Below are 461,373 nucleotides of genomic sequence, written 5' to 3'. Positions count from 1 at the left end.
AACGAACTGCAGCTGCAACGCCTGCTGTCGCAGGTGTGAAACTTGGCCCTCGAGTCGCGCTATTCGGCGACTTAGCGCGTCGTCATGCCGTCCATCAGCACTCCGGTTGTCTGCCACGAGTTTTCTCCAATGTGAAGCAGCGGCCGCGAGGCCGGTCGCTGATGCTGCGTGATCCTAGCGGCCATACCGCTGACGCATGGCTTGTTAATCAGTCCGTCCGCGAGGCTGCAACCGGCCGGTCGGCCGCGCCGAGACCTCCGCGATTCGCCGAGGCGGCACCGGTGTCCCTGCCTCCGTTCGCCAGCCCGCATGGCCTCCTTCCACAAAACCTGGCCATGCGGTGCCCTTTCGCAAGATCGGACTTCTGGCGACCGTCAGCGATACCGGCCCGTGTGGCGATCTCCTGCACGACCGGGCCGAGCGGCGACCTTCCGCAAAAGACGCAGCGAAATCGACGAGGCATCGCGCACAGAGCGATGCCTAGCCGTTTTCGCTGCGTTTTTGGAAACAGTTGGGTTCGCTGCCGGCGGAAGCGCGACGCTGAGCCGGGACGATGCGTCGTGCCTCCACGGCGAATAGCGGCTGCCCTCGGTCGAAGAACGGCAAATCCGCAGCGGGACGCCAGCCAGCGGCCACGAACGTCGCAAGGTCCTGGCCGTACGGCGCGCCGGAAACCGATCGAGACGCAGCGCCGCCGGCGGAATGAGCCACAGCGCCGGAAGCCGATCGAGTCGCAGCGCCGCTGGCGGACTGAGCCCCGGCGCCGGAAGCCGATCGAGTCGCAGCGCCGCTGGCGGACTGAGCCCCGGCGCCGGAAGCCGATCGAGTCGCAGCGCTTCGACGGACTGAGCTCCAGCGCGGTCGATGGACTGAGCCGCAGCGCCATACGAACTCGCGAAGTCGGCTGATCAGGCGAGGCTCGTGACCGGGTTCACGAGAAGAAGTTCTCGGCCCATTTGTGCCCGATGAATCGGTAGGGCATACTTGAACGGTTGCCTTTTGGGGAGCGCGTCCTGCGTGCTGCTCGAGTCGGCAGCAGATGAGACGGCCACGTCGCATCACCGCACGGCGCTCTACGCGAGCGCATTCGGTCCGATACCGCAGATTATTCCGCGGAATAGACCGCGCCTAGGCGACACGCCCGGGTGCGTGGACCGGAGCACTTCAGACACGTTCACAGTGGCAGCGAAGATCTCGATCTCGCCTGCATGAGCACCCGCATGGGTGCCGGCATGCGCCTCTGACGGGCCGAAGGTGCGGTCGACCACGACGTGGACGACGCATCCGCCCAGTTAAGACAACAGAAGCAATCAGCTCATACCTCGGCTACCCAACACCGAGGCAGACGAAAAGGACGGCAAGCGTGGCGGGACAGAAGATCCGCATCCGGCTTAAGGCCTACGACCACGAAGCGATCGACGCGTCCGCGCGCAAGATCGTCGAGACGGTGACTCGCACCGGTGCTCGCGTTGTTGGCCCGGTGCCGCTGCCCACTGAGAAGAACGTGTACTGCGTCATCCGCTCGCCGCACAAGTACAAAGATTCGCGCGAGCACTTCGAGATGCGCACCCACAAGCGCCTGATCGACATCCTCGACCCCACTCCGAAGACGGTTGACGCACTCATGCGTATCGACCTGCCGGCCAGCGTCGACGTCAACATCCAGTAGTTGCCGCCGCCGGTGCATAGCCGGCGAGAGCATGAAGCAGTAGCAACCTGAAATCAGTAGGGATAGCAAGCAGATGACCAGCAAGTACAGCCGCAACGAGAGCGGCGTCCTTGGCACGAAGCTGGGCATGACCCAGGTCTTCGATGACAACAACCGGATGATTCCGGTGACCGTCGTCAAGGCCGGCCCGTGCGTCGTGACCCAGGTCCGCAAGCCCGAGGTCGACGGCTACTCCGCCATCCAGATCGGCTACGGCGAAATCGACCCGCGCAAGGTGAACCGTCCTGACAAGGGCCACTTCGCCAAGGCCGGTGTCTCGCCTCGCCGTCACATCGCCGAGATCCGCACCGACGACGCGCCGTCGTACGAGGTTGGCCAGGAAATCACCCTGGACATCTTCACTGCCGGCAGCGAGGTCGACGTCACCGGAACGAGCAAGGGCAAAGGCTACGCGGGCGTTATGAAGCGTCACGGGTTCGCCGGTGTCTCCGCTTCGCACGGCGCGCACCGCAACCACCGCAAGCCGGGCTCGATCGGTGGCTGCGCCACTCCGGGTCGCGTCTTCAAGGGCCTGCGTATGGCCGGCCGGATGGGCAACGATCGCGTCACCACCACCGGCCTCAAGGTCGTGCGGGTGGACGCCGAGCGTGGCCTGTTGCTGATCAAGGGCGCAATTCCGGGCAACGCCAAGGGCGTTGTCTACGTCCGCAACTCCGTGAAGAACGCCGCTAAAGGTGGTGCCCAGTAATGACCAACCTGACCGTTGACGTACTCGACGCCGAGGGCAAGAAGGCCGGTTCGGTCGACCTTCCCGCCGACGTCTTCGACGCCCAGGCAAACATCTCGCTGATGCACCAGGTCGTCGTCGCTCAGCTCGCTGCAAAGCGTCAGGGCACGCACAAGACCAAGGGCCGCGGCGAGGTCTCCGGCGGTGGGGCTAAGCCATACCGCCAGAAGGGCACCGGTCGCGCCCGCCAGGGTTCGACCCGTTCGCCGCAGTTCGCCGGCGGTGGCATTGTGCACGGCCCGGTGCCGCGTGATTACTCGCAGCGCACCCCCAAGAAGATGAAGGCCGCCGCTCTGCGCGGAGCCCTCTCGGACCGCGCCCGCGCTGGCCTGGTCAAGGTCGTTTCGCAGTTCTCGGACGGCGAGAACGTCCGCACCAAGGACGCGCTGGCTGTCTTGACCTCCGCGACCGAGATCGCCACGAACCGCCGCAAGCGCGTTCTGGTTGTGCTCGACCGCGAGGATCTGGCCGGCTGGGTCGCACTGCGCAACCTGCCGAACGTCCACCTGCTGGTGGCCGATCAGCTCAACACGTACGACGTCCTGGTTTCCGACGTGGTCGTCTTCACCCAGGCGGGACTGGACGAGTTCCTCGCGGGCGGTCGCAAGACCACCGTGGAGATCCCGGTCGATGATGTGGCTGTCGCCGAGGCTCAGGCCGCCGGCGCGGGCACCGAAGAGGAGAAGTAGGCATGGCTGCCGACCCACGCGACGTACTGCTCGCTCCGGTCATCTCGGAGAAGAGCTACGGACTGATCGAGGAGAACAAGTACACCTTCCTCATCCGCCCGGACGCCAACAAGACCCAGATCAAGATCGCTGTCGAGCAGATCTTTGATGTAAAGGTTCTCGCCGTCAACACGATCAACCGCCAGGGCAAGCGCAAGCGCACGCGTTATGGCGTGGGTAAGCGCAAGGACACCAAGCGCGCCATCGTGACTGTCGCCGAGGGCGATCGCATCGAGATCTTCGGTGGCTCGGTCAGCTAACGCCGACCGCAACTAACGAACAAAGAAGCGAGATAGGTAAACCACAATGAGCATCCGCAAGTACAAGCCGACGACTCCGGGTCGTCGCGGGTCGAGCGTCTCTGATTTCGCAGAGATCACCCGCAGCACCCCGGAGAAGTCGCTGGTGCGCCCGCTGCACAACAAGGGTGGCCGCAACGCTCATGGGAAGATCACCACCCGTCACCAGGGTGGTGGGCACAAGCGTGCTTACCGACTGATCGACTTCCGCCGCGCGGACAAAGACGGCATCCCAGCCAAGGTCGCACACATTGAGTACGACCCCAACCGCACCGCTCGCATCGCTCTGCTGCACTACGCAGACGGCGAGAAGCGCTACATCTTGGCGCCGGTGCGCCTGGCACAGGGAGCAACCGTCGAGTCCGGCGTCGGAGCTGACATCAAGCCGGGTAACAACCTTCCCCTGCGCAACATCCCGACCGGTACCGTCGTGCACGCGATCGAGCTCCGTCCTGGCGGCGGCGCGAAGATCGCTCGTTCGGCCGGCGCCTCCGTGCAGCTCGTCGCGAAGGACGGCCCGTACGCGCAGTTGCGTATGCCGTCCGGCGAGATCCGTAACGTCGATGCCCGCTGCCGCGCGTCGGTCGGCGAGGTCGGCAACTCCGAACACTCGAACATCAACTGGGGCAAGGCCGGCCGTATGCGCTGGAAGGGCAAGCGCCCCACGGTGCGCGGTGTTGTCATGAACCCGGTCGACCACCCGCACGGTGGTGGCGAGGGTAAGACCTCCGGTGGTCGTCACCCGGTCAACCCGAACGGTAAGCCCGAGGGCCGCACCCGTCGCCGCAAGCCAAGCGATCAGATGATCGTCCGTCGTCGCCGTACCGGCAAGAAGCGTTAAGGAATAAGACATGCCACGTTCGGTCAAGAAGGGCTACTTCGTCGACGATCACCTGCTGAAGAAGGTCGACGCCCAGAACGAGAAGAACACCAAGAACGTCATCAAGACCTGGTCGCGCCGTTCGACGATCATTCCCGACATGCTCGGGCACACGTTCGCCGTGCACGATGGCCGCAAGCACGTCCCGGTCTTCATCTCCGAATCCATGGTCGGCCACAAGCTCGGCGAGTTCGCTCCTACGCGCACCTTCAAGGGGCACATCAAGGACGACCGCAGGTCGCGTCGCGGCTAAGGCCACACAACTAAGCATTCAGTAGAGAAATCAAGGGGACTAAGCGAATGACTGCCACCGCAGGCGACGACCTTCAGGTCGTCCGCGCGCGTGCAAAGCATGTGCGCGTCACGCCGATGAAGGCGCGTCGTGTCATTGACCTGATCCGGGATCTGCCGACGGCGGAAGCACTCACCCTGCTTCAGTTCGCTCCTCAGTCGGCAAGTGAGCCGGTGTACAAGGTTCTGGCCAGCGCGATTGCCAATGCCGAGCAGAACCACAACCTCGACGCCGACACGCTCATCGTGCATCGGGCGTACGTCGACGAGGGGCCGACCATGAAGCGTTTCCGGCCGCGCGCCCAGGGCCGTGCGTTCCGCATCCGTAAGCGCACCAGCCACATCACGATCGAGGTCGCGCCGCTCGCCTCGAAGCCTTCGAATAAGGGGAGTGTCCGCTAGTGGGACAGAAGGTCAACCCACACGGCTTCCGACTCGGTATCACCACCGAGTGGAAGAGCCGTTGGTTCGCTGACAAGCAGTACGCCGACTACGTCAAGGAAGACGTCGCGATCCGTAAGCTCATGACCACGGGCATGGAGCGCGCCGGTATCTCCCGCGTAGACATCGAGCGCACCCGCGACCGTGTCCGCGTCGACATCCACACTGCTCGCCCGGGCATCGTCATCGGTCGCCGTGGCGCCGAGGCCGAGCGCCTTCGCGGTGAGTTGGAGAAGCTCACCGCCAAGCAGGTCCAGCTGAACATCCTCGAGGTCAAGAACCCCGAGTCGGATGCGCAGCTCGTCGCTCAGGGCGTTGCCGAGCAGCTCTCCAGCCGCGTGGCGTTCCGCCGCGCGATGCGCAAGGCGCAGCAGTCGGCGATGCGTTCGCCGAACGTCAAGGGCATCCGGATCCAGTGCTCCGGTCGTCTGGGCGGCGCCGAAATGTCGCGCTCGGAGTTCTACCGCGAGGGTCGAGTGCCGCTGCACACGCTGCGCGCCAACATCGACTACGGGCTGTACGAGGCCCGTACCACCTTCGGCCGCATCGGTGTGAAGGTCTGGATCTACAAGGGCGATGTGACGCAGAGCAAGGCGGAGCGGGATGCGGCCGAGGCCGCGTTGCGCGAGCACCGTCGCAACCGTCCGGAGCGTCGCGGACGTCGTTCGGGTTCGTCGGGCACCACCGGCACCACGACCGAGGCCGGCCGCGCCGCGGCGAAGGCGAGCTCCGGCGAGACCGAATCGAACACCACCGAGCAGGTTGCTCCTGAGGCCGTCGAGGCCGCAGCGACGCAGCCGGTGGCCGAGGCCGTGCAGGCTCCGGCAGCAGAGACCGAGAAGGACGCGTAGCAATGCTTATCCCACGTAGGGTCAAGCACCGCAAGCAGCACCACCCGTCGCGTACGGGCACTGCTTCCGGTGGCACCCGTGTCACGTTCGGTGACTACGGCATTCAGGCTCTCGAGCCGGCGTACGTCACGAACCGTCAGATTGAGGCTGCGCGTATCGCCATCAACCGGCACATTCGCCGTGGTGGCAAGGTGTGGATCAACATCTTCCCGGACCGCCCGCTGACCAAGAAGCCCGCAGAAACCCGCATGGGTTCGGGTAAGGGTTCGCCGGAGTGGTGGGTGGCCAACGTGAAGCCGGGCCGCGTGCTGTTCGAGATGACGTACCCCAATGAGCAGACCGCGCGCGAGGCACTTCGCCGCGCGATCCACAAGCTCCCGATGAAGTGCCGAATCGTGAAGCGGGATAGTGAGTTCTAATGGCAGTCGGAACTTCGCCGTCGGATCTGCGTGAGCTTGAGGATGACGAGCTCGAGACTCGCCTGCGCGAGTCGAAGGAAGAGCTGTTCAACCTTCGTTTCCAGGTCGCGACCGGCCAACTTGACAACCACAAGCGCCTGAAGGCCGTGCGCAGCGATATCGCCCGGATCTACTCGATCCTGCGCGAGCGTGAGCTGGGCCTCGCGGCGGCACCGAGCGAGAGCAGCGAGAAGTAAGCATGTCTGAACAAGCAGTAACGGACGGCGAGCGCAACTACCGCAAGGTGCGTAGCGGACTCGTTGTCAGCGACAAGATGAACAAGACGATCGTGGTTCAGGTCGAGGATCGCGTGAAGCACGCGCTCTACGGCAAGGTCATGAGCCGCAGCGAGCGTCTGAAGGTTCATGACGAGAACAACGACGCCGGCATCGGCGACCGCGTGAGCGTGATGGAGACCCGCCCGCTCAGTGCTACCAAGCGCTGGCGTCTGGTCGAGATCATCGAGAAGGCGCGCTAGTACCTGGTGCGCCCCGGCCGCCGTCCGCGGTGGCCATCCATCCAATCCGTTCGGCCAGGCTCGTCTTAGACGAGAACCAGCAGACAACTGGGAGTAGAAGTGATTCAGCAGGAGTCGCGACTTCGTGTCGCCGACAACACCGGAGCCCGAGAGGTCCTGTGCATCAGGGTCCTCGGTGGCTCGGGCCGTCGCTATGCCGGTATCGGTGACATCATCGTCGCCACCGTCAAGGAGGCCATCCCCGGCGCCGGTGTGAAGAAGGGTGACGTCGTCAAGTGCGTCATCGTGCGCACCGTCAAGGAGAAGCGTCGTCCGGACGGCTCGTACATCAAGTTCGACGAGAACGCCGCTGTGCTGATCAAGCAGGACGGCGAACCTCGCGGAACGCGCATCTTCGGCCCCGTGGGCCGCGAACTGCGCGACAAGAAGTACATGAAGATCATCTCGCTCGCGCCGGAGGTGCTGTAACCGTGAAGGTCAAGAAGGGCGACACCGTTCTGGTCATCTCGGGCAAGGACAAGGGTGCTAAGGGCAAGGTCATCGCTGCGTTCCCAGAGCGCGAGCGCGTGATCGTCGAAGGCATTGGCCGGGTCAAGCGTCACACCAAGATGCAGGCCAGCCAGCGCGGCTCGCAGGAGGGTGGCATCGTCACCCAGGAGGCTGCGATCCACGTCAGCAACGTCATGGTCATCGACAAGGAAGGCAAGGCCACCCGCGTCGGTTACCGCAAGGACGAGGACGGCCGCAACGTGCGCATCTCCAAGCGCGCCACCGGCAAGGACAAGGACCTGTAAGAGATGACTACTGAGACTGGCGAGCGCATCGTCGCTCGGCTGAAGACTCGTTACCAGGACGAGATCGCGCCCGCGCTGAACGAAGAGTTCAAGTACGGCAACCCCATGCAGATCCCGCGCGTGGTGAAGGTCGTCGTCAACATGGGTGTCGGTGACGCCGCGAAGGACGCCAAGCTGATCGACGGGGCCCTTCGGGACCTCACCGCGATCACCGGGCAGAAGCCGCAGCTGCGTCGCGCCACCAAGTCGATCGCGCAGTTCAAGCTGCGTGAGGGCCAGCCCATCGGTGCGAAGGTGACCCTGCGCGGCACCCGCATGTGGGAGTTCCTGGACCGCACGCTGAGCCTCGCGCTGCCGCGTATCCGTGACTTCCGTGGTTTGTCGGGCAAGCAGTTCGACGGCAGTGGCAACTACACCTTCGGCCTCAACGAGCAGTCGATGTTCCACGAGATCGATATCGACAAGATCGACCGCGTCCGCGGTATGGACATCACGGTCGTGACTACCGCCAAGACCGACGATGAGGGACGGGCTTTGCTCAAGGCACTCGGCTTCCCGTTCAAGGAGGACTAAGCCATGGCTAAGAAGGCCCTGATCAACAAGGCGAACCGCAAGCCGAAGTTTGCTGTGCGCGCCTACACCCGGTGCAACAAGTGCGGTCGCCCGCATTCGGTGTACCGCAAGTTCGGCCTGTGCCGCATCTGCCTTCGGGAGATGGCGCACGCGGGCGAGCTTCCCGGTGTCACGAAGTCCAGCTGGTAACTCACCAATATCTTCGCCGCAGGCCGGTTCTGCGGAACCGCGGCGAGAAGGGTAAATACACACTCATGATGAACACGAAGGGCGGCGATCTGTAATGACGATGACTGATCCGATCGCCGATATGCTTACCCGCGTGCGCAACGCCAACTCGGCGTTCCACGATGAGGTGGCTATGCCGCACAGCAAACTGAAGACCCACATCGCCGAAATCCTCAAGCAGGAGGGTTACATCGCCTCCTACGAGGTCGTCGATGGCGATAAGGGCAAGGTGCTGCAGATCGAGCTGAAGTACGGCCCGAACCGCGAGCGCTCCATCGCCGGCGTACGCCGCATCTCGAAGCCGGGCCTGCGCGTATACGCACGCTCGACCGAGTTGCCGCGGGTGCTCGGTGGCCTGGGTATCGCAATCATCTCGACGTCGTCCGGTCTGCTGACCGACCGTCAGGCAACTCGTCAGCGCGTGGGCGGCGAAGTCCTCGCCTACGTCTGGTAAGGGAGGGTAACCATGTCACGAATTGGTCGTCTCCCCGTTCCGGTCCCCAGTGGCGTCGACGTCACGATCGAGGGCCAGAACATCACCGTCAAGGGTCCCAAGGGCGAACTGAAGCATTCGGTCGTTTCGCCGATCACGATCTCTCGTAACGATGAGGGCCAGGTAGTAGTGAATCGTCCGAACGACGAGCGTGATTCGCGCTCGCGTCACGGGCTGTCGCGCACCCTGATCCGCAACATGGTCGTTGGCGTTAGCGAGGGCTACGAAAAGCAGCTCGAGATCGTCGGCGTCGGTTATCGCGTGGTTGCCAAGGGCAGCGCCCTCGACTTCTCGCTCGGTTTCTCGCACCCGGTCGTCATCGAGCCGCCGGAGGGCATCACGTTCAAGGTCGAGTCGCCGACGAAGTTCTCGGTGATCGGCATCGACAAGCAGAAGGTCGGCGAGGTCGCCGCGAACATTCGCAAGCTGCGTAAGCCTGAGCCGTACAAGGGCAAGGGCATTCGGTACGCGGGCGAGCAGGTTCGCCGCAAGGTCGGAAAGCAGGGTAAGTAATGGCATCGTCCGCTATCGCACGTACCGGTGGCCGCGGTGTGGCGCAGCAGCGTCGCAACTCGAAGGCACGTCGCCACTTCCGTCTGCGCAAGAAGATCGCCGGCACCGCGGCTCGTCCGCGCCTGGTCGTCACCCGTTCCGCGCGCCACGTCGTCGCGCAGATCGTCGACGATTCGGTCGGTCGCACCCTGGTCTCGGCCACCTCGATGGAGGCCGATGTCCGCGCAGCTGGTGGCGACAAGACCGCCGTCTCGAAGAAGGTCGGCGAGCTCGTAGCAGCCCGCGCCAAGGACGCCGGTATCAGCGCGGTTGTGTTCGACCGCGCCGGTAACCAGTACCACGGCCGCATTGCCGCGCTGGCTGATGCTGCGCGTTCCGGGGGGCTCGACTTCTAATGCAGACCTTCACACTTTCGGTCAAGGAGAGCATCTAATGCCAGGACAGCAGCGTCGCGGCGGCGGCACCGGCGGCGAGCGCCGGGACCGTCGCGAAGGCGGCCGCAATAACCAGGCTCAGGCGGAGAAGTCGAACCACCTCGAGCGAGTCATCAAGGTCAACCGAGTCGCCAAGGTAGTTAAGGGTGGACGCCGGTTCAGCTTCACCGCGCTCGTCGTCGTCGGTGACGGTGACGGCACCGTCGGCGTCGGATACGGCAAGGCGAAGGAAGTTCCGGCCGCGATCGCCAAGGGTGTCGAGGAAGCCAAGAAGAACTTCTTCAAGGTTCCGCGCATCGCCTCGACGATTCCGCATCAGATCCAGGGCGAGGCCGCTGCCGGCGTCGTCATGCTGAAGCCGGCCAGCCCCGGTACCGGTGTTATCGCCGGTGGCCCGGTGCGTGCCGTTCTGGAGTGCGCCGGCATCGGCGACATCCTGAGCAAGAGCCTGGGCTCGGACAACCCGATCAACATCGTGCACGCGACCGTCGCCGCGCTCAAGGGCCTCGTTCGTCCCGAAGAGGTAGCCGCTCGTCGTGGCTTGCCGCTTGAGGACGTCGCACCCGCGGGCATGCTGCGGGCGCGCGCCGGCCAGGGAGCGTAAGGCAATGGCACAGATCAAGGTCACTCAGGTTCGGTCGAAGATCGGCGTCAAGCCCAACCAGCGCGCCACGCTGCGCGCCCTGGGCCTGAAGCGGATCAACGATTCCGTCGTCCAGGAGGACCGCCCGGAGATCCGCGGCATGGTCCACACGGTCACGCATCTCGTGTCCGTCGAGGAAGTGAAGTAGACATGGCTGAAGAGAACGAGACCCAGGCCGGGGCACCCATCAAGGTGCACCACCTCCGTCCGGCTCCCGGCGCCCACAAGAGCAAGACCCGCGTCGGTCGCGGTGAGGGCTCGAAGGGTAAGACCGCGGGCCGCGGCACGAAGGGCCAGCACGCGCGCAACACCGTGCGTCTGGGCTTCGAGGGTGGTCAGACCCCGTTGCAGATGCGTCTGCCGAAACTCAAGGGCTTCAAGAACCGCTTCGCGACGTCGTACCAGGTAATCAACCTGGATCGTCTCGCCGAGCTGTTCCCCGAGGGTGGAACGGTCACGGTCGCCGATATGGTCGCCCGTGGCGGCGTACGCAAGAACCAGCTCGTCAAGGTCCTCGGCACCGGGGAACTCGGCGGCGTCAAGCTCGACATCACCGCGGACGCCTTCTCGGGCTCCGCGAAGGAAAAGATCGCTGCCGCGGGCGGCAGCATCACCGAGCTGTAGCAGTACTTGGCCGAGGGCCCGTTCGCATTCGTCAGGATGCGAACGGGCCCTCGACGTTTGTCGGCGACTGTCGATGCCTCGCGCCGTGGCTGATCGACACTGGTGTGGCGGCGTGCATCAACATGAGTACGCCGGCCGGTGGGGGATCGATGCGCGCATTGGGGCGCATACCGCGGGGTAACGTCGCTCGCGCGCAGATCCGGAGTGCGTAAACTCGTCGGTCTACGCGGGCACGAAGCTGTGATCTAGAGGTGTCGCCGTACGCCGCGCCCCATGGGTGAGATAAGGTCGGTTGCTGGCGTCGTGTACATTTTCGCATCGGCGTTTACGGCGTGTACCGCGCCGTACAGACTGACCGTGCAGTTGTCCAAGCATCGCTCTGTAAGAGGGAACGATGCGCAGCGCAGGAGGATGCGTGCTCAAAGCGTTCGGGTCGGCGTTCAGGACGCCCGACCTCCGCAACAAGATCCTGTTCACGCTAGCGATCGTTGCGCTCTACCGTATCGGCGCCCAGATGCCGGCGCCCGGCGTACTGCTGGGGAACATCAAGCAGTGCGTTGACGATGCGACGGGCAGCGGCTCGGGCGATATCTACTCGCTGGTGAATCTGTTCTCCGGCGGTGCTCTGCTGCAGTTGTCGGTCTTCGCGCTCGGCATCATGCCGTACATCACCGCGAGCATCATCGTGCAGCTGCTTGGCGTCGTCATCCCGCGATTCGCGCTGCTGAAGAAGGAAGGGCAGAGCGGTCAGGCCAAGCTCACGCAGTACACGCGCTACCTGACTATCGCCCTTGCCGTTCTGCAGGCGACCGGCATCGTGGCGCTGGCGCGGTCGGGTCAGTTGCTGCAGTGCGCGGACCCGATCTTGGCGAACCCGGACTCGATCTTCCAGTACGCGATCCTGGTGATCGCGATGACCGCCGGCGCGACGCTGATCATGTGGTTCGGTGAGCTGGTCACCGAAAGGGGCATCGGCAACGGAATGTCCTTGCTGATGGCGACCTCGATCGCCGCGCGTATCCCTGCAGAGGGCGCCTCGATCGCCAGCCAGGGTCAGGTGCTGCTGTGGTCGATGATTGCGCTCGCGCTGATCGTGATCGTCACTGTCGTATTCGTTGAACAGGCGCAGCGGCGCATCCCAGTGCAGTACGCGAAGAAGATGATCGGCCGCAAGATGTACGGCGGTACGTCAACCTACTTGCCGTTGAAGGTGAACCAAGCCGGCGTTATCCCGGTCATTTTCGCGTCGTCGCTGTTGTACATCCCGCAGTTGATTACCCAATTGATGGGTACGGAAGAGGCCGGACCGGTCCGGCGGTTCTTCGAGAACTACATCATCAACATGACCAGTTGGGTGCATATCGTGCTGTACCTGGCGCTGATCGTGTTCTTTGCGTACTTCTACGTCGCTATCACGTTCAACCCGGAGGAGCGTGCCGACGAGATGAAGCGCTACGGCGGCTTCATCCCGGGCATCCGCCCGGGGCGCCCGACGGCGGAGTACCTGCAGTACGTGCTGTCGCGGATCACGCTGCCTGGCGCGCTCTATCTGGGCGTAGTGGCGATCTTGCCCAATATGTTGACTTCTCTCGCGGGTCCGTCGGGATCTGCGCAAAACTTCCCGGTCGGCGGCGTGGCCGTGCTCATCCTCGTGGGTGTGGCATTGGAGACGGTCAAGCAGATCGAGAGCCAGTTGCAGCAACGTAATTATGAAGGGTTCCTCCGCTGATGCGTATCGTTCTCCTCGGCCCGCCCGGTGCCGGTAAGGGCACTCAGGCCACGATTCTCGCCGACGAACTCGGCGTGCCGCAGATATCAACGGGGGACATCTTCCGTGCCAACGTAGGTGCGGGCACCGAGTTGGGCGTGTTGGCCAAGAAGTACATGGACGCCGGAGACCTCGTTCCTGACGAGGTCACGGTCGCGATGGTTGAGGACCGGCTCGCGCAGGCGGACGCCGCGAACGGCTACCTGCTCGACGGCTTCCCCCGGACCGTGGCCCAGGCTGAAGCGTTGGCGACTCTGTTGGACAAGGCAGGGCAGCCGTTGAATCGGGTCCTGGAGATTCGCGTCCCCGACGAGCACATCGTCGAACGCTTGGCGGCGCGTGTCACGATCGTCGACGGCGTCGAGACCCAGCGTGATGATGACAAGCCCGAGACGGTCCGTCGTCGCCTGCAGGTGTACGCGGAGCAGACCGCCCCGCTGGTCGATTTCTACTCCCGGGCAGGACTGCTGCGCAGCATCGACGGGGTTGGCGAGGTCACCGAGGTGACCGAACGCGCCCTCACTGCGCTGCGCTCGGAGTAAGCGGTGCGCGGCCTGCGCGAGTTCATCTCTCGCGCGCGAGGCCGATCGATTCAGGTCAAGTCCGCCGACGAGTTACTGGCGATGCGGGTGGCGGGCTTACTCGTCGCTGATGCGCTGGACGCCGTCCGCGCGGCGGCCCGCCCCGGCATGAGTACTTTCGATCTGGATCGGATCGCGGAGACAGTCATTCGTGACGGCGGTGGTACGCCGTCCTTCTTGGGGTACCACGGCTTCACCGGGTCCATTTGCGCGTCGGTGAATGACGAGGTCGTGCACGGGATTCCGCGACCGGACAAGAAGCTTGCCGCCGGTGACGTGGTATCTATCGACTGCGGCGCGATCGTGAATGGATGGCACGGCGATAGCGCCATCACGTTCGGTATTGGGCCGGTCACCGACGAGCAGCAGCGGTTGCTGGAAGTAACCGAGGATTCGATGTGGGCGGGTATCGCCGCCGGAACAGCTGGAGCGCGGCTCTCGGATATCTCGCACGCGATCGAGGCCTGTATCGAGCGTTGGGGCGCGCGGCACGGACACGAGTACGGAATCGTCGAGCAGTACGGCGGCCACGGCATCGGCTCCGAAATGCATCAAGACCCGCACATCCTCAATTACGGCAAGCCCGGTTCTGGTCCTCGGCTCACACCAGGGATGGCGTTCGCAATCGAGCCGATGGTGATGTACGGTTTCGAAGCTACTGAGGAACTCGCCGACGGTTGGACGGTACGGGCGGTGGACGGTTCGAGCGCGGCGCATTTCGAGCACACGTACGCCGTGACCGAGACCGGCCCGTGGGTTTTGACGGCCCGCGATGGGGGACTGGCGCGGCTGCAGGATCATGGCTGTGTGGCGTCACGGATGGCTATCGGCTCCTCGTGAGTGTTGTCACCTAATGATTGATCGTTGTGCCTGCAACATTCACCTGGAATCCAACTAGGGTGACACCGCTGTCAAATATTCGGGTTCGCGGTGTGCGTTCCCGTAGTAGAGAGATGTGAGTGTCCCCAAGAATGAACAAGAAACTCATCGCTGGCGTGGGCTTCGGCCTGGCCGCTTCGATGGCGTTGTCCGCCTGCTCGACCAAGGCAGGAGACGGTGGCGGCGGCGAGGGTGCTGACGGTCTGAAGACCGACTATGGCGTAACCGACGACACGATCACGCTTGGTGCGCTGACCGACTCCTCGGGCCCCTTCAAGGTTGGCGGCGTTCTGGTCACGCACGGCAACCAGATTTGGGTTGACGAGGTAAACGAGGCCGGCGGTATCTGTGGTCGGCAGATCGAACTCAACGTGATCGACACCGGCTACAAGGCCGACACTGCGGTCTCGATGTACGACGCGAACAAGGAAGAGAGCGTCGGCCTGATCCAGATCATCGGCTCGGCGGTCTTCGCCGCCCTGAAGCAGAAGATGATCAGTGACCAGATCATGGGATCCTCCCCGACGATCGCCTCGGTGAACCTCGACAGCGAGATCATGCTGTCGGTGGGGACGACGTTCGACGTCGAGGCCATCAACGGCATGGCGTACATGCAGTCCGAAGGCAAAATCGCCGACGGCGACAAGGTCGGCGCGATCTATCTCGACAACGAGGCTGGGCAGAACTCCTTCGCCGGCGTCGAGGCGTACGCCGAGCAGCACGACATTGAGGTGGCCGGTGCGCCGATCGCGCCCACCGACACCGACATGACGACGACCGTCACCAAGTTCAAGTCCCAGGGCGTCGACCTGGTGTACGTCGCGGTCCCGCCGGCCGCTTTGACGTCCACAGCCCTAGCGATGCAGTCTCAGGGTTTGGATGTACCTCTGCTCGGGTTCAACTCGTCGTTCCAGCCGAGTGTGATCGCTGACCCGTCGGTTCTTCCGGCGCTGGACGAGTTCTACCTGCAGACCCCGAATGTGGTCTGGAGCAGCGATGCGGCCGCGCCGCTGCGTGAGGCGTACGAGGCCAGCGGTAGCGAAGACGCTCCGTCGCAGTCGATCATCACCGGCTACCTGTCGGGCGTCGCATGGGGCGCCGTGCTGGAGCAGGCGTGCGAAGACGGCGATATGACTCGTCAGGGTCTGATGGACGCGCGAAAGAAGATCACTGCGCTCGATACCAAGGGCCTGACCGGCGAACTCGACTTCTCCGATCCCGGTGCGCCGGTGACGCGTGTTACCGCGATCGCCCAGGTCGATACTGATGCGCCGGGCTCCCTGGTTGAGGTGCTGGCGCCGACCGCGTCGTCCGAGGCCGAGGACTACAAGACGCCGTACCAGAAGTAATCGGCTGTATTGACGCCCTGAGTGCCGGTCCACCGCGGTGGTCCGGCACTCAGCGTTTTGGGCCTGGTTCGTTACTGTGACAGTTGTGGTTGACGAGAACACACAGGCGATCGTGGCGATGGCGTGGGCCCGGGCGTACGGGCTTGACGACGACGCGTTCAGTGGCGCCGAGGGTGCGCAGCGGCGCACGCTCATTGCTGACGGTGACGAGATCGTCGCGATCGAGTTACTCGGACGCACGGTCCTCGTCGGCGCACCGTGGGCGCTGGATGAGGCTGTCGAGTACACCGACGAGGCGCTACTCTCCGTGCCCGGACTGCTCGATCTCGCCAAGGGTCATAGCCCGCGCGGGACTAGTGTGGAGGCGTTGTTGTACGCCGATGACTACCTCAGCGCTCCTGGCCTTTCCGAGGCCGAGGTGACCGCAGACCCTGAAGCCGTCGCGGAGTTGCTGCCTCGATGCGCCCCGGATGACGTACGCGGTCTGGCCCTCACCGAGCACGAGCACCTATTCGTGTTGCTGGACGAGGGTGAGCGGCCAACGGCAGCGGCGGCGTACTCGACGCAGCACGGGATTCTGGCCGATCTCAGCTTCGTCGGCGCGATCGACACGCGCGGCACAGGTGCGGTGGAGATTGCCGCTGCGGTGGCGATGCACGACGCGTTGGACGCCGGATTGATCCCGCAGCTGCGACTTGGTATCGACGATGACCACGTTGCTGCGCTCGCGCTGGGATTCGCCCGTCTCGGCGTCATCTCCAGGGTTACTGTCGAGCAGTAGCTAGGCTGCGGCCACCGTGAGCGCAGCGCGCGCGACGTTGGTGAGTTCGCGTTCGGTCACCAGATCCAGCGGCACCCACTCCACGAGGTCGGTGGAGGAGTTCTCTTCAACGACGCGCAGCGAGTCCAGATCGGCGTCACTGTCGGCGTCGACGAGGTAGATGATGCCGACGCCCTGGAAATCCTCGAGCACCCCGGCGCGGTTCTTGCCGATGACGTGCAGGCTGGTCACGGTGACGACCGACCGTACCCGCACCGACAGCGACGTCTCCTCGTAGACCTCACGCACGACGGCGTCGTCCGGATGCTCACCATGATCGATTCCGCCACCGGGCAAGGTCCACATTCCGGCGCCGTAATCGGTGGGCGAAATACGGGTCAACAGCAGTTCGCGGCGACCGTCGATCTCGCGGGTCAGGACGCCGTACGCGCCGATCCGCTGCCGAACGACCGGGGTAGCGTTAGTCGACTGAGTGCTCACTCACTAAATTCTAGTGCGGGTCGGAGTTGGCTTAGCCAGGCGCACCCGGTAGAACGATCATTATAGAAAACGAATCGTGGAGGTAGCGATGGCTGTGGACCAGAACGCTGACCGCGCGACTCAGGCCGCTCAGCTCGCTGAGGAGGTGCGCGAGTTCTTGGCCGCGCACGATCCGGCGACCACTGAGCCGCTGGAGTTCTTGCGGGCGCGGTACGACGCCGGTCTGGCGTGGGTGAACTATCCGGAGGGGTACGGCGGCAAGGGCCTGGACCGGTCCCTGCAGGCTGATGTAAGCGACGCGTTCGCTAAAGCTGGCGCACCGGACAACAAGGCCGGGATGAATGCCATCGGCCTGGGCATGGCCGCGCCGACGCTACTTGCCTTTGCCAGCGAAGAAGACGCCAAGCGACTGCTGCGTCCGCTGTGGACCGGTGAGAACATCTGGTGCCAGATGTTCTCTGAGCCCGGCGCTGGTTCGGACCTAGCTGGTCTCGGCACGTCCGCGGTCAAGCAGGAGAATGGCGACTGGCTGATTAACGGCCAGAAGGTCTGGACGTCCCTGGCGCACCACGCCGAGTACGCGTTGCTAGTCACTCGCAGCGACCCGGATGCGGTCAAGCACCGGGGAATGACCTACTTCTGGGTCAAGATGGACACCCCTGGTATCGATGTGCGCCCGCTGCGGCAGATCACCGGTGAAGCCGAGTTCAACGAGATCTTTCTCGACGATGTGGTGATCCCGGACAACCAGCGCCTCGGTGAAGTCGGCCAGGGCTGGGCAGTCGCGCAGACCACGCTGATGAACGAGCGCGTGGCCATCGGTGGCAAGGTCGCTCGCCGGGGCGAGGGCGCTATCGGTGAAGCCGTGCGCACCTGGGAAAGCAGCGAACAGCGCGACCCTGCCCTGCGTGACGCACTGCTGAGCAATTGGGTCGAGGCCGAAGCTCTACGCATCGCGCAGATCCGCTTGGGCCAGTCGCTGGCAGTAGGCGCCCCCGGTCCTGAGGGATCGGCTGTGAAACTTGGCCTCACTTCGCTGACCCAGCGCCTCACCGGCCTCGAGCTGGAGATCCAGGGCGACGACGGTCTGCGCTACGACAACTACGACATGCGCCGTCCGGACCTCGACAAGCGCTGGTCGCGCATCCCGGGCTTCCGCTACCTGCGGTGGCGCGGCCTGTCGATCGAGGGCGGTACGTCGGAGATCATGCGCAACATCATCAGCGAGCGCGTGCTCGGCCTGCCGCCGGAGCCGCGCATCGATAAGGACGTTCCCTGGAAGGACCTGCCCCGATGACCACTACTGCAGACGTCCCCGTCGGCGGCCAGTACTCCCTGCTGGAGACCGAGGACGAGAAGGAACTCGCCGCCACGCTGCGCGGGTTGCTGACCAAGCGCGCCGAATGGCAGCAGGTGCTCGCACGCACCGAAGAGGAATCCTCGACTGACCTCGAACTCTGGAAGCAGATCGCTGGTGAACTCGGCCTTGCTGGCCTCGCGGTGCCCGAGGAGCTCGGCGGTGCGGGTGCCAGCTGGCGCGAGGTAGCGGTGGTCATGACCGAACTAGGTCGCGCCACCGCCCCGGTTCCGTACTTCGGCAGCGCTGTGCTGGCTACCGCAGCCTTGCTGCACGCCGGTGACAAGAAGTTGATCTCCGAGATCGCCTCGGGCGAGAAGACGGCGACCCTTGCGGTTCCGTTCTCCGCCGGCCCGGGCAAGCCGTTCACACCGACTGTCACGGTCTCCGAAGGCCGCCTGACCGGCTCGATCCCGGTTGTCGCTGACGCGCTTGCTGCCGACGTCCTGGTCGTTCCGGCCGCCGATGGCCTCTACGCCGTCGCGAGCGCAGATGCGACCGTGGCCCCGGCCGTGTCGCTGGACATGACCCGGCAGCTGGCCGACATCACGCTCGATGGCGCACAGGGCACATCGCTCGGCGGTGATGCCGTAGGGGCCGTCCATCACGCGCTACTCATCGGCGCGGCGATGCTGTCGTCCGAGATGTACGGCGTGGCCCAGAATGCGCTGGATACCGCTGTGGCGTATATGAAGCAGCGTTACCAGTTCGGTCGCCTGATTGGCTCGTACCAGGGCCTCAAGCACCGTATGGCCGACGTGTCGGTGTCTGTGTCACAGTTGCAGGCTGCCGCAAAGTATGCCGCGGCGACCGCGGGGGAGAACGATCCCGATCTGCCGGTCGCCACTGCAGTGGCCAAGGCGCATGCCTCCGTGACCGCGCCGAAGGCTGCCGAGGAATGCCTGCAGATGCACGGTGGCCAGGGCATGACGTGGGAGAACCCTTCGCACGTGATGCTCAAGCGCGCTAAAGCCGACTCGATTGGCATGGGCCGCGCGGACGCGCACCGCACCTGGCTCGGCGAGCTGATCGAACTGTCGGCGTAGTCGGTCAACCGCCAACGCACGGTGCCGAGAGCCCAGGTGGGGCTCTCGGCACCGTGCGTTTAGTGAGACCTGCACCGCCGCGGACGGATCGGGTCGACCGGACGTCGATGACTGCCGGACAGCCGCCCGGGCCCAGGAAACCACCAATAGGCCATGAGTGCGAGCGGTGTGCTTGAGGGAGATCCCGAATCCGGCTGGCGATATCCCTACCAAGCGACGTGCGACCAGCGCGGCGGCTCCGACATTCTCTAGAGTGCAGCAAGATAGCCGTGCCTCAGGGCACGCGAGATGAAACGGACATTGAGTGAACGCGCATTTAGACGAGCAGACGCCCCAAACCCTATTGATCGCCAACCGCGGTGAGATCGTGCGCCGAGTAGCGCGCACCGCGAAGTTGCTCGGTCTACGCACCGCCGCCGTCTACAGCGCGGACGATGCCGGCGCGCCGCATGTGCGCGATTGCGATGTCGCTGCGGAACTGAACGGCGAGGGGCCGGCGGCATACCTGGACGTTGCCGGTGTCGTGGCCGCGGCGCAGTCTGTTGGTGCGACGATGGTGCATCCGGGATACGGATTCTTGTCCGAGAGCGCGGCGTTGGCCCAGGCCTGCATCGATGCGCACATCACGTTCATCGGTCCCGATCCAGTCGCGCTGCAGCGCCTCGGGGACAAGTCCCAGGCACGGGCGCTGGCCACCGAACTCGAGGTGCCGGTGCTGCGGGGTACCTCGGAAAACTCTTCGACCCAGGAGATCCAGGAACTGTTCGCGTCGTTGAACGGCACCGGCGCAATCATGATCAAGGCCGCGGCGGGCGGCGGCGGGCGCGGGATGCGGGTAGTGCGCGACGCAGCTGAGGTCGAGTCGGCGGTAGCGTCAGCACGCAGCGAAGCCGGGCGAGGATTCGGCCGCGAAGACGTGTACGCCGAGATGCTGCTGGAGAACGCCCGGCACGTCGAAGTGCAGGCTATCGGCGATGGCACTGGCGCCGTGGCGCACATGCTTGATCGTGACTGCACCTTGCAACGGCGCCATCAAAAATTGATCGAGACCGCGCCGGCGGTGCTGATCGACGACGGCGCGCGTGCCGGGATGCAGCAGGCAGCGATCCGGATGTTGGCGGCCGTACAGTATCGCGGCCTGGCGACGGTCGAGTTCTTGGTCGCGCCGGATGACTCCTGGTACTTCATGGAGGTCAATCCGCGGATTCAGGTCGAGCACACCGTGACCGAGCAGATCACCGGCCGGGATCTGGTGCGCGATCAGATCCGCGCGTGCACCGGCGTCACGCTCGACGAACTCGGCCTCGGTGGCTCGGAAGTGCAGGCGCACGGGCAGGCCATTCAGATCCGGATCAACGCGGAGAAGATGATCAAGTCCGGCCTCGCCGTACCCTCGCCGGGCACCGTGACGATCGCCGACTTACCGTCGGGGCCGGGTGTCCGCGTCGATACCGTGGTCAGCTCTGGTTACGCGGTCAATCCAAGGTTTGATTCGCTGCTGGCGAAGGTCATCGTGCACGCCGAAGGTGTCGATCTACGCGGTCTGCTCGCGTTCGCTGACGACGTGCTCGCGCGCGCTCGGATCGAAGGCGTCTCCAGCAACATCGCGCTACAGCGAGCCCTGCTTCGTTCGGGCGCGTTGGAGGATCGGTCCGTCAGCACGAAGTACCTCGACGAGCACGCCAAAGACCTCGTTCCGCTGGCCGCCGAGCTCGAACATGCCGTGGTGACGACGCCCGCAGAGTCGTCTCAGCACGCGTCCACTGCCGCCGACGCCCCGGCCGGTTCCGAGCCGATCCCGTCGCCGATCAGTGGCCTGGTCGTGTCCGTGGAAGCCGCCCCAGGCGAACGCGTGCAGCGTGGGCAGACCATCGTCGTGATCGAAGCGATGAAGATGCAGCATGTCATCGCCGCACCAAGCAGCGGCCAGATCGCAGCTATCACGGTAAAAGAGGGTGCGGTGGTCGAGGCCGACGCGGCACTCGCGCACTGGATGGTCGATGACGAAGCGGACCAGGACCTCACCGACCTGGGCGAGCGCGATCTCGATGAGATCCGCGCCGATCTCGCCCGCCTCAACGCCCGCAAGCATCTGCTGACCGATGATGCACGGCCAAGAGCTGTTGAAAAACGGCACTCGAAGGGGCTGAATACCGCGCGCGAGAACGTCGAGCGACTCCTCGACGACGGTTCCTTTGTGGAGTACGGCGGCCTCGCGATCGCGGCGCAGCGCCGCCGGCGAGAACTCGATGATTTGATCCACAACACCCCGGCCGACGGCATGATCACCGGCGTCGGGCACGTGAACGGTGCGCAATTCGATGTCGAACGCGCCAAAACCGCTGTGCTGGCCTATGACTACACGGTCCTGGCCGGAACACAGGGCTACTTCAACCACCAGAAGACCGATCGGGTACTGAACGTCGCCAAAGCCAACCAGCTGCCGGTCATCTTCTTCGCCGAAGGCGGCGGTGGGCGCCCGGGCGACCTGGATCCGCCCAAGGTAGCCGGACTGCACGGGCACACGTGGACCGCGCTGGCCGAACTCAGCGGCAAGGTCCCGCTGATCAGCATCGTGTCCGGTCCATGCTTCGCTGGCAACGCCGCGATTGTGGGCTGCTGCGATGTCATCATCGCCACCGAGAACAGCAACATCGGTATGGGCGGTCCGGCAATGATCGAAGGCGGCGGCCTGGGCGTCTTCGCGCCGACCGATATCGGTCCGATCGATGTGCAGACACAGAACGGCGTCGTCGATATCCGTGTCGCCGACGAGAATGCGGCGATCGACGCTGCGCAGAAGTACCTCTCGTACTTCCAGGGCGACCTCGATCATTGGCAGGAAGCCGATCAGCGCGAACTGCGGCACGTGGTCCCGGAAAATCGGCTACGCGCGTACGACGTCCGCGATGCGATTGCGCTCCTTGCCGACGTGGACTCGGTGATGGAGCTGCGACCGGACTTCGGTACCTGCATCGTCACCGCGCTGATTCGGATCGAGGGTCGAGCGATGGGACTGATCGCCAATAACCCCCGGGTGCTCGGCGGCGCGATCGACTCGGATGGCGCCGACAAGGCGGCCCGCCACATCGCGTTGTGCGACGCATTCGGGCTGCCGATCGTGTCTCTGTGTGACACCCCAGGATTCATGGTCGGCCCGGAGTCGGAGAAGACTGCCGCCGTACGACACTTCAGCCGGATGTTCGTGCACGCGGCAAACGCGAGCGTTCCGATGGCCGCGGTCGTACTGCGCAAGGGCTATGGGCTGGGCGCGATGGCGATGGTCGGCGGTTCGATGCGGGCCCCGGTCAACACGGTCGCGTGGCCGACCGGCGAGTTCGGCGGAATGGGCTTAGAAGGCTACGTGCGACTGGGGTTCCGCAAGGAACTTGAGGCGATCGCCGATCCGGAGGCTCGCGAAGCGCGATACCAAGAACTGGTCGAAAGCATGTATGAGCGCGGCGGCGGCATCAACACCGCGATGCATTTGGAGATCGACGACGTGATCGATCCGATCGACACCCGCAAGGTGCTGATTACCGCGCTGGGCGCGGTGGAGCGTAAGAAGTGGGCCAACGCGCGCTATCTGCCACGCGTGGATGCCTGGTGACCGGAGGAGCGTGACGTGATGAACGAGCAGGAGATCCTCGCCGACTTGAAGCGACGGCAGGACAGGGCCTGGCCCGCGGATGTGCCGAAGACTCTGCGTTACCTGCACGGCGAGGTTCCGCTGACGGAGTACCTGAGTTGGCGCGCGGAGACGATCGGCGACAAGCCTGCGATCGCCTACTACGGCGGTGAACTGACCTTCGCTCAGCTAGAGCGGGAGACGTCCGCAGTCGCGTCATTCCTGATCGAGCAGGGTGTGTCGACGGGGGACCGCGTCGCAATGATGATGCAGAACTGCCCCCAGTACATCGTCGCGTTCTGGGGCGTGATCAAGGCCGGGGGCGTCGTGGTGCCGGTGAACCCGATGTTCCAGCGCGCCGAGTTGGCGTATGAACTCAACGACTCCGGCGCGGTGATCGCGTTCGCGCAGCGGGAGTACGTCCCGATGCTCGACGAGGTGCGCGGCAGCAGCTCGCTGCGCGAAATCGTGATGGTGGACCTCGATGAGTACGCCGACGCCGGGACCGACATACCGGTGCCGTTTGGACCCGCGCCCGACGCGGCGCCGCAGGGCGCAGATTACCGATGGGCCGATATTGCGCGCTGGCCTACGGATCATTCGGGCCGGTTCCCGCGGCCCGACCTGGACCGGCTCGCGGCGCTGAACTACACCGGCGGCACGACGGGCATGCCGAAGGGCGTCGAGCACACTCAGCGCCACATGCTCTACACAGCGGCGTCGAGCACCACGGTGCGACTGTCCGGGACGCTCGACGGCGACACGGTGTCGCAGGCGTCGCTGAGCTTCCTGCCGGTCTTCTGGATCGCTGGCGAGAACATTGCGGTCATCGCGCCGATCTACACCGGCGGTACTTGCGTGCTGCTGACCCGCTGGGATCCGCTGGCGGTGCTCAAGTCGGTTCAGACGTACAGTGCCGCGGCGATGTCCGGAACCGTCGACAACTACCTGGATCTGATGGCACGTGACGACTTCGACGACTACGACCTGAGCTCTGTCACGGCTCCGGCAACGATGTCGTTCGTGACGAAGTTGTCCGGCGAGATCCGGCGAGCCTGGGCCGATCGGGTCGGTTCGCAGTCGGTGTTGCGCGAAGGCGCCTACGGTATGACCGAGACCCACACGGCAGATACTTTTGTCGTCGGCTTCCAGCAGGACGATGAGGATCTCGGGTTCGAGCCAGTATTCGTCGGGCTGCCGATGCCGGGCACCGAGATCAAAATCGCCGACTTCGATACCGGACGAACCCTGCCGGTAGGAACCGAAGGCGAGATTCTGGTGCGTTCACCTTCAGTGCTGACCGCGTACTGGCAGAATCCGGAGGCTACCGCGGCGTCGTTCGCGGACGGCTGGTTCCGCACCGGAGACCGCGGTGTGTTCTTCGAGAACGGCTGCTTGCGCTACATCGGTCGTAATAAGGAGATGCTGAAGGTCAACGGGATGAGCGTCTTCCCCACCGAGATCGAATCGCTGCTGTTCGACCATCCAGCGATCAGTGCGGCCGCAGTGGTGGGTGTTCCGGATCCCAAACGCGGCGAGCGCCCCCGCGCCTACATCGAGGTCGCCGGCGCCGTAGCGACACCGGATCCCCAAGAGTTGCGAGAGTGGGCGCGCACGCACATGGCGCCATACAAGGTGCCGGAGTTCGTGATCGTGGACGCCCTGCCGAAGACCACCACCGGGAAGATCCAGAAACACAAACTCGACCGCACGCCGACGCAGGCGGAAGCCTAAAGATGAGCGAGGACCCGCCCAGCCCGGGGGCGTTGACCGGAATCCGAGTACTGGAACTCACTCACGCGATTGCCGGGCCGCAGTGCGGACAGATCCTCGCCGATCGTGGGGCCGACGTCATCAAGATCGAGCCCCCCGAAGGGGATTCGTCGCGGATGGCCCGGCCGGTCCTGCGCGGCGACAGTGTCTATTTCAGTTGCCACAACCGCGGCAAGCGTTCGATCACACTCGATCTGAAATCTGCCGGGGGCAAGCAGGTTATGGACACGCTCGTCGCTCAGTCCGACATCATCCTGACCAACTATTCGGCTGCCGTTCCGACCAAACTCGGGTGGGACTACGAACAACTCAAGGAAGAGTTCCCATGGCTGATTTTCGTTCATATAACGGGATTCGGCCGGACCAGCCCGGATGCCGACAGGCGGGCGTACGACGGGATCATCCAGTCGATGAGTGGGATCCCGGCGTCCACTGGTGAACCTGGGCAGGCTCCGACCTTGTCGTCGGCCTTCGTAGCCGACCACATCGCCAGCTATAGCGCGGCGCTCGGGGCGATGTTCGCACTGCGCGAGCGGGAGCGGACCGGACAGGGATCGCTGGTCGATATCAGCATGCTCGACTCCTACGCCGCTGGCTCAGCACACTTCCTTGATGCCGCCCTATCAGGTGCCGAACCACAGCCTTCCGGGAATCGCGTCGCCACGGCATTCGCTAATACATTCCATACAACGGATGGTGTCGTGTACCTCGCGCCGATTGGTGATGCCAAGTGGCGGTTGTTCAGTGAGTTAATTGGGCGAGACGACTGGGCGGAGGAGATACCGTATCGCGAGATGGTCGACTCGCGCCGTGATGAGGCCGAAGAGTTTGTCGAGCGGTGGTGCGCCGACCGCTCCACTGGGCAAGTCATAGGCATCATGGATGATGCTGGTATCCCATGTGGTCCCGTCCTGACCGCGCGGCAGTACGCAGACCGAGCTGTCGATGCCGGCGCGACGCTCACGGTCACCGCTCCGGGAGGCGGCACGGTCGTCACTCCCGGGCCGATCGGCGGCACCGTAGGCCTAGCGCGCACACCGCGCTCGCGAGCAGTGCCCCAACTGGGTGAGCATAGCGACGAGATCCTGCTCGGGCTGGCGAAACTCCCTCGCGGTGGTCCCCGAAGGGTCCCTACGAAGTTCAGATAGGGATCTGACCGGTTCTCTGTGACGCCGGTCGCGGCCATAGTTTGTTCCACGGCTCTTGCGGGGTCGTCTAGGAACGTGGGAGGGCCGTTGCCGGACATGGTTGACCAGCAGGAAGAAATGACCCATGGCGGGCCCGCGTTGCGGGTGCAGGGCCTGTGCGTGGACTTCCCGGTAGGTGACTCATATGCGCGAGCCGTTAGCGATTCGAGTTTTGAGTTGCAGCCGGGCGAAATCGTCGGTCTGGTGGGCGAGAGCGGTAGCGGAAAAACGGTCACGGGACTGTCGATTATGGGACTGCTGCCGTCCGCTGAGACGAGCGGTTCGGTCAAGATCGCCGGCAAAGAAGTACAGGGCCTGAGCCCGAAAGAATGGGCGCCAATCCGCGGTCGTGAGATCGCAATGGTGTTCCAGGATTCGCTCACCGCACTCGATCCAGTTTTCACCATCGGTAGTCAGTTGGTCGAGACAATTCGAGCTCATACCAAGCTCTCGAAGAGCGAAGCGCGGGATCGCTCGATCAGGCTCCTTGCGGACGTCGGTATCCCCGAGCCGGAAGCCCGGTTCAAGGACTATCCGCACCAACTCTCCGGCGGAATGCGCCAGCGGGTGATGATCGCGGTGGCGCTCGCAGATAATCCATCGGTGGTCATTGCGGACGAGCCGACCACGGCGCTGGATGTTACGTTGCAGGCCCAAATTCTCGACCTGCTGCGTCGTCTGAGTCGCGAGTACAACTCCGCGATGCTGTTCATCACCCACGACCTCGGTGTGGTCGCTGAACTGTGCTCGCGGGTGATCACCATGTACGCGGGCGAAATAGTCGAGGTCGCCGACGTAGATGACACGTTGACTACTCCCAAGCATCCGTATACATCCGGCCTGATCGGCGCCATTCCTCGTGCTGACCAGGCGAATGAGCGGATGACCAGCATTCCGGGGCGCGTGCCCGGGTTGGACGAGATGCCTGAGGGGTGTCGCTTCGCTCCCCGGTGCGAGTTCGCGCAGGACGTCTGTATAGCGGAGCATCCGCAGCTCGAGGCGTTTGAGGGACGCTTGGCGAGGTGTCATTTTGCACGCGAACTAGACCTGCCGGGGGCAGTCACCGCGGTCGATCATGGCGAGCGCGATAAGGAGTGTGCGAAGGCATGACCGTTCCAGCGAACGTCGTCAAGCCAGCGGGCGAACCCGAGTCGGCAGATGACCCGATCGTGTCAGTGCGCGGCTTGACGGTGGAGTTCAAGCTTGGCCGCAATCGGATCCTGCACGCGCTCAATGACGTCAGCATCGAGCTGAGTCCTGGACAGACTCTGGGAGTTATCGGCGAGTCGGGATCGGGTAAATCGACGCTCGCGCGGGCAATCATGGGCCTGTCTCCGATCGCGGCGGGCGAGATCACCATCGCAGGAATGCGCACCGAGTCGATGTCGCACAAGCAGCGTCGGAGGCATCGAGGCGTAGTGCAGATGGTGTTCCAAGACCCGAGCGAATCGCTCGACCCGAGATTGCCAGTCGCGAAGTCGATTGCGGAGCCGCTGACAATCCAGCATGGGCTGAAGGGCCGAGCGTTGACTTCGCGCGTCGCCGAACTGCTCGACAGAGTGGGGCTGTCGCAGCGCCAGGGTGAGCGTAAGCCACGGGATCTATCTGGCGGCCAGCGGCAACGGGTAAATATCGCGCGGGCGCTCGCGCTGGATCCGAAAGTATTGATCTGCGATGAAGCGGTCTCCGCGCTCGACGTCTCGATACAAGCCGACATCCTGAATCTTCTGGTCGACCTGCAACAAGACACTGGCATTGCCTATCTGTTCATCTCGCACGATATCGGTGTCGTCTCACGAGTCTGCAACGACATCGCGGTGATGTATCTCGGCGGAATCATCGAACGTGGGCCCACGGCAGACGTCGTGAACATGCCGGCGCACCCCTATACCGAAGCACTCCTTTCGGCGGAGCCGCAGGCGCTCCCGAGCCGATACCGCAAGCGCGAGCAGATCCTGCTCGAGGGCGAGTTGCCCAGTCCGCTGAACCCCCCGACGGGATGCAGGTTCCGGACGCGTTGCCGGTATGCCACCGAATTGTGCAACGAACCACCGGAAAGCCACTCCGCGGCCGAGGCCGGACATGAGGCCTCATGCCATTTCGTGGGCGAACTCGCGCTCAGAGGTACGACGCACGTCGCATAGCACCGGCGTGCACAACCGGTAGTCCTAGCACTTGAGGAACCAGGAGGCACCAGTGAAACTTCGAGGTCTGACCCGCAGACGCGGACTTGCGACGGCGGCCGCGGCGATCGCCCTGACGCTTACGGCGACGGCGTGCGGTGGTGGGAGTGGCAGTGGTAACGGTGACGTTGCAGCCCAGGAGCTGCCATCCAGTTACGGCGAGCCGGTTGACGGCGGTGAGCTGAAGGTCGGCTACATAGTTGGTCTGTCATCGGCCGATCCGATCCGAGGCGGGTCGGGCGGTGACCATCACATGCTCTACACGATGTACGACCGCTTGGTGAACTTCAGCGACGATATGAAGGCCGAACCAGGGCTCGCCAAGTCCTTCGAGTATCTCGATCCAACGACGCTTGAGCTCAAACTCCAGGAAGGCGTGACGTTCCACGACGGAACCGCGTTCAACGCGGAGGCTGTGAAGTACAACCTCGATCGGGCGAGGACGTCAGAAATCTCCAATGTCAAGGCAGAACTGGGATCCGTCACATCGGTCGACGTCATCGATGACTACACGGTCCAACTCAATCTCGCTCACCCGGACAGCTCATTGCCGCTGATCCTCGCGGATCGCTCGGGGATGATGGTTTCCCCAACCGTAGCGGACCAGGGAGACGACGCGATCGCCCAGCAGCCAACGGGCACCGGCCCCTTCAAACTTGTCAGCCACGCGCCGGGTGATTCCTTGGAAGTCGAACGTTACGAAGAGTATTGGAACGCGGACGACGTCCACCTCGACAAGATCTCATTCAAGTTCATAACCAACATCCAGACCTTGACAAACTCGATTACCAGCGGCGAGGTGAACTTCGCGGCGTCGATGATCGCGCAGACTTGGCAGACACTCAGCACGAACTCGCAACTTGTGGTGGATGCGCAGTCAACGCTGCAGTCGGACGGTTGCTATATGAACGCAACGATGGCGCCGACCGATAATGTCAAGCTTCGGCAAGCGATCGCATATGCCATCGACTATGAGAGCTTCAAAGAAGCGATCACGTTCGGGGCCGGGGGAGAAGTTGCAAGCTCGATCTTCCCTAGTGAGTACTGGGCCTATCCGACCGCGGAATGGCCGTACGAGTATGACCCGGAGAAAGCGAAGCAACTGGTCGCCGAATCGGGTATCGAGAATCCCACGGTGGAGGCAATCACGCACACGGGGCCTGGCGAGCAGCGAAAACTCGAACTGATTCAGGGCTACCTGAAGGAAGCCGGAATCTCGTTGACCATCGATATTCAAGAGGTCGGGGCCGCGACAATGGCGTACGTGGATCAGAAGTTCAACCTGTACTGCGCCTCGTGGACTGGACGGCCGGACCCGAGCCAGACATACCAGAATCTGCTGTCGCCGACAGGTTACTTCAACGGCGGGAAGTACTCCGAGCCCGATGCGCAGGAAAAGATCGACGCGGGCAACGAGGTAGTCGGCGACGACGCTCGGGTCGAGGCGTTCGAGCCGACCGCGCAGTATTTCGTGGATTCGCTGCTGTTCCTGCCGATGGTGTTCTCTCCGCGGGTGACGGCGATGGATCCGAGCGTTAAGGGATATGTGCCGAAGATCTATGGGAAGACCGATGTGAGCTTCCTGTGGATCGACGAAGGCTAGTTGTATCAGCGCGCCGCGGTGGGCCTGGTCGGCCCGCCGCGGCAAAGGGAGGGCTGAATGTTCGTTGGGATGATCGCGAGGCGGATGGTTTCCGTCCTACCGACGCTTCTCTTAGCCAGCATCTTGGTGTTCATGCTGATCCAGATCATCCCCGGCGATCCAGCCGTGAGCATCGCGGGTGAGAGCGCGACCGAGGAACAGGTCGAGGCGATCCGGCAGCAGTTGGGCCTGGATCGGCCGCTGGTAGAACAGTACGGATCCTGGCTGGGCGGCGTGCTGCAAGGTGACCTGGGCCAATCTCTGTTCACACGCGAGGCGATCACTCCAAACTTGATCCGCACGGTTCCGATCACCCTCACGGTGGTGCTGCTGGCGTTCGTATTCGCCCTAGTTTTCGGCATTGTCGGCGGAATCGTGGCAGGCTGGCGCGCCAATCGCGTGACAGATCGGGTTACGAGCGCCGCCTTCGCGGTAGGGCACGCCATGCCGAGCTTCTGGCTCGGGCTGATCCTCGTTGTTGTGTTTGCGCTCAACCTCGCGGTCCTTCCCGCCAGCGGGTCGGTGAGCATCTTCGACGATCCGGCCGAGGCCATTCGTTACTCGATCCTTCCGGCTGTGGCGATGGGCGTGGTGGGTGCGGCCGAGATCGGGAGACAGGTGCGCGGTGCGATGATCACTGCACTGCAAACCGATTCGGTACGCACGCTCTACGCGAAGGGGCTGTCACAGAGGAGAATCGTCTGGCATGCGTTCCGCAACTCCGCTGTGCCGACCCTGACGATCGCCGGTCTGGTGTTCAATCAGTTTCTCGGTGCCACGGTCGTTATCGAGGCGGTCTTCGGTATGGGTGGTCTTGGCGGCCAAATCATGCACGCGACTCTGCAGAAGGACTATCCGATCATCCAAGGGATCGTGTTAGTCACCGCAACCATGGTCATCATTGTCAACCTGATCGTCGACATTCTCTATCGAGTTGTCGATCCGCGGACTCGGTAGGAGAACGGCCGTGTGGACTTGGCTCAAGAGTGACAAGCGTGCACTCATTTCCGCTATATATCTAGTGTTCCTGCTGGCGTGCCTCATCTTGGCGCCGCTCATCAGTACTGGCACCCCGGACCTGCAGGGGCCGCAGGCATTTCTTGGGTTTGGCGAACAGGGTCATCTGCTAGGCACAGATGATGTAGGTCGCGACCTATGGACCCGGCTGTTGTACGGCGGCCGCACCTCGCTGCTGGCGTCGCTGACCGCGGTGATCACGTCGATCATCCTCGGAATCCCGTTGGGCTTGATAGCTGGTTACTTCGGCGGTTGGGTCGACACAGTTCTCATGAGAATCGTCGATACACTGCTGGCCTTCCCCGCGCTCGTTCTCGCAATTGGCGTGAGCGCCGCGCTCGGTGGCGGGCTGACAATGTCCATGATCGCGGTAGGCATTGTGTTCACGCCTGTAATTGCCCGGATCGTCCGGGGCCAGGTTCTGTCGATCCGTAAGCGTCTGTTTGTCGAAGTTGCGGAAACCTACGGAGCGACGCGCATGCGTGCGATGTGGCGCCATGTACTGCCGAATAGCCTGCGTCCAATCGTCGTCCAATCCGCTCTCCTATTCGCAACTGGGATCCTCGCCGAGGCCAGCCTGTCCTTCCTCGGTCTTGGGGTCGAGCCGCCGACCGCGAGTTGGGGAAGCATGATGCGCAGCGCGTTCGACTTCCTGTCAATTGCGCCGAACGCGATCTACCCGCCCGGCATCGCTCTTGTACTGACGGTTCTCGCCGTGAACTCCTTGGTAGACGCCGGCGCAGACCGCTGGGAAGGAATCGGTACGCGACGCAAACGCCGCGGTGGAACCGCTGGCTCCACATCCACGGATATGCAGGCGTCAGGGAGCGTCGTCTGAGCCAGTCGTGGTATCGGAAAATGTGATCACTACAGTGCATTCTTCAACTGCGAGTAGGGGTCATGTCTATTGAACGCCGAGCCGCGGTCGGTCGCGCCGATGTGCTTCAGACGCTGCTTGACGACGCCGAGATAGTGCTCGAGGGTCAGGCCCGAACCGTACTTGTTCTCGGCGAGCCGGGGAGCGGTAAGTCTCGCGTCCTGTCGGACTTCGCGGCACAGGCGTTGGGCCGTGGATTCGCCGTCCTTGAGGCAACCGCGAGCATCCGGGATAAGGACGTTGCATTCGCTACATTGCGTCCGTTCGCCGCCGGTGTTGACGCCATCGCGCAGAGCCGACCGCGATTGGCTGGCCTGGCGGACGATCTCAAGAAGGCCTCGTTCAGGAACGAGACGTCGGCGGCGCGGAAACAGACCGGCGGTGTCGTACTCTCTCTCGTTGCCGAGACGCTCGAAGCCATCACCAGCGAGGCTCCGCTGCTCGTGGTGCTGGACGACGTGCAGTTTGCCGATGCCGAGACGCTCGCCGCGGTCGAGTTAGCGATCCGTGGGCTCGCGCAGCGACCGCTTATGCTGGTCGTCGCCACGCGCATCGACGCTTGGAACAATGACGGTGCCCTGGCCGCGGCGCTAGGTCCGCTTAGTGAAGGAATGCGCGGTCGCACTATCGAACTGGCGCCCTTGAGCGACGAACATCTCGCGGAACTGCTTCGCCAAGAACTGGGTGCGGAGCCGAGTGCGGGGCTCGTGAAATATGTAGTTCGTCGGTCCGGGGGCAACCCGGTGTTTGCGACGGCAGTGGCTCGCGTCCTTGAGCAGGGGCAAAGCCTTTCGCGCCGGGGAGATTCGGTGTATCTCATCCCGGTCGCGGAGTCGCTCCAGATCGGTGGTCGCGCGGCGATTTTGCAGCGGTTCTTCGCCGATGACCCTGAGGGCAGAGCCTTAGGTCAGGTCTTGGCGCTCACTGGCGCCGTCAGACTCACGGTGGTACCGCTACTTTTCGAAGTCGCGGGCTTGCCGACCGAGCGGGGGCAGGACGCATTTGATCGACTCGTACAGTCCGACATCATTGAAAGGAATAGCGATGGACGTTACGTGTTCGCGCACGAGTTGGTCGCCGAGTTGCTTCGCGACGACCTCGGACCAATGGAGCAGATTCGACTCCATCGGGAGATCCTAGATCGCCTACCTGCGCCCACAAACGACCGGGAGCGAGCGCGTCACGCGCGCCTACTGGTTGCCAGTGCCGAGCGGGGCGACACAAACGCTGTCGACGCCGCGATCTGGATGGCGATCACAATGTCAACCGCGGGCCCCCTGGTAGCCGCGAAGTGGTACGAACGGGCGTTAGACCTTGTCGCCTCGGACGACCGCGTGCGGATGAGTACGGCGCGGATGGGGCTGGTGACCGCACTGTGGAAGGGGTCAAGGCCCCAGCAGGCGCTTGCTGTCGGGCAGTCGGCTCTGGAATCGGAGCTGGATCCCTCCCACCGACGCACTCTGTGGTCGATTATGGTTGGCGTCGCCTACGCGAGCGGTGATTACCCGCGAGCTATCAAACTGGGCAACGAGGCGCTCGAGGAATTTCCCGGTGACGTCAGGATAGAGGCGCAACTGTGCGCGAGTCTCGCGACGACCGGGCGGACGGAAGACCTGAACGGATTGTTGCCGTCGTTGCGGGACCGCTTGAATACTCCAGGTTCTGCACACGACGAGTTGGCGCTATCGCACGCGGGAATCGCCGGTACGATCACCGGCGACCGCTCGCTCCTTGATCTCGCGGTGTGTGGGCTGAGCGAGATCGTTCGACAATCCGATAAGTCTGGTCTGCGATCGGCGCGGACGATCTCGGCGGCTGAGTCGCTCGCCTACCTTTACGCGCAAATCGGTGATATCGATGGTGCGGGGCGCGCGCTGGCCCATCTTGAAGCCGATCCCAGACCTCGGCCGCTCGATCTCGGCGGTCTGAGATCCACAGCTGAGGCGACCTGCATTGTCGGCAGGGCAGAGGTCGACTCGGCGTTAGAGTTGATGCGTTGGGCGAGTGTCACGTTCGAGCGAGTGGGAATCCCGGCGAATTCGGTTTGGCTCCGAGCGCTGGAGGCCGAGATTCACCTCGACCGTGGCGCACCCGAGTTGGCGTTTGCCGCGGTCGATGAGCAGGACCTTCATCTACGCCCGACGCGTGCCGGGATGGTTGCTCGAATCCTCCGCGAGCAGGCTGAGGCCGCCATCGAGAAACGTAGAATTGATCGACAGTTGGTAACCGAGACCCTGGATGCCGCCCGCAAGGCCCGCTGGGTGGCGACTATGCGAACTGCACTCGTCACGCTAGTCAACGACAGCCTAACCGCCGGGGAGCCAGTGGACCCTTACGGCGCCGAGCTAGAGCGATTGGCAAGGGACTGCGGATACCCGAGTACGGTGTTTGCGGCGTCCTTGGCCGCGGTACAACGAGACGACGACGTGAATCTTGCGGCGGACTTATTTGCCAAGAGCCTCGCCGAGGGGCATGCGATGCGAATTCTCAAGAGTGGGTGGGAACTTCAACGTCTGGCGCCGAAGCACAAGTTGCTAGGAAGGGTGTCGTTGATCGAGCTCGAGTGCCGCACGGGTTTCGTTCCTCCGCCGCGGCGTACCGGGGCGTCAGCAGCCCCCGTGCGGCGACCAGACGTCGATGCCTTGACGCCTCGGGATCAGGAGTTGGTCGACCTGGTGCGGTCCGGATTGAATAATCGCGAAATCGCGGAGCAACTGCACTTCAGCCGCAAGACGATCGAAGCTCATCTGAGCCGGCTGTACCGACGGTTCGGGTGCACCTCACGGGTTTCGTTGGTGGTGGAACTGACGCGCCGGGGCTTGCTCGATGAGCGGTCCCACTAGGTCGTCTTGCGGACGGGGCCGATGCGTGTAATGGGGCATCGGGGGAGGCTGCTGACCCAGCCTGCGTAGGTATAGGGACCCTTGAGATGTGCTCACGGCGTTGATCGGCCCCGCGCGTCTCAAGTAGCGTCCGAAACTGCTCTTAGTTAGCTATTAAAACGAACCCCGGGGCGTGATCCGAGCGCTGCCGACCGAAGGTGACCAGGCACGCCAAGCCGGGGGTCGCCGCACACGAGAATGATGCGAGGTTGCCGATGAATGGTTCCGAGCCCACCAGCCTGGAAGGCATCCGTGTTCTGGAACTCACGCACGCGATCGCCGGGCCACAATGCGGGCAGATCTTGGCTGACCACGGCGCGGACGTGATCAAGATCGAACCGCCGAACGGTGAGATCGCTCGCGCGTCTTACCCGCGGGACGAGACCGGCGAGAGCATCTATTTCAGTTGCCACAATCGCGGCAAACGCTCCGTCGTGATCGACTTGAAGACCGAGAGCGGCCTGGCCAACTTTAAACAGATGGTAGCTGTGGCGGACATCGTGCTCACGAATTACACGGTTGACGTACCTGCCCGACTCGGCTGGGATTATGAGTCGTTGAAGGCGCTAAACCCTGCGCTGATCATGGTGCACGTGACAGGCTTCGGCACGACAGGCACGCGACGAGACATGCGTGCGCTGGACGGCATCATCCAAGCTATGAGCGGTATCCCGTACTTCTCGGGTACGCCGGACTCAGGGCCGACTCTCGCGGCTGCGTTCATCGCCGACCACGTTGCCGCGTACCACGCCGCGCTCGCCGCGATGTTCGCGCTGGTTCGGCGGCAGCGCTCGGGAGTGGGTGCATTCGTTGATCTCAGCATGCTGCAGGCCTTCTCCGCGAGCCTGGCACACGAGGTCCAGACATCGCTGACCGGAAAACACCCGCAGCGCATCGGCAACCGAGTCGCTAGCTCCTTCATCAACACCTTCGACGCGAAGGACGGCGTCGTCATTCTGTCCCCGATCGGGGAGGCGAAGTGGGCCAAGTTGTGCCGCGCGATCGGCCATCCCGAGTTACCGGCGTCGATCTCCTATGAGCAGGCGATCTTCGAGCGTCGAGACGAAGCCGAGAAACTCGTCGGACAATGGTGCGCTGTCCGCTCCCGTGACGAGATCGTTGAGCAGTTGGCTGCTGCCGGGATCCCATGCGGACCGGTCCAATCGCCGTCGGAGTACGCCAACGCCGCGTTGGCGGATGGCACCGGCACGATCGTCGAGGTCACCTCACCCAACGGAAGGACCTTCAATGTTCCCGGGCCGGTCGCCCCGGTAGGGCTGAGTGACTCATCTCGGTCCCGCACCGTTCCGCGGATTGGCGAGCACACCGCCGAAGTACTTGCGGAGTTTGAGCTGACTGAGGCCGGGATCTAGTTGGAAACCGGCTACAACCACGGTATCGAGGAGATCCAGCACCGTCGTGCGCTCGCTGAGAAGATGGGCGGTGAGCAGCAAGTCGAACGCCACCACACCAATGGCCGTTTGACGGCACGTGAGCGAATCGAATTACTCGCCGACCCGGGCACCTTCGAGGAGACCGGATACCTAGGCGGTGAGGGAATCTACGAAGGCGACCGGCTCGCCGCGTTCACCCCTAAGGGCGAGGTCACCGGGTCTTGCGATGTCGATGGACGGCTGGTATTCCTGCACGCGGGCGATTTCACGGTCAAGGGCGGGTCCGGGTCGGCAAGCAGTCACGGCGCACTCGGCATGGAATCGAGCGTGGTCGTACGGGCGCGAGAGTGGCGGGTGCCGTTTGTGCGATTGCTGGACGGCGCGGGTGGCAGCGTTCGCGGGTTCCTGGAGATAGGGCGAACCTACCTGCCCGACGGAAACTCCTACACGGTCCATGATGTCGAGTTGTTGCAGCATGTCCCCGTTGTGTCAGCGATCCTTGGATCCGTCGCGGGTCTGCCAGCGATCAACGGCTGCATGTGTCACTTCAACGTAATGGTTCGGGGTACGTCGCACTTGTTCCCCGGTGGGCCCCCAGTCGTCAAGGCTGCCCTAGGTATCGATGTGACTAAGGAGGAGCTCGGAGGCGCTGAGTTGCACACCCGAATCAGCGGTTCGGTGAACAACATTGCCGACAACGAGCAGGACGCGATCCGGCAAGTCAGGCGTTTCCTCTCCTACCTTCCCGCCAATGTCGATGAGGTTCCTTTGCGGGGCGAAGCGCGTGAACCTCGAGGCCGCGCAGCATCGCTACGCGAACTCATCCCGGAAAACAAGCGGCAACCCTTCAACGTGCGGCGTCTGCTCGAGGCGGTCGTTGACGATGAATCGTTCTTCGAGATTTCTCCCGATTTCGGGCGTTCGAGAGTTACCGGACTGGCCAGAATCGACGGTTACCCGATCGGGATCATGGCGAATAATCCTAAGTTCGCTGGTGGCGCTACGGATGTGGCCGCAGGCCGCAAGGCGATGCACTTGATGCAACTGTGCGATCAGTTCCACCTTCCGCTGGTGTCGCTTGCGGATGAGCCAGGTTTCATGGTTGGCGAGGATGCCGAGCGAACTGGCATCGAGCGGGCCGGCGCCGACCTGGTCTGGCTGACCTGCCGTACTCGGATGCCCTGGCTGACAATCGTGGTACGCCGCATCTTCGGCGTAGGCGGTGCCGTTCACCATCGGTCCACTGGGATGTTCCGCCGATATGCGTGGCCGACGGCGCAATGGGGATCGATGCACATCTCCGGGGGCACCGACGCGGCTTTCCGGGCCGATATCGCCGCCGCGTCCGACCCCGAGGCGAAGCGCCGCGAGATCGAGTCCCGGATGGAGGCGATCGCGTCACCGTTCCGAACGGCTGAGGTGACGAGGCAGGACATCATCGATCCGGCTCAGACTCGCGCCTTGCTCGTGCGTTTTGTGCACGAGGCCCAGCGGGTGCTCGCGACGCAGGTCGGTCCTCCGACGACACCCTTTCGCCCGTAAGACCGTTCTACTTAGGCGCCGCCCGGCGGCGTCTCAGTAGAGCCAGAACCACCCGATCAATGGAGTAGCAATGACGCAGAGAATTGTGGCCGAGATGACCGCTAGCGTATGGAAGATCCTGGTCAAGGAAGGGCAGACGGTCACCGAGGGCCAGGAGTTGTTGATCCTCGAGTCCATGAAGATGGAGATCCCGGTGAGCGCCGAAGCCGAAGGCGCTATTGCCGCGATCGCGGTCCAAGAAGGTGACTCCGTTGCTCAGGGCGACACCCTGATCGACCTGACCTAGATCCCGAAGAGTTGCGAGAGTGGACGCCCTGCCGAAGACCACCACCGGGAAGATCCAAGAAACACAAACTCGACCGAACATCCTAAGCATTCGGGTGAGGGCCGAGCGGTCATCGGCTGCGCGAACCATTACGGTTGGGGGCGTGAGTGGCCCGACGAATCCGCATGCCCGTCCCGACGATCAGGTGCGCGTCGGGCATCTCGAGCGCGAAGAGGTCGTGGCGTTACTGGGTGAGAGCATGTCCGGCGGATACCTCAACCTCGACGAGTTTGAGCAGCGCGTGACCCGCGCGCAGGACGCGACGAATCGTGGCGAATTGCGCGCGCTGCTGGGGGACCTCCCCGCGGCCACGAAGGCGACCTTCGGTGGACAAGTTTCGCCGGGCGCTCAAGTTGCGGCCGGCTCTGCGCTCGTGCCAGGCGAGGCGGTGAGCCAGCCGTGGACGGCTCCCGTCGAGACCGTCCTGGAGGGATCTGCGAGCGCCACCGTTACCCGGCGCGGCCGTTGGCGCGTGACACCGCACCTGACGCTCACCGGGTCGATGGCGACCTTCAAACTTGACTTCGGCGAGGCTGACGTTCCGCCCCAGGGCGTCGAGATCGACGTGCACGCGTCCTGGAGCACCATTCGCCTGTATCTCTCGCCGGCGATGCAACTCGTCTCCGACGACTTCGTCACGAACATGTGGACGACTATTAAAGACAAGGCGCGCGAGCCTACCGAGCGACCCCTGGTGCCCATCAGCGTGCGTGGCCGACCCTCCTGGTCCACCGTTGTGGTGCGACGCTCGAAACTGTAGTTCCGGCGATATATATAGGTGCGGCGATCTAGTGATCGAGGTCGCTAGGCTCTACCTTTCGCGATCTGGGACATATGTCGTAAAGTAGTTCGTTGGCGTGTGCTAGCCCTGTCTCCTTCGCTGTGGCCGCGAAATCAGGGTGTCCCTCAGTCGCGCCGCGCAGAGCGGCACTTCCCGGTCCGGGAGGTGCTGTCAACATGCAGACGATGGTTAGAGGTTATGGCGAAAAAAGACGGCGCGATCGAGGTCGAAGGCAAGGTAGTTGAACCACTCCCGAACGCGATGTTCCGCGTTGAGTTGGAGAACGGGCACCTAGTTCTTGCGCACATTTCGGGCAAGATGCGTCAGCACTACATCCGAATCCTCCCGGAGGATCGTGTGGTTGTGGAGCTCTCGCCGTACGACCTGACCCGCGGACGCATCGTCTACCGCTACAAGTAGACGGCACGCCGCATACCTAGTCGAACAACTCCGTAAGGGCATCATCACGTGAAGGTCAACCCCAGCGTCAAGAAGATCTGCGACAAGTGCAAGGTCATTCGTCGCCACGGCCGTGTCATGGTGATCTGCGACAACCTGCGCCACAAGCAGCGCCAGGGATAGCAGTAACCAACCGGCTGGTTCGCAAGTTGAACCACCAGTAATCGACTCTCGCAACTCCTCCAGGAGACCCCCGGTTTTACGAGGCCGGGGCCGGGCTGTGGCTAGCCCGGGAGCGCGGGTCACACCTCGTAACAACACCGGACACCACTGTCCACAAGGAGCCACGAGCACATGGCACGCATTTCCGGCGTCGACCTGCCGCGCGAAAAGCGCACGGTCATCGCCCTCACGTACATCTACGGCGTCGGTCGCACGTCGTCCGAGAAGGCCCTCGAAGCCACGGGCGTCGACGGCACCACCCGCGTGAAGGACCTGACCGAACAGGACCTGATCAAGCTGCGCGAGTACATCGACAACAACCTGCAGGTCGAAGGTGACCTCCGCCGCGAGGTTCAGGCCGACATCCGTCGCAAGATGGAAATCGGCTGCTACCAGGGCATCCGTCACCGTCGTGGACTGCCGGTTCGCGGGCAGCGCACGCGCACGAACGCGCGCACCCGCAAGGGTCCGAAGAAGACCATCTCCGGCAAGAAGAAGAAGTAGTTCTTCTTCCACCATCGACCAACGACATCCCTAAGAACTTGGAGTAGAAGGCCACATGCCTCCAAAAGCACGCGCGGGCGCGAAGAAGGTCCGTCGCAAGGAAAAGAAGAACGTTGCCGTCGGGCAGGCTCACATCAAGAGCACGTTCAACAACACGATCGTTTCGATCACCGACCCGACCGGTGCGGTGATCTCCTGGGCCTCGGCCGGTCACGTCGGCTTCAAGGGCTCGCGTAAGTCGACCCCGTACGCCGCTCAGATGGCTGCCGAGAACGCTGCCCGCAAGGCGCAGGACCACGGTATGAAGAAGGTCGACGTCTTCGTGAAGGGCCCGGGCTCGGGCCGCGAGACGGCGATCCGCTCGCTGACCGCTGCTGGTCTCGAGGTTGGGACCATCTCCGATGTCACCCCGCAGGCGCACAACGGCTGCCGTCCGAAGAAGCGTCGTCGCGTCTAAGCGCGGGAAGATACAGGAGTAAAGAAACATGGCACGTTACACAGGCCCCGCGACCCGCATTTCCCGTCGCCTCGGCGTCGATCTGGTCGGCGGCGACCAGTCGTTCGAGCGTCGTCCGTACCCCCCGGGTCAGCACGGTCGCAACCGCATCAAGCAGTCCGAGTACCTCACCCAGCTGCAGGAAAAGCAGAAGGCGAAGTACTCGTACGGCGTCCTGGAGAAGCAGTTCCGCCGCTACTACGAAGAGGCCGTTCGTCGCCAGGGCAAGACCGGTGACAACCTGCTGCAGATCCTCGAGTCGCGTCTGGACAACGTCATCTACCGCTCGGGTATCGCTCGTACCCGTCGGCAGGCCCGCCAACTCGTCTCGCACGGTCACTTCATCGTGAACGGCCGCAAGGTCAACATCCCGAGCTTCCGCGTGACTCCGTACGACATCATCGAGGTCAAGCCGAAGTCGCTGTCGACCGATCCGTTTGAGATCGCGAAGGCGACCATGGGCGAGCGTCCGGTTCCGGCGTGGCTGCACGTCAATCCGAACACTCTGCAGGTTCTGGTTCATCAGTTGCCGGAGCGTTCGCAGATCGAGATTCCGGTCGCCGAGCACCTCATCGTCGAGCTCTACTCGAAGTAATCACCTCGGTGCGGGCTCGTTCGTCGAGCTCGCACCGCGCTGATCGTCATATAGCGGGCGATCCGCCAGAAAGGAAACCTCTGTGCTCATTTCGCAGCGTCCTACCGTCACTGAAGAGCCCATCGATGAGCTCCGTTCGAAGTTCGTCATTGAGCCGCTCGAACCCGGATTCGGCTACACCCTCGGTAACTCCCTGCGTCGCACCCTCCTGTCGTCGATTCCCGGTGCTGCGATCACCAGCATCAAGATCGACGGCGTACTCCACGAGTTCCAGACCGTTCCGGGGCTCAAGGAAGACGTCACCGAGCTGATCCTGAACCTGAAGGAACTCGTCGTCTCCTCCGAGGAGGACGAGCCCGTCACGATCGTGCTTCGCAAGCAGGGCCCTGGTGATGTGACCGCCGGCGATATCGCCGCACCGGCCGGCGTCACCGTGCACAATCCTGATCTGAAGATCGGCACGATCAACGATAAGGGCAGCCTCGAGATCGAGCTGACCGTCGAGCGTGGCCGTGGATACGTCCCCGCGCCGCAGAACAAGCAGCAGGGACAAGAGATCGGCCGCATCCCGGTCGACTCGATCTACTCCCCGGTGCTCAAGGTCAGCTACAAGGTCGAGGCCACCCGCGTCGAGCAGCGCACCGACTTCGATCGCCTGGTCGTGGACGTCGAGACCAAGCCGTCGATCCTGCCGCGCGACGCGATCGCGTCGGCCGGTCGTACGCTGGTCGAGCTCTTCGGTCTGTTCCATGAGCTCAACGTCGAGGCCGAAGGCATTGAGGTCGGCCCGTCGCCGTCCGAGGTCGCCGACCTCGCGTCGTACACGATGCCGATAGAGGACATGGACCTCACGGTCCGTTCCTTCAACTGCCTCAAGCGTGAGGGCATCCACACCGTGGGTGAACTCGTCTCGCGCACCGAGGCCGATCTGCTCGACATCCGCAACTTCGGTCAGAAGTCGATCGATGAGGTCAAGGTCAAGCTGCACGGCATGGGACTTGGCCTGAAGGACGCGTCGCCGTTCGATCCGTCGCAGATCGCCGGACTGTACGACGACCTGGACACCGGATTCTCCGATGGCTCCGGCCAGGGTGAAGCCGACTACGCCGAGACTGAAGAGCTCTAGGGCTCGCGCGGCTCGCCGCACCCCACTACCCGTTTGCATAGCAGTAACCGACAGGAGCACCGATCATGCCCACGCCCACCAAGGGCGCCCGTCTCGGCGGTAGCGCATCGCACCAGAAGCTGATGCTCGCGAACCTCGCCACCGCGCTGTTCGAGCACGGCCGGATCACCACCACCGAAGCGAAGGCCAAGCGTCTGCGTCCGCACGCAGAACGGTTGATCACCTTCGCTCGCCGAGGTGACCTGCACGCCCGTCGTATCGTGATGTCCACCATCCGCGATAAGGACGTCGTCCACCACTTGTTCGCCGAGATCGGCCCGCGCTTCGCGGACCGTCCGGGTGGCTACACCCGCATCATCAAGATCGGTCCGCGCAAGGGCGACAACGCGCCGATGGCGATCATCGAGCTCGTCGAGGAAGCCTCGGATGCGACCAAGGTCGTCCGTGAGGCCGAGGCGGCGCGCGGTTCGCAGTTCGAGAAGGACCAGGAACCTGCTGAGTCCTCGGAGCCAGAGGCCACCGACGCCGCTGAAGCTTCGGAGCCAGAGGCCGCAGAGGCCGACGCCGCCGATGCTGATTCCGCAGAGGCTGACGCCGCTGACTCCGACAAGGCGCCCGCTAAGGATGCCGAGTAACAACCTCACCCAGGAGCCCGTCACCGGTCACGGTGGCGGGCTCCTGGCGCATTCCGGACAGTCGCTGGTGCGGCTGCGCCTGGACATCGCGTACGACGGAACCGGATTCTCCGGTTGGGCGGTGCAGCCCGAACGACGCACGGTGTGCGGCGTACTGCAGACGACGTTGGCGATGATCCTGCGCCAAGAGGTGCGCTTGACCGTGGCCGGGCGCACCGATGCGGGTGTGCACGCCAGCGGCCAAGTCGCACATCTGGACCTGCCTGCGCAGGTGTACGCCGATCACTCGCGAATGTTGGTGCGTCGGCTGGCCGGGCTGCTGCCTCCGGACGTGCGCGTATTGGCGATTCGTGTCGTGCCCGGTGAGTTCGATGCCCGGTTCTCCGGGCTGTCGCGCAGTTACGAGTACCGGATCTCGGACCGCCCGTGGGGGATTGACCCGCTGCGTCGGGTCGGCGTAGTGCATTGGCCACGTCCGTTGGATACCGCGCTCATGCAGGCCGCCTCGGATCAGTTAGTGGGACTGCACGATTTCGCGGCGTACTGCCGTCGCCGTCCCGACGCGACCACGATCCGTACCTTGCAGGCGTTTACCTGGGGTCGCGAACGCGACGATACGGTCCTCGCCCGCGTGCAGGCGGACGCATTTTGCCACTCCATGGTGCGCTCACTGGTCGGCGCCATGCTGGCGGTGGGCGAAGGTCGCAAGCCGATCGACTGGCCGTCGGGGCTGCTGGCGCTCGAGGAGCGTTCCAGCGAGGTCGCGGTTGCCGCGGCGAACGGACTGACATTGGTAGCCGTCGACTACCCGCCGGACGACGAACTCGCTGCCCGCAACGACATCACCCGTAACCGACGCGACGCCGAATAATTGTTCGCGCTTGCCGGCCTGCACCGACACGGCGCTACGGCACGGCCTCGTGGTGTGCGGTGGCACTGAAAACGCAGAGCAGGAGCGCAGATATCGCCGTGACAGGGTTATCTCCTCGCTGAGACTGCGTTTTCAGCAGACGAAACGGTCGAGTGCGGCTGCTCGGTGGATCCGCGCCGCGTCGCGAGGCGTCTGAGGGCGGCGACCGCCTCCTGCCCGCTTCGGAAGGCCACCCGATGAACCAGCCCTATCCGCCCGACGGCGCTCCCTATGGCCGGCCAACGGACTATGTCTATCGGCCAACGGGCTACGGTCCGCCAACGGGTTACGGCGCGCCACCGGGTTATCGTCCATCGGCGGGTTATGGTGCGACACCGGGCTATCGTCTATCGGCGGGTTATGGTGCGCCAGCGGGTTATGGTCCGCCGGCGGGACCTTCCCGACTGCCGGCCTATCTGGCTGGCGGTATCGTGCTGGTGCTGGCCATCGTGGTCGCGCTGATTCTGGTACTACGAGATCCGAGCACAAAAGCGGGTGCACCCGCGGGGAGCGGACCAGGTGGCGAGTCCGATCCAGCGGAGGTCACCCAGAGCGTGATGACGGCGCTGGACGATGGTGACGCGTCCGCGATTGCCGAACTGTCTCGCGGCGAGGTCGTGGTGCAGTTGGAGCAGATCCTGGATTCGGGCACGATGGGTGTCACGTTCGGGACCGGCCATGTGCTGGACGAAACGAGCGAAGATGTCGACGACGGCCAGATCGCGATAGTCGTGTGGGAGGTCGTCGATGTGCCGACCGAGCTCGACACTTACGAAACCTATCTCGTCGTCGGCCTGCTCGATGACGGCGACGGCTACCAGGTGTGTCATATCGATGATCCGATGGGCGAATCGACCTCGTCGCTGATGAGCGACTGGGAAGACGACTACGAGATGGCCTGCCAGTAACGACGCTCACTGTTCATCTGGTCGCTGTGTGCCCCTGAGCATCGCCGCGCGGCACGCGCCATAGGCTGGGCGCATGAGCTTACATATCGGGGCTGAGCCCGGCCAGATCGCACCCTACGTCCTGATGCCCGGTGATCCGCTGCGCGCGAAGTGGATCGCTGAGACCTATCTCGAGGACGTCGATCAATACTCCGACATCCGCAACATGCTCGGGTTTACCGGCACCTACAAGGGGATCCGGATCTCCTCGCAAGGCTCCGGGATGGGCATGCCGTCGTTCTCGATCTACGCACACGAACTGTTCGCGGATTACGACGTACAGACGGTGATCCGGGTCGGCTCCGCCGGCGGTCTACGCGATGAGGTGAAGATCCGCGATGTCGTGCTCGCGCAGGCCGCGTGCACGGACTCGAATCTGAACCACCTGCGCTTCCACGGCGCGTCGTACGCACCGATCGCCGATTTCGAACTGTTGCAGGCGGCGTACTCCGTGGGCGACGAGCGCGGCTTCGGAATGCACGTCGGCAACTGCGTTTCCTCGGACTCGTTCTACAACGACCGCGCCGAGTTGGTAAGCGGTCTGGCCGAATATGGCGTGTACGCCGTCGAAATGGAGGCCGCCGCGCTGTACACCCTGGCGGCGAAGTTCGGCCGCAAGGGTCTGGCCCTGTTGACGATCTCCGATCATCTGCTGACCGGTGAAGAGACCACGGCGCTGGAGCGTCAGGAGTCCTTCGGCGACATGGTCGAAATGGCGCTGGAGACCATCGTCTCGGTACACGGCGTCTGAGTCGCGCGAGCGCGCGTCCTCCGAGGTGATGGCGGAAACGGCCCGACCGTAATGCACGGCGTCCACACAGGGCCAGTGGCCCGAGCGGTGCGCGTCTGCACCTCACGTCATTAGTGGTTTAGTGCGCAGGCGACCGGTTACGGGCGGGGGTGGTCGCCGCCGTGGAGTTGGCTGAGGATGTGCCCGAGTAGTGGCGCCAGGACGGCGAGTCCGTCTTTTACCCCGCCCTTGGAGCCGGGCAGATTCACGATCAGGGTGCGTACGGCGATGCCGGCGATTCCGCGCGAAAGCACCGCGGTGGGCACACTCGGCGCGCCGTACGCCCGGATCGCCTCGGCCAGTCCGGGCGCGGGCCGATCGATCACCGTCGCGGTGGCCTCCGGCGTGACGTCCGTGGGGCTCAGTCCGGTGCCGCCGGTGGTCAGCACCAGGTCGATGCCGTCCGCGGCGGCGCGGCGCATCGCGTCAGCCAATGCGTCTGTGTCATCGGGAAGTACCGTGCGGTGCACGTCGAGACCGAGTTGCCGCAACTCGCGCTCGAGAAACTCACCGCTGGTGTCCTCATATACGCCCGCGCTCGCGCGGTTGGAGGCGGTGAGCACCAGCGCCCGACCGACTAACGACGTCACGGCCGGTTCCATTCGCCGGTCTTGCCGCCGAGTTTTTGGTCCACCCGAACGTCGGCGATCACCGCCGCCGGGTCGACCGCTTTCACCATGTCGACCAGGTTGAGCCCGGCGACGGCGGCGCAGGTGAGCGCTTCCATTTCGATACCGGTGCGATCGGCGGTACGCACGATGGTGGTGATCTCCACCCCGTCGTCCACCACCTCCAACTCAACCTTGACCGAGTGAATCGCGATGGGGTGGCACAGCGGGATCAGGTCCGGCGTGCGCTTCGCCGCGGCGATTCCGGCGATCCGCGCGACCGCGAGTGCATCGCCCTTTGGCACACCGTCGCCGCGTAGCAACGCCACCACCTCGGGCGTGGTCAGCAGTTTCGCGCGGGCGGTCGCCTCGCGGGCGGTGATTTCCTTGGCAGATACGTCGACCATGCGCGCTTGACCGCGACCATCGACGTGGCTCAGCTCAGCCATATCTCGCTCCTCATCAATCGCTACAGCGCGGAATCCAGCAGCCAGATCTCGACCTCGTCGCCGGGGCCGATCGCCTCGACGTCCTCGCCGACGACGGCCAGGCAGTTCGCGCGGGCCAGCGAGGCGAGCATGTGCGAGGGGGGAGTTCCAACCGGTTCGACCTGACCGGTGGGGATATCGCATACGCCGCGCAAGAACTGGCGCTTGCCGGCGGGGGATGACTGCGCGGCACCGGCCCAGGTGCCGACGAACCCGGGGCGCTCAGTGTCCGGCAGACCCATCCACGCCAGCAACGCCGGGCGGACGAATACCTCGAACGACACGAACACGCTGACCGGGTTACCCGGAAGGGTAATGATCGGCGTGCCCTCGAAGTGCCCGCTGCCTTGGGGCATCCCTGGCTGCATGCCGACCTTCGTGAACTCGACCGATCCGGTGAGAGCTTCCTTCACCACTTCGTACGCACCAGCGCTGACGCCGCCGCTGGTGATGATCAGATCGGCCTCCGAGGCGGCATCGCGCAGCCGCTCGTTGAAGGTCGGTACGTCGTCCGCGACCAGGTTCAGTGCTCTGGCGTTCGCGCCGATGCGCCGCAGCGCGCTGACGAGGGTGACGGAGTTGGATTCGTAGATCTGCCCCGGCCGCAACTGCTCGCCCGGCGAGACGAGTTCACTGCCGGTGGAGAGCACCAGCACTGCCGGACGCCGATACGCCCGCACGGTGGGGTGTCCGCTCGCGGCGGCGAGACCGAGCGCCGCGGGGGTCAACACGGTGCCGGCGGGCAGCAGCACGTCGCCGGCGTCCGCCTCCTCGCCCTTCGGGCGGATGTGTCGGCCGGCGGCCACCGGTTCGCTGATTGTCACTTGGTCCGGGAGCGCGCCGGTCTGCGCAGCATCGGTCAACTCGACCTGAACGATGGTGTCTGCGCCGTCCGGGACCGGCGCGCCGGTCATGATCCGCGCGGCCGTACCGGGTCGCAGCGGTTCATTCTCGGTTCGGCCGGCGGGGATGTCCGCGCTGACCGGCAGGGTAGTGGGGCCGTTGGCGTTCAGATCTGCGTGCCGGACGGCGTACCCGTCCATCGCCGAGTTGTCGAACGTCGGCAACGCGACGCGCGCCAGGAGGTCCTCGGCGAGCGTGAGTCCGTCGGCGTCCGCGAGGGGTACGTCAGCCGGGGCGGCCGGCGGCAGTAGGGCGCGGACGGTCGCGGCGTAGGCATCGACGCTGGTGAGTTCGGCTGGCATACGCTGAGGGTAATCCACCGCCGATGTCGCTCGGTTCGGCCGTTCTGGTGAGGGAGGCCACCCGATTGCGACGGCGCTGGCTTTGACCGATCACTGGCTGCCCTGTAAAGTTAATCGTCGGTCGCTGACTAGAAGTGCGTCGCGAGACAGCACTCGGTTCGGACCGGCCACCGAACGCGTCAAGCGTGGACATCTGCACAGCGGCCTGACTTTTGCGCCTTGTGCCTGTGCGTCTGCGTCTGACTACCACAAGAGTTTGTCAGGGTGAGTTCCGTTTGCGCGGGCTCCCAACGATGTATCGAAGAAGGCAGTTCAAGTGCGCACGTACAGCCCGAAGGCCGGCGAGGTCACTCGCGTCTGGCATGTCATCGACGCTGAGGATGTCGTCCTCGGTCGCCTTGCCACGCACGCAGCCAACCTGCTGCGCGGCAAGCACAAGCCGCAGTACGCCCCGCATGTTGACACGGGCGACTTCGTCATCGTTATCAACGCCGAGAAGGTCGCCCTGACCGGCAACAAGCGTGACGCCAAGCTTGACTACCGCCACTCCGGTCGCCCCGGTGGGCTGAAGTCACGCACCTACGGTGAGGTTCTCGACGGCCCGCGCCCCGAGCGCATCGTGGAGAAGGCCGTCAAGGGCATGCTGCCGCACAACAAGATGGGCGCGAAGCAGATCCGCAAGCTCAAGGTGTACGCCGGTGCCGAGCACCCGCACGCCGCGCAGGATCCGCAGGCCTTCACCATCAACCAGGTCGCCCAGTAGGCGCCGGCTCAAGCCAAGGGGATAGCAAAGCATGACCACCATCGTCCAGGCCGATAAGCCGGTCCAGACCGTCGGTCGCCGCAAGGAGGCTGTCGTCCGCGTTCGCCTCGTTCCGGGCACCGGCAAGTTCTCGCTCAACGGTCGCGACCTCGAGAACTACTTCCCGAACAAGGTTCACCAGCAGCTCATCAAGGAGCCGTTCGTGACCCTGGAGAAGGAAGACCAGTTCGACGTCATCGCGATCCTGTCCGGCGGCGGCATCACCGGCCAGGCAGGTGCCCTGCGCCTCGGCATCGCCCGTGCGCTGATCGAACTCGACGCAGAGGACCGTCCGCCGCTGAAGAAGGCTGGCTTCCTCTCGCGCGACCCGCGCGTCAAGGAACGCAAGAAGTACGGCTTGAAGAAGGCCCGTAAGGCGCCGCAGTACAGCAAGCGCTAACTCGGTCCTGATCGAAGGGGGTGTCCGGTCCGGACACCCCCTTCGATCGTTTCAGTACTCCTGCTTCGCGGGCGTTAGTCTGCAGTTTCGAAAGGGATCGGCACATGGGCAAACTGTTCGGCACAGACGGGGTGCGTGGACTTGCGAACGGGGAGACGCTGACGCCAGCGTTGGCGTTGCGCGTGGGCGAAGCAGCCGCGCGGGTGTTGGTCCGCGACGTGCACGGCAGGCGTCCCATCGCCGTCATCGGCCGGGATGGCCGCGCCAGCGGTGAAATGCTGGAGGGTGCCGTCGTCGCCGGGTTGACCTCGGCGGGCGCCGATGTCGTGCGAGTCGGCATGTTGCCTACCCCGGCTCTGGCTTTCTTGACCGCGCATTTCAACGCCGACCTCGGCGTGATGCTGTCGGCGAGCCATAATCCGATGCCGGACAACGGGATCAAGATCTTCGCGGCGGGCGGGCACAAACTGCCCGACGAGGTCGAGGCCGAAATCGAATCGCTCGTGCTCAGCGATCAGGACGTCTGGGAGCGGCCGATCGGCGAAAATATCGGTCGGGTCAGCGACCATCTTGAGGGCGCGAACGCGTACGCCGACCACCTGCTCACGGCCGAGGCAACCCGCTTGGACGGTCTGAAGGTAGTCGTGGATTGCGCGCACGGTGCGGCGTCGTGGGTGGCGCCGGAGGTGTACCGGCGTGCAGGTGCGGAGGTCGTCGTCATCGGCGCCGAGCCCGACGGCACGAACATCAACGACGGAGTCGGCTCGACGCATCTGCAGTCGCTGAAGGCCGCCGTACTCGCCCACCACGCCGACCTAGGTATCGCGCATGATGGCGATGCCGATCGCTGCCTGGCCGTGGACGCGAGCGGAACCGAGATCGATGGCGATCAAATCTTGGCGATCTGTGCGATAGCGCTGAAGGAAGCCGGCGCGCTCGCGGCGGATACCGTCGTCGCGACCGTGATGAGCAACCTAGGTTTTCACCACGCGATGAGCGAGTACGGGATCTCGGTGGCAACGACCGCTGTCGGTGATCGCTACGTGCTGGAGCGGCTGCGTGCCGACGGGTTCTCACTTGGTGGGGAGCAGTCGGGACACGTGGTGTTCCTGGACTTCGCGACCACCGGGGACGGTCTGCTGACGGCGCTGCGGTTGATGGCTCGGATGGCGTCGACCCGGCGTTCGCTGGCGGAGCTCGGGTCGGTGCTGAAGCGCCTGCCGCAGGCGTTGCACAACGTTCCGGTGGCGGACCGGGATCGTGCCGCGGCGGCCAGGCCGGTCGCCGAAGCAGTACGTCGCGCTGAAGTGGAGTTGGGCGACGGCGGCCGTATATTGTTGCGTCCCAGCGGTACGGAGAACCTGGTCCGCGTCATGGTCGAGGCGCCAACGCACGAACAGGCCGAGACGGTGGCGAAGAAGGTCGCCGACGTAGTCGCCGCAACGCGCTGAGGGTCGCGGCGGGCTGAACGCCGCTGGGCGTCGCGGCACTCGGGTCAATGGTGAGTCACTGTGCCGGTAGGGAGGCGACCCAATGACGTAGTCCCGACTCCAGATCGAACGTTCGCGGCCCGACCAGCGCCGAGATGGCCGCGTCGTCAACGGAGCCGGGGAGTCCCGCCAGATCGGGCAGTGACGGGCCCTCTACCGTCACGGTGCAGCCTGGCGCGATCAGTTCCAGCGTGCGCGCGAATTCGCGCATCGAGGTCAGCGATCCGCCGGTGTTGAAGAAGTATCGAGTTTGGATTCGTTCGGCGGGAATCGTTGCCAATGCGGCGAACTGCGTGGCCACGTCGTCGACGTACACAAGACTCAGGTTGTGAATGTCCTTGTCGATGACTGCCGCCCCCTCGCGGACGGCGCTTTCCACGATGCCGGCCAGCCATCCCGAGACGCCGCGTCGTCCACCGAGGCCATATACCGGGCTCGGGCGCAAGCCGAGCCCGAGTACGCCGAACTGCTCGCGGTAGCGATCGGCGAGTTTCTCCAGGTACAACTTGCCAGCGCCGTAGAGCGGCATACCGTCGGCGATCAGCGGTGCGGCGTCCTCGCGCAGTGGTAGGTCGGCGGCCGGGTACCGCGCATCGGCGCCATAGATAGCGACGGAACTAGAGGTCACCAGCCGCGGTACACCAGCGGCGCGCGCGGCTTCGAAGGCGTTGACGGTGCCCATCACGTTGAGCTCGCTGGCCTCGGCCGGCCGAAGATTCGTCGCCTCGCCGAGGCTGTATGCCAGGTGCACCAGTACATCTGCACCTTCGGCGGCTGCCCGGAGCTCCGATCCGGCCAGCACATCGCCTTCGATCAAGGTGACGTCATCCAGGGCGCCGAGAAATCGTCGATCGGCGGCGACGTCGTACAGCACGACCTCGTGTCCGTCGTCGATGAGCTTTCGGGTGGTGAGGCTGCCGATCGCACCGGTGCCGCCGGTGATCAGGATGCGCATCAGGCGTCCTTTCCGTCGTTCGTGAGAGTGGAGAGATACCGCTTGCCGTCGACCTCGAACAGATAGCGCTCAGAATCGACGTACCGCTTGGCCACGCCGGTGCGGTAAGCGTCGATCTCCGCGTAGATCGCGTCGTGCGATGCGCGTGCGATCGAACCGGACAGCCGTGCCGCGATCCACCGTGCCTGCGCTTCGACGAGGCGAATGGTGGAACCGACCGGCTGGATCAGTCCACTGAAGAACAGCCCGTCGTACTGCGGATGTTCGATGCGGCGGTAGAGGCGGCCAGCTAACGCTTCGGAGCACAGATCATCGGTGAGGAACGGAAACACGTGTCGGTAGCCGGTGGCATAGATGATCGCGTCTGGTGTCAGCACGGATCCGTCGGCCAACTCGACCCGCTTCCCGTCGAGGCGTGTGATCGTCGGGCGAAATTCGATCCAGCCGTATCCGGCGTACGGCAGGAGTTCTTGACCGATGGTCGCGTGTTCGCGCCAGATCGGATGCGTCGGCTTCGGGATTCCGAATCGTTCCTGTGGGCCCTGGATTCGGCGAGCGAGGAAGTTGATGATGCCGCGGGCAGCGGGCGTCGGCAGGCGCAGTTTCCGAGTGAGGGCGGCGCTCCAACGATCGGTGGGCACGCCCATCAAGTATTTCGGCAGGATCCAGGCGCTACGACGCGTGGCCATCGTGACCTGGCTGGCGACGCGCGCCAGGTCGGTGGCGATATCGCACGCCGAGTTGCCCATTCCAACGACCAGGACGTGCTGATTGCTGAACTCTTCGGGTTCGCGGTAGTCGTGCGAATGCAGTGTGCGCCCGCTGAACTCCCCGTCGAATTCGGGCATCCGGGGATGGGTGAGGTGCCCGTTCGCTACTACGAGGGCGTCATACACGCCGAGGTCGCCTTCTGCTGACCGCACGCGCCATCGTGATCCCTCACGAATCACACTCTCGATTGTGGTGTTCGGGGTGAGCGCGTCCGCAATGCCGAAATGCGCGGCGTAGTTCTGCAGATACTCCAGTACGTGTGCCGCCTGCAGGTAGGTGGGCCAGTCGCCCGGGACGCTGAAGTCGGGGAATGCCAGCGAACGCGAACTCGTGTCGATTTGCAGCGAGCGGTACGCCGAGGATGTGCCGCTGTCGTTGTTGTACTTCCACAACCCGCCGAGTTCGGAACCCTTCTCGAACCAGTCGAAACCGATCCCATTCTCGTGTAGTGCCTTGGCCGCGGTGATTCCGGCAGCTCCCGCGCCGATGATGCACACCTTCATGGACGATCCTTTCTACCTACCGGAAGGTAGACTACGCGCCGCTGTCATGGCTGTCGATCCGGGTCGATACAGTGGGCCGATGGCCACGAGTGCGCGCGGTACGCGGCGACGAGAACAGATCTTGACGCAGGCCGTTGCCCAGTTCGACGAGTACGGCTATCACGCGACATCGTTGCAGTCCATCGCCGACGCGGTCGGCATCCGCAAAGCCTCGCTCTATTACTACTTCGCCAACAAGGATGAGATCCTGCTCGAGCTGCATGACCGACTCATCGACGAAGTGACCGCTAAACATGCGCAGCGACTCGACGCCGGCGGACTGACGAGCACCCAGCTCATCGGCGCGATGATGCGCGATGTCATCACCCTGATGGAGACCCGTCCGGGGCACCTGCGAGTGTTCTTCGAAAGTTACCGAGGGTTGAGTGTCGATACGCATGATCGCGTCTCGGGGGCACGTTCGGCCTACCGCCGTGCGATCCGCGATGTCATCGAGGCAGGCGTGGCCAGCGGAGAGTTCGACGTCGACGACCCGCACCTGGCCAGTCTTGCCGTCCTATCGCTGATGAACTGGACGTACCAGTGGTTCGACACCGATGGCGATCTGAGTGCCACGCAGGTCGCCGATGGTTATCTGCAACTCCTGCTGGAGGGAATGCGTCCGCATACGGCGGGCTAACGGATCGCCCGCACCACGGTGAACTTCGGGTGGCTCTCTAGGAGGTCGACCGAGGCGAATACCTGCTTGAGGTAGCGGTGGTAGTGCAGATGACGGTTCGCCACCAGATACAACTGGCCTCCGGGGCGTAGCGCTGCTTGCGCGTGTTCCAACAGTCGCAGTCCAACCCATTCGTCGACGGCATGCCCGGCATGAAACGGCGGGTTGCACAGCACGACGTCCAGGCTGCCCGGGTCAACTTCGAGGAGCCCGTCGCCGAGTACGAGCGAGACATCGCGGTCATCGCCGAACGCGGCGTGCCAGGACCGATCGGCGCTGGCAATCGCGGCCGCTGACTCGTCCACCAACAGGTACGACGCCTGTGGGTTCTGTTGTGCCGAAACGATTGCCAGCACGCCGTTGCCACAGCCCAGGTCCGCGACGCGCGCATTGCCGAGCCCCTCCGGGAGGTGGGGCAATAGTAGTCGCGTGCCGAGGTCGAGCCCGCTGGTGGCGAAGGTGCCCGGCGCGTTGTGTAGTTCCTGCCCGCCGGGTGCTTCGTAGATCCCCCAGGGTGGCGGGTCGGCGGCCAGGTGATCGCGGGTGGACCGCAGCAGTCGCGCTTTACCGTGCGCCAGGCTTGCGGTCGTCGGCCCAATCTGGCGTTCCAGGATTTCGGTGACCCAGCGGCCGAGGTGCTTGACCATCTCCCCGGTCACGACCGGCGTACCTTCGGCGAGGTACTCACCGATTTCGTGCAGTTGCTCCTCCAGCAGCGCCCGGGCCTTGCCCGGACGCGCTAACACCAGATCGAAATCCTGGGTCGGCATGGCGTCGGCGATCGTCGCCGTGCGGTTGTTGGCTTCAAGATTCTGCTCCGTGGCGATCCGCGACAGCACCGAATCGCTGTACATCGTCACCTCCGCGCGTCCGGCCAACGCCGTACTCAGGGCGCCGTGCCGATCGCCGAGGATGAGGATCGTGTGGGCATCCGGATGGCGCTCGGCGACCTCCGCCAGCAGGTACGTATCCCCGCCGTCGTAGGGCAGCAGCAACTCCCGCTCACGACGTGGATAGCGAGAGAGGGAGAGGGTAGACCAGTCAAAAGGCGGCGAGGTATCCATGATTCCTCCAGCATGCCCTACGCCACTGCAGGTTGCCGCAGCACGCGGCCAACTTGCCAGTACCCTGGTGCGCATGTGTGGAATCGTCGGATATGTCGGGCCCCAGCAGGCCGGGGACGTCGTCATGGAGGGCCTGCGCCGGTTGGAGTACCGCGGGTATGACTCGGCCGGCGTCGCCATCGTCGCCGATGGTGAACTGCATCAACGCAAGAAGGCGGGCAAGCTCGCGAACCTGAGCGCCGAACTTTCCAGCGCCCCGTTGCCGGCCTCGACGATTGGTATGGGCCATACCCGCTGGGCAACCCACGGCAAGCCGAATGATCGCAACGCGCACCCGCACACCTCACACACCGGTCATGTCGCCGTCGTGCACAACGGGATCATCGAGAACTTCGCGGGTTTGCGCGATGAGCTCGAGTCTCGCGGGGTTGAGATGTCTTCGGATACCGACACCGAAGTGGTCGCGCATCTCGTCGACGAGTCGTACGAGCGGGTGCCGGCGGATCATCCGACGCGACTGCGTGAAGCCGTCCGCCGCGTCTGTAACCTGCTTGAGGGTGCGTTCACGCTGGTGATCACGCACGCGGCTGAGCCCGACACCATCATTGGCGCACGCCGCAATTCCCCGTTGGTGGCTGGGGTCGGCGACGGCGAGTACTTCCTCGGTTCGGACGTCGCCGCGTTCATTGCCCAGACTCGCGAAGCGATCGAGCTCGGCCAGGACCAGATCTGCGAACTGCATCGTGAGCGTGGAATCACCGTCACCACGTTCGACGGTGGCGCCGTCGAGCCGGTCCACTACACGATCGACTGGGACGATGCGGCCGCCGAGAAAGGCGGTTACGACTGGTTCATGCTCAAGGAGATTGCTGAGCAGCCGGCCGTCGTAGCCGATACGATCCGTGGCCGGCTCACCGACACCGGCGGTATCGCGCTGGATGAAGTTCGGCTATCGGATCAAGACTTCCGGGATATTACGAAGATCTTCATCATCGCGTGCGGTACCTCCTCGTACGCCGGAATGATCGCGAAGTACGCGATCGAGCACTGGACTCGAATCCCGTGTGAAGTCGAGTTGGCCAGTGAGTTCCGCTACCGTGATCCGGTGCTGGACCGCTCCACGCTGGTCATTGCGATCAGCCAGTCCGGGGAAACCATGGACACGTTGATGGCGCTGCGGCACGCGAAGTCCCAGCACGCGAAGATTCTGGGTATCTGCAATACCGTCGGCTCGACCATCCCACGTGAATCGGACGCTGTGCTCTACACCCGTGCCGGAGTAGAGATCGCGGTCGCCTCGACTAAGGCGTTTCTCGCCCAAATCGTTGCCTGCTACTTGATCGCGCTACATCTCGCCAGCGTCCGCGGCGTCAAATGGGGCGATGAGGTCGCGGCGATCGTCGACCAGATCAGGTCGATGCCCGACGCCGTGGAGCGAGTACTGGACACCATGGAACCGGTGCGTACACTGGCGCGCACCGAACTCGCCGATGTGCAGCAAATGCTGTTCCTCGGTCGGCATGTCGGATACCCGATCGCCCTGGAAGGCGCCTTAAAGCTCAAGGAACTCGCCTACCTGCACGCCGAGGGATTCGCGGCCGGTGAGTTGAAGCACGGCCCGATCGCGCTGGTGTCCGAAGGCACCCCGGTAGTGGTGGTCTGCCCGTCGCCATTGGGTAGGGATTCCTTGCACAGCAAGGTTGTCTCGAACATCCAGGAAGTCCGGGCCCGCGGCGCGAGGACCATCGTGATCGCGGAGGAGGGTGACGAACTCGTGACGCCGTACGCCGATCACGTCATCAGGGTGCCGCGCTGCCCGGTGTTGCTCGCCCCGTTGGTGACCGCCGTACCGCTGCAAGTTCTGGCGTGTGAGATCGCCGCGGCGAAGGGGTTGGATGTTGACCAGCCTCGTAATCTCGCGAAGTCGGTCACGGTCGAATAGATGATTGTCGGTGTCGGCGTCGATGTCTGCCCGGTTGAGCGGTTTGCAGAGTCGCTGTTGCGCACACCGAAACTGCGAGAGCGGCTGTTCACGGCAGCCGAGCAACTGACACCAACCGGACGACCGCGGGCGGCGACGTCGCTGGCGGCACGCTTCGCAGCCAAGGAAGCCCTGGCGAAGGCGCTCGGTGCGCCAGGAAATCTGCATTGGCACGACGCCGAGATCGAGGTCGCCGAACGTGGCAGACCGCGGCTGATCACTCGGGGGACGGTACGTGCGCGCGCCGATCAGTTGGGGGTGCGCGGCTGGCAAATCTCGCTGTCGCACGATGGAGGAATCGCCGTGGCGATGGTAGTCGCGCTGGCGATGGAGGTCCCGGAGATTCCCTAGGGGGTTGCAGCGCGATGATTCCGATGTACACGGCCGAGCAGGTCCGTGACGCAGAGGCCGCTCGCATGCGTGAAGTTCCGGCCGGATCCCTGATGCAACAGGCGTCGTACGGTCTGGCCCAGGTGGTGTTGCGGCTGCTGCGCGCCTCGGGCGGAGTGTACGGTCGCCGCGTCGTGCTTCTGGTCGGGCCCGGCGGTAACGGTGGGGATGCGTTGTACGCCGGTGTGACGCTGCTGCGCCGAGGGGTTGGGGTCGAGGCAGTGCTGCTGCGCTCGCAGACGTACCCCGGCGCTTTGCCCGCGTTCCTCGCCAGCGGCGGGACGATCGGTCCGCAGGACGAGGCCGCGAGCGCGATCGACGATGCGCACGTCGTCATCGACGGCATCGCCGGACTCGGATCGAGTCGCGATGTGGGGCTCGCCGAGCCGTTGCGGGTGGCGCTCGCGCGGCATCGATGCATCGTCGCCGCCGACGTCCCCTCGGGAGTCGTCCCGGATAGCGGGCGCGCCGCCGCGGACGCGATCGCCGCGCACACCACGGTGACTTTCGGCTGTTTCAAGACCGCGCACTTCCTCGCACCCGCGGCGAATCACTGCGGAACGGTGGAACTCATCGATATCGGTCTGGCGCCACACCTGTCCGAGCCTGCGGCGCACGTATTGAGCGCCGACGACGTGTACGGCTCGTGGCCACGGCAGGCGTACAACGGCGATAAGTATGCGCTGGGTGTCGTCGCGATTGCCGCTGGCTCATCGACCTATCCGGGCGCGGCGGTGTTGAGTGTCGGCGGGGCACTGCGCGCGAAAGCCGGGATGGTCCGCTACGCCGGCGAAGCGAGCGAGCCGGTGCTGGCGGCGTGGCCCGAAGCTGTTGCCTGCTCTGCCATCGCCGACGCTGGACGGGCACAAGCGTGGATCGTAGGTCCCGGTCTGGGCACGGATGAGCGCGCCGAGCAGGCCGTGCGCGACGTCTTGGCGCTGGACGTGACGGCGCTCGTCGACGCCGATGCCATCACCGTGCTGGCCCGGAATCCGGAATTGCTGGACGGCCGGACGGCGCCGACGGTTCTGACCCCACATGCGGGGGAGTTCCGCCGGCTTTTCGGCGACATCGACGATCCGCTGTCCGCTGCTCAACGTGCGGCGGAGAAGTCGGGGGCGGTCGTGCTGTTGAAGGGGCCAACGACCGTCATTGCTGCCGCTGGCCAAACCCCGTTCGTGAACCCGACGGGCACGCCGCAACTCGCGACGGCGGGCAGCGGTGATGTCCTCGCCGGTATTGCCGGAGCATTGCTGGCTGCCGGGATCGAGCCGCAGCGGGCCGCGGCGATGGCCGCGTACGCACACGGCGAGGCGGCCGCCAGCGCACCGTACTCGGTCCTTGCCTCGGACCTGCCCGGCTTGCTGCGCGACCGCCTCGAGGGTCAACAGTGCAATCGTTAACTGACTGTCGCGGGCTCCTTCGCTGCTTCGGCCCTCTCCTTGGCTTCCAGGTGCGCCAATAGCTTCGTACCCTCGACGTCCGCGTGCGGCACGATCTTCTCCAGCCACTTCGGCAGGTACCAGGCCTTCTCGCCCAGCAGCCGCATCACGGCAGGCACGATCGTCATACGCACCACGAAGGCGTCGAACAGTACGCCGAACGCGAGTGAGAATCCGATCGAGGCGATGATCGCATCGGGGGCCAAGATGAACCCGGCGAACACCGAGATCATGATGATCGCCGCGGCCGTGACCACTCGTGAACCGGCCATGTAGCCCATGGAGACCGACCGGCGGGCGTCCAAGCCATGTTCGTGTGATTCACGCATGCCCGAGACCAGGAACATCTCGTAGTCCATGGACAGGCCGAACAGGATGCCGATCAGCAATACCGGCAGGAAGCTGATGATTGGTGCGGGCGTGTCCACGCCGAACAGCCAACTCAGCCAGCCGAGCTGGTAGACCGCAACCACCGCGCCGAATGACGCTGCGATGGTCAGCAGGAAGCCGAGCACCGCCTTCAGCGGGACGATCAGCGAGCGGAATACCAACAGCAGCAGGATCAGCGCGAGTCCGACCACGATGCTCAGGTAGGGCACGAGTGCGTCCGCCAGCTTCTCGGAGATGTCCATCTGGACCACGTTGAGACCGGTGACTTCCAGCGTTGCGCCGTACTCGTCACCGAGTTGTGCGGCGAGTGCGCGTACGTCGTGGACCAGCTGTTCGGTCGCCTCGTCGTCCGCTCCGGTGCCTGGCACGATCTGCAGCGCGAAGAACGTACCGTCCTCGTTCCCGGCGATCGCCGACACCGAGGCAACGTTGTCCAGATTGGCGATCTCGCTGATGTACGGCGCCATCAGTGCTTGCGCCTTACCTTGTGACACGGCCATCTGTAGCGCAGCCTGCGGGTCCATACCGTACTGCGCAATTTCGGGATGCTCGGTCATCATCTGCTGCAGGCTCTGCTGAACCTCGGACTCGACCTGAGCGCTGGTCTGCTCGTCGAGCACCTGCGGTTCGTCAGGCTCCACGAGCACCAGCAGTGGGTTGTTAGCGCCGTCGCCGAAGCCCTCGGCAACCAGATCGTACGACTGACGCTTGGTGGTATCCGGAGCCGCGCTGCCGTCGGTGGGCAAACCGAGTCGTAGCTGCATCGCCGGAATAGCGATGATCGCCAGTAGCACGACGCCACCGAGCAACGCGACGATCGGACGGCGGTCGATGAAGGAGATCCACCGGTTCGGCTTGTGGTGTTCGCTGGCCTCGCTCAACGCCGCATCGTGTGCAGCAGCGGCCGCGCGCTCCTTCTTCGGCAGGACCTTGTAGCCGGCGAAGCCGAGCAAGGCAGGTACCAGCGTGATCGCGATCAACATGGCCATGAGGACGGTGAACGCTGAGCCAAGGCCCATGACTCCGAGGAACGGGACCCCGACGACGGTCAGCGCGGCGAGCGCAATAACGACGGTGAGTCCGGCGAACACCACAGCGGTGCCGGCGGTGCCGTTCGCGCGGGCGATGGCTTCTTCCATCGGAATGCCGCGGCGCAATAGATCCCGGTGTTTGGAGACGATGAACAGCGCGTAATCGATGCCGACCGCCAGTCCGAGCATGAGCGCGAGAATCGGTGCAGTCTCCGACATATCTGTGAATCCGGAGACGATCAAGATACCGGCGAGCCCCACGCCGATACCGATCAGCGCAGTCAGTAGGGGGAGTCCGGCGGCGACGACAGATCCAAAGGTGATCAGCAGGACGACGACCGCGACGATGACGCCGATTACCTCGGTCGAGCCGATCGCAGGCATAGCGGCACTCGCGGCGCCGCCGACCTCGACCCGCAAGGTGTCGGTGCCGGAGTTCTCTTGAATATCTGCGATACCGTCGATGGTTTCGGTGGGGATCGATCCGATCTCGCCATCGAACACGACGGAGATGTAGCCGATGGTGCCGTCCTCGGAGATACTGCTGCCCGGCATCGGCGGTGTGATCGACACGACCGAGGGCATATCCGCGGTCTCAGTCATGATCTCGCTGATGACGGCTTGGTTCTCCGGGTCGGAGAGTGTCGTTCCGTCGGTCGCTTCCAAAGCGATCGTGCCGGTCGTGCCGCCGGCGGCCGGCATCTCGTCGGTGAGCTTCTCCAGGGCGGCCTGCGATTTCAGGCCGGGGATGCTGAACTCAGAGGTGAATGTGCCCATCACGGCCGCGGCGGTTCCGCCGACGGCGAGCAGGATGATCAGCCAAACTGCGAGCACGCCTTTGCGGGCGCGGGCGCTGAAATGCCCGATCTTGTAAAGCAGAGTTGCCACGGTGGTCCTTCCGGGACGTGGTGATCGGCGGGTGGTTACGAGCGAGGTATGCGGTTGTTGCTGTACAACTCACGGATCGCGCTGAGATGCGGATCCGCCCAGGACAGGTCGAGAATGCCGAGGGACGAGGTGACTAAGGCAGTGAGCGCGGCCGTCCCTCCGGTGGCGTCGTTGTCCAGCCAGTAATCGACAGCGACGGTGATACACGTGCTGATCGCTGCGATAGTGGCGTTCAAGTGCAAGCGATCTATCGAGTCGCCGGACGCTTCCATCAGTAGGTCGGCGAGTTCGTCGCATTTGGACTGCTCGGCGAATGCCACAGCAGCCGCGACTTCGGGTTCGTCACGGGCGATGGTGTGTAGGCGCTGTACGTTCGTCCAGAAACTTTCGTCCAGCGATTGGAAAGCTCGGGCGAGTCGCTCGCCAGTGCCGCCGGAATCCTGGGCGATTAGTTCTTGTACGACGTCGGCCACGAACTCGCCACCGACGACGCCGGCATAGCAGTCGGCCTTGGAGGCGAAGTAGTTCGAGATCGTGCGACGCGAGACCCCGGCGGCGGCCGCGATTTCGGCGACGGTCACATCGGCGTACGGCCGGGCGTCCGTGAGCGCGAGAGCGGCCTGGGAAATCGCTTTCCTGGTCTCGTTCTTCTTCTGCTCCCGCAGGCTGAGTGCTTCGGTCATGAATTCAGGATGCCCAAAAGTTGCCCAATGTGCAAAGTTGCCCAATGTGCACTTTGACACGTCGTGGTGTTGGCCACACGATGTGCTCGGGAACGCCGGTGGGTGTGCGGCTGACACCCGGTCGTGCGGCACACTGGACGGGTGAGTGCGCCGACCGATCAACGCCCCCCGATGGCGGTGCTCGATATCGACCTGGCCGCCATTCGTCACAACGTTGCGTTGCTTCGTGAGCGGGTTGATCGCCCGCTGATCGCGGTCGTCAAAGGCGACGGTTATGGGCACGGCATCATCGAGGTCACGCGAGCCGCGCTCGAGGCCGGCGCAGATGGCATCGGCGTCACGACGATCGCTGAGGCGCGGGCCGTGCGTTCGGCCGGTATCGATGCCCCGCTGGTGTCGTGGCTGCACGCGCCAGGTGCCGACTTCGAATGGGCATTGCGACACGATGTTGAGGTTGGTATTGGCGCCATCGAGGCGTTAGAGGACGTCGCTGCGCTCGAGTTGCCCGCGAGACTGCACCTGAAAATCGACACTGGTCTCGCTCGCGGAGGGTGCCCGCCGCACCTGTGGCCACAATTGGTGGCGCGTGCCGCTCAATTGGCTCGAGACGGTCGACTACGCATCGTCGGCATCTGGAGTCACTTCGCCTGCGCTGACGAGCCCGCTCACCCCAGCGTGCGACATCAGTTGGCGCGACTGCACGAGGCGGCGGACGTGGCCAGGGCCGCCGGCTTGCGGGAGTTCGCGCTGCACATCGCAAACTCTGCCGCGACGCTGACCGCGCCAGAAAGCTGGTGTGACGCCGTACGCCCTGGGATCGCGCTGTACGGGCTTGACCCGATGGCCGGCGATGGGGCTCGCTTTGGGTTGCGTCCGGCAATGCGCGCCAGCGCCCGGATCATGCTCGCTAAAGACGTGCCCGCCGGCACAGGCGTCTCGTACGGGCACACCTACGTGACCGAGCGTGCCACTCGATTAGCGGTAGTGCCGGTGGGTTACGCCGACGGCATCCCGCGAATTGCCAGTAACAAGGCGCCGGTGATGATCGGTGGTAAGCACTACCGCATTGCCGGACGAGTCTGTATGGATCAATTCGTCGTCGACGTCGGTGATGATCCTGTGCAGGCCGGCGACGAGGCCGTGCTGTGGGGAGATCCGGCGTACGGCGAACCCAGCGCGCAACAATGGGCTGACGCGGCCGGGACCATTCACTATGAGATCGTCTCGCGCGCGGGTGGGCGATTCCTTCGGCGTCACCATGACGATCTACGCGCCGACAGCGATGAGGAAGAGGAATAGATGGCACGCCGCAGCAAGACACTTGCCCTCATCGCCGGTGGCGTCGCCGTAGGCACGGCGCTGCTGAACACCGCCCGGATCATCACCGAGCGCACCACCGTCCGGCGCGCGCACAACCAGGACGATCCCGTGGCCGGGACCGCATTCGGCGAGCTTCGCGCCGACAAGCACTACACCGTGACGGCAACAGACGGCACTCCCTTGTACGTCGAAGAGGTCGGGTCGGCGACCGCACCGGTCACTGTGATCTTCGCGCACGGATACGTGCTGGAGATGGGCTGCTGGCATTACCAGCGCCTGGCGCTGCAGGGCATCGACGATCCGCGGATGCGTTTGGTGTTCTACGACCAGCGCTCGCACGGGCGCTCCGGGCGCTCGGAGTCCGATGACTGCACTATCGACCAACTCGGCAGCGACCTCGAGCAGATCCTGCGGGCGGCGAGTACCGAGAGTGATCGGGTGATCGTCGTGGGGCACTCCATGGGCGGTATGAGCATTATGGCGCTCGCGGATCGACGTCCCGAACTATTCGGCACCTTGATCGACGGCGTCGTGCTGATCTCGACGTCCGCCGGTGATCTGGTGGCCGCCGAACCCGCCGACTTGTCGAGTTCGATCATGAGCCACGTCGTCCCGACGATCTCGAAGGCGGCCCAGTTCGCGCCGAAGTGGATCGAGGGCGGACGCAAAATGCTCGGCAACAGCATCTGGCTGGCGACGCGTAAGTACTCATTCGGGAGTGCGGACACACCCGCCTCGCTGACCGACTACATGGACCGGATGATCTCGGCCACACCATTGGAGGTGATGGCCGACTTCTACCCGACGTTGGCCGGTCACGACAAACTGCGTGCGCTCCCGGCGATCGCGAAGGCGCCGGTGCTGGTCATTTGTGGTGATGAAGACCGGATGACGCCGATCGATCACAGCGAACTGATCGCGCGTGAGTTGCCGTCCGCGGACCTGTTCGTCGTACCCGGTGCAGGGCATATGGCGATCTTGGAGAAACCAGAGTTGTGCAACGATCAGTTACTGGGCTTCATTCGACGGGTCGTCTCGCATCCGGTCCGCAAGAGCCGGTCAGCGTGAGCGTTCCGCGGCGGTTCGTGGCCGAAACTGCAGCCGACCTGCAGCAGTTTGCCGCGCAGGTAGCAGCGCAGTTGCGCCCCGGTGACCTGGTGTTGTTGAGCGGTCCGCTCGGTGCCGGTAAGACCACGTTCGCGCAGGGGGTCGGCGCAGCGCTCGGTGTGCGGGAGCGACTTACCTCGCCGACCTTCGTGATTGCTCGAGAGCATCGCGGCCGCGTTCCGGTCGTGCATGTGGATGCGTATCGGCTCAGCGGACTGGACGAACTGGAGGATCTGGACCTCGAATCCGAACTGGACGAAGCAGTCGTACTTGTCGAATGGGGGCAGGGTATGGCCGAAGTGCTGGCTGAGGGCTACCTGATGGTTGATATCGATCGCGAGTCCGGTGCCGGTGAGAGCCGCGTGGTGCAGCTGTCGGCAGTCGGAGATCGGTGGACCGGTGTGATCGCGACATGAAAGTTCTAGCGATTGATACGTCGTCTGCTCGCATCGTGAGCGGGATCGTCGAGGTAACAGGTACCGACATCACGACGCTCGCCGAGTCATCGACAACGGGGGCAACGATGCACGCGGAGGTCCTGGCGCCCAGCATCGCGCAGGCCTCCCATGTCGCCGGCGTACCGCTGGCCGAACTGGACGGGATCGTCGTGGGACTCGGACCCGGGCCGTTCACCGGCTTACGGGTGGGTATCGTGACCGCCGCGTCGATCGGCGATGCGTTGGGACTGCCGGTGTGGGGTGTCGGCTCGTTGGACGCGGTGGCCGTAGGAGCCTCGGGGCTCACGCTGGTCGTGTCCGACGCGCGACGCAAGGAGGTCTACTTTGCCTGGTACGACGGGGATCGGCGGATCGACGGCCCCGATGTGCGACGTCCCGAAGACCTCGATACGCGTGGATCGCGCGCGGTCCGCGTGGTGCACGCCGGTGCGTCGAAGTACCTCGAAGAGTTACAGCGGTTGGGCTCGGTCGTGACTGAGCGGTACCCGACGCCGGACTCACTGGTGCACCTCGCCGTACGCGACGGACTCGTCGGCGGGCCATCGAACACGTTGGAGCCGATCTACCTGCGACGCCCCGATGCCGCTGAGCCGAAACCGAAGCCGCGGTTGGATGTCACCGGGCCGACCGGGCGATGAGCGACGTCCAGCTACGAGCGATGACGTCCGACGACCTGCCGTCGGTGCTGCGCCTGGAGCACGAGTTGTTCGGGGCGCAGGCGTGGACCGAGCACATGCTCCGTGAGGAACTTTGCGACGATGCCACCCGCTGGTACATCGTTGCCTCTCATTGCAACGTCGTGCAGGGGTATGCAGGGCTGGCCGCGTTTGGCGAGGAAGCGCACGTCATGACGATCGGCACCGATCCGAACGTGCAGGGACGGGGTATCGGTCGGCTGCTGCTGCGCGCTCTGCTGGCAGAGTCCGCCCGCCGCGGTGCGAGCAGGATCATCCTGGAAGTTCGAGTGGACAATAAACCGGCTATTGCCTTGTATGAAAGCGAAGGGTTCGTAACCGTGGGGGTGCGCAAGCGCTACTACCAACCGGAGAACGTCGATGCGGCGGTGATGATTCGTGGCTGAGTTGATCACGCGCTCTGGTAATGAGCCACTCGTGCTCGGATTCGAGACTTCGTGTGATGAGACCGGGATCGGTATCGTCCGCGGCGAGCAGATGCTGGCTAACGAGATCGCGTCAAGCGTCGACCTGCACGCGCGCTTTGGCGGTGTGGTGCCCGAGGTCGCATCCCGCGCGCACCTGGAAGCGATGGTGCCAACAGTGCAGCGGGCGCTGCGTGCCGCCGGCGTGACGTTGCGTGATATCGATGCGGTTGCGGTGACCGGCGGACCCGGCCTCGCCGGTGCGCTATTGGTCGGAACCGCGGCCGCGAAGGCATACGCGTTGGCGATCGACAAACCGCTGTACGCGGTGAACCACCTCGCGGCGCATGTGGCGGTCGATATCGTCGAGCACGGGCCGCTTCCCGAACCGACGATGGCGCTACTCGTGTCGGGCGGGCACTCCTCGATCCTGCAGGTGGATGACATCACCTCCTCGATCACCCCGTTAGGCGCCACGATCGACGATGCGGCGGGCGAGGCTTTCGACAAGGTGGCTCGGCTGCTGCAGCTCGGATTTCCTGGGGGGCCGGTGATCGACCGGCTCGCGGTCGACGGGGACAGCGCTGCGATCGCTTTTCCGCGTGGCCTGACCGGACCGGGTGATGCGCCGCTCGACTTTTCGTTCTCCGGGTTGAAGACGGCTGTTGCGCGGTGGGTCGAGGCGAAGCAGCGCGCCGGTGAGCCGATTCCGGTAGCCGATGTCGCGGCGTCGTTCCAAGAGGCGGTGGTCGACGTCCTGACGATGAAAACCATCAAGGCGTGCGTCGAGCGGGGTGTGGAGCACCTGCAGATTGGTGGCGGTGTCGCCGCGAACTCGCGGTTACGCGCGATGGCTCAGCAGCGATGCGACAAGGCCGGAATCGGCCTGCGCGTGCCCCGCGCCGGACTATGTACCGACAATGGCGCGATGGTGGCAGCCCTCGGCGCGCGGTTGGTTGCCGCGGGCGCCGCGCCGTCACAACTGAACTTTTCCGCGACGAGTTACTTGCCCGTCGAGATGATCACTCTATAACTGTGAGTCCGTGAACACTGACGGCTACGTGAGCGCACGAACCCGCGAACTCGTCGGCCGAGTGCGGCGGTGGCAATCGGCTTAACCTACGTAGCAAAGGAGAGCGCAGTGGCTCGCAAGATCGCAACGACGACGACAGTGAATCTGGACGGACTGCTGGAGTTCGTGCGTCCGCGGCACCGCATGGTGCTCGTCACCGCACGCGCGGACGGCACGCCGCAGCTGTCGCCGGTGACCGGCGGCGTTGATGATTCCGGCAGGATCGTGATCTCCACCTATCCGGAGCGGGCGAAGACGCGGAATGTGCGACGTACGCCCGAGGTCAGCATCATGGTGCTGTCGGACGAATGGAACGAGCCCTGGGTACAGATCGACGGGGTAGCGGAGGTCCTCGACGTGAACGACGGACCGCAGGCGCTCGACGCGTTTGTCGAGTACTTCCGCAATATTGCTGGCGAACACTCCGACTGGGATGAGTACCGGCAGGCGATGCTCGACCAGCAGAAGTCGTTGATTCGGATCACCGCGCGGCGTTGGGGTCCGGTGGCAACCGGTGGATTTCCCGCCGGGCGCGCCTAGGAAACCACGCCACAGCGCTCAAGCGCGGTATCTTCCACGCGCGGCGGACGCATAGCGCGGTTGTGCGACCAAAGCGCGAATGCTCTCGCGCTGTGGTGCGACAAACCCGCTTCCACGGCAGCGCCACGAACTGGCCATGTGCGTGGGCAACCACGCCATGCCTGCGGAAACGCGCGGTTACGCCGCGCGGGCAACAATGGCGAGCCGTCCGGCCAGGATCAGTACCAGCGGATCGCCGGTGCGTGAGCGCAACCGCGGCAGCAACTCGCGCCGCAGCGCCGTCGGATCAACAGAGATCCCGCGCTTTTTCACCACCAGATCTGACGCGTCGTACTTCGCGAGCGTTCGTGCGAGGGCGCGCTTGGCCCACGGCAGCGACTCCAATACCTCGTAGCGGTGCGCGAACGGCGTGTCGATCCTGCGATCGGAACTCAGGTACGCGATCCGCGGCTCGATCAACCGACCCGACAACTCCAGGGCGAGTTCGCCGATAAGCCCGGCCTGGTTGACCGCGCCATCAGGCTCATACACGAACGCCCCGAGTGCACCGAGTGGCGCAGGCGCGCCCGTGCCGGTCAACACATGCTCGGCGTCGCCGGACATCACCACAGCGCGTCGCGCGCCCGCCGCGTGCGGCGGTGACCAGAGGACCGCCTCCACTACAGAGCGACCTTGCTCGGTCTGTGTTGAAACCCATTCCGCATCCCACCCGGCGGGTACGTCCGAGGTGTTCAACGACGGCGACATCTTGGCCACCACCGTCAGGCCTCGCTCGTGCGTCGCCACCAGCGCGGACAGCGGGGGAGAGCAGAGTTGCGGATCGAATATCCGCCTGCCGTCGGCGCGCCGCGCGGGATCGAAATAGATCACGGATCCCGCCGGTAGCCCCGCTACGACGTCCAGTGCGTCGTCCTCGATGACCTGCACCGCCAGGGCAGAGGTATTCGCGCGCAGTACGGCGGCTACCGTCCCCGAATGCTCTACCGCGCGCACGCTCAGGCCGGCCGCCGCGTACGCCAACGAATCTGCGCCTATGCCCGCGCCTGCATCGGTCACCTCGGTGACGCCCAGTGCGACGAGTCGCCGTGCCCGGCGTGCGGAAACCTCCGCGCGGCTGGCCTGCTCCAGCGACTCGGCGAGCACTATCAGCCCATCGGCGCCTGCGCCGAATTTAGCGATCGCCTTCGGACGCAACTCGGCCTGCAGCAGGATCGCGTTCGCAACCGGTGCGTCGTACGCGGCGCGCAATCGGCTCAGTACGCGCAGCGTATCGGCGCCGGAAGCGAGTTCCTCCGCGACCCGAGAAACCTCCGCGCGCCCACTGCTTGAGGTGAGCGTCGGCAACACCGAACTGTCCAATGCGTCCTCCTATGGCGAACTTTTCACCAACTGCCCGCACCCCGGTGGCGGCATTAGCACTCATCGGGCTAGAGTGCTAATTGCATCTCGCGCCGACCCCCGCGACGGCGGTGCGGGCAGCAACACTTAGCAGTACCCATGTACCCAGCAAGCCAATTTCACCCCAGAGGGGGAGGTCAATTCATGGCAAAGGTGGCCATCAAGCCGCTTGAGGACCGCGTTGTCGTCCAGGCTAACGAGGCAGAGACCACGACCGCATCCGGCCTGGTAATTCCGGATACCGCGGCGGAGAAGCCCCAGGAGGGCACCGTCGTCGCTGTCGGCCCGGGTCGTATCGATGACAATGGCAACCGCGTCCCACTGGACGTCAAGGAAGGCGACGTCGTCATCTACTCGAAGTACGGCGGCACTGAGGTGAAGTACTCGGGCGAGGAGTACCTCGTCCTGTCGGCCCGCGATCTGCTGGCTGTCGTCGAGAAGTAATCTGACGCGCTCTGCAGCGCACCAGACAGCGAGTCCGCCCCGCTCCCCGAAACGGGTGCGGGGCGGACTGCTTACCTGAGCCGCTTTAATCAAGCCGCTTCACCAGCCGAATAACCAGGCGCTACCCGCGCCTTCGGAGGAGTAATCCACTCATGGCAAAGATCGTTAGCTTCGACGACGAAGCCCGCCGCGCACTGGAGCGCGGTGTCAACGCGCTGGCCGACGCCGTCCGCGTCACGCTCGGCCCGGCCGGACGCAACGTCGTACTCGACAAGAAGTTCGGTGCGCCGACCATCACCAATGACGGTGTCACCATCGCTCGTGAAATCGAGTTGGACGACGCGCAGGAAGATATGGGCGCCCAGCTCGTCAAGTCCGTCGCGATCAAGACCAACGATGTCGCCGGTGACGGTACGACGTCCGCCACGGTGCTCGCCCAGGCCATGGTCAAGGAGGGCCTGCGCAACCTCGCGGCGGGCGCCAACCCGATGGGCCTGAAGGTCGGTATCACCAAGGCTGTAGAGGCCGTCAACGCTCGACTCGACGAGCTCGCCTCCCCGGTTGAAGGGTCGGACTCGATCGCTAAGGTCGCCACGATCTCGGCGCAGAACGAGTCGGTGGGCACGCTGATCGCAGACGCTATGGAGAAGATCGGCACCGATGGTGTGATCACCGTCGAAGAGGGCTCCGGTATGGAGACCGCCCTCGAACTCACCGAGGGTATGCAGTTCGACAAGGGCTACATCTCGGCGTACTTCGTCACCGATCCGGACTCGATGGAGGCGTCGTTCGAGGACGCATACATCCTGCTGACCCAGGACAAGATCTCCACCGTCGCCGACCTGCTGCCCGTCCTCGAAGAGGTCGCGAAGGCAGGAAAGCCGCTGGTGATCATCGCCGAGGACGTCGATGGTGAGGCACTGTCCACACTCGTGGTCAACGCGATCCGCAAGACCTTCGCGGTCGTCGCGGTCAAATCGCCGTACTTCGGTGACCGCCGTAAGGCCTTCATGCAGGACCTCGCGATCGTCACCGGCGCCCAGGTCATCTCGCCCGAGGTCGGACTCGACCTCAAGAGCGCTGATCTGTCGCTGTTGGGTAAGGCGCGCCGCATCGTCGTCACCAAGGACACCACGACCGTCGTCGACGGCGACGGTGGCAAGGAGGCAGCCGACGGCCGCATCGCCCAGTTGCGTCGAGAGATCGACGCGACCGACAGCGATTGGGACCGCGAGAAGCTGCAGGAGCGACTGGCGAAGCTCGCCGGCGGTGTCGCGGTCATCCAGGCCGGCGCTGCCACCGAGGTCGAGATGAAGGAAAAGAAGCACCGCATCGAAGACGCCATCGCGGCTACCCGCGCTGCCGTTGATGAGGGTGTCGTCATGGGCGGCGGCGCCGCGCTGGTGCACGCCGCTGACGTGCTCGAAGGTGGGCTCGGCCTCAGCGGTGACGAGGCCACCGGCGTCAAGTTGGTTCGCGATGCGCTAGCGGCCCCGCTGTACTGGATCGCCCGCAACGCAGGCGTCGAGGGTTCGGTTATCGTGGAGAACGTCCGCACCGGCGATGCGAAGCTCGGTTATAACGCGCAGACCCACGAGTACGCCGATCTGCTCGCCGACGGCGTCATCGATCCGGTCAAGGTCTCCAAGGCTGCCGTGTCGAACGCGGCGTCGGTTGCCGCGATGCTGCTGACCACGCAGAGCGCGGTCAGCGAGGCACCGGTTGAAGAGGAGCCCGCGGGCGAAGGTCATGGGCATGGCCACGGTCATGGCCACGGCCACTAACTAATTAGGCCGTCGTACGGGCGGGGGTGCACAGCCACATCGGTTGTGCATCCCCGCCCCTCGCGTTTGTTGCTGGGAATCTCATCGTTGCTACCGCTGCTGAAAACGCAGTCTGAGCAGGCACTTATCGCTATATAGCAGACGAGTGGGCTCCTGCTCTGCGCTTTCTGCAGGTGTAAGTACCCGAGTGCTCGGTGTCTTCAGCAAGTGCACCTACCTGCGCGTTATCGGCAGGTGCAGGTTTACGCGGTTAGTTCATCGGCAGGTCGCTCGGATCGGCGTTCGCGCCGCACACCACTACAACGGTCCGCCCGTCCGAATCCGATGGCCGCACCTCGCGCGACAGGACGGTAGCCAGCGCGACCGCACCGCCGGGTTCGACCGCGAGCCGACACTCGCGCCACAGCAATTCCCGCGCCGCGGCGATCGCCGCATCGCTGACCACCACGGGTCGTACGCCGGCCGCGCGCATGGCTTCGAACGGCACCTCACCGACACTGCTCGCGCCGAGGGAGTCCGACGCGAGTCCGTGGGGCGCGATCCTCACCGGCGATCCGGCCTCGTGCGCCCGCAGGAACGTCGGTGCGCCCTCCGGCTCGGCCGCCACCAGTTCCACCGACGGGCCGAACCACGCGGCGGTACCACCCATCAACCCGCCGCCGCCAACAGCGACAACGACCCGCGCCACGTCCGGCACCTGTTGCTCGATCTCCAGCGCCATCGTCGCTTGACCCGTCACGGTCAGGATGCCGTCGTACCCGTGCACCGCCAGCGCGCCGTCTCGTGCTGCGTCGGCGAGGCTGGCCGAATACGCGTCGGCGTACGTCTGCCCGACTTCGGTGACCCGCGCGCCCAAACTGCGCAGCCGCGATACCTTTGCGCGTGGCGCCGTCGTCGGTACGTAGATCACCGCCGGAATGCCAAGCCGTTTCCCGACGTACGCCACAGCAAGCCCGTGATTACCGCCGGACGCCGCCACCAGCATCGTCGGGGGCACGTCGGCGCGCAAAGCATTCAGGAACGCGCCGCGCGGTTTGAAACTGCCGACATGCTGGAGTTGTTCCAACTTCAGTACGACGGTGCCGACGTCGTCCAGCCCCATCTCAAGCACGGGCGTACGGCGTACATGCGGAGCCAACAATGCAGCAGCGGCGGTGATCTCGGTACGACTAGGAACTCCCACGCCGCCTCCGATGTCAGTTGTCCGGTTGGCCGATTTCCGTGACTGCGTCGGCGTAACCGCTGGCGTAGTCCCAGGTCACGAAGTCTTCTGGGCGCGGATTGAACGGTGGCTCGTGCACGTGCGATTGGTCGTGTTGCAGCATGTTCAGCAGGTTGCTGCGCATGATCTCCCAGGCGTAGAAATGCGTTTCCTCGCAGCCCGCGCATTCCATGCAGATGCCACGGACACCGCGCGGTTCAAGCAGTCGCTGAAACTCGTCCAGGTCCTCCAGATCGTGCACCACTAACTCGCGCTCTTCGGCGGTGAGCGGCGGGACCTGCTCCTCAGCGTCGAGTTCGCCGGCCGGATCTCGCTCACCCTCAAACGGATCAAGCGGGCTCAATTGGGCAAACAGATCGCGAGCGATCTGTTCTTCTCGTCGGCGGCGTTCTTCGGGGTCATGCTGCACGCCTACAGCGTAGACCCTGCGCCATGACGCGGTTAACTGCGCGCGCCGTCACAAGGCGGTACGCCGCAAGCCTCGCGCGCATAGGATTAGCAGATCACCAACTAAGGCTGACGGCCGATTCGGCTCGGCAGCGCGTGCGCGGAGGAAGAATGGCAGAGAAGTTCGTCCCGGTTGGACTCACTTTCGACGACGTTCTGCTGGTACCAGCAGCATCTGATTTTGTCCCGAGCGCGGCGGATACCTCGACGCGCATTTCCCGCAATATCTCCGTTCAGATCCCGCTGCTTTCCGCAGCGATGGACACCGTCACCGAAGCCCGGATGGCGATCGCGATGGCTCGGGTCGGCGGGATCGGCATCCTGCACCGGAACCTGTCGGTGGATGACCAGGTCCGCGAAGCTGAGCGGGTCAAGCGTTCGGAGGCCGGCATGGTCTCCGACCCCGTCGCCTGCTCGCCGCTGCACACTTTGGCCGAGGTTGATGAGATGTGCGGGCGCTACCGCATCTCGGGCCTGCCTGTCGTAGATGACGACGGCGTCGTGGTCGGCATCATTACGAACCGCGATATGCGTTTTGAAACCGACTCGAACCGCAAGGTCTCCGAGGTGATGACTCGCGCCGACCGACTGATTACCGCGCCGGTCGGGGTGGACGGCGACGAGGCGTTGCGCCTGCTACATGAGAACAAGATCGAGAAACTTCCGCTGGTGGATACTGCCGGCAAACTCGCCGGGCTGATCACGGTCAAGGACTTCATCAAGCGCGAGAAGTACCCGGACGCCTCCAAGGACGACCAGGGCCGCTTGCGCGTCGGTGCCGCTGTGGGTGTCGGCGACGATCAGTACAAGCGCGCGTGCGCGCTCGCCGAAGCAGGCGTCGACGTGCTGATGGTCGATGCGGCCCACGGCCACTCGCGCGGCGTCATCGATACGGTCGCGCGACTCAAGCGCGAACTGGACTGCGACATCGTCGGCGGAAACGTCGTCACCGCGGCTGCCGCAGAGGCGTTCGTCGGTGCCGGAGCCGACGGCATCAAGGTCGGCGTAGGCCCGGGCTCGATCTGCACGACCCGCGTGGTCGCCGGGGTGGGTATGCCGCAGATCACCGCGATCCATAACGTCGCATCCGTCGCCGGGCCCGCTGGGGTACCGGTGATCGCTGACGGCGGCATTCAGCATTCGGGCGATATCGCCAAGGCGATCGCCGCCGGCGCGGACGCCGTAATGCTCGGTTCGCTGTTCGCGGGTGTCGCGGAGAGCCCCGGCGAGCTGATCTTCATCAATGGCAAACAATTCAAGGCCTACCGCGGAATGGGCTCGCTCGGTGCGATGCAGTCACGTGGCGAGGCGCGCTCGTACTCCAAGGACCGGTACGCGCAGGACGACGTCCTCTCCGACGACAAGCTCGTGCCGGAGGGGATCGAGGGGCAGGTCGCGTTCCGCGGTCCACTGGCCGCCGTGGCCTATCAGCTCGTTGGCGGACTGCGCGCGGGTATGGGATATGCGGGGTCGCCTACGATCGGGGAGTTGAAGGAGAACGGTCAACTCGTCCAGATCACTGCCGCAGGCCTCATCGAGTCGCATCCGCACGACATTCAGATGACCACCGAGGCACCCAACTACAGCAGCCGTCGGTAACGGCAGGGAGTACAACCGCAGATGCGCGATTACGTAGAGATCGGAATCGGCCGCCAGGCCCGGCGCGGGGTCAAGCTACGGGATATCTCGATGGTCCCGACGCGCCGTACCCGAGACGCCGAGGACGTGTCCACGTCGTGGCGCCTGGATGCGTTCAAGCTCGACCTTCCACTGATCACGTCACCGAGCGACGCCACCATGAGCCCGGAGACCATCGGCATGGTCAATGCCGCCGGCGGGCTAGGGGTGCTGGACGCCGAAGGTTTGTGGGCGCGTTACAGCGACCCGACCGAGCAGTACGAGCGGCTCGCCGGGAGCAGCCCGGCCGAAGCCACCGCGCTGCTGCAGGAGATCTACGCGCGCCCGGTCGACACCGACCTGATTACCGAGCGGATCCGGCAACTGCACGACGGCGGTGGCACGGTCGCTGCGCGCGTGTCGCCGCAGCACACCGCGGCGCTCGCCCCGACGATCTTGGCCGCTGGGGTCGATCTGCTGGTCATCCAGGGCACCATGGTCTCCGCCGAGCACGTCAGTTCCGCCGGCGAGGAGCTCAACCTGAAGGAGTTCATCGCTGATCTCGACGTACCGGTCGTGGTGGGCGGAGCCAGCAACTATCAGACTGCGCTGCATCTGATGCGCACCGGAGCCGCCGGGGTCATCGTCGGGCTCGGCGCGAGTTCCTGCTCGACCACCAGCGACGTTCTCGGTATCGAATCGCCGATGGCCACCACCATCATCGACGCCGCGGCTGCCCGCCGCGACTACTTGGACGAGACCGGCGGGCGCTACGTGCACATCATCGCGCACGGCGAGATCGAGAACTCCGGTGACGTGGCCCGCGCGATCGCGTGCGGAGCCGACGCGGTCATGCTCGGTTCGATGCTGGCCGGCGCTCAAGAGAGCCCCGGCGGTGGTGCGTGGTGGGATTACACCGCCAGTCACCCCGATCTGCCCAGGGGCGAGTTCCGTCCCGCGAACGGTAACCGTAGGGTGCCTATGGAGTGCGTCCTACGCGGTCCGGCGCGTACGCCGGACGGTACCCAGAACATCTTCGGTGGGCTGCGGCGCGCGATGGCCAAGTGCGGCTACAGCGATCTCAAGGAGTTCCAGCGCGTGGAGCTCATGGTGACGGACGGTGGGCAGGTATGAGCGTGATGGGTGTTTCGCGGGCCGATGAACGGCGCGTTGAACTCGAGGGAATGCTGAACGTGCGCGACCTCGGGGGCATGCCGGCCGCCGATGGTCGCGTCGTCAAGCGCGGCCAGGTGTTGCGGATGGACAGCCCGCAATTCCTCACCGAGCAGGCGGCGCAGCAGTTGCTCGAACAGGGACTTCGCACCGTCCTGGACTTGCGGTATGAAACCGAAGCCGAGGAACAAGGCATCGGGTTCCTGAACAACGACCAGATCCGGCACGTGAACATCCCTATCCGCAGCAGCGCGAACCAAACCGCGCCTGGCCTGCGGGAGCAGGTCGAGGCTGCTGCTGGACGACCTATCGAAGAGGTCGTGGCCGAGTACTACCAGGGCTACTTCACCACCGCCAAAGGAATGAACATCACCAACTCGGTGCGCGAGATGGCGAATGCGGACTCGTTGCCGCTCGTCGTGCACTGCGCTGCGGGCAAGGATCGCACCGGATGCGTCGTCGCGGCCGCGCTGTCGGCGATCGGCGTCAGCGACGAGGTCATCGCTGATGACTATGCGGCGTCCGCCGAGGCAGTCCCGGCCATCATCGCTCGGCTGCACCAGGGCGGCGCCTACGCCGATATCGACCAGAGCACCGTCGATATGCAGATCACCCGAGCGGGCACGATGATCAACGTGCTGACCTGGCTGCATGCCGAGCACGGCGGCGCTCGCGAGTTCCTCCGTGCCCGCGGAATGAGCGATGCCGAACTGGCCGCGCTCGAATCGCTGCTGTTGACCGATTCCCAGTGAGCGATGTGAACACCGGCGACGATCCGCAGCTCGTTCTAGTCGTCGATTGCGGAGCCCAGTACGCGCAACTCATCGCGCGCCGGGTGCGTGAGGCGCACTGTTACAGCGAACTCGTTCCACACTCGATCTCGGCCGCAGAGGTACGCGAGAAGAACCCCAGCGCTATCGTGCTGTCCGGTGGGCCCGCCAGCGTGTACGCCGACGGCGCGCCCGCGATCGATCCGCAGATCTTCGAACTGGGCATCCCGACCTTCGGGATCTGCTATGGCTTCCAGGCGATGGCGCAGGCGCTCGGTGGCACCGTCGAACAGACCGGCTCCTCGGAGTACGGCCGCACGGACTTACGACGCACCGACGCCGCCTCGACGATTCTCGGTGACTTGCCCGCGGAACAAGAAGTGTGGATGTCGCACGGGGACGCGGTCACCGCATCTCCGCCCGGCTTCGAGGTCACCGCGAGCACTCCTGGTGCGCCGGTGGCGGCGTTTGAGAACTCCGAGCGACAGTTGTACGGCGTCCAGTACCACCCCGAAGTGCTGCATTCGACGTATGGGCAGCAGGCGCTCGAGGCGTTCCTGTTGCGTGGCGCCGGACTGCGCGGCGACTGGACCATGGACACGCTCGTCGACGCTCAGGTTGACGCGATCCGTGCCCAGGTCGGCGATGCGCACGTGATTTGCGCATTGTCCGGCGGCGTGGATTCAGCAGTTGCCGCCGCGTTGGTGCGGCGGGCGATCGGCGACCAATTGCATTGCGTGCTGGTCGATCACGGACTGATGCGCAAGGGGGAGGTCGAGCAGGTCAAGCGCGACTTCGAGGCATCCACGGGCGCCCAGCTCCGGGTCATCGACGCATCGGATAGGTTCCTCGCGGACTTGGCGGGCGTGACCGACCCCGAGCAGAAACGCAAGACGATCGGCGCGGACTTCATCAGGATCTTCGAAGAGGCTGAGCGCGCCATCCTCGCCGAGGTTCGGGCGGACGGCGGACGCGTGGGGTTCCTGGTGCAGGGCACGCTCTACCCAGACGTAGTGGAGTCCGGTGGCGGTGCAGGCGCGGCCAACATCAAGAGTCACCACAACGTCGGCGGACTGCCCGAGGACCTCGAGTTTGAGTTGATCGAGCCACTGCGTGCGCTGTTCAAGGACGAGGTGCGCAAGGTCGGTATCGAACTCGGGCTGCCGGAGAACCTCGTGTGGCGTCAACCGTTCCCGGGTCCGGGGCTGGCGCTACGGATCATCGGCGAGATCACTCGTGAACGACTCGACATCCTGCGCGAGGCTGACCAGATCGTCCGTGACGAGTTAACGGCCGCCGGCCTCGATCGTCAGATCTGGCAGTGTCCGGTGGTGTTACTGGCCGACGTCCGCTCGGTTGGCGTACAGGGGGATGGGCGGACCTACGGGCATCCCGTCGTACTGCGGCCGGTCACCAGCGAAGACGCGATGACCGCGGATTGGGCCCGACTGCCGTACGACGTGTTGGCGCGGGTGTCCAACCGGATCACCAACGAAGTCCGCGAGGTCAACCGCGTCACGTTAGACATCACCAGCAAACCGCCGGGCACCATCGAGTGGGAATAACCGGATCGCCCCGTTCACGATCAACTGATCGCGAACGGGGCGTACTCGTGGATCGGTAACGCGGCTCTACTCGGTAAGTACGGCCTCGCAGGTCGGTTGTGCCTGCACGGCCGTGCGCGTGTCCTCGCCGAACGTGTCGATGGACTCGGCGAAAATATCGACCGGGCGATCCAGCGCGTCGACGACGTCCTCGGCGGCGACAGTGGCCGCATCGCCAGGGCTGCCGACCGTCGCGCCATCGCTCGTCCCGCCCGATTTGGCGGCGGAGGAAGCGGCGGTCACCGCGCTGATCAGCATGGTGTGCGCGCTCTTGGCTTCATTGCTTTGTGCGGGTAATTCGATGCTCTGCAGGTTGCCGCCGAGTGTGTCCAGGAGTTGACCGGCCTGCCGCCGCAGTTCAGAGATCGGTACGTCGGCATCTTCTTCGGACGTTGCCTTCGCGATCTCGGCTCGCAGGGGTATGGACTGCGTCTCGTAGTCGGTGAGGACGCTGCACACGTCGCTTGCCCACTCGGTGACGACGTCCTGGGACGTCTCGCCTGCTGAGTTCTGCTGAGAATTGTCCGGCTCGTCGTCCTCGGGGGCGAATACCAGCCAGGCGACCAGGCCGATCACCAGCGCGGCGGCGAGCCCGCCGAGCGCGTACGGCCACGGTGAGCGGCCTCGGGATGCGGGCGCTGTCGCCGCCGATGCCGGGATGGCTCTGCTCTGCTCGTGGGGTCCTCGAGCCTGCGGGCCTCGGGGGCCGCCGCGGGTATCGGTGGTGCGGTGATGGCCCGCGTCAGCCGGTGCAGCGGTGCGTGCTGCGCGATGCTCAGTGGGTGGGCCTTTAGGTGCGCCGCTCAGATCCGCGAGGAGGCGTTCGGACTCATCCAGGTCTTGCGCGGAGCGCGCATCGGGCGCTGTCGTCGGTGGCGAGGGTGCGGGTGCATCCGCGGCCGAATCGGAGGTTGGTGCCTGCGCATCGGACGTAGCCGGGCTGGCTGCTGCGTCCTCGGTGACGGGCGTTGGACCCGCTGAAGGCTTATCGGTGCTCGTTGCTCCCGGTGGCGACTGCTCGGTGGGCGTGGCGTCGTCGGTGACTTCGCGCGCGCGTTTCGGATCCTCCGTATCGAACCGGAATCGCCGCAGTTTCGGCAATGAAGGTTCGTCACCGCGGGGGGTCGAAGGCATCGTGCACGCTCCACAGGTTGATAGTCGGCGCAGTTCTGGCGTCCTCTGCGACGTACGAGGAGGATCTCTGCGTTCCCGCGTAGGCTTAGATCTGCAGAAAATTCCGAATTACATGCGGCCGCGCGAAATTTTCAATAGCAACAACGCGACCTGGCTGCCATACGTGCCGATTTCGTTGGCGAACTTGCCCATGATCTGGTGTTCGCGACCGATGGACAGGCGTGGACCGCCGACCGAGGCGCGCAGCCGTCCGACTTGGTTGGAGAGCGCACGGCGTTCCTGGATTAATCGGATGATCTCGTCATCGACCGCATCGATGCGGACGCGTAGTTCGCCGATTTCAGTTGCGGCGTCCTCGGCGGAGACTGCTTCGCCGGTAGGGGTGGGCTTGTCGGCGGTCGTGCTCATCAAAACATCCTTCAGATTGTGACGGCCGGCCATCGACGAGCGGCATCGAAAAACCGCCCTGGCTCGATGGCCAGAGCGGTCGGGGTGGGTCATCGCGCGAGCTAGACGTCTTCACCGGGTGCCGTGGCCGACGCCCTATAGAAGAAGCCGGTAAAGGACCCGGTGCCCGCGGTGGTCATGCGGTACATCATAGCCCGCGGAACTTGTCAGACGTCCCGCGTAGCCTGGGTGGAAATGTCTGACGCCTCTCATCTCCCAAATCCGCAATTACCCGATCTCATCGACGATCCGGGGCTCTTCGACGCGACCGAACCCGAGCCGTACGTCGAGGCTGACCCGTCCGACGAACTGCTGAGTGACCTCAATCCACAGCAACGCGACGCGGTGGTGCACGCCGGCAGTCCGCTGCTCGTCGTCGCCGGCGCGGGTTCGGGTAAAACTCGCGTGCTCACCCGCCGGATCGCGTGGCTGTTGGATCGGCGCCGGGTCTCACCTGGGTCGATCCTGGCGATCACCTTCACGAACAAGGCCGCCGGCGAGATGAAGGAACGTGTCGCGGCGATGGTCGGCGGGCGGGCGCGCGCCATGTGGGTCTCGACGTTCCACTCGGCGTGCGTGCGGATCCTGCGTGCCGAGGCCAAGACCCTCGGGATGAAGTCGTCGTTCACCATCTACGACCAGGCCGACGCCACCCGCCTGATGACCTTGGTCGCGCGCGACCTGGACATCGACCCCAAAAGATTCCCGCCGCGAAAGTTGTTGGCGAAGGTCAGCGATGCCAAGAACGACCTTATCGACGAGGAGACGTTCGCGCAGCGGGCAGAAAGTTCGGTGGAGAAGGTCGAGGCCGAGGCATACACGCTTTACCAGCGCAGATTGCGCCAGGCGAATGCCTTCGACTTCGACGATTTGATCATGCAGACTGTGTTTCTGCTGCAAGCGTTCGGCGCGACGGCCGAGCATTACCGGCGCCGGTTCCGGCACATCCTGGTTGACGAGTACCAGGACACCAACCACGCCCAGTACATGCTGATCCGCGAACTCGTCGGCGTCGACACCGACGAGATGTCGGCAGGGGAACTGTGTGTGGTCGGCGATGCGGACCAGTCGATCTACGCCTTTCGCGGCGCGACGATCCGCAATATCGAGGAGTTCGAGCGCGACTATCCGCAGGCGCGCACGGTACTGCTGGAGCAGAACTACCGCTCGACCCAGAACATCCTCAGCGCCGCCAACGCGGTGATTGCCAAGAATGTCGACCGGAGGGTCAAACGGCTCTGGAGTGATTCTGGTGACGGCGCGCGGATCGACGGGTATGTCTCGGAGAACGAGCACGACGAGGCCGCATGGATCGCGCGGCAGATCGATGAGTTGACCGACTCGGGCGAGTACTCGCGCAGCGATATCGCGGTCTTCTACCGCACGAACAACTCCAGTCGCGTGTTCGAGGAGATTTTCATCCGCGTCGGGATGCCGTATCGCGTCGTCGGCGGAGTGCGCTTCTACGAGCGCAAAGAAATCCGTGACGCGATGGCATATCTGAAGTATGTGAACAACCCAGCGGATGTGGTGAGTCTGCGGCGCATCCTGAACACGCCGAAGCGGGGCATCGGTGACCGGGCTGAGGCGTGCGTGGAGGCCCTCGCTTCGCGGGAGCGGATCACCTTCGCTGAGGCGCTGTACCGTGCCGACGAAGCGCCGGCGATCAATCCGCGCGCCGTGCGGCTGATTGGCGAGTTCAACACGTTGATCGACGAGTTTCGCGCGCAGGCCACCTCCGGTGCCGGACCGTCGACGGTACTCGAATCGATTCTGACCCGCACGGGGTACGTCGCAGAACTGGAAGACAGCGACGACCCGCAGGACGCCACCCGCGTGGACAACCTCAATGAGTTGGTCGCCGTTGCCGCGGAGTTCGAGGTTCAGCTTCCCGATGGGACGATCGACGACTTCCTGGAGCGGGTCAGTCTCGTTGCCGACGCCGACCAGTTGCCCGATGCGGACGGCGATGAGGTCGACAACGCGGTCGTCACGCTGATGACGCTGCACACCGCGAAGGGTCTGGAGTTCCCCGTAGTGTTTCTCAGCGGTATGGAGGACGGTCTGTTCCCGCACCTGCGGTCGCTCGGCGAGCCCAAGGAGCTGGAGGAGGAACGTCGGCTCGCGTACGTCGGTCTGACGCGCGCACAACGCAAGTTGTTCTTGACCCGCTCCGTGGTCCGCGGGCAGTGGGGTCAGCCGTCGTACAACCCGCCGTCGCGCTTTTTGGACGAGATTCCTGAGCACCTCGTGGATTGGACGCACGCAACGTCCATCCGGTCGATTCACGATCGCAAGCCCACGGTGACCTCGACGTACGGCGCCGGCGGTGCTGGCGGCGGCGTGAGTTTGAGCCGCGGTGGCCTGCGTGGCGCGAAGAAGCAGGCGCCGATGATCTCGTTGGAGGTCGGCGACCGAGTCACCCACGACACGTTCGGGATGGGGCGCGTCGTCGGCAGCCGCGGCGCCGGCGATAAGCAGCAAGTCGAGATCGACTTCGGTACGGGGGAAGCGAAATGGCTGATGCTGCGCTACGCGTCGGGGGTAATGGAAAAGCTGTAGTCGCGTTGTTACGGTTTGCGAGCCAATAGAAGGAGCGAGGGCAGTGACTGAGCCAGGCGATAAGCCCCGCGTCGTACGCCGAACGCGGCGCTCAACCAGTCCGTCGACACCCACCGAGAAACGACGGGAACCGAGCTCGCCGCCACCACTGGGTATCGGTATGTACACGGCGCCTACGACCGGCGGCAGTCGGGGACTGGCGCTGTTGCGCCTCGCGGGTGCGCTGGCGCTCGTCGGCGCGATCATCACGGTCGTGGCCGACTTCCTGCCGTACGTGACTCTGGCTGGTGAGCAGGTCACCGCCGGCCAGGACATCGCGTCGATCCTCGCGCACCTCGTACTGCTGGTGATGTGCGCCGGTGGTGGCGTCCTGATGCTCGCCGGACGCGGCGGACGTGTCGGCCCGGCGTTGATCGCCCCGTTCGCCGTGATCGCCCCCGGAATGCTGCTGCAGCACATATTTGCCGGTGCGCTTCAGGTCAATCACGACGGCGAGGAGTACTACTTCGGCAACCTGTACACCACGCTGACGATCGAGCCACATATCGGGCGCACCCTGGCCATCGTGGGCGCGGTGGCCCTCATCGCGGCCGGTCTGGCCTCCGCAGGCGCGTGGTCGGATATCGCCGAACGAGATCTCCTTCCGTTGGGGGCGGCACGTGGAATCGCCGGCGGCGCCGCGGGAATCGCGGCACTGCTGGCCGTCACCGCACTGTTGGTGCCCGCGGCGACGCCGCGGATCGACAAGTACACCAATGCCGCCGGGATGGTGCTGACCCGCGAGATCGTCGAACCGCACAGCGCAATTACCAGCAGCAGCCTGGCGTTCGTCGGTGGGATCCTGCTGCTGATCGGGTGGGTGCTGATTGCCGCGTTAGTCGGCGCGATGACGAGCCGCGTCACGGTGGTGGCCGCGCTGCTGGGAGCAGGTGCGGTGGCGCTGTGGCAAGCACTGCTGAACCTGCGGGACATCATCGAGGGGCCAGATCTTGTCTCTGGTCCGCGGCTGTACCTGCTGCTCGGTGCTGCCGTCGTCGCTCTCGGCGCCGCTGGGTATGCGGCCAGGGTGCGGGCTGAGCAGCACTAGCGGCTACTCTCAGAGGCGAAATTTTCGTTACTCCCGAAGGAGCACCCATGAGTTCGCGCATCCGCGTCGTTGTCGCCAAACCTGGACTCGACGGTCATGACCGGGGAGCCAAGGTCGTCGCACGCGCGTTGCGTGATGCCGGTATGGAGGTCATCTACACCGGCCTGCACCAGACGCCGGAGCAGATCGTGGAGACCACGCTGCAGGAGGACGCCGACGCGGTTGGTTTGTCAGTGCTCAGCGGTGCGCACATGACGCAGTTCGCTCGGGTCGCCGAATTGCTCAGGGAGCAGGACGCTGGCGACGTGGTGATTTTCGGCGGCGGCATCATCCCCGAAGAGGATCTGATCGAACTCGATCGGATCGGTGTCAAGAAGGTTTTCACCCCCGGTGCCACCACCGAGGAAATCGTCGGTTGGGTCACCGAGAACGTCAAGCGCGACTGACCGCAACGCGCGGGCGCATCGGCACCACAGCGGTGTGTTCGATCTCGCGCTGTCTTGGCCTCGTTGCGACGTGGCCAGCGCGTTAACCTGACCCTTAGACCAGACCGCCGGATCCGGCGATGGTCATCTGACTCCCAAATGCGCACAGATGCGCGAGTAGGAATGGACGCACAGTGGATCTTTTCGAGTACCAGGCTCGTGAGCTGTTCGCCAAGTACGACGTACCCGTACTTGGCGGCGGCGTAGCCGAAACCCCCGAGCAGGCCAAGGAGATCGCCACCAACATCGGTGGTCAGGTCGTGGTCAAGGCTCAGGTGAAGACCGGTGGACGCGGGAAGGCGGGCGGCGTGAAGCTGGCCGATAACCCCGAGGACGCGCAGGCGCGCGCCACCGACATCCTCGGTATGGATATCAAGGGCCACACGGTCCACAAGGTCCTCGTTGCCGAGGCCTCGGATATTGCCGAGGAGTACTACTTCTCGTACCTGCTCGATCGCACCAACCGCACCTTCCTGGCGATGGCGTCGGTCGAAGGCGGTATGGAGATCGAAGAGGTCGCGAAGACCAAGCCCGAGGCGCTCGCGAAGATCCCGGTCGATGCGACCGTGGGCGTGGACGAGGCCAAGGCCTGGGAGATCGTCAAGGCCGCGAAGTTCGCGGACGACATCGCGCCGCAGGTTGTTGAGGTAGCCCAGAAACTGTGGAAGGTCTTCGTCGAGGAAGACACCACCCTGGTCGAGGTCAATCCACTGGTCAAGGACCCGGCCGGCAAGATCATCGCGCTCGACGGCAAGGTCACGATCGACGACAACGCGAGTTTCCGCCATCCAGAGCAGGAGGCGCTGCAGGACCGCTCCGCAGTCGATCCGCTGGAGCAGAAGGCTAAGGAACTCGACCTCAACTACGTCAAGCTCGACGGACAGGTCGGCATCGTCGGTAACGGCGCCGGTCTGGTCATGTCGACCGTCGACGTTGTCGCCTACGCGGGGGAGCAGCACGGCGGCGTCCGCCCGGCGAACTTCCTGGACCTTGGTGGCGGCTCGTCCGCCGAGGTCATGGCCAACGGCCTGGGCCTGATCCTGTCGGACCCCGACGTCCGCTCGGTGTTCGTGAACGTCTTCGGCGGCATCACCTCCTGCGACACCGTCGCCAACGGCATCGTGACCGCGCTGGGACAGCTCGGTGACGCAGCCAAGCACCCCCTCGTCGTCCGTCTCGATGGCAACAACGTCGACGAGGGTCGCCGGATCCTCGCCGAGTTCAATCACCCCCTCGTCCAGTTCGTCGACACGATGGACGCCGCCGCGGCGAAGGCCGCCGAGCTCGCTAACGCAGGCAAGTAAGGATTCTTAAACGACATGGCAATCTTCCTTACCAAGGACAGCAAGATCATCGTCCAGGGCATGACCGGCTCTGAGGGGATGAAGCACACCCAGAACATGATCCGTAACAGCGGCACGATCGTTGGCGGTGTGAACCCGAAGAAGGGTGGCCAGCAGGTCGAGTTCGAGGGTGCGACCGTTCCGGTCTTCGCGACGGTCAAGGAGGCGATGGCTGCCACCGGCGCCGACGTCACCGTGATCTTCGTTCCGCCGGCGTTCACCAAGTCCGCGATCGTCGAGGCGATTGACGCCGAGATCCCGCTGGCCGTGGTCATCACCGAAGGCATGCCGGTGCACGACGCGACCGAAGCGTACGCGTACTCGGTCGGCAAGAAGACCCGCATCATCGGCCCGAACTGCCCAGGCATCCAGACCCCAGGCGCCTCCAGCGCGGGGATCATCCCGAACATTTCGGGACCGGGCAAGATCGGCCTGGTGTCCAAGTCGGGCACGCTGACCTACCAGATGATGTACGAGCTTCGCGAGTACGGCATCTCTACCGCTGTCGGTATTGGTGGCGACCCCGTCATCGGCACCACCCACATCGACTGCCTCGAGGCGTTCGAGAACGATCCCGAGACCGTCGCGATCGTGATGATCGGCGAGATCGGCGGCGACGCCGAGGAGCGGGCCGCGGACTACATCAAGGCCAACGTCACCAAGCCGGTTGTCGGGTACGTCGCGGGCTTCATGGCTCCCGAGGGTAAGACGATGGGGCACGCGGGCGCGATCGTGTCCGGCTCGGCCGGTACGGCGGCCGCTAAGAAGGAGGCTCTTGAGGCCGCGGGCGTGAAGGTCGGCAAGACGCCGTCCGAGGCCGCGGACCTCATGAAGGAAATCATGAAGAATCTCTAGCCTGACGGCACCGAAGGGGCACTGGCCGCGTCAAAGCGGGCGTATCAGTGCCCCTTTGCGGTTCGTGCCGGAATCTCGGTACCCGGTGAGTCGCGTGCATGGGTGAGGTGTGCAGCCCGCTCATTGCCTTAAGGTGGTTGAGGTACGTGGCTTCATGCGTGTCGCACATTGGCGCGCTACCGCATAGAGTTCTTTTGACTTTGAATGTCACAGAAGGGTTCAACAATGTCCTATCCGAACGGCGGCCAGCCCCCGCAGCAGCCGGGCCAGCCCGGTCAGCCGCAGCCAGGTCAGCCGCAGCAGTGGGGTCAGCCGCAGCCAGGTCAGCAGACCTGGGGCCAGGCCGCGCAGACGGGCTTCAATAACGCCAAGGCTTCGTCGGGGTTCGACGTTAAGACCGTGCCGTGGTGGCAGTGGGCCATCCTCGGTGGCTGGGTGCTCTACATCGTGGCGCTGTCCCTGCCGGCACTGACGGCTGAAACCGATGGTCCGTACGGCGTCTCCGATTCGGCGTCCGGTTGGAATTACGGGCTTCACGTGTTCGGGTTCATCCTGGTGACTCTCGCGGCGATCGCCGTAGTGGCGTCGTGGTTTGTGAAGGATCAACTCGCGGCCCTGCCATTCCCCTTCGGGTTCGTTACCGGCGGTCTTGCCGCCCTCGGTGCGTTGCTCGGTCTGATCGGTTTCATCGTGAACGTGACTGACGGTGGCAGCGGCTACGGCTACTCCGTTGGACCGGGTTTCGGAACCTGGATCACCCTGGTGGTTCTGCTGGTGATCGCCGCTGGCGCCGCCTTCGAAATCATGCAGGCGCTGAAGCAGCCGAAGCCTGCAGGTGGTGCGGGTGGCGGCCAGTGGGGTCAGCCCGCGGGTAACGCGCAGTGGGGTCAGCCTGCCGCGCCGCCGCAGCAGCAGTGGGGTGCCCCGCAGCAGCCTCCGGCTCAGCCGCAGTCGGGTGGGTTCCCGGCGCAGCCGCAGTCGGGTGGTTACCCGGCGCAGCCGCAGCAGCCGCCGGCCCCGCCGCAGCAGCCAGGTCAGCCCCCGCAGGGCGGCCAGTGGGGTCAGCCCCCGCAGGGCTAATCGCACAACGATGTGACCGGACGCCGGTCGGAACTTCGGTTCCGACCGGCGTCCGTCGTTACTCAGTGCCGTGGCGCGACGGCACGCGAGGCGTGGCGTGGCTCGGCGTGTGAGAAACGTAAGTTTTCGCCGCACGCCGGATCTGCGGGGCAGTGAGTAACGATAGGCGGCCGCTAGCAGTTACTCACTGCCCCGCAGAAGCGTGACTGCTCGGATTGCTGACAAGGACTTCACCAGGCGCGGCGACTTTGAGCCCACTCATGCCGGTCCCCGGCGTGGGCGCTTGGTGTTCCGGCGAGCCTCTGTGAGGCTCTTGGGGTGAGCGCCCCGACTTCCTCCGATGCGCGCCCAGAATCGCGCGGACGGCCCAATGTGGTCCTCTGGGCATCCGTGTCCGCGATTGGCGTCGTCCTCGCCGGAACCCTGCTGCTGATCGCGCTGAGTCTGCTGTCCTGGGCCACGGATCGGCCGGAGGGAGCGGGCGCCGGATCTGCCGCACAGGTCGCGATGCAGGCGTGGTACCTCGCGCATTCGGTCGCGCTACCGGTCTCCTGGGGAACGTTGTCCGTGCCACCGCTGCTCATCGGTGGCTTCATCGCACTGTTGTTTTATCGAGCTGGGCGAAGTACGGCGCGAGCATGTGAATTGCGCACGACGGGGCACATCGCCGAAGCGTTGGCCGCGGTCGTGATCACCTACGTCACCTGTGCTGTGCTGCTGAGCAGCATTGCTTATCCAAGCGATCCCAAGTTGTCGATCAGTCCGATCGTGATCGGCACGGGGCTGGTGTCGCTGGTACCCACGCTCGCGGGGCTGCTGCGCGAGAGCGGTCTCGGTGCCCGGTTGGTGTCGCTGTTGCCCGGACCGTCATACGCCTACACCCGTGGCGCGCTCGCCACATTGTGGTCGCTAGCCGCGATGGCGGCGCTCGTGGTCGGGTGCTCGTTACTGATCAACTTCTCCGAAGTCAGCGCGCTGAACGCCGCATTGGCTCCAGGCGGTCTCGGCGGTCTGACGATGATTGGGATCAGCATTGCGTACCTGCCGAACGCGATGCTGCTGGCGACCGCACTTGGTAGTGGGGCCGGCTTCAGCCTGGGCGGCGACTCGCTCTACTCGCTAGGGACGCTGGATCGCGAACCGCTGCCGATCTTCCCGCTGTTCGGTGCGCTGCCGCACGCCGCCGGGGGACTGGTGTTGTTCAGCGTGCTCATTCCGCTTCTCGCGGCCGTCGTTGGTGCGCTGACTATGACGCGCCACCTCGAGCCCGAGCACCGATCGGCGAGCAACCTGCTCATGGGATCGCTCGTTGCTGGCGCGCTCACTGCTATCGGGGTGTTGGGCGTGGGCCTGTTTGCGTCCGGATCGCTGGGTGATGGGCGGCTTACTGACGTGGGGGCTCCGGTGGTCGCGACCGCGATTCGCGTCGGCGTCATCGTCATCCTGGCGTTGGCCCTCACCTCGTTCATCGCGACTCGGCGCTCGCTGAAGCCGGTCAGCGTGTGGCGTCGAGAACGCGCGTTGTCTGTACTGGAAACGGGCGGGCCCGACGGTGAGAAGACGGCGAAAGGTTCGGCCGCAAAGGTCACCGCCGCCAAGGGGGCAAACAAGAACGGCGCGGGTAAGGGTGCCACGGGCGACGACATCGCGGACGGCGACACCTCGGACGACGCGGATCCCGTCGCTGTCGCGGCAGCGGAAGGACTCGATCCGAACGTCGCCGTCGCGCACTCGGTCGCCATCGAGGACGACGCGAAGCGCGCGACCCGCCCCGTAATCAAGACGCGGCTCGCGATGCGCCGTCTCGCCCGTAGCGGGGAGCGTGCCGCGAAGGCGAAAGCCGGGCAATTAAGGGCCGCGGACGCGAGCCCGAGTTCGAGCGGCGAGGATGGCGGTTCGACAGCGAAGACGGCCGGTCAGGGCGGGTCACGCGCTGGTGGCGGGCCGGGGCTCCCCGAGGGCGCGGGGTCCGGAGCGCAGCACACTGCGCCGGCGGCGTCGCTGAGCGTGGTGAAGAGGGCGCGTTCAGCGGAGGAATCACCCGTGCCTGCCTCGTCCGCTGCGAAGCCAGCGGATACGAAACCGGTCCCCTCCGTGGCGAAGGCCACGAAGTCCGTCTCGTCGGCCGCGAAGTCGACGAAGGCCGCACGATCCGCGAAGGCCGCGAAGGCTGCGAAGTCCGTCTCGCCGGCCACGAAGGCCGCGAAGGCTGCGAAGTCCGTCTCGCCGGCCACGAAGGCCGCACAGTCCGCGAAGTCCGTCTCGTCGGCCGCGAAGTCGACGAGGGAACCAGCGCCGGCCGCCGCGAACCCAGCGGCTGCAAAGCCAACAGCGCCCGAAGACAAGCCGACATCGGTCGAAGACAAGCCGAAATCGCCCGAGGACAAGCTGACATCGGTCGAAGACAGCCAAGCGTCGGCTGAGGACGAGCCGACGTCGGCTGAGGACGAGCCGACGTCGGCTGAGCCGAAGCCGGGCTCGACGACCCTCGAGAAGGAGACGGGTGCGCAGGCCGCGGCGAACACCGCGAATCGGTCGGGCACCACACCCGCGAGCGCGAAGCCCGCTTCGAATCCGATCTCCGAAACGGACGCGGTAGATCCCGACGCTCGACCGTAACCACCGCACGACCGCCGGACGCGGATCGCCGACTCCGGACGCGGATCGCCGATCTCCGGTCGAACCGGCCGTCGACGAAGCGGACTGCAATAACGGTGGTCAACGAGCTGGCCTGTTCCCTCGTCGACCTAGCGGAGCCTCGGTCGGACGTCGACCAGGTCGAGGGCGAGGTGTGTGTCCCGTCCAGACGCCTCAGGTCGCAGCCGTCGGCGGGTGGCTCGTGACGGACGTCGTGACGCGTGGCACCGGCGAGCGCACCACTCATTACGACGCGACCTCGGTAGGCTCGCCAAGTGGATTTCTTTCACTCGATCGTCCTGGGCATTATTCAGGGCCTCACCGAGTTCTTGCCTATTTCCAGCAGCGGGCATATTTCCATCGCCGGAAACGTCCTCGGCTGGGGCGACCCCGGCGCGGCGTACACCGCGGTACTGCAGATCGGCACCGAACTCGCGGTCGTCCTGTACTTCTGGCGAGATATCTGGACGATCGGCTCAGGATGGGTCCGCGGCGTGTTCTCGAAAGCGGCCAGGCGCGAGCCGACGTGGAAGCAGGGCTGGTTCATCATCATCGGCTCGATGCCGATCGTGGTCGTGGGGCTGCTGTTCGAGGACTACATCGACAATGAGTTCCGGAACCTGTGGGTGATCGGCACGACGCTCATCGTGCTCGGCATCGCGCTCGGTCTGGCCGAACGCTACGCGCGCAAGGTCAAGCCGATCGAGGACCTGACCCTTAAGCACGCCATCCTGTACGGCGCCGCTCAGGCCCTCGCGGTCATCCCGGGTGTCTCTCGCTCCGGTGCGACCATCACGATGGGTCTCGCGCTCGGGTACGAGCGCGCCGCTGCCACCCGGTATGCGTTCCTCCTCGCGATTCCCGCGGTCGTCGGGGCGGGGATCTACAAACTCAAGGACATTCCCGGCGGCGATAACGCGTATGGTGCCGTGCCCACGATCATCGGGACGGTCGTCGCCTTCGTGGTCGGGCTCGCGGTGATCCACTGGCTGCTGAAGTGGGTCAGTACGCATTCGTACGCGCCGTTCGTCGCCTACCGAATCACGCTCGGGGCGATCGTGCTCATTCTGCTCGCCACCGGCGTGATCACGTCCGCGGCCTAACCGGGAAACCCGCGTGCGCCCGGACACATCGCCCGCACGGCTAGACTGCGTAGCCGTGCCTGATCACCACTCCCGGCCGCTGCGCCTCGTCGTTCTCGTCTCCGGCAGCGGCACGCTGCTGCAAGCGTTGATCGATGCCGCGGCTGATGAGTCGTACGGTGCCCAGGTGGTCGCCGTCGGCGCCGACCGGAACAACATTGCCGGCCTCGAGCGTGCCGAACGGGTCGGCATCCCGACTTTCGTCACCAGGCTTGCGGACTATGAGAACAGGTCAGACTGGGACGCGGCACTCACCGCCCGAACCGCTGATTTCGAGCCCGACTGGGTGATTTCGGCCGGCTTCATGAAACTCGTCGGCGAATCGTTCTTGGGCCGTTTCGGCGGCCGCATGATCAACACTCACCCCGCGCTATTGCCGAGTTTCCCGGGTGCGCACGGCGTGCGCGACGCGCTCGCGCACGGTGTGAAGGTCACCGGCTGCACGGTGATCGGCGTGGACGCCGGAGTAGATACCGGACCGATCATCGCCCAGCGCGCGTGCGACGTCCTGCCGGACGACACCGAAGAAACCTTGCACGAGCGGATCAAAGTGCTGGAGCGGCAACTGCTCGTCGACACCGTCGCGTCGTTCGTACGCGAGTATCAGTCTGTTCCGCCAGCCGCAGATCTGTAAGCCACGCATCGAGCATCAACCGAGGATCCAGGAAAGGCCACCGCACATGGACAAGATCGAGATCAAACGCGCTCTGGTGAGCGTCTATGACAAATCGGGCCTGCCCGAACTCGCCGCTGGGCTCAAGGCCGCCGGTGTGCAGATCGTCTCGACCGGTTCGACGGCCAAGATCCTGAAAGAAGCCGGCGCCGACGTCACCGAGGTGGCTGAACTGACCGGCTTCCCCGAGTGCCTGGATGGGCGCGTAAAAACGCTGCACCCGAAGGTGCATGCCGGCATCCTGGCAGACCGTCGCCTGGATTCACACGTCAGCCAGCTCGCCGAACTCGAGGTGGAGCCGTTCGACCTGGTCATCTGCAACCTGTACCCGTTCACCCAGACCGTAGCCAGCGGGGCGTCGCCGGACGAGTGCGTCGAGCAGATCGACATCGGCGGTCCGTCGATGGTTCGCGCGGCGGCCAAGAATCACCCGAGCGTCGCCGTCGTCACCAGCCCGCAGCAGTACGGCGAACTCGTCGAGGCCATCACCGGTGGCGGGTTCACCCTCGAACAGCGCAAGCGGCTGGCCGCCAAGGCGTTCGCGCACACCGCGGCGTACGACGCGGCCGTGTCGACCTGGTTCGCGCAGCAGTACGCACCTGCCGATGATTCCGGCTTCCCCGACTTCATGGCCAACGCCTATGAGCGCGCCGACGTGCTGCGGTACGGCGAGAACCCGCATCAGCAGGCTGCGGTATACCTCAGCGAGGGGCCGGGCATCGCGCACGCGCAGGTACTGCACGGCAAGGCTATGTCGTACAACAACTACGTGGATGCTGATGCGGCCCGCAGGGCGGCGTACGACTTCGAGCAGCCGGCCGTTGCGATCATCAAGCACGCGAACCCGTGCGGTATCGCCGTCGCGCAGGACATTGCCGAGGCACATCGCAAGGCGCATGCGTGCGATCCGCTGTCGGCGTACGGCGGCGTGATCGCGGCGAACCGGCCGGTATCGGTAGAGATGGCCGAAACCGTCTCCGGCATATTCACCGAGGTGCTGATCGCGCCCGGTTATGAGGACGGTGCACTGGAGATCCTGCAGGCCAAGAAGAACATTCGGCTGCTGCAGCTGGATCAGGTCGCCGGCCGCACTACAGAGTTACGCCCGATCTCCGGTGGAGCGCTGGTACAGCAGCTCGACGCGATCGACGCGCCGGGAGATGACGCGTCGGCATGGACACTCGCGGCCGGTACCCCGGCGGATGCCGACACCCTCGCCGATCTGCAGTTCGCGTGGCGTTCGGTGCGCGCGGTGAAGTCGAACGCGATCCTGCTGGCCTCCGGTGGCGCCACGATCGGTGTCGGAATGGGTCAGGTCAACCGCGTCGATTCGGCGAAGTTGGCCGTCAACCGCGCGGGGGACCGCGTCGCCGGGACTGTGGCCGCCTCCGATGCGTTCTTCCCATTCGCCGACGGCTTCGAGGTTCTGGCCTCTGCCGGTGTGAAGGCCGTCGTCCAGCCCGGCGGGTCGGTGCGCGACGATGAAGTTGTCGAGGCGGCCAAGAAGGCGGGCGTGACGATGTACTTCACCGGGACCCGTCACTTCTTCCACTAAGCACTCGAACTGAGCAGCACTCGAACTGAGCACGAATCTGCGGTGGTTCGCACCCGATAGTGGTGATGTATCGGGCGCGAAACCACCGCAGATCTTCTCTCGCGTTACTTACGGAAGCCGACGAAGGCGCCGATCAGCGCAGGTATCCACGCGATCATCACCAGGACGAGTAGGAACGACGGACTATCGAACATCTGCCCATCGGTGGCGATGGCGATCAGTACCGGCGCGGCGAGCATCAGGATTGCGCCGATGAGGCCCGTTGCGGCGGCGCCGCCATGGCGGCCTCTGTTGAACATGAGCAGGCCCGCTGGAATGCAGATCAGCGCGCCAATCGCGAGGATGACCGGCGCCGCGGCGCTCATCAGGACCTCCCACCCCTGTGGGCCGACGTCCACGTACTCAATGGCGTCCGGCAGGTAATTCAGCGCGGAGATGAGCGGTGCGTCGCCGATGTCATTGGGAATGAAGCAGGCGAGTACTGCGACAACGACACCGATCAGCAGCAGGATCCCGGCAACGGGGTTCGGCCGAGGTGTTCCCGGAGGCGTGAACGCGCCGTATCCGGGCTGGATCGGGCCGGGCTGGCCGTACCCCGGTTGCCCGTATGGCGACTGCGCGTACTGGCCAGGTTGATTCTGGCCGGGGATGTACTGACCGGTGGGCTGTGCGCCGTACGGCGATTGACCCGAGGTGGGCTGTCCCCACTGGGGCTGCGGTGGATTCGTCACGGGGCCTCGATATGTGTTCGTTGATGTATCTGGTCGGATGGCGCTCGCGTCAGATTAGCGCCGCGCGCCGCCTGGTGTGACGAACTAAGTCGCTCGAGTGCTCCCAACCGCGCTGTGAATTCTGCTGCTGTACGACGGCAAGCCATACTGAATCGGCGCGATCGACGCATGACACAATGTGCGCATGAGCGCGACGATCCTCGACGGCAAGGCCGCTGCAGCGGCAATCAAGGAAGAGCTGAAGGGGCGAGTGGCGGCGCTCGCGGCCAGGGGCATCACGCCAGGACTCGGTACCGTCCTGGTCGGCGACGACCCGGGCAGCCACGCGTACGTACGCGGAAAGCACCGCGATTGTGCGCAGGTCGGTATCGCCTCGATCCGTCGTGACCTGCCCGCGGACGCGACCCAGGACGACGTCCTGCAGGCGATCCACGAGTTGAACGCCGACCCCGCATGTACCGGTTACATCGTGCAGTTGCCGCTGCCGAAGCACCTGGATGCCGATGCGGCGCTCGAAGCGATTGATCCCGCGAAGGACGCCGACGGCCTGCACCCCATTAACCTCGGGCGCCTCGTGCTCGGTGTCGAAGCCCCGTTGCCGTGTACACCGCGTGGTATCGCCGACTTGCTACGCCGGTACGACGTACCGATGAATGGTGCGCACGCGGTGATCGTTGGGCGCGGCGTCACCGCCGGCCGCCCGCTGAGTCTGTTGCTGACCCGGCGCTCGGAGAACTGCACGGTCACCGTGTGTCACACCGGCACCAAGGACCTCGCCGCACACACCCGTGAGGCCGATATCGTCGTCGCTGCCGCCGGTTCGATTGGGCTGATCACCGCCGACATGATCAAGCCGGGCGCTGCCGTCGTCGACGTGTCCTCCAACCGCACCGAGAATGGGCCCGTAGGCGATACGACCCCCGAGGTTCGCGAGGTCGCCGGATTCATCGCGCCGATGCCCGGTGGGGTAGGGCCGATGACTCGCGCAATGCTGCTGGCGAATGTTGTCGAGGCCGCTGAGCGGGCAGCCGGTCTCTCCGCATAATCGACGTGGCCAACGACCCCGCGGACGGCGACGAATCGCCACGCCTGCCTGCTGAGAAGCCAGCGCGGCGCAGAGCGACGGGCCCGTCGACTCCCGGGAAGAACGAGCCACCTGCGCGGGCGATGAAGCCGCGCGGTAATCCGGTCCGCACAATCGCCCATCCGCCGCTGCGGACGCAGATCCGTGGCGGTTCGCGGCGTCAGATGGTGTATTTCGTCATTCTGGCCATGCTCGTTGTCGGGTTGGTGTTCGTGGCAGTTGAGCAATGGCGGCGGGGGTTGGTGGTGATGGGCGCATCGATCTTGTTGGTCGGTGTTGCCCGGGCGGTGCTGCCGACTCGATTGGTCGGGTGGCTCGCGGTCCGTAACCGCACGTCGGACCTGATCTTCTGCCTGCTGTTCGGCATCATGCTGATCGCCACGGCGATCGTTGCCCGGGGCCAAATCTAGCCGTCGGATTGCTGCCCCCGAAACTATCCGCCGGAATGCCGGACGGGAATGAGTCCCTGGTTACTGCATCGGGACTTCCCGGATTACTGCACCGGATCTAGTGCGTAGGGCAGGTGCGCGACTGCAAGCTGCTCGGCGCCTGCTCCAACTCTGCTGGCAAGGTGCACCCGGTCGGGACGAGATCACGGTCCTGATTCACGTACGTCCGGTAGTAGGTCAACTCGGTGCCGTCTGACTTCACTAAGTGCTCGGTGGCGATCAGATCGAGTACGCCGTCTTTATTCAGGTCGGCCGCCTGAGTGTGCAGCGACCCGCCCACAGCGGCGCCTTCGATCTTGCCCGACAAGGTGTCAGCCACCATGCGAAGGTCGATGGTGGCCACCATCTCTGAGCCGACGGTCACGTCGAGTAGGCAGTTGGCCAGCCCGCAGGTCATCGCTTTGAAGGTCGCTGCGTGCTCGTCCTTCAAACTCCATACCGACGGATCGCCGTTCGACTGCACTGTGCGCACGTGCACCACGGGAGGTGTGGATTCTTCCTGGAACACCTCGATCGTGGCGTTGCTGAAGGCGCGGGTGTGCACCAGGGTGCAGTCGCCGGCGTCCAGGCAGTGATCAAGATCGGCCACCGCGTTCGGGTCGGTCGGCGGGGTGACTCGCTGCTCAGGGAGTTGTGGGATCGAACCCGACGGTGTGGCCAACTGTCGTTGCGGTTCGGAATTGCCGGTCGTCACGATGGAGACCGTCAACATGACAAGGCCGGCCATGGCAGCGACTAGCGCTGCGATGTGGCTTCCTCGCATGGGATCTCCTTGGTTGGGCGCCCGGGGTGGGCTCCGACGTACATATATTGTGCGGTCATTGCAGATCATGATGTGCGGTAGATGGCAACCCCATCCAAACCGATATCGGCCTGTAATGTTTGTCACCCACCAGGGTCCTCCAAAGTTGCCTGAATTGCCAACCCTGGCTCGGACGCCGCAGAGATCTAGTGAGGATGCGGACACCCCTCGGGAACGATGCCGAGCGGGTGAAATGATGAACGGCGACGTGGTGCGCAGGCGCACCGCACAGTTGCGCCCCGCGGCGCGCCAGACAGACGCAAACGGCGAATACCAAACCTGCACTCGAGGAGAGAGCTTTGAGCACATCGAAGATTGTGTGGACCAAGATCGACGAGGCGCCGGCGCTAGCGACATACTCGTTGCTGCCGATCGTTCAGGCGTTCACCCAGGGAACCGGCGTCGAGGTCACCACCAGCGACATCTCCCTCGCGGGCCGCATCTTGGCCCAGTTCGAAGACCGTCTCAGCGCAGAGCAGCGGGTCGATGACAATCTCGCCAACCTCGGAGAACTGGCAAAGACCCCCGAGGCAAACATCATCAAGTTGCCGAACGTGTCGGCGTCCGTCCCCCAGCTGAAATCCGCTATCGCCGAGTTGCAGGGCCAGGGGTTCGACATCCCGGACTACCCGGAGAGCCCGAAGACCCAGGACGAGAAGGACATCAACGCCAAGTACGCGAAGGTGCTTGGTTCGGCCGTGAACCCGGTGCTGCGCGAAGGCAACTCCGACCGTCGAGCGCCGCTGTCGGTGAAGAACTTCGCCAAGAAGTACCCGCACCGCCTCGGTGCCTGGAACGCCGACATCAAGGCGGACGTCGCGACGATGACGGACGGCGACTTCTATGGCAACGAGCAGTCGATCGTGGTGGACACCGCCGATGAACTCACCATCGCGCTGAACGGAAACGAACTGGCCAAGGTCAAGGTCGACGCCGGCGAGATCGTCGACGGCACCTTCATGAGTGCCGCCGCGCTGAAGGCGTTCTACGCAGCGCAGATCGCTCGGGCCAAGGACGAAGGCCTGCTGCTTTCACTGCACCTGAAGGCCACCATGATGAAGGTGTCCGATCCGGTCATGTTCGGCTACGCGGTCGAGGCATTCTTCGAGCCTGTGTTCACCAAGCACGCTGCGACGTTCGCCGAACTGGCTGTGGACGCGAAGTACGGTCTCGGTGATCTCGAAGCCCGCCTGCAGAAGTTGCCGGCGGAGAAGAAGGCCGAGATCGAGGCCGACATTCAGGCCGTGTACGCCGAGCGTCCCGCCCTGGCGATGGTCGACTCCAGCAAGGGCATCACCAACCTGCACGTGCCCAGCGACATCATCATCGACGCGTCCATGCCGGTGGTCGTCCGTGACTCCGGCCAGATGTGGAACGCCGATGACGCTCAGGCCGAGACGCTCGCGATGATCCCGGACCGCTGCTACGGCCCGATGTACCGCGCCGTGTTCGACGACTGCAAGGCCAACGGCGCACTCGATCCGGCCACGATGGGGTCGGTACCGAACGTCGGCCTGATGGCGCAGAAGGCCGAGGAGTACGGCTCGCACCCGACCACCTTCATCCTCGAGGAGGCTGGCACAGTCACGGTCACCAACTCGGCGGGCGATGTGCTGATCAGCAGCGAGGTTGGGGTGGGGGACATCTGGCGGATGTCCCGCGTGAAGGACATCCCCGTTCAGGACTGGGTCAAGCTCGCCGTCACACGCGCTCGCGCGACCGGCGCACCGGCATGCTTCTACCTGGACGAGAACCGCGCCCACGATGCGAACGTGATCGCGAAGGTCAAGACGTACCTGGCGGATCACGACACCGACGGGCTTGAGATCGTCATCAAGAACCCTGTTGAGGCGATGAAGTACTGCCTAGAGCGCATCCGTAAGGGCGAGGACACCATCTCGGTCACCGGAAACGTGCTGCGCGATTACCTCACCGACCTGTTCCCGATTCTGGAACTGGGCACCTCGGCGAAGATGCTGTCGATCGTTCCGCTGCTCGCCGGCGGTGGTTTGTTCGAGACCGGCGCGGGTGGTTCGGCCCCCAAGCACGTGCAGCAGTTCGTCAAGGAGGACTACCTGCGTTGGGATTCGCTCGGCGAATTCTCGGCGCTCGGCGCGTCGCTCGAGCACGTGGCCAGTCACTTCGATAACGCCAAGGCGCAGGTCCTGGCCGACGCCCTCGATACCGCGATCGCGAAGTTCCTGGACGAGAACAAGTCTCCCGCCCGCAAGCTGGGTTCGATTGACAACCGCGGCTCGCACTACTACCTGGCGATGTACTGGGCGCAGGCGCTCGCTGAGCAGTCCGCCGATGCCGAGCTCGCTGCTCGTTTCGGCAGGGTTGCCGCCGAGCTCGCCGACAACGAAGAGAAGATCAACGCTGAACTGATCGGCGCCCAGGGACAGCCCGTTGACCTCGGCGGCTACTACCGCCCGGACGACGCGAAGGCGTCGGCGGCAATGCGGCCCTCGGCCACGCTGAACGCCATCATCGACGCGCTGTAACAACTCGCACCCATCGACCGCCTCGCACCGAAGAACCAGGTGCGAGGCGGTCGTGGTCTGTGATGCGTAAGTGACGTGCGCGAAGGGTCCCGGTGCGTCTGCTAGAAACGTGGCATGACTAACGACGTCGCACAGTCCGAACAGCCCGAGTGGCTCGTCGAAGCCTTCGCGCGTTATGCGAGTGAGCGCGGAGACTTCCCGGCCGTGACTGACGCGACGACGGGCGAATCGTTGACCTGGGCGCAACTGTGGCACCGCGCTGAACTCGTCGCGCGAGGCATGCTCGCACGCGGCGTCCGAATCGGTGATCTGGTCAGCATCGCACTGTGGAACGGCGTGGATTTCGTCGTCGCCGATGTCGCGACCTGGCGCGTCGGTGCCGTACCGCAGCCGCTATCCCAGAAGCTCGCAGCGCCGGAATTCACCGCGATCCTGGAGGTCGCCGACCCGGCCCTCGTCGTCGGTGACGACGCGCTCGCCGCGAGTTTCGATGTGGAGATGGTGAGCGTGGATCGCCTCGCCGAAGAGGGTGCGTCATACGAGGGGGAACTCCCCGTCGTACTGTCGCCGTCGTTGAAGGCGCCTACTTCCGGCGGCTCGACAGGACGACCGAAGGTGATCCTCGCGGGAGGGCCGGCCGCGTTGGACGCGACCACGCTGGACGTGTTTCGGATCTTCTCCGACACTGTGTCGCTAGTGTCCGCGCCGATGCACCACAACGCTCCGCACATGATCATGTTCCAGACGTTGGCGCGCGGCGGGCACGCCGTGCTGATGCAGCGGTTCGAGGCCGAACAGGTGCTGGCGAACATCGAGAAGTACCGCTGCACGATGCTGTACGTCGTACCGATCATGATGCATCGGATGTGGAACCTGCCCGATGACGTGAAGTCGTCGTACGACATCTCCAGCATCGCCACGGTGTGGCACATGGGTGCGCCCTGCCCGCCGTGGCTGAAGCAGCACTGGATCGAGTGGTTCGGTCCGGAACCGATCATGGAGTTGTACGCCGGCACCGAAGGCCAGGCAATGACCGTGATTGGTGGGGCCGACTGGCTGAGCCACTACGGTTCGGTGGGGCCGGTGGTCGCCGGTGAGATCCTCGCCCTGGACGAGTCCGGCGCGCAGGTGCCGGTCGGCGCCGAAGGCGAGTTGTGGATGCGACGCACCGAGGACCGAGACGAGACGTACCGTTATCTGGGAGCGGACGCGAAGCAACTCGACCGCGGCGACGGCCTGGTGTGGGAGTCGTTGGGCGATATCGGTCACTTCGACGCCGATGGATTCCTGTACCTACACGACCGCAAGACCGACATGATCCTGATCGGCGGGGTGAATGTGTTCCCGGCCGAAATCGAGGCGGCGTTGGAGGCGTACCCGGCCATCTCGTCGTCGGCGGTGATCGGGCTGCCTGATGAGGAGTACGGCAACCGGATCCACGCGATCGTGCAGGGCGCGGACCTGGACCTCGACGACGTACACCGCTTCCTGGCCGCGCGGCTTTCACCGCACAAACGGCCCCGCACCATCGAGGTGACCGACGCGCCGCTGCGCGATGATGCGGGCAAGTCCCGCCGCAGCGCATTACGCGCCCAGCGCCTCTAGGTTGCCGCCGTCCTCGTTTGTACGCCGCACGTCTCGCGTGTGAGTTCCGGTGCCCATATGAGACCAAAACTCACAATCGAGTCCGACTAAGCGTGCAGGCCGGTCCGCAGGCGCGCAGCGCTGCCGGTTCCCAGCCGCGTGCCGAAAGCGCCTGAGTGACATCGCGAGCCACTTCGCAGGGGGATTCGATCACGTCGGCCCACCCGAAACGCAGCGTGACGGCGCCGAGGTGCGAATTGCGATTGTCTCGCGTGCGATCGCGAAACGGTGCGCCTTCGTGGAAGGCTTGCCCGTCCAGTTCGATGATGACGCGGTACTGCACGTAGTGCACGTCAACCCATGCACGAGCCGGCCCCACCCGGAATTGGCGTTCGGGGCCACGCAGAGAGTGGGCTCGTTCGACCTTTCGTAGATAGATCATCTCGAACAGGCTGTGCGCGCCTGCTTCGGCGTCCGCCGATGCGGCCGCCAGCAACTGACGGTGTTCGATGCCGCGACGTTGCGACAGCGCGTCGTGGAGCGCGCGCCGATTACACAGTCGTCGTCCGAACGCGCGCCCGATGAGTGCCTCCAGTTCCTCGCCGGGCAGTTCACTCGCGCAGTCAAGGATCGTCTCGGGCACGGTAGTACACCGCAGGTCGGCGACTGTTTGGGTCCTACGTGACAGAACTGACCGCACGAACCGTACGCCGTCCCGGGACTTCACCTGCCGCTGTTGTCCGGTGAATACGCGAATCTCGGCCGGCGGCTTGGGCTGTAAGCCGTGCATGTGCGCCGCTGCGGTGCCGCCGATGACACTGCCCGGTCCGCCGATGAGGCTCGCCGCCCATGCCGTCGATAGCCACGGCGCTGTACCGCGGCCGCAGTAGTAGACGCCACTCGCCATGCGTTGCCAATTGCCCGAGTGAACCAGCCAGCGCAGGCGGCTACGCGGCATGCCGACGGCCGAGAGTTGGGCCGCGGTCACGACATTCTGTTGCTCGGCAAGCAGGCGACTCAGGTGGTCGGGAATCGCGCTCACGTTCGGCAGTCAAGAGCATCCCGAACCGTTGCGCCAGTGGCCATGGTGAGCCTGTGGATAACTCGTCGGCCGGTTCGGATGTGAATTCATGTGCCGTATGGATACACAGACTCACATTCGAACCGTCAGGAGGTTGCGGTGCGTAGGGAGGTTGCGGTGCGTCAGGCGGTTGCTTTGCGTTGGGAGGTTGGTTGCGTCGAGTGGCAGGCCAGCAGCGCGGCTAGACGATCGTGGCCAGGTCCGTGAGGAACTCGTCGGTGACGTCCCACAGCGGCATATGACCGCAGCCGGCGTACTGCTTGTAACTGCCGTTCGGGGCGAGGTCAGCGAGATGCTGGGACAGCTCCGGCGCGAACATTTGGTCCTGATCGCCGTGCGTGGCCAGCCACACGCCTTGATACGCCGCAACGGCTTCATCGTTGTTCACGGTGCGGCGGAACATCCCGTTGCGGACGTGCGCGGGGCATTTGAGCGCACCGGCGAGTAACCGGCTGCGAAACTCGGGATTCAATGGCCCGGCGGCGCACATGTCCAGCAGTTGCTCGGCCACCTCACCGGTGTCGTCGGTCATGATCGCCTTACCCATCGCGCCGAACTGTGGCGTGATGTACGGCCCCACCGGCGCACCTAATTTGTCGGTCGCGCCGAGACTCACCACGGCGCGCACCAGGTCACCGCCGTACGCCGCGAGATAGTCGGTGATGACGGCGCCGCCGTACGACCAGGCGAGTACTACGGCCCGGCGATCGGGGTTGGCGCCCGCAGCCCCCAATGCCGCTTTTACATCGTCCGCCCAGAGTGCGCTGTCGCCGTATGCGTTGTGCGGTTTGTCGGAATCACCGTGCCCGCGCATGTCCAGCGCTGCGACGCGCCAACCGCGTACGTCGGCCGCCTGAAGCAGCGGTTCGAAAGCGAGATGGGACTGACCGATACCGTGGATCCCTAGGATGAGCGGGCCGTCCTGCGGGCCGGCCTCTACGAGATTGATACTGCAATCGCCGCCGCCGCGGATGCTTCTGGAAGTCATGCCACGATCGTCGCATATGCCCGGACCCACAACGGGCACGAGAGGGAGCCGGCGAACACGAGGGAACCGGCGAATCGTGACCCAAATGTTGCCCAACCGGCGAGATTGTGTCTCAAAGTTTGAGATTTCCGGAAATGTTGGGGTCGGTAAGGAAATCCTTGCTGGGCGGGCATACATTGAACGCTGGATGTCTGCGGGAGCCACAGCTGCGCAGCCATTGCGATCAGAGTATGTCTCTTAGATTGGTGAATTCATGACTGACTACTCGCTCAAGCACCCTGAAGGCGAGCTTGACCTCGGCACGATCAAGGCCACCGAGGGCTCGGACGGGATCGACGTCTCGAAGCTGCTGAGCACCACCGGCAAGGTCGGCCTGGACGTCGGCTTCGTCAACACCGCGTCGTGTGAATCGGCGGTCACCTACATCGACGGTGACGCCGGAATCCTGCGCTACCGCGGGTACCCCATCGACCAGTTGGCCGAGAAGTCGACCTTCCTCGAGGTCTCGTACCTGCTGATCTACGGAGAGCTGCCCACCAGCGATCAGCTGGCCGAGTTCACCGACTCGATCACTCGTCACACGATGCTGCACGAGGAAATGACTCGTTTCTTCGAGAGCTTCCCGCGCGATGCGCACCCGATGGCCGTGCTCTCCGCCGGTGTCTCGGCGTTGTCGACCTTCTACCAGGACTCGCTGGATCCGTTTGACGCCGAGCAGGTCCACATCTCGACGATTCGGCTGATGGCCAAGTTGCCGACCATCGCGTCGTACGCGCACAAGCAGTCGCTGGGTCAGCCGCTGCTGTACCCGGACAACTCGCTGTCGTACGTCGAGAACTTCCTGCGGATGACGTTCGGCGTGCCGGCGGAGCAGTTCCAGGTGGACCCGACCGTCTCGAAGGTGCTGGACCGCCTGTTCATCCTGCACGCCGATCATGAGCAGAACTGCTCGACGTCGACCGTGCGCCTGGTGGGTTCGTCGAACGCGAACATGTTCGCCTCGATCTCCGCGGGCGTGAACGCATTGTTCGGGCCCCTGCACGGTGGTGCGAACCAGGCCGTCCTGGAAATGCTCGAAGAGATTCGCGACAACGGCATGGACCCGAAAGAGTTCATGAACAAGGTCAAGAACAAAGAAGACGGCGTGAAGCTCATGGGCTTCGGGCACCGCGTCTACAAGAACTACGATCCGCGCGCAGCGATCGTCAAGAAGGACGTGCGCGACGTACTCGAGACGATGAACAAGCCGGATCCGCTGCTCGATTTGGCCATGGGTCTGGAAGAGATCGCGCTCGCCGACGACTACTTCATCGAGCGCAAGCTCTACCCGAACGTCGACTTCTACACCGGTCTGATCTACAAGGCCATGGGCTTCCCGACCGAGATGTTCACGGTGCTGTTCGCACTCGGCCGCCTGCCGGGCTGGATCGCGCAGTGGCGCGAGATGATCAGTGACCCGAAGACCAAGATCGGCCGCCCGCGCCAGGTGTACACCGGCGCGACGCAGCGTGACTACCCGAACAAGTAGGTCACACTAGATCGCACTACGGCCGCCGTCCCTTACGGGGCGGCGGCCGCTGTCGTCCGCGCGGGCCGACGCGCTCGCAGCGTCGTACGGCGCTACGTCGGCGGGTAGGGTGAAGTTTCCGCTAGAGGAAGGTCATACGTGCTCGTCGACATCCTGATCGTCATCGGGATCACGCTGCTTGCTTCGATTTTCGTGGCCGCTGAGATTGCGTTGGTGAGTCTGCGGTCCAGTCAGGTGGAACGACTCGCGACGTCAGGCGGTAAGCGTGGGCGGCGCCTCAAGCGACTACTAGATGACCCGAACCGGTTTCTCGCCGTCGTTCAGGTCGGCGTGACCGTCCTGGGATTCCTATCTGCGGCGGTCGGCGCGGAGCGGCTGGGGCAGTACCTGTCGCCGGTCCTCATTGACTGGGGCCTCTCGGAATCGTTCGCCAACATCCTCGCGCTGATCCTGGTCACGCTGGGCGTCGCCTATATCTCGCTGGTGCTTGGCGAACTCACCCCGAAACGCCTTGCGTTGCAACGCAGCGAGGGGATCGCGATGGCGCTCGCGCCAAGCCTGGATCGCCTAGCGAACGTGTTTCGACCGGTGATCTGGCTGCTCGGCAAGTCGACGAACATCGTCGTACGCCTCCTCGGTGGCGATACCAACGCGGCCAAGGAGGAGATCACCGGCGACGAACTGCGGGGGATCGTCGCCTCGAGCGAGTCGCTGACCCGCGATGAACGCCAACTGATCGGTGAGGTACTCGACGCCAGCTCACGCGCCATCCGCGAGGTGATGCTGCCGCGTGGACAAGCTGAGTTCCTCGACGGTGCGCAGACGGTCAGTAAGGCACTACACGACGCCAAGGACGCACCGCATTCCCGCTATCCGGTGACGGGTCCCGGTGGCCAAGACGACATCATCGGGTTCGTGCACATCCGCGATCTGATGTTCTCCGACCCGCGAGACCGCTCGAAGACGGTGGCCGACGTCGCGCGCGAGGTGCTGTACCTACCGGGTTCGAAGGCCGTACTCGAATCCATGTCGGACATGCGCCGCGGCAGCTTCCATCTCGCGATCGTTGTTGACGAGTACGGCGGCACCGACGGGATCGTCACACTCGAGGATTTGATCGAGGAGATCATCGGCGATATCCGCGACGAGTACGACGAGGAAGACTCGGCCTCCGAGCGCCTGGCGAGCGGGGTGTTCGAAATCGACGGCGGTACGAATCTCTCCGAGTTCACCGATATAACGGCGGTCGAACTCCCCGAGGGGCCGTACGAATCCATGGGCGGGTACGTGATGGCCCTATTGGGGAGGGTCCCCGAACTCGGCGATCGAGTCGACTTCGAAACCCTGCGGCATACCGGCACCCTGACCGTGACCGCACTCGATGGGCGACGGGCCGCTAGATTGCATGTGACCGCGGTGCGCAAGATCGATCCGGACGACGACTCGATTGAAGCGTGAGCCGCAAACGTAACGGGCCAGATTCCATACGGAGGCGAAGAATGAGCGTGCGTGCTCGGCAGTCCATCATCGAGCTCGCGGCGTACCAGCCGGGCAAGTCGGCGCCGATCAAGTTGGCCTCCAACGAGAATCCGCATCCGCCGCTGCCCTCGGTGATCGAGGCGATCGCCGAGGCCGCCCAGGGAATCAATCGGTACCCCGACACAGGCGTGACCGAGTTGAGGGCGGTACTGGCGGAGAAGGTAGGTGTCGCTGCGGAGCAGGTCGCGTTCGGTTGCGGCTCGGTGACGCTGCTGGAGCAGATCATGCACGCCTTCTGTGATCCGGCAGACGAGGTCGTCGTTGGCTGGCGCTCCTTCGAGGCCTATCCGCTAGTGGCCCAGGTCGTCGGCGCGAGGCTGGTCCCGGTGCCACTGCGCGAGGAGACGCACGATCTGGACGCGATGCTGGCGGCTATCGGCGAGCGCACTCGCGTCGTGATCGTGTGCAACCCCAACAACCCGACCGGTACAGCGGTACGCCGCGATGAACTCGTGCGGTTCATCGATGCGGTGCCGGCCGACGTGCTGATCGTGCTCGATGAGGCGTACGGCGAGTACATCACCGACGACGATGTGCCGGACGGCGTCGAATTGATGCGCGGGCGGCAGAACGTGTGTGTATTGCGCACGTTCTCGAAGGCGTACGGCCTAGCTGGGCTGCGAGTTGGCTACTTGATTTCGGAGGATCCAACGGTTGCCGCGGTGGTGCGTAAGACGATGATGCCGTTCGCGGTCTCCTCCATCGCGCAGATCGCGGCACTGGCGTCGTTGGCCGCAGCCGACGAGCTCAAGGTGCGTGTCGATGAGGCATCCCGCGAACGTGAACGGGTGGGCTCGGCGTTGCGCACGGCCGGGTACGCGGTGCCGCACAGTCACGCCAACTTCGTGTGGATCAGTGCTCGTGAGCGGACAGAGCAGATCGCGGACCAGTTGATGGCGGCGGGAATCATGGGGCGCCCGTTCGCCGGCGAAGGTATCCGCATCACGATCGGCACCCCCGCCGAGAACGACGCCCTGTTGGCGGCCCTCGGCGCTGAGGGGTAACCGGCGCACGGGGTAAGGGCGGCGCGGGGTAACCGGCGCCACGGGGTCACTCGCGCCGCGGGTATCCGGTGGCGCGAGTAGTCGGCGCCGCGGGGATTCATTCGATACGTCAGAACGAAGCGCCCTTGGCCGTGTGGCCAAGGGCGCTTTGTGCAGTCGTGCGGTTAGACGCTCTGTTCGCCGCGGACAAGCTTGCCGGGAAGTTCGCCGGTGGCCTCGCCGTCGTGGTAAATCTCGATGCCGTTCAGGAACGTGTGCTTGTAACCATCGACGCGCTGCAGCAGACGACGTCCGCCTGCCGGGAGGTCGAAGCTGACGGTCGGGCGGTACAGGTGCAGCTCATCCATATCGATGATGTTGATGTCTGCCTTGTAGCCCGGCTGCAGCAGTCCGCGATCGAGGAGCCCGACGGCCTCGGCGGTGGCCCTGGCCTGACGGTTGATCACGAAGGGCAGCGGGATCTTGCCGTGCTCGCGATCGCGGGCCCAGTACTGCAGCAGCGTGGTCGGGAAGCTGCCGTCGCAAATGGTGCCGACGTGCGCGCCGCCGTCCGACAGGCCGGGGACGGTGTGCGGGTGCACTAGCATTTCGCGGACGGCGTTCAGGTTGCCGTGACCGTAGTTCAGCAGTGGAGCGTACAGCTTCCCCTTGCCCTCGTCCTCAACCATGATGTCGTAGGCGATGTCCTCGGGCGTGCGGTTCTCGGTGGCGGACCGGTTCAGCAACGACTGCGTCGACAGGTCGGGCTCGTAGTCCGGCGGGTCGGCCAGGTAGACCATGTGCGAGTAGAAGTCGATCAACTCGCCGCCGATGATGTTCTTGTCTTTCTCATCGGTTTGCGCACCCAGTATCCGCGACTTCATCGCCGGATCGGACATCCGCTTGGCCTGCTCGGCGATGGGCAGGTGCGCGAGTTCGGCCTTGAAGACCGGGTTCATCATGAACGGGTGCAGCGTGCATTCCAGGCCCAGAATGATGCCGATCGCACGGGCGCCGGCCTGCCCACGCAGGGTGTGGCCGGCCTCGTTCATGTCTGTGATGAACTGCAGGATGCCCTTGTAGCGGTCTGGGTTCGGGCCACCCTGTGCGAGTGAGAGCGACATCGGACGGCCGGACGCCTCGAGCATCCGCGTGACCAATTCGAACTCGCTCTGGTCCTTGATCGGTAGATCGGAGACCAGCTGCAGTACGCCGGTACCAGTCTCGCCGATCGCCTTCGCGATCGCGACGAGTTCGTCGACGCCCGCGCGGTACGACGGGGTCAGTTCGCCGTCGCTGCTCTTGTGGTTGAGCGTGCGTGAAGTGGAGAAGCCCAGCGCGCCGGCCTCAATGGCCTCGGCGGCGAGCTTGGCCATCATCGAGACTTCTTCGGCCGTCGCGATCTCCAAGGCGGATGCGCGGGTACCCATCGCGCGCACGCGCAGTGCGGCGTGCGGAACCTGCGTCGCGAAGTCGACATCGTGCGGGATTCGCTCGAGCGCGTCCAGGAACTCGGGGAAGGTCTGCCAATCCCAGGACAGTCCCTCGGTGAGCGCGACTCCAGGAATGTCCTCGACGCCCTCCATCAACTTGATCAGCCGCTGGTGGTCGTCGGGGATCGCAGGTGCGAAGCCGACCCCGCAGTTGCCCATGATGGCGGTGGTAACGCCGTGCCAGGAGGTGGGCTGCAAGTAGTTGTCCCAGGTGGCTTGTCCATCGAAGTGGGTGTGGATATCGACGAAGCCGGGTGCGACGACCGCGCCGGCGGCCTCGACTTCGCGGGTGCCGGAGCCGCGCACCTTGCCGACCTCGGCGACCTTCCCGTTTGCGACGGCGACGTCCGCGCTGAAACCGTCGGAGCCGGAGCCGTCGATTACTGTCCCGCCTCGTATGACGAGATCAAACTCAGCCATGAAAATCTCCCTGTAGATGACCGCTACGCGAATAGCGTTGGCCAGGATTGTTAACTAAGGCGAACTATTCCACATATTGAGCGCTCGATCTATGGGGCGAGCGGGCTCAATCGGCCCGCCGCCCGCCACCGGTGGTGCGTCGGAAATGCTGGTTTCTGTATTGGATCTGTGCCCTCGCGCCAGGCCTCAGGCAGCGGGACGCGCGGCAGCCACATCAGCAGTGACCCGCACGGGCAGGCTGCGTACGCCGCGGATAACCCGGGTCTCGCGGATCTCGACCTTGCCGTCGAGATGGAGGTCCGGCATCCGCTCGGCGATCACCCGCAGCGCGACGGTTGCTTCAAGTTTGGCCAACGGCGCGCCCACGCAGTAGTGGATCCCGGCCGAGAAGGCGAGGTGTCCGGATGCGTCTTGGCGGGTGATGTCGTATCGCTGTGGGTCGGTGAACACCTGCGGGTCTCGCCCGGCGCCGGCTAGTACCGGGATGATGACCCCTCCCGGACGCAGCATCATGCCGCCGATCTCGGTCGGCTCGTCTCCTTGGTAAATCCGCGAGGTCATCTGCACGGGTGGGTCGTAGCGCAATGTCTCCTCGATAGCGCCGGCCGCCAGCGACGGGTCGTCGACCAATCGGCGCCATTGATCGCGGTGTCGCATCAGCTGGTGAATCGCGTTACCGATCAGGTTGACGGTGGTCTCGAATCCCGCGATCAGCAGCAGGTTGCACAGCGGGATCATCTCGTCGGCCGAGATCGCCTCACCCTCGTGCTGCGCGAGGGTGCTGAGCATGTCCTCGCGGGGGTCGACGCGCCGCTGTTCGATCAGCGGGACGAACATTTCTCGTAAGGCGCTGCGCGCCTCGTTGGCCTCGCGCATATGGCGCAGCGACTGTGGGCCATCCAGCAGGCCGCCGAGGATGTTGCCGTACCGAGTGAACGCGTCGTTGTCGATATCGTCGACACCGAGCAGTTGGCTGATCACTGAAATGGGCAATGGTGCGGCGATCAGTTTCTTCAGATCGAACCTGTCGGCGCGTACGGCCTCGTCGGCGAGTTCATGCATGAGGGCTTCGATGCGCTGCTCGTACAGTGCCATCCGTCGCGGGGTGAACGCCGGGGCAGCGACGCGTCGGATGCGGGTGTGGTCCGGTGGATCAAGCTGCAGTAGCGAGATGTCTCCCTGACGGTCTAACGCGTCTTGGTCATCGCGACCGGCGACGCCGAAATCGCGTCGGGTGAGCACCTGTTTACACAGCGCGTGATCGACCGTGGTGAATACGCCTTTGATTACCCCCTTGGTTAAGGGGCCTTGGGCGCGAAGTCGCTCGTACTGCGGATAGGGGTCGGTGTGCCAGGGGAAAACGGATGCCTTCGCGAACGCATCGCCACGCACCCGAGCCGCGTAGTGCAGGTACCCGCGGGTCAGATAGAGCTGGGACAGGAACTTGGCTTTGGCACTTAGTTCGGCGCGCGTGGGCAGGGACATCAGCCACCTCCGTTTCGCCTCAGGTTACCTGTCGGTAGTGATCTGAGCCACTGATGCTCGCCTCCCGGGACGGCGACCAAGCCGGATGAGCAGCGTGGGATGATGAACGACGCATCAAGATCTCCTCCGAAGGGCTACTCGTGAGCTTCCAGCGCGTCTTCTCCGGTATTCAGCCGACCGCCGACTCGTTTCATCTCGGCAATTACTTCGGCGCGCTGAAACATTGGGTGCGGATCCAGAACTCTGGCGTTGAGACGGTCTACGCGGTGGTCGATCTGCACTCGATCACCGTTGAGGCGCAACAGGACCCCAAGCAGCTTCGTCGCCGTACCCTCGTGAGCTACGCACAGTTGATTGCGATGGGCGTGGATCCGCAGAAGTCAGTGTTGTTCGTGCAGTCGCACGTTCCCGAGCACACGCAGTTGGCGTGGGTGCTGCAGTGCATCACCGGGTTCGGTGAAGCGGGTCGAATGACGCAGTTCAAAGACAAGTCGGGCAAGGAAGGCACCGACCACACCTCGGTTGGCCTGTTTACTTACCCGGTTCTGATGGCCGCGGACATCCTGCTGTATCGCGCGACCGGCGTCCCGGTAGGCGAGGACCAACGCCAACACCTCGAACTGACGCGCGACCTCGCCCAGCGATTCAACACTCGCTTCAAGAAGACGTTTATCGTGCCCGAGCCGCTGATTCAGAAGGCCACCGCGAAGTTCGTCGACCTGCAGAACCCCACTGGCAAGATGAGCAAGTCAGCGCAGACGGACGGCGGGATGATCAATGTCCTGGATGACCCGAAACAGATCAGCAAGCGGATCAAATCCGCTGTGACCGATAACGAAGGTGTCGTTCGGTTCGATCGGGCGAATCAGCCGGGCGTGACGAACCTGCTGTCGATCCTCGGCGCGGTGACCGGACGCGATCCCGAGTCGCTGGTCGCTGATTACGACGGCAAGGGATACGGCGCACTGAAGGGCGATGTCGCCGACGCCGTTGTCGGCGAATTTGAACCGATCGCCACGCGCACCCGTGAACTGCTGGACGATCCGGCCGAACTGGAGCGCCTGATGGCTCTGGGTGCGGGGCGAGCGCGCGACATTGCCGCGCCCATCTTGAAGGCGGCGTACGACGCCGTCGGGTTCGTTGGGATCCAGTAGGCACCCGGTAGCGGCAGATCAGCGATGACGTCACTGGTTGGCCTCGATGAGGCTCAGGTTGTCACTCTCGGGTTGTCGATTCCGATACCCGCGCCGTACGACGAACAATTACGCGCGGTTCGCCGTCGCGCCGGTGATGCGCTCGCGGACCTCGTAGCGCCGCACATCACCTTGGTACCGCCGACGCCCGTTCGGCGGCAAGACGTCGAGACCCTGCTGTCTCGGGTACGTGAGCGCTGCGCGCAGCACCGCGCGTTCCTCGTACGGTTGCGCGGCACCGGTAGCTTCCGCCCTGTCTCGGACGTCGTGTTCGTCGCCGTCGCGGACGGCATCGCCGGATGCGAGCAGCTCGCCGCAGACCTCCTGGATATGGAGGGCTTGCGGATCACTCGGTCATTTCCCTATCACCCGCACGTCACGATCGCGCAGGACGTCGACGAGCAAGCCCTCGACGCGGCATTCGAACGTCTGGAGAACTTTCGTGCCGACCTGCGCGTCGACGCGGTGTCGGTGCATCGGCAGGAGTCCGACGGGTCATGGATCCCGATCGCCGCGTACCCGCTGAGGGAGGAGACACCGTCCGGGTCATGAATCCCTGAGCGGTGTCAGCGTCGCGAGTGGCGGGGAGCGGCCACCCGGACCGCGACGAGCAGTAAGCCGCCGAGGACGGCGACGAGCGGCCAGAAGGTGCTCGAGTGTCGCTGTGTATCCGAGGTTGCCGAGTGCTGCGCGATCGAGGGCGCGGCCGAGCCAGCGGCCTGGCCGGGGGCGACGGCGGACGTTGCTGGATCGTCGGTCGTCAGGGAGATCTCGTCAGGCGTGACGAGTCGGCCGGCACCACTGGTCGAGTCGGGAGCGTCAAACGCCCAGTCGAGCAGCGCCGCTGCCTGCATCCAGGTCGGTTGCGGCGTTTGCTCGGCCCGCATCAGACTCACGACCAGGGTGCGACCGCCGCGCTCGGCAGCCGCCACGAACGTGTGCCGCGCGGCGTCGGTGAAACCGTTCTTGCCCGCGATTGCTCCGCTGTACTCGAGTACTAGTTGGTTCTGGTTGCCGTATTTCAGCGGCTGGGGATAGTCAGGGGGCTGCGCCGGCAACTGCCCGAGTTTGGCGCCGGCGATCTTTCGCAACTTCGGATCCTGCACGATCTCACGCATGAACAGCGCCAGATCGTACGGTGAGGATGACTGTCCGGTGACATCGAGACCGGACGTCGTACCTGGGAGGGTGTCGTACGCGTGTAACTCCGCGGCCTTGTCCTTCATCAGGCCCAATGCGGTCTTCGGCCCGCCCGCTGCCCGCGTCAGCATGTGCGCCGCATCGTTGCCGGACTGCAGGATCAACGCAGACCACAGTTGCCCGACGGTGTACTTGCCGTCCTCGACTATCCCGACTCGGCTACCTTCCACACTCGCGTCTTCGTGGGTGGCGGTCAGCACGTCGGCCGGGTCCAGCTGCGGGTACAGGGCGAGAAGAGTGAGGGTCTTCAGGGTGCTGGCGGGGTAGTACAGCCCGTGCGGGTCCTTCGCGGCAAGCACGTCGCCGGTGCCGAGATCGGCGACGAGCCACCCGTGAGCGGTGATCTTCTTCGGCAACGCGGGCGCGCCGTCGTAGGTGACGACGTCGCGGGTGCTCAGTTCCGAGCCGCCGATAGTGCTGCCGTCCGGCGCGTGTCCTTGCAATTTTCCGTTGGATTTCGCAGATGTCGGGGTTGGTGCGGCGGCGTCGATAGACGGCGTGGGTGGCGCTCCACTCGACGTTGGGTCCGAGGACGTTGGGTTCGATGACGTCGGGGCGGCGTGCGACGGTAAGGAGAAACCGCCGAGTAACAAGACCGATGCGACGGCACCAGCGACATATGCCCGATATAACGGCGAAGGCCGGTGCGCACGCGCAAATTTGGGCATGCGACCACCTTACGAACGTAGCGATGAATCTGGGGTCAAATGGTGGTCAGCGGCGATCTAGATCACCACGCGGGCGTACAAATGGAGGCACCCGCGACGAGAGGAAAGCATGACCGAGCCCATTGACTGGCAGGTGCTGCACGAAGCGGCGCTGAGCGCTATGCGGGCGGCGTACGCGCCGTATTCGAGGTTCGCGGTCGGCGTAGCCGGACTCGTCGATGACGGCCGGGTCGTGTCCGGTTGCAATGTCGAGAACGCGTCGTACGGGTTGAGCTTGTGTGCCGAGTGCACGATGGTGTCGAACCTGGTGCTCACCGGCGGCGGGTGGCTGCGGGCGGTGTGGTGTGTGGACGCCGACGGGAACACCTTGATGCCGTGCGGTCGCTGCCGCCAGCTGCTGTGGGAGCACGGCGGGCGCGAATGCCTGCTACGTACACCGAACGGGGTGCTGCCGATGTCGCAGGTGCTCCCGCAGGCGTTCGACGCGAGCGATATCACCGCCGTGACGGACCGGTAAGCGGCTATGCGACCGGCCGCAGTAGTGCGGGCGCTTCGTATCGCTGAGCAGTCACGTGATGCGTAGCGGAGCGACGAGTCCGCGGCCGCCCTATGGTTCCCGGATCTTCGGTCGTTAGTCCGCCCATTCGATGATGCTGGCGACCTCGCGCAAGACGGCTTCCCATTCGCCGATGAGCGCATCGGAATCCTCGATGACGGAATCCTCGCCGTCGCGAGCAGCAGCCACCAGCGTGCCCAGCGCACCATCACCCTCAAGCAGGGAACTACTTCCGTCGAGTTCGCCGTACTCGGCCAGGTCGGCGAGCAGGTCGGCCGCGGCGGCGAATGCCTCGGCGCTCAGGTCGAGCTCACCGCGCACCATGCGGTCGGCCTGTTCCAGGTCGACGTCATCCTGCCCGGCGATGGCCAGCGGCATATCGTCGTCGCGTACGGCGCCCACGACGGTCGGCCAGGTTGCCAGGTTGCGTAGGTCGTGGCCGGGCTTCTCGATGTCGTTCTGGTCGTCGTCCTCGACGACGTCGAGCATCGCGTCGGGGGAGCGGAACAACCACGGGGCCTGGTTGGCGCCCATGAAAATCGGCCTGTCGTCGACGTAACAGCGCAACGTGAATGCTTCGGTCTCGTCGAAATCCTTCTCCGGCAGGGTAATGCGCACCGGCAGGATGCCGGAGTCCTCCCAGAACTCGTACGCCGACTCGGCGTCGATCTCGTCGTCGGGAGCGGAACCCGCTAGCGGCTGGTAATCGAGGTCCTCTTCGTCGGTGTCGTCATCGGACTCGGTGTCGTCGTCATCATCCGCGTCGTCGTCCGAGTCGTCATCGTCATCCGAGTCGTCGTCTGCTTCGTCCTCGTCCGAGTCGTCGTCATCGTCTTCGCCGAGGTCGGCGCGTTCGCGCTCATCGCGCTCCTCGAGGTAGTCGTTCTCCTCGTCTTCCTCGCGGGCCGCGTCCTCGGCATCGATCAGCGCGTCGGGATCATCCACGGGCAGAGCGGTCGCGTCGATTTCCTTCTGCGCGTCGGCGAGGTCCTCGTCGAGTTCTACCGGTTCACGCCAATCGATCCACTGCGCCACCCGCTCACACACATCCTCCCAGTGCGCGGAGATGCCGAGCGCGATGTTGTCCCACGCCCGATCGCCGGAGCGTCCGGTGAACGCGCTCAGCCCGTCGGAGACCATGCTGAGTTCGGAGGTTCCCTCGACCGGCTTGACGATGTCCTCGTCGCAGCACTGGGCGATGGCATCAACGATTGCCAGCGTGCGTCCCAGATCGCCTACCGACCAACGATCGGGTCGCGACAGCACGAGTTCGTACACGCCGTCCAGATCGAACGTGCTGTCGTTGTCCGGTACGACGTCGAACGCGTCGACGTCATTCCACTCGTCCCAATCGGGATGGTCATTGAGGTCGTGATCGTCCTCGTCGCGCAAGAACTGGGCCAGCTGCGCGGGACTGTCGAACAGCAGGATTTTGTCGTCCTTGCCCAGGAAGGCCTGCCACTGCTCGCCGTCCTCTTCCCACGGGGGTGCCCACAGCGTGTAGCCGGTGCGCTCATCAAGAACCAATGCGATCGGAACGATCTCGGCGGAGCTCATCGATTACCCCTCAACTGGTGAAAAGTCACGGGTGCCACTCTAGCGACTCCACCGATGCTCGCGCCGCACAGCGGTGAGTTTTCACCTCCGGCGAAGTATGGCAGCCTCAATTACCCGGCCCAGTAGGCTTACCCGCGTGCTGACGACAGTTGTCTCCCATCCGCTTGCCGCCGTCCGTTTGAGCACGATTCGGGACGCCGGTACGGCGCCGTCACAGTTCCGGGCCGCGCTACGCGAGCTCACCCGAATGCTCGTGTACGAGGCTGCCCGCGATCTCACGGTTCGCCCGGTGCACCTGCACACCCCGGTCGCGGAAACCTCAGGCGCTCAGGTGGCCAATAGCCCGCTCCTGGTGCCGGTGCTGCGCGCCGGACTCGGCATGGTCGACGCGGCACTGGAGTTGCTACCGCAAGCCCAGATGGGATTCGTCGGTTTGGCCCGCGATGAGTCCACCTTGCAACCGAGCGCCTACCTGGAATCCCTGCCGGAGTCGTTGGCCGGGCGTGAGGTGTACCTGCTCGATCCGATGCTGGCCACGGGTGGATCGTTGTTGCGCGCCGTCGAACTGGTGCAATCACGCGGGGCTGGACCGATCACCTGCGTATGCGTACTCGCGGCCCCGGAGGGGGTACGCGCTATCGAACAGTCCGGCATCGAACTGCATCTAGTGACCGCGGCGATCGATGAGCGACTTGATCAGCGCGGGTTCATCGTACCGGGACTCGGTGACGCCGGCGACCGACAGTTCGGTGCGGTATAGGCGATCGGCGGCGGGACGCGCAATCAAGCGTGGACTTCGCTGCCGAGGGCGGGGAAATTTCCCCACCCTCGAACCCGTCCACCACGGCTGGCCATTACCCCCTCGCTCGGGGATGCGCCCGCGTGCAGCGCCGTGCCGAGGTTCGCTCGAGCCAGGAGCCCCTGCGCTCGGGGAGCGCCGCCTTGGATGGTGCGCGTGGCATCACGATATGAGCGCGGTGACCTCGGTACGCAACGCGCTCATCTGTGCCCTCGCGAGTTCTTCGGTGCGCGCGACGCTCGTACCGCCCGGCGGTACGACGACCTCCAGGTAAGCCTTCAGTTTCGGTTCGGTTCCCGAAGGTCGGATCACCACTCGTACGCCGTCACCGCGGATGATCAGCGCATCGGTCTGCCCGAGCAGATCCTCGACCTCGACCGGCCACTGGCCAAGGGCAGACGGCGGTGCGGCACGCAGTCGTCGCATCACGTCGGTGATGATGCTCAGGTCCCGTACCCGCATCGAGACTTGGGTGGTGTGGTGGTAGCCGACTTCGGCGTACAACTCGTCCAATCGCTGCTGTATCGAGGATCCGGCTGCCTTCAGCCCGGCGGCGAGTTCGGCGCTCAGGACAGCCGCGGAGATCCCGTCCTTGTCGTTGACCGACGCCGGGTCGACGGCGTACCCGATGGCCTCCTCGTAACCGAAACAAAGTGGTTGGCCGGTGCGGTCGTCGGCGCGAACGATCCATTTGAACCCGGTAAGGGTGGCGGCGTACGGCACGCCGCGGCGGGTGCAGAGTGCGCCCAGCATCGACGAGGACACGATCGTGCTCGCGTAGGTCCCGCGAGCGCCGCGACGCATGAGGTGGTCGGCAAGTAACACGCCAAGTTCATCGCCACTTAACTGTCGCCAGCCACCACGCATCGGCGCGGCGAGGGCACATCGGTCGGCGTCCGGATCGTTCGCTATCGCCAGATCAGCGCGTTCATCGATCGCGAGTGCGAGTAGATCGTCCAGCACCCCAGGCTCTTCGGGGTTGGGGAAGGGGATCCCGCCGAACTCCGGATTCGGCCGCTGCTGGTGCGCGACGACGATCGGCGCCGCGAAACCAGCGAGCGTGAACGCATCGTGCAGCGCCTGACCACCGACGCCGTGCAACGCTGTCGCGGCAACCCTGATCGCGCGCGGTGAATCCGGTGCCGCCACATCGGCCGCGGCCTGAACGAATCGTTGATAGACCTCGTCGGAAAGGACGTCGTAGTGCATGGATCGTGGCAGGGCGGTGACGGCGTCGACTTGCGCGATGAACTCGGAGATATCCGCGTCTGCCGGCGGCACGATCTGCGCATTGCGCCCGGCCGGCCCGCCGAGGTACACCTTGTAGCCGTTGTCGCTGGGCGGGTTGTGCGAGGCGGTGACCATAACTCCCGCGGCCGCGGCAAGTTCGCGGGTCGCGTACGCGAGCGTTGGCGTGGGCAGTTCGCGCGGCATGATCAGCGCGGTACGACCGGTGCCGGCGACAATCTCGGCAGTGTCGTGAGCGAAGCGGCGCGAGCCGTACCGGGCGTCAAACCCGATCACTACGGGGCCATCGATCGCCGCGGTATCCAGGTAGCGTGCGAGCCCGGCAGCGGCCCTCGCGACCACGGCTCGGTTCATGCCGTTCGGACCGGCGCGCAGCGGACCACGCAGCCCTGCGGTGCCGAATTGAAGCGCTGTACTGAACCGGTCGGCCAGTTCAGCCGCACTCGCCGGCAACGCGGCCAACAACTCGGTGAGTTCGGCTCGGGTTGCCGGATCTGGATCGTCGGCGATCCACGCCTCGACCTGGGCGCGCAGGGCATCGGTCATCGCGACGTCACCGTGGCGTGGCGACATCGATCGAGGAGGTTAGATCCTTAAGTGGGGGCTCCTGGACCGAACCACCGCCTACCTTGACCGAGGACGGCTGCGGCGAGTCGACGATCTCGCTCGGTAGCGGGTTGCCGCTGGAGGATTTCTCGTTGGAGATCCAGATGATGGCGATGGTGCCGATCAGGACCGCGATAAGTAACCCGATGAGGCCGGCGATCCACGGGTTGTTCCAACCGCGACGGGACGTGCTGATGCTCGAGGCGTGGTGCGTGCGGCTGTTCGGGGCGTACGGCGCGCCGTTGCGGATCGGCCCGCTGGTGGGCATCGGGCTCGGTGGGCGAGAGTGTGGCCCCGGCTGCGTTGGCCGCGGTCCTGATGCCGGTTGGGTGGGCCGGAAACCGGTCTGCCCGCTCGGCGGGTAACCCCCGGCCCAGGGCGCCTGTGCGGCGAGTTGACGGGGGTCGACGCGGCGGGTCGCCAGGGCGGGGTTTGAGCGCGGGTCATTGGGTTGAGGGTTAGGAGGCGGTGCGGGCGCCGGGTGGTTAACGCGAGCCCGCTGTTGCGGTGCCGCCATCGTGGTCGAGGCCAGTGGACCGGACGGCGGGGCGTACGTGGGCCGGGGCGCCGGGCGGCTGGCGACGACTTCCTGCAGCGCCCGCTTGGCCTCATCGGGGCGCATCCGCTCCCGCGGATCCTTCTGCAGCATCGCGGTGATGATCGGTTGGAGCGGTCCGGCGTGCGGTGCGGGTCTCGCCGCATCACCGACGACGGCGGTCAGCGTCGCGACCGGGTCGCCGAGATCGAACGGTGGGGTTCCTTCGACGGCGCACTGCAGTGTCGCGCCCAAACCCCACATGTCCGCCGCGCTGGTTGCAGCGCGGCCGCGCGCGACCTCGGGCGCGATGTAGGACGGGGATCCGACCATCAGGCCGGTTCGGGTCAGCGCGGAGTCTTCGGCTCGACGCGAAATCCCGAAGTCCGCCAGCTTCACCCGGCCGTCGGGGGAGACCAGGATGTTGCCCGGCTTCACATCGCGGTGGGTGATTCCGACCTCGTGTGCCGAGATGAGTGCAGCAAGCACCGCCAGCCCGATGCGGGCGGCCTCGGCCGGTTGCAGGGTGCCTTCGTCCTTGAGGATCTCGGCCAGATTCTTGGCGGGTACGAGTTCCATCACTACCCACGGACGTCCGTCGTCCTCGACGACGTCGTACAGCGTCACCACATTCGGATGCGACAGTGCGGCGATGGAACGGGCTTCGCGTAGCGCGCGCTCGCGAGCGACGTCGTTCTCCTCATCGGACTGGGTGGGCGGCAGTAGGACTTCCTTCACCGCGACCGAGCGCCCGAGGACGACGTCCAGCGCTTTCCATACCGCCCCCATCGAACCGCGACCGAGCAGCGAGTCGAGGCGATAGCGATTCGCGAGCAGGCGCTGATCGGGCGCGGGCGAGGACGACTGATCGCCGGAGCGGTCCGTGCGCGCGCTATCGGCAGCGCTCACGGAACGGCTCGGCGCCGCGCCGGGCTGCTCGTCTTCGGTATCGGTCATCGCTCTTCCGTAGGTGGGCTGGTCCCATTGTTGCAGCGACTGATGAAACGTGTGCTCCTCGGCACGCCGCAACGCTGGATGCATGTCGATACGACCATCGGCGGCCGGCAAGCGTTCCTATAGCGAGTTATAGCCCGGCCGTGGGCCGGTTGCGCAGCGAGGCCACGTAATCGTCGGGGGCGCCGGCGACCTCGGCAGCATGCGCGATCATCTGCAGCGTCGGTAGTGAGGGCAATCCGCCCTCGTGCACATCCAGCACGTGGGTCCATGCCGCGACATCGCGCGCGCCATCGTGTACCCGGATCCGTATCCGTCGATAGAGCGCGCTAGGCACCTGCATCCACTCGTCCAGTGCTGCCGCGTCGAACTCGGCGATGTCATACAGCGCGACGAATACCGCGCCGACTTCGTCCGGCACGATCGTGCACAGCGCACCGTCGGGAGCGTGCTTCTCACCGCCGAACGTCAGCCGCCAGCCGCGTAGCCAACCGGTGCCGGCGACGGGAGAGAGCGGACAACGCCCAAGCATCTGCTCGGGGTCCATCTCCGCTCCGTAGGCCGCGTAGAGACTCACCCGACCAGCCTAGCGCCCGCGTGGGACAATCGAGGGCGCACGAATCCGCGCACCGAATTGACGAAGGATGAGCCTGGACGTGACCAACATCGTGATCATCGGCGGGGGTCCCGCCGGGTACGAATCGGCGTACGTCGCGGACTCGCTCGGCGCGAGAGTGACGCTTGTCGATATGGATGCTCCCGGTGGTGCCTGCGTGCACTACGACTGCGTACCGTCGAAGGCATTCATCGCGTCGAGTGAGGTCGTATCGAACACCCGGCATGCCGAGAAGCTCGGCGTCAACATGCCGGACGGCTCCATCACCGTCGACGCCCCGCGCGTGTACCAGCGGGTTAAGGACCTCGCTCGAGCGCAACTTGCCGATGTGACGTCGGGCTTGGCGAGCACGAAGGTCAATGTGGTGCGCGGCCGGGCGCATCTGATCGAGACGGTGGAGCACTCGACGCATGCCGTGCAGATCGTGCCCGAGGATGCCGAACCGTACGTCGAGGTCGCGGACGTGGTCCTGATCGCCACCGGCGCCTCGCCACGGGTCGTTGGTGGCGCAGTGCCGGATGGCGACCGGATCCTGAACTGGCGACAGATCTACGACCTGCCGGAACTGCCCAGCGACTTGATCGTGATCGGATCGGGTGTGACCGGCGCGGAGTTCGCCAGTGCCTACACGGAGATGGGCTCGAACGTCACCTTGATCGCCAGTCGTGACCGCGTGCTACCGCACGAGGACAGCGACGCCGCCCGCCTGCTGGAAGACACGTTTACGCGCCGGGGGATGACGATCCTGACGCATGGTCGGGCGAAATCAGTCACGAATACCGGCAGTGGTGTTCGCGTGGAACTCGCCGACGGGCGGATCATCGAGGGATCGCATTGTTTGATGACCGTCGGGTCAGTGCCGAACACCGACGATCTCGGTCTGCAGCAGGTCGGCGTACGTATGGATGACGGTGGGTTCATCAAGGTCGATCGCGTATCGCGCACCTCGGTCCCGGGTATCTACGCCGCCGGCGACTGCACCGGTGTGCTGATGTTGGCCTCGGTCGCCGGGATGCAGGGCAGGATCGCGATGTGGCACTCGCTGGGCGAGGCCGTCGCGCCGCTGCAACTGAAGACGGTGTCCTCGAATATCTTCACGAATCCCGAGATCGCGACTGTCGGTATCGGCGAACGCACGGTTGACGACCGCGATATGGACGTGCGGATGATGCGACTGCCGCTGCGCACCAACGCGCGGGCGAAGATGGCCGGTCTGGAGGACGGGTTCATCAAGCTATACTGCCGCCCGACGACCGGTGTCGTCATTGGTGGCGTGGTGGTGTCGCCACATGCGTCAGAACTCATCATGCCGATCACGATCGCGGTCCAGCACCGCCTTACGGTGCAGCAGGTCGCGCAGACTTTCGCCGTGTATCCGTCCATCACCGGATCGATCAGTGAGGCGGCGCGGCAACTGATGGAACATGACGACCTCGATTAAGAACTGAGGGGCTGGGGAGAACTCCCGACTGCGAAGGAGCAATCCCCAGCCGCTCAAAGACACACCGTGGCCAGACGGGTGCGTCGTCCCGCTCATCCCGGCGGGGTGAGGCAAACCTTAGTGACGATTAGGTAAGCCTAAGTAAACTTACGTCATCGTGTGTGATGGCGCAACCCCTTGGTTTCGACGACGCCGCGAGGGCCCGTTTGCGTCACCGCGTTTTGGTCGTTCTCGAGCCGCGGACAAGTGTTGACATACGAATCAACTGTTGTGACGATCACATCATGGCGTTAGACGAAGCTTCTCAGCAATTTGTGGCGACTATGGCCGAGGGTGGTGGCCCCGCCTTGCACGAGCAAACCCCGGCAATGGCGCGGCTTACCGGCCCGATCTTCGCGAGTATGAGCGGGGCCGGTCCTGAGGTTGGCGAGGTGACGAACCTCGAGTTGGATGGCGATGGTGGGCAGTTCCGGGTCCGCGTGCTGCGCCCGAAGGGTGAGGCGAAAGCGATCATCGTGTATTACCACGGCGGTGGTTGGGTGCTCGGTGATATCGACTTGCAGTACGACACGGTTGCTCGGCATTTGGTCGATCGCAGTGGGTGCACTGTGGTGATGGTGAACTATCGCAAGGCTCCGGAGTACCGGTTCCCGGTTGCTGTTGATGACTCGTATGCGGCGTTGGAATGGGTCGATCAGCATCGCGGTGAGCTTGCTGTGGATGGTGCGCCGTTGATTGTTGCCGGCGACAGTGCGGGCGGGAATTTGAGCGCGGTGATGACTCAGCGTTCGCGCGATCGCAGCGGTCCGAAGATTGATTTCCAGGTGCTGGTGTACCCGGTGACTGATTGCGATATGGAACGTGGCTCGTATAACGCGGAACAGAACCAGTTGATTCTGGCGAAGCCGACGATGGAGTGGTTCTTCGACCACTATGAGCCTGATGTCGAGAAGCGTAAGCACCCGGATCTTTCGCCTATCCGGCACGAGAACCTCGCCGACCTGCCGCCGGCGTTCGTACTGCTGGCCGAATGCGATCCGCTGCACGATGAGGGTCGGGAGTACGCCGAGAAGCTGCAGGCAGCCGGTAATGAGGTGGCCCTTGAGGTGGCCGACGGTCAGATGCACGCGTTCTTCCAGATGGCTAACGTGCTGCCGGGCTATGAGGCCGGTATGAATCGCGTCGTGGAAAAGATAGATGAGTTCGTCTCGAAAGCGGGGAAGTAAATGAGCACGGCAACCGCACCTGAAAAGACCGCGGGCAAGGCCGGCAAGGTCGACTACGACGTTGTCATCGTCGGCGCTGGTTTTGCCGGTATGTACCAGTTGCACAAGTTGCGTCAGCAGGGCATGAGCGCGCATGTGTACGAGACCGGGTCGGACGTCGGTGGTACCTGGTTCTGGAACCGGTACCCGGGCGCTCGAGTTGATATCGAATCGCATCACTACTCGCTGGGGTTCGATGAGGACCTGCAGCAGGAGTGGGACTGGAGCGAGCGGTACGCGCCGCAGCCGGAGTTGTTGAAGTACGCCAAGCACGTTTCCGAGCGTTTCGACCTGCGTAAGGACATTACGTTCAACACGAAGGTCACTGCCGCAGATTGGAACGAGGCGGAACACTCGTGGACGGTCACGACGTCCGCCGGAGAAACGGTCTCGGCGCGCTTCGTCATTCTGGCCACCGGGTGCCTGTCGAAGCCGCAACGTCCGAAGTTCGAGGGCCTGGAGAATTACCAGGGGGAGTTGTACTACACCTCGAGTTTCCCGGATGATGTCTCCTTCGCCGGTAAGAAGGTCGCGGTCATCGGTACAGGTTCGTCGGGCCTGCAGACCATCACCGCGATCGCCGGTGAGGTCGGCTCGCTGAGCGTCTACCAGCGCACGCCGTCGTTCGCCGTACCCGCGCACAACCACGAGTTGGCCGATGAGGACCGGGAGAAGGTCAAGGCGAACTACGCGGAGATCCGCGCGAAGGATTTCGCGGCGAAGATTGGCTTCGATGCCGGGCAGAACGCGACCGTGATGGCCGCCGATCTGACGCCAGAACAAGTGCGCGCTGAACAGGAGGCGCGGTGGGAACTCGGTGGCCTGTCGTACGGGTTCGCCTACGGCGACATCCTGGTGGACCCCGATGTCAACGAGTCGTTCTCCGAGTTCATCCGCGAAAAGATCCGCGGCATCGTCAAGGACCCGGCGACCGCGGAGAAGTTGTCGCCGCGCACGTATCCGGTGGCCAGCAAGCGGATGTGTGTCGATACCGGCTATTACCAGGTGTACAACCAGGACAACGTCGAGTTGATCGACATCAACGAGGAACCGATCGAAGGGTTCACCGCGACTGGGATCCGCTCCGGCGGGAAGGAACGCGAGTTCGACCTGGTGATCCTGGCGACCGGATTCGACGCGATGACCGGCGCGATCCTGGACATTGACATCACCGCCAACGGACAGGCGATCAAGGACAAGTGGGCGCACGGTCCGCAGACCTACCTGGGCCTGATGACCAGCGGATTCCCGAACCTGCTGCTGATCACCGGACCGCAGAGCCCGTCCGTGCTCACCAACATGATCACCTCGATCGAGTACGACGTCGACTGGCTGACTCGCTTGTTCGCGGACATGCGTGCGGCCGGGCATACCAAGGTCGATGCTCGAGTGGAATCGGAAACCTGGTGGGTCACGGCGAACAATGACGTCGCGGCTGGCACGCTGATGCCGCAAGCGAACTCGTGGTACATGGGCGCGAACATCCCCGGTAAGGACCGCGTGTTCCTGCCCTGGGTCGGCGGGCACGATATGTACGTACAGATCTGCGAGTCGATCGCGACCGTAGGCAACTACCACGGCTTCAAATTCGAGGCGTAAACCCTCGCTAGCGACCGAAGCGGCCCAGCACCTAAGCCAGGTGCTGGGCCGCTGTCGTTACCGTTCTGCGGGGGAATGGGTGCCGATAATCGTCGACTATCGGTACCCACTCCACCGCAGATCCGCGGGTGCGGGGTGGAACGCTACTCGGCGTCCTTGATTTCGCAGATCACCGCGCCCTGCGTGACCGAGTCGCCGGTGGCGCCGGTCAAGCCGGTGATCACGCCGGACTTGTGCGCGGCGACCGGGTTCTCCATCTTCATCGCCTCGAGGACGACGACCAGCTCGCCTTCCTCGACGCTCTGACCCTCCTCCACGGCGATCTTCACGATCGTGCCCTGCATCGGAGCCGCAACGGCGTCGCCGGAGGCAGCGGAGCCGGAGCCACCGCCGACCTTGCGCTTGGCGGCCTTCTTCTTCGGAGCGCCGCCGTTACCGAACGAAAGATCGCCGGGCAGCGACACCTCGACGCGCTTGCCGCCGACCTCGACGACGACCTTCTGCCGTGGCAGTTCCTCTTCGGCAGCCTCACCGGGTGCGGTGAACGGCTCGACCTGGTTGTCCCACTCGGTCTCGATCCAGCGCGTGTGTACCTCGAAGCCGTCCTCGGTGCCGATGAACGCCGGGTCGGAGACGACGGCGCGGTGGAACGGGATGACGGTGGCGATGCCCTCGACCTGCAACTCGGCGAGCGCGCGGCGCGAACGCTCCAGCGCCTGGGTGCGGTCCTTACCGGTGACGATCAGTTTGCCGAGCATCGAGTCGAACTGCCCGCCGATGACCGAACCCTGCTCGACACCGAAGTCCATGCGCACGCCCGGGCCCGAGGGCTCGACGAGCGTGCTGACCGTGCCGGGAGCCGGCAGGAAGTTGCGTCCGGCGTCCTCACCGTTGATGCGGAACTCGATCGAGTGACCGCGGGGGGTCGGGTCCTCGTTGTATGGCAGCGGCTTGCCCTCGGCAATCGCGAACTGTTCGCGGACCAGATCGAAGCCGGCGGTCTCCTCGGTGACGGGGTGTTCGACCTGCAAGCGGGTGTTCACCTCGAGGAACGAGATGACACCGTCCTGACCAACCAGGAACTCGCAGGTACCCGCGCCGTAGTAACCGGCCTCCTTGCAGATGCGCTTGGATGCGGCGTGGATTTCGGCACGCTGCTCATCGGTCAGGTACGGAGCCGGAGCTTCCTCGACCAACTTCTGGTTGCGGCGCTGCAGCGAGCAGTCGCGGGTGCCGACGACGATCACATTGCCGTGCTGGTCGGCGAGCACCTGGGACTCCACGTGTCGCGGCTTGTCCAGGAAGCGCTCCACGAAGCACTCGCCGCGGCCGAAGGCGGACTCGGCCTCGCGTACGGCGGAGTGGAACAGCTCCGGGATCTCCTCCATAGTGCGCGCGACCTTCAGGCCACGCCCACCGCCGCCGAAGGCAGCCTTGATCGCGACGGGCAGGCCATGCTCCTTCGCGAATGCGATGACCTCATCCGGGCCGTTGACCGGATCGTTGGTGCCCGGTACGAGCGGCGCACCGGCCTTGGTGGCGATATGCCGCGCGGTGACCTTGTCGCCAAGCGCCTCGATCGCCTCGGGAGACGGACCGATCCAGGTCAGGCCCGCGTCGATGACGGCCTTCGCGAACAGCGCGTTCTCGGACAGGAAGCCGTACCCGGGGTGGATCGCGTCCGCGCCGGTCTGCGTGGCTGCGTTGATGATCTTGTCGAAGACCAGGTACGTTTCCGCGGAGGTGCCACCGTTCAGCGCGACGGCCTCGTCGGCGATACGCACGAACGGCGCATCGCGGTCCGGGTCGGCGTACACCGCGACGGAGCCGATACCGGCGTCCTTGCACGCGCGAATGACGCGTACCGCGATCTCGCCACGGTTGGCAACAAGCACCTTCTTAATGGTGGCAGGCATTTCTGGGCCTTTCATTTTTCTGGTCTGCTTTAGGAAAGTGTGGTGGTGAAGTGCTGACTGATGTCAATGCCGACGTCACAGAGCATCCGGCGCAGCAGCGGCAGGCTGATTCCGATCACGTTCGTGTGGTCGCCCTCGAGGCGCTCGACGAACCAGCCGCCGAGTCCGTCGATGGTGAACGAACCGGCCACGCGCAGTGGCTCGCCGGTTGCGACGTACGCCGCAATGTCGGCATCGCTCATCGCGCCGATGTGCACCTCTGTGCTCGCCGCCGCGCTCACGGTGCGGTCCCCGGCAATGACGTGGTGCCCGGTGTGCAAGGTGCCGTGATTGCCGCGCATCTGCTTCAGCCGCTTGGTGGCGTCTTCGGCGTCCGCCGGTTTACCGCGCACCTCGCCGTCCATCTCGAACATCGAGTCACACGCGACGATGACGGCGCCCTCGAGGCGTCCGGCGACCTCGCGGGCTTTCGCCTCGGCGAGCGCGATGACCTGCTCGGCAGGTGACGCTGCGCCCAACTGCGCGAGCAGGGCGTCCTCATCGACGCCCGAGACGACTACCTCGGGATCGATGCCGGCGGCCTGTAACGTCGCCAGGCGCGCCGGCGACGCCGAGGCGAGCACGAACCTCATCGGGGGCTGAACTCCGCCCGCCAACCGCCGTGGCCGGCCGTGCCGATCGAACGCATCCGGCGGGCCGGGCTCGCCCAGCCACCGACGGGCGTCGGCTCGGGTTCCTCGCCTCCGCCAGCGCTCGCCGCGGCGAGGATGACGGTCAGCGCTGCGAGTTCCTCGGCCGTCGGGTTGCCCGAGGAGACGCGGAACAGAACCTTGAGTTCGTCCGGCTTGTTCTCGTCGGCGCTCACAGCGGGATGTTTCCGTGCTTCTTCGGCGGCAGAGTCTGTCGCTTGTTCTTCAGCGCCCGCAGCGCCCGGGTGACGTTCAGGCGGGTGTTCTGCGGGTTGATAACGGTGTCGATGTAGCCGCGCTCTGCCGCGATGTACGGGTTGGCGAGGGTCTGCTCGTACTCGTCGATCAGTTCCTGACGCTTGGCCTCGACGTCGCCACCCTCGGCTTCGACGGCCTTGAGGGTGTTGCGGTGCAGGATGTTGACCGCGCCCTGCGCGCCCATCACTGCGATCTGACCGGTGGGCCAGGACAGGTTGATGTCTGCGCCGAGGTGCTTGGAACCCATCACGTCGTACGCGCCGCCGTACGCCTTACGGGTAATCACGGTGACCTTCGGGACCGTCGCCTCGGCGTACGCGTAGATCAACTTCGCGCCGCGGCGGATGATGCCGTTCCACTCCTGCGCGGTACCGGGTAGGAAGCCGGGAACGTCGACGAAGGTGACGACCGGGACGTTGAACGCGTCGCAGGTGCGCACGAACCGCGCGGCCTTCTCCGAGGCGTCGATGTCCAGGGTGCCGGCGAACTGCATCGGCTGGTTCGCCACGATGCCGACGCTCTGTCCGTCGATCCGGGCGAAGCCGCACAGGATGTTCGGCGCGAACAACGGCTGTACCTCGAGGTACTCGCCGTCATCGACGACGTGCTCGATGACCTGCTTCATGTCGTACGGCGTGTTCGGCGAGTCCGGGATTGCCGTGTCCAGCCAGATGTCCTCTTCGCGGCCGGAGAGGTCCTCGCCCTGGCCCTCGGTCTCGGGGGCGAGGTCGAGGTTGTTCGACGGCAGGTACGACAGGATCGCCTTGACGTACTCCAGCGCTTCTTCCTCGTCGCTGCCCATGTAATGCGCGACGCCGGAGGTGGCGTTATGCGTCTTCGCGCCGCCCAGCTCTTCCATACCGACGTCTTCGCCGGTGACGGTCTTGATCACGTCAGGACCGGTGATGAACATGTGCGAGGTCTGGTCGACCATGACAGTGAAGTCGGTGATCGCGGGGGAGTACACCGCGCCACCAGCGCAGGGGCCCATGATCACGGAGATCTGCGGGACGACGCCCGAGGCCCAGACGTTGCGCTGAAAGATCTCGCCGTACAGGCCGAGCGAAACGACGCCCTCCTGGATGCGCGCGCCGCCGGAGTCGTTCAGGCCGATCACGGGGCAGCCGATCTTCATCGCGAAGTCCATGACCTTGACGATCTTCTCGCCGAAGACCTCGCCGAGCGAACCACCGAACACGGTGAAGTCCTGGGCGAACACGGCGACCTGACGGCCGTCGATCGTGCCGTAGCCGGTGACGACGCCGTCGCCGTACGGCCGGTTCTTTTCCTGGCCGAATGCGGTCGAACGGTGCCGCGCGTACTTGTCCATCTCGATGAAACTGCCCTCGTCGAGCAGCATGTCAATTCGCTCGCGGGCGGTCTTCTTACCGCGGGCGTGCTGCTTTTCCACGGCAACCGCGGAGCCTGCGTGGGCGACCTCGGCCTTGCGGCGCTCCAGGTCGGCGATCTTTCCAGCGGTGGTGGTCAGATCGATCTCGGGTGCTTCATTAACGGTATCGGTCACGAGTTGCACTTTAACGTGGCGCTACGTCGAACTGACGCTCAGCCGTCTAGTTAACCACTGACGAACTCATCACGTCCGGTTCACAGCGCGCTGCGGCGCGCTCAGTAGGCTGCATGTCGTGATGCTCAATGCCGACCTGGTGCGCCGCGACCTAGACCCGTTCTGGACCTCGCTGGAGGTCGTGGAACAGACCGGTTCGACGAACGACGATGTGCTGGCCGCCGCCGGCGCCGGTACGCCTCAGGGAATGGTGCGGGTCGCGGAGTTTCAGTCCGCCGGACGCGGACGGCTCTCGCGGCAGTGGGAAGCGCCGCCAAGATCATCGGTGATGTTCTCGGTACTGCTGCGTCCGAGCGTGCCGATGAGCCGGTGGGGCTGGATTCCGCTACTGACCGGGCTGGCGATCCACGACGTACTGCTGGCGGCCGGCGCCGATGTCGCGCTGAAGTGGCCGAACGACGTACAACTCGGGCCCGAGCGCAAGAAATGCGGCGGGATCCTCACCCAGGCCACGGCCGATGCTGTGGTGGTCGGTATCGGGCTGAACGCAATCTCGTACGACGGCATGCCCGAGGTCGCAGCGGCGATCGACACTCAGTGGCAGGTTGAGCGCGAGGATCTGCTGCGCAGGATACTGAACTCGTTGGCCTCGAGATATGTCGCGTGGGACCGTAATGACGGGTCGATGTCCGACGTCCTCGATGCATACCGCGCGGCGTGCGGCACCATCGGCCAGCGGGTCAAGGTCATCCTGCCGGGCGTTGATGATCCGGTAATCGGCACCGCGCACGATGTCGATGCTGACGGACGCCTGATGGTGCAGCGCGAATCCGGGGAAGAACTGATCGTCGGCGCCGGGGACGTCGTACACGTCCGCCCGGTCCGGTAACTAGCGCCGCGAACCACCGCAGATCACCAAGGCGTCACGCGGGCGTTTCGTACGCCCGGTGGACGACCCGGCGGTAGATTGAGGTTCTGAGACCCGCGATCGCTGGAGGACCGGTGGGATTTCCCGAGAACATACTGACCAAGGACGAAAAGGTCGTGCGGACCCTGCATCCGCATTGGCTCACGGTCCTCATGCCGACGATTTTGGGAATCGTCATCATCGCGGCCGCTGCGGTCATCGTGTGGCTTACCCCGGTCGACCCCACCTGGGACATCGTCGACTGGGTCGTGATCGCGATCGCCGTCATTGCGCTGCTGTGGTTCGTGCTGGTGCCGTTCCTGAGGTGGCGCACGACCCACTACGTCTTCACGAACAAGCGAGTCGCCGTACGGCGCGGCATTCTGTCCAAGTCGGGGCAGGACATCGCGCTGTCGAAGATCACCGACGTGTCCTTTCATCAGTCGCTGCTGGATCGGATTACCCGTTCGGGCACGCTGAACATCGAGACCGCCGGCGACAGCGACGATGAGGACTTCAACAACATCCCCCGCAGCAATGAGGTCCAGCAGTTGCTGAATCGACTGATCGAGGACGACTCGGCCGCGCGTGGCGGCTTTGGGATGGCCGCATTCCAGGGACACCACGCACCACCGAGCACCGAGTTCGATGGGCCGGTCCGTGACCGGCATTCCGCCCCGCCGAGTCGCGGGAGAGGGGATACGTCGACGTATGACACTCCGCCCCCACAGTCCGATACACGGCCGCCTCAGGATGCGTGGGAGACCGGCCGCACCGAAACCCGGCCGTACGATGCGCCCGATTCGCACGGCGGCTGGGAAACCCCGCCGGCCCGCTGAGCCCACTGACGCGAGCGCACGTGTCGCCGACGCCGCGACGCCGGTAGGCCACCGATTGCGACTTCGGCCGACTCGGCGATCCGGCTGTGAGCGGCGCGCCGTCCTCGGGTCCAAAAACTTGTCGGAGTCCCGCCATACGTTGGGTGTATGCGGATTTTGCACACCTCCGACTGGCACGTAGGTCGCCGATTCAACGAGCATGAGGTGCTCGATGATCTCGGGCTCGTCCTCGACGAGCTCGTTGCGGTCGTGCGCGGTCAGGAGATCGACGTCGTCATCATCGCCGGTGACGTTTTCGATAGGGCTGCGCCGTCGGCGGAGTCGGTGGCGTTCTTGTCCGAGCGGCTCCGGCTGATCCGCGATGCCGGCGCGCAGATCGTGATGATCAGCGGCAACCACGATGGCGCCTCGCGTCTGGGTTACGGGAGTTGGGCGGCGGCGGCCGGCGGGCTGCACATCATTACCCGCGTCGATCAGATCGGTACGCCGGTCGAACTGTGCGATGAGCACGGGCCGGTCTACTTCTACGGGATCCCGTTCCTGGACCCGAAGATCGATCGTGGCCATTTCGGCGACGACCAGCTCATCAGCCACGAACTGATCCTAGATGCTGCGATGGACCGGGTGCGCGCTGATATCGCCGATCGTGATGCGCGGCGCTCGGTTGTCCTGGCGCACTGTTTCGCCGTCGCTGGAGAGCGGGGCGGCGCGCTGCCGGTCGGTGCGGAGATTGCCGACGACATCACCGACTCGATGCGCTCGATCGCCTGTGGCGGCGTTGAGGTCGCACCCACTGCAGTATTCGAGGGAGCGACGTACGTCGCTCTCGGTCACCTGCACTCCCGCAAGAGCATCGCGGAGAACATCCGCTACAGCGGGTCACCGTTGGCTTACTCCTTCGGCGATCGCGGTGAGCGTGGCGCATGGCTGCTGGAGCTGAATGCCGACGGAATCGAGCGGATCGACCCGGTCGCGCTACCGACCCCTCGTCGACTGACCACCATCACCGGCCGGATCGCCGATCTGCTTGAGGACCCGCGATACGACCCCTTCACCGACGACTGGATCACCGCGATCATCACCGATCCGAGCTACCCCCTGGAGGCGATGCGTCGGTTACGGGCGAGGTTCGAATATTGCGTCCGGTTGGAGTTCCGCCCGGATGAAGCCAGCGCGTCCGATGGACTCAGTTACGCACAGCGGGTGTCCGGTAAGAGCGACGAACAACTGACCGCGGGCTTCGCCGAGGAGATGCGCGGCGGGGTCCCGCTCAGCGACATCGAGACCGAGTTGGTGCGTGAGGCCTTCGAAGCGCTCCGGGCGCAGGAGGCTCGTTCATGAGACTGCATTCGCTCAGCATGACCGCGATCGGGCCGTACGTCGACAACCAACGCATCGACTTCGATGCGCTGGCCGACGATGGGTTGTTCCTGTTCACCGGGCCGACCGGCGCGGGTAAGTCGACCGTCCTCGATGCGGTCACCTACGCCCTGTACGGCAAGTTACCGGGCAATCGCGACGGTCACCTGTCGCGACTCAAGAGCGACTTCGCCGCCCCGCAGCAGACTCCCGAGGTCGTGCTCGAGGTGACGGTCGCCGCCGAACGTCTGCGGATTCGTCGTACGCCGGCCTTCGATCGGCCGTCCAAGCGCAATCCGCACAAGGTCACTACGCAGCGTTCCACCGTCGCCGTCGAACGGTGGGTCGATGGCGCGTGGCTTGGTGTCGAAGGTGCGCGTACGGAGCAAGTCGCGAATCAGTGGTTGCACGAGAAGATCGGATTGAACGCCGATCAATTCACCCAGGTCGTACTACTACCGCAGGGCCAGTTCGCCGAGTTCTTGCACGCGAATGACGACGTCCGCGAGAAGTTGCTGACCTCGCTGTTCGACGCGCATCGATTCAAAGAGGTCGAGTCCTGGTTCGAAGAGCGGCAGCGTGCCGAAGCGGCGCTCGCTGCCGAGGCTGATGAGCGCGTTCGGACGCTGCGTACCCGGGCTCAAACCATCGCCGATCTCGGCGATGGCGATCTACCCGAAGTCGTCGATGTCGCATATTTCGAGGATCTGGCCGTCCGACACCAGACGGCTGCGAACGAGACCGCGGTGGCGCTTGAGGTGGCGAAGCGGTTGCGGGACGAGGCCGAGCACCGCGTGCGCGATGCCGAGGCGATCACCGGGCTGCTGGCTGAACGCGCCGACGCGCGGGCGTTGCGGGAGACGGTGGAATCGCGGCGGGCCGAGATGATCGAGCTGCGTGAGCGGGTGGAGCAGGCGAGCGCCGCCGCGCCGATCGCGCCGTTGATCGCTGCCCGCGATGAGCGCGCGAAGACCGAGACTCGAGCCGAGATTGCTTTGTGCGCCGCGCGTGACGCCCTCGGGGCACAGGTGCCGGATACCGCGGCGCTCACCGCAGACCTGTCCGACGCCCGAGCGCGAGTTCGCGCGTTGACTGCCGAACGTGGCGCGCTCAACGAGCAGGTCAGCGCCGAGAGATCGCTCTCGACGCGCGAGCGCGAGCTGGTCGAGGCCGAGTCTCAGTCACAACGGGCCGCCGCCGACGTGAGCGCGCTGAAGCAGACGCAGGCCGAACTTCCAGCGCTACGCGACGCTGCCTTCTCGAGGATCACCGACTTGCGTGAGCGGGCGGCGATCCTCGACGACGCTCAGGCGGCGGTCGTCGAGTTGACGCGCGCGCTGAGTGCCGCGAACGAAGGGGCGCAGCTTCGGCCGCGGCTGCGGGAAGCGGAGGATTTCGTCCGCGATAAGCGCGACGGCGTGCTTGGCGCCCGCGAGTACCTCAGCGACTTACGCGATAAGCGGATCGCAGGTATGGCCGCGGAGATCGCATCTGGTTTACGTGCGGGCGAGGCGTGCGCGGTCTGCGGTAGCACCACCCATCCGCAGCCGGCGCGACCTGCCGATGACGCGCCGTCTGTCGAGCAGATTGAGTTGGCCGAGGCCAAGGTTGAGCAAGCCCGACACGTACTCAGCGCTGCCGAATCAAGTGCTGCTGAGCACCGCGAGAAGATTGCGGCAGCGCAGGCGATCGCTGACGGCCGCGAGGCCGACGAGTTGACGGAGTTACTGGCGAACGCGGTGGCGCGTCGCGATGGCGCGGCGGCCGCAGCAGAAGAGTTGCCCCAGGCGCAGTCTGCGCTGAGACTCATCGAGGATGAGATCGCCGAGGGCGAGCGGCGGCTCGCCGAGGCGATCGCGTACGCGGACGAGCTATCGGCCGTACACCGCGAGGCGGCAGATGACCTCGAACGGTGCCGGAACAGTGTCGAGCAGGCGCGCGCCGGATACGAGTCGGTGGCCGAGCGGGTCGCTGGTATCGATACCGAAATCGAACTCATCGAGGCTTACGTGAATGCACACGTGACGTACGACGCGGCGCAGGCCGAACTCGCGGCGGCGACACAAGCGGCCTCGGCCGCGGCCAATCGCGAAGGGTTCTGCTCCGTCGAGGAGGCCCTGGCCGCGTCTATGGGCAAGGAGGCGTTGGTGGCGGCGCGCGAGCAGATCGCCGCGTTCGAGCGCGATGACGCCAGCGCGCAGACGCGTCTGTCCGATCCCAGGCTCGCCGAGTTACCCGATACGGCTCCCGACGTCGAGACGCTGCGCGCGGCAGCGGATGACGCGCGCAGCGCGGAGGAGGCTGCCCGTGACGCGCACACCATGCAGGCCGATCGACGCGATCGACTCACTGACCTGAGCACGCAGGCGCGCGGTGACGTGGCCGACGCGCTCGCGACGTCCGCCCGTGCCGCTGAGGTGCGCGAACTCGCGCTGCTCGTGCGCGGGCTGGGCGCGAACTCGAAGAAGATGAACCTGACCGCGTACTTCCTGGCGGCGCGGCTCGAGCAGGTGAGCGAGGTGGCGAGCGAACACTTACGAGTGATGTCTTCGGGCCGGTACACCTTGCGGCACACCGACGTTCGGCGTACGGCGCGCGGGCACGGCGGACTAGGGCTGGAAGTGTTTGACGCGTTTACCGGCAAGCCACGACCGCCACATTCCTTATCTGGTGGGGAGACGTTCGTGGCGTCGCTGGCGCTGGCGCTGGGGCTGGCCGAGGTGGTGACCGCCGAGACCGGCGCGATGACCCTCGACTCGCTGTTCATCGATGAAGGGTTTGGTTCGCTCGATCCGGACACCCTCGACCAGGCGATGAGCGTGCTGGATGGTCTGCGGCAGGTCGGGCGGACCATCGGCGTGATCAGTCACGTTGAGGAGATGCGCACCCGAATTACGAACCAACTCGTCATCGAACGTACCGATCAAGGCTCTCGCGTCCTGCCGCACTAGCGACAGGGCAGGCCGCCGCCGCACTTCGAACACGCAGGGCAGGGCGCCGCGGCGCTTCGGACACGCGTGGCCCAATCAGCGCAGAGACGTCAGCCGGTAGGGCGCTTGTGGAACCAGCCGCGGCCGCTCATCGACGCCACGACCTCCTCGCCGCGCTTGAGTTCCCAGTCGAACGTCAGCGTCTGAAGGTGCGGGCCGCGCGAGGACGACTTCTTCTCGGTGCACAAGATATGCAGACGCAGGACATCGCCCGGATACACCGCTTTGCGCCAGCGCAAGTTCTCGACGCCGGGAGAGGCGTCTGGGGCGATCTTCGATAAGAAGTTGCGCGCGTACAGCCCCATCATCGATGAGGCGGTCCACCATCCGCTGGCGATCAATCCGCCCCAGAAGCTCTCCTTCGCCTGCTCGGGGTCCACGTGGTACCACTGCGGGTCGAATCGCCGCGCGAACTCGAGAATCTCGTCGGCGTCGGCGATGATCTCGCCGAGGTCGAACGTATCGCCGACGTTGATGTCGTCGACCCAGATCGTGGGCTCCTCGCGGGTCGCGGTGAGCGGGCGCGTGTTGACGTTCTCCATACGAGTTACCTTTTCATGTCGGTATGCCGCGGTGGCGTCAGGCCAGCATTCATCGCCGGATCATAGGTACCGCTGGTGGTCAGCACGACGACGGCGCCCTCGGCCAAGTGCTCCCACAACAACCGCACCAGCAGGAAGTGCGCGAGATGATTGACCGCGAACGTCTCCTCGTAACCATCCGCGCTTCGCCCGGTCGCAGTACGCCGTACGATCCCGGCGTTGAGCGCCAGCGCATTGATACCGGTGTTCGCCGACTGTCGAACCACCTGCTCGGCGAAGGCGCGGACCGAGTCCAATGCGGCCAGATCAAGCCGATTGTTGTCGTTGTTGCGGGCACCCCAGCACGGTGCTTCCGGCGTTCTGCAACGCGTTTCTGGTGATTACTCCAAAGCCGGAGGTTGTCCGGTCATGACCACCCTTGCCATTCGGCATCTCCTCACGGCAACGGTTTGGTTGCGAAGAACGATGGCGAGTTCAGCGCACCGAGGTCTGCAGCTGCTGGTGGTGCGCTGTGGCGGGTGGAATCATTCGAGGAACCGCACGCGGGCTTACGCGGTCGTAGTGCGCAATCGTATTGAACTTTTCTCATGGAGCGGACATGTCTGAAGCACGGTTTTCGAAGGGCCGGTTGTGGCAGGACACGCCCGGGGCATTCAAGGGCGCGGTTGCGGTGGCCGTTGTCGCGTGGTTCGTCAGCCTGTCGACGGCGACGACGTCGATGGTGAACGGCGTGATCGCCTCGTGCGATTACTTCGACATCGTCAAAGTCGCGGGCGCCGTCGTGATTGTTGCATTGGTCATTGCCGGTTTCCTCGCCAATGCGAAGTCCGCGCGGCCGCTGCCGTTACCAATTGTGTCCGTCATCGCCGTGGTGCTGCTGGCATGTGCTGTCCTGCTGGCGATCCGCGGATTCGGCGTCGCGCTCAGTCCGTGTCAAAGCGCGAACCCGATCGGATAGTTCGACTAGGCCTCGCTGCGCAGATGTTCGCGCAGTCCGGTCGTCACTAACTCCAACGCGGCAGCGAGATCGTCGTGCGAGGTGATGTCGACGGGCGCCTCGATAGCGCCGGCGCTGGCAGCCTGCAGGTGCGTCTGCATGGCGCCGGTGTGGCCGAACGTCACGTACAACAGCGCCTTCGCTCCGGTGAGCGCGGTGGACTCGGCGAATCCCGCCGCCCGCAGCGTCGTTATCAACTGCTCGACCGGTGAATTGGCGCCGAGCCCGAACGCGTAGACCGTCGAGACGAGTTCGGCGCCATCGCGCCATGCCAACATCGCATCGCGCAGTATCACGCAGATCGCCTTGACCTGCTCCGGCCACGGCGCGTCCTCGTCGATCGGGCGTGCGCCGCGGCGAAGTACCTCGTCGGCCAGCAGCGCCAGCAACTGCTGTTTGTTGGCGACGTGGTGGTAGAGGGCGCTTGGCTGGACGCCGAGTTCGGATGCCAGGCGTCGCATCGATAGGTCCGCCAACCCGTACTCGTCGAGCACCGTCAGGGCGCGGCGGATGACATCGGCGAGGGTGTACCGCATCACAAACCTCCGGGACTTGGCGAATCACCTCGAGCAGTCTAACCTGAACACCGTTCAAGTCGTCCTGAACAATGTTCGGGTCGATGATAGCGAGGAAGGCACGAACCGCCCCATGAGCGCCATAAGTTCACAACAGACCCCGGTCGAAAGCAGCCCGTCACGGCGGCGTTTTTCCGCGGGCGATATCGCGTTGATCGCCGGGTTCGCGGCGCTGATTGCCGTGAGTGCGATCCTGCCCGCGATCACCATCGCCGGGCCGGTCCCGATCACGCTGCAAACGTTCGCCATCTTGCTCACCGGTGCCGTCCTCGGTCCGGTGCGCGGCGTTCTCGCCGTCCTGCTCTACTTGGCGGTCGGTCTCGCGGGGCTGCCGATCTTCTCCGGGGGACGCGCCGGCATCGCCGTGATCACCGGACCCTCGGCCGGTTACATCCTGGCCATGCCACTCATGGCAGCTCTCGTCGGCTACCTGGTCAGTCGGCTGACGCGCCGCAGCGCCGTGCCGATCTTCATCGCCGGCGTGGCCGGCACGATCCTCAGCCACGGGATGGGAATCGTCGGTATGCACCTGCGGGCGGGGCTGACGTGGTCCGAGTCGTTCACCGCCGACCTGGCGTTCTGGCCTGGTGACTTGATCAAATGCGTACTGATGGCCATCGTCGCCACCGCCGTGCACCGCGCCTTCCCGGACATCCTGGCGCGACGCAAGAGGCCGGCAGCCGCTTGATCACCCTCGCCGGGGCCAGCGTCACCGTGCCCACCGCAACGGCCGAACGTACGATTCTGCAGCCGGTCACCCTCGACTTGCCCGAGCGCCGCATCGCGCTCATCGGCGAAAACGGATCGGGCAAATCCACGCTCGCCCGCTTGTTGAATGGCCTGATCGAGCCCACTTCCGGGCGGGTACTGGTCGATGGACTCGACGTCGTGCGCGATGGCGTCAAGGCGCGCCGCAAGGTCGGGTTCATGTTCACCGATCCGGCCGCGCAGATCGTGATGCCCACCGTGATCGAGGACGTCGCCTTGTCGCTGCGGCGTACACATCGCAGTAAGACCGAACGGCGAGAGGCAGCGCTCGCCGTCCTCGCTGAACACGGACTCGATCACTTGGCCGACCAGACCGTGCACGGGCTGTCCGGTGGGCAGCGCCAGATGCTCGCCCTGATCGGAGTACTGGCGACGAGCCCCGACGTTCTCGTCGCCGACGAACCGACCACGCTGCTGGATCTGCGAAACGCTCGACGGATCGGCAATTTGTTGATGTCCCTACCGCAGCAGGTCATCATCGTCACCCACGATCTCGACCTTGCCGCGCGATGCGAGCGTGGAATCGTGGTGGCCGACGCTCAGATTGCGTACGACGGGCCCGCCACCGACGCGGTGGAGTGGTACCGAGCGTCCGTACTGGAGGACGTGTGCTGATCGGGGCGTACCAACCCGGCTCGAGCATCATGCACCGGCTGTCGGCGGGGGTAAAACTCGGCACGTTGCTGGTGCTCGGCATCGCGCTGGCCATCATCGGCGGCTGGCCGAGCGCGGTAGCGGCACTGGCACTGTCCGTCGGGATCGCCGCGCTCGCTCGGATTCGGCTGTGGCGGCTGTTGCGCAGTCTGCTGATGCTCATCGTCATGATGGCCGCACTCGCGGGGTATCTGGCTTGGCAGCATGGCTGGGAACAGGCGCTCGCGGTTAGCGGTGACATGCTGGCGTTGGCCGTGCTGGCCACGGTGATCACCGCGACGACGCCGGTCGATGAGGTGCTGGACGTTGTCACGCGGGCGATACGTCCGCTGCGGCGCGTGGGCGTGAACCCCGACGCGGTCGCGCTGGCCTTTTCGCTGATGCTGCGCGCGATCCCGCTGTCGGTACAGATCGCCCAGGAAACTCGGATGGCCGCAAAAGCCCGCGGGCTACAACGCAACCCGCGCGCGATCCTGTCCCCGATGGTGATTCGGATGATCTCCCAGGCACGACGTACCGGCGAAGCACTTCATGCGCGAGGCGTCGTCGACTAGGCGCTGTACGTCGGCGACTAGCCAGATCGGAGCAAATGGGGTGTGATCTAGGCACGGGCTCGATCCGGCGGAGGTCGGCGCCCACCGTTCGAGGAGTCGCCGATGCAGACCGTGACGTTCGCACCCAGTCCCGATCAGTACGCCTTCACGTTCGGTGGCGTCGATCCTGTCCTCAAGATCAATCCCGGCACGGCCATGCAATTGTGGTGCCAGGATGCGTACTGCGGCCGAATTTCCTCGCTGCACGATAAGGCCTCCGAGTGTCTGGTCCCGACGGAACTGAACCCACAGACCGGTCCGTTCTACGTCAACGGCGCCGAGGCTGGCGACACGCTCGCGATCCACATCGTCGATCTGACGCCGGCGCATACCCAAGGTGCCTCGGCGCTGATCCCATACTTCGGCGGATTGACGAGTACGCCGCAGAACCCCACGCTGCAGCCCGCACTCGACGAACGCACCTATATCTACGAATACGATGCCCAGACCGACACCGTCCGGTACGCCGCACAGGGCAGCGACCTGGTGCTCGATCTGCCGGCCAATCCGATGCTCGGCACTGTTGGCGTCGCCCCTGCGGCCCGGGAAGTCCGCACCTCGCTGGTGCCTGATGCCTTCGGCGGCAATATGGACACGCCACAGATGCGCGCCGGCACCACATGTTTCTTGAGCGTCAACGTCGATGGCGCGCTGTTCTCGTTGGGCGATGGCCACTACCGGCAGGGCGAGGGGGAGTCGTGCGGCACCGCAGTGGAGGGAGCCATGCACGTCACCGTGATCGTGGATCTGATCAAGGGTGGAGGCGGCGCCTGGCCACGGTTGGAAACCGATGACGCGTTATGCGTGATCGGTTCGGGCCGCCCACTCGAGGATGCCTGGCGGATCAGCCAGGTTGACATGGTCGGTTGGCTCGGCGACCTGTACGGTCTCGATCCGATCGATGCCTACCAGTTGGTGGCACAGATCGGGCAGGTGCCGATCGCCAACGTGGTCGATACGAACTTCAGCGCTGTCACCAAGATCGATAAATCGTTGCTGCCAGAAGTTTCGGCGTACGGCGGCATGCACCAGCGGATGCGCGAGGCCGCGCGCACGCTCGGCACCATCACCTACTAGTTCGGAGGACCCGCCATGGAACTCAACCTCGCTGGCCGTCGTGCACTCGTCACCGGCGGTACCCGCGGAATTGGTCGAGCCGTCGTCGAGGCTTTGGTGGACGAGGGCGCGCAGGTGGCGTTCTGCGCCCGAACACCGGACGGCGTCGCCGCCGCGCAGAACGAACTCGCGGAGCGGGGACGGGTTCACGGTAGCGCTGTGGACGTGGGCGACCCGCAGGCGCTGACGGCATGGGTAGCGTCGTGTGCGGCAGAACTCGGCGGAATCGATATCGTGGTCGCCAATGTCAGCGCGCTGGCGATCCCCGATACGCCAGAGAACTGGCAGAGCTCATTCAGCGTCGACATGATGGGGTCGGTACGGCTGGTGGAGGCCGCTCTGCCGCATTTGCGCCGCGGGAACTGCCCGTCAATCGTGACCATTTCAAGTGTGTCCGGTCGGGAGATCGACTTCACCGCGGGACCGTACGGTGTGATGAAGGCCGCGATCGTGCATTACACGCAGGGGCTCGCGTACAACCTCGCGGCAGAAGGCATCCGCGCCAATACGGTCAGCCCGGGCAATACCTACTTCGAGGGCGGCGTGTGGGAATCCATCGAGAACGGCGATCCGACCCTTTTCGACTCAGCACTCGGCCTGAACCCGACCGGCCGGATGGCGCGTCCGGAGGAGATCGCTGCCGGCGTGGTGTTCCTCGCCTCCGATAAGGCGAGTTTTATCAGCGGTACGAACCTCGTCATCGACGGCGCACTTACCCGCGGCGTCCAATTGTGACGATCCGGACGAAGGCGAGCGTAGTGATCGGGCGGGTCAGAGGGGCTGCGGATTCTTTAGGTCACGCCGATCCGTAGTCGAGTCGCGCAGCCTGGGCGGCGACCTCGTCGAGTTGTTCGGCAGATAGCACCGAGGGCTCGCCGAGTTGCCGGGCCGTGAGGTAGACATCGCACAGCCAGTCCGTCATCTCGGTGAACTCGATCGCTTCCGCCAGCGAACTCGCGCAACTCACCGATCCATGGTTGCGCATGAGAACCGACGCGTGGCCGGCCGCGACCTGATCGCCTACCGCGTCGGCGAGTTCTGCCGAACCGAATACGTAGTACGGGACGGTCGGCACCCGGCCGCCTAGACGTCGAATGTTGTAGTGCACTCGCGGTAACTCGTCGAGGACCAGGCCCACGGCCACGGACACGCGGCTATGCGTGTGCACGATGGCGCGGGCCTCAGAACGGCGATAGATCCCTAAATGCAGCCCGGTCTCCGAGGAGGGTCGTGCACCGCTGAGTTGTTCGCCATCCAAGGTGAGGGCGCACATGTCCGCTGCGGTGGCGCGTTCGAGTCGCAGCCCGGCGCGGGTGATCAGTACGGTGTCGCCGACCCGGATGCTGACGTTCCCGGCGCCGCCGAGCGCCACGCCGCGCTCGGCGATATCGCGGCAACGCGAGGCCAGTACATCGTGCTCGCTCATCGGGTGCTCCGTTCGGTTAGCCGCGCCGAAATGCGCGCGGCGGCATCGGCGTTCTCACCGGCGATGACGGCCAGGACGCCGTCGAGGTCGGTGATCCCGGCATCCGAGCCCAAACCCGAAGCCACCAACGCGCCACAGGCGCAGCCGATCAACGCGGCGTCCTCAGCGCTGCAGCCGATGAGGATCCCCGTCATCATCCCGGAGTTGAACGAGTCCCCACAACCGGTCGTGTCCACCACACGCGTGGTGAACGCGGGCACGGTCACCGGTTCAGCATCATTGCGAACGAGTAGCGCGCCGTCGGCGCCGGTGGTGACCGCCACGGCACCGGCCCCGACCGCGAGCACACTGCGTGCGGCCTCAACGAGGTCATCGAGTCCGGTGAGCGCGCGCAACTGGTCGTCGTTCGGCATGAACCAATCCGTCTGCGCGATCAGTTCCAGCAGCGTCGCTTGCTCGGCGGGAGCTCCCGAGTGCAACAGATCCATGAACACGGGTTTACCGAGCGCGCGGAATCCCGAGAGGACGGCGATCCCGTCCTCGGTGAGGAAGTGCGGCATGGTTTCGGGGCCGCCAACGAGGAGTGCGTCGGCGTGGTGTAGGACCTCAAGATCGAGGTCGCTCGGGTGCATGAGCGCGGTCGCGCCGCGCACATGCATCGAGGGCCGCTCGCCGTTGGCGCGGATCGGCAGAATCGTCGACGAGGTCTGTACGCCGTCCTTGACGGCCAATCCAGAGGTGTCGACGCCGTACTGCTCGAGTTGCGCGCGCAGGAACACCCCGAGTGCATCGGTCGCGATCGCGCCGTACGCCGCGACGTCCCAGCCGAGTTTGGCGAGGTCGACCGCTGCGCCGCCGCCAGTTCCGGCGACAGTCATCTTGATTTCGTCCAGCACGATGCCGCCTTGACCGGGCGGGATCTCGCTGACGGGACGACCGAGGACGTCGATGATGTACGGGCCGAACGCGGCGACGGTGCCGAGAGGGGAGGTCATGCGGGTTCCTTCCAGACGCGCTGGCTACAGCTTGGTCGTAGGGATCGCGGCGAGCAGGTTCTTGGTGTACTCATGCTGCGGGTTCTCGAAGATGTCTTGCGGTGTGCCGCTCTCGACGACTTTGCCCGCACGCATCACGTGCACGTAGTGCGAGATCATTCTGATGACTGCGAGGTCGTGGCTGATGAACACATAACTCAGCGACCGGCGGCGCTGCAAGTCGACGAGAAGCTCCAGAATCTGTTCCTGCACCAGCACATCCAACGCCGAGACGGCCTCATCCAGGACGACGAGTTCGGGATCGAGTGCCAGTGCGCGGGCGATCGCGACGCGTTGCCGCTGTCCGCCGGACAGTTCGTGCGGGTATCGATCGGCGTACGTGCCATCTAGCGCGACCTGCTCCAACAGATCCACCACGCGAGCATTTCGCTCGGTGAGGGTGCCGATGCGATGCACGTCCAGTGGTTCACGGATCGCGTCCCCGATGCTGTATCGCGGGTCGAGTGAGGCGTACGGGTTCTGGAACACCGGCTGGACCTGCCGCCGGAACCCCAGTAGATCTTCGCCGGACAATCGTGTCGCCGTCCGACCGCGGAACGTCATCTCACCGGAGGTGACTCCTTCGAGTTGCAGCAACAGTTTTGCGGTGGTGGATTTTCCGGATCCGCTCTCGCCGACGATACCTACGGTCTGTCCGCGTCGAACACTCAGCGACACGTCATCGACGGCGGTGAAGTCCGTACGTCGAAGCAGACCAGAACGCACTCGGTAGCGTTTGGTGATCCCGCTGGCCTCGATCACGGGTTCGCCTTCGGGCGCCGATCCGACCAGTGAGTCCGTCAACAGGCCGGGCGCGGCGGCGATCAGGCGCTTGGTGTACCCGTCTTGCGGGTCGGTGAGGATCTGCGCCGCCGGGCCGGACTCGACGATCTGTCCCTTGTTCATCACCACCATGTGATCGGCGCGCTCGCCGGCGAGTCCGAGATCGTGTGTGACCAGCAGCAAGGTCGTACCCATCGAGGTGGTCAACTCGGCTAATTGGTCGAGGATGAGTTTCTGCACGGTGACATCGAGTGCCGAGGTGGGTTCGTCGGCGATCAGCAAGGTGGGCTGACATGCCAGCGCCATCGCGATCAGAACACGTTGGCGCATCCCGCCGGAGAACTCGTGTGGGTACTGACGCGCGCGGCGAGCGGGATCATCGATGCCAACCATCTCGAGCAGCTCGATGCTGCGGCGGGTAGCTTCCTTGCCCTTCGCGATCCCGTGGATCACGAATACTTCAGCGATCTGTTTGCCGATCGTCATCAACGGGTCGAGGTTTGACATCGGGTCCTGCGGAACCAGGCCGATCTGCTTGCCTCGGACGTCGTTCATTTGTTTGTCGCTGATCGCCAGCAGGTCGGTTCCGTCGAAGGTGACCGATCCCGAGGTGATCTCTGCGTTCTCGGCCAGTAGTCGATAAAGCACCGCGGCCAGCGTGGACTTGCCCGATCCTGACTCGCCGACGAGCGCGACCGTCTGACCCGGTTGAATCGCCAGCGTCGCGCCCCGCACGGCGTGCACTTCGCCGCGCGCGGTGCTGAAGGTGACCGAGAGATCGCGGATGTCCAGTACCGGCCGCTGCGGTGGCATGGTTGCTTCCTTCGTGCCTAAGTCCGTGCTCATCGGCCGCTCGTTCGTACATCGAGCACATCCCGCATACCGTCGCCGAGGAAGTTCACCGCGAGCACGATCGAGACCATGGCTAAGCCTGGTCCTGCCGCGATCCACCACTGATAGAAGTTAGCCGCGCCGTCGGTGATCATCGCGCCCCATTCAGGAGAGGGCGGCAGGGCGCCCAGTCCGAGGAAGCTCAGTGACGCGATCATGATGATGATCGTGCCGAGGTCGATCGTCGCGCTGACCACGATCGGGGTGAGCGAATGCGGCAGCACGTGCTTTCGCAGTATCTTCGCGCGACCCATCCCGATCGCGCGAGCGGCGGTAACGTGCTCGCGTTCTTTGATCGAGAGGATTTGCCCTCGTACGAGGCGGGCGTAGATCGGCCACCACACGATGACGATCGCGATGAAGGCATTCCAGAGACCAGGTCCGAGCGCTGCCGCGACTGCCATGGCGAGCAGGATCGGCGGGAACGCCATGGTGATGTCGGCTAGTCGCATCACGACGGCATCGCAGATCCCGCCGAAGAACCCGGCTAGTGCGCCGAGCAGGCTGCCGATGACGACGGCGATCACGATCGTGAGCACGGCAATCGGGATGGATTGGCGCGCGCCGTGCAGGACGCGAGACAGCACGTCCCGCCCGAGCGCGTCGGTACCGAAAAGATGCGAGCCGGAGGGCGATTGCAGTCGTGGGCCGGATGCCGCGAATGCATCGTGTGGGGAGATCACGCCGGCCAGCGCGATGATGAGCGCCCAGAGCGCGATCATCACGACACCGAAGACGATCTGCGGTCGAATGAACGGCTTGATTCGTGCCCGCAGCGAGGCTTGGTGTCCGCCGGTAGTCAGGTTGGACGCGGCGGGAGCATCGGGGACGGTACTCATCGCAGCCTCACCCTCGGGTCGATCACGGCGTACGCGAGGTCAGTCAGGAGGTTCGCCAGCAGGAAGATGGCACCGCCGACCAGGCAGACGCCGGTGATAGCGGGGAAGTCGAGGGAGCGCGCGGATTCCACGGCGTACGTGCCGATTCCGTTCCAGGAGAAGATGGTCTCGATCAGGACCGCTCCCATGATCAACATGCCGATCGATATTCCGATGATGGTCACGACCGGGGTGATCGCGTTGCGCAGCACGTGACGGTTCAGCACCTGTGTGGTGGTTAAGCCCTTGGCGCGGGCGGTCCGCACGTAGTCCGCGCTCTCCTCCTGCAGAATCTGGGCGCGGACCATCCGGATCACCGTGCCCAGCAGTGGCAAACTCATCACGAAAGCGGGCATGAGCAGGTGAATGAACGCGTCGTAGAACAGCGGACCATTACCGGCCAGCAGTGAATCGACGGTATAGAAGCCGGTGATGAAGTCCGGTGGCTCGACGCGGGCCGACAGCCGTCCGGGGCCGGGTGCGATACCCAGGGTCGCGTAGAACAGGAACAAGAACAGTAGGCCGACCCAGAAGATCGGGAGCGAGGAACCGGTCAGTGCGAGCACGCGGATGACGCTGTCGAGCGCCTTGCCTTTGAAACGCGCAGCGAGCATGCCCAGCACGATCCCGAGCAGGACCCCGATCAGCAGCGCCGCCAGCGCGAGTTCGAAGGTCGCGGGCAGGCGGGTGGTCAGGTCACTGAGCACGGGTTGACGAGTGCGAAACGACGTCCCCATATCGCCCTGCAACAGATTCTTCAGATATAGCAGGTATTGCATGCCCAGGGACTCGTCCAAGCCCCATTTCGCCTTAGCCGCCGCGACGATCTGCGGATTGTTGAGGTTCCGCTCGCCGACGATCGAAGCGAGCGGGTTACTCGAGATCGAGTGAGACAGGAAGAACGCGATGGTCACGATTCCCCAGAGCAAGAAGGGAACGAGAGCCAGGCGTTTCAGCGTGAATCGAAGCATCGAGTCCTCTCAAAGCGGACACCGATCCGACGGCGCCAGCCGAGGAATGCTCGCCTGGCGCCGTTGAATGGTTAATCGGTGAACGTCAACTGCTCCAGGTCGATGTTGTGGGTGATGTGGTAGTTATTGCCTTCCACATTGGTGCCATTTGCCAGGATGACCTGCGGGTTAGCGATCGGCAGAATGATCGCATCGTCGTACATCGCCTGACCGAGTTCGGTCAGCGTCGCCAGACGCTCATCCCCGGTCTGCGCCAGCGAATCGGCCATCAAGTCGGTCTGCTTGGGATCTGCCGGCAGACCGGCGCGGTCACCCCACGTGGCGCCTTCGGCGCGTGAGAAGTACTGCGCGTACTGGACAGTGTCCGGATGGTCCGGCGCGTAATACACCGAGGTCATCGGGATACCGGCGCTGCCGAGCTGTTCGCTCCATGCCGAGTACTCGATCGGATTCAGGTTCAACGTGATTCCGACTTCGGAAAGACTCTGCTGGATCGACTGGAACATGGTGCTGAAGTTGACGCCGTAGATGGTGAACGTGGGGAAGGTGACGTCGATATCGAACCCATCGGCGTACCCGGCATCTGCGAGCTGTTTCTTGGCGGCCGCGACGTCGTACTCGGGCAGCGGCAGATCGGCCGAACCATCGAATCCGTTCGGAATCGCCGTCGACTGCTTATCTGCATGTCCAGCGACGACCGCATCGATCACGGTGTCGTAGTCGATCGCCTTGCGGATCGCATCGCGCACTTCGGGATCGCCCAGTGCCTCGGGCGCTCCCGGGGCACCGGGGGACAGGGCGACGTAGACGAAGTTGTACGTCGGCACGACTTCAGAGGCGATGTTGTCGTCTGCTTCGATTTGGTCGAGCGCATCGAAACTTAGCTGCATAGCGACGTCGATGTCGCCCTGCTGTAGCTGCTGCAGTTGTGAGGAGGAGTCGGCGACGTCCTTGATGGTCACCTTCGAGAAGTTCGGCTCTTCGCCCCAGTAGTTCTCGTTCTGGGTAAGGACCAGTGAGGATCCTTCCTGGTAGGAATCGAGAACGTATTGCCCGGAGCCGGCGGAATTCGCCATGAACCATTGTTCGGCCTCATCGCTGGACTCCGCGTTCTCGTCGGCGGTCGCGCCGTTCTCGATTGCGACGTCCGAGTTGATGATGCCCATGTAGGACGCCGAAGCAATGTTGAAGAATGCCGAGTTCGGGTATTCGCTGTGCACTACGACGGTGTGCTCGTCAGGGGTATCGATCCCGCTCACGCCGTCCATCATGAAGCTGGCGTTCCCCTTGATGTTCTTCAGACGCTCCCACGACCATTTGACATCCTTTGCCTCCAGCGGTGAACCGTCGGCGAAGGTGACATCGTCGCGCAGGTGGAAAGTGAACTCGGTGTTGTCCTCGTTTGCTTCCCAGCTCTCGGCAAGTAGGGGTTCGAGTTCGGCATCAGCGGCGGTCGCGGTCAGCAGAGTCTCGTAGACGGCGCCGTTGTAGATCTGGCAGCTGTCGCAGAAGTTCCGGCTGAGGTCGAGGGTGGTGGTGTCCATCGAACGACCAAGGATGATTTCATCCGAGCCGCCGCCACCTCCCTCGTCCGAGGTCGGTGGGGAACACGCCGTCAGGCTTGCGCCGAGCAGCAGGGTCGAGGCGAGAGCGAGCGCTCGTCGCGGCCGGCGGGCGACCAACTTTCCGAACATGGTGGACTCCTCGTATGGCTGGGATCGAGCTAGTTCTTGAGCACGGCGATCTCGTCGAACGCGCGCGCGGTTCTCCTCAAGACGTCGTCGATGACGTCCTCGGTGTGTGCGGTAGAGAGGAACATGGTGTGCCACGGGTGCATCAGTACGCCGTGTCGTATCGCGCTATCGGTGAAAGCCATCGCTACGGTGAGTTCGGGATCGTCGGCGAAGCTGAGATACGGCATTTGCAGCGGCCCGCTGATCTGTGCGCCGAGGTGCGCACCTTGTTCCTCGATACCGCGCTTCAGGAGCTCACCGGCCGATGCGATCCGCGTCGGCGCGTCGATGGCGAGCGCGTGTTCGATGGTCGCCTTCGCGGCGGCCATGGGCACGGCGGAATACCAGAAACTGCCCGTGACATAGATGCTGCTGGCGGCTTCTTTGAGGGCGTCGATGCCGACGACCGCGGCGATCGGGTGTCCGTTCGCGATGGCCTTGGAGTAGGCGGTGAGGTCGGGGCGGACGCCGATCGTTTCCCAGGCGCCGCGCAGATCGAGACGGATGCCCGTGCGGACTTCATCGAGGATAAGCGCCGCGCCTTCGCCGGTGGTGAGGGTGCGGGCGGCCCGGGCGAACTCGGGGTCGACGAGTTCCTGCGGTTTACGGGAATCGTGCTGGAACGGGGTGAGGATGATGGCGGCAATGTCGCCGGAATGCTCGGCAACTTTAGCCTCGAGCGATGCGCTGTCGTTGTAGTCGAAGTAGTCGATGTTGGCGCGGTCCCCTGGCGCGACACCGGACAGCATCGGGGTGAACCAGTCGTTCGCGCCGTGGTACGCCGGAGTGGCCTTGAGCAACTTGGTCTTACCAGTCGCCGCGCGGGCGATGCGGACCGCGGTCGCGGTGGCGTCGGTGCCGTTCTTGGCGAACATTGACCAGTCTGCGTGCGCAATGGTGTCGGTCAGTAGTTCGGCGAGTTCGACCATCCGCGCCGATGGGCCGGTCATCGTGTCGCCGTACGCCGCTTGCGCCGCGGCCGCCGACTCGACGACGGGGTTGCGGTAACCCAGCACCATCGGGCCGAACCCGCACAGTAGGTCGATGTGGCGGGTGCCGTCGACATCCCAGCCGTAGGGGCCATCAACGTGATCCCAGAACTGCGGGTAGGAGGGCGGGACGATGGGGCCGGCCGTCATATGCCCATACATGCCGCCGGGAATGACCCGTCGCGCGCGTGCGCGCAGCGCCTGGTCGTTCGGCTGCGTCACCGAACGAGGTGGTTCGATCACCATCAGGACCCCTGTCTCATGCGGGTTTTATATCGGAGGTTCAAAATAAAGTAGCCGATGGTCGTGATCGTGTAAACCCACCAATTTCCGTGTTCGCGGTGGTGATTCACGGCGGGTTCCGCCCAGGGATCGCGGCTGCGTCGCTTATGTTGATTGAGCGGATCTCGCCGGAGACACCGCCGACTAATGGGGGTCATGTGCCGAAGATCGTCGATCACGAGCAGCGCCGGCTAGAGATCATTCGCGCGACCTGGCGAGTGATTGACCGGATCGGGATAGCGAACGCGACCACGCGGGAGATTGCTCGTGAGGCCGGGTTCTCCAGTGGGGTGCTCGCGCACTACTTCAAAGACAAGAGCGACATCATGGCTAATGCGATGCTCGCCGCGCATACCGAAGTCGTCAAACGGATGGAGCGATCGAAACTCGAGGGTTTGGAAGGTCTGCGCGAGTTCATGTTGCAGTGTTTGCCGTTGGATGCGCGGCGTGTGTTGTTGGCGCGGATCGAGATCAGCTTCTGGGGGATGGCGGTCGGCGACGACGAACTCATCGCGTTGTTTACCGATGAGATCAATCGCGGATACCAATCGCGCGTGCTGGCATTCCTGGACCAAGCGCGAGGGCGTGGCGAGTTGGCCGACGGCGTGAACCTGCGCAAGTTGGCCCGCGAGTTGCATGTGCTGATGGACGGGCTGTCGGCCCAGGCCGCGATCAACGCCACCGCCCCGAAGCGGGTCGAGCAGACAGAAATGCTGGACGCGATCCTGGACCGGGCGCGCGCCTAGTTTTTCGCGGTTATTGCACGATTGCGCTAAATACGTACCATGCCGGTATGAGGCGCTTTGGAGCATTGGTCATCGGTGGCGGCATCGCGGGAGTATCGCTGGCGTACGAGCTGAGCCAGTCCATGTCCGTCGGCGTGCTGGAGATGGAAGGCACGCTTGGCGTACACACCACGGGTCGCTCGGCGGCGACCTATCTGGAGTCCTATGGTCCGCCGGAGATCCGCACCCTGACCAGTGCGAGTCGTGACTTCTTCACCTCGCCACCTGAGGTGATCGGTGACTCGCCGCTATCAGATCTCGGGCTGTTGTGGGTGGCGCCGGAATCCTCGCTGGACGCCCTGAATGACGAGTACGGCGAGTTGCGGTCGAGCGTGCCGTCGATCGAACGGCTGGATGCCGCCGAGGTTCGCGCCCTCAATCCACATCTGCGAGCGGAGTGGGCCGCCGGCGGGATGTACGAACCAGCGGCGATGGAGATCGACGTACATCGTCTGCATCAGGGATACCGGCACGGTATCGCCGCTGGCAGCGAGGTGTTCACCGATGCGCGGATCGTGACCGCACATCGCGAGGACGAGGTGTGGGTGCTGACTGACACCCGCGGCAACCGATACCGGGCCCCGCTGGTGATTAACGCCGCCGGAGCGTGGGCGGATGTCGTCGCGGCGATGCACGGCGCGGCGACCGTGGGCTTGCAGCCGCTTCGGCGAACGCTGTTCACCGTCCCCGGCGCTACGGCGACCGGTGCCCGGGTGCCGATGACGGCCGATATCGACAACACGTTCTACATCAAACCCGAGGGAGAGGACTTCCTGTGCTCACCAGCGGACGAGACCCTCGACCAGCCGCATGACGTCCGCCCGCAGGACGTCGATATCGCCCGCGCGATCGAGGCGATCAACGAGGCCACCGACTTGCAGGTCCGAAACGTGCGCACGTCGTGGGCGGGACTGCGGAGTTTCTCCGCAGACCGGCTCCCGGTGATCGGATTCGATCCGCTGGTGGACGGCTTCTTCTGGTTCGCGGGCCAGGGCGGGTACGGAATCCAGAGTGCTCCGGCCGCAGCTCATCTCGCCGTGTCGATCCTCGGCGGAGAGCAGGACCCCACCGGGCTGAGCTCGCGGCTCAGCCCGGCGCGATTCATGCGGTAACTACTCCTCGGCAACGGCAACACCGCGCAATCCGGGGAAGCCGTTGGACTGCTGAGTGACGCCGGAGACGGCGTCGGTGTACGCCGATGCGTTGTGTACCAGGCATACCGGAATCAGATGCGGTGGGTTTGCGATCCATTCCTCGACGTACTTCTCGTAGGCGGGTTCGCGGACGGCGGGATCCAGCGAGGAGGAACCCTCTGCCCAGAGTTCGTCGAGTTTGGGGTACTCGGCGAAGCCCGGGTTGAACAGTGCATCCGGCGAGAGATAACGCTGGCCGATCACGCTGGGATCGTTGATCCCGGTCGACATGGACACCAAGGTTTCGGCGGTCTTGTCGATCGCGAACTCCTGCACCTGTGGGCCCGGTGGCAGTGAATGCACGTCCATATCGAAACCGACCTCGGCGAGTTGCTGCTGGATGACTTCGGCGAACTGGGTGTAGATGGTGATGTTGGACGCCGAGATCACCATGTTCACCGGCTCGGTCACGCCGGCGTCGCTCAGCATCTCCTTGGCTTTCTCGGGGTCGTACGGCAGGTCGTCGAGTCCGTCGCCGATGTCATCGGGGTAGCCGGGACCGCTTTCGGGGAAGGGGTGTACCTGCGGCGTGCAGTACCCGTTGTAGAGGCCCTGGGAGATCTCCTCGCGATTGATCGACATGTTCAGGGCCCGGCGTACTTCAGGCTTGTCGAAGGGTTCTTTCGCCGTGTTCAGCATGAGGTACAGGAATAGCGAGGACGGCTTCACGACGGGCGTGAATCCGGCCTCGCCGATCTCGTCGATCGAATCGGTGCGGATTGCCGCACCGTCAACCTCACCCGACTTCAACGCGTTCATCCGGGTCTGGTCGTCGGACATCGTCTGGTAGGTCATGCTTTCGACGTGCTGCGCGTCGGGATCCCAATAATCGGGCGTTTTCTCGAACTCGACGCTGTCGCCAGAGGTGATGTTGGTGGCGATGTACGGACCGATTCCGACGGGCTTCGTCTCGAGCGTCCCGGCCTTGACCGCGGCCGGGGAGACCATGATTCCCGAGGAAGTCGCTAGGGCGGTCGGCAGGCCGCCGATCGCCCCGTTGGTCGTCAACTCGATGGTCTGCTCGTCGACGATGTCAACGGATTCGACCATGGACAGGTCGCCGGCGATTTTGCTGTCCTCACCGCGTGCGCGGTCCAGGTTGAACTTCACCGCTTCGGCGTCCAGTGCGGTTCCGTCGGAGAACTTCAGGCCCTGCTGCAACGTGAGCGTCAGGGTCTTGCCGTCCTCGGATGGCGTGAACTCGGAGGCCAGCATCGGCTCGATCTGCCCGTTCAAGTCTTCGCGCAGAAGCCGGTCGTAGATCTGCTCGTACCAGATCATGTCGCCGCCGTTGATGCTTTGGTTCGGATCCCAACTGGACACGTAGGACGCATTAGCCCAGTCGAAGTGTCCGTTGGGGTCGAAGTCGTTGGCCAACTCGATGGTGTCCCCGTACTCGTTGCTCGGCTCGGCAGCCTTGTCGGGTGCGTCGCCGCAGCCTGCAAGCAGCAGGCTGAACGCCGCTAGCCCGGAAGCCAACTTGAGGGATCGTTTCATTTCTCCTCCTTCGGGGAAGCCGTCGGGTCAAGGGCGGCCTCGCGAAACTCTCGCGACCTTACCTAACGCTCGTTCAGTATCCCGCGTCGGGCGTAGTCGGCATCCCCAACGGCATCGTCGGCATCCTCAGCGGAAGTCGCGGGACATCCGCGGGAGCGTGCGTGTTGGCGCGATTCCGGAGCCGTTGATCGATAACCGCTCTAAGGTTTCGGCGACGAGGTTGATCGCCCCGTCGTTCGTCTCCACCACGCCGCGGATCACCAAAGCTGAGGAGTCGCGCGCCACGCGCAGGTACTTGTTCCATACCGGAACCGGGATCACCACATTGACCATGCCGGTCTCGTCCTCGAGGTTCATGAAGGTCACCCCAGAGGCCGTTGCCGGGCGTTGCCGATGAGTGACGACCCCTGCGACCCGGATCCGGGTGCCGTTAGCGGTGCGCTTCAGGTCGGCGGCGGCGAGCACTCCTCGTGCGGTGAGTTCGTCGCGAAGGCTCGCCATCGGATGACTGTCGGGGGTGATGCCGGTCGCCCACAGATCGGACATGCTCAGTTCGGCGGCGTTCATCGACGGTAAGTCGGGAGCGGTAAGCGGCGATCCGGATCCAGGTAGTTTCGAGGTGTGCTCGCGCGAAGCTGGACCGGCTTCCCAGAGGGCTTGACGACGCTCAAGGTCGAAGGATTCGAATGCGCCGGCGCTGGCTAGAGCCTCCAGTTGAGTACTGGTGAGCCCGGTCCGACGGGCGACGTCTGCCATATCGGTGAACTGCCCGCCGCCACGGGCAGCGACTATCCGATCGGCCACGCTATCGCCAATCCCGCGTACCGAGGACAACCCAAGTCGTACGGCGTAATGCCCGTCGCGTCGGTGTGCATCACTGTCGAACTCGCCGTCCGGCTCCCACTCGAGAGATCCCTCGGTGATCTCCGGATCGCTGATGCAGCGAGGATCTCCCGTCGGCCCTGGGTGCGCTACGAGCGCTTCGAGGTCGGCATGCGTACCGGAAAGCTGAATGTCGGGACGGCGTACCTCGACACCATGCCTCCTGGCGTCGGCAACGAGACTCTGCGGTGAATAGAAGCCCATCGGCTGCGCTTTCAGTAGCGCGCAGAGGAAAGCGCCGGGGTAGTGCAGTCGCAGCCACGCGCTCGTGTACACCAGGTGCGCGAATGAGATGGAGTGGCTTTCGGCGAATCCGAAGTTCGCGAAGGCTTCGATCTTGTCGTAGATGCTGTCGGCGAGTGCTCCGGTGATCCCATTGCTGGCCATCCCGGCGTACAACTTGGCGCGCAGCCTTTCGATCTTCTCCACGCCGCGTTTGGAGCCCATCGCGCGTCGGAGCAGGTCGGCGTCCGCGCCGCTGCACTCGCCGACCGCCATCGCGATCTGCATGAGTTGCTCTTGGAACAGTGGGATGCCGAGGGTGCGTTCTAGGACGGGTTCGAGCCGGGGATGCTCATAGGTCGCTTCTTCAAGTTTTCGACGGCGGCGGATGTAGGGGTGGATCGCGCCGCCTTGGATGGGGCCAGGACGGATCAACGCCACTTCGATCACCAGGTCATAGAAGGATCGCGGGCGTAGCCGGGGGAGGGTTGCCATCTGAGCGCGGCTTTCGATCTGAAACAGCCCGACCGTGTCGGCGCGACAGACCTGGTCGTAGACGCCCTTCTCCTCTTTCGGGATCGTGGACAGAGTCCATTGCTCGCCCAGACGCTCTTCGACCGTGTCCATGCAGTACCGCAGCGCCGAGAGCATGCCGAGGCCGAGCAAGTCGAACTTCACCAGCTTCATTGAGGCACAGTCGTCCTTATCCCACTGCAGTACGGTGCGGTCTTTCATGCGCGCGTGCTCGATGGGACACACATCGCCGACAGGTTGGCGAGTGAGCACCATCCCGCCGGAGTGGATTCCTAGGTGGCGCGGAAACTTCAGCAGTTCGTTCGCGAGTTCAAGTACATCGGTGGGAATCCGGTCCGGATCATTGTCATCAGCCGATCGCACGTTCTCCTCGGCCTGGACGGCGTGCCAACCGTCGATGCGTTTGGCGAAGGCATCCTGCTGACCGACGCTATAACCGAGCGCCTTGGCCATATCGCGGACCGCGGACCGCGGACGATACGTGATGACGTTCGCGACCTGGGCGGCGTTGCGGCGTCCGTACGTGGCGTAAACGTACTGGATGACTTCTTCGCGGCGTCGCGCATCGATATCGATGTCGATATCGGGCTCTTCATTGCGGACCGCGGAGAGGAAGCGTTCGAACGGCAACTTGTACAGCACCGAATCCACGCCGGTGATGCCGAGGGCGTAGCAGACCGCGGAATTCGCGGCCGACCCGCGACCTTGGCAGAGAATCCCGTTCTTCTTCGCGAACTGAACGATGTCGTGCACGATCAGGAAGTAGCCCGGAAAGTCCTTGCTCTCGATGACGTCGAGTTCTTGCGCCAGTCTTGGATAGGCATCGGGATGGTTTGGGTTCTCCCGGGGCCCGTACTTCTCGCGGGCTCCGCGCCAGGTGAGTTCACGTAACCACCCCATGAGGTCGTATCCGTCCGGGGTGCTGAGGTGCGGTAGTTGCGGGGATGCCGATTTCAACGGGAACGCGAGCTCTGCGGCGAGGTCCGCGGCCCGTTGCACCACCTGGTCGTACGGCGCGAACAGTCGCTGCATTTCGGCGCCGGAGCGCAAGTGCGCCTGACCGGTGACCGGCAGCCACCCATCGAGTTCATGCAGGCTCCGCTGCGCGCGGACAGCAGCGACAGCCATCGCGAGACGTCGCCGTTGCGGTATCGCATAGTGCACGTTGTTGGTCGCGATCGCCGGTATTCCCGCGTTCTGAGTGAGCTGCCAGATCGCGTCGTTGCGTTCGTCATCAAGTGGATGCCCGTGAGTGAACAGTTCACCGATGATGTTGTCGGCGCCGAATAACGACTGGAGCCGGTCGAGTTCGGCGCGGGCGGCAGCGAACCGTTCGCTGCGGGTGGCATTCCCGGCGGCGCCGAGCAGCTCACCATGGGCGCCGGCCAGGGCGCGAGGGACCAAACCTTTTCGGCATCCGGTGAGTATCGCCCAGTGGCCGTCGGCACGCTCGGCAAGTGCTTCTAACGTATAGCGAGGCTTTCCTTTCTCGGCGCCGAGGAGTTGCGCATCGGTGATCGCGCCGGCGAGACGGTGGTAGCCCTCGACACCGCGAGCCAGCACGAGCAGGTGGGGCCCTTCTGGATCGGGGATGCCGTTTTGCGGACCGGATAACTCCAGGGAAAGTTCGGCGCCGAAGACGGTAGGCAGGTCGTACTCCTGCGCCGCGTCGGACATACGCACGATTCCTTGTAATCCGTCGTGGTCGGTCACGGCCAGGCCGGTGAGCCCGAGGCGGACGGCCTCTTCGACGAGCTCTTCGGGATGGCTTGCGCCGTCGAGAAAGGAATAGTTCGAGTGACAGTGCAGTTCGGCGTACGGCACGACTGGTCCGGTCGGCCGTTGCGGCCCCTCCGGGGGAGGTTCGTACGGCGGACGGTGCCTGCTCCAGCCCGGGGAGTCGCCGCCGTCGGGAATGGGGTGGCCGTGGACCTGCTCGGTCCCGGAGAGGCGTCGCTCTAGCTCCGACCAGGAGACCGGAGGGTTATTCCAGCCCATGCGTCTTCACTTCTCGAGACTTCTCGACTGCTGATCGGCGAGTCATGCGACGGCGCCGGTGCCGGCGGGGATAGCGGAGCCGGTATCGAGGTAGGCCGCGAGGAGGTCGGCGAGCTCTTGGTGGAACCGATTGCGTTGGTGCGGGTTGTTGACGTGTGCGGCTAGGAGCGGAATGAGGTCATCAACGGGATCGAGACCATCCCCATCGCTTGAATCGGCTGAATAGCGGAAAAGTAGGTTCTTGGGCGCCTTGGCGCGGGCCGCTGAGGCCTGACGTGCGACGTTCTCGATCTCGTGCTGGCTAGGTATTCGTATCCTGGGGTTCAGCCGTGGAACCCGATCAGGATCGATGTGTTCTGGTGGTGTCCACCAAGGAAGCCCATCGATGATGTCGACGCGCCATCCGGAGGCCTCGAAGTTTCGATGATGGTGGCCGCAGACCAAAGTGAGATTATTGAGATCGGTTGCTCCGTCGCGCCACCATTCGACGACGTGATGGCGTTGGGACCAATCTGGCGGTGCGTCGCAGGTGGGGTACGAACAGCCATGGTCGCGGGCGATGAGGGCGTGGGTTTGATTCTCGGTCGCGATCCGGCGCGCCCTGCCGTAGGCGACAATGCCGCCGGTGTCGCTCATCCAGGTCGGGATCAGTAAGGCCTCATCGGCGAGGTGGAGGAAGTCGTCGAGCGTGATGCGATCGCCGCCGGCGATTCGGCCCACATATCGTGACCGGTTGCGCTCGCTTACGGCGGCACCATCTCCACCATCCGAATGTGTGGGATTACGTTGGTCGTCGTCGCCGCCGTCATGATCGGCGCTGACGCCCTCTGAGGTGTCGGTGATGTTGAGCGCGTCGAGAATCGCGTCCATATCGACGTTGATGTGCACGGTAGTGGCAGTTCCGCCACTGGCCGGGACGCCAGCGAGATCCAGAAGACGCTGCGCGAGATCACCAAGGGCGTCGTGCCGTCGTTGCGGTGCTGTGCGTACGTCAGGAGTGCCGTCGGCGGCTGGCCTCGGCGCGCTCAGCGGCGACAGGACAGACTCCAACTGTGCTTTTACCGGTGCGGTCAGGTATCCGGTGATGGCATAGGTGCCATCGTGACGTTGAGCGCCGATGGTCAGCGCGCGGCGGGCCTCGGCGATCTTGGGGTCGGGACAGCTCTCATCGGCGTGCAGAGCCCGATCAAGGTCTTCACCGGTCTTGCGCAGACCGATGGGGCTGAGGGTGGCGGCGTCGGCTACGAGGGTTTGCTCGGCTTGTTCGAGAAGCGAGCAGTCGAGGTCGGCGATGGTGCCCATGCGGCGCATCGCGGCCTCGATTTCGTCGAGCTGACCGCTGGTGATCTCGCCGCGGGCGAGCGCAGCGGTCAGTGAGGGTAATGGCGCGGGTTGCTCCTCGTCGTCTTGATCAGCGCGCGGCAGCATCGCATGCGCGCGACGGGCGCGGCTGTATGCCTCGCCGAGGGAGAGTCGCAGATGAGTCGCCAGCCCGCGGGCGATGCTGCTTTCCCCGGTGTGCTTGCGGAAATGATCGAGGTCGTCACCTGCGGCCTGATACACGTAATTGTCGATCTGGATGCTGCGGGCGCGGTGGCTCTCCAGTTCGGCGGCGAACTTCAATAAGCAGGCGGGATCGAGAGCGAGGAGTTCGCCGCGCTCACCGAAGGTGATCAGGTCATCGAGGGCGTCGGCGAAACGACCGAGACTCTCAGATATGCGTGTGGAGAGGTCGGAGGCGACGTGCAGACAGCGCACCCCTTCCGGAGTTACGGCGGCGGCCACTCGTGCGTCGGCGGGGACGAAACGGAGGGTGTCGGTTTCCTCGCGGGTCGTTGTCACTCCGGCCTCCTCTCATGAACGTGTGTGCCGTGTCGTTCTATCGTACAAATGTTCGAACAGAAAGACAATGGCTAGCGAGATGGTTTTCGTTGGGTAGGTCGATTGTGTCCGGGGCGACCGTGCTCGATGTGCAGGCCCGCGTGGCCTGATGGTCGGACGGGACAGCCATATGAATCGGATATTCAGTCATAGATGCCTTCTAGCCACCATCCGGTGGCGGAGTGCACCAATAGGTAGGCCGCAGACACTGTCACCGCTTGGATCCTGCTGAGTTGGAGCCCAGCGGCAAGGTCCCACCAACGCTCATCGCTATGCCACGGTCCGGCCCACGACGTGATCTGTTCAGCCGCGCGGGTGCGGAACCGTACCCAGGCGGGGTGTGCAGTGAGGAATCCGCGATCATCGACGTCCACGACGGTGCCATCGGCGTCCGCGACGATCACCGACTCCGGTGGTGAGGGCAATCGCGAAGGCGCCGGGTCGGGGAGGCGTCCGGGCCAAGGGGCCAGCGGGTCGTGTCGCGGCGCATGTCGTTCGCCCCAAGGGGTGAGCGTGCAGAACTCGCGCGGAGATCGTCCGCCGCTGCGGATTGGGGTGAGGATCGCCGTATGGTCAAGCATGCTCTGCACTCGAGTGAAAGCGTGGTGCACCCGGTCGTTGTCGCGGCGCTGATCGTAAAGCCCTTCGGCGTGCTCGCCAACACGGTCGACTTCGCGTGGTGTCAGAACGATCTGAGTGAGGGCGCCCAGTAAAGCGCCTCCGCTGTTGATGCCTAATCGCACAGAACTGTTCGCCGGCGTCGCGGCCTGTACCTGCCAGCGCACTCGATCCACGACGTCCGCCGCGGCAAACCACCCGGGATGTCGCCATGTGCGGCGCGATGTAGCGCCCTGTTCGTCGACGAGTCGTATGTCCAGGACGGTGCACACCAGATCTCGCCGTGCCAGGCGCGCGACGAATCGGTCAGCATGCTGCCGGCTGGTGAACGCGACCGTCTCGACGTTTTCCAGCGGTGGATCCAGGTCGATGGTGAGGGTGAGATCTGGTGGTGGGGTACGTGCGGCGAGGTGGCGACGTTCTCTTCCGGCGGCGAGTCGGTGCGCGGCGACGCCGGATGCCCCGAACCGCGCCGATATCTGGTTTGCCGGCAGAGCGGCGAAATCACCCAACGTGCGGATGCCGAGCCTGCGCAGTAGGTCGGTCAGTTCGCGGTCATCAAGGACGTCGACAGGCAGCGCGGCCAGGAACGAAGGTGAGCCGCCGACGGGTACGACGAGATCGTCGTGGGCGGCCTGTATCGCAGCGAATGCCCCGTCGGCGATCCCGAACTGAGCGCCGGGAAATCCGATGCTTTCCAGATATTCGCCGAGTGCGTCGATGAGCGGCTCTTCGCCGCCGAAGTAACGCGTGGGACCGCGCGCGCCGGTCACGCACAATCCGGGGCGGACCAATTCGACGCCGGGGGAGATGTGCTCTACCGCGCGAAGCAGTGGTTCGAATGCGTGGGCGTCGTTGTCGGAGCTATGCGTCGTCCAGCGCAGCGAAGGGACGCGGGACTGGGCCTCCCGGCGGCGCATCCCGCGCCGTACGCCGTCTGCGCGGGCGCGCGGTGAACACGCGAGAACGACGCCATCGCTAAACACGGCAAGTGGCTCATCGTCCGCTATATCGGGAAAGGCGGACAGTACTGGCCAATCGGGGTACCACATCGCCAATACCCGAAGCGGCGGCTCATCGTCGATGAAGGATTCGTCGAACAGCGTGAGTTCACTCATCGGACCGCCTGTAGTTGGCTGCCCCGGCGACCGGATTCGGACGAAGGGGTGTAGCGCCGTACACCGCCGTCTGGAGCGGGGAGCCAGAGTCGCTCGGAGGTCGGGGTGCCCTTGCCGCTCACGGTGACGCGCGCATGTCGTGCGTTCAAGTAGCCGCGTCCGTCGCCGGAGGCGCCCTGCCATTGGCTGTCGGTGACGGTGAGCCGTGCCTCGATGCCGCTCCAGGTGTTGGCGTGTACGACCAAGGTGCAACTGCGCTGGCGTAGCCGAGCGGCGAGGCGGCGTACGTCGCTGTCGGCGGCCCGGGTTGGCGGGGTGAGCAGGATGAGGTCGACGGCATCGGCCAGGGTCGCGGTTACCTCCAGCCAGTGACTTCCTGGGTCGGGGACCACCGCGAATCGGTCGAGGTCGACTCCTAACCCGGCCGCTGCCTGTAGTCCGAGATGCGGCATGCCGACGGCGGCGCACCACGACCCGCCTTGGCTGACGCCGGCGGCGAGCGCCAGGCACAACGAGGTGGAGCCCTCGACGAGGTAACTCGCGCCTCGGCGCAGTCCTGGGCCGAGGAGGGGAGTGAGCCCGTCGAGGGTTCGCTGGTAGTGGGCTTCTAGGTCGGATCCGCGGGTGAGTGGCTGGCTTTGCGCTCCGGAGGTCAGCGCGGACGCGCGCGTGATCGGAAGATCGGCGAGCGCAGTTGCGAGAGAGGTACCAGCCACACTTCAATGATCGAACAAATGTTCGAACGAGGCAAGAGGTGATCTAAAAGTGATCGACTGCTCACGTCCTGCGCGGCCGGTGCGCGCTGTACGACGATACCCGCCCTCGGAGACGACGAACGACTCCGAAAGCGAGTATCGAGTGTGACTATGTGTCGGCCTTACGACCTGCTTGATGCGGCTCTAGCGTCGACGAGCGCACTGATTCAGTACCGCTGACTCATTGAGCCGGAGGCTACTGCTCGTCATCGTCGTCGGTGCCAGAGTCGCCCGTGCCACCAGGTTGGTCATTCCCGCCCTGGCCATTTCCTTCATTGTCACCGTTGCCCGGATCCTCGCCGCCACCTTCGTCCGGATTGGAAGTATCTGGAGGCGTGACATCAAACTTGATCTCACCGTCGAAGGAGCCCGAGTCGTCGCTATATGTGCCGTTCACCTCGGCAGTAAAATCATCGATGGTCGCGCCTTCTTGGTCCAGCTTGATTGTGACGGAGAACGTCACCGTCTCACCGGCGGTGAGGGGGGCGCCTCCCTGAAGCAAGTCGAACGGCACCTCCTCGTCGCCGCACGGTACCGGGTCCGCCGGGGCAGCGCCCTGGATCTCGACGAAGCACTCCGCGGTTAGTGGTGTTGGCTCATCGGCGAGAGCATCCGGCTCAGGCGTCGCGGGTGTGATCGTGAAGGTCGGGATCGTGATCGATACGGCGGAATAGTCGACCTCGCCCTGATGGGTGATAACGATGGGCCCTGAGGCATAAGTCGGGGTCTCAGGATCGGTCGTATTGTCCAGCGTCAAGGTGACGTCATCCGGCGTAATCGTCGGTGCCGCTGGCAGCGGTGGCTCTGGCTCATCCGTCGGGTCGGTGGGCTGCGAAGGGGTGGTGGGCTCCTCGGGCTCGGTGGGTTCCTCGGTCTCCGGTGGGGTCGTCGGCTCTCCGGTGGCGGGCGGAGGTTCTTCGGTCGCTCCCGGATTCTCCGTCGCAGTGCCTTCATCGGCAGGCGCAGGTGACTCGTCGGACGAGCCGGACTCCTCGGCGTCCTCTTCCTTCGGTAGCGCGCCGATGCTGGGCAGCGCACCGAGGAAATCGTCGTCCACCGCAGGGATTGACGGCAGGTCTAACCCGCCGGATTCGCGATTAGTGCCCGGCGCGGACGGCGACTTCGTGCTCGAGGGCGCACTGGAGGAGTTGTCGCCCGTCGTGGGGTCCGCCGAATCAGAGCTGGTCGAGGGGGCTAGGCCGACGTCATCCGCGCTCGGCTCTGGATCACCGAAGTTCGCGCTCACGATCACGATGGTCGCAATCGCCGCGACCGCGGCTGTACCGGCGACGGCGCCCCATAGGCCACGGGCGCTGTGCGCGGCCGCGCCTGCGGCTGCCGCTGATGAGGAACTGCTCTCCACGAATACTCCTGCTGCGGTTGTGGCGGCGGTTGAGGATACTGCGGTAGCGCCGATTCCGGCGCCGGCGGTAGCGCCGACACCAGTGGTGGCGCCGACAACTCCCGTGGTCATGCCCGGTGCGAGCACGCCCGCACCGGTAACTAGTCCGGTGATCTTCGCCAGCCCGGCGGCGGGCGCGGTTGCGCCCGCCCAGGCGAGGGCGCCGATCTTGGCCATAGAACCGCCGGCGAGGTACGCGGCGGTGAGGGTGGGGGTGCCGATCGCGAGCACGGCGACGACACCGCGCAGCCCGGTGCCGAGATCACTGATCTCGGCGGCGACCGCCGCGCAACGATCGCACACCTCAAGGTGGGCATCGACCTGACGCTGTTCGCGGGTGGACAGACCGCCCCGGCTCCAAGCGCCGAGCCGGCTATTGGTCACCTTGCAGTCGTCCGTCGCGACATCCGCGACGTGCGCTTGCAGGAAGGCCTGCTTGAGCCCTTCGCGGGCGCGGTAGGCGAGCGCGGCGACGCCGTTCGCGGTCAACCCGAGCAGCGGGGCGACCTGCGCCGGTGACTCACCTTCGATCTCGGTGTGCCACAGCACCGCCTGCCAGCGCTCCGGCAGCGTCGCGAAAGCTTTCGCCGCGAGCGCGTTATCGAGGCCTTTGACCGTGGGGTCCTCGAACTCCTCGCCTTCGACGAGGGGCTCGAGGTTATCGGTGTAGGAGAGTTTCTTGCCTTGCCGGACGGCGTCATAGAACGTGTTGCGCACGCTGGTGAGCAGATACGCCCGGAACGCTGAGTCGGGTCCGCCGCCGCTGAGTAGCGTGTTGAAGACCTTGGCGAACGACTCCGAAACCAGATCCTCGGCCTCGCTGGGGGAGGTGACCAATTGGCGCGCCAGGTGGTACGCCGCGGCCTGGTGGCGTTTGTAGAGCGGAGCGAAGGCTGACCTATCGCCACCACGGACAGCCGTGATGTACTCGGCGTCGGCGGCCTTGTCGTCGGCCGCCGAGCGCTGTGAGGTCGTCATTCGGGTCGTGCTCCAAGAAACATTGGGGGTCGTCCGGACCAGAACTCTGGCGCCACGGTAGATAGTACGGCCCAGATGCTCAAGAAACGACCGCTTTACGGTCAGATTCACACACTTTGCCTACATGAGCAATCGACGTCCGATATGTTCACGCGGAGTTCATAGGTCCTCAGATGGAGGTGGCGGGAACGAATGGGTGGCGGACTGCGTAAGCCTCTGGCCGGTCGTCCCGGCCCCCGGGGTATCACCTCGACGCAGTTGCGATCGATGTGGCGCTCGGCCAGCCAGGAACGCGGCTGGGGCTACCCCGATGACTGGTGGACTCCCGCGGTGGACGCCGTAGCCGAGGCCATCGTGACCGACGGGGACGTGGCCGAACGCTGCACGCGCTTGGGCCTGGCTCGAGCCCGCGCGGGGGTGTCGTTGGGTGAGACCTTGGACGACGTACTGGCCATCGCCCGGCTCACGCGAGCGCTGCATGCGCATCCGGCGTACACCTACAGCACTCCGCCGCGCCCGATCGAAGTCGTGAACCTGCTCAAGAGTGCGGCCATCGGCTGGGCCGACGGTGAAGCCACGGTGCGCGACCTGCAGGACGTCGGGACCGGCACGTTACCGGGCGTCGACTATCTGAGTGAGCGGCTGCGCGAAGTGACCGCAGAGGCCGAATTTGCCGGTGAACACCTCGGAGACCGATATGCGCTGGTGGTGGCGACGCTGCTGCAGCCGGGAAACACGCGTGCCGATCCACTGGACGTGCAGAGCCGCATCGACGCGTGGGATCGCACCTGGCAGATGTCGCAGTTGGCGGATGATCTGCGCACTGCCTTCTGCGCGGGCGAATCAATCGTGCGTATCGGCCCGAGCGCCGCGGTCGTCCTCGCGCGCCGTACACCCGAACTGACCACCCGGGTCGCGGGCCTGCGTTCGTTGCTCAGCGAGCGAGCTGACTGGGCAGCGCGAACTGACCAACCTGTGCGAACCGGCCAAACCGAGCGAACTGACCAGACTGCGCGACCTGACCGACCCGCGCGAATCGACCAGACGGCGCGAACTGACCAAACGGGGCGGGCGGGGGCGCGGATCTGGGTTGAGCGGCTGCCGAACAGCCTGCAGCACGCCGTGGAACTGTTGACTGACCTGCGCCGGTGACGTGCAGTGCCGAAACCCGGTGAGCGCGCTCGCTAGAGTGGTGCGGTGGATAAGCGCACCGGACTCCCTGTCGTCGGAATGGTCGGCGGAGGCCAACTCTCCCGAATGACCCATCAGGCGGCGATCGCACTCGGACAGTCAGTGCGGGTGATGAGCGTGGGAGCTGACGAATCGGCAGCGCTGGTCGCGCACGACGTGCAGATTGGCAGCCACCTGAACGCTGACGACCTCACGGCATTCGCCGCCGAATGCGATGTCGTCACCTTCGATCACGAGCATGTTCCGGGCGCGTTGATCAAACATCTCGAGGATTCCGGGGTGAAGGTTTTCCCCGGGTCGAAGGCCTTACTGCACGCGCAGGACAAACTGGTCATGCGTCGCCGAATTGCGGCCTGGGGCGGCGCGCAGCAGCCCCGATGGGAACGGGTGCGCAACGCCGCGGACATCGAAGAGTTCGCCGGCGGCACGTGGCCGGTCGTGATCAAGGCCGCAACCGGCGGGTACGACGGTAAGGGCGTCTGGATCGTCCGCGACGCCGCCGAGGCAGCACAGGTCGTCGCAGATTCGCAGACCGCGGGCTTCGAGATGCTCGCCGAGGAAATGGTGCCGTTGCGCCGCGAGGTCGCCGCGATGGTCGCCCGCTCTACGTTCGGTCAGGTCAGCGCGTGGCCGGTCGTTGAGACTGTTCAGCAGGACGGCATCTGCGTCGAGGTCATCGCGCCGGCGCCGCAACTGTCCGCCTCGGCGGCGGAGCAGATCACCGCGATGGCGATCTCGCTGGCTCACGAACTTGACGTCGTCGGCGTGATGGCCGTTGAACTGTTCGAGACGACCGGCGGCGAATTCCTGATCAACGAACTCGCGATGCGCCCGCACAACTCCGGCCATTGGAGCATCGACGGCGCCGTCACCAGCCAGTTCGAGCAGCACCTGCGCGCCGTCCTCGACTACCCCCTCGGCGCGAGTACCTCGCGAGCGCCGTACACCGTGATGGCGAACGTCCTCGGCGGGGACGAAGGCGGACCGGGCATCGATGAACGAGTGCACCATCTGATGGCCCGATGGCCGGAGATCAAGATCCATCTCTACGGCAAACAAGTACGTCCGGGACGCAAGATCGGCCACGTCACGGCGTACGGCGACAATCTCGACCGGCTTCGCGAGATCACGTCAGCGGCCGCGACCTACCTTCGGACTGGAGTTCTCGATGAGCACTGAAACGCCCGACGTCGGCATCATCATGGGCAGCGATTCCGACTGGCCGGTCATGCAGGACGCCGCTGGTGCTCTGGAGGAGTTCGGCATCAGTTATGAGGCACAGGTGGTCTCCGCGCACCGGATGCCGCACGAGATGATCGCGTACGCCGAGAGCGCCGCCGAACGCGGGCTGCGGGTGATCATCGCTGGTGCCGGCGGGGCTGCGCACCTGCCGGGCATGGTCGCTTCGGTGACCACGTTGCCGGTGATCGGCGTACCCGTGCCGCTGAAGTACCTCGATGGCATGGACTCGTTGCTGTCGATCGTGCAGATGCCGGCAGGGGTCCCGGTGGCGACGGTGTCGATCGGTGGCGCGCGCAATGCGGGCCTGCTCGCGGTCCGGATGCTTGCCTCGGGAGACGCCGCGTTGACGGCTCGGATGAGTGAGTTTCAGACGGAACTACGCGACGTCGCGCTGGCGAAGAACGAACGTTTACAGCAGCGTTAACTCCGTGTCGTCGGAGGTGTGATCGGTTGTAGGCTCGGAGTAATACATTTGCATCGCTCCGGAAGGCTGACCATGAATCCTGACTTCGATCTTTACCAGCTGAGCGAGGAGCACGAATACCTTCGCCAGTCGGTTCGTGAACTCTGCGAGGACAAGATCGAACCGCACGCCGCCGATGTCGATGAGAACTCGCGGTTCCCGCAGGAAGCTCGGGATGAACTCACCAAGGCAGGCTTCCAGGCGGTGCACATCCCCGAGCAGTACGACGGCGCCGGCGCAGACTCGATCGCCGCCTGCATCGTGATCGAAGAGGTCGCGCGCGTCTGCATGTCTAGCTCGCTGATCCCGGCGGTCAACAAACTCGGCTCGATGCCGATCATCCTGTCGGGCTCCGAAGAGCTCAAGCAAAAGGTGCTGCCCTCAATCGCGTCCGGCGAATCGATGATCAGCTACGGACTGTCCGAGCGCGAGGCCGGCTCGGACGCCGCCGCGATGAAGACGCGCGCCGTTCGAGACGGCGACACCTACGTGCTGAACGGCACGAAGGCATGGATCACCAACTCCGGTCACTCCGACTGGTACACCGTGATGGCCTCCACCGACCCGGAAAAGCGCGCCAATGGCATCTCCGCGTTCGTCGTCCACAAGGACGATGAAGGGTTCGAAGTCGGTGCCAAGGAAAAGAAGATGGGCATCAAGGGTTCGCCGACCTGCGAGCTGCATTTCACTAATTGCGTCATTCCCGCTGACCGGATGATCGGCGAGGAGGACACCGGTTTCAAGACGGCGCTGAAAACCCTCGATCACACCCGCCCCACGATCGGCATTCAGGCCGTCGGTGTAGCGCAGGGCGCGCTCGACGTAGCGGTGTCGTACATCAAGGACCGTAAGCAGTTCCGTTCGGCGATTTCGGACTTCCAGGGTGTGCAGTGGATGGTCGCGGACATGGCGATGAAGATCGAGGCCGCGCGGCAGATGTGTTACATCGCAGCGGCCCGCGCCGAGCGCGGTGAGCCGAACCTCGGCTTCATCTCCTCTGCGGCCAAGTGCTTGGCCTCGGACACCGCGATGGAGGTCACCACGAACGCCGTACAACTGCTCGGCGGTGCTGGCTACACCCGCGACTTCCCGGTCGAGCGGATGATGCGCGACGCCAAGATCACCCAGATTTACGAAGGCACCAATCAGATTCAGCGTGTGGTGATGGCCCGCTCCATCCTCGGCCGCTAACCACGCCGCTCCGCGACGTCCTTCTGCGGGGCAGTGAGTAACGCTATGAGCACCGTAGCGTTACTCACTGCCCCGCAGATCGTTGTGGTTGTGGATAACCCGGCTGTGCGATGAGTTGGCTGCGATCCTCGCGTTATGCGAAACGATGCGGTCGACCCCAGAACGCTTGGCGTGCCCGGAGGTGTGGCCACGCGGGCCGGGTGGTTGGCCTGCGGCGCTAACCATCGAATGTTCAAGGACGGCCGGTTGGTCGCCCTCACGCCGCAGATATTCGCGCTGCCGCATGTGCTGGACGATCCGCAAGAACTCGTGCATCTCGTGGGGGCATTGGCGCCCGCGGGCGCGGTCCTCACGGGCTGGGCTGCGGCCTTGCTACACGGCGTACGAGACGCAGGCCCGAAAATGCTGAGGGCGAGTGGAACTCCGGTGCAGTTTTGTCTGGAGCGTCACGACCACCGCAGCGCGCATGGGCTCGCCACTTTGCGGGTGGTATTGGATGCGGACGACGTCGATGTGATCGACGGGTTGCCGGTCACGAGCCTCGAACGGACGGCGTACGACATGACCCGGTTCAGTCGATCGCTGCTGGACGCTGTCGGTGTGATGGACGCGTTTCGGTTCGAGTTGAACCCTCGTCCGTTCGACTTGGATCTGCTTGGGCGGTGTATCGAGCGCCGGCCACGAGTCCGGGGTCATCCACGGTTACGGCAGGCGATTGCGTTGTCGTCGACGCGCTCACGTTCGTTTCCTGAATCCGAACTTCGTGCGCGAATGGTGACCTTGTTCGACCTCGATCCCGCGAACGTGCTGGTCAACGCCATGCTCCGCGGAGTACGACGCGAGCGGGAACTTGACCTCGTGGATCTCAGCACGGGACTTGTCATTGAGTACGACGGTGCGCACCACGCGGATGTAGCGCAACGTGAAAGTGACGCGCAAAAGGACGTCGAGGTGAGCGAAGTCGGGCTGGAGGTCGTTCGGGTCAATTCGCCTACCTTGGCGAAATCTGACACGTATCTTGCCGACTACCTGCGGAGGGCGCAGCGGCGTGCCCGAGAAGTTGACGCTCCGTCGCGCGTGACAAGACTCGTGGCGGCGGGGCGGCTCGCCGAGGAACCATTACGTCGCTACCCATCTGCGGGGCAGTGAGTAACGCTATCGGCAACGTAGCGTTACTCACTGCCCCGCAGATCGGCTAGAGGTCGATGAGCAGGGTGGGTTCGGTGGCGGCCTGGACGTCCTCGGCGGTCACATCGGGGGCGAGTTCGACGAGTGCGAGTCCTTCGGGGCGGACGTCGATGACGCACACGTCAGTGATGATGCGTTGTACGACGCGCTTGCCGGTCAACGGCAGCGAACATTCTTTGACGATCTTGAAATCGCCTTTCGCGGTGTGCTCCATCAGCACGATGACTTTCTTGGCGCCGTGAACCAGATCCATCGCGCCGCCCATGCCCTTGACCATCTTGCCGGGGATCATCCAGTTGGCGAGGTCACCGTTTTCAGCGACTTGCATCGCGCCGAGGATTGCGGCGTCAATCTTGCCGCCGCGGATCATCCCGAAGCTCGTCGCCGCGTCGAAGTACGACGATCCCGGCAGCACCGTGACGGTCTCCTTGCCGGCGTTAATCAGGTCGGGGTCTTCCTCGCCCTCGTACGGGTACGGCCCCAGTCCAAGGATGCCGTTCTCACTCTGCAGGGTGACGGTGACGCCCTCAGGGATATAGTTCGGCACGAGGGTGGGCATGCCGATACCGAGATTTACGTACTGCCCGTCGGCGAGTTCCGCTGCTGCACGCGCGGCCATCTGGTTGCGGTCCCATGCCATGGCTTAGGCCTCCTTCGCGCGAGTGGTGCGCTTCTCGATCGGCTTGCGACCGGTGGACTGGACGACGCGGTGCACGAAGATCCCGGGCAGGTGAATCTGATCCGGGTTCAACTCGCCAGCTTCGACGATCTGTTCGGCTTCGACGACGGTGATCTTGCCGGACATCGCGGCCGGCGGGTTGAAGTTGCGCGCGGATTCGTGAAACACCAGGTTGCCGTGCCGGTCGGCTTTCAGCGCGTGCACCAACGCGAAGTCGGAGACGATGGCGTGCTCGAGGACGTACTCGACGCCGTCGAATTCCTTGGTTTCCTTTGGTGCCGAGGATTTAACGACGTTGCCCTCCGTGTCGTACTTGGTGGGAATGCCACCTTCGGCGACCCAGCTCCCGGCGCCGGTGATGGTGTAAAACCCGGGAATGCCGACCCCGCCGGCGCGGAGCCGCTCGGCGATCGTGCCTTGTGGAGTGAGTTCGAGTTCGAGTTGACCGGAGAGGTACTGATTTGCGAACGCTTTGTTCTCGCCGACGTACGAGGCGATCACCTTGGAGATCCGACCATCCTCGAGCAGTACGCCAAGCCCGTCACCGTCCACACCGCAGTTGTTGCTGGTGATCGACAAGTTGCTGGATCCCTTGGTGCGCAGTGCGTCGATCAGATCCTGGGGTACGCCGCAGAGCCCGAAGCCGCCGACTGCGATGGACGCACCATCGCCGATGTCCGCTACGGCCTCGGCTGCGCTGGGGACGACTTTGTCCATAGTCACTCCTCGTCGAGACACCGGTATGCGCCCAGACCGGACACACGCGGACATTATGGCGTACGGCACAGGAAGTCGCCGTGGGTGCATCGCGGTGCACCAGCCCCTCCGCGCGGGAGCCCGCTGCGCGGGAGTCCGCTGCTTGACGCCAGCCCTCGGCGTGCGAGCACAGCTCGGCGCCTGCCTTCGCCCGCGAGCCTTCCGCGAGCGGGCACAGCCCGGTGCCAGCCTTCGCCCGGCCGAGCCGTCCGTGAGCATCGGACGGTGGCTGCTACAGCCGAGTGGTGATGGCTTCCTGCGCTGAGATCCGCTCAAGCCAGTCAGCGGTGTCGGCGTCCTCGCCGGTCTTGACGAGTACCAGGGAGGCGCCGGCGAGCAGGGGAGCGGCCGCCCAGGTCAACAGGCCGGCTTCGCCAGCGGGGCCGACGGTGACCAATACCCGCGCCGCGAGGGCCAACTTGAGCGCCTGCGCGAGCGAGCGAGCGGTCTGCGCGGCGTGCGCATGGTCGAGAGTGAGACTGCCGCCGACGTACGCCGGATCGGCCGCACCGATCGGCGCCCCGGTGAACGCATCGCCATGCACCCGCACCGCGCTGGTGTAGTCGGTAACGTGCTCGGGGCGCGGTTCGAGTGGACGTCCCATCGGATCGAGGCTGCTCACCATCAACTCGCCCGCATCAGCATCGGCCAGTTCCATCATGCGGTCCGGCGACATCACCAGCACATCCGGCGAGTCCCCCGGAGACTCAGACACGCACCCGCCCAGCGACCACGTCGCGAACGCGAGTACCAGTTGTTGCCAGTGCATCGGCAGCGCGAGGGCGACCACCGACCCGTCGTGGACGTCGAAGTCATCGCGCAACAGATTCGCCGTCTTGGCGACCCAGTTCGCGAACGTCGTCCCGGACAATTCGGTGCGCTCGCCGCTGTCGCGGTCGTAATAGGTGATTAGCGGTGTCGCGGGGTTTGCCGAGATTCGCGCGGCCAGCAGTCCGCTCAGGGTGTCGGTCATCAGTACACGCAACTTCCTTCTTCTGCGGTCATCACGTCGTCGGCGGGTTTACTTGCGCCGGTGCCGTTCGCATTTCCTGCACCGGTATTGCCTGCCGCCGTACCTCCCGCGTTCGCACCTCCCGCGTTCGTATTGCCTGCGCCTGAACCGTCCCCGCTTGTACCGGCCCCGTTCGTGTCGCCGGTCCCAGCATTACCGGTCCCAGCATCGCCAGCGCTGGGATCGCCGGCACCAGCGTCACCGGCACCAGAATCACCAGCGCCAGCGTTCGCGCTGCCCGCGTCGGAGTCGTCGGTGTTCGCGTCGTCGCTGGTTTGCCCTGCCGGGTTGTCGTCCTTGGGCTCGTCCGGCGCGACTTTGGACAGCGAGCCGAAGAACGCGTCCAATTCGTCCTGGTCCGCGAGCAGGACAACGTCTTGACCATCGATGTTCTGTTCGTAGTACTCGGCGAGCGGGATCGTCTGGAACGTGACATTGCCGGTGGCGACGGCGCTCATCTGATCAGCCAGTTTCAGCGGATCGAGGTCCTTGTCGTAGTTGATGGTCCCGGCGAGCGCGTCGATGATGTCGGTGAGTTTGCCGATGTTCGCCAGGTCGAGCAGATCCATATCGAGCACCTTGCGGATCACCGCGCCCACGAAGAACTGTTGCCGCTTGATGCGTCCGAGATCGGTGCCCGGTACGCCGTACCGCTGGCGCACGAAACTCAGCGCCTTCGATCCTTCGAGGACCTGGGTGCCGGCGGGGAAGTCCGCACCCGAATTGCGCGTCGGATCGTACGACGCCTCGCACAGGTTGACCTCGATGCCGCCGAGAGCCTCGGTGAGGTCATAGAAGCCGATCAGGGTGACCTCGACGTAGTGGTCGATCTTCATTCCGGAGACTTGGCTGACCGTGGCGATGAGCGCGTTCTGCCCGGCCGCGCGCCGCTGCTCCTCCGTCGCGGTGTCGTCCAACGAGGTGTACCCGGCGGCGTAGGCGGCGTTGATCTTGTCGGTCCAGAACCCGGGGATGTCGACGTACGAGTCTCGGGGGAGCGATACGACGCTGGCGCCGGACCCGTCGGCGGGCACGTGGATCAGCATGATCGTGTCGGTCGCCATCGAGATTTCAGCCGAAGCACCGATCTTGGCCAACTGTTCTTCGGTGTAGTCGGCGCGAGCGTCGTTGCCGACGATCAGGATGTTCTCGTCGTCGAAGTTGCCGACGCGGTCGACGTTGTGCTCGACATCATCGGTGCCTTCGAGCGTCCCGGCGCTGGTCTGCACGCGGTTGATCAGCACCGTGCCATACGCGGCGGCGGTCAGCAGTACGACGGACAGCAGGCCACACAGCGTGCGCACGGCGATGATCCATGCCCGCGGACGGCGATGACGTCGAGATCGAAGCGGCCGTACGACGCGTGGGTCCAACGAAGCAGGAAGTGGCGTCTCGTCGTTCACTCGGCCCCCGAGTCGATAGATGCGGTCGAGGGGTCAACTGGTCGGGCCCACTCCGCGTGTCGGCCCTCGACGCTACCGCAGCCAGCGACGGTGCTCACTGTGGTGTTGCCGACGCCGACGCGACCGAACCCGACCCGAGCTCGAACGGACGGCGACGCGGACCCGACCGCGAACGGACGCCGACCCGACCCCGACCCCAAGCCCGAACGGATGCCGCACGACGGGCGAGGCATGAAGCGCGAGCGGTGACTGGTCTAGTAGACGCAGGTTCCTTCGTCGGCCGTCATGACATCGTCGGCCGGCTGGCTCGGCTCCTCGTCGCCGCCCTGCGGCGCCTCCGTCTGTGAAGAACCGGAGTCGGTAGAACCGGAGTCGGTAGAACCGGAGCCGGTAGAGCCGGAGTCGGTAGAGCCGGAGTCGGTGGAACCGGACTGGGACGAGCCACCAGGCAGACCGGGATAGTCGGTGCCGACGATCAGCATCACGGAGCTGATATCGGCGGTCTCTTCGGTTTTCGTCCCGCCACCGACGGCCGCAGCCACGGTCGCGGCTTCGGCCTCCATACCCGCCGGGTACTGCACGACGCTTTCGGTCCAGTCGGCGGTCGCGGCAGGCAGGACGCCGGTCACGGTGAAGCCGTCCTCGGTCAGGGTGTCCGCAGCAGTTTGCCCGGCGCCCTCAGACGTGGTGCCGTTGTAGACCTCGACGCTGACCTCAGCAGGGTCGAGCGTTTCGGGGGCTTCAGTCGTCTCGGTGGCAGGCGCGTCGTCCTGCTGTGTGCCACCGCCGGACAGGTTCTCGAAGAACTCATCCAGCGAGTCCTGATCTTCCAGCAGTACGACGGAGGTCTCACCGATCTTGCCGTCCTGATTCGCGACCGGCACCGTCTGGAACGTGACATCACCCGCGGCCACCGCGCTCATCTGGTCGGCCAGTTTCAGCGGGTCCAAGCCCTTGCTGTAGTTGATGGTGCCGGTCAGGGCGTCGATGATGTCGGTGAGTTTGCCGATGTTTGCCAAGTCGAGCAGATCCTGATCAAGCACCTTGCGTAGTACGGCGCCGACGAAAAATTGCTGCCGCTTGATGCGATCGAGGTCGCCGTTGTTCAGGCCTTCGCGCTGCCGCACAAAGCTCAGCGCTTGCGAACCGTCGAGGGTCTGCTTACCGGCAGGAAAGTCTGCGCCCGAGTTCTGCGAAGGGTCGTACGCCGGTTCGCAGAGGTTGACCTCGATACCGCCGAGGGCTTCGGTGAGGTCGTAGAAGCCGAGCAGCGACACTTCGACGTAATGGTCAACCTTCATCCCGGACAGCTGGCTGACCGTCGCGATCAGCGTCTTCTGGCCCTCGGCGCGTCGGTCGGCCTCCGAGGCGCCATCGGGCAGCGAACTGTAACCGGAAACGAACGCCGAATTGATCTTGCTCTCGCCGAACCCGGGGATATCGACCCAGGAATCGCGAGGGAACGACACGACGCTGGCGCTTTCACCGTTGGCAGGAACGTGGATCAGCATGATGGAGTCCGTGGCCATCGACCCTTCGTCGCTGGCGCCGATCTTTTCGAGATCTTCCTGGCTGTAGCCGTCACGAGAATCATTGCCGACCACCAGGATGTTCTCGTCGTCGAAGTTGCCGACGCGGTCGACGTTATGTTCGCCATCCGTCGAGTCCAGGGTTCCCGCACTGGTTTGGATTCGGTTCAGCAGCGCGGTGCCGTACGCCGCTCCGCCCAGTAGCACCACCGACAGCACACCGCACAACACGCGTACGGCCAGGACCCAGGACGTCGTACGCTGCGTGCGCGAGCGCACGGGCTTGGTGAGTCTGGGGTCCAGCGAGTCCGGCAGTGACTGTTCGTCGCGGCGGTCGTCGTTCACTCAAGCCCTCCGGCAGATCTGGATAGGTTCGTTTGGCGCGCGATCATTCGGCGGTCCCAGCGGTACCGTCGTTCCACAGTAAGTGCCCGCGGCGCGTGCCAGGGGACTTCCGTAGCGGGTGTCGTGGATACTTCGGTCCGCATGCGAGCCGGCTGATCAGCGAACGCCAGACCATCCACGATGACACGAACGCGCCGGCGATGTCGGCGTCATCGGTGTGCGTGCTCAGCGTCACGCCACCGAACGGACCCGTGCACCGAGGTCGCGAGCGCCGTGAATGACCGCACAGCCAGGTCGCGACCGCGTTCACCGGCTCGCGCGTCGTGGTCAATATCGCGCCGATGGGCGCACTGTGAGGCGGTCGCCATCGAACTGCCGCCGGACACGGCGCTGATCACGTCCAAGCGCTGCCTGCTCGCGCTACATTCGAGGGCGATGAGTAACTCACATGATCTCTCGGCCCGCGCGGTGACGGCACTGACCGGACACCGCTTCCTCGTCGTCGGCGCCCGCGGGCAGCTGGGCACTGAACTCATGCTGCTGCTCGCCGCGCACGGTGTGACCCAGCCGCAGGTCACCGGCGTGGACGTCGGCGATATCGATATCACCGATGCCGCGTCCACCACCACGGTGATCGACGCGTTCCTGAACTCGACTGAGCCAGGAATCCCTGTGGTGATCAACGCGGCGGCGTACACCGCGGTGGACAACGCCGAATCCGACGAGGAGGTCGCCTACAAGGTCAACGCCGACGGCCCACGCAACCTCGCTGTCGCGATCGGCAACCGCTGCCGACTGATCCACGTCTCCACCGACTACACCTTCGCCGGTGATGCGGCAGAGCCGTACAAGCCCACCGACGTTACGGTCCCCAAGACCGCGTACGGACGCACGAAGGATGCCGGCGACAAGGCGATCCGCGAGATCGCTCCCGACACGGCGTACGTCGTCCGCACCGCCTGGGTGTACGGCGCGTACGGACCGAACTTCGTCAAAACCATGCTCAAACTTTCGACGACCAATGACACCCTCTCCGTGGTCGATGACCAGGTCGGTTCGCCCACCTGGACCCGTCACCTGGCGATCAACCTGCTGGAGCTCGCGACCTCCGATGCACCCGCCGGTTACTACCACTGCACCGGCGGCGGTCAGTGCTCCTGGTTCGACTTCACCCGCGCGATCTTCGAATTGAACGGCCTGGACCCCCAGCGGGTCGAACCGACCACCTCGGACGCGTTCGTGCGGCCGGCCCCGCGCCCGCCGTACTCGGTGCTCTCGTGGAGTGAATGGGCCGATGCCGGTCTGCCGCCGATGCCCGAATGGCGCGCCGCGCTGGCTGAGGCCATCGAGCGTGACGGGCAGGCACTGAAGAACGCGTAGCCGACGAAATGCGCACTCATCTGCGATACCTCCTTGATCGCGCGGCAGGTATTAAGCGACTTGCCGTGAACAGTTTGCGAACCCGCGGCGTGCGCGGCACGCTGCGGCGCGTAGCGGTCCGGCTCAAACGGGTTCCCGCGCCGCGCCGCCTTGAGTTGTACCGGCCGTCCGAGGGATCAAACCGCCCGGCCGTCGCGAGCAGCCAGAGCCCCGAAGTCACCATCGTGATACCGGTCTACAACCAGTTCGCGCACACCCGCGCCTGCCTGGTAGCGCTCGCCGAACATCCGCCGCAGACCTCTTTCGAGGTCGTCGTGGTCGATGACGGTTCGAGCGACGCCACGCAGGTAGAACTCGAACAATGGACCGGTGTGCGCTATCACCGCCGCGCCAGCAACGGCGGCTTCATCGCAGCCTGTAATGATGGCGCTGCGCAGGCCCGCGGTCGGCGGGTGCTGTTTCTGAACAACGACACCGTCCCGCAACCGGGCTGGCTGGACGAACTGGTCGCGACCGCCGAGCGAGACCAGAAGATCGGCATCGTTGGCTCGCAACTGATCTTCGCGGACGGCGTCCTGCAGGAGGCCGGGGGCGTGGTGTTCGCCGACGGGTCGGGCTGGAACTACGGGCGCGGCGAGTCGCCGAATGACCCGCGGTTTTCCTATCTGCGCGAGTGCGATTACGTCAGTGGCGCTGTCCTGATGATCGACAAGGCGCTCTTCGATGAGGTGGGCGGCTTCGATCCGCGGTACGCACCGGCGTACTACGAAGACACCGATCTGGCATTCGCGGTGCGTGAGGCAGGTAAGACGGTTGTCGTCGCACCTCAGGCGCAGGTATTGCACGATGAAGGCGTCTCGAATGGCACGAGCACCGGCAGCGGTGTGAAGGCCTATCAACTGCGCAACAAAGAGCGGTTTGCCGAGCATCGGGTCGCCGCGCTTGCCGGACACCTCGCCGCGGGCACGATTCCCGAGCCTGCCCTGCTGCACCGTGATCAGAAGCAAGTGCTGATCATGGACGCCCTGACCCCGTTCCCGGACAAAGACTCCGGGTCGGTCCGGCTGATGAACATCATGCGGCTACTGGTCGAGGAAGGCGTGCACGTCGTCTACTTCCCGGCCGACGGTCTGTACCAAGGCGAGTACACCAAGGCGATGCAGCGATTGGGCATCGAAGTCTGGTACGCGCCGTACGCCGGAGCCCGCCCCACCTGGTTCCGCAATCATGGCGCGCGCTTCGATGCGGTGTGGGTGAGTCGGCACTACGTGCTCTCGGAAATGGTTCAATTGATCCGTCGTTACGCGCCGCAGGCGAAGCTGATTTTCGACACCGTCGACCTGCACTATCTGCGTGAACGCCGAACCGCAGAGGTCTCGCGCAGCGCTGCTGTCGCGCGCACGGCGTTGAAGACCCGCCAGATCGAACTCGGGCTCGTCGCCGCGGCCGACACGACGGTCGTCGTCTCCGGAACCGAGGTTGATGTCCTCGCCGCGGACGCCCCCGGTGAACACGTCACGTTGCTGAGCAATGTGCATGAGGTCGCCGGGGCAGGGTCCTCGTTCGAAGATCGCAAGGACATCGTGTTCGTCGGTGGATTCACCCACACCCCGAATATCGATGCTGTCCAATGGCTGGTTACCGAGATCTTCCCGCTGGTGCACGCGGAACTTCCCGACGTGCACCTACACGTCGTCGGCGCCGACCCCACTGAGGAGATCAAGTCGCTGGAGGGTCACCCGGGCGTGACAATCCACGGGTTTGTCGAGGACATCGACCCGATGATGGATGACGTCAAACTCACCGTCGCACCGCTGCGGTTCGGCGCCGGGGTCAAGGGAAAAATCAACCTCGCGATGGCGCACGGGCAACCGGTGATTGGGACCACCATCGCTGTCGAGGGCATGCACCTGACGCCGGGCGAGGACGTGCTCGTCGCGGACGACGCCGAGGGATTCGCGCAGCAGATCATCCGCGCCTACACCGACCGCGAGTTGTGGGAACGGCTAGCGAGAGGGGGGCTGCGCAATATCGAAGAGCACTTCTCGATGGACGTAGCTCGCCGCGTCGTACGCGAGTTGTTCGAACTGGATTCTGAATGAACACGCCGCCGCCGGTGAGGGCGGTCGATGAGGTCACCGTGGTGGTCGTGACGTTCTCACCCGGCGAGCACCTGGCCGCGTTCCTGGACTCCCTGCAGGATGCAGCGCAGTGCCCGCCGCGCGTCATCATGGTCGACAACGGGTCGGTAGACGGGTCGGTCGAAGCCGCGGAAGGACGCGACGGGGTCGAGCTGATCCGAACCGGCAGCAACCTCGGGTTCGGCTCTGCTGCGAATATCGGTGCCGCCGAGGTAGTCACGGACTGGATCCTCGTGGCCAACCCGGATCTGGTGTGGGGCCCCGGAAGCATCGATGCGCTGCTGGATGCGGCGCGCCGCTGGCCGAACGCGGCGGCGATCGGCCCGGCCATCACCACTGCGGACGATGAGCTGTACCCCTCGGCGCGGCTGCTGCCGAGCATCGGCATCGGTGCCGGGCACGCCATTTTCGGCGCGATCTGGCCGACGAACCCATGGACCCGCACCTACCGCGCCGAAGCCGAAGCGATCGGTGAGCGCACCACGGGATGGATCTCCGGCTCCTGCATGCTGATGCGTAAGGACGCGTTCGACTCGCTCGGCGGATTCGACGCCGGATACTTCATGTACTTCGAGGACGTCGATCTGTGCGCGCGACTGCACGATGAGGGACACGAGGTGGTCTACGCGCCAGGCACCGTCGTACTACACAATCAAGGCCACGCCGCTAACCGGGAGCCTTCCCGGATGGTCGCCGAACACCACCGCAGCGCGTACCGCTACCTCTCCAGGCGTTACTCCGGTCTGCGGTGGGCGCCATTGCGGTTGGTACTGCGATGCGGGTTGGCCGCGCGTCAGGCGATCGCGCAGCGCTCGGCCACCGTCCGCGGCGGGGCGCCGCCACGACGCGGCGCCGACGAACTACCGAGCAACGAGACGAGCAGGGATACATGAGCCGCTTCTACCCCGTCATCCCTGCCGGTGGCAGTGGAACGCGACTGTGGCCACTGAGCCGACAGAGTTCGCCGAAGTTCCTACACCGTCTCGGCGCGGACGAGCGGTCACTCATGCAGCTCACTCTCGCGCGACTCGGCCCGCTGTCGCCGCCCGAACAGACTTACGTCGTCTGCGGGCCCGCGCACAAGATGGCGATCGCCGAGCAAATACCGTCGGTGCCACCGCGGAACCTGGTCGTCGAGCCGGCCGGACGTAACAGCGGACCGGCGATCGCGCTCGCTGCCGCAATCATTCACGCCCGTGACCCCGAGGCCGTGATGGGCAGTTTCGCCGCCGATCACCTCATTTCCGTCGGCGACGCCTTCCGGGCCGCCGTCCGCACAGGAATCGAGGTGGCGGCGACCGGCCGCCTAGTGACCATCGGAGTTCCGCCGCGCTACGCCGAAACCGGGTACGGCTACATCGAAATCGGTGACGAGCTTGGCATCGGCGCGGCGCTCGCGGTGCGCTCGTTCAAAGAAAAGCCCGATTTGGTGACCGCGCAGGAGTACGTCGAGGATGGGCGACACCTGTGGAACGCCGGCATGTTCGTCGGTCGTACCGCCGACCTGCTAGAGGACGTGCGTCACCACGCCCCGCAGATATACGAACGAGTGCAGCGTGTCGCCGAAAGTTGGCACACCGATAACGCGGCGGCTCGGGAGATCCTCACCGAAGTGTGGCAGGACATGCCGTCGATCAGCATCGACCACGCCATCGTCGAGCAGGTCGCCGCGCAGGGTCGCGTCGCGACCGTGCCCGCGCGGATGGGATGGAGCGATATGGGGGACTGGGACACGGTCGCCGAGCTCGGCCTGGCCGAAGGTAGCCGCCTCGCGCAGCCGCGCGACACCCTTCTTTTAGACTCACCGGGGAGTTTCGCCACTTCGGGTACCGGCAGAGCCGTGACCGTGGTCGGCGTCCCGGACGTCGTCGTCGTCGAGACCGACACCTGCATCCTCGTCGTCAAACGATCCGAGGCCCAACGGGTCAAGGATGCGGTCGAGGCCTGGAAGGAACGCGGCCGCGACGACCTGCTCTAAGCACCATCGGCTGCTCTAAGCACCCATCGGTGCGCGGAGCACACAATCCCCGACCCGAACGGGTGGGGATCGGACTAGAAAGGCAATTCATGGATCTCTCAGGCGTTTCCGCCATCGTCACCGGCGGCGCATCGGGACTCGGTGCGGCAACCACTCGCGCGCTGGCCGAGAAGGGCGCGCTCATCACGATCGTCGACCTGAACGAAGACAAGGGCAACGCTCTGGTCGCCGAACTCGGCGGCTCGGCAACCTTCGTCAAGACCGACATCACCAACTCCGATCAGGTTGCTGCGGCGATCGAAGATGCGACCAGCAAGGATCGTCCGCTGCGCGTATTGATCAACTGTGCGGGTATCGGCGCCGCGGGCCGCGTGCTCAGCAAGAAGGGCACCCACTCGCTGGAGATGTTCCAGAAAATCATCGACGTCAACCTCGTCGGTACCTTCAACATGCTCCGCTTGGGCGCTGAGGCGATGGCCGCGACCGAGGCCTACAACGAGGACGGCGCCCGTGGCGTCATCATCAGCACCGCTTCGGTCGCCGGGTTCGAGGGCCAGATCGGCCAGATTGCGTACGCCACCTCGAAGGCCGGTGTGCACGGTATGACCATCTGTGCCGCGCGCGACCTGTCGACCTCCGGCATCCGCGTGAACTGCATCGCTCCGGGCATCATCGACACCGAAATGCTCGCCGGCGTTGACGAGGCGTTCCGCAAGACCCTCGGCGAGGGCGTACCGTTCCCGTCGCGGATCGGTAAGCCGCAGGAGTACGCCGACGTCGCGCTGTTCCTCGCGCAGAACGACTACATGAACGGCGAGACCGTTCGGTTCGACGCCGCGCTGCGTATGGCGCCGCGCTAATCATCGCGTGTCGATCGACGACGAAATGTGGGACTCGGGCCGCAGCGCCCGAGTCCCACTGTCGTTTCGGCTCGATCTGCCGCGAACCCTCGGCAACTTTCGGTACGGCGCATACGATCCGGCGTACGCCGTCGACGAGCAGGGAATCTGGCGCGCGATGGGTACGCCGTCCGGCGATGTGACACTGTGCAGCGCCGTCGCCGGTAGCGAGTTGGTGGTTCGGGTGTGGGGGCCGGGTGCGTCCTGGGCGCTGGAGCGAGTCGAGGCGCTGCATGGATTGCGCGACGATCCGACTGAATTCCAGCCACGCGATCAGATCATCGTCGAGTTGCACCGGCGTTTCGCCGGGGTGCGGTTCGCGCGCACCGATGCGGTACTCGAGTCGCTGGTGCCTGCGATCCTCAGCCAGAAAATCACCGGCCAGGAGGCGCTGGCGTCCTGGCGGCAACTCCTGCTGCGTTTCGGATCTCCCGCGCCCGGACCGCGGCGGATGCGCGTTCCGCCGTCGGCGGCCGTGCTGCGCTCACTGTCCGACGCCGACTGGCACCGTATCGGCGTCGATCGCGCACACCGCGCGACCGTGCGGTTGGCTGCGGCCCGCGCGCAGTCGCTGGAGGCGCTCAGTGCCCGCGACGCGTGCGATGCCGCCGCGGCAATGCAGTCGATCCGCGGTATCGGCGTGTGGACGGCCGCGGAGGTCGCCGAGCGCGCGTGGGGCTCGGCGGATCACCCTTCGTTCGGCGACTACCACATCGCGTCCTCTGTCGGGGTAGCGCTGACGGGTGCACCGGTTGACGATGCGCGGATGGCCGAGTTACTGGAGCCGTACCGCCCGCACCGCGGCCGAGTCGTGCGGCTCATCGAGCTCGCCGGTATTGCGGCGGCACGCCGTGGCCCTCGTCGTACGATCCCGAATTTCCGCGATATATAACGATTCTGCGGAAAGTCTTGCCCGCGCTCCGTCACGATTACCGTAGGTGGAGCCAACCGCAGAATCGTTAAACGAGCGCCGCGCGCGCGGCGGCGATCAACGCCAACGTCGACTCGTCCAACCCCTCGGGCAACTCCTCGAAGGAGAACCAGCGCAAGTCATCCGACTCGTCACTGATCACCGCCTCGGCGTACGGCGGAGCCTGCACCAAGTAGCGCACATCCAAGTGCCGGGTCGGCACGCCGCCGGAGCAGGTCAGCGGGTGTACGTCGAGTTGCACCGGGAGTGGGTCGATCCGTAGGCCGTCGATGCCGCTTTCCTCGCTGGCCTCGCGTAGCGCGGCGTCACGCAGCGTCGCGTCCTCCGGCTCGCAATGCCCACCCAGCTGCACCCAGCGACCGAGCCGCGGATGCAACGTCAGCAGAGTCGCGCCTCGCGCCACGTCCACGACGACCGCGCTCGCGGTCAGGTGCCCGGGCGCACAGGAACGTTGCATCGCCTCCGGCATCGCCGACAGGTAGGCGATGTAGGCCTGTCGCAGGGCCTCCTGGCCGGCGTCCGTCGGCTGCCATGCCTCGAGTGTGCTGAGCGCGTCGGCGTGCAGTGTGGTCATTGAACCTCCTCGGCGGCTGTCATTCGATGCCTTCGTACGGCGCAGCCTGGGCAAGCCGAAGGTCGGCGCCTTCGGCGACCCGGGTGAGTTCGGCGGCCAAGCCTTCGGCGCGCAGCGCGACCACGAGTTGACCGACGTAGATACCGAGGGCGAACTCGTCATCGCCGCGCACCGACACCGCGCTGCCGGCCACCGCCGCGCGTATCCCCGCGGGCGCGCGAACGCGGGCGATCGCGTCGGTGATCTGTTCTTCGCGGGCACACCCATCGGTGAATGACGCGTGCTGAGCTGCGGGGACGACGTCGCGCGCGCCGAAGCAGAACATGTCCTCTTCGATCGGGCGGATCAGCGCGACGCCGGCGCCGGGAGTCTCCTGAGCTCGCCATGGGATTCCCCGAATGACTGCGGCGGCGACGCGGCCGAGTTTGCCGCGCACCAACTCGCTGGCCGACGCGATCTCATCGACTTGCGCCAGCGCCGTCACCGCGAGCGGGTGACCGTGCGTGTCGATCCCACCGCGCAGATCGCGAAGTGGCGCGATCCCCGCCGAGCCGATGGCGATATCGACGAGTCCGCTGCGCCACGTGCGACCGGTGGTGTCGGTGATGACTACGGCGACGTCTCGACCGAGTTGTGCCCTGATGCCGTCCCGAATCCGGCGCGCCGAAGCGTCCGGATCCAGCGGCAGCGTGGCGATCTCGTCAGCGTTCACGTTGGAAGCGTCGACGCCGGCCGCGGCCATCGTCAGGCCGAGTGCGTTGCGCACGATGCGTACGCCGCGCCGCTCGGCCACGACGTTGGTGGTCTCCGCATCGATGACCTCACGCCGTCGTGCGGCCCGCTCGACCTCATCGGTGCCGGTCGAGGTCAACCGCCCTTCGGCCTTCGATACCGCCTTCGAGGTGATCGCGAGTACGTCGCCGTCGGCGATCCATGGCGCGGCCGAGCAGATCGCAGCGATGAGATCGTCGCCCGGCCGAAAGTCCGGTAGCCCGCGGATCGCGCGAACCGTGTATTGCTCAGCTAGCGGCTCGTCCACTGCGTCCTCGGTCGCGGGGCGGGCATTCGCCGCGATGTGTTCGGCGCCGAGTCCTGCGCCCTGATTCATCGGACCTGCCCGGCGAGTTCGACTGCTGCGGTGACCATCTGCGCGGTCGCGCCGGCGTCGCTCATCAACAGCGGTGCTTCGGCCACGCTGATCGCGTCGAGAGTGCCGCCGTCGCCGGGGGCGACCAGCCAGCCGTCGAGTACGCCGTCCGCCGATCGAGCGCCCAGGTAGTCGGCGACCGCGAGTGCGGTCTGCTCGACGCCGATTACCTGCAGGCATACGTCGGCCATCCCGCGTAGCGGCGCGCCGTTGATCAGTCCAGCGGTACCGATCACGGGGGCCGCCGCATCGCGCAGCGCCTCTCGCATACCGGGCACACCGAGGATCGGGCCGATGCTGACCACCGGGTTGGACGGCGCCAGCAGGATCAGGTCGGCCTCCTTCAGTGCCGCCAGCACTTCGGCGCTGGGTGCGGCCTGCTCGGCGCCGACCTGTACGAACCCGGTCGTCGGCACCTTGGTGCGATACCGCACCCACCATTCCTGGAAGTGGATCGCGCTAGGTTGCTCGGCGTCGGGGAGCGTGCATACGACGTGGGTCTCGACGCGGTCATCGCTCATCGGTAATAAGCGGACGTTCGGCTGCCAGCGCGCGCACAACGCCTCGGTGACCTCGGTCAGTCGATATCCCGCGTCGAGCATCTGAGTGCGCACCAGGTGGGTGGCGATGTCTTTGTCGCCGAGGGAGAACCAGGTCGGACCCGCGCCGTACTCCTTGAGTTCCTCGCCCACCGTCCACGTTTCGCCGACCTGCCCCCAGCCCCGCTCTTGATCGTGGCCGCCGCCGAGCGTGTACATGATGGAGTCGAGGTCGGGACAGATCCGCAGTCCGTGCATGGTCGCGTCGTCGCCGGTGTTCACGATGGCCGTGACCTCGGCGCCGTGCTCGCGGGCGTACTCTCTGACGCCCAGCAGGTATTTCGCGCCGCCGACTCCGCCGGCGAGTACGACGATGTTGCGGGGTGGGGTATTGGCTGAGAGTGCGTTCACGCGGTCCATGCTGCCAGGGTGCCCATAGCCGCTCTGCGGCCGGGAGGGAATGGAAAATCGGCGTGAATATCACCATTCCCCTTGACTCGGCCATAGCGACACACATGTAATTACACTGATGTTCTTAGCGGCGACCGACAGGCAGGGTCGTCAGCCAGTGCTAAGGGGTAGCTCCGCGCTACCAACAAAGTTCGCGGAATTGGTCAACATGGAAGGGGCCGTCGCTGTGACCGAACCGCAGGCATTTACCCACGATCTCTGGGCCGCCAGTGCCGAGGAGGAGCAGGAGTGGCAGGAGCGTGCCTTGTGTGCGCAGACTGACCCCGAAGCATTCTTCCCCGAGAAGGGCGGCTCGACGCGCGAGGCAAAGAAGATTTGCGTCGGCTGCGAAGTGAAGGACGAGTGTCTCGAGTATGCCCTCGCTAATGACGAGCGATTCGGCATCTGGGGTGGCATGTCCGAACGCGAGCGCCGCCGGCTGAAGTCTTTGCGGCGTAACGCCTCCTAGACGTCCGCAATCCGTGACGCCGACTCCGTCGGTCGGCGTCTATACAGACCTCTGCTGAAACTGGCTGGATCAGAGGTCTGGATCGATATCGCTCGGGCTCACCCCGAGCAGGTTTGAGAGTTGTTCTACGACGATCTCGTGTACGAGGTCGCGTAGATCGGCGACGCTGCGGCCGCGGACCTCCAACGGTCGGCGGTAGATCACGATGCGCGGCGCATGCTCGCGGCCCAATCCGTCGACGTGTCCCGGTGCGAGTTTGGACAACGGGACCGACGCATCCTCGATCACATTCGGCTGATGGATGACGTCCTCGGGGTGCTGGTGGGTGACTCGAGGCACGTCCTCCACGGCAAATTCCACCGCCTCGATCACATCGCGCCACTTCGGGTCGATCTGCTCGACGATGTCGAGCACCAGATCATCGAACAGTTCCGCGCGCGAGCGATACACCGGAACGGTCTGCGGAAACAACGGCCCTCGGATGCCGCGCCCGCGTCGATCGCGGGTACGCGGAAACGATGGTGTGGGCATGAAGTGAGCCTAGCCGTCACCGCCCGCATCGTCCGACACGCCAGCGCCCCCGCGCGCGAGATGCGCGTGAACTGACTGAGGCGCGGGTAGCCTCGGGCTCGTGAGAAGTGTCCGTAGCTGCAGTAAGCCCGAGTGCTTCCAGCCCGCCGTCGCTACGTTGACGTATATCTACGCCGAGTCGACCGCGGTCGTGGGTCCGCTCGCTGCTTACTCCGAACCGCACAGTTACGACCTGTGCGAGGCGCACGCGTCGAGGCTGACCGTGCCGCGCGGATGGGAAGTTCTGCGTCACGAGGTTGACCCCAACGAGGTGGGACCGAGCACCGATGACCTGCTCGCGCTGGCGGATGCGGTGCGTGAGGCGGCTCGGCCCAGGCCACAGCAGCCCGATGCCGCCGCAGAGTCGGCTGAGGCCCCAATCGCTGCGGGCAAGGGACGTCGCGGACACCTGCGGGTCGTACCGCCCACCGCCTAAGGTTAGGCAAACCACGGTGATCTACGCCGTCGTTTCCGCTGGTTGGCGCCGCGGTGGTGAACAATGAGCGACGTGCAGATTCACCACATACTTCAGTCGATCGTTAAGGCGTACGACGTTCGCGGTCTGTATCCGCAAGAACTGTCGCTCGAGGTCGCCGAACGGATCGGTGCCGCGTTCGCGCGCTGGCTGATCGAGAACGATCTCGGCTCGGACGTGGTACTCGCCGGCGACATGCGCCCCAGCACCCCGATGATCATCGATGCCCTCGCCGAGGGCATCATCGGCCAGGGACTGGATGTCGTCGACGCTGGGTTGAGCTCCACCGACCAGCTGTATTTCGCCTCCGGGCACTTGAATCTGCCCGGCATCCAGGTCACCGCAAGCCACAACCCGGCCACGTACAACGGGATGAAACTGTGCCGGGCATCGGCTGCGCCGATCGGTGCAGATACCGGCCTGAGGCGAATCGCTGAACTGGCCACCGAGGACTTACCTGTCGTCGCTACCCGGGGAACCCGCAGCCGCACCGACACGCTTCAGGCATACGCCGACAAACTGCATGAACTCGTACCGCTGCGCGGTATGCGACCGGTAAAAGTTGTCGTGGACGCCGCCAATGGGATGGGCGGGCACACGGTGCCGGCCGTGTTGGGGCGGACCACCGCGGAGATCATTGAGTTGTACTTCGAGCTCGACGGCACCTTCCCGAATCATCCGGCCGACCCGCTGAACCCGGACAACCTCGTCGACCTGCAGCGAGCGGTGCGCCAGCACGGCGCCGATCTCGGATTGGCCTTCGACGGCGATGCCGACCGATGCTTCGTCATCGACGAGCGGGGCGAGCCGGTCTCGCCTTCGGTCATCACCGCGCTGATCGCCGAACGCGAGCTGGCCAAGCACCCCGGATCGACCGTCGTACACAATGCGATCACATCGGCGCTGGTGCCTGAGGTGGTCGCTGCCGCCGGAGGTAGCGCGAGCCGCACCCGCGTCGGGCATTCCAACATGAAGGCGCGGATGGCTGAACGCAACGCCATTTTCGGTGGCGAGCACTCCGCGCACTATTACTTCCGCGACTTCTACTTCGCCGACACCGGGATGCTCGCGGCGATGCACGTGCTGGCCGCGCTCACCGAACAGCACGAACCGCTCTCGGTGCTGCTGGCAAAGTATGAGAAGTACGTCGCCAGCGGCGAGATCAACTCGACAGTCGTCGATATTCCCGCTGCGCTCGACGAGGTCCGTGAACGCGCCCGGGCGCTCGGCGCCGAGCTCGACGAACTTGACGGGATCACGGCTACCTTCGCCGACGGTGCCTGGTTCAATGTCCGCGGATCGAACACCGAACCGCTGTTACGGCTGAACGTCGAGGCGCGCAGCACCGAACGGATGAGTTCGCTGCGCGAGGACATCCTCGCGGTCATCCGCGGCTAACCTGAATCGAAAGCTTTCTAGCGTGACATCATCTGGAGAACACATGGCCCTGATCGATCCACAACTGCTGGCGTTGCTCGCCTGTCCCAGCGAGGATCACGCGCCGCTGGTAGAAGTCGCGCCCGGCACCGCGGACGGCGGCGAAGAAGGGTCGTTGCGGTGCAGTGCGTGTTCGAGAATCTTCCCGATTCGAGAAGGTATTCCGGTTCTCCTGCTCGACGACGCCCGCTGACCCATCCGATGGCTGACCTTGACGATCCCGCCGAACTGACCGCCCGCGACGGTGGTCGGTTACTGGCGATCGCGCGCGCCGGGGCGAATGTGCGCCACATCGCCGCACAGCGGATCGACGCGCTCCGCGGCGCGGATATAGGCGCATTCGGCGTCCTCTGTTCCGAACTCCTCTCGCCGGCAGCAGGTGCCGGGCTCGCGCAACTGTGCACCCGCCTCGGGGCGCCGATCGGCACCCCATTACCGGCCCTCGACGCACGCGCTGAGTTCCCGCGCGCCGCCGATCTCGTGGTCATCGTCAGCGTGAACGGACTGGAACGGCGGCTACTGGATGCCGTGCACCTGGCCGCCGCGCGCGGCGCCGAGGTCATCGTCGTGGCGCCCGAATCCAGCCCGATCGTCATCGCTGCCGCCGAACGTCACCTGACGTGTGTGACGTTCGGGGAGACCGACGACATTACGGCGTGGTGGTCAGCGGTCGCGGCGATCGCCGCCTCGTTCGCCACCGCAGAACTCGCGGCGTTGGCCGACGTGCTCGACGATGCCGCCGCAGCATTGGGCCCCGTCGTGCAGACCTACCGAAACCCCGCCAAACAGATCGCACTGCTGGATTCACCGCTGCTGGTCGTGGCTACCGATACGCCGGCGGCGCTCGCCGGAGGGTTGCTGGTCGACGAGCTCGGCGCGCGAAGTACCTGGTCGGTGCGCGGGCTCGACGTACGGTTCAGCTTCACTGAACTGCTTGGTTATGCCGACGAGCGATCCGCCGGTGGCGTCGATGACCTGTTCTATGATCCGCAGATTGACGGCCCGCAGACCCTCGCTCCGGCTCGCGGGCTAGTCTTGTTGTCCGGCGCGAGACCCACCGATCCGAGCGCACCCGATGTGGCTGACGAGGCACTGCGGGTTGCCGAGCGGATCGGCGCGGTTCGCGCCGTGGCGTTCGGGCATGATGAGCATTGGAGCGATATGGCTTTGGTGCTGCTCGCCCAACTCAGCGGCACGTACTACACGCTCGCCAACGACTGACAGGAGACGACAGCCCATCCAGCGCGCGACACAGCACCATCGTGACGTGCGCCGCTAGGCTCAGTTGATCATGTATCGCCTGGAGAACGAGATCCGCAACTACGCCTGGGGGTCCCGGAAGGTCATCGCAGACCTGTTGGGTCGCGATGATGCCGACCGGCCTGAGGCTGAGCTTTGGCTCGGCGCTCACCCGCTGGGGTCGTCCCGGATTGCCGACTGTGACGGCTCACCGACGCTCAAACACGAGATCGAACTCGACCCCGATCGTCACCTCGGTGAGGCCGTGCACGCCGAGTTCCCGTCCCGATTGCCGTTCCTGTTCAAGGTGCTCGCGGCCGATCGCCCTCTGTCGCTGCAAGCGCACCCGAACGCCGCGCGGGCCCGCGCCGGATTCGCGGCCGAGGAAGCGGCCGGGATCCCGATCGACGATCCGATGCGGTCCTATCGGGACTCGTTCGATAAACCGGAACTGTTCGTTGCGCTCGTTCCGTGTGAGGTGCTGTGCGGGTTCCGTGAGGCCGCGCAAGCCGCCGATATTCTCGCTCGTCTGGGGATCAGCCAACTCGGTCCGTACATCGCGTCGCTGCTGACCGGTCGCGCTTCTGACGGTCTGCGCGTCGTGGTCACCACGCTGCTGAGCCTGCCCAGCGAGGCGAAAGCGAACCTCGCCGGACAGGTGATTGAGGAGTGCCGCCGGATCCTCGGCTCCGACGAGCCGGGCCCGCACGCCAGGGCCTACTACTGGGCGGTACGGCTGGGCGAGGCGTACCCCGGCGATATCGGTGTGGTGATGTCACTGCTGCTGAACCTGATCGAGCTTCAGCCGGACCAGGCGATCTTCCAGGCGCCCGGAATGCTGCACGCCTACCTACACGGCGCCGGGCTGGAGGCGCAGGCGAACTCGGACAACACCCTGCGCGGGGGGCTGACCCCCAAACACGTCGATGTCGCCGAACTGCTGAAGATCCTCGACTTCGAACCTGCGGTCGACCAGATCATCGAACCGATCCAGATTGAGGACGGTGAACCCTGTGCCGGCGCCCGTACGTGGCGTACGCCGGCCCGCTCGTTCGCGCTCTACGACTGGAATCTGGACGGTACGACGAAACGTGAACTCGGCACGAGTGGCCCGTCCATCGTGCTGTGCCTGCACGGCGAGGTCACGCTGATGAACTCGGCCGGCGAGATGACGCTCACCAAGGGCGAATCGGCGTACATCGCCAGCGGTGAACCGCAGGTCAGTATCCACGGCACCGGCCGCCTATCGCATGTCAGCGTCGGGCAGGTCCCGCGCTCGCGCTAGCGCGCCGTCCTCTACGAACAAGCCCCACCTAGGAGTCATTAGTGAGCACCAACCTGACGGCCGAGATCGCAGCGAACGGTCTGGACTACAAAGTCGCTGACCTGTCGCTGGCCGAGTACGGCCGAAACGAGATTCGCCTCGCCGAGCACGAGATGCCTGGGCTGATGGCGCTGCGGGCCGAGTACGCCGATGCGCAGCCGCTCGCCGGCGCACGGATCACCGGCTCGCTGCACATGACGGTGCAGACCGCCGTACTGATCGAGACCCTCACGGCGCTCGGTGCGCAGGTCCGCTGGGCCTCCTGCAATATCTTCTCCACCCAGGACCACGCCGCGGCCGCCATCGTCGTCGGCGACGGCACCGCCGCCGACCCGCGCGGTGTGCCGGTGTTCGCCTGGAAGGGCGAGACGCTCGAGGAGTACTGGTGGTGCACCGATCAGGTGCTCCGCTGGGACGGCGAAGCCGGCCCGAACCTGATCCTCGACGACGGGGGCGATGTGACGCTGCTGGTGCACAAGGGCGTCGAGTGCGAGCGCGACGGCGCCGTACCGACCGCTACCGAAGCCGACCCGGAGGAGTACGGCGTCATCCTCGCGACGCTGCGCGCCAGCATCGCCGCCGACGCACAGCGGTTCACCGCGATGGCGGCCGGAATCCGCGGTGTCTCGGAGGAGACCACCACCGGCGTGCACCGGTTGTACGAACTGGCCCGCGATGAAGAACTGCTGTTCGCGGCGATCAACGTCAACGATGCGGTCACCAAGAGCAAGTTCGACAACAAGTACGGTGTACGGCATTCGCTCATTGACGGCATCAACCGCGCCACCGACGTGCTGATCGGTGGCAAGGTCGCCGTTGTCTGCGGGTACGGCGACGTCGGCAAGGGCTCCGCGGAGTCGCTGCGTGGGCAGGGCGCTCGCGTCATCGTGACCGAAATCGACCCGATCTGCGCGCTGCAGGCAGCGATGGACGGCTACCAGGTCGCGCGCCTGGAGGATGTCGTCGGCGAGGCCGACATCTTCATCACCACCACTGGCAACCGCGACATCATCATGGCCGAGCACATGGCCGCGATGAAGCACCAGGCCATCGTCGGCAACATCGGCCACTTCGACAACGAGATCGATATGGCCGGGCTGGCGCGCACGCCCGGCATCACGAAGGTGGATATCAAGCCGCAGGTCGCCGAATGGCAGTACCCGGACGGGCACTCGGTCATCGTGCTGTCGGAGGGACGCCTGCTGAACCTGGGCAACGCGACCGGGCACCCCTCGTTCGTGATGTCGAACTCGTTCACCAACCAAGTGATGGCGCAGATCGAATTGCACACCCGCAACGAGCAGTACGCCAAGCAGGTCTACGTGCTGCCGAAGGTGCTCGACGAGAAGGTCGCGCGGCTGCATCTCGATGCCCTCGGCGTACGACTCAGCGAACTGAGCAAGGTGCAAGCCGACTACATCGGAGTACCCGTCGAGGGCCCGTTCAAGCCGGATCACTACCGTTACTGAGCGCTTTCGCTGGCGATCCGAACGCGCCGAACGCAGCGGGCCTGGCGTTATTCGCCACTACCGCGCCGTAGACTCAACGGCGTCATGCACCCGCAGACGCGGACGGAGGGTGAACCCGGTTTATGAAACCTCGCATCCTGGTGGTCGATGACGACCCGGCCTTGGCGGAAATGCTCGGCATCGTGCTGCGTAACGAAGGGCTCGAACCGGCGTTCGTCGCCGACGGTGCCCGGGCCATCTCGGCGTACCGCGAACTCAAACCGGATCTGATCCTGCTCGATCTGATGCTGCCGGGTATGAACGGCATCGACGTCTGCCGCGCGATCCGCGCCGAGTCCGGCGTACCGATCGTGATGCTCACGGCGAAGGCCGACACCGTGGACGTCGTCCTCGGGCTCGAGTCGGGTGCCGATGACTACATGGTCAAACCCTTCAAGCCGAAGGAACTCGTCGCGCGCATTCGCACCCGGCTTCGTCGGGTGGAGCCGGAATCGGCGGAGGAGTTGCACATCGCGGGGTTGCTGATCGACGTACCCGGTCACCGGGTCACTCGCGAGGGCGAGCAGATCGCGCTGACGCCGTTGGAGTTCGACCTGCTGGTCGCGCTCGCTCGCAAACCGCGGCAGGTGTTCACCCGCGAGTTACTGCTGGAGCAGGTATGGGGCTACCGGCATGCCGCCGATACCCGGTTGGTCAACGTGCATGTGCAGCGGCTGCGTTCGAAGATCGAGCGTGACCCGGAGCATCCCGAGATCGTGCTGACCGTCCGCGGCGTCGGATACAAGGCGGGCCCGCCGTAACCACCGTGTCATCGGAGCAACCGAACGTAGATCAGCCGGCGCCAACGTCGTTCGCCGAGCGCGCGATGAGCACCCTCGAGGCGGTGCGTGCACGCGTCGGCAACATCAGCGCGCGATTGATTTCCCGGTGGCGGCGCTCGCTCCAGTTACGCGTCGTCGCGCTCACGTTGGTACTGACCGCCACCGTAGTCGCGGTGATCGGTTACATCCTGATCACTCAGATCAGTACGCAACTGCTGCGCACGAAGACCAGCGCTGCGGTAGAGCAGACCACCGGCGGCAGCCAGTACATCCAGAACGAATTGGACACGGTCGGCGCGGATGCGCAGTCCTCGGCCAACGAAACAGTGCGCGCCGCGGTGCAGTACCTACAAGGGCAGGGCACCTCGGCCGGCCAATTCTGGATGATGGCGGCCTCGCGTGATGCCGATGGCCAGTTGCGCCGGCCAATCCGCTCCGAACCCACGCTGTACATCGAGACGATTCCGGTGGGGCTCACCGAGAAAGTGCGCGATGGAAACGTGGCGCAGCAACTGGCGACCATCAGCCTGCGCGGCACCACGCAGCAGGTGCTGATCGTCGGGTCGCCGGTCCCCGGCGATCGCGGCTTCGAGGTCTATTACGTGTATCCGCTGGCCAATGAGGTCGCGGTGATGGACTTCGTGGTCAATACCGTCGTCAGTGCGGCCCTCGCGTTCCTGATCCTCATCCCCGGCATCGGACTGTTGGTCTCACGCCTGGTCGTCCTGCCGATCCGGCAAGCCAGCCGCACGGCGCAACGGTTGGCTGAGGGTGATCTGCAGCAGCGGATGGACGTGCGCGGCGAGGACGATCTGGCGCGGTTGGGCACCTCGTTCAACGAGATGGCGGCCTCGCTGTCGAGCCAGATCATCAGACTCGAAGCGCTCTCTCAAGTTCAGCAGCGCTTCTCCTCGGACGTCTCGCACGAATTGCGCACCCCGTTGACGACCGTGCGGATGGCCGCTGACCTGCTGTACGACTACCGCGAGGAGTTCCCCGAGGCGGCCGCCCGCAGCGCCGAGTTGATGAGCGCCGAACTCGACCGATTCGAGGCACTGCTCAAGGACCTGCTGGAGATCTCCCGGTACGACGCCGGCGGTCTGGAACTCGACGCCGCGGCCACCGACGTGGCCGAGTTGATCCGTGACTGCGTCGAGGGTTACCGCTCGCTCGCGGCAGAACACGGTTGTGAGTTGATCGTGCACATTGACGGTGAACTCGGGCAGGCGCAGATCAGTCCGCGGCGGATCGAACGCGTACTGCGCAATCTGCTCGCGAACGCGTTGGAGCATGGGGCTAACGCGCCGGTAGAGATTCACGCCGCGACTGACGGCCACGTACTCGCGATCGGCGTACGTGACTACGGCGTCGGCATCGACGCGGTGGCCGCGGCCCGATTGTTCGATCGGTTCTGGCGTGCAGACCCCTCGCGGGTCCGTAAACTTGGTGGAACCGGTCTCGGTATGGCCATCAGCGTGGAGGACGTCCGGTTGCACCTGGGCTGGTTGCATGTGTGGGGCGCGCCGGGTCGTGGTGCGTTCTTCCGGATGACCGTGCCGGTGCGTGTTGGTGACGTCGTGACCCATTCGGCGCTTCCGCTGGTGCCCGAAGGCGAGTACGGCGGATCCGTCGGCGGCGTACCCGAACTCATGCCGGCCCCGCCGAGGCTCGAATTGGAGTCGCCGTCCAGCCGCAGTTCCGAACAGCAGGTGATTGACCCGTGAACAGACGCACGCGCGTGCTCGCGCTGATCGCGGCGGCCTTGCTCCTGCTGACCGGATGCTCGGCTATACCCGCCAGCACCGACCCTGTGGTCGTCGGTCCGCCCGCTTCGGTGCCGGACGAGACCAACGAAGGGCTAGGCATCCAGCCAGGCGGTCCGGAACCGGGATCGTCCACCGACCGCATCGTGCGCGACTTCATCACCGCGTTGACCGCGACCGATATCGCGCGTCAATACCTGACCCCCGAAGCTGCCGAACAGTGGACGCCGTCCGATCAGGTCACGGTGATCGAGGTCGCGTACAACGCGACACCCGGTAGCGCGGCGGGCTCGGTGACGTTCTCGGCGAACCGGGTGGCCAGGGTGGACTCCTCCGGCGGTTACCACACCGACGTCGGTAGCCACACTTACGATTTCGAGCTCGAGCAGATCCAGGGCGAGTGGCGAATCACCAACCCTCCGGAAGGGCTCATCCTGGACCGGGATGGATTTGACGCGCTGTACCAGGAAGCGAGCGTGTACTTCGCTGACCCTTCCGGTACTCGACTCATCCCGGATGTGCGCTACTTCCGGACGAACCCGGAGCAGCGGGCCAACCGCCTGGTACGCGCGCTGCTGAACGGGCCGGTCAGCGCGCTGAAGCCCGGCGTACGGAACGAACTTGCCGACCCCGTACAGCTGCGGTCGGCGGTTGCCTACAGCGGTGAGCCGATCACCGTGGACCTCGGCGGGTTGGAGGACAAGAGCGAGGGCCAGTTGCGGATCCTGTCGGCCCAGCTCATCTGGACCCTCTCGGATCTCGGTATCGAGTCGCTTCGGATCACCAGCAACGGCGATCCGATCAGCATCCCCAACATCGGCGAGACGCAGACACTCAGCGATTGGGCGGAGTACGAACCGAATTCATACCCGGTCGCCGCGACCGCCTATTACCTCAACGAGGGTGCCGTCTTCAACGCGACGACCGAGCCGGTCGACGGCCCAGTCGGCACGGGTGAGTACGCGATCACCAAGGCCGCGGTTTCCGTGGCAGACACCCTGGACAACACCCGAATTGCCGCGGTTTCTGGTGCGGCAGATCCACCGGTGCTGCGCACCGGTCCGCTGAACGGCGTGCTGGACACGGTTGACCTGCCGGGCACCAAGACGCTCACCGCGCCGACCTGGGGACCGTCGACGCAGGAGTTTTGGATCGCGCGCAACGGTTCGGAGATCATCCGGGTTTCCGCGGACGGCGTCCCGAAGGTCGTCGACACCAGTTCGCTGGGCGACATCGGCAAGATCCGCACGATCGTGCTGTCACGCGACGGCGCTCGCCTCGCGATCATCGCTGGCGACTCCGCGGAGAAAAAGCGGCTGTACCTCTCGACGGTGCAAGCGACCTCCGAGTCGGTCTCGCTGCTCCCGCCGGAACCGATCGCCGCCGATCTGGATGTCTCCGCTGTGGCCTGGAACGACGCACGGACGCTGGCCTTGCTCGGGCGCTCGAGCCCCACCGGAACCGTGTACCCGTACACGATGCTGGTCGACGGGTCGCAGCGTGTGCAATTGAGCGCGCCGCCGGGTGATCACGATGCGACCGCGTTGAGTGCGGCTCCCGGACGGATGTTCCTGTGCTCGATCGAGGGCAATGTGTTGCGTCTGCAGGACTCCAACTGGGCCTCGCTGGTCAATAGCGTGGGCGTGGCCGGAGCCGACCCGTTCTACCCGGGATAGCCGTGCGCTCCAGCGGTCCGCCCTCCTGGATAGTTCGCCGAGTGTGGCGCGCCGGAAGCGATCTGGTGCTGCCCGTGCGCTGCCTCGGCTGCGATCGACGCGCGTACGCCTGGTGTCAGCAATGTCGATCGGACGCGCTCGCGCTGCAACTTCGCGAGCATCCAGGGGGTTTGCGAACGGTCGCGGCCTGCTCGTACGACGGTGACGTGCGAGAGGCGCTATTGGGTTACAAGGAGCGCGGACGGCGCGATCTGGCGGCCCCGATCGGATGGCTGCTGCAGGCGGCGATCGATGCGGCGCGCGACGGGCTGGGTGATCCGGTGTTGGTACCGATGCCGAGTACCTCGCGCGCAGTACGTGCCCGCGGCGGTGACCATATGGTGCGACTGCTGCGTGCGTTGCCCGCTCCGCGGCCGATCGTGATCGCTTTGGGTGCCCGAGCAGGCGACGACTCGGTCGAGCTGTCGGCGTCCGGTCGCCGGATGGCACGCGGTACGTCGATGTACGCGCGGCGGCGGGTGCGTGAGTTGGTGGGTGAGCGGGATGTGCTGCTCGTCGACGACATCGTGACGACCGGTTCGACGCTGGAGAAAGCACACTCGTTACTGCGGTCCGCGGGCGCGCGAACGATACGTGCGGCGGTCGTCGCGCAGACCCCGAAACAGGTGTCGTGACACTAGCGCACTGGTGAACGTTTCGTACTAGCGTGGGGTCATTGAGGTGGAAGTACCTCATACGGTTCCGCAGAAAACGGAGGATCGCCATGGACATTGTCGTTCACGGACGAGGAGTCGACGTTCCCGACCATTTCCGTCAGCACGTCAGCGAGAAGCTTGAGCGTCTCGAACGCTACGACAGCAAACTCATGACGGTGGACGTGGAGCTTTCGCATGAGAAGAACCGCAAGGGCGACGACTTCACGCAGAAAGTCGAGCGTGTGGAAATCACCGTCAGGACCAAGGGCCCGGTCATTCGCTCGGAGTCCACATCCGCGGACTTCTACACCGCGCTCGATGACGCGGCTACCAAACTCGAGCGGAGGATGCGCAAGGGCGCCGAGCGGCGTCGCAGCCACCACGGTCGTAACGCCGAGTCGTTACGCGACCCGATCAAGCAGGCGCAGGCGATGTCTGCGGCGTCCGCCGAGATCGACCGGTTGCTCGACGCGTACGTCGCCGAGCATTCGGGTGAGCAATCGGCCGAGGACGGCTATCTACCAGGCCAGATAGTGCGTGAGAAGTCGCATCCGGCCACTCCGATGTCGGTGGACGAAGCGCTTGAGGCAATGGAGTTGGTGGGCCACGATTTCTACCTGTTCCGGTGCCGTGATACCGACAAACCCACAGTGGTGTACCGCCGCCGCGCGTACGATTACGGCGTTATCCGCCTCGATGACGCCTTGCGCGCCGGCTGAGTGCGCGTGCGCGTTCGGCGAACAGACTAAGAACTGAGCACGGTAGCGACGTACGATGGTCGGGTGGCGCAGCTGCCCGACCATCGTCGTGTTCGCGTGCCGCACCTTCTACCGCAACCGAGGGACTGACAGCACACGTGGTACTTGCACGCTTACTCCGCGCCGGCGAAGGCAAGATTCTTCGCCGACTCAAGACAATCGCCAACGCTGTCGACGCTGTTGAGGACGACTTCACGGACCTGACTGACGCTGAACTGCGCGCCAAGACCGACGAGTTCCGCGAGCGGCTGGAGGACGGCGAGACGCTGGACGATATCATGGTCGAGGCGTTCGCGACGGTCCGGGAGGCCGCGAGTCGCACCCTTGGTCAACGGCATTACAACGTTCAGTTGCAGGGTGGCGCGGCACTTCATCTCGGCAACGTCGCCGAGATGAAGACCGGTGAAGGTAAGACGCTCGTCTCCACGCTCCCGGTCTACCTGAACGCGTTGTCCGGCGACGGCGTGCACGTGGTGACGACCAACGATTACCTGGCCAAGCGTGACGCGGAGTGGATGGGCCGTGTGCACAAGTTCCTCGGGCTGAGCGTGGGCACGATCCTGGCGAACGAGCGGCCGGCGGTGCGTCGCGAGGCGTACGCGTGCGACATCACCTATGGCACGAACAACGAGTTCGGTTTCGACTACCTGCGCGACAACATGGCCCGGTCGATCGAGAACCTGGTGCAGCGCGGTCATAACTTTGCCGTGGTTGACGAGGTTGATTCGATCCTGGTCGACGAGGCCCGTACCCCGTTGATTATTTCGGGACCGGCCGAGTACTCGCCGCGGTGGTACCTGGAGTTTGCGCGGCTCGCGCCGATGCTCAAGAAGAACCGGCATTACGAAGTCGAAGAAGGAAAGCGCACCGTCGGTATCACCGAAGAGGGCGTCGCGCTGATCGAGGATCAGTTGGGGATCGACAACCTGTACGAGTCGGCGAATACGCCGCTGGTCGGTTACTTGAACAATGCGCTGAAGGCGAAGGAACTGTTCAAGAAGGACAAGGACTACATCGTCAACAACGGTGAGGTCATGATCGTTGACGAGTTCACCGGCCGCGTGTTGTCCGGCCGGCGGTACAACGAGGGCATGCACCAAGCGATCGAGGCCAAGGAACGGGTCGAGATCAAGCAGGAGAACCAGACCCTCGCCACGATCACCTTGCAGAACTACTTCCGGCTGTACGACAAGTTGTCCGGTATGACCGGTACGGCACAGACCGAGGCCGCGGAACTGTCGCAGACTTACAAACTCGGCGTGGTGCCGATCCCGACGAACCGACCGATGCAGCGCGTCGATCACTCGGACGTGATTTACAAGACCGAGGCCGCGAAGTTCAGTGCAGTTGTCGACGATATCGCCGATGCGCACGAACAGGGTCAGCCGGTGCTGGTCGGTACGACGAGCGTCGAGAAGTCCGAGTTGCTCTCCAAATTGCTGACCCGCAAGGGAATCCCGCACGAGGTGCTCAACGCGAAGCATCACGAGTCGGAGGCGCACATCATCGCCGAGGCGGGCCGACGCGGTTCGGTCACGGTCGCCACGAACATGGCCGGGCGCGGTACCGATATCAAGCTTGGCGGGGATCCGGAACACATCGCCGACTTCCGGCTGCGCGAGCGCGGGCTGAACCCGACCGAGACTCCAGAGGAGTATGAGGCCGAATGGGACGCCGAACTGGCCACCGCTGAGCAGGAGGTCGCGGCCGAGCATCAGGAAGTGCTGGATGCCGGCGGGCTGTACGTTCTCGGTACGGAGCGGCACGAGTCCCGGCGCATCGACAACCAGTTGCGCGGTCGTGCCGGACGTCAGGGCGACCCCGGCAAGTCGCGGTTCTATCTGTCGATGCACGACGATCTGATGCGGCGTTCCAACGGCGAGATGCTCGAAGCGATGCTGACCCGGCTGCGGCTTCCGGACGACGTACCGATCGAATCGAAGTGGGCGACCCGATCCATCCTGTCCGCGCAGACGCAGATCGAGCAGCAGAACCACGAGATTCGTAAGAACGTGCTCAAGTACGACGAGGTGATGAACCAGCAGCGCACGGTCATCTATGCCGAGCGTCGGCGGGTGCTGGAGGGGGAAGACCTCAAGCCGCAGATTCAGTCGATGATCGCCGATGTCGTAGAGCAGTACGTCGAGGGCGCCACGGCGACGGGGTACGCCGAGGACTGGAATCTGGACGAGTTGTGGAGCGCGTTCCGCTCGCTGTACCCGATCACACTGGACGTGGATGAGGTCATCGAGGAGGCCGGCGGCCGCGCCTCGTTGAGCGCCGGCCGGCTGCGTGACGAAGCGATCGCCGATGTCGAGGCTGCCTACGAAGAGCGCGAAAACGACCTCGGCGATGAGCAGATGCGCCGGGTCGAACGCAGCGTCGTACTGTCCGTGCTCGATCGCAAGTGGCGCGAACATCTCTATGAGATGGATTACTTGCGCGAGGGAATCCACTTGCGTGGCCTGGCGCAGCGCGATCCGGTGACGGAGTACAAGCGCGAGGGCTTCGAAATGTTCAACACGATGTTGGACGGCATCAAGGAAGACACGATCAGTCTGTTGTTCAAGGCCGAGCCGCCCAAGCCTGAGGGTGCACCGTCGGTGTCCGTGCAGAGCGCCGTGGGTGCCGCCGGTGAGAACCCGTTGGCGCGCCTACGTGCCATGGCGCCGGCAGGGGCGCAGGCAGCGCCGGCGGCGGCCGAACAGCCGCAGAAGGTGGCCGCTGCAAAGAATGCTGGAGCCGGTAAGGGCGGCAAGAAGCGCCGGGTTATCCAGAGTCGGGCGCCGCTGGGGGCCGCGGCATCTCAGGCCGGCGCATCGGCAGATACTGCCCTCGCCGAACCGGAGGAGGACGCGAACCTGGTGCTCTCGGGCCCGAGCGAAGATGGCACAACCCAGACTCGCCGCGCGAAGCCGGGGGCGCCGTCGGCCAATAAGGGAGGCCCGAGCAAGAACGGCCCGAGCCGCAATGGCCCGTGTCCCTGCGGCAGCGGTAAGAAGTACAAGCGGTGCCACGGAGCAGATCCCTCCTAGCGCCAGCGATCATCCTCGACGCCCGTCCACCCTCGCGGTGGGCGGGCGTCGTCGTTGTTGGCGAGTCTTTCGCAACGCATAGCCGACCGATGTGACCAAGCATGCACTGCCTGCAACTTTGCAGCGACTGCAATTATCGCTACAGTTGTCAGCGTGTCAGATGAAGTTATGGAGCTCGGGCTGCGCGAGCGCAAAAAGCGCGCCGTGCGTATCGCTATCCGTCGCAAGGCGCTGGAGTTGGTCGCTGACCGGGGTATCTGCGGCGTCAGCGTTGACGACATCGCGGTGGCCGCGGGCGTCTCGCCGCGAACGTTCTTCAACTACTACGCATCGAAGGATGAAGCGCTCTTCACCCCCGCCGAGGATCGCCTTGAGGCGGCCGACTCGCTGATCGCGGGTGCGGATCGGTCGTTGGGTCCGTTGGGTGGCGCGCACGAAGCAATGCTCGACCTGATGGATGAGCGCAAGCACGATCTCACCCCGGTTCGGCTACGTCGGAAGATCCTGGAGCGCGAGCCCGCGCTCATCGGAAGTTTCCTGCGGGTGTCGATGTCGACGCAGGCGCATTGGGTGGCGCGGTTACATGAGCGTTTCGCCGATCACGATCCACCGTTCCCCGACGGATATATCGAACTCGTCGTCACCTCCACCTGGGCCGCCGCAGGTACTGCGCTGAGCGTGTGGGGCGCCGGCGGTCACGCGGAGCCATTGCTGGACATCCTGCGCCGACAGCTCGATCAGTTGAGCGCAGGCCTCGCGCACCCGTTATCGAACTCCTGATCCGTATGACCTCTAGAGAAAGTTGAGAAGGAAACCCTAGTGACCGCATCCGCTACCGCTAGCCCGGAGGAAATGTCCGGGCGCCGCGCGCTCACGCACCGCCAGATCATGTTGGCGTTGTCTGGGCTGCTGATGGGCATGGTCGTCACCATGCTCTCGAGCACCGTCGTCTCCGCGTCACTGCCGGTGATCATCGCCGATCTCGGCGGAACCCAGACGGCGTACACCTGGGTCGTCACCGCGACCCTGCTGGCGATGACCGTCAGCACCCCAGTGTGGGGCAAGCTCGCCGACATCACCAACCGCAAAGTTCTGATCCAGAGCGCGCTGGTCCTGTTCACCATCGGATCCATGCTTGCTGGGCTGTCCGGATCAACCGGATTCCTGATCGCGTGCCGCGCGATCCAGGGGCTCGGCGCCGGTGGAGTGATGGCCCTGGTCCAGGTCATTCTGGCCGACATCCTCAGCCCGCGCGAACGCGGTAAGTACATGGGCCTGCTCGGCGCAGTCACGATGATTCCCACTGTGATCGGCCCGCTGCTCGGTGGCGCCATCACCGACAGCATCGGCTGGGAATGGAACTTCTATGTCGGCGTACCGTTCGCGATAGCGGCGCTCTACCTGCTGCAGCGCAACCTGCCCGTCGTCGTACACGCCGAGAAGAAGAAGCTCGATTACGCAGGAACCGTCGTCATCGCGGCGGCAGTGTCGTTGCTGCTGATCTGGGTGAGCCTTGGCGGTAGCGAGTTCGAATGGGGCTCGATCACCTCCTACGTGATGGTCATCGGCGCCGCGGTGCTGGCGACGATCGCGGTGCTGGTGGAGCGTCGGGCGAAGAACCCGCTGATCCCGCCTCGGTTGTTCAGCAACCGGACTCTCGTCTTGGCGGTCATCGCGAGCGCGGCCATTGGTATCGCGTTATTCGGCACGGGCGTGTTCCTGACCCAGTACATGCAACTCGCGCAGGGTAAGACACCAACGGTGGCCGGTCTGTTCACCATCCCGATGGCTGTCGGGAGCTTGATCAGCTCGATCGTCATCGGCCGGCTGATCACCAAAACCGGCATCTGGAAGCGCTACGTCGTGGGCGGCACGATCGTCTGCGCGTTGGGATTCTTCGGCCTCGGCACGCTAGATGCGAGCACCTCGCTGGTGAACGTCTGCATCTTCATGGCCCTGGTGGGTCTGGGTATGGGCCCGGTCATGCAGAACATGGTGCTCGTCGTGCAGAACACCACGCCGGTCAAGGACATGGGCGCGGCCTCGTCGACCGTCTCGTTCTTCCGGTCAATGGCCGGCACTTTGGGTGTCGCCCTGCTCGGGTCGATCCTGGCTAGCCGCGTCGCTGAGCTGATCGCCGACGGATTTGCCAAGGCAGGGATTGACGCCGCCGGCAACGGTGGTGGCGCGGTACCCGATATGGCCACACTGCCCGAACCGATCCGGCTGATCGTCGAATCGGCGTACGGCGACGCGATCGGGCATACGTTCTTCATGGTCGCCCCGGTGCTGCTGATCGCGATCGTCGCGACTCTGCTGCTGCCGAACAAGCCGTTGGGTACCAAGTCCGGAATCGAACAGCGCCAGGATGGCTTGACCTCGCTCGAGGCTGATGCCGACGAGCCGTCGCTGCTGGATGCGCCGATCATCGTGGCTGATCCGGCTGACGGCGACGCGGTGGCCGTACGCACTCCGGCTGCCAAAACCTCCGGTCGGTAAGCGGTTCGATAGACCGATGCGGCGCACTTCCCACACGACATCCTGTCGGGGAGTGCGCCGCTGCGGTATGCGCTCATATGAGTTCCAGGCGCACGCACTGCCAGCGACCATCGAGCCCGACGAAGCGCGCGTTCATCGCTCGAACGTACGGCCCGTGCTGAATGATCGCGGTCGCCTCGTTAACGCCATCGCGGACGACGCAGACGTGTACCTTTCGGATCTGCGGTGGTGGCGAGGTGGCGGATCGGGTTTGGTGCGGGCGCGCCTGGCGTAACCAACTCATCACCTCCAGCGTGGCGTTACGTCCGAGCTGCTCAGCCGAACGCCGACCGACCAATACCTCGGTGACGGCGAGGAAGAAGCCGCGGATCAATACCGCGGCCTCCGGCAGATCCGCGTGCCGACTCGGCGCACCGTCGAGCTGGCGACCGGTGTCGTCCAGAGGCCGTTGATCGATGAGATCGTCGATGGTGAGTTGCGGCGACGGTACGAGTCGCAAGTGACGCGGTGTTTGCGCCTGGGGCTCGGTGAACGGCTGGGGCTCGCTGCGCGGCGCGGGAGCGATGATGACGGAAGCGGTGGTCATGGGGTCTCCGATGATGATGTCGATAGTGGTTCGGCGGCGCGCTGGATCGCTCATCGCGCGGCGATCGCCTATGTAGCGGGAATAGTCAGGACCGCGCCGATCGGCAGGAGGTCCGGGTTCGGGCCGATCACGTGCTGATTTGCGGCGTAGATCTCCTCCACGAGCAGTGCGACGGCCCCGGCGCTCGCGGACGCGGGCAGCTGCGCCTCGGCGATGTCCCAGAGGCAGTCCTCTGCCGCCACGGTGTGCGCGCTGTCGGCCGTGCCCGGCCCGGCGGCAGCCGCGGCGGTGTGCTCGGCGGCGTCCGCAGCCCCGGAGTGCTCGGCCGCGCCGCTCGCGGGCTCGCTGGTGGGAGGTTCGATCGCCCAGTCGAACGCCTCGCTGGAGGCGACATATGCAGGCGGGGTGGAGGGTGACTCGCTGTGCGCCTCGCTCGGGCTACCGCAAGCGGTCAGACCGATCGCGCTGAGCCCGACCATGGCCGCAAGGGCGCTCCGGCCGATGCGAGGTGTAAGGCGAATGCTGGCCCGGCGTAGCGCTCGGCTCGGGTGTAGGGCGCTCGCTGCGGTCAGCGCGACGCACAATGCGCACCAGCCGCACAGCGCGGTGAGCGCGAGTTGAGCTAGGTAGAGCACTAGCACGTCCGCGCCGGAGGTGTCGACGACGTGCTGCGGATCGCGCACGGCGGCCAGCGCGCCAGGCAGGTCAACGCCGGCGATGGGCACCAATAGCCCAAAAGCGGCGATCAACCCGGTGGAGCGAAGGATGATGATCCGCCTGACCATTGTTGACCTCCATTTACTGTCATTTGATGTCGATAGATAACAAACAACAGCAAACGATATTAAATGTCAATGATGGCATTGGTGGCTGTGAATTGCTGGCAAGACGGATGTGGCAGCATGCCTGCCATGCGATGGGACCGATTGCTGGCCGATCTGGAGGCCGCCGAGGAAGCGCGACAGCGCGCGGAAATGCTGGGCGAGGTCGCGGAACGATCCCGCGCGGAGATCGGCCGCGTGACGTTAGCGGCGCGGCTGCGTGCCGCCGAGAGTGTGCGGGTGACGATCGAACTCGAGGGCGTGCACCGATGCGTCGGCGAACTCGTCGGCGTTGGACCGGGTTGGGTCGTGCTCGAGGACGGACCTACGCAGTGGTTGGTGGCAACGCGGTACGTCAGCTGGGTCGATGATCTGCCGCCGTACGTCGCCCCGGATCAGGTAGGCGCGGCCAAACGCGTCTATGACTCGCTTGGGATGCGCCATGTGTTGCGCGGGATCGCCGCCGACCGGGCGGCGGTGCGCATCGGCATCGGTGCCGCCGACGCCATCGGCGGCACGATCGATCGGGTGGGCGCCAACTTCCTTGACCTTGCGCTACACCCTGACGGCGAACCTAGGCGGCGACGCGAGGTTGCCGCGCACCGAGTGGTTGCGATCGAGGCAATTCGTTACGTCCACCGCACGACTGGGTGACTCGTCGGGCTTGCCAGCGGTAGTTGTTGCTGGCGGCGATCACTGCTGAGGGGGCGCTTCGCTGGTGAGGCCCCAGGCGTTGAGTAGTAGTTCTCGGTCAGGTTTACCTCGCGGACCGTCGTCGTAGCGCGGGGTTGACGGAGGGTCGAAGCAGTCGCTACGCGCTGCGGATGACCGTGGCGACGATCTTGTGGACTTCTGTGCGGTCGGGTGGGGCGGTCTCTTGCTCGGTGCAGAGCAGGTGGACGGCTCCGGTGAGAGTGGAAGCGAGGGTGCGAACGTCGGTGTCGTGGGCGAGGCGTCCCAGGTCACGCTCGGCGGTGAGGTAGGCGTGGATCATGGCGGCTCCCTCGCCGAGAAGTGGAACGCGGGCGGTTCCAGCCTCGCGTAGTCGGGTGCGCAGGTTGTCGCGGGCGATGATGAGCGCGACGACCGCGACCGCGACGGGTGAGAACATCTCGACCAGGGCGTCGGCGAGGTTGTCTGCAACGGTCCCCGTTCCAGCTGAATCGAGCAGACCGGTCGTTTGCGTCTCCAGGCGGGCGATCCGGTCGAGCACGAGTTCGGACAAGAACGCATCGAAGTCAGTGAAGTGGCGATGTACTAGCCCCTTGGCGACTCCCGCTTCGGCGGTGATCGCACGACTGGTCAGCGCATGTGGCCCGTCGCGGAGCAGGATGCGCTCCGCAGCGTCGAAGAGCTGTTGTTGCGCGTCGTGCATCGGCACTCCGGTCGGCAAGTCGTGCCCCTTTCTCGTTTGCAAGTGGGCGCACGCCCATTTATAGTGGGCGCATGACCACTCTACCGCCGCGTTTCGACCCTGCCGACTCGCATCGTGCCCGCGGGGTCGCCGAATCATTCGGCGCGGACGCCGCCGCCTACCACCGAGCCAGGCCGGACTACCCGCCGGCTCTGGCGGACCGGATCATCGCGGCCAGCCCCGGCCGTGACGTGCTCGACGTAGGCATCGGCACCGGCATTTCGGCCCAGAGCTTTCAGGCCGCCGGATGCCGGGCGCTCGGGGTCGAGGTTGACGCGCGGATGGCCGAGTTCGCCCGCAGCCAAGGGTTCGACGTCGAGGTGGCGAAGTTCGAGGACTGGGACTCGGCCGGTCGCACCTTCGACATCGTGATCGCCGGCCAGACCTGGCACTGGATAGATCCCGTGGCCGGACCGACCAAGGCCGCACGGGTACTTCGTCCCAGTGGGCGGCTCGCGGCGTTCTGGAACACCTTCCAGTTCCCGTCCGCCCTCGCTGAAACGCTCCCGGCGGTGTACGCCCGCGTGTTGGGCGACACGCCGTTCTCCCGAGGCATGTTCGTTGGTCCTGACGCCTATGCGCCGATTTTTGACAAGACCGCCGATGGGATACGCCAGGCAGACGGCTTCGGCGACCCGGAGCGCTGGCGCACCGACTGGCAGCGGCACTACACACGAGATGAGTGGCTCAATGTCGTACCGACCGCGGGCGGGATCAATCAACTCCCTCAAGGCAAGCTGGAGGAGCTTCTCGCGGGCATCGGCACTGCCATCGACACTGTCGGAGGCAGTTTCACGATGACCTACACGGCCGTCACCGTCACCGCAGCGCGAGCAGATGCCCCGTGATCGAGCCTCGATAGGAGCCTGGCAACGACGGGCGCATCAGACGAAACGCGTGCGCGGACCGGAGAAGTCGGCTTGAATGCGGCCGTCCCGGCTGGCAAGACATCAGCGCGCCGGTCCTTCGCGTCACATGTCCCGACGGCACGCAAAGGCCATTCTTCGGACCGGTCCTCGACTTGATTCACGCGGCGGACGAACAGGCACGACTCCCGGGACGCCATGGTTTTACTGGCCGATGGCCCGTCCTTTCGTAAGGTCAGCTATAGCGGCTCGCACGACGGATGGAATGTGCGCTCCACCCTCCCGCGTGAGAACAGCTAGTCGGCTTCTGCGTCGGCGGATTCATCCAGGGACTGGTCAGCAACCAATTGCTCGGTTTTCTCATACATGCGCTGGATGTAGGACTCGAGTTGCCGCGTTTCGACGCGCCACTGACCGCGGCCGCCGACCTTGATCGCCGGCAGTTCGCCCGAGCGCACCAGGGCATACGCCTGTGCGCTGGAGATGTTCAGAGTCTCGGCGACGTCGGTCAGCTTCAGGAAGCGTGCGGTGGCCATGAAAACTCCTCGGCGGTAGTGGGGCAGAGCCACTCTACGTCCCGCCGCGCGCGATGAGTTCAGCGCGAGGTGAGTGCTGTGGATAACTGGCGTGTGCGGCGGGTGCCTGTGGATACGGTTACCGGATCGATACCGATGGTCCTTAATATTCCGCATACTCCCGATCGACCCAGGTGAGGTTCTATGTCGAGAAGCGTGTCGTCCCCGACCACGCCCGAACTGTCTCCGCCGGCGCGACGTGCCCAGCGCCCCAAATGGCTTGACCTGCGGTTGCTCGTCGGCGTGCTGCTGGTGTTGGCTGCCGTCATCACTGGCGCACGTGTGGTCTCGGCGGCTGATGACAGCGTGACGGTCTGGGCGATGACTGCGGACCTCGCTGCCGGGACCACGCTGACCGAGGCGGACATCGAGACCATCGATGTCGGCCTCGGCGAGCACGCGGCGGCATACGTCGCCGCCGGCTCGAACCCGGTCGGCCTCACGCTTACCCGTGATGTCAACGCCGGCGACCTGTTGCCGGCGTCCGCGCTAGACGAAGGCTCGGACCTGGTCGAACTGGCGCTCAGTGTGCCCGCCTCGAACATCCCGATGAGCGTGGTGCGCGGGGATCGCGTCGGCATCTATGCCACCGGAGCCGACGGCACGCCAGCCGCAGCGGATTCCGCCTCCACCGGTGCCACCGTGCTGGTCGTGGATGCCGCTGCGGTGGCGGATGTATCGGAGCGCTCTCAAGGCGCGCTGTCCGTCGGCTCGGGCGAGCTGCAGATCGTCGTACGGATCCCCGAATGCGCCGTGGCCGCGATCCTCGACGACACCGCCGATCGGGTCCTGACCGTCATCGAGGTGCCGTCGGCGGCACGGCCGGCGCAGGACTGCTGATGACCGCGATCGGCATCGTCACGGCAATCGCGAACCCCGCGTTGGAAGCGGTCGTGATCCGCGCTCTGGGCGAGGCCAGCGAGGATCTCGAGGTGGTGCGTCGCTGCGTCGAGGTCACGGACGTTCTCGCGGTCGCGGCCAGCGGTCGAGCACGCGCTGTTGTCGTCGGCGACAATCTCGCCGGTCTCGACGCGGATGTCGTATCGCGGATCATCGCGCACGGCGTTGTGCCGATCGCGCTCGTCGAACCCGATCGAGCGTGGCCGGCAGCGTCGTTCTTTCCCGTGGTGCTCGATGCCACCGCTGATTCGGCCGAACTCGCTCGGCAGATCGCCCTCGCCGCGCGGACCGGCGTCCGAGTCGCCGACCTGCCCTCGCCGGCGACGCACCAGCAGCTCACCCAGAACGTAGGACACGAACCGCAGAGCGCCCGTGGGCGAGTCATCGCGATCTGGGGCCCGAACGGCGCTCCCGGACGCAGCACCGTCGCGCTCGGACTCGCCGATGAAGTTGCCCGGCTTGAGGTTCCCGCGTTGCTCATTGATGCCGACCCGTACGGCGGTAGCCAGGCGGCAATGCTGGGCCTGTTGGACGAATCTCCGGGGATCGCCGCTGCTTGTCGCGCCGCCGCCAACGGGACCCTCGATACCGCAAGCCTGGTGCGGCTATGCCTGCAGTTATCGCCGAGTTTGCGGGTGCTCACCGGAATCTCGCGCAGCGACCGCTGGCCGGAGTTGCGGCCGAGTGCGATCGAGATCCTGCTCGAACAGGCCAGGTCGGTGGCGAGGGTGACCGTCGTCGACTGTGGGTTCTGTATCGAGGAAGACGAAGAGATCACCTACGACACGCTGGCGCCGCGCCGCAACGGCGCCACCACGACGGTGTTGCAGGGTGCCGATGAGGTGCTGCTGGTCACCGGCTGCGACCCCGTCAGCGTCGCGCGCGGCGTGCGGGCCGTTCAGGCACTGCGTGAATTCTCCGCGTCGATCTCGGTGCGGGTAATCGCCAACAAGGTCCGCGCCAGCGTGCTGGCCGGCGACCCGAGCAATCAACTCGATGAGGCATTTGGCCGCTTCGCCGGCGTACGAGTCGATCACCTACTGCCGATGGACACCAAGGCCTGCGACGCCGCGCTGCAACGCGGCCGGACATTAGCTGACGTTGCCGCCACCAGCGCTCTGCGCCGGTCCCTGGGCGCCCTCGCCCAGACGTTCGTGCCGACCGCCGACGCGCCGCGCATCAGACGCCGCGGACACGCACGCCGCTGAGGCTGCGTAGGCTCGTCACTAACGAGATCGCCGGAGGTGTGATGACCACACGGTTAAGCCCCGCGGACGCTGCATTCTTGAGCGTCGAGGATCCGCGCACACCAATGCACGTCGGCGCGATCATGATCTTCCAGAAGCCGCACACCGGTATTGACTACGACCACATCGTGCGCCTCATCGAGCAGCGGGTCTCGCTCGTGCCGCGCTATCGGCAGCGGATCGTCAACGTGCCATTCGGTATGTCGACGCCGCGATGGGCGGACGACGACACGTTCGATGTGTCCTTCCACGTACGCCGCTCGGCGTTGCCCAGCGGGGGAGAACGCCAGGCCCTGCTGGATCTGGCTGGCCGCGTGATGTCCCGGCGACTGGATCGAGATCGCCCGCTGTGGGAGATCTATCTCGTCGAGGGTTTGGCGCATGATCAGTTCGCGCTGATCACCAAATCGCACAGCGCGATGATCGACTCGAATGTCGGCATGGAAATCGGCGAAGTACTGCTGGATCGCAGCAGCACGCCGCGCGCGTCGGTACCGTCCGATTGGGTCCCGCAACGCAGACCGTCGCGTAGCGCGCTGCTGATGGAAGTCACGCGAGAGGCTGTCACGTCACCGCTAACCGTCATCGACAATGCGCGCACCACCTTCGGGAATGTCCGCCAGCTCGGCTCCCGCGTTCGTTCACTCGCCCACGGGATCGGTGGTGCCGCAAACTGGGCCTTCAACAGCGCCGGCGCCAGCCCGCTGAACGTGCCGCTGCGCGGACAACGGCGAATCGCTTTGCGTGCGCATGCCCTCGATGACCTCCGCCGGATCAAAAGCGCGAGCGAATGCTCGGTCAACGATGTCCTGCTGGCGGTGATCGCGGGTGCGCTGCGCAACTGGATAGCCTCCCGCGGCGAAGTGGTTGCCCGCGATCGGGTGCTGCGTGCGTTGGTGCCGGTATCGGTGCGGTCCTTGGAGGACGACGCCGACTTCGGCTCCGCCGATCGAATCACCAGCATCATGGTCGACCTGCCGATCGGGGAGGAGACCGCGATCGTGCGGTTGGAACGGATCGCACACGCCACCCGTGCGCACGCCCAGTCCCGCCGGGCCGTACCGGCGGAGTCGCTGGCGTCCTTGGGCTGGTTTGCGCCGTCCACCATGCATTCGCTCGGCGCCCGCGTCACCCGCGATATCACCGACCGCGGCGCGAACTTGTCGATCACGAACGCACCAGGACCGCAAGAACCGGTCTATGCCTCCGGAGCGCGCCTGATCGAGGTATACCCGGTGCAGCCGCTGGCGCAGCGGCAGGCGCTCGCAGTGGGTGTGACGTCGTACGACGGTGAGGTTTACTTCGGACTCAACGGCGATCGGGACGGCATGGCCGACCTCGACGTATTAGCCTCGATGATCGACGACTCCGTCGCCGAGTTGCTCGCCGCCGCTGAGAAAGGGAAATAATTTGTCGCGCAAGATCACCGTATTCGCGCCGATGACGCTCGCCTCCTTGGAGGCCATCCGAGATGACCAGTTGCGCGATGTCGTGGTCTGCTTCAGTGACTTGCCGGCCTCGGAGTTCAGTGCCGACGATATTGAGCAGGCCGAGTTTGACGCGCTCACCGACGCCGCGGCGCTGAGTGTGCAGCGCCTGGTCGAGGTCGAAGCGATGCCGCTGCGGGTCGTGTTGGCCGCCGTGGTGCCGCACGATGCGCCCGAGATGAGCGAGGACGGCGACTACGTCGTGGCGGCCATTCCGCGCGCTGCCGTCACCGCGATCTATGTCGACGAGCTTGAGGCGTCCAAGGAGGTCAACGCGCTGATCAGCGCCGTACGCGCGGGACGTCAGCCGACCGACGAACAGTACGAGAAGGTCGAGACGCGGCTGCTGCTATGGCATGAACCGACCGAAATCGACAACCTCATCGAGGCCTACCCGCATTAGCGCCTACCTCAGATCCTGCGGGTGGCGTGGGATCCTGGTGTGGTCAATTCATCGCTAAGTACGTAGAGGGGTAGCGCACAGCATGGCAGGTGTCGATCTGGCCGCATCGTTCAAGTCTTCGGCGCGGGCGCTGCGATCCTCACGGGTCAACGCTTCGCTACTGCGCGGTGCGGCGATCGATATCGAAGCCGACGGACCCACGGCACGGCTATTGCAGACCGTACGTGAGCGCGGTGCCCGCAACGGCAGACTGTTGCTGCCCGAAGACCTGCCGGCCAGGTTCGCGGCGGCGATGCACGCTATCGCGCTGTCGCGGCGAACCGAATTGTCCATGCACTATCCGAGCACTGGTGGCAGCGGGAACCTGCATGAGATCTGGCCGGTTGCCCGCGATGCGATGGTCGCCAACGCTCCTGAGGTGATCTCGAGGATGACGCGCCCGGCGCGGCGCAGCGACCCGGTGCGTGCCGCGATGCTGCTGGCTGCACTGGCCTACGTCGGCGCGGGCAGCGATTCCCCAGTGCGCGTCTTTGACGTTGGTGCCGGCCCCGGATTCGTTCTCGCTGCGCCGTACTTCGCGCAGGACTTCTTCGGCGAACGGATCGGGCCGCCGGACGCGAGCGTGCACTTGGGACATCCGTGGGCCGTGGCACCGGATATCGACCACAACGACATTCCGCCGATCGTATCGGCGACGGGCTGTGACCTGAGCGCGTTCAACGCGGCCAACCCGAGCCAGGTCGCCGAACTGCTGGCCTGGGCCAGCCCCGACGTGCCTGAGGAACTGAATCGGGTACTGGCGGCGTGTGAGGCCATGCCGCAGCTGGGTATTACCGTTGAGAACATGGCCGCGTCGGTGTGGTTGCCGCGCGGTATCTCCTGGCCGCGCACCGACGCCGCCACGGTGGTCTGGCACAGCGACGTCGTACTGGAAATGTCGGCGCCCGAACGTACCGAACTCGCGACCGGGATCCTCGGCGCGGCTGAGCGGGCCACCGACGCTGCGCCGCTGCATGTGATCAGCTTTGAACCTGCCGGCGCTGAGGACCTGCTGTACAACGACCCCATCGCAGCAGGAGTGCGCGATGGCTCCGGCGCGATCGACCCGCATCGGTACGAACTTCGACTCAACAGCTGGCCACAGCGGCGATCGGCGTTGTTGGCCACCGCCGAACCGTCGGGACAGCAAGCGCACTGGATGGGCAACGAGGATGGCTAACGGCGTACGCACCAAACCGGTGCTGGTGTACGACGGCGACTGCGGTATTTGCACCAAGTGCGTGGGTTTCGTCGAGCGGCACCTGACCAAGGACGTCGACATCGTCGCGTTCCAGCACGCCGATCTGTCGAGCCTAGGGCTGACCGCGGCGCAGTGCGAGCAGGCGGTGCAGTGGGTCGAACCGGACGGGCGGACGTCGGCTGCACACATGGCGGTCGGTGACCTGCTGAAGGCCAGCGGCTGGCAGTGGCGCCCGTTGGCGTTTCTCGCGCTGGTCCGCCCGTTCCGGTGGATCGCGGCGGTGGTGTACACCTGGATCGCGAAGAACCGGCACCGACTGCCCGGTGGTACTCCGGCGTGTTCAATGCCGGCACACCTGCGCCCGGGCGCCTCCAGCGAGAGCGCACCGCGTAAGGACCCGACCGAACGCTAGTCGCGAGCCCGGTTTCCGGTTGGGCGCTCTGCCTGTTCGGGAGCCGAGTTATCGCGCGGAGACGCCCCCGCATCCGGTGCCGAGTGTGCCGAGCGATCGGCGCTATCCGGAGTCGAGCGTGGCTCGGGCCCACCCGGTGGGCCGTTGGTATCTGGCGCGGGCTCGGCCCCGCCCGATGAGTGGTCGGCACCGCTGCTTGGCGCGCCATCATCCGGCGAGGGCCCATCGGTCGGTACGTCGGCGCGATCGCGGCGCAGGAGTTTCTCCCACGGCAGGATCGACAGGATCGCGACACAGTGCGGCAGGAAGATGATCGTCACCGAGGCATACACGGATACGTGGAAGCCAAGCAGGATGATCACGACGATCGTGCGGGCCTTGGCCGAACGGGCCAACAGGATCAGGGGAGACAGGAACTCCAGCACCACCATTACGTGCTGGACGGCGATCAAGATCCACGGATAGTTGATCGTCCACTCGACCAGCGATGTGCCGCGGCGGATGAACGCGCGGGTGAGCGTTGCACCGGTCGGCCAGTCCCAACCGCCGTAGCGCACCTTCGCGAATGCCGACAAGAAGTAGGTCAGCATGACCGCGACGAAGACGATCTGCAGCGCCCAACCCGCGCGCATCGACTTCGTCCGATCGCCCCACCGCGCCGCGCCTACCGTGGGTAGCACTGCGAGCAGTACGAGGAACGCGAACCGGTCGTGATCGACCTTGCCGTACGACATGGCCACGAACATCCACAGCGTGTACAGCACCGCTACCGCCGTGCCGGTCCAGCGCGGCCGCCAACCGGTGGCGGCGATCAGCGCCATCGCGACCAGTAGCCATTTGAGAATCGTGACGTACAGGTACGTCGGGTGCGGTAAGAAACCGCCGAGATTCAGCGGGACGTACAAACTCTGTGGAGCGTAGGCCTTGGTAGCCACCCAGGAGGTCGTGAGGAAAACGTCCACGAGGATGAACAGGTAAGCCACAGCGCGCATCACTGCGACACGGTGCAGCGGCAGCGGTTCGAAGAGCCAGCCCATCAGTGAACGACGGCTGCGGCCGGTCGGAGCGTCCGTCGTCGTCATGGCTGGGTCCACACCACCTGGATGTCGTCTTCGTACTCGCCGGTTTTTGCGCCGTCCTCGAGTTGGAAGATCCGTACGACGACCCGTAGTTCTACCAGTTCGGGCTTATCGGGGTTGTTCTCGGCGTAGCGGTCGACGATCTCGGCCATCAGCGCGGGTTCGGTTTCCATCCGCGGCATCGATCCCTCGAGTTCGGCGCGCCGCAGGCCGACCGCGCCGGCGCTCACCCCGATTAGTTCACCCTCCTCGGTGACCGCCTCCAGGCGGAGCGAATTGACGGTGCCGTCCGGTGCGTTGCGGTATGCGTACATCTTGAACGGGCCGAACGGGAAATCGGCGTCCGATCCCCAGAACGTGCCGTACAGCAACATGATCAAGGCCAGGATCGACACGGTGAGCCGGGTGACGATTCCGGTGCGGCTCAGGGTCGTCGATGACACAGTCGGTTTCCTCAGGGTGGATGACTACTGGGTGGATGACTACCGGGTGGATGACTACTGATGGTGGCGCTGCGCGGATGCTGGCGCTGCGCGCTTCGCTAGTGTGCCACGGGCCCATTGATGGGGCTTGGAGGAGGCGCGCGTCGAGTGGCCTGCGCGGAAACTCGTGCGATGACGGGTACCGTGGTACCCAAGTGACACCTGTGACGAACGTGCCTGCTGTGGTTCGATCGTCTCTTCCCCTGGAGTCGGCGAGGAAAGTCGGAGCATCCGAATGAGCATCAAGAAGCTGATAAGCCTGCTGCTGTTAGCCTTCGTCATCTTCTATGTCCTCACCTTCCCTGAGGAATCCTCGAACATCGTGCACTCCACGGTTGATGCCCTGGGCACCGCGGCCAGCAACTTCGCCACGTTCGTGAAGTCGATCTTCTCCTAGGAACGGCTCACGTATGTCCCGCACCAAGTCTCGGGCCGACGTCGACAGTGACGCCGTCGTGGCGGGACTGGGCGATCCCTCGCCGTATCTGCTCACCGACGAGCGTGTCGTGGTCGCCGTACGCCGCCACGTCCTGGTCCTGGGTGCCGCGTTCCTGGAGACGATTGGATTCGTGCTCGCCGCAGCGATGATCAGCGCGCTGGTCAACACCGTGCAGTGGGTGCAGACCATCTGCCTGCTGATCTGCCTCGCCGCGCTCGTGCGACTGGCGTACCTGATTCTTGAATGGCGGCTCGAACGATTCGTGATCACCGACCAGCGGATGATGCTGGTTGGGGGTGTTATCACCCGTCAGGTAGCGGTCATGCCGATGCGGAAGGTCACCGACTTGACCTTCGAGAAGCCGCTGATCGGCCAGGTTTTCGGGTACGGCACCTTCATCGTTGAATCTGCCGGCCAGGACCAGGCACTGTCGCGGATCGACTACCTGCCGCAGGCGAACCGCCAGTACTTGAAGGTGTCGGACCTGCTGTTCGGCAGGTCGAACAAGGCTGCGGACCCGATGGATGACCTGCAACTGGCCACCGACGTACCGCCGAATCCCCCCAGCAGCGAACGCATACCGTCGCCGGGGTTCGCGGACGGGTACACCGGCGGCGAGCGCGCAGCGATGGGCACCGACGCCGACCTGCAGCGTACGGACCCGCATCTTGGTGCGAAACTGGCCGCTGTCGACTTCGACGAGCCATCGGCCCAATGGGACGAGCCATCGGCCCAATGGCTCTCCCGTTTCGGCGAATCCACCGCAGCCGTCGACCGCCAGGACTGGGTGCTCGCGAACGCTGATGAGCGGCCTGCGGCTCTGCAACTCGACGCGATCACCGACCGCGCCGGTACATCGCAGCGGATGCGTGAGCGACTCGGCGGTCTCAATGGCCGCGGGCGACGCCGGGGCTCGGACGAATCCGCCGGGCCGATCCAACAGCGCCCGTAGAATCGCCTCAGTCCCTGCCCGCCTGCCGACCGCCGCGGGCTCGGCGCGATAACGTGATCAGGTGACTCGTGAGTGCCCCCGCCCGAACCTGATTGGTCGACTCGTCCTAGCGCTCGCGCTGTGCGCCTCGGTAGTGTTCGTCGCCGCACCCGCATACGCGGATTCGGCAACTGAGGGCGCGGCCGCGCGGGAAGCGTTCGACTCCGGAGAGCACCTGTACGTGGCGCCAGAGGCAGGCCAGCAGGTTGATGCTGGAGCGTTAGCCGAGGCCGTCGGCGACGATCCGATCTATGTGGCCGTCGTGCCACCGAACACGCCGCCCGAGGACGTGCTGGTGGTGCTTCGAGAAGGCGTCGCCGAGCCCGCTACCTATGTCGTCGTATCCGGTACCGAGCAGGCCGCCCAATCTTCGGTGATCTGCTCGACACAAGCGCAACCGCTGCTGGATGACGCGTCGAGTGCACAGGCCGAATCCCGCTCCAGCGGCGATCTCACTGATTTCCTGGTGGCCTACGTCGACAGCCTGGCCGATGCCCCAGAACCTGGGGATGATGGCTGTTCGGACGAGGTCGACAGTTCAGGGAGTTTTGCCTCGGCAGTGCCCTGGATCCTGGGTGCGTTGGTGATCGGTGTCGGCGGTGGACTGTTGTGGCTGACCAATCGCCGCCGTCACCGCGCGGCACAACGGTCCCGCCGTGGCAAGGAAGTCACCGCCGCGCTGGACGCCCTCGCGCGTGATATCGACGAGGTTCCCGAACACGGCGACGCGCAGATCACTCGGGCGCTGCAGGATGCGCGCGATCGACACATCGCGGCCGCCGACATCCTGGCCGACGCCGAAGCATCCGCCGACTTCGACGAAGCGCTACGGGCGTGCCGAGAAGGCACTGTCGCTGTGCACTTCGCCCGTGAGCGCGCGGGATTGGCGGTCGGCCGGTTGCCTGAGGTCGAGCCGGTGCACGCACGACGAGTGGCCGACAGTGAAGTGATGCTGCTGGCAGACGGGCAAGTGACTGTGTACCGGTCCTACCGGCCGGGAGCGCCGTACTTCTTCGGCGGTAATGATGAACTACCCGCCGGCTGGTACACCTCGCCGGTCGGGCACGATCGTCTGTTCGGCGATATCGCGGGGGATGAATGAGCGGCGCTATGCAACTCGGGTTCGAGGGGATGCCCAAGCCGCTGCGCAGTGTCACACCCGCCAAACTGGATACGTTCGACTTGTGTCCGCGGCGATTCCGGTTCGTGTACGTCGACCGCCCGGCCCCTTCGCGCGGCGCGCCATGGGCACACACCGGTATCGGGTCAGCAGTACACGCCGTACTGCGCGGCATCTGGGACCTCGCACCGTCGAGCCGCAGCGTGGACGAAGTACTGCGTGATTTACGCGCAATGTGGCCCACGGTCGGCTTTCGGGACCTCGCACAGTCCCGTCGGGCGCTGGCGATCATGTCCGAACACCTCGCGGCCTACGTCACCGAGCATGTCGATTTCAACGCTGAGCCGCGCGGAATCGAACGCACCGTCGGTGCGCCGTATGGCGACCTGGCGATCTCCGGACGGATCGACCGGGTCGACGAACTGCCCGATGGATCGCTGGTGGTGATCGATTACAAGACCGGGCGCGCGGTGCCCACCGACGACGAGGCGCGCGCTTCGATGCAATTGGCGGTGTACGCCGTGGCCGTCGAGCGCACCTTCCGGGCGCGATGTGCGCGGGTCGAGCTGCACCACATCCCTAGTGGGGTGATCGCGTCGGCCGAAATCACCGAACAGACTCGCGAGCGTCAAATGCGCCGTGCGGCAGCCACCGCTGACGATATCGATCGCGCGAAGGAACGAATGGCCGACGGCGTCCACCCCGATGAGGCTTACCCCACGCGGGTCAGCCCTGCCTGCGGTCACTGTGATTTCTGGGCGCACTGCGCCGACGGTCGCCAGGTTGCGTTGAAGGATCCGTGGTTCGCGGTGCCGGGGGAGTCCATGCGCTGAGTCGTCGCTCGGCGAGCGATACGGTGACAGGATGCGTAGCCCACACCTCGCCAAGCGTCTGCACGGGTTCACCTCGACGATCTTCGCCGAAATGTCCGCGCTCGCGATCGAGACCAACTCGATCAACCTTGGGCAGGGGTTCCCGGATGTAGACGGTCCGAAGGTGGTGCGTGAGGCCGCCCGTCGGGCCATCGATGAAGGTGTGAATCAGTACCCGCCCGGTCCGGGTATTCCCGAGTTACGTACGGCTATCGCACACCACCAACGCCGCTTCTACGGACTGGATCCCAATCCCGACACCGAGGTGCTGGTCACGACCGGTGCTACCGAGGCGATCGCCGCGTCGATGCTCGCGCTGCTCGAACCCGGAGACGAAGTCGTCGTGCTCGAGCCGTACTACGATTCTTACGCCGCGACGATCGCGATGTCCGGCGGCATTCGAGTGCCGGTCACGTTGCGCACTCCGCATTTCGAGCTACCCCACCAGGAGTTCGCGGCAGCGATCACCGAGCGAACCCGGCTGATCCTGCTGAACACCCCGCATAACCCGACAGGTGCAGTGCTGAGGCCCGAAGATATTAGGTATATCGCCGATCTGGCCATTGCACATGACCTACTCGTGGTGAGCGATGAGGTATACGAGCACATGACGTTCGATGGGACGGCGCATATCCCGATCGCCACTGCGCCTGGGATGGCTGAGCGAACAGTGACGATCTCCTCCGGTGGTAAGACGTTCTCGTTGACGGGGTGGAAGATCGGCTGGTGCAGCGGTCCGGCGGAGTTGGTGTCCGCTGTCCGCGCTGCGAAGCAGTTCCTCAGTTACGTGAGCGGCAGCCCATTCCAGCCGGCGATCGCCGAAGGACTGCGTATGCCGGATTCCTTTTATACGGCGATTGCCGTCGAGCTGCAGGCCAAGCGAGATCTGTTGGCCTCCGGACTACGCGAGGCCGGCTTCGCGGTGAATGACTGCCGCGGCACCTACTTCCTGTCCGTCGATGTGCGCAGTGTGGGGTATGACGACGGTGTGGAACTATGTCGCGATCTGCCGAGGCGGTGCGGCGTCGTGGCCGTGCCGATGTCGGTTTTCTATGACGATCAGGCCGAGGGGCGCCCGCTGGTGCGGTTCGCTTTCTGCAAACGCGACGACGTCCTGCGCGAAGCCGTCGACCGACTGGCGGCACTGCGCTAGTCAGCAATCGCCTCCGTCCCGATCGGTCAGATCGTCGTCCCGTCCGGGTCTTGCATCGGCCGGAGCCAGGCGCGAGCGTAGTGGCGATGCCGCAGGTCGCTGGTGTCCTGGAGTCGCTACGGGCTTGTGCGCTCTGCTGTGGCGTAGGTGTCCCAGAAATCGGCGAGCGCGGTCGCCGAATCGGTGGGGTTCTCAATCGCGGGGGAGTGCATCGCGCCGTCGATGATGACTTCGCGCGCACCAAGACGCAGCGCCATATCGGACTGGGACTCCGGCGACCAGGCGTTGTCGTCGCGCCCGTACATCACGAGCGTCGGGACGCCGGTGTCCTTGAGGTCAGCCACGCGATCGGGCTCGGTGAGCATCGTGCGCCCCATGAACTCCAGCGCATGCGCCGAACTGGTGATGAATCGCTCGCGCAGGAACCCGCGCAGCGGCTCGGGCGGCGCTTGCCAGTTCGGATCACCAGCGAGAGCTTGCTGGCCGGAGTCGTAGATCTTCTGTAGGCCGAGTGCATGCAGGTGCGGTTCGGCCGATTCGATCATCGTCCGGCGCGGTCCATGGGGCAGTTCCGATGGTCCCGACGACATGAGCGTCAGCGAACTGAACGCCGCCGGTTCACTGAGTACGGCGGCACGTGTGATGAGCCCGCCGAACGAGTGGCCGACCAGGTGCAGCGGGGTACCGAGTTCGTGCGCGATCGCGACGACGTCCGCGCCGAGTTCGTGCACCGAGTACGCGTCGGCCTCGGTGCTTCCCGGGCTCTGATACTGGCCGCGCTGATCGATCGCCACGATACGGAATCCGCGCGTTTGCAGCAGGTCGAAGATTGGCGCGAAGTCTTCCTTGCTCCCGGTGTAACCCGGCACCAGCAAAGCGGTAGCGACCGGTCGTGAGGCGGGGCGTACGTCGATCGCGGCGAACGTGCCACGTGGGGTTGTGACCGTCAGTGGCGATCCCGAATGCGCGGTCATTTGGCGGGTGATCTGGGGTGAGCTCACAGCCACCATCTTGCCGTATGTCCACAGCGTGAGGACGCCGCGGGGAACGAACCCCTCAGGCGTACACCCGCAGACCGTCGGCATCGCGCAGCCCGATGTACTCGCCAGTGATCACGAGGTCCGCAGGGCCGGTAGTCGTGGCCTCCCAGCTCAGCGTTTGCTGGACGGCGCCGCTGGCGGTGTCGAGTAGCTCGATTCCTTCGGTGGTAGGGATGTAGGCGGTCGTATCGACGACGTACGGCGTCGCGATGGTGGCCTGTGAATGCGCTATGGAGGTTGTGTCGGCGGACAGCGTGTACGTCGTCTCCGGCGTCGTTAGCAACACGGTGGCGCGAGAGGCAACGACCTCTAGCGGGGTATTGGGGTCGACCGACGGCATACCGTCGAGGGGAACCGCCTCGCTCTGGCGCTCCGGCAACACCCAGAGGGTGCCGTCGTCGGATCGAAGGAAGGTCGTCCCGTCCGAGGTGACGCCGTCGATGGTGGGATTACTGATGTCGCTGAGGTAACCACGGCCAACCTCGCTGGGCTCTCCGTCGGAGGCCTGATCGAGCACGACTTGGTACAACCACGGTTCAGTGTCGTTGGCGCGACACCGTTGCAGGGTGCCGACGGTCGACGATCCGGCAGCATCGAGGTTCTCGCAACTGGTGTGTTCACCTTCGATGTGGTCGGTCTCGGAGTTATCGACGGTAAACCGCTCGAACCCCTGGCCATCCTCGAACACTATTGTTTTCGCCGGATCGATCGAGAGGAATATGCCGTCGTCCCAGACGATCTGGTTGGGGCCGGTGGCTTCGATGGTACGTTGCCACTGCCGTACGCCGCTGGCGGGATCGAACGAGACAGCTTCATCGCAGCGCTCGCCGGAGGCGAAGATCAGCGTGACGTGCTGCGGGTTCACCCGATGTGCGCAGACCGTCGTATCGCTGCGCTGATAGCGCCACAGTTCGTCGCCGGTCGCCAGATCGGTCGCGATCACGCCGTGCTCGGTGACCTGCGCGATCACGGGGCCGGCAAGGTAATGATCCGGGTCCCACGTGCCCTGCTCGCTCAGCACCTGGGCCGGCTCGCCGGTCGGCGTCGCCGGCGGATCGGACGCGGTGGTGTGCTGCGTCGCGCTGTACGTACCGCTTCTCAGCGCGACGAGTGCGAGCGCGCAGCCCACCACCAACACGAGAACCCAGCCGCCGAGCCGAAACGACCATGGACGCGGCGTCGAGCGCACGTGCGGGGGCGTCGAATGCGACATGCTGCGGTTCGCGGGCGTTATTCGGCCGTACCGCTGGCCGTGGAGTCAGTTGCGCCGGATGCGTTCGACGACCCGGTCGCATCGCTTCGCTTCGCGCCGCCGCGGCGACCGCGAGAGCGACGGCGACGCGGCGCGCCGGAGGAGTTCTGTGCGTCCTTCGAGCCGTCGGTGGCCGGCTTGTGCTGGGCCTGCTGCTCGCCTTGTCCCTCACCGCTGGGGCGACGCGCACCACGGGTACGACGTCGCGGTGCGCCGGAGCGCGGTTTGCGCCGCGGTTCGCTTTCGGCTGCGCTGTTGCGGCCGCCGGCTCGACGCGAGTCTCGCTTACGCTCGCCGAGGTCCTCGACCTGTTCGGCGTCCAATCCCTCTCGGGTCCGTTTGCTACGCGGTAACCGGCCGGTGGCTTCAGTGGGGATGCCGAGCTCTTCGTAGAGGTGCGGGGAGGTCGAGTACGTCTCAACCGGTTCGGGGATGCCGAGCTCGAGGAGCTTGTCGATCAGCGCCCACCGGGGTAGATCGTCCCAGTCGACGAGCGTGATCGCGATGCCTTCCTTACCGGCGCGGCCGGTGCGGCCGATCCGGTGCACATAGGTCTTCTCATCCTCGGGGGTCTGGTAGTTGACCACGTGCGAGACGCCGCTGATGTCCAGACCGCGGGCGGCGACATCAGTCGCGACCAGGACGTCGACCTTGCCGGAGCGGAATGCGCGCAGCGCCTGCTCGCGGGCGCCCTGACCTAAGTCACCGTGCACCGCGGCAGCGGCGAAGCCGCGGTCTTCCAACTCGTTCGCTACGTTCTGCGCCGTCCGCTTGGTGCGGGTGAAGATCAGGGTGAGTTCGCGGTCAGGGACCTGGAGGACCCGCGCCAGCAGCTCGGGCTTGTCCAGCGCGTGCGCGCGGTAGACGATCTGCCGGATCGACGGCGCGGTCTGATTGTCGTCATGTGCCTCGGCGCGAATATGCGTCGGCTGCGTCATGAACTGACGCGCCAGGGTCACGATCGGACCGGGCATCGTCGCGGAAAACAACAGCGTCTGGCGCTCCTGGGGCACCATGCGCAAGATCTTCTCGATGTCGGGTAGGAAGCCGAGGTCGAGCATCTCGTCGGCCTCGTCCAGCACCAGGATCTTGACCTTGCCGAGGACGATCTTCGCCTGCTCGGCCAGATCGATCAGCCGACCGGGGGTGCCCACAACGATGTCGACGCCCTTTTCCAGCGCGGCGATCTGCGGCTCGTACGCGCGGCCGCCATAGATTGCCTCGACGCGGATCTTTCGTTTGCTGCCGGCCTGCTGCAGATCGCGGGTGACCTGTACGCACAATTCGCGGGTTGGTACGACGATCAGCGCCTGCGGGGTGCCGTCGGCGCCCTCAGCCTTGCTGGAGATCTGTTCCAGGATCGGAACGCCGAACCCGAGCGTTTTGCCGGTGCCGGTGCGGGCCTGCCCGATCAAGTCGTGCCCGCCCATGGCGATCTGCAAGGTCATCTGTTGGATGGGGAACGTGCGCACGATACCGATCTCGGCGAGCGCCTCGACAGTCTCGGTGCGGGTGCCCAACTCGGCGAACGTCGGTTGTAGTGCAGTCTCGCCGGGATCTTCTACGTCCTGCGCCGCGACATCCACTACCGGGGCGTCAAGTCCCTCGATATCGACATTGTCGGTGCTTGCGGCCGGTTCGGTAGTCACGGGTTCAGTAGCCTCGGCCTCGTGGCCTGAGGTTTGGGTGTCACTCAATTCTGGTGTCCTTCTGCGTCGTTGATCGCACGCACGGACACATCGAACGAGAAGTCTTGAGGAGCGCCCATCGTGGGTGTGCTCGACTCATCGGCTCGTGTCGCCGAACCCTCTGGTGAGTGTGATTCGGCGGTGCCCGCGCACATAAACATGGCTAGTCTAGCGCGCGGGCTCGCGTTCGCGGGGATTAGTCGCCTGCGGCGAAGCCCACTCGGCGTCCGTCGGCCTCACCGATCTCGACGTACGCGACCTTTGCCGAAGGCACGATGTACGCCCGACCGCGACGGTCAGCGAGTTCCAGCACGCCTTCCTGGTTGGCGAGGGCCTCGGTGACGGCCTGCTTGACCGCGTCGACTTCCTGCGCCGAGTCGATGACGAGTTCGCGGGGGGACTGGGTGATGCCGATCTTGATGTCCACGATGCTCCTTGTGCTTCGTCCGGTGCGCCGCGTGAGCGGCACGCGAACGAGGCTATGCCATGCGCGATGAGTTGGGCGTCGCAACGCGAACGCCCACAGCGAACGCCGTTGCTCAGTCCTCGTCCCGATGCGCGGCGGGGAAAGCGGAGAGCCCGCCCCACAGCAGTGCGGCGACCAATTCGATGGCGTCCTGGCGGGACATCGAATCGCGGTTTTGCTGCCAGGCGCTCGCGCTCGCGACGCTCACTCCGACGACGCCTACGCCGAGCACCCGAGCCCGGTCGGGATCGATCCCGGTGTCGCCCGCGATCGAGCGGGTGATCGCGGCAACGCAGGCTTCCTGGGCGGCGGCAACTTTCTCGCCGACCTGGGGGTCGTTACGCAGGTCCGATTCGAAGACCAGTCGGTAGCCCTCACTGCCGGAGTCGACGAAATCGAAGTACGCCGCGACGGCCGCGCGCACGCGCTCCTGGTTGTCGGCCGAACGCCCCATCGCCTCTTCGATGAGATCGGTGAGATCCCTGATGTGCGTGTCGAGTAGGCCCAGATACAGCTCGAGTTTGCCGGGGAAGTGTTGGTAGAGGACGGGCTTGCTGACGCCGGCGCGTTCGGCGATGTCGTCCATCGCGGCTTGGTGGTAGCCGGCGGTGACGAAGACTTGACGGGCGGCATCCAACAATTGTTCGCGTCGTTGCGCACGTGACATGCGGCCACGGGGAAGCGCGGGCGAGGACTGTGGCTCTGCGGTTCCGGGTGCATCGGGCTCAGCCACTGTGGCCTCCTAAGGTGACGGACGCCTCAGTGGAGCGCCATGTGCTGGAGTATCAGACTACTGATCGCCTCCGCGCAGCGCGCGGTGAGGAGGCGATCGAGATCGATTCGCAGCAAAAGGCCCCACGCGCCGCCTGGAGCGTTATCCTGGATGGCCGCGTCGAACACCTGGCGCGTCCGCGCCACACACCCGTTTTGCCATTCTAAGAGAGTCTGTTGTGTCCGCTGTGCCTGCAACCATCGTCGATCCGACCTCCCGTATCACGCCGTGGCCGGGACGGTTTGAGCGTGTCACCACCACGATCGGCGGCCAGGATCGGTCGGTGAACCTCTATGCGCGACATACTCCCGGACCGCCGAACACGACGCCGTTCTTCCACGTTCACGGGCTCGGTGGTTCGGCAACCAACTGGACGGACCTAGCAACCGCATTGCAGCGGGTCGGAGCGTCGATCGCTCTGGACCTACCGGGCTGGGGCGAGTCCGACCCAGCGCCGGACGGTAACTACTCGATCACCGCGGCGTCGCGCTGGACTATTGCGGCAATTGAGGCGGTCGCGGACCGACCGGTGCACCTCGTCGGAAACTCGATGGGCGGGCTGATCTCGATCAGGGTTGCTGCGATGCGCCCGGATCTAGTCGAGACGCTGACGCTGATTTCGCCGGCCGTACCCGGATTCGAGGCGCCGACGGACGCCGATCCTCGGTTGGCGCTGCTGGCCGTGCCGTTCCTGGGTGACCGTCTGCAGCAGCGGTACGGACCGGGCGACGACGCGATGGCCCGGGCAAAAATGTCCGCCGCGATCTGTTTCGCACACCCCGAGAACATCCCGTACGAGCGATTGCTGCAACAGCGCGACGAGGTCGCCGTACGCGCCGGCTATCCGTGGGCGAACGCCGCATTCTCCGGCAGTCTTCGAGGGCTAGTAGCCGCGCACCTGCACCGCCGCAAGGATCACCCGTGGCGGCTGGCCGCGACTCTGGACGTGCCGACCACGATCATCTGGGGTGCCGCTGATCGGTTGGTCCCGGTCAAGCGGGCACCGAAGCTCGGCACCACGATCTCCGGCTCGCAGGTGCACATCCTCGACGAGGTCGGTCATACGGCCCAACTCGAGGCTCCCGTCGAGACCGCGGAGTTCGTTGTTGACCTGGTGCGCCGGGCTTCCGCGGGCAGGGAGGCTGCGTAATCTCGATGAGTGATGACGGCGCTCTCAAGTCCGCGGTGAGCCGATATGGCTGGCGCGCCGTCGCGCTGCCGGCGCTCGCGGTGGTGATCATTGTGGCGTTGGTGATTTCGCTGCAGTCCGGTTCGGGCTCCGATGCCGCGGGCTCAGAGACGTCGGGCTCCGATGCGCAGGCGGCGGGCGGTTCCGCTGATACGTCGTCCCCGGCAGCCTCATCGTCGGCCGCTGGCTCGTCGTCTCCGAACGCGTCCTCGTCGGCGAAGTCGTCGTCGAAGTCTTCGAAGAAGTCTGGATCGTCGGGCGCTTCGGGTAGCAGTTCGTCGGCGGCGAGTCCGGCTGCGGATTCTGCGGCCCCCTCGCCGGACTATGTAGAAGCCGGCGATGGCACGTTGGCGGTGGTGCCGGGAACGAGTGAGAACCTCGGCGCAGGTGGTCCCCTCACGCAATTCGATGTGCAGATCGAGGGCGGACTCGGCGTGGACGGCGAGCAATTCGCCTCGTACGTCGAAGAGATCCTGGCGGACGAGCGCGGGTGGACCGCCGGTGGTCAGCGCAGTTTTCAGCGGACCAGCGATGGTTCTGCGGCGATGCATATCTTGCTGGTCAGCCCGCAACATGTCGAAGGCTATTGCCCCGGATACGGCACCGAGGGATACACCTCGTGTCGGTACGGCGACAACGTCGTAATCAACCTGGCGCGTTGGTCGGTGGGCGTGCCGGATTACGAGGGGCACTTGTGGGAGTACCGCCAGTACGTCATTAATCATGAGGTCGGGCACTACCTTGGGTACGGCCACGTGAACTGTCCGGGACCCGGGCAGAAGGCGCCGGTGATGCTGCAGCAGACGTTGCGACTTGAGGGATGCGTGCGTAACCCGTATCCGTACCCGAACAGTCCAGCGGACGACCCGAACGCGCCCGGCTGACGCGATTAGGCTGGATCGCGGAGGTGGTCCCCATCGAACCCATCGTTGAGCCATCGGCGCCGCTGACCAGTGACGACCGAGTGCGGTACTCGCGACACCTCGCGCTCTCGGCGGTAGGTGAAGACGGGCAACGGCGCCTGGCTGGCGCGCGAGTCCTCTCGATCGGTGCCGGCGGGCTGGGGTCCGCCGCGATGCAGTATCTTGCGGCTGCGGGTGTGGGCGTCATCGGCGTGATCGATGACGATCGCGTCGAGCGCTCGAATCTTCAGCGCCAGGTGATCCATACCGAGTCGGATATCGGTGCGATGAAGGTGGACTCGGCCGCAGCCGCGCTGGGTCGACTCAACACCGGGGTCGCGGTACGGCGGCACCCCGAACGGCTCACGACGCAGAATGCTGTCGAGATCGTCTCGGGGTATGACCTGGTGCTCGACGGCAGCGACAACTTTGACACGCGGTACCTGGTTAATGACGCATGCGCGATCGCCGGCATCCCGTATGTGTGGGGGTCGATCCTCGGATTCGAGGGGCAAGTGAGCGTGTTCTGGCAAAACGCGCCGGACGGGCTCGCGCGCACGTATCGCGATCTGCACCCCGTCGCGCCCGCTCCGGGCCTCGTACCGTCGTGCTCCGAGGCGGGCGTCATCGGGTCTATCTGTGGTGTCGTGGGATCGCTCATGGCGACTGAGGCAGCGAAACTCTTGATCGGTATCGGTCGGCCGTTACTCGGCTCAGTGCTGGTGTGCGATTTGTTGTCGATGTCGATGCGCACCGTCTCGTTCGCCTCGCGCGGGCTGCCGCCGATCACCGCCCTGAGCGAGCCCACTGATTCCGTTGAGGACCCGATCGCCGATCGCACGATTGATGCGCGTGAGGCGCAACGATGGATTACGCATCGCGATATTCAGTTGATCGACGTCCGCGAGGAGTACGAAGCCCAGATCTGCCGGATCGATGGCGCGATGCTGGTGCCGCGGGAGACGCTGACCGCGGACCCGGCGGCGTACTTGGCTACGGATCGTGACGTCCTGTTGTACTGCAAGTCCGGCGGGCGTTCTGGGCATGCGCTCAAAGAACTGCGGGCCGCCGGGTACGAGCGGGTATGGCACATGTCCGGTGGGATTCTGGGCTGGATCGCTGACGTCGATGAGAGTCTGACGAGCTACTGACCTAGCTTCGCGTGACGTAGTTTTCGCGTGTCGACCCAATCCGTTAGTTTCGCGCGTCAGGTTGGGTTGGCTGTGCGGGTTGGCTGTGCGGGCTGGCGTTGAGGCCATTCGGGTTTGCGTAACGGCAGTGATGGGAAGGTGTGGCGGTGAGCGCTGGGGCGTCGCTGGACGAGTACGCCGATGCCGTGCTGAGCGTGGTCGAGTCGATCCCGCGTGGCACGGTGATGTCTTACGGCCACATCGCTGCGCGTGTCGGCGCGGAACTCGGTATGGGTGGACCGCGGCAGGTGGCGCGGGTAATGCGCCAATACGGGGCGAGCGTGCCGTGGTGGCGGGTACTGCGCGCCGACGGTACGCCGGCGCCGGAGGTCGCGGCGCGCCAGATCGAGCACCTCAGCGCGGAGGGCGTCCTACTGCGGAACGGGCGCGTGGCCCGATCCGCCTTCGCGGAACGCTAGTCCCGGATCCGCCGACAGCGCGCCGACCAAGATGCGCGCTATGGCGATGGTGCCAGTGCGGTCGATCGCGGCGCTGGCGCGGATCTTCCGCCGGTCCGGTGTCGCGCGTGTCGAGCCAAATTAGGACCCGGTCGGCTTGGCGCCGGCTCGTCCATCCGGTGCCACACGCGTGCTGGCAGTTCGATGCGACAAGTTTGTCCTGAGTCATCACAGTTCGCGCGCGTGACCTATTGCCATATGGTTCGAACATATGTACGATAAGATGAGACGATGAGAACCAACAGATGGGAGGGCTGCGGCGTGTCGGTCGATGCGGATACTGGTGCTACGGCCCTCCGTCGTGATGGGGATCGTGCCGCGGGCACTACCGGGTGTGTTGCTGGTGCTGATCCGTTGCGGTTTGTGCCGGCGGACGCACGCGCGGCTGCCGACGCGGGGGTTGCTGGTCCGTGGGTGGTGGCCTCGGCGCTCTCGCGGGAGATCCACGATGCCCTCGCCCTGCTGGCGCAGGGCATGGATGCGTTGTGCGCGATTGGTGAGCGTGGTGCTTTTCAGGCGCTGGATCCGCAGTGTCTGCTGAGAATGGCTGGTGAGCTTGAGCGGCACCGCACCCGCGGCATCATGGTTGATGCGCGGCTCGTCGAGGCCGCGGAGGAGGACCCGTCGTTCGCGGTCGTGACTGGGGAGAAGCGCGTGGCGCATGCCCTTGTCCGGTCGTTGCGGATCAGTGTCGGCGAGGCGAATGCGCGAGTGCGCCGGGGTAGGCAATTGTTGCCGCGTAACGGGTTCAGTGCGGGTGAGCAGCCGCCGGAGTTGCCGCAGTTGAGTGCGGCTGTACGGGCTGGCAGTGTGACGAGCGGGCAGGTCGATGAGATCGGCGCGGCGATGCGCCGCATCCGCACGATCGATGGGCTGGACGCGTCGCTGCTGGAGCAGGCCGAACAGGCGCTCCTCGAGCAGGCGGGCGCGTTGGGCCCGACTGACTTGAAAGCGGTGGGCGAGCACCTGGATGAGGTGTTGCTGCCGGATGGGCGGGGCCCAGGTGCGGAAACTACCGCGGCGCGGCGTGGCCTGCGCATCGGTCGCCAGCGTCGGGATGGCACATATGCGATCACCGGCTTTCTGACTCCGGAAACTAAGGCGCGTGTGGATGCGGTCTTGTCACCGCTCGGTGCGCCTCGGCCGACGGTGGACGGCAGTCGGGATGCGCGCTCGGCCGATCAGCGCCGTCACGATGCGTTGTATGACGTAATGGGCCGCGTGCTCGACCTAAACGGTGTCCCCGCGTCGGGCGGGACGGCGGCGACGGTACATATCACCGTGGATATGGACGCGGTCATGTTGGCGCTTGGGGTGGTGCCGGATCCCTCGAGCGCCGAGTACGCCGACGACCAGTTCAGCACTCAGAGTGTCAGCAATGCAGGTGGTGATCGGGCCCGGGATAACCGGTCGCGGTACGTGGGCCGCCTCGCCGGTGGGGACCGTCTGACGTGCGCGGAGTTCCTACGGTTGGCTGATGAGGCGTTGGTGATTCCGACATGGATCAGCGCGGCCGACGGAATTGTGGCGTACGGGCGTTCACGGCGGATCGCCAGCGTGGGGCAGACGAACGCGTTGATCGCGCGCGATCGTGGCTGTTCGTACCCCGGGTGCGATGTGCCGCCGGATTGGTGTCAGCGGCACCATGTCATCGAGTGGTGGCGCGGCGGGCGTACTGATCTTGGCAATCTGACTCTGTTGTGCGGGCACCATCATCGCGAGTTCGAAAAGAACGGTTGGGTGGTGCGGATGGTCGGTGGGCTGCCGTGGTGGGTCCCGCCGCCCTGGATCGATCCGGACCAGCGGCCAGTGCTGAACACGCGGATCCGGATACCGGACCAGCAGGAGATCGACGACGCCGCCCGACACGCCAGCATCCGACGATCGGGTTGTGATGATGCGCGCGCGACCGGAATGGTGGTCGACGACGAAGAGTGCCGCGAAGAAGACCGTCTTGACCCTGCCGACGAATTGATAGCGCTGCTCGCGCTTCATGTCACGAACCCGCGCGAGCGCGACAATTTCCATCACGAACTCGCCGACCTGCTCGCGGCCTACACCGGCACACGGGGTGAGCGTGTGGCCGACCGCGCCGGTGCCGCGCCCGCACCGACCGCAGCGTGATCGGCGTGCGCGGCGGTTCTGTGCCCGCTGCCGAAGCCAAGGGCAATCCGGTCATGAGCGCGGCCACCGGATGCCGCGAAAACTTGTCGGGGCGCTTCGGCAGACTAGAACGCAACAGCCGGAAAGGAGAGCCCGTGGCAACAGTGACGCCAAGCGTACGGTTGGTGCGACCGTCGGGACGTCCCGCGATCGCGTGGCGCGCGGACCAGGACGCGGACGCCGTAGTCGCGCATACCAAAGGTCGGCTACGCGTGCTCGGTGGTCCGGGCTCGGGCAAGACTTCGGTGCTCGCGCGTGCGGCTGCGGCGCGGTTAAACGAGGGTGCCAGCGCCGACGAGGTTCTGCTGCTCACCTTCACCCGACGTGGCGCCGCCGCCCTACGCGACGCCGTGGTCGCCGAAACTCAGGTCGCGTTGCGGCAAGTCCCAGTGCGGAGCTTTGAGTCGTATGCCTGGGCGGTACTCGATCGAGCCTGGCGGCGCCGCGACGACTGGTCGGCCCCGCGCCTGATCACTGGACCCGAGCAAGACGCCATCGTCCGCGACTTGCTCGCCGGCGCCCTGGATGGCGAAGGGGCGACGACCTGGCCAGACGAGTTACGGGCAGCCCTACCGACCCGCGGGTTTGCCCAAGAGGTACGCGATGCGCTGATGCGCTGCGCCGAACGCGGCGTCTCCGCGACGCAGTTGCGTGCTTGGGCGGAGCAGTACGGTCGCCCGGTCTGGGAATCACTGGGTAGTTTCCTCACCGAGTACGCGGGTGTGACCGGGATGCGCCTGGAGGATTCCTATGACCCGGCAGAACTCGTCCGAGCCGTCGTTGACTTGTGGCGTCAAGACCCCGATGAGTTGCACCGAGAACGTCAGCGACTGAGCTACCTCTACGTCGACGAAGCGCAGGAGCTCGATCCCGCAAAGCGGGAGTTGCTAGAGCTGCTCGCCGGCGGTACGGCTGCCACGGTGCTTGCTGGGGATCCCGATCAATCGGTCTTTGGGTTCCGCGGTGCCGACCGCCGCTCGCTGCTGGACTTTACTGCAGATCAGGAGATCACGCTGAGCACCGGCTATCGGGCGACTCCCGCGTTGGCGGCCGCGATGCGGACTGCCGCCGGGTTACTGGGTGCCGCCTACCCTGAGCGCACCCCGCTCGAGCCGGACTCGCTTCGCCCAGTCGTGGTGCTGGCCTCGCCTAGCCAGTCACGCGAAGCGGCCGATGTCGCCGCCGTACTCCGTGAGCGACACTTGGTGGACGGCGTTCCGTGGTCGCAGATGTGCGTCGTCGTTCGGTCCGTGGCGGCCAGCATGCCCGTGATACGCCGCGCGTTCGCGGCCGCCGGGGTCCCCTTGGACGCGGGAGTGGACGAGCCCGCGGTCGGGCAAAGCACCGCCGTGCAGTCGTTGCTGGAAATCGTTCGGCTCAGCCAGGAGACTGAAGCCGACGCCGCCAGGATCGAAGAGGTGCTGCGCTCGCCCTACTTCCGGCTCGACGCGCTCATGATGCGACGACTACGTAAGAAACTGCGCACCGTCGAGTTCGAGACAGGAGGCGGTCGCACGTCGGCGCGTCTACTCGTAGAGGTCGTCGCGGGCAGACTCGCGGTGCCCTCTGGTCCCGAGGCGTCCGGACTACGCGAACTCGCGCGGATCCTCGGCGTACTACGCGAAATCGCGGCCGGCGGGGCCGATGGCGAGGAACTGCTCGCCACGGCGTGGCGCGAAACCGGCGCCGAAGACCGGTGGCGCTCAGAGGCGCTCCTGGGCGGCGTACGCGGTTCCGATGCGGACCAACGGCTCGACTCGGTGATCGCCGCGTTCGACATCGCATCGTCGCTGGCGAGCCGATTACGTGAGGCGTCATTCGACACCATCGCGTCCGAGATCGAACAACAAGAATTGCCTGCCGACCGCCTCTCACGTGGTGCGAGCGCCGCCGAAACCGTGCAGGTGCTCAGCGCCAACAACGCCAAGGGCCGCGAATGGGAGATCGTTGCCGTGATGGGAGTGCAGGAGGGCAGCTGGCCGAATCTCGTCGCCCGCAACACGCTGCTGCACACTGAAGACCTCGTCGACCTTGCCGTAGGCATCGATATATCCGTCATCGATCGCCGGTCACTGCTGATGGCCGACGAACGGCGATTGTTCTACGTGGCCCTCAGCCGCGCCCGTCGCCAAGTGATCGTGTCGTCGGTCGATGGTGTCGGTGAGCGTCCATCGCGGTTCTACGTCGAACTGTGCGAGCGCCTCGGTTACCAACCCAACGAACATCGCGTCGAACGGGTCGCGCAACGCACTCTGTCGATGGTCGACCATGTGGCCACGCTGCGTGCTTGCTTGCTCGACGAGGACGCCGCGGAAGTCGACAAACAAGCCGCGACGACAGCGTTGCAGATGCTGGCTGAGGCCGGAGTCCGTGGTGCCGCGCCCAGCGATTGGTACGCGCTGCGCGAGGTCTCGACGTCGGACCCAGTCATCGATCTCGACCAACTCGTATCGATCTCACCGTCGGCGGCAACCACGTTTGTTCAATGCGGGCTGCGGTGGTTCCTCGGTCGGCTCGGGTCCGTGCATCGGTCGATCAATGCAGAACTCGGGACCGCAGTTCATGCGGCGTTCGAAAAGATCGGTGACCCGTCAGGCGCGACTCAAGCGGAGTTGTTCAATCGCATGAATGAGGTGCTGCAGGAGCGGTGGCGCGGCCTAGAATTCGATTCTCCCTGGGAAGAGCGCAGTTGGCGCTCGAAAGCGCGCGCGATGCTGGAACGCCTTGCGCAGTGGCTTGAGAACCGCGAAATGACTTGGGTCGGGAACGAAGTCGGATTTGATGTCGTGATCGGTCGGGCGCGGGTGCGCGGCAAGGTGGATCGACTCGAACGCGATCCGGTGACGGGTCGGCTCTACACGATCGACCTGAAGACCGGCTCCGTCACGGTGGACGGCATCGAGCCCACGCGCAATCCGCAGCTCGGCATTTACCAGCTCGCTGCCGAGCACGGCGGGTATGAAATCGGTGCCGGATCCGCCGGGGCAGCATTGGTCGGAGTCAAGGACGGCAAGTCGGCAAAGGAACGGTCTCAGCCACCGGTCAGCGAGGACGCTGAACCGGGGTGGGCCGAGGACCTGCTCACCGACCTCGTCGCCGGAATGTCGGCGGCCACTTTCCCGGCTCGAGCCGGGGCCGGCTGCCGCACCTGCGACTTCGTGCCGGTGTGTCCCGCCGTGCGGGTTGCGGAGGACGACGAATGACCGCCCAATTCAGCCCTGCCGATATCGCCGCTCACACGGGCGCGCATACGCCCACCGAGGAGCAGGCCGCGGTTATCGGCGCCCCGCTCGGGCCGAGTGCGATCGTCGCCGGCGCGGGCTCGGGTAAGACCGAGACGATGGCGGCGCGCGTCGTCTGGCTGGTGTGCAACGGGGTGGTCGAGCCCGATCGCGTGCTCGGGCTGACTTTCACCCGTAAGGCAGCCAGTGAACTCGCCGAACGCGTGCGCAACCGGCTCCGCGAGGCCTCGGTCGCGATCGGTGACCTGGACCCTGCCCGGGCCACAGCGATGCGCTCGGCCGAGCCCACAGTTCTCACCTATGACTCGTATGCGCGTCGGATTGTGGCCGAGCACGGTCTGCGGCTCGGCATCGAACCAGGCGTACAGACCGCGGATGCCGCGGCCTTATGGCAGCTGGCACAACAGGTCGTCACGGCGTACGACGGTCCGTTGGAGGAGGTCGACCGCACCAGCAGCACGATCGTGCAAGCCGTGGTGGCGCTGAGCGACGAGATGGCGGCGCACCTGGTCGGGGTTGACGACGTCGTTGCAGCGTCCACCCGCGTGATCGCGCAGATCGAGCAACTCGAACGCGCGGGCGGCAAGGCCCTCGCGTCGACAGTGCGCCGTCAGCTGGATGGCGTGTACGGGAGGGTACTGCTCGCGCCCGTGCTCGCTGGATTCGCCGAACGCAAGCGTGACGGCGATTTGATGAGTTTCGGCGACATGTTGAGCGCTGCCTGTCGGCTCAGCAGCGAGCAGCCGGCGATAGGCGAACAAGAGCGCGACCGATACGACGTCGTCTTGCTGGATGAATACCAGGACACGTCCGGAGCACAGGCCGCTCTGTTGCGCAGTCTGTATGCCGGGCATCCGATCACCGCCGTCGGGGACCCCTGTCAAGCGATTTACGGCTTCCGCGGTGCGAGCGCCGACACGCTGACGGCCTTCCGGATGCAGTTTGGCGACGGCGTGGCCATTCCAATGCGCCAGCTGAGCACGACGTTTCGCAACGACCGCGCGATCCTGCAGATCGCTAATGAAGTCTCCGCGCCGCTGCGCGCCTGGGGCGCCGAGGTCGCCGTTCTCGATGCCGGACCGGCGGCCGGCCCTGGCGAATTAGCTGTCGGCCTGTTCGAGACCACCAAGGACGAAGCCGCTGCGGTGGCGGCCGACATCGCGTCCCGCTGGGAACCGGGCGCGAGCAGTGTCGCGGTCCTGTCGCGTGCTCGATCCGAAGAGTTCGGTGCGGTCATCGACGCGCTAGTGGAGCAGGGCCTACCGATCGAGGTCGTCGGCCTGTCCGGGCTGCTGTCGCTGCCCGAGATCCGAGAGATCGTGAACACCTTGTCGGTACTGACCCGGCCATCCTCGGACGCCGAACTCATTCAGCTGCTCGGCGGACGGCGGTGGCGGATCGCGCCGAGTGATCTCGTCGCGTTGAGCACGTACGCAAAGCGGCTAGCCGGGCGCGGCAGCGATGAGGCAGACGATGACGAGGTTGACGAATCAAGCCTGGTTGATGCGCTCGATCAGATCCGTAACGCCGATGAGGCCGCGTTCTCCGAGCGCGGTTGGCACAGGCTGAACGCGTACGCCGGCGAACTCGCCGAGTTACGCGCACTAATGGGCGAGCCACTGGCAGATCTCGTCGGGGCAATCGAGCGCGCTATCGGCGTTGATATCGAGTCCACGGTGCGCGATGTGCGGCGCGAATTGCCACCGCGCGCCGCGCTGGACCAGTTCACCGGCGTCGCCCATGCGTTCTCTGCCGGATCGGGGACGCAATCCACCGAGGGGTTCTTGCAGTATCTCGATGCCGCGGAGGAGGCCGATCGGGGGATTACCCGGGACGGCACGACGCCGCGACGCGACGCCGTGCAGGTACTCACCATGCACGCGTCGAAGGGCCTGGAATGGGATTCGGTCTACATCATCGGCGCAACCGACAAGGCGCTTCCCGGTGACCCCAAACCAGCGACCGCATGGCTCAAAGACCTCGGCACGCTGCCGTACGAGTTGCGTTCGGACGCGGCGGCGCTGCCGCGAGTCGATATCTCCGAGGTCCAGCAGACGAACAAGGTCAACACCGAGTTTGTGGGTCAAATGAAAGAGCAGGTGAAGGAGCATCATGGGCGTGAGCAACGCCGCCTGGTGTACGTCGCCCTCACCCGGGCGCGCCATCGGCTGTGGATGAGCGCGGCGCGGTGGAAGCCGACCGCGAAGAAATCCCGCGTGCCGTCGGAGTACCTCACCTTGATGCGCGAGCATGTCGAGCGCACCGGTGGTCAGTTGGTGGCCTGGGCGCCGCAACCTGAGGACGGTGCCGAGAACCCAGCGAGCGCTGATCTCGAACTCCACCTGTGGCCGGCGAGCGCGCTCAGCGCCGAGCAGACCGCGGCCCGCGCGGCTGCCGAGCAGTTTAATGCGGATGTAGCCGAAGCGATGGGACGAAGCGGGATTGCCGCTCTGCCGCAGCACTCGGAATCGGCCCACGAGTCAGCCTCGGGCCAACAGGCAGAGCCAGCGCAGCAGTCAACCTCCCTCGAGCAGTCAGCGTCCCTTCAGCAGTCAGCCTCACTCGCCGAGCAGCCGCGGCACCCGTGGCTGGAGGCGACCGAACTGTTGCTGGCCGAACGCGCCGCGCGACGCGCCGGCACAGTAGTTGATGTCGAGGCGCCTGACCGGCTCTCGGCGTCCCAACTCGTGGCGATCCGCCGTGACCCGGTGCAGTTCGCGCTCGACATTCGCCGCCCGGTACCGCGGTTATTGCGAGCCGCCGCGGACCGAGGGACCTTGTTTCACTCCTGGGTAGAGCATCGCTTTGGATCCGACTCGTTAATCGATATCGACGACTTACCGGGCGCCTCGGACGAAGGCCTGGAAGCTGACGCGAGCATCGATGACTTGATCGAACGGTTTGAGTCCAGCGAATGGGCCAGTCGCAGACCGCTGGAGACCGAAACTGGCTTCGATTTGATGGTCGACGGTATCCCGCTGCGTGGACGCCTTGATGCGGTGTTCGAGTGGCCCGGTTCCGATGCCGACTACGACGTGATCGACTGGAAGACCGGACGGCGCCCCACCGGGGAGGCGCTCGCGGCAGCGGAAGTCCAACTCGCCGTCTACCGGCTCGCCTGGTCGCGGATCGCTGGTGTGGATCCGCAGCGAGTACGAGCCGGGTTCTTCTACGTCGCCGATGGCATCACGCATCGACCTGATCGCGTACTCGACGAACGCGATTTGATTGACCTGGTGCGCACCCTTCCCGAGGCGTCCACGATCGAGGCGTCCTCGCTGAGCAGTTAGACGGAAGCGATTCGTTCGGCAATCGCCTCCGCCAACGGCTGTGGGGCGAGTTCTGGGATCCAATGGGTGATCCCGGCCAGCTCAACGAGTCGGAAATCCGCATCGACGTACTCGGCGCACAGTTCGGCGCTGCGTCGGCCTACGGCGCGGTCCTGATCACTCCACACCATCGTCGTCGGGACCTTCGCCGGACCTAGTCCCTGAGGATTCGTGCGCATCGCGCGGTACCAGTTCAGCGCGGCCGTCAACGCGCCGGGCTGCTGTAACCGCTGCACGTACTGCGACGCGTCAGCGTCGCTGAGATCCGAGAGCGTGTCGCGCAGACCGGCCGCGTCGTTCTCGAGCAACGCAGCCTCCGCGGCTCCGGGCTGCCAGAACAACTTCATATAGCCCGAGCGCGACTTCTGGTCGGGGTCCTCCTTGTAAGCACGGCCAAATGCCGTCGGGTGCGGGATCGAGACCGCCGTCAGCGTGCGCACCCGGTCGGGATTCTCGACTGCGGTCACCCATGCGATATGCGAACCCCAGTCATGCCCCGCCAAGTGGAACGTTGACAGACCCAATTGATCGGCGATCGCGAGCACGTCGCCGGACAGCGCACGGTCGCCGTAATGCTCCACTCCGTCGGGGCGCGCCCCGGGCGAGTAACCGCGCTGGTCAATTGCGTGTACCCCGATACCGCGCTCAGCGAGGACCGCGGCGGCACGTTGCCATGCGCGGGCGCCCTGCGGAAATCCGTGCAGGGCGATGAGCTGTGGCCCATCATCGACGCGTGACTGCAAAACGTCGAATGCCAGTGGACCGGAGGTGTGGGTATCAATCTGCACTGTGGTGTGCGTCATCGCGCTCATACGACCTACCGTATCGGCAACCAGTTCTCGGCAACCAGTTTGTCGCGACATCCGTCGTATTCAGCGGGTTCGTCGATAATGGACGTCAAATAATGGACTGACGTGCCCGTGCGTAGACAGATCGTCGCAGACTGTTGGAGTTGATGTGAGCCACCCACCGCCCCATGGAGCCGGTCACGGGGACCCACACCGGGCCTCGGACGAGGCCAGCACCACGAATAACCACGGCCCCACTGATAGCCACAACACCACTGAAAACCACAGCGCTGCCGGTAACCGCGGCGCGACCGACTACGACAGCGCACCTGATTACGACAGTGCCGCGACGCAAGAGACCTACGACCAGCAGTACGAGGTCTACGTCCCCGATGCCACGTCGCACTACTCGCAGTACGCCGACTACACCGCAGCGCCGTACGCCGATCAGGAGCAGCCACGGCTGTCCTACTTTGCGGACTCCTCGCAGTACTACCAGGAACAGCAAGGCGCGTATCACCAGCCGCCGCGCCATGCGGACGAGGCGCACTACCCGCCCGCGGAGCCCCCGGGGCGTACCGGCGCATTGTGGTGGGGGATTGGTGGCATCGGCGTCATCGCCGCGATCCTCAGCATTCTCGTGATGACGGGGGTTTTCGACGCCTCAGTCGACGAACCGGGTGCGAACCCGCAGGCAACCGGCGATTACAGCAACCCGAGCGACGACCCGAAAGCGTTGCGGGTGATCGATAAGGCCTCCGGAATCAGTTACGACTACCTGGGGGAGGGGTGGAAGGACTACTCCATGGGCGTGATGGAGGAGAACCAGGCAACCGTCGGTGAGTACGTCGTCACCCAGGAGAGCGTCCCGAGCGGTGGCCAGTTCATCGCCCAGGTGACCTCCGGCCTGCTGAGCACCTCATTCGGTTCGCCGTCCGCCGCAGAATTCCCGCAGGTGCTGGCAGAAGTCGAGGAATCGGTCTTCGGCAATTACTACCCGCTGCCGAACGAGCCCACGAACCAAAGCGAACGTGCACTGACCATCGACGGGCACGACGCGTACGAACGGATCACCGACCTCACCTGGGACGTCGACGGGTACGACTCCACCGGCGAACGCGTGCACCTGCTGATGATCGACACGGGTAAGTCCGCGCCGGTGTTCTTCTACTGCTCCTTCCCGAACACGCACGCCGAGTTATACCCGCTAATCGATCAGGTCATCGCGTCGATCAAGGTCGATCAGTAACGCGGGGCACGGAGCGTACCCGGCGCACAGGTACCCTCGGCCAGGTGAGATCCCCGAACTATGCCGTCCATCGATCGCGTCTGCCCAACGGGCTGCGCGTCGTACTCTCGCCCACGGAAGGCGCGGCGGCGGTGGGCATCGCCGTGCACTACGACGTGGGCATGCGATCAGAACCCGAGGGGCGCACCGGATTCGCGCATTTGTTCGAGCACCTCATGTTTGAGGGATCGCAGAATGTGCCGACCGGTGACCACGCGCAACTCGTGCAGGGGGTTGGCGGTTCGTTCAACGGATCGACGCACCCGGACTACACCGAGTATCACCAGGTCGTTCCGCCGCATGCGCTTGAGCGCACGTTGTTCCTGGAAGCCGATCGCATGCGCGCGCCGCTGCTGACCGCGCAGAACATGCAGAACCAGATCGACGTCGTCCAGGAAGAAATCAGGGTCAACGTGCTGAACCGCCCGTACGGCGGGTTCCCTTGGCTCGCGCTGCCGCCGGTGCTGTTCGAGACCTTCGCCAACACCCACAACGGGTATGGCGATTTCGTCGACCTACAAGCCTCGGATGTCGCCGTCGCCCGCGAGTTCTTCGCGACGTACTACGCGCCAGGTAACGCGGTGCTGACGATCGCCGGCGAGTTCGACCTCGCGCACGCGCGAGCGCTGGTGCGCAAGCACTTCGCCGATATCCCCGCCCGGGACGTACCGCAGCGTCCGGACTTTTCCGAGCCGGTGCGCACCAGCGCCGCTAGCGGCAGCGTGGTTGATCCGCACGCGCCGATGCCCGCGACGGCGATCGGCTGGCAGAGCCCTGATCCGATCCGTGGACTGCGTCGATACCTGGGCACCGTCGTACTCGCCGACGTGTTGTACGACGGCGACGCCTCACGGCTGCACCACGAACTCGTGCTGCAACGCGGGCTCGCCCTCAGCGCGTACGCGTACTGCGGGACGTTCGGCGATCCGTTCGACCAACGTGGGGCCAGCACGTTCACGATCCAGATGCACCATGCCGATGAGCAGCAGCGCGTCGAAGCTGTCCGCGTGGTCGACGAGATTCTCGCGGAGTTGGCCGAGCACGGCCCGAGTGAGGACGAGTTGCATCGGGTGACGACGAGGATGATTGCGCAACTCCTGCGCGAGTACGACTCGACGATTGAGCGAGCACTGCGTATGGGAACCCTGGAGTTGTTGTACGGCAAGGCAGAGCTGCTCAACGAGTTGCCGGAGATGATCGCCGCGGTGAGCGCCGCGGACGTCGCCCGCGCTGCGCGCCGACTGACACCCGAATCCCGCGCGATCGTGTCGTTGAACCCGGCGCGCGATAAGGACAACGCATGACTAGCCGAGAGATACCAGGACTGGCCGCGCCCAACGCCGCAGTGAAACCGCGGTTGTATCGCCGCACTCTGAGCAACGGGTTGCGCGTGATCGCGATCCGACGCCCGTCAGCGCCGATGGTGGAAGTCCGGCTACGGATCGAGGCTCCGACCGTGTCGCCGTCCGCCTTGGGGCGCACCGGGTTGTGGTCCGAGACCCTGCTGAAGGGCACCGAGCAGTACGACGACCGCGAGCTCGATCAGGCAATCGGCGGTATCGGCGCACAGATCAACACCGGGGCCGACCGCGACAAGTTGATGGTCGGCGGCAGCACGATGGCGGAGCATCTGAGCGAGTACCTCGGACTGCTGGCACACGTGCTGAGCGCGGCGACGTTCCCGAAACGCGCGGTCGAGGACGAACGCGGCCGGCTGGCCGAGCATCTGGTGATGGCCAAGTCGAACGCCGGAGTTACTGCAGCACAGGCGATCGCGGCAAAACTGTTCGGTGATCACCCGTATGCGCGCGTGATGCCCGAACCCGATGAGTTGACTGCGGTGAGCGCCGCGCAGGTGCGTTCACTGCACCGCGCGCTCGTGCGTCCCGACGGCGCGGTGCTCGTTCTCGTCGGCGATTTGCAGCCGCGACGGGCACTGGATCTCGTCGAGGCGTCGTTTGCGCAGTGGACCGGTACGCCGCGACGCGCGCGTGTGCCCGCGGTGCGGTTCGCTGATTCGTCGACGATCTCGGTAGTCGATCGCCCGGGCTCAGTGCAGTCGTCAATCCGTTTCGGGATGCCTGCCCTCTCTCGTGAGCACACCGACTACCCGGCGCAACGTGTAGCGAACATGCTGTTCGGTGGCTACTTCTCCTCGCGGCTGGTAGCGAACCTTCGCGAGGACAAGGGCTACACCTACACGCCGCGATCCGCCGTCGACCTAGGACGCGAAGCGTCGGTGCTGACCATCAGCGCGGATGTCTCTACCGAAGTCACAGCCGCCGCGATCAACGAGATCAATTACGAACTCGGCCGACTGGCGAACACCACACCCACCGACGATGAGGTCGAGAACGCGCGGCAGTATCTGATCGGGTCACAGCTGATCAGCATGTCCAGTCAGGCCGGTCTGGCCGGACAGACCGCGAATCTGGAGATCGGCGGGCTAGGGCTCGACTGGCTCCAGGAGCACCAGCGAGCGCTGGCGAAGGTCAGCGCCGCCGACGTACGCCGGGTAGCAGCGGCCGGGATCACGCCCGCCGCAGCGCGCATCGTGGTGGTCGGTGACGCGGCGCGGATCGACTCAGAAATGGGCACATTGGGACGTCTGGAACGGGCGTCTGCGGATCCCAGTAACGGCGAGTAGAGGAGCAGCGATGAGACGGGTCAACCCACTGTTCGGCGAGTTCGCGCACGAGCGTGATGCGGAGCACCGTAAGGACGACGCATGGTTGCGCGAGGCCTATCAGCGCGGCCAGATTCTGGTGCTCACCGAACGGTTCGAGGCGCCGATCGACGAGAGCTCGGGGACGCCGAGGCTCGCGTGGCGATCAGCCGCGGATGTGAAGGGCGACCCGCAGCCGGTGTACCTCGGCAGCTACGAGGACCGGCCGCACTTCATGGTGATGGGGCGGCGCGATCTGAAGGCCGACATGTGGATGGATCTGCGCGCGATTGGCGGCGATTTGAGCGTCGCCGACCGCGGGCTGTACGTCGAGGCCGTCGCGATCGCGCAGTGGCACGCCCGGCACACGCAATGTCCGCAGTGCGGTGGCCCGACGCGATGGCGCGATGGCGGCTGGTCGACCGAGTGCGAGAACGATGGCTCGCTGCACTTTCCCCGAACCGATCCCGCGGTCATCATGCTGGTGCACGATGGCGCCGACAAGATCGTGCTGGGTCGGCAGGCCGCGTGGCCCGAGGGCCGATTTTCGGTGCTCGCCGGGTTCGTCGAGCCAGGCGAAACGCTGGAGGCCGCGGTCTCCCGCGAGGTTAAGGAGGAGGTCGGTATCGATGCGACAGACGTCGAGTACGCCGGCAGCCAGCCCTGGCCATTCCCATGTTCGGTGATGTTGGGCTTCAGCGCGCTGGCCGACAGTACGCAACCGCTGCAGTTGATGGACGGCGAGATCGCCGAGGCATCCTGGTTCACCCGTGAGGAAGTGCGCTCGATGTACGGGTGGGACGACGAGGGCGCGCGGCGACCGGGAGCGCGTAGCATGCCCGGCTCGATCTCAATCGCGCACCACCTCATCAAAGCGTGGGTGGACGGCGACCTCGGCGCCCCGCAGTCGTAGAGACCGATGGACTGCCGCGACGGGCGGCAGTCCGCCATGGAAAACCCCTTAGGTGTACAGCGGTTCGCGGCCAAGTTTCGCGAGTACCTCGTTGATGGACGGGTTCGTCAATGATGAACCGTCTTCGAAGACCAGCGTGGGCACGATGCGATTGCCGTCGTTCAGCGACTTGACGAGTTCGCCGGCCGCGACGTCCTCGTCGACGTCGATGTTGTCGTAGGCGAGGTCTGTTTTCGCGAGATCGCTGACGAGCCGCTTGCAGAACGGGCACCAGGTGGTCGAATACAGGGTGAAAGCCTTCGCGTCGCTCATGGACTGCAGCCTAGTACCGCATTCATGAGGCGGCCGATCCGCGCTCACAACGCGGCTGACCCGCGCTCACAACGCGGCTGACCCGCGCTCGCAAAGCGGTCGATCCCGCATGCACTAGGCGGTCGACCCCGCATGCACTGGGTGGCCGATCCGGCACGCACAACGCGGCCGCGAGGGTGTCGGGCGCGAACGGCGCATGGGGCTCGATACGTGGGCTGTGTCATGATTCACCCCTGATCGCCGCGATGCGCGGGCCCCGTACAAGGAGCAACGATGACAGCACAGACCCAGAGCCCACCGGACGAGCGCTACACCCATTCGGAATCGATCACGATCAATGCCAGCCCACAGCAGGTGTGGGACGTCGTCAGCGACGTCACTCGTACCGGCGAGTGGAGCCCGATCTGCCGGGAATGCTGGTGGAAGGAACCGGCCACCGGGCCCGCGGAGGGCGCCTGGTTCCACGGCCGCAACCAGAGCGGGGACCGCGAGTGGGAAACACAGTCCCTGGTCACCGTTGCGCAGCCCGGTGCGGAGTTCACGTGGATCGTCGGCGGCGTCGCCGTGCGCTGGTCCTACGCCCTCGCGCCGAAAGGGGACGGAACTGTGTTGACCGAATCCTGGGCCGTTCTGCAGGGCGGGATCGACTTCTTCGAAAAGACCTATGGCGATGACGCGAAAGCAGAGTTGGAGATCCGTCGCGAAGCGGCGCTCTCCGGGATCCCCGCCACGCTGAAGGCGATCAAGGGCATCGTCGAAAGCGCCTGATCACGTCCGAGGGACGAACCGCGCGGCCGGTGTGGCCGCGCGGTTCGTGTCGGCACCTTTTGGGACACTGGAGCAGTGACTGAACCCCGAGACCTGAGCCCCGACGTACAACGCCTCGTAGCCGGGCTCGATGCCGAACAAACCGAAGCTGTCCTCGCCCCCCGCGGACCGCTGTGCATCCTCGCTGGCGCAGGCACCGGTAAGACCCGAACCATCACGCACCGCATCGCCTACCTCGTACAGACCGGTGAGTTCTCGCCGCAGCAGCTGCTTGCCGTGACATTCACCGCGCGCGCCGCGGGGGAAATGCGTGGGCGGTTGCGCTCCCTAGGCGTGCAGGGCGTACAAGCGCGCACCTTCCATGCCGCCGCATTGCGGCAGATGTCGTACTTCTGGCCGCGGCATTTCGGCGGCCACTTGCCCGAACTCGTCACCTCAAAATTCCGAATGGTGGGTCAGGCCGCCGCGCGCGAACGGGTGTCCACCACGAATGACATGGTGCGCGATCTAGCCTCCGAGGTCGAGTGGGCACGCTCCTGCCTGATCGCGCCGGAGGACTACCCGGCAGCGGTTCAGCGCTCCGCACGCGAGACACCATTGCCTGCTGAACAGGTGGCGAAGGTGATCGCGCGCTACGAGTCAGTCAAGAAGCGTGCCGAAGTCATCGACTTCGAAGACATCTTGATGTCGATGGCCTACATGATCGAATCCGTGCCGGATGTCGCCCGCGAGGTCCGGGGCCAGTATCGCGGGTTCGTGGTCGATGAGTACCAGGACGTCAACCCGCTGCAGCAGCGCTTACTCTCCGCGTGGTTGGGGGAGCGTGACGACCTATGCGTGGTCGGCGACGCGAGCCAAACCATCTATACGTTCACCGGCGCCCGCCCGGACTATCTACTTGATTTCGCTGACCGGCACAAAGGTGCCACCGTGGTGCAGTTGGAGCGTGACTACCGTTCGACGCCGCAAGTGGTGGCGCTGGCCAATCGAGTCATTTCCGGTAGCGCAGGGCGATTGGCGAAAGCCCGGCTGCGCCTGGTCGGTCAGCGTCAGGACGGGCCCTCACCGACGCTGCGCACCTTCGACGATGAACAGTCTGAGGCGGCGGCCATAGCGCGCCGATGCGCCGAGCTGATCGAGAACGGCACGGCGCCCGCAGAGATCGCCGTACTGTTCCGGATCAACGCCCAATCCGAGGTATATGAAAGCGCGCTCGCCGATGCCGACGTGCCGTACGTGGTGCGGGGTGCGGAGAAGTTCTTCGAGCGGGCAGAGATTCGCGAGGCGATAGTGTTCCTGCGGGCGGCGGTACGTACCGCCGATGAATCGGAGGATCCGCTGCCGGACCTGGTCCGTCGGGTCCTGGCATCCTCCGGCTGGGACCCGTCCGGTGCGCTAGGGCAGGGCGCGGCCCGTGAACGCTGGGAGTCGATCAATGCCCTCGTCGGGCTCGCCGAAGAACTGCATGCGGCCGACCCATACGTAACGATGGAGGCGCTCGTCGCCGAGCTCGATCACCGGTCTGCGGCCGCGCACGCGCCGACGATTCAGGGCGTGACGCTCGCCTCGTTGCACGCGGCAAAGGGTCTGGAGTGGGACGCCGTGTTCCTGGTCGGCCTGCATGACGGCATGCTGCCGATCAGCCGGGCCCGAACGCCCGAGCAAGTGGAGGAAGAGCGGCGCCTGATGTACGTCGGGATCACTCGTGCTCGAGAGCATCTGCAGTTGAGTTTCGCACTCGCCCGTAATGCCGGTGCCCGTGCTTCGCGCAAACAGAGCCGATTCCTCGATGTCTTTGGTGGCGGGCCAACTAGCTCCACCCCGCCGGCCGTACGCCGCAAGGCGAAGGTCACCCGATGCGCGGGGTGCGGGCAGGCGTTGACCCCACAACAGGCATCGCGCGGCAGCTGCGAGCGGTGCGCCACCTCGGGGAACACGTTATTCGAGCGGTTGCGGTCATGGCGGCTGGAGACGTCACGTTCACACGAGGTCCCGCCGTACGTGGTGTTCGACGACGAGACGCTCGCAGCGATCGCGGCTCGGCAGCCGTCGAGCCTGATGAACTTGTTGTCGGTGAAGGGTGTCGGCGAGACGAAGTTGGGCCGGTACGGATCGGCCGTCCTGGAGGTCGTCGCGGCAGGTTCGTCCGGTGCTGCGAAATAAGTTTTTGGAATCTTTCGAATATTCAGTTGCACCTCCTCGGGCATAAGGCATACCCTCGTACCCGTTCGATTCACGAGACCGGAAAGGAGCGCAGTCATGATCAACTCAACGTTGTACGCAGTGCGTACTCGATTCGCTGCGCTCGCGCTCGGCGGCGGCAATGACCGCACCGTCGCGCTGACCGCTGTGGCGGATCGCGGGCGCATTGATCTGGGACCGGCAGCCGTGCCGTCTGTTGTGACATAGAACCTCACTGACGCAGGCATCGAGCCGTGAATCCCAGATTCGGGATTCACGGCCTTTTTGTTTGGCCGGACATCCCGTGCAGCGGATCCTTGACATCAAGTGCGCTTGATGAAGGACAGTAAAACGGACAACGACCGAACAAGGTATAGAGAACATGACCGCAATGCTGAACCGTCCAGAAACCGACCTACCGGCCGAACCGGACCTTTTTGCGCCTGACTTCGGAGCGCGGGACGACCTCCCGTGCCGTCAGGAAGATGCCGATCTTTGGTTCGCAGAATCGCCAGCGAAACTCGAGATCGCAAAAGCCCACTGCCAGGAATGCCCGGTACTCGCCGATTGCTTGATGAGCGCGCTCGATCGGCGCGAGCCCTGGGGTGTGTGGGGAGGTCAGATATTCGAACAAGGAACTGTGATCGCTCGCAAGCGGGGACGTGGGCGGCCCCGTAAAAATGCAGCGTGACATGAGACAACTCGCGCTCGCGTGCGCGCACGTGTGTTCCCGGCAAACGGAAGCACGTGCGCGCACTGACGTGTAGTCACGTTTCCCCTGCCGCCGGCAGGTTCACTACTCCGGGAGTTCTGTGCAGTCAACAACGTTTCGACGGCGCTATAGATCTCTTGTATATAAGGAAAGTGTTAGGCGGTGAACCCGGGGAGCCACTCGGTGGCTATCGCGCGGAAACTCGATTCGGTACCCAACTGACACAAGATTCCGATCGACCCGAGCAGCACGCGGTGGATCATGACGTACTCGCTCGGCAGATTGAGTTGGCGCCCGAACTTCAACGCCGGCCCACGAGGGTTGGTCAGTCGCGCTGCCTCGGTCTGCATCCATTCGCGAGTGAACTGGAAGCGTTCGTAACGCACCGGGTCGAGCACCGAGCCGACGTAGTCCATGAGTTCGTATGGGTCGACCTCGATGTCCTCGCGTAGGAAGTTGTGCTCACGTAACCCCTGTAAGGCTGCCATCGGGTCGTTCTGTAGTACCAGGGTCATTATTTCGCCGATGAACGGTGGTAGTCCGTCCGGTAGCTCCTTGACCGCCCCGAAGTCGAGCACGCCGAGGCGACCGTCGTCCATCAGTCGGTAGTTGCCGGGGTGTGGGTCCGCGTGCAGGTAGCCGGCGCGTGCTGGGCCAGCGAATGTGAGCGTCGCCAGGAGGTGGCCGCTGCGATCTCGTTCGGTCTTCGTCCCGTCGCTGATTACCTTACGTAGCGGCGTTCCGTCGATCCATTCGCTGATCACGACGTACGGCGCGCTGGCTACGACGGACGGGACGAGGAAGTCCGGATCATCGGCAAAGGCGGTAGCGAACGCGCGTTGGGTGGTGGCCTCGAGCCGATAGTCCAGTTCGTCTTCGACCCGGCTGCGGATTTCGGCAAGCAACGGCTTGATGTCCAGTCCGGGCGTGACCATGCCGTACACCCGCGCCAGTCGGCTGAGCTGATTGAGGTCCGCCATCAGTGCCGGGCCCGCGCCGGGGTATTGGATCTTCACCGCGACATCTCGGCCGTCGTGCCAGGTACCGCGATGCACCTGACCGATGCTGGCAGCCGCGGCCGGCTGTTCGTCGAAGTGGTGGAAGCGCTCGCGCCAGCGCGTGCCGAACTGTTCATCGAGCACGCGGTACACGGTGCTGATCGGCATCGGCGGAGCTTCCTCCTGAAGCTTGACCAGCGCCTCGCGGTACGGCGCGGCAATGCCGTCAGGCAATGCGGCCTCGAACACCGACAGCGCTTGACCGAGCTTCATTGCGCCGCCTTTGAGGTTGCCCAGAACCTCGAAAAGTTGCGCGGCCGCGCGTTCTCGGTTCGCGGCGGCGACCTCCTCTGAACTGCGTCCGGCTAGTCGTCGACCCACACCGGTGGCGGCGCGGCCAGCGGCGCTCAGCGGGAGTGAGGCAAGCTTGGCCGTCCGGCGGGCAGATCGCTCAGGAGGCTCAGACACGCCCTCCATTGTCCACTAGTGGACTTCGAACTGGCAGGAGCATGCCTCATGTCGCGGCCAGTAGCGTCGTTCGAGCACGAGGTCGGGCAGTGATAGTTCCAATGTGGCGTTGATCGTTTCGGGTAGGCGTTCGTTGTCGATCCACTGCAGTATCTGCGCGGCAGCGAGTCCCGCACCGATCATCACCAACGGGGTCTCGCCGCCGTCCCCGGGTGACGTCGGAGTGTGGCGCAACTGTGCGTCGATCATCGCCCATCGTTGATCGAGATCGCGCCGGATCGCGTCCTGGCAGGCCAGACAGCTGGATTCGCCGGGAATCACGAACGGGCCGACGACTACGCGACGCTCACGTACGCCGACCGGTAGGAACGGTGTGCCAGTGCGCATCAGCATGCGCACGCGCGCGTCGCTCGAAGCGGCGCCGTCGGCGAGAATGACGAGGTCCGGCTGATCGCCGGCGCGCGGCGCGCCCGTCTCGACGTCGACCGCAGCGCGGGCCAGTGCGTCGTGCGTAGCGTGCGCGCGTGGACGTCCCAGGTCCTGCGGCCGGGGCCCGCCCGGCACCAGGTCGCTAGGGGTCACCACACCGGACTGCACTACGGCGATATGACGTACGCCGGACGCGGCGAGGATGGCCGCGATCGCCGGGGCGATGCGTCGATCGCCCACTATTACGGTGCGGGCGATAGCGCGTGCGCGCATCGTCGCCGCTGGGCTCGCGCGGAGATTGCCCAAGGCACGCCCGTGTACCTCAGGTGCGAGCGCGCCGAGTAACAGCGGGTGCTGCGCGAGTTCTCGACCCTCGAGTTCATCGGCTAGGTCGATCACCAGGCCCTTCTCGGTGAGCGTGCGCAGCACGGCGCGGTATCGATCGGCGATCGGTCCGTGTAGGCCGTGCGCGTCGGAGGCCTCGAGGACCTGACGCAGGGTACGTGTGCCGTCGAGTCCGGCGAGGAAGGCGGCGACGTCCGTGCTGACGTTGCGCAGGACGACGGCGCGCGACGCGTCCGCGCCGATTTGTAGTACGCCCGGCGCGCGCCACGCGCGGCGGAGAGTGGCCGGCAGCCAGGGGATTATTGGCAACCCGGCAGCGTTGGCCGCAGGTACGGCGTCTTCGGCCGGGGAGGGAAACAACGTCATCGTTCTCATCACTCTCGCGTGGATGAGCCCGAGCGTGTCACGGACTGGGCGGTGTCTCCGAGTTGTCCACAGGGGCAGACCATCCGACTTTGGTATCAACTCGCAGGTGCGGTGGTCAGTGAGTGCCACCCTCCGCAATGTCATCCGTACGCGGCCAGGCGTCGGCAATACCGGCGGCATTGGCGACGCCTTCCAGGAACCCTTGGGCGCGCTCGGATCGCGGATATCGATTGACCAGCGCCCAGAACCGCCGGCCGTGACTGGCTTCGAGTAGATGCGCCAACTCGTGCAGGATCACGTAGTCCACGACCCAGTCGGGCATCGCTTGCAGGCGATGCGAAAGCCGGATCGTTCTGCTCGCCGGGGTGCATGAGCCCCACCGAGAGTTCTGATTGCGCACCCACCGGATGCTCGCGGGTGTCGCGGCACCGTCGAGGTACTGCGCCGAGAGAGCCACGGCACGCGCGGCCAGCGCGTCGTCACTACGCGGCGTACGCGTACGCCGCTGCGTCTCTTTAGCCGCGACTCGCGCGATCATGCGAGCAGCCCAGGCATCAACTTCGGGCGCGCTCAACGCGGCGGGCACCTGCAGCACGATCAGTTCGCCGTCGCGGAACGCATGCACGCTTCGGCGGCGACGCGTGCTACGCCGGACCTCGACGACGGTGCCGTCGATCGTGCGGCGCTCGATGTGGACGTCGTTTCTAGGCACGGCGCTGAGCGTAGCCCGGGTGCACGACACCAGTGCGAACCAGCGCAGTTATCCACAGCCTGGTCGCTTGCGGCGCGGTGATCAGTAAAAGGCCCGTTCAACCCGCAGAAACCACGCAGCCATAACAGTTACTTGGCAGTAGCCCACAGGAGTTTCCCCAAGGTCTACGGCGTGTTCCCCCGTTTGTCCACAGCGTCGTCCACAGGCAAACTGGGTTTAGTCCACCGACGCTGAACAGCCTTCGGTCTTAGCCGACGGACGTCGGTCGCGCTCGGCTGCATCGCTCACTGCGTCAGCTGCCTGCGGCGGTTCGGCTTAGCCGTCTGCTTCGGTCGGCGGCTGGTTCAACCGTCTGCCGCACCCGCCGCCAGCCGACCTGTCCCAGTCGGCTGCCTCGGTCGCTCGCCGGGGTCGGATCTGCCTCGGTCGCCCGTCTGATGTCGCTGTCTGCCTTAGCGTGCGCCTGGCGCTCAGCGTGCGCCCGCGTCGTCCGGCCCGGAATCGGAGTCGTCCGAGCCTGGGTCGTAGCCGAGTAGCGCGTCGAAATCGGCCTCGGTCAACTTGGGTTCGTCATCATCGGCCGACGGGGCAGAGAAGTCCTCCGAGGTCGGCAACAGATCCGGGTGCTCCCAGAGCGCGTCGCGCCCCGCGATGCCCTTCTCGGACTCGATCCGCTCCCACATCGCAGCCGCGTCACGCAGTCGACGTGGCCGCAATTCGAGCCCGACCAGGGTTGCGAATGTCTGCTCCGCCGGACCACCGGTTGCGCGGCGGCGGCGCATCATCTCCGAGAGCACCTGCGCGCCTGGCAGCCGCTGTCCCGCAGCCGCGGCGACGACGCGGTCGACCCAGCCCTCGATCAGTGCCAGCAACGTCTCCAGCGCCGCGAGCTGCTGCTTTTGGGCCTCGGTCTGTTGCGGCTCGAACACCCCACTGGACATGACCTCTTGAATCTTTTCTGGATTGCTCTGCAGGTCCTCGGGGGAGATGTCCGACAGGGACCGTTCGATCGCATCTTTATCGATGCTGATCCCAGCGGCGTACGTCTCGATCGTGGCCAGCAGTCGCTTGCGCAGCCACGGCACGTGCACGAACAGACGGTGATACGCCGACTCCCGTAGCGCCAAATACAGCCGCACCTCAGCGACATCGTGCTCCAGCGCATCGGCGAGTTCGTCAACGTTCTGTGCGACGAGTACGGCGGTGCCCTCCGGGCCGAGGGGGAGGCCGATATCGGTCGAAGTCAGTACCTCGCCGGAGAGCTGTGCCAGCGCCTGCCCGACCTGCCCGCCGAACATCATTCCGCCCATCGCCTGCATCATCGACTCGAGCCCAGGCATCTGGCCCAGTCCCGGAATCGACTGAACTCCGTCCTCAGGCAGCAGCGAGGTCATCGCCGTCACCATTTTGGCGGCGACTGGGTCGCACAATTGCGCCCATACGCTGAGGGTGCGAGAGACCCACTCGCTGCGGGTCCACACGTCTGTCTTGCGTACGCCGCTAGGGAAGGTGCTCGCGTCGGTCAGCCACAGATCCGCGATCTGGATCGCCTGCTGTACGTCGGCGAGGTTGGTGCGCGCAGACTTCTCGTTCTGGCGCGCTGCGTTCACGGCGGTCTGCTTGGCGAGATCCCAGTTCACCGGCCCTGAGCCAGAGGTGCCCGACAGCATGCTCTGTAGTTGCTGAATCATCGGCATCAACGCGTTCAGATCCGTCGGCATCTGGCCGCCGGGCATCCCCGGAAACGAGAAACCAAACGGGTTTGACGGCTGCGGCGTTTGGTCGTTGTTCTCCTCGGACGGGTCATCGTCCGCACCGGAAGCGTTGAAACCGAACGGCGGCTTCGTCATGAGTGCTGCCTCCTCAGATGGGCATTCTCTATCGTCAACGTTCCACGCAGTCGGTGTTGTTCCCGCCAACGCGGTCACTGAGGGTACCTGCGCGTTCCCGCATGTCCTATCGTGCGCTGCTGCCGCGACCGAGGTCGCCGGGTTGGGGATTTCTCTCGACCGACGCTCCTCATTGGCTCGGCCGCTGCGCGCTCGAATAGGCTAGAGGAATGACCCGACGCGTGCAGACCCTGCTCACCGGCGTCGCCGTCCTCATCGTATTAGTGCTCGCCCTGGCATTTATTCGGTTGCCCTACATCGCGTTGGTGCCCGGTCCCACGGTCAACACGCTGGGGAAGTACAACGACACGCCGATCATCGAGATCGAAGGTAAGACGCCGAACAAGACGTCCGGCAACTTGAACCTGACCACGATCGGCATCGTTGATGAGATCTCGATCATCCAGGCCATCAGCGGCTGGTTCTCCGGTGACAGTGCAATCGTGCCGCGCGAGGTGTACTACCCGCCGACGCAAACCCGCGAGGAGACCACCGAACAGAATCGGCAGGCCTTCGTGCAAAGCGAGAGTGCCGCGATCGTCGCGTCGATGGATTACCTGGGTTACCCGAAGATGGTCGTCGTCGTCACGCCGCCGGAAGACTCGGACATCGCCGCCGGCGATGCGCTCCAGGCCATCGACGGAACGCCCGTGGCCACCACAGACGCACTTTCGGGCGCACTGCAGAAGATTGAACCGGGTACGACCGTCACCGTCGACTACTTACATAACGGTGCGGAACAGAGCACCGACATCGTCACCACCGAACCGCCCGAGGACGCCGGCGTCGACGGATCGCTGCTGGGCGCCACAGTTACTGAGCGCGGGTACGGCGGATTCAGCGTGAACTTTCCGGAGAATGACATCGGCGGACCGTCGGCCGGCCTCATGCTCACGCTCGGGATTATCGATCTCGTCGGTGACGAGCCGTTGATCGATGGCGAGTTCATCGCCGGCACCGGTGAAATCAGCCCCGACGGCAAGGTCGGACCAATCGGCGGCATCCGGTTCAAGATCATCGCCGCGACCGAGGCCGGAGCCGAACTATTTCTGACGCCGGCGGAAAATTGCGCCGAAGCGCTGGACGATCCACCGGACGACGCGCCGCCGTTGGCCAAGGTGAGCACTTTGCAGGACGCCGTCGATGCGATCGAGGCGTACCGCGCAGGGCAGGACTTCCCGGTCTGCTCATAGGGTAGGTGGGCACTGGGCTCAATCGGGCCGTTGGGAACCGGGCGCGCGTGTAGAACGTTGTGCTCACGATGCGCAAACCGTCGACCGGCGGTTGGACTGTGAACGGGAGCGTGTGAGGTGGCTGTTCGACCGCCGACAGTGTCGTTAGGGCTCAGTAAGCGAGCTCGAATACTGCTGATTGTCGGCGTGGTGATCGTGGTATTGGTCATAGCGGCGTCACTGATCTCCCAGCTGCTCGTGCACTACTGGTGGTTCCAAGAAACCGGCTACACCTCGGTGTTCTGGACCACCTGGCGCACCCGCGGAATCTTGTTCGCCATCTTCGGCGTCATCGCTGCCTTGATCGTGGGCTTCAATGTCTTCCTGGCGTACCGGTTACGACCGGCCTTCCGGCCGATGACCGCCGAGCAGCAGAACTTGGACCAGTACCGTCGCATACTGGAACCGCGCAGCAAACTTTCGTTGATCGTGATCACCCTCGCGGCATTCCTGTTCGGCGGATACGCGGGCCAGGCCGAGTACAAGTCTTATCTGTTGTGGGCGAACTCGACACCGTTTGGGGTCACCGACCCTGAGTTCGGCATGGACGTGTCTTTCTACACGTTCGAATTACCGTTCTGGCGATTCGTGCTGAGCTTCCTGTTCGTAGTGATCGCCGTATCGCTCGTACTCGCCGCCGTCGTGCACTACTTGTACGGTGGGATCCGGCTGAACACGCCGGGGCAGCGATTCGCCACGGGCGCGCTAGGACACCTCGCCGTGCTGCTGGGCGTGTTCGTGCTGATGAAAGCCGTCGGCTACTGGTTTGACCGATATGACCTGTTGTTCTCCACCAGGGGTAAGAACTTCGACGGTGCGTCTGCGGCCGATGTGAACGCGATGCTGCCGGCCAAGACGATCCTGGCGATCGTGGCCATCATCTGTGCGATTGCCTTCTTCGCGACGTTGATCATGAAGAACTTCGCGATCCCGGCGATGTCGCTGGCCCTGATGGTGGTAGCCAGCCTCGCTATCGGGGCGGCATACCCGGCGATTTACAACCGGTTCGTGGTCGAGCCGAACGCCGACGTCGAGGAGGCGCAATATATCGAACGCGCCATGGACGCGACATTGGCGGCGTACGGCCTCGAAGACGTCAAGTACGAGGACTATCCGGCTGAAGCGACCGCGGAACCCGCCGCGATCCGGGCCGACACCGGGACGATCCCGCACCTGCGACTGCTCGATCCGAACGTGATCTCGGACGTCGTCCAGCAGCAACAGCAGGTCCGTAATATCTACTCGTTCCCGGACAAGCTCGATATCGACCGCTACACCATCGACGGCGAGACGACCGAATACATCGTTGCGGTGCGCGAACTCGATCCGTCGAACTTCACCGAACGTCAGTCGAACTGGATCAACCAGCACACCGTCTACACGCACGGGTACGGGCTGGTGGCCGCACCGGCGAACGAGATGGACGCCTCGGGCCTGCCGAACTTCGTGAATTCCGAGTTCGAAGGCGGCCTGATCGAGGTCGACCAACCTCGGATCTATTACGGCGAACTGAATAACGAGTACGCGATCGTCGGTAACGACGGCGGTCCGGATCGAGAATTCGATCGTCCGGTGGGCGAAGACGGTGACTCCGAGGTGAAGACGACCTACGACGGCGAAGGCGGCGTACCGGTCAACAACATCTTCTCGAAAATGGTCTTCGCGATTAACTATGCCGAGACGAACTTCGTGCTCAACGACAGCATCGGCAGCAACTCGAAGGTCATCTACAACCGCACTCCGCGCGAGCGCGTCGAGGCCGTCGCGCCGTTCATCACCGCGGACGGCGACCCGTACCCCGCCGTGATCGACGGCCGGATCAAGTGGATCGTCGACGGCTACACGACCAGTGACAAGTACCCGTATTCCGCGCAGATGAGTCTGCAAGAGACCACCACCGATGCCCAGACCGGCACCGGCACCGCGGCATTGCCGGACGAGACAGTCAACTACGTCCGTAATTCGGTCAAGGCGACGGTGGACGCGTACGACGGCACGGTCACGGTGTACGAGTGGGACGAGGAAGATCCGGTCTTGCAGACCTGGGAAAAGGTCTACCCGGGAGTGATCACGCCGAAGTCCGACATCCCCGAGGAGTTGTCCGCGCACTTCCGGTACCCGGAAGACATCTTCAAGATTCAGCGTCAGCTGATCACCCAGTACCACGTCACTGACGCCGGCCAGTTCTACAGCGAAGACGGCTTCTGGAAGGTCGCCAGTGATCCGAACGGGGCTCAGGGAGACCAGCCTGCGTACTACGTTCGTTCGCAACTTCCGGGTGAGAAGAAGTCGACGTTCAAGTTGACCTCTGCGTTGACCGCGCAGAACAAGGACAACCTCACGGCGTACGTCTCTGCTGCCAGCGATCCCGGTTCGTACGGCGAGATCACCGTCTTGACGATGCCGCCGTCCTCGAACGTCTTCGGGCCGGGGCAGGTGCAGTCGCAGTTCAAGTCGGACGAGACGGTGAAGACCTCGATTCGTAACCTGGGCAGCGACGGATCGCACATCATCTGGGGCAACCTGCTGACCGTGCCGCTGGCCGGTGGATTGCTGTACGTCGAGCCGATGTACGTACAGGGCTCGTCGAATGCCGCGTACCCGACGATGCAGAACATCCTGATGCAGTACGGCCAGGAAGTCGCGATCGTCAAGACGATCCAGGAGGGACTGGACCAACTGTTCGGGCCTGGCGCCGGTGACAACGCGCAAGATATGCCTGGCGGGACGGGGGATACCGGCTCCTCTGGCGACCCTGATGATTCGGGTGACGGCTCCGACAATGGGGATACGAACGCGGGCTCAACTCCGCCGCCGGGCGGTGGTTCCGCGGGAGGGTCGTCGTCCCCGGCGGTGATCGCGGCGAACACCGAGTTGCAGGATGCGATCGCGGCGTACGACGAGGCCGCGAAGGCGGGAGATTACGCTGCGATGGGCGAGGCGCAGGCGAAGGTGCATGAGGCTGCCAAGGCGCTGGACGAGGCGCTTGTCGCTGACGCTCCCGCCGACGGGGACTAGCTCAAATCCGTCGTCTGGTGTGCTTTGGCATTCCAGACGACGGTTAGCTTAACGAGACTCTTGAATATCGACGAATGGCGCTATGCTCGCCGTGGGTGACCCTGAACCGGGGTCAGAGACCATAAGGGGCGCCATGTCCACTGAGACCACTTCTGCCGCAGAACCGCGTGATGCATCGTTCACCGATTCGGCTGTTTCTGTGTTACGCACCGCGCTGGGACTCTACGGAGTCTTGGCACTTGTTATCGGCATCATGATTCTGGTGTGGCCCGGCAAGACCGCCGTGGTTGTCACGGCGATCATCGCGATCTACGCGATTATCGGCGGTGCGGTGTACGCGGGCCTGGGAGTCTTCTCGAAGATCGAATCGGGATGGTCGCGCGTAGGGCATATCGCGCTCGGCGCGCTGTACGTAATCGCCGGAGTCATCGCCCTGCTCAATCTGGGCGCGACGACCGTATGGCTCGCGGCGTTCATCGGAATCCTGGTCGGAATCATGTGGATCATCGAGGGCATTGTGTCGCTGTCGACGCTAGGCGGCGCCAAATCCAAGGGCTGGACCGTCTTCTTCGCGATCGTCAGCATCATCGCCGGACTGGTCCTGCTGTTCTCGCCGCTCTACGCGATCGCGACGCTGTGGTGGCTGATCGGCATCATGCTTGTCGTGATCGGTGTGATGCAGATCGTGCGTGCCTTCACCTTCGGTAAAGGTGATGTCGTCCTGTAGGACTGTCGTCGTGCAAGACCACGGCAAAGGCGACAACGCCCTGAACCTCGCACGAGCACGGCGCTGTGGTGCAGGAAGACCTTCGGCGATGGCGATGTTGTCTGGTAAGACGTTCGGTGAGGCCACATCGCCTTGTAGGACTGTCCATTAGGGCGAAGCCGGACTATCAGCAGAACACGATGCGTTGGGCGCCCTGGCGAGTTGATCTCGCTGGGGCGCTTCGCTGTCCGAGCGCTTCGCCATCCCAGGACAATTTCGACGCTCAGTTATCGACCGGAACCTGCGTGCCTCGTCCCGGGTCGGTGATCGACTGGAGTGAGGTGCGCGCGGAAGTGGAGGTGCAGCGGGCTGGACATGTCCGTGACCACGGCGGATGCGGTGCGGTCGTCGCGAGCGACAGCGTCGTCTGCAGACGCGCACTGACAGGTCCGTCCAGCGCCGTCTACAGCTGCCCGCCCCGGGCGGCTCCCTCCCCGAATGTGTGCCTAATATCGGCCTGCCTCCTGGCCATCACTCTTAACGTTCCGCGCCACTGTTGGCGAGATCAGCCGCAAAATACGCAGCCCAGGCGGGCAGGCATCGGCCATACGTGGATGCCTGCCCGACTTCACTGCGTATTTGGAAAGCCGCCCAAAGATGAGGTGCTGGTAGCACTGCAAAATCTCGACGCGTTAGTATTCGAGCGTGGACGACAGAATTTCAGCGAGGCGTATCGAGCGAGGTTGGACTCAGGCCGATCTTGCCGAGCGCGCTGGGGTGACCCGGCAACTCGTGAGCGCGCTCGAAGCTGGTCGCCACGTGCCGAACGTCGTTGCCGCAATGGGCATCGCGAGTGCCCTGCAGGTGACGGTAGAGGACCTGTTCGGCGATGAACCGGAACCGGTTGACGCGCTGGACGTCGCGGCGCCAGCCGGGTCGCCGGTTTCCGTAGCCCGCGTCGGCGGCCGCCTGGTCACGGCCGCCGGCGCGCACGGTTTGCTCGGCGCGGAAGCGTGGGGCGTCGCCGACGCCGTTGTCGCAGACACCCTGACCTGGCTGCCAGGGCGCTCGCCGGCGAGCTTGCTGATCGCCGGATGCGATCCCGCGATTGGCCTGCTGAGCGGAGTCCTGGATCGCTCGGGTCATCGCATGCTAGGTCTGCATGCGTCGACTGGCCGGTCTGTCGATGCCCTCGCTGCCGGGCGAGTACACGGGGTCTTGGTGCACGGCAGAGCATCAGAGCTGCCCGAACCCCCGGTGCCGGTACGACGCTGGCGAGTCGCCCGATGGCAGGTGGGGTTATGCGCGCCGTCGGGACGGCGTACGGCACCCAGCATCGACGAACTCGCGAGTCGTCGGCTCAAAGTGGTGCAGCGAGATGCGGGCGCGGGTAGCCAGCGTGCTTTTGAACGCGCCCTGCGTGCGGCGGGAGCCCCCGAACTGCCTGGCCCGATAGGCGAGGGACACCTAGACGTCGCCAGACGGGTGTCGTACGGCGGTGCAGATGCCGGTGTGCTCATGGAAGCGGCGGCCGCGGTGTTCGGACTGCGATTCAGTGCCCTTGAAGAGCACGGCGTCGAGTTGTGGCTCGCCGAAGAATGGCGCGATCTACCGGCCGTGACGGCACTCGTCGAGGCGTTGCTGGGGCGCGAGTTCCAGGCGCAATTGGGATTGCTGCCTGGCTATGACATCACCGAATGCGGCACAGAGTTGCGCGTGAGTTAGTTGATTCCGCCTGAGGAGGCGATATGAAAAGTACCGTCACCACCCTCATTCCACATCGTCGCGCTCGCGCGTTGGGCATCGTGCTCGCAGCGGCGCTGGCGGTCGCGGGATGCAGCTCGGACGATCCTGATTCTGACGGCGGTTCGGGCTCAGGCTCCAATGGCGGTTCCGAGGCGGGCACGATAACGGTGCTCGCCGCGGCGTCGTTGACCGACACCTTTACTGAACTCGGCGAAATGTTCGAGGAAGAGAATGATGGGGTGACGGTCCAGTTGAGCTTCGGCGGATCCTCGACGTTGGTTGAGCAGATCCAATCGGGTGCCCCGGCGGATGTCTTCGCTTCGGCGGACGAGAAGAACATGGAGAAGCTGGGCGATGAGGCTATAGAGCCCGCGCCGTTCGCGAGCAACACTCTCGAAATCGCCGTACCGCCCGGGAATCCCGCGGGCGTGGAATCGTTCCAGGACTTGGCCGAACCCGACCTGAAGTTGGTCATATGCGCGGCCGAGGTGCCGTGTGGAACTGCCACCGAGAAGGTCGCCGAGGCTACTGGGGTCGAATTGTCGCCAGTGAGCGAAGAGCAGTCGGTGACCGACGTGTTGGGCAAGGTGAGTTCGGGCGAGGCCGACGCGGGCGTGGTCTACAAGACCGATGTCGTAGGTGCGGGCGACTCGGTGGAGGGCGTTGAATTCAATGAATCGACCGAAGCGGTCAACACGTACCCGATCGCGCAACTTGCGGAGGCGGAGAATTCCGAGTTGGCGCAGAAGTTCATCGAGTTCGTGCTGAGCGATGCAGGACAACAGGTGCTTGCCGACGCCGGCTTTGGCAAGCCGTAGTACGGACGGTGTAGCAGTTGGCTAATTCGAGCACACAACGGGGGCGTGGCATCGGGCGCCCCCGTTGGCTCTACCTGCCCGCAGCCGTCGGCGCGGCGTTCGTCCTGCTGCCACTGCTGGCGATGATCGCCCGCGTTGACTGGACGAACTTTTTCTCGCTAATCACCTCGGAGTCAGCGCTGGATGCGTTGTTGCTGAGTTTGCGGACCAGTTCAGTCAGCACGTTGTTATGCATCGTGCTGGGTGTACCCATGGCCACGGTGTTGGCGCGGACTCAGTTCCGCGGGCAGGGGCTGCTGCGATCGTTGGTGCTGTTGCCGTTGGTGATTCCGCCGGTCGTGAGCGGGATCGCCTTGCTGTATACGTTCGGGCGCAAGGGAATGCTCGGCTCGACGATGGAGTTCCTGGGAATCGAGGTCGCGTTCTCTACCGCTGCGGTGGTGATGGCCCAGACGTTTGTTGCGTTGCCGTTCCTGGTGATTTCCCTGGAGGGAGCCATGCGTACGGCCGGCGAACGGTACGAAGTCGTGGCGGCTACTTTGGGCGCCGGGCCGACGACGGTGTTTCGACGGGTCACTCTGCCGCTGGTCATGCCCGGGCTGCTGAGTGGAGCGGTGCTGGCGTTTGCGCGTTCACTTGGGGAATTCGGCGCGACGATTACGTTCGCCGGCTCGTTGCAGGGTGTCACCGCCACGCTGCCGATCCAGATCTATCTGGAGCGAGTCAGTGATCCGGACGCGGCGGTTGCCCTGTCTCTGGTACTGGTGGTGGTTGCGGTGCTGGTGATCGGCATCGCCGGACAGCGGCGAGGTGCGCGATGAGTGAGCGCGTGACCAGCCCGTTGGCAACTGATGCAGCAGGTGTGCTGGGAACCGACGCGGCCTGCCCGCTGGCACGTGACTCGGCCCGCTTGCTGGGAACCGCCGCAGCCCGCCCGTCGGCGCGGTGCGCACCGAACGCGCTGGCCAGTGCAGGTGTCGACAGGGTCCCGGACCTGTTGCTGAAAACGCAGCCTGAGCGGGCAGATAACTCTGATGGAGGGCTAACTCCCCGCCGGGACTGCGTTTTCCGCGGGACTCGACTGATCAGCCGCTGCGCGGGCGGTTCGTTGCGGCGAGGTGCGTTATGAGGGCGGTCGAGTACGACGCGGTGGTCGACGACCGCGACGTGCAGGTGCGGTTGAGTATCGGCGTGGGCGAGACCGTTGCATTGCTCGGGCCGAACGGCGCTGGCAAGTCAACGGTGTTGAACGTTCTCGCCGGTCTGCTCGAGCCATCATCGGGAGACGTACTGGTGGACGGTCGTTCGCTGGCTGGAATTCCGCCACATAAGCGATCGGTGGCGATGCTGGCGCAGGAACCGCTGTTGTTTCCGCATATGAGCGCGCTGGAGAATGTCGCTTTTGGACCGCGGTCCGCCGGCGTTGACAAACGCGCCGCACGCGATGCCGCGCATCAGATGCTGGCCGATGTCGGGGTGGGCGAGTTGGCCGCGCGTCGGCCCCGCCAACTCAGCGGCGGGCAGGCTCAACGCGTGGCGATCGCCCGGGCCCTTGCGGCGAAGCCGAGTTTGCTGTTGTTGGACGAGCCGATGGCGGCCCTCGACGTTGAGGTGACACCGGCGCTGCGGCAGACATTGCGTACGGTACTTGAGGATCGGACGGCGTTGATCGTGACGCATGATGCGCTGGATGCGTTGCTGCTGGCCGATCGCGTGGTTGTCATTGAGCGCGGACGTGTCGTCGAGGAGGGGCCGACCCGCGTGGTGTTGAGCCAGCCGCGTAGCGCATTCGCAGCGCGGATCGCGGGGCTGAACCTGGTAGCAGGATCGTGGGATGGTCATGCCGTCGTTCATCCATCGGCAGCGGTGACCGGTCTGGCCGCAGACTCGCCGCCTTCGTCGGGTGGTGAGGCAGTAGCGGTGTTCTCGCCCACGGCGGTCGCGGTGTACGACGTGGAACCGCACGGCAGCCCACGGAATACGCTCGCTGCGGTGATCGCCAGCATCGAACCACTAGGCGACCGCGTGCGGATTCGCTGCGAGGTAGGGGATCTACGGATCTCTGCCGAAGTCACTCCGGCGTCGGCCGCCGAATTGGATCTGACGCCGGGGACGTCGGTGTATCTCTCGGTCAAGGCGACGGAAGTTACTGTGCACTCTGCATGAACGCTGTGGCCTGTCGATGGATCGATACGACGAGTCCAGATGACGCTGCGCCACGGATCTCGTCACGTGGCGCAGCGTATGTTGTCGGCAGTGTGCGTTAGCGGGCAACGCGACGTGGAAACAGGTAGGCCGTCAATGCGATGGCCACGGCGATGATCCCTACGCACCAGGCAATCGCGACGACGGCGTCCGTGCCGGGGGCGGTGCCGTTCAGTAACGATCGCGCGGATTCGATCACCGGGGTGATCGGCTGGTGCTCGGCGAAGCCCTGAAGCCAGCTCGGCATCGTGCTTACGGGCACGAATGCGCTGGAGACGTACGGCAGGAACAGCAGCACGAAACCGTATCCGTTGGCGGCCTCGGGCGAGTGTGCCACGAGGCCGAGCATCGCGAAGATCGAGGTAATGGCCAGAATGTAGAGGCCGAGGACGGCGAGCACGCCGAGCCACTCCAGCGGGCTCGCTACGGGTCGATAGCCGATGGCGACGGCGACGATGATGACGACAGCGGTGGCGATGAGATTGCGTACGACGCTGGCGATGGTATGGCCGACGAGCACGGTCGCGCTCGGGAGTGGCATGGTGCGCAACCGGTTAATGGTTCCTGTGGTCATGTCCTGACTCACTCCGACTGCTGTCGACGCGGCGCCGAATCCGGCACACGTCAGCACAATGCCGGGGACGACGTAATTCAGGTAGTCGCCGCCGGGCGCGAGGGCGCCGCCGAAGACGTAGGTGAACATCAGCATGAGCATGACGGGTAGCAAGACCGCCATCAGGATCGATTCGACATCCCGCAGACTGTGCTTCATCGCGCGACCGATAAACACGCGTGAGGCGGTGAGTACGCCGCTTCCGGGCGCAGGTTCCGGGCGCGGTCGTGAGCGCGACTGCTCAGCGGGGGTGGTGGTTGTCGTGGCGCTCATCAGGCCACCTCTTTCTGGGGTTCGGGGGAGTCGTGGTGCTCTGGGGACTGCGCGTGGTGACCGGTCAGTTTGAGGAATGCGTCGTCGAGGGTCGGGCGGTGTAGTTCGACGCGTAGCGACGGGTCAGCGGCCGACGCCTCAGCGGCGATGGCGGCCAGCGCTCGGGCTGAGCCGTCGGTCGGAACGTCGCGTAGCGTCGAGCCGTCGGGACGAACGAGCCGAACGACTTCGCCGCCGACGAGACTCTTGAGGTGGGCGGCGCTACCCTGCGCGACGATGTGTCCGCCGTCCAAGACCGCGATTTGATCGGCAAGTTGGTCTGCTTCTTCAAGGTACTGAGTGGTCAGGAAGACGTTGGTGCCTTCCGCGGCTAGATCGCGGATTTGCGCCCATAGCGCCAATCGACTGCGCGTATCGAGCCCGGTGGTGGGTTCGTCGAGGAAGAGGATCTCGGGTGGCCAGATCAGGCTGATGGCAAGATCGAGGCGCCGCCGCATGCCGCCCGAGTACGTCTTCAGCGCACGCGGCCCGGCTTCGGCCAGATCAAAGCGTTCCAGAAGTTCCGCGGAGCGCCGTTGAGCGGACTTGGTAGATAGGCCGACGAGTCGGCCCATCATGACCAAGTTCTCCGCGCCGGTGAGTACCTCGTCGACGGCGGCGAACTGCCCGGTCACGCTGATCCGCCGTCGAATGCGTTCGGCTTCGACGCGAGGATCGAGCCCGAGGATACGAATATCACCGCTGTCGTTGGGAACTAGGGTCGTGAGGATGTTGATCAGGGTGGTCTTACCCGCGCCGTTCGGACCAAGAAGCGCGTGTACGCCGGCGGGCAAGGAAAGGTCGAGGTCGCTGAGCACGGTGCGGTCGCCGTACCGCTTCGTCACGCCGTTGACGGCGATGACTGGCGTGTCTGTGTATGTCATATACTGAGTATGACATACACAGTCTACGACGTACACAGTTAATTTTGGGTCGTGTGTCTCCGGGAGACGTTGCCGCTTAGGGTTGAGGGATGGCCGAAATGACAGAGAGTGGATTGCCGCGCGCGGTGGCGATTGGGTGGGGGATGCTTGCGGATCCCCAGAATGGTCCGCGGCGTGGGCTGAGTCATGAGGTGATCGTGGCGAAGGCGATCGAGATCGCCGACGAGCACGGTATTGCGGCTCTCACGATGGGTAGGTTGGCCAAGGAGCTCGGATTCACCACGATGTCGCTGTATCGATATGTGGCGAACAAGGATGAGCTCCTGTTACTGATGATTGGCTCCGAGTCGGTGTTGCCGCAGAAGTGGCCAAAGATCAGCAGCGACTGGCGGGAAAGCCTGCGGGATTGGGCGCACGTAATGCGCGATGTGTGCCGAGCGCACCCTTGGTGGCTCGATGTGCCTCGCGGGCCGACGTCGGTGTTGATGCCGGCGAGTGCGCGGATCGCCGATCACGGATTGCAGGTCTTGGAGTCGCTCGGTGCGGATGACAGCGATAAGATTTCGCTCATCTTGGTGCTCTCGTCGTATGTCACGGCATTCGTGGAACTCGAGCGCGACCTCGCGGGCCAGGAGGACCTGTCGTTCGGGCCTGAGGCAATGGCCGAGCTGGCGGAGGTGGTTACCGTCAAGAAGTACCCGGCGCTCGCGCCGTTGCTACTTGCCGGCGGGTATGTCGGCGGACCTGAAACCTCGGACGTAGGTGCCGGCGTCGATGCCGAGTTCGAGCACGGCCTCGATATCTTGATCGCTGGGCTCGCGGCGAAGTACGACGCTTAGGTCCGGACGCGCAGGCGCGTCGCCCGCGCGGGCGATAAGCCAATCGCCCGCGCGGAAGACGACTGCCGCTCGACTCGCGAAAGATGACCCCGCATCGTTGTGGCGTTGCGCCGAACCCCGGCGAAAGTTGCCTGCGCGTGGCCGGGTGTCCGTGGGCGGCCGGCGGATGACTCAGCGCCGGACTCGACAGTTCAGCTCGTCGAGGCCGGAGACTCAGCGCGCGAGTCGGGTTGCGCGCAGCACGACGTCGTCGACATGGTGGGTGCTCGCTGCGCCTGGAGGGCGTGGTCGAGTTTCCTGTGTCTCGATGTGCCAGGTATCTGGGTCCTCGCTCAGCGCGGCGGCGATCTCCTCGACGCCCACGAACGCCTCCGGGTCGTACATTCGGGTTTGGCTCGCGACGTCCACCGGCGCTCGCATCGGGGCGAGGTCGTGATGCACGACCAGCAGGGTGCCGCCGGGTGCGACGGCGGCGAACAGACTGCGCAGTCCGCGTTGATCGGGAGTGCGCTTGAATGAGCCGTACTGCAGCGAAACCAAGTCGTAGGATCCGGTGCCGAAGGGAGCGGGGTCGTTCGCGTCGCTTCGGAGAAGTTCGACGTTGAGTTTGCGATGGTCGGCCTCGGCGCGCACTCGCGCGAGTGCGTTTCCGGAAATGTCGGTGGCCGTCACTGCCCAACCCTGTTCGGCTAGCCAGAGGGCATCGGCGCCTTCGCCGGCGCCGACTTCTAATGCCCGGCCCGGCGTCATGGCGCTGACCTCGTGAACGAGCGTGCCGTTCGGATTGGCGCTCCAGGTTCGGTCGGAGCCGCCGTAGCGGTGGTTCCAGTCGGTCTCCTCACCGGAGGGTCGGGCGGCGTTACGTAGATCTTCGTCGGCGAGGCTGAAGGCGATCATTGCGCCAACCTGGCCGCCGTGGGCGGCCGAGGGGAGCACCTGCAGGCTCGGATCGGTGACGTTACCGGCCGCGTAGACGCCGGGTACCGCGGTCTCGCCGCGCGGGTCGACGACCAGGACATCGCCCGCACCACTGGGATGCGCGGTGGCCTTCACTCCGAGGCCAGCCAGTACATCGGCTCGGGCGCGGAACTGTGAGCCCACCACAACAGCGTCCGCGTCGAGGATGCGATCGTCGCTGAGCTCGACACCGCAGACCTCACCGTCGGATCCGGTGCGGACTCGGCGTACTGCGGTGCGTTCAATGACGACGCCCGATGCGGCCAGGGTGGCCACGACGTCCTCGTCCACTCCGCGTGCATCGTGCAGGACGACGGTGAGTTGATCGGTGAGGTGGCGGAACAGAGTGGTGGGGTGCAGGTTCATTGGGTGTGTGACGATCTGAACCAGGCGTTGGTCGCGGACCTCGAACCCGTGGCAGAACGGGCAGTGGATCACACCGCGTCCCCACTGCTCTGCGACGCCGTCGATCGAGGGGAGTTCATCACTAATGCCGGTTGCCGCGAGGACCCGGCGGGCGATCAGCGTGTGGCCGCCGGTGAGGTCGATCTCGAATGTTGCGTCCTCGCGACGGCGTACGCCGGTAACTCGTCCGGCGAGCACTTCGCCGCCGTGGCTGCGAACCTCCTCGCGCCCGATGCGAATCAGGTCGCTGGGAGCGGCGCCGTCGCGACCCAAGTAGCCGTGCATATGTGCGGCTGGGGCGTTACGCGGGGTTCCATCGTCGATCACGATGACGCTGCGCCGCTGCCGGGCGAGTTGTAGTGCGGCAGTCAAGCCTGCAGCCGAGCCGCCGATGATCGCGACGTCGCAATAGCGCTGCACGGCGGGGCCTTGCTGGGCGCCGCCGTCTCCTGGGTGGTGATGGGAATGGTGTGGGTGCTGGCCTTGCTCGAGGTTCTCGCTCATATTTTCGACTGTACGACTCCAAGCGATTAACGCAAGTAATCTTGCGGAATTCGCAAAACATGGCAAACTCAAGGAATGAGCGAAATCTCCGATGTCGAAGTCTTAGCGCGATCGCGGCTACGTAGCTTGCGCAGCACCCTGGGCTACTCGCTGGACGAATTGGCCGAACGCACCAACCTCAGCCCGTCGACCATCAGCCGGGTGGAGACGGGCAAGCGCACGTTGAGCCTGGATGTGGTGGTGCCCTTGGCGAACGCGCTCCAGGTGAGCCTCGACGTGCTGTTTGAGGCGCCGAGCGATGATGACGTCGTCATACGCCCAGTTGCGCACAGTAGCGGTGCGCGGACGACGTGGATGCTGAGTCGACCGGACGGGCGGACCGTCGCGATGAAGATGCGTCTAGAGCCGTCTGAAGCCCCGCCTAGCCAACGGGTGCACCCTGGTCACGACTGGCTCTTGGTCTTGGAGGGCCGCGTCCGGTTGTGGTTGGGGGAGCGGCAGATCGATGTCGACGAGGGGGAGGCCGCGGAGTTTGCGACCATGGTTCCGCACGCGGTCAGTGCGGTGGGTGGCGCAGCAGAGTTGATCATGATCTTCGATCGTGAGGGGCAGCGCGCACACGTGCACCAGTGAGCCCTGGTGGCTGATACCGCACGTCACGAGCCAGAAATCAGCGGTCCCATACACACTTTCTGGCGCTTAAGCCACAATCTGGCCATTCACCCAAAACCCGCCAACACGCCGACAGCCATATATGCACTTTGGCCTTTAACCCCACGATCGGACTATTGAAGATCGCACGGGAATGCGAAGACCCTCGAACGTTCAACTCACATTCGAGGGTCTTTCCGTAGTAGCGGGGACAGGATTTGAACCTGCGACCTCTGGGTTATGAGCCCAGCGAGCTACCGAACTGCTCCACCCCGCGGCGACTTGTTCTAAGTTACGCGGTTTCATCGCGCCGTGCAAGCGGAAATCGTGTGCCTCCAGTCACGAAGTATCTGGGCGAGGGTGTGCAGGCCTCGGTCGGTGTCGGCGGCGTCCGCATGACTGAAGTTCAGCCGCATCGTGCCGAGTTCAGGCTGGCCCGGATAGAAATCCTCTCCAGGCATGAAGGCGACGTTTCGGTCGATTGCGGTGGTGAGCAGATCCCGAGTATCTAAAGGATCTCGCAACCGTAGCCAGTAGAATAGCCCTCCGGTGGGCTTGTGCCATGTGGTGAGATCGCCGATATTGCTACAGAGAGCGTCTTCGAACGCGTCGCGGCTCGAGCGGTAGAAGTCGGCGAGGCGGCCTAATTGTTCCGGCCAGGCCGGCGATGTGATCGCCTGATAGACGATGTGTTGCGAGAGTCGAGAACTATGTAGGTCGGTGGCTTGCTTGACGATGGCAAGCTGGGTGAATAGGTCTTCGGATGCTGCGAGGAAGCCGAGCCGCAGTCCGGGTGCGAAGGTTTTTGAGAATGATCCCTGATATATCCAGGGTCCGTCGGTCATGCGCGAGGTGATCGGCGTACGGTCGCAGGGGTCGTAGGTGAGTTCGCGGTACGGGTCATCCTCGAATAGCACTGTCCGATTGCGTAGGCAGTTCAGTGCAATCGTGTCCCGTTCGGCCTCCGTTGCACATGCGCCGGTCGGGTTTGCGAATGTCGGCACCAGGTACGCCAGGCGGGCTTGGTTCGCGAGCGTCCCGCCGGCGCCTCGCGGAGTCGTTCCCGGGTGCATCCGGGGTGACCTGCCTGGATCTGTAGCGAGGGAGGCGATATCGGTGAACTCCGCGCCATAGAAGCGCAGCACTTGTAGGGCGGCGAGGTACGTCGGGTGCTCGACTGCGACGGGGGTGCCGCGGTCGATGAATAGTTTCGCTGCGAGATCGATGCCTTGCTGACTGCCGCTGAGGATCATTACGCGTTCCGGTGGCGCGTCAATGCCCAGGTCGGTGAGGTTCGCCGAGATGGCTGCGCGTAGGTCGGCGTCCCCCTCGGTGGGTCCGTATTGCAAAGTCGCTGGCGGGACGGAACCTTCCCAGTAGGGCAGCGGGTCGTTCGCGGGCAGCCCACCTGCGAACGACACCATTCCCGGGCGATCGATCACGTTGAGGATCGCGCGAATCGGGGACGGACGAAGTCCGTCGACACGCTGAGAGAACACGGCGTCACCCCTGAGGTAGGTCAATAGTATTGACTAAGGATGCAGCGAAAAGGAAAATAGGTCAATATGATTGACGAAGATCGAGAGTCGGATCTGCGTGGGTGTATCGAGGCGTTGTACTTCGGGTATCGCGCATTCACTGCGCTCCCGGACCGCATTCTCGCCGCGCACGGGCTTAATCGTGCGCATCACCGGATCCTCTATTTCGTGCACCGCCAGCCCGACATCTCGGTGAGCGAACTGTTGGCTGTGCTGGCCATCTCAAAACAAGCAGTCCACCGTCCGTTGAGGGATCTCGAGGTGCGCGGCTTGGTGGAGATAAAGCCCGACGCGCAGGACAAGCGCGTGAGGCGGATCGTGACGACCAACGAGGGCGCTGCACTGGAGGGTCGCCTCACGGGCGAGCAGATGCAGTTGCTGGAGCGGGCATTCGAAGGGGCTGACGACGCTGCGGTGCGGAACTGGGGCGACATCCTCAGGCGACTGGCCGAGGTGGACGACGAGGCGACGGACGAGTAGGCGTCTGCGATGCGCTCCCGAGTTGGTAAGTGCGTAAGTCGGCGACGTCGTCCCGAGTGGGGCGGTCGGGCGTGACTGCAGAATCGGTGAACCCTCCGCTCAACTGACCGCTCGTGCTCGTGACGCGAGTCACTATGAGTCTCATGTGATCTGGGATACGTTCGTCAAAAGTGGTTAGCAGAACGAAGCGTTGGTTCTGCTTCCGTCGGGTGGGGTGGCGACGCGTGCGCGATCGACAACCTTGGTCTTCGTCCCTACGTGGCGGCTTCGGCTCGCGGGATCGGCCCGCAACGACATAAGGGGAATGACGTGGCTGAGTTCGATCTGGTAATTCGCGGGGGCCGGGTATACGACGGGTCCGGCTCGGATCCCTTCACCGCCGATGTCGCGGTGACCGACGGCAAGGTCGCCGAAGTGGGCAAAGTGTCGGGCTCAGGCCGGCAGGAGTACGACGCGGACGGCGCAATCGTCGCCCCTGGCTTCGTTGACCTCCACACCCACTACGACGGGCAGGCCACGTGGGACAGCTACCTGCAGCCGACGTCCTGGCACGGGGTGACGACTGCGGTGATGGGTAACTGCGGCGTCGGGTTCGCGCCGGCTTTACCGACCGATCACGACCGGCTGATCAAGTTGATGGAGGGCGTGGAGGACATTCCTGGCGTGGCGCTCGCTGAGGGATTGTCGTGGGACTGGCAGACCTTCCCAGAATTCCTGGACGCATTGGAACGACTGCCGCACGACGTCGACTTCGCGACGCAGGTGCCGCACGCCGCACTGCGGGTGCGCACGATGGGGCTGCGGGCAGCGTCGCATGAGATCGCTACCGACGAAGAGATGTCGATGATGGCGAAGCTGGCCGCGGAGGCGATCGAAGCCGGCGCGCTCGGCTTCTCGTCGTCGCGCAGTTTGAACCACCGCAGCAGTACCGGCGAACTGACTCCGTCGTACCGTGCTGGTGTCGCCGAACTTGTCGCGATCTCGAAGGCGATCGGGGAGACCGGCAAGGGTGTGCTGCAGTTGGTCTCTGATCTGGCGGAGAACGATGAGGCGGAATTCGACCTGATCACGAAGATGGTCGAGGCGTCGAATCGGCCGATGTCGGTGTCGCTGACTCAAGGTGGCTACGCGGATCGCCACACCAAGATCCTCGATCTCGTCACCACGCTGAATGAGCGCGGATTCGCGGTGCGCGGTCAGGTCGCGGCCCGCGCCATCGGCGTCATCCTCGGCCTGGAATGCACGCTGAACTCGTTCATGATGAACCCGGTCTTCAAGGCGGAGATCGCTGGGCTCCCGATCCCCGAACAGGCCCGGAAGATGGCCGACCCGGAGATGAGGCGCCGGATTCTCGCGGCGCAGACCGACGAGAAGGACAAGACCATCATCGGTGGCGGGCTGATCGACCTCTACCCGTACATGGTCTACCTGGCGGACCCGCCGAACTACGAACCCGACCTGGCCACCGAGTCGATTGCTAACCGGGCGATCGCCGAGGGACGCACCCCCGAGGAGATCGTCTATGACCACATGGTCGAGGCCGAAGGCAAGGGCAAGCTGTACGTGACACTGACCAATTACCAAGACGGAAACCTTGACGCCGTGCGCGAGATGCTGGTGCATCCGTACACCGTGCCGGGCCTGTCGGACGGCGGCGCGCACGTCGGCACGATCTGTGATGGCAGTTTCCCCACGACCCTGCTGCAGTACTGGGCGCGCGACCGTGCGTACGACCGGATTCCGCTGGAGTTCGTCATCCACCGCCAGGCCCGTGCCACCGCCGAGGCAGTGGGCCTGCTCGACCGAGGCCTGCTGAAGCCAGGTTACAAGGCCGATATCAACATCATCGATTTCGACAAGTTGCACCTGTACCGGCCGACCGTCAGTTTCGACCTGCCGGGCAACGGCCGTCGCCTACTGCAGCGGGTGGACGGCTACAAGCACACCTTCTTGAACGGGACCGAGATCTACCGCGATGGGGAGTCGACCGGAGAGTTGCTCGGCAAACTCGTCCGCGGCCCGCAGGGTGTGGCGTAGTTCGAGCTTCCGTAAGGTCTTGCGCAGCCCAAATGGCTTGGCGAGTGGGAGTCCGCGAGCGCAATCGATAGCGTTCCAGCGCGGAAAAGTTGTCGTGCGGGCCGGGAACAACAGCGCGTGGAACTCCGGGGACGGCGGCGTCGTGGAGTGGCGCCCCGACGCGGGTGCTCGTCGTGCGACGGCGGGGTTACGATCTCTGAGTTAAAGGGGAGAGATGGATAGCGAATCGACGCGAGACGCGGCCGCCGGGTTCGCTCGGATTTATGCAGTGCTCGGCGCGATCCTTGCACTGATGTGCTTCCAGCCGCTTTACCACCGATTCGAGGAGATCGGCGGGCATTCGGTCGCCAGGACCTTTCCAGGCCTATGGGATGAGCTCACCGTCAAGGGCTCACCGATCGCTACCGCGGTCCTGCTGCTCGCGTTCGTTCTGGGACTACTGTTGCTCGTCGCGGCCTTCGGCGTAAGCGCGATTGCAGTGCCGATCATGATCGGCGCCGGCTGGCTTGCCGTTCTCGTCTTGTTGACGGCGCGACCCACGTATCCCGACCGGACCTATCTGAGTCCATGGGGTGAAAGCGCGGTCGCGGTGAGCATCTTCGGCGTCCTGATCGCCGCGGCGCACGTATGGGGGCTGGTGAAGTCCCGCCAGCGAAAGTAGGTGGCTGTGCTCAACGGTGCGCGTATCGCTGTTGCTTGCCGTTGCCGTGGAACTCGCGGATGACGGCGGCGCGACGATGACGGCGACATCGGACTCTGACATCGTGGATGGATGGACCCAAATCAATGGCGAGGCCAGACGTGCACCGTCGTGACGCATGGGCGATACACCGGAGCCGAACACCTCGTGCGCGTCTGGTTTGTCGTCGTACACGACCGGTTCTATGCCGCCGCCCGAGGCGGCCTCACCAGCGATTGGCTACGAAACGCGTTGCACGCTGGCGAGCTTGAAATGCGTGCAGGCAAGGTGTCGTGTACCGGGAATGCCTCCCTGGCCCCGGAGTCGGATATTCCGGAGATCCTTGACGCGTACGCCGAGAAGTACCGTGGCCATGGGGCAGTCATCGCCGCGTGGCGGGCGAATCCGCCCACCTTCGTACGCGCCGAAGCCACCGACCGCACATAGGCACTCGCAGCCCGGATCTAGCCGATCCGAATGATCGTTGCGAACCACGGTATCGATCCGGTCGACCAAGTCTCATGCGTGGCGGTGGTCGGCACCAGCGCCACGAGCGTGGGCCTCAGCGACTGGGCCTGGCTGGGCCTGTCCCTATGCGCCGGCCGCGCGATTCTTGACTCGCCCGCTCACCGCCCGCGAGCGACCCGTCCAGTTCGCGAGTTGCTCTGTGGGTCCGGCATCCGCGGCCGGCTCGACGGGCGCGTCGAAGGGAATATCTCCGCCACGCGGCTCGGCGGGCAAAGCATTCGTCATCGCCTGTAGCGCGATTGTCGCGATGTCCTCGTCGGTCTCCGACGGTTGTCCGGTTGCTACGGCGAGATCCCAGCCGTGGACGATGTGCTCGCTCAGGTAGGCGCCGAGCGCGGCGGCTCCCGGCAGTGTTCCGAATGGCACCGTCACAATCGAGGTGAGTCTGTCGTCGTCCCAGGGCGCGATCGCCGCTGCAGCCGCAATCCGGAATCCGGCGCCAAGATCGCCCGAAGGAAGCGGCAATGAGGTAGGTACATCCGCGATAGTGCCGATCAAGCCGACGGACTCGACGCGCTTCTCGACAGCGAACAGATGCTGCAGAAGATCACGCACGTTGAAGTCCGCACACGGCGTGGGCAAGTCGAGATCTGCGGGCGTGACGCCGTCGATCAGGGTAGCGATCCACTCCTGGGCGCGCGTGACGTGTGGGCGAAGGTCCGGTGCGTTCATGATTCCTCCTCGTGGCGTGTGACGACGTTCGCCGTCGTGATGCCAGAATCGCAGCTCATATACGACATCCTCTGTCGTATATGAATGGCAGAGTATGAGTTATGCGCGCGGACCGCTTGTTGTCGATCGTCGACTTACTGCGCCGACATGTCCGCCTGAGTGCGGCCGACCTCGCTGCGCGACTCGAGGTCACCAGCCGCACGATCCAGCGTGATATTGATGCGCTCTCGTTGATGGGCGTCCCGGTGTACGCCGAACGCGGCCGCGAAGGCGGCTACGCGCTACTTCCCGGATATCGGCCCGATAGCGCCGACCTGACAGTCGATGAATCCAAGGCGTTGCTGATCGGGGGAGCGGGCGTGGCCGACGCCCTCGGTCTAAATCAGGCGTTCAGCCGCGCCGTCCGCTCTATGGCCAGCGGCCTGCCCGAAGATCACGCGCAGCAGGTGGGCAGATTGCTCGATCGGGTGATCGTGGATCCTGGCGGCTGGGGTGGGACGGCGCACAATCCCGACGCGCTAGCGCCCGTGTTTGAGGCTGTACAGCGCGACTGCCGAGCGCGGATTCTCTATGAGGCGCTGTCGTCCGACAATGGCGGACGCCGAACCGTCGACCCATGGGGCTTGGTTTTGGCGGGGTCCACCTGGTACCTGGTCGCGGCGCACCGCGGTAAACCCCACACCTACCGGATAAGTCGGATCACCGACATCCGATTGCTCGACGAACCGACCAGGCGGCCCGAAAGGCTGGATGTGCGGCAGGTCTGGCGAGGCATCCGGGCCGGATGGAACGCGCGCGACAGCGTGTTGATTCGGCTGCGGACTCGTCGCGATCGAGTCGATCTTGCCTTGCGATCGCTTCAGATCACGCTGCTGGGCGAACCCGCAGTGAGCGAATTGGACGAGGAGTGGTCGCTGATCGAGGCGCGCGTGCATGCCTTACGTGGGGTGGTCGGTGTGCTGCTTGGTTTTGGGAACTGGGTGCAGGCCCTCGATCCGCCGGAGTTGCGGGCGATGATGGCGGACACTGCAGCCGAGGCTTTGGCGCAGTACCGCGAGTCGGGCTGGCCTGCCTCGTCCTAGCCGCATCGCCCGCCCTGTGTCCTTGTGCGCGCACCTCATCAGGCGTACCGCCGAGCAGTTCCCCGGCGATAGTCGACGACCGCAACGGCCTCAGCCGCGAGGGCGGGACACCGTGCGCACGGTGTCCCGCTGTGCTGGATGTGGATCTCCTGAGCCGCCCCTACTGTCTGGGGTTGTGCGCCGATGACAGCACCTGTCATCTATCAAGACATCGGTGACAGTTCTGTATCAGCTCATCGGTGACGGTTCGGGCTGTGTTGGTGGTGACACTTCGCGCCTAAGGCTCGGGTGGTGGCAGTCAATGAACCTATCGATCCTCGTGTCCGTCTGGCGATCTCGCAGTGGCCTGATGATGCGCCGCGCGGCGCGGTCTCGACGTTCTGCGCCGAGCACGGTATCTCCCGTAAGTCCTTCTACGAGCTGCGTAGGCGCGCGAAGGACGACGGGCCGGCCGCGGCGCTCGAGCCGCGGACCCGGCGCCCGAAGACCAGCCCGTCCCGGTCGAGTGATCAGACGAAGAGTGAAGCGATCGCTGTCCGCGCGGCGCTGGAGGCCTCCGGTCTGGACCACGGTCCGATCAGCGTGCACGAGAAGATGCGCTCGATAGGTCTCGAGCACGTGCCCTCGACAGCGTCGCTGGCGCGGATCTTCCGCGAGGCCGGCGTCGCGCGGTTGGAGCCGAAGAAGAAGCCGCGCTCGGCATGGCGACGCTTCGTCTACCCAGCGCCGAACGCGTGCTGGCAGCTCGACGCCACCGAATACGTCCTGACCGGCGGACGCAAATGCGTGATCTTCCAGCTCCTCGACGACCACTCCCGCTACGCCCTTGCCTCACACGTCGCGTGGGGCGAGACCGCGAAGGACGCGATCACCATCGTCGACAAGGCCATCGCCGCGCACGGAGTGCCCCAGCGACTGCTTAGCGACAACGGGATCGCGCTGAACCCGTCACGGCTCGGGCGCACCGGCCAACTCGTCGCGCACCTGGCCGCCCTCGGCGTCGAAGCGATCACCGGCAAACCGTACAAGCCGACCACGCAAGGAAAGAACGAACGATTCCATCAGACCCTGTTCCGCTACCTCGACAAGCAGCCCCTCGCCGAGACCCTCACCGAGCTCCAGACACAGGTCGACGCGTTCGATGCCATCTACAACACCCAGCGCCCACACCAAGGCCTACCCGGCCGCGTCACACCGCTGGTCGCGTGGCAAGCGACCCCGAAAGCCGATGCGCCCCGACCGCAACCAGACCGGCCCATCTACCGAGCACCCGCGCCGGTGCGTCGTCCCAGACCGACGCCACCGGCCGATCTGCCCGCAGACACCCGGATCAGAACCGTCACTACCTCAGGCACCATCTGTCTGGAGGGAGTCGTCTACAAGATCGACGTCACACACGCCTTCCAACAGGTCGTGGCCATCACAGCCGCAGACACGATCATCGTCACCGACCTCGACGGCGAGATCCTCGCCGAGCACACCCGACCTGCACCCGGCATCCGCTACGTCGGCAACGGCCGGCCACCCGGACCACGACCCAAGAACCCCGAACCGCCACCGATGTCCTGACACACGAAGTGTCACCGATGTCCTGATGCAGAACTGTCACCCCTGTCCTGAGACATCACACCCATGTTCGCGACCTATTGACGCATTCATCGAACATATGTACGATGAATGACAAGCAATTCGAGAGGAGGTCTGCGATGGACGTCGATCGTGACGAGTTTGTGCAGACCGATCCCGACCCCTACCGGTTCGTCCCCAATGAGGCCAAGGCGGGTGCGGATTCGTCGGCGCAGGGCGCGAGGTGTCTTGCCGTCGCGGAGGAATTCTCTGCAGAGATCGCGGCAGCCTTGCAGCGGTTGCACGATGGGCTGGACGCGCTGATCGATATTGGTCAGCGTGGCGATTTTGGTGCGCTTGATCCGAGATGCCTGTTGCGGCTGGCTAGCGAGTTCGAGGCGTTTCGGTCGCGAAGCATCCTTGTCGATAGTCACGTCGTTGAGGCCGCCGGGGAGGATCCGTCATTCTCGACCTTCACCGGTGAGAAGCGTGTTGCTCGTGGTCTTGCCCGGAGTCTGCGGATCGGAATCGCCGAAGCAAACGCTCGGGAGCGTCGCGCGAAGCAACTGCTTACTCGCAACGGGTTCAGTGCCGGTGAGAAACCGCCCGCGCTACCAAGCCTGGCGAGTGCGGTCGTCGCCGGCGCAGTGACCACCGGCCAAGTAGACGAGATCCTTTCCGCGATGCGACGGATCACCGCGATTCCCGCCATAGATCCTTCGTTGAGCGAACAGGCGGAGGAGGTCCTGGTCCGGCATGCCGACGCGCTCGGGCCCGCCGAACTGAAGGTGGCGAGCGAGAAGCTCGATCAGATCTTGCTTCCCGACGGCACGGGCCCGGAGCCGGCGATTTGCGCGGCGCGGCGCGGCGTGCGGATTGGCCCACGGCGGTACGACGGTCTGTATCAGATCAACGGGCTTCTGGATCCCACTGTTAAGGCGCAGCTGGAGGCGGTTCTGTCGCCGTTGAGCGCCCCGCGACCGAGCGAGGCTGGTGCGGCCGACGATCGCAGCGCAGACCAGCGTCGGCATGACGCTCTCGGGGATGCTGCCCGGCGTCTGCTGGAGCTTGCCGGCGTGCCAGCGAGTGGCGGAACTGCCGCCACAGTTCACATCAACGTCGACCTAGACGCGATTCTCGATGCGCTGGGTATCGCGCGCGGCGACTCGGACTCAGAGGCCGCGATCGATTTCATGTCGCGTCATGACCCCCGATCGGCCGTGCGGCGGTACGTCGGCCGGGTGGCTGGCGGCGACCGGATCACGCTGCACGACTTCGTGCGCCTGGCCGATGAGGCGATGCTGGTCCCGACGTGGACGACCAATATCGGTGGTGTTGTTGCCTTTGGCCGCTCGCGGCGAGTCGCGACGGAAAACCAGACGCACGCGTTGATCGCGAGAGATGGTGGGTGTTCGTTTCCCGGATGTGACGTGCCGCCAGACTGGTGCCAGCGGCACCACGTTTTTGAGTGGTGGCGCGGGGGCGGCACGGATGTCGACAACCTGACGCTGGTTTGCGGACATCATCATCGCGAGTTTGAACGGTCCGGCTGGCGGGTTGACATGATTGATGGTCTGCCGTGGTGGACGCCGCCGCAATGGGTCGATCCAGATCAAAGACCGAAGTTGAACATGCGGATCAAGATCCCTGATCAACGCCAGATCGAGGACGTTGCTCGGAAGGCCAGGAGCCTACGCAGTGAAGAGCAGAGGTGTGCGGATTCCTTCGGTAGAACGGAACTAGACGACGGCGAGGGGCTTGACCCACTGGATGACTTGGTGAGTTTGCTGATTGCGCATGTCGCCAACCCGCATCGCCGAGAGCAGTTCCACCATGAACTCGTCGACCTGTTGAACAGTTATCTTGCTGACGACCGGCGAGTTCCTGGCCACGCCGCCGATGATCGCCGCAGCCCACTGCCGATATCTGTCGCATGATGCCTTGGCCATCGACCCGTTTGCGCCTCGCTCATGGCGCCGCCCAGTAATCGGAAGCGCCGCCAAGTCATCCGTAGGGTCGACTGCCCAGATCCCTTGCCTGTGTCCTCAACCAGAACCCCAGATCTCCTGTCTTCGTCGTGAACCGGGGCGTTGACGCGAGAGCACTACCGCGCCGGCGCCGGCACGAGCGGACTCTTGCTTCGTCGTGAACCGGCACGAGCGGAACTCTTACTTCATCGTGAACCAGCCCGAGCGGATCCCTTACCTCGTCCGGAACCAGCGCATGCGCGTCCTCGCCCCTAGTCGCGGGCCGTGGCTTCGGTGGCGCAGAGTCGCTGATTGGTGAGCGATACCGAGGCCAGACCGCGCCGTAGAGTGCTGGCATGAATATCGTTGCTGGTGTCTCGCGTGCGATCGCGGGCACAGGGCTCGCATCTGTCGGCGCGATGCATATTGCGTGGGCGCCCGGCTCCTCCTGGCCAGCGTCGGACCGCAGGAGTCTTGCTGTGGCGACCGCGGGATCGACGGAGTTCCCGCCAGCTGTCCCGACCGCCGCAGTCGGAGCAATGTTGGCCGTCGGAGGTGTGGCCGCCGCAGGCCTGATGGGGGATGGCCGTGTCGTCACTCTCGGCCGCCGCGCCCTGGGAGTGGGCCTGCTGGGGCGCGCCGTCCTAGGCGGAAACCGGGCACTGACGGTATTGGGATGCCGTCGGCCGATGCGCGGTTCCGACGACCCGACGACACCTACTATCGCCCACTGTGCGGGCTTCTAGGCGTTGCCGTGCTCGCAGCCAGTTCCACATCGCGGACCGGTTCGGCCAGCTCCGCAGGGAGGACAGGGGCAGTCAGTTCTGCAGGGCGGACCGGGGCGGGCGGTTGCACAGGGCGGACAGGGGCAGTCAGTTCTGCAGGGCGGACGGGGGCGGCCAGTTCCATAGGGCGGACCGGGTTGGTCGGCTGAGTCGCCACCCGACGCGGTCCAGGACGACATTTGCCTATGCTGATGGCATGTCGCGATTCGCCGAAGAACTCACCCCAACGCTGCCCGCAGGCCTCTCGATCCCCGAACCACTGGAACGTGCCTTTACCTGGATGGAGGACCAGGGGTGGGGGCTGCAGAACGAACACGGCTATTACATGACGCCGTACGCCGGTGAAGCGCAACTCGGCGTGGTATTTACGCCGTCGGCGTCACTCATGGGTTGGTTCGAACCGGACGAGGCTGGCTATGACCGGCTGGCGCCTTTTGTCGAACTCGACGGATCCGGTGGTCTGGGTGTGTTGTGGCTCGACGATGCCGGCGACATCCGCATCGGTGCGCTCGGGTCGGACGGCGCGGTAAGTCTGCTCGCTGATAACGCTGTGGATTTCTTGCGGCTCGTAGCCATTGGGTACGACGAGGTCGGCGAGTTCATCGAAGGCGAGCCCTTTGAGGAAGAATCGGTTGAGGCGCACGCGGAATTTCGCGCATGGGTTGAGGCCGAATTCGGCGTGGAGATCCCGGAACACTGGAGTTTCCCAGAGCCAGATCCCTTTAATGCCTGGGTCAATCAGGTGAAGGGTTTGGAGTATCGGACGTACGCCTTCTAGCTGGTGGACTTCCTCGGTGTGCCTGCCAGGCACGGGCGCGTCGTGTCGGACGTGCGCCTTCTGGCCGGTGGACTTCCGGCGTGAACATGTCGGGCAAGGGTATGAAGGATCGGTCGCCCGCCTTCTGGCCGGTGGACTTCCTCGGCGGTCCCGCCGGCAAGGGTATGGAAGACCGGACGTACGCCTTCTAACCGGTGGACCTCCTCGGTGGACTTCTAGGTGTGAACCTGCCGACAAGGGCGGCGGGCCTCCTAGCGCGCGGAGGCCGCCACCCGGCGTCGAGCGCCGAGCACTGCCAGGCCGAGTCCGAGGGCGATCCAGCACGCGAGCACGATCCACGCCTGCGTCGCTCCGGCACCGTCGAAATAGACACCTGACCGGATCGCGGTGCCTGCGGCGCCGACCGGGAGGAATTGGCCGAAATCACCCCAGAACGCTGGCAACCAGTCTGGTCCGGCGGCCAACCCCGACAACGGGTTGGACACAAACATCATCAACACCGCCACGATGCCTAGGCCGGCGTAACCGATGATCGAGGAGAGTCCGAGGATGAGGTATGAGATCGCCATGATCCCGGCACTAACGGCGAGGCTGGTAAGCCAGTAATTCCCATCGAACGTCCCGAAGCCGAACTGCAGTATCGCGGTAGCGGTGAGCCCGCCGGTGATCGCGAACACCGTTGCACCGAGCAGTCGGTTCCGTAGGGATCCCTTGTAGACAAGGAAGAATACGGCGCCTCCAGCCATTCCGCCGAAGATCAGAGGCATGCCGAGGCTGACGAGCGCGTTCCCACCCGGGTCCTCTGCCGTAGTGGGCGCCAACTCTACGTAGGTGACCTGCTGTCCGGCTGCCTCCAGTTGGGCGCCGATGCTCGTCAGCACCGTCTTGTAGGACGCCCCTGCGCCGGCTGCGGTCTGGATTGTCACACCGTCACCGGTGAGGGCAATTCCACCGATCGCGTCGCGATTCTTGATCGCCTCGGCGCCCTCGTCGGCCGTGGCATAGGTGGTGATGTCGAAGGTATCCGCCGCTCCTTGCTCCAATTGCGCAGTGACCTGCTCCAAGGCTTGAGGGCTGCCGCTGACGGCCAACGGAAGGTCGCGCGCCCCGGAGTTGAGTTGGGGAGTCGCAAAGGCGAGCAACATCGCGCCGATCATCACTGTGAGCCCCAGGATGATCCCGATGAGCTTGCCGAGTTTGTCGTTCTCGGCCGTTGGCGACTGGCGGTCGGTGTCCACGGTGGTGGATCCAGCCGACGTTTCGGTAGTCGTGAGCTGTTCGCTCATCGTTCCTCCCTGGATGACTCCACAGCGTAAGTGGAGAAGATTGCTCCGGATGTATTATGGAGCATAATCCTCCACATAGACTGCGGTCAACGAATGTGACCGGGTAGAAGGGCGGTGAGCGCAGTGCGAGCCGATGCGCAAGCGAACCGTGCAAAGATCATTGACGCCGCACTCCAGCTCTATGCCGAGCGCGGCGACCGTCCGCCATTGAGCGCCGTTGCACATCGTGCCGGCGTCGGCATCGCGACGCTGTATCGAAACTTCGCCGATCCGCGCGCGCTTGAACTCGCCCTGCTGGAGTCCACTGCCGCAGGGATTATCGCCATCTGCGAACGCGGCGCGATCGCGATCGACGCGTCGCCAGAGCAGGGGTGGAAGCGATTCGCATCCGAGGTGGTCGAATTGCGTCTCGGGTCTGTCTTCCCGGTGATCGCCGACTTGCGTCGGGATGACGACGAGTTCATGGCCGGCGTTGCAGTCACCCGTAGTGGGGTCATCGCGGCGATCACCCAGGTGGTTGACCGCGCCAAGTCGCACGGGCTGGTCGATAAGTCTGTGGACCCATTCACATTGCAGGTCGGCCTCGGTCTGTTGTCCAGGCCGATCCCCGCACTGGTTCTCCAAGAGATCCCGGATCTCGAATCGTGGCTCGTGCGGGTATATCTCGCCGGCATCCGACCGCGTTGAGCGCCGAGCCTGGCGGAACCCGCAGTCGCGCGCCCGCGGGCCCTCGGCTATGCGGCGCGCCGCCGTAGTGGCTGGCGAATCGCAGATTTCTTCTGCCGTTCAGTCTCTGGGCAGGTAGTCGCGACGATCGATTCTTCCGCGGCGGCAACGATGGAAGCTCCCTGGTTAGGCGAGGCCGATACGGTCTGACTGTCGTCGAGGTCTGCGTGACACGAACGGAGCAGTGCTGGTGAGTCAGATCTTGCGACCCTTTGAGGGCATCGACGACGTCCGCTTCGGAATGACTTACGAGGAAGTCGCCGCCGTGGCTGGAGCCGCGGATGACACCCGGCACGACGATATTCTCGACCTCACTGCGGAGCGTCGTGGGGCAACAGAGTACGAATTCGACGGCTTAACTGGTCGCCTTAGCGCCATGTACGTTTTCAAGCCTGGTCGTGGCGCGAGGATCCGAGCCCAACTCAACGGTGCTGCGTATGTCCCCGTGTTTTACAACGGCCTTGACCTGCTCGACCCGGACGGCTTCGCCCAGATGTGTGAGCGTGAACCGCATCGTCAAGGGCGCACGAGAGCGGGCGTCATCTTTGCGGAGATCGGTCTAGTGATCGCTGGATTCGGCAAGCGCCTGCCCGAGGGGAAGTACGTCATCGCGTTCGGCGCCAACTATGTCGACGACTATCAAAGTTGGGTCGACGCATAACCTGGGTGGATGAGTCCAGCAGCTGCTGGAGTCCCTTCACCAACGGAGGCAACTCGCGGGAAGCAGCCCGTAGCGGCGAAACCGATCACGGGCTGAAGAGCTTCTTGCCGTACCAATCGCCGGGCTCCGATAGGCCTGGGGGAACGGCCCACACGCCGGAAGATACGTGCGCGATGTACTCGTTCAACAGGTCGGACTTGCCCAACTTCTCTTGCAGGACGGCGAACTGAGTGTGCGGGTCCTGCTGGAAGCAGATGAAGAACAACCCCGCGTCAAGCTTTCCGTTGCCGGCGTGCTGACCGTCGGTGTAGTTGTATCCACGGCGCAGGATCCGCACCCCGTCGTTGAGTTGCGGAGCCGCTAAGGCAACGTGTGAGTTCGGATCGATCACCGGTTCGCCGCCGGAGGTCGCGCCAAAATCGACCGGGTCGAACTCGGCCGACCCGGTCAACGGTGCGCCGGTGGACTTCAGCCGGGCGAAGATGCGCTCCTGGTCTGCCAGGAAGTCAGCGTCCCAGGATTCGATCTCCATGCGGATCTTGCGCGTCACCAGATACGTTCCACCGGTCATCCACGGTTGATCCGTGTCGTCGCCAACCCATACATAATCGGAAAGCGCTGCCGTATCGTCCGCCTTGATGTTGTTGGTCCCGTCTTTGAAACCGAACAGGTTCCGCGGAGTCGACTGACCGGAACCGGTAGCCGAAGCGCGTCCGAAACCAAGCTGCGACCAGCGCAGCACGGCCACACCACGGGCCGCACGCACCATATTGCGCACCGCGTGAAACACCACCTGCGGATCGTTCGCGCACGCTTGAATGCACAGGTCTCCGCCGCTGATCGCCGGATCCAGCACCTGATCGCCGGGCAAGGGATCCAGCGGCTTCAGCGCCGCGGGCATCCGTGATGCCAACCCGAACCGATCATCGAATAGGCCGGGCCCGAACCCGACCGTGATGGTCAACTGCTCCGGCGGCATGTCCAGAGTTTCGCCGGTGTCCTTCGGCGGTACGTCGGCCCGCTCCGGTGCTGCCGACACCTGCTCGCCCTGGGTGAACCTGCTCGCCATTGCCGCCCAGCGGCCGAGCAAGTGCGTCAGGTCCTCGGTGCTGGTCGTGGTGACATCGAGCGCCGCGAACATCAGCCGGTCCTGCGCAGCGGTGCTCACACCCCCTTGATGATCGCCGAAGAACGGAACGGTCGAATCGGCCGCGGATCCGGCAGGCGAACCGGTCGACGCGCCCGGTGTGAGACCCTGGGCTGCTATCCCGCCTGCGAGAGCGCCGCCGAAGACCAACCCCGCGCCGCCCAGGAACGAGCGGCGCGAGGACTGGAACGAGTCAGATGTAGTCATGTCTTACGCGTTGGCGACCTTCGACGAGATCGTCGACAGCGGCTCGATGACGGCCAGCAGGCTGTCAGTGAGCGTCTTCTTCTGCGCGTCGGTGACCTTGTCGTAGGCGACGTATCCGCCCAGCGACTGCGGATCCTTCAGCTTCTGTACCTCGGCGACCAGCAGGTCAAACTTGTCCGAAATCGTCGGCACCAGCGTTTCGTCGATCTGGTCCAGCGCCGGCTTCAGCGTTGCGAATGCCTGAAGCGAACCTTCCACGTTTGCCTGGAAGTCCACGATGTCCAGGTGTGAGTACGCCTCCTCCTCGCCGGTGATCTTGGACTGCTGTACCTCGTCGAGCAGCGCCACCGCGCCGTTGGCGATCTCATCCGGCAGGTACCGGTCGCCGTCCGCGCTGTCGGCCTTCGTGTTCTTCGACAACTCCCCGGTGCGGCCCTTCAGGTCGTCGACGTCCGCGGTCAGCTGGGTGGTCAGTTCCTCGAGACCGTCGGTGGAGCCATCGATCCACAGCGCCTTCTCGATCGGATGGAAGCCGGTCAAGTCCTCGCCCGCGGCAACGTCGCCCTCGCGCAGGTCGATCGCCGGGTCGAGGTCGCCGAACGACTCAGCGACCGGCTCGATCTTCTCGTAGAACACCCGCGAGTTCGCGTACGCGATTTTCGCCGCCTCCAGGTCGCCGTCGGCGATCGCATCGACCAGCGCCGGCAGAGACTCCTGCAGCGCACCGACCTGCGTGTCGATATACTCGGCGTAATCCACCGTCGCCTGCTGTAGCAGCACGCTCAGATCATCGCTGGTCTGCGGAGCTTCACCGGTGACGGTGAAGGGTACCTTCTCGGTGGTTGCGCCGGGGCAGTAGATCTCGTACTGGCCGCCGTCGAGCTTCGCCGAGAACGTCGCGTCGAAACCGGGCGCCAGGTTCTCCTTTTCGCCGCGGATGCGCTGGTCGGAGACGACCTCGACCTCGGTGACGCCGGCGGCGTCGACATTCGTTACGTGGAAGGTCAGCGCACCGGCTGGTGCCGTGTCGGGTTCGGCAACACAGCCGTCGGCTTCACTGACCGTGATCTCGATGGTGCCGGACGATGGACCGTCGGACTTCTTGTCGGAGGAACTATCAGAGTCGGATCCACATCCGCTCAACAGCAGCGATGCGGCCACGGTCAGTGGCAGCAGGGATCGGGTCGTGCGGTTCATACGGCTTCTTTCTCTCGCGTTGGTGATGCGGATTCCCCGAATGGGGTGTTGTCGGTGGCGGTGCGCGCCGAGCGCCGAGCGATCGTGAACGCTGCCGCGCCGGTCGCCAGTGCCATCAGCGCGCTCAATAGCGGTACGAGGGCGCCGAAAATCTCGCCCTGTTGCTCGTCGGAGGCGTACCCGTCAGCGGCCGCGACCCCGGCAGCGCGTGACGCGTCATCCATCCGGGTCGTATTGGTCGCGATCGCGCCGACGCTCACGCTGTTACCGGTCGGCAGGGTTACCGAGGCCTGCAGCGACTCGACCCGCTGGAGATCGAGCACGGCTAGCGAGTCGGTGTCGATCACTACGCGGGTCGCGATCGTGGTCGTATACGTCGCCGGGAAGTCGGTGTTGCGGTCGGCTTCGGTAATGCCGACCGGATACCGGCCGCGGACCGCCGCGATCTGCTCACCGCTGAGCGTTGCCGGAGCCTCAGTCAGATCCGTAACCGCGGCCGATTCGGGCGGTACCGACTCGCTCAGCAGGTACTCATCGCCGTCCGCAGCATGTCCATTGAACGGTAGGGTCATCGACTCCTCGCCGAGTGTCAACGTCGCCTCGTCGAGGTCGGCCGAGACGACGTCGACCCTCAGTTGCTCGTCCTGACCGGAAGAGTCGTCGCCGCTCAACGTGTCCGCGTGTACCGCGGAGAGCGTGATCGACGTCGCGTCGACAAGGTGTGGCGACGGAGCCAGCAGGAGCCCGGCGACACCGATACAGACGAATACGCCCGCGGTAATGCCCAGCGCGCGCGCCAGAGTGCGGGCCGTCGGTTGGTGATTCTTCGGCCACAGCACGACGGCCAGCATCGGCACCGCGTACAGCAGGTACGCCGCGACCTCGATCAGCACCAGATTCGATTGGATGCCGAAGACGCCGCCAGCAATCGCATCGGCAATAGATCCTTTCGCGACCACGTTCTGTAGACCCGGAACCGGAATTTGGCCGATGGTTAGCCAGCTCGCCTCGTACGCCGCTCGGAACGTCTTCAACACGAGTCCGGCGGCAACCAGCACCAGGAAGACGCCGGTGATGGTGAAGAACTTGGCCATGTTGAAGTGCATGGCGCCGCGGTAAATCAGCCAGCCGATCCCAAGCGCGATGACGATTCCGAGCAATGCGCCCAGCAGCGGCGTCACCCCATTCGCGGCATTCTGCACAGCGGCCAATAAGAACACCGACGTTTCGAATCCTTCGCGCAGCACCGCCAGAAACGCCATCGCGACCAACGCGTACGTCGACCCGCGGGCCAGCGCGCCAGAGGCCGCGCCCTCAAGGTCGCCGCGCAGGTCGCGTGAATGCGTGCGCATCCAAAAGATCATGGCCGTGACCATGCTCACCGCGACGATGGCGATCACGCATTCGAGCATTTCCTGTTGCCGCTGCGGTAGACCTTCGGTCAGCGCCTCCAGCCCGATCCCGACGGCAATGCACAGCAGGATGGCGAGTCCGACTCCTACCCACATGCGGCGTAGGTCTGCGCGGGTGCCGTTGCGTTTCAGGAATGCCGCGATAATGCCGACGATCAATGCCGCCTCGAGTCCTTCGCGCAGACCGATGACGAAGGTGGCTAGCACGGTGCAGCTCTGGTGCAGGCGTCGACGAGGTTCGACAGCATGGTGCGTGGGGTTTCCTATCTCGTCCTGAAGGGGCGGACCAGCCCGGTCGAGACTAAGGTTCGCCTCACCTAAATCGCTACCCCTAAGATTGGGTAGTACCCGAAGAGACGAGGTGGTCGATGGCGGCAACGGAACAACTGTCGGTATTGGTTGTGGACGATCACCAGGTGTTCACGGACCTCATGGTGTTTACGCTGCGCGGTATGACATTCCTCCGCACGGTCCGCAGCGCGTCATCGATCGCGCAGGCCCGTGAAGCGCTGCTCGACGAGCATGTCGATGTCGCCGTCGTGGACGTGCGACTCCCGGACGGCACCGGGGTAGATCTCGTGCCGTTCGCGGCTACGCACTCCACCCGCGTCATCCTGCTTACCGGGCACCCCAGGCGCGCCGAGGCCGCCCGAGCGATCGACCTCGGCGCCAGCGGCTACCTGGCCAAAGATGGGTCATTGTCAACGTTGACCGCCGCTCTCAGCTACGCCAGCCCGAGCCAGCCGCACGTAGCTGACCGCTTTCCCGAAGACTCTCTCGCCGGCGGCTCGCTCACTGACCGTGAACGTCAGGTGCTGATCCGGATCGTTGACGGTCAGGACGCGACCCGGATCGCCGCGGATCTCGAACTGTCCGTGCTCACGGTGCGCGGTCATATCAAAGCGGTGCTGGCGAAGCTTGGTGTCCGATCTCAGCTGGAGGCTGTCGCGCTGGCCTCGCGAGCGGGCGTGAGCGCGCGGCCACGTGGCTAGATCGACCGGCCGGGAAACGACCGAACGTCACCGAACTGCCGAGTCCACCGGCCAGCCCCGGTCCTCGGGCCGGGGGTTCACCGGACCAACAGGCCGGGCGATCCGCAACCACCTGCTGATCACCGTCGGGATCACGGCGGTGATGATCGCGTTGGTCTTCGCCCTCGACGCTTATTTGGTCAAGGTTCAGGCGGATCGTTACTCCCAGGCGGCGATCGAGCGCGTCTCGGCGGTCAAAGACGTCCTCGCCGAGGAGAACCTCAGCGGGGCGGCATTGCCTTCGTCCTCCCTCGAAGCGGCGTTAGATCCGTTGTTGTCGGCGGGTGTGATCGATCGAGTCAAGATCTGGCGGGTCGAAGGCGACGAGGTACTTCTCATATATGCAGATGATCCACGTCTTGTTGGTCAAACCGAGAAGCTCGATCAGTCGCTCGCAGCGGCGTTGGCGGACGACGAGATAGTTGTCCGAGACGTGCCTGACGACTACGCGCATCGGTTCGATCAGGATATGCCGATGCGAGAGGTGTTCGTTGGCTTCACCGATTCGCAGGGATCCCACCTATGGGCTGAGTTGTATGTAGCGACGTACGAGGACGACACGCTCATCGGTGCGCTGCGAGTGCAGATCCCGATCGTCGCCGTCGGGCTGATCGTGCTCAGCGGCTTGCTGATTCCGTTAAGCGTGCGCACCGTCCGCCGGCTTGATCGACTGGCCCGGGAGCGGCATGACGCGCTTGCGTACGGGCTTGCAGCATCCGAACGCTCGCGCCAAGAGATTGCCGCGCAGCTGCATGACGGTGTCATACAGGACCTAGCGGCGTCCGGGCTCGCGCTCAGTTCGTTGGCTGAGCGCGAGGACGATCCGGAGCGCGCATCGATGTTGCGGCGGGTTGCCGCCCTGTTGGGACAGGACACTGATGAACTTCGGGGTATCGCACAGGATTTCGCGCCGCTGCGCGATCGGTCGTTGTCCGATTACCTGCAACGGCTGCCATTGCGGGCCTCATCGTCGGCTCAGGTGAGCATCTCTGAACCCGAGCCGCCGGTACCTGACGCGGTCGCTGGACTCTTATGGCCGGCCGCGGCCGAGTTGGTCACGAACGCGCTCAAGCACGCCGACGCGCGCCACATCGACGTCGGTGTCACCGTCGCGGATGGCGCCGCTGCGCTGGTCGTCGCCGATGACGGCATCGGGTATGCACCAGGGGCGACCGAACCGGGCCACATCGGGCTACTACTTGTGGAAACCTCCGTACGGGCAGGCGGCGGCGATTTCACAATTTCTGGATTGACATCGGGCACCACGGCGCGCGTCGTCGTGCCGATAGACGCCGCCGACGCTGATCGCGGCGTCCAGTCGCCAGCGGATCGTCGTCTATAGCGCGTACGGCGGTGCCGACGTCGAAGGATAGCCAGCGCAGCCTTCGAGCGAAGCCAGTTGCGCACCGAAAGCGGGCGGTTATGCCCAGTTCCCGCGCACGTATTGCGGTTGCCACAACCAGTCGCGATCGGTCACGTCCAATTCATGCGCTGCCCGTAGTGGCCACATCGGGTCGCGTAGTGCAGCGCGACCGAGAAATACTGCGTCTGCAGAACCGGAATCGATCACTTTCTGCGCCTGCTGCGGGCCGTCGATCTCGCCCACCACGGCGACCGGCAACTGCCCGGCATCGCGGATCGAATCGGCCAGCGGCACGTGATAGCCCGGACTGGTGGGAGGTTGCGCGGGGAGCAGACCGCCACTGGACACGTCGATCAGGTCAACACCGTGCTGCCGCAACTGCTGCGTCAACGCGGTGATGTCGGCGGGCACCAGGCCGTCGGCCAGCCAGTCCGTGACCGAGAATCGGACGAACAACGGCTTGTCCGACGGCCACACGCCGCGAGCAGAATCGATCACCTCGAACAACAGGCGCGCTCGATTCTGTGGTGACCCGCCGTACCGCCCCTCGCGTTGGTTGCTCAGTGGCGATAAGAAACTATGCAGTAGGAAGCCATGTCCAGCCTGAATCTCAAGCACATCAAACCCGGCGGCGTCGGCGCGGCGAGCTGCGGCTGCGAAGTCGTCAACGATAACCGCGATGTCGTCGAGGTTCAGCCGTCTCGGCGCATCGAGGCCCGGAAACGGGACATCGTCCACACTCGCCGTACGCCAGCCGCCGTTAGCGGAGGGTAGCGATCCTTGATCGTCATCCCACGGCCGGCGGATCGAGGCCTTTCGTCCTGCATGTGACAGCTGGATCCCGATCTTCGCGCCGCGCGTGTGCACGAAGCTCACGATTCTCTGCCATGCCTGTCGCTGGGCGTCGTTCCACAGTCCGGTGTCATACAGACTGATCCGGCTCTCTGGCGAGACGGCCGTAGATTCGGCCATCACGAGTCCGAATCCCCCGGAGGCGCGGGCACCGAGATGCGCTAGATGCCAATCGCCCGGTAGCCCGCCTTCGGCCGAATACTGGCACATTGGCGAAAGCCACGCACGATTTGCGAACGTCACCCCGCGGATCGTGAGCGGGTCGAATAGCCCGCTGCGCTGGCCGGCCACCACCGGCCGGAACTGCTGTTGGGTGCTCACGCGCTCACTCCGTCCGCTACGCGGCGACGCGATACGGGGGCCGAGAGGCCGAGGTTCTCGCGCAGCGTCGTTCCCGCATACTCGCGCGGGTACACGCCACGTTCCTGTAGTTCGGGCACTAGGCGATCGACTACATCGCCCAAGCCATGGGGAAAGGCGTCCGCGGTGAGGTTCAGCCCATCGATGGCGCCGGCCCGCACGTACCGCGTGAGCTCGTCGGCAACCTTCGAGGGCGTACCCACGAAAGAGCGAGAAGCCGTCAGATGATGCACCAGTTCTCTGATGGAGTATCCGTGTTCCGTAGAGAGGTCACGCCAGCTGGCGGCGATGCGTTGTGGCTCATCCCTGGAGTTCATCACCCCATGGCTACGGCTTTGCTTGATGATCGTCGGACCCTGCTCGGGCAACGGTCCGTCGACGTCGGTGCCGGACAGATCCCGACCCCACACCGCCTCGATGACCTCCAGGATGCGGCGGTCGGTCCAGATCTGATCGCGCAACCACACAGACTTCTCGTGGGCCTCCTTGTCGGTATCACCGAGCACGACACCCGCGCTCGGAAAGATCCGCACGTCATCGGCCGGGCGCCCTGCGGCGACTAACCGCCGGCCGAGGTCGTGGGCAAATGCGAGAGCAGGTTCGAAATCGATATAGCGCGAGAAGATGCCTTCGGCATACTTCGCGGCGAAGTCTCGTCCTTCGTCGGATTCGCCGGCCTGAAAGAACACCGGCTGTGCCTGCGGGCTTGGGGGCACAGTGGAACGGGTTGCCAGATCGTAGAACTCGCCGGAGTAGTCGGCCGTCCCGGCATCCCAGCCGTCCCAGATGGCCTGTATCGCGTCGATGTGCTCAGCGGCATGCCGGTACCGGTCGCGGTGTGGTAGGTAGCCGCCTTTACGGAAGTTCGCGCCGGTCCAGGCATTGTCAGTCGTAACGACGTTCCATCCGGCGCGCCCTTCGGTGAGTACGTCGACCGTCGCGATTCGGCGGGCGAGGTCGATCGGATCGGCGTAGGTGGTGTTCAGGGTGGCTACAAAGCCGATGTTCGAGGTGTGTGCGGCGAGGTAGGCGAACAGCACCAGCGCGTCCGGACGACCGGTGATCGCCGAGACGTTCACCTTGCCCAGATGCTCACGCAACCGCAGACTCTCCCCGAAGAACACGGTGCTGAACAGACCGCGTTCGGCGGTCTTGATCAATTGCACGTGCGCATCGAAGTCGTAGTAAATATCGTTCCGTTCGGTCTCGTTCCACAAATAGTTGGGTGCGAACGGAAAGAACAATGCGAGGTGCAGTTGGTGACCGCGCTGGGAAATTTTCGGAATGCTCATCGGGACACTCCCGCCGGTACCGGCTGTGCCGAATGGTCGGGGTGCCGTGAGTTGCTCAACGAGTTGCTCGCGGCACCTAGTCCGAAAGTTGCCCGCAGGTTCCGCGACGGTAGCGCGAGAAGGCCGCGATCGCGAAGTCGGGGCAGCACGCTGCGGACCAATGCCCACAGGTCCACGTCCGTCACCGCGCCGAAGAGCCTGACACCATCTGCGTCGGGGCTGATGTCCCGCAGCAGCGAAACGAGTCCGTTGGCGTCGCCAACGTAGCGTAGGCGGCTCGAATCCCAGGTATGCTCGCGGTCCAACACTTGCAGACGTTCCGTAGCCGAGCTGCTGTCGCTGTCCAGCAGAACCTCGAGCTCGACGATCACCCGGACGGGTTGTGCGAATTGTGACCGTTGCGCGCGGATGCGCTCGCGAAGCTGCGACAGATCTGACGCGCTCGCCAGGATGACATCGACGATCGGGGCGTCCGCGGTGGCGGGCGCGAGGATCGGAAGGTGGCCCTGCGGAGGCCGCGGTGTGATCGCTGGACCTTTGACACTGAAGAACTCGCCGTCGAAGTCTGCGTAGTGCAGCCGGTCCGGGTCGAGGAAGTGCCCGGACTCCACGTCTGCGATTAGTACGCCGTCCTCCCACGTGTCCCATAGTCGTCGTACGGCCGCCACGACCTCGCTGGCCTCAGCACGCCGCCGGTGAGCATCGGTGATCTGGGGTACGCCGTAGGAACGCGCGCGTTCGGCGCTGTCATAGGGATCTACGATCCATCCGGCTCGGCCGGTCGCCGCGAAGTCGAGGCTCGCGAGCTGATTGGCGAGGTGAAACGGCTCGGCGTGAATTACTCCGGCGACTGCCAGCAGGCCGATGTCGCGAGTCGAAGCTGCCACGAACGCAGCAAGCTCGATCGAATCGAGACGGCCTATCGGACCAGTGGGCGGATCGAGAGCATCGCGCTCGCCGAACGTGACGAACGTGAAGCCGGCATTCTCGGCTCCGCGCGCGAGTTCACGGAATCGCCGAGGTTCGGTGAACGACCGAGCAGGTCGCGTAGTCCAGGCCGCAGGATGTACGCCCGCGCCATTGAGTTCTATGCCGATCGCCAACGGCGTACGAGAGAGATCGGTGGGTATGTGCGACATGTTGGGTCAACTTCCCGGAATAGAAGGGTTATCGCGGTCGGTGACTACGCGCTGACATAGGTGTCGAACAACTGGATGCGTGAGGACGCGTCGTAAGTGATGTCGTGAATATGTGGTCCGTGCGCCAGCACGGTCGTGAGTTCGACGACCGGGACCGAGACGTAGTCCTGAACGAACGTCTCCTGAAGTTCCGCGAGCACATCGGCACGTATCGCCGGATCGATTTCGGCCGACTGTGCGACCAGGAGGTCATCCAGTTCAGACGCGGGCAACTGGTAGCGGTTCGCGCCGCCGCTCCAATAACTGGATCGCAGAATGTCCGGATCTGCCCGGGTGATGTTGCCCCAGAAAATGTCGAAATCGCCTTCGGCAAGTACTGCCGTTGTCTCGCTGATCTGCACTTCCTGGAGCTGCAGGTCGATGCCGGCGGCCGCCGCCTGTTGTTGGATGAGTTCGAGTGCGGGTTTGTTGGTGCCGATGACCGCACTCCAGGAGATTGTCAGGCTGAGTTTCTTTCCGTTCTTGGCGTAGATTCCGTCCTCGCCGGCCGACCAACCGTCGTCCTCGAGTAGTTGCTGGGCGCCGTCGATATCGGTGCCCAGAAGTTCTTCCTGGGAGGCGTAGTAGGGCGTCGTGGAAGCCAGGATGCTGGTGGCCGGCAGCGTTTGCGAGGTGTAGACGGTGTCCACGATCTGCTGGCGGTCGATCACCTTCGAGATCGCCTCTCGCACGACGGGGTCGGCGCCAAGCGGTCGCCCGTAGTTGAACCCGAGGTTGAACACCACGCCGGGGTTGGAGCGGTCCTGAAGTTGAACATCGGTGCCGGTGAATGCTGCTTCGTCTTGGGGGCCGATGCTGCTGATCGCATCGACCTCACCCGATTGCAAGCTGCCGGCACGGACTCCGGACTCGGGCACGATCTGGAACGTGATCTGATCGAGGTAGGCCTCGCCATCGTGGGTGAACAGGGATGATCCCCAGTCGTAGCCGTCACGCTTCGCCAGAATGATGGACTGATCCGGCGTGTAGTCCTCGAGCACGAAGGGGCCCGATCCCACGACGCCTTCGCAGCGCTCGTCGTCGCTGAGTTTCGCGCTTTGCGGCGAGAGCAGTCCGAGGCTGTGCGTAGAGGTTGCCTGCAGGAACTGCGCATTCGGTTCGTCGAAGGAGATCGTGACCGTCTGCGGATCGACGACGGTCGCTCCGGTATAGCCGGTCAGGTACCCCTGGGCCAATGTCCCGCGTGCGCCGAGGTCACCGATCGCATCGAAATTGGCCTTGACCGATTCAGCGTCGACCGGTTCCCCGTCGCTGAATGTCGCGCCGTCATGCAGGTGGAACGTGAACTCGGTCGCGTCGTCGTTGATGTCCCACGATTCGGCGAGCCACGGCACGATTTCCCCGGACTCGGGATCCTGATCAGTGAGGGAATCAACGACCTGGCGCGCGGACCATATCGCGTCGTTGCTGCCGACTTGCTGCGGATCAACGCAGCCGGCATCGGAACTGACGGCGAACGTCGCGTTACCGCCCGGGCTGGGAGAGCGCGCGTCGCTGGAATCAGCAGAGGCACCACCGCACGCGGTGAGTGCCAGCGAGGCGAGTGGGAGGAAGGACAGAGAGATGCGCAGATGAGTGCGTTGCAGACGCATGAGAGTTTTGACCTTTGTCAGGAGATGTGGCGTCACGCGCCAACGGGTGGCGATTACGGTGATACGCGTAGTGGCCAAACCATCGCGGCCGGAGTGCCGATGGGTGACGAGAGGGAATGCGGGCTGGGGTGGCGCGACTAGCGCGGACAGCGCATTCCGGCAGCGAGTGCCAGGTCAAGGTAGAGCCGCCATGCGGCGTCGTATCCCTGCAGGTGCGTGGTGGCGATACGGAAGGTGCCAGCAGTACGCATGGGGCCGTCCTTTTCTTCGCCGATATCGTTGGGGTGTGGCCGAATTGCCTGGTTGAAGAATAAACGACTGCCCTAGGTTGCACAAGTGGCAACGAGGCGGTGTGGCGTGCCTCATAATCGCGCATGCCTGATATATCTAGGGTCTGCAAGAACGCACAGGGCGGGCCTTCGGGGGAACCCCAAAGACCCGCCATGTTTGGGAAGCGGCTAGATCGGCTGTGCTATCGGTACAACTCCGGAGCGGTGATGCCCGATTCGGTAACGGTGCCGACGAGTCGACTCGTCGGCGTCTTCTCTCCTGCCTCGACGGCTATCGTCAGGCGGTTCTCGGCCGGCGGCAGCGGGCAGGTAGCGAAGTCGGTGTGTGCGCATGGCAGGTTCGTCGCGCGATTGAAGTCGATGACCGTATTCCCGGCGTCATCCGGAGCGGGGATCGATAGGCTCCGGTTTGCGCTATAGGTAGTGACGCCGCTCGTTTGATCGGTAAATAGCGCGAACAGCGAATCTGGCGTGTGACCGGGGAACACAGTGAGTCGGATCCGCTGACCGTCGAGGTCGAACTCGACTTGTCCAGGGGAGTCGTAGACGTGCTGCAGGTCGTCCACGGCGGCACCGACGGTGACGGCGCGGGGCTCATCCCATGGCAGGAAGCGTGCCTTCACACGCCAGGTTGCAGATGGATCAAAGGTCGGATTTCCCTTGTATTCGGCGAGGAACGGGTTATCTGCTCGTCGCGGTCGTAGCAGGTCCCGCCCACCTCGGCGCGCTACTTCGATCACCCCACCGTCGAATGCGACATCGACGCCACCGCGCTCGGGTATCGGTCCGAATTGGTGTCGGCCGGTGATCGCAACACCGTTGAGGGTAAGTGATTCGGCGCCATCGAGCTCGACGACTGGGCCGTTGTCGCCGGTGCTCCAGGTGCCCGGCGCGTCGGGCAGCGTGATGGGCTGATCGCCGAGCCAATGCAGGCCGGTTATGGCCAGGAATCCGTGCTCGTGTGCACGTAACTTTTCGTGGTCGGCATGCCACCGCGCCCATTCTTCGGCGAACTGGTGGGCGTCGATACCGGTAGCGGTCATGAGTTTCTCCTATGTCAGGCAGCGGCGGCGAGGCCGGTCGCTGATGCTGCGTGTTCGGTTCCTAACGGGCGAGCTGATGATGGGGACTTAGCCGAGCCACTCGGTTGCTAGTAATTCGTGTGAGCGCACTCGGTCAGAGTGATCGTGAGTGACCGAGGTGATGAGTAACTCGTCAGCGCCGGTGGCGTCCTGTAGGACGCGCAGGCGCTCGGCGACACGCGCGGGTGAACCCACGAACTGAGTGCGAACGCGATCCTCGACGAGCGCCCAGTCTTCGCTCGAGAACTCGTTGAGCGCAACCTGGTTGGGCGAGGGGTAGGGAATCGCGCCCGCGCCGCTGCGGATGCTGTGTACCCAGGTGGGATAGGGCGCAGCGAGCGCTTTCGCTCGTTCGTCGCTCTCGGCGACCACGACATCGGCCGAGACCACCACGTAGGGTTCGGCTAGCGTCGCTGAGGGGACGAATGCGGCGCGGTATGCCTCAACTGCGTCGAGGACAGCCGACGGCGCGACGTGATAGTTGGCGGCGAACGGTAAACCGCGCGCACCGGCGAGCTGCGCGCTCTCACCACCGCTGCTGCCCAAAAGCCAGACCTGTAGCTGCGCGCCCTCGCCCGGCACCACGTGCACGGGATCGCCTGAAGGGCCGATGAAGGAGCCGTTCAGCAGTGCCTCGACGTCTGAGACCTGTTCGGCAAACGGCGGTGGTACGGCACCTTCCTGACGCAGCAGCACATCCTGATTCCGCAGCCGATCTGAGGTCAAGAGCTTGGTGATGTCAACCGGCGCCGGTAGTAACAGCCCGTTCACCGTTCGTTCCTGACGCCGGGGGTTGGTGGGGGCGGTCGCCGGCGCTGCGGCGACCGTGGCGAATGCTTCCTGGCGGCGCTGGCCTGTCCTGCCGAGCCCGAGATCGAGACGCCCCGGGTGTAACGCATCGATGGTGCCCCACTGCTCGACGAGCGCGGTCGCGGTCGTGTTCCCGGCGAGTACGGCGCCCGACCCTACCCGGATTCGTTTTGTCGCTGCGGCAATCAGTGCGATCAGGACGGTCGGTGAGGAGCTCGCAACGCCCGGATTGAAATGATGTTCGGCGACCCAATAGCGGTTGTACCCGAACTGCTCGGCCTGCTTCGCGAGATCGATGGTGTTGCGCAGCGCATCCGCGGCACTCGAGCCGTCGGGGATCGGTGCGAGATCAAGGATGGACATGGGGATAGTGCTCATTCTCAGATCGCCACCTTCTCCGACGCGGAGTGATTGTGCTGAATTTCCGAAGCCGGATTGACTGGGGCGGCCAGGGGTCTGCTCGGCAGGTCGCGACGAAGTTCCGGCGCGACCTCGCTCTGAAACAGTTCCAGAGAAGCGCGGTGTTCGGCCGTGCTCTGGCCCTCACCGTCGGCGTGCAGGTGCAGTACCTCGTTGCCTAGGTATTGATGGATGCGACGAATCTTCTCGCCGACTTGCTGGGGACTGCCGATCAACGCCGAACTGCGGTCGACGAAATCCTCATACGAGGCGAATACCGGCTGAACTCCGCTAGCGGCCAGTGCCTTCTCGCGCGCCACGTAGAGCGGACGGAATGCCTCGATCGCGTCCTGAGACCGTCTGGCGATCGAGAACCCGGCCGTGCCTGCTCCGACCAGCGCATCACGCGGGTCCCGCCCGGCCTCGGCCCACCGGCGCCGGTAATAGGCGACGAGGTCGGCGTACGGCTCGATCGGGTTGGTGACGTTCGCGGAGAACAGAGGTTCGCCATATTGAACCGCCAGATCGACGGACCGTTCGCTGGTGGCGCTGCCGTGCCACACCCGGATCGGGCGCTGGAACGGCTTCGGCCAGACTTCCGCGGTATCAATTGGTGGTCGATACCTTCCCTGGAAGGACACTGTCGGCGTACGCCATAGCTGTCGGAACAGCTCGTAAGATTCCTTGTTGCGGTCCCATTGGTCCTCTGGCGTGACCGCGAAAAGTTCGCGCTGCGCGGAGCCGTTTCCTTTGCCGATGATGAGTTCCAGGCGTCCGTCGGCGAGGTTGTCGAGCGTTGCGTAGTCCTCGTACGCGCGGACCGGATCCAGCAGTGCCAGTGTCGTGACACCGGTGAATAGCCGGATGGTGCGGGTACGGGCAGCGATGTGGCTCAGGACCACCGGTGGCGATGAGGAAATAAATGGCCGTTCGTGCCGCTCGCCAACGGCATAACCGTCGTAGCCGAGTTCCTCGGCCAGTTCGGCGTGCTCGATCACGCGGCGCAGCCGTTCGTGCGTCGACGTTTGGACTCCGGTGACCGGATCCGGAGTATGAGTGATCAGGGTCAGGACGAGGAATTTCATTTCGATACTGCTCCGATCGGTACGCGATCTGCGCTGCTGCGTTGCCCGGCGATTGCCGCCAGCAGGTCGCGGGTGTAGTCATGTCGGGGATTGGTGAACAAGTCGTTGGTGGCGCCGGCCTCGACGATCTCGCCGCGGCGCATGACCGCCGCGCTGTGGGCGATCTGCCGAACTACCGCTAGGTCGTGGGTGATGAACAGGTAGGTCAGTTGCTGTTGCGACTGCAGTTCGACGAGTAGTTCCAGAACCTGGGCCTGTACGGACACATCCAGCGCGGAGACCGGTTCATCGAGTACGACGAGTTCGGGAGAAAGAGCTAGTGCGCGTGCGATCGCGACCCGTTGCCGTTGCCCACCAGATAGTTCGGTTGCCTTGCGTTTGAGCGTCGCGTAGGGCAATGCGACACGGCCGATCAACTCCGCGGCACGTCGATGTCGATCCTCTTTGCTGCCCACGTCGAAGACCCGCAGCGGTTCGGTGACGATATCCGCGACGCTCCAACGTGGGTCCAACGACGCATAGGGATTCTGATAGACCAGTTGCGCGCTCCGGCGCGCGTCGCGCCAGGCGGACCCGCGTAGGCCGTTCATCTGCCGGCCGGCGACCGTCACCGTGCCCGACGTCGGCTGCTCCAGGCCGAGCACCAGACGCGCTGTGGTGGATTTCCCGGATCCGGATTCGCCCACCAGCGCGAGGGTGTGCCCGATCCGAATCTGGAAACTTACGTCGTTGACCGCGCGCAGCGTGCCGCCGCCCGGAAGGTCGAACTCCTTGACGAGATTGACGCTCTGCACCAGTGGCGGCGCTGCAGCGTTGGCTGTTGCGATCCGAGCGGGATCCGGGGAGCTGACATCAATGCTCTCGGCCGTGTCGCCGAGGCGTAGCCCGGGCGCGGCTTGCAGCAGCCGCTTGGTGTAGTCGTGCCGCGGTGCGTGTAAGACCTGCTCGGTCGGTCCCTCCTCGACGATTTGCCCGTTCGACATCACCACGATGCGCTGCGCGCGATCGGCGGCGACACCCAGATCGTGCGTGACCAGCAGCACTGCCATGTCCTGTTCGTCGCGCATCGTCTCGATCGCATCGAGGATGCGTGCCTGGACGGTCACGTCAAGTGCGCTGGTGGGTTCGTCAGCGATGAGCAGGCTGGGTTCGGCGGCGGTGCCGATCGCGATCAGTGCGCGCTGGCGCATACCGCCGGAGAGTTGGTGTGGGTACTGTTTGGCGCGCACCCCGGGATCGGGTAGCCCAGCCCGATCCAACGCCTCGATTGCAGCGTTGGTTGAGGTGCGGCGATCGGCTAGCCCATGCGCACGCAACACTTCGGCGACCTGCGGACCGATTCGTTGAACCGGATTGAGCGAAATGGTCGGGTCTTGTGGCACCAGTCCGATCTCACGCCCCCGGAGCCGTCGGTAGGTACGGTTCGAGGCGCCGGCGATTTCTTGGTCACGCCAGCGGATCGAGCCACCGTCGATGCTCGCGTTGGCTGGTAGGAGGCCGATGATCGCGTGGGCGAGCGTTGACTTACCGGAACCGGACTCGCCGACTAACGCGACGACTTCGCCGCGCGATACTCGTAGGTCGACCCCGCGCAGCGCAGCAGCCGAGCCCGAGCGGGTGCGGTAACTCGCGTGTAGGTCCGTCACCTGCAGCAGTGGATTGGTTGCGGTCATTTATGCTCGGCTCCATTCGCCGTCCAGGGCGCGGGAAACGCGGTTGACCGCCAGCACGGTCGCCGCGACCGTCAGGCCTGGCAGAGTAGTGAGCCACCACGAGGTGGCCAGATAGTTTCGTCCTTCGGCGACCATCGATCCCCACTCCGGCGTGGGCGGGGGAGCGCCGTACCCGAGGAAGCTCAATGAACTGACCGCGAGGATCGCGACGCCAAACTCCAGCACCGCGAGCGCGATGATCGGGCCGGCTGCATTCGGCAGGATGTGCCGTCGCAACGTCGTCCACCCCCGCGAGCCCACCGATCGGGCGGCCTCGACATAGGTGGCTTGGGCGACCTTTAACGTTTGCGACCGCGCGACTCGCGAAAACGTAGCTATAGAACCGATCGCAACGGCGATCGCCACGTTCAGCGTGCCGTATCCGAGTGCGGTGATAAGCGCCAGTGATAGCAGAAGGGCGGGAATCGCCAGCAGGACGTCCACGACCCGCATGATCGCCTCGTCCACCCATCTACCGATCGTCCCGGCAACCAGACCTAGCAGGCCGCCGACGATGAGCGCGATCGAGACGGCAACGAGCGCTGATTGCAGCGATAAAGCGGTTCCGTGCACCACCCGGGTATAGATGTCGCGACCAAGTTGGTCGGTGCCGAAGAGGTGTTCGCCGCTAGGTCCTTGTAGATGATCGTCAGGATCTCCGGTGAGTGGGTCACCGTCGGCCAGGACATTCGGGGCGAAGCATGCCAGCAGAACCATGCCGAGGAACAGCACGCTGAGGATCAGCCCGGGTCGCGCCAGTGCGAATGTCAGCCATCGCGGCAATCCACGTCGGGCAGGCGGTGGAGCACTGTCCAACGCATCCTCACGGGAACCGAATTCCGGTGATACCGCAGGCGGCGTCTTACGTTCAAGGGTCGCTGCCTCGCTCATACCAGCACCTCCTTCGTGGCGGCCGGTCGTTCTTTAGGCACTTTGTTCCGGGCGATTGCGACGCGGGGATCCAACAGCGGATAGATCACGTCGACAATCAGGTTCACGGTGACGAACACGAGCGCGCCGAACACTACGATGCCTTGTACAAGTGGAATGTCTTGCGCGGTGACGCCCTGTACGGTCAACCGTCCGATGCCGGCTCTGGCGAACACGGTTTCGACGACCACCGCACCGGCCAGCAGGTTGCCGACGAGTACGCCGGCGATCGTGAGCGCGGGTAGTGCTGCGTTGCGTAGGGCGTGCCGCAGTAAGACGGCTGCTCGCCCTACGCCTTTGGCGCGTGCCGTCGTGACGTACGCGTCGTGCAGGGCAGCTCCCAGCGATTGCGAGAGCACCTGTGCGAACACCGCGCCGATCGGCAGTGCCAGCGTGATTGCCGGCAGTACGAGACCGGCGATGCCTTCACCGCCTACCGCGGGAAACCAGCCGAACTGGAAGCTGAAGATCTGCACCAGCACCAGGCCGACCCAGAACGTCGGCAGGGACACCGCCAGCGGTGGGAGCGCCAGCAACAGTTGACGCGCCCAGCGCGATTCGGTACCGCTTGCGACAAGTGCGAGCAGGCCGCCGCCGATCACGGCGAGCCCGAGCGCGAACCCCGCGAGGGCGGCAGTCGACGGCAGCGCACCCATGATTGAGTCGGTGACCGAGCGGCCATTCTGAATCGAATTGCCGAAGTCGCCTTGCAACGCGGCCCACAGTCGTTCGCCGTACTGCACGATCAGTGGCTCGTCGACGCCGTACTCTGCCCGTAGGTCGGCGATCTGCGCCGCCGACAGTGGGACGTCCGACGCCGAGGTCATCGCATCGACGACGTCACCGGGAACCAGGTAGAGCACCACGAAGGAGACCGTGAAGGCAGCCCATAGGACGCCGATCGCGAGGCCTAATCGGCGCAGCAGGTATCTGGCCACGTCGCCGTCACCCCTTGTCGTCGATGTAGGTGTCGAACAGTTGGATTCGCGAGGATGCGTCGAAGGCGATGTCATGGATGTTCGGCCCGTGGGCCAAGACAGTGGTGAGTTCGACGATCGGGATCGCGTAGTAGTTCTGCACGATCAGCTGCTGAGCGTCGGCGGCGTACTCGGCCCTTTGCTGCGGATCCGCGACTGCGCCCTGAGCGTCAAGCACCTCATCGAGCTCCGATGGCGGCAGCGAATACCGGTTTGACAGGCTCGTTGAGTACGTTGATCGCAAAATGTCCGGATCGGCGCGGGTCACGTTGTACCACCAGATGTCGAAGTCGCCTTCGGCGATCACGGTTGCCGAGTCGCTGACCTGCAGTTCCTTGAGTTGTAGGTCGATGCCGGCGGCTGCGGCCTGCTGTTGAATCAATTCCAAGGCGGGTTTGTTGGTGCCGATGACCGCACTCCACGAGATTGTCAGGCTGAGTTTCTTTCCGTTCTTGGCGTAGATTCCCTCCTCGCCGGTCGACCAACCGTCGTCCTCGAGTAGTTGCTGGGCGCCGTCGATATCGGTGCCCAGCAGGTCCTCTTGAGAGTCGTAATAGGGCGTGGTCTCGGCGAGGATGCTGGTGGCAGGCTTTGTCTGTGAGGTGTAGACGGTATCGACAATTTGCGGGCGGTCGATCACCTTCGAGATCGCCTCTCGCACGATGGGGTCGGCGCCAAGCGGTCGCCCGTGGTTGAACGCGAGATTGAATACGATGCCGGGGTTGGCGCGGTCCTGAAGCTGGACATCGGTGCCGGTGAATGCTGCTTCGTCTTGGGGGCCGATGCTGCTGATCGCATCGACCTCACCGGACTGCAAGCTGCCGGCACGGACTCCGGACTCGGGCACGATCTGGAATGTGACCTGATCGAGGTACGCCTCGCCGTCGTGCGCGAAGAGTGAGGAACCCCAGTCGTAACCGTCGCGCTTGGTCAACACGATGGACTGGTCCGGGGTGTAGTCCTCGATCACGAACGGGCCCGATCCCACTACACCGGCGCACCGTTCGTCTTCGCCGAGTTGCACGCTCGCTGGTGAGAGCAGCCCGAGGCTGTGCGTGGACGTTGCCTGCAGGAACTGCGCATTCGGTTCGTCGAAGGAGATCGTGACCGTCTGCGGATCGACGACGGTCGCTCCGGTATAGCCGGTCAGGTACCCCTGGGCCAATGTCCCGCGTGCGCCGAGGTCACCGATCGCGTCGAAGTTGGCCTTGACCGCTTCGGCGTCCACCGGCTCGCCATCGCTGAACGTGGCATCGGAGACCAGATGGAACGTGAACTCGGTCGCGTCATCATTGATCTCCCACGACTGCGCCAGCCACGGCACGATGTCACCGGATTCCGGATCCTGATCAGTCAGCGAGTCAACGATCTGTCGCATCGGCCAAATAGCGTCGTTGCTGCTGGCTTGCTGTGGATCGGCGCACCCTGCATCTGAACTCACCGCGAATGTCGCGCTTCCGCCTGAGCTCGGCGTGCTGTTGTCCGACCCTTCGGCACCGGCTCCGCTGCAGGAGGCTAGCGCCAATGTCGGGATCGCAGCGAGAGATGCAAAAAGGAAGCGGTGCCTCATGATGCTGCCGCTTCCAGATCACCGGCGCGCTCGGCCCAGACGGTCGCGGGCGTCGCGGGTGTGAGTCCGAGGTTCTCTCGCAGGGTTGAGCCGGAGTCGTATTCGGCGCGCAGGGCGCCGCGCTCCTGCAGCAACGGGACGACTTCATCGACGAAGCGGTCCATGCCATGCGGCACGATGTGCGGCACCAAGATGAAACCGTCGCTGGCCCCGGCGAGTACGAATTCGTCGAGCTTGTCAGCTATGGTCCTCGCGCTGCCGACGAATAGTCCGCGGCTGGTCACCTCGACAATGAGTTCGCGGATGCTGAGGTTCTTCGCCTCGGCCAGCGCGCGGTACCGCTGCGCGGTTTCCAGGACCCCGTCGACGATCCGGGCACGGCCTTGAATGATCGAGATCGACTCGACGTCGGGATCGACCTTCGGTAGCGGTCCATCAGCGTCGTACGACGATAGATCCCGATTCCAGACCTGCTCCAGCAACAGAATGGCAGTTTGCGGGCTCACCTGCTGTAGGCGCACTTCGCGGTTGATCTCCTCGGCGTCAGCATCCGTATCGCCGAGGATGAACCCGACTCCCGGAAGAACCTTCAGGTCGTCGGCACTACGGCCGTTTCGTACGGCGCGGGCCTTGACGTCCCGACTGAACGCGATGCCCTCATCCAGCGTGCCGTGCCTGGTGAAGATCGCGTCGGCGGTCTGCGCGGCGAACTCACGGCCTTGTGCAGAATCACCGGCCTGCAGAATTACCGGGTGCCCCTGCGGCGGCCGGGGTACGTTGAATCGCCCGCGGATCTCAAACTGATCCCCGGTGTGTGCGAACGCTCCCGCATTCTCCTCGTTGAGGAACCGGCCGGTCTGCTTGTCGGCGGCGATAGCGTTCGGCGCCCAGGAATCCCATAGTTCGCGAGCGGTCTGCACCAACTCTCGGGCGCGTTCGTAACGTAGTTCGCGATCTAGATAGCCGCCGCGGCGGAAGTTCGCGCCGGTGAACGCATCAGAACTGGTGACGACATTCCACGCGGCTCGGCCGGCAGAAAGGTGATCGAGCGTCGCGAATTGGCGAGCGACTTCGTACGGTTCGTTGAACGTCGCGTTGATGGTGCCGATCAGCCCGAGATTGCTGGTGACCGAGGACAGGGCGGCCAATACGGCGAAGGTGTCGGGTCGACCCACGACGTCGAGGTCGTGGATCTTGCCGCGCTGTTCGCGCAGTCGAAGTCCCTCGGCCAGGAACAGGAAATCGAACTTTCCGCGCTCGGCGGACTCGGCCATGTGCTTGAACGACTTAAATTCGATCTGGCTGCCGGAGTCGGGATCTTGCCACACGGTGGTGTTATTGACGCCCGGGAAGTGTGCGCCGAGGATGATCTGTTTGCGGGTACTCATGGTGGGAAGTCCTTGGTTGTTAGGCGATTGCGGCGTAGCGGTTGACGGCCTCTGGTAGGCCGAGTCGCTGGCGCAGGGTGTCTTGCTCATATCCCGCGCGGAACAGCCCCGCGCGCTGTAGTGCGGGAACAACGCCGCGGGTAATCGCCCGCAAATCGTCCGGGAGTACGGCGGGGCGCAGCCGGAAACCGTCCAGCCCCGCCGCAGACCACTCGACGAGCTGATCGGCGAGTTGCTGGGGTGTGGTGGCGACGATTGCGGCGTCGGAGCGGAGGTCGGTGCCGTCCGAGGCATTCAGCCGCGCTAGCCGCTCGGTCGCGCCCCGCTGAGTCTCATTCAGCAGTACGAGTAGGTCGGCGTGGATAAGCAGCGGGGTGCCGGTGCGGTTCACCAAACGTTCGGCGTCGCGTACTTGAGCGACCAGGTGCGGGATGTCGTCGATCGTCTGCGGCGTGATGAAGACCAGATCTGCGCCTCGCGCCGCCAGTTGGTAGGGGATTGGTGCGTGGGCTAGCGCCGTAACGACCGGCTGGCCCTGCGGTGGACGCGGTGTGATCGAGGGTCCCTTGACGCTGAAGTGGTCGCCTTCGAACTCGATGTAGTGCAACTTGTCGCGATCGATGAACCGGCCGGTTTCGGCGTCGCGGATTTCGGCGTCGCTCTCCCAACTGTCCCACAGTCTGCGAACCACCTCGATCGCATCGGCGGCTTCGTCAAACAACTCACCGATGACTCGGCGACCGTGTTCGGTTCGCGCCCACTTCCGGTCTATCTCTGGGATGTCTCGCCGCCCGAAATGCTCGGACTCGTGACGCCGGCTGGAAACCTGCACTCGCCATCCGGCTCGGCCGTTACTCGCGTAGTCCAGTGAGGCGATGGTCTTCGAGACGTGGAACGGTTCGGTGTGGGTGGTGGTGACCGTCGGAATGAGGCCGATCGAGGACGTGATTGGGCCAAGCGCCGAGGCGAGGAGGGCGGCGTCGAGCCGACCGCGCACCTGGTCGGTGCGGTGGTCCGCACCAGTGCCGAAGTGCTCGGACTGCAGACCCAGAGAGTCCTCGATGGTGATGAAGTCCAGCAGGCCCCGTTCTGCCTCAAAGGCGAGGTCGGCCCAGTACGCGCTGGTGAACAGGTCGGCCGGCCGAGCCCCGGGTTCGCGCCATGCGGCGGGATGCCAACCGGCGCCGTCGAGGGCGACGGAGAGCTGAATCGACTTAGGGGCCGGCTGATCGGAAAAGTTGGGTACGACGGATGAAGGAATTTGTGGCATGCGAAAAGACCCTTTGTCAGAAAAGGAGGGCACATCGACGGCGACCCGCGGCGCAGTCAGGTGGACTGCAGTGACTCAGAGTGGGGGACGCCTAGGACTCGCGGATTAGTGGATGCGAGCTGCGCATGACGGACGGAACGCCGTCACGGCGAAGATGTGTGAAATGACGTGGACTACGAGGAACCGCGTCTAAGGGCGACAGCGCATGCTGGCGACGAGACCGAGATCGACGTACAGCCGCCATGCGGCTTCGTGATCGGTCATGTTCTGCTGATTGTGCGTGGGGGCCGCGGAGATGACGCTGTGAACGGTACGCATGTCCAGCATCTCTCCTCACTGATCGCACAATAGGAACTGGTTGAAGACTAAACGACGGGCTGTGCAGGTGCAACCGATGTGCTCCAGATCACCATTGCTGTGGGAATCCGCAGCGCATTCCTCGGGATGAAGAGGAACAACCCGCACACTCTGCATGTGCGGGTTGTTGCCTCAGTGCGCGCTGAGGCGTTTAGAAAAAGGCGTAGCGGAAGGCGATCAGCACCATCGTGGTGACGGCTGCGTAGGAGATCAGCGTCAGCAGCCACCAGAACCGCCCCAGGAATCGGGAGATGCCGGCCGCTGCGACGTTCGGGCCGAAATGGCCGTCGGCGAGGGTGAAACCAAGCGTGCGCCAGAAGATTGGGATCACGCAGGCCCACACCACCATGCAGTACGGGCACAAAGCGCGGATTTCGTACAGGCTCTGGAAAATCAGCCAGCCAACCAGGACGATGCCGTACGTCGAGCCCACCAGTAGCCAGCGCCAGAACCAGCTCGGGACGCGCGCGGAGGAGAGGGCCAACGCTCCGGAGAGGATCACGATGGGGAAGGCGGCCAGACCGATGAACGGGTTGGGGAATCCGAACAACTCCCCCTGTGAGGAGCCCATCACTGTGCTGCACTTCAGTACGTCGTTGATACTGCACGTCGGCATGTAGTTCGGGTCTTTGAGCATTTCGACGCGTTCGGCGCTGAGGATGAACGATGCGATGAAACTCAGGACGCCGCCGACGACGAGGATCCAGCCCAGCGAGCGTGGCGGGGGCGCGTCGTACTCTTCGAGTTCCTCGTACTCGTCCGAGTCGTCGTTCACTTGCGCTTCGAGGGCTTCGGTCATGGCTACATTGTGCGCGCTGAGGGTGTGCGGTGCGCGTCTTGCCCTGCGGACGGTCGTTGACAGTGAACAGGCTCACTTCTACTTTGTGTAGTGATCAGTCAATCAGCCGATGGAAGGTCGCATCACCATGCCCGCTGCAAGTCAGCCCGACCCGATGCCGCAGGTGCGTGAGATCACGCGCGAGTTGGATTTCCCGGAGGGGCCGATCGCGATGAGCGACGGTTCGGTCATCCTCGTGGAGATCAAGCGCGGGACTCTGTCGCGAGTGAGCCCGGACGGTGACATCAGTGTGATCGCGGAGCTTGGCGGCGGTCCGAATGGTGCGGCGCTGGGACCGGACGGCGCGGTGTACGTATGCAACAACGGTGGCTTCGAGTGGCATCAGCGCGGCGAGTTGACCGCTCCCGGCGGCGAGCCGGACGACTACATCGGTGGACGGATTCAGCGCGTGGTGATTGACGGCCCGGACGCCGGCCAGGTCACCGACCTCTACACCGAGTGCGAGGGTCGCAAACTGCGCGGACCGAACGACATCGTCTTCGACACCACCGGCGGATTCTGGTTCACCGATCTCGGCAAACACAAGGATCGTAAGAGTGACACCTCCGTGCTCTACTACGCGGCCGCGGACGGTTCAAAGATCACCGAGGTCGTGCACCCATTGACCAGCGCAAACGGTGTCGGCCTCTCGCCGGACGGTTCGAGAGTGTACGTCGCCGAGACGCACACCGGCCGCGTATGGGCGTGGGATATCGATCAGCCGGGTTCGGTCCGTCGCGACGGCGTCGGCCCGGGCGGGGGCCACCTGATGCACGGATTCTCCGGTTACCAGCTACTGGACTCGCTGGCCGTCGACGGTGATGGCAACGTGTGCGTGGCGACCCTCGTTACCGGCGCAGTGAGCGCGATCTCGCCGAAAGGGGAACTTCTGTATCAGATTCCGGTTCCCGAGCATGACTTCTTCGTCACCAACATCTGCTTCGTCGGTGGAGATTCACACAAGGCGTTCGTGACGTCCTCCGGCCTCGGCCGGTTGTACGAGGTCCAATGGCCAAGCAGAGGCCTCGACCTCGCCTACTCGGCTTAATCGGAAAGGAGCACACACATGACTGATGCACCCACAATCACCCGTGCGGAGCTAATCGAGAAATTCACCGGCCCAGGCCAGGAATTCGAGATTGTCGAGCAGGAGATCAACGGCATCCCGTGGCGCGTGTACAAGAACGGGCCACAGACGCTGCGCGACATCGCGCTGACCGCAAAGCAGTTCGGTGATCGCTACATCACCGCGTACAACGGTGAACGAGTCACCTACGCCGATCATGCCCGACAGGTTTTGGGTCTGGCGAAGGCGCTGCAGGAGGACTACGGGCTCGTCAAGGGCGATCGCATTGCGGTAGCGATGCGGAACTACCCGGAATGGGCGGTGTGGACCCAGGTCACCCACATCCTCGGGCTCGTCATCGTGCCATTGAATGCCTGGTGGACGGCTCCGGAATTGCAGTACGCGATTGACGATTCCGGGGTGAAGTTGGTGGTTGCCGACGGTGAGCGCGCCGCGATGCTGGCGCCACAACTGGCCAAGGACGGCATTCCGCTGATCGAGGTACGACCGAGCGCGCCGACCGAGGGTGCGCGCCAATGGAGTGACCTGTTGGCGTCGTTGGACTTGGATGCTCCGGTACCGGATGTCGAGGTCCTACCCGAGGATGACGCAACGATTCTCTATACCTCCGGTACCACCGGGCGTCCGAAGGGTGCGGTGGGAACGCACCGTAACCACGTGACGAACCTGCGCAACACGCTGCTCGGTGCCATGGTGAGCGCCGCGATCGCCAACGGCGGCGAAATCCCGGAGCCGGATCCGGACGCGCCGCAACCGAGTGCTTTCTGTACGTTCGCGATGTTTCACATCGCCGGCGTGACCTCACTCGGCTTCGGCATGATGATCGGCGCTAAGACGGTCACTCAGTACAAGTGGGACCGCGCGGAGGCGAGCGAGCTCGTTGTGAGCGAGGACGTAACCAGCATCGGCGGCGTGCCTACCGTAGTGCGGGCCGTACTTGAGGACGTCGCGGCTAAACCAGAGCGGTACCAGAACCTCACCGGCATCAGCGCCGGTGGAGCGCCGGTGCCGCCAGACCTGATCGATCGGATCGGTTCGCTGTTCCAGCGTGCGGTGTCCCCAGGGAACGGATACGGACTGACCGAGACCACTTCCGCGGTCGTGTCCAACACCGGCGCTGACTACCTGGATAACCCGAACAGCGTCGGTCGGTGCCAGCCAGGTACAGACGTGCGAGTCGTTGAACCGGATACCGGTCGCGATGCACCGGAGGGCGGACTCGGCGAACTATGGTTCCGCGGGCCGAACATCGTGCGCGGCTACTGGAACAACCCAGAGGGTACGGCGGCGGCGTTCACCGACGGCTGGTTCCATACCGGCGATATCGGTCGAGTGGAGGACGGCTGGGTCTACGTGATGGACCGAATGAAGGACGTCGTCATTCGTGGCGGGGAGAATATCTACTGCGCCGAAGTCGAGGCCGTGCTGTACGAGCATCCCGGAATCGAAGACGTGGCGCTGATCGGCATTCCGCACGAGGAGTTGGGTGAGGAGGCCGTTGCGGTCGTCGTCCCGCGTGAGGGGGCAACCCCCAGCGAGCAGGACGTAAAGGACCATGTCGCGCAGCGCCTGGCGAAGTTCAAGGTGCCGTCCCAGGTCGTGTTCATGCCTGAGGGGCTGCCGCGAACCCCGACTGGCAAGGTGCTCAAGCGGGACTTGCGCACCACGATCGCCGCACCGCAGTAGCGACCCTGATCTCAGATATATCAGGAAGGGATGTCCACGAGTAGGCACGTGCCTACTCGTGGACATCCCTTCCTGGTTTGTACTTCGTTGCGCCGAAGGCGCGATTCGCTATCGAACGTGGTCGAACAGTTCGGTAGATAGGTACCGCTCGCCGGTGTCGGCGAGGATCCCCACGACGGTTTTGCCGGCGAACTCGGGACGCTCGCCAAGGCGACGCATTGCCTCCAGGACGGCTCCGGAGGAGATGCCGGGCATGACGCCTTCGGAGCGCATGATTTCACGCGCGGTCTCGATCGCGGTGTCTTGCGGGATCCGCACTACTTCGTCGATGAGTTCCATGTCCGTGGTCGGGGGTACGCCGTTGCCGCCGGTGATTCCCTGGATCTTGTGCGGCTGCCACTCACCACCATTGAGCACCGGTGCTTCGTCGGGCTCAACGCCGATCACCTTGACGTCGGGGTTCACCGAACGTAGGTAGCGACCGGTGCCGGACAGGCTTCCGCCGGTCCCGGTGGCGCCGACGATCACGTCGACCTTGCCCCCAGTATCGGACCAAATCTCCGGACCTGTGGTGCCCTCGTGAATTGCCGGGTTCGCGGGATTGCCGCCCTGACCGGAAAGAAAAGCGGTCGGGTCGGCTTCGATGATCTGACCGGCGCGCTGATTGGCGCCGGCCATACCCTCAGCGCCAGGGGTGAACTCGACCTCGGCGCCGAGCGCCTTGAGCAGCAACAGGCGTTCGTTCGAGACGTCGTCGGGCATGACGAGAACTACGCGGTACCCCAGGGACGCGCCGACCCAAGCGAGCGCGATTCCGGTGTTGCCCGAGGTCGCTTCGACGATGGTGCCGCCCGGGCCGAGTCGCCCGTCAGCTTCAGCCGCGCGCACGATCGACAGACCGGTGCGATCCTTGACGCTAGACAACGGGTTGAAGTACTCGAGTTTCGCCAGCAGCCGCGCCGCACTATCCGGGGCGAAGCGGTTGAGTGCGAGTAACGGCGTGCGGCCGACGACGTCGGTCAGGCTTTCATATACGGGCATGCGGAGATCCCATCGGCTGATTCGTTGACAATGCAACTGTATCGCCGTGGTCCGCGGCGGTTCACACTGTGGCTGCGGTGATCGGCGCCCCGGCTACGTCGACACGTCCGTGGAAGACGGCTCCCGGCCCACCGTCGCGCGCGATGGAGGTCGCGAACAGGTCTTTGCCGTCGGTGCCGCCGAAGCAGAGGCTGGCAACGAAGGTGGCGTCCATGGTGACCTGCAGGTCAAGTTTTCCGTCGGGAGCGAATCGTCCCACCGAACCCGATGGTCCGAGCGCGACCCAGATAGCGCCGTTCTCATCGACCGCCATCCCGTCGGCGACGCCGGTAGGTGACTCGATCACGACGCGTCGGTTTCGGTACGTGCCATCGGCCTGTCGATCGGCAGCGATGACGGTCCCGCGGTGTACGTCGCAGCCGTAGAACGTCGAGCCATCTGGTGAGAACTGACAGCCATTGACCCAGAGGACGTCGTCCACCACCGGCACGGTGGGCTGGTCGCCGCCCACGGCGACGTATTCGCCGGGGACTGGCTCCTCATCGGTAAATGGGCGAAACCGAAGCTGGCCGACGACGATGCGTCCGTCGGGATCGACGGTGAGGTCGTTGATACCTCTGACGTCCTCGGCGAGCTCGTGGATAATCCGAGTCGTGCCATCCGCGGCCAGGTGGGAGATATCGCGGCCAGAGATGACCAGTCCGCCGTCAGCATGTCGCGCCATGCCACCCACACCGCGTCGCTTAGCAAGCACGGTCGATGTCTCCGAGGTGTCCGGGGACCATTCGTAGATGCCGCCACCGAGAACGTCGGAGAAAACGACTCCTCCCGCTGGTGTCGCAACAGGAGCTTCGACGAGTTCGTATCCGCTGGCGATCAGTTCCATGAGTTCTCCCTGGCTTGACTCGACTGTTCTGCTCACTCTGGCATTGCGTGGCGCCGACGGCTAGAGACCGGCGGCGGAAACATGAGGCTGTGCCTCGTAGGGAGCGGCCGGACTGTGCGCGCGGTGCTCGGCTTCGTGTTGACGCAGCGCCGTGCACAATAGGGCGATGATCGCTCGTTCCGTGCTGTTGTTCGTGCTAGCTGCCATCGCCGAGATCGGCGGCGCCTGGCTTGTGTGGCAAGGGATTCGCGAACATCGCGGCTGGTTATGGGTCGGCGCGGGGATTATCGCTCTGGGCGCCTATGGGCTCGTCGCGACGCTGCAACCCGACGCGAACTTCGGACGCATCCTCGCGGCGTACGGCGGTGTGTTTGTCGCTGGATCATTGCTGTGGGGGATGATCGCGGACGGATTCAAACCAGATCGATACGACGTTATTGGCGCGATCATTTGCCTGGTCGGTGTCGGCATCATTATGTACGCGCCCCGCGGGTGAGCAGCCAGCGATAGGTGGCTCGCGCCGCCGTTCGTCACGTCGACGGCGGCGCGAGCACCCGCACTTAGAGCGCGTCGTAATTCAGCGGGCTCTCGATCGGTCCGGGATATTCGATCCCCGCGGTGACGGCGGATTCATCATCGACGCCGGCCGGTAGCTGAAGGCCGAGCTCAGCGAGGGAACTGATACCGCACTCATGGGCTAACGCGGCAAGTCCGCTCCAGATCGTCTCCGGCACCGCGAGGTCACCAAGCACCCCGCCGCGCAGATCATCGGCCAGTGAGTTCGTCCGCGCCGACCCGTCGACTTCGGCCCGCAACCGCAGGCAGGCGGCGTTCAATTCGTCCGGCGCTTCCTCAACCGACACCTGCACGGCCAGCTGCAGCCGCTCGAGCAGAGCAACGGTGGCGAGCACATCCGCGGACGCCGACCGTAGCCGCGGGACGACGACCAGCCCGGGAATTCTCAGCCGGATTATCGTTTGCGCAACGCCGAACATGCTCGCAGGAGTTGCCGCTGTGCCGATTAAGGCGTCGTACCAGTGACCGCGGACGACGAGCTCGCAGGAGTCCGCGGCGAATTCGCGGGCCTGCACGGCGTCCGCGGGCTCGGATTCGTGCAGCGCGACCGGGACCCCGAAGTGTCGAGAGGTCAATCCGGCGGCCGCGCACGCATCGCGGGTGATGTCGAATGCGGCCTGCAGTGCCCGTGCCTCGGGGCGCGCCTCGTTGACGCATTGGGCGACGCCGACGAACGGTTGTTTCATATCGCGGTCGGTCAGGCCCAAACCGTAGAGGTAGGCGCGGTGCAGCGCGTTCTGGTAGCCGGAGGTGACGTAACGGTCCGAATGAGTCTGGCGTTCGGTCACGAGGCACACTCCGCGGCGACGGCGCCATGACGCGCGGATCCGGCACGGTTCGCGTACTTCCACAGCACGCCGTTGACCACGGGACGGTGCGGCGTGAACTCGGACAGCCGCGCGGCCAGTTCCTCCGGCGTCAACGCCACATCGATCGTGCCGGTATCAAGATCGATCGTGATCTCGTCGCCGTTACGCAGCACTCCCACCGGACCGCCCAGTGCGGCCTCGGGGCTGATGTGTCCGACGCACAGCCCGCGGGTGCCTCCGGAGAATCGTCCATCGGTGATCAGCGCGACGTCCTCGCCGTGTCCCTGGCCATAGATTGCGGCGGTGACCGCGAGCATCTCCGGCATTCCTGGCCCACCTCGCGGACCGACATTGCGGATCACGAGCACATCTCCGGATTCATACTGTTGATCCAGCACGGCCTGCATGCAGTCAGCCTCGCTCTCGAATACCCGCGCGGGGCCGGTGTGCTTATGTACGGCCAGTCCTGCTGCCTTGATCGCTGCGCCGTCGGGCGCGAGGTTGCCGCGCAGAATCTGGGTACCGCCGCGGGGGGAGCGTGGCTGCGTCATCGGGCGGATCACGGTCTGATCGGTCGGCAGTTCCAGGTGTCCGTACGTTTCCTGCAGGGTCGTGCCTTGGATGGTGGGGGCGTCGCCGTCCACGAGGCCTTCGTCGATCAGCATTCGGATGATGAGTCCCACCCCGCCTGCCTTGTAGAACGCGAAGTGCCCCTGCTTACCGCCGGGCAGCACGTCAACGATGTACGGCGTACGCGCGAAGACCTTCTCCAGTTCGAATACATCCAACTCGATCCCCGCTGCTGCGGCGATCGCGGGTAGATGCAGCGCGGCGTTGGTGGACCCGCCGATAGCAGCGACGACCGCCGCCGCATTGAGCAACGACTGACGGGTGATGATTTCGCGGGGGAGCGGACCACCGTTTTCGATCATCTGGAGTAGGTGTTCGCCGGCGGTGCGGGCAAGCACTTCCCGGTTTGCCCAGGAGCCGGGAGGCCCGGAACTTTCCACCGGGGAGATCCCCAACGCCTCGCCGACGCAGGCCATGGTGTTCGCGGTCGCCAAGACGCCGCACGCGCCCGCGGTGGCGTTCGAGTGTCGGGTGATGTCGTTGAGGTCGTCTTCGGTCATGGTGCCGGCGCCCACTTTGCCGACACCCTCCACGACGCCCATACCGTCGGGGCGCTTACCGCGATGCAGCCCGCCCTGCGAGTAGCCACCGTAGATGTAAATCGATGGGACATTGGCCGCGGCGATGCCCATCATCAGACCAGGGTTGGTCTTGTCACAGGCGCCGAATGCGATCACGCCGTCAAGCTGTTCGTTGCGTACCCGGAACGCGAGTGCATCGGCGAGTAGGTCGCGCGATGTCAGTGAGGTCAGCATTCCGGGTGTGCCCATCGCTATTCCGTCGGTCACGGACGGGACGCCGGATACGGTCGCCTCGACGCCGAGGGACAGCAGTTCGCTGCGTACGGCGTCCACCTGGCGGATGATCGGGAGGTTACAAATCGACACGTCGTTGCCGGCAGACACGATGCCGACGCGTGGTCCGCCGTCCGGTTTGGGTTCACTACTGGCCATGGCGTTTCCCCTGTTTCGAGTGTTCGTTATCTACGGTGAACATAACGCAGGCTGGCCGAGACGGTAACCCTGAAGCGGCCAGCGAACCGATTAAGGCTGTGCGGTGCTGAACCATAGTTCGTCGCGATGGGGGTCGGTCGTGACGACGGGCAGCGGGATCGGCCGAAGCGATCACGGCTATGCCACTATCGCTGCGAGGGGGTGCGCATGACTGCTTATGTCGCGTTGCTGCGTGCGGTGAACGTTGGGGGTACCGGGAGGTTGCCGATGGCCGAGTTGCGCGCGATGTGCGTCGAGGTCGGATTCGGTGAGGTGGCGACGTACATCGCCAGCGGGAACGTCGTCTTCACCTCCGATGCCGATGAGGTTGCGGTGCGCGATGCGCTCGCCGCTCGGCTCTACACCTACTTCGGCAAGGCATGTCCGGTGTTCGTCCGGACTGCGGCGCAGATGGCGCAGGTGCGTGCGGCGAATCCGTTCACCGATACGCCCGGGAAGTTCACGCTTGTCTCTTTCTTGGAATCTGCGCCGCTGCCGGACGCTCTGGATCACGTTCGCTTTCAACGGACAGAGCGGATCGCAATCGGGACGCGCGAGATCTATATCGCCTACCCCGACGGAATGGGCAGCTCCAAGTTGCAGCTGCCTGCCGCGGCCACTGGCACGGCCCGCAATATCAACACGGTCGCAAAACTCGCCGATCTCGCGCTAGCCCGCGACTAGACCAACAACCGATTACTACCGGCGCATGCCAAATCGATGCACATATGCGTACTATTGAATGTATCGGTCGAGTTGGAGGAAGACATGGGTGCTGGACACGATCATGCGGCGCATGCCGGCGCGCGACACCGGGGCAAGCTAGCCGTCGCGTTCGCGATGGTCGCGGTGTTCTTCGTCGTCGAGCTCGTTGCGGGTATCGCGTCCGGATCGCTGGCGCTGATTTCCGACGCCGGCCATATGGCCGCCGATGTCATCGCGCTCGGCGCAGCACTGGTGGCCACTCGGATCGCGACTCGGCCGGATCGCACCGGACGGCGCTCGTTCGGCTCGTACCGGGTCGAGGTATTTGCCGCCGGGCTGACCGTGCTCATCATGTTGGGCGTGGCGGCGTACGTCGTCGTCGAGGCGATCGGCCGAGTTGGTGCGCCCACGGAACTGGCCACCGGCACGATGCTCATCGTCGGAGCGCTGGGCCTGGCGATCAATCTCATCTCGATGGTGCTGTTACGCGCCGGATCACGGGAGTCGATCAACGTCAAAGGGGCGTACTACGAAGTTGTCGCCGATGCGGCCGGCAGCGTCGGAGTCATCGCCGCGGGCATGCTGGTGATGATTACCGGGGCGGGTATCTGGGACACCATCGTCGCCCTCGCTATCGGGGCTTTCGTTGCGGTTCGCGCGGTGATCCTGGGTAGGCAGGTGCTGCACGTACTCGGTCAACACGCGCCCAAGGATCTGGACCTCGCCGTGATCGAACGCGAGTTGCGCGAACTGGATGGCGTCCTGGACATCCACGACCTGCACGTGTGGACCCTCACCTCCGGAATGAACGTGGCAACTGCGCACCTGCGGGTTAATGCGGAGGGCCAGCGACAAGCGGTACTCGTCGCGGCGCAGACAGCGCTACAACGTGATCACGGGATCGAGCACGCGACGCTGCAGATCGAGACCGCGCCGACGAAGCAATGCCATGAGGTCGCGTGGTGAACGCAACATAGATCATGGGTCGTCGTCCGCACCATGAGATCGACCTGGACGGCCCTTGCGTCGCTGGTAGGTTCACATGATCCCTGCCGTTGGCGTGAATTCGCCAAGACCGGAAGATTGATAGCCACATGGACCACGATGTAACGAGCCAGGCAGCCCGCTCCACCGAGCGGCCCGGGTTTTCCAAGGTCCTCGTCGCCAACCGCGGCGAGATTGCGATCCGGGCCTTTCGAGCTGCGTACGAGATGCACGCCGGCACCGTCGCCGTGTTCCCGTACGAAGATCGCAATTCTGAGCATCGGCTCAAGGCCGACGAGGCCTACCAGATCGGCGAAGAAGGGCACCCTGTCCGCGCCTATCTGGACCCCGAACTCATCGTCGAGACCGCGGTCAAATGCGGCGCGGACGCGATCTATCCGGGTTACGGCTTCCTGAGTGAGAACCCGAAGCTCGCGGAGGCGTGTGACGCTGCCGGGATCACCTTCATCGGGCCGAGCGCCGAAGTGCTCACGCTCACCGGCAACAAGGCGCGCGCGATCGCTGCCGCGCAGAGAGCCGGAGTGCCGACGCTGCAGTCCGTTCCGCCGTCCACCGACGCCGATGAACTGATGAAGGCGGCCGAGCAGATCCCGTTCCCGCTGTTCGTCAAAGCAGTCGCCGGTGGTGGTGGTCGGGGCATGCGTCGCGTCGATGCCGAAGGCGACCTGCGAGAGGCCATCGAGGCGTGCATGCGCGAGGCCGAGGGCGCGTTCGGTGATCCGACCGTCTTCGTAGAGCAGGCCGTCACCGAGCCCCGGCACATTGAGGTGCAGATCCTCGCCGACGGCGAGGGGAACGTGATCCACCTCTTCGAACGTGATTGCTCCGTCCAGCGCCGGCACCAGAAGGTCGTCGAAATCGCGCCCGCACCCAACCTCGATCCGGAACTTCGCGACCGGATCTGCGCGGACGCCGTGCGCTTTGCCCGCGAGATCGGTTATAAGAACGCCGGTACTGTGGAGTTCCTGCTCGACCCGGACGGCAACTACGTCTTCATCGAGATGAACCCGCGCATCCAGGTCGAGCACACGGTGACCGAGGAGATCACCGACGTCGATCTGGTGCGTTCGCAGCTGCGGATCGCGGCAGGGGAGAGTCTCGCCGACCTGGGCCTGGACCAGGATTCGATTCAGGTGCGCGGCGCGGCACTGCAGTGCCGCATCACGACAGAGGATCCCGCCAACGGATTCCGTCCGGACACCGGCATCATTACGACCTACCGCTCACCCGGCGGCGCTGGTGTGCGCCTGGACGGTGGTACGACGTACACCGGTGCCGAGGTGGGTGCGCATTTCGATTCGATGCTGACCAAACTCACCTGCCGTGGACGCGACTTCAGCGTCGCCGTGGAGCGCGCGGCGCGCGCCATTGCGGAGTTCCGGATCCGCGGGGTGTCCACCAACGTGGCGTTCCTGCAGGCGGTGCTGGCCGATCCTGATTTCCAGGCCGGCCGCCTGACGACCAGCTTCATCGACAAGCACCCGCGATTGCTCACCGCGCGTTCGTCGGCCGATCGCGGTACGAAGTTGCTCAACTTCCTCGCTGACGTCACGGTGAACAAGCCGAACGGCGAGAAGCCGATCGAGGTTCAGCCGGTCACCAAACTGCCCGCCCTCGACCTGAGCGTGCCACCGCCGCCCTCCTCGCGCGATCACCTGCGCAATCTCGGCCCGGAGGGATTTGCGGCTGGGCTGCGCGCGTACGAGCGGATCGCGATTACCGACACCACCTTCCGTGACGCGCACCAGTCCCTGTTGGCGACCCGGGTCCGCACCGAGGATTTGCTGAATGTGGCCGGTCACGTCGCGCGACTGACGCCGCAACTGTGGAGCATCGAGGCGTGGGGCGGTGCGACGTACGACGTAGCGCTGCGCTTCCTGAACGAGAGTCCCTGGGATCGCCTTGCCGCTCTGCGCGAGGCCGTGCCGAACATCTGCTTGCAGATGTTGCTGCGCGGGCGCAATACGGTGGGTTACACGCCGTACCCGGCCGACGTCACCAATGCGTTTGTCCAGGAGGCCGCGGCGACCGGTATCGATGTGTTCCGCATCTTCGACGCGCTCAACGATGTCTCGCAGATGCGACCGGCGATCGATGCCGTCCGCGAGACCGGCACGTCCGTCGCCGAGGTGGCCCTGTGTTACACCGGCGATCTGAGTAATCCCGCGGAGAAGCTGTACACGCTCGATTACTACCTGCGACTGGCCGACGACATCGTCGCCGCGGGCGCACATGTGCTGGCGATCAAGGATATGGCCGGATTGCTGCGGGCCCCGGCCGCCCGCACGCTCGTGACGGCGTTGCGCGAGCGTTTCGATCTACCGGTGCATCTGCACACGCACGATACGACCGGTGGCCAGCTAGGCACGTTGCTGGCCGCGATCGAAGCGGGCGTAGATGCCGTGGACGCAGCGTCGGCGTCCGTCGCCGGCACGACCAGCCAGCCGTCGATGTCGGCGCTGGTGGCCGCGACCGACTTCTCCGCACGCGAATCCGGACTCGATCTACAGGCGGTATGCGACCTCGAGCCGTACTGGGAGAGCGTGCGCAAGTTGTACGCGCCGTTCGAGTCCGGGCTGCCGGCACCGACCGGTCGGGTGTACACCCACGAGATTCCCGGCGGGCAACTGTCCAACCTGCGGCAGCAGGCCATCGCGCTCGGCCTGGGCGAGAAATTCGAACAGATCGAGGACATGTACGCGGCCGCGAACCGGATTCTCGGCAACGTCGTCAAGGTGACGCCATCGAGCAAGGTCGTCGGCGACCTCGCGCTGCAGCTGGTCGCCGTCGGTGCAGACCCGGCCGAGTTTGAGGAGAACCCGGGCCAGTTCGACATTCCCGACTCCGTGATCGGCTTCCTGAACGGTGAGTTGGGAGATCCCCCTGGCGGGTGGCCAGAGCCCTTCCGCACCAAGGCGTTGGACGGGCGCAAGGCCACCCCACAGATGACCGAACTCACCGCGGCAGATCGAGCCGGTCTGAGTTCGGACCGACGTGGCACGCTGAACCGGCTGCTATTCCCCGGACCCACCCGCGAGTATCTCGACCACTACGAAAAGTTCGGGAACGTGTCGGTGTTGCCGACGACCCCATTCTTGTACGGCATGGAATCCGGTCTGGAGTACCGCGTGTCGATCGAGGAGGGGAAGACTCTACATCTCGGTCTGCAGTCGATCAGTGCGCCGGACGAGCGTGGTTTCCGGACGGTCATGTGCACGATCAATGGCCAACTGCGCCCGGTCAGCGTGCGCGATCGGTCGATCTCCAGCGATGTACCGGCTGCCGAGAAGGCAGACAAGGGCAGCCCCGGGCAGATCGGAGCACCGTTCGCCGGCGTGGTGACGGTGACGGTATCGGCAGGAGATCAGATAGAAGCTGGCCAGACGGTCGCGACCATTGAGGCGATGAAGATGGAGGCCTCGATCACATCGCCGGTCGCGGGTAAGGTCGAACGCGTCGCACTCGGTGGTGCTGCTCAGGTCGAGGGTGGCGACCTCGTGCTGGTGATCACTTGAGTAGACATGGAGTTCGATCATGCAGGTGAATCTGCGTCATAATCCTTCGTTCGCAATAGCGAGGCTTTCGCTCGCACCCAACGAGCCCGTGCGGGTCGAAAGCGGTGCGATGGCAATGCACAGCCCAGGAATGCACATCGAATCGAAGTCAGCCGGCGGCGTGATGCAGGGGATCAAGCGCTCGGTGCTGGCCGGCGAATCGTTCTTCACCACCACGTACACCGCGCCGCAGCAGGGTGGCTGGGTCGATGTCACCGGCGTGCTGCCCGGTGACATCATGCCGATCGACATTCAGCCCGACCGGCCGTTCTATCTCGCTCGCGGAAACTGGATCGCGAACTCGTACGGCACCGAGATCGAGACCAAGTGGGGCGGGATGGCGAACCTGTTCGGCGGTGAGGGCGGTTTCGGTATCCGATGCCATGGGCAGGGCACCGCGGTCGTCAGCGTGTTCGGCGCGATCGACGTGGTCGATCTTGCCCCGGGCGAGCAGATCGTCGTCGATACCGGTCACGTCGTCGCTTACGACCTGAATATCCAGTTCCGGATGCGGCGCGCTGTCGAAGGCCGCACGATACAGTCGATGAAGTCCGGTGAGGGATTCGTGTTCGACTTCGCCGGCCCCGGGCGGATCTACCTACAGACCCGCAACCCATCGGCGTTCGCGCAGTGGGCAGCCTCGCTCGCTCCGGGCAATAACCCGCAGGGCGGACTCGGCGGAATCTTCCGCTAATCACCACAGCAAGAGTTGGGCTCCGGAGGATACCTCCGGAGCCCAACTTTCGTTCAGTTACACCATGTCTAGTAGCTCAGCGACATACCGCCATCGACGTCGATCACCTGTCCGGTGACGTAGGTGTTCAGCGGCGACACGAGATAGGCCGCAAGGCTGGCAACTTCGTCAGCTTCGCCGAAGCGCTGTAGCGGGATCTGGGATTCGGCGAAATCGCGGCGACTTTGCTCGGTCGGGTATCCGCGATCTACCTGGGCGCTCCGGATCCGGCCAGGCGCGATTACATTGACGATGATTCCGTCGGGTGCCAAATCGCGGCTCAGCGACTTGCCCAACGCAGCGATCCCCGCTTTTGCGACATTTGAAATGCTGTGGTGCGCCCGTGGCTCCGATCCACTGACGGCGCCCAACAGCAGGACTCGGCCGCGACTGGCGCGCAGGTGTGGTGTGGCTGCGCGGACCAGATCGACGGCGCTGAGCAGATTGAGATCCAGTCCGTCGCGCCACGCCGGTGCGTCGAGGGCATCGAAGCTTCCGTTTACCGCCCCGCCGGCACAATGCGCGACGATATCCAGGCCACCGAGTGATTGCGTGGCGCGAGTGACGAGTTCATCGGCCCACGACGGTGTCGCGAAGTCGCCGAGAAACTCCGCGTGAGCGCCGTCCACGGGTATCGCGGGCGAGCGACGACTGGAGACCACGACTCGCGCGCCGGATTCGACGAGTTGCTGCGCGATCGCCCGGCCTATCCCCGTGCTGGCTCCGGTTACCAGCGCTGCTGCTCCGGTCAATCCGAGTTGCATCTGTTCACTTCCTCAGGAATGTTGCAGGACGCTTCTCGAAGAAGGATGCGACCGCTTCGCGGTGGTCCGCGCTGGCGGCCATGATGAGGAACTTCTCCGTGTGTAGCGCGGCGGCGCTCTCGCTGGAGAGTTCGAACGCTTGAGCCGAGCACTCCTTCGTCGCCTCCACCGAAAGCGGAGCCCGAGTCGCGATCCGGTCGGCGAGCTTGACAGACTCATCCAGCAACGAGGAGGCGCCGTAGAGCGCGGTGATGAGGCCGTTGCGTAACGCCCAATCGGCGTCAAACTTGTCCCCGGTCAGCAGCATGTGCTTGGCAGGTCCGAGGCCGATGGCCCGAGGTAGCCGATACCAACTCGCGATGAGTCCGACGTTGACTCCGGCACACACGAAAACGGCGTCCTCGCACCCGACGCGGATGTCGCACGCGAGTGCCAGCTCCATGCCACCGCCGATCGTGTATCCGTTGATCGCAGCAATAACCGGAAAGCGGATGGTTTCGAGCCGGCCGATCAAGGTCCCGAAGGAGGCCCTGGAATCAGCGTGCGCCTTTAGTTGCTCTGGCGTTTGGCCACGCTCTTCGCGCAAGTCTGCGCCGGCGCACCAGGAAGATCCGGTGCCGGTGATGACCAGGCAGCGGACCTGTAGGTCCTTCTCCAATTCATCGAGGATGTCGTGGAAGGCGACGAGCGCGTCGGCGCTCATTTGGTTTCTCGGTGGATTGGCGAAAGTGATCACCGCTACGCCGGGTTTGGGGCGATCCAACTCAAGGGTTGCTGTCATGTCGTTCCTCACCGTGACTCTGGTTCACGCGGGCACCAGAGTGTCCGCTCGTTGGTGTCACATCTGTTGGTGACACAGGAACTCGAATCCCACGCCACCCGCGATGTTCCGTTATACGGAACTCATGTTTCATTTCACGGAGTGAGCCAAGCAAAAGCGGGGATGACCTGTCAAGTTTCGCGATCGGTTAGATCTGCACCCGGGAGGCCGCGCGGGCGACAGCCTCGCCGTACGGCTTCCAGAGGTTGCGCTTGAGCCGAGTGGCCGGCGAGGAAATACTCATGGCGGCGACCGTACGTCCGCTCGCATCTCGGATCGGAGCCGCAATCGACGCGGTGTCGATCTGGTATTCGCGGTCATTGATCGCGTAGCCGCGCTGACGTATCTGGGCGAGCGCTTTGAGTAGGGCTGGGATCGTGGCGATGGTGCGCTCGGTGGGTGTCTCGAGCCCGGTGCCGAGCAGTTCGCGCACGTCCTCATCCGACAGCGCGGCCAACATGGCCTTGCCCGTCGCAGTCGCGTGCGCCAACTGCATACTGCTGATGTGCGCGGTGGTCCGCACCGGTCGGGTCGGCTCGACCAAGCTGACCAGGACGACCCACCGATCCTCGCGGACCGTGAGGTGGATCGTCTCGTTCACCTCGTCGCAGAGGTCCTTCATCGCTGGTCGCGCGGCTCTGGCGAGGTTGTCGTGGTACTTCATCTGGCTGGCTAAGCCGAGCACTCGCGCGCTGAGCTGCCACTGCGCATTGTCTGCACGTACGACGTACCGGACGTCGGCGAGCGCCTGCAACGAACGTTGAACCGTTGCCTTGGGCAGATCCAACCGACGGGCAAGCTCGGATACGCCGATTACCTGGGCCTCGGCGATCTCTTCCAACACGGCGAACGCGACTTGCAAGCTACGCACTAAAGCTCCCTAGTGAGCAACGAGAGATAGGGAAATCAGCGTATCCCGCCCCAGGATGCCGACGTGCCGGTACGGCGACCTTGGCCGTGCCGATCGCGGTTGCGGCGCCTCGGTGGTGGTGCGCGCCCAAGGCTGGACGTCGTTGAAAAAGGGTCCGACGTGACTCTTGACACGCTTGCGGGCGTGCTGCCACTCTGGCACAAAGCGAAACGAGCGTTCCGTGAGACGAAACACTTCGCGCGCATCGCGCGGTCTGGAGATCCATGCCTATGTCGTCATCGACTCGCCGAAAATTTGCACGAAGCAACCCCCACCAGGACGCCGGGTCCCTCACTCTCACCGGGCTGAGCAAGACGTTTGGTGACTACCAAGCCCTCACCGACATCAACCTGGAATTGGCATCTGACGAGTCCTTAGTCCTGTTGGGCCCCAGCGGATGTGGCAAGACGACCACCTTGCGACTGATCGCCGGCTTCGAGCGGCCAGACGCCGGGTCGATTGAACTTGACGACCGTGCGCTCGCATCGGCGGATCGGTTCGTTCCTGCCGAAAAGCGCAATATGGCCGTCGTATTCCAGAACTATGCGCTGTGGCCGCATATGACGGTGGCCGACAATGTCGGCTTCGGTCCTCGGCTGCATGCCAGTCGTAAAGCCATTCAGCGCCAAGTCAAGGATGCGCTCGATAGCGTGCAGCTAGGTCCGTTGATCGATCGCTATCCGCACGAACTTTCCGGCGGGCAGCAGCAACGCGTCTCGTTGGCCCGCGCGCTGATCACCCGGCCTCGCGTGTTGCTCCTTGATGAGCCACTGAGCAATCTCGATACGCAGCTTCGCGAGGAGATGCGGCGCGAGATTCGCCGCCTACACACGGAGTCCTCGCGGATCATGGTGTACGTAACGCACGATCAGACCGAGGCGTTGTCGCTTGCCGACCGAATCGCAGTGATGCGAGAGGGACGGATCGAGCAACTCGGCCGTCCGGCGGACCTCTACGCCCAACCACGCAATGGATTCGTCGCCAAGGCTCTTGGCGCGACCAACCTGGTCGATGGTGAGTTGCACGAGATGGTCGGCGAGGCTCTGGGAATGGTCTCGGTATTCGGCTGCGTCGTGCGTGCTTACGTGCCGCAGGGGAGTCCCCCCGGACCGATCAGGGTGTCGGTGCGTCCAGGTGGCGTGTCGGTCAAGTTAGCCGCCGAAGGCGAAGAGTACGCGGTGGTTGACGAGGCGATGTACCTCGGCGAGGCCACCGAATACCTGCTGCGGCGAATCGATGGCTTAGGAGATTTCCGTGCCGTAGTACCGGGGCCCGCCACCTTACGTCCGGGAGATCGCGTGGTCGTGGATGTGCATGCCGGATCGTGCTGCGGTCTGGAGAACGAACAAGTTGAATCAGCTGAGCAAGGAGTACCCAATGACCAAGTTGCGTAGCCGGAAGATAGTTGCAGCCGTGCTCCCCGCGTTGTCCTTGCCGTGGCTCACGGCATGCGGGAGCGACGAAGGCGGGGGTGGGAGTATCGACCTTGCGAGCGAGTGTGGGATTGATCAGGAGGTGCTGGACAAGGCGACCGAGGAGGGGCAGGTCGTCTACTTTTCCCCGTCCGCGGATGATCAACTGCAGCGAATTTCGCAGAAATTCAATGCCGCGACAGGTATTGAGGTGTCGGTAAACAGACAGCCCACCGGTGACCTCATCCAGCAGGTGGACACCTCCCTGGAAGCTGGCACGGTGCCGGCCGACGTCGTCGGATTGGCCGAACCGAGCGGATTCATCAAATGGACCGATGAAGGTGTCCTCGAGGAGTTCGAGGTACCCAACGCCGATGACTTCGTTGACGGCCTCAAGGATCCGAACCGCTACTCATATCCGAACTCGCTGCTCCTGTTTGGTATCCAGTACAACGAGACACTGTTGGAGGGATCGGTGCCTGAAACCTGGGACGCGCTATCCGGCGATCTCGACGGGCGCATCGTGGCTTTCGGGAACCCTGCTTCATCGGGCTCGGCGTTGGCCGCGACATACGGAATTACGCAGACGATGGGCGATGAGTACCTCGCGACGTTCGCGGGTGCCGATACCACCATCACCGACAGTTCGCTGACGCTCAACCAGTTGATTCTCACCGGAGAGGCCGACTTCGCGGTGCCCGGAATCGAATCCGAGGTCATGCGCGCCGCCAGCGGAGGCGAACCGTTGAAGATGATCTATCCCGAAGAAGGAGTGCCGGCCACGACGGGTGAGATTGGCGTGCTCGCCGATGCCCCGCATCCGAACGCCGGGCTGGTGTTTGCGCAATGGATCCTGTGTTCTGCATACCAGGATCAAATCAAGGACGAGGGTTACCGCCCGGTCCTGAAGGATTCCCCGGCGCCGGATGGCGTACCTCCATTGGAGGATCTCACCATCGTGACCGTCGACGTTCCCGATTTGCTCGCGACGCGTGACGAGGTCATCGCCAACTTCGACGAGGCGCTGGGCTAGATGCGCTCACGCTTTATCGCGTTTGGGATCTGGGCGATAGCAGGGATCGCGCTCGTTCTCTACCCGACATTCGGGCTGGTACGGCTGAGTTTTCGGCAGGAGGACGGTTCCTTCGGGCTAGGAAACTACAGCCAGATCCTCGCCGAGCCGTCGTTGCTCATCGCTGCGTGGAACTCACTATGGACAGCGCTGGCCACGACGGGCCTGTGCCTAGTCTTCGCGGTGCCGTTGGCGTTCCTCATCGCGCGTACCGACATGCCGTTCAAACGGCTCGTGCGCGGCGCATCGCTGATGACGTTTATCATCCCCAACTTCGTGGCAGTGCTGGGGTGGATCCTGCTGCTCTCACCGCGAACAGGCCTGCTCAATCAGCCCTTCCAGGAATGGTTCGGCCTCGATACCGGCCCGATAAACATCATGTCGCCGTGGGGGATCGTGTTCTGCATGGCAGTGGTGATGTTTCCGCTGATCCTGCTCCCCACGGCTGCGGCGCTCGACAATATCGAGGTTCCGCTCGAGCACGCAGCCGCGAGTTTGGGAGCGGGCCGGTGGACGGTGTTCCGCAAGATCACGGTCCCGCTGATCATGCCGGCGATCTACGCCGGATGCATCCTCGTGTTTACGGTCTCGTTCGTCGCCTACGGCCCCGCGCAGTTGCTTGGCGGGCCTAGTCGGTTCGACAACATCGCCACGGCGATGCTCAAGCTCACGACCTTCCCGCCGCGCATTGAGATGGCCGCAGTACTCGGCATACCGACGATTATCGTGCTAGGGGTCCTCATCTACCTACAGCGCGTCCGCTTTGGTGGCCGGAGTTTCTCCATTATCAGCGGGAAGCCGGGACAACGTTCGCTGATTCGCCTGGGCAAGTGGCGGATTCCGGCAGCGATTCTGGGGCTCGGCGTTGTTGCAGTCACCGTCGTCCTGCCGTTCGGGATATTGCTGCTCACCGCATTCCGGGAAACCATGGGCAATCCGATCGGTGCCGACAACTTCACCCTCACCGGCAACTTCGAGTCGATTCTTGGCCAGCAACAGATCATCGACGCGTTCCGTAACAGTTTCTTGCTCTCGCTGGGCGCGGCAGTGCTGGCAATCGCGATCGCAATGCTCGGGGCGTGGCTTGTCGAGCGGCAGAAATCGCGGGCGTCGCTCACGATTGCGCCGGTGATGCTGCTACCGCTCGCGTTCCCCGGCTCGGTGTTGGGCATCGCGTTGATCATCGCGTACGGCGCAGGCTTCGCGAACCTTGCCGGAACGCTATGGATTTTGTTGATCGCCTATATCGTAGGAAATCTGCCGTTGGCGTTTACCTACCTGCACGCCGGTTTGATGCAGGTTGATCGGTCGTTGGAAGACGCGGCCCGCAGCTTAGGCGCCGGGTGGTTGACTACGTTCCGCCGAGTGACGATGCCGCTGCTTCGTGGGCCGATCCTGGTCGTGGGCGTCCTGACCTTCATTCTGCAATTCCGTGACCTAGACAGCTCCATCTTCTTGTTCAATGGACAGAACAACGTCATCGCGGTCATCATCATGAGCCTCGCGGCGGCTTCCTTGTATCAGGAAGTTGCGGCACTGTCGATCCTGCTGCTCGTGGTGAGCATCGCGGCGATGGGCGTCGTCCCGCTACTGAGTTGGCTTGGTCGCGTCAACGCGCGTAGGGCAGCGCGTGCCACTATCGGCGACGTAGAAGATCGTGTCGCGTCCGAGCGCGCACCGACAAGCAGGAAGGTGGACCATGCCAGCACATCCGTCTGACATAGCCGGGAGGGCCAGTGGGCCGCTGGATGATCTGGTGGTCATCGACCTCACCGTGGCCCGGGCGGGCCCGACGGCGGTGCGGTACCTAGCAGATTGGGGCGCCCACGTTATTCGAATCGAGCCTCCAGCCGGTAGCGGCGGCGGGCTGGGGGACAGGGCTTCGGCGGACTATCTCAACCTGCATCGCTCCAAGTCACTGATGGAACTCGACCTCAAGGATGAAGGCGATCGAGCGCGTCTGTACGAACTGACCGACGCTGCTGACATCGTCGTCGAGAACAACCGCGCCCCGGTGAAGTTCCGGCTGGGTGTCGACTACGAAACGCTCTCGGCGCGCAATCCACGGTTGATCTACGGGAGCATCTCCGGATATGGGCAGCACGGCCCATACTCGGAGCGAGGCGCCGTCGATCAGATCATCCAGGGGATGGGCGGGTTGATGAGTATCACCGGTCCGCCGGGTGCGGGCCCGGTACGGGCAGGTATCGCGGTCTCCGATCTTGCCGCCGGGCACCAGTTGGCGATCGGCCTGCTGATCGCCGTACACGAGCGTGCGCGATCCGGTAAGGGGCAGTGGGTACAGGTCTCATTGATCGAAGCGATGCTCGCATTCTTGGATTTCCAAGCGGCGCGATGGACCGTCGATGGCGAGGTTCCGACGACAGAAGGCAACCACCACCCGACAGTGGCGCCGATGGGCACGTATACCGCCGCTGACGGCCATCTGAACGTCGCGGCGATGGGTGATCGTCTCTTCGGCCGACTGTGCGATCTGCTCGGTCCGCGCGTTCGTGCGGATGATCCGCGATTCGCGACGTCGAAGCAGCGCTACGCGCACCGCGACGAGTTGAATGACCTGCTCGATAGCCTATTCGCCGAGCAACCTCGGGCGTACTGGATCGAGAAGCTCAATGAGGTCGGGGTGCCGTGTGGGCCGGTGCTGGCCATGGACGAGGTCTTCGCCGACCCTCAGGTTCAGCACCTGGGCATGTTGGCACACATCGATCGCCCGGGCGCCGGGAGCGCCAACGTGCTGCGTAACTCGATCACCATGAGCCGCAGTCAGTCGGTTCCGCCACGAATGCCCCCGCAGCAGGCGTGAGCAGCGCGCGGAGAGGTTCCTCGCCTAACAGTAATCCGAGTTAAAGCGGCCGCACACGAATAGCGGCCGCGCTGGAGAGGCTCAACTGCACCCGAGCGCCGTCGATCGAAAGCCGGATGGCGTCGGCAGCCGCATTCACCTCGTCCACGCGCAAGCGAGCACCTACGTTGATGCCCAGAGACTGCAGATAACGCAGCAGGTCGGAGGACCGATCCGAGACCCGAGTGACTTGAAACGTCGCTGGAGGCGAGGCGTCCGCCAATGATTCGTCGTGGCTGATCCGCACGACTCCTCGTGCATCAGGGATGGGGTCGCCGTGCGGGTCGTGGGTGGGATTGCCGAGGGCATCGTCCATCCGCTGAAGCACCGCGTCGGAAATGGCGTGCTCGAGGTGATCAGCTTCGTGGTGGACCTCGTCCCAGGGCATCCCCAAAGCGTGGACGAGGTAGGTCTCCAGGATCCGGTGCCGTCGTACGACCCGTACAGCCAATGCGTGTCCGGCCTCGGTGAGAGTGATGTCGCCGTATGGTTCGTACTCGATGAAGCCATCGCGCGCGAGCTTCTTCAAGGTCGTCGACACGGTGGACGGCGTCACGCCGAGTTGGGCTGCGAGATCAGTCGTCGTAGGCGTGCCACCTGGCCACTCGAAAGCCTTCCAGATGAGCGTGACGTAGTCCTCGACCACGCGGGTGACGGCAAGGTTGGACATTGGTTTCATGTTACTGGCGTCCCGCCTGAACCGGTTCGGGCTCGCTAGGTGCCTGCCCGCGAGGTCGCCGAAAGGGGGCCGCGAGGGTGGGCAGGATATGGCGGCGGTGGACGATGAGGTAGCCGATCGCGAGAACTCCCTGCGCGAGGCTGAGCAGGTATCTCCCGCTCGTGTCGGTGATGAGAAATTGCAGTCCGAATAGGAACGCCAAGCCCAGCGCCGAGAGCCAACCGAACCGCAGCGCGATGATGATCGCGACGCCGAGGAGGGTCTGGGTGGCGGTCAACACGAACTCCTCGACCTGCCGGTCGTCCATTGGAAGGTTCGCGGTGCCGCCGCCGAACCAGTATGCCACCGGCAGCGAGCCGACGAGCAAACTCCACTGATTGACTTTCGAGGCAATCAGCGTGCCGATAGCGGCCGCGCCCATACCGCGCAGAGCGAACATCACTGCGATGATGAACTCCGGCGCCTCGGAGGCGAGCGGGGCCAGCCACTGCACGAGGAAGTAACTGTCGATACCGAGGGCGGAGCCCGATTCCACCAGTGCTTCGGCGAATGGCTCCGCCGAGGACACAATGACCGCCGCGGACACGACGAACAGCATGATGACGGTGACGCGTCGTCGGCCAGCATCCATTGCCGCGATTACCGCCGGCATTCCGACGAACTCGTCGGGTTCGTCGCTGTGGGTGTGGCCGGCACGCCACAGGTAGAACGCGAACACAGCGATCAGCGCGATGCCGAACCACAACGGGATACTGCCCAGCAGGGGGATGAGGAAGGCGATGACGGCGAGGATCGCCAGGAAGCCGATATCGACCCTGCTGCGCGTTGATAATTTCAGCGCCCCCGACTGCTGCTGAGTTTGTTGCCGCCGGCGACGCGCGACGAGATACGCCACGATGACCACCAGCGGCCAGCCGAACCCGAGCAATAGCCGGTTCGAACCGGTCATATTCGCCGCGGCGAAATGGGTGTATTCCGGCTCCGAACCGGCACGGAAAGCGTAATAGAGATCGACGGCATACTCAGGAAGTACGGCGATCAGCGCGAGTAGCGCAATCGCCAACGCGCCCGAGATATCCTTCTGCGCCGCCTCTGCGGCCCAGGCGAGCAGAAAAGCCGCCGCGACCACGGATGCGCCGAAGACGAACAGCGCAGCAACCGGGGCGATATGGGCGCCGGTGATGCGGATGAATACTGCGGGCGCCGCGATCAGCAGACACAACAGCACGCGTCTAACTAGGGCAGATGGCACAAGGAACGTCCTCACCTCACGGCGACCGAAGCGTGAGATCTTCGGCCACGACAACCGGCCGAAGGTCTCGTTCGCCTCACCGAGTGAGGTGCTGCACCGGACCGCCTCCACCGGCGGTCAGCATGTCGACGCAGCGCGCCTGAGAAATCCACTCTCGGGCGGAACTACTCCCCTTCGGGCAGTGACGTTCCCGCACCAACTCCGGGTGTGTCTACGGACAACTGAGTGTTCGAGTCCTCAAACAACTCAGGCATCTCAGCGAAGGCCGCTCAGGAGCGGCGCTGAGGCGGAGACCAGCGTGTGATCGGGCTACCGGTGGGTTATGTTCGACCTCACAACCAACCGCCGAGATGTGAAGGGTGTGCATCATGTCGCAAGCAACCGAGGCGTACCGGGCCGCACGAGATCAGCTGCTGGCATGGCGCGGCAATTACGAAGAAGCCGTACGGGACTTTCGCTGGCCGGACGTCACTGACACGTTCAACTGGGCGGTCGACTGGTTCGACGCCATCGCGCGCGGCAACGACCGCCCGGCGCTGATTCTCGTTGAGGAGGACGGAGCCCGCGCTTCGTACTCCTTTGATGACATGGCCCGCCGATCGGATCAGGTAGCGCACTGGCTACGCGATCAAGGGGTACGCAAGGGCGACTCCGTCATCCTGATGCTCGGCAACCAGGTCGAATTGTGGGATGCGATGCTCGCGATCATCAAGCTCGGTGCTGTCATCATGCCGACCACAAATGCGGTTGGCAGTGACGACCTGGCGGACCGCATGCAGCGCGGCAATGCCAAACACGTCATCACCAATCCCACCGACGTCGACAAGCTCAGCGGCGTCGCCGGTGACTACACCCGGATCTGTATCGGGGCCGCCGAGGGCTGGCTGAACTTCCACGATGCGTACGACGTCACCGACCCACAGATCGAACACCCACGTACTGCAGCAGACAGTCGGCTCCTGTTGTATTTCACCAGCGGCACCACGAGCCGCCCCAAGCTCGTCGAGCACACCCAGGTCTCCTATCCGGTGGGGCACCTATCGACCATGTACTGGCTGGGGGTGCGACCGGGCGACGTACACCTGAACATTTCTTCGCCAGGTTGGGGAAAGCACGCCTGGTCATGCTTCTTCGCGCCGTGGATCGCTGAGGCGACCATCTTCGTCTACAACTATTCGCGATTCGACGCCACGGCGTTGATGGCGCAGATCGAGGAAGAGCAGGTCACTACGTTCTGCGCTCCGCCCACGGTCTGGCGGATGCTGATCAACGCTGATCTCAGCGGCGGGCCGTGGAAGCTGCGCGAATGCATCGGTGCCGGCGAGCCACTGAACCCCGAGGTGATCGACCGGGTGCAGGCCGCCTGGGGCCTCACGCTGCGCGATGGCTATGGACAGACCGAAACGACCGCCAGCGTCGGGAACGTACCGGGCGCGAGAGTCAAACCGGGGTCAATGGGGCAGTTCCTGCCCGGCGTGCCAGTGGTCATCGTCGACCCGGTCTCGAATCAGCAGACCACCGGGGAGGGTGAGATCTGCCTCGACCTCAGTAAGTCTCCGCTGTCGCTGATGAGTGGATACCAGGATGATCCGCAGAAGAACGCCGAAGCGATGGCCGGTGGCTTCTACCACTCCGGCGACGTCGCGTCGATATCGCCGGACGGGTACGTCACGTTCATCGGCCGCACCGACGACGTGTTCAAGGCCAGTGACTACAAGGTAAGTCCATTTGAACTGGAGTCGGTGCTGATCGAGCATCCCGCTGTTGCCGAGGCCGCGGTAGTTCCCGCACCGGACGACGTACGCCTGGCAATTCCGAAGGCATACATTGCGCTGGCGCCGGGATACGAGGACTCTGCTGAGACCGCGAAGGCGATCCTGAAGCATGCGCGCGAACGGCTAGCGCCGTTCCAGCGTGTACGTCGCATCGAATTCTATGAACTGCCCAAGACAATCTCGGGGAAGATCCGCCGGGTGGAGTTGCGTGATCGGGAGACGGAGATCGTCGGCAATAAGCCGAGCACCGAGTGGCGCGACGACGACTTTCCCGAGATCAAGGGCTGATCCCGACGCGATAACCGCGCCCGTACCGGATCGTCAGACTTCCGCCGCTTCACCCGAGGCCAGTGAGGCGAATGACCCCCGCGATGTGCACAGATGGCGCCTGAGTCGTTCGCCGACGACTAACATTCGTCTGGGTCGGCGGAAGGACAGACGAACGTGACGAAGTATGCGGTGATCGGCGCCGGAATAATTGGTCTCGCTACGGCGCGGGAGATCGGCCGACTCGACCCCGGCGCGGACGTGCTGGTCGTGGAGAAGGAAGATCGGGTCGCCGCGCATCAGACCGGACGCAACTCGGGTGTGATCCACTCCGGCGTGTACTACGTGCCCGGCTCCAGGAAGGCGCAGATGGGGCGCGCGGGCGCCGAATCTATGGCGCGGTTCGCTGAGGAGAACGGAATCAGCCTGCAGCGCACCGGCAAGTTGATCGTTGCCACCAACGACAGCGAACTGCCCGCGATGGAACGCGTGCTGCAGCGCGGCCTGGACAACGGCGTACCGGTGCGGCGGATCAGCGTCGAGGAGGCACGTGAGTATGAGCCGCACGTGAATGCGGTGGGCGCGCTACGGGTCGAATCGACCGCCATCATCGACTACATCGGGGTGTGCGAACGACTCGCCGAGATGATTGTCGAGCGCGGTGGGCAGGTGCGGTTCTCGACGGAAATCATCGGTGCCGAACGCCGCGGAGAGCAGACCATCCTGCACACCGGCAGCGATCCGATCACTGCCGACGTGGTGGTCTCCTGCGCGGGTCTGTACGCCGACCGCGTCGCAGGCTTCGATTCCGAAGACGATCCATTGCCATATCGGGTGGTGCCGTTCCGCGGCGAATACTACGAACTCACCGCTGATCGCGAATACCTCGTCAACGGACTTATTTACCCGGTGCCGAACCCCGACCTTCCCTTCCTCGGCGTGCATTTGACGCGGATGGCCCGTGGCGGTGTGCATGCCGGACCGAATGCGGTCCTCGCGCTCTCGCGTGAGGGATATGACTGGAAGTCGATCCACCGAAAGGACCTCGTCGACTCGTTGAAGTTCGCCGGGTTCTGGCGGATGGCGCGCGCCAACTTTGGCGTGGGTGTCATGGAAGTGCGCAGATCGCTGTCCCGCAAGCGCTTCGCTGCCTCACTAGCCGAGCTGGTACCTGCGGTGCGCGAGCAGGACCTCGTTCCGTCTGCCTCCGGGGTACGCGCGCAGTTACTGGGTGTCGATGGGACGATCATCGACGACTTCCTGATCCAGCGGCGCGGCCGCAACCTGCACGTGTTGAACGCGCCGTCGCCGGCGGCCACGGCGGCGTTGGAAATCGGTGCGCATATCGCCGGCGAAGCGGTGTCGTGAGTGGGCGTGAGTTCGTGAGGTTCGCTCGCCTACGCGATGTCGCGCTGCGACGGGTACGTGCCGTACCGCGGCGCGCATGGTGGCATCTGGGTGTTTTCGCCGGATGCTTCGCGATCGCGGGCGTCTGCGTTCTGGTTTTCGGCCTCCCCAGCGGCGCCGAAATTCGGGACGGTGTCGCACAGTGGGGACTGTGGGGCCCAGTATTTTTCGTGCTGGTGTTTTCGCTAGTCACGGTCGGCCCGTTTCCGAAGAGCATCCTGTCGATGGCCGCCGGTGCGCTGTGGGGCCTTGGTCCCGGAGTGTTGATATGCATGTGTGCGGGCGCGCTGGGTGCCACGTACTCGTTCTTCTTAGGGCGGTACGTGATCGGCCGTTCCGTGCGCCCGCTCGTTGGGCCGCACATGCGCGAGGTGGACGAGGCCGTCGACCGCAACTTCCTGGCAGTGCTAGGCATCCGGCTCCTGCCGGTGCTCCCGTTTACCCTGCTGAACTACGCCTTCGGCGTCACCCGAATCAGGTATACGTTCTTTGCGGTGGCAACGCTGCTTGGGTCAATCCCCGCGACCACGGCGTACGTACTGGTAGGCGCCAGCGGAGGCGACGTCACCTCCTGGCAGTTCTGGGTGGCACTTGGCGCGATCGGCATGCTCAGTGTCATCGCGCTGATCATGACGGCAGTACGGCGTGGGCGAAACCGCGCACCCGATGCGGTGCTAACGCACGCCGGCGGTGCGGAACTGAACTGAAATGCGTGGTCCGTGCAGTCCACCGGCTTTTGGGACGGCGTGGTCCCAGGTGCGTTGACAGGAGCCGCCCATCACCACGAGGTCGCCGTGCCCGAGCTGGAAGCGATGTGCGGTGCTCCCGCCGCCGCGCGGTCGTAGCGAAAGTGTGCGCGGGGTGCCGAGCGACAAGATCGCGACCATCGTGTCCTGAGTGCTGGAGCGGCCCTCGCGGTCGCCGTGCCAGGCCACCGAATCATGCCCATCGCGGTAGAGGCACATCCCAGCGGTTACGAATGGTTCACCGAGTTCAGGCTGATAGTGCTTGCTGAGCGCGTCTCGAGCGCACTCGAGGGCGGGATGCGGCAGTGTTTCGGATGCGCGATAGAACCGAGTGAGCCGGGGCACCTCAAGGACGCGGTCGTACATCAATCGCTTGTCGGCGCGCCAGTCGACTGCGCTCAGTAACTCTTCGAACAGCTCGGTCGTGCCCTGCGCCCACGCCGGGAGGTGATCGACCCACGCGCCGTGAGCGAGTTCGGTACGCCGTAACGCGGTTAACGAGCCGAAGGTGAGAGTGTCGTCGGAGTCCAGTAACGATCCTTGCAGCAACATGTCGTCACGTTATCACAAGATCGAACAAATGTTCGAACATCCGTCTGGGTGTGCAGGCGGTCTACAGATACGGGGTCGTTTCCGGTGGCGGGCTCGACGGCGAGCGCTCAAGACGCAGCGATTCGAGCGCGGCCTTATGTAATTTGCCGTTCGTGGCCAGCGCGCACTTCTCGACCAGCGGATCACCGCCGCTGACGCCGGTGAACTGCCCGCCGGCTTCACGCACGATCGGGATCAGCGCTGCGAGGTCCCACAACTCCAGATCCGGCTCTGCGGCGATATCGACTGCCCCCTCTGCCAACAGCATGTAGGACCAGAAATCGCCGTAACCGCGCGTTCGCCAGCACGACACCATGAGCCTGAGGAACTGCTCGAACTGATCGCGGTCAGCCCAACCGTTCAGGCTGGAATACGACAGACTGGCGTCGGCGATCTCGTCGACCTTTGACACGCAGATCCGTTTACCCTGCGACAGGCTGCGGCCGGTCCACGCGCCAGCACCCTTCGAGGCCCACCAACGCCGCCGCAGGGCAGGTGCCGACACCAACCCCGCTACCACTTCGTCGCCATCGAGGAGACCGATCAGCGTGGCCCAGACCGGCACACCACGTACGAAATTCTTCGTACCGTCTATCGGGTCGATGATCCACTTACGCGAGGAATGGCCGCTTTCGCCACCCTCTTCGCCGAGCACGGCGTCGCGGCCTCGGTGCCTGCTCAGCAGTGCCCGAGCCAACGACTCGGCGTCCCGGTCGGCATCGGTAACCGGAGTGAGGTCGGGTTTGGATTCGACCGTGAAGTCCATCGACGTAAACCTCGCCAGTGTCAGCGCGTCCAATTGGTCGGCAATCACATGGGCGAGGCGGATATCGTCGGTGTACTCAGCTGTCATGAGCCCAGACTATCGACGCCGAGGCGCGAGGCCAGTAAGCGACGCACGCTGCGCAGTCGAGCAACGCTGCTATGTCCGTCGGCCACCCAGGCATCGAGGGCGCAATCAGGCTCGCCGGCGAGGTGCTGGCAGTTGCTCGGGCACTGCTCCGCGCCGGTTGCTAGATCCGAGAATGCAGCGAGCAGGATAGATGGGTCTACATGTCCCAGACCCAGCGATCGGATTCCCGGCGTGTCGATCACGAATCCGCCGTCGGGTAAGGCCAATGCGATCGCCGAGGACGATGTGTGACGCCCCTTGCCGGTCAGCCCGGCGACGTCCCCGGTGGCGCGACCGGCATTCGGTACAAGGGCATTCACCAGGGTCGATTTCCCGACTCCAGAGTGCCCAAAAAGGACGGAAACGCTGCCACGTAAGAAGTCTGCGACCTCGCCTGCCGGCTCGTCCGATCGGCGCAACAGGATCTGCATCCCGATATCGGCGTACTGGGCGACAAACGGAGCGGGATCAGCCAGGTCGATCTTCGTCATCAGTAGCACTGGTTCGAGGTCTCCGGCGTACGCCGCGACCAGGGCGCGATCGACGAAACCGACCCGTGGTTGCGGATCGGCAGCAGCGCAGACGATCACCAGCCGGTCGGCGTTGGCGACGATCACTCGCTCGAAGGAGTCGGTGTCATCGGCCGACCGGCGTAGCACGCTACTACGTTCGGCAATCCGTACGATCCGGGCGAGGGTGCCGGGCGACCCGGTGACATCGCCGACCACGTCGACCCGATCGCCGACCACGATCGACTTCCGACCGAGTTCTTTTGCCCGCATAGCGAGGATCCGACGCTCGGTGGGGGAGTCGCCGTCGATCAGACAGGTGTAGCGTCCGCGGTCGACGCCAATGACGATGGCCTGCTGCGCGTTCTCGTGTCGCGGACGTTGTTTCGTGCGCGGCCGAGTGCCGCGACGATTCGGGCGGATCCGGGCGTCGCTCTCGTCGTAGTCCGATAGGCGTCTGCTCAGCGGGCCATCTCCGATACGTGCGGGGCCAACGACGCATCGCCGGTGACCAACTGTGACCACAACGCGGCGAACTGTGGCATCGCTTTGGCGGTGGTGGCGACATTGTCGATCCGTACGCCCTCAACGAGCAATCCGGCGACTGCCGCCGCGTGCACCATCCGGTGATCGGCGTAGGTCTGCAGATCCGCAGCATGTAACGGATGCGGCTCGATGATCAGCCCGTCCTCGGTTTCGGTCACAGCGGCGCCCAATTTGCTCAGTTCGACGCGGAGCGCGCGGAGTCGATCCGTTTCGTGGCCTCGGATGTACGCCACGCCGCGGATCCGGCTCGGCTCGTCGGCCGCCAAGCACATCGCCGCGATCGCCGGTGTCATATCGCCGATATCGGCAAGATCGACATCGATCCCGCGGCGCTGCGCGCCACGTACGGTTATCTCGTCGCCGGTGAACGACGTGTGTGCGCCGAACTGGGTGAGCACCTCCAGCAGGCGCCGGATCGGCTGCGCGGTGTCCTGCGGCCAGTGCCCGATTGTGACCTCACCGCCGGTAGCTGCTGCCGCGCATAGAAACGGTGCCGAGTTACTCGCGTCCGGTTCGATCGTGACATCCACAGCGCTTAGCGGTCCCGGTTCGACGACCCATCCGCCGGTCGATGTCTCGCGCACCTGTACGCCGCGCTCGCGCAGGGCGTCCGTACTCATCCGGATGTGCCCGCGATTGGGTACGTCGTCGACGAGTTCGAGGGCCAGTCCGTCTTCGAAGCGAGCAGCGCACATCAATAGCCCGGACACAAACTGAGAGGACGCCCGCGCGTCGATCCGTACCTCGCCGCCGCTCAGTGAACCGGTACCGGCGACCTCAATCGGCAGCGAGTTGCCGCGAATGTGAGCGCCGGCTTGGCGAAGACCATCCAGCAACGGCGCCATCGGCCGCGTACGCGCGTGCTCATCGCCGTCGAAACGCGTGGTTCCGGCGCGCAGGGCGGCCAACGGTGGAATGAACCGCATGACTGTCCCGGACAGTCCGCACTCGACAAACGTATCGCCGTCGCGGCTGCCCGGGCGTACCGTCCAGGTCGTACCGTTCGCATCCACGTCGTGACCGAGCGAGCGCAACGCCTCGGCCATCAGCAACGAATCGCGACTGCGTAAGGCGTTCGTGATCGTCGACGGTCCGTCGGCAATCGCGGCGAGTACCAATGCGCGTGCCATCAATGACTTAGACCCGGCGACGGCAACGCGTCCCGACGTGGGTTCAGCGGCGTACGGCGCGGTCCACGCGATCACCTCGGAAGTCATGACCTCAGTCTGTCACGACGTACGCTGAGCGTATGTGCGGACGCTATACGTCGAAGAAGAACCCGGTAGACATCGCCGAGGAATTCCATGCCGCGAATCTGGTCCCGCAGGACCGCCGTCCCGACTACAACGTCGCACCCACGCGCGAGGTGCCAGTCGTGCGGGCGGTCGTCGGCGAGGAGACGTCGGCCGCTGAGGATGCACGGGAACTGGTCACGATGCGCTGGGGGCTCGTCCCGTTCTGGGCCAAGGACCCCAAGGTTGGCGGGCGGATGTTCAACGCCCGGGTCGAGACCCTCACCACCAAACCGGCATACCGCAGCGCCGTGAAACGCCGGCGCTGCATCGTGCCGATCGATGGGTACTACGAGTGGAAGAAGCTCGATGGCGGTAAGAAGCAGCCGTATTACATGACCGGCCGCGACGGTGCCTCGCTCGCGCTCGCTGGGCTGTGGGAGACCTGGGGTAAGGGCGAGGATGCGCTAACGACGTTCACTATCGTCACCATGCCCTCTGCCGGGCATCTCGAGGAGATCCACGACCGGATGCCGTTCATGCTGCCGGCCAGGTCCTGGCAGCAGTGGCTGGCACCGGACGAGCCCGATGTGGCGGAACTGTTGGCGCACCCCGATCTGGCTCGTGCCGAGTCGCTTGAATTGCGTCCGGTCGGCGCCGATGTCGGCAAGGTCGCCAACAACCGGGCCGACCTGATCGACGAAATCACTCCGGACGCCGTGCTCTTCTGATTCGTGCACCGATCCGAGTTTTGAGCCGAGTCGGGAATACCAGGGCCGCGGTACTGGTTAGAAAGGGCGTGATGACCAGCACCCTGCAGCGCCCCCGCGTATTGTCGAGAACGCATCAGTTCGGCACAACGCGAGCGAAAATGGACTACATGACTGAGCAGACTCCGGAAGGCGACCTCGCCCCCGAAGCCACCGGTGAGACGCAGGACGTCGAGACCGATGTTGCCACCGACGAGGCGAGCGATATCGACGTGCAGGCCGAGACCCCGCAGCAGCGGGCGGCTCGGTTCGAAGAGGGCGCCATGCCGCTCATCGACCAGCTCTACGCGGCCGCGCTCCGGTTGACGCACAACGCCGCCGATGCCGAGGACGTCGTACAGGAGACCTACGCGAAGGCGTTCAGTGCTTTCCACCAGTACAAGCCCGGCACGAATTTGCGTGCGTGGATGTACCGGATCCTGACGAACACCTTCATCAACATGTACCGCAAGCAGCAACGGCGTCCGCAGGAGTCCTCCAGCGAGGGCGTGGAGGACTGGCAGTTGTACGCCGCCGAGCAGCACACCTCGACCGGGCTGCGCTCGGCCGAGATGGAGGCGCTCGATGCGCTGCCAGACAACGACATCAAGGAAGCCCTCGCGGCGTTGCCGGAGGACTTTCGCTTGGCGGTGTACCTCGCCGACGTCGAAGGTTTCCCGTACAAGGAGATCGCCGAGATGATGGGTACACCGATCGGCACGGTGATGTCGCGGTTGCATCGCGGACGCAAGCAGTTGCAGGTCTTGCTGGCTGATTACGCGCGCGAACGTGGCATTCTTCCGGCCGAGAAGGAAACGGTGAAGAAATGAACGCCGAGTTCAACGTATCCCCGTGTGGCGGCGAGCACGAGCTCGCCTGCGGTGAATTCCTCGTCAGCACCTCCCGGCTCACGGATGAGTCGTGCGATGAGGCGGTCCGCCGCGCGTTGCAGCACCACGTCGAGGAATGCGGGCCGTGCGCGAGTGAGTACACCCTCGAGCGTCACGTGAAGTCCCTGGTCGGACGCTGCTGCGGCGCCGAGCGGGCCCCGGACGAACTGCGCACCACGGTGCAGCAGCGGATTCACGCGCTCACCGTGCAGATGAGTAGCACCACCACGGTGCACACCGATGGAGTCAGCACGGTGCGGACGACGCACACAGTGATCCGGCTGAACAACGGGCCCCGCAATTGAGCCGACTTCCGGTCGGCATCTTGGATTTCGTCGCCATCACCGGCGACGCGAGTGCCTTACAGACGATCGAGGCTACGGTCGCGATGGCGCAGCGGGCAGAACAATTGGGATACGGGCGGTACTGGGTCCCTGAGCACCACAACCATCTCGGTCTCGCTTTCACCTCGCAAGAAGTGATGATGACGCGGCTGCTGGCGGCCACCGAGCACATTCACGTCGGCGCGGCCGGCATCATGCTGCCGAACTGGTCGCCGTTGAAGGTGGCTGAAGTCTTCCGAACTCTGGAAACGATGTTCGGCGGTCGCGTCGACCTGGGGTTGGGTCGGGCGCCGGGAACGGACGGTCTGACCGCCCACGCGCTTCGAAATGGGCAGGCACACGACGATTTTCCGCAGCAGTGCGCAGAGTTGTTGTCGTTCCTGTACGACTCGTTCCCCGCCGATCACCCGTATGCGCAGGTCGTCGCTGCGCCGGTGCCGGCGCGGGTGCCGGAGATTTTCATGCTCGGCTCGAGCGACTATGGGCCGATGTTCGCCGCGGTGAACGGGTTGATCGCGGTATTCGCGCATCACATGACGCCGCAGCACGCCGCGCCGCTATTGCGTCGGTACCGGGCGGACTTCCGTCCCTCGCCGTACCTGGCCCAGCCTCGGGCTATCGTCTCCACGCTCGCGTTCGCCTCCGAGGACAGTGATCTCGCCGATGCCGCGATGGCAACCTGGATGCTGTTCAAGGACAATTTGCAGGCGGGGCACCGCGGTCCGCGGGCGAGCCTGCAGGAAGCGTTGGATTACACGCGCACCGAGGCCTTTGCGGCCCGCAAATCTTCGAGTGACCACCTGCTGTACGCCGGCGCACCAGGCGATGTCGCAGAGCAACTGATTGAGCTGACGCAGGAATGTCAGGCCGACGAACTGGTGCTGGTCAGCCCATTGGGGGAGCCCGGCCCGCGTGAGACGTCCTTTGAGTTGCTCGCCGCCGAACTCAGCCTCCCGACGAGCACGCGATAGCCGCCACTGCGGCCGGACATCGACACGCAGCAACGTGCGAGCGCACGTATGAATTGAGCCCGGGACCGTGATGGTCTCGGGCTCAATTCATACGTAGTACCACTACGCGTTGGGACGCTTTCCGTGGTTCGCGCCGCGCTTCTTGCGATCGCGACGCTTACGGCCTCGCTTGCTCATATGCAACTCCGATATTCATTGCTGGACAAATCATTGTCGCATATCCGCCCGGCGCACCGGACGCTGTGGGCAGCACGCAGTAGGGTCTAGACAGTTGACTGAGTCGAAGTGAGGGTGTCGATGGCCGAAGAGGTCCGCGCAGAGATGGTTGCCAGCGTGTTCAAGGTGCTGGTGTCGCCAGGAGACACGGTGTCGGAGGGCGACGAACTTGTCACCCTCGAGTCGATGAAGATGGAGATCCCGGTGATTGCCGAGTCGTCCGGAGTGATCCGTGAACTCGCGGTCAGCGAGGGAGATGTGATCCAGGGAGGCGACCTGATCGCCGTCATCGAGTAGCCGTGACGGGAATCGACGGGCTACTTGCAGCGCACACCGTCCTCGGTCAGGAGGACGCCGATCACCTGCACGCGCTCGTGTCGGAATGGCAGTTGCTCGCCGACCTCTCGTTCGCGGATCTGCTGCTGTGGGTCCGCTCGAACTCGGGCGATTTCCTGTGTGTGGCTCAGGTACGTCCGACGACCGGGCCCACCGCGTACCAGCATGATCTGCTGGAGGTGACGGCGTCCGACGAGTACCTCACCGCCCTGACCGAACCAGGTGCGCCAGACGTATTCGCCGTACGTCGCGTCTCTGGTGCGGAGCCGATAGCGTTGCTGACCCGGCGTCGGCACCCAGGAGTCACCGCCGCGCCGTCCCCGCTCGAACTCGCATATGCCGAAGCTGCGAAGTCGCTGCTGGACATGGTCGAGCACGCGACCTTCCCGCCGGTGGCTGCGGGGTCGGAAATGATGACCGGACCGCGCGCCGGCGACGGGCTCGTCCTGCTCGAGCCGGACGGTCGGGTCCGCTTCGCCAGCCCGAATGCAATGTCGGCGTACCGCCGAATGGGGTGGACCCACAACCTTGCCTCGGCAAACCTCGCAGAAGTCAGCGCCAGCGTGGTCGTCGACAGGTTCGAAGCCGACGAACTCGTAACCCGGATCGGGGCAGCGTTGGACGGTGACAGCCCACTGCGCATCGAAGTGGATGCACGTGGCGCCACCGTGCTGTTTCGGGCGTTGCCCCTGGAACATGAGGAAAGTGACGCCGGGGCGCTGGTGTTGCTCCGCGACGTGACCGACGTTCGCCGTCGCGACCGGCAATTACTCAGTAAGGACGCGACGATCCGGGAGATTCACCATCGGGTGAAGAACAACCTGCAGACGGTCGCGGCACTACTGCGCCTGCAGGCTCGGCGGGTCGATGTCCCGATCGTTCGAGCGGCGTTGACCGAGTCAGTACGGCGGGTCAGTTCGATCGCGCTGGTGCACGAGACGCTGTCGATGTCACTCGATGAGCGGGTCGCCTTCGACGGCATCGTCGATCGGCTGGTACCGATCGTCGCGGAAGTCGCTGCCGCCGAGTCGAAGGTGACTATTACCCGGACTGGAACTTTCGGCGTGTTGCAGGCGGACCTGGCAACGCCACTCGTGCTGGTCGTGACGGAGTTACTGCAGAACGCCGTGGAGCACGCGTACGCGCCGGGAGATGAGGGCACGGTTCTCGTGCAGGCGCATCGCCGCCCGGGGGTGCTCACGGTGGAAATCCGGGACGACGGCGCCGGGTTGCCCGAAGGGTTCGCGCTCGAGCGCGCTGGGGGACTGGGCCTGCAGATCGTGCGATCGCTGGTGTCCGGCGAATTGGGCGGCACTATCGAGGTCACCAGCAACGCGACGCAGCGCGGGACGCTAGCCCGGCTGGAACTGCCGCTCGGACGTCGATGAGCGCTTGGACGTCAGTGAACTCGAGGTAGCCAGAACGGATGCATGTCATGGGCATGCGAAAGGGCTTCGGACCTGTGGTCCGAAGCCCTAATCGGTTATTGATGGCCGCGCTGGCTACGCCGAACGGGCGGTACGTGCGCGCTGGCGCTTGAGCAAACGACGCTCATCCTCGCTCAGCCCGCCCCAGATTCCTGAGTCCTGCCCCGAGGTCAGTGCCCAACTGAGGCAGTCCTCGGTGACCGGGCACCGTTGGCATACGCTCTTGGCGTCATCGATCTGCATCAGCGCGGGGCCAGTGCTCCCAATCGGGAAGAATAGCTCCGGGTCCTCGTCGCGACAGATCGCGCGGTGGCGCCAATCCATATTCACTCCTACCTGCGGCTATGAGGGGGCCGGCACAGGTGTTCCCGGTAAATCCGGGGGCCGGTGTCTCATCCAATGTGCTGACACACTATTCTGGCCCGCACCCGCGGCATGTGCCAGTCGTAAAGGCCATTTTTGCCGCTATACCCCTGTGAGATAAAACCCCCTGGTCTGTGCTTGACACCCGTGTCCGGCGAATTTGGGCGCGCGACCGAATGATGTCGGATGCTTCAGCAGATGACGCGAAGGGCATTCGGCACACTGTCGAGTCGCACTCGCTCGAAGTCGCCGGCGTAGTCACCGTCCACCTGAACCGGTACCGGCGCCTGCGCAGTGATCTGTAGGCCCGCGAGATCGTGCAGCAGCGTCGCTCGCCGACCGTGTGGGTTCGGCTCGGCGCGCGTGACCTGCCACAGCAGGCGCCCGATCGCTATCGGGCCGACCTTGCCGAGCGCGAACAGGTCCAGGCCGCTGTCGTACGACGCCTCCGGAGTGAGCTGGACGGGACGCTTCTTGTAGTACGTCCACGGGGTGGTGTTGGTCGCCACGCACAGAAACGCGTCGTCCGCGACGACGCCGTGGGCGGTACTGACCGTCAGTCGGGTACGTCGTCGCGTGCTGGCGAAAAAGTCCCGCACCGCGGTGCGGGCATACAGGTTGGGGCTAGCTTTGCGCCCGTCACCGCGACGCAGCTCTACGCCGTGCACGACGGCGGCATCGAACCCGATACCGGCGGTGAACACGAACCAACGGCCTTCCATCTGCCCCAAACTGATGTGGCGCTCGCGGCCTGCTGCCAGTGCCTCGAGCAGCTGACCGGTGGCCTCGATCGGGTCGTTGGAGGTACCGAGGGTCCGTGCGAAAACGTTCGCCGACCCACCGGGGACCGCGGCGAGCGCAGGTACGTGCGGGCCCGCGCCGCGCGTCAGCAGCCCGTTGACCAGTTCGTTGACGGTCCCATCGCCGCCGAGCGCGATGACCAGGTCATAACGCTGGTCGGTCGCTCGAGCGCCGAGCTCGATCGCATGCCCGCGATGGTCGGTGTGCGCGACCTCGAGTTGGGTGTGCGCGCTCAATGCGTTGATGATGACGTCCCGTACTCGAGGGGAGGTCGCGGTCGCCTTTGGGTTCGTGACCAGAAGAGCGCGCATGATCACCAACAGTAGCGGTCGGTACCCTGGAGAGCGTGCCCGATGATGCCGAGAATGCCCAAGATGACGCACCTCACCACCAGAGCAGCGACGATACGGTCGATAAGCCGCTGCGTCCGTGGAACTACGAGGCGGGCAGTTATCGGACCCGTCAACTCATTGCCGTCGCGGCGCTGGTCGCTCTGGAGGGGCTCGTCGCCCTCGGCGCCGGCATTGTCTGGATCTACCTGACGCTGACTGGTGACCCCACGGACGAGACCGCCTCATTGACCGGGGCGGTGTTCGTCATCCTCGCCGGCCTCCTGCTGTTGCGGATGGGTTTCGGGTTCTGGCGGGTCGATGTGTGGCCGCGGGTGCCGACGATCGTGATCCAACTTGCTTTGGTGCCGGTCAGTTGGTCGATCGCGTTCACCCTCGGCAACACCGCAGTCGGCGTACCGCTGCTGGCAGTCGCAATCGTCCTGCTGGTGTTGCTGTTCTCGAAGCCGGTGCGCGAGGCGTACAACCGGGACGTCTAGCGCCCACGACCGCTAATTCGTCGTCTGCGGTGGCGCTCAGCGCTGCGAGTCCGCGCCGGGTTGCGGTGACGGGTCGGTCTCAGGCGTCGCGGACTCGGCCGAGATCGTGGCCGCCTCGCCGAACAGTTCGGCCGACTGCGCTTCCTCGTCGTCCTCGTAATCGAAGCCGTCGTCCTGCTCCTCGTTGTCCTCGGGGAACAGCACCGACGGAAGTTTGTGCCGTGGCGGCGCCACGGACTGCGGACCGAACAGACGGCGGCGCACCGGGGCGGTGATCCACCCCAGCGGGCAGACGAGGACATATCCGTACGCGACGATCGCGCCCGTGAGGGCCGGATAGGTCGCGAACCCGAGCACGACGAGCACGAGCATCGCGATCGAGACGTAGATCAGGTTGCCGGTCGGGGCCAGCAGCATCCGAAAGGACATGAACCGGTACGAGGAGATCATGAGTATCGCCGGCAGTACTCCGACCACGACCGGGAGCAGCGCTGCGGCACCGGTGAATGGTGGGTCGTAGAGGAATACCGACGCCAGGATTACGCCTGCGGCACCGGGACTGGCTAGACCGATGAAGTAACGCTTATCGGCGAGCGGGTCGATCGTCACATTGAAGCGGGCGAGTCGGAATGCGGCGCAAGCGAGCCAGATCAGCGGCACGATCCACGCGAGTACGCCGTGCGTGCCGAAGCCCCACGTGTGTAACAGGATCGCCGGTCCGATGCCGAATGAGATCAAGTCCGACAGCGAGTCGAACTGGAGGCCGAACGGGGTGATTGCCCCGACGGCACGCGCTACTGCTCCATCGAGGATGTCCAGCACGATCGCGACGCCGATGAGTACGGCGGCGGTGACGAACTCACCTTGAAACGACAGCAGTACGGCCGAGAAACCGCAGACCATGTTCGCGAGTGTGAACAGGCTCGGTAGCATCGCCCGCCAGCGCGCGGCACCACGCAGTCGGGCGGGGGAGACCACACGTGCGCCAGATTGCGAAATTAATCGGAACCCGCGCCGGCTGCGGCGTAGGGCACTGCGGACCCGCCCGGTGGTACTACTGCCGGGGTCGTCGGTGCTAGCCATCAAACGGACGCTCCGCCTGCGGGGCCCACCGAGCGAGGGTGGACTCGCCGGCAATCACCCTGTCGCCGGAAGCCACCAACAGCGGTACCGACGATGGCACGAAAATGTCCATCCGCGATCCGAACTTCATCAGGCCGATGCGCTGACCGGTATGCACGACGTCCCCCGGGCTGACCCGCGTGACTACCCGCCGGGCGAGCAGGCCGACGATTTGTCGGAACACGACGACCCGTCGCTGTCCGTCGACGTCTTGCTCGACGACGAGCTCGGTCATTTCGTTCTGGGTCGCACTCTCGTTCTTGAATGCCGCCAGGAAACGGCCCGGACGGTGCTCGCTCTTGGTGATCCGTCCGCCGTACGGCGCGCGATTGATATGCACGTCGAGAAGCGACAAGAAGATACTCACCTGGTTCCAGTCGCCATCCGGGGATACGCCGGGTTGTGCCGCACCGGCGTACATGACTCGCCCATCCGCGGGAGCGATCACGATGCTCGGATCGATGTGCTGTCCGAGGTCGGGGAAGCGGGAGGGGTCTCTGAAGAACGCGGTCACCCCCGCGGCGAGCACGCCGAATCCGGCGGCGACCCGGCGGTGGCCGGTAGCGGCGGCGATCACCGCCGGCACTGCGGCTAGCGCGGTGAACGGGGCGGCGTCCTTGTCGATCTTCACGATTACCAGCCTAACGCGGTGCTAGCTCGCGTTGTCGGCGCGCAGCTTCGCGTACCAGCGTTCGCACTCCTCGTACGAGGGCAGCAGCCCGTGTGATTTGGCCTCGGCGAGGGTCGGCGCCGCGGTGTCCTTGGGTGAGAGGAGGAGGTCCAAGTCCTGGGGGATCGGGAGGTTCAACGCGGGATCCAGGGGATTGAGCCCCTTCTCCAGTTGAGGGTTGTAGCCGGCCGAGCAGAGGTAGATCAGCGATGAGTTGTCTTCCAGGGCGACAACGGTATGTCCGATGCCTTCGGACACGTAGATAGCGCGGTGGTCTTCGGAGTCCAACTTGACCACGTCAACTTCACCGAACGTGGGCGAGCCCTCGCGAATGTCCACCACGATGTCCAGGAAGGAGCCCTGCGGGCAGTACACGTACTTGGCCTGGCCTGGGGGGACCAACGCGTAATGGATACCGCGAACGGTGCCCTTCTTGGATACCGAGTGGTTGGCCTGCACCAGGTTGAGGCGATGCCCGAGTTTCTCCTCCAACGGCTCCGCGCGGAAACATTCCAAGAAGATGCCTCGGTCGTCGGGGAACACCTTGGGAGTGAACTCAAGGATCCCGGGGAACTTCAGATCGCGTACGTCCATGCCCACAACCTACCGGTTCGGCGGCTGTGCGACGATTAGAGATAGCGCACTGGCTCGGACAACCTCCGCGAGCGCTGAGCTCGGCTCACCCGTCGTAGTGGAACTGCCCTGATGCCTTATTGTGTCCTGTCTGAAGGAGAGACGTGAAGTACCCAGAACCCCCAGCCATCGATCCGAGTTTGCAGCCGATTTTTGACGCGCACGACCACGGCAAGATCTCGGTAGAGCTCAAGGCACCCATCGACTCGGTCGATGTTCTGTCCAAGGTCTACTCGCCGGGTGTCGCAGAGGTATGCACGCGTATCGCCGACTATCCGACCGAGAAACTCAAGTACACGTCGGCCTCCCGTACCGTGGCTGTGATTTCCGACGGTACCGCGGTGCTCGGACTCGGTGATATCGGCGCCGAGGCGTCCCTGCCGGTTATGGAGGGGAAGGCTGGGCTGTTCAAACAGTTCGCCGGTATTGACTCGTTCCCGATCGTGCTGGACACGAAAGACCCCGATGAGATCGTTGCGGCTGTCAAGGCGATCGCGCCGTCCTTCGGCGGTATCAACCTGGAGGACATTTCGGCGCCGCGGTGCTTCGAGATCGAGGATCGACTCAAGGAAGAACTCGACATCCCGGTCATGCACGACGACCAGCACGGTACGGCCACCGTGGTCACCGCTGCATTGCGTAACGCGCGGATGCTGTCCGGGCGCCAGGACGGCGAGATGCGCATCGTTATCGCCGGCGCGGGAGCCTCCGGGATCGCGTGCGCGAAGATGCTGTACGCCACTGGCGTGCGCGACATCATCCTGACCGACTCCAAGGGCGCGATTCACCCGTGGCGGCACGACCTGAGCCCGGTCAAGCAAGGGTTGTTGTCGTGGACGAACCATGAAGGTGTGCGCGGCTCGACCGAAGAGGTCCTCGCGGGCAAGGACTGCTTCATCGGACTGTCCGGTTCGACGATCAGCGAAGAGGCGATTGCATCGATGAACCACGATCCGATCATCTTTGCGCTGTCCAACCCGACCCCCGAGATTCACCCCGATATTGCGCACAAGTACGCGCGGGTCGTGGCCACCGGTCGCTCGGACTTTCCGAACCAGATCAATAACGTGCTGGCGTTCCCGGGCATCTTCAAGGGTGCTTTCGAGGCTGGCGCCACGAAGATCACCGAAGAAATGAAGATCGCCGCCGCCGTCGCGATCGCGGATGTCGTGCTCGACGAAATGTCCGCGGAGAAGGTCATTCCGGATCCGTTTGATCCGCGCGTCGTCCCGGCGGTCACCGAGGCTGTGCGTAAGGCGTGGGAGACCGGCAAAGCAGAATGGGTCATCCGCTAACCGCTGACCAATAGCCATTCCAACGGCTGGGGCCGGAACGCAGTTGCGTTCCGGCCCCAGCCGTTTTCAAGGTGTCGAGTCTCTTAGTCGTCGTCCTCATCGTCGCGGGCGAGGAACACGGCGAACTGATCGATAGCGTTCTCGAACTGCGGATGCAGATCGACGAACGTCCTCATCTTGTCGCACACCCAGTCGACGCTGAGGTCTTCGTCCTCGCGCCGCTGTTGAAGTTCCTCGATCCCGCGGTCGGTGAAATACATTGCCTAACCTCGTGTGGTGCTTCTGGTTCGATGAACTCGAACTTGACTAGCCGAGCGCGCGCTCGATGAGTTGCGCTTGCGTCTTGTCGTGTACGGTCTTGAACCCGACCGCCGGCGAGGCGGAGGCCGGTCGCGAGATGCCCTGCAGCGGGGGCGTGCCCGCGGGCAGGTCACCCTGCAGGTTCATCGCCATGAACGACCACGCGCCCATGTTGGCCGGCTCCTCCTGCACCCAGAACAGTTCCTGCAGGTTCGGGTACTTGGCGAGTTCCGTCGCGATCTGCTGGGCCGGAATCGGGTACAACTGCTCCACGCGAAGTATCGCGACGTTCTCCTTGGCGGCCTTCTGGCGCGCGGCGAGGAGTTCGTAGTTGATCTTGCCGGAGGCCAGCAATACCCGAGTGACCTTCGCCGGATCGACATCCGGGTCGCCGATCACGTGCTGGAAGCCGCCCTCGGTGAAGTCCGAGACCTCGGAGGTCGCGGCCTTGGCGCGCAGCAGCGACTTGGGCGTGAACAGCACCATCGGGCGATGGATGTCATCGAGCGCGTGCCGACGCAGGATGTGGAAGTGGTTCGCCGGGGTGCTGCAGTTGGCGACCGTCATGTTGTCCTCGGCGCACATCGCCAGGTACCGCTCGATGCGGGCGGATGAGTGATCTGGGCCCTGACCCTCGTGGCCGTGCGGCAGCATAAGTACGACGCCCGAGCGCTGGCCCCACTTGGCTTCGCCGGAGGTGATGTACTCGTCGATGATCGACTGGGCACCGTTGGCGAAGTCGCCGAACTGCGCCTCCCACAGCACCAGCGCGTCCTTGTTCTCCACCGAGTAGCCGTATTCGAAACCCATTGCGGCGTATTCGGACAGTAGCGAGTCGAACACCCAGAATCGGGCCTGACCCTTGCCCAGGTGCAACAGCGGGGTGTACTCCTCGCCATTATGCCGATCAATCAGGACGGCATGCCGCTGCACGAACGTGCCGCGACGCGAGTCCTGACCGGCCAGGCGTACCGGGACACCTTCGTCGAGCAGTGAACCGAAAGCCAAGATCTCGCCGGTGGCCCAATCGATCCCGCCCTGCGTGACCATTGCGGCGCGTCGCTCGACGACCTTCTGCAACTTCGGGTGGACCGTGAACCCGTCGGGGTAGGCAACGTGCACGTCGCCGATCCGCTTCAGGATTTCCGGCGAGACGGCGGTATCGACCTCGCTGTCGTCGCGTCGCGGCATCGCCGGCTTCGTGCCGGACGGCGGCGCAGCCTCGCGGGTCTCCACGAAGACCTGCTCGAGACGCTTCTGGAAATCCTGCAGGGCCTCAGTTGCCTCGTCCATCGTAATGTCGCCGCGGCCAACCAAGGCTTCGGTGTAGAGCTTGCGCACCGAGCGCTTGGCATCGATCACGTCGTACATCAGCGGCTGGGTCATCGACGGATCGTCACCTTCGTTGTGACCGCGGCGGCGGTAGCACAGCATGTCGATGACGACGTCCTTCTTGAACGCCAGGCGGTACTCGACGGCCAGTCGGGCCACGCGAACGCAGGCTTCGGGGTCGTCGCCGTTGACGTGGAAGATCGGCGCCGACACCATCCGAGCGACGTCCGTGCAGTAGAGCGAGGAGCGGGCGGCGGCAGGCGAGGTGGTGAATCCGACCTGGTTATTGACGATGATGTGTACGGTGCCGCCGGTGCGGTACCCGCGAAGCTGCGACAGGTTCAGGGTCTCCGCGACGACGCCCTGGCCGGCGAAGGCCGAGTCGCCGTGCATCAGCACCGGGAGCACGGTGAAGCCCTGCTCGCCCTTGTTGACCTTGTCCTGCTTCGCCCGGACGATACCTTCCAGTACCGGGTTCACCGTTTCCAGGTGCGACGGGTTCGAGGTCAGCGACACCCTCGTCGAGTGACCGCTCACCGGGTGCGTGAACTCGCCTTCGGCGCCGAGGTGGTACTTCACGTCGCCGGAACCGTGCGCGGTCGCCGGATCGATGTTGCCCTCGAACTCGCGGAAGATCTGGCCATAGGACTTGCCGACGGTGTTCGCCAGCACATTCAGGCGGCCGCGGTGTGGCATACCGATCGCCACTTCGTCCAACTCGGCCTCGGCGGCGCGCTGCAGGACCGAATCCAGCAGCGGAATCACGGTCTCGCCGCCTTCGAGCGAGAACCGCTTCTGGCCGACGAACTTCGTCTGCAGGAAGGTCTCGAACGCCTCGGCTGCGTTCAGTCGGCCGAGGATGTGTTTCTGCCACTCGTTCGGAATCTTCTCCGAGACACCCTCGATGCGCTCCTGAATCCAGCGGCGTTCCTCGGGGTCCGTGATGTGCATGTATTCGACACCGACGGTGCGGCAGTACGCATCGCGCAGCACGCCAAGAATGTCGCGCAACTTCATCACGCGATTGCCGGCGAATCCGCCGACCGGGAACTCACGATCCAGATCCCACAAGGTCAAGTCATGGGTCCGAATGTCGAGGTCGGGGTGGGTGCGCTGCTGGTAGTTCAGCGGATCGGTATCCGCCATCAGGTGGCCCTTGGTGCGGTAGGCATCGATCAACTCGATGATCCGGGTGCCCTTGTCGATCTGGCCATCTTGCGTATTGGTGATGTCCGGTAGCCACCGGACCGGCTCGTACGGGATGCGCAGCGAGTGGAAGATCTCGTCGTAGAAACCATCGTCGCCCAGTAGCAGGCCGTGCAGGCGACGCAGGTAATCGCCGGAGTACGCGCCTTGAATGATTCGGTGGTCGTACGTCGACGTAAGCGTCATGATCTTGCTGACGCCGAGATCGGTGAGCGTCGACTCGCTCATGCCCTGGAACTCCGCCGGGTAATCCATATTGCCGACGCCGATGATCGCCCCTTGGCCGCTCATCAGCCGCGCCATCGAATGGTTGGTGCCGACGGTGCCCGGGTTGGTCAGCGAGATCGTCGTGCCCTGGTAGTCCTCCAGGGTGAGTTTGTTGGCGCGGGCGCGTCGGACAATATCCTCGTACGCGGCGTGGAACTGCGCGAAATCCAGTTGCTCACAGTTCTTGATGCTGGCCACGACGAGCGTGCGCGAACCGTCCGGCTTCGCGAGATCGATGGCCAGACCGAGGCCCACGTGCGCCGGCTTGATCACCGTCGGCTTGCCGTCGACCTCGCCGAAGGCGTAATTCATTTCCGGGAAGTCCTTCAGCGCCTGTACCAGCGCGTACCCGATGATGTGGGTGAAGGACACCTTGCCGCCGCGGGCGCGGACCAGCTGATTGTTGATCACGATGCGGTTGTCGAACAGCAGCTTCGCCGGGACCGAACGGACTGACGTCGCGGTCGGGATCTGCAGCGAATTCTCCATGTTGGAGACGATCGTGCGGCTAGCGCCACGGATCTGTTCGAGGGTGGCGTCCTCAGGGACCGGCGTGGATGACTTCTTCGGGGCCGGCTTCGAGGCGGCCTGTGCCTCGGGTGCCTTGGCTGCCGGCGTCTTCGGCGCAGGTGTTGTGGGTTCGGGTGCGGCCGAAGTGCGCTGTGGCTGAGCGGGCGCCGGTTGCGGTGCGCTCGTGCTGGGCTGGACCGGAGTTGGCGGAGCAGGGCTGGCAGGTGCCGATGCGCCGTTGGACGACGTATCGGTCGTACTGGGCTTGTAATCCGCAAAGAACTCGTGCCACGCGGGGTCTACCTTGTCCGGGGACTCCAAAAACCGCTGGTACATGTCTGCGATGACCCAGTCATTGGTTCCGAAGTCCGACTTCGAGGATGCATGGGGAGGTCGTGATTCCTGCTGTGTCGACACGATGCGAGATCGCCTTTTCCTTTGTCGATGAATCCGGCTGCCGCGCGAAAAGCGCTATAGATACGTCCGAGGCTACGCCCTTCGTACCTCGGTGTGTGAACGACACCCACTCACACGCAACTTAAGTCGATTTTTGGGCGGCGCACGCCGTGATTCGTCGGGCAAAACCGCAGGTCACGTGACCTCGCGGCGACTGGAGAAGACGTACGCCAGCGCGCCGACCACGACCGCGTAGCCAGCGAGGATGAAGCCTCCCGCGACCGGCGCCAAATAGTCGATACCACCGGCCCCGGGGATATCCGCGTAGGTGTACATCGCGGCCGCTGCGCCGCCGGGCAAGTACGGATAAATCGTGTCCTGTGTGGCAGGCACCCCGGACAGGATCGACTCGACGACGAAGGTGTACGCGAGGAAGCCGGTGACGGCGCCGATCTGGTTAGGGATCAGCGCGCCGACCGAAACCCCGATCACGCCGTACAGCGCAGCGGCGACCGTCGCGCCGATCAGGATCTTCGCGTTGTCGCCGCCTAGCGACAGGCTGCCACCGGCCGAGCCCACCCAGATCGCGGTGAGGACAACGGTGAAGATCGCCGCGACGACGGCGTACAGCACACCGAGCAGCAGGTAGGTGCCGAGCTTGGCCACCAACACCTGCCAGCGGTGCGGTGTGGCGAGGTACGTGGTGGAGATGGTGCCGTGCCGGTATTCGGTGGTGACCGCCAGGATGCCCAGGATCGAGATGAAGATAGTGGCCGACGCCGGGGCGGACAGGACGAGCGCCTGCATATCGGGCGAAGTGATCTCCGGGAAGACCGGCATACCCGATGAGTCTTTCGTGCCGGCGGCGGCGAGCATGAAGGCAACCTGAATGAGCGCGATCGCCACCGTGCCGATCAGCAGCCAGAGCCAGGTGCGGGTGGAGAAGAACTTGCGGAGTTCGGACTTGAAAAGGTTCACGGGTGTACCTCTCCGCTAGCAGCAGGGTCGTCCGTCTCGTACTCGCCGAGTCCTCCGGTGAGCTGGAAGTAGAGGTACTCGAGGTCCTTCTTATCGTCGGTGAGCTCGTGCAGCATGGTGCCGGTTTGGAAGGCGATCTCGCCCAGCGCCGCAGTCGGCGGTCCGGTCACACGCAGGAAATCGTCCACGGCCTCGACCGCACCGGGGAACGCGCGTTCGTACGCTTCACGCAGCGTGCCCAGGTCGGGGGAGCGCACGATCGTGGTCGGCTGAATTGAGCCGGCGAGTTCGGCCACGGTGCCTTCGCGGACGAGTTCGCCGCGCGCGATGATGATGACGCGGTCGACCGTCTGTTCGACCTCCTGCAGGATGTGGCTGGACACCAGGATGGTGCGGCCCTCGGCTGCGAGATGCTGCAGGAAGCGCCGTAACCAGGCGATGCCCTCCGGGTCAAGCCCGTTCGCCGGCTCGTCCAGCAGCAGGATGCGCGGGTCGCCCAGAAGCGCGGTAGCGAGACCCAGACGCTGGCGCATACCCAGCGAGTAGCCGCCGGTTCGCCGATTCGCGGCGTTGTCCAAACCGACCATGTGCAGTACTTCGTCGGCGCGTTTGTCGGGGAGTTTTGCCGCCGCACAATAGATACGCAGGTGGTCGCGCCCCGTGCGGCCCGGATGGAAACGTGGATCGAGTACCGAGCCCACCACGCTCGTCGGGTCCGCCAGGTCGGCGTACGCGACGCCATTGATCGTGGACGAGCCCCGCGTCGGCGTGGAGAGGCCGAGCAGCATGCGCATCGTGGTTGATTTCCCGGCCCCGTTCGGTCCCAGAAATCCGGTGATCGAGCCAGGCTCGACGGTGAAACTCAGGTCGTTGACCGCAGCTTTGTTCCGGTAGATCTTCGTGAGACCAGAGGCGACAATGCGGCCGGATTGATGGTCGGACTCGTTAGCGTGTGCGGTAACAGTCACACCCACACCCTACATAGGCGTACGCCGATGCTGCTCGCGCGAAGGGTAGCGTGTCCAAGGTTGACGCGCGGCAGGATGGAACGAACATGGTCGACTGGCTTCGGTACGGCATCATCGCGGTGGCGGTGTTGTTGGCGATCGTGGCGTACGTGGATTTTCGTTCATCGACACCGCCGCGCCGACCGGCACAGGTGCTGCTGGTCCTCACCGCGCTCGCCGTGGTGGCGCAAGCAGTGGTGTCCGGGGTGCAGTTGGCGCGTGGACACACCACTAACGAGCTCGCGACCTTCATCGGCTATGGGATCACCAACGCCTTGCTGATGCCGGCGGCCGCCTACGTCGCCCGGGTCGAACGTTCTAAATGGAGCGCGGTGGCACTGCTCGTCGCGGCGCTGACGGTCGCCGTACTCGAGGTCAGGATGTACCAGCTGTGGACCCGATAAATAAGCCCGACCGGGGTGCCGAACCTGTGGCGGCCGATGTCGGCGGCAGCGATGTCGTCGGTGGCGATGTCGATGCGGCGGCCGGGACGCGCCCTCCAGCGCGATCGAGGCGTTCGGTTGGTCCGGGGCGCATCCTCGTGCTGGTGTACGGGATCTTCGCGGTCGCGGCCGGGGCCCGCGCCGGGGTGCAGATCGTGATGAAGTTCGATGAAGCACCCGTTGCGTACACGCTCTCGGCGGTAGCCGCGCTGATTTATCTGGCGAACGCGTACTTCTTGAGCCGTGAGTCGCGTTCGTCGTGGCGCGCGGCCTGGGCGATGTGCATCGTTGAATTAGTGGGCGTGGTCGTCGTCGGCGCGGCGAGCTACATCGTGCCGGAGGAATTCCCGGACGCGACCGTGTGGTCGCATTTCGGCAGCGGCTACGGCATGATCCCGCTCGTACTACCGATCCTCGGGCTCCTCTGGCTGCGCCGGACCCGCCCTCGGTAACTGACTGGGCAAGCGCACCGTTCGCGGGCGTCTACTCGGGCGCGTAGCGCTCGGATCAGCCGAACACCTCGTACCGGGTACCGTCCGGCTCGCCCGATGCGACCAATAGCCCGCCGGGAATGGCAAGTAGCAAGGATGGGGCCGAATCCGTCGCTACCACTGCGGCCAGCGAGCCATCGAGCGGAACAGCCACCACGGCGCTCGTCCCATCGAGGTCAGTGCACGTTCCGATGATCGCCTCGTACGTCGACGTAGCGGCGACATAATCGTCCCCGCACAACGTGTTCGGGTACGCGATGGTCGCCGCACTGTCAGGACCCAGGATCGACATCGACTCGCCATCGGTCGACGGGACGGCCAGCAGGGCACCGGTGTCGCGCGGATACGCAGAGGAAGGCAGTTCGAGTACAACGTGCCCGGAGGCCGCGCTCAGGACAGCGACCTGAGCGGGCTGACCGGCCAATTCGAGCCGGCTAGTGATCACCGAGTCGTCTGCACCTGCCGTGAGTAGCCCGATGGCCGCAGTGTTCTGCGGCGCCTCGACGGTGTGTTGCCAACGGAACGTGCCGTCCTCGTCGGCCACGGTGATCACCCGGGCAGAATCTGAGCAACTTACTGCCTGTACGGAGGCGTCATTTATCGCAGCCGCTCGCTGCGATACCCAGGTGCATCCCTGCGGTGGGAGGGCCTCCCACCTGATCTCGCCCGAGGTCAGGTCAATGCCGACCAGCGCCGTCGAATCGGATCCGGTGCCTAGTTCTGCCATGGGCAACACGAGTTTCGTCGCGGTCACCGACATCAGATCGGCGTCCACGTACCGGCTCGCGATCAGGTCAGCGGTGCGCTCGCCAGTCATCGCATCCAGCACGACCAGCCGGTGCACCGGCGAGACCTGTGTGCCGCCCGGTGCGAAACTCACGATGACGTGCGCACCGTCCGCGCTCGCGGCGATCGAGCGGGGGTGCGCGCCGTCCAATGCGTACTGCCATCGCACCTCACCCGTGGCGCCGTCCACCGCGAGGACTCGCTGCGATGGCGCCTGTGGATAGTCAGCGATCGTCACGAATCCAGCACCCGCGGCAACCACCTGGTCCTCGCGGGGGCCGATGCTCGATCCGGAATCGGTGGTCTGCGCGGTCCACAGTGACGATGCGGGGACGCCAGGGATATGTGCGATCTCGGCGCGTGGCGCAGTGTTCGAGACTTCAGTCTGGTATTTCCACACGGGACCGAATAGAACGCCGATGCCCGTCAGGAGCGATGCGCCCGCCACGATAACTGCCAGGGGACCGGCAGATCTTTCGGACAAGCGCGCAAGTCCGGATGGTCGCGTTCGCGCGGACGAACGTGTGAGACTCCATGTTGTCGTCCCCGTCGCCACCAGCGCGCACACCGTGAGCGAACCGAACGCTTCACCAGGAGTGCCGGTGCGAAAACCGTTAACGGCGAACCACCCGCACGCCGCCAGCACCGCAACGCCGAGGCCCAGGGCGGCGATGCGGCTCGCCCGCGTGCCGGGCAGGAGCAGGAGCAGGATGGCGAGCGCCGGAACGATGACCCACCCGGGACCGAACCACGTGGCCGCGGCGTCAGTATCGAGCAGAAACGCCAACGCGATCGCAGCAACACACGCCCCAATGCCTAGCGCCGTACCCACCGACATCGTTGAGAACATCGTCTGCGCGCGTGCAAGCACAGCCGTATCGCCTCCGAATTTCATGAATGTGGTGGGTACGGCGTCGTAACGTCGAGGATGGTTCCCAAGATCGGCCTGGTAAGGCTGGGGAGAGCATCGTTCGAGAGGCAGCGTATGAGCAATGAATCCCCAAGTCCGGTCGTGAGCCTCCGGGGCGTTGCGGTAGCCGGGCTTGCGCGGCCTGTCTCATTCGACCTCGGAGCGGGTGAATGCCTCGCTGTGGTTGATGCAGATACCGAGTGCCGTACGGCGCTGCTGCACGCCATCGCCCACCCCGCTGCGGTTCCGGAAGGCACCGTGCGGGCGCCGGTTGCCGCGGCCGTATGGCATCGAGACGACCTTATCGATACCGCCGCGGTGCGCGACTCGATGATGCGCGAACTCGCGCAACACCGCTCGATGAGGACTCCGCACGCCGTGCTGGAGGAGATCGGACTCGCGCACCGCATAGATCACGAGCCCTGGGCGATGTCGCAGGGTGAGCGCCGTCAAATAGCGATCGCGACCGCGTTCGCCGGGGATGCATCCTTGGTCGTCCTCGACGAGCCCGAGCGCGGACTGGACTCGAGGGCCATGAGGTGGCTCAGTAGGACGATCTCGAGTGCGCTCGAGAGCGGTCGGGTGGTCGTTCTGGCGACGTTCAACGACCTGCTCGCGGACGCATGCGCCGATTTCGTTGTCGACGACCTGGACAGCCTGGGCCTCGAGAGGTAAGAAATGGAACGGTATCGACTCGGCGACGTCGATGTTCTATGGATAAAAACCTACAAGTCGATGGTTCATTGCTCGACCGACTTCAGCCCGCCGCCGGGGTATTGGTGCTCACCGCCAGTGCGGTTCCGTGGATTTCACGCGCGGGCGAGTACTACGTCGCCACCGGACTAGGGACCGACCCGAGCTACGAAAGCATCGAGCTAGCCCAGAGCCCATCGCTGTGGGGACTCTTCGGAGCGGTCAATGTGAGGGTTGTCGGCGCGCTCGCCATCGGTGTAGCCGTCATCCTTGCGTTCGCGATCACCGCGATTCTGGTTCGCCGCCGGCCTGCGGTGATCTTGAGCCTCGCCCTTGCGTGTGCGTTCGCGACATCAATGGTGATGCTCGCCACCGACAGCGGATACTCGATAGCGTCGGGGTTGTACCTGACGCTAGGTGCCGCATTGGCGACTGTCGCTGCGGCGATCCGACAGCTGGTTCGGCCCGCCAGAAACTAAAAGCCCGACGACGCATCGCAGCGCGGTCGGGCATCAAGAAAATTGCGCCCCCGGCAGGATTCGAACCTGCGCTCCCGCCTCCGGAGGGCGGTGCTCTATCCCCTGAGCTACGGGGGCAACACAACCTGACCATCGTAACAAGGTCCGCGTAGTGACGAGGGCTCGGGCTAGGTGGAAGGCCAGGACGGCCGGGTCCACACGCGGCGCGTGACTCTCCTAGAATTGCCCGGTGACCCCCGAAGAGCTTTCCGCTGTGATCCAGGCCGCACTGCGCTCGCTAGTCGAGCGCGGCGACCTCACCGTCGACGTACCGGACGACATCGTCGTGCAGCGACCGCGTCAGTCCGGGCACGGCGATTTCGCGACCAACGTCGCTATGCGTCTGGCGAAGCCGGCGGGCAAGCCGCCGCGTGATGTGGCGGAGTTGATTGCCGCCGAACTCCAGCGGCACGAGGCAATCGCGGGCGTAGAGGTGGCCGGGCCGGGCTTCCTGAACATCACGCTGAGTTCGGCGAGCCTCGGCGCGCTCGCGGGCGCCATCATCGCCGCCGGCGAGGCATACGGGCGCAACGAAACGATGTCGGGGAAGCGGATCAACCTCGAATTCGTGTCGGCGAACCCCACCGGTCCAGTCACGCTCGCTTCGGCGCGGTGGGCGGCGGTGGGGGATGCGTTGGTGCGCATCATGCGCGCCTGTGGTGCGGACGTCGCTTCGGAGTACTACTTCAACGACGCCGGATCCCAGATCGATCGATTCGCCGCGTCCGTCTACGCCTCCGCGCGAGGCGCGCAGATCCCCGAGGACGGCTATCACGGCGCGTACATCGCCGATGTCGCCGCGCATGTACGTGATGAAGTGCCCGGCGTCCTGGACCAACCCGAAGAGGCGGCCCTCGAAACCTTCCGCACGGTTGGCATCCAGCGAATGTTCGCCGACATCCGCCAGGCGTTGTCGGCCTTCGGTGTGGAGTTCGATCGATTCTTCAACGAGCGCGAACTGCACGATGATGGCGACGTGAACGGCGCGATCGACAAACTGCGCGAACTCGGGCACATCTATGAGCAGGACGACGCCGTGTGGCTGCGCACCACAACGTTCGGTGACGACAAGGACCGTGTGCTGATCCGTGGCGGCGGAGCCCCGACGTACTTCGCCGCAGACGTTGCCTATTACGCGAACAAGCGTTCGCGAGGCTTTGAGAAGGCGATGCTTATTCTCGGGGCCGACCACCACGGCTATATCGGCCGCATGCGGGCGATGGCGGCCGCCCTCGGCGACGATCCAGACGAGAATCTAGAAATTCTGATTGGCCAGATGGTCACGCTCAGCCGCGACGGCGAGACGGTCAAGATGAGCAAACGCGCCGGGAACGTCGTAACGCTCGATGATCTAGTCGCCGCCGTTGGCAACGATGCCGGACGCTACGTGATGGCCCGATCCTCGATGGATTCCACCATGGACATCGATCTAGGCCTGTGGGAACGCAAGACCTCCGACAACCCGGTCTTCTACGTGCAATACGCGCACGCCCGGCTTTCCTCGCTGCAACGCAACGCGGCCGACCTGGGCATCGCCCGCGGCGAGTCGTACGACGCCTCCGTATTGAGCCACGAGAAGGAGGTCGCATTACTGACCACCCTCGCCGGCTACCCGCGGATCGTGGCTGGAGCGGGCGAGTTGCGGGAAGTTCATCGCATCGCGCGATACGCCGAGACCCTCGCAGCGGCGTACCACAAGTTCTACGATTCCTGTCGCGTGTTACCAGCTAGCGGTGAGGAGCCCGACGAGGTGACCACCGCACGGCTTTGGTTATGCGAGGCCACGCGCGTCGTACTCGCGAACGCGCTCGGCCTGCTGGGTGTCTCGGCCCCGCAGCAGATGTAGGAGACTGTTACTCATGCACGCACACCCCGCTGGTCCGCTGCACGGCGGACTGCAGGTTCCGGACGGTCTCCCGCCGCGACCCGAGGACGTCAACGCAATCGATGCGCAGGTCTGGCCGGCCGGTGCGCACCGTCGAGACGGCGTACTTGTCCTAGGTGGTGCTGGCGTCACCGATCTCGCAGCGCAGTACGGCACCCCGGCGTACTTCTTGGATGAGGCCGACTTTCGCGGTCGTAGTCGCGATTATCAGGCGTCATTCGCGGGGATGGATGTCTTCTATGCGGGCAAATCCTTCCTCAGCTCTCAGGTTGTCCGTTGGCTCGACGAAGACGGACTCGGTCTGGATGTCGCCTCTGGCGGCGAACTGGAGCTCGCGCTACGCAGCGGGTTTCCGCCGGCACGGATCGCGCTGCACGGAAACAACAAGTCCGTAGCTGAACTCATACGCGCCGTCGAGGCCGGGGTCGGCCGCATCATCGTGGACTCGCTCGATGAGATCGCCCGCCTCGCGCCGATCGCGGCCGAGCGCGGCATCGTGCAGCCCGTTCAAGTACGGGTCACTGTTGGCGTTGAGGCCCATACGCACGAGTTCATTGCCACCGCGCACGAGGATCAGAAATTTGGGTTCTCGATCTCCGGTGGTGCCGCGTCCCGCGCGGTCGCCGCCGTGCTCGCCGAATCATCGCTGAGCCTCATCGGATTGCACAGTCATATCGGATCTCAGATCTTCGATATGTCAGGGTTCGGAGTAGCCGCGCGGCGAGTTGTCGAACTGCTCGCCGAGATTCGTGACACCCATGGAATCGAACTCCAGGAGATCGACCTTGGTGGCGGACTGGGCATCGCCTACACCGCCGACGACGACCCGCTGCGTCCTCAGGACGTCGCCGAGTCGCTGCGTGGCATCGTCGAGGCCGAATGTGCCGCGGCCGCGTTAAGCAGCACGCCGCGGATCAGTGTCGAGCCAGGGCGCGCGATCTCCGGACCGCCGACAATCACCCTCTACGAGGTTGGCACGGTCAAGCCGGTGCAACTGGACAAGGGCACACGTCTGTACGTGAGCGTTGACGGTGGAATGAGCGACAACATTCGCACCGCGTTGTACGACGCGCAATACACCTGCGTACTGGCCAACCGGCTATCCGAGGTACCTGCAGTAGCGGCGCGGATCGTCGGTAAGCACTGTGAGAGCGGCGACATTGTGGTGCGTGACCTCTGGCTACCCGGTGACGTTCAGCCCGGCGACCTGCTCGCGGTCGCGGCGACCGGCGCGTACTGCCGCGCGATGGCCAGTAATTACAACCTGCTCACAAAACCCCCGGTGGTCGCTGTCAAGGATGGTGTCGGCACCGTCCTGATGCGTCGTGAGACGCTCGAGGACATATTTTCTCTCGATGTCGGGCTGCAGCCGGATCATTCCTCGAAGGAGGCGCAATGAGTACGCCGATCAAGGTAGCCCTGTTGGGCTGCGGCACAGTCGGTAGCGAGGTCGTGCGCCTCATCACCGAACAGTCCGATGACCTGACGGCGCGCATTGGTGCCCCGCTGCAGATCGTAGGCATCGCGGTACGCCGCCCCGAGCGGCACCCGGATGTCTCACCCGAACTACTCACCACGGATGTCGACGCGTTGCTGGCAAAGGACATCGACGTCGTCGTGGAAGTCATCGGCGGTATCGAACCGGTCAAATCCTGGCTGCTGCGCGCGTTGGGCGCAGGCGTCAGCGTGGTGAGCGCGAATAAGGCACTGGTGGCCGAGGCCGGCGACGAACTCCAGGCCGCTGCGGCGGCAGGCGGAGCCGATCTCTACTACGAAGCGGCCGTGGCTGGAGCGATCCCGATTCTGCGTCCGCTGAGCGAATCGTTGACCGGTGACCGCATCACCCAGGTGATGGGCATCGTGAATGGCACGACCAACTACATCCTGTCGAGGATGGACGAGGCCGGTTCGAGTTTCAGCGAAGCACTTTCCGAGGCTACCGATCTCGGCTATGCAGAGGCGGATCCGACGGCGGATGTCGATGGCTTCGACGCCGCATCCAAGGCCGCGATCCTCGCAGGAATAGCGTTCCACTCGCCCGTGGTCGCCGCCGACGTCTACCGCGAAGGCATTTCGGCGGTCACCGCAGCGGACGTCGCCAGCGCCCGCGAGATGGATTGCACGATCAAACTCCTCGCGATCTGTGAACGCGTACCGGACGAGGGCGGCGAGGCCATATCGGTTCGTGTCTATCCGGCGATGCTGCCGCGCTCGCACCCGCTGGCCAGCGTCGGCGACGCGTTCAATGCCGTGTACGTCGAAGCCGAGGCGGCCGGGCCGCTGATGTTCTACGGCAAGGGGGCTGGCGGTGCACCGACCGCCTCTGCGGTGCTCGGTGATGTGGTTGCGGTCGCGCGGAACAAGGTCGCGCGCTCCAACGGCGCGCAGCTGGCTCGGTACGCCGGGCTGCCGGTGCGCCCGATGGGCAAGACCCCGACGCGCTACCACGTGAGTCTGGACGTTGCCGACCGCGCTGGTGTGCTGGCCGCCGTGGCCAGTGAGTTCGCAGCCAACGGCGTGTCCATCTCCACCGTTCGACAAGAAGGCCGCGGTGAGGACGCTCAACTCGTGATCGTCACCCACATTGCCCCGGACGAAGCGCTGGCCGCCACTGTAGAGAAATTGCGAGCATCGGACTTGGTGCGCGACGTACTCAGCGTCATGCGCGTCGAAGGAAAGGACTCCTAGTCACCATGGCCACCCCGACCTGGCGCGGACTCATCGAGGAGTACCGCGAATGGCTTCCCGTCGACGACGACACGCCCGTTGTCACGCTTCTCGAGGGCGGTACGCCGCTAGTGCCGGCGCCCGCACTATCCGAGCGCACTGGGTGCGACGTGTACCTGAAAGTCGAGGGCGCGAACCCGACCGGCTCCTTCAAGGACCGCGGGATGACGATGGCGATGAGCAAGGCCAAGCAGTCCGGGGCGCAGGCCGTGATCTGCGCATCGACCGGCAACACCAGCGCGTCTGCTGCGGCGTACGCCGCCCGCGGCGGGCTGACCTGCGCGGTCCTGGTGCCGGCCGGCAAGATCGCGATGGGCAAGATGGCGCAGGCCGTCATGCACGGCGCGCGGTTGCTGGAGGTCGACGGCAACTTCGACGACTGCCTGAACCTGGCAGAAAAGCTCACTCAGGACTACCCGGTGGCGCTCGTGAACTCGATCAACCCCGACCGGATCGAGGGCCAGAAGACGGCCTCGTTCGAGATCGTCGACAACCTGGGCGACGCGCCCGATATCCACTGCCTGCCGGTGGGTAACGCGGGCAACATCACGGCGTACTGGAAGGGGTACACCGAGTACGCGGCGGCGGGGCGCAGCACGAAGACGCCGCGCATGTTCGGCTTCCAAGCCGCCGGTTCGGCGCCGCTTGTGCTGGGTCATGTCGTGGAGAACCCGGAGACGATCGCGACCGCGATCCGCATCGGTAATCCGGCGTCCTGGGCTAAAGCGATCGACGCGCGCGACGCCAGCGGGGGACAAATCGACTCGGTCACCGACTCCGAGATACTCGACGCGTACCGCCTGCTGGCCAGCACCGACGCGGTTTTCGTCGAGCCTGCATCCGCGGCGAGCGTCGCGGGTCTGCTCAAGGCGCACGGCGAGGGCAAGATCGACTCCGGCCAGAGGATCGTGTGCACGGTAACCGGCAACGGACTGAAGGATCCGGATAACGCGCTAGCGAATGCGCCGACGCCGACCCGGATCAGCGTCGACGCCGCCCTCGCCGCGACGAAGCTCGGCCTCGGTTAGCGATGGTGGCAGGCAAGATCACTGCGCAGATCCCTGCGACCACGGCCAACCTCGGTCCGGGGTTTGACTGCATGGGCCTCGCGCTGAACATTCATGACACCGTGAGCGTCGAGGCCGCCTCCGGTGAGGGGGACGAGATTATCGTCACGGGTGTCGGCGCCGATACCCTGCCGCGCGATCGCACGCACATGGTGCTCGGCACGATGCGCGACCTGTTCGAAGCGCAGCGTTGGGATATTGGTCCGGTGCGGCTCACCTGCGAGAACCGGATCCCGCATGGGCAGGGCCTAGGATCCTCGGCGTCCGCGATCGTAGCCGGCCTGTTCGTGGGCAAGGCGTACGCCGCCGAAGCCGGATACGACGTGAGCACTGCGGACCTGCTGCAGATCGGCAGCGACATCGATGGGCACCCCGACAACGTCGCCCCGTGCCTTAACGGCGGGTTGAACGTGTCCTGGGAGGATGACGGTGTCTGGGGGGTCGCGCACCTCGATCCGCATCCAGAGATCCACGCTATATTAGCGATCCCGAGCGCCGTATTGTCTACCTCCGTGGCCCGCGGGCTGATCCCGCAGACCGTTTCGCACCGCGACGCCGTCCGCAATAGCGCACGCGCAGCGTTGTGCATTCACGCCTTTACCGCCGACCCGTCGCTGTTGTTGCCGGCTACCGCGGACTACCTGCATCAGGGGTACCGGGCGGCGGCTTACCAGGACAGTTATGACCTGATGCAGAGACTGCGTGCCGAAGGTGTCGCTGCGGCCATCTCCGGGGCGGGTCCGGCGGTGGTCATGTTCACCACCGAAGACGTGTCCGAGCGGCTCGCCGCGGCTGTGGCCGCGTCGCCGGTGCACTTCGAGATTGTCGATGCGGGAATTGATTTGCGCGGCGCTCGGTTGATTTAGGGTGACGACACACACGATTCGTGTGGGCGCTGTACTTGCTTGCGGATTATGTGCCGTCTACCCTTAGAAATGTCAGTCGTTCGGCACCCGTTGTGGGCCGACGCATAGCGGTATCGAAGTGGAAAGCCGCGGAGTTCTTTGTTCGCCTCGCTGCATGTGCAACTTCGGCCCGTAAAGACAGTGCGAGCAAAGACAGCGCTAGTACACGCAAGTGCCAGCCTGTGACCATCGGTCCTCGCACGATTCCACGCAAACGGTCTGACACTGCATCCGCGAGCGACGTGTTCGCGGTAGCCAAACTGGTCCATTCGTTGCGATGAGCAGCGAAGACCATCCTGGGAAGGATCCCCATTGACTGACACCACTGATCAGGTGGATGCTGTCGCGAATGAGTCGGCTGCGCCGGCCAAGCGCGCGCGGCGTGGCACTGGCCTATCGGGCATGGTCCTGGCCGAATTGCAGCAGGTTGCTGCTGGGCTGGGCATCTCCGGGACCAGCAAGATGCGCAAAGGCGACTTGATCGCCGCCATCAAGGAGCGTCAGGGCTCCGACGCTCCCGCTGCTGCGGCAGCGAAGTCCTCGTCGCCTCGGAAGAAGGCGGCGCCCGCGAAGTCGGCGAAGACCGACGCGCCCGCCACTGACGTGGCCGCGACGAGCAGCGAACCCGCTGCGCAGAATCAGCCGGTCGCTACCGGCGACTCGAACAACGCGCCGGCGAAGTCCGACGTCAGCGCCAAAGCATCTTCGGATGCGTCCGCGACGTCCGAGAGTGGCGCAGAGCGCGGTGGATCGCGTCGGCGCGAGCAGGCGCAGGCCGAGACGCTGCCGCTAGAGACCACCCGTTCCGAGCGGGAGCCGAGCGGTGCCGCGCCATCCTCCGACGGCGACTCGTCGTCCGAGGCCCAAGGCAACTCGGCGGGTCGCAACGACAATCGTCAGCGCAACAACCGCAATGACAACAACCGCAGTGACAACAACCGCAATGACAACAACCGCAACGACAATCAGCGCAATGGTAACGACCGCGGCGACAACCGCAATGATGGCCAGCGCAACGATTCTCAGCGCGGCGGTAACGATGACCAGCGCGAGAGCGGCGGCCGCGACGACAACCAGCAGCGCGGCAATCGCAATAACGATCGTGGTTCGAACAACCGCGACAACGACAATCAGCGCAACGACAACCAGCGCAACAATCGCAATAGCCGCAATAACGACCGGTTCGATGATGATGACGACAATGGCGGTGGCCGCGGACGTCGTCGTCGGCGCGGGCGCGATCGGTTCCGCGACAACAACGGCAACAACCGTGGCGGGCGCAATCGCGGCAACGATCGGTACGACGAACCGCAGATCAACGAGGATGACGTCCTCGTGCCGATCGCGGGAATCCTCGACGTACTGGACAACTACGCGTTCGTGCGTACCTCCGGTTACCTGACCGGTGCGAACGACGTGTACGTGTCGCTGTCGCAGGTGCGTCGTTACTCGCTGCGGCGCGGCGATGCGATCACCGGCGCAGTGAAGGCACCACGCGAAGGGGAGCGCCGTGAGAAGTACAACGCGCTCGTTCGCCTGGACACCGTCAACGGGTTGGACGTCGAGGCGGCTAAGTCGCGCCCCGAATTCACCAAGCTCACCCCGCTGTACCCGCAGAAGCGGCTGCGTCTGGAAACCCAGCCCAATATCTTGACCACTCGAATTATCGATCTGGTAATGCCGATCGGTAAGGGGCAGCGCGCGCTCATCGCCTCGCCGCCGAAGGCCGGTAAGACCTCGGTGTTGCAGGCGATCGCGAACGCGATCACGACGAACAACCCTGAGTGCCACCTCATGGTCGTCCTGGTCGACGAACGTCCCGAAGAGGTCACCGACATGCAGCGCTCGGTGAAGGGCGAGGTCATTGCCTCGACCTTCGACCGTCCGCCGACAGATCACACCACGGTCGCCGAACTGTCGATCGAACGCGCGAAGCGTCTGGTCGAACTCGGTCACGACGTCGTGGTCCTGCTGGACTCGATCACCCGTCTCGGTCGCGCCTACAACCTGGCGGCGCCGACCAGCGGACGCATCCTGTCCGGTGGTGTCGACTCGACCGCGCTGTATCCGCCCAAACGGTTCCTGGGTGCCGCGCGCAATATCGAGAACGGCGGCTCGCTGACCATTATCGCCACCGCCCTCGTTGAGACCGGCTCGATGATGGACAGCGTGATCTACGAAGAGTTCAAGGGCACCGGTAATGCCGAACTCAAGCTTGATCGCAAGATCGCCGACAAGCGGGTATTCCCGGCCGTGGACGTTGACGCCTCGGGCACCCGTAAGGAAGAGATCCTGCTTTCGCGTGAGGAACTCGCGATCATCATCAAACTGCGACGGGTACTGCACGCCCTGGACCCGATCGAAGCGATCGACTTGCTGATCTCACGGATGAAGAAGACGCAGAACAACGCGGAATTCCTCATGCAGATCGCCAAGAACACCCCAGGCGCGGACGACGACTGATCCGCTCGGAATAGATCACATCCCTTGAGCGTTCTGCCGACGCAAGGGATCTGGCATACTAGATCAGTTCTCACATCGGTACCGGTTCACGCCGCTACGCGGCGACCCGGCGACCACAGCAGAAAGTAGACATCGTGCGCAAGGATATTCACCCCGAGTACGTCGAGACGCAGGTCACCTGCTCGTGCGGCAACTCGTTCACCACTCGTAGCACCGTCACCAGCGGCTCCATCAGCGCTGAAGTGTGCTCCAACTGCCACCCGTTCTACACGGGCAAGCAGAAGATCCTCGACTCCGGTGGCCGCGTGGCCCGCTTCGAGAAGCGGTTCGGCAAGCGCGAGCGTGGAGCCAAGGCTGGCGCTTAGCTTTTTGATGACGACGCCCGGTGGGACTTCGGTCCCCATCGGGCGTCGTTTGTCATTGAGCACCCACCCTCGCCACCTCACCCCAAAGGACAGATCATGAGCGCAGAAGGCCTCGACACTCTTAGCGGACTGATCGCCGAGCACGCCGACGTCCAGGAGCAACTATCGGACCCGGCAGTGCATTCCGACCAGGTCAAGGCCCGCGAACTCGGTAAGCGCTTCGCGCAGTTGGGCCCGATCGTCGCCGCGGCGCGACAATTGGAGCAGACCCGCGAGGACCTCACCGCCGCGCGCGAACTGGCTGAGGAGGATGCGGCGTTCGCCGAGGAAGCCACCGCTCTCGCGGAGTCGATCGCTGAGCAGGAACAGAAACTGCGCACCATGCTGTTGCCGCGTGATCCCAACGATGACAAGGACATCATCATGGAGATCAAGGCGGGTGAGGGCGGTGAAGAATCAGCGCTGTTCGCCGGTGATCTGTTGCGGATGTACCAGCGGTACGCCGAACGTAACCGCTGGAAGTTCGAGATGATCGACTCGACCCTGTCCGACCTCGGCGGCTACAAGGACGTCTCTATCGCGATCAAAATGCGCGGCCAGGCTGAGGATGGCGCGGGTATCTGGCAGCGACTGAAGCATGAAGGCGGCGTACACCGTGTGCAGCGGGTGCCGGTTACCGAATCTCAGGGTCGTATCCATACCTCGGCCGCCGGTGTCCTGGTGTACCCGGAAGCTGAAGAAGTCGACATCGAGATCAACCAGAACGACCTGCGCATTGACGTCTACCGATCCTCGGGACCTGGTGGTCAGAGCGTGAACACCACCGACTCCGCGGTGCGGATTACGCACGAGCCCACCGGAATCGTGGTGTCGTGTCAGAACGAGAAGTCGCAGCTTCAGAACAAGGAATCCGCGATGCGTATCCTGCGCGCTCGATTGCTGGCGGACGCTCAAGAAAAGGCGAACGCCGAGGCCTCGGACATGCGTAAGAACCAGGTTCGTACCGTCGACCGCTCCGAGCGGGTGCGTACCTATAACTTCCCGGAGAACCGCATTTCCGATCACCGCAGCGGTTTCAAGGCGTACAACCTTGACGTGGTGCTGGACGGCGAACTGGATCCCGTCGTCGATTCATTGATCGAGATGGAGACCGCCGAGCTACTGAAGGGCGCCGCGCAGTAGTGATCACCGCGGGCCCGGTGCACCGGGTGCGTTCAGCGGGAATGACGGCGTTGCGTGCAGCGGGCATCGCTGCGGCCGAGCACGACGCGACCGAACTGCTGGCGCACGTGCTGGGACGTCCGCGTGGGATGTTGCCGTTGGCGCCGGGGGTGGATGCTCAGCAGGCATCGCGATACGCCGATCTGATCGCACGTCGCGGCGCCCGTGAACCGCTGCAGCATCTGACGGGTACGGCGGGCTTTTACGGGCTGGAACTACACGTCGGACCGGGAGGCTTCATCCCGCGCCCGGAGACAGAAATGCTCGTTGAGACCGCGTTGGCGGCGACCGAGGTCATCGCCGAGCCGACCGTTATTGACCTGTGCGCCGGCACCGGAGCAATCGCGATCGCGATCGCCGTGGCGCGCCCGACGGCGCAGGTCATCGCCCTCGAGCGGTCAGCTGATGCCGTCGGTTGGCTGCGCCGCAACGTCGAGCAATTCGCTCCGAAGGTGCAAGTCGTGCACGATGACGTGCTGCGGGCCGAACTGAGAACCGGTGCCGCGGACCTGGTGACCTGCAATCCGCCGTACGTGCCGGCGTCGACGGGTATCGATCAGGAGGTCCGGCACGACCCAAGCGAGGCAGTATTCGCCGGAGCCGATGGACTTGACCTGATCCGCCCGCTCGTCGCGCGGATCGCGGACCTGTTGCGTCCGGGCGGGGTGACAGTTCTGGAGCACGATGCATCGCACCAAAACGCAGTCCTCGAGTTGTTCGCCGCCAGCGGCCGGTACGACGCGATTACGCCGCTGCGCGATCTGGCCGGCCGGCCGCGATTCGTCCGCGCCACCCTTCAGCGCTGAGCCGCCTAAACCACCGCCGATTCTGACGTCCGTCAGCAGACTCTGCAAGAATGCGGCAGATCACCTTGTCGAGCCGCGAAGGGGCCTGGCGCATGAGCGTGCCTGCTAGTTACATCGATCTTTCCGAGACCGTCCGCTACGGGGTCGTCGACGGTATCGCCGTCGTGGTCCTCGCCAACCCGCCGGTGAACGGCCTGTCCAACCACATGCGGATCGGTATGGATGCCGGAATCCGTAAGGGTATGGATGATCCGGCCGTGAAGGCGATCGTGCTCACCGGCGATCCGGCCGGTAAGGGCTTCTGCGGCGGTGCCGACCTGCGTCAGCTCAACACGGCGGCCGGACGCGAAGGTCCGAGCATTCACGACATGTTCGACTACATCGCCAGCGCGCCGAAGGCTGTTGTCGCTGCTATTCATGGGTTCGCTCTCGGCGGTGGTCTGGAGACGGCGCTCGGCTGCCATTTCCGGATCGCCGAGAAGAACGCGAACTTGGGTCTGCCGGAGGCGAACCTGGGGCTGTTGCCCGGCGGCGGCGGAACGCAGCGGTTGCCGCGACTGATCGGTGCCGTCCCGGCGATGGACATGATGCTGACCGCTGCTCCGGTCAACGGTGAGCGCGGCGCCGAACTCGGCATCGTCGAGGCCTCGTTCACCGGCGATCCTATCGAGGCCGGCGTGGCGTGGGCGCTGCAGAATGCCGTCGGCGTCAGCGATCTGCCGGTCGTCGCCAATAATCCGGTGCCAGATGCTGACAGTGTCGACCTCGCCGCTGCGCACGCTGCGATTCGCCCGAACGCGCGTAACGGACGTGCGCAGCACGCCATCATCAACTGTGTCGAAGGCGCGATCAACGCGACGACGTTCGCCGATGGCATGGCGGTCGAACAGCGCGAATTCCGTGAGTTGGTGGCCAGCCCGGAAGCGGCTGCGCTGCAATACCAATTCTTCGCGGAAAAGGAAGCGGCGAAGGTTATCGGCCTGTCGAAAGAGACCGCGCTGCGGCCGGTGAACTCGCTCGCGGTGATCGGTGCCGGAACGATGGGCGGCGGTATCGCGATGGTGTTCGCCAATGCCGGCATTCCCGTCACGCTGATTGAACAGGGCGCCGAACAGCTCGAACGCGGTGTGTCGATCATCAAGGGCAATTACGAAGCCACCGCCGCCAAGGGACGCCTCAGTGCCGAGCAGGTCGCCACCCGTGTCGGTTTGATCACCCCGACGCTGGAGCTCGAGGCAGCCAAGGACGCCGATCTGATCATCGAGGCCGTGTTCGAGGACCTCGAGGTCAAGAAGGAATTGTTCACCAAACTCGATGCGATCGCGAAGCCGGGCGCGATCCTGGCGACCAACACCTCGCGACTGGACATTGATCAGATCGCGGCCGTCACGTCGCGCCCGCAGGATGTCATCGGCCTGCACTTCTTCAGCCCGGCCAACGTAATGAAGCTCCTGGAGGTCGTGCGCGCCGACAAGACGGCGGATGACGTGATCGCGACGTCGATGAAGCTCGCGCAGAAGGTCGGCAAGATCGCCGTTCTCGCGCGTATCTGCGACGGATTCATCGGCAACCGGATGCTGTCGCCGTACGTGCGCGAAGCACACTTCCTGCTCGAGGAAGGCGCTTCGCCGCAGCAGTTGGACGGCGCGCTGCAGGCCTTTGGTTTGGCAATGGGGCCGATCGCGATGGGTGACCTGGCAGGTCTGGACGTCGCGGCCGCCGGTCGTCGGCGCCAGCGCGAACTGCTGCCGTCGGGAGTTCGATTCTCGAAGGTCGCCGACATCGTGGTCGACGCCGGACGGCTCGGCCAGAAGACCGGCGCGGGTTTCTACAAGTACGAGGCCGGCAACCGCAAGCCGATCCCGGATCCAGAAGTCGAGCAGATCATCGAAAAGTGTGCGGCCGACGCCGGTATCACTCGGCGAGCGATCACCGATGAAGAGATCGTGGAACGCGAAATGCTGGCACTGGTGAACGAGGGAGCGAAGCTACTTGATGAAGGTATCGCTCAGCGCGCCTCGGACATCGACGTCATCTACACCAACGGTTACGGATTCCCGGCCTACCGCGGCGGTCCGATGCACTGGGCTTCGCAGCAGGGGCTGGACGTGGTGCTGGAGAAGATCAAGAAGCTTCGCGAGGTGCATGGCGAGTACTTCTGGACGCCGGCGCCATTGATCGAACGCCTCGTCGCCGAAGGTAAGACCACCTTCTAACGGTGTTCGCTCGTGCCCTTGTCGGGTCGTCGGCCGCGTGGGATCAGCCGGCGACCCGAATCCGGGGGCAGCTGAAGCAGAGGCTCATACCCTCGATCGTGTAGAGCAGGCAGCACCCGTGTCGTCGCCGGATCGGCCCGGCCGGGGACGACACGAGCTGCTCGCCGCTCAGTAGTTGGGCGCTGGCATCGTCGCAACTCGCGGCGGTGTCGGCGTCGTCGAAACTCGCCAAGGTGCTGGCCATGCGGTGCTCGTCGCCGTTCGCTCCGGTGCAGATTGCGCCGGTCGCCATATCGGTCACGCAGGCCCAAAACGCTCGTGCCCCGGCGCGCAGATGCTCGTGCATCGGCTCCTGCAGCGGTGCGAGTAACGCGGCAAGATGGTGCCGCGCCTCGGCGTACGCGAGCGCACGCTCGGCCTGATTTGTCGCGACCGTAGTCATCACGGCGTCCTCAGCGAGTTGGACGCCGAAGAACATATCGCGCGGCAGCTCCATCGCCAGGCCGTCGTCGCTGCAGCGCAGGCTGACGCCGTGCGCGCTGATGAGGCCCACGCTCAGGACGGCGTGAATCCAGCTGACATCCTGCAGCAGCCACAGCGCCGCGACATGTCGAGCGGCCGTGGGGCCGAACTGTTCCTGCTGCAGGTCCGCGTACGCATCGACCGCGCTCGCGAGCGCTCCTGGATCCTCGACGAGCTGTGCAAGGGTGGTGCCGCGCAGCGCGGATCTCCCCGCAACGGTACGAAGTTCCACGCCGTCCCCGGCGAATCCGGCAGAACGAAGCAGGGCAGTTACATCGGCCATGCCCCGATCATGGCACGATCACTAGTCGTGACCGATTTCGAGATCCTTGATGCCACCGAGCACGATTCCGAGGCGTACGAACATGCAGTCGAGCAGGCGGCCAGGACGCTGAGTGACGGTCGGCTGATCGTGCTGCCAACCGACACTGTCTACGGCATCGCCGCGGACGCATTCAATGCGCCGGCGGTCGGCGCGTTGCTGGCGGCGAAGGGACGCGGCCGCGATTACCCTGTGCCGGTGCTGGTCGCCGATCAGGCAGTGCTGCACGGCTTGGTGACCGTCGCGCCTGAGGCGGCGGTGAAACTCACCGAGCGGTTCTGGCCGGGCGCACTCACGGTGATCGTGACGTATTCGCCGGCCCTCGCCTGGGATCTGGGAGAGACCGGCGGCACGGTCGGCATCCGGATGCCCGACAGCCAGGTCGCGCGCGACATTCTGGCGCGGACCGGTCCATTGGCGGTGTCCAGCGCGAACCAGCACGGGCGGCCGCCCGCGGCATCGGTCGAGGAGGCCACCCGCCAACTCGGCTCATCGGTCCAGGTGTACGTCGACGCGGGGCACACCGGAGGACGGCCGGCCTCCACGATTGTCGATTGCACGGTGACGCCACCGCGGATCGTTCGTGAGGGTGGAATCTCGCGAGAGGACATCCGCACCGTCGTGCCCGATATCGCTTGAGCGGGCCCTCGGCGCGTAGGCTGATCGGGTTGACCCCGTACGAAAGAGAGGGCAACGGCCCGCCGTGCGCGAGTACCTCCTAGTCCTGAGCGTCGCCGCGATCGTGACGTACCTTGCCACGCCGATCGTTCGTTGGTGCTCGGTCCGCTGGGGTGCGATGCCGCCAGTTCGCGACCGGGATGTGCACAGCATTCCGATCCCGCGGCTCGGGGGAGTGGGGCTCTACCTCGGTATGTGCGCCGGGGTATTCATCGCATCCAGGTTGCCGGGCCTGCGACACACGTTCATGTACTCCTCGGAGACCACCGCGGTGCTCGTGGCCGGGGGAATCATTTGTCTTATCGGCGCGCTCGACGACAGGTTTGACCTCGACCCGCTGACGAAACTCGCCGGCCAACTCGTCGCGGCCGGCGTCCTAGTGCTGTTGGGCGTGCAGCTGGCCTTCATCTTCATCCCAGGCGGCGAGCTCGGCACCATCTCGCTCGACCCGAACACGTCATTCCTACTGACCACCGTGCTGGTCGTAGCGACCGTTAATGCGATGAACTTCATCGACGGGCTCGACGGGTTGCTGACCGGGGTCGCGATCATCACCGCCACCGGGTTCTTCGTCTACAGCTATTTCCTCGGCAAACAGGGATATGGCGACGCGTTCAGTGCTCCTGCGTTGATGACTGCCGTCCTCGCCGGAGCGTGTTTGGGGTTCCTGCCGCACAACTTCAACCCGGCGCGGATCTTCCTGGGCGACTCCGGTTCCATGCTCATCGGTCTCGTACTGGCCGCGGCCGCAATATCGACCACTGCGCGTACCGATACCCAAAGCTTCGACACTCTCGGCAACGCCGTACCGCTGATCATGCCCATCCTGATGCCGCTCGCCGTGCTGGCCATACCGCTGCTCGACATGCTGCTGGCGGTGATACGACGCACCCGCAAGGGACTCAATCCGTTCTCAACTCCAGATAAAATGCACCTACATCACCGCTTGCTAGAAATTGGTCACACCCAGAGGCGAGCAGTGATCATCATGTACGTCTGGACCGCTCTGCTCACGTTCGTGGGTGTCGGCAGCGCGATCTTCGACACGCGCTGGGTACTGCTGATCTCGGCAGTTCTCGCGGTGGCGGCGGTGGTCCTGATGCTCATGCCGCGCGTACGCCGCCGTATTGATGGCGGAGCGCCGCACGTGCATCGGACCTCGAGGATGAGCGAGCGGAAGAAATGAAACTGCTACCGGATATGCAGATTCCCGATGAACCGGTGCGCCCGGACGCGCCATGGACGCTCGGGCACCTGCGCCCGGCGCTGCTGGCCACCGCGGCGCTCGCGGTCGTCGGTGCGGTGATCGCAGGCGCGTTTTTCGACAGCGCGGCGCTGTGGGGCGTCATCCTCGGTTTTGTGATCGTCGCGGCATTCTTCGTGATTAGTTCGCTCGCCGTCGCATGGGCCGGCAAACGGGATGACCGGCTGACGTTACCGGCCGCGCTCGGGGCGTACCTGATCAAGTTGAGCGTGCTGGGCGTGGTGCTGATCAGCATGCCGATCGACGGCGCGATCGACGTGAAGGCGATGGCGATCGCCGTGGTCGTCGGCGTCCTGCTGTGGTCGGCGATGCAGGTGCTGTACGTCGTCCGTAAGCGCCAGTTCTACGTGGATTACCACCCACCGACCGACAAGGATTACGACCAGTGAGCGAGCCGAGTGAGGACCCTGGTGCGGCGTACGACCGTATGCGCGCGCAGGAAGAAGCACGGTCCCAGAAGCGCCAGATCCACCACCAGGGCGACACCCAGGGGTGGACCGCTACGGGCACGTTGCTGTCCGGAATCATCGTCTGGGGCCTGATCGGCTGGGGCCTGAGTTCCTGGACCGGCTGGCGCGGATTCTTAGCGATCGGCGTCCTCCTCGGCGCAGCCATGGGGGTGTACTTGGTGGTCAAGCAATCGGGTAACCCGCCACCGCTGATGGACATCTCCAAGAAGCAGGACGGCGGGCTGCTCGCACGTCGTAAAACCAACGATGACGGCGGTCCCGGTTCTATTCCGGAAACCGACGAACGTCACACCTGATTTGACCGACCCCGCTGTGTCGAATGCAGGTTCACCTGATCTACACTTCACAGAGCCGCCACCGCCTAAGCACGGTGGTTTTGTTACGAACGCACATCTTCAATCGGTGAGAGGAGACCGCATTGATCGCCGCGGTCCTGGCGCAACAGCCGTACCCGGGTTTTGAGGCTCCCGATCCGGCCCACGAATTCAATCCGACACCGATCTGGGAGTTCACCCTCGCCGGTATCGAGTTCGCGATCACTCGTATCACGCTGATCAACTGGCTGGCCGTCATCGTCGTACTCGGCTTCTTCATCGCCGCGTCGCGCAAGCCGAAGGTAGTCCCCGGGAAGCTGCAGTTCGCCGGTGAGTCGGTTTACGGGTTTGTCCGCGGCAGTATCGCGCGCGACGTGATCGGGCCAGAGGGCATCAAGTTCGCGCCGTATCTGGCCACGTTCTTCGTATTCGTGTTCGCGAACAACGTCATGGGCATCATCCCGTTCGCGCAGGTCGCGCCGACGGCTAAGTTCGCGATCCCGCTGTTCTTGGCCATCATCGTCTACGTCTGGTACATCGGCCTGGGCATCATGCGCCAGGGCTTCTTTACCTACTTCAAGAACCTGGTGTACATCCCCGGCGTGCCGTGGCCATTGCACTTCATGCTGATCCCGATCGAGATCTTCCAGAAGCTGCTTTCGCGGCCGTTCACGCTGGCCGTCCGTCTGTTCGCGAATATGTTCGCCGGACACCTCCTGCTGGTCGTCTTTGCCCTCGGTGGCATCTACATGGCCAGCCAGCCGCACCTCACGCTGAAGTTGCTCTCGCCGTTCTCGTTCGCGCTGGCGATCGCAATGGCGTTCTTCGAACTATTGGTCCAGTTCCTCCAGGCATATGTCTTCACCCTGCTGGCAGCTACTTACCTGCAGGAGTCGGTCAGCGACGGCCACTAGGCCGCTCGTTGACGCCGCAGTCCGTAATTCATCCCAACAAGCGTTTGAGTGACAGGCACTTGAACACCCTAGAAGGAGACCCACATGGTTGACGTCCTTGCCGAAGTTACTGGCAACCTGGGCGCCGTTGCGTACGGCCTGGCCGCCATTGGCCCGGGTATCGGTGTAGGCATCGTATTCGCCGCTTACATCCAGGCGACTGCTCGCCAGCCCGAGTCCGCGAGCCTGACCCGCACCTACCTGTTCATGGGCTTCGCGCTCTCTGAAGCGCTGGCTCTGATCGGCTTCGTCGTTCCCTTCATCTTCAGCTAGTCAATCGTTTCAGGACTGATTGACCAAGAGGCCCCGCCGGTTGCGGCCGTCGGGCTAGGAGATGGGACGTACTATGACGTACATTGCCGCTGCATCGAGCAACCCGCTGCTCCCGCCGGTAGGCGAGATCATCGTCGGGTTGATCGCATTCGTGATCCTCGCCTTCGTCTTGATCAAGTTCGTGTGGCCGGCCTTCGAGAAGGCCTACGCCACCCGCGCCGAGGCAATCGAAGGTGGAATCGCCCGTGCCGAGGCCGCGCAGCGCGAGGCCAAGGTAGCGCTCGACAAGTACAACGCTCAGTTGGCCGGTGCTCGTGAAGAGGCTGCGCAGATCCGCGAGGACGCACGCGCCGAAGCACAGCGCATTCGTGAGGACATGCAGGCGCAGGCGCAGGCTGAGTCCGATCGCATCGTCGCCCGCGGTGACGAGCAGCTCCAGGCGCAGCGCAGCCAGGTCGTGCAGGAGCTGCGCCAGCAGGTCGGCACGATGTCTGTTCAGCTCGCGAGCCGTATCGTCGGCGAATCGCTGCAGGACGACGCACGTACTGCAGCCACGGTCGAACGCTTCCTCGGTGAACTGGACAAGGTTGCCGACGAGCAGACGGCGGCGCCGGTCACTACGTCGCTCAACGAGCAGGGGGAGTAGAGCCAGTGCTTCCGGCATTGATGCAGGCAACCAGCCGCGAGTCGCTGCACGGGCTGCGCACGCAGCTCGATCAGTCGGCCGCGACCCTCGAGGCGCAGGGCGCGCAGGCACTATCTGGTGAGTTGGCGCAGGTATCAGACCTGCTCGCTAGCGAACCGGGGCTTCGCCGCGCGCTCTCCGACTCATCTGCCCAGGCGTCGAGCCGTGAGCAGTTGGCCACTCGGCTGTTCGGCGGCCAGGTCAGCGATTCCGCTCTCGAGCTCGTGAAGAAGGCATCGACCCAGGCATGGTCAAAGCCCGGCGACCTCGTCGACGCGCTCACCGACCTGTCTCACCAAGCGGCCTTCATCAGCGCCGAGAAGTCCGGCTCGTTCGCGACTGTCGAAGAGGAACTGTTCCGCTTCGGTCGCGCGCTCGATGCCAACGGTGAGCTGGAGCAGACGCTGTCCGACGCGAGCGCTCCGCTCGCTCAGCGGCAGCAGTTGCTCGGTGCGCTGGTTAAGGATGCGAACCCGATCACCACCGGATTGCTGCGCAGTGTGCTGAGCAATCCTCGTGCGGCCTCGACGTACAACTCGGTGCAAGGTCTGGTGGAGGACGCCGCGGGTCGCCGCCGGCGTTCGGTCGCCGTCGTGACCTCTCCGGTCGCACTCACCGACGAGCAGGAGCGGCGGCTGACCTCCGCGCTCTCGCGCATCTACGGTCGCGAGGTTTCGGTCTCGATCGATGTCGACCCCACGGTTCTCGGCGGCCTGCGTGTGCAGGTCGGCGACGACGTGATCGACGGTTCGATCGCAGGACGCCTCGACGACATCCAGCGCCGATTCGCTGGCTAGTAATCTTCGAAACAACGAGAGCAGGGACAAGAAACCATGGCGGAGTTGACGATCTCGTCAGACGAGATCCGTAGCGCCCTTGACAGCTATGTCTCGTCGTACACGACCGACGTCTCACGCGAGGAAGTCGGCACCGTCGTCGAGACGATGGACGGAATCGCGCAGGTCGAGGGTCTACCCTCGGCGATGACCAACGAGCTCCTTGAGTTCCCCGGCGGCATCCTCGGTGTCGCGTTGAACCTCGAGGCGCGCACCATCGGTGCGGTCATCCTGGGTGATTACGACCAGATTGAGCAGGGCCAGCAGGTCAAGCGGACCGGCCGTGTGCTGTCGGTGCCGGTCGGCGACGGCTTCCTCGGACGGGTCGTTGACCCGCTGGGTAAGGCGATCGACGGTCTGGGCGACATCGTTTCCACTGAGGAGCGCGCCCTTGAGCTGCAGGCGGCCAGCGTCGTTGAGCGCCAGCCCGTCAAGCAGCCGCTGCAGACCGGTATCAAGGCCATCGACGCCATGACGCCGATCGGTCGCGGTCAGCGTCAGCTGATCATTGGTGACCGTAAGACCGGTAAGACCGCGGTCTGCATCGACACGATCATCAACCAGAAGGCAGCCTGGGAGACCGGCGATCCGAACGAGCAGGTGCGCTGCATCTACGTCGCGATTGGCCAGAAGGGCTCGACCATCTCCAGCGTCCGCACGGCTCTGGAAGAGGCTGGCGCGATGGAGTACACCACGATCGTAGCCGCTCCGGCGTCCGATTCTGCGGGCTTCAAGTGGCTGGCCCCGTACACCGGTTCGGCCATCGGCCAGCACTGGATGTACCAGGGCAAGCACGTTCTGATCATCTTTGATGACCTGACCAAGCAGGCCGAGGCGTACCGCGCTATTTCGCTGCTGCTGCGTCGTCCGCCGGGCCGCGAGGCGTACCCCGGTGACGTCTTCTACTTGCACTCGCGTCTGCTCGAGCGCTGCGCGAAGCTCTCCGATGAGCTCGGCGGCGGTTCGATGACCGGCCTGCCGATCATCGAGACCAAGGCGAACGACGTGTCGGCGTACATTCCGACCAACGTCATTTCGATCACCGACGGTCAGTGCTTCCTGCAGTCCGACCTCTTCAACAACGGTGTCCGCCCGGCTATCAACGTCGGTATCTCGGTCTCCCGCGTTGGTACGTCCGCTCAGGTCAAGGCCATGAAGGACGTCGCTGGTTCGCTGCGTCTGGACCTCTCGCAGTTCCGTGAGCTCGAGGCGTTCTCCGCGTTCGCTTCCGACTTGGACGCCGCGTCGAAGGCCACCCTGGACCGCGGCGCTCGACTGGTCGAGATCCTCAAGCAGGGCCAGTACTCGCCGTTCGCGGTCGAGGAGCAGGTCGTCTCGATCTACCTCGGCACCAAGGGACACCTGGACATCGTTCCGATCGAGGATGTGCGTCGCTTTGAAGGTGAGTTCCTGGAGTTCGCCCGTCACCAGCACCCGTCGATCATGAACTCGATCGCCGAGTCGAAGAAGCTGTCGGACGAGGCCACCGCCGAACTCGAGGCTGCGGTCGTCGAGTTCCAGAAGCGCTTCACCACCTCCAGCGGCGAGCAGCTGCTGAACGAGGCGCCGGCGCAGGCGATGGACGCCGGATCGGTCGGCCAGGAAAAGGTCACCGTCTACAAGGCAAAGAAGTAGGCGACGCGACATGGCAGCCTCAATCCGTGACCTTCGGCGTCGAATCAGTTCGGTGAACTCGACGAAGAAGATCACCCGTGCCCAGGAGCTGATCGCTACCACGCGTATCGGTAAGGCACAGGCTAAGGCCGAGGCGGCTCAGCCGTACAGCAGGGAGATGACGCGAGTCATGTCCGCGCTGGCCGGGTCCGCCGCTCTGGATCACCCGTTGCTGAAGGAACGGGAGAACCCCAAGCGTGCCGCCGTCCTCGTCGTGACGGCCGACCGCGGTCTGTGTGGTGGCTACAACTCGAACGCGATCAAAACCGCCGAAGAGCTCATGTCGCTCCTGCGCGAGCAGGGCAAGGAGCCGGTGCTGTACGTGACCGGCCGCCGTGGCGTGACCTACTACTCGTTCCGTGGCCGCGAACTCGCCGGCGAATGGACCGGATTCTCCGAGCGCCCGTCGTACGACGACGCCCGTGCGGTCGGCGAGGCGCTGATCGCCGGGTTCGTCGCCGGTGCCGATGACGATGCCGAAGGCCCCGGGGCCGACGGAGTCCGCGGCTTCGACGAGGTCCACATGGTCTACACCGAGTTCCGCTCGATGCTGTCGCAGGTTCCGACCGCGACTCGCATCGCGCCGCTCGAGGTCGAGTACGCCGATGAGGACGCGACCGCTCAGGCGGCCGCGAAGGATCAGATCCCGCCGTCGTACGAGTTCGAGCCGAACGCGACCGACTTGATGGACGCGATGTTGCCGAAGTATGTCAACACCCGGATCTTCTCGGCGATGTTGGAGTCCTCGGCCTCAGAGTCGGCCGCGCGGCGTGCGGCGATGAAGTCCGCGACCGATAACGCCAGCGAACTGATCCTGAACCTCACCCGCGAGGCGAACCAGGCTCGACAGGCCCAAATTACCCAGGAAATCAGCGAGATCGTCGGTGGCGCCGACGCGCTTGCCTCCGCAGGAAGTGATGATTGATATGACCGCAACTACTGAAGCGCCCGCGGCCAACCAGAGCGGCGGCAAGAGCACTGGCCGCGTCGTACGAGTCGTCGGCCCCGTTGTCGACGTCGAGTTCCCGCGTGGCTCGGTTCCGGCGCTGTTCAACGCGCTGCACAGCGAGATCAAGCTTGAGCAGATGGCGAAGACGCTGACCCTCGAGGTTGCTCAGCACCTCGGCGACAACATGATCCGCGCGATCTCGATGCAGCCCACCGACGGCCTCGTCCGAGGCGCTGCGGTGTCCGATACCGGTGCTGCGATTTCGGTGCCGGTCGGCGACCAGGTCAAGGGCCACGTATTCAACGCGCTCGGTGCTTGCCTCGACGCTCCGGAGCAGCAGTTCACCGGTGAGCGCTGGGGAATCCACCGCAAGGCGCCGGCGTTCGACCAGCTCGAGGGCAAGACCGAGATGCTGGAGACCGGCATCAAGGTCATCGACCTGCTGACGCCGTACGTGCAGGGTGGAAAGATTGGTCTGTTCGGTGGTGCCGGTGTCGGCAAGACCGTTCTGATCCAGGAAATGATCACCCGTGTCGCGAAGAACTTCGGTGGCACCTCGGTGTTCGCCGGCGTCGGTGAGCGCACCCGTGAAGGAAACGACCTCTTCCTCGAGATGGAAGAGTCGGGCGTTCTGCAGGACACCGCGCTCGTGTTCGGTCAGATGGATGAGCCGCCGGGCACTCGTATGCGCGTGGCGCTCTCGGCGCTGACCATGGCGGAGTACTTCCGCGATGAGCAGAACCAGGACGTGCTGTTGTTCATTGACAACATCTTCCGGTTCACGCAGGCCGGTTCCGAGGTATCGACGCTGCTGGGCCGCATGCCTTCCGCGGTGGGTTACCAGCCGACCCTGGCCGACGAGATGGGCGAATTGCAGGAGCGCATCACCTCGACCCGCGGTCGTTCGATTACGTCCATGCAGGCCATTTACGTGCCCGCAGATGACTACACCGACCCGGCTCCGGCGACCACGTTCGCCCACCTGGATGCGACGACGGAGCTTTCCCGCCCGATTTCGCAGAAGGGTATTTACCCGGCGGTGGACCCGCTGACCTCCACTTCGCGCATCCTCGACCCGGCGATCGTCGGTGAGGAGCACTACCGCGTGGCTCAGGAGATCAAGCGGATTCTGCAGCGTTACCAGGAGTTGCAGGACATCATCGCGATTCTCGGTATTGACGAGCTCGGCGAAGAGGACAAGGTCCTCGTCGGTCGCGCCCGCCGCATCGAGCGCTTCCTGTCGCAGAACCTGCTCGTTGCAGAGCAGTTCACCGGACAGGAGGGTTCGGTCGTCTCGCTGTCGGAGACCATCGAGGCGTTCGATCGCCTTGCCAAGGGCGAGTTCGATCACCTGCCCGAGCAGGCGTTCTTCCTCTGCGGCGGTATCGATGACCTCGAGGCCAACGCAGCGAAGCTCGCCAAGTAACGTCTGCCGCACGATAGGAAGGAGGACCAGCTATGCCACTGAACGTGGAGCTGGTTGCCGTCGAGCGGTTGCTGTGGTCGGGCGAGGCCGATATGGTCATCGCCCGCACGACCGAGGGCGAGTTGGGTGTGCTGCCTGGCCATGCGCCGACGTTGGGTGAACTCGCCGATCCCGGTCTGGTGAAGATCAACCGGACCGGCGGTGAGGGCCCGCTGATCGCGGCCGTACACGGCGGATTCTTGTCGGTCAGCGACAAGGGCGTGTCGATCCTCGCGGAGTTCGCTGAACTCTCTGACGAGATCGACGTCGACCGGGCGCGAGCCGCACTCGCCGGTGCCTCAGATGATGAGGAAGGCGTCGCAGCCAAGGCGCGGGCGGAGGCCCGGTTACAGGCTGCAGAGCAGACGCGCGGATAAATTAATGCAGTAGACAACGTCGCACCCAGGAGAACCTGGGTGCGACGTTGTCTATCGGGTGTACTCGGCGGATCGGAGGTGTGGCGTGCACGTTGCAGCGTGGCTGATCGTCGTACTCGCCCTCGTGGTCGCCGCGGTCGCGATCTTCGTGTTCCGGCGTCGGCGGATCCTGATCTTGCAGGGCGCCATCGAGATGTCGGTCCACCGCGGCGCTGGGTTACGTGGCGGATGGGTGCTCGGGGTCGCTAGGTACGCCGATGAGCACTTGGAGTGGTTTCGACTGACCTCGTACCGGGCCGGTCCGTCGCTTCGGATCAACCGGCGCGGTACGACGATCGCATGGCGGGAGGAACCGTCCAGCAATGACGCGGTGTGGATGCCGCCGGACGCGATCGTGCTACATCTGGAAACGATGGATGGCCCGCAACGCGTCGCCGTCCCGAAAACAGCACTGACAGGTCTGATGTCCTGGTGGGAATCAGCCCCGCCCGAGTGGATGCGTAGTCGCTGAGTACGCCGCGCTAGGCGTTCCGCTCGCCTCCGGGAACCCATTTCACGTCTCCGCCGGGGTTGGCGTAGCGCGAGGCGATGAACAACAGGTCCGACAGTCGGTTTAGGTACTTCGCGGTCAGCGGACTGATGTCATCGTGTTCGGCGATCGCTGCCCACGTGGTCCGCTCGGCGCGGCGCGTAACGGTACGAGCCAGGTGCAGGTACGACGCGGCATTGGTGCCGCCGGGCAGGATGAAACTGTCGAGTTTGGCGAGGTCTTCACCAAGTTCGTCGCACCAGGCCTCGAGGCGGTCGATATAGTCCGGCTCGACCCGCAGCGGCGGGTACTTCGGATTCTCCTCGTACGGCGTGCACAGGTCGGCGCCCACATCGAAGAGGTCGTTCTGCACGTGCGTGAGGATGACGCGTAGCCGCTCGCTCACGTCGTCCGCGCACATCGGAGCTAGTACGAGCCCGAGCACGCTGTTGGCTTCGTCGCAGTCGGCGTACGCCTGCAGCCGCGAATCCGTCTTGCTGATTCGGGAGAAGTCGCCGAGTCCGGTTGTGCCGGCATCGCCGGTGCGGGTGTAGATCTTCGTGAGATGAACGGCCATGCCATGAGGCTACAGCCGGTCCATAGGATGGGGCGATGGACGTCTACCGGGTGCGTGGCGGCGCACGATTGAGCGGGTCGGTATCGGTTGCCGGCGCCAAAAACAGTGCCTTGAAGTTGATGGCTGCCGCGCTGCTTGCATCCGGGCGCACGCGACTGGAGAACGTTCCGCAGATCCTCGACGTGACGATCATGACCGAGGTATTGCGACGGCTGGGCTGTGTGGTGAGCGCGGACGGCGACGTGCTGGAGATCGATGTCCCGGAACAGACGACGACCGAGACCGATTACCAGTTGGTGCGTCGGATGCGCGCCGCGGTCGCTGTCCTCGGACCGCTGGTGGCCCGGTTCGGGCACGCGAAGGTGGCGCTACCCGGCGGCGACGCAATCGGCGCACGCGGGCTCGATATGCACATTGATGGGTTGCAGCGTCTGGGGGCCGACGTCCGGCTCGAGCATGGCTATCTGATCGCGACCGCGAGCAGGTTACGCGGCGCGGAGGTGACGTTTGATTTCCCCAGCGTGGGAGCCACCGAGAACGTGTTGATGGCGTCGGTCCTGGCCGACGGTGAGACAGTCATCGACAATGCCGCGCGTGAACCGGAGATCGTCGACCTCGTCGATATGCTGCGCTCGATGGGCGCGGTGATCGAAGGTGAGGGCACCTCAACGTTGCATGTGCAGGGCACCGACGGGTTGCGTGCGACGGTGCACCGCACGGTTCCCGATCGGATCGTCGCCGGGACGTGGGCGATTGGTGCGGCGATGACCCGTGGCGATGTGCGTGTACGCGATGCGCGTGCCGACCACGTCGAACGAGTGCTGCAACGGCTCGCGGATATGGGCGCCGACCTATCGACATACGACGATGGTTTCCGGGTGCAGATGGATGCCCGTCCCACCGCGCATGACATCGTCACCTTGCCCTACCCGGGCTTTCCCACCGATCTTCAGCCGATGGCGATCGCGCTCAACGCGATCGCTGACGGCCATTCGATCTTGACCGAGAATGTGTTCGAGGGCCGGTTCATGTTCGTGAATGAACTGATCAGGCTGGGTGCGCACATCACCATCGACGGGCACCACTGCTCAATTCATGGCACCGAGCGATTCTCCAGTGCCCCGGTCGAGGCCACCGACATCCGCGCCGGCGCGGGCCTGGTGATGGCGGCGTTGGTCGCCGATGGCGTCACCGAGGTCGGTCACGTTCATCACATCGATCGCGGGTACCCCGGCTTCGAGGAGCAGCTGCGCGCGCTCGGCGCGACGATCGAACGGGTCACCGTGCCCCAGGCGGACCCCTCCGAGTAACCTCGGGGGCATCCATTTCACTCTTCGAAAGGCAGATCGTGACGACCTCACCCGTCAAGGTTGCCGTCACCGGCGCCGCCGGTCAGATCGGCTACAGCCTCCTCTTCCGTATCGCCTCGGGCGCGTTGTTCGGCCCGAACACCCCGGTCGAGCTACGGCTGCTCGAGATCACCCCGGCTCTGAAGGCGCTGGAAGGCGTCGTCATGGAACTGGACGACTGTGCGTTCAGCACCCTGGCTGGCGTCCAGATCGGCGACGACGCGAACAAGGTGTTTGACGGCGTCAACCACGCGTTGCTCGTCGGTGCACGCCCGCGCGGCCCTGGGATGGAGCGCGGTGACCTGCTCGAGGCCAACGGCGGCATCTTCGCCCCGCAGGGCAAGGCGCTGAACGAGGTTGCGGCGGACGACGTACACATCACCGTTACCGGCAACCCGGCCAACACCAACGCGCTGATCGCGATGAACAACGCGCCGGATATCCCGAACACGCGCTTCTCGGCGTTGACTCGCCTCGACCACAACCGCGCGATCTCGCAGCTCGCTGCCAAGCTCGGTGTCGCGGTGACCGAGATCAAGAAGATGACGATCTGGGGCAACCACTCGGCGACCCAGTACCCGGACCTCTTCCACGCCGAGGTCGGCGGCAAGAACGCTGCCGAGACTGTCGGCGATCAGGCGTGGCTGGCCGACACCTTCATCCCGACGGTCGCCAAGCGCGGCGCGGCCATCATCGATGCCCGCGGCGCGTCGTCCGCGGCCTCCGCGGCGTCGGCCACGATCGACCACGCTCGCGATTGGGCGCTTGGTTCGGCCTCCGGTGACTGGGTGTCGATGGCCGTGGCTTCGGACGGTTCGTACGGCGTACCGGAGGGACTCATCTCCTCGTTCCCGGTCGTCTGCAAGAACGGCGACTACGAGATCGTCCAGGGCCTGGAGATCGATGAGTTCTCCCGCGGCAAGATCGACGCCTCGGTCGCCGAACTGGCCGAAGAGCGCGACGCCGTGAAGAAGCTCGGACTCATCTCCTAGCGCGAGCCGGCACAACACGACGTTGTCGTGAACCACGAGAGACGCCCCACCGGAAATCCGGTGGGGCGTCTCTTGGTTGTCTGAGCGGCCGAACGGCCCTGCTTGGAACATTCCGCAGTCTGCGGCGCCTGCATTCAATCGACGCTCCCGTGCCTCGCCGTCTCACTTGATCGACGACCGTCGGGAGTGTTGCGGACCGTTGGGCAGGCCTTGGTCGCTCGCGCTACGGCGCTGTGGCGACTCGTGCTACGCGACGATTACCGACAGCATGCTGGCGACGCAGACCGGCTTGTCGATGCCCTCGGCCTCGATCGTCCACTCCCAGGTGGCACGGCTGCCCATCGCGATGTCGGTGACATCAAGCAGTTTCGCGCTGGCGCGCAGCTTCGAGCCGACCGGAACCGGGTGCGGGAAGCGCACCTTGTCGCAGCCGTAGTTGACGCCCATCTTGACGTTGTCGACGCGAGTGAGCTGCGGGCCGAACATCGGGATCAACGAGAGGGTCAGGAAGCCGTGCGCAATCGTCGCGCCGAACGGACCCGACTTCGCCTTCTCGACGTCGACGTGGATCCACTGGTGGTCCTCGGTCGCATCAGCGAACGCGTTCACGCGATCCTGGCTGACCTCGAACCAATCGGTGGGGCCGTACGATTGGCCGACGCTCGCCTTCAGGTCGTCGATACCGTTGAATACCTTTACCTCTGCCATGACTGCCTCCTTGATCGTGAACAACAATCGCGGCGCCGAAGCCGCGACGCCTGCCAGTGAGGTTATCCATAGCCGGAGGACATTCGGCAAGCCGGTCGTTCAGTAGAGTTGTCCTGAGATTTCTGGAGGTTCCACATGCCCTACCCGTCGAACACCGAACGCGACCGCCCCTGGGTGATGCGTACCTACGCCGGGCACTCGTCGGCCAGCGCGTCCAACGAGCTCTATCGGCGGAACCTCGCCAAGGGGCAGACCGGACTCTCCGTCGCCTTCGACCTGCCGACCCAAACCGGCTACGACCCGGACGCGCAGCTCGCGCGCGGTGAAGTGGGCCGTGTCGGCGTGCCGGTGAGCCATGTGGGCGATATGCGCGAACTGTTCAAGGACATCCCGCTTGAGCAGATGAACACGTCGATGACGATCAACGCGACCGCGATGTGGCTGCTTGCGCTGTATCAGGTCGTCGCCGAGGAACAGGGCGCCGACATCACCAAACTGGCGGGTACGACGCAGAACGACATCATCAAGGAGTACCTCTCCCGCGGCACGTACGTGTTCCCGCCGGAGCCATCGATGCGGCTGATCGCCGACATGGTGTCGTACACGGTCAACACGATGCCGAAGTTCAACCCGATCAACATCTGCTCGTACCACTTGCAGGAGGCTGGGGCGACTCCGGTGCAGGAGGTCGCGTTCGCGATGAGCACCGCGGTGGCCGTGCTGGACGCGGTCCGCGATTCGGGGCAGGTGCCCGAGGACAAGTTCCCCGCGGTGGTAGGGCGCATCTCCTTCTTCGTCAACGCCGGCGTGCGGTTCATCGAAGAGATGAGCAAGATGCGTGCGTTCGGGCAGCTGTGGGACGAGATCACCCGCGAGCGGTACGGCGTGCAAGATCCAAAGATGCGTCGCTTCCGGTACGGCGTCCAGGTCAACTCGCTGGGACTGACCGAGGCGCAGCCGGAGAATAATGTGCAGCGAATCGTGCTGGAGATGCTGGGTGTGAGCCTGTCCAAAGATGCGCGAGCGCGGGCAATCCAACTACCGGCGTGGAATGAGGCACTGGGCTTGCCGCGCCCGTGGGACCAGCAGTGGGCGCTGCGGATGCAGCAGGTGCTCGCCTTCGAGTCCGATCTGCTGGAGTACGAGGACATCTTCGCCGGGTCGCACGTCATTGAGGCCAAGGTCGCCTCGATCGTCGACGGCGCCAAGGAACTTATGCAGCAGGTCGAGGAGGCCGGCGGCGTGCTGGGAGCAGTCTCCTCGGGCTTCATGAAGGGCGCGTTGGTGGAGTCACTGGCTGCCCGCCGCGCCCGGATAGAGACGGGTGACGATGTGATCGTCGGCGTCAACAAGTTCGAGACCACGGAGCCGAGCCCGCTGACCGACGAGGGTCAAGAGTCGATCATGACCGTCGACGCGGGGGTCGAGGCTGCCGCGATTGAGGCGATCGGACGCTGGCGGGCAGACCGTGATGAAGACCGGGTGCAGTCTGCGCTCGCGCGGCTTCGTGAGGTCGCGTCGACGACGCAGAACCTGATGGAAGCGACGTTGGATTGCGCCCGAGCAGGGGTGACCACGGGGGAGTGGTCGCAGGCGTTGCGGGAGGAATTCGGCGAGTTCCGTGCCCCGACCGGTGTGTCGGCAGCGACCGCCGCCACGGATGTGGCCGAACCATTGCAGCGGGTGCGCGAGCGCACCAGCGCGCTAGGCGAGCGGATGGGCCGCCGGTTGAAGATTCTGGTGGGTAAGCCTGGTCTGGACGGGCATTCCAATGGCGCCGAGCAGATCGCCGTACGCGCGCGGGACGCAGGTTTTGAGGTGATCTACCAAGGTATCCGGCTGACCCCGGAGCAGATCGTCGCAGCCGCCGTCGAAGAGGACGTGCATGTCGTCGGACTCTCGGTGCTGTCCGGTTCGCACCTCGAGGTGGTACCGGCAGTGCTCCAGGGTTTGCGGGAAGCCGGAATGGATGACGTGCCGGTGGTGGTCGGCGGAATCATCCCGGACGCCGACGCGAACCTGCTGATGCGACAGGGGGTGGCCAAGGTGTTCACTCCGAAGGATTACGAGCTCAACGACATCATGGGCACCATCCTTGACGTGATCGAACGCGGAGCACCGCAGCTCGCCGAGCACGCGTAGTGGCCGGAGCAGTCGACCTCCACCACGTACCCGGTCTCGCGCGTGCCCGCGATGGGGCGGTGACGCGCTGATGGCCGTGCCTCTGGTCGTGGGCGAAGCCCTGCACCTGGAGTATCCGACCCGCGTCGTGTTCGAATCGGTGACGGTCGGGATCGAAGAAGGCGATCGTGTCGGAATCGTTGGCCGAAACGGTGACGGCAAATCCTCGTTGATGGGGATGCTTTCCGGGCTGATTTCCCCGCAGGCCGGACGGGTGACGCGGCGCGGCGGCGTCCGGTTCGGGATGCTGTCGCAAAGCGACGATTTGGACCCGGAGCGGACCGTAGGCTATTCGATCGTTGGCGAGCGACCCGAGCACGAGTGGGCCGGTGACGCCCGGGTCCGCGACGTGATCAATGGGCTCGTGTCCGACGTGCCATGGGATGCGACGATCGGATCGCTTAGTGGCGGGCAGCGACGCAGAGTCGCCCTGGCGGTCCTGCTAATTGGCGAGTGGGACGTGATCGCGCTCGACGAGCCGACGAACCACCTCGACGTCGAGGGCATCACCTGGCTCGCTGAGCACGTGAAGAATCGGTGGGCGAAAAACGCCGGGGCGCTGCTGGTCATCACCCACGACCGTTGGTTCCTCGACGAGGTGTGCACCGAGACCTGGGAAGTGCACGATCAGATCGTCGAACCGTTCGAAGGTGGCTACGCTGCGTACGTCCTGCAGCGGGTCGAACGAGACCGGATGGCTGCCGCGACGGAGGCCAAACGGCAGAACCTCATGCGTAAGGAGCTCGCGTGGCTACGGCGCGGGGCTCCGGCCCGCACGAGCAAGCCCAAGTTCCGCATCGAGGCCGCCAACCAGCTGATCGCCGACGTACCGCCGGTCCGCAATCCGATCGAACTACAGCGGCTCGCGGTGGCTCGCCTCGGCAAGGACGTGATCGACATTGAAAACGCGGGCGTCCGCTTTGGTGAGCGTGACGTGCTGCGCGACGTGACATGGCGGATTGCCCCCGGCGAGCGGACGGGGATTCTCGGGGCGAACGGCAGCGGTAAGTCCACCCTGTTGGGCCTCGTGGCCGGTACGGTCAAACCGAGCACGGGGCAGGTCAAGCGCGGTAAGACGGTGCGGCTGGGGACCCTGGATCAGCAGTTCTCCCAACTCGCGGACATCAGCGGAGATCGGGTGCGCGAAGTGCTCGCGCGTACTCAGGCAACGTTCACCATCGACGGTAAAGACCTGACTCCGGCTCAGTTGCTGGAACGTCTCGGCTTCGCCCGCGAACACCTGTCGGCGCGGGTGTCGGATCTGTCCGGCGGGCAGAAGCGTCGACTGCAACTGCTGCTCCTGTTGCTGAGTGAGCCGAACGTCATCGCCCTGGATGAGCCCACGAATGACGTGGACTCCGACATGCTGGCAGCCATGGAGGATCTGCTTGACTCCTGGCCGGGCACGCTGATCGTCGTTTCCCACGACCGCTACCTCCTCGAACGCGTCACCGACCAGCAGTATGCGATCTTCGACGGGCGGCTGCGGCACCTGCCCGGCGGTGTTGACGAGTACCTGCGGCTACGGCGCGAACAGGCAGCGCCCGCCGCGAGTCGCGAGATCAGCCCGCTGCCGGACAACAGCGGTGGAGCGTCCGAACTGTCCGGGGCGCAGCGACGGGCGGCGCAGAAAGAGGTCGCGGCGATCGAACGACGGCTCGACAAGCTGAGCGCTGAGGTGCAGGCCCTCCATCAGCAGATGGCCGAACACGAGCAGGACGACCACGAAGGAATGCGGCGGCTCGCTGAGCGGTCGCACACCCTCGACAGCGAGATCGCCGAACTCGAAGAGCGCTGGCTGGAACTGTCCGACTCGATCGGCTGACGGACCAGACTCGCGCGCAGCCAAGAGTTGGCGCGCGGCAGTCAGTGCGGACGCTCGCGGAGAGGGTACGCCGGTCGGGTTCGCCGACGACGGGTCCTGCTGGTACGGACAGGGCTGGTCGACGCGGGCTACCTAGGAAAGTCGGATCTCACGTTTCGCCCGGCCGGCGCGTCTACCGTGTGATGAAGATGAAACAGCCATTCGATCAGGCCGTGAAGCGGCACGGGCAGACCGTGCTGCGGGTGTGCCGCGCCGTGCTCGGCCGCGGCCCTGACGCGGACGACGCCTGGTCCGAGACGTTCTTGGCAGCGCTGAAGGCCTGGCCGGATCTGCCGGAGGACACAAACGTCGAGGCGTGGCTGGTGCGCGTTGCGCACCGAAAGGCGATCGACGTCACCCGGGCACGCGCGCGGCGCGCGATCCCCAGCGACGATCTCCCCGAGCGGGCTTCGCCGTTGGGCAATCCCGGCGGTGACGAGTACGGGGTGTGGACTGCGGTGGCGGCGCTGCCGCAGCGGCAACGACTCGCGATCGCCTACCACTACCTCGGCGGCTTGCCGCACGCCGAGACCGCCGAGATTATCGGCGGCAGCACGGATGCGGTGCGCCGCGCGGCATCCGACGGCATCAAACGCCTCAGGCAGATCTATCCCGCAGACGACTACCCGAAAGGAGTACCCCGATGACCGATATCGCCACGTTCGGCAACAACCATTCGGCTGATGGCGGCAAGAGGGCTGAGTACGACGCACTCTTCGCGATCGAGCCCGACGCGATGGCTCACCTACATTCGCGCCTGGCAGGGATCGCCAGTGAGCACGGGCTGGTGGACATCGCTTACCGCACGATCGACACTCCCGTCGGGCAGCTGCTACTGGCCGCGACCGAGACAGGGCTGGTTCGCGTCGCCTTCGAACGCGAGAACTTCGAGGCCGTGCTGGAGTCGCTCGCGGACAAGATCAGCCCCCGCGTGCTGCAAGCCCCGCGCCGGTTGGACGCGGTCGCCGCCGAGATCGACGAGTACTTCACCGGCAAGCGGCGCGCCTTCGACGTGCCGCTGGACTATGCGATGTCCTCGGGGTTCCGCCAGATCGTGCAGCGCTACCTGCCGCACATCGGCTACGGCCACACGCAGTCCTACAAGGAAGTCGCCGAACTCGTCGGGAATCCGAAGGCCGTACGCGCCGTCGGCACGGCCTGCGCGACCAACCCGCTGCCAGTCGTTGTGCCCTGCCACCGCGTACTGCGCACCGACGGCAGTCTCGGCGGTTACATCGGCGGCCTGGAAGCGAAGACGACCTTACTGACTCTGGAGAAGGCGGCATGAACGCGACGCAGACCAAGCCGGACGACTACGCGCAGCGGGTGGACTCCGGTTCACGCTCGCGCTGGTATTCCACGACGCCGCGTGAGGGCACGATGACCGGCAAGACTTACACGCTCCTTGGTGCAGACCGAAAGCCGTACGAGCGCGCTACGCCCGGCACCCTCGGTGGGCATCGTGGCGGACGCATCTACGGGCGCTTGGACTGTCCGGCGGCGGTGCGCGCGATCGCGAATGGCGGCTACGTGAAGAACCGGGTGTTCTTTGCCGACGAGATCACCGCGATCGCCGCCGGGTTCCGGCCGTGCGCGGTGTGTCTGCCTCAGGAGTACGCCGCGTGGAAGCAGGCGTGATGAGCCGCAACCCGCGCCTGGGGATGCCCGCGGTTGTCGGCGCGACCGTGGCGCGGCCGGCCGATACTAAGGTCGACGCGTTGTGGCAGGTCCCAGTCGACATAACGCGATCGCCGCATCTCATCGAGGTGGAGAGGAGCGTGGGTTGAGCACCCTGTTCGGCGACGACATGATCGAGCGGCCGACGCCCAGGTTGCCCGAAGGGGCGCACTACGTGCCGAGTTGGCTCACGCTCGAGCAGCAGCGGTGGATCGTGGCCCGCTTCCACGAATGGACGAACGGGCCGGTTCCGATCCGGGCAGCCACGGTCCGCGGGCACCAGATGAGCGTGCGCACCGTGTGCCTCGGCTGGCACTGGCGTCCCTATGAGTACACGCGCGAGGCCGTCGATGTGAACGGCAACCGGGTGCTCGACTTCCCCGACTGGATGGTCCGCCTCGGCCGCACAGCGCTCGTCGCCGCGACAGGCGATCCGCATGCTGGCGAGGATTACACGCCGGATACGGCGCTGGTGAACTACTACGACGACGCGGCGCGAATGGGGATGCACCAGGACAAGGACGAGCGCTCGGGTGCCCCAGTGGTATCGCTGTCGATCGGCGACACCTGCAAGTTTCGGTTCGGCAACACCGAGACCCGAAACAAGCCCTATCAAGACATCGACCTGTCCTCCGGCGACCTGTTCGTCTTCGGTGGACCCTCCCGGCTGGCCTACCACGGCATCCCGAAGGTCTATCCAGGCACCGCACCTACGGACTGCGGACTGCGCAGCGGCAGGATCAACATCACGATGCGCGTCACCGGCCTCGAGGGTTGATCTGGTAGTCGGCCTTCGGCCGGTGACGGCGGGCGTCGTGCCTGCGCACGTCACTACTCGCAGCGGTCATAGACGTACCCGTCCGTGCCCCGGGGAACAAGGTCGCCATCGCGCAGGATGGTCAACGGCGATCGATCGGTGAGCGCGCACACATCGCTGAAGTCGATACCGGCATCCTTGAGCGCGTCGGGGTATTCGATCTGCAGCACGTGTGGTCCGTACGCCGCGGCGTACAAGCCGCACTCACCGAAGACAGCGCACTCTTCGGTGGTGGCGAAGTCGAAACCCAGCTCATCATGAGCGAGGGCCGCGACCTCGGGGGAGTTCTTCTGAGCGATGGCCAAGCCCGCGGCGTGCGCGCGGTCGACGTACGCCGCGGCGAGAGCCCAAGCGCCGTCAGGGTCGATCTGCTCGAATCGCGTCCAGGTATCGAGATTGTCGATCTCGACCGCCGAGAAACCGGACGTTGCGCAACTGTCGATGAGCGGGCCGACGACCGCGAGGATGCCGTCGCGCTGCTGGCCGGTGGACGGATCGAGGATGTACTCGTCGGGCCAGTCCGGATCACTCACGAGTCCGCCGTCCGCGTCATGTACTAGCAACGATTCGCGCGTACTCGCCCATTCGGCGGACTCATCGGGCTGTGTCTGGAAACCGTTCACGTAGCAGATGCCGTACCCGTCGACCGGGGCTGCCGCGTTCGCGTCCCGAGTCACCACATCCGGTGCCTGCTCGCCCGAACTCGTCTGGACCAGGTCGTACGCGCCGCCGAGTTGGTAATCAAAAACCCCGTGCGTCGGTGGAAGTCGCACCCGCTGCTGCGCGCGCGGCAGAGGGTCGCTCGAGTCGTCTGGTGCTGGGGCACATCCCACCAGAGCCGCCATCGCGACGGTCACGACCGCAAGGATGATCGACCGCTGCACGAGTGCCGCCTTTCGGCAGAGTGAGATCAAGTGTCGCCGCTGAAGTGCTCGTCCAGGCTATGGGGCAGCAGCCGTTGGCGGCAACGTCATCGACCCTGCCGCCCCTTATCCTGTGGGTATGACTGAACTCGCCACACCCCATAGCGCCACGTCTGACTCGCCGGCTTTCGAACACATCCGCCTCGAGCGATCTGGGCAGGTCTACACCCTCACGATGGCGAGGGCGAAGCGACGCAATTCGCTGTCTGAGGAACACATGCGCGAGATTCTCGCGGCGATGAACCACGTCGCGACGACCGACGCACGGATCCTGGTGATCGCGGCCGACGGTCCGGTGTTCAGCTCGGGTCATGACTTTGCCGACATGATCGACCGCGACCTGGTCTCGATGCGCGAACTGTTGCAGTTGTGCACCGAGATGATGACTCGGATGCATTCGCTGCCACAGGTAGTCATCGCGAAGGTCCAGGGGCTGGCCACCGCCGCCGGCTGCCAGATGGTCGCCAGCGCCGATCTTGCCGTGGCGGCAGAGTCGGCCGGTTTTGCGTTGCCCGGTGCCAAGGGTGGCTGGTTCTGCCACACGCCCTCCGTCGGAGTGAGCCGCACTATCGGGCGTAAGCGCCTGATGGAACTCGCGCTCACCGGTGAACCGGTCGATGCGAGTACCGCGCAGGCGTGGGGTCTGATCAACTACGCCGTCCCGGACGACGAACTTGATGCGAAGGTCGCTGACCTCGTTGATCGGCTGTGCCAGGGCAGCGCGGCGAACAAGGCCGTCGGCAAGCAGACCATCTACAACCATCTGGATCGGCCAGAGAGCGAGGCGTACCTGCTGGCGATCGAGGTGATGGCCGGCGCATCACAAACCGACCACGCCCGCGAGGGGATGAGTTCATTCGTCGAGAAGCGGGCGCCGATCTGGCCGCGTTAGTTCGCAGCGCTGACGTCGCGTAACCGGTCCGCGGAATCGAAGATGAACTCCAGCCGGCGGCCGCCGACCTCTGCGGTGATCCGGTCGCCGTCATCGCGCGCCGATAACCGATGAACTCCGAGATACGTCTCCACCGCCAAACGATCGGCGTGCGGAAACAACGAGGTCGCGCCCCGCAGCAATGTGCCGACTGCGGCGACATCGAGCGCAGGATGCTCCAGCGACTCTTCACGCACCAGCAACCACGCCGTGCCCGCGTCGTACGCCGCGGGAAAGTACCCGCGCCCAGCGAGCAACCCGCACGCGGCAATGGCCAGCGTGTGTGCGGGACCTTGCCCACCGTCATGGATGGCAGACAGCGGCAGTCGTCGAGTCGTCAGTTCCGGGATATCCAAACGCCGGCCGATCTCGATCAGTTCCGTGTGCCCGGTACGCGCCGGTGATCCGTCCGAGGATGCCCACTGCCACGTTTCGCCGTCGGTAGCGACGTGCGCCAACGGTGAGACACGTAACGTTCGGGCGCCCACAGTCAGTACCTGCTGCCGAAGATCAAGGCTCCACGGCGCGCCCTCGACGAGTTTCTGCAGCAGCATCTGTCGTTCTATGACGACAGCCGAGTACGCCGCGACAATAGTGTCTAGAGTGGGGTGCTTGAGGCCGCGTTCGAGGCGCATGCCGACCAGGCTAACCACCGGAATGCATCTCACGCGCCGCAGGTCGCATCACCCTCGGCCAGTCGGGGCTGAGAACTGCACAACGGTGCGACAATGGGTGATCGGCACGATCAGAAAGTGGTGAGCAGCGTAGTGGGTTCGGTGGATCAGTTCGTTCATCTGCACACCCATACCGAGTACTCGATGCTCGATGGTGCGGCAAAGATCGGTCCACTGATGGAACGCGCCAGCGAGTTGGGCATGCCGGCGATCGCCGTCACCGATCACGGCAACGTGCACGGCGCGTACGACTTTTACAAACAGGCCAGTGCCGCCGGCGTAAAGCCGATCATCGGGATGGAGGGGTACTACACCCCCGGGTCTCGATTCGACCGTGTGCCGTACGAGTTCGGCACGATCACCGACGATCAGTCCTCCGAAGAGGGCTCAAGTAACAAGGGTCGTGCGGCGTACAACCACATGACGCTGCTGGCATACAACACCACGGGTATGCACAACTTGTTTCGGCTGTCGTCGCTCGCGAGTTTGCAGGGGCAGTACCGCAAACCGCGGTTCGACCGCGAGATCCTCGAGCAGTATCACGAGGGCCTGATCGCGACGACCGGTTGCCCGTCGGGTGAGGTGCCGATGTGGCTGCGCGCCGGCAAACTTGACCGAGCGCGTCAAGCGGCCTCCGATTTCCAGGACATTTTCGGTAAGGACAACTTCTTCTGCGAGTTGATGGACCACGACCTCGCCGTCGAGAAGTCCTACCGCTCGCAGCTCACCGATATCGCCCGCGATCTGCAGATTCCTTTCCTGGCCACCAACGACCTTCACTACACAAGCAAGGAAGACGCCAAGGCGCACGGCGCCCTGTTGTGTATCCAAACGGGAGACCGGCTATCGAACCCGAACCGGTTCCAGTTCAACGGTGCGCACTACTACCTCAAGAGCGCCGAGGAAATGCGCGCGAAGTTCCGCGAGCTCCCCGAGGCGTGCGATAACACGCTGCTGATCGCTGAACGAGTCGATATCCAGTTCAACGAGTCCGCGAACTACATGCCGCGATTCCCGGTGCCTGACGGTGAATCGGAGGAGTCCTGGTTCGTCAAGGAAGTCGAGAAAGGCCTGCATTACCGCTATCCGGATGGAATCCCGGAGGCGGTGCGCAAACAGGCCGAGTACGAGGTCGGCGTCATCGCGCAGATGGGCTTCCCGGGCTACTTCCTGGTCGTCGCGGACTTCATCAACTGGGCGAAGAACAACGGGATCCGCGTCGGTCCCGGACGCGGCTCCGGCGCAGGGTCGATGGCGGCGTACGCGATGCGGATCACCGACCTGGACCCCCTTCAGCACGGGCTGATCTTCGAGCGATTCCTCAATCCCGATCGCGTCTCGATGCCCGACTTCGATGTGGACTTCGACGAGCGTCGGCGCGGTGAAGTCATCCAGTACGTCGTGGAGAAGTACGGCAGCGAGTTCGTCGCGATGATCGTCACCTTCCAGACGATCAAGGCGAAGAACGCCGTCAAGGATGCCGCCCGCGTGCTCGACAAGCCGTACGCGGTAGGCGACATCCTCACCAAGGCGATGCCGCCGGACGTGATGGGTAAGGGCGTCCCGCTGTCGAAGATGTGGGACACCACCAACGAGCGGTACAACGAGGGCGGCGAGTTCCGCGGCCTCTACGAGTCGAACGCGGAATACAAGGAAGTCGTCGATACGGCCAAGGACCTCGAAGGCCTTCGCCGCGGCACGGGTGTGCACGCCGCCGGCGTGATCATGTCGTCTGAACCGCTGATGAACGTGATCCCGCTGATGAAGCGTGAATCGGACGGCGCGATCATCACCCAGTTCGATTACCCGACGTGCGAGACGCTCGGGCTGATCAAGATGGACTTCCTCGGGCTGCGTAACCTCACCATCCTCGATGACGCCCTGGACAACATCGAGATCAACCGGGACGAGAAGGTCGTCCTGGAAGACCTTCCGTTCGATGATGCCGGGACGTATCAGCTGATGGCGCGCGGGGACACGCTCGGTGTGTTTCAGCTCGACGGTGGGCCGATGCGCGCCCTGCTGCGCTCGATGCGCCCGGACACGTTCGAAGACATCTCCGCCGTCGGCGCGCTGTACCGTCCCGGCCCGATGGGCGCGGACTCACATAACAAGTACGCGCGCCGAAAGACCGGCCGCGAACCTGTCGTGCCGATCCACCCCGAACTCGCTGAGGCATTCGAAGACATCCTCGGCGAAACCTACGGGTTGATCGTCTACCAAGAGCAGGTCATGGCGATCGCGCAGAAAGTCGCCGGCTACTCGCTCGGCCAGGCCGATCTGCTGCGGCGCGCAATGGGCAAGAAGAAGAAGTCCGAACTAGACAAACAGTTCGAGATCTTCTCCGCGGGAATGGCCGAGCGCGGCTACTCGAAGGCCGCGATCACCACGCTGTGGGAGATCTTGCTGCCGTTCTCCGATTACGCCTTCAACAAGGCGCACTCCGCGGCGTACGGCGTCGTGTCCTACTGGACCGCCTACCTGAAGGCCCACTATCCGGCCGAGTACATGGCCGCGCTACTGACCAGCGTCGCGGAAAACAAAGACAAGATGGCGGTCTACCTCAATGAATGTCGGCGGATGGGGATCAAGGTCCTCTCCCCGGACGTCAACGAGTCATACGCGCGCTTCACCCCGGTCGGTACCGACATCCGATTCGGTATGGCCGCGGTCCGAGGGGTCGGCGCGAATGTCGTCGAACTCATCGTCAAAGGCCGCGAGGAGAAAGGGCACTTCACCTCATTCCACGATTTCCTGCGCAAGGTCGACCAGCAGGCCTGCAAGAAGAACGTGGTCGAGTCGCTGATCAAGTCCGGTGCTTTTGATTCGCTCGAGCATCCGCGCCGCGGTCTGATTCACATTCACGCCGAGGCGATCGATTCGATCGCCGACGTGAAGAAGCAAGAGGCGATGGGGCAGTTCGACCTGTTCGGTGGGCTCGGCGGTGGTGAGGATGACTCACCGGCCTCGACGCAGTTCGAGGTGGCCATCCCCGAACAGGAATGGCCCAAGCGCGAGAAGTTGGCCTTCGAGCGCGAAATGCTCGGCCTGTACGTGTCCGATCACCCGCTGCACGGCCTGGAGCACGTATTGGCCAGCGCCGCCGATACGACGATCGCGGGCCTGCTGGAGGAGGGGGCCTACGCCGACAAAGACGTGGTCACGATCGCGGGCATCCTGACCGGTGTCGAGCGCAAGATCAACAAGCAGGGTGCCTACTGGGCGAAGGCGACGATCGAGGACCTGGAGGGCTCGGTAGAGATCTTCATCTTCGCCCGTACGTACGAGGCAGTCGGGCACCTGGTCGCTGAGGATCAGGTCGTGGTGGCCACCGGCCGAGTGGCCCTGGAGGACGACGAGGCGCCGAAACTGCGGATCGCCGACCTGTCCTTGCCGGACCTGAACAAGGACAACTCGGGACCGGTATTGCTGCAGGTGCAGGCGTTGCGGTGTACGCCGCCCCTGGTCACCCGCCTCAAGCAGGTGCTGTCCGGTCACGCGGGGGTCACTGATGTTCATCTGCGCGTGCTCAACGGCGAACGGATGCACACGGTGCGTCTGGGTGATGACCTGCGGGTGACCCGTTCGCCCGGGCTGGTCGGCGACGTCAAGGCGCTGTTGGGCACCGAAGGCTTCGTGCAGTGAGGTGTTCGACGGCGCCGACGCGGTTGATCGTGGCGATGCGGTGTACGGCCAAGCGGCACGTGCGGAACGGAGCCGCGGCGTGGTGACGGCATTACGTGGCTCGGTGTGGCTCGGCGGTGAAGAGGATCCGCTGCCCGATCACGTCGTGTTGATCGACGATAACGGGGATATTGCTGAGATCAGCCCGTTCGAGGCGGGGCTTGCCCGGGACGTTGACGACGTACTCGGCGGCCCGACCTGCTGGATCGGTCCGGGGATCTACGACCGTCACGTGCATCTGTGTGGACTCGATCCACGTGACTTGCTGCCCACCGGAGTGGTCGCGGTCCGCGACCTCGGTGACCCCGAAGGACATCCGGGGCCCGAGCCTGATGCTGCGACAGGACTGCCGGTCCGCTCCGTCGGCCACGTGCTGACCGCATCTGCGCGCGGATCGGCTCGGATCACTGCGGAACCAGTGCTCGATAGTGCCGAGAAGGCGGTCGCGCACGCGGCGGCCCAGCACGAACTCGGCGCCCAGGCGATCAAGGTGGGGTTGCACGATGAGAGCTGTGCTTCGGCGACCCCACCGGCGGTGCTGGCCGCGGCGGTCGACGCCGCACATGAGCGTTCACTGCCGGTGATCGCTCGTGCGCAAACCGTGGAGTTGGTAGTTCGCGCGTTAGAAGCTGGCGTGGATGAACTCGCGAACACCCCCGCGGAGGTGCTGCCCGATAGCGTCGTCGGCCAGGTGAAAGAAGCGCGGATCGCGGTTAGTTCGACGCTACAAATGTTATATGCCAGCGGATTGGGGCCGGCCGCCGCGCGTAACGCGGCAGCCTTGATCGAGGCAGGGGTGCCGCTGTACTACGGCACCGACCAAGGCAATATCGCTGGCCGACCCGGGGTAGATCCGCGCGAACTCGATCGGCTCGCGCAGGCCGGGCTGGGCCGCGATGGTGCGCTCAGGTCGGCTTCGTACGGGCCATTGCTAGTCGGTAGCCCGGCGCGGATCGTCGTACTCCAGGATGATCCGCTCCGTGAACCGGCCGCGTGGTGGGCCCCGCTGATGACGATCAGCGGCACCAGCCGCGCGTTCGGTTCCGGCCCCCTCGATCCGGTGGCGTTGCGATGACGATCCAGGCCGCGACGCCGCGGCGACCTTCCGGGATCGCGCGAGCCGTGACGGCGGCAGGCGGGCGGGCGCATCTGGTCCGGACCGCGTTGATCTCGCTCGTACTCAGCGTGATTGCCGCCGTGATCTGCGCGTTGATGGCGCCAGGATCGCATGAGGTCGTTACGCAGATCGGCGATATGCCGGCGTGGCCGCAGGACGAGGTTCGGGTTGCCGCAGAGGTGTGGCTCACGCTCGCGATGTGCGTGGTGGCCGTAGTGACGACAGTGTTGTGGTGGCGTCCGTGGCATTCCCGTCCGGGCGCCTCGCCTATGCCTCACGACGTTGATCCTGCGGCGCAGAGCGCTGTGCAGGCGCATGCCCCTGCGCAGACGCACGCCGCTCAGGTGGATCCCGTCGAGGCGGCACGTGGGCCGGTCGGTGTGGGGATCGCCGTTGTCGCTGCGATCGCGCAGACGGGCATCGGAATGCTGGTGTGGATGCCGACGGTCGCGTTGCGTGGCTTTGAATCCGCGGGTGCGGTCGGTACGGACCGGATCGCCGCACCGGTGCTCAGCAGTACCACCGCGATGTGGGCGGCGGGGTTGTGCGCCGTGTTGACCTACATCGTGTTGACGTTTGCGGCCTCGAATAGTGATCTGCGCTCTCAAGCAGCGCCGCGGCAGCAGTAGGTGCCACCGTGGCTGCGACGACACCGCGCACACTTCGCGCGCGGGGTATCGCCAGAGTCACGCCCGGTAGGCATCGGCCAGCGTGCTGGCGCGTCGTAATCTGGACGGATGAGCCAGATCCTTCGGACCATCGATCTTCGCGGCCAGCGACTGCGGGCCGCCGAGCTGCGCCGCGCTGTGCCGCGCGCCGAGATCGATGTCGAGCGGGCAACCGCCGCAGTTGAGCCGATCGTTGACGACATTCAGGCGCGTGGGGCCGTTGCCGTCAAGGAAATCACCGCGCGCCTCGATGGCGTGAAACTGGAACAATTGCGCGTCCCACAGCATTACCTCGACGAGGCGCTCGAAACCCTCGACCCCGTCGTACGCGTCGCGCTCAACGAGGCGATCTATCGCGCGCGCACGGTGCACGAGGATCAGCGTCGCAGCGACACGACCACGGTCCTGGGCGACGGTGCGAGCGTGACCGAGAAGTGGATCCCTGTGGATCGCGTCGGTTTGTACGTGCCAGGCGGTCTGGCGGTATACCCGTCCAGCGTGGTGATGAACGTCGTCCCGGCTCAGGTCGCCGGGGTCGGTTCGATCGCCGTCGCATCCCCGCCACAGCGCGAGTTCGGCGGCCGCCCGCACCCCACGATCCTCGCTGCATGCGCGCTGCTGGGCGTTGACGAGGTGTACGCCGTCGGCGGTGCGCAGGCCGTGGCAATGTTCGCTTACGGAACCGAGGAAAGCGAACCGGTCGACATGGTGACCGGCCCGGGCAATATCTACGTCACCGCCGCCAAACGGATGTTGCGCGGGCTGATCGGTATCGATTCCGAAGCCGGCCCCACCGAGATCGCCGTCCTCGCCGATGACACTGCTGACCCTTCACATGTCGCCGCAGATCTGATCAGCCAGGCCGAGCACGATCCGTTGGCTGGTTCGGTACTCGTCACCGACAGTGAGCAGTTCGCCGCCGCCGTAGACGAGCAGCTGCGGGTGCAGATCGCCGCCACCAAACACGTGCAGCGCATCAACGACGCGCTCGGTGGGCACCAGTCCGGCGTGGTACTCGTCGACGACATCGAGATGGGACTGCGGGTGGTCGACGCGTACGCCGCCGAACACCTAGAGGTGCAGACGAAGAACGCCCGCGAGGTCGCGGCGCGCGTGCGGAGTGCCGGCTGCATCTTCGTCGGTGCGTACTCGCCGGTACCGCTCGGGGATTACTGCGCGGGCTCGAACCACGTGCTGCCAACCGGCGGCTGCGCACGTCACTCGTCGGGGCTGTCGGTGCAGTCGTTCCTGAAGGGGGTGCACGTCGTGGACTATGACGAGTCCGCATTGCGAGAGGTTGCCGCACACATCGTTGCGCTCGCTGACGCCGAAGACCTGCCGGCGCACGGCGCCGCGATCCGCGCCCGATTCGCCGATGTCTGAGTCGAACGCCGCGCTCGTTCAGCGGTTGCTGCGCCCGGAATTCCGCGGGCAACAGGCGTACGGCGCCCCCCAACTCGACGTACCTGTACAGCTGAATGTCAACGAGAACTCGTACGACGTACCGCCGGTCGTCGCTGCATCGATCATCGAGTCGATTGAGGCCGAGGTCGCGCACCTCAACCGCTACCCGGACCGCGAGTTTTCTGCGCTGCGGAAGGGCTTGGTTGATTATCTGCAGCGGCAGGACGGCGTGGACCTCGACGTCGACCAGGTGTGGGCGGCGAATGGTTCGAACGAGGTGCTACAGCATTTGCTGATGGCGTTCGGTGGCCCGACTCGCCGCGCCCTCGGCTTCGTGCCGTCGTACTCGATGCATGAACTGATCTCGCGGGCGACCGGCACCGAGTGGATCGCCGCGCGCCGTGATGCGGGTTTCGACCTGTCCGTGCGCGACGCCGTACAGCAAGTCCGCGACGCCGATCCCGACGTGGTCTTCCTATGTTCCCCGAACAACCCGACCGGTACGGCGATGAACGCCGAGGTGATCACCGCGGTGCTGGAGGCCTCGCGCGGGATCGTGATCACCGATGAGGCGTACTTCGAGTTCGCCCGCGAAGGCACGCGTTCGGCGCTGCATCTGCTCGCTGAGCACCCGAGACTGGTCGTCAGCCGCACGATGAGCAAGGCGTTCGCGTTCGCCGGTGCGCGTGTCGGCTACCTCGCGGCCGCGCCCGAGATCATCGACGGGCTACGCATCGTCCGCCTGCCGTATCACCTGTCGTCGCTGACTCAGGCCGCTGCGTGCGCTGCGCTCGCGCACAGCGAGGCGCTGCTGTCGAACGTGCAGGCGTTGAAGGCCCAGCGCGATCGGATCGTCGACGTACTCGCGGCGTGGGGGCTCAGTCCGGTGCCCAGCGACTCCAACTTCGTGCTGTTCGGCGGGTTGGACGACGCCTCGACCGTCTGGCAGGCATTGCTCGATCGCGGCGTGTTGATTCGTGATTTGCATATCGCTGGGCATTTGCGGGTCAATGCCGGCACGCCGGAGGAGACCACCGCATTTCTCGCCGCGCTCGCGGACGTTCTACACCTCGACGCGTCGCTGATCTAATTTTGTTCGTCCCGCGAGGGTTGAGGACTCGTTCGGTGACGGTTGATCCCCGCAGGTCTGGCTTAGTCGGTCGGTAGTCCTTTTCGGTCGCTCGTCGTTACGTGGGCGGTCGTCGACCGATCGGGGCCGGCGGAAGAGACCCGAGTGCGCGGAACTGCCGCGGACGAAGAAGCCGGGGTGCGCAGAGATGCCGCGAGCGCGCGTCTGTGACCGGCGAGGTGTCGTGCACGTCTGTGTGCGACGGGCATTCCCTGGCCTTCGCTGGCGTCTCGAATTCCTGAGTACTCGCGATCGAACCTTGCGCACAGAATCGAACATATGTACTATAGGGTATGTGGAAGTGAAACCGAACCTTGCGGGAGGCGCGATGGTCACCGACATGTGCTCGGTCGCCGTTTCAGGTGCCGCTGGCGCCGCGCCTTCTGGCGATGTCGGTGCGCATGATCTGGATCGGTTGCGGTTTGTACCTGCGGACGCCCGAGCGGCGGCCGCAGCCGGGGTGGCGGGCCCGCTACAGGTTGCCGAGTCGTTCTCGATGGAACTGGCTGATGCCCTCGAACACTTGCAGGTCGGTATGGGTGCGCTCCTCGAGATCGGTGCGCGTGGTGATTTCGCAGCGTTGGATCCGGCGTGTCTGGTGGGGTTGGCGCGCGAGTTTGAGGCACATCGTGCGCGTGGTCTGTTCTTTGATTGCCGCGTGATTGAGTCGGCATCAGAAGACCCATCGTTCGTGACCTACGTCGGTTCGAAAAGTATCCCCAAAGGCCTCGCGCAGTCGTTGCGGATTAGCGTGACGGAGGCGAACACGCGGCAGCGTCGCGCGGAGAGGATTTCGCCGCGAAATGGGTTTTCTCAGGGCGAGATTCCGCCTGATTTGCCGGCGTTGGCTGCCGCGGTCGAGTGCGGGGCGGTGTCGGTCGAGCAGGTGGACGTGGTGGTGGCGGCGATGCGGCGCATCGACACGATCCCGGAACTGGATGCGAGTCTGCGGGAGCAGGCCGAGCAGACTCTCGTCGGGCAGGCCGGTGTGTTGGGCCCAGCGGATCTGAAGGCGGTGGGAGAGCACGTGGATGAGGTGCTGTTGCCGGATGGGCGTGGTCCGGATGTAGCGATCACCGAGGCGCGGCGTGCGCTACGCGTTGGTCGGCAACGCCACGATGGCACGTACGCGATCACGGGTTATGTGAGTCCGCAGACGAAAGCGCGACTAGACGCGGTCCTGTCGCCGCTGGCTGCCCCGCGCCCGGCGCGCGACGGTCGTCGGGATGAGCGTTCGGCGGATCAGCGTCGCCATGACGCGTTGTTCGATGCGCTGGGAATGCTGTTGGCCGGTTCGGGTATGCCCGCCAGCGGCGGGACGGCGGCGACGGTACATCTGACGGTCGACGTGGACAAGGTGATGGATGCCCTGGGCATTACCGCCGCGGATGGTACGCGGGACGATGTCGAGTGCGCTCACGCCCCCGATGAGCACGCTCACGGGATGGCCGGTCACGGTGAGAGTGCTCAGGCTGACGGTGCGCGATACGTCGGGCGTATCGCTGGTGGAGACCGAATTACGTTGCGGGAGTTCCAGCAGCTGGCCGATGAAGCGGTGCTGATACCGGTATGGGCGAGCAAGACAAGCGGGGTCGTGGCCTACGGCCGATCGCGACGCATAGCTAGCGCGGGGCAGACACACGCACTCGTCGCCCGGGATGGTGGCTGTTCGCATCCTGGCTGCGATGTGCCGCCGGACTGGTGTCAACGACATCATGTTCGGGAGTGGTGGCGCGGTGGTGCAACTGACGTATCGAATCTGACGTTGTTGTGTGGCGTCCACCATCGTGAACTCGATAGCAGCGGGTGGCGAATCGATATGCACAACGGGCTGCCCTGGTGGATCCCGCCACCCTTGGATAGACCCGGCGCAGCGTCCGGTCCTGAATACGCGGATCCGAATACCAGACCAGAACGAAATCGAGAACGTGGCTCGTCAAGCCCGCATGGCGCACGACGCCATCGGCGCGGTGGACCCGCCCGATGTGGATGAGGCACTGGACTCAGCCATTGAGTTGGTCGGGCTACTTGCGGCGCATATTTCGGATCCCTATAAGCGGGGCGAATTCCAGCAACACGTCGCTGACCTGCTCGGCGACTACCTTCCCAGTGGGACCAGCGCACCGATGGCGGGGAGTGCGGCGTGACGCGGGTCCACCGACCGAGTCGCACCGGTCGGCGGCTGCCGGTATGCGGTCAACTTCTCGATCAACGGGCGTCCGTTACGCGGCCAGATGCTCCACTGATGGAGATGGGCGGCGGTCGCCTGGGTCGATAGGGGAGAATGGACGGCGGCGGTAGTCAGAGATAGCTACACATCAGGAGCATCAGCATGGGGCGCACAGCGCGCATCGAACGCAAGACGAGCGAAAGCTCAGTGTTGGTCGAGATCGATCTGGACGGCACGGGCACGAGCAATATCAGCACCGGGATCGGTTTCTACGACCACATGCTGACCGCGCTGTCCAAGCACTCGCTGATCGACCTGATTGTGCAGACCACCGGGGACATCGAGATCGATGGTCATCACAGCATTGAGGACACCGCGATCGTGCTCGGCGAAGCACTCGCTCAGGCGCTCGGAAACAAACGCGGAATCCGGCGCTTCGGCACCGCGAGAATCCCGTTGGACGAGGCGCTCGCCGACTGTGTCATCGACGTGTCCGGTCGTCCGTACTGCGTGCACACCGGCGAGCCAGAGGGCCAGCAGTACGTCGCGATCGGCGGAATCGCGCCGCTATATATGGGCTCGATGACGCAGCACGTGCTGGAGACGCTCGCACTGAACGCTCGCATCTGCATCCACATGACTGTCGTGTCCGGCCGCGACCCGCACCACATCGTCGAAGCACAGTTCAAAGCGTTGGCGCGTGCGCTGCGGGAAGCGGTCGAGCCCGATCCGCGCACCGATGCGATCCCCAGCACCAAGGGAGCTCTGTGACCCGCGACGTCGTCATCCTCGACTATGGGTTCGGCAACATCCGCTCTGCTCAGCGTGCACTGGAGCGCGCCGGCGCGAGGGTCGAAGTGACGTCGGATGTGCAACGAGCCGCCGAATGCGACGGTCTCGTCGTACCGGGCGTGGGCGCCTTCGAGGCCTGCATGCGCGGTTTGAATGAGCTGAACGCGCCGCGGATGATCCACGCCCGCATCGCCGCAGAGCGGCCCGTTTTGGGTATCTGCGTCGGGATGCAGGTGATGTTCGCCGAGGGCACCGAACACGGAGTGTCGGTCCACGGGATCGGCGCCATAGGCGGGCAGGTCGAGCGGCTTCGAGCCGATGTGCTGCCGCATATGGGGTGGAACACGCTACGCGCGCCGGATGACTCCCGGCTGTTGCGTGGTGTGGACGCCGATACTCGCTTCTATTTCGTGCACACCTACGCCGCCACGCGTACTGACACCGATGTCCGCGTCGCGATGTGCGAGTACGGTGAGTCGTTCATCGCCTCGATCGAGCGTGGCTCGTTGAGCGCGACGCAATTTCACCCGGAGAAGTCCGGCGATGCCGGAGCTCATCTCCTCGCCAACTGGATGGAGACCCTGTGACCGCCGCAACCCCGCTTGATGGACCCCGCCTCGAACTGCTGCCCGCCGTGGACGTGACCGAGGGCAAGGCAGTCCAGTTGGTACGCGGCGAGGCCGGGTCGGGCAAGACCTACGGAGAACCGCTGAACGCCGCACTAGGTTGGCAGCGCGACGGAGCCGAGTGGCTGCATCTGGTCGACTTGGACGCTGCGTTCGGTCGCGGGCACAACCGCGACGTCATCGCCGAAATCGTCGGCAAGATGGACATCAAGGTCGAGTTATCAGGCGGCATCCGCGACGACGAGTCGCTCAACGCGGCGTTGGCCACCGGATGTACGCGGGTCAACATCGGCACCGCGGCCCTGGAGAACCCCGAATGGTGCTCGCGGATCATCGGCGAGCACGGTGACCAGATCGCGATCGGCCTGGACGTTCGAGGCGAGAAGCTCGCCGCACGTGGCTGGACCCGTGAGGGCGGAAACCTCTGGGAGGTGCTGCAACGCCTGGAGCAGGACGGCTGTGGACGGTACGTCGTCACCGACGTCGAAAAGGACGGCATGCTCAAGGGGCCGAACGTCCACCTGCTACGTCAGGTGTGCGAGCGCACCGACGCCCCGGTTGTGGCCAGCGGGGGAATCAGCACGCTGGATGACATCCGGCAGATCGCGCAACTCACCCGGGTCGGCGTTGAGGGCGCGATCGTCGGCACCGCGCTGTACGAAGGCAACTTCACGCTGCCGCAGGCGCTCGAGGCGATCTCGGGATGACGCTCGCGACGCGGGTCATCCCATGCCTGGACGTGGACGCCGGCCGCGTCGTGAAGGGCATCAACTTCGAGAACCTGCGTGATGCCGGTGACCCCGTCGAACTCGCCGCGCGGTACGACGCGCAGGGGGCCGACGAGTTGACCTTTCTGGACGTGACCGCGTCCTCGGGCAACCGTCAGACGACGTACGACGTGGTGCGGCGTACCGCCGAGACGGTGTTCATCCCGTTGACCGTCGGCGGTGGCGTTCGCACTGCCGATGACGTCGACAACCTGTTGCGCGCGGGCGCTGACAAGGTGGGCGTGAACACCGCCGCGATCGCCCGTCCGGAATTGATCGATGAGATCGCGCAGCGATTCGGATCGCAGGTCCTGGTGCTGTCCCTGGACGTTCGCCGGGAGGTAGGCCAACCGTCCGGATTCGGGGTCACCACTCACGGTGGACGTCGCGCTGCCGGGCTGGACGCGATCGAGTGGGGCGCGCGGGCGGCAGAGCTCGGTGCGGGGGAGATCCTGCTGAACTCAATGGATCGCGATGGCACCAAGGACGGATTCGATCTGGAACTGATCGAGCTCATGCGCCGCGAGGTGTCCATCCCGATCATTGCCAGTGGCGGCGCGGGCAGCGTCGAACACTTCGCCCCAGCCGTCACCGCCGGGGCCGATGCGGTGCTGGCGGCCAGCGTTTTCCACTTCGGGCAGATGACGATCGGCGAGGTGAAAGCCGACCTGAGCGCGCACGGAATACCGGTTCGCTAGGTCGCTTCTCGCGCGGAACCGTCGAGGCTGCGGCCGCGTCGTACCCCACGCGTTCCGTGCGGACGCCCACCGGAACGACCGGTTACAGCGACACAGACGACTCTGTAACACGCGTGTGAAGGTGGGTGCTCTTGTCGACGCGGTAATGAATAATCGTGATCAGAGTGCCCCCTCCGTCCGTCACGACAGGCACCCGCGACCAGGACAGGACTTCGATATGACTAATCCACCCACCGGCCCCACGCCGAGCCAGGACCCGAATGCGTTCGGCCAGGGATACGGTTCGCAGCCGACGTCTGGCGCACAGCCCGCGCAGCCCACCTCCGGTCAGGTGCCGGCGCAAGGCGGCTACCCGGCTGCCTCCGACCCGACTCAGCAGTTTGGCTACCAGCAACAGGGTTACGGGCAGCAGCCCGGCTACGGACAGCAGCCCGGTTACGGTGCCCCACCGCAGTACGGCGGCGCACCGCAGTACCAGGCCGGTGGCTACCCCGTCGCCCCGCAGGCCTACGGACAGGGCGCGCCATCGGGACAACGTCCAGGTATGGCCACCGCCGCTGCCGTCCTGGGTTTCATCTTCGGTGCCTTCGGATTCTTTGCTTCGGCGTACTTCCTTGTCGGTTTGACAGCGCTCACCGACGAGTTCGGCTTCGCCGATGGCAGCGGCGGCTTTTCGCTTGCCCTGCTGTTCATCTCGCTCATCGCGATTCTGGTTTCGAGTGTCCTTGTCTTTATCGGGGCAGTACAACTCGTCGGAGGGAAGACGAATCGCATAGTGGTGTTAGCCGCGGTGATCTTCGGGGTTGGCTCGCTGCTGTTCCTGATCGCGGTTCTCGTCGGGGCTAACGGCGAAGTTGTTACGCCGCTGATTGTCATCTTCATTGTGTTTTTGCTCCTGGACGGCGTCTTGCTCTATCTTGCGAAGAACTCCGACGTCGATACCTGGCTCGCGCGAAAGGCAGCGGCCCGCTCGGCCGGTTACGAACTCTAATCACGCGATCCGATCGACCCGCCTCGATCGACTAAGGACAGATCACCCATGACGTATCCACCCACCGGCCCGAACCCAAGCCAGTCGGGCGGCGATGCCGCCGGAGTGCCGCAATACGGCGCTCCGCAATACGGTGGCGCTCCGATGCCCGGTTATCCGGCCGCGCCGCCTCCGGTCGGCGGGCAGTGGGGCGTTCAGCGTCCTGGCACTGCCACGGCCGCCGGCGTGTTGGGCATCATTTTCACTACCGTCGGGTTCTTCGCCGGCGCCTTCAACGTGATTGTGTTGACCGGCGCCGCCGAGTCCGACCTCTTCGCAGTGGTGGATGGCTTCCCGATGGTGCTGTACATGATCGCCGCGATCGGCATGCTCGTGGCCTCGGTGATGGGCTTCATCGGCGCAATCCAGCTGCTGTCCGGCAAGACGAACCAGATGCTGATCCTGGCAACGGTCATCTACGTCGCGTCGCGCGTGCTTGCCGTGATTGGCGACTTAGTCTTCTACAACGGCAATAGGGCGGCCGAGATGCTCGTGAGCGCTTTGGTCGGTATCGTGCTGGCTATCGTGCTGATCTTCCTGGCACGGGGCAGTGACGTCCAGCAGTGGCTCGAGCGGAAGAAAGCGGCAACATCTGCTGGAGCGTTCTAGCAACAACCCGCACTTGACGAAGGCCGCCGCCGCGCCCCGACAGGGCGCGGCGGCGGCCTTTTGGCGGACTTGCGAGAATAGACGGCATGTCTGCCCGAATCCCAGCCGAGCGCGCCGCGCTTGAGCCCGCCATTGCCGCGCGGTTGAAGCGAGACGCCGACGGCCTCGTCCCCGCAGTCGTCCAAAACCATGACACCAACGAGGTGCTGATGGTCGGCTGGATGGACGACGAAGCGTTGCATCGCACGCTCACCACCGGCCGTGCCACCTACTGGTCGCGTAGCCGCCAGGAGTACTGGGTGAAGGGCGAGACGTCCGGGCACGTGCAATACGTCCGTTCGGTCGCGCTGGACTGCGATGGCGACACGTTGCTGGTGCGGGTCGATCAGGTCGGCCCCGCCTGCCACACCGGTGACATGACCTGCTTCGATTCCGGTTCGCTCGAGGTGTCCGCATGAGCCGGATCGGCGCGATAACCCCTACGCGCGAAGAATTCGGTGCGCGGGTGGCCACTCACCGGGTCATCCCGGTCACCCGCACCCTGCTGGCGGACGGCGAGAGCCCCCTGGGTGTGTACCGCAAACTAGCCGGCGGCACCGGCACGTTCTTGCTCGAATCGGCCGAACGCGGCCACGCGTGGTCGCGCTACTCCTTCGTCGGCGTGCGCGCCACCGCGACGCTCAGCGAGTCCGGTGGTAAGGCCGTCTGGACGGGTACCCCGCCCCCGGGAGCCCCGACGCAGGGCGACGTGTTGGATGTCCTGGCCCAGACCTGGCGAGCGATCCGCTCGCCGCATGACGATGATCTTCCGGCGCTCGCCGGCGGGCTCGTGGGTTACCTCGGGTACGACGTCGCGACACTGATCGAACCGGTCGGTGACAAGGCCGTCGACGATCTCGGGATCCCGATGTTGTCGATGATGCTGGTCTCCGACCTCGCTGTCGTTGATCATCACGACGGAACGGTCATGCTGGTGGCCACCGAGTTCGTCAGCCCTCAGATGAGCAGCGCGCAGGTCGATGCGGCGTACGACGATGCCTTGCGCAGGCTCGACAAGATGACTGCGGATCTGGCCCGACCCGCGCCGGTGGCGTTGCTGGAAGAAACCGACGGCGCCGATGTGGAAGTGCGCTCGAACACGCCCGAAGGTGAATACCAGCCCGCGGTCCGTGAGGCGCTCAAACACGTCGTGGACGGCGACGTGTTCCAGGTGCAGATCAGTCAGCGGTTCGAGGTCACCACGGACGTCGAAGCGATCGACGTCTACCGCGTTCTGCGTCTGCTGAATCCGTCGCCGTACATGTACCTGGTGCGCGCGGACGGTTTCGACATCGTCGGATGTTCCCCGGAAGCCCTGGTGACCGTTCAAGGCAGCGAGGCCGTACTGCACCCCATCGCCGGCACCCGCAAACGCGGCGATACCCCCGAACGCGACCAGGCGCTCGCGGACGAGTTGATGAGCGATCCGAAGGAACGAGCCGAGCACGTCATGCTCGTTGACCTCGCGCGTAACGACCTCGGCCGCGTGTGCACGCCCGGATCGGTAAAGGTGACCGAACTCGGCGCGATCGAGCGCTACAGCCACGTGTGGCACATCGTCTCGACCGTCGTCGGCGAGGTGTCTGCCGATAAAGACGCCTTCGACGTACTGCTGTCCTGCTTCCCGGCCGGCACGCTGACCGGCGCGCCGAAGGTTCGCGCGATGCAGATCATCGACGACCTCGAACCGGTCCGTCGCGGTATTTACGGCGGTGCGGTCGGGTATCTGTCGGCCGGGGGAGACCTCGATATGGCGATCTGCATTCGGACCGCGTTGTTGAAGGACGGCAAGGCTTACGTGCAGTCCGCGGGGGGAATTGTCGCGGACTCCGAACCGCGCCTGGAGGAGTTGGAGACGCAGAATAAGGCGCGTGCGCCGCTGGCAGCCGTGCAGACCGCGTCTCGGCTGCGTGCAGTGGGCCCTCAATGACCGCTGCCGAACGCGAGCACCAGGAACCGGCGCGCCACAGTGGGGCTGCGCGTGCCCGATTGATGATCATCCTCGCGTTGCTCGTGCTCGCAGGAGCGGCATTGCTGTGGTCATCGGCGCTGATGTGGTCGGTGACCACCGTCGAGCGCGAGCAACCGCTGCCCCCGCTGGCGTACGCCATCAGCGGTTCGACGGCGGTACCGATGGTGACGGCAGCCGGATTCATCATGTTGGCGGCCGTCGTTGCGGTCCTGGCCACCAAGAGGCTCGGACGACGAATCATCGCCGTCGTCGCCGCCGTGATCGCGGTGATCACTGCGGTATTAATCGTGCAGTGGCAGACGATGCCCGCCGATGAACACGAAGCCAGCATGATCGCTGATGGGGTGCGGCACGTGATCGATCAAGCGCCGGAGGAGTCCACGTTGGCTATCCCGGTGGCGTTCGTCGGTCTGGCCTGCGCGCTGATCGCGGCGGTGTTGCTGCTCATCAGCCGCGGTATGGCGTTGATGAGTTCGAAGTACGACCGCCCGTCGGCAGCCGCGGGGAGCCGGGCCAAGGTTGTCGACGACGATCCGCAGGCGCGCGATCGCGACCTATGGAAGTCGCTGGATCGAGGCGAGGACCCGACTTAACGGGTCAGCGAGCCGTTCTCCAGATGAAGCGTTCCCGCGGGCCTGCTCGGCACGAGCAGGGGCAGCCGCCGCGCGTTCAATGGTGACACCACGTCGGTAATCGTCTCGATCGAGAACCACTGCGCCTCGAGGATCTCCCGGGTGTCGTACTCGAGCCGCTCCGGCAGGTCGACCGGGTGTTCGCCACCGTCGTACAGCAGTTCAATCGCGTCGCTCCAGCCGAGGTATGGCGGCAGCCAGTCCACTGCCAACAGGCGCGAAACCGGCAACTCGAGACCGATCTCCTCGGCCACCTCGCGCTGCCCGGCCAACGCGGGTGCCTCGCCGGGCTCCACGATCCCGCCGGGGAGTTCCCAGTCTTTCTTGAACGTCGTCCTGCACAACAGGATCCGGCCGCCCGGATCGGTCATCACCACGTGCGAGATCAGCCGCTTGAGCGGCATGACCGAATCCAGCATGTAGGTGAAACCGCCGGCATCCTGCGGTGTGGGGTCACTGGCCAGGCTCGCGAACAGCGCGCCGTCCAGGAGCGCACCGCAGCGCTGGAGCCCACCGCGCATGATTCCCTCGCGGCGCAACCCGGTGCGCATCGCTACCTGTGTCTCGTGGCGATCCTGGTGATCGATGACTACCTCGATCCGACTAGCCGAGGAATCGACGTACAACGCGTTGACGAGCGTGCGCATCGCGGCGGCATGCGCGTTGATCGACCCGTCGCCCAGGTCCCAGTGCAGCCGCGCGACTGTACCGTCGCGCACCTCGATCCGGCAGTTACCCAGCGAATTAGATCGATGTAGCAGTTCGAACGTGTCGGTGGCACCGGCGTGCGGGCGCAACTCGACGTCTTCTGCGGTGCGCGCGATCTGCGAGAAGTCCACCAGTAGTCCCTTCGAGCGGTGCCTAGCACCTGTCTACCAGAGCCCGCTGGTACGGGTGGATGCGCGCGGGCCAACCGCACTAGTTACTGTTTGTAGGACTAGACGGGTGGGGGGTCTTCAGGTGACTGTTCTCGACGAGATAATCGCGGGTGTGCGCGAGGACGTCGCGGTTCGACAAGCGCAGACCTCGTTGGACGACCTCAAGGCCCGCTGTAAGTCCGTTCGGACCGCGATCGACGCGTACCACGAACTGAAGCGTCCCGGCGTTGCCGTGATCGCGGAAGTCAAACGCGCCAGCCCGTCGGCCGGAGCGTTGGCCGATATCGCCGACCCGGCGCATCTCGCCGCCGAATATGAAGCCGGTGGCGCACGAGCGATCAGCGTGCTCACCGAACAGCGTCGGTTCAACGGATCACTCGACGATCTGGCCGCCGTACGCAAGAACGTGTCGATCCCCGTGCTGCGCAAGGATTTCGTGGTCTCTTCGTATCAAGTACACGAGGCACGCGCCTACGGTGCGGACATCGTGCTGTTGATCGTCGCCGCGTTGGATCAGCACACCCTCGTCGGGTTGCGCGAGCGAGTCGAATCACTGGGTATGACCGCCCTGGTGGAGGTACACGACGAAGAAGAAGCCGACCGCGCGATCGCGGCCGGTGCCAGCGTGATCGGGGTCAACGCCCGCAACCTCAAAACCCTCGACGTCGATCGCTCCACCTTCGAGAGGATCGCGCCGGGACTTCCCAGCAACGTGGTGAAGATTGCCGAGTCGGGCGTGCGCGGCCCGCACGATCTGATCACTTACGCCAAGGCCGGCGCGGACGCCGTGCTGGTCGGACAGGGTCTCGTTCAGTCCGGTGATCCCAGGCAAGCCGTCGCCGCGCTGGTCACCGCCGGCGAGCATCCCGCAACCCCAGGAAACTGCAGATGATCATCGGTAACTCCGTACCGGACCAGCGCGGCTATTACGGCCCGTTCGGTGGACGTTTCATTCCCGAGGCACTCGTGGCCGCCATCGAGGAACTCACCGAGTTCTACGAGAAAGCCAAGGTCGACCCCGAGTTCATCGCTGAGTACGACGAACTGCTGCGCGGTTACGCCGGACGTCCGAGCCTGCTGTATGAAGCCAAGCGCTTCTCCGAGCACGTGGGCTGCCGGGTACTGCTCAAGCGCGAAGATCTCAACCACACCGGCGCACACAAGATCAACAACGTGCTCGGTCAGGCGTTGCTGACCAAGAAGATGGGCAAGACACGGCTGATAGCCGAGACCGGCGCTGGTCAGCATGGCGTAGCTACGGCGACCGCGGCGGCGCTGATGGGCCTGGAATGCACCGTCTATATGGGCGAGGTCGATACCGATCGACAGTCCCTGAACGTGGCCCGGATGCGCTTGCTCGGTGCCGAGGTCGTCGCGGTACGTGCCGGTTCGCGCACCCTCAAGGATGCGATGAACGAGGCATTTCGCGATTGGGTCAGCACGGTCGACTACACGCACTACTGCATCGGCTCGGTAGGCGGACCACACCCATTCCCGATGCTGGTGCGTGACTTCAACTCCGTGGTGGGCCAAGAAGCCCGCCAGCAGTGCCTGGACGAGTTCGGGGCGCTACCGGACGCCGTTCTGGCGTGCGTCGGCGGCGGCTCGAACGCGATCGGCATCTTCGCCGGATTCCTGAACGACGAGGGAGTGCGGCTGTACGGGTTGGAGGCGGCCGGGGACGGCGCGGAGACCGACCGCACGGCAGCGACCCTGACGAAGGGGTCCGTCGGCGTACTGCACGGCTCGAAGTCCTACGTGCTGCAGGACGAGGACGGACAGACCCGTGAGTCACACTCGATCTCTGCCGGCCTGGATTATCCGGGGGTAGGACCAGAACACTCCTATCTGAAGGACACCGGCCGCGCGACCTACCTGCCGGTGACCGATACCGAGGCGATGAACGCCTTCTCGTTGCTTTGCCGTACCGAGGGCATCATCCCGGCTATCGAGTCCTCGCACGCGCTCGCCGGCGCCGTCGCGCTGGCACCAGAACTCGGCCCGGACGCCACGTTGCTGGTGAACCTGTCTGGCCGTGGTGACAAAGATGTCGCCACCGCCGGTGCGTGGTTTGACGTGATCGGAGTTACCCGAACAACATGAGCAACGCACGTTCTCTCGCGGATGTCTTCGCAGCGGCGCGCTCGGAAAAGCGGGCCGCGCTGATCGGCTATCTGCCTGCCGGGTTTCCAAATCGCGCCCAGAGCGCGGACGCCTTCAGGGCTGTAATCGACGGCGGCTGCGACATTGTCGAAGTCGGCATGCCGTACTCCGATCCCGTGATGGACGGACCAACAGTGCAGGCGGCAGCCGACCGCGCGTTGGCCGACGGCACCAAGATCACCGATATGTTGCGGATCGTCGAGGCGGCGTCCGAGCACGGTGGTGTCCCGGTCGTGATGACCTACTGGGCGCCGGTGACTCGGTACGGAGTAGATGCTTTCGCGCGTGATTTGGCAAACGCCGGCGGTCGCGGCCTGATCACCCCGGACCTGATCCCGGACGAGGCGGACGAGTGGATCGCCGCCAGCACGACGCATGGACTCGACCGGATCTTCCTGGTCGCGCCATCATCCACCCCGGAACGATTGCAGATGACCGTCGATTCGTGCAGCGGGTTCGTGTACGCCGCATCGACGATGGGGGTCACCGGTGCGCGCGCCGAAATCGGACAGTTGGCGCCGCGCCTGGTGGCCCGCACCCGCGAATGCACCGACCTGCCAATTGGCGTCGGGCTGGGTGTACGCACACCGGAGCACGTGCGCGAAATCGCCTCGTACGCCGATGCGGTTATCGTGGGCTCTGCACTGGTGAGCGCGATCGACGAAGGCCTTGAGCAGGCCAGCGCGCTGGTGCGGTCCCTACGAGAGGCAACCGGTTCGGCATGACGCTACTGGCTACGATCCCCAGTCCCACCCAGAACCAGATCGACGTGTTCGGGCTGCCATTGCGGGCATACGCCCTGTGCATCCTGCTCGGTATCGTGCTGGCGATCTGGATCTCCTCGCGCCGGTGGATCGAGCGCGGTGGCAAATCCGGCGAAATCCTCGATCTAGCGATCTGGGCCGTGCCATTCGGCATCATCGGCGGCCGGCTCTATCATGTCTTCTCCTCGCCGGACGCGTACTTCGGTGAGAACGGTGACATCGTCAAAGCCCTGTATATCTGGGAAGGCGGCCTCGGGATCTGGGGCGCCATCGCGTTCGGCGCGCTCGGCGCATGGATCGCAGCTCGCCGCTCGGGATTTCGGATGTCTTCCATCGCTGACACGCTCGCGCCGGGACTCATCCTGGCTCAGGCGGTCGGACGGCTGGGCAACTGGTTCAACAACGAGCTGTACGGCGGTGAAACAAGCGGCTGGTTGGGTCTGGAGATCCACCGGCTTGACGAGAGCGGCCACGCGATCACCGATGACAACGGGGTCGCGGTCGTCATTGGTATCTATCAGCCGACGTTCCTGTACGAACTCGTCTGGAACCTGCTGGTCTTCGTGGCGTTGCTGCTGCTGGACAAGCATCTGCGGATGGGACGCGGACGCGTGTTCGCCGCGTATGTCGGGCTCTACTGCCTCGGCCGGTTCTTCATCGAGCAGATGCGTTCTGACCCAGCCGAGTTGATCTTCGGCCAGCGCCTCAATGTGTGGACCTCGCTGCTGGTCGGCGTCCTCGCTGTCGCCTACCTGATCCTGGTGAAAGGCACCCGAGAGGCCACGCCGTACACCGATGACCGCGCGGCATTCGTGGACGCGGATGGGAACCCGACCAAGTACGCGCCGGTCGGCGGCGATAACGTCGTGGACGACGAACCAGATCAGGATTCCACCGCCGAGGACGTTGACGATGACGCTGAAGATGACAGCGGCGAGCGCAGTAGCGAGGATTCGAGCGACGACGCAGGTCGTCGCACCGAGTAAATGCGCGGCGTCATCCCGTCGCCGAATATCTGGCACAGCCCGGCGGTGTACGAGCTGGAGAACCGCGCCCTCGACCCCGACGGGCGACTGTGGGCGGAACTGACCAGTAGGCATCCGTTGGCGTCCTCGACGGTGCTCGACATCGGCTGCGGCACCGGGTTCTACCTGCCGAAGTTCGCCGCCCACGCTGCCCAGGTCGTCGGGGTGGAGCCACATCCGCCGTTGCTGGCGGCCGCGCGGCGCCGTACCGCACACCTGTCGAACGTCGCGGTGCGTCGTGGCACCGCGCAGGAATTGCCGGTAGCGGAGGCGTCGGTGGACTTCGCACACGCGCGCTGGGCGTACTTCTTCGGTCCGGGATGCGAACCGGGCCTGGCCGAACTAGATCGGGTGATGCGCCGCGGCGGTACCGCCTTCCTGATCGATAACGACCTGACCACCTCCACGTTCGGGTCCTGGTGTCGACGCGCGTGGACCAACTACCGGCCAGGCGTAGTGGAGAACTTCTTCTCCGTCCGCGGATGGCAGCGTCAGCCCGTGCAGATGGGCTGGCGGTTCGAGACCCGCAGCGATCTCGAGCGGGTGGTGCGCATCGAATTCAACGAGCGTGACGCCGCTGCGTTCCTGAGCGAACACAGCGGCCTGTACGTCGACTACGCCGTCAACCTGTGGCACAAGACCTTCTAGTCACATACCGCTCGCGCGGTACGTCCTCTACAAGGTGCGGTGAGTTGAAACAGTGGCTGAACGCTCGGTGCTGCATCCGGCACTTCGGGTGCTAGGAGCATAGGCTTCAAAGAGTGAACAGAAGCGCGAAGATCGTATGCACCCTAGGCCCGTCGAGTGGATCTCTGGAGGAGATCACCGCGCTGTCGGAAGCCGGGATGGACGTCGCCCGGATGAACTTCAGCCATGGCACGCACGCCGACCACCAGCGCAACTACGACAACGTACGCGCGGCCGCCGCCGCTACCGGCAGGATCGTTGGCGTCCTAGCCGATCTGCAGGGCCCCAAGATCCGACTCGGGAAGTTCAGCGACGGGGCGGTGCTGTGGGCGACGGGGGATGACGTCGTCATCACCACGGACGCAGGCGCCTGCGAGCCCAAGCGAATCGGCACCACCTATCGGGATCTCGCGAACGACGTCAAGCCTGGCGATCGACTGCTCATCGATGACGGCAATATCGCGGTTCGAGTGGTGACCGTCGATGGCAACGACGTGCACGTGCGGGTTCTGGAGGGCGGAAAGGTCTCCGATCACAAGGGCCTGTCTCTGCCGGGGATCGACGTGTCGGTGCCGGCGCTGAGTGAGAAGGACGCCGAGGACCTGCGGTTCGCGCTACACCTCGGTGTCGACTTCGTTGCCCTGTCATTCGTGCGGTCGGCGCAGGACGCCGATCTGGTCCGCGACATCATGCGCGCCGAAGGGATCTTGATCCCGGTCATCGCCAAACTGGAGAAGCCGGAAGCCGTCGACGAACTCGAGGCGATCGTCGAGACCTTCGACGGCATCATGGTTGCGCGCGGCGATCTCGGCGTCGAGTTGCCGTTGGAGCAGGTGCCGTTGGTGCAGAAACGCGCCGTCCAGCTCGCCCGCGAGAAGGCCAAGCCTGTGATTGTGGCGACGCAGATGCTCGAGTCGATGATCACGCATTCGCGGCCGACCAGGGCCGAGGCGTCGGATGTCGCGAACGCCGTACTCGACGGCGCTGATGCGGTCATGCTGTCGGGGGAGACCAGTGTCGGCGCTTACCCGGTGCAGGCGGTGCGGACCATGTCTCGCATCATCCAAGCCGCTGAGTCAGGCGATATCGAGGTCCCCGTACTGCGGACGAAGCCACGCACCAACGCGGGCATCATGGCGCGTTCGGCCCGCGATGTCGCCGACGCGGTGGACGCGTCCGCGATCGCGGCCTTCACCCAGTCCGGCGACACGGTGCGACGGCTTGCCCGACTGCACTCTCGGATCCCGGTGTTTGCGTTTACCCCGATCGAGAAAGTGCGCAATCAGCTCGCGCTGAGTTGGGGGATCCGGACCTTCATCGTCGAACCGGTGCAGCACACCGACGAGATGATCGCCCAGGTCGACATCGCCGTCCGGCAGTTGGGTCTGAACGACAGCAAGGACCTGATCGTGATGGTTGCCGGCAGTCCGCCGGGCCGCTCGGGAGCGACGAACCTGATTCGGATCCACCGCATCGGAGAGGACTGATCCGGGGCGATTTGAGACAAAGCCGCGGCGTTAGTATCGGGTAATGTCTCAACCTCAGGAGCTTTCGGCGCTGCGTCATGCCGCCGCACCCGGCCAGGATGGTCAGTTGGCCGTCGACATGCTCGTCAAACTGCTTGATCTGGAGAAGCTCGAAGAGGATCTCTACCGCGGCTTGAGCCCGGCGGTCACGTTGCAACGGACCTTTGGCGGCCAGGTCGCCGGACAGGCGCTCGTTGCCGCGGGACGCACTGTGGGGCAGGAGTACGACGTTCATTCGCTGCACTCGTATTTCCTTCGCCCGGGCGACCCGGAGATCCCGATCATCTATCACGTCGATCGCACCCGTGACGGCCGTACGTTCAGCGCACGCCGGGTCGAGGCGATTCAGCACGGTAAGCCGATCTTCACGTTGTCGGCGTCGTTCTGCATCCCCGAGGAGGGTTCGTTCGAACACCAGGTCACGATGCCGGAGGTCGTCGGCCCGGATGAGTTGCCGACGTACCGCGAGCGGATCGCTGGTAAGGAAGAACTGCTCGGTGAGGGCGCTAAACTGCCGCGACCGGTCGAGTTGCGTTACATCTCCACGCCGCCGTGGGAGCGTACGCGCGCGACGGACGAAGAGTTCAACGAGATTTGGATGAAGGTCGACGGCGTCCTGCCCGACGACAAGTTTCTGCACATCTGTGCGCTCACGTATGCCAGCGATATGACGCTTCTGGACTCGTCGGTGAGCCGGCACGGAGTCAGTTGGGCGCGGGGTGAGGTGCTCGGCGCCAGTCTGGATCACGCGGTGTGGTTTCACCGACCCTTCCGCGCCGATGAGTGGTTGCTTTACAAATCCACCTCCACGACCGGAGGGCGCGCCCGGGGCTTTTGCCAGGGGCAGATCTGGTCGCAGGATGGCCGGTTAATCGCCACGACCGCGCAGGAAGGCCTGGTCCGCCGCCTGGGCTAGCAGTTGTAGATCTACGGTGGTTTCGCGCGCGATACGTTGCGATTACCGTGCGCGAAAACACCGCAGGATCTAGGAAGCTGGCTACTCGGTGGTGATCAATTCGCTGGGGATCGCCTCATCGGCGCGAATCGCATCAAACATTGCGGTAGCCGCAGCGTCGTCCCACTGGACCACCGAGCCGACCTCCGGCAGCGTCGGCGTCGCCGCAACCGGCACCGTCGTCGTCACCAGGTCGCCGGAGCCCATCGCGAGCCCCATCGAGGCAAGGTGCCACAGGTGCACGTCATCATCGACGATGAGGGTGTCGGCGACCTCGAGGGCAAGCGGCACCGACGTGAACGGGTTGATCAGCGTGCCGAAGCTGGCGGCCTCGGACAACAGCGCGGACAGGAACTCGCGCTGACGCTGCACGCGATCGAGATCGGCATTGGCGCTGGCTCGGGTACGCACGTACCCGAGCGCCTGCGACCCGTTGAGCGTCTGACATCCAGCCTCTAGGTCCAAGCCGGCCAGTGGGTCATTCATCGGCTCGTCGAGGCACATCTCGACGCCGCCGACGGCGTCCACGATGCCAGCGAACCCGCCGAACCCGATCTCGGCGTACCTATCGATGCGCAGCCCGGTCAGCCCTTCGACGCTCTGCGCCAGCAACGAGCCACCACCGAACGCGAACGCCGCATTCAGCTTCTGCTGCCCGTAATCGGGTATGTCGGTCAGCGTGTCCCGCGGCAGACTGATCAGCGACGGCGGCGCGTCAGAATCCGGGATATGCAGCAGCATGATCGTGTCGGTCCGTTTGCCCTCGGCATCGCCCGTGGCGAGTTCGTCCTTCTGCTCGTCGGTCAGATCTTCGCGCGAGTCCGAGCCGACCAGTAGCCACGTCACCCCCGGTGTATCGGCGGGCCGACCGTCATAATCGGCGAGGATGTCCTCGCGGTTGAGCGATGTGTCGAGGTAGATCACGAATCCCGCGATAGCCACTACGAGCACTAGCACCACGGACCCGAAAATCTTCCAGCCGCGCCGTTTCCGCTTCCGCGGCGGTACGTCGTCACCACCGGTGGGTGACCCACCGGGCGGGTACGCGCCCGGTGGCTGCGCGGCCGGCTGATAGGGCGAGCGCTGCGCCGGCGGCTGCTGCGCCGCCGGCGGATATACCTGCGTGGGTTGGTCGGCGGCCGGGCGGTGATGATCGACACGTGGGTCGTACGCCGCACCCCGGTACCGCTCTGTGGGCTGATCGACGCCGCGAGGGTCGAGGTAGGCAGGAAGTTCGCGCGTGCGGTCCTGGTCCTCAGGATGCGTCATGCAACGCCTTAACTGTTCTTGGTAGCCCCGGTCGGATTCGAACCGACACTTGCAGTGGTTTGAGCACTGTGCCTCTGCCGTTGGGCTACGGGGCCGTGTCTGACTGCCTTAGTGTAATCACTTCAGCAGCGGACTATTAGAGTAGCGAATGGCGAAACAGCACTGACACACGCCCATAGCGAGGACAGGCCACTGGTGCACAGCGAGCACGAGAACGACAGACCGCACCGCCGAGTGCTAGTCGCCGAGGACGAGGCGTTGATTCGTCTTGACCTGTGCGAGATGCTCCGCGATGAGGGGTACGAGGTCGTCGGTGAAGCACGCGATGGCCAGGAAGCTATCGATATGGCCGAGCAGTTACGCCCCGACCTGATCGTGCTGGACGTGAAGATGCCGCATGTCGACGGTCTGACCGCCGCTGAAATCATCGGTGAGCGCCGAATCGCGCCGATCGTGATCCTGTCGGCGTTCAGTCAGCGCGAACTCATCGACCGGGCCCTGAAGGCAGGTGTGATGGGGTATCTCACCAAGCCGTTCTCGCAGTCCGATTTGGCGCCGGCGATCGAGATGGCGTACGCGCGGTTCGCCGAGCGGCGCGCACTGGAAACCGAGATCGGCGACCTCAATGACCTCATCGAGACGCGGAAGCTAGTCGATCGCGCCAAGGGGTACTTGATGACCGTGCACAAACTTACCGAGCCTGCCGCTTTCCGGTGGATTCAGCAGCAGGCCATGGAGCGGCGTACGACGATGAAGGCCGTTGCCGAGGCCGTCCTAGATCACTCCAAGGGCCGCTGATAGGGCGCTGATTCTTCGTACACCGGGCGGCGTCGGCCGGTAGCCTCGACTCCGCGCACCCCCGCGCACCACAGCCGACAACGGGGGAGGAGGAACGGCATGCCCCGAGCGACGGTACTCATCCGCGAAGCGGTAGCCGCCGACGAAGCGCTGGTCACCGCCATCGCCAACGCCGAAATCAGCACCGATGGGCTGCTGACGTCCGGGGCAAAGTTGATGTTGGACTCGCCGACCGGTCCGCCACCGCAATTCGGCGCCGTGCTGAACCACCCTGAATTCCGTACGATCCTGGCGGTTGATCCCACCGACGATCAGGTCGTCGGGCTCGCCGTCATGTCCGAGGACCTGTTCAGCACGCTGATCGGGCGACCGGCTGTGTACGTGCACTACTTGTTCGTGCTCGATGATCGCCGCCACCGAGGGGTGGGCAGCGCGATGCTCGGCGACGTGACTCGATTCGCCGACGAACTCGGTGCAGAGAGCGTCGTCATCGGGTTGTGGACCGAAGCCCGCGACGTGAACCGCTACTTCGCGAAACTCGGGTTCACCCCTGTCGTCCAGCGCCGGATCGCCCCGGTCAGCACGTTACGGCGCACGTTGGGCCTCGCGCGCCCGGTGACGTCCCGTCGGCGCAACGCAAGCCCCTAACCGGCCGGCACCGCATCGGGTGCCGACCAGTAACGCGAAGCCTTACGCGCCAGGGGCCTTGGGCAGCGCCATCGCGGTCAGTTGAGCCGTACACACCAGCGAGCCGTCCTCATTGGTGATCTCGATCTGCACGGTCTTCAACGAACGGCCGATGTGGATCGGGGTCGCCACGCCGGTCACGACGCCGGCGCGCGCAGCGCGGTGATGGTTGGCCAGCACCTGTACGCCCACGCACACCTCGCCGGGGGCGGCGTTGAGCGCCGCGCACGTGGAGCCCAAACCCTCAGCGAGTACCGCGGACGCGCCGCCGTGCATCAGACCGTACGGCTGCAGATTTCCGGCGACCGGCATCCGCGCCACGACATGATTGGGGTTGTAATCGAGGTACTCGATCCCGAGTTTGGCATCGAGTTGGCCCTCGGGCACGGTCCGCTGTCCGAAATGCGACGGCGGCGGGTGCGGGGTGTAACCAGGATCAGTGGGTGCAACGCTTGTCATGACGCAACCCTAGACTCGAGGACGTGAGCGATCAGAAGCGACTGCTACTCCTTGACGGACATTCCCTGGCCTACCGCGCCTTCTTCGCGTTACCCGCGGAAAACTTCCAGACCACCGGTGGGCAGTCGACGAACGCCGTCTACGGCTTTACCTCAATGCTGATCAACCTATTGCGAGACGAGGAACCGACCCATGTCGCGGTTGCGTTCGACCTCTCGCGAGTGTCCTTCCGTACCGAGGCGTACGGCGAATACAAGGCGAATCGCTCGAAGTCGCCGGACGAGTTCAAGGGACAAGTCTCGTTGATCCAGGATGTGCTGGACGCGATGGGTATCCCGTGGCTGACCAAGGAGGGCTTCGAGGCCGACGACATCCTCGCCACGCTCACTCGGCAGGCGCGCGCCGACGGTATGCAGGTTCTGGTTTGTACCGGTGACCGCGACGCCTTCCAACTGGTGGACGACACCACGACCGTGCTCTACCCCAAGCAGGGCGTCTCAGTGCTGTCACGGATCGACAACGAGGAAGTGGTCAACCGATACGGTGTGCCGGCCAGCCGCTACCGGCACCTCGCTGCGCTGGTCGGCGAAACCTCCGACAACCTGCCTGGAGTGCCGGGCGTCGGACCGAAGACAGCGGCGAAATGGATCACGGCGTACGACGGGATCGACGGGATCATCGAGCACCTCGGCGAGATCAAGGGCAAAGCCGGCCAGTCGCTGCGCGATCATCTGCCGGACGTCGAGCGCAACTTTTCGCTCAACCGGCTGATGGACGACCTGGAGCTGCCACTGGCACCGGCTGACGCGCTCATCGCGCAGGTGGACGCCGGCGCACTGAACAAGATCTTCGACGAGTTGCAGTTCCGCGGACAGATCCGTGACCGGCTCAACGCCGTCCTCGCCGCCGACGAACCCGTCACCGCCGAAGCGATCGAGGTCGAGGTGGCCACGATCGAGCCCGGTGAGGTGGCTGACTGGCTTGGCGCGCACGTCGGTGCGGGCCCCACCGCGGTGTCGTTCCGCGGACAGTGGGGCCGCGGCACCGGCGAACTAACCGGTATCGCGTTGAGCACCGGCGAGGTCGCGGCGTACGCCGACATCACCAGCAGCACGATGGATCCCGCCGACGAACAGGCGCTCGCGGACTGGTTGGCCGACGCCGATAGCCCGAAGATCATCCACGATGTGAAGGGCCCGATGCTCGCGGTCACCGCCCGCGGCTGGCAACTGGCCGGCGTAGCCGGCGACACCGCGCTGTCGGCATACCTGGTAAATCCGGGCCGACGCACGTTCGACTTAGGCGCACTGTCTGCGGCCTACCTGCACCGCGACCTGCAAACCGAGAGCGGCTCGGGCGCCGCCCAGCTCACCCTCGATGGCGGCGAGGAGGAGGCCGATGACGCGATCGCGGCCGAACAGATTTCGCGAGCCGTCGCCACCGGGCAATTAGCGAGGGTGCTGGAGCCTGAAATCCAGCAGCGCGGCGCGCACGCACTACTGGACGACCTTGAACTCCCGCTGGCTAGATTGCTGGCAGATATGGAAGTCCGCGGGATCGCGATCAACGGCGACTATCTCGATGAGCTCTCGAAACAGTTCACTCAGGAGGTACAACAGGTCGCCTCGGAGGCGTATTCGGTGATCGGTCACGAGATCAACCTTGGTTCGCCGAAACAGTTGCAGGTCGTGCTGTTCGACGAACTCGGATTGCCGAAGACCAAGAAGATCAAGACCGGGTACACCACGGATGCCGACTCGCTGCAGAGTCTGCTCGAGCAGACCGAACATCCGTTCCTGGTCAGTTTGATGCGTCATCGCGACATCAGCCGGTTACGCACCGTGGTCGACGGTTTGATTCCGCTCGCTGACGATGCCGGCCGAATCCACACCACGTTCCAGCAAATGGTTGCCGCAACCGGTCGGCTGTCCTCAACGGACCCGAACCTGCAGAACGTCCCCGTGCGCACCGCTGAGGGCCGGCAGATCCGGCGCGCATTCGTGCCGGGGCGTGGATACGAGTCCCTGATGACCGCCGACTACAGCCAGATCGAGATGCGGATCATGGCCCACCTATCCGGCGATGAGGGCTTGATCGAAGCGTTTACCTCCGGCGAGGACCTGCACACTTTCGTCGCGTCCCGCGCGTTCCGGATCGACGTTAAAGACGTTGACCCTGAAATGCGCCGTCGGATCAAGGCAATGTCCTACGGGCTGGCATACGGCCTGTCGGCATACGGACTTTCGCAGCAATTGCGGATCACGCCGGCAGAGGCTCGTGAGCAGATGGACGCGTACTTCGAGCGCTTCGGCGGGGTCCGCGACTACCTGCGTGACGTCGTGGAGGAGGCACGCGTATCGGGCTACACCCAGACGATCATGGGTCGCCGACGCTATCTGCCGGATCTGACCAGCGATAATCGGCAGCGGCGGGAAATGGCCGAGCGGATGGCGCTTAACGCGCCGATCCAGGGTTCGGCCGCCGACATCATCAAAGTGGCGATGCTTGGCGTAGAGCGCAGCTTGCAGGACGCCGGGGTGTCCTCGCGGGTGCTGCTGCAGGTGCACGACGAACTCGTATTGGAGATCGCCGCGGGCGAGCGCGATGTGGTCGAGCGGATTGTCCGCGAACAAATGGCGGCCGCGGCAACACTCGACGTACCGATGGAGGTCTCGGTCGGCGTCGGAGACAACTGGGAAGACGCCGCTCACTAGCGGGCTCGGGAGAAAGGCTCACTGTGACCGATTATGTGGCGATCGCGCCGGGCATCCGCGCGGCAGATCACTCGGTGCGCGCGCCGCTTGATCACGCTGCGGCGTCCGGGCACGAAACCATCGAGGTGTACGCGCGAGAAGTAGTCGGCGCCGAACACGACACTCCGCAGCAGTTGCCGTGGCTGTTGTTCCTACAAGGCGGTCCTGGCGGCGCATCGCCACGGCCCACCACGCGCGGCGGCTGGCTGGACGCGGCGTTGAAGCGGTACCGGGTGCTGCTGCTCGACCAGCGCGGCACAGGCCTCTCGACGCCGATTGGCCCCACGTTGCTGCGCGCTCGCGGCGGAGTGGTGGGCGCTACGGATTACGTGGCGCAGATGCGAGCCGATTCGATCGTCGCAGATGCTGAACTTTTTCGTGATCAGGTGGCCGACGGAGCCCAGTGGACGACACTGGGGCAGAGCTATGGCGGATTCTGCACGTTCAGCTATCTCTCCTTCGCCCCGCACGGCCTGAAGCGATGCCTCGTCACCGGCGGCATCCCGCCGATCGGGCTGAGCGCCGAGGACGTGTACCGGCGCACCTGGTTGCGAGTGCTGGCGAAGAACGGCACGTACTTCTCGAAATTCCCGGCCGACCGCGCCCGACTGGACGAACTGCTGCGTCACCTCACGCCACAACTACGACTACCGGACGGTGGCGCCCTGACCCGCGAAAGACTGTTGGGCGTCGGAATCGACTTCGGGCGCAGCGACGGGTTCGCCTCAGTGCATTATCTGCTTGAGCAGGCGCTGCATGGCGGCGAGGCCACGGCGGGGTTCCTCGCCGAGGTCGCCGCTCGCACCGACGTCGCGGACAAGCCCCTCTACGCCCTGCTGCAGGAGGCGATCTACTGCGACACAGCAGGCGCGAGCCAATGGGCAGCCACCCGCACCCGCGCAGAACTGCCGGTGCTGGCTGCCGATGCGCCGCGTCCGCTGTTCACCGGCGAGATGATGGAACGCTGGCGGTTCACGGATATACCGGGGATGGCGCCGTACGCCGCGATTGCCGACGAACTGCACCGAAAGGACGACTGGGGCGCGTTGTATGACGCCGAGCAGCTCGCGCACAACGAGGTCCCGGTGGCCGCGGCGGTGTACTACGACGATATGTATGTCGACGCTGACGCCTCGCTGGACGTCGCGCGGCGGGTGCCTGGAGTGCGAGCCTGGGTCACCAATCAGTACGAACACGACGGGCTGCGCGCCGACGTCGGCGTGTTCGAGCGCCTGGAGGCGATGAGCCGAGGAATGGCGTGACAGACCCAGAGGCGGAGGTATATCTCGATCACGCGGCCACGACCGTGATCCGAGAGAGCGTGATCGAGGCGATGTCAGCGGTCATGCGTGATGTCGGCAATCCCTCATCGCTACATTCGGCCGGGCGGCGCGCCCGCCAGCTCGTCGAACAGGCCCGCGAGAACACCGCGCGGGCCACGGGCGCTGATCCGGTGGAGGTCATCTTTACCAGCGGGGCCACCGAGGCAGACAATCTCGCCGTGATCGGCGGGTATCGCGCCCGGGTCCAGGATGCGGGCGGGATCCTCACTTCGCCGGCCGAGCACCCCGCGGTGCATGACGCCGTACGCCACCTGCAGCACAACGAGAATGCGACGGCCCACTGGGCGATCGTGAACTCCGCGGGGTCGCCGCTGCCGGACTCCGTTCGCGCGATCCTCACCGAGCATCCGGTCGCGCTCGCGGCCTTCATGTGGATCAATAACGAAGTCGGCACCATCACCGATATCAACAGCATTGGGTCGATCTGCGCCTCAGCCGGGGTCACCTTGCACGTTGATGCCGTGCAGGCGCTCGGGCGAGTACCGATCGACTTCGCAACGCTCGGCGCCGCATCTGTAGCCCTGTCGGCACACAAGATCGGCGGACCGCAGGGCATCGGCGCACTGCTGGCACAACGGTCCTTCACCCCGCAGCCGACCTCGCATGGCGGCGGCCAGGAACGTCGAATTCGCTCCGGCACGCTCGCTGTAGCCAACATCGTCGGCTTCGGTACGGCGATCCTTGAAGCCGAATCCGAACGCGTCGCCGAGGCAGCGCGACTGGGGAGGCTACGCGATCAACTCGCGAACGGCGCGGCCCGCCTGCCGGAGGTGCATATCAATGGCCATGCCGAATACGAGCCGGCAACGACGCATCCGGGCATCCTTAATCTGCACGTGCCCGGCGCGGACGCCGACGCGCTGCTGATGCTGCTGGACACCGCGCACATCGATGTCTCGACCGGTTCGGCGTGCACCTCGGGCGTTTCTGAACCCAGTCACGTCATCCTGGCTATGAGCGGCGACGAACGACGAGCTAAACAGAGCATCCGCATCTCGATGGGACGTACGACGTCTGCCGAGGACATTGAGCGACTGCTACACGCCCTGCCCGATGCGATCGACCGCGCGCGATTGGCCAGCGGAAACCGACGCTGAACGAGGGTAGAATTCAACGATTGTGAAGATCCTTGCAGCGATGTCCGGCGGCGTCGACTCAGCAGTTGCGACCGCGCGTGCCGTCGACGCCGGTCATGATGTGACCGGCGTCCATCTCGCGCTGTCCCAAACGCCAGAAGCGGTGCGGGCGGGTTCACGCGGCTGTTGCACCATCGAAGACTCCCGCGACGCTCGCCGCGCTGCCGACGTGCTCGGCATCCCGTTCTACGTATGGGATCTGGCCGAACAGTTCCGCGAAGACGTGATCGATGACTTCGTCGCCGAGTACGCCGCGGGGCGCACGCCTAACCCATGCCTGCGCTGTAACGAGAAGATCAAGTTTTCAGCCGTGTTGGACCGCGCTCGCGCACTGGGCTTCGACGCGGTGGTGACCGGTCACCACGCCAAACTGAACGTGGACGAGCACGGCACTCCGCACCTGGCGCGGTCGGTCGACGACGCGAAGGACCAGTCGTACGTCCTGGCGGTCCTCACCGCCGAGCAGTTGCGGTACGCGATGTTCCCGCTGGGTGACACCACCAAGGAACAGGTACGTGCGGAGGCCGCCGAACGCGGTCTAGCCGTCGCCGACAAGCCCGATTCGCATGACATCTGCTTCATCTCCAACGGTGACACGATGGGCTTCTTGCGCTCACAGTTGGGCGACCGGCCGGGGGACATCGTTGACTCGGACAGCGGCGAGGTCGTCGGTGAGCATCAGGGCGCGTACGCCTACACCATCGGGCAGCGCAAGGGACTGCGACTAGCGAACCCGGTGAATGACGGTAAGCCCCGCTACGTGCTGAGCATCGAGCCGGTCGACAACCGGATCACAGTCGGCACCGCTGACGCGCTCGAAGTCACCACCGTCACCGCGCAGCGTCCGGTGTGGACCGGCGGTACGGCACCGGCGTTCCCGTGGCGCGGCGTCGTGCAAATGCGTGCACATGGCGGCATGGCCGAAGCCACCGCCGAGATCGACGCCGACGGGAATCTGCTCATCGGCCTGCTGACCTCTGCGCGCGGTATCGCGCCGGGACAGGCGGTCGTGCTGTACGACGACGACAGGGTGGTCGGATCGGCGACCATTTCCGCAGCTCACGCATGAGCGTGGCCACGACCGGCGTCGGTTCACTGCCGGGGACGACGGTGCGTGATGCGATTGCGATGCCCTTTAGCGAGGATCTGCAGATCCCATACCTGGCTGAGCTCCCGGCGCGTGGCCCCGGCGCTGACCTCATCGGCCGCACGGCAGCACGACTGCTGGATTTACCGGTCGAGCTTCACCCGTCGGCCTGGCGGCTCACCCGACGCAACGGCATCGACATGCGGCGGGCGAATGACTTCTGGTCGTGGGACCTCGATGCCCTCCAGATCACGGCCGCCGAGTACGCCGGGCCGCTGAAGGTCGCCTTAGCGGGTCCGTGGACATTGGCTGCGAGCCTCGAACTGCCGAACGGGCACCGCGTACTGACCGACCTCGGGGCCGTGCGCGACGTGCGTGACTCGTTGGCCGAAGGCGCGGCCGCCTTGGTGGGTGAGATCCGCCGCCGCGTGCCGGCAGCCGACGTCGTACTGCAACTGGACGAACCGTCGCTGAGCGCCGTCCTCGCCGGGAGCGTGCCGACCGCGAGCGGCGCCGCGCGTATCGATCCTGTCGGACGTCACGATGTCGGCGACGGAATCCAGCACGTCATCGAACGTGCCGGCGTCGCCGTCGCGCTGCACTCGTGCGCGCCGAAGGTGCCGTTCACCTTGCTGCGTACCGCGGGTGTCAGCGGAGTTCTATTCGATGCGTCGCTACTGGAATCCGACTCGTACGACGACCTGGGCGAAGCGGTTGATAACGGCTTGGTGCTCTACGCGGGCGTGGTTCCGGCAGCGATCACACCGAATCCGTCGCGGATCGACGCGTGGGCTGAGAACGCTCGGCGGATCGCTGATATCGCGGGGATCCCGGCGGCAGAGGTAGCGTCCCGGATCGGCATCACGAGCGACTGCGGCCTGGCATCTGCGAGTTGGGCGGCCGCGCTGGCGACCACCCGCGCGATGAGCGCGGTCGCGAAGAAGGTCCGTGACTCACCGGAGGTATCCGATGCCTGAGCCCGAAAGTCTCGTTCTCGCGCTGTACGACGCGTGCAATGCCGCCGACGTGCCAGCGATCCGGGCGCTGCTCGCCGACGACTTCACCCACTACTCGCTCGGTCCGAGCGCGCAGTCGACGCCGATTCGCTCCGCCGCGCAGCTCGCCACCCAAGCGGCCGCAGCAGCCACCCAGCAGCAGGCCCGGTGGCGCGTTGACCGCATCATTACCGAAGCCACCAATGTCGGCGTGGAATACACGATGTGGCTCAGTGACTCCTCGGGGTCACCGCAGGTACGGCGCGGGAGCGAATGGATCGAACTGACGCCACAGGCAACCGAAATCGCGCAGATTCGCTCGTACCACCAAGTCGGGCAGCCCAGCGACCTGGACGGTTTCGATTACACGGGCGTGGACGCCGCAGTACGCCCTGCGATCACCAGCGGCGCGCCGGCCGAGCGCCTGAATGCGATAGCCGGCTATTACGACGCCTGCACAGCGGCCGACGTTGATGCATTGATGGGGTACTTCACCGAGGATGTCGTGCACTACTTCTTGCAGCCCAACGTGGGTTCGAGGCCTGTCGCCGGACGTGAGCACCTGGCGCGCTACTGGCGAAAGGTGGCACAGCTGATCAATGCCCGTTGGGTCACCGACAGCATCATCGCCCGCGGTGACGAGGCTGTGATCGAATGGTCGATGTTCTGGAATCCGGACGGCTCAGCGGATCGCATCGTCACACGCGGTATGGAGTGGTACGTCTTCGAGGACGACCTGATCGGCCAGATCCGCTCGTACCATATGCAACTGCGCGAGAGCACCGAACTCGAGGAGTTCGCTTACGTGGCGGCCGGCTACAGCACACTGGCCGCTGAGCGCAGCGCGCTGCATACCCCTCACCCTGAAGACCTCACCGGCAACCGGAGGCGGGCATGACGATGGACCCGACCCAGGGTGCTGAGCGGCACGCCGAGCTCAGCGCTGAAATCACCGAGCACCAGCGGCGGTACTACGAACAGGATGCGCCGACCGTCAGCGATGCGGCATACGACGCGCTATTTCAGGAACTGCTCGATATCGAACAGACCTTTCCCGATCTCGTCACCGATGCGTCACCATCGCAGCGAGTCGGCGGTTACGCCTCGTCCAGTTTCGCCTCGGTCGAGCATTTGCAGCGGATGTACTCCCTCGACAACGTGTTCAACCAGCAGGAGTTGCAGGCCTGGGCCGATCGGGTCACCCGGACGATCGGCTCGGATGCCAAGTATCTCTGCGAACTGAAGATCGATGGGCTCGCCGTCGACCTCGTCTACGAGAATGGCCGCCTGACCCGCGGTGCCACCCGAGGCGATGGGCGGGTCGGCGAGGACATCACGAATAACGTGCTCGCCGTACGCAATGTGCCTGCCCGCTTGCGAGGTAAGGACATCCCCGAGCTGCTGGAGGTGCGCGGCGAGGTCTATTTCCCGGTTGAGGAGTTCGAGGCACTCAACGCGCGGCTCGTCGCGGACGGTAAACCGCCGTACGCGAATCCACGCAACACCGCGGCTGGATCGCTGCGGCAGAAGGATTCGGCGGAGACCGCCAAACGTAATTTGATGCTCATCGTGCACGGCATCGGGGCTTCGCGAGGCGTGACGTGGCGTTCGCAGTCGGAGGCGTACGACCTGCTGGAATCGTTAGGGCTACCCACCTCGTCACGAGCGAAGGTGCTGGGGGATATGGCTGCCGTTCGCGAGTTCATCGAGTACTACGGCGAGCACCGACACGACATCGAGCACGAGATCGACGGTGTCGTGGTGAAGGTCGATGACCTCGCACAGCAAGGCGAGCTCGGGTCCACCAGCCGCGCACCACGCTGGGCGATGGCGTACAAATACCCGCCCGAAGAAGTGAACACTCGGCTGGAGGACATCCGAGTGAACGTCGGTCGCACCGGCCGGGTGACACCGTACGGCGTGATGACGCCGATCAAGGTCGCCGGATCGACCGTGGAGATGGCGACCTTGCACAACGGTCACGAGGTCAAGCGCAAGGGTGTGCTGATCGGCGACATGGTGGTGTTGCGCAAAGCCGGTGACGTGATTCCTGAAATCGTCGGTCCGGTCGTGGCGTTGCGTGACGGCAGCGAACGAGAGTTCGTCATGCCCACGCATTGTCCAGCATGCGGCACCGAATTGCGCGAGATGAAGGAAGGCGACGCGGACATCCGCTGCCCGAATGCGCGCAGCTGCCCGGCCCAACTGGTCGAACGGCTCAGCTACCTGGGTTCGCGCGGCGGATTCGATATCGACGGGCTGGGATACAAAGCGGCTCAGGCGCTGTTGACCTCCGACGACCTCACCGACGAGGGCGATCTGTTCGCGATGGACGCCGAGGCGTTGAGTAGGATCCCGTTCTTCGTCAAGAAGGACGGCACCGCGAACGCCGGTGCGCTCATGCTGCTCGGCGCGCTTCAGACCGCCAAGGAGCAGCCGCTGTGGCGGGTGTTGGTCTCGCTGTCCATCCGGCACGTGGGTCCGACGGCCGCGCAGGCGCTCGCGAGTCATTTCCGTTCGCTGCCGGACATCTTCGCCGCTGATGTGGACACGCTCGCTGAGGTGGAAGGCGTCGGCACGATCATTGCCGAGTCGGTGAAGGCGTGGTGGGAGATCGACTGGCATCGGGCCATCGTCGACAAATGGGCGGCGGCCGGAGTGCGGATGCAGGACGATGCCGCCGACGCGCCCAGAATGCCGCAGAACCTTGCGGGGCTGTCCATCGTGGTCACCGGCACCCTGTCGGGCTTCTCGCGGGACGAGGCCAAGGAAGCGATCGTGTCGCGCGGCGGCAAATCGGCTAGTTCAGTCAGCAAGAAGACGTCGTACGTCGTGATCGGTGATTCTCCCGGGAGTAAGGCGAAGAAGGCCGAGGAGTTGGGCGTGCCGATACTCGACGAAGACGGTTTCCGCGACTTGCTGAACCGCGAGGTGCCCGCCGAGTAATTCGGCCGCCACATCGTCAGTCGTCGACCAAACTTCCACACGCTCGCCGACTGAGTGAGCAACGAGCATCGACCGGGTTACCTGTACGCTCGCCGGTGTTGGCGGGCCAGTTAGTGGCTTGTGCGTCCGGCGGTGAGCCGAGGACTAGCTCGAGCCTTGTGCCTTCTTGGCTTTGACGTAGCGCAACCAGATGGAGCGGGTAATGCCGACCAGATGCGCTAGTCGAGAGAGTTCGCTGGGCCGGAAGTCCGGGCCGCCGGGGCGACCAGCGACCACGGAGCGGTTCTCGCCGTACGGCACAGCCATCAGCGCAGTATCCAGGGTGGTCCAGTCCGCGGGCAGGGCGTCTGTGATCGGATCCAGAATCACCGCATCGGCCGGCTGGCGCCATGGCTCGGCGCGATCATTTTCCGGGGCGCTCGCGCTACTGGTCATCACCAGACCGTCGTCGCGCACGATGATGCCCCAGCCGGATCGGAAGATCCGGGGGAGTTCGTCGACCAGCAACTGCGCCGATCCCTCCGGGTCGACCGACATCGCCTCCAGTAGTTGCAGTTCGCGATGGGTCGACAGCGCGCCATCGAACGGCCTGATCGATTCAACGTGCACGCCATCGAGGCGTTGCGCGGCGCTCAGCACCTCGTCAGGCATTTGGCCCGGGCCCATATCGATGACGATGTCGTCGATGACGACATGGTCATGTTTGTCGACGATGTCGACGCTGACGATGTCGGCGCCGCTGGTGCCGATCGCGCTGGCGACGGCGCCGAGCGCTCCCGGACGGTCCGGCAATACGATGCGCAGCAGGTAGGACATCTACAGCACCTCCGCCCCGAGCCCGATAACGATGACAAGTCCACACACTAGTTGCAGCTGACCAGTACGGGCGAGAACCGGTATCAGATCGCGACCCTCGGCGCCGCCCAGAACCCGTCGGACGATGGGAATCGTCAGTACCGCAGCAGCCAGCGCAAGTAACAGCCATGGCCACCCCAGCAGCACCACGGCAGCGGCGAACGCGCCCAGCACGCAGGCGACATAGAACCAGCGAGTTCCGGTATCGCCGAGGCGTACCGCAGAGGTGCGTTTACCGGCGAGCGCATCCTTGGGCAGATCACGCAGGTTGTTGGCGACCAGCACCGACACCGCCAGCAAACCGACCGGGACCGAGGCCAGCACCGACATCGCGGTGACCTGCGGCGAGTCGGCGGCGATGTACGCGGTGCCCATGACTGCCACCAATCCGAAGAACACGAACACCGAGATATCGCCGAGGCCCAGATAGCCATACGGCGTAGAACCGCCGGTGTAGAACCAGGCGGCCAAAATTGCCGCGGCGCCGACGAGGAGCAGCCACCAACTGGTGGTCGCAGTGATCGCCAAGCCGGCGATCCCCGCAACGGCGAAACTGGCGAATGCGGCAGCCTTTACCCGTGGCGGCGGGACCAGGCCCGATCCGGTCAATCGCAACGGGCCGACGCGATCGTCGTCGGTACCGCGTATGCCGTCGGAATAGTCGTTGGCGTAGTTCACCCCGATTTGCAGCGCCAGCGCGACCACCAGCGCGCAGGCCACACGCCACCACACGATGTGCGAATGCCACGGCGTAGCGACGTACTGGGCCGCGACCGCGGTACCGACCAGCACGGGCACGAGCGACACCGGCAACGTGCGGGGACGAGCGCCCGCCCACCACAGGGCGAGGCCGCTCGGCGGGGCGGTCGGTGATGTAGTCGGTGTTCCAGGCACGTGCACCATCTTCGCGGACACGTAAGATTGGGCGGTCGCCGCCCCGTGCAGTCGTCTGCTGTGCGGTGTTCGGCGCGCGGAGCCCACCGACGAAAGAAGAGGCATGGCTGAGGAGAAGATCTCGCGCGAGGAGGTCGCGCATCTGGCGCATCTGGCGCGACTTGAGGTGACAGATGAGGAGATCGATACCTTCGCCGTGCAGTTGGAAAGCATTCTGGAAAACGTCGCGAAGATCGCCGAGGTAAGCGACGCCGGCGCCACGCCGAGCAGCCACAACGTGACCATGACGAACGTGACTCGTCCGGATGTCGTCACCGCATCGCTCGATCGTGATGAGGTGCTGGCCCAGGCCCCCGCAGCCGAACAGGACCGTTTCCGAGTTCCGCGCATTCTGGACGAGGAGTAGCCGCGATGACCGACCTGACCCGGATGACAGCTTCGGAGCTCGGTGCGATGATCGCCTCGGGCGAGACCTCCTCGGTGGAGGTGACCCGCGCGCACCTGGATCGCATCGAGAAAGTCGACGACGAGATCGGCGCGTACCTGCATGTGAGCGCCGAGCGCGCCCTGGCGGCGGCGAAGGCCGCCGATGACACGGTGCGCACGGGGAAAGCGCCGTCGCCGCTGGCGGGCGTACCGATCGCGGTGAAGGATGCCTTCGTCACCCGCGGTGTGCCCACGACGGCGGGCTCACGGATGCTCGAAGGCTGGTTGCCGCCGTACGAGTCCACCGTCACTACACGCTTGGCAGAGGCCGGGATGGTGAAGTTGGGTAAGGCCAACATGGACGAATTCGCGATGGGCTCCACCAATGAGAACTCCGCGTTCGGGCCGGTCGCGAATCCGTGGAACCCGCAGCGCACCCCTGGCGGGTCATCGGGCGGCTCCGCCGCCGCGGTCAGCGCGTTCGAAGCGCCGGTCGCGATCGGTACGGACACGGGCGGTTCGATCCGTCAGCCCGCCGCGCTCACCGGAATCGTCGGAATGAAACCGACCTACGGGACGAGCTCGCGGTACGGCGTCATCGCCTTCTCCTCGAGCCTGGACACCCCCGGCCCGATGGCCCGCAATGTGCTCGATACCGCGCTGGTTCAGGCAGCCATGAGCGGACACGATCCGCGTGACTCGACCTCATTGCCCGCTCCGGTACCGGATGTCGTCGGCGCAGCCCGCCTCGGTGCCGCACAGGGCATATCGGGACTACGTATCGGCGTGGTGCGCGACCTCATCGCTGAGGGACTGCAGCCGGCGGTGAAGGCGCAGTTCGACGCCGCCGTCCAGCAGCTCGGTGACCTCGGCGCCGAGGTCACCGAGGTGAGCTGCCCGCACTTTGCGTATGGCGTTGCGGCGTACTACCTGATCGCGCCGTCCGAGGCATCCTCGAACCTCGCGCGCTTCGACAGCGTTCGGTACGGACTGCGGGTTGGTGACGACGGGGAACGGAGCCTGGAGGAGGTGATGTCGATGACGCGTGAGGCCGGATTCGGTCCCGAAGTCAAGCGACGCATCATCCTCGGCACGTACGCGCTCTCGGCCGGGTATGTCGATCAGTTCTACGACAAAGCCCGCACGGTGCGCTCGCTGATCACAGCCGACTTCGATGCCGCTTTCGGACACGTCGACGTGTTGATCTCGCCGACGTCACCCACGGTCGCCTACCCACTCGGTACGGCGAACACGGACCCGTTATCGGTGTATCTGCTCGACTTGACCACGCTGCCGGCCTCGCTGGCGGGAACGCCGGCGATGTCGGTGCCGATTGGCTTGGCCGAGGACCCCGTCGCCGATGGGCAGCCGCTGCCGGTCGGCCTGCAGATCATGGCTCCGCACCTTCAGGACGACCGGTGCTATCTGGTCGGCGCGGCTCTGGAAGCTGCGCGTGATCACGCCTGTGGTGGCACGTTCCTCGACCTGGCGCCGGCCCTATGAGCGCGCAACGTAAGTCCTCGCCGAACGTGGACATCACGCAGACGGATGAACTCGGGCTCACCGCCTCGAGCAAGAAAGCGAACATCGCCGCCTGGTCGTTATCGGCGTTTGTGATCATCGTCGGGGTCGTGGCCCTGATCGCCACGGGACAGAAGATCTTCATCCTGTTCATCGTGCTCGGTGTGATTACGCCGCTGAACGTAGTGGCGTACGACAACTTTGTGCTCAAGCCCAAGATCGCCAAGCTGAAGGCCGATCGGGCCAAGGAACTCGAAGCCGAGGCGCGCGCGGACGACGACAAGGAGTCAGAGCAATGAGTCAGGTCCACACGCAAGCCGATCCCGAGGTCGTCGAGGCGCTGGAGCGGTACGAGCCGGTCGTGGGCCTGGAAACGCATGTCGAACTGGGCACCGACTCGAAAATGTTCTGCGGCTGCGCGACAGCCTTCGGCGCAGAGCCGAATACCCAGATCTGCCCTGTATGCCTAGGCCTCCCCGGCGCTCTGCCGGTGCCGAATGCGGCGGCGATCGAATCGACCGTCCGCATCGGTTTGGCGTTGCACTGCACGATCGCACAGCATTCGCAGTTCTCTCGCAAGAACTACTTCTATCCCGATATGCCGAAGAACTTCCAGACCTCGCAGTACGACGACCCGCTCTGCGAGAACGGTTATCTGGATGTCGTGGTGGACGGCGAGGTGCACCGGGTGGAGATTGAGCGGGTGCATCTGGAGGAGGACACCGGTAAGTCGCTGCACGTCGGCGGCTCGACCGGCCGGATCCAGGGAGCGACACACTCACTGGTCGACTTCAACCGCGCGGGAATCCCGCTGGTTGAGATCGTGACGAAGCCGATCACCGGTACCGGCGAATTGGCTGGAGCTGTGGCGCGTGCGTACGTCACCGAACTACGCGAAGTGATCCGTTCGCTGGACGTCTCGGACGTGCGGATGGAGCAGGGCTCGTTGCGGTGCGATGTAAACCTGTCGCTGAACCGTCCGGGCCAGCCGTGGGGGACCCGTACTGAGACGAAGAACGTGAATTCGTTGCGGTCGGTCGAACGCGCCGTCAATTCCGAGATCGTGCGTCAGGCGCCGCTGCTGGATGACGGCGTAGCGATCGTGCAGGAGACTCGGCATTTCCACGAAGACTCCGGCCAGACAACGGCGGGTCGTAGCAAGGAAGAGGCGACCGATTACCGGTACTTCCCGGAGCCGGACCTCGTGCCGATGACGCCGGATCCGCAGTGGGTGCAGTCGCTGCGCGCCGAACTGCCCGAACTCCCGGGCGTCCGCCGGACACGGCTACAGGCGGAGTGGGATATTTCTGCGCGCGAGATGGAGGCGCTAGTCAACACCGGGGCGCTGGAGGTCGTCGTAGCAACGATCGATGCCGGAGCCTCAGCAGCCGAGGCCCGCAAGTGGTGGACCGGCCAGCTGGCGCGATTGGCCAATAGCGCTGGGATCGAAGTGGCGCAATTGGCGATCACGCCCGCTCAGGTGGCCTCGGTTATCGACCTTGTCGCGCAGGGGCGGATTAACGACAAACTCGCTCGGCAGGTCGTCGACGGTGTGATTGCCGGCGAAGGCGATCCGGAACAGGTGGTCGCCGACCGTGGTTTGGAAGTCGTCTCCGACACTGGCGCCCTGAGTGCCGCCGTCGACGCGGCGATCGCGGACAACGATGATGTCGCGCAGAAGATCCGTGGCGGCAAGGTGCAGGCCGTCGGCGCGCTGGTCGGTGCGGTGATGAAGGCCACGCGTGGTCAAGCCGACGCCGCGACTGTGCGTGAACTGATCCTGCAGAAGCTCGGTGCCCAGTAGGCTGAGTCGGATTTTGTCCGCCACGAAAGTGACCTGATCGTTGATAGTGCTGACCCACGGTTCGCCGGCGAACGACGCCCAGCGTCGAGTGTTCGCGATTCTGCATGGGCTTGGACCTGGGCCGGCGCGTCGCCGGGGGATCGCGGTGCTCGGCGACGGGTTCAGCCGGTTCGGCCCGGTCGCCGGCGTGATCTGTACCCCCGAGGCGATCGCTGTTCTCGGGGCGTGCACGGTCAACGGTGGCGACGGTTACCTGTTCGCTCCGCTGCGCGGTGCGTGGACCATCGGCGGCAGCCCTGCGCAGATCGATGGCATTGGGGCTAACCCGGTCTACGACGTAGATGGCGCCCTCAAGCGGATCGTCGCTGAGATACGGCGCGGCGGCCTGGATCCAGGCCCGGTGCAGTCGTTGATCGCCGTGGACGGATCGATTTCCGGAGTCGCGCAGCCGGAGACCGAACGTGGTCAAGGCGTGGTGGTGACGCACACCGAGCCCGACGCGTTCGTGGTTGGGATCGACCGCGCGATGGTCGATCGGGCAGCCGGGCTGTCCGGGGCGTGGACGACCGCCGACGTGATCGGGGCGCTGCGGGCCCTCGGCTTCGATGCCGCCGACATCGACGTGGAGCAGCTCACCGGCGAGGGGTTCGCGTACTCGCCGTACGTGCTGCGCCCGACATTGATCGATGACGTCCCGTTCGCGCGCGAGGAGCATGATGCGCGCGCCGTTCGTCCATTACGCAGCCATCCAGCGCCAGCGCCGGCTGGAGATTCCGCCGACGGTGATCAGCGCCCGACCGGTGCGATTCCGGCAGTCACGCCGCCGCTGGCCGGCACCGCTGCGGCTCCCAGCCCCGCGCACGCGAGTGCCGCACCGGGACCCCTACTACCGATGTCTGAACCGGATCCGGAGCCCAAGAGCAGCATCTGGCGCTGGCTGGTGCCACTCGTTGCTCTGCTCGCGGTAGGTGCAGGAGTCGTCATCGGTGCGATTGCGCTGTTTGGATCGTCGTCGAACGAGACCGGCGCCGACGGCGACAACGATTCGGCAGCGGCTTCGGATGAGCCACCTTCCGCCGACGGCGTGCAGTCGATCGGTGGATACGACTTCGAGCCCGGCCCGGTCGATTCGCAGGCCGACTGTGCTGCGCACGCGTACGGCGACGTGCAGGAGTACCTCACCGCGAACCCGTGCACTGAAATGAATCGGTCCTTGTTCCTGACCGAGGTGGACGGCAAACCGGTTGCGCTGTCGGTCGTGGACATCACGATGCCGGATGCCGCCGGCGCGGCCAACCTGAAGTCGATGACCGACACCGACGGCACCGGGAATGTGAATGATCTGATGCGGGAGGGTGTGCCCCCACAGGGATACCCGAGTTCGGACATCCTCATTGCCGGCGAGTATGCGTCGGCCGTGACGGGCGCTGAACTTCGTATCGTCGAAGCGGCTTTCGTCGATGGCTCGACGACCACGCCGACCGTTGATGCGGCGGCCGACGCGGCGTTGCAACTGGAGTTCTAGCCCCGTCTGGGTTCTTAGCTCACGTCGCCGCTGCCGGCGCCGCCCTGTTCGGGTAGGTACAACACCTTGTCGTCGTCCTTGGCAGGATCGCCGATTCCGTCGGTGTTGTAGGTGCTGACCCAGTACCCGCCGCCTACCGGGTCGAGCGCGATGGCGCGCAGTCGACCGAACTCGCCGGTGTACTGCAGTACCGGGGACCCGTTGACGGTTCCGTCCTGACTCAGAACCGACTTCGCCACCGATTCGGAGTCAGTGCCGGCAGTGGTGATCTGAACCTCCGTGGCCGCGCAACCAGCAGCGCCGGCGCTCTCCTCGGAGTAACTGATAATTGGGGACATCGCATTCATACCGCCCTGATCTTTGGACGGACCTGCGACTTCGTACACGGCGTTCCCGCTCAGTTGCCCGCCGTTTGGACTGCCCCCGTTGACGACGTACACGCCAACCCCGTTCGTGCACAGCCCGAGGGGATTGGAAACCCCCTGGGACATCACAATCCCTTCGGTGGCCGCCGGCGCCGGGTCGCCCCAATGGTCGACCGCGAGGATCTTGCCGGAGTATTGGCTACCCGAACCGCCGATAGCGATCAGGAGGCTGCCGTCCGGTCCGAAAGTGAGCGCGGCGGGCGCCTTCGGTAGCCCGGTGACGATGTCCTTAGTGACGCCTTTGCCGTTGAGGCTGACGATGCGGCCTTCGGTCTTGGTGGTGATGTACGCGTAGACCAGCCCGTTTTCGAGGTACTTCGGCGAGGCTGCCATCGACACCAGCCCGCCGCCGTCACTACCGTCGATACCGCTGAGGGTATACAGCTTCTTTTGCTTCATTTCCTTGGCAGGAAATACCTGGGTGACCGTACCGCTTACCCGTTCGCCGACCAGCGCAGTGCCGTCGGGTAGCGCCGTGAGCGTCACCGGTTGATCCAGATCGGTGGCGCGCACGTTATCGCTCGCGCTCTCTTCATCGCTGTCCGGTTCGCTGCCGGTGGGCGGCCCAGGCTCCTGTGGCTGCGGAATGTTCGGCACTGCCGGGCTGCCTTGTTCGACCCAGTTGCCGGAACCTGTGTAGTTGCCCTCATCGCTCGCGCAGCCGCTGAGCAAAACCATGGCGACGCTGATCGCGATGCCGCTCAGACCGTAACGGGAGCGGAGTTGCATCGGTACGCCTTTCCTAGCGCTGCGGGACGGGTCTACGACGCACCAGTGTACGTTTTGGTGCCCCGATGCGGCGTACTTCTGTCGGCTAGACCGAGGCTGCGGTATGGACCGCAGTGAGGTGCGCGGACAGCTCGGCGGCAAAGGTGTCGAGCGCTCCGCTGAACGAACTGTTGTGCGGTTCGACCATGTACCGCAGCGACAGACCGTTGAGGAAGGCGACGACGCTGACCGCGAGCTGTTCGATATCGGTGTCCCAGGCGTACTGCCCGTCGCGTACGGCGTAATTGAGCAGGGTGAGCACCGTCGCGTGCGCTTCGGCGTACTGGTAGGTGCCGAGATCGTGCAGGTCCGGGTCATAGTGCGCGTGCACCGTGATGTCGAACATCACCGCGTGCGTCTGTGGGTTGGCGAGGACGTCCTGCCACCACGCCTCGAGCGCGGCACGAATCCGGTCGGTTGGTGTCCGCGCTGCTTCGATTGCGTTGGTCGATAACGTGATGAAATCCGGCATCCTGCTGGTAACGACGATGCGGAGCAGATCCGCGCGGGTATCGAAGCAATAATGGAACGAGGACTGCGGCATATTTGCTTCGGCGCAGATCGCGCGCGTGGTCGCCGCGGCGACGCCTTCGCGGGCCATAACACGCCATGCGGCCGCGATCAGCAGATCGCGTCGCTCGGAGATTGCTAACCGCACCATTCGACGAGCCTCCTCTGGTATATCCACGCAATCCTATTCACAATAGGATTAGGAATCGTGCTCCTGGGGCGATCCGGGCGAAAATAGTTCCTGGCGAAGCATCGGCAGGTCGCGTGGACGTACGGTCGGCACCCGCACCGACGAGCCGTCGGCGCGGTCCAGGTGCACCTTGTTGTCCACGATGGTGAATCCGACCAAATCCTCACGCGCGATGGTGACGCTCGCGAAGAGTCCACGCACGCGTACGTCGTCTGGTGATACGTCGAGGCCAACCCGGCGGAGCATGACGATCGCGAGAACAAATGGAACGGCCACCAACAGACCCCACCAGCCCAGCGCGGCGGCGAGCGGAAACGCGCAGAGCGCACCGATGACCAGCGGCACGATCGCCGTCGGCGTATACCGAAGCCGACGTACTTCCGGTGCCTTGCTGCGGGAAGTCGAGTGGACCCTGGCGCTGGCGGGTGCAACCGGGGACGTGTCATGCGGGGGGTGACTCACCTAAGTTATTTTGCCACCATCGCCTCAGCGCGCGCCGAGGAGACCAGTGGTCCCATATGGCAGTACGACGTTCCTAAAATATGGGATCAATTTGACGGCGGTTCGCGCGCGGGAGCAATATGGCCGCATGCAGTTCGCTGAAGGTCTCGTACTTATTGCGTAGCGCGTCGACGACGTTCGACGCGCCCACCCCCGTAGTGCCACGGCACTGGGGGTTTTTTCATGCGTACGACCGGCACCACACTGACAACTGAACCGACGAGCAGTGCGCTCGCGACATCCCACGAGGAACCCGCACGGTCCTGAGCTCGTGATCCGAGGAAGGAAACACCATGGCCAACCCAGCCACAGTTACGCCGCAGCCGCCCCAGCGCGGCTCGAATGTGTCTGACGAACGCATCGTCGCCGAATGTAGCGGCGCCCAATCGCTGGTCTACTCCCTGGAGCAGGTCGGTGTCGAGACCTTGTTCGGCATCCCCGGGGGCGCCGTCCTGCCGGTCTACGACCCGCTCTTCGATTCATCCATGCGCCACATTCTGGTGCGCCACGAACAGGGTGCCGGTCACGCCGCCGAGGGCTATGCCCAGGCCAGCGGCAAAGTCGGTGTCTGCATCGCGACGTCCGGTCCGGGCGCGACAAACCTGGTGACCCCGATCGCCGATGCGCACATGGACTCGGTGCCGATCGTGGCTATTACCGGCCAGGTGGGTGCCGCGCTGCTGGGCACCGATGGCTTTCAGGAAGCCGACATCTGCGGCATCACGACGCCGATCTCCAAGCACAACATGCTGGTGACCGACGCGGCAGACATTCCTCGCGCCATCGCCGAGGCGTTCCACATCGCCGAGTCCGGACGCCCGGGACCGGTGCTCGTTGATATTCCGAAGAGCGTCCTGGAGGCGCGGACCACCTTCCGTTGGCCGCCGCAGATCGATCTGCCCGGTTACCGCCCCGTCACGCGGCCGCACCTGAAGCAGATTCGTGAGGCCGCGCGGATGATTCACGCGGCGAAACGTCCCGTGCTGTACGTCGGCGGCGGCATCATCAAGGCGAACGCGTCGAAGGAACTGCTCGCGCTCGCCGAATTGTCCGGCATTCCAGTGGTGACCACTCTGATGGCGCGTGGAGCCTTCCCCGACTCGCACGAGTTGCACCTGGGCATGCCGGGTATGCACGGCACGGTCCCCGCGGTCACGGCATTGCAGAAGGCGGACCTGTTGATCGCGCTGGGCACGCGGTTCGATGACCGGGTCACCGGGCAGTTGAAGAGTTTTGCGCCGGAGGCGAAGGTCGTGCACGCCGATATCGACGCTGCCGAAATCGGGAAGAACCGCGCCGCGGATGTGCCGATCGTCGGCGATTGCAAAGAGACGATGACCGAACTCGCTACGGCATTGCGAGCGTTGCGTGAGGGTTCCGAGCCTGCCGACCTGACCGACTGGTGGCAGCAGCTGAACCGCTGGCGGGAAAAGTTCCCGCTGGGTTATGACTGGCCGGCCGATGGCACGCTCGCACCGCAGTACGTGATCGAACGGATCAACGCGCTCACCGCCGATGACGCCGTGTACGTCGCCGGAGTGGGCCAGCACCAAATGTGGGCCGCCCAGTTCGTCACCTACGACCAGCCGCGCACGTGGTTGAACTCCGGCGGACTCGGCACGATGGGGTACGCGATTCCGGCGGCCATGGGGGCCAAGACGGCGATGCCGGACAAGGTCGTTTGGGCGATCGATGGCGATGGCTGCTTCCAGATGACCAACCAGGAGCTCGCCACCTGCGCGATCGAAGGAATTCCGATCAAGGTCGCCGTGATCAACAACGGTAACCTGGGCATGGTGCGGCAATGGCAGACGCTGTTCTACCAGGAGCGGTACTCCAACACCGAGTTGGGCACGCACAAGCACCGCATTCCTGATTTCGTGATGCTTGCCGAGGCGTTGGGCTGCGCGGGTATTCGCGTCGAATCCAAAGAGGATGTCGATGCCGCCATCGAAAAGGCGCTCGAAATCAACGATCGACCAGTGCTCATCGACTTCATCGTCGGTAAGGACGCGCAGGTCTGGCCGATGGTGGCCGCCGGTACGAGCAACGACGAGATTCTCGCGGCCCGCGACCTGCGGCCCGACTTCGACGAGGAGTAGAGGCGAAGATGACAACCAGCCGCCACACCCTGTCCGTGCTCGTGCAGGACAAACCCGGGGTGCTCGCTCGGATCGCCGGGCTTTTCAGCCGACGCGGGTTCAACATCGAGTCGCTCGCTGTGGGACCGACCGAACAGCCCGAACTGTCGCGCATCACCGTCGTGGTCGCCGTCGAAGAGAACCAGATCGAGCAGGTGACCAAGCAGCTGAACAAGCTGATCCAGGTCATCAAGATCGTGGAGTTGGATTCGGCGAGTTCGGTGCAGCGTCAGATCATGCTGATCAAGGTCCGCATTGACGCTCACCACCGCACTCCCGTGCTCGAGACGGTGAATCTGTTCCGCGCGAAGGTCGTCGATGTCACCACCGACTCGGTCACCGTCGAAGCGACCGGAACCGCCGAAAAGCTCGCAGCGCTCAATGCGGCGCTCGAACCGTTCGGTATTCGCGAACTCGTACAGTCCGGCGTCGTGGCCATCGGTCGCGGCCCGCGTTCGATCACCACCTCGCACGTGCGCTCTGCCGACCGCGCGAGTTAATCCATTACCAACCCGAATCGCCACACCCGGCCACCAGGCCGAACAAACCGAAGGGAATGCCAAGGATGGCAGCAACAATGTTTTACGACGACGACGCGGACCTGACCAAGGTCCAGGGACGCAAGGTCGCCGTCATCGGTTACGGCAGCCAGGGCGAGGCGCACGCGCTGTCGCTGCGCGACTCCGGCGTCGACGTTCGCGTCGGCCTGCAGCCCTCCTCCAAGAGCCGTCAGAAGGCCGAAGATGAGGGCCTGCGCGTCGTCACTCCGGCAGAAGCCGCGGCCGAGGCCGACCTGATCATGATTCTGGCGCCGGACCCGGCGCAAGCCTCGCTGTACGAAAACGAGATCGCCCAGCACCTCAACGACGGTGACGCAATCTTCTTCGGTCACGGCTTCAACATCCGCTTCGGCTACATCAAGCCCCCGGCCAACATCGCCGTCGCGATGGTTGCTCCGAAGGGCCCGGGCCACCTGGTTCGTCGCGAATACGTCGACGGCAAGGGTGTGCCGTGCCTCGTTGCTGTCGAGCAGGACCCTTCCGGTGACACGCTCGCGTTGGCGCTGTCGTACGCGAAGGCGATCGGCGGTACCCGCGCCGGCGTCATCCAGACCACCTTCACCGAGGAGACCGAAACCGACCTGTTCGGCGAGCAGTCGGTGCTCTGTGGTGGCGTGAGCCGCCTCGTCCAGCAGGGCTTCGAGGTGCTGACCGAGGCCGGTTACCAGCCTGAGGTCGCGTACTTCGAGTGCCTGCACGAGCTGAAGCTGATCGTCGACCTGATGTACGAAGGCGGCATCGCGAAGCAGCGTTGGTCCGTCTCCGACACCGCCGAGTACGGCGACTACACCTCCGGCCCGAAGGTCGTCGACGACCGCGTCAAGGAGAACATGAAGTCCGTTCTCGGCGCGATCCGCGACGGCTCGTGGGCGCAGGCCTTCATGGACGACCAGGCCGCTGGCGCTCCTGACTTCAAGGCACGTCGCGCCGAGCAGGAGACGCACCCGATCGAGGCCACCGGTCGTGAGCTGCGCAAGCTCATGAGCTGGGTCGCGACTCAGGACGACTACCAGGAAGGTACGGCGGCCCGCTGATGAAGCTCGCAGTAATCCCCGGTGACGGCATCGGCATCGAGGTCACCGCGGAAGCACTGAAGGTGCTCGACGCCGCAGGCGTGGCGAGTGAGCAAACGTCGTACACCCTCGGCGCAAAGTTCTGGCACGAGACGGGCGAACTGCTGCCCGAATCGGTCCTGGAAGAACTGCGTGGACACGACGCGATCTTGCTCGGCGCGATCGGTGACCCGTCCGTGCCACCGGGGATTCTCGAGCGCGGGATGCTCCTGAAACTGCGGTTCGCGTTCGAGCACTACGTGAACCTGCGCCCATCGAAGCTGTACCCGAACACCGAATCGGTGCTCGCCGGGGACCCGCAGATCGACTTCGTCGTATTCCGCGAAGGAACCGAAGGCCCGTACGTCGGCAACGGGGGCGTGATCCGTCAGGGAACCGTCAACGAGATTGCCACTGAGGTGTCACTGAACACCGCGTTCGGGGCTCGCCGAGTGATCGAGGCGGCTTTCGAGACCGCGCAGAAGCGTCCGCGCAAGCACATCACGCTGGTCCACAAGACCAACGTACTCGTGCACGCGGGCGGACTGTGGCAGCGCACGTTCGATGAGGTGGCGCAGCAGTACCCGGATGTGACCACGGCGTACTCGCACGTCGATGCCGCGATGATCTACCTGGTGACCGACCCGCAGCGCTTCGATGTCATCGTCACCGACAATCTGTTCGGCGACATCGTGACCGACCTCGCTGCGGCGGTGACCGGCGGTATCGGACTGGCGGCATCGGGCAACATCGATGCGTCCCGTGCGAACCCGTCCATGTTCGAGCCGGTGCACGGTTCGGCGCCCGACATCGCGGGGCAGAACCTGGCCGACCCGACGGCGGCCATTCTGTCGGCGAGCATGTTGCTCGATCACATGGGCGATGCGGCTACGGCGGCGCGAATCGAGAAGGCCGTGACGGCCGACCTCGCGGCTCGTGATCGCAACAACGCCGGGTCGACCACCGATATCGGTGACCGCATCGCCAAGCTCGTAGCCGATTCCTAGATCGCCCCTATCAAAGGAAAACTCGATGACTACCCAGGTGAGCCCGCTCGGCGATTCCTTCCACGTATATGACACGACGCTGCGCGATGGCGCTCAGCGTGAGGGGATTAGTTACTCCGTTGCGGACAAGCTCGCCGTCGCGCGTCTGCTCGACGAGCAGGGTGTGGGTTTCATCGAGGGTGGCTGGCCGGGCGCGCTACCGAAGGACACCGAGTTCTTCGAGCGCGCCCGGACCGAGCTCGACCTGACGACCGCGCAACTGGTGGCGTTCGGGTCTACCCGCAAAGCGGGTGGTACGGCGGCCGCTGACCCGCAGGTGCAGGCGCTGCTGGACTCGCAGGCACCGGTGATCTGTCTGGTCGCCAAGTCCGACGTACGACACGTCGAACAGGCGCTACGCACCACGCGTGCGGAGAACCTCGCGATGGTGAGTGACACCGTCGCACACCTCGTCGCGCAGGGTCGGCGAGTTTTCGTCGACTGCGAGCATTTCTTCGACGGCTACAAGTACGACTCGGCGTACACCCTGTCCGTGATGACCGCGGCCTTCGAGGCCGGCGCCGACGTCGTGGTCATGTGCGATACCAACGGCGGAATGCTGCCCGGCGGTATCCACGAGGTGGTCAGCGAAGTCCGCGCCGCTGTGCAGGGCCGCCTGGGCATTCACTGCCAGGACGACACCGGCTGCGCGGTTGCGAACACGCTCACCGGCGTACAAGCCGGCGTCAGCCACGTGCAATGCACCGCCAACGGGTACGGCGAACGTACCGGTAACGCCGATCTGTTCGGCGTCCTCGGCGGCTTGGTCGCCAAACTCGATATGAAGGTGCTGCCCGAGGGGCGTTTCGCTGAGATGCAGCGGATCTCGCATGCGCTGGCCGAACTGGCAAACCTTGCCCCCGACACGCACCAGCCGTACGTCGGCGCCTCATCCTTCGCGCACAAGGCCGGTTTGCATGCCAGCGCGATCAAGGTTGCGCCCGAACTCTACAACCACATGGACCCCGCCGAAGTCGGCAACGATATGCGCATCCTGGTCACCGAGATGGCCGGTCGCGCGAGCGTCGAACTCAAGGGTCGCGAACTCGGTGTGGATATCGCCGATGATCCGGCGGCTGTGGGACGAGTAGTTGAGATCGTCAAGAAACGTGAGGCAGAGGGGTGGTCCTATGAGGCCGCCGACGCTTCATTCGAACTGCTCCTGCGTGATGAGCGCGATCCGCAACGTCGACGAGCCTTCACTCTCGAGTCGTATCGCGTCATCGTCGAACACCGCGATGGCGAAGTGATCTCGGAAGCCACCGTCAAGGTCCTCGTCGGCGATTCCCGGGTGATCGCGACCGCGGAAGGAAACGGTCCGGTCAACGCACTGGACCAGGCGCTACGTCAGGCGATCATCGGTCACTATCCGCAGTTGGCCGGCATCGATCTGGCCGATTACAAGGTGCGGATCCTCGAGGGGCGGGCCGGTACGGACGCGACCACCCGCGTACTGATCGACACTACTGATGGTGAACGCACCTGGACCACGGTCGGCGTGCACCAGAACGTCGTCGAGGCTTCGTGGACCGCGCTCGTCGACAGCGTCGCGTACGCCCTGGAGGCTTAGCGGCACATCCTGGCGGGTTCGCCGCCCGGGCGCCTAGTCGAGTCGGACCCTGCCGGCCGATAGCACCGTGATCGCGCGCAGTACGTGCGATAGTGGCGGGTCAGTGTTTGTCAGCGAGACGACATACGGCGTGGCATGTAGCGCCGCTCCGGACTTCGGACGAGGCTCCGGGTCATCCTCGGAATCCTCCTCCTGCGGCAGCGGCTTAATCTTGTCGAACGCGTCCTCGCTCGGCACTTTCGTCGGCGGTGGGGGATCGGACTGAAAGTCCAGCGGTCGTAGGAATTCCGGTTCCGTGAGGTCGAGTTGCGGCTCCGCGGATTCTGCTGATTGCTCCTCGACAATCTCGCGTACGTGGATCGCCAGCGTTGGATTCCTGGTACCGATCAGGCGGATCATCGCCACGTCAGCCCAGGCGGCCTCGAGCTCCGGATGTTGGCGAGTAGCCGGGAGTCGGATTCCCGCCGCATCCGCACTCAGCAGCACCCGTCCGCGGCGTGCCCACCACAGCGTCAGCCCGGCGCCAACCAGCAGCGCGACGACGGTCGCAATCAGCGCCGACCACAGGATTCCGTTGGTGAAGTACGCAGCCTCCGAGCGAGCTAGCACGATGATTGCGGGCACCCAGAACACCAGCAGCACACTCACACCGAGCAGCGCGAGTGCGGCCCGTAGGCTCCGGCGTACGTCGCGCCGGACGACCAGCGATCGCGGGCTTGCGCCGGCGGAGCTGTCATCGGTGCCGGTGGTGGTAGGGGGCTCAGCAGTCACGATCACTCACCCTAGACGAAACGGGGCCCGAGACCGGTTTCATTCAACCGGTATCTCGGCTCAGTAGTCGAGCACGACCTTGCGACGGTCACTGAACGTGGAGATGCCGACTTCGAACGCCTCATTCGCATCGGCGATATCGAAGCGATGCGAGATGTTTTGTGCGAGTAGTTTCGGGTGCGAGCGCGCATATTCGATCGCCACGTCCAGCGATGCGGAGTGATCGAGGACGGCGCCGCTGACCAAGCGGGCGCTACGGCGCAGGAAGACCGCCATCGGGAAGGGGTAGATTCTGTCGTCCGGGATGCCGAAGTAGAAGATGGTTCCGCCCATCCGCACGGCGTTGACTGCGTCGGTGAGTGTGCCGACCTGATGGCCGACAGCCTCGATGACGACGTCGTATCGCACCGGGTCGGTGGTGAGCCGGCTCGCCCAGCGATCGCTCGTCGTGGTGATGACGTCATCTATTCCGAAGTCCGCGGCAATCGCGCTGCGGTCGACCGGGTCGACCCCGGTCACGCTGGCGGCGCCGCGTTGCTTCGCGCCATGCGCAAACAACAGACCGATCGGGCCGAGGCCGATGACCGCGACCTTCGCGCCAGGCAGGCAATCGGTGAGCCGATCCAGGGTGTAGAGCACGCAGGCCAACGGCTGCAGGGTGATGGCGTCGGCGACCTCAATGTCGTCCGGCACTGCCATCACGCTGCTGGCCTTGGTCGCGACCAGTTCAGCGAGGGCATCGAATCCAGTCGCCCAGCCGACTACGACCGTCCCCGGCTGGTGGGTTCCGGTGGGGTCGGCGACGACCTCGCCGACGACCTCGTGCAGTGGGAAGCCGTTGGACTCCGCCGCGAGTGTCCCGTCCTCGTTGATCAGTTGGGACTTCAGACCTCGATACGCGGGGTAATCGCTACCGCACAGACCACCGTGCATCGGTCGCAGCAAGAGATGTCCGGGCGCCAGCGAGGCGGCGTCCAGGTCCGGAACGTCAATGCGCTCCATGCGCCGCGGCGCAATCATCCGATATGCCCACATGGTGACCTCCGTGGTCCGCGACAGCGTGCGCGGTTCTAAGTTGGAACAAATGAGTTAGTGGAAACCTACACGGAGGCATAGTTATGAACGGTGCGCATTCGTTGATGAACACCCTCGTCGCCAACGGCGTCGATGTGTGCTTCGCGAACCCAGGGACATCCGAGATGCATTTCGTGGCCGCGCTCGACGACACCGACGGGATGCGATGCGTGCTCGGCCAGTTCGAGGGTACGGTGACCGGCGCGGCGGACGGGTACGCGCGGATGAGCGGTAAGCCCGCTGTCACTCTGCTGCACCTCGGCCCGGGAATGGCCAACGGTCTGTCGAATCTGCATAACGCCTTGCGTGCAAAATCGCCGATCGTCAACGTAATTGGCGATCACGCCACCTATCACCGTCATCTGGACGCTCCGTTGACCTCGGATATCGAGGGTGCAGCGCGCCCCTTCAGCCACTGGGTCCGCACGACTCCGGACGCGAACAGCGTCGCCACGGACACCACCGCAGCGATTCGCGAGTCTTGGCGTCGCCCAGGTCGTATCGCCTCGCTGATCCTTCCGGCGGACGCCGCGTGGAACGACGTCACCACTGAGGCCACCGGCGAGTTAGCGGGCTCGCCGGACGCCTCACCGGCCGACGAGCAGGCCATCACCGCAACCGCCGCGGCGTTGAGCGCTGGTCAGTCGACGGCGCTGATATTGGGGCCGGGGGCCACCCTGGAAGGCCCGTTGCAGGCGGCCGGCCGGATCGCGGCCGCGACCGGCGCTCGGTTGCTGGCGCCGACGATGACCTCGCGGATCACCCGCGGCGCCGGACGAGTACCCGTGGAGCGGATCCCCTACAGCCCCGAACCGGCAACGAAGTTCCTCGAGCAGTTCGACACGTTGATTCTGGTCGGCGCGAAAGCGCCGGTGAGCTTCTTCGCGTACCCGGGCAAGCCCAGCGTGCTGTATCACCGCGACACACGGGTCATCGAGTTGGCGCGCGAGGACCAGGACCTGACCCTCGCGCTGGAGTCGCTGGTCGCCGAACTGGGGGCGGAGAACGCGACGGTGCGCACCAGCGACCTCGTCCTACCGCAGGTGCCGAACGGCGCGATGAGCATCGACAAACTCGGCGCGCTGATCGGTGCCCTGCTACCGGAGGACGCTATCGTCGTCGACGAGTCGATCACGTCCGGCCGCGCGCTCGTTCCGGAGACCGAGTCGGTACGTCCACACGATTGGCTAGTGGGGTCCGGCGGCTCGATCGGCTACGCGATGCCGTGCGGAGTGGGCGCGGCCGTTGCATGTCCCGACCGCAAGGTGATTGTGCTGGAGAGCGACGGCAGCGCGATGTATCAGCCGCAGGCACTGTGGACGGCGGCGCGCGAGAATCTGAACATGCTGGTGCTGATCTTCGCCAACCAGAAGTACGGAATCTTGCACCACGAGATGCACAACGTCGGCGTACCGGAGTTCGGTGCGAAGGCACGCGCTTTGCTGGATCTGGACAACCCGGCGATCGACTTCGTCGGCCTGGCGAAGTCCTTGGGCGTACCCGCGACTGCAGCGAGCACCATGGACGAGTTGGCCGCGCAAATGCGCGCTGGTCTGGCCACTGAAGGCCCCGCGCTGATCGAGGTGCGGCTGTAAGAAACCTCCAGTGACGTGGAGGTGAGCGGATCAGGCGGCGAGCTGCTGGCAGACCTCCAGTAGCCGCCGGCGGATCGGCTGCGCGCGATTGGCGAACTCGCGCTGCATCCAGACGTACTGTGCGCGCCCCGCCGCGGTATCGACAGCGATGGGTGGTACGCCCAGATCAGCGAGATCGTACGGGCTGGCCTGCATGTCGACGTACCGAATGTCGCGCGCGAGTTCGAAGGCGTCGAGCACGAGGTCCGAACTCACCGCGGGGGAGAGTTTGTAGGCCCACTTGTACAAATCCATCCCGGCGTGCAGACAACCGGGCTGCTCGAATTCCGCCTGCGTCGTACGAGAAAGCGCGTGCTCGTTGCGCGGTGCGGCGGGTTCGGTAAAGAACCGGAAGGCATCGAAGTGGGTGCAGCGCAGCCCACGTTCCTCGACGACATTGGCGATGTCGGTGGGGTGCAGCCGAAGCGGCCACGAGTTGTGCCGAACGTCGTCGGCGCCGATGCGATACACCATCGCCCATTCGTGCATCCCGAAGCAGCCGAGCATCGGCGGGCGCTCGAGCGTCGCACGCAGGATCCGTGTCACGGCGTCGATCAGCGTTCCGCGCCGTTGCGCCATCGCCGAAGTATCGACCGTCAAGGATCCGTCGGACAGCGCCTGGTAGTACGGCGAGGCACCGTGCGGAGCATCCGGGTCAGCGATGGTGTGGCCGAGCCCAGGATGCCATCGGCGCAACTGATTAGGGCGGTACGTGTAATACGTGAACAGGAAGTCCTCGACGGGGTGTGCCGCACCGTCGGATCGCCGCTGTTCATGGCCCGCGAGCAGCGGTTCAACGCGAACTAGGTGCTCGCGTTCGCATTCGCGCCAGTCGTGCGTGACGGTCACGAACGACGGCCGCGAACAACGATCACTGGGCAGCCCGCTTCGCGCACCACGGTATTGGCCACCGATCCGAGCAATCGCCCGGTGATCCCACTGAGTCCTTGCGAGCCGACGACCAGCACATCGCACTGATGCGAGAGATCCAGCAGCGTCTTGGTCGCCGCACCATGTAGCGCATGGACATGTACGGCATCGGTAATGCCGTGGCGCTCGGCGGCCGCTTCGGCCCGGGGAAGAGTATGGGCGCGCACGGCCTCGCCGAACTCTTGGGTCGACGGGATGAGCCCGGGCGCGGTGTCGTGCGGACGCACTGCGTTCTTGACGTTCCACGCGCGCACCACATGTAGGGCACAACCGCGGCGGGCGGCTTCAGCCGCCGCGTAGTCCAGTGCCTCGCTCGCGCGAGGTGAGCCATCGTCGCCGACCAGCACGCCGCCGACGGGGTCGGTCTCATCGGTGGTAGTCATCGTCGTAACTCCTCGCCTGCACAGGGTCTCGCTCAATCCTATGCCGAGTGCAGTCGGTCGATGATCGGAGTGCGGGCGCGCTCACCGATAAGGCCGGGTACCGTTTCGGGGAGCAGCTCGATCTACTGGAGGACGCATGCGTATCGCTCGGTTCGTAACCCCACAGGGTCAGATGACGTTCGGGGTAATCGATGGAACCGGTGATAAATCCGGGTGGACGATCGAGGCGATCGACGGACACCCATTCGGCGAACTGGCGCGCACCGGACATCGTTGGTCGTTGGACGACGTACGAATGTTGTCGCCGATCCTGCCGAGCAAGGTGGTGTGCGTCGGGCGTAACTATGCTGCGCACGCCGCCGAAATGGGCAACGAGGTGCCGAAGCAGCCGATGCTATTTCTCAAGCCGTCGACATCGGTGATCGGTCCAGGCGATCAGATCCGGCTGCCCGCGGCGAGCCAACACGTTGAGCACGAGGCAGAGCTGGCCGTGGTGATCGGCGCCAGCGGCGCGCGGAAGGTCAGTCGGGAGAACGCGGACGCCGCGATCTTTGGGATAACCGCAGCCAACGATATTTCCGCGCGAGATCTACAGAAGTCCGACGGGCAGTGGGGGCGCGCCAAAGGGTTCGATTCGTTCTGCCCGATCGGTCCGTGGATCGACACCGATATGGCGTACGACGATGTGCGCATCGCGTGCGCGGTGGATTCTCAGGTGCGGCAAGACTCGACGACAGCGCGGATGATCTTCGACGTACCGACGCTCATCTCGTATGTGTCGCATGTGATGACGTTGCTGCCCGGAGACGTCATCATCACCGGTACGCCGGAAGGCGTCGGCCCGATCGTCGCCGGTAATACGGTCACGGTCACCGTTGGCGATCTTGAACTGACCAATCCGGTGGTCGACGACGAGTAGTCGCGCGCTCGATGTAGTGCGAAGCACAGGCACCCGGCTGGCGATCTCAAACGGGGCTCCGGTAATATTTATCGCTGGCGCTCGAGCGGTTGCAACACCAGCAGCGGGTGAGTGCTCTTGGGGTATGGTGTAATTGGCAGCACGACTGATTCTGGTTCAGTTAGTCTAGGTTCGAGTCCTGGTACCCCAGCTCCTGATGCGAAGTACGGGGCTGTTGATCGGCTCCGGTGTGAGTCTGGTAAAGTCTCTGTTCGCGTCAGAACGCAAAGCCCGCAGAATTATTTAGTTCTGCACCAGCACGCCCCCGTCGTCTAGTGGTCCAGGACGCCGCCCTCTCAAGGCGGTAACGCCGGTTCGAACCCGGTCGGGGGTACCACGCAAAGACCCACCCGTCAGGTGGGTCTTTTGTGTTTCGGTGCTCGCGGTGGCTAGAGCTTGCGCTCGAGCTCAGCCGCAGCGTTCAGTAGTGGCCGCGACAGTCGCGTGCCGGGGGATCGGCCGATGCGTTCTGCGGGGCCCGATATCGATATTGCGGCTACCACGGCACCGCGCAGATCACGGACCGGCGCCGAGATCGACGCGACCCCCGGTTCGCGTTCGGCGATGCTGGCCGACCAGCCGCGGCGGCGTACTCCGGCGACCGTGCGCGTGGTGAACGCCGAATCGGCGAGGATGTGCATGATGTCCTTCTCGTCGCTCCATGCGAGCAGGACATGGGCGGCGGAACCGGCCTTCATCGACAGGCGGGCGCCGATCGGGACGGTGTCACGCAGACCACTGGATCTTTCGGACGCCGCGACGCAGACCCGGACGTCATCTTCGCGAACGAATAGCTGAGCGCTTTCTCCGGTGAGGTCGCGCAACTTGCGTAGCACCGCCGATGCGGCATCGACGAGCGGATCGCGGGCGAAGGCGGCCAATTCAAGGACTGCCGGACCGACGACCCACCGGCTTTGATTGTCGCGCCGTAAAATGCGGTGTGTCTCTAGGGCGGAGGCGATTCGGTGTGCTGTCGCTCGGGGGAGCCCTAGTTGCTCCACGAGCTCGGCGAGCGAGCGTGGGGATTCGGCGCAGCAATCGATGATTGCCACTGCCTTGTCAAGTACTCCGATACCGGTCACAGCTTGTTCCATGGGGCGATACTACGGTCCCATCTGATGGGATGGCGTTACCGGGCCCGTCGATACGGGATTACAATTTCACGTACTGAGACATGCTCCCAAATAGTGAGAACAGATCCGAAGGAATGGTGACGCGAGATGGGCCAGACACTCGCCGAAAAGATCTGGGAACAGCACGTCGTGCACAAAGCCGACGGCGAACCCGACCTGTTGTACATCGATTTGCACCTGCTGCACGAGGTCACGAGCCCCCAGGCGTTCGACGGGCTGCGCGCGGCCGGCCGCCCGGTACGGCGTACCGACCTCACGCTGGCGACCGAGGACCATAACGTCCCCACGACCGACGTCGACAAGCCGATCGCCGACCCGGTATCTCGCCTGCAGGTGGAGACCCTGCGCAAGAATTGCGCCGAGTTCGGCGTACCCATCTTTCCCATGGGTAATGAAAACCAGGGCATCGTACACGTGATCGGTCCGCAATTGGGCCTGACCCAGCCAGGGATGACCGTGGTCTGCGGCGATAGCCACACCTCGACGCACGGCGCCTTCGGGGCGCTCGCGTTCGGTATCGGAACCTCCGAGGTCGAGCAGGTCATGGCCACGCAGACGTTGCCGTTGCGTCCGTTCAAGACGATGTCGGTCACGGTCGACGGCGAATTGGGCCCGGACGTCACGGCGAAGGACATCATCCTGGCCGTGATCGCGCAGATCGGCACCGGTGGCGGTCAAGGCCATGTCATCGAGTACCGCGGATCGGCCATTCAGGCGCTGTCCATGGAAGCGCGGATGACCGTGTGCAATATGTCGATTGAAGCCGGTGCGCGCGCCGGCATGATCGCGCCGGACGAGACCACGTTCGAGTTCCTCAAGGGGCGCGAGCGCGCACCGCAGGGCGCCGACTGGGATGCAGCGGTCGAATACTGGAAGTCGCTGCGCACCGATGACGACGCTACCTTCGACACCGAGGTCGTACTCGACACCGCATCGTTGACCCCATTCGTGACCTGGGGGACCAACCCCGGCCAGGGTCTTCCGTTGGGCAGCAATGTTCCGGATCCGGCGAAGATCGAGGACGCCGAACAGCGCGGCGCGGCCGAAAGTGCATTGGCCTACATGGGCCTTGAGCCGAACACTCCGCTGCGCGAGGTCAAGGTCGATACCGTCTTCGTCGGTTCGTGCACCAACGGTCGCATCGAGGATCTGCGCGCTGCCGCGGACATCATCAAGGGGCGCAAGGTCGCAGATAGCGTGCGGATGCTGGTCGTCCCCGGATCGATGAAAGTTAAGCAGCAGGCTGAAGCTGAAGGATTGGACGCAGTCTTCTCGGCGGCCGGTGCCGAATGGCGTTCGGCGGGATGCTCAATGTGCTTGGGAATGAACCCTGACCAACTGGCTCCGGGAGAGCGTTCGGCATCCACCTCGAATCGCAACTTCGAGGGTCGTCAGGGCAAGGGTGGGCGCACCCACCTGGTCTCGCCCCTCGTTGCTGCGGCGACCGCCGTGCGCGGAACCCTTTCCTCCCCGAGCGATCTGGACAAGTAGGTATCGACGATGCAGAAGTTTTCTACTCACACCGGAACAATGGCTCCGCTGCGGCGCAACAACGTCGACACGGACCAGATCATCCCCGCCGTGTACCTCAAGCGCGTGACTAAAACGGGCTTCGAGGATGGGCTGTTTTCGTCCTGGCGAGCGAACGAAAAGGACTTCGTGCTCAACCGCGCGGAGTACTCCGGCGCGTCGATCCTCGTTGCCGGACCCGACTTCGGCACCGGATCTTCGCGTGAGCACGCGGTCTGGGCACTGCGGGATGGCGGATTTCGTGTTGTGATTTCGCCCCGGTTCGCTGACATTTTTCGCGGGAACTCGCTCAAGGACGGGCTGCTGACCATCGTGTTGCCCGAGGCCGAGGTTGAGTGGCTGATGAGCGTCGCCGAGAAGAATCCGACGACCCAGGCGACCGTCAATCTCGAAGCCCGAACGATCACCGTTGAAGGCTCCGATCCGAGCAATGAAAGCGATTCCGTCGCCAAGGTGATCGACTTCGAGATCGATGACTACAGCCGGTGGCGGCTGATGGAAGGGCTCGATGACATCGGCCTGACCCTGCGCAATGCCGACAAAATCGACGAGTACGAGGCCAAGCGACCGCAGTTCAAGCCGGTCACCCAGTAACAACGCAACTGAAAACTGTGAGCGAATCGCGCTGACACGCATACGAATTAGGGGCTACGGTTATTGATCCGTAGCCCCTAATTCCCTACCGTTGTTGCATAAGCCGGTCAAGAGAGCGGCCGCGTTTGCGCCAGCTACAAGGCGGCAGCAGCGCACGAGTAAGTCCTTGGGAGGACAAAGTGAACAAGTCCGAGCTCATAGATGCGCTCGCCGCTCGACTCGACGGTGACAAAAAGCGCGCTAATGAAACGATCGATGCCTTCACCGACATCGTGTTCCGAGCCGTTGGCAAGGGCGAGAAGGTGTCTATCGCAGGGTTTGGCGTCTTCGAGCGTCGCCCACGTGCGGCGCGTATCGCGCGTAACCCCGCGACCGGCGAACCGGTCAAGCTGAAGAAGACGTCCGTGCCGGCGTTCCGCCCGGGTACGAAGTTCAAGGGCGTAGTCGGCGGCCAGATCAAGCTTGGTGCGGCACCACGTGCCGCGAAGGCCGCCGCCGCGAAGAAGACGGCTGCCGCTAAGGCAACCGCACCGGCGAAGAAGACGACGGCGGCGGCTAAGAAGACCACTGCGGCCAAGAAGACGACTGCCGCGAAGAAGACCACCGCCGCTAAGTCGACGGCGCGTAAGACGACGGCAGCGGCCGCTAAGAAGACCACTGCGGCCAAGAAGACGACTGCCGCTAAGAAGACCACTGCTGCGGCGAAGAAGACCACGGCACGCAAGGCACCCGCCAAGAAGACCACGGCACGCAAGTCGCCTGCGAAGAAGTAACACCTGAACCGACAAGGGGCGGGGAGCGATCATCCGATCGTTCCCCGCCCCTTCGCGTGCGATCGGCGCGAGGGACGCTACGGCGCCAGCGACGGCGGATAATAGTCCGCGGAGGTAATGACGCCGTCCGCCGCGCAGAACACCCACACGGAGCCTTTCTGGCGCTTACGCGGTGAGGTGGAGGTCGCTGGCAGATCGTCCAGCGCAGCGGCGATCAGATCTCCCTGACTCACCACCGCGGTCGCCGCGCCGCCCGACCCGCCGGCCAGGTCGCGCAATCGCTGCAGGGAATCGGCGGCGTCAGACTTCAGCGCCGCATCCGCGAACGCGGCGGATTTCTTGATTCGGAGTCCCGTGGCGTCGGCGATCGGCTGCGCGGTCTGTACACAGCGTGTCAGTGGCGCCGCGAATAGCCGTGCCGGGGCGAACGCCGCCAACGACCGCAATGTCGACGCCTGCGCCATTCCAGCGGCGTCCAGAGGGCGATCTGCGTCGTCACCGGACCATTCTGAGCGCTTACCGGCCGAGGCGTGCCGCACGAGTATCAAGGAAGGGTGGCCCTGGCCGCGCTTTTCAAACGTGCGCAGGATCGTCGCATCCTCTGGATAGCTGAGGATGCGGTAGGCCGAGCGCAGGCTATGCCACGCGAGATCGTCGATCTCGCCGTCATCGATCGGACCGCTGTGCGCGCTATCGCGCTCGCACTGCCGCATCGCCCAGTAACTGACGGTCTTCTTCTTGCCCTTGACTGGATATGTCACCGATCCCAGCCGCGCGCCGAGCACAAAACGGACACCGGTCTCCTCGGTGACTTCCCGGACAGCGGTGTCGAGGTCATTCTCGCCGTCCTCGGGCTTGCCCTTAGGCAGCGACCAATCGTTGCGGTGCGGGCGATGCACCAGCAGCACTTCTGGCCCCTTCTTGCCGTCGCGCCACACGACGCCGCCGGCGGCGGTGAGTCGCCCCTGCTTTGCCACAGCCGGACTACTCGGAACGTCCGATGCGGCGGATCTGCTCGGCCTGGAAGTCGACCATCGGCTGCTCGGAGCCGTCTTCGGAGTTCCGCCAGGTGCCGTCGGCCTGCAGGTCCCAGCCGATGATGTCGTCGTCCATCATGCGCTCGACCATTGCGATAATTTGCGAACGTGCCGCGGAATCGTCGACTCGTAGTAACACCTCCACGCGTCGATCGAGGTTGCGGTGCATGAGATCGGCCGACCCGATAAACACTTCGGGGCGAGCGTCATTATGGAAGTACGACACGCGCGAATGTTCCAGGAACCGACCGACGATCGACCGCACCCGGATGTTCTCCGACAGCCCGGGGACTCCGGGACGAACCGAACAATTTGTCCGGATCACCAAATCGACCTGCACGCCGGCCTGCGAAGCGCGATACAGCGCATCAATGGAATCTTCGTCGACGATGTGATTGCTCTTGATGATGATGCGCGCCTCGCGCCCCGCGCGCGCGTGGTCGGCTTCGCGTTCGATCCGGTCAATGAGCCCGTTGCGTACGCCGTGCGGCGCGACCAGGAGCTTGCGATAGAACTTCTGCCCGGAGTACCCGGTGAGCACGTTGAATAGATCCGTCAAGTCGGCGCCGATCTCAGGATCGGCGGTCAGTAGGCCCAGATCCTCGTACAACCGCGCTGTCTTGGGGTTGTAGTTTCCGGTGCCGATATGGCAGTAGCGCCGCAGAGTGCCGGCCTCCTCCCGCACGACCAGAGCAGTCTTGCAATGCGTTTTCAGCCCGACGATCCCGTACACGACGTGGCATCCGGCGCGCTCCAGTTTGCGGGCCCAGCTGATGTTCGCCGCCTCATCGAAGCGCGCCTTGATCTCGACCAGCACCACGACCTGTTTGCCTGCCTCGGCCGCGTTGATCAGAGCATGCACGATGGGAGAGTCACCGGAAGTGCGGTACAGGGTTTGCTTGATCGCCAGCACCTGAGGATCGTTCGCCGCCTGTTCGATGAACTTCTGCGTCGTCGTGGCAAACGAATCGTAGGGGTGATGCAGCAGCACATCCCCATCGCGCAGCACATCGAAGAAGGATTCCGACTTCGCGAGCCGCGCCGGGGATCCAGGCACGAACGCGTTGTCCTTGAGGTCTGGGCGATCCACGCTCACGATCGCCCAGAGCGAGGACAGGTCAAGTAGGCCCGGAACGACGATCACATCGACCGGATCCACGTCGATCTCGCGAGTGAGCAAGTCGAGGATCTTGTCGTCCATTTCGTCGGTGACTTCCAGCCGGACGGCCGGGCCGAACCGGCGCCGCGCCAGTTCACGTTCGAGTGCCTGCAACAGATCTTCGTCGCGGTCCTCCTCGACGTCCAAGTCGGCATTACGGGTCACCCGGAACGGGTGGCTGTCGATGATCTCCATACCGGGGAAAAGGTCGCTGAGGTTTGCCGAGATCAATGATTCCAACGGCAGGAATCGGGCTTTGCCGACGCGCACCAGCCGGTGCATGTTCGAGGGGATCTTGACCCGCGCGAACCGCTCGATCTTGCTGCCGGGTTCCCGAATAACGACAGCCAAGTTCAGCGAGCGCCCGGAAATGTAAGGGAAGGGGTGCGCCGGATCGACCGCGAGTGGCGTCAGAACGGGAAAGACGTTGCGCAAGAAATGCTCGTCCATCCGCTTCTTCTCGTCGTCCGAGAGCTGATCGTGCGCAACGATCTCAATGCCCTCGGCGCGAAGCGCCGGCTGGATGTCATCAGTGAAGCATCGAATGTGCCGGTGTACGAGCCCCTGAGCCTTCTCGGTGATCATTTCGAGCTGCTCAGCGGCGGTGCGGCCGTCCGCGGACCGAACCATGACGCCCATATCCTGACGCCGTTTGAGGCCGGCCACGCGCACCATGTAGAACTCGTCGAGGTTACTGGCGAAGATCGCGAGGAACTTCACGCGCTCCAGCAACGGAACGCGTGAATCCTCCGCGGCAGCGAGGACGCGGGCATTGAAATCTAGCCAGGAGATCTCCCGGTTGGTGAATCGTTCCGGTGAGGTAGCGATATCGGCGAGCGGCTCGGCAGTCATACCTCAAGTTTGGCCCATCGCGGCCCGGAACGCCGCCGCTGGCGTGCAAGTTCTGTAGTTATTTCCCTAGCACTCGCTGCGCTGGGCCTCGAGTATGGCGCTGGTGGCCGCGCCGCACCCCAGCCGGCGAACCGCTTGTAAGTCGTGCTGCCAGTCAACGTCCAGACGCAGGCCTGGAACGTCCGTCAGGTTCAGCTCGGCCGCCCCGGAGTTACGGTGCGCTTCTGCGGAGGCGATCCCGAATTGTGGTGCCAGGTCCGCGCCGCGTAGCGCGGTCAGCATCGAGGTGCCCGTGCCCTCGTGATCGGGCACAAACGCCCGCTGGTGGGCCGCTGCCGCACGCAGGGCGCGCTCGAGCTCTGCGGGCCGTAGCGCGGGGAGGTCGGCTGTGAGCGCGGCCGTGGGCGCTGCGTTGATCCCTGTCTGCTCAACGCCGTACCGCAGCGCCGCGTTGAGCCGGTCGAATCCGCGGACCTGTGGATCGTCCAACTCGCTGATGACCCGTGCGCCCAGCTCGCGCGCTCGGATCCGGACGTCGTCGTCATCGGTGACCACGATGAGCGACGCCACGGACGCGCACCCGAGGACGGCGTGAAACGTATCCAGGGCGAAGGCCAGCGCAAGTTGCGCTCGACGTGCGTCGGGCGAGAGTCTGGTCTTGGACGCCGACCGAGCCTTCACCGGTACGACGACATGCCAGCGGATCGCCTCGTGAGTTGTCATCGTCACCAGTGTCCCAACTAGCTATTGTTGCTACTCAGTGTGGTGGAGAATCCGGACTGAAGTGAAAGGACGGCGCGTTGCGCGACTCTGTGAAAAAA

At 64.7% G+C, this 461,373-nt stretch carries 430 protein-coding genes and 5 tRNA genes (2 of these 435 running past the window's edge); 291 read left to right on the top strand and 144 right to left on the bottom strand.

Going from position 1 to position 461,373, the window contains the following annotated elements:
• Positions 1–117 carry the 5' portion of a hypothetical protein gene (locus tag E1H16_RS06200; RefSeq protein WP_134322810.1) on the bottom strand. The gene continues 459 nt to the left of window position 1, outside the view, so only the first 117 of its 576 coding nucleotides appear in the window; it begins with the start codon at positions 115–117; its stop codon lies off the left edge, out of view.
• A 1,246-nt stretch (positions 118–1,363) separates the two neighbouring features.
• On the opposite strand from E1H16_RS06200, the gene rpsJ reads away from it, so the two are divergent.
• The 26 genes from rpsJ to E1H16_RS06070 all read left to right on the top strand — a co-directional run bounded on the left by rpsJ (position 1,364) and on the right by E1H16_RS06070 (position 16,542).
• Positions 1,364–1,669, top strand: coding sequence for a 30S ribosomal protein S10 (rpsJ, locus tag E1H16_RS06195; protein WP_003938093.1), 306 nt, complete (start codon positions 1,364–1,366; stop codon positions 1,667–1,669).
• A 73-nt stretch (positions 1,670–1,742) separates the two neighbouring features.
• Positions 1,743–2,417 carry a 50S ribosomal protein L3 gene (gene rplC, locus E1H16_RS06190; protein WP_134322809.1) on the top strand — a complete coding sequence of 225 codons (675 nt, stop codon included), beginning with the start codon at positions 1,743–1,745 and terminating at the stop codon, positions 2,415–2,417.
• Positions 2,417–3,145 (top strand): 50S ribosomal protein L4, encoded by a 729-nt coding sequence (gene rplD, locus E1H16_RS06185; protein ID WP_134322808.1) that lies wholly within the window; start codon positions 2,417–2,419, stop codon positions 3,143–3,145. The genes rplC and rplD overlap by 1 nt, the downstream gene beginning before the upstream one ends.
• 2 nt (positions 3,146–3,147) lie before the next feature.
• Positions 3,148–3,444: a 50S ribosomal protein L23 gene (gene rplW / locus E1H16_RS06180; protein WP_134322807.1), complete on the top strand. Its 297-nt coding sequence runs from the start codon at positions 3,148–3,150 to the stop codon at positions 3,442–3,444.
• A gap of 46 nt (positions 3,445–3,490) precedes the next feature.
• A complete protein-coding gene (gene rplB, locus E1H16_RS06175) occupies positions 3,491–4,324 on the top strand; it encodes a 50S ribosomal protein L2 (RefSeq protein ID WP_134322806.1) in 834 nt (277 codons plus the stop codon).
• Positions 4,325–4,334: 10 nt separating this feature from the next.
• Positions 4,335–4,616, top strand: coding sequence for a 30S ribosomal protein S19 (rpsS, locus tag E1H16_RS06170; RefSeq protein WP_134322805.1), 282 nt, complete (start codon positions 4,335–4,337; stop codon positions 4,614–4,616).
• Between the two features lie 47 nt (positions 4,617–4,663).
• Positions 4,664–5,056, top strand: a complete 393-nt coding sequence (rplV, locus tag E1H16_RS06165) for a 50S ribosomal protein L22 (RefSeq protein ID WP_134322804.1) — start codon at positions 4,664–4,666, stop codon at positions 5,054–5,056.
• Complete coding sequence (rpsC, locus tag E1H16_RS06160) at positions 5,056–5,946, top strand: 30S ribosomal protein S3 (protein ID WP_134322803.1); 891 nt, start codon at positions 5,056–5,058, stop codon at positions 5,944–5,946. Before rplV ends, rpsC begins: the two co-directional genes overlap by 1 nt.
• 2 nt (positions 5,947–5,948) lie before the next feature.
• A complete protein-coding gene (rplP, locus tag E1H16_RS06155) occupies positions 5,949–6,365 on the top strand; it encodes a 50S ribosomal protein L16 (protein WP_134322802.1) in 417 nt (138 codons plus the stop codon).
• A complete protein-coding gene (gene rpmC, locus E1H16_RS06150) occupies positions 6,365–6,601 on the top strand; it encodes a 50S ribosomal protein L29 (RefSeq protein WP_134322801.1) in 237 nt (78 codons plus the stop codon). Before rplP ends, rpmC begins: the two co-directional genes overlap by 1 nt.
• Positions 6,602–6,603: 2 nt before the next feature.
• The gene (gene rpsQ / locus E1H16_RS06145; RefSeq protein WP_134322800.1) at positions 6,604–6,882 is read left to right on the top strand and encodes a 30S ribosomal protein S17; all 279 of its coding nucleotides are present in this window, start codon (positions 6,604–6,606) and stop codon (positions 6,880–6,882) included.
• Between the two features lie 99 nt (positions 6,883–6,981).
• Entirely contained in the window at positions 6,982–7,350 is a 369-nt protein-coding gene (rplN, locus tag E1H16_RS06140; protein WP_134322799.1) for a 50S ribosomal protein L14, read from the top strand.
• A gap of 2 nt (positions 7,351–7,352) precedes the next feature.
• Positions 7,353–7,676 carry a 50S ribosomal protein L24 gene (gene rplX / locus E1H16_RS06135; RefSeq protein ID WP_134322798.1) on the top strand — a complete coding sequence of 108 codons (324 nt, stop codon included), beginning with the start codon at positions 7,353–7,355 and terminating at the stop codon, positions 7,674–7,676.
• Positions 7,677–7,679: 3 nt separating this feature from the next.
• Positions 7,680–8,249, top strand: a complete 570-nt coding sequence (gene rplE, locus E1H16_RS06130) for a 50S ribosomal protein L5 (RefSeq protein ID WP_134322797.1) — start codon at positions 7,680–7,682, stop codon at positions 8,247–8,249.
• Between the two features lie 3 nt (positions 8,250–8,252).
• Positions 8,253–8,438, top strand: a complete 186-nt coding sequence (locus E1H16_RS06125) for a type Z 30S ribosomal protein S14 (protein WP_134322796.1) — start codon at positions 8,253–8,255, stop codon at positions 8,436–8,438.
• A gap of 100 nt (positions 8,439–8,538) precedes the next feature.
• Complete coding sequence (gene rpsH / locus E1H16_RS06120; protein WP_481764297.1) at positions 8,539–8,931, top strand: 30S ribosomal protein S8; 393 nt, start codon at positions 8,539–8,541, stop codon at positions 8,929–8,931.
• 12 nt (positions 8,932–8,943) lie between these two features.
• Positions 8,944–9,483 (top strand): 50S ribosomal protein L6, encoded by a 540-nt coding sequence (rplF, locus tag E1H16_RS06115; RefSeq protein ID WP_134322794.1) that lies wholly within the window; start codon positions 8,944–8,946, stop codon positions 9,481–9,483.
• Positions 9,483–9,878, top strand: a complete 396-nt coding sequence (rplR, locus tag E1H16_RS06110; protein WP_134322793.1) for a 50S ribosomal protein L18 — start codon at positions 9,483–9,485, stop codon at positions 9,876–9,878. Before rplF ends, rplR begins: the two co-directional genes overlap by 1 nt.
• Positions 9,879–9,915: 37 nt before the next feature.
• Entirely contained in the window at positions 9,916–10,521 is a 606-nt protein-coding gene (gene rpsE, locus E1H16_RS06105) for a 30S ribosomal protein S5 (RefSeq protein ID WP_134322792.1), read from the top strand.
• A 4-nt stretch (positions 10,522–10,525) separates the two neighbouring features.
• On the top strand, positions 10,526–10,708 hold the full coding sequence (gene rpmD / locus E1H16_RS06100) for a 50S ribosomal protein L30 (protein ID WP_134322791.1): 183 nt from the start codon (positions 10,526–10,528) through the stop codon (positions 10,706–10,708).
• Between the two features lie 2 nt (positions 10,709–10,710).
• A complete protein-coding gene (rplO, locus tag E1H16_RS06095) occupies positions 10,711–11,184 on the top strand; it encodes a 50S ribosomal protein L15 (protein WP_134322790.1) in 474 nt (157 codons plus the stop codon).
• 415 nt (positions 11,185–11,599) lie between these two features.
• On the top strand, positions 11,600–12,913 hold the full coding sequence (secY, locus tag E1H16_RS06090) for a preprotein translocase subunit SecY (RefSeq protein ID WP_134322789.1): 1,314 nt from the start codon (positions 11,600–11,602) through the stop codon (positions 12,911–12,913).
• The gene (locus E1H16_RS06085; protein ID WP_134322788.1) at positions 12,913–13,494 is read left to right on the top strand and encodes an adenylate kinase; all 582 of its coding nucleotides are present in this window, start codon (positions 12,913–12,915) and stop codon (positions 13,492–13,494) included. The genes secY and E1H16_RS06085 overlap by 1 nt, the downstream gene beginning before the upstream one ends.
• 3 nt (positions 13,495–13,497) lie before the next feature.
• The gene (map, locus tag E1H16_RS06080; RefSeq protein ID WP_243837702.1) at positions 13,498–14,373 is read left to right on the top strand and encodes a type I methionyl aminopeptidase; all 876 of its coding nucleotides are present in this window, start codon (positions 13,498–13,500) and stop codon (positions 14,371–14,373) included.
• Positions 14,374–14,504: 131 nt separating this feature from the next.
• On the top strand, positions 14,505–15,761 hold the full coding sequence (locus tag E1H16_RS06075) for an ABC transporter substrate-binding protein (protein WP_134322787.1): 1,257 nt from the start codon (positions 14,505–14,507) through the stop codon (positions 15,759–15,761).
• Between the two features lie 85 nt (positions 15,762–15,846).
• Positions 15,847–16,542: a hypothetical protein gene (locus tag E1H16_RS06070; protein WP_134322786.1), complete on the top strand. Its 696-nt coding sequence runs from the start codon at positions 15,847–15,849 to the stop codon at positions 16,540–16,542.
• On the opposite strand, the gene E1H16_RS06065 is transcribed toward E1H16_RS06070, so the two are convergent.
• Entirely contained in the window at positions 16,543–17,022 is a 480-nt protein-coding gene (locus E1H16_RS06065; protein WP_134322785.1) for an NUDIX hydrolase, read from the bottom strand. It lies immediately after the preceding gene.
• An 88-nt stretch (positions 17,023–17,110) separates the two neighbouring features.
• On the opposite strand from E1H16_RS06065, the gene E1H16_RS06060 reads away from it, so the two are divergent.
• From E1H16_RS06060 to deoD, 25 genes are all read left to right on the top strand, one after another.
• Complete coding sequence (locus E1H16_RS06060; protein WP_134322784.1) at positions 17,111–18,319, top strand: acyl-CoA dehydrogenase family protein; 1,209 nt, start codon at positions 17,111–17,113, stop codon at positions 18,317–18,319.
• On the top strand, positions 18,316–19,425 hold the full coding sequence (locus tag E1H16_RS06055) for an acyl-CoA dehydrogenase family protein (protein WP_134322783.1): 1,110 nt from the start codon (positions 18,316–18,318) through the stop codon (positions 19,423–19,425). The genes E1H16_RS06060 and E1H16_RS06055 overlap by 4 nt, the downstream gene beginning before the upstream one ends.
• Before the next feature lie 304 nt (positions 19,426–19,729).
• Positions 19,730–23,035, top strand: a complete 3,306-nt coding sequence (locus E1H16_RS06050) for an acetyl-CoA carboxylase family protein (protein ID WP_134322782.1) — start codon at positions 19,730–19,732, stop codon at positions 23,033–23,035.
• Positions 23,036–23,053: 18 nt separating this feature from the next.
• Positions 23,054–24,787: an AMP-binding protein gene (locus E1H16_RS06045; RefSeq protein WP_134322950.1), complete on the top strand. Its 1,734-nt coding sequence runs from the start codon at positions 23,054–23,056 to the stop codon at positions 24,785–24,787.
• Between the two features lie 2 nt (positions 24,788–24,789).
• Positions 24,790–25,974: a CaiB/BaiF CoA transferase family protein gene (locus E1H16_RS06040; protein ID WP_134322781.1), complete on the top strand. Its 1,185-nt coding sequence runs from the start codon at positions 24,790–24,792 to the stop codon at positions 25,972–25,974.
• A gap of 75 nt (positions 25,975–26,049) precedes the next feature.
• Positions 26,050–27,123 carry an ABC transporter ATP-binding protein gene (locus E1H16_RS06035; RefSeq protein WP_134322780.1) on the top strand — a complete coding sequence of 358 codons (1,074 nt, stop codon included), beginning with the start codon at positions 26,050–26,052 and terminating at the stop codon, positions 27,121–27,123.
• Entirely contained in the window at positions 27,120–28,157 is a 1,038-nt protein-coding gene (locus E1H16_RS06030) for an ABC transporter ATP-binding protein (protein WP_134322779.1), read from the top strand. Before E1H16_RS06035 ends, E1H16_RS06030 begins: the two co-directional genes overlap by 4 nt.
• 52 nt (positions 28,158–28,209) lie before the next feature.
• Positions 28,210–29,799, top strand: coding sequence for an ABC transporter substrate-binding protein (locus tag E1H16_RS06025; RefSeq protein ID WP_134322778.1), 1,590 nt, complete (start codon positions 28,210–28,212; stop codon positions 29,797–29,799).
• A gap of 57 nt (positions 29,800–29,856) precedes the next feature.
• Entirely contained in the window at positions 29,857–30,795 is a 939-nt protein-coding gene (locus tag E1H16_RS06020) for an ABC transporter permease (protein WP_134322777.1), read from the top strand.
• Between the two features lie 10 nt (positions 30,796–30,805).
• Positions 30,806–31,693, top strand: coding sequence for an ABC transporter permease (locus E1H16_RS06015; RefSeq protein ID WP_208378899.1), 888 nt, complete (start codon positions 30,806–30,808; stop codon positions 31,691–31,693).
• 62 nt (positions 31,694–31,755) lie between these two features.
• The gene (locus tag E1H16_RS06010) at positions 31,756–34,575 is read left to right on the top strand and encodes an ATP-binding protein (protein ID WP_134322775.1); all 2,820 of its coding nucleotides are present in this window, start codon (positions 31,756–31,758) and stop codon (positions 34,573–34,575) included.
• Between the two features lie 254 nt (positions 34,576–34,829).
• Positions 34,830–35,987, top strand: coding sequence for a CaiB/BaiF CoA transferase family protein (locus E1H16_RS06005; RefSeq protein ID WP_134322774.1), 1,158 nt, complete (start codon positions 34,830–34,832; stop codon positions 35,985–35,987).
• Positions 35,988–37,550, top strand: coding sequence for an acyl-CoA carboxylase subunit beta (locus E1H16_RS06000; protein ID WP_134322773.1), 1,563 nt, complete (start codon positions 35,988–35,990; stop codon positions 37,548–37,550).
• Between the two features lie 70 nt (positions 37,551–37,620).
• Positions 37,621–37,836, top strand: coding sequence for a biotin/lipoyl-binding carrier protein (locus E1H16_RS05995; RefSeq protein WP_134322772.1), 216 nt, complete (start codon positions 37,621–37,623; stop codon positions 37,834–37,836).
• A 142-nt stretch (positions 37,837–37,978) separates the two neighbouring features.
• Positions 37,979–38,635 (top strand): DUF1707 SHOCT-like domain-containing protein, encoded by a 657-nt coding sequence (locus E1H16_RS05990; RefSeq protein ID WP_166741641.1) that lies wholly within the window; start codon positions 37,979–37,981, stop codon positions 38,633–38,635.
• A 219-nt stretch (positions 38,636–38,854) separates the two neighbouring features.
• A complete protein-coding gene (gene infA, locus E1H16_RS05985) occupies positions 38,855–39,076 on the top strand; it encodes a translation initiation factor IF-1 (RefSeq protein WP_106351127.1) in 222 nt (73 codons plus the stop codon).
• A gap of 48 nt (positions 39,077–39,124) precedes the next feature.
• Positions 39,125–39,238 (top strand): 50S ribosomal protein L36, encoded by a 114-nt coding sequence (rpmJ, locus tag E1H16_RS05980; RefSeq protein ID WP_106849716.1) that lies wholly within the window; start codon positions 39,125–39,127, stop codon positions 39,236–39,238.
• 171 nt (positions 39,239–39,409) lie between these two features.
• The gene (gene rpsM, locus E1H16_RS05975) at positions 39,410–39,781 is read left to right on the top strand and encodes a 30S ribosomal protein S13 (RefSeq protein ID WP_134322770.1); all 372 of its coding nucleotides are present in this window, start codon (positions 39,410–39,412) and stop codon (positions 39,779–39,781) included.
• Positions 39,782–39,836: 55 nt separating this feature from the next.
• On the top strand, positions 39,837–40,238 hold the full coding sequence (gene rpsK / locus E1H16_RS05970) for a 30S ribosomal protein S11 (RefSeq protein ID WP_134322769.1): 402 nt from the start codon (positions 39,837–39,839) through the stop codon (positions 40,236–40,238).
• A 28-nt stretch (positions 40,239–40,266) separates the two neighbouring features.
• Positions 40,267–40,872: a 30S ribosomal protein S4 gene (gene rpsD / locus E1H16_RS05965; RefSeq protein WP_134322768.1), complete on the top strand. Its 606-nt coding sequence runs from the start codon at positions 40,267–40,269 to the stop codon at positions 40,870–40,872.
• 82 nt (positions 40,873–40,954) lie between these two features.
• Positions 40,955–41,998 (top strand): DNA-directed RNA polymerase subunit alpha, encoded by a 1,044-nt coding sequence (locus E1H16_RS05960; protein WP_134322767.1) that lies wholly within the window; start codon positions 40,955–40,957, stop codon positions 41,996–41,998.
• 65 nt (positions 41,999–42,063) lie between these two features.
• The gene (gene rplQ / locus E1H16_RS19100) at positions 42,064–42,633 is read left to right on the top strand and encodes a 50S ribosomal protein L17 (protein ID WP_134322766.1); all 570 of its coding nucleotides are present in this window, start codon (positions 42,064–42,066) and stop codon (positions 42,631–42,633) included.
• Positions 42,623–43,504 carry a tRNA pseudouridine(38-40) synthase TruA gene (gene truA, locus E1H16_RS05950; RefSeq protein ID WP_134322765.1) on the top strand — a complete coding sequence of 294 codons (882 nt, stop codon included), beginning with the start codon at positions 42,623–42,625 and terminating at the stop codon, positions 43,502–43,504. Before rplQ ends, truA begins: the two co-directional genes overlap by 11 nt.
• Positions 43,505–43,974: 470 nt before the next feature.
• Complete coding sequence (locus E1H16_RS05945) at positions 43,975–44,451, top strand: hypothetical protein (protein ID WP_166741640.1); 477 nt, start codon at positions 43,975–43,977, stop codon at positions 44,449–44,451.
• Positions 44,452–44,524: 73 nt separating this feature from the next.
• A complete protein-coding gene (gene deoD, locus E1H16_RS05940) occupies positions 44,525–45,241 on the top strand; it encodes a purine-nucleoside phosphorylase (RefSeq protein WP_134322763.1) in 717 nt (238 codons plus the stop codon).
• Between the two features lie 137 nt (positions 45,242–45,378).
• On the opposite strand, the gene E1H16_RS05935 is transcribed toward deoD, so the two are convergent.
• From E1H16_RS05935 to E1H16_RS05925, 3 genes are read right to left on the bottom strand one after another with little or no spacing between them, the layout of a single operon-like run.
• Positions 45,379–45,870, bottom strand: coding sequence for a MogA/MoaB family molybdenum cofactor biosynthesis protein (locus E1H16_RS05935; RefSeq protein ID WP_243837700.1), 492 nt, complete (start codon positions 45,868–45,870; stop codon positions 45,379–45,381).
• Positions 45,867–46,337, bottom strand: a complete 471-nt coding sequence (gene moaC / locus E1H16_RS05930; protein WP_134322761.1) for a cyclic pyranopterin monophosphate synthase MoaC — start codon at positions 46,335–46,337, stop codon at positions 45,867–45,869. Before moaC ends, E1H16_RS05935 begins: the two co-directional genes overlap by 4 nt.
• Positions 46,338–46,357: 20 nt before the next feature.
• Entirely contained in the window at positions 46,358–47,581 is a 1,224-nt protein-coding gene (locus E1H16_RS05925) for a molybdopterin molybdotransferase MoeA (protein ID WP_134322760.1), read from the bottom strand.
• A gap of 316 nt (positions 47,582–47,897) precedes the next feature.
• On the opposite strand from E1H16_RS05925, the gene rplM reads away from it, so the two are divergent.
• The 3 genes from rplM to glmM all read left to right on the top strand — a co-directional run bounded on the left by rplM (position 47,898) and on the right by glmM (position 50,234).
• Positions 47,898–48,344 carry a 50S ribosomal protein L13 gene (gene rplM / locus E1H16_RS05920; protein ID WP_134322759.1) on the top strand — a complete coding sequence of 149 codons (447 nt, stop codon included), beginning with the start codon at positions 47,898–47,900 and terminating at the stop codon, positions 48,342–48,344.
• Between the two features lie 31 nt (positions 48,345–48,375).
• Positions 48,376–48,783: a 30S ribosomal protein S9 gene (gene rpsI / locus E1H16_RS05915; protein ID WP_134322758.1), complete on the top strand. Its 408-nt coding sequence runs from the start codon at positions 48,376–48,378 to the stop codon at positions 48,781–48,783.
• Between the two features lie 104 nt (positions 48,784–48,887).
• A complete protein-coding gene (glmM, locus tag E1H16_RS05910; RefSeq protein ID WP_134322757.1) occupies positions 48,888–50,234 on the top strand; it encodes a phosphoglucosamine mutase in 1,347 nt (448 codons plus the stop codon).
• Positions 50,235–50,289: 55 nt separating this feature from the next.
• Here the strand turns inward: glmM and E1H16_RS05905 are convergent, their stop codons facing one another.
• Positions 50,290–51,228, bottom strand: a complete 939-nt coding sequence (locus E1H16_RS05905; protein ID WP_134322756.1) for an NAD-dependent epimerase/dehydratase family protein — start codon at positions 51,226–51,228, stop codon at positions 50,290–50,292.
• The gene (locus tag E1H16_RS05900; protein WP_134322755.1) at positions 51,228–52,502 is read right to left on the bottom strand and encodes a flavin-containing monooxygenase; all 1,275 of its coding nucleotides are present in this window, start codon (positions 52,500–52,502) and stop codon (positions 51,228–51,230) included. The genes E1H16_RS05905 and E1H16_RS05900 overlap by 1 nt, the downstream gene beginning before the upstream one ends.
• A 79-nt stretch (positions 52,503–52,581) precedes the next feature.
• Between E1H16_RS05900 and E1H16_RS05895 the strand changes: the two genes are divergently transcribed.
• On the top strand, positions 52,582–53,181 hold the full coding sequence (locus E1H16_RS05895) for a TetR/AcrR family transcriptional regulator (RefSeq protein WP_166741639.1): 600 nt from the start codon (positions 52,582–52,584) through the stop codon (positions 53,179–53,181).
• On the opposite strand, the gene E1H16_RS05890 is transcribed toward E1H16_RS05895, so the two are convergent.
• Positions 53,178–54,284: a methyltransferase gene (locus E1H16_RS05890; RefSeq protein WP_134322753.1), complete on the bottom strand. Its 1,107-nt coding sequence runs from the start codon at positions 54,282–54,284 to the stop codon at positions 53,178–53,180. The two genes, E1H16_RS05895 and E1H16_RS05890, sit on opposite strands and share 4 nt — an antisense overlap.
• Between E1H16_RS05890 and glmS the strand changes: the two genes are divergently transcribed.
• From glmS to E1H16_RS05875, 3 genes are read left to right on the top strand one after another with little or no spacing between them, the layout of a single operon-like run.
• A complete protein-coding gene (gene glmS / locus E1H16_RS05885; RefSeq protein WP_243837698.1) occupies positions 54,283–56,226 on the top strand; it encodes a glutamine--fructose-6-phosphate transaminase (isomerizing) in 1,944 nt (647 codons plus the stop codon). The two genes, E1H16_RS05890 and glmS, sit on opposite strands and share 2 nt — an antisense overlap.
• A complete protein-coding gene (locus E1H16_RS05880) occupies positions 56,227–56,616 on the top strand; it encodes a holo-ACP synthase (RefSeq protein ID WP_134322752.1) in 390 nt (129 codons plus the stop codon).
• Positions 56,617–56,630: 14 nt separating this feature from the next.
• Positions 56,631–58,058: an NAD(P)H-hydrate dehydratase gene (locus E1H16_RS05875; RefSeq protein WP_134322751.1), complete on the top strand. Its 1,428-nt coding sequence runs from the start codon at positions 56,631–56,633 to the stop codon at positions 58,056–58,058.
• Here the strand turns inward: E1H16_RS05875 and E1H16_RS05870 are convergent.
• Positions 58,055–60,406 carry an MMPL family transporter gene (locus E1H16_RS05870; protein WP_208378877.1) on the bottom strand — a complete coding sequence of 784 codons (2,352 nt, stop codon included), beginning with the start codon at positions 60,404–60,406 and terminating at the stop codon, positions 58,055–58,057. The genes E1H16_RS05875 and E1H16_RS05870 overlap by 4 nt on opposite strands.
• Positions 60,407–60,441: 35 nt before the next feature.
• Entirely contained in the window at positions 60,442–61,089 is a 648-nt protein-coding gene (locus E1H16_RS05865; protein WP_134322750.1) for a TetR/AcrR family transcriptional regulator, read from the bottom strand.
• Positions 61,090–61,230: 141 nt separating this feature from the next.
• Here E1H16_RS05865 and alr point away from each other — a divergent pair, with 141 nt between their 5' ends.
• From alr to E1H16_RS05830, 7 genes are all read left to right on the top strand, one after another.
• Positions 61,231–62,388 carry an alanine racemase gene (gene alr / locus E1H16_RS05860; RefSeq protein WP_243837697.1) on the top strand — a complete coding sequence of 386 codons (1,158 nt, stop codon included), beginning with the start codon at positions 61,231–61,233 and terminating at the stop codon, positions 62,386–62,388.
• Complete coding sequence (locus tag E1H16_RS05855) at positions 62,389–63,477, top strand: alpha/beta fold hydrolase (protein ID WP_134322749.1); 1,089 nt, start codon at positions 62,389–62,391, stop codon at positions 63,475–63,477. It abuts the gene before it with no gap.
• Positions 63,474–63,932 carry a tRNA (adenosine(37)-N6)-threonylcarbamoyltransferase complex ATPase subunit type 1 TsaE gene (gene tsaE, locus E1H16_RS05850; protein WP_134322748.1) on the top strand — a complete coding sequence of 153 codons (459 nt, stop codon included), beginning with the start codon at positions 63,474–63,476 and terminating at the stop codon, positions 63,930–63,932. The genes E1H16_RS05855 and tsaE overlap by 4 nt, the downstream gene beginning before the upstream one ends.
• Positions 63,929–64,612, top strand: coding sequence for a tRNA (adenosine(37)-N6)-threonylcarbamoyltransferase complex dimerization subunit type 1 TsaB (tsaB, locus tag E1H16_RS05845; RefSeq protein WP_134322747.1), 684 nt, complete (start codon positions 63,929–63,931; stop codon positions 64,610–64,612). The genes tsaE and tsaB overlap by 4 nt, the downstream gene beginning before the upstream one ends.
• Positions 64,609–65,055 carry a ribosomal protein S18-alanine N-acetyltransferase gene (gene rimI / locus E1H16_RS05840; protein WP_243837695.1) on the top strand — a complete coding sequence of 149 codons (447 nt, stop codon included), beginning with the start codon at positions 64,609–64,611 and terminating at the stop codon, positions 65,053–65,055. The genes tsaB and rimI overlap by 4 nt, the downstream gene beginning before the upstream one ends.
• Complete coding sequence (gene tsaD, locus E1H16_RS05835) at positions 65,048–66,106, top strand: tRNA (adenosine(37)-N6)-threonylcarbamoyltransferase complex transferase subunit TsaD (protein ID WP_208378876.1); 1,059 nt, start codon at positions 65,048–65,050, stop codon at positions 66,104–66,106. The genes rimI and tsaD overlap by 8 nt, the downstream gene beginning before the upstream one ends.
• 108 nt (positions 66,107–66,214) lie before the next feature.
• Complete coding sequence (locus tag E1H16_RS05830) at positions 66,215–66,685, top strand: PPOX class F420-dependent oxidoreductase (RefSeq protein ID WP_134322746.1); 471 nt, start codon at positions 66,215–66,217, stop codon at positions 66,683–66,685.
• Positions 66,686–66,862: 177 nt separating this feature from the next.
• Here the strand turns inward: E1H16_RS05830 and E1H16_RS05825 are convergent, their stop codons facing one another.
• Positions 66,863–68,044 carry a THUMP-like domain-containing protein gene (locus tag E1H16_RS05825; RefSeq protein WP_134322745.1) on the bottom strand — a complete coding sequence of 394 codons (1,182 nt, stop codon included), beginning with the start codon at positions 68,042–68,044 and terminating at the stop codon, positions 66,863–66,865.
• A 183-nt stretch (positions 68,045–68,227) separates the two neighbouring features.
• Here E1H16_RS05825 and groES point away from each other — a divergent pair, with 183 nt between their 5' ends.
• Entirely contained in the window at positions 68,228–68,527 is a 300-nt protein-coding gene (gene groES, locus E1H16_RS05820; protein WP_134322744.1) for a co-chaperone GroES, read from the top strand.
• Between the two features lie 152 nt (positions 68,528–68,679).
• Positions 68,680–70,311 (top strand): chaperonin GroEL, encoded by a 1,632-nt coding sequence (gene groL / locus E1H16_RS05815; RefSeq protein ID WP_134322743.1) that lies wholly within the window; start codon positions 68,680–68,682, stop codon positions 70,309–70,311.
• 250 nt (positions 70,312–70,561) lie between these two features.
• Here groL and E1H16_RS05810 read toward each other — a convergent pair whose 3' ends face one another.
• Both E1H16_RS05810 and E1H16_RS05805 read right to left on the bottom strand, forming a co-directional pair.
• The gene (locus E1H16_RS05810) at positions 70,562–71,494 is read right to left on the bottom strand and encodes a serine/threonine dehydratase (RefSeq protein ID WP_134322742.1); all 933 of its coding nucleotides are present in this window, start codon (positions 71,492–71,494) and stop codon (positions 70,562–70,564) included.
• Positions 71,495–71,507: 13 nt separating this feature from the next.
• Entirely contained in the window at positions 71,508–71,942 is a 435-nt protein-coding gene (locus E1H16_RS05805; protein WP_208378875.1) for a DUF5319 family protein, read from the bottom strand.
• A 149-nt stretch (positions 71,943–72,091) separates the two neighbouring features.
• On the opposite strand from E1H16_RS05805, the gene guaB reads away from it, so the two are divergent.
• The 4 genes from guaB to guaA are packed head-to-tail and all read left to right on the top strand — an operon-like array spanning position 72,092 to position 77,105.
• Positions 72,092–73,579: an IMP dehydrogenase gene (gene guaB / locus E1H16_RS05800; protein WP_134322741.1), complete on the top strand. Its 1,488-nt coding sequence runs from the start codon at positions 72,092–72,094 to the stop codon at positions 73,577–73,579.
• Between the two features lie 21 nt (positions 73,580–73,600).
• Entirely contained in the window at positions 73,601–74,731 is a 1,131-nt protein-coding gene (locus tag E1H16_RS05795) for a GuaB3 family IMP dehydrogenase-related protein (protein WP_134322740.1), read from the top strand.
• Positions 74,728–75,522 carry a tyrosine-protein phosphatase gene (locus E1H16_RS05790; protein ID WP_134322739.1) on the top strand — a complete coding sequence of 265 codons (795 nt, stop codon included), beginning with the start codon at positions 74,728–74,730 and terminating at the stop codon, positions 75,520–75,522. The genes E1H16_RS05795 and E1H16_RS05790 overlap by 4 nt, the downstream gene beginning before the upstream one ends.
• Positions 75,519–77,105 carry a glutamine-hydrolyzing GMP synthase gene (gene guaA, locus E1H16_RS05785; RefSeq protein WP_279586357.1) on the top strand — a complete coding sequence of 529 codons (1,587 nt, stop codon included), beginning with the start codon at positions 75,519–75,521 and terminating at the stop codon, positions 77,103–77,105. The genes E1H16_RS05790 and guaA overlap by 4 nt, the downstream gene beginning before the upstream one ends.
• A gap of 66 nt (positions 77,106–77,171) precedes the next feature.
• Here the strand turns inward: guaA and E1H16_RS05780 are convergent, their stop codons facing one another.
• Together E1H16_RS05780 and E1H16_RS05775 are read right to left on the bottom strand one after the other, a co-directional pair.
• Entirely contained in the window at positions 77,172–78,278 is a 1,107-nt protein-coding gene (locus tag E1H16_RS05780) for a hypothetical protein (RefSeq protein ID WP_134322738.1), read from the bottom strand.
• 108 nt (positions 78,279–78,386) lie between these two features.
• On the bottom strand, positions 78,387–78,686 hold the full coding sequence (locus tag E1H16_RS05775) for a chorismate mutase (protein WP_166741638.1): 300 nt from the start codon (positions 78,684–78,686) through the stop codon (positions 78,387–78,389).
• 234 nt (positions 78,687–78,920) lie between these two features.
• Between E1H16_RS05775 and pcrA the strand changes: the two genes are divergently transcribed.
• The 10 genes from pcrA (at position 78,921) to purH (ending at position 92,144) form a co-directional block, all read left to right on the top strand.
• A complete protein-coding gene (gene pcrA, locus E1H16_RS05770) occupies positions 78,921–81,287 on the top strand; it encodes a DNA helicase PcrA (RefSeq protein ID WP_243837687.1) in 2,367 nt (788 codons plus the stop codon).
• A gap of 43 nt (positions 81,288–81,330) precedes the next feature.
• Entirely contained in the window at positions 81,331–82,374 is a 1,044-nt protein-coding gene (locus tag E1H16_RS05765; protein WP_134322735.1) for a hypothetical protein, read from the top strand.
• A gap of 47 nt (positions 82,375–82,421) precedes the next feature.
• A complete protein-coding gene (gene icmB / locus E1H16_RS05760; protein ID WP_134322734.1) occupies positions 82,422–82,820 on the top strand; it encodes a coenzyme B12-dependent isobutyryl CoA mutase small subunit in 399 nt (132 codons plus the stop codon).
• Positions 82,821–82,993: 173 nt separating this feature from the next.
• Complete coding sequence (gene sucC / locus E1H16_RS05755; RefSeq protein WP_134322733.1) at positions 82,994–84,163, top strand: ADP-forming succinate--CoA ligase subunit beta; 1,170 nt, start codon at positions 82,994–82,996, stop codon at positions 84,161–84,163.
• Positions 84,164–84,178: 15 nt separating this feature from the next.
• Complete coding sequence (gene sucD / locus E1H16_RS05750) at positions 84,179–85,057, top strand: succinate--CoA ligase subunit alpha (protein ID WP_134322732.1); 879 nt, start codon at positions 84,179–84,181, stop codon at positions 85,055–85,057.
• Positions 85,058–85,282: 225 nt separating this feature from the next.
• Complete coding sequence (locus E1H16_RS18570; protein WP_208378874.1) at positions 85,283–86,137, top strand: hypothetical protein; 855 nt, start codon at positions 85,283–85,285, stop codon at positions 86,135–86,137.
• 318 nt (positions 86,138–86,455) lie between these two features.
• Complete coding sequence (locus E1H16_RS05740; protein ID WP_134322731.1) at positions 86,456–88,756, top strand: cell division protein PerM; 2,301 nt, start codon at positions 86,456–86,458, stop codon at positions 88,754–88,756.
• Between the two features lie 293 nt (positions 88,757–89,049).
• Entirely contained in the window at positions 89,050–89,877 is an 828-nt protein-coding gene (locus E1H16_RS05735; RefSeq protein WP_134322730.1) for an undecaprenyl-diphosphate phosphatase, read from the top strand.
• Positions 89,878–89,932: 55 nt separating this feature from the next.
• Positions 89,933–90,550, top strand: a complete 618-nt coding sequence (gene purN, locus E1H16_RS05730; RefSeq protein ID WP_208378873.1) for a phosphoribosylglycinamide formyltransferase — start codon at positions 89,933–89,935, stop codon at positions 90,548–90,550.
• Positions 90,551–90,596: 46 nt separating this feature from the next.
• Complete coding sequence (purH, locus tag E1H16_RS05725; protein ID WP_134322728.1) at positions 90,597–92,144, top strand: bifunctional phosphoribosylaminoimidazolecarboxamide formyltransferase/IMP cyclohydrolase; 1,548 nt, start codon at positions 90,597–90,599, stop codon at positions 92,142–92,144.
• A 104-nt stretch (positions 92,145–92,248) separates the two neighbouring features.
• On the opposite strand, the gene E1H16_RS05720 is transcribed toward purH, so the two are convergent.
• Positions 92,249–92,875, bottom strand: a complete 627-nt coding sequence (locus tag E1H16_RS05720) for a hypothetical protein (protein ID WP_134322727.1) — start codon at positions 92,873–92,875, stop codon at positions 92,249–92,251.
• A gap of 184 nt (positions 92,876–93,059) precedes the next feature.
• Here E1H16_RS05720 and E1H16_RS05715 point away from each other — a divergent pair, with 184 nt between their 5' ends.
• Both E1H16_RS05715 and E1H16_RS05710 read left to right on the top strand, forming a co-directional pair.
• Positions 93,060–93,920 (top strand): bifunctional methylenetetrahydrofolate dehydrogenase/methenyltetrahydrofolate cyclohydrolase, encoded by an 861-nt coding sequence (locus E1H16_RS05715; RefSeq protein WP_134322726.1) that lies wholly within the window; start codon positions 93,060–93,062, stop codon positions 93,918–93,920.
• Positions 93,921–93,925: 5 nt separating this feature from the next.
• The gene (locus E1H16_RS05710) at positions 93,926–94,369 is read left to right on the top strand and encodes a DUF3017 domain-containing protein (RefSeq protein ID WP_134322725.1); all 444 of its coding nucleotides are present in this window, start codon (positions 93,926–93,928) and stop codon (positions 94,367–94,369) included.
• Between the two features lie 97 nt (positions 94,370–94,466).
• Here the strand turns inward: E1H16_RS05710 and E1H16_RS05705 are convergent, their stop codons facing one another.
• On the bottom strand, positions 94,467–95,171 hold the full coding sequence (locus E1H16_RS05705; protein WP_134322724.1) for a hypothetical protein: 705 nt from the start codon (positions 95,169–95,171) through the stop codon (positions 94,467–94,469).
• Between the two features lie 338 nt (positions 95,172–95,509).
• Between E1H16_RS05705 and E1H16_RS05700 the strand changes: the two genes are divergently transcribed.
• Positions 95,510–97,714 (top strand): NADP-dependent isocitrate dehydrogenase, encoded by a 2,205-nt coding sequence (locus E1H16_RS05700; RefSeq protein WP_134322723.1) that lies wholly within the window; start codon positions 95,510–95,512, stop codon positions 97,712–97,714.
• A gap of 114 nt (positions 97,715–97,828) precedes the next feature.
• Entirely contained in the window at positions 97,829–99,319 is a 1,491-nt protein-coding gene (locus E1H16_RS05695) for an AMP-binding protein (RefSeq protein WP_134322722.1), read from the top strand.
• 70 nt (positions 99,320–99,389) lie between these two features.
• On the opposite strand, the gene E1H16_RS05690 is transcribed toward E1H16_RS05695, so the two are convergent.
• Positions 99,390–100,340, bottom strand: coding sequence for a type IV toxin-antitoxin system AbiEi family antitoxin domain-containing protein (locus E1H16_RS05690; protein WP_134322721.1), 951 nt, complete (start codon positions 100,338–100,340; stop codon positions 99,390–99,392).
• Between the two features lie 220 nt (positions 100,341–100,560).
• The gene (locus E1H16_RS05685; protein WP_166741637.1) at positions 100,561–101,367 is read right to left on the bottom strand and encodes an alpha/beta fold hydrolase; all 807 of its coding nucleotides are present in this window, start codon (positions 101,365–101,367) and stop codon (positions 100,561–100,563) included.
• Between the two features lie 253 nt (positions 101,368–101,620).
• On the opposite strand from E1H16_RS05685, the gene E1H16_RS05680 reads away from it, so the two are divergent.
• The 3 genes from E1H16_RS05680 to hisC all read left to right on the top strand — a co-directional run bounded on the left by E1H16_RS05680 (position 101,621) and on the right by hisC (position 105,438).
• A complete protein-coding gene (locus E1H16_RS05680) occupies positions 101,621–102,895 on the top strand; it encodes a citrate synthase (protein ID WP_134322719.1) in 1,275 nt (424 codons plus the stop codon).
• Positions 102,896–103,033: 138 nt separating this feature from the next.
• Entirely contained in the window at positions 103,034–104,353 is a 1,320-nt protein-coding gene (locus tag E1H16_RS05675; protein ID WP_134322718.1) for a hemolysin family protein, read from the top strand.
• A 41-nt stretch (positions 104,354–104,394) separates the two neighbouring features.
• Positions 104,395–105,438: a histidinol-phosphate transaminase gene (hisC, locus tag E1H16_RS05670; RefSeq protein WP_134322717.1), complete on the top strand. Its 1,044-nt coding sequence runs from the start codon at positions 104,395–104,397 to the stop codon at positions 105,436–105,438.
• Between the two features lie 164 nt (positions 105,439–105,602).
• On the opposite strand, the gene E1H16_RS05665 is transcribed toward hisC, so the two are convergent.
• Both E1H16_RS05665 and E1H16_RS05660 read right to left on the bottom strand, forming a co-directional pair.
• Positions 105,603–107,330: an N-acyl-D-amino-acid deacylase family protein gene (locus E1H16_RS05665; RefSeq protein WP_134322716.1), complete on the bottom strand. Its 1,728-nt coding sequence runs from the start codon at positions 107,328–107,330 to the stop codon at positions 105,603–105,605.
• A gap of 186 nt (positions 107,331–107,516) precedes the next feature.
• Entirely contained in the window at positions 107,517–108,815 is a 1,299-nt protein-coding gene (locus E1H16_RS05660; RefSeq protein WP_134322715.1) for a cytochrome P450, read from the bottom strand.
• A 140-nt stretch (positions 108,816–108,955) separates the two neighbouring features.
• On the opposite strand from E1H16_RS05660, the gene trpS reads away from it, so the two are divergent.
• Positions 108,956–109,969 carry a tryptophan--tRNA ligase gene (gene trpS, locus E1H16_RS05655; protein ID WP_208378872.1) on the top strand — a complete coding sequence of 338 codons (1,014 nt, stop codon included), beginning with the start codon at positions 108,956–108,958 and terminating at the stop codon, positions 109,967–109,969.
• Positions 109,970–109,993: 24 nt separating this feature from the next.
• Positions 109,994–110,560, top strand: coding sequence for a 2'-5' RNA ligase family protein (locus tag E1H16_RS05650; RefSeq protein ID WP_134322713.1), 567 nt, complete (start codon positions 109,994–109,996; stop codon positions 110,558–110,560).
• A gap of 14 nt (positions 110,561–110,574) precedes the next feature.
• Here the strand turns inward: E1H16_RS05650 and E1H16_RS05645 are convergent, their stop codons facing one another.
• Positions 110,575–111,876 carry a D-alanyl-D-alanine carboxypeptidase family protein gene (locus tag E1H16_RS05645; protein ID WP_134322712.1) on the bottom strand — a complete coding sequence of 434 codons (1,302 nt, stop codon included), beginning with the start codon at positions 111,874–111,876 and terminating at the stop codon, positions 110,575–110,577.
• A gap of 109 nt (positions 111,877–111,985) precedes the next feature.
• Here E1H16_RS05645 and E1H16_RS05640 point away from each other — a divergent pair, with 109 nt between their 5' ends.
• On the top strand, positions 111,986–112,393 hold the full coding sequence (locus E1H16_RS05640; RefSeq protein WP_134322711.1) for a cytidine deaminase: 408 nt from the start codon (positions 111,986–111,988) through the stop codon (positions 112,391–112,393).
• A 114-nt stretch (positions 112,394–112,507) separates the two neighbouring features.
• On the opposite strand, the gene E1H16_RS05635 is transcribed toward E1H16_RS05640, so the two are convergent.
• Positions 112,508–113,989: a hypothetical protein gene (locus E1H16_RS05635; RefSeq protein WP_134322710.1), complete on the bottom strand. Its 1,482-nt coding sequence runs from the start codon at positions 113,987–113,989 to the stop codon at positions 112,508–112,510.
• Between the two features lie 136 nt (positions 113,990–114,125).
• On the opposite strand from E1H16_RS05635, the gene upp reads away from it, so the two are divergent.
• A complete protein-coding gene (gene upp / locus E1H16_RS05630; RefSeq protein ID WP_134322709.1) occupies positions 114,126–114,749 on the top strand; it encodes a uracil phosphoribosyltransferase in 624 nt (207 codons plus the stop codon).
• 201 nt (positions 114,750–114,950) lie between these two features.
• Here upp and E1H16_RS05625 read toward each other — a convergent pair whose 3' ends face one another.
• The 3 genes from E1H16_RS05625 to E1H16_RS05615 all read right to left on the bottom strand — a co-directional run bounded on the left by E1H16_RS05625 (position 114,951) and on the right by E1H16_RS05615 (position 118,708).
• On the bottom strand, positions 114,951–116,609 hold the full coding sequence (locus tag E1H16_RS05625) for a phospho-sugar mutase (protein ID WP_243837685.1): 1,659 nt from the start codon (positions 116,607–116,609) through the stop codon (positions 114,951–114,953).
• Positions 116,590–118,134 carry a serine/threonine-protein kinase gene (locus E1H16_RS05620; RefSeq protein WP_208378871.1) on the bottom strand — a complete coding sequence of 515 codons (1,545 nt, stop codon included), beginning with the start codon at positions 118,132–118,134 and terminating at the stop codon, positions 116,590–116,592. Before E1H16_RS05620 ends, E1H16_RS05625 begins: the two co-directional genes overlap by 20 nt.
• 127 nt (positions 118,135–118,261) lie before the next feature.
• Entirely contained in the window at positions 118,262–118,708 is a 447-nt protein-coding gene (locus E1H16_RS05615) for a gamma-glutamylcyclotransferase (protein ID WP_134322708.1), read from the bottom strand.
• A 79-nt stretch (positions 118,709–118,787) separates the two neighbouring features.
• Between E1H16_RS05615 and E1H16_RS05610 the strand changes: the two genes are divergently transcribed.
• The 3 genes from E1H16_RS05610 (at position 118,788) to E1H16_RS05600 (ending at position 123,052) form a co-directional block, all read left to right on the top strand.
• Positions 118,788–120,188, top strand: coding sequence for an NAD(P)H-quinone dehydrogenase (locus E1H16_RS05610; protein WP_134322707.1), 1,401 nt, complete (start codon positions 118,788–118,790; stop codon positions 120,186–120,188).
• Between the two features lie 284 nt (positions 120,189–120,472).
• Entirely contained in the window at positions 120,473–121,414 is a 942-nt protein-coding gene (locus E1H16_RS05605; RefSeq protein ID WP_134322706.1) for an alpha/beta hydrolase, read from the top strand.
• Entirely contained in the window at positions 121,415–123,052 is a 1,638-nt protein-coding gene (locus E1H16_RS05600; protein ID WP_134322705.1) for a flavin-containing monooxygenase, read from the top strand.
• Between the two features lie 143 nt (positions 123,053–123,195).
• On the opposite strand, the gene E1H16_RS05595 is transcribed toward E1H16_RS05600, so the two are convergent.
• From E1H16_RS05595 to E1H16_RS05580, 4 genes are read right to left on the bottom strand one after another with little or no spacing between them, the layout of a single operon-like run.
• Positions 123,196–124,968 carry an acetyl/propionyl/methylcrotonyl-CoA carboxylase subunit alpha gene (locus tag E1H16_RS05595; RefSeq protein WP_134322704.1) on the bottom strand — a complete coding sequence of 591 codons (1,773 nt, stop codon included), beginning with the start codon at positions 124,966–124,968 and terminating at the stop codon, positions 123,196–123,198.
• Positions 124,969–124,997: 29 nt separating this feature from the next.
• Positions 124,998–125,600, bottom strand: a complete 603-nt coding sequence (locus tag E1H16_RS05590; protein ID WP_134322703.1) for a Maf family protein — start codon at positions 125,598–125,600, stop codon at positions 124,998–125,000.
• On the bottom strand, positions 125,597–125,833 hold the full coding sequence (locus tag E1H16_RS05585; protein ID WP_134322702.1) for an acyl-CoA carboxylase subunit epsilon: 237 nt from the start codon (positions 125,831–125,833) through the stop codon (positions 125,597–125,599). The genes E1H16_RS05590 and E1H16_RS05585 overlap by 4 nt, the downstream gene beginning before the upstream one ends.
• Positions 125,830–127,440, bottom strand: coding sequence for an acyl-CoA carboxylase subunit beta (locus tag E1H16_RS05580; protein ID WP_134322701.1), 1,611 nt, complete (start codon positions 127,438–127,440; stop codon positions 125,830–125,832). The genes E1H16_RS05585 and E1H16_RS05580 overlap by 4 nt, the downstream gene beginning before the upstream one ends.
• Positions 127,441–127,561: 121 nt before the next feature.
• Between E1H16_RS05580 and E1H16_RS05575 the strand changes: the two genes are divergently transcribed.
• From E1H16_RS05575 to E1H16_RS05560, 4 genes are all read left to right on the top strand, one after another.
• Positions 127,562–128,329, top strand: coding sequence for a biotin--[acetyl-CoA-carboxylase] ligase (locus tag E1H16_RS05575; RefSeq protein ID WP_243837727.1), 768 nt, complete (start codon positions 127,562–127,564; stop codon positions 128,327–128,329).
• Positions 128,330–128,442: 113 nt separating this feature from the next.
• On the top strand, positions 128,443–129,186 hold the full coding sequence (locus E1H16_RS05570) for a PH domain-containing protein (protein WP_134322699.1): 744 nt from the start codon (positions 128,443–128,445) through the stop codon (positions 129,184–129,186).
• Between the two features lie 147 nt (positions 129,187–129,333).
• Positions 129,334–130,527 (top strand): exonuclease SbcCD subunit D, encoded by a 1,194-nt coding sequence (locus E1H16_RS05565; RefSeq protein ID WP_134322698.1) that lies wholly within the window; start codon positions 129,334–129,336, stop codon positions 130,525–130,527.
• A complete protein-coding gene (locus tag E1H16_RS05560; RefSeq protein ID WP_134322697.1) occupies positions 130,524–133,496 on the top strand; it encodes an AAA family ATPase in 2,973 nt (990 codons plus the stop codon). The genes E1H16_RS05565 and E1H16_RS05560 overlap by 4 nt, the downstream gene beginning before the upstream one ends.
• 89 nt (positions 133,497–133,585) lie before the next feature.
• Here the strand turns inward: E1H16_RS05560 and E1H16_RS05555 are convergent, their stop codons facing one another.
• Both E1H16_RS05555 and E1H16_RS05550 read right to left on the bottom strand, forming a co-directional pair.
• Positions 133,586–134,077 (bottom strand): MaoC/PaaZ C-terminal domain-containing protein, encoded by a 492-nt coding sequence (locus E1H16_RS05555; RefSeq protein ID WP_134322696.1) that lies wholly within the window; start codon positions 134,075–134,077, stop codon positions 133,586–133,588.
• Between the two features lie 5 nt (positions 134,078–134,082).
• On the bottom strand, positions 134,083–134,382 hold the full coding sequence (locus E1H16_RS05550; protein ID WP_134322695.1) for a Rossmann-fold NAD(P)-binding domain-containing protein: 300 nt from the start codon (positions 134,380–134,382) through the stop codon (positions 134,083–134,085).
• A gap of 293 nt (positions 134,383–134,675) precedes the next feature.
• Between E1H16_RS05550 and E1H16_RS05545 the strand changes: the two genes are divergently transcribed.
• Entirely contained in the window at positions 134,676–135,035 is a 360-nt protein-coding gene (locus E1H16_RS05545; protein WP_134322694.1) for a hypothetical protein, read from the top strand.
• A gap of 5 nt (positions 135,036–135,040) precedes the next feature.
• Here E1H16_RS05545 and E1H16_RS05540 read toward each other — a convergent pair whose 3' ends face one another.
• Positions 135,041–135,610: a TetR family transcriptional regulator gene (locus E1H16_RS05540; protein WP_134322693.1), complete on the bottom strand. Its 570-nt coding sequence runs from the start codon at positions 135,608–135,610 to the stop codon at positions 135,041–135,043.
• A 112-nt stretch (positions 135,611–135,722) separates the two neighbouring features.
• Between E1H16_RS05540 and E1H16_RS05535 the strand changes: the two genes are divergently transcribed.
• The 5 genes from E1H16_RS05535 (at position 135,723) to E1H16_RS05515 (ending at position 139,515) form a co-directional block, all read left to right on the top strand.
• Positions 135,723–136,337 (top strand): biotin transporter BioY, encoded by a 615-nt coding sequence (locus E1H16_RS05535; protein WP_134322692.1) that lies wholly within the window; start codon positions 135,723–135,725, stop codon positions 136,335–136,337.
• 26 nt (positions 136,338–136,363) lie between these two features.
• Complete coding sequence (locus E1H16_RS05530) at positions 136,364–137,032, top strand: energy-coupling factor ABC transporter ATP-binding protein (protein ID WP_243837683.1); 669 nt, start codon at positions 136,364–136,366, stop codon at positions 137,030–137,032.
• Entirely contained in the window at positions 137,026–137,625 is a 600-nt protein-coding gene (locus E1H16_RS05525) for an energy-coupling factor transporter transmembrane component T family protein (RefSeq protein ID WP_208378869.1), read from the top strand. Before E1H16_RS05530 ends, E1H16_RS05525 begins: the two co-directional genes overlap by 7 nt.
• A 102-nt stretch (positions 137,626–137,727) precedes the next feature.
• Positions 137,728–138,741: an acetamidase/formamidase family protein gene (locus E1H16_RS05520; RefSeq protein ID WP_134322689.1), complete on the top strand. Its 1,014-nt coding sequence runs from the start codon at positions 137,728–137,730 to the stop codon at positions 138,739–138,741.
• Between the two features lie 15 nt (positions 138,742–138,756).
• Positions 138,757–139,515: an SDR family NAD(P)-dependent oxidoreductase gene (locus E1H16_RS05515; RefSeq protein ID WP_134322688.1), complete on the top strand. Its 759-nt coding sequence runs from the start codon at positions 138,757–138,759 to the stop codon at positions 139,513–139,515.
• A 61-nt stretch (positions 139,516–139,576) separates the two neighbouring features.
• Here E1H16_RS05515 and E1H16_RS05510 read toward each other — a convergent pair whose 3' ends face one another.
• The 7 genes from E1H16_RS05510 to E1H16_RS05480 all read right to left on the bottom strand — a co-directional run bounded on the left by E1H16_RS05510 (position 139,577) and on the right by E1H16_RS05480 (position 147,731).
• Positions 139,577–140,206 carry a class II aldolase/adducin family protein gene (locus tag E1H16_RS05510; RefSeq protein WP_134322687.1) on the bottom strand — a complete coding sequence of 210 codons (630 nt, stop codon included), beginning with the start codon at positions 140,204–140,206 and terminating at the stop codon, positions 139,577–139,579.
• Complete coding sequence (locus tag E1H16_RS05505) at positions 140,203–141,201, bottom strand: carbohydrate kinase family protein (protein ID WP_134322686.1); 999 nt, start codon at positions 141,199–141,201, stop codon at positions 140,203–140,205. The genes E1H16_RS05510 and E1H16_RS05505 overlap by 4 nt, the downstream gene beginning before the upstream one ends.
• Positions 141,202–141,225: 24 nt before the next feature.
• Positions 141,226–142,869, bottom strand: coding sequence for an ABC transporter ATP-binding protein (locus E1H16_RS05500; protein ID WP_134322685.1), 1,644 nt, complete (start codon positions 142,867–142,869; stop codon positions 141,226–141,228).
• On the bottom strand, positions 142,866–143,753 hold the full coding sequence (locus E1H16_RS05495; RefSeq protein WP_208378868.1) for an ABC transporter permease: 888 nt from the start codon (positions 143,751–143,753) through the stop codon (positions 142,866–142,868). The genes E1H16_RS05500 and E1H16_RS05495 overlap by 4 nt, the downstream gene beginning before the upstream one ends.
• The gene (locus E1H16_RS05490; RefSeq protein ID WP_134322684.1) at positions 143,750–144,763 is read right to left on the bottom strand and encodes an ABC transporter permease; all 1,014 of its coding nucleotides are present in this window, start codon (positions 144,761–144,763) and stop codon (positions 143,750–143,752) included. Before E1H16_RS05490 ends, E1H16_RS05495 begins: the two co-directional genes overlap by 4 nt.
• A 71-nt stretch (positions 144,764–144,834) precedes the next feature.
• On the bottom strand, positions 144,835–146,457 hold the full coding sequence (locus tag E1H16_RS05485) for an ABC transporter substrate-binding protein (RefSeq protein ID WP_134322683.1): 1,623 nt from the start codon (positions 146,455–146,457) through the stop codon (positions 144,835–144,837).
• Positions 146,458–146,486: 29 nt separating this feature from the next.
• Entirely contained in the window at positions 146,487–147,731 is a 1,245-nt protein-coding gene (locus E1H16_RS05480; RefSeq protein WP_134322682.1) for an aminotransferase class III-fold pyridoxal phosphate-dependent enzyme, read from the bottom strand.
• Between the two features lie 194 nt (positions 147,732–147,925).
• Between E1H16_RS05480 and E1H16_RS05475 the strand changes: the two genes are divergently transcribed.
• Both E1H16_RS05475 and E1H16_RS05470 read left to right on the top strand, forming a co-directional pair.
• Entirely contained in the window at positions 147,926–148,513 is a 588-nt protein-coding gene (locus E1H16_RS05475; RefSeq protein ID WP_166741636.1) for a TetR/AcrR family transcriptional regulator, read from the top strand.
• A gap of 47 nt (positions 148,514–148,560) precedes the next feature.
• On the top strand, positions 148,561–149,664 hold the full coding sequence (locus tag E1H16_RS05470) for an NAD(P)/FAD-dependent oxidoreductase (protein WP_134322680.1): 1,104 nt from the start codon (positions 148,561–148,563) through the stop codon (positions 149,662–149,664).
• Here the strand turns inward: E1H16_RS05470 and E1H16_RS05465 are convergent, their stop codons facing one another.
• From E1H16_RS05465 to E1H16_RS05445, 6 genes are all read right to left on the bottom strand, one after another.
• Positions 149,665–151,242 (bottom strand): ABC transporter substrate-binding protein, encoded by a 1,578-nt coding sequence (locus E1H16_RS05465; RefSeq protein WP_134322679.1) that lies wholly within the window; start codon positions 151,240–151,242, stop codon positions 149,665–149,667. It lies immediately after the preceding gene.
• A 126-nt stretch (positions 151,243–151,368) separates the two neighbouring features.
• The gene (locus E1H16_RS05460; RefSeq protein WP_134322678.1) at positions 151,369–154,878 is read right to left on the bottom strand and encodes an error-prone DNA polymerase; all 3,510 of its coding nucleotides are present in this window, start codon (positions 154,876–154,878) and stop codon (positions 151,369–151,371) included.
• 42 nt (positions 154,879–154,920) lie between these two features.
• Positions 154,921–156,720, bottom strand: a complete 1,800-nt coding sequence (locus E1H16_RS05455; RefSeq protein WP_134322677.1) for an HNH endonuclease signature motif containing protein — start codon at positions 156,718–156,720, stop codon at positions 154,921–154,923.
• Between the two features lie 182 nt (positions 156,721–156,902).
• On the bottom strand, positions 156,903–158,495 hold the full coding sequence (locus E1H16_RS05450; RefSeq protein ID WP_166741635.1) for a DNA polymerase Y family protein: 1,593 nt from the start codon (positions 158,493–158,495) through the stop codon (positions 156,903–156,905).
• Positions 158,492–159,211: a hypothetical protein gene (locus tag E1H16_RS18355; protein WP_166741634.1), complete on the bottom strand. Its 720-nt coding sequence runs from the start codon at positions 159,209–159,211 to the stop codon at positions 158,492–158,494. Before E1H16_RS18355 ends, E1H16_RS05450 begins: the two co-directional genes overlap by 4 nt.
• 235 nt (positions 159,212–159,446) lie before the next feature.
• The gene (locus tag E1H16_RS05445; RefSeq protein WP_134322675.1) at positions 159,447–161,630 is read right to left on the bottom strand and encodes a sigma-70 family RNA polymerase sigma factor; all 2,184 of its coding nucleotides are present in this window, start codon (positions 161,628–161,630) and stop codon (positions 159,447–159,449) included.
• Positions 161,631–161,822: 192 nt separating this feature from the next.
• Between E1H16_RS05445 and E1H16_RS05440 the strand changes: the two genes are divergently transcribed.
• The 5 genes from E1H16_RS05440 (at position 161,823) to E1H16_RS05420 (ending at position 166,866) form a co-directional block, all read left to right on the top strand.
• Positions 161,823–162,782, top strand: coding sequence for a hypothetical protein (locus tag E1H16_RS05440; protein ID WP_134322674.1), 960 nt, complete (start codon positions 161,823–161,825; stop codon positions 162,780–162,782).
• Between the two features lie 45 nt (positions 162,783–162,827).
• Complete coding sequence (locus tag E1H16_RS05435; RefSeq protein WP_134322673.1) at positions 162,828–164,000, top strand: 5-(carboxyamino)imidazole ribonucleotide synthase; 1,173 nt, start codon at positions 162,828–162,830, stop codon at positions 163,998–164,000.
• A complete protein-coding gene (purE, locus tag E1H16_RS05430; RefSeq protein WP_134322672.1) occupies positions 163,990–164,487 on the top strand; it encodes a 5-(carboxyamino)imidazole ribonucleotide mutase in 498 nt (165 codons plus the stop codon). Before E1H16_RS05435 ends, purE begins: the two co-directional genes overlap by 11 nt.
• Before the next feature lie 72 nt (positions 164,488–164,559).
• Positions 164,560–165,717 (top strand): acyl-CoA dehydrogenase, encoded by a 1,158-nt coding sequence (locus E1H16_RS05425; RefSeq protein ID WP_134322671.1) that lies wholly within the window; start codon positions 164,560–164,562, stop codon positions 165,715–165,717.
• A 135-nt stretch (positions 165,718–165,852) separates the two neighbouring features.
• Positions 165,853–166,866, top strand: coding sequence for a PDDEXK family nuclease (locus tag E1H16_RS05420; protein ID WP_134322670.1), 1,014 nt, complete (start codon positions 165,853–165,855; stop codon positions 166,864–166,866).
• 46 nt (positions 166,867–166,912) lie between these two features.
• Here the strand turns inward: E1H16_RS05420 and E1H16_RS05415 are convergent, their stop codons facing one another.
• The 5 genes from E1H16_RS05415 to E1H16_RS05395 all read right to left on the bottom strand — a co-directional run bounded on the left by E1H16_RS05415 (position 166,913) and on the right by E1H16_RS05395 (position 172,629).
• Complete coding sequence (locus E1H16_RS05415) at positions 166,913–167,545, bottom strand: 3-oxoacid CoA-transferase subunit B (RefSeq protein ID WP_134322669.1); 633 nt, start codon at positions 167,543–167,545, stop codon at positions 166,913–166,915.
• Between the two features lie 3 nt (positions 167,546–167,548).
• Positions 167,549–168,301, bottom strand: coding sequence for a CoA transferase subunit A (locus tag E1H16_RS05410; RefSeq protein ID WP_134322668.1), 753 nt, complete (start codon positions 168,299–168,301; stop codon positions 167,549–167,551).
• A 271-nt stretch (positions 168,302–168,572) separates the two neighbouring features.
• Complete coding sequence (locus tag E1H16_RS05405) at positions 168,573–169,313, bottom strand: TIGR03089 family protein (protein WP_134322667.1); 741 nt, start codon at positions 169,311–169,313, stop codon at positions 168,573–168,575.
• Positions 169,313–170,656: an LCP family protein gene (locus tag E1H16_RS05400; protein WP_134322666.1), complete on the bottom strand. Its 1,344-nt coding sequence runs from the start codon at positions 170,654–170,656 to the stop codon at positions 169,313–169,315. The genes E1H16_RS05405 and E1H16_RS05400 overlap by 1 nt, the downstream gene beginning before the upstream one ends.
• A gap of 353 nt (positions 170,657–171,009) precedes the next feature.
• Positions 171,010–172,629 (bottom strand): LCP family protein, encoded by a 1,620-nt coding sequence (locus E1H16_RS05395; RefSeq protein ID WP_134322665.1) that lies wholly within the window; start codon positions 172,627–172,629, stop codon positions 171,010–171,012.
• Positions 172,630–173,064: 435 nt separating this feature from the next.
• Between E1H16_RS05395 and rfbD the strand changes: the two genes are divergently transcribed.
• The 6 genes from rfbD (at position 173,065) to E1H16_RS05365 (ending at position 179,919) form a co-directional block, all read left to right on the top strand.
• On the top strand, positions 173,065–174,009 hold the full coding sequence (rfbD, locus tag E1H16_RS05390; protein WP_134322664.1) for a dTDP-4-dehydrorhamnose reductase: 945 nt from the start codon (positions 173,065–173,067) through the stop codon (positions 174,007–174,009).
• A 65-nt stretch (positions 174,010–174,074) separates the two neighbouring features.
• Positions 174,075–176,111, top strand: a complete 2,037-nt coding sequence (locus tag E1H16_RS05385; protein ID WP_208378867.1) for a glycosyltransferase — start codon at positions 174,075–174,077, stop codon at positions 176,109–176,111.
• Positions 176,108–177,043, top strand: a complete 936-nt coding sequence (locus tag E1H16_RS05380; protein ID WP_134322662.1) for a glycosyltransferase family 2 protein — start codon at positions 176,108–176,110, stop codon at positions 177,041–177,043. Before E1H16_RS05385 ends, E1H16_RS05380 begins: the two co-directional genes overlap by 4 nt.
• Positions 177,040–178,128, top strand: a complete 1,089-nt coding sequence (locus tag E1H16_RS05375) for a mannose-1-phosphate guanylyltransferase (RefSeq protein WP_166741633.1) — start codon at positions 177,040–177,042, stop codon at positions 178,126–178,128. Before E1H16_RS05380 ends, E1H16_RS05375 begins: the two co-directional genes overlap by 4 nt.
• Before the next feature lie 89 nt (positions 178,129–178,217).
• Entirely contained in the window at positions 178,218–178,988 is a 771-nt protein-coding gene (locus E1H16_RS05370) for an SDR family NAD(P)-dependent oxidoreductase (protein ID WP_134322660.1), read from the top strand.
• A 7-nt stretch (positions 178,989–178,995) separates the two neighbouring features.
• Entirely contained in the window at positions 178,996–179,919 is a 924-nt protein-coding gene (locus E1H16_RS05365; protein WP_134322659.1) for a DNA-3-methyladenine glycosylase family protein, read from the top strand.
• A gap of 67 nt (positions 179,920–179,986) precedes the next feature.
• Here E1H16_RS05365 and E1H16_RS05360 read toward each other — a convergent pair whose 3' ends face one another.
• Genes E1H16_RS05360 through cofD form a run of 3 tightly spaced genes read right to left on the bottom strand, consistent with a single transcriptional unit; the run spans position 179,987 to position 182,629 of the window.
• Positions 179,987–180,532, bottom strand: coding sequence for an NUDIX hydrolase (locus E1H16_RS05360; protein WP_134322658.1), 546 nt, complete (start codon positions 180,530–180,532; stop codon positions 179,987–179,989).
• Positions 180,533–180,551: 19 nt separating this feature from the next.
• Complete coding sequence (gene cofE / locus E1H16_RS05355) at positions 180,552–181,640, bottom strand: coenzyme F420-0:L-glutamate ligase (RefSeq protein ID WP_134322657.1); 1,089 nt, start codon at positions 181,638–181,640, stop codon at positions 180,552–180,554.
• Positions 181,637–182,629 carry a 2-phospho-L-lactate transferase gene (cofD, locus tag E1H16_RS05350; RefSeq protein ID WP_243837682.1) on the bottom strand — a complete coding sequence of 331 codons (993 nt, stop codon included), beginning with the start codon at positions 182,627–182,629 and terminating at the stop codon, positions 181,637–181,639. The genes cofE and cofD overlap by 4 nt, the downstream gene beginning before the upstream one ends.
• A 226-nt stretch (positions 182,630–182,855) precedes the next feature.
• Between cofD and E1H16_RS05345 the strand changes: the two genes are divergently transcribed.
• Entirely contained in the window at positions 182,856–183,137 is a 282-nt protein-coding gene (locus tag E1H16_RS05345; protein ID WP_166741632.1) for a WhiB family transcriptional regulator, read from the top strand.
• Positions 183,138–183,206: 69 nt separating this feature from the next.
• On the opposite strand, the gene E1H16_RS05340 is transcribed toward E1H16_RS05345, so the two are convergent.
• Entirely contained in the window at positions 183,207–183,668 is a 462-nt protein-coding gene (locus E1H16_RS05340) for a metallopeptidase family protein (protein ID WP_134322655.1), read from the bottom strand.
• A gap of 100 nt (positions 183,669–183,768) precedes the next feature.
• Between E1H16_RS05340 and E1H16_RS05335 the strand changes: the two genes are divergently transcribed.
• From E1H16_RS05335 to E1H16_RS05270, 14 genes are all read left to right on the top strand, one after another.
• Positions 183,769–184,143 carry a DUF3499 domain-containing protein gene (locus E1H16_RS05335; RefSeq protein ID WP_134322654.1) on the top strand — a complete coding sequence of 125 codons (375 nt, stop codon included), beginning with the start codon at positions 183,769–183,771 and terminating at the stop codon, positions 184,141–184,143.
• Between the two features lie 63 nt (positions 184,144–184,206).
• The gene (locus tag E1H16_RS05330) at positions 184,207–185,580 is read left to right on the top strand and encodes a phosphomannomutase/phosphoglucomutase (RefSeq protein ID WP_134322653.1); all 1,374 of its coding nucleotides are present in this window, start codon (positions 184,207–184,209) and stop codon (positions 185,578–185,580) included.
• Between the two features lie 43 nt (positions 185,581–185,623).
• Entirely contained in the window at positions 185,624–185,812 is a 189-nt protein-coding gene (locus E1H16_RS05325; protein WP_134322652.1) for a Trm112 family protein, read from the top strand.
• 8 nt (positions 185,813–185,820) lie between these two features.
• Complete coding sequence (locus E1H16_RS05320; RefSeq protein WP_134322651.1) at positions 185,821–186,840, top strand: phosphoheptose isomerase family protein; 1,020 nt, start codon at positions 185,821–185,823, stop codon at positions 186,838–186,840.
• 70 nt (positions 186,841–186,910) lie between these two features.
• On the top strand, positions 186,911–188,143 hold the full coding sequence (gene manA / locus E1H16_RS05315) for a mannose-6-phosphate isomerase, class I (protein WP_134322650.1): 1,233 nt from the start codon (positions 186,911–186,913) through the stop codon (positions 188,141–188,143).
• A 41-nt stretch (positions 188,144–188,184) separates the two neighbouring features.
• Positions 188,185–189,651 (top strand): adenosylhomocysteinase, encoded by a 1,467-nt coding sequence (gene ahcY / locus E1H16_RS05310; protein WP_243837681.1) that lies wholly within the window; start codon positions 188,185–188,187, stop codon positions 189,649–189,651.
• Between the two features lie 122 nt (positions 189,652–189,773).
• The gene (gene mtrA / locus E1H16_RS05305; RefSeq protein WP_134322649.1) at positions 189,774–190,451 is read left to right on the top strand and encodes an MtrAB system response regulator MtrA; all 678 of its coding nucleotides are present in this window, start codon (positions 189,774–189,776) and stop codon (positions 190,449–190,451) included.
• Between the two features lie 65 nt (positions 190,452–190,516).
• On the top strand, positions 190,517–192,196 hold the full coding sequence (gene mtrB, locus E1H16_RS05300) for an MtrAB system histidine kinase MtrB (RefSeq protein ID WP_134322648.1): 1,680 nt from the start codon (positions 190,517–190,519) through the stop codon (positions 192,194–192,196).
• Positions 192,193–193,911: an LpqB family beta-propeller domain-containing protein gene (locus E1H16_RS05295; protein WP_134322647.1), complete on the top strand. Its 1,719-nt coding sequence runs from the start codon at positions 192,193–192,195 to the stop codon at positions 193,909–193,911. The genes mtrB and E1H16_RS05295 overlap by 4 nt, the downstream gene beginning before the upstream one ends.
• Before the next feature lie 41 nt (positions 193,912–193,952).
• Entirely contained in the window at positions 193,953–194,585 is a 633-nt protein-coding gene (locus E1H16_RS05290; protein ID WP_134322646.1) for a ComF family protein, read from the top strand.
• Positions 194,586–194,674: 89 nt separating this feature from the next.
• Positions 194,675–195,325, top strand: coding sequence for a ribosome hibernation-promoting factor, HPF/YfiA family (gene hpf / locus E1H16_RS05285; RefSeq protein ID WP_134322645.1), 651 nt, complete (start codon positions 194,675–194,677; stop codon positions 195,323–195,325).
• A gap of 137 nt (positions 195,326–195,462) precedes the next feature.
• A complete protein-coding gene (secA, locus tag E1H16_RS05280; protein ID WP_134322644.1) occupies positions 195,463–198,399 on the top strand; it encodes a preprotein translocase subunit SecA in 2,937 nt (978 codons plus the stop codon).
• Positions 198,400–198,552: 153 nt separating this feature from the next.
• Complete coding sequence (locus E1H16_RS05275) at positions 198,553–199,179, top strand: TetR/AcrR family transcriptional regulator (RefSeq protein ID WP_134322643.1); 627 nt, start codon at positions 198,553–198,555, stop codon at positions 199,177–199,179.
• A gap of 39 nt (positions 199,180–199,218) precedes the next feature.
• A complete protein-coding gene (locus tag E1H16_RS05270; protein WP_208378866.1) occupies positions 199,219–200,898 on the top strand; it encodes an MDR family MFS transporter in 1,680 nt (559 codons plus the stop codon).
• 73 nt (positions 200,899–200,971) lie between these two features.
• Here E1H16_RS05270 and E1H16_RS05265 read toward each other — a convergent pair whose 3' ends face one another.
• Together E1H16_RS05265 and E1H16_RS05260 are read right to left on the bottom strand one after the other, a co-directional pair.
• Positions 200,972–201,484: an Rv3235 family protein gene (locus tag E1H16_RS05265; protein ID WP_134322642.1), complete on the bottom strand. Its 513-nt coding sequence runs from the start codon at positions 201,482–201,484 to the stop codon at positions 200,972–200,974.
• A 68-nt stretch (positions 201,485–201,552) separates the two neighbouring features.
• Entirely contained in the window at positions 201,553–202,269 is a 717-nt protein-coding gene (locus E1H16_RS05260; protein WP_134322641.1) for a LysM peptidoglycan-binding domain-containing protein, read from the bottom strand.
• Positions 202,270–202,386: 117 nt separating this feature from the next.
• Here E1H16_RS05260 and E1H16_RS05255 point away from each other — a divergent pair, with 117 nt between their 5' ends.
• Positions 202,387–202,959, top strand: a complete 573-nt coding sequence (locus tag E1H16_RS05255) for a hypothetical protein (RefSeq protein ID WP_166741631.1) — start codon at positions 202,387–202,389, stop codon at positions 202,957–202,959.
• 157 nt (positions 202,960–203,116) lie between these two features.
• On the opposite strand, the gene E1H16_RS05250 is transcribed toward E1H16_RS05255, so the two are convergent.
• Positions 203,117–203,698, bottom strand: coding sequence for a TetR/AcrR family transcriptional regulator (locus E1H16_RS05250; RefSeq protein ID WP_208378865.1), 582 nt, complete (start codon positions 203,696–203,698; stop codon positions 203,117–203,119).
• Between the two features lie 53 nt (positions 203,699–203,751).
• On the opposite strand from E1H16_RS05250, the gene E1H16_RS05245 reads away from it, so the two are divergent.
• Complete coding sequence (locus E1H16_RS05245; protein ID WP_134322639.1) at positions 203,752–204,567, top strand: class I SAM-dependent methyltransferase; 816 nt, start codon at positions 203,752–203,754, stop codon at positions 204,565–204,567.
• 314 nt (positions 204,568–204,881) lie between these two features.
• On the opposite strand, the gene E1H16_RS05240 is transcribed toward E1H16_RS05245, so the two are convergent.
• Positions 204,882–205,121, bottom strand: coding sequence for a helix-turn-helix domain-containing protein (locus E1H16_RS05240; RefSeq protein ID WP_134322638.1), 240 nt, complete (start codon positions 205,119–205,121; stop codon positions 204,882–204,884).
• 183 nt (positions 205,122–205,304) lie between these two features.
• Here E1H16_RS05240 and E1H16_RS05235 point away from each other — a divergent pair, with 183 nt between their 5' ends.
• From E1H16_RS05235 to E1H16_RS05210, 6 genes are all read left to right on the top strand, one after another.
• Positions 205,305–206,000, top strand: coding sequence for an SAF domain-containing protein (locus tag E1H16_RS05235; protein ID WP_134322637.1), 696 nt, complete (start codon positions 205,305–205,307; stop codon positions 205,998–206,000).
• Complete coding sequence (locus tag E1H16_RS05230; protein ID WP_208378864.1) at positions 206,000–207,268, top strand: CpaE/TadZ family protein; 1,269 nt, start codon at positions 206,000–206,002, stop codon at positions 207,266–207,268. The genes E1H16_RS05235 and E1H16_RS05230 overlap by 1 nt, the downstream gene beginning before the upstream one ends.
• A 41-nt stretch (positions 207,269–207,309) precedes the next feature.
• A complete protein-coding gene (locus E1H16_RS05225) occupies positions 207,310–208,716 on the top strand; it encodes a WS/DGAT/MGAT family O-acyltransferase (RefSeq protein WP_134322636.1) in 1,407 nt (468 codons plus the stop codon).
• 1 nt (position 208,717) lies between these two features.
• Complete coding sequence (locus E1H16_RS05220) at positions 208,718–209,197, top strand: DUF6912 family protein (protein WP_134322635.1); 480 nt, start codon at positions 208,718–208,720, stop codon at positions 209,195–209,197.
• A gap of 82 nt (positions 209,198–209,279) precedes the next feature.
• The gene (locus E1H16_RS05215) at positions 209,280–210,416 is read left to right on the top strand and encodes a DUF2332 family protein (protein WP_134322634.1); all 1,137 of its coding nucleotides are present in this window, start codon (positions 209,280–209,282) and stop codon (positions 210,414–210,416) included.
• Positions 210,409–210,849, top strand: a complete 441-nt coding sequence (locus E1H16_RS05210; RefSeq protein ID WP_134322633.1) for a thiol-disulfide oxidoreductase DCC family protein — start codon at positions 210,409–210,411, stop codon at positions 210,847–210,849. Before E1H16_RS05215 ends, E1H16_RS05210 begins: the two co-directional genes overlap by 8 nt.
• Here E1H16_RS05210 and E1H16_RS05205 read toward each other — a convergent pair.
• Positions 210,846–211,931, bottom strand: coding sequence for an MFS transporter permease (locus tag E1H16_RS05205; protein WP_208378863.1), 1,086 nt, complete (start codon positions 211,929–211,931; stop codon positions 210,846–210,848). The genes E1H16_RS05210 and E1H16_RS05205 overlap by 4 nt on opposite strands.
• Entirely contained in the window at positions 211,928–212,371 is a 444-nt protein-coding gene (locus tag E1H16_RS05200) for a hypothetical protein (RefSeq protein ID WP_134322632.1), read from the bottom strand. The genes E1H16_RS05205 and E1H16_RS05200 overlap by 4 nt, the downstream gene beginning before the upstream one ends.
• A gap of 274 nt (positions 212,372–212,645) precedes the next feature.
• Here E1H16_RS05200 and E1H16_RS18350 point away from each other — a divergent pair, with 274 nt between their 5' ends.
• The 5 genes from E1H16_RS18350 to E1H16_RS05180 all read left to right on the top strand — a co-directional run bounded on the left by E1H16_RS18350 (position 212,646) and on the right by E1H16_RS05180 (position 216,985).
• A complete protein-coding gene (locus E1H16_RS18350; protein WP_166741630.1) occupies positions 212,646–212,807 on the top strand; it encodes a hypothetical protein in 162 nt (53 codons plus the stop codon).
• 13 nt (positions 212,808–212,820) lie between these two features.
• On the top strand, positions 212,821–213,801 hold the full coding sequence (locus E1H16_RS05195; protein ID WP_134322631.1) for a PH domain-containing protein: 981 nt from the start codon (positions 212,821–212,823) through the stop codon (positions 213,799–213,801).
• Positions 213,802–213,862: 61 nt separating this feature from the next.
• On the top strand, positions 213,863–214,942 hold the full coding sequence (locus tag E1H16_RS05190) for a hypothetical protein (protein WP_134322630.1): 1,080 nt from the start codon (positions 213,863–213,865) through the stop codon (positions 214,940–214,942).
• The gene (locus E1H16_RS05185) at positions 214,939–215,793 is read left to right on the top strand and encodes a RecB family exonuclease (protein WP_134322629.1); all 855 of its coding nucleotides are present in this window, start codon (positions 214,939–214,941) and stop codon (positions 215,791–215,793) included. Before E1H16_RS05190 ends, E1H16_RS05185 begins: the two co-directional genes overlap by 4 nt.
• A 31-nt stretch (positions 215,794–215,824) precedes the next feature.
• Positions 215,825–216,985, top strand: a complete 1,161-nt coding sequence (locus E1H16_RS05180) for a pyridoxal phosphate-dependent aminotransferase (RefSeq protein ID WP_134322628.1) — start codon at positions 215,825–215,827, stop codon at positions 216,983–216,985.
• A 116-nt stretch (positions 216,986–217,101) separates the two neighbouring features.
• Here the strand turns inward: E1H16_RS05180 and E1H16_RS05175 are convergent, their stop codons facing one another.
• The 5 genes from E1H16_RS05175 to E1H16_RS05155 all read right to left on the bottom strand — a co-directional run bounded on the left by E1H16_RS05175 (position 217,102) and on the right by E1H16_RS05155 (position 222,164).
• On the bottom strand, positions 217,102–217,986 hold the full coding sequence (locus E1H16_RS05175; RefSeq protein ID WP_166741629.1) for an alpha/beta fold hydrolase: 885 nt from the start codon (positions 217,984–217,986) through the stop codon (positions 217,102–217,104).
• Positions 217,987–218,041: 55 nt separating this feature from the next.
• Positions 218,042–219,238, bottom strand: coding sequence for an outer membrane protein assembly factor BamB family protein (locus E1H16_RS05170; RefSeq protein WP_134322626.1), 1,197 nt, complete (start codon positions 219,236–219,238; stop codon positions 218,042–218,044).
• A gap of 17 nt (positions 219,239–219,255) precedes the next feature.
• Positions 219,256–220,974 carry a DEAD/DEAH box helicase gene (locus E1H16_RS05165; RefSeq protein WP_243837679.1) on the bottom strand — a complete coding sequence of 573 codons (1,719 nt, stop codon included), beginning with the start codon at positions 220,972–220,974 and terminating at the stop codon, positions 219,256–219,258.
• A 187-nt stretch (positions 220,975–221,161) separates the two neighbouring features.
• Entirely contained in the window at positions 221,162–221,392 is a 231-nt protein-coding gene (locus E1H16_RS05160; RefSeq protein ID WP_134322625.1) for a DUF3107 domain-containing protein, read from the bottom strand.
• Between the two features lie 112 nt (positions 221,393–221,504).
• The gene (locus E1H16_RS05155; RefSeq protein WP_243837678.1) at positions 221,505–222,164 is read right to left on the bottom strand and encodes a TetR/AcrR family transcriptional regulator; all 660 of its coding nucleotides are present in this window, start codon (positions 222,162–222,164) and stop codon (positions 221,505–221,507) included.
• Between the two features lie 226 nt (positions 222,165–222,390).
• Between E1H16_RS05155 and E1H16_RS05150 the strand changes: the two genes are divergently transcribed.
• The 7 genes from E1H16_RS05150 to E1H16_RS05120 all read left to right on the top strand — a co-directional run bounded on the left by E1H16_RS05150 (position 222,391) and on the right by E1H16_RS05120 (position 234,637).
• Positions 222,391–223,353, top strand: coding sequence for an alpha/beta fold hydrolase (locus tag E1H16_RS05150; protein ID WP_166741628.1), 963 nt, complete (start codon positions 222,391–222,393; stop codon positions 223,351–223,353).
• 5 nt (positions 223,354–223,358) lie between these two features.
• Positions 223,359–224,276: a DUF3152 domain-containing protein gene (locus tag E1H16_RS05145; protein ID WP_134322623.1), complete on the top strand. Its 918-nt coding sequence runs from the start codon at positions 223,359–223,361 to the stop codon at positions 224,274–224,276.
• A 23-nt stretch (positions 224,277–224,299) separates the two neighbouring features.
• The gene (locus E1H16_RS05140) at positions 224,300–225,445 is read left to right on the top strand and encodes a ThiF family adenylyltransferase (protein ID WP_134322622.1); all 1,146 of its coding nucleotides are present in this window, start codon (positions 224,300–224,302) and stop codon (positions 225,443–225,445) included.
• 146 nt (positions 225,446–225,591) lie between these two features.
• Complete coding sequence (locus E1H16_RS05135; RefSeq protein WP_134322621.1) at positions 225,592–225,903, top strand: MGMT family protein; 312 nt, start codon at positions 225,592–225,594, stop codon at positions 225,901–225,903.
• Positions 225,904–226,173: 270 nt separating this feature from the next.
• Entirely contained in the window at positions 226,174–228,066 is a 1,893-nt protein-coding gene (locus E1H16_RS05130) for an HNH endonuclease signature motif containing protein (RefSeq protein WP_134322620.1), read from the top strand.
• 134 nt (positions 228,067–228,200) lie between these two features.
• Positions 228,201–231,308, top strand: a complete 3,108-nt coding sequence (locus E1H16_RS05125) for an ATP-dependent helicase (RefSeq protein ID WP_166741627.1) — start codon at positions 228,201–228,203, stop codon at positions 231,306–231,308.
• Entirely contained in the window at positions 231,305–234,637 is a 3,333-nt protein-coding gene (locus tag E1H16_RS05120; RefSeq protein ID WP_134322618.1) for an ATP-dependent helicase, read from the top strand. The genes E1H16_RS05125 and E1H16_RS05120 overlap by 4 nt, the downstream gene beginning before the upstream one ends.
• Here E1H16_RS05120 and E1H16_RS05115 read toward each other — a convergent pair.
• On the bottom strand, positions 234,634–235,488 hold the full coding sequence (locus tag E1H16_RS05115; protein WP_243837676.1) for an alpha/beta fold hydrolase: 855 nt from the start codon (positions 235,486–235,488) through the stop codon (positions 234,634–234,636). The two genes, E1H16_RS05120 and E1H16_RS05115, sit on opposite strands and share 4 nt — an antisense overlap.
• A gap of 145 nt (positions 235,489–235,633) precedes the next feature.
• Here E1H16_RS05115 and E1H16_RS05110 point away from each other — a divergent pair, with 145 nt between their 5' ends.
• Genes E1H16_RS05110 through nudC form a run of 4 tightly spaced genes read left to right on the top strand, consistent with a single transcriptional unit; the run spans position 235,634 to position 240,330 of the window.
• Positions 235,634–236,713 carry a hypothetical protein gene (locus E1H16_RS05110; RefSeq protein ID WP_134322617.1) on the top strand — a complete coding sequence of 360 codons (1,080 nt, stop codon included), beginning with the start codon at positions 235,634–235,636 and terminating at the stop codon, positions 236,711–236,713.
• Between the two features lie 44 nt (positions 236,714–236,757).
• Positions 236,758–238,056: a M16 family metallopeptidase gene (locus E1H16_RS05105; RefSeq protein ID WP_134322616.1), complete on the top strand. Its 1,299-nt coding sequence runs from the start codon at positions 236,758–236,760 to the stop codon at positions 238,054–238,056.
• Positions 238,053–239,399: a M16 family metallopeptidase gene (locus E1H16_RS05100; RefSeq protein ID WP_134322615.1), complete on the top strand. Its 1,347-nt coding sequence runs from the start codon at positions 238,053–238,055 to the stop codon at positions 239,397–239,399. Before E1H16_RS05105 ends, E1H16_RS05100 begins: the two co-directional genes overlap by 4 nt.
• 10 nt (positions 239,400–239,409) lie before the next feature.
• Positions 239,410–240,330: an NAD(+) diphosphatase gene (nudC, locus tag E1H16_RS05095; protein ID WP_134322614.1), complete on the top strand. Its 921-nt coding sequence runs from the start codon at positions 239,410–239,412 to the stop codon at positions 240,328–240,330.
• A gap of 48 nt (positions 240,331–240,378) precedes the next feature.
• Here nudC and E1H16_RS05090 read toward each other — a convergent pair whose 3' ends face one another.
• Positions 240,379–240,642: a mycoredoxin gene (locus E1H16_RS05090; protein WP_134322613.1), complete on the bottom strand. Its 264-nt coding sequence runs from the start codon at positions 240,640–240,642 to the stop codon at positions 240,379–240,381.
• A gap of 273 nt (positions 240,643–240,915) precedes the next feature.
• Here E1H16_RS05090 and E1H16_RS05085 point away from each other — a divergent pair, with 273 nt between their 5' ends.
• The 4 genes from E1H16_RS05085 (at position 240,916) to E1H16_RS05075 (ending at position 244,282) form a co-directional block, all read left to right on the top strand.
• A complete protein-coding gene (locus E1H16_RS05085; RefSeq protein ID WP_134322612.1) occupies positions 240,916–241,410 on the top strand; it encodes an SRPBCC family protein in 495 nt (164 codons plus the stop codon).
• 75 nt (positions 241,411–241,485) lie between these two features.
• A complete protein-coding gene (locus tag E1H16_RS05080) occupies positions 241,486–243,573 on the top strand; it encodes an ATP-dependent DNA helicase UvrD2 (protein WP_243837674.1) in 2,088 nt (695 codons plus the stop codon).
• A gap of 96 nt (positions 243,574–243,669) precedes the next feature.
• The gene (locus E1H16_RS18345) at positions 243,670–243,819 is read left to right on the top strand and encodes a hypothetical protein (protein ID WP_166741626.1); all 150 of its coding nucleotides are present in this window, start codon (positions 243,670–243,672) and stop codon (positions 243,817–243,819) included.
• A 154-nt stretch (positions 243,820–243,973) separates the two neighbouring features.
• Positions 243,974–244,282: a WhiB family transcriptional regulator gene (locus E1H16_RS05075; protein WP_424948522.1), complete on the top strand. Its 309-nt coding sequence runs from the start codon at positions 243,974–243,976 to the stop codon at positions 244,280–244,282.
• A gap of 176 nt (positions 244,283–244,458) precedes the next feature.
• Here the strand turns inward: E1H16_RS05075 and E1H16_RS05070 are convergent, their stop codons facing one another.
• The 4 genes from E1H16_RS05070 to E1H16_RS05055 form a co-directional block, all read right to left on the bottom strand.
• Complete coding sequence (locus tag E1H16_RS05070) at positions 244,459–245,778, bottom strand: ABC1 kinase family protein (RefSeq protein ID WP_134322611.1); 1,320 nt, start codon at positions 245,776–245,778, stop codon at positions 244,459–244,461.
• 6 nt (positions 245,779–245,784) lie between these two features.
• Positions 245,785–246,909 carry a ThiF family adenylyltransferase gene (locus E1H16_RS05065; RefSeq protein WP_134322610.1) on the bottom strand — a complete coding sequence of 375 codons (1,125 nt, stop codon included), beginning with the start codon at positions 246,907–246,909 and terminating at the stop codon, positions 245,785–245,787.
• 115 nt (positions 246,910–247,024) lie between these two features.
• Complete coding sequence (locus E1H16_RS05060; protein ID WP_208378861.1) at positions 247,025–247,621, bottom strand: M48 metallopeptidase family protein; 597 nt, start codon at positions 247,619–247,621, stop codon at positions 247,025–247,027.
• Between the two features lie 470 nt (positions 247,622–248,091).
• Entirely contained in the window at positions 248,092–249,471 is a 1,380-nt protein-coding gene (locus E1H16_RS05055) for a zinc-dependent metalloprotease (protein WP_134322609.1), read from the bottom strand.
• A 209-nt stretch (positions 249,472–249,680) separates the two neighbouring features.
• Between E1H16_RS05055 and E1H16_RS05050 the strand changes: the two genes are divergently transcribed.
• From E1H16_RS05050 to E1H16_RS05020, 7 genes are all read left to right on the top strand, one after another.
• On the top strand, positions 249,681–250,703 hold the full coding sequence (locus E1H16_RS05050; protein ID WP_134322608.1) for a YlbL family protein: 1,023 nt from the start codon (positions 249,681–249,683) through the stop codon (positions 250,701–250,703).
• A 117-nt stretch (positions 250,704–250,820) separates the two neighbouring features.
• Positions 250,821–253,760, top strand: a complete 2,940-nt coding sequence (locus tag E1H16_RS05045) for a UPF0182 family membrane protein (protein ID WP_134322607.1) — start codon at positions 250,821–250,823, stop codon at positions 253,758–253,760.
• Between the two features lie 133 nt (positions 253,761–253,893).
• Positions 253,894–254,487 carry an HdeD family acid-resistance protein gene (locus E1H16_RS05040; RefSeq protein ID WP_134322606.1) on the top strand — a complete coding sequence of 198 codons (594 nt, stop codon included), beginning with the start codon at positions 253,894–253,896 and terminating at the stop codon, positions 254,485–254,487.
• 684 nt (positions 254,488–255,171) lie between these two features.
• Positions 255,172–256,191 (top strand): substrate-binding domain-containing protein, encoded by a 1,020-nt coding sequence (locus tag E1H16_RS05035; protein WP_134322605.1) that lies wholly within the window; start codon positions 255,172–255,174, stop codon positions 256,189–256,191.
• A 23-nt stretch (positions 256,192–256,214) separates the two neighbouring features.
• On the top strand, positions 256,215–257,030 hold the full coding sequence (gene modA / locus E1H16_RS05030; RefSeq protein WP_134322604.1) for a molybdate ABC transporter substrate-binding protein: 816 nt from the start codon (positions 256,215–256,217) through the stop codon (positions 257,028–257,030).
• Between the two features lie 17 nt (positions 257,031–257,047).
• Positions 257,048–257,851, top strand: coding sequence for an ABC transporter permease (locus tag E1H16_RS05025; RefSeq protein ID WP_243837670.1), 804 nt, complete (start codon positions 257,048–257,050; stop codon positions 257,849–257,851).
• 304 nt (positions 257,852–258,155) lie between these two features.
• On the top strand, positions 258,156–259,196 hold the full coding sequence (locus tag E1H16_RS05020) for a sulfate/molybdate ABC transporter ATP-binding protein (protein ID WP_134322603.1): 1,041 nt from the start codon (positions 258,156–258,158) through the stop codon (positions 259,194–259,196).
• A gap of 97 nt (positions 259,197–259,293) precedes the next feature.
• On the opposite strand, the gene E1H16_RS05015 is transcribed toward E1H16_RS05020, so the two are convergent.
• Both E1H16_RS05015 and E1H16_RS05010 read right to left on the bottom strand, forming a co-directional pair.
• Complete coding sequence (locus E1H16_RS05015; protein ID WP_134322602.1) at positions 259,294–260,121, bottom strand: ABC transporter permease; 828 nt, start codon at positions 260,119–260,121, stop codon at positions 259,294–259,296.
• The gene (locus E1H16_RS05010) at positions 260,121–261,044 is read right to left on the bottom strand and encodes an ATP-binding cassette domain-containing protein (RefSeq protein WP_134322601.1); all 924 of its coding nucleotides are present in this window, start codon (positions 261,042–261,044) and stop codon (positions 260,121–260,123) included. The genes E1H16_RS05015 and E1H16_RS05010 overlap by 1 nt, the downstream gene beginning before the upstream one ends.
• An 89-nt stretch (positions 261,045–261,133) precedes the next feature.
• On the opposite strand from E1H16_RS05010, the gene E1H16_RS05005 reads away from it, so the two are divergent.
• Complete coding sequence (locus tag E1H16_RS05005; protein ID WP_134322600.1) at positions 261,134–261,883, top strand: TetR/AcrR family transcriptional regulator; 750 nt, start codon at positions 261,134–261,136, stop codon at positions 261,881–261,883.
• Positions 261,884–262,096: 213 nt separating this feature from the next.
• On the opposite strand, the gene E1H16_RS05000 is transcribed toward E1H16_RS05005, so the two are convergent.
• Positions 262,097–263,749: a bifunctional NAD(P)/FAD-dependent oxidoreductase/class I SAM-dependent methyltransferase gene (locus tag E1H16_RS05000; protein ID WP_134322599.1), complete on the bottom strand. Its 1,653-nt coding sequence runs from the start codon at positions 263,747–263,749 to the stop codon at positions 262,097–262,099.
• A gap of 75 nt (positions 263,750–263,824) precedes the next feature.
• Between E1H16_RS05000 and E1H16_RS04995 the strand changes: the two genes are divergently transcribed.
• Entirely contained in the window at positions 263,825–264,382 is a 558-nt protein-coding gene (locus E1H16_RS04995; RefSeq protein ID WP_134322598.1) for a helix-turn-helix domain-containing protein, read from the top strand.
• Between the two features lie 221 nt (positions 264,383–264,603).
• Here E1H16_RS04995 and E1H16_RS04990 read toward each other — a convergent pair.
• Both E1H16_RS04990 and E1H16_RS04985 read right to left on the bottom strand, forming a co-directional pair.
• Positions 264,604–264,677, bottom strand: a tRNA-Met gene (locus E1H16_RS04990).
• A gap of 25 nt (positions 264,678–264,702) precedes the next feature.
• Entirely contained in the window at positions 264,703–265,899 is a 1,197-nt protein-coding gene (locus tag E1H16_RS04985; RefSeq protein ID WP_208378860.1) for an aminotransferase-like domain-containing protein, read from the bottom strand.
• A 66-nt stretch (positions 265,900–265,965) separates the two neighbouring features.
• On the opposite strand from E1H16_RS04985, the gene E1H16_RS04980 reads away from it, so the two are divergent.
• From E1H16_RS04980 to E1H16_RS04965, 4 genes are all read left to right on the top strand, one after another.
• Positions 265,966–266,418 carry a MarR family winged helix-turn-helix transcriptional regulator gene (locus E1H16_RS04980; RefSeq protein WP_134322597.1) on the top strand — a complete coding sequence of 151 codons (453 nt, stop codon included), beginning with the start codon at positions 265,966–265,968 and terminating at the stop codon, positions 266,416–266,418.
• A 309-nt stretch (positions 266,419–266,727) separates the two neighbouring features.
• The gene (locus tag E1H16_RS04975; protein WP_134322596.1) at positions 266,728–268,455 is read left to right on the top strand and encodes an N-acyl-D-amino-acid deacylase family protein; all 1,728 of its coding nucleotides are present in this window, start codon (positions 266,728–266,730) and stop codon (positions 268,453–268,455) included.
• 214 nt (positions 268,456–268,669) lie between these two features.
• Positions 268,670–269,116, top strand: a complete 447-nt coding sequence (locus E1H16_RS04970) for a hypothetical protein (protein WP_134322595.1) — start codon at positions 268,670–268,672, stop codon at positions 269,114–269,116.
• Positions 269,117–269,227: 111 nt separating this feature from the next.
• On the top strand, positions 269,228–269,581 hold the full coding sequence (locus E1H16_RS04965) for a DUF2255 family protein (RefSeq protein ID WP_134322594.1): 354 nt from the start codon (positions 269,228–269,230) through the stop codon (positions 269,579–269,581).
• Between the two features lie 144 nt (positions 269,582–269,725).
• Here E1H16_RS04965 and E1H16_RS04960 read toward each other — a convergent pair whose 3' ends face one another.
• Complete coding sequence (locus E1H16_RS04960) at positions 269,726–270,334, bottom strand: TIGR03086 family metal-binding protein (RefSeq protein WP_134322593.1); 609 nt, start codon at positions 270,332–270,334, stop codon at positions 269,726–269,728.
• A 101-nt stretch (positions 270,335–270,435) separates the two neighbouring features.
• Between E1H16_RS04960 and E1H16_RS04955 the strand changes: the two genes are divergently transcribed.
• From E1H16_RS04955 to E1H16_RS04935, 5 genes are all read left to right on the top strand, one after another.
• Positions 270,436–271,416 (top strand): helix-turn-helix transcriptional regulator, encoded by a 981-nt coding sequence (locus tag E1H16_RS04955; RefSeq protein ID WP_134322592.1) that lies wholly within the window; start codon positions 270,436–270,438, stop codon positions 271,414–271,416.
• A gap of 291 nt (positions 271,417–271,707) precedes the next feature.
• Positions 271,708–272,985 (top strand): integrase core domain-containing protein, encoded by a 1,278-nt coding sequence (locus E1H16_RS04950; protein ID WP_424948521.1) that lies wholly within the window; start codon positions 271,708–271,710, stop codon positions 272,983–272,985.
• 137 nt (positions 272,986–273,122) lie between these two features.
• Complete coding sequence (locus E1H16_RS04945; protein WP_166741625.1) at positions 273,123–274,919, top strand: HNH endonuclease signature motif containing protein; 1,797 nt, start codon at positions 273,123–273,125, stop codon at positions 274,917–274,919.
• 386 nt (positions 274,920–275,305) lie between these two features.
• On the top strand, positions 275,306–275,695 hold the full coding sequence (locus tag E1H16_RS04940; RefSeq protein WP_134322589.1) for a DUF3995 domain-containing protein: 390 nt from the start codon (positions 275,306–275,308) through the stop codon (positions 275,693–275,695).
• 235 nt (positions 275,696–275,930) lie between these two features.
• Positions 275,931–276,512, top strand: coding sequence for a hypothetical protein (locus E1H16_RS04935; protein WP_134322588.1), 582 nt, complete (start codon positions 275,931–275,933; stop codon positions 276,510–276,512).
• Positions 276,513–276,763: 251 nt separating this feature from the next.
• On the opposite strand, the gene E1H16_RS04930 is transcribed toward E1H16_RS04935, so the two are convergent.
• Entirely contained in the window at positions 276,764–277,798 is a 1,035-nt protein-coding gene (locus E1H16_RS04930; RefSeq protein WP_208378859.1) for an ABC transporter permease, read from the bottom strand.
• A 114-nt stretch (positions 277,799–277,912) separates the two neighbouring features.
• On the opposite strand from E1H16_RS04930, the gene E1H16_RS04925 reads away from it, so the two are divergent.
• On the top strand, positions 277,913–278,485 hold the full coding sequence (locus E1H16_RS04925; RefSeq protein WP_134322587.1) for a TetR/AcrR family transcriptional regulator: 573 nt from the start codon (positions 277,913–277,915) through the stop codon (positions 278,483–278,485).
• Positions 278,486–278,714: 229 nt separating this feature from the next.
• The gene (locus E1H16_RS04920) at positions 278,715–279,185 is read left to right on the top strand and encodes a hypothetical protein (protein ID WP_134322586.1); all 471 of its coding nucleotides are present in this window, start codon (positions 278,715–278,717) and stop codon (positions 279,183–279,185) included.
• A gap of 85 nt (positions 279,186–279,270) precedes the next feature.
• On the opposite strand, the gene efeB is transcribed toward E1H16_RS04920, so the two are convergent.
• Genes efeB through efeU form a run of 3 tightly spaced genes read right to left on the bottom strand, consistent with a single transcriptional unit; the run spans position 279,271 to position 283,355 of the window.
• Positions 279,271–280,539: an iron uptake transporter deferrochelatase/peroxidase subunit gene (gene efeB / locus E1H16_RS04915; protein WP_134322585.1), complete on the bottom strand. Its 1,269-nt coding sequence runs from the start codon at positions 280,537–280,539 to the stop codon at positions 279,271–279,273.
• A gap of 3 nt (positions 280,540–280,542) precedes the next feature.
• Positions 280,543–281,736, bottom strand: coding sequence for an iron uptake system protein EfeO (gene efeO, locus E1H16_RS04910; protein ID WP_134322584.1), 1,194 nt, complete (start codon positions 281,734–281,736; stop codon positions 280,543–280,545).
• Entirely contained in the window at positions 281,733–283,355 is a 1,623-nt protein-coding gene (efeU, locus tag E1H16_RS04905; RefSeq protein WP_166741624.1) for an iron uptake transporter permease EfeU, read from the bottom strand. Before efeU ends, efeO begins: the two co-directional genes overlap by 4 nt.
• A 161-nt stretch (positions 283,356–283,516) precedes the next feature.
• Here efeU and E1H16_RS04900 point away from each other — a divergent pair, with 161 nt between their 5' ends.
• Complete coding sequence (locus tag E1H16_RS04900; RefSeq protein ID WP_134322582.1) at positions 283,517–284,140, top strand: response regulator transcription factor; 624 nt, start codon at positions 283,517–283,519, stop codon at positions 284,138–284,140.
• On the top strand, positions 284,133–285,521 hold the full coding sequence (locus tag E1H16_RS04895) for a sensor histidine kinase (protein ID WP_134322581.1): 1,389 nt from the start codon (positions 284,133–284,135) through the stop codon (positions 285,519–285,521). Before E1H16_RS04900 ends, E1H16_RS04895 begins: the two co-directional genes overlap by 8 nt.
• Positions 285,522–285,599: 78 nt before the next feature.
• Here E1H16_RS04895 and E1H16_RS04890 read toward each other — a convergent pair whose 3' ends face one another.
• The 15 genes from E1H16_RS04890 to E1H16_RS04825 all read right to left on the bottom strand — a co-directional run bounded on the left by E1H16_RS04890 (position 285,600) and on the right by E1H16_RS04825 (position 303,506).
• Positions 285,600–286,715: an NADH:flavin oxidoreductase/NADH oxidase gene (locus tag E1H16_RS04890; RefSeq protein WP_208378858.1), complete on the bottom strand. Its 1,116-nt coding sequence runs from the start codon at positions 286,713–286,715 to the stop codon at positions 285,600–285,602.
• Entirely contained in the window at positions 286,712–288,046 is a 1,335-nt protein-coding gene (locus E1H16_RS04885) for an NtaA/DmoA family FMN-dependent monooxygenase (protein ID WP_134322580.1), read from the bottom strand. Before E1H16_RS04885 ends, E1H16_RS04890 begins: the two co-directional genes overlap by 4 nt.
• Complete coding sequence (locus E1H16_RS04880; RefSeq protein ID WP_134322579.1) at positions 288,043–289,185, bottom strand: LLM class flavin-dependent oxidoreductase; 1,143 nt, start codon at positions 289,183–289,185, stop codon at positions 288,043–288,045. The genes E1H16_RS04885 and E1H16_RS04880 overlap by 4 nt, the downstream gene beginning before the upstream one ends.
• Positions 289,186–289,229: 44 nt before the next feature.
• On the bottom strand, positions 289,230–290,837 hold the full coding sequence (locus E1H16_RS04875) for an ABC transporter substrate-binding protein (RefSeq protein ID WP_134322578.1): 1,608 nt from the start codon (positions 290,835–290,837) through the stop codon (positions 289,230–289,232).
• A 472-nt stretch (positions 290,838–291,309) separates the two neighbouring features.
• Positions 291,310–292,170, bottom strand: a complete 861-nt coding sequence (locus tag E1H16_RS04870; RefSeq protein WP_134322577.1) for a DUF1684 domain-containing protein — start codon at positions 292,168–292,170, stop codon at positions 291,310–291,312.
• A gap of 87 nt (positions 292,171–292,257) precedes the next feature.
• The gene (locus E1H16_RS04865) at positions 292,258–293,397 is read right to left on the bottom strand and encodes an LLM class flavin-dependent oxidoreductase (protein WP_134322576.1); all 1,140 of its coding nucleotides are present in this window, start codon (positions 293,395–293,397) and stop codon (positions 292,258–292,260) included.
• Between the two features lie 2 nt (positions 293,398–293,399).
• Positions 293,400–294,503, bottom strand: coding sequence for an LLM class flavin-dependent oxidoreductase (locus E1H16_RS04860; RefSeq protein ID WP_134322575.1), 1,104 nt, complete (start codon positions 294,501–294,503; stop codon positions 293,400–293,402).
• Positions 294,500–296,176: a dipeptide ABC transporter ATP-binding protein gene (locus E1H16_RS04855; protein WP_134322574.1), complete on the bottom strand. Its 1,677-nt coding sequence runs from the start codon at positions 296,174–296,176 to the stop codon at positions 294,500–294,502. The genes E1H16_RS04860 and E1H16_RS04855 overlap by 4 nt, the downstream gene beginning before the upstream one ends.
• On the bottom strand, positions 296,177–297,106 hold the full coding sequence (locus E1H16_RS04850) for an ABC transporter permease (RefSeq protein ID WP_134322573.1): 930 nt from the start codon (positions 297,104–297,106) through the stop codon (positions 296,177–296,179). It abuts the gene before it with no gap.
• Positions 297,103–298,083, bottom strand: a complete 981-nt coding sequence (locus tag E1H16_RS04845; RefSeq protein WP_134322572.1) for an ABC transporter permease — start codon at positions 298,081–298,083, stop codon at positions 297,103–297,105. Before E1H16_RS04845 ends, E1H16_RS04850 begins: the two co-directional genes overlap by 4 nt.
• Positions 298,084–298,090: 7 nt before the next feature.
• Positions 298,091–299,500, bottom strand: coding sequence for an ABC transporter substrate-binding protein (locus E1H16_RS04840; RefSeq protein ID WP_208378857.1), 1,410 nt, complete (start codon positions 299,498–299,500; stop codon positions 298,091–298,093).
• Positions 299,501–299,688: 188 nt separating this feature from the next.
• Positions 299,689–301,080: an NtaA/DmoA family FMN-dependent monooxygenase gene (locus E1H16_RS04835; protein ID WP_134322570.1), complete on the bottom strand. Its 1,392-nt coding sequence runs from the start codon at positions 301,078–301,080 to the stop codon at positions 299,689–299,691.
• A gap of 19 nt (positions 301,081–301,099) precedes the next feature.
• Positions 301,100–302,350: an LLM class flavin-dependent oxidoreductase gene (locus tag E1H16_RS04830; protein ID WP_134322569.1), complete on the bottom strand. Its 1,251-nt coding sequence runs from the start codon at positions 302,348–302,350 to the stop codon at positions 301,100–301,102.
• A 189-nt stretch (positions 302,351–302,539) separates the two neighbouring features.
• On the bottom strand, positions 302,540–302,668 hold the full coding sequence (locus E1H16_RS18890) for a hypothetical protein (protein ID WP_279586356.1): 129 nt from the start codon (positions 302,666–302,668) through the stop codon (positions 302,540–302,542).
• 190 nt (positions 302,669–302,858) lie between these two features.
• On the bottom strand, positions 302,859–303,506 hold the full coding sequence (locus E1H16_RS04825; protein ID WP_134322568.1) for a vitamin K epoxide reductase family protein: 648 nt from the start codon (positions 303,504–303,506) through the stop codon (positions 302,859–302,861).
• Between the two features lie 127 nt (positions 303,507–303,633).
• Between E1H16_RS04825 and E1H16_RS04820 the strand changes: the two genes are divergently transcribed.
• Positions 303,634–304,593, top strand: coding sequence for an SMP-30/gluconolactonase/LRE family protein (locus tag E1H16_RS04820; RefSeq protein ID WP_208378856.1), 960 nt, complete (start codon positions 303,634–303,636; stop codon positions 304,591–304,593).
• An 18-nt stretch (positions 304,594–304,611) separates the two neighbouring features.
• Complete coding sequence (locus E1H16_RS04815; RefSeq protein WP_134322567.1) at positions 304,612–306,318, top strand: class I adenylate-forming enzyme family protein; 1,707 nt, start codon at positions 304,612–304,614, stop codon at positions 306,316–306,318.
• Positions 306,319–306,426: 108 nt separating this feature from the next.
• Here the strand turns inward: E1H16_RS04815 and cysK are convergent, their stop codons facing one another.
• Both cysK and E1H16_RS04805 read right to left on the bottom strand, forming a co-directional pair.
• Positions 306,427–307,359, bottom strand: coding sequence for a cysteine synthase A (gene cysK, locus E1H16_RS04810; RefSeq protein WP_134322566.1), 933 nt, complete (start codon positions 307,357–307,359; stop codon positions 306,427–306,429).
• 61 nt (positions 307,360–307,420) lie between these two features.
• Positions 307,421–308,281 (bottom strand): SMP-30/gluconolactonase/LRE family protein, encoded by an 861-nt coding sequence (locus E1H16_RS04805; RefSeq protein WP_134322565.1) that lies wholly within the window; start codon positions 308,279–308,281, stop codon positions 307,421–307,423.
• Between the two features lie 130 nt (positions 308,282–308,411).
• Here E1H16_RS04805 and E1H16_RS04800 point away from each other — a divergent pair, with 130 nt between their 5' ends.
• Positions 308,412–308,741, top strand: coding sequence for a YnfA family protein (locus tag E1H16_RS04800; RefSeq protein WP_134322564.1), 330 nt, complete (start codon positions 308,412–308,414; stop codon positions 308,739–308,741).
• Between the two features lie 64 nt (positions 308,742–308,805).
• Here the strand turns inward: E1H16_RS04800 and E1H16_RS04795 are convergent, their stop codons facing one another.
• Both E1H16_RS04795 and E1H16_RS04790 read right to left on the bottom strand, forming a co-directional pair.
• Positions 308,806–309,609, bottom strand: coding sequence for a dihydroxy-acid dehydratase domain-containing protein (locus E1H16_RS04795; protein WP_134322563.1), 804 nt, complete (start codon positions 309,607–309,609; stop codon positions 308,806–308,808).
• Positions 309,606–311,213: a dihydroxy-acid dehydratase domain-containing protein gene (locus E1H16_RS04790; RefSeq protein WP_134322562.1), complete on the bottom strand. Its 1,608-nt coding sequence runs from the start codon at positions 311,211–311,213 to the stop codon at positions 309,606–309,608. The genes E1H16_RS04795 and E1H16_RS04790 overlap by 4 nt, the downstream gene beginning before the upstream one ends.
• Before the next feature lie 207 nt (positions 311,214–311,420).
• Between E1H16_RS04790 and E1H16_RS04785 the strand changes: the two genes are divergently transcribed.
• The 4 genes from E1H16_RS04785 (at position 311,421) to E1H16_RS04770 (ending at position 317,210) form a co-directional block, all read left to right on the top strand.
• Complete coding sequence (locus E1H16_RS04785; protein ID WP_134322561.1) at positions 311,421–311,936, top strand: DUF1697 domain-containing protein; 516 nt, start codon at positions 311,421–311,423, stop codon at positions 311,934–311,936.
• An 84-nt stretch (positions 311,937–312,020) separates the two neighbouring features.
• Complete coding sequence (locus tag E1H16_RS04780; RefSeq protein WP_134322560.1) at positions 312,021–312,923, top strand: cation diffusion facilitator family transporter; 903 nt, start codon at positions 312,021–312,023, stop codon at positions 312,921–312,923.
• A 128-nt stretch (positions 312,924–313,051) separates the two neighbouring features.
• Positions 313,052–316,477 carry a pyruvate carboxylase gene (locus E1H16_RS04775; RefSeq protein ID WP_134322559.1) on the top strand — a complete coding sequence of 1,142 codons (3,426 nt, stop codon included), beginning with the start codon at positions 313,052–313,054 and terminating at the stop codon, positions 316,475–316,477.
• A gap of 19 nt (positions 316,478–316,496) precedes the next feature.
• Positions 316,497–317,210, top strand: a complete 714-nt coding sequence (locus E1H16_RS04770) for a TIGR00266 family protein (RefSeq protein WP_134322558.1) — start codon at positions 316,497–316,499, stop codon at positions 317,208–317,210.
• A gap of 68 nt (positions 317,211–317,278) precedes the next feature.
• Here E1H16_RS04770 and E1H16_RS04765 read toward each other — a convergent pair whose 3' ends face one another.
• From E1H16_RS04765 to E1H16_RS04755, 3 genes are all read right to left on the bottom strand, one after another.
• Positions 317,279–318,013 carry an SDR family NAD(P)-dependent oxidoreductase gene (locus E1H16_RS04765; RefSeq protein ID WP_134322557.1) on the bottom strand — a complete coding sequence of 245 codons (735 nt, stop codon included), beginning with the start codon at positions 318,011–318,013 and terminating at the stop codon, positions 317,279–317,281.
• A 4-nt stretch (positions 318,014–318,017) separates the two neighbouring features.
• Positions 318,018–318,794 (bottom strand): enoyl-CoA hydratase/isomerase family protein, encoded by a 777-nt coding sequence (locus tag E1H16_RS04760; RefSeq protein WP_134322556.1) that lies wholly within the window; start codon positions 318,792–318,794, stop codon positions 318,018–318,020.
• 187 nt (positions 318,795–318,981) lie between these two features.
• On the bottom strand, positions 318,982–319,704 hold the full coding sequence (locus E1H16_RS04755) for an IclR family transcriptional regulator (protein ID WP_134322555.1): 723 nt from the start codon (positions 319,702–319,704) through the stop codon (positions 318,982–318,984).
• A gap of 269 nt (positions 319,705–319,973) precedes the next feature.
• Between E1H16_RS04755 and E1H16_RS04750 the strand changes: the two genes are divergently transcribed.
• Genes E1H16_RS04750 through E1H16_RS04735 form a run of 4 tightly spaced genes read left to right on the top strand, consistent with a single transcriptional unit; the run spans position 319,974 to position 325,051 of the window.
• Positions 319,974–321,137, top strand: a complete 1,164-nt coding sequence (locus E1H16_RS04750) for an ABC transporter ATP-binding protein (protein WP_166741623.1) — start codon at positions 319,974–319,976, stop codon at positions 321,135–321,137.
• Positions 321,121–322,188, top strand: coding sequence for an ABC transporter substrate-binding protein (locus E1H16_RS04745; protein WP_166741622.1), 1,068 nt, complete (start codon positions 321,121–321,123; stop codon positions 322,186–322,188). Before E1H16_RS04750 ends, E1H16_RS04745 begins: the two co-directional genes overlap by 17 nt.
• A complete protein-coding gene (locus E1H16_RS04740) occupies positions 322,189–323,946 on the top strand; it encodes an ABC transporter permease (RefSeq protein ID WP_134322552.1) in 1,758 nt (585 codons plus the stop codon). It begins immediately after the preceding gene.
• Positions 323,927–325,051, top strand: coding sequence for a CaiB/BaiF CoA transferase family protein (locus E1H16_RS04735; RefSeq protein ID WP_134322551.1), 1,125 nt, complete (start codon positions 323,927–323,929; stop codon positions 325,049–325,051). The genes E1H16_RS04740 and E1H16_RS04735 overlap by 20 nt, the downstream gene beginning before the upstream one ends.
• Positions 325,052–325,091: 40 nt before the next feature.
• Here the strand turns inward: E1H16_RS04735 and E1H16_RS04730 are convergent, their stop codons facing one another.
• On the bottom strand, positions 325,092–325,760 hold the full coding sequence (locus E1H16_RS04730) for a metal-dependent transcriptional regulator (RefSeq protein WP_134322550.1): 669 nt from the start codon (positions 325,758–325,760) through the stop codon (positions 325,092–325,094).
• A gap of 10 nt (positions 325,761–325,770) precedes the next feature.
• The gene (locus E1H16_RS04725) at positions 325,771–326,997 is read right to left on the bottom strand and encodes a sodium:proton exchanger (protein WP_134322925.1); all 1,227 of its coding nucleotides are present in this window, start codon (positions 326,995–326,997) and stop codon (positions 325,771–325,773) included.
• Positions 326,998–327,389: 392 nt separating this feature from the next.
• Here E1H16_RS04725 and E1H16_RS04720 point away from each other — a divergent pair, with 392 nt between their 5' ends.
• The 3 genes from E1H16_RS04720 (at position 327,390) to E1H16_RS04710 (ending at position 331,177) form a co-directional block, all read left to right on the top strand.
• The gene (locus tag E1H16_RS04720; RefSeq protein ID WP_134322549.1) at positions 327,390–329,084 is read left to right on the top strand and encodes an AMP-binding protein; all 1,695 of its coding nucleotides are present in this window, start codon (positions 327,390–327,392) and stop codon (positions 329,082–329,084) included.
• Positions 329,085–329,240: 156 nt separating this feature from the next.
• Positions 329,241–330,431 carry an L-2-hydroxyglutarate oxidase gene (lhgO, locus tag E1H16_RS04715; protein WP_134322548.1) on the top strand — a complete coding sequence of 397 codons (1,191 nt, stop codon included), beginning with the start codon at positions 329,241–329,243 and terminating at the stop codon, positions 330,429–330,431.
• 14 nt (positions 330,432–330,445) lie between these two features.
• Complete coding sequence (locus tag E1H16_RS04710) at positions 330,446–331,177, top strand: TVP38/TMEM64 family protein (protein WP_134322547.1); 732 nt, start codon at positions 330,446–330,448, stop codon at positions 331,175–331,177.
• Here the strand turns inward: E1H16_RS04710 and E1H16_RS04705 are convergent.
• From E1H16_RS04705 to aroA, 4 genes are all read right to left on the bottom strand, one after another.
• Positions 331,145–331,768 (bottom strand): alpha-ketoglutarate-dependent dioxygenase AlkB, encoded by a 624-nt coding sequence (locus tag E1H16_RS04705; RefSeq protein ID WP_134322546.1) that lies wholly within the window; start codon positions 331,766–331,768, stop codon positions 331,145–331,147. The two genes, E1H16_RS04710 and E1H16_RS04705, sit on opposite strands and share 33 nt — an antisense overlap.
• 61 nt (positions 331,769–331,829) lie before the next feature.
• The gene (locus E1H16_RS04700; protein ID WP_134322545.1) at positions 331,830–332,660 is read right to left on the bottom strand and encodes an inositol monophosphatase family protein; all 831 of its coding nucleotides are present in this window, start codon (positions 332,658–332,660) and stop codon (positions 331,830–331,832) included.
• Positions 332,657–333,733 (bottom strand): ribosome small subunit-dependent GTPase A, encoded by a 1,077-nt coding sequence (gene rsgA / locus E1H16_RS04695; RefSeq protein ID WP_243837669.1) that lies wholly within the window; start codon positions 333,731–333,733, stop codon positions 332,657–332,659. The genes E1H16_RS04700 and rsgA overlap by 4 nt, the downstream gene beginning before the upstream one ends.
• Positions 333,670–334,971, bottom strand: a complete 1,302-nt coding sequence (aroA, locus tag E1H16_RS04690) for a 3-phosphoshikimate 1-carboxyvinyltransferase (protein WP_134322544.1) — start codon at positions 334,969–334,971, stop codon at positions 333,670–333,672. Before aroA ends, rsgA begins: the two co-directional genes overlap by 64 nt.
• A gap of 32 nt (positions 334,972–335,003) precedes the next feature.
• On the opposite strand from aroA, the gene E1H16_RS04685 reads away from it, so the two are divergent.
• From E1H16_RS04685 to E1H16_RS04670, 4 genes are all read left to right on the top strand, one after another.
• Positions 335,004–335,717, top strand: coding sequence for an SOS response-associated peptidase (locus E1H16_RS04685; protein ID WP_134322543.1), 714 nt, complete (start codon positions 335,004–335,006; stop codon positions 335,715–335,717).
• A 149-nt stretch (positions 335,718–335,866) separates the two neighbouring features.
• Positions 335,867–336,565: a sigma-70 family RNA polymerase sigma factor gene (locus E1H16_RS04680; protein ID WP_208378855.1), complete on the top strand. Its 699-nt coding sequence runs from the start codon at positions 335,867–335,869 to the stop codon at positions 336,563–336,565.
• Positions 336,562–336,930, top strand: a complete 369-nt coding sequence (rsrA, locus tag E1H16_RS04675; protein ID WP_134322542.1) for a mycothiol system anti-sigma-R factor — start codon at positions 336,562–336,564, stop codon at positions 336,928–336,930. The genes E1H16_RS04680 and rsrA overlap by 4 nt, the downstream gene beginning before the upstream one ends.
• Positions 336,927–337,940 carry an LLM class flavin-dependent oxidoreductase gene (locus E1H16_RS04670; RefSeq protein WP_134322541.1) on the top strand — a complete coding sequence of 338 codons (1,014 nt, stop codon included), beginning with the start codon at positions 336,927–336,929 and terminating at the stop codon, positions 337,938–337,940. The genes rsrA and E1H16_RS04670 overlap by 4 nt, the downstream gene beginning before the upstream one ends.
• A 102-nt stretch (positions 337,941–338,042) precedes the next feature.
• Here the strand turns inward: E1H16_RS04670 and E1H16_RS19020 are convergent, their stop codons facing one another.
• Positions 338,043–338,117 carry a 50S ribosomal protein bL37 gene (locus E1H16_RS19020; RefSeq protein ID WP_101651539.1) on the bottom strand — a complete coding sequence of 25 codons (75 nt, stop codon included), beginning with the start codon at positions 338,115–338,117 and terminating at the stop codon, positions 338,043–338,045.
• 120 nt (positions 338,118–338,237) lie between these two features.
• On the opposite strand from E1H16_RS19020, the gene E1H16_RS04660 reads away from it, so the two are divergent.
• Entirely contained in the window at positions 338,238–338,453 is a 216-nt protein-coding gene (locus E1H16_RS04660; RefSeq protein WP_134322540.1) for a biotin/lipoyl-binding carrier protein, read from the top strand.
• Between the two features lie 2 nt (positions 338,454–338,455).
• On the top strand, positions 338,456–339,880 hold the full coding sequence (locus E1H16_RS04655) for a sensor histidine kinase (protein WP_134322539.1): 1,425 nt from the start codon (positions 338,456–338,458) through the stop codon (positions 339,878–339,880).
• A gap of 114 nt (positions 339,881–339,994) precedes the next feature.
• Here the strand turns inward: E1H16_RS04655 and E1H16_RS04650 are convergent, their stop codons facing one another.
• Together E1H16_RS04650 and E1H16_RS04645 are read right to left on the bottom strand one after the other, a co-directional pair.
• A complete protein-coding gene (locus tag E1H16_RS04650; RefSeq protein WP_134322538.1) occupies positions 339,995–340,243 on the bottom strand; it encodes a WhiB family transcriptional regulator in 249 nt (82 codons plus the stop codon).
• Between the two features lie 230 nt (positions 340,244–340,473).
• Complete coding sequence (locus E1H16_RS04645; RefSeq protein ID WP_134322537.1) at positions 340,474–341,394, bottom strand: diacylglycerol/lipid kinase family protein; 921 nt, start codon at positions 341,392–341,394, stop codon at positions 340,474–340,476.
• A 35-nt stretch (positions 341,395–341,429) separates the two neighbouring features.
• Here E1H16_RS04645 and E1H16_RS04640 point away from each other — a divergent pair, with 35 nt between their 5' ends.
• Positions 341,430–341,912 carry a hypothetical protein gene (locus tag E1H16_RS04640; protein WP_134322536.1) on the top strand — a complete coding sequence of 161 codons (483 nt, stop codon included), beginning with the start codon at positions 341,430–341,432 and terminating at the stop codon, positions 341,910–341,912.
• Positions 341,913–341,948: 36 nt separating this feature from the next.
• Here E1H16_RS04640 and E1H16_RS04635 read toward each other — a convergent pair whose 3' ends face one another.
• The 3 genes from E1H16_RS04635 to E1H16_RS04625 are packed head-to-tail and all read right to left on the bottom strand — an operon-like array spanning position 341,949 to position 344,298.
• The gene (locus E1H16_RS04635; protein WP_134322535.1) at positions 341,949–342,995 is read right to left on the bottom strand and encodes a CDP-alcohol phosphatidyltransferase family protein; all 1,047 of its coding nucleotides are present in this window, start codon (positions 342,993–342,995) and stop codon (positions 341,949–341,951) included.
• A complete protein-coding gene (locus E1H16_RS04630; RefSeq protein ID WP_243837667.1) occupies positions 342,988–343,665 on the bottom strand; it encodes a phosphatidylserine decarboxylase in 678 nt (225 codons plus the stop codon). Before E1H16_RS04630 ends, E1H16_RS04635 begins: the two co-directional genes overlap by 8 nt.
• Before the next feature lie 21 nt (positions 343,666–343,686).
• The gene (locus E1H16_RS04625) at positions 343,687–344,298 is read right to left on the bottom strand and encodes a dTDP-4-dehydrorhamnose 3,5-epimerase family protein (RefSeq protein ID WP_134322533.1); all 612 of its coding nucleotides are present in this window, start codon (positions 344,296–344,298) and stop codon (positions 343,687–343,689) included.
• A 143-nt stretch (positions 344,299–344,441) separates the two neighbouring features.
• Here E1H16_RS04625 and E1H16_RS04620 point away from each other — a divergent pair, with 143 nt between their 5' ends.
• On the top strand, positions 344,442–345,632 hold the full coding sequence (locus E1H16_RS04620) for an NAD(P)-dependent malic enzyme (RefSeq protein ID WP_134322532.1): 1,191 nt from the start codon (positions 344,442–344,444) through the stop codon (positions 345,630–345,632).
• Positions 345,633–345,715: 83 nt separating this feature from the next.
• Here the strand turns inward: E1H16_RS04620 and E1H16_RS18340 are convergent, their stop codons facing one another.
• From E1H16_RS18340 to E1H16_RS04605, 4 genes are all read right to left on the bottom strand, one after another.
• Entirely contained in the window at positions 345,716–345,892 is a 177-nt protein-coding gene (locus E1H16_RS18340; RefSeq protein ID WP_166741620.1) for a DUF6104 family protein, read from the bottom strand.
• A 46-nt stretch (positions 345,893–345,938) separates the two neighbouring features.
• A complete protein-coding gene (locus tag E1H16_RS04615) occupies positions 345,939–349,664 on the bottom strand; it encodes a multifunctional oxoglutarate decarboxylase/oxoglutarate dehydrogenase thiamine pyrophosphate-binding subunit/dihydrolipoyllysine-residue succinyltransferase subunit (protein ID WP_134322531.1) in 3,726 nt (1,241 codons plus the stop codon).
• A gap of 174 nt (positions 349,665–349,838) precedes the next feature.
• Positions 349,839–350,621 (bottom strand): ABC-2 transporter permease, encoded by a 783-nt coding sequence (locus E1H16_RS04610; protein ID WP_134322530.1) that lies wholly within the window; start codon positions 350,619–350,621, stop codon positions 349,839–349,841.
• Positions 350,618–351,589 (bottom strand): ABC transporter ATP-binding protein, encoded by a 972-nt coding sequence (locus tag E1H16_RS04605; RefSeq protein WP_134322529.1) that lies wholly within the window; start codon positions 351,587–351,589, stop codon positions 350,618–350,620. The genes E1H16_RS04610 and E1H16_RS04605 overlap by 4 nt, the downstream gene beginning before the upstream one ends.
• Before the next feature lie 86 nt (positions 351,590–351,675).
• Here E1H16_RS04605 and E1H16_RS04600 point away from each other — a divergent pair, with 86 nt between their 5' ends.
• Positions 351,676–352,032: a hypothetical protein gene (locus tag E1H16_RS04600; RefSeq protein ID WP_134322528.1), complete on the top strand. Its 357-nt coding sequence runs from the start codon at positions 351,676–351,678 to the stop codon at positions 352,030–352,032.
• The gene (locus tag E1H16_RS04595) at positions 352,020–352,523 is read left to right on the top strand and encodes a hypothetical protein (RefSeq protein ID WP_243837665.1); all 504 of its coding nucleotides are present in this window, start codon (positions 352,020–352,022) and stop codon (positions 352,521–352,523) included. The genes E1H16_RS04600 and E1H16_RS04595 overlap by 13 nt, the downstream gene beginning before the upstream one ends.
• 55 nt (positions 352,524–352,578) lie before the next feature.
• Here E1H16_RS04595 and E1H16_RS04590 read toward each other — a convergent pair whose 3' ends face one another.
• Positions 352,579–354,243, bottom strand: coding sequence for an outer membrane protein assembly factor BamB family protein (locus tag E1H16_RS04590; RefSeq protein ID WP_134322527.1), 1,665 nt, complete (start codon positions 354,241–354,243; stop codon positions 352,579–352,581).
• Between the two features lie 117 nt (positions 354,244–354,360).
• Between E1H16_RS04590 and E1H16_RS04585 the strand changes: the two genes are divergently transcribed.
• Entirely contained in the window at positions 354,361–354,933 is a 573-nt protein-coding gene (locus tag E1H16_RS04585) for an ABC transporter ATP-binding protein (protein WP_166741619.1), read from the top strand.
• Between the two features lie 38 nt (positions 354,934–354,971).
• Entirely contained in the window at positions 354,972–355,430 is a 459-nt protein-coding gene (locus tag E1H16_RS04580; protein WP_134322525.1) for a hypothetical protein, read from the top strand.
• Positions 355,431–355,475: 45 nt separating this feature from the next.
• Here the strand turns inward: E1H16_RS04580 and E1H16_RS04575 are convergent.
• Positions 355,476–355,547 (bottom strand) — tRNA-Arg (locus tag E1H16_RS04575).
• A 112-nt stretch (positions 355,548–355,659) separates the two neighbouring features.
• Here E1H16_RS04575 and argS point away from each other — a divergent pair.
• The 10 genes from argS to E1H16_RS04525 all read left to right on the top strand — a co-directional run bounded on the left by argS (position 355,660) and on the right by E1H16_RS04525 (position 369,124).
• On the top strand, positions 355,660–357,315 hold the full coding sequence (gene argS / locus E1H16_RS04570; protein ID WP_134322524.1) for an arginine--tRNA ligase: 1,656 nt from the start codon (positions 355,660–355,662) through the stop codon (positions 357,313–357,315).
• A gap of 13 nt (positions 357,316–357,328) precedes the next feature.
• Positions 357,329–358,753 (top strand): diaminopimelate decarboxylase, encoded by a 1,425-nt coding sequence (gene lysA, locus E1H16_RS04565; protein ID WP_134322523.1) that lies wholly within the window; start codon positions 357,329–357,331, stop codon positions 358,751–358,753.
• A complete protein-coding gene (locus E1H16_RS04560) occupies positions 358,750–360,042 on the top strand; it encodes a homoserine dehydrogenase (protein ID WP_134322522.1) in 1,293 nt (430 codons plus the stop codon). Before lysA ends, E1H16_RS04560 begins: the two co-directional genes overlap by 4 nt.
• Positions 360,043–360,047: 5 nt before the next feature.
• Positions 360,048–361,109: a threonine synthase gene (thrC, locus tag E1H16_RS04555; protein ID WP_134322521.1), complete on the top strand. Its 1,062-nt coding sequence runs from the start codon at positions 360,048–360,050 to the stop codon at positions 361,107–361,109.
• A 2-nt stretch (positions 361,110–361,111) separates the two neighbouring features.
• Positions 361,112–362,014: a homoserine kinase gene (gene thrB, locus E1H16_RS04550; protein WP_134322520.1), complete on the top strand. Its 903-nt coding sequence runs from the start codon at positions 361,112–361,114 to the stop codon at positions 362,012–362,014.
• A gap of 351 nt (positions 362,015–362,365) precedes the next feature.
• Positions 362,366–364,516 carry a transcription termination factor Rho gene (gene rho, locus E1H16_RS04545; RefSeq protein ID WP_134322519.1) on the top strand — a complete coding sequence of 717 codons (2,151 nt, stop codon included), beginning with the start codon at positions 362,366–362,368 and terminating at the stop codon, positions 364,514–364,516.
• Positions 364,517–364,650: 134 nt separating this feature from the next.
• Positions 364,651–364,881 (top strand): 50S ribosomal protein L31, encoded by a 231-nt coding sequence (gene rpmE, locus E1H16_RS04540; RefSeq protein WP_134322518.1) that lies wholly within the window; start codon positions 364,651–364,653, stop codon positions 364,879–364,881.
• Between the two features lie 96 nt (positions 364,882–364,977).
• The gene (gene prfA / locus E1H16_RS04535; RefSeq protein WP_134322517.1) at positions 364,978–366,063 is read left to right on the top strand and encodes a peptide chain release factor 1; all 1,086 of its coding nucleotides are present in this window, start codon (positions 364,978–364,980) and stop codon (positions 366,061–366,063) included.
• Positions 366,063–366,908: a peptide chain release factor N(5)-glutamine methyltransferase gene (gene prmC / locus E1H16_RS04530; RefSeq protein ID WP_208378854.1), complete on the top strand. Its 846-nt coding sequence runs from the start codon at positions 366,063–366,065 to the stop codon at positions 366,906–366,908. The genes prfA and prmC overlap by 1 nt, the downstream gene beginning before the upstream one ends.
• Positions 366,909–367,000: 92 nt before the next feature.
• A complete protein-coding gene (locus tag E1H16_RS04525; protein WP_134322516.1) occupies positions 367,001–369,124 on the top strand; it encodes a 3-hydroxyacyl-CoA dehydrogenase NAD-binding domain-containing protein in 2,124 nt (707 codons plus the stop codon).
• 43 nt (positions 369,125–369,167) lie between these two features.
• Here E1H16_RS04525 and E1H16_RS04520 read toward each other — a convergent pair whose 3' ends face one another.
• Positions 369,168–369,929 (bottom strand): (2Fe-2S)-binding protein, encoded by a 762-nt coding sequence (locus E1H16_RS04520; protein ID WP_134322515.1) that lies wholly within the window; start codon positions 369,927–369,929, stop codon positions 369,168–369,170.
• 9 nt (positions 369,930–369,938) lie between these two features.
• Here E1H16_RS04520 and E1H16_RS04515 point away from each other — a divergent pair, with 9 nt between their 5' ends.
• The 13 genes from E1H16_RS04515 (at position 369,939) to E1H16_RS04455 (ending at position 380,417) form a co-directional block, all read left to right on the top strand.
• Positions 369,939–370,607: an L-threonylcarbamoyladenylate synthase gene (locus E1H16_RS04515; RefSeq protein WP_134322514.1), complete on the top strand. Its 669-nt coding sequence runs from the start codon at positions 369,939–369,941 to the stop codon at positions 370,605–370,607.
• Positions 370,608–370,671: 64 nt separating this feature from the next.
• The gene (locus tag E1H16_RS04510; protein WP_134322513.1) at positions 370,672–371,832 is read left to right on the top strand and encodes an MraY family glycosyltransferase; all 1,161 of its coding nucleotides are present in this window, start codon (positions 370,672–370,674) and stop codon (positions 371,830–371,832) included.
• Positions 371,829–372,299, top strand: a complete 471-nt coding sequence (locus E1H16_RS04505; RefSeq protein WP_134322512.1) for a Cg1360 family ATP-synthase-associated protein — start codon at positions 371,829–371,831, stop codon at positions 372,297–372,299. Before E1H16_RS04510 ends, E1H16_RS04505 begins: the two co-directional genes overlap by 4 nt.
• Complete coding sequence (locus E1H16_RS04500; protein ID WP_134322511.1) at positions 372,296–372,676, top strand: AtpZ/AtpI family protein; 381 nt, start codon at positions 372,296–372,298, stop codon at positions 372,674–372,676. The genes E1H16_RS04505 and E1H16_RS04500 overlap by 4 nt, the downstream gene beginning before the upstream one ends.
• A 122-nt stretch (positions 372,677–372,798) precedes the next feature.
• Entirely contained in the window at positions 372,799–373,608 is an 810-nt protein-coding gene (gene atpB / locus E1H16_RS04495; protein ID WP_208378853.1) for a F0F1 ATP synthase subunit A, read from the top strand.
• An 84-nt stretch (positions 373,609–373,692) separates the two neighbouring features.
• Positions 373,693–373,920 (top strand): ATP synthase F0 subunit C, encoded by a 228-nt coding sequence (atpE, locus tag E1H16_RS04490; protein WP_134322510.1) that lies wholly within the window; start codon positions 373,693–373,695, stop codon positions 373,918–373,920.
• Between the two features lie 73 nt (positions 373,921–373,993).
• Positions 373,994–374,566: a F0F1 ATP synthase subunit B gene (locus E1H16_RS04485; RefSeq protein ID WP_134322509.1), complete on the top strand. Its 573-nt coding sequence runs from the start codon at positions 373,994–373,996 to the stop codon at positions 374,564–374,566.
• Positions 374,567–374,571: 5 nt separating this feature from the next.
• On the top strand, positions 374,572–375,402 hold the full coding sequence (locus E1H16_RS04480; RefSeq protein ID WP_134322508.1) for a F0F1 ATP synthase subunit delta: 831 nt from the start codon (positions 374,572–374,574) through the stop codon (positions 375,400–375,402).
• A 36-nt stretch (positions 375,403–375,438) separates the two neighbouring features.
• Positions 375,439–377,076 (top strand): F0F1 ATP synthase subunit alpha, encoded by a 1,638-nt coding sequence (atpA, locus tag E1H16_RS04475; protein WP_134322507.1) that lies wholly within the window; start codon positions 375,439–375,441, stop codon positions 377,074–377,076.
• 10 nt (positions 377,077–377,086) lie between these two features.
• Positions 377,087–378,040 carry a F0F1 ATP synthase subunit gamma gene (locus E1H16_RS04470; RefSeq protein WP_134322506.1) on the top strand — a complete coding sequence of 318 codons (954 nt, stop codon included), beginning with the start codon at positions 377,087–377,089 and terminating at the stop codon, positions 378,038–378,040.
• 1 nt (position 378,041) lies between these two features.
• On the top strand, positions 378,042–379,490 hold the full coding sequence (atpD, locus tag E1H16_RS04465) for a F0F1 ATP synthase subunit beta (protein WP_134322505.1): 1,449 nt from the start codon (positions 378,042–378,044) through the stop codon (positions 379,488–379,490).
• 32 nt (positions 379,491–379,522) lie between these two features.
• Positions 379,523–379,906: a F0F1 ATP synthase subunit epsilon gene (locus E1H16_RS04460; protein ID WP_134322504.1), complete on the top strand. Its 384-nt coding sequence runs from the start codon at positions 379,523–379,525 to the stop codon at positions 379,904–379,906.
• 85 nt (positions 379,907–379,991) lie between these two features.
• Positions 379,992–380,417: a DUF2550 domain-containing protein gene (locus E1H16_RS04455; protein ID WP_166741618.1), complete on the top strand. Its 426-nt coding sequence runs from the start codon at positions 379,992–379,994 to the stop codon at positions 380,415–380,417.
• A 10-nt stretch (positions 380,418–380,427) separates the two neighbouring features.
• On the opposite strand, the gene E1H16_RS04450 is transcribed toward E1H16_RS04455, so the two are convergent.
• The gene (locus E1H16_RS04450) at positions 380,428–381,012 is read right to left on the bottom strand and encodes a cob(I)yrinic acid a,c-diamide adenosyltransferase (protein WP_134322502.1); all 585 of its coding nucleotides are present in this window, start codon (positions 381,010–381,012) and stop codon (positions 380,428–380,430) included.
• Between the two features lie 35 nt (positions 381,013–381,047).
• Between E1H16_RS04450 and murA the strand changes: the two genes are divergently transcribed.
• Complete coding sequence (gene murA, locus E1H16_RS04445) at positions 381,048–382,322, top strand: UDP-N-acetylglucosamine 1-carboxyvinyltransferase (RefSeq protein ID WP_134322501.1); 1,275 nt, start codon at positions 381,048–381,050, stop codon at positions 382,320–382,322.
• Positions 382,323–382,360: 38 nt separating this feature from the next.
• Positions 382,361–383,353, top strand: coding sequence for a malate dehydrogenase (locus E1H16_RS04440; protein WP_134322500.1), 993 nt, complete (start codon positions 382,361–382,363; stop codon positions 383,351–383,353).
• Between the two features lie 246 nt (positions 383,354–383,599).
• Here E1H16_RS04440 and E1H16_RS04435 read toward each other — a convergent pair whose 3' ends face one another.
• Positions 383,600–384,061, bottom strand: coding sequence for a MaoC family dehydratase (locus E1H16_RS04435; protein WP_134322499.1), 462 nt, complete (start codon positions 384,059–384,061; stop codon positions 383,600–383,602).
• A 135-nt stretch (positions 384,062–384,196) separates the two neighbouring features.
• Between E1H16_RS04435 and E1H16_RS04430 the strand changes: the two genes are divergently transcribed.
• The 6 genes from E1H16_RS04430 (at position 384,197) to E1H16_RS04405 (ending at position 390,561) form a co-directional block, all read left to right on the top strand.
• On the top strand, positions 384,197–386,203 hold the full coding sequence (locus E1H16_RS04430; RefSeq protein WP_134322498.1) for a protein meaA: 2,007 nt from the start codon (positions 384,197–384,199) through the stop codon (positions 386,201–386,203).
• A gap of 70 nt (positions 386,204–386,273) precedes the next feature.
• Positions 386,274–388,067, top strand: coding sequence for an ABC-F family ATP-binding cassette domain-containing protein (locus E1H16_RS04425; protein WP_134322497.1), 1,794 nt, complete (start codon positions 386,274–386,276; stop codon positions 388,065–388,067).
• Positions 388,068–388,255: 188 nt separating this feature from the next.
• A complete protein-coding gene (locus E1H16_RS04420) occupies positions 388,256–388,753 on the top strand; it encodes an RNA polymerase sigma factor (protein ID WP_134322496.1) in 498 nt (165 codons plus the stop codon).
• A complete protein-coding gene (locus tag E1H16_RS04415) occupies positions 388,750–389,394 on the top strand; it encodes a methylated-DNA--[protein]-cysteine S-methyltransferase (protein ID WP_134322495.1) in 645 nt (214 codons plus the stop codon). Before E1H16_RS04420 ends, E1H16_RS04415 begins: the two co-directional genes overlap by 4 nt.
• Positions 389,391–389,744: an Ada metal-binding domain-containing protein gene (locus E1H16_RS04410; RefSeq protein ID WP_243837663.1), complete on the top strand. Its 354-nt coding sequence runs from the start codon at positions 389,391–389,393 to the stop codon at positions 389,742–389,744. Before E1H16_RS04415 ends, E1H16_RS04410 begins: the two co-directional genes overlap by 4 nt.
• Positions 389,745–389,889: 145 nt before the next feature.
• Positions 389,890–390,561, top strand: coding sequence for an alpha-ketoglutarate-dependent dioxygenase AlkB family protein (locus E1H16_RS04405; protein ID WP_208378852.1), 672 nt, complete (start codon positions 389,890–389,892; stop codon positions 390,559–390,561).
• A 53-nt stretch (positions 390,562–390,614) separates the two neighbouring features.
• Here E1H16_RS04405 and E1H16_RS04400 read toward each other — a convergent pair whose 3' ends face one another.
• On the bottom strand, positions 390,615–391,484 hold the full coding sequence (locus E1H16_RS04400) for an endo alpha-1,4 polygalactosaminidase (protein ID WP_208378851.1): 870 nt from the start codon (positions 391,482–391,484) through the stop codon (positions 390,615–390,617).
• A 118-nt stretch (positions 391,485–391,602) separates the two neighbouring features.
• Between E1H16_RS04400 and E1H16_RS04395 the strand changes: the two genes are divergently transcribed.
• A complete protein-coding gene (locus E1H16_RS04395; protein WP_134322494.1) occupies positions 391,603–392,415 on the top strand; it encodes an enoyl-CoA hydratase-related protein in 813 nt (270 codons plus the stop codon).
• On the opposite strand, the gene E1H16_RS04390 is transcribed toward E1H16_RS04395, so the two are convergent.
• Positions 392,412–393,089, bottom strand: coding sequence for a DUF6882 domain-containing protein (locus tag E1H16_RS04390; protein ID WP_134322493.1), 678 nt, complete (start codon positions 393,087–393,089; stop codon positions 392,412–392,414). The genes E1H16_RS04395 and E1H16_RS04390 overlap by 4 nt on opposite strands.
• Positions 393,090–393,206: 117 nt before the next feature.
• Here E1H16_RS04390 and dnaE point away from each other — a divergent pair, with 117 nt between their 5' ends.
• From dnaE to E1H16_RS04310, 16 genes are all read left to right on the top strand, one after another.
• On the top strand, positions 393,207–396,773 hold the full coding sequence (gene dnaE, locus E1H16_RS04385) for a DNA polymerase III subunit alpha (RefSeq protein WP_243837661.1): 3,567 nt from the start codon (positions 393,207–393,209) through the stop codon (positions 396,771–396,773).
• Position 396,774: 1 nt separating this feature from the next.
• Complete coding sequence (locus E1H16_RS04380; RefSeq protein WP_134322491.1) at positions 396,775–397,887, top strand: amidohydrolase family protein; 1,113 nt, start codon at positions 396,775–396,777, stop codon at positions 397,885–397,887.
• Positions 397,884–398,558 carry a hypothetical protein gene (locus tag E1H16_RS04375; RefSeq protein ID WP_134322490.1) on the top strand — a complete coding sequence of 225 codons (675 nt, stop codon included), beginning with the start codon at positions 397,884–397,886 and terminating at the stop codon, positions 398,556–398,558. The genes E1H16_RS04380 and E1H16_RS04375 overlap by 4 nt, the downstream gene beginning before the upstream one ends.
• Before the next feature lie 108 nt (positions 398,559–398,666).
• Positions 398,667–399,980 carry a histidinol dehydrogenase gene (gene hisD / locus E1H16_RS04370; RefSeq protein ID WP_134322489.1) on the top strand — a complete coding sequence of 438 codons (1,314 nt, stop codon included), beginning with the start codon at positions 398,667–398,669 and terminating at the stop codon, positions 399,978–399,980.
• On the top strand, positions 399,973–401,091 hold the full coding sequence (locus tag E1H16_RS04365; RefSeq protein ID WP_134322488.1) for a histidinol-phosphate transaminase: 1,119 nt from the start codon (positions 399,973–399,975) through the stop codon (positions 401,089–401,091). The genes hisD and E1H16_RS04365 overlap by 8 nt, the downstream gene beginning before the upstream one ends.
• Before the next feature lie 340 nt (positions 401,092–401,431).
• Entirely contained in the window at positions 401,432–403,123 is a 1,692-nt protein-coding gene (locus E1H16_RS04360; protein WP_166741617.1) for an HNH endonuclease signature motif containing protein, read from the top strand.
• The gene (locus tag E1H16_RS04355) at positions 403,101–403,277 is read left to right on the top strand and encodes a hypothetical protein (protein WP_166741616.1); all 177 of its coding nucleotides are present in this window, start codon (positions 403,101–403,103) and stop codon (positions 403,275–403,277) included. Before E1H16_RS04360 ends, E1H16_RS04355 begins: the two co-directional genes overlap by 23 nt.
• A gap of 185 nt (positions 403,278–403,462) precedes the next feature.
• Positions 403,463–404,071: an imidazoleglycerol-phosphate dehydratase HisB gene (gene hisB, locus E1H16_RS04350; RefSeq protein ID WP_134322485.1), complete on the top strand. Its 609-nt coding sequence runs from the start codon at positions 403,463–403,465 to the stop codon at positions 404,069–404,071.
• On the top strand, positions 404,068–404,679 hold the full coding sequence (gene hisH / locus E1H16_RS04345; protein ID WP_134322484.1) for an imidazole glycerol phosphate synthase subunit HisH: 612 nt from the start codon (positions 404,068–404,070) through the stop codon (positions 404,677–404,679). Before hisB ends, hisH begins: the two co-directional genes overlap by 4 nt.
• The gene (priA, locus tag E1H16_RS04340) at positions 404,676–405,425 is read left to right on the top strand and encodes a bifunctional 1-(5-phosphoribosyl)-5-((5-phosphoribosylamino)methylideneamino)imidazole-4-carboxamide isomerase/phosphoribosylanthranilate isomerase PriA (RefSeq protein ID WP_134322483.1); all 750 of its coding nucleotides are present in this window, start codon (positions 404,676–404,678) and stop codon (positions 405,423–405,425) included. Before hisH ends, priA begins: the two co-directional genes overlap by 4 nt.
• Positions 405,422–406,183, top strand: a complete 762-nt coding sequence (gene hisF / locus E1H16_RS04335; protein ID WP_134322482.1) for an imidazole glycerol phosphate synthase subunit HisF — start codon at positions 405,422–405,424, stop codon at positions 406,181–406,183. The genes priA and hisF overlap by 4 nt, the downstream gene beginning before the upstream one ends.
• A gap of 217 nt (positions 406,184–406,400) precedes the next feature.
• Positions 406,401–407,174 carry a hypothetical protein gene (locus E1H16_RS04330; protein WP_134322481.1) on the top strand — a complete coding sequence of 258 codons (774 nt, stop codon included), beginning with the start codon at positions 406,401–406,403 and terminating at the stop codon, positions 407,172–407,174.
• Positions 407,175–407,222: 48 nt separating this feature from the next.
• Complete coding sequence (locus tag E1H16_RS04325; RefSeq protein ID WP_134322480.1) at positions 407,223–407,822, top strand: proline-rich domain-containing protein; 600 nt, start codon at positions 407,223–407,225, stop codon at positions 407,820–407,822.
• Between the two features lie 86 nt (positions 407,823–407,908).
• The gene (hisI, locus tag E1H16_RS04320; RefSeq protein WP_134322479.1) at positions 407,909–408,280 is read left to right on the top strand and encodes a phosphoribosyl-AMP cyclohydrolase; all 372 of its coding nucleotides are present in this window, start codon (positions 407,909–407,911) and stop codon (positions 408,278–408,280) included.
• The gene (locus E1H16_RS04315) at positions 408,277–409,791 is read left to right on the top strand and encodes an anthranilate synthase component I (RefSeq protein ID WP_134322478.1); all 1,515 of its coding nucleotides are present in this window, start codon (positions 408,277–408,279) and stop codon (positions 409,789–409,791) included. Before hisI ends, E1H16_RS04315 begins: the two co-directional genes overlap by 4 nt.
• The gene (locus E1H16_RS04310) at positions 409,788–410,426 is read left to right on the top strand and encodes a TIGR02234 family membrane protein (protein WP_134322477.1); all 639 of its coding nucleotides are present in this window, start codon (positions 409,788–409,790) and stop codon (positions 410,424–410,426) included. Before E1H16_RS04315 ends, E1H16_RS04310 begins: the two co-directional genes overlap by 4 nt.
• Here E1H16_RS04310 and E1H16_RS18725 read toward each other — a convergent pair.
• On the bottom strand, positions 410,423–411,304 hold the full coding sequence (locus E1H16_RS18725; RefSeq protein WP_243837660.1) for an NUDIX domain-containing protein: 882 nt from the start codon (positions 411,302–411,304) through the stop codon (positions 410,423–410,425). The genes E1H16_RS04310 and E1H16_RS18725 overlap by 4 nt on opposite strands.
• A gap of 121 nt (positions 411,305–411,425) precedes the next feature.
• On the opposite strand from E1H16_RS18725, the gene trpC reads away from it, so the two are divergent.
• From trpC to E1H16_RS04265, 7 genes are all read left to right on the top strand, one after another.
• A complete protein-coding gene (trpC, locus tag E1H16_RS04295; RefSeq protein ID WP_134322476.1) occupies positions 411,426–412,235 on the top strand; it encodes an indole-3-glycerol phosphate synthase TrpC in 810 nt (269 codons plus the stop codon).
• Entirely contained in the window at positions 412,232–413,446 is a 1,215-nt protein-coding gene (gene trpB / locus E1H16_RS04290) for a tryptophan synthase subunit beta (protein WP_134322475.1), read from the top strand. The genes trpC and trpB overlap by 4 nt, the downstream gene beginning before the upstream one ends.
• Positions 413,443–414,231 carry a tryptophan synthase subunit alpha gene (trpA, locus tag E1H16_RS04285; RefSeq protein WP_134322474.1) on the top strand — a complete coding sequence of 263 codons (789 nt, stop codon included), beginning with the start codon at positions 413,443–413,445 and terminating at the stop codon, positions 414,229–414,231. Before trpB ends, trpA begins: the two co-directional genes overlap by 4 nt.
• On the top strand, positions 414,228–415,256 hold the full coding sequence (lgt, locus tag E1H16_RS04280) for a prolipoprotein diacylglyceryl transferase (RefSeq protein WP_134322473.1): 1,029 nt from the start codon (positions 414,228–414,230) through the stop codon (positions 415,254–415,256). The genes trpA and lgt overlap by 4 nt, the downstream gene beginning before the upstream one ends.
• The gene (locus E1H16_RS04275) at positions 415,257–415,943 is read left to right on the top strand and encodes a class I SAM-dependent methyltransferase (protein WP_134322472.1); all 687 of its coding nucleotides are present in this window, start codon (positions 415,257–415,259) and stop codon (positions 415,941–415,943) included.
• A 113-nt stretch (positions 415,944–416,056) separates the two neighbouring features.
• The gene (gene pyk / locus E1H16_RS04270) at positions 416,057–417,469 is read left to right on the top strand and encodes a pyruvate kinase (protein WP_134322471.1); all 1,413 of its coding nucleotides are present in this window, start codon (positions 416,057–416,059) and stop codon (positions 417,467–417,469) included.
• A gap of 43 nt (positions 417,470–417,512) precedes the next feature.
• Positions 417,513–418,424 carry an acyl-CoA thioesterase gene (locus tag E1H16_RS04265; RefSeq protein WP_134322470.1) on the top strand — a complete coding sequence of 304 codons (912 nt, stop codon included), beginning with the start codon at positions 417,513–417,515 and terminating at the stop codon, positions 418,422–418,424.
• Between the two features lie 81 nt (positions 418,425–418,505).
• On the opposite strand, the gene E1H16_RS04260 is transcribed toward E1H16_RS04265, so the two are convergent.
• Together E1H16_RS04260 and E1H16_RS04255 are read right to left on the bottom strand one after the other, a co-directional pair.
• The gene (locus E1H16_RS04260) at positions 418,506–419,732 is read right to left on the bottom strand and encodes an LCP family protein (RefSeq protein ID WP_134322469.1); all 1,227 of its coding nucleotides are present in this window, start codon (positions 419,730–419,732) and stop codon (positions 418,506–418,508) included.
• Between the two features lie 19 nt (positions 419,733–419,751).
• A tRNA-Leu gene (locus tag E1H16_RS04255) sits at positions 419,752–419,827 on the bottom strand.
• Between the two features lie 100 nt (positions 419,828–419,927).
• On the opposite strand from E1H16_RS04255, the gene E1H16_RS04250 reads away from it, so the two are divergent.
• Both E1H16_RS04250 and E1H16_RS04245 read left to right on the top strand, forming a co-directional pair.
• Positions 419,928–420,530: an ANTAR domain-containing response regulator gene (locus E1H16_RS04250; RefSeq protein ID WP_208378850.1), complete on the top strand. Its 603-nt coding sequence runs from the start codon at positions 419,928–419,930 to the stop codon at positions 420,528–420,530.
• Between the two features lie 99 nt (positions 420,531–420,629).
• Positions 420,630–421,178 carry a GNAT family N-acetyltransferase gene (locus E1H16_RS04245; protein ID WP_134322468.1) on the top strand — a complete coding sequence of 183 codons (549 nt, stop codon included), beginning with the start codon at positions 420,630–420,632 and terminating at the stop codon, positions 421,176–421,178.
• A gap of 42 nt (positions 421,179–421,220) precedes the next feature.
• On the opposite strand, the gene E1H16_RS04240 is transcribed toward E1H16_RS04245, so the two are convergent.
• Positions 421,221–421,676, bottom strand: coding sequence for a PaaI family thioesterase (locus tag E1H16_RS04240; protein WP_134322467.1), 456 nt, complete (start codon positions 421,674–421,676; stop codon positions 421,221–421,223).
• A gap of 23 nt (positions 421,677–421,699) precedes the next feature.
• Here E1H16_RS04240 and polA point away from each other — a divergent pair, with 23 nt between their 5' ends.
• From polA to ligA, 7 genes are read left to right on the top strand one after another with little or no spacing between them, the layout of a single operon-like run.
• Positions 421,700–424,390, top strand: a complete 2,691-nt coding sequence (gene polA / locus E1H16_RS04235; protein WP_243837658.1) for a DNA polymerase I — start codon at positions 421,700–421,702, stop codon at positions 424,388–424,390.
• A gap of 23 nt (positions 424,391–424,413) precedes the next feature.
• Positions 424,414–425,691, top strand: coding sequence for an alpha/beta fold hydrolase (locus E1H16_RS04230; RefSeq protein WP_243837656.1), 1,278 nt, complete (start codon positions 424,414–424,416; stop codon positions 425,689–425,691).
• Positions 425,688–426,869: a cysteine desulfurase family protein gene (locus E1H16_RS04225; protein WP_166741615.1), complete on the top strand. Its 1,182-nt coding sequence runs from the start codon at positions 425,688–425,690 to the stop codon at positions 426,867–426,869. The genes E1H16_RS04230 and E1H16_RS04225 overlap by 4 nt, the downstream gene beginning before the upstream one ends.
• Positions 426,870–426,891: 22 nt before the next feature.
• Positions 426,892–427,977, top strand: a complete 1,086-nt coding sequence (gene mnmA / locus E1H16_RS04220; RefSeq protein ID WP_243837655.1) for a tRNA 2-thiouridine(34) synthase MnmA — start codon at positions 426,892–426,894, stop codon at positions 427,975–427,977.
• A complete protein-coding gene (locus tag E1H16_RS04215) occupies positions 427,974–428,972 on the top strand; it encodes a uroporphyrinogen decarboxylase/cobalamine-independent methonine synthase family protein (RefSeq protein ID WP_134322465.1) in 999 nt (332 codons plus the stop codon). The genes mnmA and E1H16_RS04215 overlap by 4 nt, the downstream gene beginning before the upstream one ends.
• Positions 428,965–429,888 carry a nuclear transport factor 2 family protein gene (locus E1H16_RS04210; RefSeq protein WP_134322464.1) on the top strand — a complete coding sequence of 308 codons (924 nt, stop codon included), beginning with the start codon at positions 428,965–428,967 and terminating at the stop codon, positions 429,886–429,888. Before E1H16_RS04215 ends, E1H16_RS04210 begins: the two co-directional genes overlap by 8 nt.
• Complete coding sequence (gene ligA / locus E1H16_RS04205; RefSeq protein WP_134322463.1) at positions 429,885–431,936, top strand: NAD-dependent DNA ligase LigA; 2,052 nt, start codon at positions 429,885–429,887, stop codon at positions 431,934–431,936. The genes E1H16_RS04210 and ligA overlap by 4 nt, the downstream gene beginning before the upstream one ends.
• Before the next feature lie 144 nt (positions 431,937–432,080).
• On the opposite strand, the gene E1H16_RS04200 is transcribed toward ligA, so the two are convergent.
• Both E1H16_RS04200 and E1H16_RS04195 read right to left on the bottom strand, forming a co-directional pair.
• Complete coding sequence (locus E1H16_RS04200; protein WP_134322462.1) at positions 432,081–432,752, bottom strand: ACT domain-containing protein; 672 nt, start codon at positions 432,750–432,752, stop codon at positions 432,081–432,083.
• Positions 432,753–433,685 (bottom strand): 1,4-dihydroxy-2-naphthoate polyprenyltransferase, encoded by a 933-nt coding sequence (locus E1H16_RS04195; RefSeq protein ID WP_243837653.1) that lies wholly within the window; start codon positions 433,683–433,685, stop codon positions 432,753–432,755.
• A gap of 103 nt (positions 433,686–433,788) precedes the next feature.
• On the opposite strand from E1H16_RS04195, the gene gatC reads away from it, so the two are divergent.
• The 5 genes from gatC to E1H16_RS04170 are packed head-to-tail and all read left to right on the top strand — an operon-like array spanning position 433,789 to position 438,961.
• Positions 433,789–434,091 (top strand): Asp-tRNA(Asn)/Glu-tRNA(Gln) amidotransferase subunit GatC, encoded by a 303-nt coding sequence (gatC, locus tag E1H16_RS04190; RefSeq protein ID WP_134322461.1) that lies wholly within the window; start codon positions 433,789–433,791, stop codon positions 434,089–434,091.
• Between the two features lie 5 nt (positions 434,092–434,096).
• Entirely contained in the window at positions 434,097–435,614 is a 1,518-nt protein-coding gene (gatA, locus tag E1H16_RS04185) for an Asp-tRNA(Asn)/Glu-tRNA(Gln) amidotransferase subunit GatA (protein ID WP_134322460.1), read from the top strand.
• Positions 435,611–435,931 carry a hypothetical protein gene (locus E1H16_RS04180; protein ID WP_134322459.1) on the top strand — a complete coding sequence of 107 codons (321 nt, stop codon included), beginning with the start codon at positions 435,611–435,613 and terminating at the stop codon, positions 435,929–435,931. The genes gatA and E1H16_RS04180 overlap by 4 nt, the downstream gene beginning before the upstream one ends.
• A complete protein-coding gene (gene gatB / locus E1H16_RS04175) occupies positions 435,928–437,436 on the top strand; it encodes an Asp-tRNA(Asn)/Glu-tRNA(Gln) amidotransferase subunit GatB (RefSeq protein WP_134322458.1) in 1,509 nt (502 codons plus the stop codon). Before E1H16_RS04180 ends, gatB begins: the two co-directional genes overlap by 4 nt.
• A 46-nt stretch (positions 437,437–437,482) precedes the next feature.
• Positions 437,483–438,961, top strand: a complete 1,479-nt coding sequence (locus E1H16_RS04170) for a hypothetical protein (RefSeq protein WP_134322457.1) — start codon at positions 437,483–437,485, stop codon at positions 438,959–438,961.
• A gap of 14 nt (positions 438,962–438,975) precedes the next feature.
• On the opposite strand, the gene E1H16_RS04165 is transcribed toward E1H16_RS04170, so the two are convergent.
• The 3 genes from E1H16_RS04165 to E1H16_RS04155 all read right to left on the bottom strand — a co-directional run bounded on the left by E1H16_RS04165 (position 438,976) and on the right by E1H16_RS04155 (position 441,316).
• On the bottom strand, positions 438,976–440,115 hold the full coding sequence (locus E1H16_RS04165) for a PQQ-dependent sugar dehydrogenase (protein WP_134322456.1): 1,140 nt from the start codon (positions 440,113–440,115) through the stop codon (positions 438,976–438,978).
• Between the two features lie 85 nt (positions 440,116–440,200).
• Positions 440,201–440,815: a TetR/AcrR family transcriptional regulator gene (locus E1H16_RS04160; RefSeq protein ID WP_134322455.1), complete on the bottom strand. Its 615-nt coding sequence runs from the start codon at positions 440,813–440,815 to the stop codon at positions 440,201–440,203.
• Between the two features lie 48 nt (positions 440,816–440,863).
• Entirely contained in the window at positions 440,864–441,316 is a 453-nt protein-coding gene (locus E1H16_RS04155) for a PH domain-containing protein (RefSeq protein ID WP_134322454.1), read from the bottom strand.
• A 332-nt stretch (positions 441,317–441,648) separates the two neighbouring features.
• On the opposite strand from E1H16_RS04155, the gene E1H16_RS04150 reads away from it, so the two are divergent.
• The 5 genes from E1H16_RS04150 (at position 441,649) to cimA (ending at position 447,724) form a co-directional block, all read left to right on the top strand.
• The gene (locus E1H16_RS04150) at positions 441,649–443,457 is read left to right on the top strand and encodes an acetolactate synthase large subunit (protein WP_134322453.1); all 1,809 of its coding nucleotides are present in this window, start codon (positions 441,649–441,651) and stop codon (positions 443,455–443,457) included.
• 8 nt (positions 443,458–443,465) lie between these two features.
• Positions 443,466–443,996: an acetolactate synthase small subunit gene (gene ilvN / locus E1H16_RS04145; RefSeq protein ID WP_134322452.1), complete on the top strand. Its 531-nt coding sequence runs from the start codon at positions 443,466–443,468 to the stop codon at positions 443,994–443,996.
• 65 nt (positions 443,997–444,061) lie between these two features.
• Positions 444,062–445,090: a ketol-acid reductoisomerase gene (gene ilvC / locus E1H16_RS04140; RefSeq protein ID WP_134322451.1), complete on the top strand. Its 1,029-nt coding sequence runs from the start codon at positions 444,062–444,064 to the stop codon at positions 445,088–445,090.
• Positions 445,090–446,115, top strand: a complete 1,026-nt coding sequence (locus tag E1H16_RS04135; protein ID WP_134322450.1) for a 3-isopropylmalate dehydrogenase — start codon at positions 445,090–445,092, stop codon at positions 446,113–446,115. Before ilvC ends, E1H16_RS04135 begins: the two co-directional genes overlap by 1 nt.
• A 25-nt stretch (positions 446,116–446,140) precedes the next feature.
• The gene (gene cimA, locus E1H16_RS04130) at positions 446,141–447,724 is read left to right on the top strand and encodes a citramalate synthase (RefSeq protein ID WP_134322449.1); all 1,584 of its coding nucleotides are present in this window, start codon (positions 446,141–446,143) and stop codon (positions 447,722–447,724) included.
• Positions 447,725–447,757: 33 nt separating this feature from the next.
• Here cimA and E1H16_RS04125 read toward each other — a convergent pair whose 3' ends face one another.
• Both E1H16_RS04125 and E1H16_RS04120 read right to left on the bottom strand, forming a co-directional pair.
• Entirely contained in the window at positions 447,758–448,495 is a 738-nt protein-coding gene (locus E1H16_RS04125) for a hypothetical protein (RefSeq protein ID WP_134322448.1), read from the bottom strand.
• A gap of 60 nt (positions 448,496–448,555) precedes the next feature.
• A complete protein-coding gene (locus E1H16_RS04120) occupies positions 448,556–449,530 on the bottom strand; it encodes a zinc-dependent alcohol dehydrogenase (RefSeq protein ID WP_134322447.1) in 975 nt (324 codons plus the stop codon).
• An 83-nt stretch (positions 449,531–449,613) separates the two neighbouring features.
• Here E1H16_RS04120 and E1H16_RS04115 point away from each other — a divergent pair, with 83 nt between their 5' ends.
• Entirely contained in the window at positions 449,614–451,164 is a 1,551-nt protein-coding gene (locus tag E1H16_RS04115; protein ID WP_134322446.1) for an acetolactate synthase large subunit, read from the top strand.
• A gap of 30 nt (positions 451,165–451,194) precedes the next feature.
• Here E1H16_RS04115 and E1H16_RS04110 read toward each other — a convergent pair whose 3' ends face one another.
• A complete protein-coding gene (locus E1H16_RS04110; RefSeq protein WP_134322445.1) occupies positions 451,195–452,052 on the bottom strand; it encodes a 3-methyladenine DNA glycosylase in 858 nt (285 codons plus the stop codon).
• Complete coding sequence (locus tag E1H16_RS04105) at positions 452,049–452,516, bottom strand: universal stress protein (RefSeq protein ID WP_134322444.1); 468 nt, start codon at positions 452,514–452,516, stop codon at positions 452,049–452,051. Before E1H16_RS04105 ends, E1H16_RS04110 begins: the two co-directional genes overlap by 4 nt.
• A 136-nt stretch (positions 452,517–452,652) precedes the next feature.
• Between E1H16_RS04105 and E1H16_RS04100 the strand changes: the two genes are divergently transcribed.
• The 3 genes from E1H16_RS04100 (at position 452,653) to E1H16_RS04090 (ending at position 453,811) form a co-directional block, all read left to right on the top strand.
• Positions 452,653–453,435, top strand: a complete 783-nt coding sequence (locus tag E1H16_RS04100; protein ID WP_134322443.1) for a fumarylacetoacetate hydrolase family protein — start codon at positions 452,653–452,655, stop codon at positions 453,433–453,435.
• Positions 453,436–453,553: 118 nt separating this feature from the next.
• Positions 453,554–453,625 (top strand) — tRNA-Gln (locus E1H16_RS04095).
• A gap of 110 nt (positions 453,626–453,735) precedes the next feature.
• A tRNA-Glu gene (locus E1H16_RS04090) sits at positions 453,736–453,811 on the top strand.
• A gap of 52 nt (positions 453,812–453,863) precedes the next feature.
• Here E1H16_RS04090 and E1H16_RS04085 read toward each other — a convergent pair.
• Positions 453,864–454,568 (bottom strand): IclR family transcriptional regulator, encoded by a 705-nt coding sequence (locus E1H16_RS04085; RefSeq protein ID WP_134322442.1) that lies wholly within the window; start codon positions 454,566–454,568, stop codon positions 453,864–453,866.
• 126 nt (positions 454,569–454,694) lie between these two features.
• On the opposite strand from E1H16_RS04085, the gene leuC reads away from it, so the two are divergent.
• The 3 genes from leuC (at position 454,695) to E1H16_RS04070 (ending at position 457,504) form a co-directional block, all read left to right on the top strand.
• Positions 454,695–456,098, top strand: coding sequence for a 3-isopropylmalate dehydratase large subunit (gene leuC, locus E1H16_RS04080; protein ID WP_134322441.1), 1,404 nt, complete (start codon positions 454,695–454,697; stop codon positions 456,096–456,098).
• A gap of 9 nt (positions 456,099–456,107) precedes the next feature.
• Positions 456,108–456,731: a 3-isopropylmalate dehydratase small subunit gene (leuD, locus tag E1H16_RS04075; RefSeq protein WP_134322440.1), complete on the top strand. Its 624-nt coding sequence runs from the start codon at positions 456,108–456,110 to the stop codon at positions 456,729–456,731.
• 179 nt (positions 456,732–456,910) lie between these two features.
• Complete coding sequence (locus tag E1H16_RS04070) at positions 456,911–457,504, top strand: HU family DNA-binding protein (RefSeq protein WP_134322439.1); 594 nt, start codon at positions 456,911–456,913, stop codon at positions 457,502–457,504.
• A gap of 77 nt (positions 457,505–457,581) precedes the next feature.
• Here E1H16_RS04070 and E1H16_RS04065 read toward each other — a convergent pair whose 3' ends face one another.
• The 3 genes from E1H16_RS04065 to cofC all read right to left on the bottom strand — a co-directional run bounded on the left by E1H16_RS04065 (position 457,582) and on the right by cofC (position 461,275).
• A complete protein-coding gene (locus E1H16_RS04065; RefSeq protein ID WP_134322438.1) occupies positions 457,582–458,481 on the bottom strand; it encodes an NUDIX hydrolase in 900 nt (299 codons plus the stop codon).
• 7 nt (positions 458,482–458,488) lie between these two features.
• The gene (locus E1H16_RS04060) at positions 458,489–460,552 is read right to left on the bottom strand and encodes an RNA degradosome polyphosphate kinase (protein WP_134322437.1); all 2,064 of its coding nucleotides are present in this window, start codon (positions 460,550–460,552) and stop codon (positions 458,489–458,491) included.
• A 66-nt stretch (positions 460,553–460,618) separates the two neighbouring features.
• Positions 460,619–461,275 carry a 2-phospho-L-lactate guanylyltransferase gene (cofC, locus tag E1H16_RS04055; RefSeq protein WP_208378849.1) on the bottom strand — a complete coding sequence of 219 codons (657 nt, stop codon included), beginning with the start codon at positions 461,273–461,275 and terminating at the stop codon, positions 460,619–460,621.
• 77 nt (positions 461,276–461,352) lie between these two features.
• Between cofC and E1H16_RS04050 the strand changes: the two genes are divergently transcribed.
• Positions 461,353–461,373, top strand: the beginning of a protein-coding gene (locus tag E1H16_RS04050; protein ID WP_134322436.1) for a lysophospholipid acyltransferase family protein. It continues 759 nt past the right edge of the window; 21 of the gene's 780 nt are visible here — the first part of the coding sequence; it begins with the start codon at positions 461,353–461,355; its stop codon lies beyond the right edge, outside the window.

The organism is Cumulibacter soli (assembly GCF_004382795.1).
GTDB classification, from domain to species: Bacteria; Actinomycetota; Actinomycetes; order Mycobacteriales; family Antricoccaceae; genus Cumulibacter; species Cumulibacter soli.
The sequence above is the reverse complement of the archived record's forward strand: the minus strand, read 5'-3'. Positions and strand labels throughout refer to the sequence as shown.

Excerpts from the sequence above, each read along its gene's own strand:
- rplC (WP_134322809.1), top strand. The coding sequence starts at position 1,743 with ATGACCAGCAAGTACAGCCGCAACGAGAGCGGCGTCCTTGGCACGAAG.
- rplD (WP_134322808.1), top strand. The coding sequence starts at position 2,417 with ATGACCAACCTGACCGTTGACGTACTCGACGCCGAGGGCAAGAAGGCC.
- rplW (WP_134322807.1), top strand. The coding sequence starts at position 3,148 with ATGGCTGCCGACCCACGCGACGTACTGCTCGCTCCGGTCATCTCGGAG.
- rplB (WP_134322806.1), top strand. The coding sequence starts at position 3,491 with ATGAGCATCCGCAAGTACAAGCCGACGACTCCGGGTCGTCGCGGGTCG.
- rpsS (WP_134322805.1), top strand. The coding sequence starts at position 4,335 with ATGCCACGTTCGGTCAAGAAGGGCTACTTCGTCGACGATCACCTGCTG.
- rplV (WP_134322804.1), top strand. The coding sequence starts at position 4,664 with ATGACTGCCACCGCAGGCGACGACCTTCAGGTCGTCCGCGCGCGTGCA.
- rplP (WP_134322802.1), top strand. The coding sequence starts at position 5,949 with ATGCTTATCCCACGTAGGGTCAAGCACCGCAAGCAGCACCACCCGTCG.
- rpmC (WP_134322801.1), top strand. The coding sequence starts at position 6,365 with ATGGCAGTCGGAACTTCGCCGTCGGATCTGCGTGAGCTTGAGGATGAC.
- rpsQ (WP_134322800.1), top strand. The coding sequence starts at position 6,604 with ATGTCTGAACAAGCAGTAACGGACGGCGAGCGCAACTACCGCAAGGTG.
- rplE (WP_134322797.1), top strand. The coding sequence starts at position 7,680 with ATGACTACTGAGACTGGCGAGCGCATCGTCGCTCGGCTGAAGACTCGT.
- E1H16_RS06125 (WP_134322796.1), top strand. The coding sequence starts at position 8,253 with ATGGCTAAGAAGGCCCTGATCAACAAGGCGAACCGCAAGCCGAAGTTT.
- rpsH (WP_481764297.1), top strand. The coding sequence starts at position 8,539 with ATGACTGATCCGATCGCCGATATGCTTACCCGCGTGCGCAACGCCAAC.
- rplF (WP_134322794.1), top strand. The coding sequence starts at position 8,944 with ATGTCACGAATTGGTCGTCTCCCCGTTCCGGTCCCCAGTGGCGTCGAC.
- rplR (WP_134322793.1), top strand. The coding sequence starts at position 9,483 with ATGGCATCGTCCGCTATCGCACGTACCGGTGGCCGCGGTGTGGCGCAG.
- rpsE (WP_134322792.1), top strand. The coding sequence starts at position 9,916 with ATGCCAGGACAGCAGCGTCGCGGCGGCGGCACCGGCGGCGAGCGCCGG.
- rpmD (WP_134322791.1), top strand. The coding sequence starts at position 10,526 with ATGGCACAGATCAAGGTCACTCAGGTTCGGTCGAAGATCGGCGTCAAG.
- rplO (WP_134322790.1), top strand. The coding sequence starts at position 10,711 with ATGGCTGAAGAGAACGAGACCCAGGCCGGGGCACCCATCAAGGTGCAC.
- E1H16_RS06085 (WP_134322788.1), top strand. The coding sequence starts at position 12,913 with ATGCGTATCGTTCTCCTCGGCCCGCCCGGTGCCGGTAAGGGCACTCAG.
- E1H16_RS06075 (WP_134322787.1), top strand. The coding sequence starts at position 14,505 with ATGAACAAGAAACTCATCGCTGGCGTGGGCTTCGGCCTGGCCGCTTCG.
- E1H16_RS06060 (WP_134322784.1), top strand. The coding sequence starts at position 17,111 with ATGGCTGTGGACCAGAACGCTGACCGCGCGACTCAGGCCGCTCAGCTC.
- E1H16_RS06055 (WP_134322783.1), top strand. The coding sequence starts at position 18,316 with ATGACCACTACTGCAGACGTCCCCGTCGGCGGCCAGTACTCCCTGCTG.
- E1H16_RS06045 (WP_134322950.1), top strand. The coding sequence starts at position 23,054 with ATGAACGAGCAGGAGATCCTCGCCGACTTGAAGCGACGGCAGGACAGG.
- E1H16_RS06040 (WP_134322781.1), top strand. The coding sequence starts at position 24,790 with ATGAGCGAGGACCCGCCCAGCCCGGGGGCGTTGACCGGAATCCGAGTA.
- E1H16_RS06030 (WP_134322779.1), top strand. The coding sequence starts at position 27,120 with ATGACCGTTCCAGCGAACGTCGTCAAGCCAGCGGGCGAACCCGAGTCG.
- E1H16_RS06020 (WP_134322777.1), top strand. The coding sequence starts at position 29,857 with ATGTTCGTTGGGATGATCGCGAGGCGGATGGTTTCCGTCCTACCGACG.
- E1H16_RS06010 (WP_134322775.1), top strand. The coding sequence starts at position 31,756 with ATGTCTATTGAACGCCGAGCCGCGGTCGGTCGCGCCGATGTGCTTCAG.
- E1H16_RS06005 (WP_134322774.1), top strand. The coding sequence starts at position 34,830 with ATGAATGGTTCCGAGCCCACCAGCCTGGAAGGCATCCGTGTTCTGGAA.
- E1H16_RS05995 (WP_134322772.1), top strand. The coding sequence starts at position 37,621 with ATGACGCAGAGAATTGTGGCCGAGATGACCGCTAGCGTATGGAAGATC.
- infA (WP_106351127.1), top strand. The coding sequence starts at position 38,855 with ATGGCGAAAAAAGACGGCGCGATCGAGGTCGAAGGCAAGGTAGTTGAA.
- rpsM (WP_134322770.1), top strand. The coding sequence starts at position 39,410 with ATGGCACGCATTTCCGGCGTCGACCTGCCGCGCGAAAAGCGCACGGTC.
- rpsK (WP_134322769.1), top strand. The coding sequence starts at position 39,837 with ATGCCTCCAAAAGCACGCGCGGGCGCGAAGAAGGTCCGTCGCAAGGAA.
- rpsD (WP_134322768.1), top strand. The coding sequence starts at position 40,267 with ATGGCACGTTACACAGGCCCCGCGACCCGCATTTCCCGTCGCCTCGGC.
- rplQ (WP_134322766.1), top strand. The coding sequence starts at position 42,064 with ATGCCCACGCCCACCAAGGGCGCCCGTCTCGGCGGTAGCGCATCGCAC.
- truA (WP_134322765.1), top strand. The coding sequence starts at position 42,623 with ATGCCGAGTAACAACCTCACCCAGGAGCCCGTCACCGGTCACGGTGGC.
- deoD (WP_134322763.1), top strand. The coding sequence starts at position 44,525 with ATGAGCTTACATATCGGGGCTGAGCCCGGCCAGATCGCACCCTACGTC.
- moaC (WP_134322761.1), bottom strand. The coding sequence starts at position 46,337 with ATGGCTGAGCTGAGCCACGTCGATGGTCGCGGTCAAGCGCGCATGGTC.
- E1H16_RS05925 (WP_134322760.1), bottom strand. The coding sequence starts at position 47,581 with ATGCCAGCCGAACTCACCAGCGTCGATGCCTACGCCGCGACCGTCCGC.
- rpsI (WP_134322758.1), top strand. The coding sequence starts at position 48,376 with ATGACCACCATCGTCCAGGCCGATAAGCCGGTCCAGACCGTCGGTCGC.
- glmM (WP_134322757.1), top strand. The coding sequence starts at position 48,888 with ATGGGCAAACTGTTCGGCACAGACGGGGTGCGTGGACTTGCGAACGGG.
- E1H16_RS05905 (WP_134322756.1), bottom strand. The coding sequence starts at position 51,228 with ATGCGCATCCTGATCACCGGCGGCACCGGTGCGATCGGCAGCCTCACC.
- E1H16_RS05900 (WP_134322755.1), bottom strand. The coding sequence starts at position 52,502 with ATGAAGGTGTGCATCATCGGCGCGGGAGCTGCCGGAATCACCGCGGCC.
- E1H16_RS05895 (WP_166741639.1), top strand. The coding sequence starts at position 52,582 with ATGGCCACGAGTGCGCGCGGTACGCGGCGACGAGAACAGATCTTGACG.
- glmS (WP_243837698.1), top strand. The coding sequence starts at position 54,283 with ATGATTCCTCCAGCATGCCCTACGCCACTGCAGGTTGCCGCAGCACGC.
- E1H16_RS05890 (WP_134322753.1), bottom strand. The coding sequence starts at position 54,284 with ATGGATACCTCGCCGCCTTTTGACTGGTCTACCCTCTCCCTCTCTCGC.
- E1H16_RS05880 (WP_134322752.1), top strand. The coding sequence starts at position 56,227 with ATGATTGTCGGTGTCGGCGTCGATGTCTGCCCGGTTGAGCGGTTTGCA.
- E1H16_RS05875 (WP_134322751.1), top strand. The coding sequence starts at position 56,631 with ATGATTCCGATGTACACGGCCGAGCAGGTCCGTGACGCAGAGGCCGCT.
- E1H16_RS05865 (WP_134322750.1), bottom strand. The coding sequence starts at position 61,089 with ATGACCGAAGCACTCAGCCTGCGGGAGCAGAAGAAGAACGAGACCAGG.
- E1H16_RS05855 (WP_134322749.1), top strand. The coding sequence starts at position 62,389 with ATGGCACGCCGCAGCAAGACACTTGCCCTCATCGCCGGTGGCGTCGCC.
- tsaB (WP_134322747.1), top strand. The coding sequence starts at position 63,929 with ATGAAAGTTCTAGCGATTGATACGTCGTCTGCTCGCATCGTGAGCGGG.
- rimI (WP_243837695.1), top strand. The coding sequence starts at position 64,609 with ATGAGCGACGTCCAGCTACGAGCGATGACGTCCGACGACCTGCCGTCG.
- groES (WP_134322744.1), top strand. The coding sequence starts at position 68,228 with ATGGCAAAGGTGGCCATCAAGCCGCTTGAGGACCGCGTTGTCGTCCAG.
- groL (WP_134322743.1), top strand. The coding sequence starts at position 68,680 with ATGGCAAAGATCGTTAGCTTCGACGACGAAGCCCGCCGCGCACTGGAG.
- guaB (WP_134322741.1), top strand. The coding sequence starts at position 72,092 with ATGGCAGAGAAGTTCGTCCCGGTTGGACTCACTTTCGACGACGTTCTG.
- E1H16_RS05795 (WP_134322740.1), top strand. The coding sequence starts at position 73,601 with ATGCGCGATTACGTAGAGATCGGAATCGGCCGCCAGGCCCGGCGCGGG.
- E1H16_RS05790 (WP_134322739.1), top strand. The coding sequence starts at position 74,728 with ATGAGCGTGATGGGTGTTTCGCGGGCCGATGAACGGCGCGTTGAACTC.
- E1H16_RS05780 (WP_134322738.1), bottom strand. The coding sequence starts at position 78,278 with ATGCCTTCGACCCCCCGCGGTGACGAACCTTCATTGCCGAAACTGCGG.
- E1H16_RS05775 (WP_166741638.1), bottom strand. The coding sequence starts at position 78,686 with ATGAGCACGACCGCCGACAAGCCCACCCCTACCGGCGAAGCAGTCTCC.
- pcrA (WP_243837687.1), top strand. The coding sequence starts at position 78,921 with ATGTCTGACGCCTCTCATCTCCCAAATCCGCAATTACCCGATCTCATC.
- icmB (WP_134322734.1), top strand. The coding sequence starts at position 82,422 with ATGAGTTCGCGCATCCGCGTCGTTGTCGCCAAACCTGGACTCGACGGT.
- sucD (WP_134322732.1), top strand. The coding sequence starts at position 84,179 with ATGGCAATCTTCCTTACCAAGGACAGCAAGATCATCGTCCAGGGCATG.
- E1H16_RS18570 (WP_208378874.1), top strand. The coding sequence starts at position 85,283 with ATGTCCTATCCGAACGGCGGCCAGCCCCCGCAGCAGCCGGGCCAGCCC.
- purH (WP_134322728.1), top strand. The coding sequence starts at position 90,597 with ATGGACAAGATCGAGATCAAACGCGCTCTGGTGAGCGTCTATGACAAA.
- E1H16_RS05715 (WP_134322726.1), top strand. The coding sequence starts at position 93,060 with ATGAGCGCGACGATCCTCGACGGCAAGGCCGCTGCAGCGGCAATCAAG.
- E1H16_RS05705 (WP_134322724.1), bottom strand. The coding sequence starts at position 95,171 with ATGCGAGGAAGCCACATCGCAGCGCTAGTCGCTGCCATGGCCGGCCTT.
- E1H16_RS05695 (WP_134322722.1), top strand. The coding sequence starts at position 97,829 with ATGACTAACGACGTCGCACAGTCCGAACAGCCCGAGTGGCTCGTCGAA.
- E1H16_RS05685 (WP_166741637.1), bottom strand. The coding sequence starts at position 101,367 with ATGACTTCCAGAAGCATCCGCGGCGGCGGCGATTGCAGTATCAATCTC.
- E1H16_RS05680 (WP_134322719.1), top strand. The coding sequence starts at position 101,621 with ATGACTGACTACTCGCTCAAGCACCCTGAAGGCGAGCTTGACCTCGGC.
- hisC (WP_134322717.1), top strand. The coding sequence starts at position 104,395 with ATGAGCGTGCGTGCTCGGCAGTCCATCATCGAGCTCGCGGCGTACCAG.
- E1H16_RS05665 (WP_134322716.1), bottom strand. The coding sequence starts at position 107,330 with ATGGCTGAGTTTGATCTCGTCATACGAGGCGGGACAGTAATCGACGGC.
- E1H16_RS05660 (WP_134322715.1), bottom strand. The coding sequence starts at position 108,815 with ATGTCCCTGCCCACGCGCGCCGAACTAAGTGCCAAAGCCAAGTTCCTG.
- E1H16_RS05650 (WP_134322713.1), top strand. The coding sequence starts at position 109,994 with ATGACGTCACTGGTTGGCCTCGATGAGGCTCAGGTTGTCACTCTCGGG.
- E1H16_RS05645 (WP_134322712.1), bottom strand. The coding sequence starts at position 111,876 with ATGCCCAAATTTGCGCGTGCGCACCGGCCTTCGCCGTTATATCGGGCA.
- E1H16_RS05640 (WP_134322711.1), top strand. The coding sequence starts at position 111,986 with ATGACCGAGCCCATTGACTGGCAGGTGCTGCACGAAGCGGCGCTGAGC.
- E1H16_RS05635 (WP_134322710.1), bottom strand. The coding sequence starts at position 113,989 with ATGAGCTCCGCCGAGATCGTTCCGATCGCATTGGTTCTTGATGAGCGC.
- E1H16_RS05625 (WP_243837685.1), bottom strand. The coding sequence starts at position 116,609 with ATGTCGCCACGCCACGGTGACGTCGCGATGACCGATGCCCTGCGCGCC.
- E1H16_RS05620 (WP_208378871.1), bottom strand. The coding sequence starts at position 118,134 with ATGACCGATACCGAAGACGAGCAGCCCGGCGCGGCGCCGAGCCGTTCC.
- E1H16_RS05605 (WP_134322706.1), top strand. The coding sequence starts at position 120,473 with ATGGCGTTAGACGAAGCTTCTCAGCAATTTGTGGCGACTATGGCCGAG.
- E1H16_RS05600 (WP_134322705.1), top strand. The coding sequence starts at position 121,415 with ATGAGCACGGCAACCGCACCTGAAAAGACCGCGGGCAAGGCCGGCAAG.
- E1H16_RS05595 (WP_134322704.1), bottom strand. The coding sequence starts at position 124,968 with ATGCCTGCCACCATTAAGAAGGTGCTTGTTGCCAACCGTGGCGAGATC.
- E1H16_RS05590 (WP_134322703.1), bottom strand. The coding sequence starts at position 125,600 with ATGAGGTTCGTGCTCGCCTCGGCGTCGCCGGCGCGCCTGGCGACGTTA.
- E1H16_RS05575 (WP_243837727.1), top strand. The coding sequence starts at position 127,562 with ATGCTCAATGCCGACCTGGTGCGCCGCGACCTAGACCCGTTCTGGACC.
- E1H16_RS05565 (WP_134322698.1), top strand. The coding sequence starts at position 129,334 with ATGCGGATTTTGCACACCTCCGACTGGCACGTAGGTCGCCGATTCAAC.
- E1H16_RS05560 (WP_134322697.1), top strand. The coding sequence starts at position 130,524 with ATGAGACTGCATTCGCTCAGCATGACCGCGATCGGGCCGTACGTCGAC.
- E1H16_RS05555 (WP_134322696.1), bottom strand. The coding sequence starts at position 134,077 with ATGGAGAACGTCAACACGCGCCCGCTCACCGCGACCCGCGAGGAGCCC.
- E1H16_RS05545 (WP_134322694.1), top strand. The coding sequence starts at position 134,676 with ATGTCTGAAGCACGGTTTTCGAAGGGCCGGTTGTGGCAGGACACGCCC.
- E1H16_RS05540 (WP_134322693.1), bottom strand. The coding sequence starts at position 135,610 with ATGCGGTACACCCTCGCCGATGTCATCCGCCGCGCCCTGACGGTGCTC.
- E1H16_RS05535 (WP_134322692.1), top strand. The coding sequence starts at position 135,723 with ATGAGCGCCATAAGTTCACAACAGACCCCGGTCGAAAGCAGCCCGTCA.
- E1H16_RS05520 (WP_134322689.1), top strand. The coding sequence starts at position 137,728 with ATGCAGACCGTGACGTTCGCACCCAGTCCCGATCAGTACGCCTTCACG.
- E1H16_RS05515 (WP_134322688.1), top strand. The coding sequence starts at position 138,757 with ATGGAACTCAACCTCGCTGGCCGTCGTGCACTCGTCACCGGCGGTACC.
- E1H16_RS05510 (WP_134322687.1), bottom strand. The coding sequence starts at position 140,206 with ATGAGCGAGCACGATGTACTGGCCTCGCGTTGCCGCGATATCGCCGAG.
- E1H16_RS05505 (WP_134322686.1), bottom strand. The coding sequence starts at position 141,201 with ATGACCTCCCCTCTCGGCACCGTCGCCGCGTTCGGCCCGTACATCATC.
- E1H16_RS05500 (WP_134322685.1), bottom strand. The coding sequence starts at position 142,869 with ATGAGCACGGACTTAGGCACGAAGGAAGCAACCATGCCACCGCAGCGG.
- E1H16_RS05495 (WP_208378868.1), bottom strand. The coding sequence starts at position 143,753 with ATGAGTACCGTCCCCGATGCTCCCGCCGCGTCCAACCTGACTACCGGC.
- E1H16_RS05490 (WP_134322684.1), bottom strand. The coding sequence starts at position 144,763 with ATGCTTCGATTCACGCTGAAACGCCTGGCTCTCGTTCCCTTCTTGCTC.
- E1H16_RS05485 (WP_134322683.1), bottom strand. The coding sequence starts at position 146,457 with ATGTTCGGAAAGTTGGTCGCCCGCCGGCCGCGACGAGCGCTCGCTCTC.
- E1H16_RS05480 (WP_134322682.1), bottom strand. The coding sequence starts at position 147,731 with ATGGTGATCGAACCACCTCGTTCGGTGACGCAGCCGAACGACCAGGCG.
- E1H16_RS05470 (WP_134322680.1), top strand. The coding sequence starts at position 148,561 with ATGAGGCGCTTTGGAGCATTGGTCATCGGTGGCGGCATCGCGGGAGTA.
- E1H16_RS05465 (WP_134322679.1), bottom strand. The coding sequence starts at position 151,242 with ATGAAACGATCCCTCAAGTTGGCTTCCGGGCTAGCGGCGTTCAGCCTG.
- E1H16_RS05460 (WP_134322678.1), bottom strand. The coding sequence starts at position 154,878 with ATGGGCTGGAATAACCCTCCGGTCTCCTGGTCGGAGCTAGAGCGACGC.
- E1H16_RS05450 (WP_166741635.1), bottom strand. The coding sequence starts at position 158,495 with ATGAGTGAACTCACGCTGTTCGACGAATCCTTCATCGACGATGAGCCG.
- E1H16_RS05445 (WP_134322675.1), bottom strand. The coding sequence starts at position 161,630 with ATGACGACCTCACAGCGCTCGGCGGCCGACGACAAGGCCGCCGACGCC.
- E1H16_RS05440 (WP_134322674.1), top strand. The coding sequence starts at position 161,823 with ATGGGTGGCGGACTGCGTAAGCCTCTGGCCGGTCGTCCCGGCCCCCGG.
- purE (WP_134322672.1), top strand. The coding sequence starts at position 163,990 with ATGAGCACTGAAACGCCCGACGTCGGCATCATCATGGGCAGCGATTCC.
- E1H16_RS05425 (WP_134322671.1), top strand. The coding sequence starts at position 164,560 with ATGAATCCTGACTTCGATCTTTACCAGCTGAGCGAGGAGCACGAATAC.
- E1H16_RS05420 (WP_134322670.1), top strand. The coding sequence starts at position 165,853 with ATGCGAAACGATGCGGTCGACCCCAGAACGCTTGGCGTGCCCGGAGGT.
- E1H16_RS05415 (WP_134322669.1), bottom strand. The coding sequence starts at position 167,545 with ATGGCATGGGACCGCAACCAGATGGCCGCGCGTGCAGCAGCGGAACTC.
- E1H16_RS05410 (WP_134322668.1), bottom strand. The coding sequence starts at position 168,301 with ATGGACAAAGTCGTCCCCAGCGCAGCCGAGGCCGTAGCGGACATCGGC.
- E1H16_RS05405 (WP_134322667.1), bottom strand. The coding sequence starts at position 169,313 with ATGACCGACACCCTGAGCGGACTGCTGGCCGCGCGAATCTCGGCAAAC.
- rfbD (WP_134322664.1), top strand. The coding sequence starts at position 173,065 with ATGAGTAACTCACATGATCTCTCGGCCCGCGCGGTGACGGCACTGACC.
- E1H16_RS05380 (WP_134322662.1), top strand. The coding sequence starts at position 176,108 with ATGAACACGCCGCCGCCGGTGAGGGCGGTCGATGAGGTCACCGTGGTG.
- E1H16_RS05375 (WP_166741633.1), top strand. The coding sequence starts at position 177,040 with ATGAGCCGCTTCTACCCCGTCATCCCTGCCGGTGGCAGTGGAACGCGA.
- E1H16_RS05370 (WP_134322660.1), top strand. The coding sequence starts at position 178,218 with ATGGATCTCTCAGGCGTTTCCGCCATCGTCACCGGCGGCGCATCGGGA.
- E1H16_RS05360 (WP_134322658.1), bottom strand. The coding sequence starts at position 180,532 with ATGACCACACTGCACGCCGACGCGCTCAGCACACTCGAGGCATGGCAG.
- cofE (WP_134322657.1), bottom strand. The coding sequence starts at position 181,640 with ATGAATCAGGGCGCAGGACTCGGCGCCGAACACATCGCGGCGAATGCC.
- E1H16_RS05340 (WP_134322655.1), bottom strand. The coding sequence starts at position 183,668 with ATGCCCACACCATCGTTTCCGCGTACCCGCGATCGACGCGGGCGCGGC.
- E1H16_RS05330 (WP_134322653.1), top strand. The coding sequence starts at position 184,207 with ATGAGCGACGTGCAGATTCACCACATACTTCAGTCGATCGTTAAGGCG.
- E1H16_RS05325 (WP_134322652.1), top strand. The coding sequence starts at position 185,624 with ATGGCCCTGATCGATCCACAACTGCTGGCGTTGCTCGCCTGTCCCAGC.
- E1H16_RS05320 (WP_134322651.1), top strand. The coding sequence starts at position 185,821 with ATGGCTGACCTTGACGATCCCGCCGAACTGACCGCCCGCGACGGTGGT.
- manA (WP_134322650.1), top strand. The coding sequence starts at position 186,911 with ATGTATCGCCTGGAGAACGAGATCCGCAACTACGCCTGGGGGTCCCGG.
- mtrA (WP_134322649.1), top strand. The coding sequence starts at position 189,774 with ATGAAACCTCGCATCCTGGTGGTCGATGACGACCCGGCCTTGGCGGAA.
- mtrB (WP_134322648.1), top strand. The coding sequence starts at position 190,517 with ATGAGCACCCTCGAGGCGGTGCGTGCACGCGTCGGCAACATCAGCGCG.
- hpf (WP_134322645.1), top strand. The coding sequence starts at position 194,675 with ATGGACATTGTCGTTCACGGACGAGGAGTCGACGTTCCCGACCATTTC.
- E1H16_RS05265 (WP_134322642.1), bottom strand. The coding sequence starts at position 201,484 with ATGACCACCGCTTCCGTCATCATCGCTCCCGCGCCGCGCAGCGAGCCC.
- E1H16_RS05260 (WP_134322641.1), bottom strand. The coding sequence starts at position 202,269 with ATGGTCAGGCGGATCATCATCCTTCGCTCCACCGGGTTGATCGCCGCT.
- E1H16_RS05255 (WP_166741631.1), top strand. The coding sequence starts at position 202,387 with ATGCCTGCCATGCGATGGGACCGATTGCTGGCCGATCTGGAGGCCGCC.
- E1H16_RS05245 (WP_134322639.1), top strand. The coding sequence starts at position 203,752 with ATGACCACTCTACCGCCGCGTTTCGACCCTGCCGACTCGCATCGTGCC.
- E1H16_RS05240 (WP_134322638.1), bottom strand. The coding sequence starts at position 205,121 with ATGGCCACCGCACGCTTCCTGAAGCTGACCGACGTCGCCGAGACTCTG.
- E1H16_RS05235 (WP_134322637.1), top strand. The coding sequence starts at position 205,305 with ATGTCGAGAAGCGTGTCGTCCCCGACCACGCCCGAACTGTCTCCGCCG.
- E1H16_RS05230 (WP_208378864.1), top strand. The coding sequence starts at position 206,000 with ATGACCGCGATCGGCATCGTCACGGCAATCGCGAACCCCGCGTTGGAA.
- E1H16_RS05225 (WP_134322636.1), top strand. The coding sequence starts at position 207,310 with ATGACCACACGGTTAAGCCCCGCGGACGCTGCATTCTTGAGCGTCGAG.
- E1H16_RS05215 (WP_134322634.1), top strand. The coding sequence starts at position 209,280 with ATGGCAGGTGTCGATCTGGCCGCATCGTTCAAGTCTTCGGCGCGGGCG.
- E1H16_RS05210 (WP_134322633.1), top strand. The coding sequence starts at position 210,409 with ATGGCTAACGGCGTACGCACCAAACCGGTGCTGGTGTACGACGGCGAC.
- E1H16_RS05205 (WP_208378863.1), bottom strand. The coding sequence starts at position 211,931 with ATGACGACGACGGACGCTCCGACCGGCCGCAGCCGTCGTTCACTGATG.
- E1H16_RS18350 (WP_166741630.1), top strand. The coding sequence starts at position 212,646 with ATGAGCATCAAGAAGCTGATAAGCCTGCTGCTGTTAGCCTTCGTCATC.
- E1H16_RS05195 (WP_134322631.1), top strand. The coding sequence starts at position 212,821 with ATGTCCCGCACCAAGTCTCGGGCCGACGTCGACAGTGACGCCGTCGTG.
- E1H16_RS05185 (WP_134322629.1), top strand. The coding sequence starts at position 214,939 with ATGAGCGGCGCTATGCAACTCGGGTTCGAGGGGATGCCCAAGCCGCTG.
- E1H16_RS05180 (WP_134322628.1), top strand. The coding sequence starts at position 215,825 with ATGCGTAGCCCACACCTCGCCAAGCGTCTGCACGGGTTCACCTCGACG.
- E1H16_RS05170 (WP_134322626.1), bottom strand. The coding sequence starts at position 219,238 with ATGTCGCATTCGACGCCCCCGCACGTGCGCTCGACGCCGCGTCCATGG.
- E1H16_RS05145 (WP_134322623.1), top strand. The coding sequence starts at position 223,359 with ATGAGTGATGACGGCGCTCTCAAGTCCGCGGTGAGCCGATATGGCTGG.
- E1H16_RS05130 (WP_134322620.1), top strand. The coding sequence starts at position 226,174 with ATGAGAACCAACAGATGGGAGGGCTGCGGCGTGTCGGTCGATGCGGAT.
- E1H16_RS05120 (WP_134322618.1), top strand. The coding sequence starts at position 231,305 with ATGACCGCCCAATTCAGCCCTGCCGATATCGCCGCTCACACGGGCGCG.
- E1H16_RS05115 (WP_243837676.1), bottom strand. The coding sequence starts at position 235,488 with ATGAGCGCGATGACGCACACCACAGTGCAGATTGATACCCACACCTCC.
- E1H16_RS05100 (WP_134322615.1), top strand. The coding sequence starts at position 238,053 with ATGACTAGCCGAGAGATACCAGGACTGGCCGCGCCCAACGCCGCAGTG.
- nudC (WP_134322614.1), top strand. The coding sequence starts at position 239,410 with ATGAGACGGGTCAACCCACTGTTCGGCGAGTTCGCGCACGAGCGTGAT.
- E1H16_RS05090 (WP_134322613.1), bottom strand. The coding sequence starts at position 240,642 with ATGAGCGACGCGAAGGCTTTCACCCTGTATTCGACCACCTGGTGCCCG.
- E1H16_RS05085 (WP_134322612.1), top strand. The coding sequence starts at position 240,916 with ATGACAGCACAGACCCAGAGCCCACCGGACGAGCGCTACACCCATTCG.
- E1H16_RS18345 (WP_166741626.1), top strand. The coding sequence starts at position 243,670 with ATGATCAACTCAACGTTGTACGCAGTGCGTACTCGATTCGCTGCGCTC.
- E1H16_RS05075 (WP_424948522.1), top strand. The coding sequence starts at position 243,974 with ATGACCGCAATGCTGAACCGTCCAGAAACCGACCTACCGGCCGAACCG.
- E1H16_RS05070 (WP_134322611.1), bottom strand. The coding sequence starts at position 245,778 with ATGGAGGGCGTGTCTGAGCCTCCTGAGCGATCTGCCCGCCGGACGGCC.
- E1H16_RS05065 (WP_134322610.1), bottom strand. The coding sequence starts at position 246,909 with ATGACGTTGTTTCCCTCCCCGGCCGAAGACGCCGTACCTGCGGCCAAC.
- E1H16_RS05055 (WP_134322609.1), bottom strand. The coding sequence starts at position 249,471 with ATGACGAAGCCGCCGTTCGGTTTCAACGCTTCCGGTGCGGACGATGAC.
- E1H16_RS05050 (WP_134322608.1), top strand. The coding sequence starts at position 249,681 with ATGACCCGACGCGTGCAGACCCTGCTCACCGGCGTCGCCGTCCTCATC.
- E1H16_RS05040 (WP_134322606.1), top strand. The coding sequence starts at position 253,894 with ATGTCCACTGAGACCACTTCTGCCGCAGAACCGCGTGATGCATCGTTC.
- modA (WP_134322604.1), top strand. The coding sequence starts at position 256,215 with ATGAAAAGTACCGTCACCACCCTCATTCCACATCGTCGCGCTCGCGCG.
- E1H16_RS05020 (WP_134322603.1), top strand. The coding sequence starts at position 258,156 with ATGAGGGCGGTCGAGTACGACGCGGTGGTCGACGACCGCGACGTGCAG.
- E1H16_RS05015 (WP_134322602.1), bottom strand. The coding sequence starts at position 260,121 with ATGAGCGCCACGACAACCACCACCCCCGCTGAGCAGTCGCGCTCACGA.
- E1H16_RS05010 (WP_134322601.1), bottom strand. The coding sequence starts at position 261,044 with ATGACATACACAGACACGCCAGTCATCGCCGTCAACGGCGTGACGAAG.
- E1H16_RS05005 (WP_134322600.1), top strand. The coding sequence starts at position 261,134 with ATGGCCGAAATGACAGAGAGTGGATTGCCGCGCGCGGTGGCGATTGGG.
- E1H16_RS05000 (WP_134322599.1), bottom strand. The coding sequence starts at position 263,749 with ATGAGCGAGAACCTCGAGCAAGGCCAGCACCCACACCATTCCCATCAC.
- E1H16_RS04995 (WP_134322598.1), top strand. The coding sequence starts at position 263,825 with ATGAGCGAAATCTCCGATGTCGAAGTCTTAGCGCGATCGCGGCTACGT.
- E1H16_RS04980 (WP_134322597.1), top strand. The coding sequence starts at position 265,966 with ATGATTGACGAAGATCGAGAGTCGGATCTGCGTGGGTGTATCGAGGCG.
- E1H16_RS04970 (WP_134322595.1), top strand. The coding sequence starts at position 268,670 with ATGGATAGCGAATCGACGCGAGACGCGGCCGCCGGGTTCGCTCGGATT.
- E1H16_RS04965 (WP_134322594.1), top strand. The coding sequence starts at position 269,228 with ATGGACCCAAATCAATGGCGAGGCCAGACGTGCACCGTCGTGACGCAT.
- E1H16_RS04960 (WP_134322593.1), bottom strand. The coding sequence starts at position 270,334 with ATGAACGCACCGGACCTTCGCCCACACGTCACGCGCGCCCAGGAGTGG.
- E1H16_RS04955 (WP_134322592.1), top strand. The coding sequence starts at position 270,436 with ATGCGCGCGGACCGCTTGTTGTCGATCGTCGACTTACTGCGCCGACAT.
- E1H16_RS04945 (WP_166741625.1), top strand. The coding sequence starts at position 273,123 with ATGGACGTCGATCGTGACGAGTTTGTGCAGACCGATCCCGACCCCTAC.
- E1H16_RS04940 (WP_134322589.1), top strand. The coding sequence starts at position 275,306 with ATGAATATCGTTGCTGGTGTCTCGCGTGCGATCGCGGGCACAGGGCTC.
- E1H16_RS04935 (WP_134322588.1), top strand. The coding sequence starts at position 275,931 with ATGTCGCGATTCGCCGAAGAACTCACCCCAACGCTGCCCGCAGGCCTC.
- E1H16_RS04930 (WP_208378859.1), bottom strand. The coding sequence starts at position 277,798 with ATGAGCGAACAGCTCACGACTACCGAAACGTCGGCTGGATCCACCACC.
- efeB (WP_134322585.1), bottom strand. The coding sequence starts at position 280,539 with ATGACTACATCTGACTCGTTCCAGTCCTCGCGCCGCTCGTTCCTGGGC.
- efeO (WP_134322584.1), bottom strand. The coding sequence starts at position 281,736 with ATGAACCGCACGACCCGATCCCTGCTGCCACTGACCGTGGCCGCATCG.
- E1H16_RS04900 (WP_134322582.1), top strand. The coding sequence starts at position 283,517 with ATGGCGGCAACGGAACAACTGTCGGTATTGGTTGTGGACGATCACCAG.
- E1H16_RS04885 (WP_134322580.1), bottom strand. The coding sequence starts at position 288,046 with ATGAGCATTCCGAAAATTTCCCAGCGCGGTCACCAACTGCACCTCGCA.
- E1H16_RS04880 (WP_134322579.1), bottom strand. The coding sequence starts at position 289,185 with ATGTCGCACATACCCACCGATCTCTCTCGTACGCCGTTGGCGATCGGC.
- E1H16_RS04875 (WP_134322578.1), bottom strand. The coding sequence starts at position 290,837 with ATGCGTCTGCAACGCACTCATCTGCGCATCTCTCTGTCCTTCCTCCCA.
- E1H16_RS04870 (WP_134322577.1), bottom strand. The coding sequence starts at position 292,170 with ATGACCGCTACCGGTATCGACGCCCACCAGTTCGCCGAAGAATGGGCG.
- E1H16_RS04865 (WP_134322576.1), bottom strand. The coding sequence starts at position 293,397 with ATGAGCACTATCCCCATGTCCATCCTTGATCTCGCACCGATCCCCGAC.
- E1H16_RS04860 (WP_134322575.1), bottom strand. The coding sequence starts at position 294,503 with ATGAAATTCCTCGTCCTGACCCTGATCACTCATACTCCGGATCCGGTC.
- E1H16_RS04855 (WP_134322574.1), bottom strand. The coding sequence starts at position 296,176 with ATGACCGCAACCAATCCACTGCTGCAGGTGACGGACCTACACGCGAGT.
- E1H16_RS04850 (WP_134322573.1), bottom strand. The coding sequence starts at position 297,106 with ATGAGCGAGGCAGCGACCCTTGAACGTAAGACGCCGCCTGCGGTATCA.
- E1H16_RS04840 (WP_208378857.1), bottom strand. The coding sequence starts at position 299,500 with ATGCGACAGATCGTTGACTCGCTGACTGATCAGGATCCGGAATCCGGT.
- E1H16_RS04835 (WP_134322570.1), bottom strand. The coding sequence starts at position 301,080 with ATGAGTACCCGCAAACAGATCATCCTCGGCGCACACTTCCCGGGCGTC.
- E1H16_RS04830 (WP_134322569.1), bottom strand. The coding sequence starts at position 302,350 with ATGCCACAAATTCCTTCATCCGTCGTACCCAACTTTTCCGATCAGCCG.
- E1H16_RS18890 (WP_279586356.1), bottom strand. The coding sequence starts at position 302,668 with ATGCGTACCGTTCACAGCGTCATCTCCGCGGCCCCCACGCACAATCAG.
- E1H16_RS04825 (WP_134322568.1), bottom strand. The coding sequence starts at position 303,506 with ATGACCGAAGCCCTCGAAGCGCAAGTGAACGACGACTCGGACGAGTAC.
- E1H16_RS04820 (WP_208378856.1), top strand. The coding sequence starts at position 303,634 with ATGCCCGCTGCAAGTCAGCCCGACCCGATGCCGCAGGTGCGTGAGATC.
- E1H16_RS04815 (WP_134322567.1), top strand. The coding sequence starts at position 304,612 with ATGACTGATGCACCCACAATCACCCGTGCGGAGCTAATCGAGAAATTC.
- cysK (WP_134322566.1), bottom strand. The coding sequence starts at position 307,359 with ATGCCCGTATATGAAAGCCTGACCGACGTCGTCGGCCGCACGCCGTTA.
- E1H16_RS04800 (WP_134322564.1), top strand. The coding sequence starts at position 308,412 with ATGATCGCTCGTTCCGTGCTGTTGTTCGTGCTAGCTGCCATCGCCGAG.
- E1H16_RS04790 (WP_134322562.1), bottom strand. The coding sequence starts at position 311,213 with ATGGCCAGTAGTGAACCCAAACCGGACGGCGGACCACGCGTCGGCATC.
- E1H16_RS04785 (WP_134322561.1), top strand. The coding sequence starts at position 311,421 with ATGACTGCTTATGTCGCGTTGCTGCGTGCGGTGAACGTTGGGGGTACC.
- E1H16_RS04780 (WP_134322560.1), top strand. The coding sequence starts at position 312,021 with ATGGGTGCTGGACACGATCATGCGGCGCATGCCGGCGCGCGACACCGG.
- E1H16_RS04775 (WP_134322559.1), top strand. The coding sequence starts at position 313,052 with ATGGACCACGATGTAACGAGCCAGGCAGCCCGCTCCACCGAGCGGCCC.
- E1H16_RS04770 (WP_134322558.1), top strand. The coding sequence starts at position 316,497 with ATGCAGGTGAATCTGCGTCATAATCCTTCGTTCGCAATAGCGAGGCTT.
- E1H16_RS04765 (WP_134322557.1), bottom strand. The coding sequence starts at position 318,013 with ATGCAACTCGGATTGACCGGAGCAGCAGCGCTGGTAACCGGAGCCAGC.
- E1H16_RS04760 (WP_134322556.1), bottom strand. The coding sequence starts at position 318,794 with ATGACAGCAACCCTTGAGTTGGATCGCCCCAAACCCGGCGTAGCGGTG.
- E1H16_RS04750 (WP_166741623.1), top strand. The coding sequence starts at position 319,974 with ATGTCGTCATCGACTCGCCGAAAATTTGCACGAAGCAACCCCCACCAG.
- E1H16_RS04745 (WP_166741622.1), top strand. The coding sequence starts at position 321,121 with ATGACCAAGTTGCGTAGCCGGAAGATAGTTGCAGCCGTGCTCCCCGCG.
- E1H16_RS04740 (WP_134322552.1), top strand. The coding sequence starts at position 322,189 with ATGCGCTCACGCTTTATCGCGTTTGGGATCTGGGCGATAGCAGGGATC.
- E1H16_RS04735 (WP_134322551.1), top strand. The coding sequence starts at position 323,927 with ATGCCAGCACATCCGTCTGACATAGCCGGGAGGGCCAGTGGGCCGCTG.
- E1H16_RS04730 (WP_134322550.1), bottom strand. The coding sequence starts at position 325,760 with ATGTCCAACCTTGCCGTCACCCGCGTGGTCGAGGACTACGTCACGCTC.
- E1H16_RS04720 (WP_134322549.1), top strand. The coding sequence starts at position 327,390 with ATGTCGCAAGCAACCGAGGCGTACCGGGCCGCACGAGATCAGCTGCTG.
- E1H16_RS04705 (WP_134322546.1), bottom strand. The coding sequence starts at position 331,768 with ATGTTGCTGCAAGGATCGTTACTGGACTCCGACGACACTCTCACCTTC.
- E1H16_RS04700 (WP_134322545.1), bottom strand. The coding sequence starts at position 332,660 with ATGACAGCTGAGTACACCGACGATATCCGCCTCGCCCATGTGATTGCC.
- aroA (WP_134322544.1), bottom strand. The coding sequence starts at position 334,971 with ATGACTTCCGAGGTGATCGCGTGGACCGCGCCGTACGCCGCTGAACCC.
- E1H16_RS04685 (WP_134322543.1), top strand. The coding sequence starts at position 335,004 with ATGTGCGGACGCTATACGTCGAAGAAGAACCCGGTAGACATCGCCGAG.
- E1H16_RS04680 (WP_208378855.1), top strand. The coding sequence starts at position 335,867 with ATGACTGAGCAGACTCCGGAAGGCGACCTCGCCCCCGAAGCCACCGGT.
- rsrA (WP_134322542.1), top strand. The coding sequence starts at position 336,562 with ATGAACGCCGAGTTCAACGTATCCCCGTGTGGCGGCGAGCACGAGCTC.
- E1H16_RS04660 (WP_134322540.1), top strand. The coding sequence starts at position 338,238 with ATGGCCGAAGAGGTCCGCGCAGAGATGGTTGCCAGCGTGTTCAAGGTG.
- E1H16_RS04650 (WP_134322538.1), bottom strand. The coding sequence starts at position 340,243 with ATGGATTGGCGCCACCGCGCGATCTGTCGCGACGAGGACCCGGAGCTA.
- E1H16_RS04645 (WP_134322537.1), bottom strand. The coding sequence starts at position 341,394 with ATGCGCGCTCTTCTGGTCACGAACCCAAAGGCGACCGCGACCTCCCCT.
- E1H16_RS04635 (WP_134322535.1), bottom strand. The coding sequence starts at position 342,995 with ATGGCTAGCACCGACGACCCCGGCAGTAGTACCACCGGGCGGGTCCGC.
- E1H16_RS04625 (WP_134322533.1), bottom strand. The coding sequence starts at position 344,298 with ATGGACGTACGCGATCTGAAGTTCCCCGGGATCCTTGAGTTCACTCCC.
- E1H16_RS18340 (WP_166741620.1), bottom strand. The coding sequence starts at position 345,892 with ATGTATTTCACCGACCGCGGGATCGAGGAACTTCAACAGCGGCGCGAG.
- E1H16_RS04600 (WP_134322528.1), top strand. The coding sequence starts at position 351,676 with ATGGTCGACTGGCTTCGGTACGGCATCATCGCGGTGGCGGTGTTGTTG.
- E1H16_RS04590 (WP_134322527.1), bottom strand. The coding sequence starts at position 354,243 with ATGAAATTCGGAGGCGATACGGCTGTGCTTGCACGCGCGCAGACGATG.
- E1H16_RS04580 (WP_134322525.1), top strand. The coding sequence starts at position 354,972 with ATGGATAAAAACCTACAAGTCGATGGTTCATTGCTCGACCGACTTCAG.
- lysA (WP_134322523.1), top strand. The coding sequence starts at position 357,329 with ATGCACGCACACCCCGCTGGTCCGCTGCACGGCGGACTGCAGGTTCCG.
- E1H16_RS04560 (WP_134322522.1), top strand. The coding sequence starts at position 358,750 with ATGAGTACGCCGATCAAGGTAGCCCTGTTGGGCTGCGGCACAGTCGGT.
- thrC (WP_134322521.1), top strand. The coding sequence starts at position 360,048 with ATGGCCACCCCGACCTGGCGCGGACTCATCGAGGAGTACCGCGAATGG.
- thrB (WP_134322520.1), top strand. The coding sequence starts at position 361,112 with ATGGTGGCAGGCAAGATCACTGCGCAGATCCCTGCGACCACGGCCAAC.
- prfA (WP_134322517.1), top strand. The coding sequence starts at position 364,978 with ATGAGCGCAGAAGGCCTCGACACTCTTAGCGGACTGATCGCCGAGCAC.
- E1H16_RS04525 (WP_134322516.1), top strand. The coding sequence starts at position 367,001 with ATGAGCGTGCCTGCTAGTTACATCGATCTTTCCGAGACCGTCCGCTAC.
- E1H16_RS04520 (WP_134322515.1), bottom strand. The coding sequence starts at position 369,929 with ATGGCCGATGTAACTGCCCTGCTTCGTTCTGCCGGATTCGCCGGGGAC.
- E1H16_RS04515 (WP_134322514.1), top strand. The coding sequence starts at position 369,939 with ATGGCACGATCACTAGTCGTGACCGATTTCGAGATCCTTGATGCCACC.
- E1H16_RS04505 (WP_134322512.1), top strand. The coding sequence starts at position 371,829 with ATGAAACTGCTACCGGATATGCAGATTCCCGATGAACCGGTGCGCCCG.
- atpE (WP_134322510.1), top strand. The coding sequence starts at position 373,693 with ATGGTTGACGTCCTTGCCGAAGTTACTGGCAACCTGGGCGCCGTTGCG.
- E1H16_RS04485 (WP_134322509.1), top strand. The coding sequence starts at position 373,994 with ATGACGTACATTGCCGCTGCATCGAGCAACCCGCTGCTCCCGCCGGTA.
- atpA (WP_134322507.1), top strand. The coding sequence starts at position 375,439 with ATGGCGGAGTTGACGATCTCGTCAGACGAGATCCGTAGCGCCCTTGAC.
- E1H16_RS04470 (WP_134322506.1), top strand. The coding sequence starts at position 377,087 with ATGGCAGCCTCAATCCGTGACCTTCGGCGTCGAATCAGTTCGGTGAAC.
- atpD (WP_134322505.1), top strand. The coding sequence starts at position 378,042 with ATGACCGCAACTACTGAAGCGCCCGCGGCCAACCAGAGCGGCGGCAAG.
- E1H16_RS04460 (WP_134322504.1), top strand. The coding sequence starts at position 379,523 with ATGCCACTGAACGTGGAGCTGGTTGCCGTCGAGCGGTTGCTGTGGTCG.
- E1H16_RS04450 (WP_134322502.1), bottom strand. The coding sequence starts at position 381,012 with ATGGCCGTTCATCTCACGAAGATCTACACCCGCACCGGCGATGCCGGC.
- murA (WP_134322501.1), top strand. The coding sequence starts at position 381,048 with ATGGACGTCTACCGGGTGCGTGGCGGCGCACGATTGAGCGGGTCGGTA.
- E1H16_RS04435 (WP_134322499.1), bottom strand. The coding sequence starts at position 384,061 with ATGGCAGAGGTAAAGGTATTCAACGGTATCGACGACCTGAAGGCGAGC.
- E1H16_RS04430 (WP_134322498.1), top strand. The coding sequence starts at position 384,197 with ATGCCCTACCCGTCGAACACCGAACGCGACCGCCCCTGGGTGATGCGT.
- E1H16_RS04425 (WP_134322497.1), top strand. The coding sequence starts at position 386,274 with ATGGCCGTGCCTCTGGTCGTGGGCGAAGCCCTGCACCTGGAGTATCCG.
- E1H16_RS04420 (WP_134322496.1), top strand. The coding sequence starts at position 388,256 with ATGAAACAGCCATTCGATCAGGCCGTGAAGCGGCACGGGCAGACCGTG.
- E1H16_RS04415 (WP_134322495.1), top strand. The coding sequence starts at position 388,750 with ATGACCGATATCGCCACGTTCGGCAACAACCATTCGGCTGATGGCGGC.
- E1H16_RS04410 (WP_243837663.1), top strand. The coding sequence starts at position 389,391 with ATGAACGCGACGCAGACCAAGCCGGACGACTACGCGCAGCGGGTGGAC.
- E1H16_RS04395 (WP_134322494.1), top strand. The coding sequence starts at position 391,603 with ATGACTGAACTCGCCACACCCCATAGCGCCACGTCTGACTCGCCGGCT.
- E1H16_RS04390 (WP_134322493.1), bottom strand. The coding sequence starts at position 393,089 with ATGCGCCTCGAACGCGGCCTCAAGCACCCCACTCTAGACACTATTGTC.
- E1H16_RS04375 (WP_134322490.1), top strand. The coding sequence starts at position 397,884 with ATGACGATCCAGGCCGCGACGCCGCGGCGACCTTCCGGGATCGCGCGA.
- hisD (WP_134322489.1), top strand. The coding sequence starts at position 398,667 with ATGAGCCAGATCCTTCGGACCATCGATCTTCGCGGCCAGCGACTGCGG.
- E1H16_RS04365 (WP_134322488.1), top strand. The coding sequence starts at position 399,973 with ATGTCTGAGTCGAACGCCGCGCTCGTTCAGCGGTTGCTGCGCCCGGAA.
- hisB (WP_134322485.1), top strand. The coding sequence starts at position 403,463 with ATGGGGCGCACAGCGCGCATCGAACGCAAGACGAGCGAAAGCTCAGTG.
- hisF (WP_134322482.1), top strand. The coding sequence starts at position 405,422 with ATGACGCTCGCGACGCGGGTCATCCCATGCCTGGACGTGGACGCCGGC.
- E1H16_RS04330 (WP_134322481.1), top strand. The coding sequence starts at position 406,401 with ATGACTAATCCACCCACCGGCCCCACGCCGAGCCAGGACCCGAATGCG.
- E1H16_RS04325 (WP_134322480.1), top strand. The coding sequence starts at position 407,223 with ATGACGTATCCACCCACCGGCCCGAACCCAAGCCAGTCGGGCGGCGAT.
- hisI (WP_134322479.1), top strand. The coding sequence starts at position 407,909 with ATGTCTGCCCGAATCCCAGCCGAGCGCGCCGCGCTTGAGCCCGCCATT.
- E1H16_RS04315 (WP_134322478.1), top strand. The coding sequence starts at position 408,277 with ATGAGCCGGATCGGCGCGATAACCCCTACGCGCGAAGAATTCGGTGCG.
- E1H16_RS04310 (WP_134322477.1), top strand. The coding sequence starts at position 409,788 with ATGACCGCTGCCGAACGCGAGCACCAGGAACCGGCGCGCCACAGTGGG.
- trpB (WP_134322475.1), top strand. The coding sequence starts at position 412,232 with ATGATCATCGGTAACTCCGTACCGGACCAGCGCGGCTATTACGGCCCG.
- trpA (WP_134322474.1), top strand. The coding sequence starts at position 413,443 with ATGAGCAACGCACGTTCTCTCGCGGATGTCTTCGCAGCGGCGCGCTCG.
- lgt (WP_134322473.1), top strand. The coding sequence starts at position 414,228 with ATGACGCTACTGGCTACGATCCCCAGTCCCACCCAGAACCAGATCGAC.
- E1H16_RS04275 (WP_134322472.1), top strand. The coding sequence starts at position 415,257 with ATGCGCGGCGTCATCCCGTCGCCGAATATCTGGCACAGCCCGGCGGTG.
- E1H16_RS04265 (WP_134322470.1), top strand. The coding sequence starts at position 417,513 with ATGTCTCAACCTCAGGAGCTTTCGGCGCTGCGTCATGCCGCCGCACCC.
- E1H16_RS04260 (WP_134322469.1), bottom strand. The coding sequence starts at position 419,732 with ATGACGCATCCTGAGGACCAGGACCGCACGCGCGAACTTCCTGCCTAC.
- E1H16_RS04245 (WP_134322468.1), top strand. The coding sequence starts at position 420,630 with ATGCCCCGAGCGACGGTACTCATCCGCGAAGCGGTAGCCGCCGACGAA.
- E1H16_RS04240 (WP_134322467.1), bottom strand. The coding sequence starts at position 421,676 with ATGACAAGCGTTGCACCCACTGATCCTGGTTACACCCCGCACCCGCCG.
- E1H16_RS04215 (WP_134322465.1), top strand. The coding sequence starts at position 427,974 with ATGAGCGTGGCCACGACCGGCGTCGGTTCACTGCCGGGGACGACGGTG.
- E1H16_RS04210 (WP_134322464.1), top strand. The coding sequence starts at position 428,965 with ATGCCTGAGCCCGAAAGTCTCGTTCTCGCGCTGTACGACGCGTGCAAT.
- ligA (WP_134322463.1), top strand. The coding sequence starts at position 429,885 with ATGACGATGGACCCGACCCAGGGTGCTGAGCGGCACGCCGAGCTCAGC.
- E1H16_RS04200 (WP_134322462.1), bottom strand. The coding sequence starts at position 432,752 with ATGTCCTACCTGCTGCGCATCGTATTGCCGGACCGTCCGGGAGCGCTC.
- gatC (WP_134322461.1), top strand. The coding sequence starts at position 433,789 with ATGGCTGAGGAGAAGATCTCGCGCGAGGAGGTCGCGCATCTGGCGCAT.
- gatA (WP_134322460.1), top strand. The coding sequence starts at position 434,097 with ATGACCGACCTGACCCGGATGACAGCTTCGGAGCTCGGTGCGATGATC.
- E1H16_RS04180 (WP_134322459.1), top strand. The coding sequence starts at position 435,611 with ATGAGCGCGCAACGTAAGTCCTCGCCGAACGTGGACATCACGCAGACG.
- gatB (WP_134322458.1), top strand. The coding sequence starts at position 435,928 with ATGAGTCAGGTCCACACGCAAGCCGATCCCGAGGTCGTCGAGGCGCTG.
- E1H16_RS04165 (WP_134322456.1), bottom strand. The coding sequence starts at position 440,115 with ATGCAACTCCGCTCCCGTTACGGTCTGAGCGGCATCGCGATCAGCGTC.
- E1H16_RS04160 (WP_134322455.1), bottom strand. The coding sequence starts at position 440,815 with ATGGTGCGGTTAGCAATCTCCGAGCGACGCGATCTGCTGATCGCGGCC.
- E1H16_RS04150 (WP_134322453.1), top strand. The coding sequence starts at position 441,649 with ATGGCCAACCCAGCCACAGTTACGCCGCAGCCGCCCCAGCGCGGCTCG.
- ilvN (WP_134322452.1), top strand. The coding sequence starts at position 443,466 with ATGACAACCAGCCGCCACACCCTGTCCGTGCTCGTGCAGGACAAACCC.
- ilvC (WP_134322451.1), top strand. The coding sequence starts at position 444,062 with ATGGCAGCAACAATGTTTTACGACGACGACGCGGACCTGACCAAGGTC.
- E1H16_RS04135 (WP_134322450.1), top strand. The coding sequence starts at position 445,090 with ATGAAGCTCGCAGTAATCCCCGGTGACGGCATCGGCATCGAGGTCACC.
- cimA (WP_134322449.1), top strand. The coding sequence starts at position 446,141 with ATGACTACCCAGGTGAGCCCGCTCGGCGATTCCTTCCACGTATATGAC.
- E1H16_RS04120 (WP_134322447.1), bottom strand. The coding sequence starts at position 449,530 with ATGTGGGCATATCGGATGATTGCGCCGCGGCGCATGGAGCGCATTGAC.
- E1H16_RS04115 (WP_134322446.1), top strand. The coding sequence starts at position 449,614 with ATGAACGGTGCGCATTCGTTGATGAACACCCTCGTCGCCAACGGCGTC.
- E1H16_RS04105 (WP_134322444.1), bottom strand. The coding sequence starts at position 452,516 with ATGACTACCACCGATGAGACCGACCCCGTCGGCGGCGTGCTGGTCGGC.
- E1H16_RS04100 (WP_134322443.1), top strand. The coding sequence starts at position 452,653 with ATGCGTATCGCTCGGTTCGTAACCCCACAGGGTCAGATGACGTTCGGG.
- E1H16_RS04085 (WP_134322442.1), bottom strand. The coding sequence starts at position 454,568 with ATGGAACAAGCTGTGACCGGTATCGGAGTACTTGACAAGGCAGTGGCA.
- leuC (WP_134322441.1), top strand. The coding sequence starts at position 454,695 with ATGGGCCAGACACTCGCCGAAAAGATCTGGGAACAGCACGTCGTGCAC.
- leuD (WP_134322440.1), top strand. The coding sequence starts at position 456,108 with ATGCAGAAGTTTTCTACTCACACCGGAACAATGGCTCCGCTGCGGCGC.
- E1H16_RS04060 (WP_134322437.1), bottom strand. The coding sequence starts at position 460,552 with ATGACTGCCGAGCCGCTCGCCGATATCGCTACCTCACCGGAACGATTC.
- cofC (WP_208378849.1), bottom strand. The coding sequence starts at position 461,275 with ATGACAACTCACGAGGCGATCCGCTGGCATGTCGTCGTACCGGTGAAG.